Raw genomic sequence first — 337,500 nt, 5'->3', positions numbered from 1 at the left:
GACATTGAGCTGGTAGAGCGCCATGGCGCAGATTACATTCACGTAGACGTGATGGACGGTCATTTCGTTCCTAATATTACCTTAGGCCCAAACATCGTTAAAGCGATTCGCCCAGTTACCAAGCTGCCGTTGGATGTTCATCTAATGATCACCGAGCCAGAAAAGTATATCCATGCCTTCGCGGAAGCTGGAGCAGATATTATTGGTATCCACGCGGAAGCAACGCCTCATATCCATCGTGCGATCCAAATGATTGTGGCAGAAAATGTCAAAGCAGAAATCGTCATCAACCCAGGCACACCAGTTTCAGCCATTGAACATGTTTTATCCATGTGTGATCAAGTGTTAGTTATGACGGTCAATCCAGGGTTTGGTGGGCAATCCTTTATTGAAGAATCACTGGAAAAAATTGCGGCGTTGGCTGCTTTAAAAGAAGAAAAAGGCTACCATTATGATATCGAAGTAGATGGCGGGATCGTTCCTGAGACAGCCAAACGCTGCCTGGAAGCAGGCGCAAATGTCTTTGTAGCAGGAAGCTATATTTACGATGCCGATGAACCTGCGGCGCAAATCAGAGCCTTGAAAGAAGCTTTGCAATAAATGAAGATTTTGTTAGCGGCAGGTGGAAGTCCTGAAAATTGGCCACAGTTGATGGCGTATGATAAATACATTGGAATTGATCGTGGGGCCCTGTTTTTGCTTCAGCACCAACGGCCAGTCGATCTGGCAATCGGTGATTTCGACTCCCTGACCGCAGCAGAACTGCAAGCGGTCAAACAACAAGTTAAGACAGTGATCCAAGCCCCTGCTGAAAAAGATGATACAGATACTCAATTGGCATTGGTTGAGACGTTGCGTCTTTATCCAGAAGCGCAAATCGACGTGATTGGTGCAACGGGGGGACGCCTTGACCATCTTTTAGCCAATCTGTGGTTAGTTTTAGAAGATCGGTTTCGTCCATTTGCCCCAAATTTGCGTTTTTTAGATCGTCAAAATGTCGTTCAGTTCTTTTTACCAGGCACCTATCAATTGGAAAAAGAACCTGGGATGCAGTATTTGGCGTATTGCTGTTTGACGCCGGTAACAGATTTGACGTTAACAGGTAGCAAGTATTTATTAGAAAACGTCCAAGTACCGTACCCAACTTCTTATGCCAGCAATGAATTTCTGACACAAACAGCAGGTTTTTCCTTTAGCAGCGGGATGATAGCAGTCATTCAAAGTTGTGATTAAGAGACGGAACGTCTCTTTTTTTTGTTGAAAATTTCAGAAACTTAATTACAAAAAAAACATTAAGACGGACAACTTAGCTTTTGTTTGCAGGGTATTAATGGTAAAATTGGAACTACAGTTTGGAATTATTTGAGGTGTCTTTGTGAAAAAGTTTAATCCTAATAAAAATATTATCATCACATTGATTATTGTGATTTTAGTTGTCACCGTATTAAGCGTGACGATCGCCCGCCGAGCAGCGGGAAACTCCACCAATGCCGTGCAATCTACGGTCAATGACTCCGTTGGCTTTATCGATAAAATGATTACCGCTCCTTTTCGTTGGATCGAAAATGGTGCCAATTCAGTCAAAAATTTGTTTGTGACCTATGAAGAAAATGAACGTTTAAAAGAGAAATTGGACAGTTTTGAGGAACTGGAACAAGCGAAGGACAATGCGCAAAGAGAAATCGATGCCTTGAAAGAAGAGCTAGAGCTGAATGCAACCTTGACGAATTATGAACGGATCTCCGCCAATGTCATCAATCGGTCACCTGATACTTGGCAAGATATGCTGATCGTGGACCGCGGCTCAAGAGATGGTGTTGAGGTCAACATGGCAGTCATGTCGCAAAAAGGCTTGATTGGTCGTGTCATTGAGGTCAATGCAGCTTCTTCTAAAATTGAACTTTTGACTTCTGAAAACCAGAATTCCAACCATTATCCGGTTCGGATCAGCGGCGAAGATGGGTCAAACTTTGGGATCCTAAGTAGTTACGATCAAAAAGAACGTTCCTTAGTCATTACCCAATTGACGGGGGACAATGAGCTGAAGGAAGGCGATGTCGTGCAGACCTCTGGATTAGGAGGAAACTCGCCCGCCGACTTAGCGATCGGAACAGTGATCCGTACCACCAAAGATGAGTTTGGTCTTGATACCCAAGTATTTGTAAAACCGTATGCCCAAATGTATGATATTCAAGCAGTAACGATTATCAAACGCTTGGCAGGTGAGGAATAGCCATGAAAAAGCATGACTACATCAAATACCTGGCAGCGGGCGTCTTCTTTTTGATGATGTTGGCAGATGGACAACTGACGCGTTTTTTGGAAAAATGGACCCAAGACAATTATATCGCCAGTGCGCATCTTTTATTGATCGCCCTTTTATGTGGCGCAAAGTATTTGCCGAAAAACTTTTTGATCACCACGGCGCTGGTGATCGGCTGTCTCTATGACGTGTATTATGTCGGTGTGATCGGCATCTACACGGTGGCGTTTCCCTTGATCGTATGGATCATGTATATTTTGAAAAATACGCTTTATCAAAATGTATTTACCATGTTTTTCGGAATGATCATCTTTGTTACCAGCTTAGAAGTTGTGACATTGGGGGTTCAATTGCTGTTTAAGATCGCATCAGTTAGCACGTCATTCTTTGTTTCCCGCTTTCTAGCACCAACGCTTTTATTGAACATCCTTTTGTTTATCCTTTTAGTTGTTCCATTCATGAAGCTATTCAAAGACGAATAGCTTCATTTTTTTTGCGTTTGACTGTATAAAAATAACAGCGATTGAAATGTTTTTGTAATATTCCTTTTATCTCTCTGACATACGGCTGTGTTACAATCACACTATCGTGAAGGACTTTAGGTATTCTTAAGCATTTATACATAAAAAAACCATATTAGGGAAGCAACAGCCGGAGGAATGAAGAGTGAAAAAGCGAATTTTATCTTTATTGTTAGTAAGTTCAATTGTTCTTACTTCTGCAGCAGCACCGACACTTGTCTTTGCATCAGATTTTGACAATAAAATTGAAGAAAAAAATCAAGAGATCTCTGACTTGCAAAACCAGCAAGCGAGCATCCAGTCACAAGTAGCAGCACTTGAAAGCGACGTGGCTGCAATCAATGAAAAAGCCCAAACTTTGTTGCAACAGCAAGGGGATTTGCGTGCGGATTCTGAAAAGTTGAAGCAAGAAATTGCCGATTTGAAAGTCAGAATCGAAAAGCGTGAAGAAGCGATCCAAAAACAAGCTCGTGACGTTCAAGTCAATGGACAAAGCACGAACTTTATTGATGCAGTATTAGAAGCTGACTCTTTAACAGATGCTATTGGCCGTGTGCAAGCAATGACGACGATCGTCAATGCTAACAAAGATCTTGTGGATCAACAAAAAGCAGACCAAGAAGCAGTTGAAGCGAAAAAAGCGGAAAACGACGATAAATTGGCAGAGATCGCAGCGAACCAATTTGAATTAGAAACACAATTAGGGGATCTACAAGCCAAACAAGCTGATTTGAATGTTTTGCAAGCGGAATTGGCTGTTCAACAAGCATCTAAAGAAGATGAAAAAGCTGATTTAGAAAAACAAAAAGAAGAATACGAAGCAGAACAAGCTCGCATCGCTGCAGAAGAAGCGGCGGCAGCAGCAGCTCGTGAACAAGCAGCACAAGAAGCAGCGGCTCAAGAAGCGGCAGCAGCTGAAGCAGCTACTCAGGAAGCAGCACCAAGCGAATCTTCAACGTCGAATTCAACGACATCAAGCGCCACAACAAATTCTAGTACGACGACTGATACTACGCAAGGCAGTTCATCACAAGGCAGCGGTTCAGCAAATACGACACCATCGACACCTGCCAATAATAACAATAGCAATAACAACCAAGGATCAAATAATAGCAGCAACGGTTCAAGCAGTACTCCTGCACCCGCACAAACGGTCAATGGTTCAGCAATCGTAGCAGAAGCAATGAAATACATTGGTACCCCTTATGTTTGGGGTGGTACGACACCAGACGGCTTTGACTGTTCTGGCTTTACACAATATGTATTTGCTAAAGTTGGGATCTCATTACCACGGGTAACTTACGCACAAGAATTTTCCGGTACGGTAATTTCGATCAACGAAGCAAAAGCCGGTGACTTGTTATTCTGGGGTAGCCGCGGAAGCACACACCACGTGGCGATCGCTATGGGTAACGGACAATACGTTCATGCACCAACACCTGGTCAAAATGTTTCTGTCAGCAGTTACTCTTATTACTCACCAGATTTCGCGGTGCGCGTAAACTAAATCAATTGAAGCTATTTCAAAAGCTGGCGTTTTACGTCAGCTTTTTTTGATTTCTGTTTTAAAAAACGTATGCTTTTTTTGTTTTCAGTCTTGCCAGAACATCTTATAATAGAGAAGAGAAAGGAAGCGGATAAAATGAACAAGACCTCGTCTTCCAGAGAAAAAATGATAACGGTTAAGTTTTATACGAATTATCTTTCTCGCATGATGATGCCGAATTTAAGTATTTTTATTGCGTGGATGCTGATTTCATTCCTGTTGCCTTTTTTCTCAGTCGATCAACAAGTGATCCAGCAAATGGAACAAGGGGTCTTGACTGTGTTGCTGCCCCTCATGATTGCTTATACAGGTGGGCAAATGTTGGCGCCTGAACGCGGTGGGGTCGTAGGAGCAGTGGCGGTCTTAGGGGCTATTCTCGCAACCGATATTCCCCAGGTCTTTGGGGCGATGCTGCTGGGACCGCTAGCGGGCTGGCTATTGTACTGCAGTGATTCGATCGTGAGCAAAGTCAAAAGTGGCTATGAGATGCTGGTGCGCAATTTTATTGCAGGTGCGTTTGGCGGACTCCTTTTTTTAGGCAGTTACTTCCTATTGGCGCCGCTTTTTAATTGGTTCAGTCTCGGCAGCTATCAGCTCGTTGATTATTTCGTTCGGCAAAACGTCGTGCCCTTTATTCATATCATTGTAGAACCATTGAAGGTTTTGTTTTTTAATAATATTGTCAACCATGGACTATTTACGCCGCTAGGAATCGAAGCCGCGGCAGTTAACGGTCAGTCGGTTTTATTTTTGATCGAGGCCAACCCCGGTCCGGGATTAGGGGTCTTAGCGGCGTATCTTTTCTTTGGTTCAAAGCGAAACCGAACGAATGCCGCAGCATCCATTTTTGTGCAGGCTATTGGTGGGATTCATGAAGTGTATTTCCCGTTTGTTCTGCTCGATCCTTGGGTGTTGCTCGGTCCGATCGTTGGTGGTTTCAGCGGTACACTGATCTTCCAATTTTTAGGAGTAGGCTTGAGAGCACCGGCGTCCCCGGGCTCGATTTTGGCGATTTTACTCAATACACCGGCTTCTATGATCCTTGGTGTCTTAACTGGGATTGTCGTCAGTACGGTCGTATCGTTTGCGATCGCTAGTGTGCTATTAAAACGGAAGACCAATACAGAAAATGAGGAGCGTAAGATGCCGAAAATGAAGAAAGTCACGGAGATCGTCGTGGCCTGTGACGCAGGGATGGGGTCCAGTGCGATTGGTGCCAGCATACTAAAAAAACAGTTGCAAAAAGCCCAGCTAACGTTTCCTGTCCGCTATCAGTCGATTTATCGTGTGACGGATGATCCCAAGCTGTTAGTGATCACCCAACGGGAATTAGTAGCTATTGCCCAAAAGCAGACACCACACGCACAGCATTATGTGTTAGATAATTTTTTGGCGGCAGATGAGTATGCCCCGCTGATCCAAGAATTACAAAGAAGAGAACAGGATCCGCAAAAATCGCTGCAAACCGAGGCAGCAAGTTCGCTAGGGTTTTCAACGATCATCTTTTTGTATACTGGAAAAAAACGCGGTTCACAAACGATGGCAGTGGAGATACTAAGAAAAATGGCCCGCCAACAAGCGCTTCCTTTGACCATCAAAAAAATGGCATATGAAGGACAAGCTCTTGATCCTACGGCAATCTATATCCTCCCGAAAGAACTTGCAGAGAAGTGCCCGATCCCAGATGTTCCTTTACTGGTGGTGGATGATTTATTGACGACAGATGCGTATCGTCAGTTACTGACAGAAGGAGTCGACTATGTTTTTGACCAATCGTGAAACACTTTTATTAACGGAATTGATGAATAGTACCGGTCCGGTTTCTTTAGATCGCATGATGCAAGTCTTAAAAGTCAGTAAACGAACGGTGTACCGTGAACTGGCTAATCTAGAAAAATCCCTGGAAACAGTAGATGCTACCTTAGAAAAGGTCGGTCGTGGTCATTTCCAAATTTTTGCATCAGAAACGAGCATTCGCCAATTACAAGAAGCCATTATGGCAGATACCGATCAAGAATTCGCGGCTAGTGAGCGGCAACACCGTATTTTGTTGCAACTGACTACCGCCACGAAGCCTGTATCCAGTCATTTTTTCTTGGAGCGTTACCAAATCAGCAATACGACGTTTTTTTCAGACATCAAACAGCTTGAAGAGAGTCTCGCACGGCTGCCGTTAAGGATCGTGCGCAATCAAGGGTATGAGATCGAAGGCTCCGAAAAGTATCGGCGGTTGATCACAGCCAATACACTAGTGATGGAGATCAATGAATACCAATTTTTCCATTTACTGGAAACCGATGATGAAGCCCCGTTTATTTTTCAATTTCTGTCCCGCGACCATCTATTGCTAGCCCAGCGGTTGATTCGGGAAACCATCGAACCCCAATTCAAGGAACTTAGTGACCGCAAATTAGCCTTTATCGTCTTGATGCTGGCGCTAGCCATGGATCGGGTAGCTTTGGGCTATACGGTGGAAGAAGAGACGTACCCGAGTCAGATCAACAAAGACTTGCTGAAGGTGGCGAAAAAGATTTTTGCTCAGATCGCCGAAAAGACCAAACTGCTTTATTCCATCAACGAAATCGTCTTTTTTGCCGTGTTACTAGGTGATTTTGCCAATTCCTTTGACCGTGATTTTTTTGATGACAATTTTGATACCGACTTGGCTTATCGTGTAAAACGCTTGATCGAATTGGTCAGTGAGCAAACAGAAGTGGCGTTTTATGAAGACACGAACTTGTATAAAATGCTGCTGACCCATATCTCAGGAGTAATGACGCGGGCGATTTTAGAAGAAGATCATTTGAACAACCCTATCCTAGAAAAAATCATGAACCAGTATGTCGAAATCGCCAGCGGGATTCGTAATCATCTGCCGCAGGTCTTTCCGCAGCAGCAGTTCTCGGAAGAAGAAATCGCCTATATGGTCCTACATTTTGCCAATTCGTTGGAAAAAAATCCGAAAGTGTTAGAAGTCAATATTGCAGGAATCTCTCCTAGCGGATTAGCCTCCATCAGTTTGTTAGAGATGCAGCTGCGGAAACATTTTCCCTTTATCAATCAAATCACCTTCTTTCGAGTGGGGGATGTCAAACGGGAAAATATCGAGGAGACCTATGACTTGGTGATCTCGACTTCATTGCTGCCAGGGTATCAAGGAGAGTACAAACTCGTTTCACCGATCCTGCTAGAAGAAGACATTCAAGAGTTGAAGAAGGCCTTCCAAGCCATTAGTCAGAAAAAACGTTCCGCCAAAAAAGCGCCCTCTGCTTTGGTCAAAGAGGAATCCTATGAAGCGGTCTTGGCTTTTATCGAAGCTATTAACCAGCTATTGGCGCTGTTTCAAGTGCAGGCGATTGATAACCCAGCGGACTTGGAAGAAACGTTGCAGCTGGTGCTGACGTCTTTTGATGCACATGTTGTTTTGGATCGTGAGAAAGTTGTTGATCGTCTCTTACGGCGCTACTTCCAAGCGCCAGTGGGCATTCCTGACACCCACTTTGCCTTGTTTCACGCGGCGAGTTCGGCGATCCTGCAACCTGTTTTTCGTATTTTCGATTTGAAACAGCCGCTGCCACTTCTAGCGATGGATAAAAAAGAGATCGCTGTTACCCGTTTATTAGTCATGCTGGCGCCCTATCCTATCAATGAAACAAGCTCTCAGATGTTAGGGAAGATCAGTGGTTCGATCATTATGAATGATCTAAATACGGAGATTTTTAATTCCGGCAATGATTCGATTATTTATCAGTTACTCTCTTCGCTCTTGATTGAAGAAGTAAAACAATAGGAGGGATCAGCGATGTATATTCCACAGGAGCGGATTTTGTTGGATCAACACTTTACCGATGCCACAGAGGCTCTGACAAAAATTGGCGAGTACTTAGTCAACCAGGAGATCGTCTCTTTACCTTATGTCAAAAGCCTTTTGCGGCGCCATCAAAAAACAGGTGTTTACATCGGTAACTTTGTTGCATTGCCCCATGCGGAAGAAGAAGCCCAGCAATGGATCAAGGAAGAAGGGCTCTTTTTGATCCAAGTGCCGGATGGCGTCGACTTCGGCACGAAGGAGCAACCCAAAATCGCTACGATCCTTTTCGTAGTCGTCCTAAAAGAGCAGCAATTAGCTGTTTTGCAAGAAATCGCCTTTTTTTGTTCTGATATGCAGAATGTTCGGGCGCTTAGTGATGCCGAATCGGTTGAAGAGATCCAACAGATTTTGTGAGCAGAAGAATAAGCAATCAGCAGCAGACTGGCTTGTAACAAGAGAAGCGAACGAAATGAGTGAATGAGCTGCCTCCGTGTGCTCGCTCTTTCTACCTTGTGTAGAAGGAGCGAGTACACGTTTTTTTTTGTGTTTTGGCAAAACCAGATAGAAATGCTTCACGTGAAACATAACAAAAAGCCAGTGAGTGTAGGGGCTACTCGTGTTTTTTTGTTCTGTCTGTTTGGCTACAAGTTTTGGCACAGTTTTTTGTGCCAAAGTACGACTTTCGAGCTTTTTGGGAAGCGCCTACAATAAGGGTGTAAGCAGACGAGAGGAGAGAAAAAAATGGAACAGACACAAAAAGCAGCCAAATCATCAGTCAAAGCAAAAGTTCAAAAATTAGGCAGTACGTTGTCGAGTATGGTGATGCCAAATATCGGCGCATTGATTGCATGGGGTGTATTAACGGCATTATTTATTCCAGATGGGTATTTACCAAATGAAGCCTTTGCAACGATGGTCGGTCCAATGCTAACGTATTTGATCCCAATCTTGATCGGGTATACTGGCGGGAAAGTGATTGCTGGTGACCGCGGAGCCGTGGTTGGGGCGATCGCAACGATGGGGGTCATCGTCGGAACGGATATCCCAATGCTCTTGGGTGCAATGATCATGGGTCCTTTAGGCGGTTGGGTCATCAAGAAATTTGACGAGATCTTCCAAGACAAAGTTCGCGCTGGCTTTGAAATGTTGGTCAACAACTTTTCATCAGGTTTGATCGGTTTTGCTTTAGCATTACTGGGCTTTGTAGCAATCGGGCCAGTTGTTAATACCTTGACAGAAGCAATGGCAGCAGGGGTAGAAGTGATCGTCAATGCCCACTTGATTCCATTAGCTAATATCTTTATTGAACCAGCAAAAATCTTATTCTTAAACAATGCCATCAACCATGGAATTTTGACACCACTAGGTACTGAGCAAGTCAGCGAATTTGGGAAATCAATTCTTTACTTATTAGAAGCCAATCCTGGACCTGGTTTAGGAGTCTTGCTAGCCTTCACTTTCTTCGGAAAAGGAGCAGCGAAATCTTCGGCACCTGGAGCGATCATCATTCACTTTATCGGTGGGATCCATGAGATCTACTTCCCATACGTCATGATGAAACCATTGATGTTCTTAGCAGTGATTGCCGGCGGTGTATCAGGAAGCTTTACCTTCCAATTGTTAGGTGCAGGCTTACGAGCACCTGCTTCCCCAGGTTCGATCATTGCGATCTTAGCAATGACGCCATTCAACTCGGTGATGAGTGTTGTTTCTGTCTTAGCCGGAATTGCCGTAGGAGCAGGCGTATCCTTTATCGTCGCTGCCGCAATCTTGAAAGCGGATGCGAAGGACACGGTGGATAATTTTGAAGAAAAAGTACAACAAACGCAAGCAGCAAAACTCAGCGCCAAAGGTTTGGCGGCTCAACCAATGACTGGCATCAATCGCATCATCTTCGCATGTGATGCAGGCATGGGCTCCAGTGCTATGGGGGCATCGATCTTACGTAAAAAAGTCAAAGAAGCGGGTCTTCCACAAAATGTTTCGAATTCCGCCATCAACAATTTGACGGACGATGCCAATACGCTGATCGTTACTCAAGAAGAATTGCAAGAACGTGCCAAACAAAAAGCGCCAAATGCGACCTTCGTCGCGGTTGAGAATTTCCTGAACTCTCCACGTTACGATGAAATCGTAGCTACATTGTCAGGGACGAAGACAGCGGGGGAGTCAGAAAAAAAGTCTGAAGCAGGCAACCAGGCAGATGTTCCTTCCGCCAATGACCTTAAGCAAGTCAGTGAAATCATTTTGGCCCACGATGACCGCAAAGGTTCGGCAACGATGGCTCAGAAAGTCTTCCAAGATCTTTTAGCCAAAGAATCTCTGACGATGCCAATCAGAAAAAGCCATATCAATGATCTCCATGCCAACGCCTCTTCCCTGGTGATCACAAAAGAAGCCTTAACGCCGCAAGCGCAAACCTCAGCGCCAGAAGCGATCCATCTATCCGTTAATAATCTGATGGGAACGACGAACTATCAACGGATCGTGGCATCGATCAAAGCAGCGAATTAAGAAAGGATGAGCCGAATGCAAGTATTAGAAAAAGACATGATTGAATTGAACAAACAATTTGCGACCAAAGAAGCAGCCATTCGTTACTGCGGCGAAAAACTGCTGGCGGCAGGCTGTGTGGAAAAAGAATACGTCGAAGCCATGCTTGAGCGTGACGAGATGCTCTCAGTCTATATGGGGAACTTTATTGCGATTCCTCACGGTACGGATGAAGCCAAAAAATACGTCAAAAAATCAGGTATCTGTATCGTGCAAGTGCCTGATGGCGTGAATTTCGGTACCGCGGACGAAGAAAAAATCGTCACCGTTCTTTTCGGCATCGCGGGCAAAGGGGAAGATCATCTGCAATTGGTCCAACAAATCGCCCTCTTTTGCAGTGATATCGATAACGTCGTCGAATTGGCGGATGCTTTGGATAAAGAAGAAATCGCCCAAAGTTTGACCGTAGCATAAGGATTTAAGGAGGAGACAAGACATGAAGGCAGTTCACTTTGGTGCAGGTAATATTGGTCGCGGCTTTATCGGCGAGATATTGGCTGCCAACAACTTTGAAATCACATTTATTGATGTCAATGAAACGATCATTGACGCCTTAAAAGCAAGACAAGGGTATACCATCGAATTAGCCGATGAGACCCAAGAACAGATCCACATCGAGCATGTGACAGGATTGAACAATGCCAAAGAACCAGAAGCGGTGATCCAAGCGATCGCCGAGGCAGACATCCTTACGACCGCCATTGGTCCCAACATTTTGCCGCATATCGCTGAGCTGATCGCCAAAGGCTTAGAAGCACGTCAGCAACACCCAGACAAGCCAGCCATTGATGTGATCGCCTGTGAGAATATGATCGGCGGATCGACCTTTTTAAAAAGCGAAGTGCAAAAATACGTTGCGGATTGGTCAGCGTTGGAAGCGACGGTTGGTTTTCCAGATGCAGCGGTGGATCGCATCGTACCGCTGCAGCACCATGAAGATCCCTTATTCGTTCAAGTAGAACCCTTCTGCGAATGGGTGATCCAAGAGTCTGGGATGAAATCCTCGATCCATCTGCAAGGGGTCCATTATGTGGCGGATCTGGAACCGTATATTGAACGGAAATTATTCAGTGTCAATACGGGTCATGCCACGGTAGCGTACACAGGCGCCCTCCAAGGCTATCAGACGATCGATGAAGCGATGCAGGATCATTTAGTGGTGATCCAATTAAAATCCGTTCTCGAAGAAACTGGCCGCCTTTTAATTGAGAAATGGGCCTTTGATCCTGAAGAACATGAACGGTATATCGAAAAAATCATCCAACGCTTTAAAAACAAGCACATTTCCGATGCCATCACTCGGGTGGCACGGACACCTGTCCGCAAATTAGGGACCGAAGAACGCTTTATCCGACCAGTCCTTGAGTTAGAAAAACGCAACATGCAGCCAGATCATCTCTATGAAACGATCGGCATGATCTTCAATTACAAAGACCCTGAAGATGAGCAAAGCCAACAGTTACAAGCACTTTTGGATGAAAAATCACTACCGGAAGTCATTGCAGAAATCACTGGCTTGCGTGATGAAGACATGATTGAAACGATCCGACAAAACATTGAAAAATATGCGTATGTTGCCGCATAAAAACGAGTAAAACACAGAACAAGCAGATAAATTGCCGCATCCGTAAAAGTTAGCCCAACAAGCGAGCTTTTGCGGATAGGTCAATTTCTTTCAACGCTTGTTCTGTGTTTTTTTGCTCACCGATTGACCTTTGCTGCCAACTTGACGATAATAAGAAAAGAAATGAGGGAGAGCAATGGAACGATGGTTTGAAGAAGCCCAGCTTCAAGTAATTGAGTTGCCGATCGAATGGCAGGAAAACCGCCCCGTCTATCGGGACTTTATCCGTGAATTGCCGACGATCCAAGGGGAAGGAACTTCGCGGCAAGCTGTTTATCGGCAGTTGGCAGAAGCCTACGCGGCTTACCTTGCCCAACTTCGAGAGGTCAATGAGGCGCAGGAAGAAATGACGTCTTCCTTATTATCGACGGAAGAATTATTGCGCTACTATGATGGCGAGACCTTCGATGGTTTTGAGCTGCCCTCTGACGAGTAACAGGAAACGAGCCATGAACTGAAAACTGAAAAGCTACGCAAGAAAAAACCGCTCAGCTGCAGCTCGATCGATACGAAGGATCAAACGCTGCAACTGGCGGCTTTTTTTCTATCAAAGAAACCACGTCTTATTCGAGGTTAGTTCAATGCCTCAGTAATGGCTTGATTGAAGGCATCTAAGTCATCTGGGTTCCGACTGGTGATCAACCGATAAGTTTCGTCGATCACGACGGGCTCATCTTTGACAGTGGCACCTGCGTAGGCTAAATCTGGTCGCACAGAATCATAAGCCGTCAAGGTCAAATCTTTCGTCAGTCCTGTTTGGATAAACAGTTGTGGGCCGTGGCAAATGGCAAAGACGGGACGATCAGATGTCAAAAAGTCTTTCGTCAATGACACATAGCGCTCATCGGTCCGTAATTGGTCAGGGGAGAAACCGCCTGGGATCAACAAAGCATCAAAACTGGCGGGATCGATCGTATCGATGGCCGCATCGACGGGAAACGTTCCACCTTGTTTGCCTTTTACGGTCTCGGTGCCTTCATTACTAATAACGACTACTTCATGTCCGGCCGCTTCCAGTGCTTCTTTTGGTGACGTCAATTCAACATCTTCAACTAGATCAGTGACAATAACAGCAACTTTACTCATTCGATCTCCTCCTTATTACTTGATGAACAATTTGTTCACCTGCTATTATTTATGCTAACGAAGATTTTCGCTGTTGACAAATCATCTGTTTGTCCGCAGCTTAAAAAAGAAAGAAGGCAACGCCATGGCAACGATCCAACTATTTATCTCTGATACTCCCCTTTGCTTTGAAAAAGCGGAATTCACTTTTATGGAAGAAACATTTGTCATCGAGAAACAGCAATTATTTGAAAAAGTTGATGCGGTGATGCATCAGGAAGTATCCTCGGCCTTGGTTTCATTGGTAGAAAAAGCCCTTTTGACGCTAGAAGCGATCGGGGAAGAAGAGGATTATTTCGACCTGCTTTATTTGACCTATGAGAATACCCGTCGTTCCCTCAGCGGACAGCAATTACTCGCACAGCCTTTTCCAGCTGTAGAGGCAGCCTTGCAGCCGGTCTTTGATGAGTTGGCAGAACCGATCGTAGAAAAGTTTTATGAAGAGCTGACCAATCAATTAGAAGAAATCACCGATGATGAGCTGTTTAGTTCCTACTATCTGGATGATGAGCAAGCGGTGATTCAAATCGATGCCCCGATCCAACATGAAGAAGTAATCGCATTGCCCGCCCTTTTACGGGATTACCATGGCACGTTGCACCTGACCTTTGAAAAGTTTTATGAATACCTTGTGTAGCGGCGGCAACTGTCGTCGTTATTTTTTGTGAAAACAGTTACATGTTTAGTTTTTTTTAAATCCTGCGACAGAAGCCTCGGGAATCTTGACCCTTTTGTCAGAAACGATTATAAAGGTAAGAAGAGGCTGAAGGAACCGAGACTGCCGATGGGCAGAATCGGGTAAGAAAAGGATGAGAATCATGCGAAAAGTCCCGCCTATTTTAAAACCAATTGCACTTTTAACGATATCAACGATCATTGCCACTGCCACCGGCGTGGTGAATTCAGGCAGTTACCGCCAACCAAGTCGTGCGACGGAAACGACAGAAACGACCGAACAAGCACCAAGTGAAAGCACACCGTCTTCGATAACGGAAGACAGTCAAAATCAAACACCTGCTAGCACGGACTCACAACCGACGAACGATGACCAGCAGACCACACCGTCATCCAGCAGTGAAGTAGTAACACCAGAAACGACCCCGTCTTCTTCGGTGCCGACAGAAACGACACCATCAAGCGATGAGAGTGTTTCACCGGCGACACCGGAAAACAATCAAGAAACGCCTTCTTCAAGTGAAGAAACCACGCCAGATCCACAAGGGATCATGGATGAGAATCAAGGAAATGAGTAGGTGAGAAAATGACGCTTATTTTAGATTTAATCAACGGCATCCACAAATTTTTGGGCTATCTTGACATCAGTCCCAAATACTTGAATCGCGCCTATACCATCCTCAGTATCATTCCAACGGCGTATATTTTGCGGATCGTCTATGGAATGTTTGCGAACCAAAACTATTTTCAAGCGATCCTTTATACGATCGGCTTTTTGGTCTTAGTCTATTTTTGGGTACTGAATATCTTCTATTATTTCTTGAATAAAAATATGAAGTTCGATGTCACTCAGACCTTTGTCAAAGTCTTGCCGGATGAAGTCTTCAATATTGAAGGGGAAACTATCAGCACCACCGACATTGATCGTTTGACGACTGAAAAAGCGGTGATCGATTTTGAAGAAGACTATCAGCTGGTATTGGCGAATCATTTGCAGACCTTGATCGCTCAAGAAGAATTGGCGATCAAACCGTCATCCAACGGCTTTACGATCCCGAAAAATACCTTGTACCCTTACTATTTTGTCAAACAGCAAGGGAAAAACGAGTACGTATTGCAGATCGGGACCAGCTACACGGAGATGACGAAAGTCGGCACGATTCAATGGACCGGCAAGCAACCTTTAGAGCCAGTGGGCTTATTTATCACTGGCGGTGATTTTGTCAAAAATGATGTCAAATACCATGAACCCTACAGTTTGAAATTGTACGTCAAAAAAGAGGTCTCCGAAGAAGAACCACAGACCTCAAGACAGGCATATCGACGACAAGCACGCAAATAAGAAAAGGCAGTTCCCCCAGAGCGTTCTCTGAAGGGACTGCCTTTTTGGTATCTCGGTTATTCGATCGGAATGTTTTTTGCAGGTGCGTCTTTGTAGCTAGCTTTCGGTAAAGTCAGGGTCAAAACGCCGTCTTCAAACACTGCTTTGATGGACTCGTCATCAATGTCTGTGATGGTGAAGGTCCGTTGATAGGCACTGCTGGAGCGTTCTTTGCGCAAATAATGTCCGAAATCATCCTCGGTTTCAGTGGTCTCCGTTTGAGCCGCTGAAATCGTCAAGGTATTGTTGACGTAACTGACGCGGATGTTTTCTTTCTTGATGCCGGGTAAATCTGCTTGAACGAGATACTTGTCTTCGTATTCTTTAATGTCCGTGTTCATTTGTCGTTCTTGCCAAAAACTGTTCATTAATTTGCCTAATAGTTCTTCGCCGCCTGCTAAATCTCTTGGAATCAAATTTGCCATGTGGTTCCCCCCGCTTTCTTTTATCCATTGAGTTGGTACCTCTATTTTACGAGGAACCAAGCCAAAGGGCAACCAAAATGGCAACAATCATAAAAACAAGAGAAATCACTCAACTATCTTATAAGAATCTGCTATGATAGAACTAAATAACTATCAGATGATTGGATGAATGAAGATGGAGATTATTGAAAAAGCGCCAGCTAAGATCAACCTCGGTCTCGATGTGTTAGAGAAAAGAACAGACGGCTACCATGAGTTGGAAATGGTGATGTCTAGTGTTGATCTAGCCGACCGTCTGATAATGGAAGAGATAGCAGAAGATAAGATCATTGTAGAAACCAACAAAGCTTTTTTACCAATTGATAAACGCAATAATGTCTATCAGGCCGCCAGTATTTTAAAAAAACGCTATAGTATCAAAAAAGGCATCCGCATTCGCATCACCAAGAATATCCCGGTGGCAGCTGGGTTAGGGGGTGGCAGTACGGATTGTGCGGCAGCGTTGCGGGGGATGGTTCGCCTTTGGGACTTGGATCTTTCCATGGCAGAGCTGATCGATATTGGTATGGAAGTTGGTACTGATGTTCCCTATTGTCTGTATGGGACCACTGCTCATATTGCAGGAAAAGGGGAGCTGGTGACGCCGCTGCGGCCGATGCCGCAATGTTGGGTCATCTTAGTCAAACCTCGTCTGAGTGTTTCAACGGGGAAAATCTTTCAAGAAGTCGAGCTAGACCAACTGCACCATCCAGATATCGCAGCATTGTCTGCCGCCGTCTTAGCCGAAGACTACTCGGCTATGATCGCTGCCATGGGCAATAGCCTAGAAGCCATCACGATCCCGAAGTATCCGATCGTCCAACAGATCAAAGATCGCATGATGAAATATGGTGCCGATGTTGCCTTGATGACCGGCAGCGGACCGACTGTTTTTGCTCTTTGTCAAAAATATTCACGGGCACAGCGGGTCTACAATGCCTTAAAAGGGTTCTGCGACGAGGTTTATCTTGTACGTACATTGAAATGAATGAGTCAAGGACACAGGCTGGATTCGCCTGTGTTTTTTTGCATTCCTTCTATAAAATCCAGTTCAATAGTAAAGAATAAGGCAGCTGAGGTAGGGAGGAAGCATCTAGAAGCTGCCCTACACAAAAGTCCCCGACGAAAAAAAGACGTCGGGGTCTGATTCTTTACCTAAAGCAAAGGCTATTCTTTTTGGTGCTGCTTCTTTGCGGATTTTTTCTTTTTGTCTTCTTCATACAATGGTTTGTCGATCGTTTTGCGGATTTCTTCGGTTTGCTGCGATGCAGGATCTTCTGGTAAATCGATTCGATTCAGCAGTTCGCTGTTGTTTACAGTTGGCGGCACAGTTACAAATTCGTTCATCTTCGTTTCCTCCAAGTGCTTTTAGCTTATTATCCTACTTACTCTCTAATTTTTCAATTTATCACAAAGGAATCGCATGGCCAACGGTGTAAAATAAGACGATGTTCCCGAGAGAAGAATCCGCTTCAAATGAACGTTTTCTCCTATGTTTTCCGATTTATCTCGAAATAAAAGTTTTAAATCGTAAAACGTACGATTTGTCTTGACGAACCGGAAATCATTTGATAGAGTAACTTTTGCTAACAAAACGGAGTTGTTCCGTTTTAAAATAAAAAGATGAGCCAGCAAATGGAAGGGGAAATCCCGATGAAAAAAATCTTACTTACTACAGCACTCCTTTTAGGGGGCGTGCTTCTTGGCGCTTGTGGGCAGCAAGAAGCGACAAGTCAATCGAGTGACGCAGAAAAGCTGTCGATCGTCACGACCTTTTACCCAATGTACGAATTTACGAAAGAAGTCGCAGGTGAGGCAGCGGATGTCTCCTTGCTGATCCCTGCAGGAACAGAACCTCATGACTATGAGCCAAGTGCCAAAGATATGACCAAAATTATGGATGCAGATGCCTTTGTCTACAATAGTCCTGAGCTAGAAACTTGGGTTGCTAGTTTGACGGATTCCGTCGATCCTGAGCAAACAGCAGTGATTGAAGCGGCCAAAAACATTCAGTTGGTGGAAGGCACAGAGGAAGAGCATGGTCACGAGGACGAAGACAGCCATGAAGGCCATGATCATACGTATGACCCTCATGTTTGGACTGACCCAGTCTTAGCGATCCAAGAAGTAGAAACGATCCGCGATGACCTGATTGCGAAGTTTCCTGAGCAAAAGGCAACCTTTACGGAAAATGCGGCTGCCTATATCGAAAAGCTTTCTGCTTTAGATGAAGCCTACCAAGCGGCATTAAAGGATGCGACCCAACGAACCTTCGTTACGCAGCACGCAGCCTTTGGCTATTTGGCACGGCAGTATGATTTAGTCGAAGAATCGATTTCGGGCATTTCACCCGATCAAGAACCAACGCCAAGTCGGTTGGCTGAGCTGAAAGAATATGTGGAAGAAAAACAAGTCAAAGTTATCTATTTTGAAGAAAATGCCTCATCGAAGGTGGCTGAGACCTTAGCCTCTGAAACGGGCGTGGAGTTAGCGGTCTTGAATCCATTAGAAAGCTTGACGCAAGAGCAGATGGATAACGGCGAAACATACCTGTCTGTAATGGAAGACAATTTGGCAGCATTACAAAAAAGTATTCACTAAGGAGGCGCCTGCGTGCGTTATATCGATGTAAAAGATTTGACCTTTTATTATGATGATGAGCCCGTCTTGGAAGACATTTCTTACTTTGTTGAAGACGGCGAATTCGTGATTTTGACCGGCGAAAATGGGGCGGCAAAATCTACTTTGATCAAAGCAACCCTTGGTTTGTTGAAACCTTCTAAAGGTGCAGTCACCTTGGCGACCAAGAATGCAGCTGGTGAAAAATTAAGCATCGGCTACATTCCTCAGCAGATTGCTTCCTTTAACGTCGGGTTCCCCAGCACCGTTTTGGAATTGGTCCAATCAGGCCGCTACCCAAGAGATCGTTGGTTCAAGCGACTGACGAAACGAGACCATGAACATGTCCGCCGTGCATTAGATGCCGTCGGGATGTGGGACGTGCGTCATAAACGGATCGGTGAGTTGTCCGGTGGCCAAAAACAGCGGATCAGCTTGGCACGGGTCTTTGCCACGGATCCTGATTTATTTATTTTAGATGAACCGACTACGGGGATGGATGAACAATCCCGCAATCTGTTTTATGAACTGCTGCGGCACAATGCTCATGACCACGGCAAGTCGATTTTGATGATCACTCATGATCACGAAGATATCAAAGAATATGCGGACCGTCAGATCCGTTTAGTGCGGAAGGAGGATTCACCATGGCGCTGCTTTCATATGAATTCATGAGAAGAGCTTTTCTTGCGGCGATTTTTATTGCTGGTATCGCACCAATGCTAGGGGTCTTTCTGGTGATTCGACGACAGTCATTGATGGCTGATACGCTGTCCCATGTCTCTTTAGCAGGGGTGGCACTAGGCTTCTTTCTAAATCTAAATCCGAGTTTGACGACGCTATTGATCGTAGTCATTGCCGCAATCATTTTGGAATACTTGCGAACACTGTACCGCAGTTATTCAGAGATTTCGATCGCCATTTTGATGTCCGGCGGTTTAGCGTTAGCCCTCGTCTTGATGAACCTTAGCGGTGGAAACTCCGCAACGAGTATCCAATCGTATTTGTTTGGGTCGATCGTTACGATCACACAAGAGCAAGTTTGGATCTTAGGCTTTTTGTTTTTAGTCGTTTTTGCTTTATTTTTCTTATTCAAACGGCCCATGTACATTTTGACCTTTGATGAAGATACCGCTCATGTCGATGGCTTGCCTGTGCGAGTGATGTCGATGCTCTTTAATGTCTTGACGGGGGTGGCAATCGCCATGATGATCCCGATTGCGGGTGCATTGCTGATCTCTGCGATCATGGTTTTACCAGCTGCCATCAGTATGCGTTTAGGCAAAAGCTTCAACGCGGTGATTTTGATCAGTGTCGTGATCGGCATGATTGGGATGATGTCTGGTTTGACCAGTTCCTTTTATTTGGACACACCACCGGGAGCGACGATCACGCTGGTTTTTATCGCTCTTTTCTTAGTAATCAATTTGATCAAACGCATCGTGATCCTCGTGCAACGAAAACAACGCCTCAAATAAAGGGCTTTATGAAAAAGAAACGAAGAATTTTCGTTTCTTTTTTTTAAACTCTAATCAAAACCGAACGATATAAGCAATATTTCAGATAATGCTCGCATTTATCCCGAAAAAGCCTTATAATAAGGCGAATAAACTAAAGGAGTTGTCCGGTGTGAAAATACGTCGAAGTGAACGACTGATCGATATGACACATTACTTGTTGAATCATCCCCATGAATTGATTTCATTGTCCTTCTTTTCTAAACGATATGCCTCTGCAAAATCATCGATTAGCGAAGATTTATCTATTATCAAAAAGACCTTTAAAGAACGAGGAACAGGCATTCTTGATACCGTGCCAGGCGCTGCTGGCGGTGTTTTTTTTGTGCCTGAAATTTCTGAAGAAGAAGCATATGCGTACGTTGAAGGGCTGGCAAAACGCTTGTCTGAGCAAGACCGTTTGTTGCCTGGCGGCTATGTCTATCTATCTGACTTATTGGGCGAACCGGAATTGCTGCGCCAAGTCGGCCGCATCATCGCTTCCAAATATTTAGGCGAACAAATCGATGCGGTGATGACCGTTGCTACTAAAGGAGTTCCGATCGCTCAAGCAGTCTCTTACTACTTGAATGTTCCCTTCGTGATCGTGCGTCGTGATTCCAAGATCACTGAAGGCTCGACCGTGAGTGTCAATTATGTCTCTGGTTCTTCAGAGCGGATCGAAAAAATGGAATTATCCAAACGTAGCTTAAAGCGCGGCTCTAGAGTATTGGTGGTCGATGACTTTATGAAAGGCGGCGGCACGGTCAATGGAATGAAGAGCTTGATTGAAGAATTTGAGGCCGAATTAGTCGGTATTACGGTTTTTGCCGAAACGAAATTCAAAGGCAAGCGGGCCATCAGCGATTACAGCTCTCTGCTGTATGTTGAAGATGTCGATACCCAGACCAAAACGATCTCGGTAGTACCGGGAAATTATTTTGAGAAAAAAGCCTGATTTTTGTGGCTCTTAGACTGGCGCAAGCAGCTGTTTTTCGAACGGCGGCTGCCAGTCTTTTTTTGATTGGTCTAGGTGGGGATTCCTTAAATCGTTGAAATTTACAAGTACTTGGGCTAAACTGTTTATAGGAAATTCAATGAACAAAAATCGTTCAGATTGATAGGAGTGGAATACGTGGACGCACGTTTTGCAATAATTTTAGCGGCTGGAAAAGGCACGCGCATGAAATCGAAGTTATATAAAGTGTTACATCCGGTTTGCGGTAAGCCAATGGTGGAGCACATCATGAACCGAGTGGTGGAAACAAATCCTGAAGAGATCGTGACGATCGTTGGTCACGGGGCGGAAATGGTCAAGGAGCAACTGGGGGATCGCACCAATTACGCCTTACAAGCCGAACAATTAGGTACCGGTCACGCTGTCGTTCAAGCCGAATCATTTTTAAAGGGCAAAAAAGGCACGACCTTAGTAATTAGTGGGGATACGCCGTTATTGACGACGGAAACCTTGAATAACTTGTTCGATTACCATCAAGGGAAAAATGCATCGGCAACGATCTTGACGGCACAAGCGGCAGACCCAACGGGCTATGGCCGGATCGTACGGGATCATGTCGGCATCGTGGAAAAAATCGTCGAGCAAAAAGATGCGTCGACCGAAGAAGCACTGATCCAAGAAATCAATACAGGCACGTATTGCTTTGACAATGAATTGTTATTTGACGCCTTGGCAAAATTAGATACGGACAATGCTCAAGGGGAGTACTACTTGACTGATATTATCGAGATCTTAAAGGAAGACGGCAAAATCATCGCTGCTTATCAAACCGAAGATTTCCATGAATCTTTAGGAGTCAACGACCGCATCGCCTTAGCCGAAGCCAATCGCTTGATGCGCCAGCGGATCAACCGTCAACACATGCAAAACGGCGTGACCTTGATCGACCCGGCGACGACTTATATCGACGAAGGCGTTGTGATTGGTTCAGATACCTTGATCGAAGCCGGTGTGATCATCAAAGGGCAGACGACGATCGGAGAAGACTGTGTCATTACGGCAGCTTCTGAAATTGAAGACAGCAAGATCGGCAACCAAGTGACGATCAAGGCATCGACGATCGAGGAGAGCATCATTCATGATGGCGCCGATGTCGGTCCCAATGCCCACCTTCGCCCCAATGCGGAAATTTTGGCCCATGCCCATATCGGTAACTTTGTGGAAATCAAAAATGCGACAATTGGTGAAGGCACCAAAGTCGGACACTTGTCCTATGTCGGTGATGCAACCTTAGGCAAAAACATCAATGTCGGCTGCGGTGTAGTCTTTGTTAATTATGACGGCAAGAGCAAATTCAAAACGACTGTCGGGGACAATTGCTTTATCGGCTCCGGGTCTAATCTGGTTGCGCCCTTGACCATCGAAGAGGAAACGATGATCGCTGCTGGCTCAACGATCACCAAAGATGTTCCTAAACACAGTATGGCGATTGCCCGCGCCCGTCAGGAAAATAAAGCGGATTACGCGAAAAAGTTACCTTATCTAAATTAGAAATAGCGAAATGACTTGATTTCTTAAGGAAAAATGACTACTATTTATTAGGAAGAAGATTCTAGTAAAAAGGAGTCATTTTTTTCTAGATGAACGCAAAGAAAGTGGAGGTTCTCATGTCAAATCATTATTTTGATCCAAGATTGAAGATTTTTTCTCTGAACTCAAATCGTCCTTTGGCGGAAAAAATCGCAGCTGCAGTAGGTGTTGAATTAGGTAAGTGTTCAGTCAAACAATTTAGCGATGGTGAAATCCAAGTGAATATTGAAGAAAGTATTCGTGGTGCCCACGTCTACGTGATTCAATCAACCAGCAGCCCTGTAAACGATAACCTAATGGAATTGCTGATCATGATCGATGCTTTGAAGCGCGCCAGTGCGAAGACGATCAATGTAGTAATGCCTTATTATGGTTATGCAAGACAAGACCGCAAAGCGCGATCAAGAGAACCAATCACCGCAAAACTTGTAGCAAACATGATCGAAAAAGCCGGTGCGAACCGTATGGTTACACTGGATTTGCATGCTTCACAGATTCAAGGGTTCTTTGATATCCCAGTTGACCACTTGATGGGTGCACCATTGATCGCCAACTACTTCTTGGAAAGAGGCATTCAAGGCGATGACGTCGTAGTCGTTTCACCAGACCACGGTGGCGTGACTCGTGCCCGCAAATTAGCTGAGTTTCTTAAGTCACCAATCGCGATCATCGACAAACGTCGTCCGAAAGCCAACGTAGCGGAAGTCATGAATATCATTGGTCATGTTGAAGGCAAAACTTGTGTCTTGATCGACGATATGATCGATACTGCTGGTACCATCACATTGGCTGCGAATGCGTTGAAACAAGCAGGTGCCAAAAGTGTTTACGCCTCATGTACTCACCCTGTCTTGTCAGGACCTGCCTTGGAACGAATCGAAGATTCGGCCATTGAGCATCTAGTTGTGACAGATTCGATTTACTTGCCAGAAGACCGTAAGTCGAAAAAAATCGATGAGATCAGTGTTGGTGCCTTGATGGGCGAAGCGATCAAACGAATCCATGAGAACAAACCAGTAAGTCCACTGTTTGAATCAAAATTATCAATTTAATCGTGCCTCATAAGCATGAGAACAACAGCCAATGGTCGGTCTTTAACCGCTCATTGGTTGTTTTTTTCTGAGGAGTTTCAGGATGTTTTTAGAAAAAACGATCGCAGTCATGTTTCTTTTCACCAATTTATGGTATTCTTGAAAGTGACTTGCGAAACGCAAGCACAAAATAAAATAGAATCTAATCACAAAGGGGAGTCTGCAAAGGCTGAGAATGAGAGTACTCTAAACCCTTCGTACCTGTTTCGATCATGCGAACGTAGGAATTGTGACGAGTTGAAGTGTCTAACACTTCTCCTTTGTGAATTGTGATGATTCTAAAGGAGGAGTTTTTTTTGAAACGAAAAATGTCGCTGCAAGTGTGGACGGAAGGAACGATGATTGCTGCGATCGGGGTCGTCTTGTCGTATATCCCGATCCAGACAGCCAATTCCAGTATCGACTTGTCTCTAGGGCTCGTGCCCTTGGTCTTGTATTCGTATCGTCGCGGGGTGCTACCGGGAATGACGGCGGGATTTATGTGGGGCTTGCTGAATATTTTGATTGGTAGCGCCATGCGTAACTTTATCACCGTTCCACAGATCATCTTTGAATACCCCTTTGCCTTTGCTTTTGGCGGGATGGGCGGCTTGTTTGCTAATAAAATCCAGCAAGCGATCCGTCAAAACAGCAAAACCGTTACGTGGTATGTCGTCTTAGGGGGCATCGTGGCGGTGATTAGCCGTTGGTTTTGGCATTATTGGGCAGGGGTGTTTGTCTGGGGAATGTACGCACCAGAAGGACAAAGCCCGTATCTGTATTCCTTGATCTTCAATGGAACATCGGTCATTATCAATATCGTTTATGTGGGCGTTGTATTAGGTCTCTTAGTCAAGGCAGCCCCGAAATTATTTGTGCCGAAAGCTTAGTTTTAGAAATGGAACCATCAAAAAATGTCTTGATGCTCTTTGAAAAAGAGAAGCATCAAGACATTTTTTTGTCGAAAAAGCCAAAAGCCAAATCTTCTTGATCAATTTCCAACGACCAGTTTTTTTTGCTGGCTGAGTAGCGCAAAACTGCAATTTGATCTAACTCTTTTTGATTGACCAATGTGCTTTTCAAGCCAGCATCTTCTGACAGATAGATTGGGATCGTATAAGTTTTATCGATCAGTTGTTCTTGTGTCAGACAGAAGACGATGCCTTCTTGCATGATTCCCCGCAACTCTTTCAGCAAATTAAAATCGAGTTTTTCCACCGGTGTTGCTTTTTTAAAAAAGGAGAGGCGATCATTGATTTTTTCTAAGACGATGCGGGTGATCCGATCCGCCAAGATCCGGTAATATTCATCTAAGTAACGATAATAAACGCGGGAACGAGCATCTTTTAAGTCAAAGAAAACAAAGTTATTTTGCAGTTTGTAAAAGAAAGGGGAGTGGAGGTGTGTCTTCATGTGGCCAAAATATAACAATTCGGAGATCTCTAAAGGCGTCAATTCTTTGACCATCTCGTAATCATTAAAATCGATCCACTTCATTTCTTCGGCAATGCGACCTTTGTTGATTTGCTGAAAAAACAGTTGGACATCTTCCATTCCGCGTATCACTTTTAAGCCCGTATGACCGTCGAATTCACCGAAATCACTGGAAGGATCAAGCAAGAGCAAATTCTTGGGCTGATGGACGATGCTCTTGTTAAAATCTTGGGGGGCAAGCCCGCGGGTCAAGACGGCATTGCTGGTTGTATCAATATGTACGTAAATCGTGTTAGACATGCCGATCGATCCCTCCTATATACTAAGTTCATTCTACAACAAAGCGCTGAAAATTGCTTGTATCTTTTCGTTTAAAGTTATATTACAAAATAACAGAAAAAACAATTTTTAAGTTCCCTTTTTCGACAAAAAAAGGCAAATCTTGTCTTTTCGTAAAAAAACTGGCCAAAATTGGCGTCTTTATGAGGATTTTGGTATGATAAAAGAAGAAACTAATGGAGACGAGAACCTATGAGAAAAAAGAAAAGCAGACTTTCGAATTGGCTGAGCAATCTCTTTTTGCTTGTGCTGTTATTGATTGGTTTAGCCTTGATTTTTAATAATCAAATCAAAAATTATTTTATTAAACAAACAGGTGAAGCATACGCAGTCGGCACCATTGATCGTAGTGAGGTCGAAAAAAATATGGAAGCGGAAGCGACCTTTGATTTTGATGCCGTGGAGCCGGCAAGTTCAGAAGCAGTCTTACGGGCGCAGCTGAGCAACAAAGCTTTGCCAGTGATCGGCGGCGTGGCGGTTCCCAGTGTTGGGATCAATCTGCCGATTTTTAAAGGCTTGGCCAACGAGGCCTTGCTGTATGGTGCTGGTACGTTAAGTCCCACCCAAAAAATGGGGGAAGGCAATTACGCGTTAGCTAGCCATCGCGCTCAATCGCCAGAGCTTTTGTTTACGCCATTGGATGATGTCGCGATCGGGGCGGCTATCTATGTGACCGATCTGGAAAATATTTACACGTATACTGCGACTTCTTCTGTGCGGGTCGACCCGACCGATGTTTATTTGCTTGACGAAGTAGAAGGCCGCAAAATGATCACGCTGATCACCTGTGGGGAAATGGGCGGTGTCACCCGTCGTGTGATCCAAGGTGATCTGGAATCTGTAACGCCTGTCGACGAAGCAACGGATGAGATGTTGGCAGCATTCAACATGGCACAACGAACATTTTAATCAAAAGAATAGCTCGAGTGGTACGGCAGCTGGCGTGTCATTCGTCTATTCTTTTTTGCATAAGGAGGCGTCTTGATGAAAGTGAAAAAACTGACTTCGATCGATTTTCTTGCACAAAGGGCAGGGTTTCAAGAAAGCCGACTGGTCTTTTCCTTTTTTGAGTCGCACTCAAAAGCGCGACGAGCATTTCTTGCCGACATGGCGCAGCAGGGCTGGCAGATCGACAGCCGTTATGGCCGCTTTTACCTTGCCGGGCAGTTTGATTTTGACCAAAAGACACTGACTATCACCAATCTGCTGGTGGAAGCGGCCGCCGAGTTTACTTGGAAACAACTGCTGGCCGTGACAGAAAGCTTCGCCCGCAGTCGCTTTGTAGCAGCCGTCTTGTGGCAGCTTCCTCATCGGCCCCCCTTGGCTGAGTGGTTTATCCAGCAAGGGTATCAGGTGGTCCCTCAAGGGTATCAAAGAGCGCTAGCTTATCAGACGGCGCTGGTTTTAGGCGGTGGCGGTGCTCATGGGGCGTATCAAATCGGGGTTTGGCAAGCGCTGCAAGAACGGGGCATCACCTTTGAATGGATCACGGGAACTTCCGTCGGTGCGTTGAATGGTGCCTTGATTTTAATGAACGATGTGGAAGCGGCCGTCGATTTATGGGCAAATATCTCCAGCGAGCAAGTATTGCACTATCCGCTTGCTTCGGTACGAGCCCAAACACTGCGGGATTTGATGAATCAAGCCAACTCGCTGGTCCGTGAAGCGGTCAAAAGCAACGGCGCCAGTACCGAACCCTTGGCAAAGCTTTTGCAAAAGACCTTTGATCAAGAAAAATTCAGCCAAACTGCTTGTCGTTTGCTGATCTGTACGACTCGTCTGCCAGATTTCAAGGAGACGGTTTATGCCTTTGATCCATCAGCAGTAGAAGAAAACCTGCATTGGTTATTGGCATCCGCCTCATTTTATCCAGCGATGCAGGCGCAAAAAATCAATGATGCCTATTATATCGATGGCGGCTATCGCAATAACCTGCCCATCGATGTCGCTCTACAGCAAGGGGCAACGGAATGTATCACCGTGGATGTCCAAGGACCCGGCATCAATAAAAGGACGGTTTTGACGGAAGAAACTGCGCAACTTTCGTTAGGGTCTCCTTGGTCCTTAGGCAGCTTTTTGGTTTTTGATGCCCAGCGTTCGCTGGATAATATGACCTTGGGCTATTTGGAAACCTTGAAAGTGTTCGGCAAATACCAAGGCCATTGGTATACCTTTGAAAAGACGGTTGATTTTCAGCCGTTATGGCGGGGCTTTTTGAAAGAGCTACGCCAGACAGACCCGTTGCTTTATCAGGAACTAAAGAAAAAAGAATTTTGGAAAAAAATGCGTAAATTCTATCAACAGGATGTGCCATTTGAGCAGTGGGGGCGTATACTGATAGAGTGTACCGCGAAAGTATTGTATCTAGCGCCTACGGTGATTTATGAGCAGGAAACGATTCTAACGGCTTTAGCTGAGAAAATTGCGCTAAAGGCAGTGGAAGAAGCCGATGCCTGGTCGATCACAGAGTGGCTGAGTTATTATCGCGACCGTTTTTTTGTCTTGTCCGAGCAAAACCGCTTTTTCTTTTTTTATCGGACGCAGCAATTGAATCTGCCCGCCATTCAGCAGATTCGCCGGCGTTACCCGCTGACTGCTTTGATGGCAGCGTATAGTCACTATCTTTTGAAAGGAGCAGAAAATGGATAAATTTTCGTATGAAATCGTCGAAGAGATCGCCGTGCTTTCGGAAAATCAAAGAGGCTGGCGCAAAGAATTGAATTTGGTGAGCTGGAATGGGCGTCCGCCAAAATTTGATCTGAGAGATTGGGGTCCAGAGCACGAGAAGATGGGCAAAGGCGTGACCTTATCCAATGAAGAATTTGCAGAACTTAAAAAAGCCCTGCTTTCCATGTAAGAAAGCAAAAGGGTAAGGAGTGATCAAATGAAAAGTATGACTGGTTTTGGCAAAGGCAGTGCAGAAACGCCAGATGTGCAGATCGAAATTGAGATCAAAAGTGTCAATCAGCGCTTTTTGGACCTGCAGCTGCGAATGCCCAAACAATTGAATCCTCTAGAAGGTGCTTTACGGCAGTCGATCAAGCAGACCCTCCAGCGGGGGCGGATCGAACTGTATGTGACGTTAAAAGAAAAAACCGCAAATACGAAACAGATCGAGATCCAATGGGACTTGCTGGAACGTTTCATGCAGGAGATCGATACCGAAGCCAAAGACCGTTTTGACCTAGCAGAGCTGCCAAAAGCAGCATTGCTGGAACAATTCCTGCTCCATGAGGCTTTTCTAACAATCTCTGATCAAGAGCCAGAAGAAAGCACCTTAGCCGATGGCGTGATGGAAGCATTAGACCAAGCGTTGGCAGCGATCGACCAAAGCCGCTGGGTGGAAGGGCAAGGCATTCTGCAGATCTTACAAGAAAATCAGCGACTGCTGCAGGAAAAACTAACAGAACTCAAACAATTCGTGACCCTCTATGAAGCGGACTACCAAGAACGCTTTGAAAAGAAACTGACTGCCTATCTAGGGGAAGAAGTCGAGCGCGATCGTTTACTGACAGAGTTGGCGATTTTATTGGAACGCGGCGATATCCACGAAGAACTGGATCGTTTAAGTATCCATTTAACGACGATGACGGAGCTGCTGGCAGCTGAGACGCCGATAGGTCGAGAGCTGGATTTCTTGATCCAAGAGATGAACCGAGAAGTCAATACGATTGGCTCAAAATCAAGTCCGATCCAAATCAAAAACAGTGTCGTCCAAATGAAGACGATCATTGAGAAAATCAGAGAACAAGTTCAAAACATCGAGTAGGAGGAATGAACCAATGAAATATTACGATATCACCTTTCACGAACTGAGCGGAAAAAATGTCATCAAGCGCAGTATTCCCTCTGATAAAGAGAATTTCTCTGCGTGGGAAGATGCCTGCGTAGCCATCGAGCCGGATTTTCTTCATCTACTAGTTGATGGCGTAGCTGTTTCTTTAAATCGTCGGTACATCGTGCGTATCGATTGCCAAGAAGTGACGGATCCGACCGAAAAAGCGATCACTGCCAAAGACGAATTAGCAGGGGTCATCAATACCTTAAGCAACATGGGCTTTTAAGAAAGCAGCCGAAGTGTAGACTAGCAATTTCATGAAATTCCCATTATAATAAAGTAGTTCTTGAAAGTTGCTGAAAAAAAGTGCAAAATAGACGTTAAGCAAATGTCAGTGAAAGGACGTCATTATGTCAGAGCGAGGATTACTTATAGTTTTATCAGGACCTTCCGGAGTAGGGAAAGGGACCGTGCGCAAAGCAATTTTTGAGAGTGACGACAACGATTTTCAATATTCCGTTTCAATGACCACTCGTCAAAAACGCGAGGGGGAAGTGGAAGGGGTCGATTACTATTTCCGCACGCGGGAAGAATTTGAAGCCTTGATCGAAGCCGGTGAAATGCTGGAATACGCCGAATATGTCGGCAATTATTATGGCACCCCATTATCTTATGTCCAACAAACACTGGATCAAGGAAAAGATGTATTTTTAGAGATCGAAGTGCAAGGGGCAAAACAAGTAAAAGACAAAGTTCCCGATGGTGTGTTTATTTTTCTGACGCCACCTGATCTGGCAGAATTACGCTCTCGTATTACAGGAAGAGGAACCGACTCTGCCGAAGTGATCGATGAACGGATGCGTGTCGCCCGTGAAGAAATCGAAATGATGGCTTTGTATGATTATGCCGTTGTCAATGATGAAGTACCTAAGGCAGTCCAACGAATTCGCGAAATTATTTCGAGTGAACATTTTCGCGTTGACCGAGTGATCGGAACCTATATCAAAATGTTAGAGGAGCTGTAAGAAATATGATGTTAAAACCTTCAATCGATTCTTTGTTGGATCGTGTCAACTCAAAATATTCATTAGTGATCTTAGCAAGCAAACGGGCGCATGAACTTGATGCCGGTGCGCAAGCAACATTAGAAAACTTTGATTCAGTGAAAAGCGTGGGTCAAGCGCTTGAAGAAATCGAAGCGGAATTAGTCGTTAATGATCCGCATCCGGAAATCAAACGGGCCCGTTTGAAAATGGAACAAGAAGAGCGCAAAGCGCAAAAAGACCAAGAACAAAAAGAATTAGAAGCGCGTATCCGCGACGAACAAAAGCTATAGACAAAAGCAAGCTAGAGCACGCCTGTGTTCTGGCTTTTTCTTTTGAATGGCGATGGTTAAATTTTTGTAAGGGGTACAGACAAACCCCAGCCCATTTAGTAAAATAGAACCTAAAAGGAGGAGAAGAGATGGCGTACATAGCAGAAGTGATCGTGGATGTTCCCACGATGCAGACCGATCAGCCTTTTACTTATCTGATCCCATCAGAATTACAAGCCGCCATTGAGACAGGAATGCGGATCGAAGTGCCATTTGGCAAAGGCGACCGCCATATCCAAGGGTTCGTCGTCGGGCTTTCAGAAGTTGCCGAACCGCAACAGACCTTAAAACCAATCGTTCGTTTGTTGGATTTGTCGCCTGTCGTCAATGAAGAACTTCTCCAATTAGCCGACTACATGAAGGAAACGACCTTTGCCTTTAAGATTACTTGCTTGCAGACGATGCTGCCTAGTGTGATGAAAGCCGAGTACCAAAAGCAGATCGTTTTACTCGAAGGAAATCATCCCATCAAAGAATATTTTCCCGAAGACGGCATCCTCAGCTGGCAAGCCGCCGAAAGTGCAGGGCTGCTGCCGCAGTTGAAGCCTTTGCGGGAAGCCGCAGTAGTTGAACTGCAGTACCTCGTGAAAAATAAAAACAAAGCGAAAATGACCCGTTATATTGAACGTAAGATCGAGCCAGCAGAAATCCCCGCCGTTCAGCAACAGCTGCGCAAAGGGGCCAAACGCAAGCTGGAAATCTTACAGATTTTGACAGAGGAAGCCCGCTTGCCGGTTTCCTTTTTTACCGAACAAGGGATTTCCACCGCGGCTTTGAACCAAGCACAAGAAGCTGGCTGGCTGACTTTTACGGAAGTTGAAGCCTACCGTGATCCTTACAAAGACCGTCAATTTCAAAAAACGGTCCCCCTTGAATTAAATGAAGAACAGGCAGCTGCAGTAGCGCAAATCACTGCTTGTGCGGATAACCAAGAGGCGCAGACTTTTTTACTGGAAGGGATCACCGGCAGTGGAAAAACAGAAGTCTATCTGCAAGCGATCGCCCAATTGCTGAAACAAGGCAAAACCGCGATCATGCTCGTACCGGAGATCGCTTTGACCCCGCAAATGGTCGAACGCTTTAAAAGCCGTCTCGGCGACGCAGTGGCTGTTTTACACAGCGGCTTGTCCCAAGGTGAAAAATACGATGAATGGCGTAAGATCGAACGTGGGGAGGCGCAGGTGGTGGTTGGCGCCCGCTCGGCGATTTTTGCTCCGTTGAAAAACATCGGGGTCATCATCGTCGATGAGGAGCACGAAGCTTCCTACAAGCAAGATGAAGCCCCTCGTTATCATGCGAGAGATTTAGCGATTTGGCGCAGCCAGTACCATCACTGTCCAGTGGTGTTAGGCAGTGCGACGCCGTCATTAGAATCTCGTGCTCGGGCCCAAAAAGAAGTCTACCGCTTATTGAAATTGAATCAGCGGGCAAAAACCAGTGCGCAATTACCGCAGATCGAAGTCGTGGATATGCGTACCGAATTTGCCAATAAAAAGTATCAAACTTTTTCTCGTCCGTTACAGGAAAAAATCACAGACCGCTTGGCCCGGAAAGAACAGATCGTCTTGCTGCTGAATCGGCGCGGCTACTCTTCCTTCGTGATGTGCCGCGATTGTGGGTATGTTTTGCCTTGCCCAAATTGCGACATCTCCTTGACGCTCCATATGGATACCAAAACGATGCGCTGTCATTATTGCGGACATGAAGAACACATCCCCCATCGTTGCCCCAACTGTAATGCAGACAAGATTCGTTATTACGGAACGGGCACGCAAAAAGTGGAAGAAGAGTTGAAGGAACTGTTTCCCGAAGCGCGGGTTTTACGGATGGATGTCGATACCACCCGCAAAAAAGGCGCCCACGAAAAAATCTTGACCTTGTTTGGGGAGAAAAAAGCGGATATTTTGTTGGGGACCCAAATGATCGCCAAAGGCTTGGATTTCCCTGATATCACACTGGTAGGGGTCTTGAATGCCGATACCGCCTTGAACTTGCCAGATTTTCGTTCGAGTGAACGGACGTTCCAGCTGCTGACTCAGGTCAGTGGTCGGGCAGGTCGGGCAGAAAAAACCGGCGAAGTGGTGATCCAAACATTCAACCCTGAGCACTACGCCATCCAATTGGCGCAGTCGCAAGACTACGAAGATTTCTATCAAAAAGAGATGTGGATGCGGCACCAAAGCGGTTATCCACCGTACTATTTCACCGTCAAAATCACCTGCAGCCATCCCGAAGAGCAAGTCGCCGCTCAGAAGATGTTTGCGATCGCGCGAGATCTGCAGCAGGAGCTGTCACCGCGAAGTATTTTGTTGGGTCCGGCACCAAGTGCGATTTTGCGGGTAAAAAACCGCTATTACTACCAATTGATCATTAAATACAAAAATGAACCGCAGCTACCTGCTTTGTTGACCCGTCTGTTGGATCAAAGTCAAATCGATCAGCGCAAAGGATTGTACGTATCGATTGACCAAGAGCCGTTGAATTTTATTTAGAGGAGAAAATATGCGTTATCCTATTATTATCACCCCCGATGAACGTCTTCGTCGGCAAGCAAAACCCGTCAAAGTAATTACCGATGAACTCGTTCAGCTACTAGACGACCTTTATGAAACGATGGTCGCCCATGACGGGATCGGTATTGCCGCACCGCAAGTCGGCAAAAACCTGCAAGTGGCGATCGTGGAAGTCGAAGAAGACGATCGCTTTGAAATGATCAACCCTGAGATCATCGCTTCTTCTGGTGAATCCCTTGATGTGGAAGGCTGCTTGAGTATTCCCCACACCTTTGGGACCGTCAAACGAGCAGACGAGATCACTGTCCGCTATTTCGATCGAGAAGGAGAAGAAATGGAAGTGGAAGCATTCGGCTACTTGGCGCGTGCGATGCAGCATGAGATCGATCATTTAAATGGCGTGCTGTTTGTCGACAAGCTCGTCGAACGCATTCCTGAAGAAGACTTAGAAAAGTATATGGAGGAACATGAAAATGACTAAAATCGTCTTTATGGGTACCCCGGCGTTTTCCGTCCCAATTTTAGAAGGCTTGCTTGAAGCCGGCTATGAAGTGGCAGCAGTCGTGACACAGCCGGATCGTCCCGTCGGTCGCAAAAAAACCATCACTCCGACACCCGTCAAAGAAGCGGCGTTGAAGCATGGCTTGTTGGTTTTACAACCAGAAAAAATCAGTGGGTCACCAGAAATGGAGCAAATTCAAGCTTTAGCACCTGATCTGCTGATCACGGCAGCTTTCGGCCAATTTTTACCTAGTGCTTTACTAGAAGTACCGAAGTATGGCGCTATCAACGTTCATGCGTCCCTACTACCGAAATATCGGGGCGGAGCACCTGTGCATTATGCCATCATGGAAGGCGAGCAAGAAACGGGTGTAACCATCATGGAAATGATCAAAAAAATGGATGCTGGCGGTATTTTTGCTCAAGCTCATTTGCCCATCACGGCCCAAGATGATGTGGGGACGATGTTTGATAAGTTGAGCCTATTAGGCAAAGACTTGCTGCTGGAAACTGTGCCGAAAATCTTGTCGGGAGAGCTGCAGCCTGTCCCGCAAGAAGAAGCAAAAGTCACCTTTTCACCAAATATCAGCCGTGAACAAGAAGCCATCGACTGGCAGAAAACGGCGGTGCAAATCGATGCCCAAGTCCGAGGCATGCGACCATGGCCGATCGCCTTTACGACACAAAATGGCAACCGCTGGAAACTTTGGCAAGTAACACCGCTGGAGCAAACGACGACAGCCGAACCAGGAACGATCATTGAACGGACGAAAAAAACGTTGCTGATCGCTTGTGGGGAAGGCACGGTATTGGCTATCGATGAATTGCAGCCAGCTGGAAAAGGCCGACAAGACATTGCTGCATTCTTAAACGGCAGTGGACAACAGATTCAAAAAGGGGATCAGGTAGGTACCTATGAAGCGTAATCTTGGAGACATACAATATACAGTGCGTTTTGTGGCACTAGAAGCGTTGTTGCGAATCGAAAAAGGAGGTGCTTATTCCAATCTACTGCTGCGGGAATTGATGAATCAAGGGCGTTTAAATGACAAGGACGGTCGCTTACTGACTGAATTGGTGTACGGCACCATCAGTCGTCAGCTTTTATTGGATTATTATTTGGACCGGTTTATTAAAAATGCCCGCAAAGTCGACCCGTGGGTCAAAACGCTGCTGCGGCTTTCCTTGTATCAGATGCTGTATCTCGATAAAGTACCCGCCCATGCCATCATTCATGAAGCCGTGGATATTGCGAAAGCCAAAGGCAATCCGGGGACTGGTAAATTCGTCAATGGCGTGCTGCGCACGATCCAACGACAAGGAGTGCCAGACTTGGCATTGATTAAAGACCCAATGGAACGTTTAGCAACGGAAATCAGCCTGCCCTTATGGCTAACGAAGAAACTAGTCAAACAAATTGGGATCGAAGAAACCAGTGAGCTAGGCTATGCCCTATTTGAACCCAATCATGCCAGTGGTCGTATCGATCTGCAGCGCATCTCGCAAGCAGCAGCGATCGAACGGCTGCAAGAAGAAGGCATTGACGCACGACCAAGTGAGCTTTCCCCCTATGGGGTTGTGGCTGACAAAGGCTTTATGGCGGGCTCTTCCCTCTACAAAGAAGGCTTACTGACGATCCAAGATGAAAGTTCGATGCTGGTTGCCCCCGTTTTACAAGTAGCCCGGGACCATCAAGTATTGGATGCGTGCGCCGCACCAGGAGGCAAAACGACCCATATCGCTGCCTTCTTGTCTGCCGCAGAGGGCGGCAAAGTGACAGCACTGGATATCCATGCCCATAAAGTTAAGCTGATTCAGCAAAATGCCCAACGTTTAGGCGTAGAAGCAGTTGTGGAAACCCGCGTGATGGATGCCCGAGAGACGGCTCAAACCTTTGCCCCCGAACAATTTGATCGCATCTTAGTGGATGCCCCTTGTTCTGGATTAGGGTTGATGCGCCGTAAGCCGGACATCAAATACAGCAAGACGGAGGCCGATTTCCAACGCTTGCCGCGGATTCAGCGAGAGATTTTGGAAAGTGCCGCCCCAACCTTGAAAAAATCGGGTATAATGGTCTACAGCACATGTACGATTCTAGAGGAAGAAAATCAACAAGTCGTGGCAGCGTTTCTCGCTGACCATCCTGAATTTGAGCAAATGCCTCTTGCGGTAGGACCGCTGGCAGCCGAAGCTGTTCAAGAGGATATGTTGACGATCTATCCGCAAGATTTTATGACAGATGGCTTTTTTATCAGTTGTCTACGCAAAAAGTAACGAGGTGAAAGAAATTGGAGATTCGTTTTCAAACAGATGTCGGCAAACGTCGCAACACAAACCAAGATTTTGCAGCAACCTATGTAAATAAAGCCAATGTGACATTGGCCTTGCTTGCCGATGGCATGGGGGGCCACCGGGCCGGAGATGTCGCTAGCCGTCAAGCAGTCAGTGAGATCGGCACCGCTTGGGAACAGACAGAGCTGACAGACAGTGAAAAAACTGCCCAATGGCTGATCCAAAAAATCCAAGCAGAAAGCCAAGTGATTTTCCAAAAAGGACAAGAACAAGAAGAACTTAGCGGCATGGGCACCACGATCATTGCTGTGGCCTTATTAGGCGACCAGTTTACGATTGCCAATGTCGGGGACAGCCGTGCCTATCTTTTACGCAATCAAGTGCTGACCCAAATCACAGAGGACCATTCACTGGTCAATGAATTGGTGAAGTCAGGACAAATCACAGCAGAAATGGCCTTGAATCATCCTCGCAAAAACGTTTTGACCCGATCGATCGGCATGCCAAGCGAAGTCGAAGTCGATGTGGCGATCCACTTTATTGCAGACGGGGATTATTTGCTGCTGTGTTCAGACGGATTGACCAACATGGTCTCAGATGAAGAGATCACAGCAACGATCCAAGAAACCCCTGTGCTGGAAGAAGCAGTGCAATCATTGATCGATCAAGCCAACGAACGCGGCGGTGTCGACAATATCACGGTATTATTGATTAAAGTTGGAGGAGAGCGCCCATGATCGAAATTGGGAAGAAGATAAACGGCCGATACAAAATCATCGGCAATATCGGCAGCGGCGGAATGGCAAATGTGTTTTTGGCGCATGACTTGATCTTAGACCGTGAAGTGGCAATCAAAGTGCTTCGTTTTGACTTCCAAAACGACCAAAGTGCGATTCGGCGCTTTCAACGAGAAGCATTGGCGGCGACTGAGCTGGTTCATCCCAACATCGTAACCGTTTATGATGTCGGCGAAGAAGACGGCATGCAGTTTTTGGTGATGGAATATGTCAAAGGGATGGATCTCAAGCGCTATATCCAAACGCACTATCCAGTACCTTATTTGCAGATCGTTGATATCATCCAACAAATCTTATCAGCGGTAGCGCTGGCCCATCAACACCGCATCATTCACCGGGACCTCAAGCCCCAGAATGTGCTGATCAATGAAGACGGCGTGGTGAAAATCACCGATTTTGGGATCGCGATCGCCCTATCAGAAACATCGATCACCCAAACTAACTCGATGCTAGGCTCGGTGCATTATCTTTCACCAGAACAAGCACGAGGCAGTATGGCGACCAATCAATCAGATATTTATGCGATTGGGATCATTCTCTATGAAATTTTAACCGGCAAAGTACCTTTTGATGGCGAATCAGCCGTAACGATCGCCTTGAAACATTTCCAAGATGAGATCCCTTCGATTCGGATCTATGACAAAAATGTTCCGCAATCGCTGGAAAACGTCGTATTGAAGGCGACCGCCAAAGAACCGGCGGATCGGTACAAAACTGCCGATGAAATGCGAGCGGATCTTGATACTGTATTGTCACCTGATCGACTCAATGAACCGAGATGGGAACCTCATGCCCTGATGGATGAAACGAGAGTGCTGACCCCTGTAGAAGCAGCCCAAGTTGAAACGCCGCCAGTGGAAGAACCCGTGGCAGAAACGGCTGCGGATCAAGCCGAAGAATCAGCGAAACCAAAAAAGAAAAAACGCAAACGCTGGCTGCTGCTGCCGGTCATTATGGTGATCGCACTGCTAGGCATAGGCAGTTACTTCCTATTCGGCGGTGGTCGGGGGGATGTAGCGATTCCTGAAGTCAACGGCCAGACAGAAGCGGCCGCCCGGGCCGAACTGGAAGCCGCTGGCTTACAAGTGGCAGACGAGGTAGAAGAAATCGAAGACGATGAAGTCGAAGCAGGCAATGTCGTCAAGACCGATCCGCCAGAAGGCAATGAAGTCAAAAAGAAATCCGTCGTGACCCTCTACATCAGTAGCGGAACCAAGAAAATCACCCTTGATGACTATGAAGGTCGCTCCTTTGATGATGTCAAAAAAGAGTTGATCGATTTGGGCTTTGATGAAGACAGAATCAAAGAAGAGCTAGAGTCGTCAGATGATGTCGATGAAGGGGATATTATCAGTCAATCACCAGCAGCAGGGCGGGAAGTTTCCCCAGCAGAAGACGAAATCACCTTTAAGGTCAGCTCCGGACCAGATAGCTTCGCAATGGACAACTATTATGGCATGACAGAGGCAGATGCACGAGCAGCATTGACTTCTCGTGGTGTCGACCGATCACAGATCGAAGTGAACTATCAATCCAGCAGTCAACCATCAGGCACGATCATCGCCCAAGCACCCGCAACAGGTGAAACGGTGGTGACTTCCCAAACGACCATCACTTTGACGGTCAGCAGTGGGCAGGAAATGGTCAATGTACCAAGAATCGTTGGGAAAAGCCAAGCCGATGCAGAAGCAGACTTGAATGAAGCGGGATTGGACTCGACTTTTGAGGAAGAGGACGGCTATAATGACTCGGTACCAGCTGGACATGTTGTCCGTGTCTCTCCAGGTGCTGGAACCTCCGTCGAAGTTGGCTCTACTGTAACGGTCACGATCTCTAGAGGACCTGAACCAGATGATTCGTCCTCATCGACGCCAAGCAGTAGTTCAGATGATTCCTCTGATTCAAGCGCTACGAGTGAAAGTAGCTCAGAAAGTGATTAGAAACTAGCTAAAACCAAATACTTTAACCAAGCAGCCTTCGGGGACCAAAGAATTCTCTTTTTGTTCCCCGTCCAGCTGCTTGTTTTTGTTTCTAAACCTTATAGTGAGGCACAGGTGTCTTTAAAATTTCCTTTAGTCCTGCCATTTGTGCAAGCGTACATCTTTCCAAGGATTCAAAAATTGGGTATAATGAAGGTCAGAATTAGTCAAGGGAGGGAATGAATTGAGTCATCACAATACTTCCGATTTGATTGAAGCATATTTGAAGAAAATTCTTGAAGATAGTGAAACCATTGAGATTCGTCGCGCGGAAATGGCAAATTTGTTCAACTGCGTGCCCTCACAAATAAACTACGTGATCAATACCCGCTTCACCGTTCAAAGAGGCTATGCGGTTGAAAGCAAACGCGGCGGGGGCGGCTATATTCGGATCGAAAAAGTCAAAATCACGGACAGCCACCACTACTTAAAAGAAATGAATCAACTATTCGATGAAACCATCTCGGAAAAAGATGCATATGCAATAATCCAGAAACTTTATGAGGAAGGAATCCTGTCCAAGCGAGAAGGCAACTTATTATTGACCGTCATCGCGAAAGCAGTTCTAGGACGTTCTCCTTATGAAAATAGAACACGAGCTGATTTGCTCCATGCAATTCTAGAACGATTAAGTTACGAAGACAGGAAGTGAAAGAGATGGATGAATTATTCACCCAACGCGCGAAAGCCGTTTTGGCTATCGCCCAAGAAGAAGCAAAATACTTTAAGCACCAAGCAGTAGGTTCTGAACATATTCTATTGGCATTGGTCATTGAACAAAACGGGATTGCCGGCAAAACCTTGCGGGAAATGAATATCACAGAAAATGATATTCGTGAAGAAATCGAACATTTAACAGGGTATGGCACTGTCCGTCAATACCCAGAAAACGCCTATCTCGCGTATTCACCACGAGCAAAACATACATTTGCTTATGCAGGGGATGAAGCCAAACGCTTAGGGGCACCACAAATCGGTACTGAACATCTATTATTAGGCTTATTAAGAGATGAAGACATTTTGGCTTCTCGAATCATGCTGAATCTCGGCTTGAGTCTCGCGAAAATGCGTCAGCTTTTGAAGAAAAAAATGGGCTTCAATGAAAGCAAAACCAACGGAAGTGCTGGTCGTCGTCGTCCAGCCCAAGCCAAAGCGCAGCAAGGAACACCGACCTTGGATTCCTTAGCCCGTGATTTGACCAAATTAGCCCGTGAAAAACGGTTGGATCCTGTTGTCGGTCGTGCCAAAGAAGTCAAACGCCTGATCCAGATCCTTAGCCGTCGGACCAAAAACAACCCTGTTCTCGTGGGGGAACCTGGTGTTGGGAAAACCGCGATCGCCGAAGGCTTAGCCCAAAAAATCATCAATGGGGAAGTTCCAGAAGACATGCAAAACAAACGCTTGATGATGCTGGACATGGGGGCTTTAGTTGCCGGAACGAAATATCGTGGGGAATTTGAAGACCGAATGAAAAAAATCATTGATGAGATCTATCAAGATGGTCAAATCATCTTATTCATTGATGAATTGCATACACTGATTGGGGCCGGCGGAGCAGAAGGGGCGATTGATGCCTCGAATATTCTGAAACCAGCCTTAGCCCGTGGGGAATTGCAAACCATCGGTGCCACGACACTAGATGAGTACCAAAAATACATTGAAAAAGATTCTGCATTAGAACGCCGTTTTGCCCGGGTGCAAGTTGACGAACCGACACCAGAAGAAGCGGAAGAAATTTTACGGGGCTTGCGTCCTCGTTATGAAGAACATCATGGGGTGGAAATTTCTGATGATGCGTTACACGCCGCTGTGCAACTGTCCGTGCGTTACATCAATTCGCGCCAATTACCAGATAAAGCCATCGATTTGATGGATGAATCAGCTGCCAAAGTGCGTTTAGACAAAACCGATGAAAGTTCAGAATTGGCAGATCTGCAAAACGAGATCGCCAACTTGATCGAAGAAAAAGAAGCCGCTATTCGTCAGCAAGATTTTGAAGCAGCAGCTCGTTTACGGATCAAGGAAAAGAAATTGACCCAACAGCTGACGGAAGTAGCGTTTATGGAAGTCAAAGAAGCATCAGGCTATGCCGATAGTGTTACTGCAGAAGATGTTGCTACGGTCGTTTCCCAATGGACCGGCGTACCTTTGCAGCAGATGGAGAAAAAAGAAAGCGAACGCTTGTTGGATCTTGAAAAGATCTTGCATCAACGGGTAGTTGGCCAAGAAGAAGCAGTCAAGGCAGTCGCTCGTTCGATCCGCCGCGCCCGCAGTGGGTTGAAAGATCCGAACCGTCCAATTGGTTCCTTCATGTTCTTAGGCCCGACCGGTGTCGGGAAAACCGAGCTTGCCAAAGCCTTAGCAGAAGCGATGTTTGGTAGTGAAGATGCCTTGGTTCGTGTCGATATGTCCGAATTTATGGAAAAATACAGCACGAGCCGTTTGATCGGTTCACCGCCAGGCTATGTCGGCTACGATGAAGGTGGGCAATTGACGGAAAAAATCCGTTCAAAACCATACTCCGTCATCTTATTGGACGAGGTGGAAAAAGCCCATCCCGATGTCTTCAATATCCTCTTGCAAGTGCTAGATGATGGTCATTTGACGGATGCCAAAGGTCGGAAGGTCGATTTCCGCAACACGATTTTGATCATGACCTCTAATATCGGTGCTCAACAAATCCGCGAAGAAAAAAGCGTTGGTTTCAATGTCACTGATTTAACGAAAGATCACCAAGCGATGCAAAAACGGATATTAGAAGAGCTAAAAAAAGCCTTCCGTCCAGAGTTCTTGAACCGTGTGGATGAAACAGTAGTCTTCCAATCCTTAGGTGAAGGGGAGATCCACGAGATCGTGAAGATCATGAGCAAAGCGATCATCAAACGATTAGGCAATCAAGACATCCAATTGAAGATCACGCCATCTGCCATTGATGTGATCGGTAAAGCTGGTTTTGATCCAGAATATGGGGCACGGCCGATTCGTCGGGCCTTGCAAAAAGAAGTCGAAGACCGTTTAAGTGAAGCACTCCTATCAGGACAAATTCATTTAGGTGACAAAGTGACGATCGGTGCTTCCAAAGGATCGATCACCCTCAATGTCAAAGAGGGACAAGCACGGGTCTTGCAACAAGTTTAAGTCGAGCCAATAACGGTAGTGGCGTTTCTATGGTCGAGCAATCGGCATCCATAGGAACGCCGCTTTTTTGTCTTGCTATGTCTAGTAGTGATCAAGAAGTCTCCACTGATTATGATTGATGATTCACAAAAAAATATCCTTCTAAATAGCTTTATGACAACGGTTGATTAATGAGCAAAGCGCTATTCGTGAAAAAAAGAGTAACGAGACCTCTTGGAAAGAATCCTGCTGTGTGATACTATGAATGAGTTGAAAAAAGGAGGAGTATTATGGTTGAGATTATCGCCACGGTGGAATCGATCGAGCAAGCACAGCAGCTGATCCCTTATGTTGATGCATTGTTTTTTGGAGAAGAGACATTTGGGCTGCGCCTACCGGCCTCTTTTTCTCGTGAAGAGCAAATCAGACTGATCGACATGGCCCACGAAGCTGGAAAGAAAGTGACGATCGCGGTCAATGGCATCATGCACCCAGAAAAAATGAAGCTGATTCCAGAATACCTAGCATTTCTGAAGACCAATCAAGCCGATCAAATCGCTCTCGGAGATCCTGGGATCATTTACCGCATGAAGCAAAATCCAGAATGTGCCTTGCCATTTATCTATGCAGGGGAAACCTTAGTAACAAGCGCTCGTCAAATCAATTTTTGGGGACAAAAAGGGGCAAGGGCAGCCGTTTTAGCGCGAGAAGTTCCTTTCGAGGAAATGAAAATCATGGCCCCGCAACTAAATATTCCTGTGGAAGTATTGGTTTATGGTGCGACCTGCATTCACCAATCGAAGCGTCCGCTTTTACAAAATTATTATAACTATACCCAACAATCGGAAGAAAAGAACCATGACCGGGGGTTGTTTTTATCCGAACCGAAAAAAGAAGAAACCCACTATTCCATTTATGAAGATAGCCACGGTACGCACATTTTTGCCAATAACGACATTAATTTGCTGCTGCAGCTGGCGGAATTAGCCGAAACAGGCTTTCAAACCTGGAAGTTGGACGGAATCTATACACGAGGGGCAGCCTTTGTGGCAATTGCTAAACTGTTTGCCCAAGCCAAGAGCCTTGTGGAAAGTGGGGAGTGGCAAGCAGAGCAAGCTGCTGTGCTCAGTGAACATGTTGCCCAACTTCATCCGGCAGAACGTGGGTTAGACACTGGATTTTATGCCATCGATCCTGACGATATCAAGTAAGGAGCAAGAACAAATGACCGTTAAACAAGCATTGAAACGACCAGAAGTGTTAGCACCAGCTGGTACGTTAGAAAAATTAAAAACAGCGATCCACTATGGCGCTGACGCTGTCTATATCGGCGGCAATGCCTATGGCCTACGGAGTCGCGCGGGAAACTTTACCTATGAAGAAATGGCGGAAGGGGTAGCTTTTGCCAAAGCCCACAACGCAAAAGTCTATGTAGCAGCCAACATGGTGACTCATGAGGGCAATCAAGAAGGTGCAGGGGAGTTCTTTCGGGAATTGCGAGATGTCGGTATTTCGGCCGTGATTGTTTCTGATCCCGCTTTGATCCAGATCTGCGCAACAGAAGCGCCGGGTCTACCGATCCATTTGTCCACCCAAGCCAGTGCCACGAACTATGAAACGTTGGAATTTTGGCGAGAAGAAGGCCTAGAACGGGTCGTCCTCGCTCGGGAAGTGTCGATGGAGGAAGTCGCTGAGATCCGCAAAAATACCAGCGTGGAGATCGAAGCCTTTATTCATGGCGCCATGTGTATTTCGTATTCTGGCCGTTGTACTTTGTCCAATCATATGTCGATGCGAGACGCTAATCGCGGCGGCTGTTCGCAATCTTGCCGTTGGAAATATGATCTGTTTGACATGCCGTTTGCAACGGAACGAAACAGTTTGACCAAGAATGGGACAGTGGAAGAAGAATTCTCCATGAGTGCCGTGGATATGTCGATGATCGAACATATCCCTGATCTGATTGAAAACGGTGTGGATAGTTTCAAAATCGAAGGCCGCATGAAATCGATCCACTATGTTTCAACCGTGGCGAACGTTTATAAAGCAGCCGTGGACAGTTACATGGCCGATCCAGAGAACTATGTCTGCAAACAAGAATGGATCGATGAACTGTGGAAAGTTGCGCAGCGCGAGCTTGCGTCAGGCTTTTACTATGATACCCCGAGTGAAAATGAGCAGTTGTTTGGTCCACGTCGGAAAATTCCACAATACAAGTTTATTGGGGAAGTCATGGCATATGATCCGGCAACGAAAACAGCTACGATCCGGCAACGGAACCACTTTTCCGTCGGCGATGAAATCGAATTTTACGGTCCCGGATTCCATCACTTTCACCAAACCGTCGAAGTCATGTATAATGAAGACGGTGAATCCATCGATCGTGCACCAAATCCTATGATGCTGCTGACGATGCCGGTCAAAGAACCGGTGGAAGTCGGAGACATGATTCGGAAGAAAAAATAAGGTCGAGAGTTTCTCTCGGCTTTTTTTGTTGAATCAATCCAGCCAAAAAGGATCGATGAGAACATAGACAATCTTAAGGAGGAAACAACAAATATGGAAACATACGACTACATAGTAATTGGCGGCGGCAGCGGCGGGATCGCCTCAGCCAATCGAGCAGGAATGCACGGTGCCAAAGTATTATTGATCGAAGGCAATGAATTAGGCGGCACCTGTGTCAATGTCGGCTGTGTGCCGAAAAAAGTCATGTGGCAAGCCAGTGAGATGTTAGAAATGATCAAGCGGGACGCAACTAGCTACGGTATTTATCCACATGTGGATAAATTTAATTTCACTGAGCTTGTGGATAACCGTGAAAAATACATTGATTTTTTACACACAGCCTATCAAAAAGGCTTAGATAGCAATAATGTAGAAGTTATCCACGGTTATGCACAGTTTGTGGATAACCACACGGTTACCGTCAATGGGGAAAACTACCATGCAGCAAATATTTTGATTGCCACCGGTGGAAAACCCAGCGCTATGAATATTCCCGGTGGTGAGTACGCCATTGACTCGAATGGTTTTTTTGCGTTGCGAGAAGCACCAAAGCGTATGGTCGTCTTAGGGGCAGGCTACATCGCAGCCGAAATCAGCGGTGTCAGCCAACAGCTGGGCAGCCAAGTGGCTTGGGCGTACCGCAAAGAGCGGCCATTACGAACCTTTGACAAAATGCTTGCGGATAATCTTGTGGAGATGTACCAAGAATCAGGGATCGAAACTTATGCAGGCTACGTTGCCTCTCGTATCATTAAAGAAGGTGACGAGTATATCGTTCACTTTGAAAATGGTGAAACCTTGACCGGCGATTGCGTCCTTTTTGCTGGTGGTCGTGTGCCGAATACGGATAAGTTAGGTCTAGAAAACACCGATGTCCAATTGGATGAAAAAGGGTTTATCATTGTGGACAAATATCAAACTACTACGGCTGACACGATTTTTGCAGTGGGCGATGTCATTGGAAAATTGGATTTGACCCCGGTTGCGATCGCCGCCGGTCGTCGCTTGTCTGAGCGCTTGTTCAACGGTCAAAGCGATGCGTACTTGGATTATCACTTAGTACCGACGGTCATCTTTACGCATCCACCGATTGCCACGATTGGTTTATCCGAAGAAGCAGCCTTGGCAAAATACGGCCAAGAGCAGATAAAGGTGTATCGTTCGCGCTTTACACCGATGTACTTTGCTTTAAATGAGTATCGCCAAAAATGTGAGATGAAATTGGTGTGCTTAGGAGAAGAAGAAAAAATCATCGGTCTGCACGGCATCGGGATCGGTGTCGATGAAATGCTGCAAGGCTTCGCTGTAGCCATCAAAATGGGTGCTACAAAAGCAGACTTTGATCAAACCGTTGCCATTCATCCGACGGGGTCAGAAGAATTTGTGACGATGCGTTAAAAGAAAAAAAGCCTCAACGGACAGATGATTTGTCCGTTGAGGCTTTTTTTGCGTATAAAATTCTAGCTATCAACTAAAAAGTCCCCAAAAGTAGATCAGAAATCGAACCTTGGGGGCTTATTTCAGTATGATCCCAGCTGCTGGGTTTATCCTAGATCCTTGATCAGTTCTGACGCCCAAGGATCTGAGCAGTGATCTGATAAAGATATGTTTTGGTTTCATCTTTGGTCTCAGGCAATTTCTGGATCGCTTGCAAAGCTTTTTTCGTGTAGTCGGCAGCGAGTTTCTTGGCTTCGTCAATCCCGGCGCTTTCTTGGACGATCCGATAGACTTCATGGGTATCCGCCTCAGTCATGGCAGCTTGTTTTTCCAGCAGTGGCAACAGTTGTTGGCGGTCATTTTTCAATGCCATCAACAGCGGCAAAGAATAGACGCCTTGCCGAACATCTTCCAATACTGGTTTTCCTAAGGCAGTCGCATCTTGACTGTAATCCAAGACGTCATCCATGATTTGAAAGGCAAGGCCAATGGCTTCGCCGATCTCACGGGCTTGATTGGCAAAGCGCAAAGAAGTACCGCTTTCGTAAGCCCCGATGAAGCAGCTTAAAGCAAACAACTCAGCGGTTTTGCCGCGAATGTTTTCTAAGTAATCCTCGATAGTGACGGACAAATCGTATCGTTTGCTCATTTGTCCTAATTCGCCGGCCAGGATTTTTTCCATACTACGGGAATTCATCTGCAAGCTTTTCATGGAGCTGGCATAATCCGCCATCAATTTAAAGCAGCAGACAAAGAGGTAATCACCAGCATAGACAGCGACATCGTTGCCAAATTCGGAACGAATGGTCGGCAGCTTGCGTCGGGTGTCCGCATGATCGACGATATCGTCGTGAATCAGCGAAGCAGTGTGGAGCATCTCGATCGAAGCCGCCAATGCGACGGCTTTTTCGCGATCTTTGTCACTGCCATAAGCAGAAAAGAGCAGCTGATAAGCAGGACGCAGCAGTTTCCCACCTGAATGGATCATGGACAGGATCGCTTGTTCGACCTCTTTGTTTTTTAGTTTTAATGATTTTTCCATCAATTGCAAGGAGGCAGATAAGTCAGCTTGCAGTGCTGGATACTCTTGCCACATGGAATGAAGTTTCATAATTAACTCCTTTATTCTGAATCCGAGCGCCATTTGACTTTGGTCTGGCGTTCATAATCAATTTGAAAACGGCGCAGTGTTTCAACACGACGCAGCAAGTAGTTGGCGGCGATCCCGATAGCGATCCCGGACAAGATCCCAAAGAAAGACAGGACCGGCAAGTAGAGCATCACGCTCCAGGATTGAGCGATCCATGAGGCGGTGATCAACTGTCCGACGTTGTGCAAGAAACCGCCAGCCGCACTAATGCCGATGATACTGACACGCTTAGGCCCCAACTGTTTCACCAAAGACATCCCAAAGTAGCTCAGTAAGGAACCACTCATACTATATAAGAAGGTCGAAACCGTTCCTCCTAGTAACGTCGTTAAAATCAGTCTTAGCCAAATCAAGAGAAAACTGTCTTTTTTCGGCATGGTGAACAAAGCAATAATGGTAATTAAATTTGCCAAACCTAGTTTCGCACCAGGCGCAAAGGCAAATGGATAAGGGATCATATTTTCAACTAAACCAATCACGACCCCTTGGGCGACCAGCAGTGAGATGAAAATTATTCGTTGTAATCGACTCATAAGCAAACGATCAATAGATTAGATCGTCGGTCTCACTCCCATCTGCGGCTTGGATTTCGATCACCAATTTATGAGGTAGACAGACGATGGTTTCCCCATTTTTACTGGCCCAGCCACGGCGCACACAAATCTGGTCGCCGCAATCAGCTTCCTTGATTCGGATCCGATCGCCTTCGATCTCCAGTAAATTGGTATCCCCGTCTTCATCTTCATAAAGATAGGTGTACGTTTTTTGACCTTCAACTAAGTCAAAACGTTTGATTTCTGTCCCATCGACCCGCAAGACGGCTTCTTTCTCAGCCGTTTGCGTCTGGCCAAAAATAAAAATCGGTAAAAAAGAGCTGAGGATCAAAACAAGTATGATGACGCCATCCCATGGTTTTAAATGCGCATCGCGGATAAATTCTTTTAGTTTCATCAAAAAAGACTCCTGTTCTTTCATGTGATGTGTCTCATTCTAGCATAAGAAGACAAGATTCTACTAGCTGAATCCTCAATAATCCACCGATTTCTGTGCAAGGACGATCAAGAAAAAGTTCTGTACTTGGAAAGAGACCAAGACACTGATTGAAAATCAGAATGTCTTAGTCTCATGAAGTCGTACAGGTATTCTATTTTGCTGGCTTATTTATTGCCATATAAGGAGCGAGGGGTACCGTACCACCATTTTCCAAGGGTACGTTGCAACCATGGGATTACCCAACGATCTAAACCGACTGCGCGTCCTGAACCGTTCATCAAGGCAAACGCAACTGGAATGAACCAGATGTTTACCCAGTAGAACATACCAGACATACAGAAAGTCAACACTAAAACGATGGTCGTTGCGTTCACTAACCAAGTGAAGAGACCAGCCATCAATGCAAGAGCTAAAGCAATTTCAAAGAAGACCATGAATTTTTGGAAGAACATTGCAACGTCGTTGTTTGGCATAATAAATTGCATAACTTTTGTGAACCAGTCAGGTGATTTTTCGATCACGATCATTGGTTGTTCACCGTAAGCATAGCTCAAACCAAAGTGTGCGGCTTGTGTCGCTGCATCGGCTGCTTCACCGGCGCCACTAGCGGCACTTGCTGCATCGGCTGCTTCACTAGCACCACTTGCTGCATCAGCGACTGTTTGATATTCCCAAGTCCAAGGGAATACGCTGTTGCCTTGGAACCAAGAACCTTCACCGAACCAAGTACCAGGTTTGAAGACTTCCCCATTCGTACCTAAAATTTTCTTGAAGGCTTCAACGAACCAGACAAGACCATAGAAAATACGAAGCGGAACACTCCACAAGACGTTACCGTAACGAGACGTGTGACCACGAGCGACTGTCCGGTCATCTTTGATGTGGAAGATTTCATGCATCAAGTATTGGAACATGTAGTAACCAGAACGAATATCAAAGAAGTATTTCAAGTTAACGATGTGTTTCATAATGATCGCTAAGAAACCGCTCAGGTGAATCTTATTGAATAAGTTCGCCACGCCCCATTTGGCACCGATCGAAACCATAAATCCTTGGTAGTTTCCTTTGAATTTATGTTTTTCGCCGCCTTTGATGGCTGCAACGATGTTCGTTGCTGCAGTGTGACCTGTTTGTTCAGCTGCTTGCACGATTTGTGGTGTTGGTGTATTCGGGAATTCTTCGAAGTAAACCAAGTCACCAATAATATAGATGTTTTTGTCTTCGTAGCCTTTTGCTTCCATGTACTCATTGGCAACTAGACGGAAACCACGGGCTGTTTCTAAACCGAAATCAGCAGCATCGCTAGTTCCTTTGACACCGGCAGTCCAGATCAATGTGTGGGTTGGGATCGTTGAACCATCTTTTAGTTTGATGTGGTCAGGTGCCACTTCAACGATTGGTGCATTCAAGACAAGATCAACATTGTTTTTCTTCAAGTAGCGTTCTGCTTTGGCTGCATCGTTACGATCAAGCATGTTCAAGATCGTTGGCATTGCTTCAACGACTTTCAAGCTGATTTCACTTGGGTCCAATTTATAATCGGAAGCTAAACGATCTTTCCAATCGATCAGTTCACCGATCATTTCGATCCCGGTAAATCCAGAACCACAAACGACAAAGGTCAACATTGCTTTGCGTAATGCTGCATCTGGTTCGATCGCTGCTTTTGCGACAGTTTTTTCAATGTGTTCGCGAATACGGACAGCATCGTCAAATGACCATAAAGTAAAGCCGTTTTCTTTAACACCAGGTGTACCAAAGTCATTCGGTTCGCCACCCATCCCTAAAATCAAGTAGTCAAATGAATAGCTACCTAATTTTGTTTGGACGGTTTTATTTTCTTTATCGATCCCAGTTACTGTATCGGTTACTAAACGAACATTTTTCTTGCGTGAGAACAAGCGCTGCAAGTCATATTGAATTGCGGTAGGTTCTACACGTCCTCCAGCGACTTCATGCAGTTCAGTCATCATCGTATGATAAGAGTGACGGTCGATCAATGTTATCTCAACATCATTGTCTTTTTTCAATTTCTTTGCCATGTACTTCGTAGCAGAAACGCCTGCATAACCGGCACCGACAACGACAATGTTTTTCTTTGCCATTGCAAATCTCTCCTTAATAAAAATAATCTATGATAATAATTACACAATCGTTCCTATTATATAGACAAATGGTTCATTTGTCTAACGATTCTGATGAAAAAAACGCATATTTCCTGAAATTCGTGAAAACTTGCGAAAATCAAAAATTAAGTCCTTTTTCCGTAAAAAAGCGGAAAGGAAGCGGTTGACATATCGTAAATTTACTTTACAATGTTAGATGTATCACAAACTTTTTTGTGGGGAAAATAAACAAGTAAAAGGTGGATAATTATGAAAGCAAAGAAATTGATTGTAGGTATGGCGGTATTTTCATTCTCAGCAATGTTGTTAGGGGGTTGCGGAGCAGATGACAATAACACAGCTTCTTCGTCAACTAGTGAAAGTACATCACAAACTTCTGCAAGCGATTCAGCATCAACAGAAAGCACGGAAGCAACCATTGTTGCGGGCGAGCCAATGCAAGATGGGACGTATCGTTTAGAAGAAAAGAACTATAAAAACGACTACCGTGTCACATTTGAGATCACAGTCAAAGACGGCAAAATCGTTGAATCAAAATATGACAACGTGAATGCTGATGGCGAATCAAAAACAGAAAACACTGAATACAATGAAACGATGAAAGAAAAAGCAGGCATCAGTCCAGAAGAATTTATTCCTAAATTCAATGAAGAATTAGTTGCCGCACAAAGCCCTTCTTCAATCGAAGTAGTTTCTGGCGCGACTCATTCCTTTGATTCCTTCCAAAACTATGCACAACAATTGATCCAAGCGGCGCAAGCAGGCAACACGGATACCATTGAAATCGACAACGGTGCAGACTTGCAAGACGGAACCTATACATTAGAAGAAAAGAACTACTCAAACGGTTACCGCGTGGTCTTCTCAATGACTGTGGCTGACGGCAAAATCTCTGAATCAAACTACGACTACCTAAACGAAGCCGGCGAGTCGAAAAAAGATGATACAGAATACAATGAAAACATGGAAGCAAAATCTGGTACTGGTCCAGAAGAATTCATTCCAAACTTCAATGAAGCTTTTGTTTCTGCAGTCAATGCTGAAGATGGTTCTGTGGCAGACATGGACGTCGTTTCTGGTGCAACCCACAGCTTCCACAGCTTTGTTATCTATGCACAACAATTGTTGAATGCAGCTGAAAAAGGTGACCAAACAACCATTGAAGTCGATAACTTCGTTACTGAATAATCACAACTTTTTTGAATGAAGAGGACAGCATTCGCTTTGAGTGCTGTCTTTTTTTCGTGGGCAGCAAGGTCATAAAAGCAAGTTCGTGCAAAAGGAAGCAATCTGGCGGGAAGTTTTTTTTAAAAGAACTGTTTTTTACAAAGAAGAAAAAGTTCGATTAAGGATTCCTAAAATACGTTGCGGAATCACGGAATGCCCCTTTTCATTCTGCCAAAAAAAGGCTATTATATGAAGGTTGAAGACAATAGAAAAGAGGAAAATCATGAAAAAGAAAGTAACGTTTTTTCTGATGTTTGTTTTTTTAGGCACAATGTTGGCAGCTTGTGGCAGTAATCAGGAAGCAACGACGCTGCGGGAAGAACCATATTTTCAAGAAGAATTTTTATTAGGCACTTATACTCGAATCCGCATTTATGATGAAGGCAAAGAGGACGCTATGAAGCCAGCCTTTGACCGCATCAGAGAATTAGGCGATAAAATCACCATCAACCAAGCAGGATCAGAGATCGATGAAATCAATGCGCAAGCTGGCATCAAACCAGTGAAGGTTTCGGATGATATTTATTATTTGCTAAAAGAAGCTTACGATTACAGTGTGAGATCAGAAGGCGGCTTTAATATGGCCATCGGTGCCATCACCCAATTATGGCGAATCGGCTTTGATGATGCCCGCAAGCCAGAGCAATCTGAGATCGATGAAGCATTGAAACATATCAATTATGAACAAGTCGAGTTTAACGATGAAGATCAAACCGTTTATTTAAAAGACAAGGACATGATCCTTGACCTTGGGGCGATCGCTAAAGGCTATATCACGGACGAAGTCGTCAAAGTATTGAAGGACAATGGCGTGACTTCCGCGATCGTCGATTTGGGCGGGAATGTCTATGTGTTAGGTCATAGTAACCGCGGCACAGATGAGCCATGGAATGTCGGAATCCAAGACCCGAACAAATCTCGCGGCTCGATTATCGGTAGTATCAAAGAAACCAATAAAACAGTAGTTACTTCAGGGATCTACGAACGCTACTTAGAAGTAGACGGCAAAACGTATCACCATATTTTTGATTCTGAGACTGGCTATCCTTACGATAGCGATGTAGCAAGTGTAACTGTGATCACCGACAAATCCATCGATGGTGACGGGTTGACTACGGTGGCGTTTGATAAAGGGGTCAAAGAAGGCTTGGCTTATATCGAACAGCATACCGAAAAGGGGACCGATGCGATCTTTATCACAAAAGAAGATAAAGTGTATGTAACCGACGGTATCAAAGATACCTTTGAACTTTCAGAGGAATCAGGCTACACGATGGGTGATCGTGCGGATTTAGAATAGGAGGAGTGAAAGATGTCTCTTTCAGTGTTTTTAGAAGTAGTGGAGATCCGTACCAAAGTGGCCAGTGTCTTCCCCTTCATTATGGGTGTGTTGTTCTCGTTGGTGTATTTTCATGAATTTCATCCTTTGAATACCGCAATCTTTTTTCTGGGGATGTTGCTGTTTGATTTGACGACGACTTCCATCAACAATTATATGGATTTCAAAAAAGCCAAATCAGAAACCTACAAATACCAGCACAATGTGATCGGGCGAGAAAACATCTCAGAAGCTACTGTTCGCAATCTGATTTTTGCGATGCTGGCAGGAACCTTGTTAATTGGTCTTTACTTGTCGTTTGTCACTGGCTGGTTGCTGCTAGTGATGGGGCTGGTGGTTTGTTTTATCGGGGTCTTTTATACCTTTGGCCCGATTCCGTTATCGCGGATGCCTTTAGGCGAGGTGTTCAGCGGCGTAACGATGGGATTAGGGATTTTTGCCATCACGATCTATATCAATACTATTGATCAAAAAGTTTTTTATCTGGCACTGGATTTTGCGAACGGGACCTTTGGCTTAGTGGGGAACCTCTGGGCCGTTTGTGCGATTGTGTTGGCATCCTTGCCATTGATTTTCACGATTGCTGACATCATGTTAGCCAATAACTTACGGGATCTGGAAGCCGATATCGAAAATCACCGCTACACACTGGTGTACTACATCGGTCGTGAAGCAGGTATCCGTCTGTTTCAAGGAATGATGCTAGCTTCCTACGCCGCTATTTTATTGGGCTTCTTGTTTGGTCTCTTCCAATGGCCGATTTTGCTCGTGTTTCTGACACTACCGAAAATCCACCAAAATTTGAAAGAGCATCAAGCCAGCCTGCCCCACCCACGTAGTTTCGGCTATTCGATTAAGAACATGATTTTATTCAACAGCAGCTATGCCTTAGGCTTGCTTTTCTGTCTGTTGTGGCAATTGCTTTAAAAAAAGATCGACCCGCTCTTGAAAGAGCAGGTCGATCTTTTTTATGTGGGGAATGAAATAGCGCATAAAAACTGTAGAAAAGACATGATAAAAGAACAAGCATCCTACTTAGTATGAAAAGATGAGGCTCGCTTTCTCTGCGGAATTGATCGTAGCAGTAAAGTTTGTTTGGGAGCTGCCTAGGTTGCTTTTTATTTAACCCCTCGGAATAAGCAGGTCTGTTTATGGAGTGTTTGTGTTTACGCTTGCTGTGACTGGTTACCTACGAAAGCAGCATCAATACCGCTCCAAACTGATTTCTCCAGAAGAAAGCACCTTGCGCTCCGTCGCTGTGTCCACCACTAATTCACCGGTGTTGGTAATGTCTTGGGCGATTCCTTCATAGGTCACACCTTGTTGTGTAAATTGAACGGTGCGGCCCAAAACGAAGGATTTTTGCCGATAGCGGGCCATATAATCCATGTCAGGCAGTTGCGCTAACAATTGGAAGAACCGACGCCAAATTTCTTGGATCAACGCGACCCGAGAAAAGGTTGGATACTCTTCACCAGGAAAGAGTGAGGTCGCTTTTTCCCGAATCTCTGCTGGAAACTGCTGTTGCGGAATTGAAAAACTGATGCCGATACCGATCACAACCGAAGTAATACGGCCTGTCTCAAAGTCACTGGTTGCTTCAGACAAAATACCGCAGATTTTTTTTCCATCTAAGTACAGATCGTTGACCCACTTAATGGCCGTTTCCTTCATTAGAAGGGCATCGATGGCTTCGGCAACTGCTACCGCCGCCAGAACGGTATATTGCGGCAATTCTTGAAACGCTTGGTTTGGTTTTAAAAGCAAGCTCATATAGATCCCTTGTTTTTTCGGTGAGAAAAACGGTCGTTCGAAGCGGCCATGACCGCCTGTTTGCGTTTCGGTCAAAAAAAGGGCGGGGGTTGCCAGTCCACTATCCAAAGCGGCAATCTTGGCTTCTTTCATGGTGGATTCAACAGCTTCCTTGATTTGAATCGTGGGAATCATCGGCAAGGCTGCCGCAAGTGCTGCTTGATCGTATCGATCATCCGAGACAAAGCGATAGCCGTTGGCCAAGTGTTCGAAATGATAGCCTTCTTTCTCGAGTTCTTTAATGGCTTTCCAGACTGCGGTACGAGAGATCGACAAAGCTTGGGCCAGTTTCTCTCCAGATAGCACAGTATCTTCTTTTTGTAATAAGGTCAGTATTTTTTCTTTTGTCGTCATAAGGATATCCTTCCTAATGTTTCACGTGTAACGTTTTCGTTAGCATAGCAAGAAATCGGCAAAAAGCAAAGTAGTTTCTTACGAAAAACCGTCCACACCAGCCTTGTTTTTTTCTTTAGAAAATCTTAGGAAATGGGTGCGCCAGAAAAGCATTGTAACTTCCAATGAAAGCTTGACAGAGAAGTGCTTCATCTGTATAATAAGGAGTTGCAAAAACTATCTGAACGAAAAAAGCAGAAACGAAATATTGTCCGTTTCGGCTTAGGAATAAGGAAACAAAAGTAGAAAATGCCCAATGCATCCGTTCTATTTTTGGTTTTTTTTTGCCTAAAAGCCGCAAAAAATGCTTTCTGTAACCTATATTTAATATTTGTTACAGTTTTGTAAATAATCGGATAGCCTTTTTGAAAGACTTTATGAAGAGGTGAAGAGCTTGGCTGGACACGTAGTAAAATACGGAAAGCATCGCGAACGTAGAAGTTTCGCACGGATCAGTGAAGTATTAGAATTACCGAATTTGATTGAAATTCAAACCGACTCTTACCAATGGTTCCTAGATGAGGGCCTAAGAGAAATGTTTGAAGATATTTTGCCAATCGAAGGATTCAACGGTAACTTGTCCCTAGAATTTGTGGATTATGAATTGAAAGAACCAAAGTATACAGTAGAAGAAGCCCGTGCCCATGATGCAAACTATTCGGCACCATTACATGTTACTTTGCGTTTGACGAACCGTGAAACTGGGGAAATCAAATCCCAAGAAGTATTCTTTGGTGACTTCCCATTAATGACTGAACAAGGAACCTTTATCATCAACGGGGCAGAACGGGTTATCGTTTCTCAGTTGGTCCGCTCTCCGGGTGTATATTTCCATGGCAAAGTCGATAAAAACGGAAAAGAAGGCTTTGGTTCAACTGTTATCCCTAACCGCGGTGCGTGGTTAGAAATGGAAACTGATGCCAAAGATATCTCTTACGTACGGATTGACCGTACCCGTAAAATTCCTTTGACGGTCTTAGTCCGTGCCCTAGGGTTTGGTTCTGATGACACGATCTTTGAAATTTTCGGCGACAGTGAATCATTGCGCAACACGATCGAAAAAGACTTGCATAAAAACGCAAGCGATTCTCGTACCGAAGAAGGATTGAAAGATGTTTACGAACGTCTTCGTCCAGGCGAGCCAAAAACAGCAGACAGCTCACGCAGCTTGCTGAACGCACGTTTCTTCGATCCAAAACGTTACGACTTAGCAAATGTTGGTCGTTACAAAGTAAACAAAAAATTAGACTTGAAAACACGTCTATTGAACTTGACCTTAGCAGAAACCTTGGTTGACCCTGAAACAGGCGAGATCATTGTTGAAAAAGGCACTGTTTTGACTCACCAAGTCATGGAAACACTAGGCGCATTTATCGATAATGGCCTAAACAGTGTAACGTACTATCCATCAGAAGATGGGGTCGTTACCGAACCAATGACGGTCCAAGTCATCAAAGTCTTTTCACCAAAAGATCCAGAACAAGAAGTCAACGTGATCGGTAATGGCTATCCAGATACTGCCACACGTACCGTTCGTCCAGCAGATATCATTGCTTCAATGAGCTACTTCTTCAACTTGATGGAAGGCATCGGCAATGTCGATGACATCGACCACTTAGGAAACCGTCGGATTCGTTCTGTTGGTGAATTATTGCAAAACCAATTCCGGATCGGGCTTGCTCGGATGGAACGTGTCGTTCGTGAACGGATGTCGATCCAAGACACCGAAACCTTGACACCGCAACAATTGATCAATATTCGTCCAGTTGTCGCAAGTATCAAAGAATTCTTTGGTTCTTCTCAGTTGTCACAGTTCATGGACCAAACAAACCCACTGGGTGAGTTGACCCATAAACGTCGTCTATCTGCCTTAGGACCTGGTGGTTTGACGCGTGATCGGGCCGGCTATGAAGTCCGAGACGTTCACTATTCCCACTATGGCCGTATGTGTCCGATCGAAACGCCTGAGGGACCAAACATCGGGTTGATCAACAGCTTGGCCTCTTATGCCAAAGTCAACAAGTATGGCTTCATTGAAACCCCATACCGTCGAGTTGACCGTGAAACAGGCCGTGTTACAGACAAGATCGATTACTTGACTGCCGATACCGAAGACCACTACGTTGTGGCCCAAGCAAACAGCTTGTTAAATGAAGACGGCTCTTTCGTAAACGACGTTGTTATGGCGCGTGCTACTTCTGAAAACTTGGAAGTATCGATCGATAAAGTCGACTACATGGACGTATCACCAAAACAAGTAGTCGCAGTCGCAACCGCATGTATTCCTTTCTTGGAAAACGATGACTCCAACCGTGCCTTGATGGGTGCCAACATGCAGCGGCAAGCTGTACCATTGATCAATCCGAAAGCACCTTGGGTTGGTACTGGTATGGAATACAAATCAGCACATGACTCAGGAGCTGCTTTGTTATGTAAACATGATGGAATCGTAGAATACGTGGATGCAGCCGAAGTGCGCGTTCGTCGTGACAATGGCGCATTAGACGTTTATTCTGTTACCAAATTCCGTCGTTCAAACTCAGGAACCAGCTACAACCAACGTCCATTAGTGGCACTTGGTGAAAAAGTGGAAAAAGGCGACATCTTAGCAGATGGCCCATCTATGGAACAAGGTGAAATGGCATTAGGACAAAACGTCTTAGTCGCATTCATGACTTGGGAAGGGTACAACTATGAAGATGCCATCATCATGAGCCGTCGTTTGGTGAAAGATGATGTTTACACTTCTGTCCATATTGAAGAATATGAATCAGAAGCCCGCGACACAAAATTAGGACCTGAAGAAATCACTCGCGAAATCCCGAACGTTGGGGAAGACGCGTTGAAAGACCTAGACGAAATGGGCATTATCCGCATTGGTGCGGAAGTCAAAGATGGCGATCTGCTTGTTGGGAAAGTCACTCCAAAAGGGGTAACGGAACTTTCAGCAGAAGAGCGTTTGTTGCACGCAATCTTTGGTGAAAAAGCCCGCGAAGTGCGTGACACTTCTCTACGCGTGCCTCACGGCGGCGGCGGAATCGTCCACGATGTCAAAATCTTTACCCGCGAAGCTGGCGATGAATTGTCACCAGGTGTGAACATGCTGGTTCGCGTTTATATCGTTCAAAAACGGAAAATCCATGAAGGGGATAAAATGGCCGGACGTCACGGAAACAAAGGGGTCGTTTCTCGCATTATGCCAGAAGAAGACATGCCTTTCTTACCAGATGGCACACCAGTCGATATCATGCTGAACCCATTAGGGGTACCTTCTCGGATGAACATTGGACAAGTATTAGAGTTACATTTAGGAATGGCTGCGCGTCAATTAGGCATTCACGTGGCAACACCAGTCTTTGATGGAGCCAGCGATGAAGATGTTTGGGCAACGGTTGCTGAAGCAGGAATGGCCAGCGATGCCAAAACAGTGCTTTACGACGGACGTACCGGCGAACCATTTGATGGCCGCATCTCCGTTGGTGTCATGTACATGATCAAATTGGCCCACATGGTCGATGATAAATTGCATGCCCGTTCCATTGGACCTTACTCATTGGTTACGCAACAACCATTGGGAGGAAAAGCCCAATTTGGTGGACAACGTTTCGGAGAGATGGAAGTTTGGGCACTGGAAGCATACGGTGCTGCTTACACCTTACAAGAAATCTTGACCTACAAATCAGATGACGTGGTTGGTCGTGTGAAAACATACGAAGCGATCGTCAAAGGGGAACCAATTCCAAAACCAGGTGTACCAGAATCATTCCGCGTATTAGTAAAAGAATTGCAATCACTGGGTCTAGACATGCGTGTCCTAGATATCGATGATGCAGAGATCGAACTACGTGATATGGATGATGACGATGATGATTTGATCACCGTTGATGCCTTAACAAAATTTGCGGAGCAACAAACAGCCCGTGAATTAGAACAAAAAGCACAAACAGAAGCTAAAAATGCCGCCGACGCGTTGAACCAACAAATCGAGACAGCAGAAGATCGCTTGCAATAATAGACGGCCCTCGCTATTTCCGCCACTAGCGGAAACAGCCCCCGTTCTATCGGATATGTCCATGAAATGAAATGGAGGGAACCTTTTTTGATCGATGTAAATAAATTCGAAAGTATGCAAATCGGTTTGGCTTCTCCTGAAAAAATCAGAAGCTGGTCTTATGGTGAAGTAAAAAAACCAGAAACCATTAACTACCGTACGTTAAAACCTGAACGCGAAGGGTTGTTTGACGAGCGTATTTTCGGTCCAACCAAAGACTGGGAATGTGCTTGCGGCAAATACAAACGGATCCGCTATAAAGGCATCGTTTGTGACCGTTGCGGCGTGGAAGTAACACGTTCAAAAGTGCGTCGTGAACGCATGGGACACATTGAACTAGCAGCACCAGTATCACACATTTGGTACTTCAAAGGCATTCCTTCACGGATGGGTCTTGTCTTAGACATGAGCCCACGTGCATTGGAAGAAATCATCTACTTTGCTTCATACGTAGTGATTGAACCAGGAAACACCAGCCTTGAGAAAAAACAACTATTGACTGAACGGGAATACCGTGAAAAACGTGACCAATACGGTCAAGAATTTTCAGCAGCAATGGGTGCCGAAGCCATCAAACAATTATTAGATGGCGTTGATCTTGAAGGCGAAGTTGCTGAATTAAAAGAAGAATTGAAAAACGCGACTGGTCAAAAACGGACCCGTGCGATCCGCCGTTTGGATATCTTAGAAGCATTCCGTGCTTCAGGAAACAAACCAAGCTGGATGGTCATGGACGTTATCCCAGTTATCCCGCCTGATTTGCGTCCAATGGTGCAATTAGAAGGTGGACGTTTTGCCACAAGTGACTTGAACGACTTGTATCGTCGTGTAATCAACCGTAACAACCGTTTGAAACGCTTGTTAGATTTGAATGCACCAAACATCATCGTTCAAAATGAAAAACGGATGCTGCAAGAAGCAGTTGATGCCTTGATCGATAACGGTCGTCGCGGCCGTCCAGTTGCAGGACCAGGGAACCGCCCATTGAAATCTCTTTCTCACATGTTGAAAGGGAAACAAGGTCGTTTCCGTCAAAACTTGCTAGGAAAACGGGTCGACTACTCAGGTCGTTCAGTTATCGTCGTTGGTCCATTCCTTAAAATGTACCAATGTGGTCTGCCAAAAGAAATGGCGATCGAATTGTTCAAACCATTCGTGATGCGGGAACTTGTTTCTCGTGAAATCGCGTCAAACATCAAAAATGCCAAACGCAAAATCGAACGTCAAGAAGACGAAGTTTGGGATGTCTTAGAAGATGTCATCAGAGAACATCCAGTGCTATTGAACCGGGCACCTACGCTTCACAGATTAGGTATCCAAGCATTTGAACCCGTCTTAGTTGAAGGCCGTGCCATTCGTTTGCACCCACTTGTTTGTGAAGCCTACAATGCCGATTTCGATGGAGACCAAATGGCCGTTCACGTACCATTGAACGAAGAAGCGCAAGCAGAAGCACGTATGCTGATGTTAGCAGCCCAAAACATTTTGAATCCAAAAGACGGAAAACCAGTTGTAACACCATCTCAGGATATGGTCCTAGGGAACTACTACTTGACGATGGAAGAAGAAGGCCGTGAAGGGGAAGGCATGATCTTCCGTGACATGGACGAAGCAGTTACGGCATGGCGCAATGGCTACGTGCATTTACACACACGGATCGCCATCAATCCAAACACTTTAGGGGACAAACCATTCACGTCTGAACAAAAACAACGCTTGATGGTAACAACGGTGGGTAAAGTGATCTTTAACTCGATCATGCCACCAGAATTCCCATTCTTGAACGAACCGACAGACTACAACTTGACGGTTCAAACACCAGACAAGTACTTTATTGAAGCTGGTACAGATGTGCCTGCCTTCATCAAAGAACAAGAGCTTGTTGGCCCATTCAAGAAGAAAAACTTAGGAAACATCATTTCAGAAGTCTTCAAACGTTTCCGCATCACTGAAACGTCACGCATGCTTGACCGCATGAAAGACTTAGGATACAGCCACTCAACAATGGCGGGTATCACCGTTGGTATCGCTGATATCATGAACTTGCACGAAAAACATGAAATCATCGACAATGCCCACAAGCAAGTAGAAACGATCACGAAACAATTCCGTCGTGGATTGATTACCGATGACGAGCGTTATGAACGAGTTATTGGCGTTTGGAATGCAGCCAAAGATGAAATTCAGTTAAAACTGATGGAATCATTGGAAGCGAAAAACCCAATCTTCATGATGTCTGATTCCGGTGCCCGTGGTAACATCTCCAACTTTACTCAGCTTGCTGGGATGCGTGGATTGATGGCCGCGCCTAACGGACGAATCATGGAATTGCCGATCATCTCAAACTTCCGTGAAGGTCTATCTGTCTTAGAAATGTTTATCTCGACCCATGGTGCCCGTAAAGGGATGACCGATACCGCCTTGAAAACAGCCGATTCCGGTTACTTGACACGTCGTCTCGTTGACGTTGCCCAAGATGTTATCATCCGTGAAGACGATTGTGGTACTGACCGTGGTTTAGACATTCAAGCAATTCGCGAAGGAAACGAGATCATCGAATCCTTAGAAGAACGTTTGATTGGACGTTACACACGTAAATCAGTGATCCATCCTGAAACTGGCGAAGTCCTTCTAGGGGTCAATGAATTGATCACTGAAGATTTAGCTAAAGCCATCGTGGACGCTGGTATCGAAACAGTATCCATTCGCTCTGTCTTTACATGTAACACCAAACATGGTGTATGTAAACATTGTTATGGCCGCAACTTAGCTACTGGTTCTGAAGTTGAAGTTGGGGAAGCAGTCGGTACCATCGCTGCCCAATCAATCGGTGAACCTGGTACTCAGTTGACCATGCGTACCTTCCATACCGGCGGGGTTGCCGGAGACGATATCACGCAAGGTCTCCCTCGTGTCCAAGAAATCTTTGAAGCCCGTAATCCGAAAGGACAAGCGGTCATTACCGAAGTTACCGGAGAAGTCATCGATATCTCAGAAGACCCTTCAACTCGGACCAAAGAAGTGACTATCAAAGGGGAAACCGATACGCGTACGTATACCGTTCCTTATACTGCCCGGATGAAAGTAGCAGAAGGCGACTTTATCCATCGTGGTGCGCCATTGACGGAAGGATCGATCGATCCAAAACAACTGTTACAAGTTCGCGATGTCTTGTCTGTTGAAAACTACCTATTACGAGAAGTTCAACGCGTTTACCGGATGCAAGGGGTAGAAATCGGCGACAAACATATCGAAGTAATGGTTCGTCAAATGCTGCGTAAAGTCCGCGTCATGGATCCAGGTGATTCAGGCATCTTGCCAGGAACATTGTTGGATATCGCCGACTTTAAAGACCGCAACTACGACACATTGGTAGCCGGCGGCGTTCCTGCAACTAGCCGTCCAGTCCTACTAGGGATCACGAAAGCATCCTTGGAAACCAACAGCTTCTTGTCTGCTGCGTCCTTCCAAGAAACCACTCGTGTGTTGACCGATGCAGCGATTCGCGGCAAGAAAGATCCACTTCTTGGATTGAAAGAAAATGTTATCATCGGTAAGATCATCCCAGCTGGTACTGGTATGCCTCGTTACCGTGAAATGGAACCAAAAGAAGTAACAGTTGCCAGCGAAAATGTCTACAGCATCTCAGACATCGAAGCACAAATGGCTGCTGAAGACGCATTGAATAGCCAAAACTAATCAATGCCCAGCACCTGATTGACTCAGTGTGACGGAAAAGCTTGTCATTCTTCGGAATGGCAAGCTTTTTTTGTTTAGCAAAAGGAAATATCACGAAAATGAATGCGCCCTTCTTTCATCCTAGAAAAGGGGCATTTGGGACGATTGATGAAAGCGTTATTTTTAAAATGTCCAAATCAGTGGACATCGATTAAGAATTACTAGAGCCAAAGAAGGCTATAGTAAAGATACGGAGGGAGACAGTATGAAGCTGAGCAAGAGAGAAACACGTTTGATTGAGCAGTTTATGATACAGGGGATGAATTTGACCGCTAATGAACTAGCCACAGCTGCTAAGGTTTCAACAAAAACCATTTATCGGACGATCAAGCGGATCAATGAGGCTGCTGGTTCAGAAATCATTCGGTCTGAAATCGGCAAAGGATTTTGTTTGGATTATGAAGCGTATCTCAAAGGCACGATTGAAAATCAAGAAACGGATCAACATGATGAGCCGCTTGAGCGGCGTCATGCGATTGCACTGCATGTATTGTTTAAATCACCAAAGCGATTAATGATCAAAGAGCTGTTCGCCCCTTACTATTTGAGTGAAGCAGTGATAAGTAGTGATATCAATCGTCTTTCGGAATATTTTCAGTACTTTGAACTCCAGTTGATCCGATCCGATAAGAGAATTGCAGTGATTGGTACCGAAAAAAATATCCGTCGCTGTGTCAGTGATCTCTTTACGAAAAACCATGTGTGGAATGAAGAAATGGTCGCGCAAAAATATCCCATCAATGCCTTTGATATCAACTTTATTACCTCCATTCTTGAATTCATTGAGCGAAAACTCGCGAACAGTATTGCGTATCCTTACAATATGAATATTTTCTCGCATCTGTATATTCTGATTTTACGAATGAGAGAAGGAGAAATTGACCGCGAAGAGATAATTGAGGGTTTAGATGAGGAAGAACAGCATTTGATTGAACAGCACCAAGAGTTTTATCAAATTGCCAAACAAGTGATTGAAAAAATCAATGCCTATCTCGTGACGGAGCTACCAGAAAGTGAGGTATTTTATCTCTACCAGTATCTAGTGTCTTCCAGAGTGGAAAACAAACCCTTGGCAATGACCAATCTGACAAAAGAAGCCAGCGAAATCACGGAGTTTTTTACTAAGCGGATGGAAAAAGCACTGGGTATCAAATTGAACCAGCAAACAGACAAGACCAATCTACTTTGCCATATCCAGCCGATGCTCTATCGGCTAAAAAATAAAATCATCGTGAAAAATGGGCTGCTAAATGACATTCAACTAGAGTACCCAAGGATTTTTGAGCAAGTGGCACAAGTCAGCAAGGAAGTGGAGCAAACCTATGGAACGAATCCCATATCGGAAGACGAGATTGGTTTCTTGGTTCTGTATTTTGTGAAATTTAAAGTCATTCGTCGGCGCAGACAGCGAGTCTTAATCATGTGCAGCAGCGGCGTAGGGACCTCTGAACTGCTGAAAGTCAAAGTCCAACGGGCATTTCCAGAGTTGGATATCGTGGATGTGCTTTCCGCTCGGATGTATCGAAAGCATGCGCAAGACTACCAGGATATCGATCTGATCTTAACCACCATTAATTTGCCAGTAGAAACGAAGGTGCCGACGATTTTAGTCAATTCGGTATTTACCAAACAGGATGAAAAGCGAGTCAAACAACTATTAGGAGAGATGTAAAGATGAAAAACGAAAGCCAAACGATCCAAACGTTCAGCATCGCAGATGTAATCAATCCCAATCTTATCAAGATGGAAATGGAAGCGAATTCAAAAGAAGAAGCGATCACTGAACTGTCTGAACTTTTATATGAAAACCAGATAATTACCGATTTAGCAGGGTTCACCCAAGATGTCTTTGCCCGAGAAACGGAAGGAATGACCGGTATCGGACATGGCTTAGCAATCCCACATGGAAAGTCAGACAGTGTGAAAAAGACTTCTTTAGTGATCGGAAAAACCAAGCGTCCGCTTGAATGGGAGTCCATCGATGAAGCGCCCGTTCAAGTAATTATCTTGTTTGCAGTCAAAAATACCGATGCCAATACGATGCATATCAAGCTGCTGCAAAAGGTAGCGATGCTACTAGCGGATGAATCGTTTATTGATCGTCTCGTTGCGTCAGGGACCAAGGATCAAATGATGGCCTTGCTTGCAAAAGATCCAATGGCAGAAAACTAAGAAAGGGGGAGAAGAGATGAAAATCGTTGGTGTAGCTGCTTGTACTTCAGGAATCGCTCATACGTATATTGCTAAGCAAAAAATCGAAACAGCTGCGAAAGAACTTGGTCATGAAGTCCATATCGAAACCCAAGGAACCATCGGGACAGAAAGTGAATTGACGGAAGCAGCTATTCAGGCAGCTGATGTTGTCATTATTGCGGCAGATATTAAAATCGGCGGCAGAGACCGCTTTGAAGGCAAGCGAATAGTAGAAATTCCAACTAGTATGGTGATCAAAGCGCCTAAGCGTTTGCTTGAAACGATTGAAGAAAAATTAAATCAGGGATGAATCAATAAATGTTCCGACAATTCAAATTTAAAGGGGGATGAAACAAATGATGAAACAGCTGCAGTTGAAAAAACATGCCTTAACCGCCATCTCGTATATGCTGCCGGTCGTTGTAACAGCTGGACTTTTGATCGCTATCGGCAATCTTGCCAACGGCACGGTCATTGAAAATTACGATGCTGCCTATACGATCCCGGATGCACTGGTCTCGCTGGGCGTTTTAGGGATGGGGCTGCTGGCGCCAGTGATCGCTGCCGCAATCGCCTATTCCATTGCCGATCGTCCAGGAATCGCTCCGGGACTCTTTATGGGACTGATTGCCAATGCGATTGGCGCAGGCTTTTTAGGGGGAATGTTAGGAGGCTATCTCGCAGGTTATCTGGTCTTATTCTTAGTAAAAAACCTTAAAGTACCACGTTGGGCACAAGGTCTGATGCCAATGATGATCGTACCGGTCTTGTCGACACTGATCGTCGGTGCTTTGATGTTCTTCGTCATCGGTGTACCGATCGTGTGGGCTACGGAGGCGTTGACTACTTTCTTAACGAATCTGCAAGGCTCGGGGAATTTCTTATTTGGCGCGATTGTCGGTGGCATGGCTGCCTTTGATTTTGGCGGACCCGTCAACAAAGTCGCCTCGCTATTTGCTGATGGTCTATTACTGGAAGGCATTCAAGAACCCGAAGCCGTGAAAATTTTAGCCTCAATGGTGCCTCCCTTTGGTGTTACGATCTCTTGGGGCCTCTCTCGTCTCTTACGCCGGCCCAAATATTCTACGGAAGAAGAAGACAACATCAAGATCGCTTTTCCAATGGGCCTTTGTATGATTACAGAAGGAGTGATCCCGATCGCTGCCGTCGACCCGTTTCGCGTCATTTTTTCTTGTACGGTCGGAGCAGCCGTCGGCGGTGGTCTAAGCATGGTTTGGGGCGTCGGTTCACCAGTGCCATCTGGTGGGGTCTTCATCATTCCTGCCATGACGGATCCACTGAAATTTACCATCGCACTCCTGATTGGTTCTGCCATCACCGGTGTTTTGCTGTTTGCATTGAAAAAGGCACCCGTGGAAATGCCGATCATGGAAGAGGAAGAAGACATTGACTTTTCGTCGATTGAAATTTCCTAAAAAAAGGAGCGAAGAAGATGTATGTATCAATGAAAGAGATGCTGCAAAAAGCCAATCGAGAAAACTATGCGGTTATGGCCATCAATTGTTTCAACCTGGAAACCGCTAAAGCAGTGATCGATGCCGCTGCAGAATCACATGCACCCATCATCGTGGATTTGCTGCAAGACCATTTAAAGACCCATCTAGATCATCGTTACTTAACCCAGCCGATCATTCGAATGGCGGAAAATGCCAATGTGGAGGTTGCCATCAATCTGGATCACGGACAGGATATCGCCTTCGTCAAACAATGTCTCCATGAAGGGTTCTCAAGCGTCATGATGGATGCCTCTATGCATCCTTTAGAAAAAAACATCGCCATCACCAAAGAGATCGTACAGTTTGCGCAAGCCTATAATGCAAGTGTCGAAGCAGAAGTTGGGGACATGGGAGCAGTGGCTGGGGATCAGTTTACTAGCGATGGGATGTATACCGATCCAGAGGAAGCCATCCATTTTATTCGAGCAACCGGGGTCGACTGTCTCGCCCTTTCTTACGGCTCCAGTCATGGGGATTATCCAGCAGGATATCGCCCGGCATTTCGCTTTGACATCGTTCAAACAATCAAAGAAGCCACTGACCTACCGCTGGTTTTGCATGGCGGCTCGGGAGCCGGCAGTGAAAATATCTTGCGTTCCGTGGCATTAGGGATCAATAAGATCAATGTAGGGGCTGATTTTATGAAAGCCCAGAGAAATGCCCTGCACCAACAGCTGAATGCTTGTCCGGAAAGCGATTATCCGACCCTGGTCCACCAAACCATCGAAGCAGGAAAAGCAGTCGTCAAAGAGTATATCGAATTATCTGGATCAAAAAACAAATCACTTTAAAAAGATTGGAGCACACTTATATGTTGATCAATATGAAACAATTACTGACCGTTGCCAAAGAAAATCAATTTGCCGTTGGTGCCTTTAACGTCGCAGACAGTAACTTCTTACGCGTCGTTATCGAAGCAGCGGAAGAAAACGATGCACCAGCCATCATTGCGATCCACCCAACAGAATTGGCCTTTACAAAGGATGAATTTTTCCACTATGCAGTTTCCAGAGCGAAAAACAGTTCTGTGCCGATCGTGATCCATATGGATCATGGCGACAGTCTGGCGAGTATCATGCGGGCGATCCATTGCGGGTTCAGCTCAGTGATGATTGATGGGTCGTTGCTGCCTTTTGAAGAAAATATTGCTCTGACAAAACAGATTACCGAGATTTGCCATCCGATTGGGGTTTCTGTCGAAGGCGAGCTGGGAACGATCGGTAATACCGGAACCTCCGTTGAAGGGGGCGTCTCCGAAGTGATTTATACTCGTCCAGAAGATGCACAAGAATTCATTGAGAAGACAGGCATTGACACTCTGGCAGTTGCGATTGGAACTGCCCATGGTATTTATCCGAAAGATATCAAACCGGAATTAAAAATGGATGTCTTACAAGAAATCAAAGATCGTGTCGATATCCCATTGGTGTTGCATGGCGGATCGGCCAATCCCGATGAAGAAATCGCTCAGGCAGTGGCAATCGGTATCCAAAAAGTAAATATCTCCTCTGATTATAAATACGCCTTTTACAAAAAATGCCGTCAAATTTTAGCTGAAACAGAATTATGGGATCCAAATGCTATTTACCCAGAATGCATTGAGGCAGCCAAAACAGTGGTTACGCAAAAAATGTCCCTCTTCAATGCAATTGGGAAAGCAGCTCTGTATCGCCAGCAAAATATCCAGCCATGGCGTAGTGAACAAAACTAAACAGCAAACAAATAATGGAAACACCCTCGAAAATCGCTAAATTGCGGCTTTTCAAGGGTGTTTTTTTATTGTGCATTCTTTTCTTGCAGCATATGAATCCCCTTTTCCTGAACCTGCCGAGCGATAAACGCCAAGTCATTCGAAGTCAGGTTGATGTCTGCATAATGAAACAAGTTTTTTCTGCAGGAGGGGGTCAGATTGCCGATGATCAAATCATACGTCTCGTCCAGTTTGGTCAGAGAAAACGAGTCCAGAGGATTTAAAATCGTGATGGTTAGCTGATAAGGAATAAACTGTTGGATTTTCGTTTGGATAAATTCCGTATGGTAACTATTCGTATCATAAAACAAAGCTAAGCGAAAGCCAGCATTGGCATCGATGATTTCTTTAGCGAAATTTGGGAAAGATATATGGAAAATATAAATCAGGTAATTGATCGTACTTGGTCGAATGATCGGTAAATTTGAATGGGTCAAAAGGTGAACGATGTCTCGATTGACTGCCTGTTGGACCAAATCACAGTTGTTGACAAAACGAGCAAAGCGATCATCCAAGATGCAGTAAGGAACGTGCAAGTTGATCCCAAGAAAATAAGAAAAGACCACAGCGTCGAGTTTCTCTTCAAAGTTGGCTTCATGATAGTTGTACTTTTTAAATATATGTTTGGTCATTTGATAAAATTCTTGTTTGGTCTTGCGAAAGACGTCGGGGTCTTGACCAATGTGGGTCGTGACATAACCGACCATTTTCTCGACGTAGGCCCGACTGTAGCCGGTAAATTCGCTCAAATCGATTTTCTCTAAGAAATATTCGACGTGGTTTCCATTGGGGTTGGAGGCGTATAGGCGATCACGCTTCGTATTGACATAGATCACAAAAGCGATTTTTTTGATGTCGGAAAAATAAAGTTTTAAGGGCGTCGCAGCCGCCATGATACGGGCGATTTTCAAGAAATCCTGTTCTTGGTTGATGTTGGCATCCACAAATTCATACTGGTACTTCTCTAAGAAAAAAATCAGAAAAAACTGGCGAATGTTGTGTTCATTTCCTTTTAACTGGATAGGTTTGGTTGCGATGAAGAAATCATATGGTGCCAGAACCATGTTGATCCTCTTGATCAAACGAATGATCGACGATTTGCTTAAATTTAATTCTAGAGCCAACATATCATAACTAGTGAAACTTGATGAGAAGAGTAGTTCCAATAATTGAAATGCAGAAGAGCGTGTCAAAAACTGGCTGTATACGTCTAGCCGAGTAGCAAAGGGATGCAAGTGTAGGCGAACAGCTGAATAATCGTCAAATTGTAAGTCCAGAAACGAAAATTCATTGTCGATTTCCGCGATATAGGTTTTCGCTGCAGACATTGAAATGGAAAATTTTACTGCCAAATCGTGAAGACTCGTTCCTTGATCGTCTAATAAATACTCAATCAGCTGTAGTTTCTTTTGTGTCGTAGATGATAACAATTTCCGTAACATGATTCCCCCTGAGCCCCCTTTTAAGTAAATAGTATCACGTTTTTACATGTATTCAAAAAAATTGCGTGCTGTATTTTTTTTGAATACATCCCACCCCCAAATTTTGGGAAAATAGGAGTGTGGAATAGTAGTAACAAGTTTGATAAAAGTAGCATAAACCAAAATGATTGAACCTTAGGAAGGAGGCAAAAAGCAGTTGTTTGTTGGATATTTTGCTCATTGTTGAACAATGTTATTCGTCGAGCGCTTCCGAGATCAATTGAAAAACTTTATAAAAAAGGAATGAACAATTATGAAAAAACAATTTTCTATCTATATATGTTTGCTAGTCTTGCTTGGTTCCATTCTTTGTGAACCAACGATCATACTAGCAGAAGCAATCAACACAAACGAAAGTACCGAAAGAACGACTGAAATGCTGGAAAGTACCGAGCCTGAGACCGGAACGATCGATACGGAAAAAGCACCTACGGATTCATCAACAGCGGGAGCAGTTCAGTCAGAAACGAGTCAAGCAGAAGAAGAACAAGCAACCGTCCCTAGTGAAAGTCAAGCAACCCAAGCATCTTCGACACTGAATCAAAACAGCATTCAACCCCGAGCACCAGATACTGAGGCGGAAACGGAAGCTTCTACTACCGCTGAGAATCTTAGTGCCAACCTAAACGAACGGGGAGTACAACTTTTTGACAATGTCCGAATTACTGACTTAAACGATCAACCCTTCACTGCCGAAAATCCACCGATGTATAACGGCAACATCAAAATTCATTTTGACTGGTCGTTAGCAGATACGGAAGAAATTCGCGCTGGCGATTATTATACGTATCAATTACCGGAATATTTTGCTATTCATAACACCGTTAGCGGCGAATTGACCCGTTCTGGCGGGCAATCGATCGGAACCTTTACCTTAGCACTCGATGGCACGTTGACTGTTACTTTTAACGAAGCGGCACAAACACTTTCCAACCGCTCAGGGACTATCGATCTAATTACGGAATTAAGTGTGAGCACTGTCACCGAAGAAGTGACGATTCATACTGGGATCTACGATGAAGATGGCCATGAGATCATCATTACATTGCCTATTTATGAAGTCGACATCATTAAGACTGGTAACGTGACTTCCGGCGGTTCAGTGGTTTGGGAAATTATTTTTAACCAAACCAGTCGTGAATTGCATGATGTGGTGATCACCGATAAAATGCCTCAAGGTTTGTCTTATAGTACTTCGACAGGCTACTTGTACGATGAAGCCACCGAGGAGTGGGTTCGTACCGATGGCTTATATACCTTTAACAGCGTCAACAACACGTTTACCTTCAATCAAACGGTTAATCAACCGGTTCGAATCGTCATCAATAGTGCAGTCACCGATCCAACGGCTTCTTCTTTCAAAAACACGGCAACAATCAACGGCAGCGATTTTACAGAAAAAACTGCAGAAGCAACGGTTACTTACGATGAGCAATCGGAATACAAACGGTTCAAAGGCTATGATCAAGAAACGAAACGAGCATCATGGGAAATTTCCGTCACATTGGACAAAGACCAAGCCAGAGTTTTGGATCAGACCTATTCAGGAACGGATCCTGAAAAAGCCCTACACTTTTTTGTTCCAGAGACTTTGGTGATCACTGACAAAGATGGTAACTCGATCCCAACAGAAGATTGGTCCTTTGATGGGACGTACCAGCTGGATAAAGAGGGGGAAATCGTCCGCTTTGGCATCACGTTTGCCAAAGCTGGTTACTACAAGATCCAATACGATACCCAGTTGTATGAATCTGTTCTAGCTGATACTCGTATTTACAACTACGCTTCGATCCGCGACAATCAAAATAGCTCGTTGACGGGCAGTGGGACAGTGACGCCAACCAAAACGATCGGTGTCGTGAAAACAGCTGGCACCAAAGACTATGAAACGAAGACTGTCGCATGGAAAATTGATGCCAATACCAATCAGCAAAAAGTTAGCGACCTGATTATAGAAGACCGCTATCAATTGATCTCTGGCGCAAACAGTAGTGCGTTAGCTTTATTGGCGGATACGCTAGTAGTGACAGCCAGCGGCGTGACCGAGCCTTTAGAGCTCAATACCGACTATACGCTAGAGCTAATCACAGAAACGAAAACACTAGCCGATGGCTCAACGAAGGAACTTGAGACTGGTTTTCGGATCAAGCTGCAAGGGACGTACCAAATGACCTCGGCAACGATCACGGTTAATTTCAAAACTAGCTTCGATGTTTCACAGCAGATCGCATTAGGAAGTTCTAGCAGTCGTTTTAGTAATGCAGCGTTTGTCCATTATAAAGATGAAGCCGGCAATACGTTCACGGAAGCCTCTGAATCCAATACTTGGATGGATACCAACTGGTTAAAAAATGCCTTGAAATACGGCCTATTTATTGGTGAAGGGGAAGATGTCGCCAAAGCGATTACTGCCGTATTAGGTCGGAACTTAGGAACTATTTTTGATGAGCAGACCGCCTCTAGCGATCAAGTCTATTGGATGGGGCTATTCAATACGTACAAAGAAAAAATCAACAAAGATGCAATCATCACGGACCAGCTGCAAGAAGGCCAAACCTTGAAAGACTTGGCGCTTTACACGGTCACAGTAACTGGGTATACGACGCAAGTCAGAGCACTGAAAGAGCAATTGGTGCTAAACGAGGATTACAGTTACACTTATGACCCTGACTCGAAGACAGTTACGATCACCTTGCTGAAAGAAACGTCAGAAACACTGGCGGTCTTCTTGGCAACGGAAGCAGCGGAAGATGTATTTACCTACAAAAATACCATCACGTTGACAGACAACGATACAACGTTGACCGCGGATGGCCAAGCCGATAAGTCGGCGAAAACGGACTGGTTGATGAAAAACGGTAGTCAGAATGCCGACAACAATCGGTTGATCGATTGGGAAATCATGATCAACGCTGACAGTCGAAAAATCCACAATGCGGTGGTCACCGATACCATCAACTACAATCAACACACCTTTTTACGAGATGCCGACGATGCCGTGATCGTAGATGTGTATGAAGCGGTCTTAAACAATGGCACGTGGGAAAAAGGAGAAAAAGTCACCTTCACCAACGAGGACAATCCGAAAATCACCTCGGATGTGGTAGCAGGGACGCAATCGTTAGTGATCGCTTTTGAAGAAATGATTGATAAACCATACTTTATTGTTTATCAAACACAGCTTGATCCCGGGATTTTGAACAATGAACGGGTGGTCAACAGTGTCAATTTGACGGGTAGTGAGATCGAGATTCACACAGTGACCAAAGAAATCACTATCAAATCGACAGATGGCAGCGGAACGTCTTCTGGGACGAACGGCTCTTTGACGATCATGAAATACGATGCAGACGGCACCAAAGAACGAGGGATCGATAAAGAAGCGGTTTTCCAATTAAGCCGCAAAAATGCGCAAAATACCTATGAAGTCATCTTGTCGAATCTGGTGGTCAAAAACAATCAGATCATGGAAAACGGCAACGCCATTGATCGGATCGACAATCTGCGTTACGGCGATTATATGATCCAAGAAATCACCGCACCGGAAGGATACGAACGAGATGCGACTCAGTACACCTTCACTATTTCTGATAAGCAAGTCAATTATGTCTTTGAACTAGCCAACAAGCGGGAAATCAAAGAAACGACCCACGCCTTGAATGTTCAGAAGCTGCTTGATGGGCGCGAGCTAAAAGATGGCGAATTTACGTTCCAGCTAGTGGATGAAACTGGCTCTGTGATTTTAACACAAACCAATGACGGCAACGGTCAAGTTGCCTTTGACGCCATCACTTACAACGAGCCTGGCGAATACCATTACACGATTCGGGAAAAAGCCGGCGATGATCCAACCATCACCTATAGCGACAAAGAACTAAAGGTAACCGTGACCGTCACTGAAGAAGATAGCCAGTTGATTGCGAAAGCAGTCTATGAAGGCAATCAAGTCTTCGAAAATGACTATACGCCAAAAGCTGGCGAAGTGGTGCTGAATGCTGAGAAAGTATTGACCGGCCGCACGTTGGAAGCCAACGAGTTTGCCTTTGAACTGGTAGATGAAGAAGGAACTGTTCTTCAAACAAAAGCCAATGATGCCACTGGCAAGATCTACTTTGACGCGCTCCCTTACGAGGAAGCAGGTGAGTACCACTACACCATCCGTGAGAAAGCAGGAACTGACGGTACCATCACTTACGATGCAAAAGAACTAGCGGTAGTCGTGACCGTCACCGATGAAGACGGACAATTGACCGCAGTGGCGGAATATGAAGGCAACCAAGTCTTTGAAAATGACTATACGCCAAAAGCTGGCGGAGTGGTGCTGAATGCTGAGAAAGTATTGACGGGCCGCACGCTGGAAGCCAACGAGTTTGCCTTTGAGCTAGTCGGTGAAGCAGGTAACGTGTTGCAGACGAAAACCAATGACGCAACCGGACAAATCTACTTCGATGAATTAACGTATGACGAAGTCGGCGAATACCGCTACACGATTCGAGAAAAAGCTGACGCAGATAGTACCATTACCTATGACATGAAAGAAATTGGCGTTGTCGTGAAAGTCACCGATGAAGACGGGCAACTGGTGGCAAAAGCAACGTATGATGGCAATGCGATCTTTGAAAACGACTATACGCCACAAGCTGGTAGTGTCGTACTGAGTGCCGAGAAAGTATTGACCGGACGCACCTTACAAGCTGACGAATTTGCCTTTGAACTGGTAGATGAAGAAGGAACTGTTCTTCAAACAAAAGCCAACGATGCAACTGGCAAGATCTACTTTGACGCGCTCCCTTACGAGGAAGCCGGTGAGTATCACTACACTATTCGTGAGAAAGCAGGAACTGACGGTACCATCACTTACGATGCAAAAGAACTAGCGGTAGTCGTTACCGTCACTGATGAAGACGGACAGTTGACCGCAGTGGCAGAATACGAAGGCAACCAAGTCTTTGAAAACAGCTACCAACCAAAAGCTGGCAGTGTCGTACTGAGTGCCGAAAAAGTATTGACCGGCCGCACGTTGGAAGCCAACGAGTTTGCCTTTGAACTGGTAGATGAAGAAGGAACTGTTCTTCAAACAAAAGCCAATGATGCAACCGGACAAATCTACTTCGACGCTCTCGCCTATGAGGAAGCTGGCGAATACCGCTATACCATCCGTGAGCAAGCAGGAAACGATGGCACCATCACTTACGATACGAGAGAACTGGCAGTAGTCGTTACCGTCACCGATGAAGACGGACAGTTGACCGCAGTGGCGGAATATGAAGGCAACCAAGTCTTTGAAAACAGCTACCAACCAAAAGCCGGCAGTGTTGTACTAAGTGCCGAGAAAGTATTGACCGGTCGTACGCTACAAGCAAATGAATTCGACTTTGAACTAGTCGATGAAGAAGGGAACATTCTTCAAACAAAAGCCAATGATGCAACTGGCAAGATCTACTTTGACGCGCTCCCTTACGAAGAAACAGGTGAGTACCACTACACCATTCGTGAGAAAATAGACAGCGATGGCACTATCACGTACGATACAAAAGAACTAGCGGTAGTCGTGACCGTCACCGATGAAGACGGACAGTTGACCGCAGTGGCAGAATACGAAGGCAACCAAGTCTTTGAAAACAGCTATCAACCAAAGGCTGGTAGTGTCGTATTGAATGCCGAGAAAGTCTTAACTGGTCGTACACTACAAGCAAATGAATTCGATTTTGAACTAGTCGATGAAGACGAAACTGTACTTCAAACAAAAGCCAATGATGCAACCGGACAAATCTACTTTGACGCTCTCGCCTATGATGAAACAGGTGAGTACCACTACACCATTCGTGAGAAAGCAGGAACTGACGGTACCATCACCTACGATACGAAAGAACTGGCAGTAGTCGTAACGGTCACCGATGAAGATGGACAGTTGACGGCAGTGGCGGAGTACGAAGGCAGTCAAGTCTTTGAAAACAGCTATCAGCCACAAGCTGGCAGTGTCGTACTAAGTGCTAAGAAAGCCTTGACGGGTAGAGACTTGCAAGCCAACGAATTCGCATTTGAATTAGTGGATGAAGCTGGAAAGGTTCTGCAAACCCAACGCAATGACGCAAACGGAACGATTACTTTTGATGCATTGACATATGAAGATGCTGGGGAACATCGTTACACGATTCGTGAAAAAGCTGGCAATGACGCAACGATCATCTATGATGAAACCACCTATCAAGTAACGGTCACAGTCAAAGAGCAAGCAGGAAAATTAGTGGCTGAAGCGGAACAAACGGCAGACATGGTATTCAACAACCGTGTCAAAGAAGGCAAAACAACGAAGCCGGGCACTGGCAACTTACCGAAAACCAATGACACCACGACCGCTGGTTGGGTCGTCTTGGGACTGTTGTTAGTAGTGATCGCAGTAGGCATCTACCTTGATCGCAAAAAACGGACGCCGTTATCATAGGCAGGGGAAGCAACAGAGCAGAAAGAGAAAGCGGGATGAGGCCAACTTGTCCCGCTTTTTCCTGCCCCGTTTTTCTTCACTTCAAAGAAAAAAAGCGTCAAAAGTATGAAACGCTAGGAAGCGAACAATCAGCAAACCAAGACTCAAGAAGGGAACGAAGGGCAACTGCGCCAATCGTTTCTTCCAGATGCCTTGATAGCTAAAAAAAGCGAGGAGCCCAAGACTACTGGCTACCAGTAAGAGGGCCAAAAGGGTCGTCGGCGTTAGCCAAATACTCCAGCCTGATAGCACTAAGAGATCGCCGCCGCCCATTTTTTCCTGCCAGACAAAAAAGATCAGTGGAACCAGCAAGCCTAAAGACAGCCATTGAAAAGAAGCGCCGCTTCTAAGCTGTGCCAGCGCGAGAAGTAGGTGGCCGGGGTACAGCAGTTGCGGGTAGACGCTATAGTCTATCAAGTCGGTCAAGCTGAGTAAAAAGGCACTGGTCAGCCAGACAAAAGTCAAGAAGCTTTCTGAATCATGAACGGCAACCACGCAAAGTCCGCCATAGCACAAGCAGGTGAAGGCCCAATAAAGTAGGGATGAAAGCCATATTGTAGGAAGGCGAAAAAACCAATGGTTATCCGAAACTTTGTTCACCTTCTGGTAATGAGAACGAGAATCACTTTTTGACGGATTCCAAAACAGGGTTTGTAAGAGCAAAAGCCAAAAGAAGCCGAGTAAAGCGCCTAAAAAAAACACGAAAATCGTCATTTTTCGATCCTCCTTATAAAGAAATACGTAAGAGAGTGAGAAATTTTCTCAAATAGATGATTTTGTTGTACTTTTTATTTGTTTCGTATTATCCTTAAAATAGATAATTTAGAGGAGGAATCGTTATGAAATTTGAACAAACAAAAGAAGTATTAAACCAACTTGTTGCTGATTTAAGCCAAATGGCTATGGTCGTTCACCAAACACACTGGTACATGCGTGGACCTGGCTTTTTGACATTGCATCCAATGATGGACGAATTCATGGATGATCTAAATGAGCAATTGGATGAAGTTTCTGAACGCTTGATTACATTAGACGGTTCACCATATTCAACTTTGCGTGAAATGGCAGAACACACTCAAATCCCTGATGAAGTCGGCAACTGGGACCGCACGATTCCAGAACGCTTAGCTACATTGGTGGAAGGCTACCGTTATTTAGCGGACTTATACCAAAAAGGGATCGAAGTATCTGGTGAAGAAGGCGACGATCCAACTCAAGATATCTTCATCGGCTTCAAAACAGCCATCGAAAAACGTATTTGGATGATCCAAGCGCACTTAGGCGAAGCGCCATTGATCGATCCAGCGAAATCTCGCGTACGTCATTAATCAACAAAAAAACCAGCGAAGAATTTTCTTCGCTGGTTTTTTTACTTGCCCGCCAATAATGTTTTGGCGGCTTCAATTTGCTGTGCCACTTGATCAAAACCGGTGGCGCCATAAGAATGCCGATTTTTGACGGCGGTATAGGAATCAAGTTTTTCAAAAATATCGCTGTCGATGGCAGGATGGATCGCTTGGTATTCTTCCAAGGAAACATCTTGCAGATAGATGCCTTTGCTCAAACACTCGCTGACGAGTTTGCCGACGATCTCATGGGCTTGTCGGAAAGGCACACCTTTGCCAGCTAAGTAATCCGCTAATTCTGTTGCGTTAGAAAAATCCTTTTCAGTGGATTCTTGCATCCGTGCTTGATTGACTTTCATCGTTGCGATCATGCCCGTCATGATCTGCAAGCTTTTCGTGATGGTTTCGGCACTGTCAAACATGCCTTCTTTGTCTTCTTGGAAATCTTTGTTGTACGCCAGCGGCAAACCCTTCATGACCGTCAAAAGACCAAAGAGGTTCCCATAGACACGTCCTGTTTTTCCACGGATCAGCTCCGCCATGTCAGGGTTTTTCTTTTGAGGCATGATGGAGCTGCCGGTGGAGAAGGTATCGGTCAGTTCCACGAATTGGTACTCGTGGCTGCACCAAAGAATCAGCTCTTCACAAAAACGAGACAGATGCATCATCAATAAAGAGGCGTTGCTTAAAAATTCCAAGATAAAATCACGATCGCTGACCGCATCTAGGCTGTTGCTGTAAATATTGCTAAACCCTAACTCTTGAGCGGTGAAATCACGATCGATAGGGAAGGTAGTTCCTGCTAAAGCGGCACTGCCTAAAGGCATCACATCGATGCGACTCAAACTCTCACTGAAACGCTCTTGGTCACGCGTCAGCATACTGTAATAGGCTAAGAGGTGATGGGCAAAAGAAATCGGCTGTGCATGCTGCAGATGGGTATAACCAGGCATGATGGTGTAGATGTTGGCTTCGGCTTGTAAAACCAGCGCTTCTCGCAATTCAGCGATCAAAGTGATCACCTCTTGCACGACTTCTTTTAAATACAAATGCATATCGGTCGCCACTTGGTCATTACGACTACGGGCAGTATGCAATTTGCCTGCCACTGGTCCAATCAATTCATGCAAGAATGTCTCGATGTTTAAATGGATGTCCTCATTTTCAATCGTGAAGGTCAATTCGCCAGCGGCTAATTGCTGTTGAATTGTGGTCAAGCCGCCAATGATCGCTTCGCCATCGGTTTGACTGATGATGCCCGTATGGACCAGCATTTTGACATGTGCCAAACTGCCAAGAATGTCTTGCTTTGCTAACTTTTGATCAAACGTGATGGAAGCCCCAAAAGCATCGATCCATGCTTCGTTTTTCCCATCGAAACGTCCGCCCCATAATTTTGCCATATTCTCACCTCAAAAAAAGATTACGGCTGAAGCGGCAGCTTCAGCCGTGCATACTTAAATCAATGTTTCTGTTAGTTGCTGTTGTGCTTGGATCTCAGCGTGCACTTTGCTTGGCAGTCCCCATAACTTGATGAAGCCGATAGCCGCATGTTGATCAAAGGTATCTGCAGACGTGTACGTTGCTAAGTTTTCATCGTACAGGCTGTTTTCAGATTTCCGTCCTTCACAGATGACGTTGCCTTTGAACAATTTCAAACGCACGATCCCGTTGACGTAGACTTGCGTGCTTTTCAGGAAGGTAATCAAGGCTTCCGTCAATGGATTGAACCAAAGACCATCATAGATGACTTGCGCTAATTGCTGCTCGATGATTGGTTTGAAATGCGCCAATTCCCGAACAAAGACCAAATCTTCCAATTCTTTATGAGCCGTCATCAAAGCGATCGCTCCTGGACATTCATAAACTTCCCGTGATTTGATTCCCACCAGACGATTTTCGATATGGTCGATCCGACCAACGCCATGCTCGCCAGCCACCCGGTTCAGTTTCATGATCAATTCTGCTAGATTCATCGTTTCGCCATCAATGGCGGTCGGTACCCCTTGATCAAAGGTGATCTCAACGATCGTTGGTACGTCAGGAGTATCTTCTAATTCTTGCGTGATGGCGTAGGCCCCTTTTGGCGGCGTTGCCCAAGGATCTTCTAAGACGCCACACTCACAGGCACGTCCCCACAAGTTTTGATCGATAGAATACGGATTGTCCAAATCAGCGGGAATCGGCACTCCTTTTTCAGCCGCATAGGCAATCTCTTCTTCCCGGGACCATTTCCATTCCCGAACTGGTGCGATGACTTTCAAGTGAGGCGCTAAAGCAGCGATCGCCACTTCAAACCGAACTTGGTCGTTGCCTTTACCAGTACAGCCGTGGGCGACGGTCGTTGCGCCAGTTGCTAATGCCAACTCCACCAATTTCTTGGCGATCAATGGACGAGACAAAGCGGAAACAAGAGGATAAGAATTTTCATAAAAAGTATTGCCTTGTAAAGCGATCAAAGCAAAATCTTGGGCGAATTCTTCGCGGGCATCGATGGCATAAGATTCAATCGCGCCAACTGCCAAAGCTTTGTCTTTAATGGATTGGGTGTCGCGACCTTCACCGATGTCTAGGCAGCAAGCCACCACATCATATCCTTGGTCCGTTAACCATTTAATTGAAACGGAGGTATCTAATCCTCCAGAATAGGCCAATATTACTTTTTCTTTCATACTTATTAACTCCTTTTCCGCATGTTTTCAAGTGATTGAAGCTATCTTATCAGAATAAAAATAATAAATCAAGGGTAAAATTAAATATTTATACATAAAAGCGGCGATTATCAGGTTTTTATACTATTATCGATGGTTAAGGAAAAGAAGTGGATGCTCACTTTTTTAATGAAAGTTTATACATAATATTCATTATGGTATTCAGTTTTAGAAACCTGCAACAACAAGTTTCGTTTTTCAGAGAAAATGGCAGAAAACGAATGGAGAAAATTTTCAAAAAGAGGCGGAATTACGTTGACATTAGGCTTTATAGAAGGTATTATGTTATATGGTATTGTTTGCCCCACAAGAGCCCCGGAAACTCAAGTGTATGTCAAACATTCGTGAAATTGAATTGGAGGAAAAAATTGTGCGTACAACATATATGGCCAAACCAGGCGAAGTAGAACGTAAATGGTACGTAGTAGATGCAACAGATGTTCCTATGGGTCGTCTTTCAGCAGTAGTAGCATCTGTCTTACGTGGTAAAAATAAACCAACATTCACACCTCATGTGGATACAGGCGATTTCGTAATCGTCATTAATGCAGAAAAAATCAAATTAACAGGTAACAAAGCAAGCGATAAAATTTATTACCGTCACTCAAACTTCCCAGGAGGATTGAAATCAGTCTCTGCTGGAGAATTACGTGCTAAAAATTCTCGTCGTTTGATCGAAACTTCTGTAAAAGGCATGCTTCCTAAAAACACTTTAGGCCGTAAACAAGGAATGAAACTTCATGTTTATGCTGGCGCTGAACACCCACATGCTGCACAACAACCAGAAGTATTGGACATCACAAACTTAATCTAATAGGAGGGAATTTCATTGGCACAAGCTCAATATATCGGCACTGGCCGTCGTAAAAATGCAGTAGCCCGCGTACGTTTAGTACCAGGTACTGGTAAAATTACTGTTAACAAAAAAGATGTTGAAGAATACATCCCACACGCAGACTTGCGTGAAGTAATCAACCAACCATTCGGCGTTACAGAAACTAAAGGTTCATACGATGTTTTTGTAAACGTAAATGGTGGTGGATACGCTGGACAATCAGGTGCAATCCGTCACGGTATCGCACGCGCATTGTTACAAGTTGATCCTGATTTCCGTTTAGCTCTTAAACGTGCTGGCTTACTTACTCGTGACGCACGTATGGTTGAACGTAAAAAACCAGGTCTTAAGAAAGCTCGTAAAGCTTCACAGTTTTCAAAACGTTAATCTTTTTATATCGATATTTTCAGACGCTTCGCAATTTAGATTGTGGAGCGTTTTTTTTTGAGTTGACCCCATTCCGGTCTGTCTCTTTTTAAGACAATTTACGACAGGCAATTTTACCGATAGACATTTGAATGATGTTTGGTGTATTTACATAAGTTCTTGTGATGTTGGTATCGCTGTGAGTCAATGCTTCAGAAATCTGTTCTAGAGCGACACCAGCTTGTTTGGCTAAAGTTGCCCCAGTATGCCGTAACTTGTGTGGAGTCGCATGGGTAAGGTGTTTATGTCTTCGCTCAATGGATTTCATGCGGTAGTTCAAATCTGTATGAAGTCTTTGATTGATGTTCTCTTTATCATCAAAGATGGTAAAGAGAAGCTGTTCTTCGGTTTGTTTGATTTCAAATTGAGCTAGTTCTTTTTTTGTTAGACTTTCCACTGTTGAAGTAATTGCTTTAGCTCATTTGGAATATGGAAAATTGTCGTCTTATTCCCTTTTGTGCTTTTTTCATTGCCGAATTTATCTAAGACTTTGCCAATCGTAATCTGGGAGGTAGAGAAATTAACGTTCTTCCATTTAATGGCGTAAGTCTCGAGACAAGAAAAAAGTTGTTTGGAAAAGTGTGTAGACGTGTAAGGAAAGCTTTTTAATTTCATAATCTTCTTGATCCGCTTGCAACTATTCCTGCAGTTACTCAAAAGAAAGATATAAATCTTCTTCTTTTTTGTTTCTTTAAATGAACATTTATCCGATGAATATCGCAAACAGTACAATGTAAGACGTTTTGTTGGTTGCTTATTATTTTTAATACGTCGATATATGCAGTCAACGATGGATAACAGTCTATTTAGTGCAGCTAGTATTTTACCCTTAATTTGGACTGTGCTTGCTTTTGTTTTTTTGCATTATGCTTATTGGAGTTATCAAGGTGGAGTGATTGATACATTTTCTAGAAATATTATTTACTATGGTTCGATTTGGAGTTTGATTTGGAAAATCTTTGTTCAAAATATTATCATTCAAATTTGGATAGCATTTATAGCTCCGTTTAGTGGTATTAAGGCATGGAGAAAATCGATTAAAAACAATAAGATTTTATTTATCGATACAGGTAAAAATAATCTGTGGAACTAAGTCTGTGGAAAGTAATTATAAAAATAAACTTTAGGAGTTGAATAATTTGAAAAAGATGTTGGCTATAATTGGAGCTGCTTTGTTTGGGCTATCTTTACCGGTTGGTTGTGGAGCTAAGCAAGCAGACTTATCTGGAACTTATTTTTATATTCAAAATGACAGGTCACATGTTGATTCGTCGGGAAATGATAATATCTTACATCAAGTAATAGTTAAGCGAACAGATAAATCGAATAAAAAATATGACCTAACAGAAATCGGTATGTATGGAAATGGACAAACACAGGGACTCTTTATGTTGATGCGATATTAAGGAACAGTAAACTATCAGAGGAATCAACTACTTTAGACGCTGGTTTAGACGATTATCTTGCGGGTGGACTGAGTATAAGCAATATGAGAGGAATAAATTATACTTACAAAAGTAGTATCTTAACAGTCGGTGAGAAGAATAAAACTGATTTTTTTAGGGAAAATACTAGCAAAGGAAAAAATTATCAAGAAATTTTTCTAGGGCAAAAAACATGGCATCAAGTTTTTGATACACCTGATCCAGTTGAAGCTAGTGAAAGCAGTTCTAATGAAGAAGCAGAAACAACTAACACAAATGAAATTAGAGAGGTTGCTTTTTCTGAGGTGAAATATAATCCCGAAAATGGAAAGATGAGTTAGAAACTAAAGAATAACTCGGAGTATTTCATTGATTCAGTAACAATTTATGGCATAAGGAAGAGACACGAAATAAATGTTTATGGAGAAGATGCACGCTATGCAATTTATCATATTGATAAAGGAGAAGAAAAAGAATTTACTTTTTCTTTGAATGTCGGCGATGATCCTACAATTTATAGTGATCAAGAAATTAATCTGAGTAAGACAGCTATTATATATCGTGGAAAAGAGATTAATACAGGTGACTGGTACCAAACGTTGGATAGTGATTATGAACTCAAAACAAACAGTAATGCTGCTGGCGAGATTGAGAGTGTTACAATAAAGAATACCCTCAGATTATCAATGGAAAAATGTGATCATTCATCATGAGTATGCTCAAAGATACGGGGAGGATTTGAAGTATGCAGATGTTACACAAAAACAAGTAGATTTTGGTGCAACGGTAACGATTGAAAATTTAAGTGGAACAACAGGGAATTACGGACATGCTACTTGTATAATGTATGTTGCGTTTGAACCACGGGGGAAATAATTTTATGTATTTGATTAGATCATTTATTTTTAAAGTTTATTTGACAAGCTCAATAAAACCAATGACGCTCATATTTTTAGTATGATAAAAAAATAGAATTTTCATATTTATCAAAATAGTAGACTAAGCATTATATCAGCAATCTAAGCACTTCCTTTTTTGAAAGTGCTTTTTAGTGTTGGTGCAACAGTTTGTATCATGAGATGAGTTTAATTGTTGTAATTGTGTTGAAAATTTTTCGTCAAGCTTAAGATGAGATTGCGAAATGATTGGTGGTTTGCATGCAAGACAAACGAAAATGGAAAATGTTATATGTTATTTATTAGATTTTTCAGTTAATAAAAGAAGATGTGGGAACCATGAATAGTTCACACATCTTTTTTTATTTTTCATATTGAAAATCACAATGTTTGATTTTTGAAAACTTTTAGCATTTCCTGAGCAATTGCATTAACGACCGGAACGCAAACTGAGTTGCCAAACTGTTTATATGCCTGAGTGTCAGAAACTGGAATAATAAATTTTTCAGGAAAACCCTGTAAACGAGCTGCTTCACGTGGAGTTATTTTACGTGGATTTTTCCCTGATTGTTCGATTAAAATCTCACTACCATCTTTATAGTAGCGTGCTGAGATTGTATTGGTATAAGGACTATTGGAGTTGAATAAGGAAAAACCAAAACCGTTCCCTTTTTCTTTGTGTTCTAGCTTCCTCCGTTTGTGTCCTTCCCAAAGAGTATCTGATATGGTGTATTTTTCATCAACAGAGTCTTCAAGTATATCACCAACACTAGTTTTAGGCTTTGGTGCAGTAGGGAACTCAAACAAGTCAATATTTTTTAGCGATAACTTGTCAAAGCCAACAATATAGATTCGCTCTCTGTTTTGAGGAGCTCCAAAATCTCGTGCTTTGTAAAGGGCGCTGTCGACTTCATAATCCATGTCACGTAAAGTATTTATGATTGTCTCATAAGTTCGACCTTTATCATGTGTTTTTAGATTTTTAACATTCTCAAGTAAAAACATTTTTGGTCTCTTAGCTTTAATAATTCTTGCAACATCAAAAAAAAGTGTACCTCTGGTATCTTCAAATCCTAATTTTTTCCCAGCCTGTGAAAATGCTTGGCAGGGAAATCCAGCTACAAGTATGTCATGATCCGGAACCATACTTTCGTCAATCTTTGTAATGTCGCCATGTGGATATTCGCCATAATTTGCAAAATATGTTTTTTGAGCAAATTTATCCCATTCGCTCGAAAAAACAGATTTCACTTTACCAGTAAGTTGAAAACCTAACCTAGTTCCACCTATACCTGCAAAAAGATCAACCATAGTATAAGGGGCTTTTTCATTGTTCAAAAATGGTTTATTGCCAGCAGATTCCAAAAATTCCATAATGGATAAGAATTCTAAGGGGGAAGGAGATGTTTCTCCTTTTTCCCAACGACGAATGGTTCTGTCACCAAATTTTGGCATTCCAACAGAGTCTGCCAGTTCTTTTTGAGTCATATTTAAATCTAATCGTTTTTCTTTTATAGCTAATCCTGGATCAACTTGGATTGTTTGTATATTCTCTGTTAAAATGGTGTTATCCATAATGCCACTCCTTGTTAGTGTCAATAAGAAGACAAAATGTCCTCTGATTAACACTGTAAAACATAAGTTCGCATTTGTCAAGATAAAAGGAGGATACTGAATGTTTACTGATTTATCTAAATTAATTGAAGAACAAAAACCAAAAGTAAGAGCATTTACAAATCAAAAGGTATTACTAAAAGAAGGATTTAGGAATAAATATTTAGAATCTATGAAGGATAGTAGTAGCCAAATTGAATTTTATGATACTTTTGCAGTTTTAACATCAACTAAGAAACTACATATTTATATTCCAAATCAGTGGTTTTATCTTGCTTTTATTGGAGCCCCTCTGACTAAAAAAGTGATTGATTATAGAGAATATATCAAGAATAAATCTAATTTATCAAATACTGACTTTAAAACATTCATATTAGCTGCTAAAGATGGAAGATTAGATGAAAATGTATTTTCTAAAATAGTTAATGAGTTGTCAAATGAAGAAACTAATTATATAAAAAAATTTCTAACAGATTATAGTTGGTGGGGTGGGGCAAAAGATCTGTCTAGAAGCGACTATTTTGTTTCACCAGTATTGGATTTATTAGATTTAATCAATGTATCGTCATCATATGTCGCAGATATTTCTTTTTTGATAGCAAATAATTTTGATATTGAAGATGCTGCTCTTAATTCGCTTTTTTCTTTGGTTGAAGAAGAAGGTACCTCTAAAGATTATGAGAAATTATTTCGCCAATGGATTATAGACAGGAAAGAGTCGGTTGAATCGAACCTCAAATATGTTAATACATTAAACAGGTTTATTAATGCAGTTAATTCAGAGTTAAGTGAAGAAGGTTTTGTACCAATTAGTATTTGGGAAAATCCCCAAAAATTTGCGACTCAATATTCTGTGGAGTCAATTATGCACTTAGCTGAAAGACTTCAGCCAAATACTGCATTTGTACCGAAAGATAGTGGGTCTGGATCGGAACTAAAAACTATATATAATAAGTATTTAGAGTGGGTTCAAACATTATTTGAAACTGAACTTCAGGAATACAACCAACAGCTTCATGAGGAGCATAGGCAATATATATATTTTGGAGCTCCAGGTACAGGTAAAAGTTATCAGCTTAATCATGATAGTAAATTGTTTGGTAAGAATATCGAAAGGGTTACTTTTCATCCAAATATGTCCTATGGAAATTTTGTGGGCGTTTTCAAACCATTCCCGCTGAAAATTAAATTACGTGATTTGAATGGCAAGATTGTTAAAGACGAGAACAATAATCCTATATATGAAGAAAAAATTACGTATAGCTACATACCAGGCCCGTTAATAAAACAGTTGGTCAAGGCATTCATGCATCCCGATGAACCTTATCTATTAATTATTGAAGAGTTAAATCGAGCTAATGTTGCAGCTGTGTTTGGTGATCTGTTTCAATTGTTGGATAGAAAGGATGACTACTCAAGTGAATATCCTATAGCGATAAGTGAAGATTTAAAACAATATTTCAGCACAATTTATAAAGAAATTAGAAATGAAAATGGTGTAGTCAAGATGAAAGAAATTTTAAAAAATGGATTGGTATTCCCAAGCAATTTCTATATCTGGACAACAATGAACAGTGCTGATCAAGGTGTCATGCCTATGGATACTGCTTTTAAAAGACGTTGGGAGCAGAAATATTTTGGTCTTGATGATGCATGGCTTAAAAATGATGGTAAACAAAGATTTGCCAGTTATAAAAAAATAGAATATCCATCTAACATTGGAGAGGTAGTAGAACAGAAATCTGTGTCTTGGAATGTACTTCGGCGCATCATCAATGATATTCTGTCAACAAATAAGAATATTCCAGAAGATAAATTGTTGGGTCCTTATTTTATTTCAGAAAAAGTGTTAACTGATAGTAATAGCTCAGTTACTGAAACATTTAAGTCGAAAGTCTTGATGTATTTATTTGACGATGTTGCTAAGCAAAATAGAACATTACTTTTTAAAAATGTAGAAAAAATGCGTTATTCTGAGATCGTTAGAACTTTTGAATTAGAAGGTCTCAAAATTTTTGGTATTACTGATGATGATATTGAAAAATATGAGAAAGATGAGTATATAAGCAATAATTCCGGAGAAATATGAGGTGTAATTCGTGCAGATTATTGAATTTAAAGAGCAGGAACATTTCACTTTTTGGCATTTTAAAAATATGTTTCGAAATACTGGTATGTTGAACGATGATAAATTAAGAGATATATTAAAACGGCTAGAGCTAAGCCATTGCTTGAAACACCATATACCTGTTATGGATATACCAGATGATATAGAAGTGGATATGTTATCAGAAACCAATAATGAGTACTATAAGTTCACTTTCGTTGGAATTATAAAGATAAAATCTTTGGCTTTTTTAGTGTATCCAAAATATTGGAGAGAAACTAAAAAAGAAGTGGGAAAAGTTGATAAATTTACCCAAATACTTGCTGTAATTGATAAGTATAATAAATCAACCAAAATATCTGATATAGGTGCGGATACAATATATGGGGAAAGTAGACTTTCAAATTTAATATATCTTCTTCAAGACTATTTATCCAATGGATTATACTCTAATGAGGAATCATTAATTGAAATTAATGGTGAAGGTCAAATTCTTTGGGAAAGGACAATTGATGAAAGTAGCCCGTACATGAATAATGGGGTTCCAGTTTATTTGGATATGTACACACAAATTAATATTTTGGATGAGTCAGATATCATAAGAAGATTACATGCTGCAATTATAACAGAAGTAGATAATGAGATTAATGCTCTTCTAGATTATATAAACCTAGATTTTGATTTTCATCTAACTGATGAAAGTATTAGTGATTTTGGTACTAATGATTATTTACTTTATCTGCTTGATAGAGAGCTGTCCAGACAATTTATTACAAAAAAGCAAACGATGCTTGCTAATATGAAAAATTATATTGAAAAAAGTGACAGAAATTCTGATGACTCAGTTCAACTGTATGGAACGACTAATTTTAATTTGGTCTGGGAAAAAGTTTGTGCAGAAGTGTATCAAAATAGCTTAGACATGGATATGAACTCCCTTGGGTTGCACAAAGTATTTTTTGATGAAAAATTAGAAATGAGTAATCATTTGTGGGGGAAACTAAAACTTTCTAACTATGTTGAGAAACCATTATGGATTCACGCTGGCAAAAAAACTGAAGCAAAAGGAACGCTTGTTCTGGATGTTTTAGAAGTGGATACAGAAGCTAAGGTGTTTAAGATTTTTGATGCTAAATACTACCAAATAAATTTTAAGGAAAATGCAGATGGTTGTTTGGTAGTCTCAGGTCAGCCAGGTGTTAGTGATATTACAAAACAGTATTTATATCAACTGGCATATAAAGAACTTGCTGAGGAAAATGGCTATAAGTTTTCAAATGGGTTTGTTATTCCTAAAGACGATTTAATAGAAGAAGAACTTTTTGACGGATTAGGTAAAGGGCAACTGTTAGGGAAAGCAAAAATGCAGATACTATCAAATTTAGGATTGGTTGATATTACTGTGATTGGAAGAGACTGTTATACAATATTTAAACAGTATCTTCAATATTAAGTACCTTTGAGCAATTATTATTTGGTCGATTTCTATGAAGCTACCTGCTTGAAGAAACTCATCATTTAGTGCTAATGAGGTGAAAATATGGCAGATAAAATATCCAAAGAAGCAAGAAGTAAAAACATGTCACAAATTAAATCAAAAAATACAAAACCGGAGCTATTAGTTAGAAAGTTTTTGTTTAGTCAAGGATTAAGGTATAGGGTTAATGACAAGAGATATCCGGGAAAACCAGATCTGGTTTTCCAAAAATATCAAACAATTATTTTCGTGAATGGTTGCTTTTGGCATCATCATGGGTGTAAAAGTTCAACTATACCAAAGACAAATACAGAATTTTGGATTAATAAGATTAACGGAAATATCTTAAGGGACAAAAAAGTTTATAAAGAATTAATGGAATTAGGATGGAAAGTTATCATAGTTTGGGAATGTGAACTAGTGAAGAGTAAGAGGGATATAACTTTAAATGAGCTATATCATAAAATAATAGATAACTGATGACAAACGTCAATATAGAAAATTGATAAAGAGGGAGGGGGAGGAATAATGACACAAGGAGATTTTACTATACATCCTGTAGGGCAGGGATTATTTTATACTGGAAAAATAGGCCAAGCTTTCAATTTAGTTTATGATTGCGGGAGAGGTAACCATTCTACGGTGGGGGCAGATTCTGACTTTGCCTTATTGATATCTAACTATAAAAGGCATGAGTTAATCAACGATACTATAGATATGTTAGTTATTTCTCATTTTGATTCGGATCATGCTAATGGATTATTTTTATTACTTAGCGGTAAGACTATAGTCAAGCAATTGTTCATTCCCTATTCAGGGATAGGTGATTATTTAATTTTATTTAGTCTCCTGTACATAACTGGAGCAACATCTAGAGTTGAAAAAATATATTTAGTATTAGAAGAGATTGCTGTTGAAGATGAGGAATCGAATTTAGATGATAACTCCATTGGTATTTCTCTTGATCTTGATTCTAAATACACCGAGCCAGATCTTATAAAAAAGATAAGTAGCATACCAAGCTCAACTGTGGTTTTATTTCAACAACAATGGCTTTTCAAGTTTTATAATATGCAAAAATCGAAGACAACAATTTCAAGGATTGAAAATGAATTCGATGCATTACTTAAAACAAACAAATGTAATACTATTCAAGACTTGTTAAAATTGAAAAAGGGTCTACATCCTACGAAAAAAACTAAATATTATATGAAAACTCTGATAAGAGAAATTTATAAAAATTCTCTTAAAAGATTGGGTAAAGATTCGATAAATAAATCCAGTTTATGCTTATATCATAAACCTATAAATAGTGATAAAGCGGGGTGTTTTGATTATCCTCCTTCATTTTGTGATGAAAACTCAGAAAATGTCGGAACAATGTTGACTGGGGATATCAATTTATCAAATGATGTTCAGGCTAATGAGTTCATAAGGTTCTTTAAAAATGAACTTTCAGAAACATTCTTTATGTTTCTACCCCATCATGGTTCGCATTTAAACTGGAATGATTTTTTGTTTAATTATCTTGAAAAAAACATAATCTTTTTAGTTTCAGTAGGTAAAAATAATAATTATGGTCATCCGTCTTCAACTTTGATAAGTAGATTATTTAAAAGAGGAGATTTAATAGGAATTGCTACTGAGCAGCGACTTATACATTGTTTAATCCGCTAGTTGTTTTTGAAGCTATGATGCTGAGGGTCTAAAAGTGTTTATTTCGGCTCGAATATTTTTTCATTTAAAAATTGACACCATAGATTCCGAATTTTTTGAAATCCATTGAAAGTTTGAATTATGAATTTTGCTGTACTTGTTGCTATTAAAGAATTTTGAATTTTATATAAATTCCAACCAATCGAACTAGGTCTTAAGAAAGCTCGTAAAGCTTCACATCAAAACGTTAATCAATTCCTTATTGTATCAACGTTTACAAGAGATTTTTGGTTCAAGTTGGTTCAAATCAACTCGACAAAGAATTTAATAAGTTTAAAGCATCAGCATCTTGCTGGTGCTTTTTTTCTGGCATCAATTCAAGATAGTAGTTTTGTGTTGTTTGGATGTTGATGTGACCTAAGCGTTTTGAGACATAGGCAATATCAATATCTTGTGAGAAAAGAAATGAAGCGTGAGTATCCCGTAGACCATGGAAAGTTGTTTTTGGGATATCTAGCTTCTTTAGCAGTTGCGCTAGTCTAGCGGATTGATTAAAGCCGTTAGGATCGAAATAGTAGCCATTATCTTTAATTGGGATGGTCTTTAAAATCTCATAGACCTCCTTGTTGATAGAGACATCTCGCTTAGAATTTTTTGTCTTTAATGAAGTATCTTCAGAGGTAGGACTTATAGACCGCCGAACCTCAATACCATATTTGAAAACATTCTCAGGTCGGATACCAAAAAGCTCTCCACGACGCATCCCAGTTTCTAGAGCTAGCAGCACAAGTACGTTAAATTCATTATCTGTATGATGAATGACATAAGTCCGCAGCTTTTTTAATTCTGTAATAGACAAAGCTCGGTTGCGTTTTTCTAGAACTTTTCCACGTGTTTTAACTAAACTAGCAAAATCCGTAGCAAGGTAGCCACGAGCGTAAGCATCACGCAAGGCAGTTTTGATTTTCAATAATACTTCGTGAGTAGTTTTACGAGAGTGGGTCTTTGCATATTCATCAATTTTTCTTTGGACAACAATATCATTCAAATCCTTTAGTTGAATATCTCCAAACAGTTTCTTCACAATCTTAGATGTCCGTTGATAGTTTTGGAAAGTCGTCTCTTTTACATCGTTTTTCTTAATAATATACATCCAATTTTCAAAGAAATCGGCAAACGTAGTTGTACGCTCAGCTAATTGCTTCCCATTTCCCTTCTCTAATTCATTTTCTAAAGCCCAACGCTTGGCTTCTTTCTTTGAATCAAACGTTTTAGTCAGCTTTTTATGCTGTCCTTGTTTATAAAGCGAAATTTGCGCTCTAAATTTTTTTCCTCTTTTTACAATACTAGGCATTACCTATCAATTCCTTTCAAGAAAGATGGTTGATAGATGCTAGTTGAATACAGAGTTAATTGTATACAGCAATAAACAATCTAGCAACCATCAACTATTTAAATAGAATGAGTTTTGACGAATTTGGAGAGAGAAGAAACGGTATAACGTTCTTGTCTTCCAATCATAAAACGCTCCAAATCATCACTTGATCGAATATATTTATCAAAGGATTTTGGGTCAATTCCAAGAAATTTTGAAGCTTGTTCTCTAGTAAGTAAATAAGGAAGTTCGTAAGTCATTTCTTGCGTATATGCGTCCTTTCATTAGTTTTGTTTACACCACACAATATGCTATACTCAACTTGTCTAGGGTGGAGTGTTGTGAACATTATTGTTTGCGGCGCTCTGCTTGTTTTTGTTGTATTAGTTTTCTTTCCAATACTTTTCGATAAAATTTAATTTCCCCTTTGAACCACGCTGGGTTTTCATAGACAGTGTTTAGCATCTTTTCACCTTCTTCATTTAATTTCGCAACTTGTAAAATAAGTTCGAGTAAGTTCACATGATAAACATTTCCAAATTCTTTGATCAATTTTAGCGAAGGAGCCACATTGTTAAGTATCCAGTTGAAGCTTTTTTCTAACGTCATTGGATCAGCTTTTAAGCTAAATGAAATTTCCTCATGGTTGTTGACAAAATTTTTCCAGTTTTGATCGATTTTAGCCTGTGGTTTTTCAGGCGGGCGGTCATAGAAGCAGATTGCATGGTTGATCAAACCGAAAATAATTGGTTCAAAATTATCTGTTTTTATCAACTTTCGAGCTAGTTCTTGAGCTTTCTCATGGCGAGTTCTGAGCTCATAGCGGTTAATGATTGATGCCTCATCTAAGGAGATGCCCTTTTTTCTCCTTTGTTCGTAGTTTTTTTGATAAAAACAGAAATGCATTAAACTTTTCCGTGAGCCAAAGTAAATAGTTGTTCCGTGAGAATCGTGATTTGAAAAGTCCTTAGACTGATAAACATCTCCTATACGGAAAGCAGACTGAAATTCGTTTCGTTCAATTTTTTTTGCTAAATTCGGAATGTTTAAGTAACCGTAATAATCATTGATCGCCAAGTCTATTCGAGTAAAATTTCCGCCATATTCAAAGACGCGCTTGAAAAAATCATTCCATGTTTCTTTCTTCCCATTCAGCCAACCAGCTAAATAACGACAACCAGTTCCCTTTAATTCAAAAAGTGTACCTTTCTTCTCGTCCTCTGAAATCCGAATGTCGATTGCCTTCAATAGACAATAGCGCCCATTGTATCCAAGAATCTTCGTCTCATGGAAGACCATGTGATTCATACTGATATTTAGCACTTTATCAATCAGCATTTCATAATTTGTTGAGAAGAAATGAATCGTGAGATAATCGACAATTCCCTCTAAATCTTCATTCCTTTCTTTTGAAAGAAGGCAATTCAATAGTTGTTCAATTTTTTCGTCTGATAATTTCCTGCTACCGTTTTCAAATCTTGCTAATAAAGAACGAGAAATCCCAACCTTATCAGCGAGTTTCTGTTGAGACCATCCTTTCTCTAAACGAGTTTCTCTCACAGCAGCTCTCATTTCTTCCGATGTTAACCCATTCATAAGTACCTCCATTCAGTATTTAGTTTTCAAAGATCAAAAAAAGTACTTATTTAAGTACTTATTAATAATACGCCATCTGGACATCTTTGTCAACTTTAAAAGTACGAAAAAAAGTACCTGACTATTGTTGTTGGCAAGATAATCTGTTAAAATTTTAGTAGTCAAAAGTTTGGAGAGATAAATGGAATGAAACCAGATGCTATTGAAGTAGGTAGAAGGATCAAAGAAATAAGAACGAATTTAGGCTACAGTATGTCGCAATTTGGAGAACTAATTAGTAACTCCCCAAAAACGACTGTAAATAATTGGGAACGTGGCATCAATCTGCCCAAAGAAGATAAACTGAAAAAAATTGCCATCTTAGGAAAGACGACAACTAATGAGCTGCTTTATGGTTCTCCAGAAGAATTCATTACAAAGATTGTGGTAGATCATTTTCGGTTACAGTTAAATCCGCTATTTATTCAGCAGATCATCCTTTTTTTGAATCAGCAGAAAATTAATTTGTACGATGAAATGGCCATCATCGAATTTATCCAAGGAATTTTTGATTCAGGTTCATTTATTGAAGAAGAGAGCAGTTATTTGAGTTACAGCCCAGTTATCGGTTATGACAATCTGTATACTGCATCAGAGAAGAAAAATGAAGAAATTGAAGCACCGATTTTTTATGTATATATTGAGTGGGAAAGGAATAGAGTTCACTACTTACCTTTTACTTTCTTAGAACATCAAAAGGAAAAGCTTCGTAGTTTACCGGTTTTGAAATCTCAATTAGAAATTGATTATTATACCCGTCAATTTCCCTTGCTGAACGTTGAGTTGAAAGAATCGATGATTTTTTACTATGGAATCAAAGAAGACAATACCCCTGTCGTTGCTCGATATGAATATGATGATCAAAAGAAATCCTATAGTATCAATCAAAAAAATGATGAGATAGGTGTCTATGATCCGTTTGAGGTTGAATTAGACAAGATGGTAGCATATTTCGAAAGGGGACATTAATTTCTCTGTTTGTGACACTATCATTGTCAATGAGACAACGAAAACATTGATATCTCAATTCGTAATCGGAAATTTTTAACTTTTATTGTCTATAGCTAGTCCCCTGTTAGAAAGGGGCATGCATAGCGGTACGCCGCTATGCAATAGGCAAAATCCCCAAGAAGGGTGAATCGCTTGAGGCGACACCCTTCTCGGGGATTGCCTGCTATTTTTAATTATGATTTTTTTCCCTTATTATGTAAATTAAATCTTGAAGGAGGTCTCAATATACAAAATGGAGCATATTGACTGGTTAATTCGAGAAAATGATATAGAGATTAGAGATGGAAAAATAGTTCAATGCTATAGAATTGACTATGATTTATCCAATGAGAAAGTTATGAAAAGTTGGGCAAAACATATACGGAGACAGTATGAATCCGATGAATCACTGGACGAATCTCTTAATGAAACACTTATGGAAGCAGAGGAATATTTAAGAGAAAATGTTATTCCTCAGAAAAGCATGGTAAAAGGGTCTACTATGAGATCAGCTGACTTCGGTGAAATTATCTTTTCTGATTTGTTAGAATTTGTATATGGATATACAATTCCAAGATGCAAACTTTATGATAGAGCAACTCCTACTCAGAGCGAACAAGGAACGGATATAATCGGATACAAATTCAATAATACTAATGGAATATCGTCAGTAAAAGATGAACTATGTGCAGTTGAGTCCAAGATGAGTGCAACAAGTTCGAATTTGAAGACGATAAATAGTGCAATCAAGCATTCAATAAAAGATGAGTTAAGGGTTGCTGTTACTTTAAATTATTACAGAAAGAAATTGAAAAGAATGGGGAAGACTATTGAATCAAATCAAATAGCGAGATTTCAAAAAAAATCCGAAAAAGATTTTGTTTTACGTTTAATGGCTGGAGCAGCAATTAGTCGTAAAGATTTAAATCCTGAAATTGAGATAATATTTGAAGATGAAGGAGAAATTAGGCTTGAAAAAGTTGATAGCATCTTCCTTATTCATTGTAATCAGTTGATGGATTTAGTTCACGAAATATATGAGAGGTGTATTGAATGATTTTTAAAGTTAGATCTAAGAGAATGTTAAAGTATGAGAAAACAAAATCTAAACTTCGAGAGTTTTCTGTAGATAAAACAGAGTATCCAAAATTCCAATTGAAATCTTCAGATTTACTTTATACAACTATTTATGCACTGTCTACTTATTGTGAAAAATATCACAATTTTGATTATGAGGAGTTTTTTGATAACTCTAAAGAAGATTTGAAAATTGCTGCTCAATACTTTGATTATGCGGTTCAATCGGAAGAGGATTTATCCTACAGTAATAATTTGTTATTACTTGGGGCAGTTACCTACTTTATTCTTGAAAATTTCGGAAATGCAAAAGTATTAATTGGAAAGATCAACGAGGAATACATTGAAACTAGCGTTGAAAAATTGATTTATCAAATATTATTTATTCTATTATTTAATTCTCCTAACAAAGTTTTTAGTTCAGAGATTACTCAAAACATATATGATCCAATTATTAATTCATTTCGTGGACATTTTTCATCTGGTGATACCTTCGATAATATCATTAATAATTATAATGTTATTCGAGAAAAAATGGCTCATTCAAATGAGATTTTTAGCGTCACTTATTTAGATTTTTTAGGGCCTATAATAATAATTGCTCAGGAATATTCTTCTTGGAATTTTCTTCCAAAATGGACAGAAATGACTGAAGAAGGGTGGGATCGATATTTGAATCTTGATCATAGTATTCATCTGCTTTGGCCTGCACAAAAAATGATTATTCAAGAGGGAGTTTTACAAAATCAAAACTGTGTAGTGCCTCTACCCACTGGAGTTGGAAAAACTAGAAGTTTTGAATTACTGGCTTACTATAAACTAATAATTCAAGATAGAAACAATATTGTAATTATTGCGCCTTTAAGAGCTCTTTGCAACGAAATAACTACTGATTTAAAGTTTATCTTTAAAGATTTTAGTGAGATTGCGATCACTAAATTTACTGATGTTTATCAAGAAGATACTTTTTTCAAGACTCAAAAAAAAAATATTATTATTGCAACGCCTGAAAAATTTGTCTTTGTTTTACGACATGCTCCCAATCTCATAAACTATATTGATTTATTTATCTTTGATGAGGCGCATCTTTTTGATGATTCTTCACGTGGAGTTGATTATGAACTATTAGTAACTGAAATAAATCGACTAGCTAACCAGAATAGTCAGATGGTTCTTTATTCTGCGATCCTTTCAAATTCACATGACATATCGAATTGGTTATTCGGAGAGGAAAAAAACTTATCAAACTCCACTATTATTGCAACCTCAAATAAATCAGTAGGGTATATTGGTAATAATACACAAATTCACTTCTATGAAAGAGGAGAATCTCTGGAAGAATCTTACTTTGTGCCTAATATAGTTGAATCAGTTAATCTAAATATCAACAATAATAACTTCCAAAAATGGTTTTTTCCTAGAACGAGAAGTTTGGCAGATAGAAAGATAGATTTGTGTATCTACTTTACTAATAAACTCGTTAGCAATGGTGCCGCTGCAACTTTTGTTGGAAAACCTGCTTCTATTAAGACAATTATGAGTAGAATGATTGAAATAAGTAGTAGGCAGGATGTTTTGACCAATCAAAAACAGCAGACAAATAAAAATGAAATTAGTAAATTCAAAAAGTTATTTTCACTTCATTATGATGAGGATCATATTTACACTAAGACAGTAAGTTTAGGAACCCTTCCACATTATGCCAATTTAATAGATGGAGTTCGAGAGGCGATTGAATATTCTATAAAAATTGAAGATTTTAAATCAATTATTTGTACTTCCACATTAGCAGAAGGTATAAATATTCCAATTAAATACTTGTTAGTCCACTCTCTTTCACAAGGAAGAGGTAAAATGGAAAATAGAAAGATTGCAAATTTGATTGGACGAACTGCACGATCTGGTATGCATACTGAAGGAACTATACTGTTATTAGATGAAAACTTATATGAGAGAAGAAATTCGGACTACCAAAATAAACAGAAATGGCTAGAAAATAGAGAAGCTTTTTCAAATCTTAACGTGGAAGAATGTAAAAGCAAAATTTTAAGTTTAGTTGAACCGTTCTCTCCGGATTATGGTAGGCACACCGCTACTTTTCAACTGATATCTGATATTCTAAAAATTTATTATCCTAACAATAACGATTGGAAAATAGATTTTAGAGAGGAGTTTAGCTCACTGTCAAATCATTTATCACTAGGAGCTCAAGCTACTATGCAGCAAATTGCGAGCAATGTGTTTAAAGTAGTCAATTCTTTGGAAAATTATCTTTCATTTATATATGCTGAAGTTTATGAGGATGAAGTATTTGAAGAAATCGTTGAAGATATTGCTGAAAATACATTTGCCATGTATCTAGCAACAAAAAGTCAGAGGGAAATTTTGTTAGAGATATTCAATATTATTGGAGATAAAGTTCAGCAAACCTTGGATAATAATAATGAATTTTATTACTCGAAGAGTTTATATGGATTTGATATTTCTACAAAAATTTTCGAATGGACAAAAATAAATGAAGAAAAACTAACTACAGCTGAAACAAACGTCTTAATTGAAAAACTATTTATGTTATTTTTCGAAATATTTGAAAACGAACTGGAATATGATAGTATTCAATATCTATCTTCTATTTACGATTGGATTGCTAATAGGAACATAATTCATATTCAAAAACATTTTGAGATTGATAATTTTCAAAAGATTGAAAAACTTATAAGAAAAATAATATCTTATGATTTCACCTTTTTTATAGGTTCTATTTTAGATGCTGTTTCTGAGTCAAATGAGGTATTACCTGAAAAGTTAAAGAGAGTACAAAAGATGATAAAATACGGTGTACGTAGTTCTTTCTCTATTGAATTTTGTGAGAAAATCATTAATGATCGTATGATTGCAAATGTAATAGCAAAAGAATTGAACATCTCTGACACTGAAAGTCAGATTTTTTCAAGCGTTATAAAGTATTATTCCGATAGCATTATTCTACTTTTGGAAGATTATCCTAAATACTATAAGGAAAAATTTGAATTGTACTTAAAATCAGTTTAACTAAACTGACATGTGACATACAAATAATTTACGAAAATTAAATTTTATGAGTGGTTCAAACAAATTGTATTAAAGACTTATACACTGGCGAGTATTTTTTGACCATACTTTTGACCTTATCGAACAAAATTTACTAACAATTATCAAAGCTTTACTTTTTGTCTGAATACTGATTTAAAGCGGTTCGTGTTAAGTTAGGTACAATCATATTTTCAGGAAACACACAATACGGTCTCGAAGAAATAAAAGAAGGTAAAAAAAGATTTTCAAAAGTAGAAAGATAAACTAGTAAATAAATTGTATTCAACTACCATCTACCATGGTTCAAATTGGTTCAAGTGCTATCAGTAAAAGTCCAATTTCTTCTATTTACATCCACCTCAAAAGCTGTTAGACTTTGCTGTAAGTGGATTTGACAGCATAGATGTTTGCATATAGTACTTATTTTCGTTTTCAAAACGTTAATCTTTTTATCGAAGATTCGAGATACTCTCTTTTTGGAGAGTGTCTTTTTTCATATCAAATGGTAAGTTTTAGTAATTTTTCATTTTCCGATGTCATAAGGGTACCTTCTTTTATATTTATAAAATTCATGTCTATACGAACAACAATCTAAAATTATTGTACTATACCATGTTTATATAGACAACACAAGGAGGAAATATAAATGAACGAAAATGAAGGTGGTAGAAAAGTGGAAGTGCTAATCAACGATTTATTAGCAGAACGTCAGATGTCTTTAAGAGAACTCGCAAGATTGTCGGGAATTGAGCCATCAAATTTAAGCAATTTGGCAAATGGAAAAAGAAAAAAAATTTATTTAGAACACATTGAAAGGATTGCAGATGCGTTGGAGATTGATGATATCTCGAGGATATTAAAGTTGAGTAGGAATGTCTAATTTCACTGACCCATAGCGGGAGTAAGTGGTTTGGCTGATATTCAGTAGTTTAGCAAGTTGTTCTTGATTCAAGTCTTTGTCTTCGCGTAAGTCGCGAATTCTAGGATACACAAAATCACCCCATATGATAATATTAATACGGTCAAAGAGATTACAGCGTAATAACAAATTGTACACACCCGATTACATTATCCATCAAAAAGCATAAGAAAACATCAAAAAACCATAAATCAATTCTGTTATTAAATCATTTCCCTCAGATTTGGTCTTGCTTTCCAAAACGGGTTTCTATACAATAGAGGGGAATAGAAACCGAATAAAAAAAGGCACCCCGTATCAGAGTTGGCGCTCCGATACGAGGCCTTGAAAAGTCAAACACACTGACTAGTCAAGTTGCCATAGTCAATACCCTAAGGTATCGACCTGTTTATTGTACCTAATATTCTGTTCTTTTTCTAGTAGGAAAAGCAGATTTTCTGGGATTTTATGCAGGATGCCTTATGCTTATTTCGCTATGTCAAAAGGATTGGACAGTCGTCCAATCCTTTTTTTGTGTTTCAGATGGGGAAGTTAAAATAACAGGGGATTGACGCATTCCAATTCTAAAACAGAGTGTCGGCAAGCCTCGGTTTCTATTCGTCTATAAGAGGTTCTGTTGTTTTTAAGGTGGATGTACAGAAAAAATATGCTTGGTATTAGATGCACACGGATAGAAATTTCTGATTTGGTTTTATGATAGCGCTTAATTCATTTTGGATTAGATGATATCACTATGCCAAGAAATAAAAATAACGAGAAGTCAGTTGATTGTCAAACGAAGCACGAAAAACACATCAGGAGGAAGCTATGTTCCAAGAAAAAATATTCAATCCAGCAATACTACATGAAAACCGATTGTCACCTCGAACCAGTTTTTTTAGTTATGAAACGGTCGCAGCAGCTATGCAAGGAGATCCCGAAGCATCTTTTGGATACCAGTCATTAAATGGTCTGTGGGATTTTCATTTGGGTGAGGCAGAAAATCAAATTGTGTATGAACAAAAAATCGAGGTACCTGCTCATTGGCAGTTTCAAGGGCATGGAAAACCAATCTATACGAATGTCCAGTATCCTTTTCCAATTGATCCGCCATTTGTTGCGATGGAGAACCCAACCGCCTTTTATCGAAAAGCATTTATTGTGGAGGACATTGATCTTGAGCATGTGCTTCACTTTGAAGGTGTGGAATCGGTGTTTGAAGTGCATATCAATGATCAGTATGTCGGCTACAGCACCGGCAGTCGCTTGGTCTCTGAGTTTGATATCACACCCTATCTTCAAAAGGGCAAAAATGTGCTTAGTGTAAAGGTCAAGCAATGGAGCGCGATGAGCTATGTCGAGGATCAAGATATGTGGTGGCTTGGCGGAATTTTTAGAGAAGTCTACTTGTTTTCCCGTAAGCCGCAGTCGATCCAAAATGTAACGATCCAAGCAGATTTATGCAATCAATACAAAGATGGCATCTTGGAAGTTTCGCTTTTCTTTAACCCTACAATACCAGAGCAGTTAGAACGTACGATAGAAATCGAATTGCTAGATCAAGAAAATGTAACCGTTTTAAAGAAAGCTGAGAGATGCCACCGAGGAGCAAAAGCGGATTGGACAATCTCCGCAACCATTGAAGAGATAATTCCTTGGAACGCAGAAGAACCATATCTATACCATCTTTTGGTGAAACAGTATCAAGGCGAGGAACTGTTGGAGGTCATTCCGTTCCAAGTCGGCTTTAGACAGATCTCCATAACCGACGGTATTTTCCAAATCAATGGAAAGCGGGTGGTGCTGAAGGGCGTCAATCGCCATGAATGGCATTGTGAGTCTGGCAGAAGTCTGACGGTTGAGACGATGGAACAAGATGTGCAGATGATGAAAGCATTCAATATCAATGCCGTTCGGTGTTCTCATTACCCAGCAGACACAAAGTTTTATCACTTGTGTGATCGTTATGGGCTGTACGTCATTGACGAAGCAGACATTGAAACCCACGGGATGGATATCACCCAAAGGATCAATGAACTGAGCAGTAGTGAGGAATGGTTGCCGACGTATTTAGACCGAGCAAAAAGAATGGTCGAAAAAAATAGAAATCATCCTTCGATCATTTTCTGGTCGTTAGGAAATGAGTCTGGCTTTGGGGAAAACCATTTGAAGATGGCGCAGCTGATCAAAGAATTAGATCCCAGTCGTCTGGTTCATTATGAAGGAGAAGCACGGCACTTGAAAGCCTTGGGAGAATGGCAAGCGTGCCAAGCGTCTGATGTCATTTCGACTATGTATACATCTGTTGGCGAAATGGCAGAACAGGGGGAACGTTCACTAACACAACCGCATATTCTATGTGAATATGGCCATGCGATGGGCAATGGTCCTGGTGGATTGAGCGAATATCTGGAATTGTTTTATCGCTATCCTCGGTTACAAGGCGGCTTTATTTGGGAATGGATCGACCATGGCATCAAGAGTATAGATCACGTTTCTGGTGAAACGTACTACAAGTATGGTGGTGATTTTGCAGAGGAAATCCATGATGGCAACTTTGTGATTGATGGGTTGCTATTTCCAGATCGTACGCCATCGCCAGCATTGTTCGAGTATAAGAAGGTGATTCAGCCTGTCAAAATCACCTTCCAGCTCTCAGAACAGACCTGTCGCATCACTAACCGTTTCGACTTTCGAAATTTAGTGTCTTTACAGCCAGTCCTGCAAATCAAAGAAGACGATCAGGTGATTTTCTTACAAGAGTTGCCAAGAATCGACCTTCTGCCTCAGGAAGAAACGACCATTTCCCTGCCAGAAGAAGCTACGCTGAGCTTAGCAGGAAGAGCACAGGCAGTGGTCACGCTGTTTTTCTTTGAAGAAAGTGCGCCAGATTTTTCTCTAGAACACGCAGTTGCTTGGGAACAAGCCATCATTGATCAACCAGTAAAAAGCGTACACATACCTAAAGCGGATGCCTTTCACTGTTCAGAAACGGCCGATGAACTGAGGATTACTTTGGCTGAGCAAACCTATATTTTTCATAAGAAAACAGGGACCTTGAGCCAGTGGCTTATCGAAGGGCAAGCCTTGCTTACTGAACCGCTTGAAATGAACTTTTGGCGGGCACCGACTGACAACGACTTGTTAGGCAGTGAAGAGTTTGGTTCGGCAAGCATCGCCAAGGAATGGGAAGCGTTTCGCATTCGTCACTTAAAGGAGCGTGTGATCGCGTTTACCTATGAACAGCGCCCTGATGAAATAAAAGTTGAGATTCGCCGCAACAGCATGCCTATTTCCCTCGACTGGGGAATTGACTTGTTCTTTACGTATCGTCTTTCATTGGCAGGCGACATCCGTGTAGCAGTCAAAGGAACCCCGTTTGGCAATGGACCGAAAACCCTACCGCGAATCAGTGTGCAGCTGATGATTGATAAACAACATCAGAATGTTCAGTGGCTGGGACTTGGGCCGCATGAAACCTATCCTGATAGTTGCCAGAGTGGGTTTTTCGATTGGTGGGAAAGAACCGTTCCAGAGATGCACACGCCGTATGTGCGGCCGCAAGAAAATGGCAACCGTATGAAGACCAAATTCTTCCGTTTGTCTAAGTCTTCTGGAGGTGGACTGACTATTTCCAGCAAATCGCTGAATTTTAGTGTGCATCACTACACCCAGAACAATTTGGAACAAGCGACCCATACCAATCAATTAGAAACCAGCGACGCAGTTGCCGTCAACATTGACTATGGGGTGCAAGGATTAGGAAGTGCCAGTTGCGGTCCCGGCATTTTACCGAAGTATTTATTAAAAAATCAGGCATTTGCCTTTGATTTTCAGATGAATTATCAAAAAAAAGTGGAAGGAGCAAAACAATGAAAAAAATAGCTTTATGTATGGCAATGATTGGACTAGGAGGCTTAGCTGCTTGTGGGAATGGCAGCGATACGCCAGAGCGTGAGGGGGGCGAACAAAACGGCGCAGAGGAAATCACCATTTGGGCGTGGGACCCAAAATTCAATATCGCAGCCTTTGAGTTGGCGGAATCATATCATCAAGAAGAAAATCCTGATTTCAAAATCAATGTCACCGAGATTTCCCAACAAGACAGCGTACAAAAAATGAATACCATCTTTAGTTCAGGCAGTACCCAAGGATTGCCTAATATCGTCTTGATTGAAGATTTTCGCGCTCGTAATTTTTTAGAAGTGTTTCCAGAGTATTTCGTTCCATTGACTGAGTATATAAATGTTGACGAGTTTATGGATTACAAAATCGAGGTGTCTTCGATCGATGGCGAGCAGTATGGGATGCCGTTTGATTCAGGGGTAGCAGGCGTTTACTTGCGAAAATCGATCATTGAAGAAGCGGGCTTGGAGCTGTCAGATTTCACCAATATCACTTGGCAAACCTTTAATGAATTGGGGATCCGTGTGAAAGAAGCAACTGGCAAACCATTGCTGTCCATCGATATGAACGATCTAGGACATTTGCGAATGATGATGCATTCCAGTGGTTACTGGTATACCGCGGAGGATGGTGAAACGCCGTTTATTGACGGCAATCCTTCTTTGAAACAAGGGATTGAAGATTTGAAAATGCTGCTTGATTCAGGAGTAATGACAACGCACAATGGCTGGGACCAAATGCTGGCAGGTTTTAACAGCGGCGAAGTAGCAGGCGTTTTACAAGGAAACTGGATCACGCCATCGGTGAAAGCAGAAGAAAGCCAAAGTGGCGATTGGGCAGTCGTTCCAGTACCAAAGCAAGAATCGATCGAAGGTTCAGTCAATGCAACCAATCTCGGAGGCTCGTCAATTTATGTGTTAGATATCGATGGGAAAGAAGAAGCCCTGAGCTATATTGCTGACGTATTCGGCAAAAATATCGCCTTTTACGAAGAGCTGATTCAAACCGTTGGAGCAATCGGTTCCTACGTTCCCGCTTCACAAGGAGATGCGTATCATGCACCAGATCCTTTCTTCGACGATCAGGCTATCTATCAAGATTTCATGAACTGGGCAAATGAAATTCCTTCGGTAAACTTTGGAAAAAACACATATGCGTTGGAAGACATCATGAATCAAGGCTTTTTGGACTATGTCAATGGAGCAGATTTGGATGAAGTCTTAAAAAATACGCAAATGATTGCTGACAATCAATTGAATTAACACGGACTGAGGGGCATGTACGATGAAAAATAAATTATTTTATAAAAAAGGAGTGATCACGGGGTGGCTATTTATTGCTATCCCGACACTCTTAATCTTCTTTTTCTCTTTTTATCCAATGATCCAAGCGTTTCTATTATCCTTGCAATCAGGAAGCGGCACCGGGCTGACCTTTAGCGGACTCGCGAATTATCGGCGGCTGTTTTCGGATCAAACCTTTTTGACAGCCACGAAAAATACCTTGATCTTTTTGGGCTTTCAAGTGCCTGTCATGGTCTTGTTGGCCATGTTCTTTTCCGTCCAGCTCAATCAGAAAACCCTAAAGCTGAAAGGCCTGTTTCGGACGATCATTTTTTTGCCAGCAGTGACTTCATTAGTCGCATACTCCATGGTCTTTAAATCACTGTTTGCAACAAATGGCGTGGTGAACGCCCTTTTAGTGAGACTGTCGATTGTCTCTGAGCCAATCGCCTTTTTCTCCAGTCCCTTTTGGGCAAAAGTCATTATCATTTTAGCCATCACTTGGCGCTGGACCGGCTACAATATGATTTTCTTTTTATCGGCTTTGCAAAATATCGACCCAGCAATTTATGAAGCTGCTAGAATCGATGGTGCTTCTCCGACCAAACAATTTTTTAAAATCACCGTCCCGTTGCTGAAGCCAGTCATTTTATTTTCAGCCGTGACCTCAACGATTGGCACACTGCAGTTATTTGATGAACCGATGAACTTGACCCAAGGGGGCCCAGGAAACGCCACATCAACGATTTCCCAATATATTTATAATCTTTCTTTTCGCTATACACCAGATTTTGGTTACGCCTCTGCAGTTTCCTATGCCATTGTCGTCATGGTCATCTTCTTTTCCATGATCCAATTTAAGATCGGAGGAGAGGACAAATGAAAAAAGTAGGCACATATGTATTTTTGGGTGTTTTTACCATTCTGTTTGCCTTTCCCTTTTATTTCATGTTAGTGAGTATCACCAATCCTACCGTAAATATCATGCAAGGCAAACTATTGCCAAGTACCCATTTGCTAGAAAACTGGCGTAACCTAGTCGCAACCTATGACTTGAAACAAGTATTCTTTAATAGTGCAAGGATTGCGTTGTTACAGACGATTTTATCCGTGACGATCGCTTCGTTGGCCGGCTACGGATTTGAGATCTATCAAAGCCGATTAAAAAATATGCTTTTTAATATTTTGCTTTTGTCGATGATGCTGCCTTTTGCCGCCACCATGATTCCGCTGTTTCGAATGTTCGGCAGCTTTTCAACGACGATTCCTTTTATTGGACTCGATACAGTAGCTTCAGTCATTTTGCCAACATTATCGACCGCATTTCTGATTTTCTTTTTCAGACAAAACACAAAAATGTTTTCCAAGTCACTGCTTGAAGCTGGGCGAATGGATGGCCTTTCGGAGCTAGGCTTGTTTTTCCGAATATACATGCCAACCATGAAAACAACTTATGCGGCAGCTGCCATCATTACCTTCATCAATAGTTGGAACAGCTACCTGTGGCCGTTGATCACCCTTCAATCACCAGAAAAGCAAACCTTTCCTTTGATGATTTCTGCCATCGGCGCCGCCAATAATCCAGATTATGGCTTAATGATGTTAGCAATCGTGATCGCAACCCTGCCAACAATGGTGGTCTTCTTCTCGCTGCAAAAGTATTTTGTGGCTGGGATGTTGGGATCGGTGAAGTAGGGAGAAGCTATATGCGAGAAACTACTAGCTCATCGTTAGAAAATTTGATTCCTTGAAATAATTTCTGTGTATCGATTTGGAGTAAATTCACAATTTTTGTGAGTTTACTCTTTTTCTCTAATTTCTTTCAGTTGGCGGATGAAAAGTGAATACTCCTAATTCCTGCATTTTTTTTCAATCCTGATTGGCGATCTTAGTTTTCCAAGATTCCCCTATAAAGCTCATCTAACAGCTCCTAACCTTATATACATTTACATATCTAACTCTTATCTTTTCGCTTTTAGTTAGTTAAAAAGCAAAAAATAAATGTGAATCCGAGCTATTTTTAAATAATTAACTAGATAATCTTCCGATTGGAACGGTTAAACAGTGAATGATTGTTAGAATATAGATTAGGGAATGCAAGTTGTGATAAGTAAACTCATAAAAGAAGAATGCTAGAAAAGTAGAGAAAAAATAGGATTAATGAAATAATCGAGATCCTTATTTTTTAACAATTTTCGAAAACCATAAATGAATTGAAGGAAGCTTAGTGTGGGTGAAAGAATAATTACAAAAAAATATTGACTTAAAAAAATGGCTATGGTAATCTATAAACGAAAATAGTGGGAACGTTTCCAAAATGCATCTTCGTTAAATTTTTATTTTTTTAAACGAAAATGGAAACGTTTCTAAAATGTATTGGGAGGAGATTGAATTGGAAAAGACATTGGGACCAGGTGGTGAGATAAGGGCGGCACAACGGGATAAAAAAAATATCTCGAAGTGGGAAAAATTAAAGAAACAGTTGCGGCGTGATAAGTGGATGTACTTGTTGCTCTTACCAGGTATCATCATGACGTTTATCTTTAAGTATGTGCCAATGTACGGTGCTGTGATTGCATTTAAAGACTATAATCCTATGCTAGGAATTTTGGAAAGTCCTTGGGTAGGACTAGATCACTTTAGGGAATTTATCAGTTCACCAAATTTTACGCTTTTGCTAAGCAACACATTAAAAATTAGCATTTATGGTTTATTGTTAGGTTTTTTTCCACCAATTATTTTAGCACTGAGCTTGAATCAAATTATCAATAAAAAAATAAAACAGAAAATCCAGTTGATTCTATATGCGCCGAATTTTATCTCAGTAGTTATTATCGTGGGGATGCTGTTTTTGTTCCTATCCGCAAATGGACCTATTAATGGGTTAGTAGAAAAGGTTACGGGGCAACCAATTATGTTCATGTCTAATCCAGCTTATTTCAGAACGATTTATATTTTATCGGGAATTTGGCAAGGAATCGGCTGGTCATCCATTCTTTACACCGCAACACTGGCGGGAGTCAGTACCGATTTATATGAGGCAGCAAATATCGATGGGGCAAATATTTTACAAAAGATTTGGCATATCGATTTGCCTGCATTGAGGCCTGTGATGGTGATCAGCTTCATCTTGGCCGCCGGCGGTATTATGAATGTAGGATATGAAAAAGCCTACTTGATGCAAACTTCAATGAACATCCCTGCATCAGAAATCATTTCCACTTATGTATACAAAGTCGGCTTGCAATCAGGTGATTATGCCTACTCTGCTGCTGTTGGTCTGTTCAATATGATTATTAATGTCGTTTTATTACTGATTGTCAACAATATAACCAAGCGGCTAAACGATGGTCAAGGCTTGTAATGAAAGGAGAAAATTATGAATAGTGCTTTATCAAAAATCGACCGTCAAATCTTATGGTTGAATCGAGTGATTGTAACTTTTTTAGTCGTCATCACCATTGTTCCGCTGATTTATGTACTGGTAGCTTCTTTTATGGACCCAGCTACTTTGATCAATAAAGGTATAAGCTTCAATCCGAAAGATTGGACAATACAAGGATATCAGCGGGTACTTGCAGATGACTCCATTTTACGCGGTTTTATAAATTCGTTGTTTTACTCTTTTAGCTTCAGCTTATTGACTGTATTTATTACGATGATCACTGCGTATCCTTTGTCTCGACCTAATTTGGCTGGCAAAAAGATTATTATGACTTTTTTTGTCATTACAATGTTCGTTGGTGGCGGCTTGATACCTACCTATTTATTGGTAAAGAACTTGGGCATGTTAGATAGTGTATGGGCGATTATCGTACCAGGTGCTATAAATGTGTGGAATATTATCTTAGCCCGTACCTATTTTAGTGCTTTGCCAAAAGAACTTTCTGAAGCTGCTACTATCGATGGCGCCAATGACTTGCAAATACTGTTCAAAGTCATGCTTCCATTAGCTAAACCAATTATGTTCGTATTGTTTTTATATGCCTTTGTTGGGCAATGGAACTCATATTTTGATGCCATGATTTACATCAAAGATCCCGACTTACAGCCGTTGCAACTCGTATTAAGAAATATTTTGATCCAAAACCAACCCTCACAAGACATGGTGGGAGCCAATACTGCCATGGCAGAAATGAAACAAATTGCTGAGTTGATCAAATACGCAACGATCGTCATTTCTAGTCTGCCATTAATCATAATGTATCCTTTTTTCCAAAAATATTTTGATAAAGGTGTTTTAGTTGGTTCTGTTAAAGGGTAAGAATTGTTCACTATTTGTATGAATAAAAATTATAAAGGAGATTTTAAGATGAAAGCAAAATGGATGCTGCCAATCGTTTTTACTTCCGTACTAATTTTGGGGGCTTGTGGAGGCTCAAAAGAAAAGAGTAAATCAAGCCCTGATTATGAACTAGAAAATGTCTCTTTTCCATTGAAAGAAAAAGTATCTTTAAAAATGATGTCTCAAAGTGCCCCTTTGGCTCCCAATGATCCTAATGACAAATTGATTTTCCAACGATTAGAAGAAGAGACCAATCTCCATATTGATTGGACAAACTACAGTAGTGATTTTGCCGAAAAAAGAAATTTGGATATCGCTAGTGGTGATTTACCAGATGCCATCTTCAACGCCGCTGCAGGTGACTATGATTTATTAAACTGGGCGGAAAGTGGTGTTATTGTACCGATTGAAGATTTGATCGAAGATTATATGCCAAATCTGAAGAAAATTTTTGATGAAAACCCCGAATACCGACAAATGTCTACTGCACCTGATGGTCACATTTACTCTATGCCTTGGATTGAAGAATTAGGCGAAGGAAAAGAGTCGATTCATACAGTAAATGGGATGGCTTGGATCAACAAGGAGTGGTTGGATAATTTGGGTCTTGAAATGCCGCAAACCACTGATCAGTTGATGACTGTGTTGGAGGCTTTCAAGACGCAAGATCCAAATGGTAATGGTGAAGCAGATGAAATTCCTTTTAGCTTTATTAACAATGGAGGAAACGAAGACTTAAAATTTTTAATGGGGGCATTCGGTCTAGGTGATAATGATGACCACTTAGTCGTTGATAACGATGGCCAGGTACAATTTACTGCTAACAAAGAAGGGTATAAAGAAGCCATCAAATATTTCAATGAAATGAATAATAAAGGTCTTATTGATAAAGAGGCTTTCGAACAAGATTGGAATACGTATGTTGCCAAAGGGAAAGAACATAAGTATGGCGTGTACTTTACTTGGGATAAAGCAAATATCACGGGTGCAGATGATAGTTATGACGTCTTGCCAGTCTTAGCGGGACCAGATGGAACGAAACACGTTACTCGTACGAATGGCATGGGTTTCTCAAGAGATCGTTTCGTAATTACTAGTGCGAATAAGAACTTGGAACTTACAGCTAGGTGGATAGATAAAATGTATGAACCGTTACAGTCTGTCCAAAATAACTGGGGAACCTACGGTGATGAAGCACAGGCGAATATTTTTGAATTAAAGGATGATATGTTAAAACATTTGCCTTTAGAGGGGACAGCACCGGGGGAACTAAGACAAAAAACCGAAGCTGGAGGACCATTAGCAGTTCTTGATTCTTATTACGGCATAGTCACTACTATGCCAGATGATGCGAAGTGGCGTTTAGATTTGATGCATGACACGTATTTGCCATATATTACAGAAGACAATATCTATCCGCGTGTCTTTTTAGAAAAAGAAGAAACAGATCGATTAGCAAAAATTGAAACAGATATGTGGGATTACATCTATCGCAAAAGAGCAGAGTGGATCACCGGCGGTAAAATCGATGAAGAATGGGAAGAATACCTTGCTGAATTGGAACGTGTAGGTTTGGAAGAATGGATTCAAATAAAGCAAACTGGCTATGATAATTTTTTGAAGGGAGCACAATAAGTGTTAGTAGAAGAAACGGCGATTTTGGATAAAGCAAATCGATTTATTGAAATGATGCGAGGAAAAGTTAACCCTCAGTATCGACAAAACTATCATTTTTCCGCACCCATTGGGTGGATAAATGACCCCAATGGGTTTATATATTACAAAGGGCATTACCATCTCTTCTATCAATACTATCCTTACGATAGTCGATGGGGGCCTATGCATTGGGGACATGCGCGTAGTAGTGATTTGGTCCATTGGGAAGATCTACCAGTAGCGTTAGCCCCAGATCAACCTTATGACAGCGGCGGGTGTTTCTCAGGAAGTGCAATTGAAAGAGACGGAAAACTATATTTATTTTATACAGGCTGTCAAGAAATTGATGGTATTAGCCATCAGCATCAATGTTTGGCGGTCTCTGAAGATGGTATTCATTTTAGCAAATACAATGGTAATCCTGTGGTAGCAGAAAAACAGCTAGGTGAAAATGGGCTGATACAAGAATTTCGTGATCCTAAAGTAATTGTTCACAACGATGCTTACTATATGGTAGTAGCTACTAAATCTACACAGTCTACTGGTAGAATAGTGATGTTTCAATCGTCAGATTTGTATACTTGGCACTTTTACTCTGTGTTGCTAGAAGGGACTTTAGAGCAAGGAATAATGTGGGAATGTCCTGATTTATTCCATTTAGACGGACGAGATGTCTTAATCATGTCACCGATACAAATCAAGAAGAACGGACTGGAATATCATAATATCAGTTCTACCATGGCTTGTATTGGTGAGGTAGACTGGGAAACAGGTCAGATGATAGTTGATAATTTCCATGAAATGGATTTTGGAATGGATTTTTATGCACCACAAACAACAACAGATCCTAATGGTGGACGGGTGATGATTGCTTGGATGCAGATGTGGGATCGTACATTGCCTACACATGAGTTAGGCCATCTTTGGGCAGGCTCTATGAGTTTGCCCCGAGAGTTAAGAGTGAAAAAAAATCGATTGGTACAAAAACCCATCTCAACTGTATATAGTCATTTAGTTTATCAACAAGGCAGTGAAAATATCGCAGTGACTGACACATCAGTCGTATTTCGAAACGCACTGTCGGATTCTTCATATTTACATCTAGTCGCAGATTTGGAGAAAGCAGAAGTTTTTACAATTGAATTACTGCGGTCTAAGACGGATTGTCTCAAACTAACTTATGACACTGCTAAACAGGTTTTTGAATTGGATCGTCAGAAACTAGGAAGAGAGCTTACAGGGGCGGAAGAAGACCCTCTGAATGTCCGAAAAGTTGAAGTACCTTTGATTGATAATCAGCTCGTTCTTGAGATTTTTAGAGATACCTCATCAGTTGAAGTCTTTATTAATGGGTTAGAAGTTATGACGGCTACTTTCTATGAGCTGGAAAAAGCTCGAGATATCTTGTTTCATTCGATTGGAGAAAGTCGTATTCAAGCTTTTGAAACAGCGAGTGTGAAATAAATGTTTGATTGCTTAGGCGATGTATCAATTATTTAATAGGTTTTGAAGGATAATGTTTTTAGAAAAGAACAGATAGCTAGATTTCCCATGGCTTTGCTATTAGTATTTTGAAAAAATTAGTAATTTATGACAAAATTCATTATACTAAACTTGTGCAGAAATGTGAGGGATCAACTATGAAAGCAACAATGAAAGATGTCGCAAAATTAGCAGGTGTCGGAGTAGGAACTGTTTCCCGGGTATTGAATAACGGTTCTGTTAAAGCTTCTACTAGAGAAAAAGTTGAAGCAGCAATGACAGAGTTAAACTATCAACCAGATTTTTATGCCCGGGGGTTAAAGATGAAGCATACGAACACGGTTGCTTTGATTCTACCCACTGTATGGCATCCATTTTTTGGCGAATTTGCCTACCATGTAGAAACAGCATTAGAAAGACAAAACTACAAGCTTTATTTGTGTAACTCCAGTGGTAATAGTGAAAAAGAACAAGAATATATCCAGATGGTCAGCCAAAATAAAGTAGACGGCATCATTGGAATTACTTATTCAGATATCGATGAATACATTTCGAGTAATCTGCCTTTTGTTAGTATCGACCGTTATTTCACTGAAGAGGTGATTTATGTGACCGCTGACAATGCGGCCGGTGGACGTTTGGCTGCAAATGAACTTTATCGCCGAGGATGTCAGAATGTAGCATATATCGGTGGGTACCAAGAAACACCGAATGAAACGAAGAGTCGTCGAAAATATTTTGAGATCGAGTGCCGTCAACTGGGGATTTCCTATAAAGCGTTAGATATGTTAGAACCTTTAGACCATCTCTCAGAACGTGTAACAAATTTTTTGTTAGAGAATCCCGATATCGATGGGATTTTTACGATCAACGATCCGATGGCATTAGCTGTCATTGGTATGCTTGAAAAAATAGGGAAAAACGTACCAGAGGATGTACAAGTTATCGGATTTGATGGTCAAAAGATGACAGAAGGAGACCCTTATCTCGTATCAACAATTGCCCAACCTACAAAGCAAATGGCGGAAGTGGCAGTGGCAAAATTAATTGCTGTCATTAATGGAGAGACAGTAGAAAAACGTACCGTATTGCCGATTGAATTTGGCGAAGGTGGCACAACGAAACCTTTAGTGAGAAACGATTTTGCTTAGTGCAAATACGTTTCTTTTTTTGAAAATGAGTGAATGAAAGGTGTAGATAAAATGTTATATGGTGGAATAGAAGCCGGTGGAACAAAGTTTGTCTGTGGGATTGGTAATGAACAATTACAAGTGATAGAACGGAAAAGTTTTCCTACCACAACACCAGAAGAAACGATGAAGCAAGTGTTTGATTTCTTTGATAAGTACAAAGGAAATATCGCATCAATTGGTGTAGGAGCATTTGGGCCTATTGATATTCAAATCGAATCAAGAACTTACGGATATATCACCAACACACCGAAGTTAGCTTGGCAAAATTATCATTTTGTCGGAGCTTTGGAAAACGCCTTGTCGGTTCCCATCTATTGGACTACCGATGTAAATGCTGCTTGTTATGGAGAATATATGGCAGGTTATGGAAAAGGTAAAAATAGTGTTCTGTATTACACCGTTGGTACTGGTGTTGGTGGTGGTGCTGTAGTGGGTGGGAAAATAGTCGCAGGTTTCAGTCATCCTGAAATGGGACATATGCTCTTACAACGTCATAATGAAGATCAATTTGAAGGAATCTGTCCTTTTCATCATGATTGTTTGGAAGGGTTAGCCTCAGGACCCGCGATTGAAAAGCGCTTTGGAAGAAAAGCCCAGACCATTTCATTTGATCATCCTTATTGGACGATTGAGGCAGATTATCTTGCTCAGTGTGTGTATAACACAACGTTACTATATGCACCGGAAGTAATAATTTTAGGTGGGGGTGTAATGAAACAGCCGCAACTACTCGAGTTGATTCGCCAAGCGTTTAAAGAAAAAATGGGTTCCTATGTGGATACCCCTACTCTCGAAGAATACCTACTAACTCCAATGCTTGCTGACGATGCAGGATTGATCGGCTGCTTAGCTTTAGCAATAAAGAAGTTGGAACAATAGCAGCATGTTAAAGAACATGTGAAATAGTTTTTATAACAGTTAGGATAGATAAAAAAGGTTAACTAAAATGAGAGCTAGAAAAAAGGATAGCTAATAATAGATGTTCATATGTATCTTTTACGTAATCGAATATTGCAAATAAGAATTTTTTCTTTCGTTCTCCCCTTCAGTTATATTGTTGTCTAGCTGCCTCAAAATTACTTCTTAGTGCTTGGTTTTTTTCTATTAGCCCGAGCAAAGAAAAAGGAAACAGAATGTCTTATTAAAGCCAATTAGGCCTACGCCTAATTGGTTTTCTATATTCCTGTTCTAATTGTGTTTGGGTGGGATGAATATCCTTTTTATTAATAATAGTGACGGTGTAATGAACTGTTTTGCTAACGGTAAAGATTCAACTTTCTACAAACGCGAACATCCTTTGAATTTGATTTACTAAAAGCTGGGTAGCTTCTCATCAGTCATTCTCTTCATTGGGGTTAATAAAGTGTTGTCAGTCATCCTGCCCTATTCTCAACAAGTACCTGCCTAATGCCTTCTTCAAACGTTGTGATCTTAAAATGAGGAAATGCCTTTTTGAATTTATCAGAGACAAAAAGATTATCCACCGTGTATCTAGGTAATAACTCACTTAGTTCGCGCGCGTTTTTACTGAATAGCTTAGCAAGTTTAAATTGCCACAAAGGAATGACACGGTATTTCAATGGTTTGCCTTCAATTTTTTCGGCGAGATCGATCATGTCTTGGAAACTATGAGGTGTATCACAGGGCAAATGCCAAGTCTGGCCATAGGAACTAGGCGTATTTCCGATAAGGGCCATTGCTCGGCTAGCATCAGGTGTCCATATAAGTGTGCGTAAAGTGTCCTTATTGACAGGTATTTTGACGGGAGCATTGTGGACTATATTGTTTAAGACGAGTGTATTGGTAATGCTCTGGGTCTTGCCTGGGCCGTAAAACTCGGGGGCTCGACAAATCACCGCATCTAAACGGCCACTTTCCATCTCGGATAAAACCAATTGAGCCATTTTAGAGCGTACGAGGGACTTCCTGCCTGCTGGAGAAAATGGCGTGTCTTCCTTTTGGGGGTACGATCCTTTGGATACATATAAGTATTATCAAAAAAAACCAGTTTGCTCTGTGCTTCTTGGCAAGCGCGGATGACATTTTCTGTGATTTTCATAAAATTGGTTTCCCACAGCTCAGCATCCATCGGTAACCCAACAGTGAAGTAAACAATCTCACTATGTTCAATCGCTTTTTTCGTTTGCGAAAAGTCCATCAAATCTGCGGAAACGATCTGATCTGTAGGATTGATTTTTTGAGGCTTCCGGCTAACTAGCCGAAGCTCATTTGTGTAATTTTTGTATAGTTCTTTTGCTAGTTCATAGCCGATTTGTCCATTGCTTCCTAAAATTGTTTGCATGACTGTACCTCCTCAAGATATAGTTTTGCTACAGCACGTACAGAAAAAGGATTTTGGCCAGTGATGATCCGCCCATCTTTTAGGGCAAATGCTTTATAAAAGCGTCTTTTTTTGAATTGAGCGTTTCTTTCTTCTGCGGCGGTTTGATTAAAGAAAGGAACTTTGTTCATTTTCCCAGCGAGAAATTCTTCGGTTTTCGTAAATCCTGTGATTTTTTTTCCAGAAATCAAAAAGCTTCCTTCTCTATCTTTTATATTTAGTAAACCAGCGATTCCGTGGCAAACAGATAAAATATACCCATTGTTTTCATAAATGGCTAAAGCGAGTTCTTGCAGCTCTTTATTATCAGGAAAATCCCACATGACACCATGCCCTCCGGTAAAATAAATCGCATGGTAGTCATTTGGATTTACTTCTGCGGGTTTTTTCGTTTGAATCAAGCCGTTTTGAATGAAATTTTCTTCCAGATAAATGTTCATAATGGCTTGATCTATATATTTCATGCTTCTTGGATCTAGAGGAACAAAGCCTCCTAATGGACTTACGAAATCAACGTCAACCCCTTGTTGATAGACCTCATCTAGAAACTCGGCACTTTCTCCTAACCAAAGTCCGGTAGCCTCGTTCGTGCCAGCATATTTTTGAATGTTTGTTTCAACAACTAATACTTTCTTCATGACTGGTCCCTCTCGTTCATAATGTGAATGACTTTCGTTAAAAAGGATTGGAGTTTTTTTATTTCTGTTTGCTCATGATCGAGATAGTAATAATTTTTTGTTCCTTCTTGTCTGAAATTCACGATTTTGGCTTCTTTTAAGATTTTCAAATGATGTGAAATGGCGGGTCTAGATAAATTGGTGGCCTCTAATAAGGAAGTGACCTGTAAGCCAGCACAATTTTCCGCTTCTAGCAACCGAATGATGATAGCTTGTCTTTTTTTGTCACCTAGCGCGATTAAAAAATCACTTAACTCAGAAAAATCTTGTTGCAGATTGGCATAATCTATCATAATTGTCTCTCCATTATCGTTTAAAAGTTTAAACCATTAAACCATTCAAAGGAGATTTTTGCAATGAAAGAAGCTCGAGAGCATTCCTCTTCTCCACCATCGCTAAGGAGATTAGAATGTTCTGTAAGCAAATAGATAATAATGGAAAAGCATAAGAGCATTTGATCCTTTTTTGTGTATAGAAGCAACTTATTTTTTTATGAAGTGATTAAGAGCCGTGTCTTGCTCATTTTTTGTTGTTGTGTTATGTATGTAACATCTAGACAAAAGACGTAGTGAGATATGAGGCGGAGAATATGAGAGACTTACAGTTAGCATTTATCAGTAATCGCACAACTAAGCGCTTATTTCGAGTTTTGAGTGTGATGGAGCGAGATCGTTTATTTACAATTGGTGAAATGGCAGAAAAGATGCAGGTCACACAACGCACAATTGCAAATGATCTCAAGTATGTGAAAGACTATTTTGGTGATTGTATCACCCTAACTTCGGGGAATAGTGGCTTTCTTTTTGAAGAGAAAAAACCTTCCGTGTACCAAGAAAAGAAACAAGATTTGCTAGAAAATGAGTGTTTATTTGAAATCATCGGTCATATTTTTCAAGGGGAATTGATGGATATTGACGAGTTGGCCCATCATTATCATTTTTCTGAGAGCACGTTTCGACGGTTGTTGGGTCAAACGAACAAAATATTGAGCAGTTATCGGTTAAAATGGGTCTCGAATCCATTGACAATTGAAGGGAGCGAAGCGGATTTACGGAAATTCTTCAAAGACTTTTATTACGAAGGGATTGATACTGCCCATACCCTTGTTCCCGACCCCGCATTGCATGAGTTGGTCTTAACCCAGTTAAACAACAAACTAGGACAATATGATATTGGCTCTGGAACAACACCAGCTGCTTTTTACTATACTTTTTTTATTGCAATCAAACGGGCGAGCCTTGGTTTTCCGATAACAGTCCCGAAATACTTGATTGAATTAGCCTACAAAGGAAATAGCTTCTCCCTCCTGTATTCTTTAAAAGACGGAATCAACAAGCTTTACGGCGTAGAACTAGCGAAGGAAGAATTTGCATGGATTTATTTAGTTACTATTTGTAAACGTACCTTAGATCGAGAAGCATCGGAGGAAAAGTTCTACCAGCAGTTTCATCAAGGATCAGAAATTGCCAAACTTACGGAGGCTTACTTACAAGAGTTTGAGCTCACAAATGAGAGCTATGCCAAGATAAAAATTTTCTTGCAATCCTTCTTTTTGTCTAGAAAAGTGAACTATGCGTTAGCTCCTGCATTGAACAAAGAGGCACAGGACATCAAAGAATCTCTCATGCGTTCTGACAATGAAAACTATCAACGGAATTTACGATTTTTAAAGAAGCATCAAAGAAAAGACTTTTTGGCTGCACCATATCTTGAAGATATTTGTGTGAGTTTAACGATCTACAGTGATTTGATTTTTGATTTTTATTCACCAACAAAAAGAATTTATTTTCTTCTAGAAGGTGATCACTTCATCTGCCAACAGATTCGAACTCGTGCAATGCAACAGTTTGGTACAAAGCACACGTTGACCTTTTTGCCATTGCAACATCTGACACAAGAAATATTAAATGCCGATCATATTGATTTGATTGTCACAAACTATAATCGGTACCTCTTAGACTATATTATTGAAACAGATTACTTGTTATTGAAAGCTGTCCCAGATGAGCATGACTGGCGGAATCTGGAAAGAAAAATTGATCCGTATCGAAAACCATTTCTCTAATCTCCGTACACTCGTTAAAAGTATTAACGAGTGTTTTTTTTATTTATTTCATCCGTATATGAAAATATTGATTCCAATTTGACCAAAAAATCAGGTAACCTTAATCATGTAAGAAAAAGGTATGCATACAAACTTACAAATAAAAGTACCAAAAACCTTCGTTTTTTAGAACGATTGTCTGTTATGTATCCTCTTTTTCAGAAATCCTAATCTAACAACTTTTTCTAAGACAACTGATAAATTCAGGTGTCTTTTTTGTCGTCAACCCAAAAACGAAGAAATTTGAGACATTTTATGGAGGTATGATATGAAACGGGTAATATCTATTGGCTTTCTGGGGAGATTTCTTTTAATCACTGTCTTATTTCTATCCCATGTCCCATTTCAATTAGTAGATGCATCAACGGAAGTTTTTGACAGCTTAAATGATTTTGAAAGCGAATCGTCAAATATCAAAGAGGGGGAAGAAGAACTTGATGAGAGCGAAAGCGAACCTGAAAAAGCCAATGAAGGTAGTCGCTCAACCCAGTATCGTATTGATTTAATTGCCAATCCACCTAGAGGAGGTACTGCTATTAATCTAGCTACGAACTCTACTGTAATTTGGGGTGACGTAGGAATGGGGGTTGGTAATGTTACAGCAATTCCTAATACAGGTTATCACTTTGTTGAATGGGAAGTTGTATCCGGACCAGTCAACTTGCTGTCCCCAACTAATTTATTTCCTGCTTTAATTATGGGGGCAGGTAATTCAGTCGTTCAGGCTATGTTCGCTCCTTTGCAAGGTGGAGACATTATAGTAAAGCATGAAGATGCCGAAGGAAATAAATTAGTAGAAGACGAAATTCTAACAGGCTTATTTGATGAAGAGTATTCAACAGAAGCATTAACAATTGAGGGGTGGAATGTTAGTCGAATCCCTAATAACGCATCCGGTACTTTTACCCAAGAGGAGCAGGTTGTTCTTTATTTATACGAAAGGTACGAACCGCAACAAAATTTATGGGGCACCGTACCTTGGGAATATGACGAAGAAGCAGAATCTATTATTTTATACGGAGGAATTGCAGGTTCTGTAACAGAAGCACCTTGGAGAACGTATACTTCCCTTAAACAAATTACTATTGAAAATATCGTTGCATTGCCAGGAAATTCTAGAGGATTGTTTTCTTCATTAAACAACTTAGAAACCATTGAGCATGCTGAAAACTTAGACGTTTCAAATGTAGAAGATATGCACAATATGTTTGGTGCTGCAAGATCCATCAAACAGTTAGATGTTAGTCGCTGGGATACCTCAAATGTTAGAGATATGAGTTTTATGTTTAACCAAACGCAGTTATTAAAGGAACTGGATGTGAGCAACTGGGATACTTCTCAAGTAACAAACATGCGAGCCATGTTTCAACTTGCAGAGTCTTTAACTACGCTAGATGTAAGTAGTTGGAATACCTCTCAAATTACAGATATGAGTTTTATGTTTAGCCAAACGCGGTCATTAAAGGAGCTGGATGTGAGCAACTGGGATACTTCTCAAGTAACTAATATGCAGTGTATGTTTCAAACTACAGAGTCTTTAACTACACTAGATGTAAGTAGATGGAAAACCTCTCAAGTTACAGATATGGGTTTTATGTTTAACCAAATGCAGTCATTAAAGGAACTGGATGTGAACAACTGGGATACTTCTCAAGTAACAAACATGGGAATGATGTTTAATAACGCAAACTCTTTAACTACGCTAGATGTAAGTAGATGGAATACCTCTCAAATTACAGATATGAGTTTTATGTTTAACCAAATGCGGTCATTAAAGGAGCTGGATATGAGTAACTGGGATACTTCTCAGGTAACTAATATGCAGAGTATGTTTGGTAATACTAACACATTAAATAGAATAACATTAGGAGAACAATCCATTTTTTCTGCTGCTGCAAACTTACCAGCAATCCCAAGTACTGAACAATATACTGGACGCTGGACGCTAGAAGAAAATTTGTCGGGTGATGGTTCGGTTATAACTTTTGAAAACTCAACTGAGTTTATGGCTAACTATGATGGTAGTTCCCCAGGAACCTATATCTGGGAGCGAGTAGCTCCAGAACAGCTTGTCGCAAGCATTGATCGAGTAAGCGATCAGTCCCAAACTATTACTGGATATGCAACAGAGTCCGTAGATGAGTTGACTATTAGTTACCAAACGACGTCTGGAGATAAGGTAGTTCTTGAAAAAGATGATCCTCGAATTGTTTGGGGCGATTATCAAGAGTCAAATCAACAAGTCCGACAGTTCCAAATTGATTTGATAGGGAATGAACGTCTTGAGACCGAGACAAAGGTAACGATTACAGTTTCGAAACCTTCTGTTGAAACGACCGGTGATAGAACGGAAGAACAAACAGTCATAAAAGGAATTAATTATCGAGCGAATAACTTCACTTTAGACCGTTTCAAAATTAATGAATTAAGCACGCAAGAAGAATTAGATGCTTTGATCCTTCAAGAAAGTCGCGCGCAAGCCGTAAATGTGTTGACGGAAGCGGATATGACGGATGACTTTCGCATCGTAGAAACGGATCTTACACGAGAAGTGGACGAAGACGGCAGCTACTTCGCTGTTCTTGAGGTGGGGAATAAAGCCTACCAGATGACCATCGGTATCGATGTGACATCGAAACTGGAGCATATGCGAGTGACGATCCCGACCAAAATGGTCTTTGAATCCTTGTACAATACGGCGGAATCGAATCGTAATTTTGAAAGCCAAGCGTATGAGATCCGCAATCAATCGCCACTTGCTGTGGATACCTATATCAATCAATTGGCGATCGATGATCCTGCCGGAATCGTCTTGTTAGAAGAGGGAGAAGATCCCCTCGATTACGCTGAAAGTGAAAGCGAAGAGGAAGACCCAACCCTTACTTATGACGATATCTCAACCCCGCTGTTGCGATTGAACCTAAAAACGGAAGAAACCCAGATTCAACTCTATGAAGCGATGGAAGAACAACACTTGGTTCGCTTAGAAGAAAGAAGTCGCGTGCCGATTTCCTTAACAGGGGATTTCTATGGGGATTACCCGCAATGGGTCGTTGATTCAGAAGCCGATCAAGGCGGATATTATGAAGACTTGCTCGTACCGAATTATCGCATCGTCTTACGCTTTGTTCCACGAGACTAAGAAAAAAAGATCGTACCAAACGTGAAGGAGGTGAATCCATTGGAGCAAACGAATCAAACCGAAAATAAAAAACGACGGAAATGGCTCTGGTGGTTGTTGCTATTGGCAGTACTTGCCGGTGGACTCGGGTACTATTTCTATCAATCAAAAGAAGCAGTTCCGTTGATCAGTGCAGACCTTTTGCCTGAATCTGGCGATGCCACCGATCAGCGATTATCTGAACGGGCGCAGGAAATTGCAGATGCGAATTATTTCACCCTGCAAATCAATCCAGAAGCCATTTTTGAAGATGGTCAAAGCACGGGATCCATCGAAATCGTTAATCCAGGCACCAATGTGTACCCAATCGCCGTGGACATCTCTTTACTGTCGAGCGGGGAAGTCATCTATTCTTCCGGTGCGATCTATCCAAATCAATTTGTTGAAAATGTCGCCTTAGCGACACCATTGGCAAAAGGCGAGTATCCTGCCAAAGCCACCATCAATATTTACGACCCTGAAAGCAAAGAAAAACAAGGGGTCACTGAAGCTGAATTAACGATTATCGTTAAGAATTAAAAAAGGAAAAGTGAGGAAATAAAAATGAAAAAATTTGTAGCAGCTATTCTAAGTACAGCAACGATCGCAGGAGTAATCGCAAGCGGCACCACCGCTTTTGCGACACAAACTATTGACGGACGTGAAGGCGATACGTCAGGAGATGTCCAAGTAAACGGGATCATCGGTGAATTCGATAATACAACACCTGGACCAAATCCCGATGATTTGAACCAATGGATCAATGTAACGATTCCAACGACTGCTTTGTTCTATACGACAGAAGCGTCAAGTCATACAGAGATCGTTTCGCCTACGTACACAGTGACAAATAACTCAGCAGTTGGTGTGATCGCTTCTGTTGCAGGTGTTGATACACCATTGAATATGTCTGAAGTAGACTTGTTAAACGTAAACGGGATTGAGTTGTTTGAAAACGGCACACCAACTGTAACAGAAACAGAATTGTTTACCCTTGAAGGCAACCAAGGAACGAATGAAGGGACGTTTGCGTTCACTGGTGAAGCAACACCTGCCAATGCATCAGAAGAATCAAACCCAAGTTTCAAATTGGTCTTGAGTTTTGCGCCGGATGTAGAGGAAGACTAAAAACTGAAATCCCAGTAAAGAAGGGATCTATCGTATGAAAAAACGAAAAAGAATCATTTTTTTCATCGCTGCATTACTGGCTCTAACTGTCTGGGAGCTATCAGAAACCATTGTCGCAGAGGCGACAACAGGGCAGGTCACTGTGACTGGTCGAATTGGTGAAACAGCGAAGGAAGAGGAAGAAGCAGACGATGACAATAAGAAAACGATCGTCGCAGATGCTTCTCAAATCGGACAAGGGAAATTACCGCAAACAGGTTCTTCAGACACAAGCAGTTTGATCATCCTGGGGTATGCACTCATAGTATTTTCTATCTTATTACTATTGAGTAAAAGCAGACACATTTATGGAACGACTGATTACTATAATTAGTGAACAAATAAATGAGTAGGCAGAGTATTCTATAATTACTTATGCCCTATCAGAACACCTCGATGGAGCTGATAGGGCAGTTTTATTTAATTGTTATAAAAAGGAAGGCAAGATAATAGCGTTTTGCTGATACAAATAAAATTTTAGGAAAAATACATAGAAAGAGGGGCAAATGAATGGACGGTGGAAACAACCACGAAACCTTTTCTTACTACTTCAATTTTAAGAAAATAAAAAAAGGTATTGAACGTGAAAAATTGGAAGCATATTGCGAAAAACACCTAACTGAATTCGGTCAGCTGATTGAATCGATTTCAAAAGATAATTTCTGGGAAGTGCTCCCAAAAATTCTAGGACTTGATGCAAAGATGAATCTAGTTTCAGAATTATCTCGATTCGACGATTTCTCAGCAGATGAGATTATTAGAATTACTGAGAATGATTACAAGACATATTTCAAAGAAATCTGTGGTTATGATCTAAGTGTAGAAAAGAAGAATTCTATCGTATTCAATGTGTCATAGGTTTTGCATAAATAAAAATTATCTTAAAAAAGGCTTCGAAAAAAAATTTTTTGAAGCCTTTTTTTGTTTTCCGCAAGTATTAAGATTAAGAACTAACGCTATTGTCTAATGACATAGTTAAGGGAAAACGCAAAGATCTGATGTCAAAGCTAAACCTTAAAGGAAAAGATAGGAAAAAACGAATAATTTGGAAGTTACTATTTTTCGCTAATGAATTTAGACAGCAACATTATGGAGATAAAGGAATCACGATTAAGAAAGTTCACGATTGATAAAAACTTGCTAATAAATGAAACTATTTGACCTGTTCTTTCGTCATACCCTATAGAACAACGAAAGAGAGGAAATACTATGAGAAAAAAATTATTGTTAATAGCTATATTCTGTGCACTGATTCTTACGTTAGTAGTGGGTGCCATGTATAAGTACCTAATGAGTCAAGTGTATGGAGAAGAACAAACAAATTTTGAAACGCAAGTCGAAAAAACAATTAAAACTGAATTTTTTGATCGTGATATCACTCAGATTGAAGAATCAAAGAGTGGCGATAATCAATACAACAAATATTACCTGTACTATTCTGCGACTGAAAATAAAAATATTATAAAACAATTGGAAGCTCAAACTCAGGTTGCTTCGAAACAATTGAAGGATTCTCGGTCAATGGTGGTTTCCTATGTCAATGAGGAAAAGGTGAATGATGCCCTTATTAATCGACAATTAGTAACAAAGGAATATATTTGGGATGATAAAACAAAGTCTTTGAAATATTTAGGTGAATTAAAAGAATTATCTGAAATACTCTTATCCAAAAATCGAAATGAGCCTCGATTAAAAGATATTGTCAACGATGAATCAGACTTGCTTGCGATAAACAGAATTGTACAAGAACAGCTACTTAGTACTCGAACTAAATTAAAATCAACAATTGATGAGGAAGAATTAGATCAAGTGTTAACAAATGACTTTTTAAGCAAGGATAGTAAGATAACCATTCTCCCCCACTCAATACAAATCGCTTTTGATAAAGAGGTTTTAGGGGTGACAACGATGAATGTCGACATTGAAAAAATTCTGCCTTTTATTAATCCAGCGATCGTTTCTGATAATAATCTGCCGAAAAAATCCTTAGACCAAAAAAGAAACTATATCGCGCTCACCTTTGATGATGGACCTAACGATACGTCTACGAAAAAATTACTAGGAGAGTTAAAAAAAGAAAAGATCAAAGCGACTTTTTTTGTTTTAGGTCAGATGGTTGATAAGAACCCAGAGGTCGCGAAAAAAATAGTGGGAGAGGGGCATGAAATTGGCAGTCATTCATACACTCACCCAGACTTGACTCAAGTAACCCTGGATAAAGTCAAAGAAGAAGTACTGAAGACTGATAAGGCAATATTTCATGCTACAGGGGTATTGCCAAAACTCTTTCGACCACCTTACGGAGCAGTAAACGGCGCCGTTGCCAAAACCATCGGATTGCCTATTATTCAATGGAATGTAGACTCTGAAGATTGGCAAGTCAAAAATAAAGATTTGATTGTAAATAAGGTAATTGATACTGTAGAAAATGGATCAATCATTTTGATTCATGATATCCATGAACGTTCCGTAGAATCCATTCCAGAAATGGTAAGTCAACTAAGAAAAAGAGGCTATGAGTTTGTGACTATAAGCGAATTGCTCTCTTATGGACAAAAACCACTAAATCAGTATTTTGGTTTAGCTGACCAAAGAGAAATTAAATAGCAGTCTTTTCTAGTCCCTTGGAGAGTTGTTAAAGGAGTGATCTTTATTTTTAAGAATAGAAGTCAAACAAAAAAAGTGCGCTATTATGAGCATCTACTAGAAGAACTGATAGAAGGTAAATATGATCAAATGTATCGAATTGCCTACAGTTATGTTTATGATCATGAAGATGCTTTAGATGTCCTGCAAGATAGCTTTCAAAAGGCGTTAAAAAGCTTTAGAAACACAGTAGAAATTGATAATTTTCAAGCATGGTTCTATAAAATTTTAGTAAGAACCGCGATTGATCAATGGCGAGTGAAGAGACTAAGACCATTTGGGTTAGCCTTTGAAGAAACTATAGAACTAAGTCATTTTCGTTTCGATCAAAGTGAATTTCTTGAACTAAAGGAAATTCTAGAGAGAACGCCTAGTCCGGAAAGAGATATCATCATTTTAAAATATTTTGATGGATTTACCTTGCAAGAAATTGCTCAAATACTTAATTTAAATGAGAATACGGTGAAAACGAAGATGTACCGTTCTCTTGTTCAATTTAAGCATCTTTTAAATTAAAAAAACAAGATATGAAAAGGAGAATGAGCGAAATGAAACAGCACACGTTTGATGGAGAAAACCAAGAACAATTAAAGCGTGAAATAGTTGCGCGTTTTCAAATAGAAAAGGCAAAGGTATACGAAGAAAAGAAACGAAAAGTACTTAGAAGAGGCGTCGAAAGCGTGATCTTGGTGGTTTTTAGTTTTTTGATTATGCTTCAAAATACTACCTTTAGAGGTTTTGCATCAGAAATACCTATTTTGGGGGATTTGGTATCAATTATAACTGGGGAAACGCTTCTGTTCAGTCAAGAGGAAGCAGAAATCACTATTGATGTGCCTAAGATAACAGAAGAAAATCAAGTGTATTCGCAATTAAATGAAAAATATCTCCGTGAAGGACAACGAGCATATCAAAGTTATATAGACGTAATAAATAGGGTGGACGAAAAACAAATGTATGTCAGTGGTACCTATGATATGAAAGTCAATGATAATCGATTTTTAGTAATCGACCGTACGTTTGAAGAGACAGTGGGGAGCACCAATGTTGAACATCGATTTGATACATTCGATAAAAAGAACGAGGTCTTATTATCATTAAAGATGTTATTTAAAACGGAAAACTATCTAGAGGTGCTGGCTCAGGAAATTGAGCACCAAATGAAAGAGCGGATGAGAGTAAATAGCGATATCAAATATTGGGTTTTAGACTATAATGATACAAATTGGTTGGAGAATGATCCGAATTTTTATATTAATGAAAATCATGAACTAGTTATTTCGTTTGATAAATATGAAGTTTCGGCTGGATACATGGGGACACAAGAGTTCATAATACCTACTACAGTATTGAAGCCGATCTTAGTTGACGAAAATTTTTTTAATTAGATCGATAAATCAGTTTAAGCTTATTCAGAAAATGATTTCTGGATAAGCTTTCTTTTTTTCGCTAGCAAGAGTGGAAAATAAAGCCTACTTTTCTAATTGGCTGTGATACCATGAGGGAAAAAATCGATGAACCCAGGGGCTCTTTTATACACGTTTACTAAAAATGCAATAAAAAGTCCCTTGTTGTCTGCTTTTGTCAGTAACTTTTCCACAGTGTGGAACTCCCTGAGCCTTACTACCATTATTGAATTTGAAAATAATTAGAGGTCTAATTATTAGATAGCGAATCTTTTTGTTGACTTTCCTTTTTAACCGGTGTATATTCTTTTCGAATAGTTAGATATCTAACATTTGGCAAAGGGGGAGTCGTTTTGGAGGAACTGATCGTATCGAATTTGATGCGTTCCATTATGAATAAGTCACGGGAATCGATGGAAATGCGTATAAAAGACCTGGATATCAGTCAACAGCAAGGAAGAATGATTGCGTATATCGCACAAAATGAAGACAAAGGCTTGATTCAGAAGGATTTGGCCCAAGTGTTTCAACGTCGTGATGCCAGCATCACAAGTATGCTTCAAGGGTTAGAAAAAAAAGGGTATATCGAACGCCGCATCCCAAAAAATAATGAGCGACAAAAAAATATATACGTTTTACCTAAAGGAAAAGCGTTGATTGATCAAACCAATGAAGCTTTTTATGCGGCAGAAAAAGAACTGGTCCAAGCACTGAATGCAGAAGAAGTCGAAGAACTGACTCGTTTGTTAAGAAAAATCGATCAAAGTCTATGAGCAATAAGCAGTCAATCACTGCTTATTGCCTAAAAGTTAGATTTCTAACAGTTAACTATCTAATAAAAGGAGGAATCATCATGGAAGAAGTCACAATGAATGAATCCAATATTTACTACTTAAGCGAAAGTCCGGTGCGAAAGGCAATTGCCCATTTATCGATCCCGATGATGGTTGGTATTTCAACCACGACGATCTATAATTTGATTAATGCCTATTTTATTGGATTGATCCATGATACCAATATGATGTCGGCGATTACCTTGGCGATGCCCATTACGATTCTGTTGATGGCGGTTGGGAACATGCTGGGTGTTGGTGGAGGAAGCTATATCACACGACTACTAGGCAATGGAGACACTCAAAAGGGCAAGAAAGTTGCCGGCTATGCGTTTTACTCAAGCATCCTGCTCGGTGTGATCATAGGGATTGTCACAGTAATTTTCATGGATCCGTTTATTCATTTACTAGGAGCAAGTGGGCAGACATTTTTGTATACAAAACAATATTCACTGATTTTGTTTGTAGGTGGAGCATCGTTCATTTTAAATTTTGCTTTGGAACAGTTGGTGCGTTCAGAAGGGGCATCAAAAGAATCAATGTACGGCATGTTTGTCAGTGTTGCAGTGAGTATCCTACTGGATGCATTATTGATTCTCGTCTTTAACCTACATGTGATCGGTGCAGGGCTATCACTAGTGATTGCGAATATCGCTTCAACAACGTATTATGTCTGGTTCCTAGAAACGAAAAGCGAGACATTGAAGGGCTTTTTAAAGAACATGAAACTTTCAATCAAAGATCAGCTAGAAGTTTATAAAATAGGGATATCCGAGCTGTTTAAATCAGCTTTCATGATCGTCACCACATTATTATTGAACAATTTTTCTGCTGAATATGGAGACAATGTTGTGGCTAGCTTTGGTATCGCTGTTCGAATCACGCAATTACCGGAATTTTTAACAATGGGTCTATTTTTGGGCGTCATACCGTTATTTGCCTACAGTTTCTCTGCCCATAACACGAAACGAGTGAAAGAAGCACTGAAAGAAGTATCTTTGTGGATAGGTGGGATCTCCATCCTTTTTGCATTGATTGTGTATTGGTTGCGAGTGCCTGTGCTGGGGTTATTTACAAGTGATCCTCGTGTGATCCAAGTTGGCTTAACGATTTTAGGGGCCCAGTTGGTTTCTTCGATCTTTAATGGTTTCTCTGGTTTATTCACGGGCATCTTTCAGGCATCTGGACTAGGTGCTCAGACCGGAGTGATGTCCACGATTCAAGGAACATTCTTTATTCCGATCGTTTTATTGCTGCATCATTTTTATGGATTGGATGGATTGATTTGGTCAATGACGATTACAGAAGGTATCGCGTTTGTTGCGGGTGTCTTAATGATGATTCCTTATCTAAATAAACTAAATAAGAATGATCTGCCCGCCATGCAAAACCAGTAGCATATAAGAATCAGGTGCGTTTGAACCATTGGTTTCTAAATGAAAAGATAACGAAAGGTTTCTTTTCGAACGTCCTATAAGGAAAGCTCAACAAAGCAAATTTCGTTGGGCTTCTTTACTTGCTATATATTTCCTTTTCGTTAAAGTAAGAGGAGATGTTGATTCTGTTATACTTACTATTGAAAAAAACTCCATTTCAAGGATAAACGATCTTTTTCATGTATCAATAGAAGAAAAGCGTCTAAAACAAATGCTATTAGCAAAATTATCAAGCGATTGAGGAATCTACTATGCAAAAAAAAATTTATAAAGTTGTCGCTGTCTCGAATAACAGTCGTCTGTTTGCGATTTTAATGGCTTTTTCAGGTGGGGCATTAGATGTCTATTCTCATAATTACTTTCATGGATTAGTTGCTACTCAAACTGGGAACATTATTTTGATGGCTTCGAATTTATCCCAATATAATTGGCAGCAAATGCTGCCTAAAATCGTATCGATCATTTTGTTTACGGTAGGATTTTTATTAGGTATTCTTCTAAAGCGCAGCAATTTCAGTCATTATTGGCGCAGTTATACCATGTTGCCTGTTATTTTATCGAGTTTGATCATTCCATTATTGTCTCAAAATCTACACCTTTTTAAAATTGGTCTGCTTGCTTTTGGCAGTGGCTTGCTGATGCTGACGTTCACTGGAACGCAAATCGAAGGAAATCCTTATACGATCATGATGACCTCAGGCAATTATCGGAAAATGCTAAATGAATGGTATCTGTATCTGACCTCACGGAATAAAACGTCGCTTCAAAGACGCAATGCCCATAACTATACGATCGTCGTGCTCTCATTTGTCATTGGTGCTTGTTTACTAGCCTTTGTCAGTCTTGTTTTAAAAAAATATTCAATTTGGATCGTAACCTTCACGTTTCTGCTTGCTCTTTTTATTGAAATCCATCAAGCGAAAAAGACGATTCGAACAAAAGGATTGTAGGGCGTATGCAGAAAAATTAGGTAAATATGGCTTATTAGAAGGATTTGCCAAAAGAACTTAGGAAAGGAAAGATGTTAATATTCATCCGATTAAATTTTTTTTTGAATCTAAATGGATATATTAAAAAAGATGTTGACGCTTTCTTTGAAATGTCCTATACTAGGTCTAACAAAATAGTAGGCGTGTTACTACATAATAGTAGGCATAACCGAATTGACTCAGCTCTTAAAAGAGGGATGGGTCAGTTCGGTTTTTTTGTTAAAAAACGGAGGCGAAAAAAATGGAAGAAAAGAAAATCGCGAAAGAAGTGTTGGAAAAAGTTGGTGGTGCAACGAATGTTTCTCATTTGGAACACTGTTCCACACGGTTGAGATTTACATTGATTGATGATAGCAAAGTAGATAGTGAAGGAATAAAAAAAATACCAGGTGTATTAGGGGTTACTCAAGCCGCACAAACACAAGTAATAATTGGGAGTGCCGTTGTTGAGGTATATCGTGAAGTTGAAAAAATGCTTTCAGGAGTCGAACAAGACAAAAACAATAGAGTAAAGAACACTAGAAGTTGGCAATCCGTAATCTTAGATTTTGTTATTAGTATTTTTCAGCCGTTAATTCCTGCAATTGCTGGGGGAGGTATCTTAAAATCATTGCTAATGCTGTTAAATTTGATTGGATTATTAGATAAAGCAACGCCTACCTATCAAATTTTAACCTTTGTTGGTGACGCACCATTATACTTTTTACCGTTGTTAGTCGCTATAACGACAGCGAACAAATTAAAAGTTAATAGCTTGGTAGCAGTTTCTGCAGTAGGAGGATTGCTAATCCCAGGACTAAGCACTTTGATTACAGAAGGGACAGCACTTGCTGGAATTCCTATTCAAAATATCAATTATGCATATCAAGTATTTCCAGCGATTTTATGTGTCATTAGTTACTCATATCTAGAGAAATTCTTTACTAGAATCAGTCCTAAAGTAATCAGAAGTTTTTTTGTTCCTATGATGTCTTTATTGATAGTGGTACCACTCACCTTATTAATACTCGGGCCAATTGGTTTTACCTTCGGGCAAGCATTTGCAAGTGTTATCATGAATATTTTTGCTCGATTTGGCTGGATAGCAGTCTCTCTTTTAGCTGCATTCTTGCCCTTCATGGTAATAACAGGAATGCACAAAGCAATGATTCCCTATGTGATTACTTCGTTAGGTGAAACGGGCAAAGAAATTATCTATAATGCGGCTTCATTGGCCCATAATATATCGGAAGCAGGTGCTTGTTTTGCAGTCACCATTCGGGCAAAAGATAGAGGATTAAAAGCAACAGCTGTTTCAGCAGGAATTTCTGCTTTATTTGGAATCACTGAACCTGCATTATATGGTGTAACTATTTTGCATAAACGCGTCTTATATGGTGTTATGTTCGGCAGTTTGATTGGTGGCGCAACATTGGGGATTTTAGGAGTCGAGGCATATGTTGCTGTAGGACCAGGAATTGCAAGTTTATCAATGTTTATATCGGAGACATTACCAAACAATTTGCTATTTGCAGTCATTGGGCTAGTAGTGTCTTTCATATCCTCATTTGTAGCCGTTTTAGTTTTATGGAAAGAGCCGATTAGTGACAAAAACTCGGAAACAGTTGAATCCACTGAACTAGTGTTCAATGCGCCGGTCGAAGGAGTTGTTTTACCTTTGTCACAAGTCAACGACGATGTCTTTTCAAATAAGATGTTGGGAGAAGGCGTAGCAATTATACCCACTAAAGGGGAACTTTATGCACCAATCGATGGTACTATTAAAATGGTTTATAACACGAAACATGCACTAGGTATGCAAACAAGTGATGGTACAGAGATTCTTTTTCATATAGGATTAGATACCGTGAATTTGGATGGTAAGTATTTCGAAAGCTATGTGAAAGAAGGTCAGACGGTAAGAAAAGGAGATTTAATGATTAGATTTGACCATGAGGCGATAAAAAAAGCTGGATTTGATCTTACAACGATGATCATAATTACAGCGCCCAAAAATGTCACACTCAAAATTTCCAGTAACAAACAAGTCAATATAGAGGAAGAACTATTTATCATAGAAGGAGTAGGAGAGAATGTCATTGCGTAAAAATTTTTTGTGGGGCGGTGCTATTGCGGCAAACCAGGTGGAAGGTGCTTGGAATTTAGATAATAAAGGGATGTCTGTAGCTGATGTAGCAACGTATAAACCGAACGTTGATGTAAAAGATTACAAAGCTCATAATACTGTTACTAGTGAAATGATTCAACAAGCCAAAGAAGATTCGGAAATTCAATGGTACCCTAAACGTAGAGGGATCGATTTTTATCATAGATACAAAGAAGATATTCAATTATTTGCTGAAATGGGCTTCAAAGCTTTGAGAATATCTATAGCTTGGACACGTATCTTTCCAAATGGGGAAGAGCTTGAACCAAATAGTTCGGGTATTGAGTACTATAAAAACATCTTTAAAGAATTAAAAAAACATGATATTGAACCAATAGTTACACTTTCTCACTATGAAATGCCTCTTGCTTTATCTGAAAAGTATAATGGCTGGGTAGATCGCAAATTAATAGATCTTTTTGTCAATTATGCAGAGGTCTGCTTTACGGCATTTGGTAAGCATGTGAAGTATTGGTTGACTTTTAATGAAATTGATAGTGTTGGTCGTCATCCTTTTACTACTGCTGGTATCGTCGAAGACAAGTGTAAAGAGTATTCATTAGAAGAAGCGATATATCAAGCACTCCACCATCAATATGTAGCAGCTGCTATCGCAACTAAGCGGTGTCACCAACTGATTCCAGAAAGCAAGATGGGCTGTATGTTAACCAAATTGACTACTTATCCAAATACGTGTAAACCAGAGGATGTTTTACTTTCCTTACAAAGTAATTTGGACAATTATGCACATGCTGACATCCAGATTTTTGGTGAATATCCCCCCTTATATAAGCAACGGTTACAGAATAAAGGAATAGAAATCAAGAAAGGGAAAGAAGACGATCAACTGTTAAAAGAAAATACAGCAGATTATTTAGCCTTCAGCTATTACATGTCTCGGACAGAATCCTCTGATCCAACCTTGGAGCAGACTTCTGGCAATACGATCATGGGTGTTAAAAATCCATATTTGCCTTCTACCGAGTGGGGGTGGCAGATAGATCCAGTTGGACTGAAAATTTCTTTATTAGAACTTCAGGACCGCTACAACATTCCATTAATCATTGTAGAAAACGGGATGGGTGCCAAGGATGAAGTTACATCAGATGGGAAAATTCACGATAATTACCGGATTAATTATATGAAGCAACATATCAAAGAAATAATGGATGCGGTTGAAGCAGGCGTCGATTTGTTTGGGTATACGAGTTGGGCACCTATTGACCTTATCAGTGTATCGACTTCGCAAATGAGCAAGAGGTACGGATACATCTACGTAGATCAGGATGATTTAGGGAACGGGACGCTAAAGCGGCTTAAGAAAGATTCTTTTTATTGGTACAAGCAAGTGATTGAGAGTAATGGCCAAAAATTAGATTAGGAGAATGAAGGATGATTATAAAAAAAATACTTAATCCTAATACTATCTTAGCTGCTGATAAGGATCAGAAAGAGTATGTTTTTTTCGGTAAAGGTATTGGTTACAGCCGAAAGATTGGTCAAACTGTTGATGATGAAGATATCAATCGCGTCTTTATACCCGTTGATAACCGACAGATACAAGAATATTTGCGTTTGTTTGATTCAATTCCAGCTATTTACTTCGATATTACTCAAAAAATTATTAAACATGCTGAAGAATTACTGAATGCAAATCTGAATACGAGCCTTTTTTTCACACTGAGTGATCATCTTAATTTTTCTATTGAGCGACATAGGAATGGTTTAAATATTCTAAATCGCGTTTTTTGGGAAATTAAAAATTATTATCCAATCGAATTCTCTGTAGGGGAGTATGCCCTCAGGCTTCTAAAAAAAGAATTAGGACAAGTACTTCCCCAAGAAGAAGCAGCGAATATTGCATTTCATATCATAAATGCGCAAAATGTCGCCTCTGCTACAAGTAAAGGTATGGAGTATGCCAAACTAGTTGGAGGGATTTCAGACATTGTAAAATACGAGCTCAAAATGGATTTTGATCGGGAAGATGTCCACTATCAAAGATTTATTACGCATTTGAAATTTTTTGCGGAGCGTTACTATGAAGGGAAAATGATCACCGAGAATGATTCCGGACTTTTCGAGCAAATTGCACAGCTTTACCCTAAGGCGCTAACGGTCTCTTTTACTGTAAAGGACTATATCGAGATATTGAATGAAAGTAAAGTTACGAAAGAGGAAGTTGCCTATTTAACGGTTCATATTAATCGACTCATGAGCAATAAAAAATTAAGTGAAAATTAATCGTTTTTTATAGATGCAAAGCGTTTATCAATAACGGATGCACATATACATTAAGTTCTCATAAATGTTACTTGTGGAACCTCCCATCTTTATTTGATTCGCTTAGTAACTTCTCTAGTATGGTCTATTAAGATATTCTTACTAGGTGTGGGTTGACTCTGGCCGACTCCTCTCACCAGTAGGATATCTTCTTTTTTTGTTCGGCAGGAATATTTAGTTTTTCCATATAGACTAAGTAGTTCAGAACTAAAAGTCCTATATAATTGTTTATTCTTATCAATTTTTCGTTTTTAATATTACGCAAGGCTCGACTAAAGAGCGCTCACAGCTCCGCAATCTTCCGTACGGTATTGATGGTTCGAATCGTAATCTGTTTGCCGACGCTGGTGCTGGCTGTTTTTTTCCACCAATTGGTTTTTTGATAGTCTTTGCGGAGGTAAGACCAGAAGACGACGTCTTTGTAAGGGAAAACCTGTTCAAGCTCGGCATTCGGAGCCCCGAGTTTTTCAGATAACTCCTCGTAGGTCAGCGAAGGCATCAAAAAGATCAGGTTGTCATAGATGGTTTTATCTTCCGTTCCTGACCAGTCGGGCATATGGGTCAAGCGTTCCTGCAGCTCTGATTGGCGAATGATATAAATAGCGATATCAAAGGAAAAGTCGCGTTTGACCATTGCTTTAATCGTTTCGGCAAGGGCTTGTGGATCATCCTCTTCACTGGAAAAAATCACATTGCCGCTATTCAAATAAGTGACCACATTGCTAAACCCCAATTCTTCAAAACCGGCTTTCAATTCTTTCATAGAAATTTTGTTCTTTCCACCGACATTGATGCCTCTTAATAAAGCGATATATCGTTGCATGGATAACCCCTCCTTTAAACCCCTTCTTTTAGCTGATTATAGAATGGATGAAGCGGAAGTACAATCCTGGCTTCTCAGCTACCCAAAATACGTGAGCGAGAAACGACGAATGCAAGCTTATTGGTGGAGTGGCTATGGCGCATGTATTTTTGCGCTGCTAATTAGTAAAAACGAATAAACAGCCTGTAAATGATAACAACCCTCACAAATCTGCTCAAGCAAGCGAATTTGTGAGGGGCACTTTAAGTCGTTTTCTCTGTTTCTGGCTTCGTTGCTAATCCACCGCAATCTTCACAGACACGGTCTGTACGGGAACATCATAAAAGGGATCTTCTCGTCGGCCTAAAAAGTCTTGGGCTTGCTGAGGGAAGAGGGCGTACATCAGCACGTCTTCTTCGCTTTTGGCATACTCAGCGATTTCTTCCCGAAAGACTGGCAGTTGTGGTGCCAGTAGATCAGCTGGTCTGACGGTGATCACTTCAGCATCTCCGATGATTGTTTCTTTGATTTCGTCGGTGATGGGTGCTGGCGATTGACCGTAAAGTCCTTTGACGTAATCTTTGATCTCACTTGGGACAAGTTTGTAACGTTCTCCTGAAATCACATTCATCAAGGCTTGGGTACCGACCATTTGCGACAATGGGGTCACTAGTGGCGGATAGCCCAAGTCTGCTCTGACTTTTGGTACTTCTGCTAGGACTTCTTCATACTTGTCTTGCAATCCTTGTTCCGTCAATTGGCTGAGTAGGTTTGACAACATGCCACCAGGTACTTGATAGATCAAGGTTTTAGGTTCAATATCTTTGACTTTTGGATTCAGCAGTCCTTCTTCACGGAAGCGATCACGAACGGGATTGAAATGTTCAGCAATCTCAGCGACTTTCTGCAAATCAAGTCCCGTAGCAAAGCCGCAATCTTCTAAGGCGATTGCCACAGATTCGGTTGCTGGCTGACTGGTGCCGCCAGCAAAGGAGGAGATGGCGGTATCAATGATGTCTGCACCGGCTTCCGCAACTTTTAAGTAAGTCATCTCAGCGATGCCGCTGGTGGCATGGGTATGGACTTCTAGCGGTAGATCGACGGCATCTTTGATTCGGCTGACCAGCTCGTAGCCAGTTTGCGGTGTCAAAACGCCTGCCATATCTTTGATACAGATGGAATCGGCGCCGAGGTTTGCCATTTTATGGGCAAGGTCGACGAAGTAATCCACCGTATGGATTTGGCTAGTAGTATAAGAGATTGCTGTTTGACAGTGTCCGCCGGCTGCTTTTGTGGCGCGGATGGCGGTTTCTAAATTGCGGACATCATTTAAGGCATCAAACAAACGAAGAATGTCGATGCCGTTTTCAACCGATTTGGTAACAAAGTCAGCAACGACGTCATCGGCATAGTTTTTGTAGCCTAAGAGATTTTGTCCCCGTAAGAGCATTTGTAGTTTGGTCTTTTTCACTTCTTTGCGGATTGCGCGCAATCTTTCCCATGGGTCTTCATTTAAAAAACGCAGACAAGCATCGAAGGTTGCGCCGCCCCACATTTCAAGGGCATGATAGCCTGCTTGATCCATGGTTTTTAAAATCGGTAGCATATCGCTGGTAGGCATTCGTGTAGCGATCAGACTTTGTTGGCCGTCCCGCAAGACGGTTTCGGTAAATTGGATTTTTTTCATTCTTTCACTCTTTCCTGAATGATTTTACGGATCTGCTGCTGCATATCTGCTACGCTATGAGTTCTAGAACGGCCACAAACTTTGGCATCTTGTTCACAGACGTAGCAGCTTCTTGTCGGCAGTCCGATTTCGGTGCGGCTGATAGGTAAAAGCTGGTCTTGGGTTTTGGCTAAGACATCCAGATCCACCAATCGACCATAAGGATGATGGGTCTCAATCTGAACCATCATTCGTTTTAGTTCATAAGGATCTGTGGGTAGTACGAGATAATATTCCGGTCCAGTTTCCAAACTACGGTAGAGGTTTGCCAGTGGAATCAGTTCCTTGACGGCCTCTTCGATTTCCGTAATGAGTTCTTCAAAAACGGCGGTCAATGGGGCAGAATTTTTCACGGGACCGGGAATATTCATGGTGGCAACAAGCAATGCCGCTTTTTCATCCGCAGCGAGAAGCTCCCGTTGAAGCGAGCTTCTATTTTCTCGTGCCTGCAGCATGTCGATTAGCGTCACAGGGGTTCCTGAAAATAGGGCATCAGACATTTTTGACCACATCAATGATCGTGCCATCGCGGTATTCGATCAAAGCGACGGTTTTTTCCCCGTACTTGATTGGTTCGGGTTGACCGACAATGCTGTAGGCTTTTTCTTTTAGCTCTTCAATGGTGTATTGGGGAATATCCAATGCTTCAAAATGGCTGATCAAGTCTTTGCGAGCAGGATTGATGGCGATCCCGATTTCCGTAACGACAACATCAATACTGGCGCCCGGAGTGACGATCGTGTTGACGGTATCGACGATCGTTGGGATCCGTCCCCGCACAAGAGGAGCGATCACTAAGCTCATTTTGCACGCCATACTAGTATCTGAGTGGCCGCCAGAGGCACCGCGGATCACACCGTCAGAACCGGTGATGACATTGATGTTGAAATCCGTGTCGACTTCCAGTGCGGAAAGAATGGCGGTATCCAATTGATTGATAAACGCCCCTTTGCTTAACGGTGAGGCATACATATTGGCATCGATCTCGTAATGATTGGCGTTTTTCCCTAGCGATTGCGCGGAAGGATGATCAAAGTCTTGGACATCGATCAGTTTTTCCACTAATCCTTCTTCTAACAGTTCCACCATGGCATTGGTAATGCCGCCGAGGGCAAAGCTGGCTTTGATCTCATCTTTGATCATCGCTTCGCGTAAAAAACGAGAAACGGCTAATGCGGCACCGCCTGTTCCGGTTTGGAAGGAGAAGCCTTGTTGGTAGTAAGGCGAGCTGGTGATGACCTTGGCTGCATACTCAGCAATCAGTAATTCCTTTGGATTTTTGGTAAAACGGGTCGCACCTTTTGCGATCCCTGCAGGATCACCGATGGCGTCGACTTCCACGACATAATCGACATCCGTTTGGGGAATGCTGATTGGGGTATTTGGAAACGGTACCAGGGTGTCGGTGATGATCACGACTTGGTCGGCGTATTTTGCATCGACCATCGCATAGCCTAGTGAGCCGCAGGTTGCTTTTCCGACGGTGCCATTGGCATTGCCATACGCATCTGAGCTAGGGGCCCCTAAGAAGGCGACATCGATGTGGATATCGCCGGCGGCAATGGCACGAGCCCGACCGCCATGAGAACGGATAATGACTGGAGCATCCATAATGCCTTCGGAGATTGCGGCACCGACTTTGTCCCGCAGACCGCTGGAGGTGATATTGGTCACGACCCCAGATTTGATATGTCCGATCAATGGTTCATGGACATTGGCGATGGAACTAGGGGCAATCGCAAGATTCTTGATGCCCATTTTTGCGATCTCGTCTAAAACGAGATTCATGATAAAATCCCCTTCGCGAAAATGATGGTGGAAGGAGATCGTCATGCCGTCCGTTAACCCTGTTTTTTCAATGGCTTCACGAATACTGCCCAAGACCTTGCTTTTGCCCGGCAGGACTGGCTCGATCTTGCGACTCGCTTCTTTGTAGGCATGGATATTGGCTGTTTCATTTTCAAAGACCCCGTATTGGGTGGCATAGCATTCAGGGATGTCTTTTCCTGCTTTGTTTAACACCATAATTACACTTCCTCCTCGGTAATCAATTTCGCTGCTTTGGCAAGGGCAATCACGCGTTCCGCTCGCTCAACGATTGGTTTATCGACCATTTTGCCATTCAAGGAGATCACACCAGAACCTTTGCTTTCGGCTTCACGAATGGCCCAGATCACTTCTTTGGCCTGTTGGATCTCGGCTTTTGAAGGCGCATAGATCCCATTAACTAGGGGAATCTGCCGGGGATTGATCACTGATTTTCCGTCAAAACCAAGCTGCTTGATGCGGGTCGTTTCAGCGAGAAAGCCATCTGTGTCATTGATATCAGAAAAGACGGTATCGATGGCGGCGATCCCCGCAGCTCTAGCTGCATGCAAAATCATACTGCGGGCAAACAACAACTCTTGCCCATCTGGGTAGCGACGGGTTTTCATATTGGTGACATAATCTTCTGCCCCTAAAGCGATCCCGATCAAACGATCGGAAGCTGTAGCGATGTCTCGGGCATTTAAAACGCCTTCGGCCGACTCGATGGCAGCCATCATTTTGGTGGTTCCTACAGGCAGATCGTTTTCTTCTTCTACTTGTGTGATCACAGCGGCAACGTCAATGATATCTTGGGCGGTTTCGGTTTTCGGTAGTCGAATGACGTTGACCCCCGCTAGGACCATCGCTTCGATATCAAGGGCACCCACCGTGTCGAGGCCGTTGATGCGCACGACGGTTTCGATGGCAGAATAGTCAAAGGTTTTTAAGGCAAAATGCACCAGTGTCCGAGCAGAGTCTTTTTCATTCAAGGAGACCGCATCTTCTAAATCAAACATAACGGAATCGGCGCCATACAATGGCGCATCCCGTAGCATGGCAGCGTTAGCTCCTGGTACAAACATCATCGTTCTTCTTAAACGTTCCATGTGTCGATCTCCTTCCAAGCATACTGTTCTTGTTCGGCTGCCCGATGAACGGCTGTCAGAGTTCGGGCTTTGATGGTACAGTCCAATGCGCCTTTATCGGTGGCGGTGATTTTGGCCTGTGTCACGCCTAGATGGTTCAGCGTCTCAAGGATGACGGCGCGAATTTGTTTGCCGAATTGTTTTTCGACACTGCTATCGAGGGTCAGCTCGATGGTTTGGGTTGTGGTGGGCTCGATCGCGATCAAGATATCACTGGATTCAACGGAGCCGGCAACCGCACTTTTTTTGATTTCCACTTATTATCACCTCTAAATATAGTTATGCTGCATTAAAAATGAGAACGTTGTTTCTGGCAAAAATTGCTGCAAGGAAGGTAAATCTTTTTCTGCAATCGCTTTCCGAACGTTTGTAGCCGAAACGGTTGATTGGTTGATCTTCAGACGGTCAATCACGATCAGTTCAAGCTCGGGAGAAAAAACGGCAGCCATTGCCTCATTGTAGAGTTGGGTCACGGGTGAGTAAGGCTCTGAGCCTACAAAACGCGTGGTGATCGCCAACAGCGGGGCAATTTTTTCTTTGAAGAGGGTTGCATCAAAGGCGGCTTGTTTTTTGGCAATCGCCTCAGGTGCTTGCTCTTTTAAGAAATAACTGGGAAAGACCGCTGAAGAGACGAGATAGTTGTTGGTCGGCAGCACCGTTACATTTGACAGGTGAGCCAAGCCCTCCGTCACCATCTGCAGCCGTTCACTGGCAGAAAACTGTGAACGGTCTTCTGACAAAACGAACACATAAACTTGCTCTTTTTGACTCGCAGCTGTTTCAACTAAGTACAAATGTCCCTTGGTAAAAGGATTGGCGTTCATTACGATCGCGCCGTTGTTTTGTCCGATTCGCTGCCGTTGCAGTTGTTGGGCATAGCTTTCATAAGAAGGAACGCCTTGTTCCATGAACAAGATGTCTTGTGCTGCCAGCACTTCACGAAACCCGAGAGATTCAAAAAACAGACGATTTTTCGGTGCTGTATAGACGAAGGACTTGGTATAGCCCTCGTCTTTGATATGATCGCTAAGGTGCGAAATCAATTGCGTCAACAGCTGTTCGGAGCGTTTTTTTTCACAGACCACCACATACTTGATGATATTGGCATAGCAAGAAGCAGTAGCAATCAAGGTTTGCTGGTCAAAAATGCCGACGGTATAGGCTACTTCTTCACCGACGGCTAAGCCAGCACGGGTGATCAATTTTTGCCATTGCAAAAAGACTTCCGGATCTTTTTGCAGCCAGATTCTTTTTAGGGTATACATACAATGCCTTCTTTATTTTTTTACTGGGAAGAGCTTCGACAAAAGCAAGGATGCGAAGTAGATGATCAGGATCACGACAAAGACGCCGCCCCAACCGAATAACAACAATTCAAATGAAGTCAGTAAATCTTGACTCATAATTTTCCTCTCCTTTCTAGTGACCTAAGCAATCAGTGCCAGCAGTAAGCCACCGGCGATGACCGAAGCAATCTGTCCTGAAACGTTGGCACCGGCTGCATGCATCAAGATAAAGTTTTGCGGATCTTCATCTGTCGCCATTTTTTGGATGACACGACTAGACATTGGAAACGCAGAGATACCAGCTGCACCGATCATTGGGTTGATTTTTTCTTTACGGAACAAGTTCAGCACTTTCGCAAACAACACGCCGCCGACCGAGTCCATAATGAAGGCAACCAGCCCTAAACCAATAACCATCAATGTATCGACTTGTAAAAATTCTTCATATTGCATTTTCACAGAAATTGATAAACCTAGGAGGATACTGATGATATTCACCAGTTCGTTTTGAGCGGTGATGGACAAACGATCCAAGACACCACATTCCCGCAAGAGATTTCCGAACATCAAAAATCCGACCAATGGCAATGAAACAGGAGCAATCAACCCTGCTACGATCGAGATCACGATCGGGAACAAAATTTTTGCCGTTTGCGAAACTTCACCGGCACGATACGTCATGCGGATTTTTCGTTCGTGCTTGGTCGTCACAGCTTTGATGGCTACCGGTTGAATGATCGGTACTAGCGCCATGTAAGAGTAAGCTGCTACCATGATCGCACCCATATATTTCGAGTTCAGCGTATTTGCGACAAAAATCGACGTTGGTCCGTCAGCGGCACCGATGATCCCGATGGAAGCTGCGTCGTTTAAATCAAAACCAAGCAGCACGGCAACGATGATCGTAAAGAAGATCCCGAATTGCGCAGCGGCACCAAACAATAAAAGAAATGGATTTTGCAGCAATGGACCGAAGTCGATCATCGCACCAATCCCGATAAACAAAAGCAAAGGGAACAATTCAGTTGAGATCCCCATATCAAACAATACTTGGAACGGGCCAGCTTCTCCACCAGCACTTAACACACCTGAGTTCGGGAAGTTCACTAACAACGTGCCCAATCCCATAGGAACCAACAAGGTTGGTTCATATTCTTTCTTGATCCCCAAATACATCAATAGACCACCGATGAGCATCATAACGATCCGTCCCGGCTCCGATCCTAACCCGACTACACCTTCAATTAACGTTTCCACTACGTCACTTCCTTTTCAATAAATTAGCCGATCGTAATCAGCAGTTCTCCTGGGTTGACCATGTCGCCCGCATTGACTGCAATCGCAACAACGGTTCCGGCTTTTGGTGCCACGATCTCATTTTCCATCTTCATGGCTTCTAAAATCATCAACGACTGGTTTTCTTGTACAGTATCACCTACATTGACCAAGAGACGTAAAATCGTTCCCGGCATTGGAGAATGAATCGGCTCGCCGTCAGCAGGAAGCGTACCTGGCGCTGGCTGTGGTGCTACTTCTGGTTCTGGTGTGCTGACTGGTTCTGGTTGAGCGGGTGCCGCTGCTGGAGCCGGTGTTGGCACTGCTGGGGCAGGAGCGGTAGGTTGCGGGGCACCGATTTCTTCCATTTCGACAAGGTATTCTTGCCCATCGATCGCTATTTTAAATTTACGTAACATGTTTTTCCCTCACTTGTTTTCATTTTTTTTGGCTATTTTTTTGATTGTGAACTGAGAATCTGATAGCTCTCCGGCGGCGATACTGGCGGCAATCAGGGTGACTCGCTTAAATTCAGGATTGCGTTTCTCAATTCTTCGAATGACAAACTGACTTTCAGGGGAACACTCGGCACCTAGTGCGGCGGCTATCAGACTGACTAACGGATAATCTTCTGCAGGCGCCGGCTGATAGCCCGACACTTCTTGCCAATCAGACGCGGGTGGGTCCGCTATCATTTCCCTTGGCTTCAGAGGAGGACTGACAGGCGCATCTGGTTCATCATGCGTTTTTTTGAACAATCTTTTAATAAGATTCATGGGTTTCTCCTTTCTCAATGATTCGTTCCCTTTCATTATAGAAACTCCCGTTCAATCAGCGAGATTTATTTCGGCTGAAAATTGTTTTTTCAGTGTTCCTTTTTTGAGAAAAGAGTGAAAAACCGATATAAACGTTGATTTATCAAGGTTTTTCTTGCGTTAATATTCTGTTAAGAACTTTTTAAACGAAAAATAAGATTTGAAAAGAGAAATTGTTTTTTTGCTGTTCTTTTTTTAAACGGGTCTTTTTTTCTATTTCTTGATTGTTTATTCTTAGACGTGTAAAGCATTCAATAACATTATTTCCTTTAAGAAAAGAAAAATATTCACAAACTAGTGACGCTTGTCGCTAACAAATTACGGGCCTGTAATTTTTTTAAAATGTTTTTTGATAACGCTTACACATTTCGATGCATGAAAGGAAGAAGAAAATGTTCTTAACAATTTTGTCCTATGCCATGATTATTGTCTTCATGTTTGTCATCATGAAGAAAAAAATGTCACCCTTTACATCCTTAGTAATTATCCCATTACTATTTACCCTCGTTGCGATGGTTGCTGGTGTTTCCGAAAAAGGCAACATCGGTGATTTTGTCCTTGAGGGCATCTCGACAACAGCCAACACAGGAATCATGTTGCTGTTTGCGATTTTGTACTTTTCCATTATGTTGGATGCCGGTTTGTTTGATCCAATCACGAAAAAAATGATTTATTTTGCTAAAGGCGATCCGATGAAAGTCTTGATGGCAACGGCAGTCGTTGCTGCTGCGGTCTCTTTGAACGGTGATGGAACGACCACTACCTTGATCTGTTGTTCTGCGTTTATTCCCATCTATAAGAAGCTGAATATGAAAATGATGAACCTTGGTGTCTTGATCATTTTGCAAAACACCATCATGAACTTATTGCCATGGGGCGGACCGACTGCCCGAGCAATGGCCGTGCTGGAAGTTGATGCGGATATTCTTTCTTATTTGTTGCCAGGAATGATTTTGTCTCTGTTATATGTGATTTTCTTCGTGGCTCGCAGAATGGGGATCCAAGAACGGAAACGTTTAGGGGTTACGGAACTGACGAACGATGAGATATTAGAAATGACGACTGTGACTGATCCTGATACATTAGCGATCCGCCGTCCGAAAAACTTTGTCTTCAACGGTATCTTAACGATCGTCTTGATTGGCTGGTTAGTAGCAAGCTCCTTTATTTCTAGTATCGCTTTACCACCAATCTTGTTATTCCTTGTAGGTACTTGTATCGCATTGATGGTCAACTACCCAATTTTGAAAGATCAATCGTCACGGATCGGTGCCAACGGCGGCGACGCTGTGCAAGTCGTAATTTTAGTTTTTGCAGCGGGCGTCTTCATGGGCTTGTTCCAAGGCTCTGGGATGGCTACTGCCTTAGCGAATAGTTTCACGCAAATCATTCCTAAACAATTGGCTGGTTTCTGGGGGTTAGTTATCGCCCTGATTTCCGCACCTGGGACCTTCTTTATTTCCAATGATGGGTTTTACTTTGGGGTTCTACCGGTCTTAGCAGAAGCGGGTCGTTCGTATGGCTTCACCAATATGCAGATGGCCTTGGCGTCCTTAATGGGCCAAGCGTTCCACTTGTTAAGTCCATTGGTTGCCTTCATCTACTTGCTATTGCGCTTGACTGGCTTAGATATGGGGCAATGGCAAAAAGAAGCGGCGAAATACGCACTGGGGATTTTCGTGATCTTTGTCGTTACGATCGTACTATTAGGTCATATGCCGTTTTATATTCCACAGTAACTTCATAAAGAAACTATCGAGCAGGCTGCCATTTTGCTCGGTAGTTTTCCTTGTTTATCGATATATCTATTTTTTCCCAAAAATCTCATTTGTTTTTAGTATGATAGGAGTAAATCATGAATCCAATTATTGATGCAGTAAATAAAAATCTGGATCTGACCAAAAATAAACCATTAAAAGATTTGATCTATGAAGCGTTCAAAAAAACCATCATTTTAGGAGACATTCCCGCAGGCTCTCGCATCAATGAGAAAGAATTTTCCGATACGTTAAACATCAGCCGGACCCCAATTCGTTACGCCATGACTCAGCTGGTGGCTGAAAAACTGGTGGAACACGTACCAAAAATCGGCATCGTCGTAAAAGGGATCAGTATCAAAGATGCTTATGAGATTTACGATATCCGCAAATCATTGGATACATTGGCGACTATCAAAGCAATGGCCTTGATGAGTGAGGAAGATTTCCGGGAGATGCGCTGCTTGTTAGAACATGGCGAACAGCTGAATCGTGAGGATGATGTGGATGGGGTCTTGAAAAACTTTTCTGACTTCAATGCGTTTATTTACGAAAAAAGCCAGATGCTGCGGTTAAAAAGTATCGTGCTGGATCTGCAAGCGTACCTCGTGTATTTTCGTGACATTGCGATTCGCTCTTCTAGAAGAAGGGATGCGGCATTGGCGGAACATTGGCTGATTTATCGCGGCATGAGAACCAATGACACGGAACAGATCACGTTGTTGACCCATGAACATTTGGATCACTCCCTGCAATTTATTCTTGCTGAAATGGAGCGAAGAAAAATTGACTGATTCCCGTCTTTTTATCGCCAGCAGCTATGCAGTCAATGCGCTGCATTATGAGGTAGCGTTAGCACCCAAGCCTGGTTTAGTAGATCCTTGCTCCTCTGGTGCGCATCAGGACATGAATGTGTTTACCTTTATCAACAGTATCACTTGTTTGGCGCCTTTTTTTCAGCGCTATAGCCAAGCTGGCTTTGCCCATACAGGCGCCCTGATCCAGCTGTTTGACCAGTTACGTGGGATCGGTCAAGAAGCAGAAGAAGCGATGCTTCAGGCAACCAAAGACATCAATACCCACAAAGGGGCGAACTTTTCCTTTGCAGTTTTGTTGGGGGCGACAGGAGTCTATTATCAACAGCATGACAAGGCTGTGCTGACGGCTGAAGATACTAATCAGATCCTGCGGCTTGCCGCCAACATCTGCCAGCATTTGGTCAAGCAAGACCTGCAGCAAATCACCCACAAAGACCAGTTGTCTTACGGAGAAAAAAATTATTTGACCTACGGCACGATGGGGATTCGTGGAGAAGCCGCAGCTGGTTATCCAACGGTTAAAAAATTGCTGGAGTACTTACGGCAGCAACCACAAAAAACCTCCGTTTCCTTGTTGCGAGGGTTGGTCTATCTAATGAGTGAAACCGAAGACAGCAACCTCGTCCACCGAGGCGGCTACGAGGCGATGAAGACCGTGCAGCAGGAAATGCAAAAAATTCACCAAGCCAATCTGTCGGATACAGACTTGCTTCGTGAATTAACGACCTATGATCAAGTATTGATCGCACGCCATTTGAGTCCTGGCGGGTCGGCGGATCTTTTAGCCTTGGCCCTTTATTTCTTGCAGCTAGAAGGCGTCTCCTTCTGGTAAAAAGGTATAGCCGATCCCCCAAACGGTTTTCAAAAAACGGGCTTGCTTCGGCTCATCTTCAATTTTGTTTCGCAGATGATTGATAAAAACCATCACGGTATTGGCATCGAATTGGCCATCTTGCCAAACATTGCTGTAAATCTGTTCTTTCGAGAACACTTGATCCGGATTTTCCATGAAAAAGCGCATCAGCATGATTTCTTTTGAAGACAACTTGATGGGCTGATCATTTTTGAAAAACTGATAGCGTTTTTGGTCAAAACGAAACATGCCGCTGCACAGATCGCCTTCCGGTTTGGCGATCCCTTTTTCTCGCAGCACGTTGCGGCGATCAAGAATCGAAACGATTTGTGCTTTTAAGAGTGCCGGTGAAAAAGGCTTCGTAATGTAGTGATCGGCGCCAATCTCATAGCCGTTGATCATGTCTTTTTCGTCACTTTTTCCGCTCAAAAAAACGATCGGCACCGTGGGGTTTTCTTCCCGAATCAGTTGTGCCAAATGATAGCCGTCATTTTCATGCTCTAAACTGATATCCAGTAAAAAAAGATCAAAGCTGACACGAGAGTTGATCGCAATCGTTTTTTCAACGGAATCGGTCTGGTAGATCAGAATACCCGTCGACTGTAAAGATTTCCAAATCAGCCGCCGAATGGCAGGGTCATCATCAACGATTAAAATTTTTTCATCTCGCAAAATATCCGCCTCCTGTATCAATAGTATTATAGTAAATATGAAAGGGGTTTACAATGAAACCGCCATCAAAGTTTTGGCTGTATTTAAGTGTGGTCGCTACCTTATTCATTACACTGATTGGACTTATTTTTACCTTTACAAGTTATAAAAGCGCACAAAGACAAGCTGAAACCGTCGGGTTGCGGCAGTTGGAAACGGTCAATCAAGCGGCGATCAAGCTGATCAGCCGCAGTATCGAATCGTACCACATGGCTCTTACCAATTATGCCGATGACCACCTCGAAGGCGCCGCCTTGGCTGATTTGCAGCGCCCCTTAACGTTACCAGTGATCAATTCTGCGAACAATGCCATGGTCGGATTGTTTTTGATCGACCAACAAGGTCAGGTCATCGCCCAAAATACCGCAACGTCTATAAATAAACCACAAGATCCAACGATGCAGGAACTGTTATTTAAAGATCCATCCTTAGACAAAGTATTGGCGGGTCGGCAGGTACAAAATGGGCAAGTCTATTTCGATGGTAAAGAGGCCTATTTAAATGTGTATCAGTCCCTAACCCTTGACGACAAAGAAGCGGTTCTTGTGATGCCTTTGAATCTGCAGCGCATGTATCATCATGAATTTACCACCGATCGCAATGTTTCCGGCTATACGATGGTCAAAAACGCCGATATGCGGATCGTTATGCACCCATCGGACGAACAAATTGGTTTTTCCATCGTTGAGAGCCGCAAAAAAGAATTTCCAGAGCTGGATTTCACCGATCTTGAGCGCTTGGAGCAAGAACAAATCGACAATGAAGAAGGCACCTCCGTCTATTATTCTTATTGGTGGAACGAAGAAACACTGCAAAAAGTGCTGAAATTGGCTGCTTATCAATGGATCACCATCGGCGACAGTCGGCTGATCGTCGCCAGCAATGCCGATTTTTTGGAGCAAAGCGGTCTCTTCTTACAAGACAACTTGATTTTGATCGGCCTGCTGGGTTTGTTGTTTGTCATTATGATTTTATTGACCGTACTGATCAAAAACTACATGAAACGCAATCAAGCCTATGTCGAAAACCAAGCATTGAAAGAACGACAACGGCTGTTAAAAGAAAAGCACGAAATCGAAAAAAACATTTTGCAAGAATCAAAACTGGAAACCATTGGCTTGCTAACGACCTCAATCGTCCATGACCTAAACAACTTTTTGACGCCTATGATTGGTCATCTGCAATTGCTGATCGAGGAAAACCAACACGATGAAGTCTTAGTGGAGGACTTGCAAGAAGTCTGCAAAGCGGCGGAAAAAGGCAAAGAGTTATCCAGCAATGTGCTGCGTTTTTCGAAACTCGAAAGTGCCGATAAAACTGTGCAGTCGATTGCTACTACCTTGACAGAAGCCATCGATACTATGCGCGCACTGTTGCCAAAAGCCTTTTCCCTTACGTATGATATCCAAGAAGTAGGATATGCCGTCTACGAGAAGATCGATCTGCAAGTCATCATTTACAATTTGTTGATGAATGTGTACCAAGCAAATGCCGATTGCAGCATTCGATTGAGTCACACTTCGACAGAGAGCGCCACCTTTCCGTTTCGTAAGCAAGCTTTCTCCGCACAACAGGAGTTTGCTTTGATCGAAATCGTCGACAACGGTCCCGGCATACCAGAAGCAATCCAAGAAAAAATCTTTACCCGCTTTTTCACGACCAAGAGTGCCACTGGCGGTACTGGTCTAGGACTCTTTACTGTCTCTTCGATCGTGGAAAAAAACGACTGGTTGATCGATGTTACAAGTACGCCTAAAGGAACCACCTTTTATATTGGTATTCCTCTAACTGATCCCGAAAAAGCCACTGAACCCAACTGATCCAATGGGATGGTTTCAGTGGTCTTTTTCTTGGGCATGCTGGAAGGCATTGATTTTTTGCAGGACTAGCAAGACCAGTACCAAGACAAAAATCGCTAGAGCAAAAAATAGGGCATCGTTCGCCATGCCTTGCGTCAGCAATAGCTCGCGCAAAATCGCAGTAATACTGATCAAAATCAAGTAACGGACGGGAATATGGTGTCCGTCCTTCATATACCGCAGCAACATCAAAATGATTTCTAACAAAATGAATAACGTGGCAATTTCTTCAATCAAAAAGGACAGGTGGGGCGCTTCACTTAAAGGAAAGAGCGTCGTGCTGATCATAAAAATCGCTTTTCCCATAAAAATCAAGACGACAACGACTAAGATCGCTAACATGCTATCAATACAGATACTGATCACTCGCTCGAACATCCGGGTCAATTTTTCCATTTGCCACTCCATTTCTGCTTTTTCTTTTATTATACAAAAGAAGGCGCAGGACAAAGGGAAAAGAACAGTGAAAGAACAATCGCGGCAATATCTTTTTGACCGCGAACTTAACGGTCATTCTATGAGCGGGACCTTTGTGGCAGCTTTGAATAGCAGAAATTAGCGAGGAAAATATAGTATCTTTTTCCGATAAAATTAGAAAAAAATGAGAATGAATAGTTAAAATATACACAAATTATTACGAGACACTTAGTTTCTTTTTTTGTTACAATGGTTAAATAAAATAGAACTCTGTTGAAATGTTGCTTAAACAATGTTTTTATCGCTATCGAATGGAAAAATAGTCCGATCGCAAGATGTTTACCATTGTTAATAAAGTAACAAGTTAAGCGGGGTTCGCAAGAAAAAGGCTTCTTTTCTCATCATATATGACGGGGATCAGTGAGGAGAAAAGGGCAAAAAGAAAAACGGAGGGAAACAAATGAAAAAAAGTGGATGGTCAAAATGGGTGATTGGGGCAGCCTCATTATTGTTGCTTAGTGCATGTGGTGCCGATGGCGGAACAAAAGCCAGCAGCAGTGCGGCAAGCTCTTCTTCAGAAAGTGAAGTCACTTCAGGTGCTTCCCAACAAGAGTATACCGATCCAGCAGAGTTAAAAGATCAATATGATATCGTCATCGTTGGTGCTGGCGGTGCAGGGATGGCAGCAGCCTTGTCGGCTAAAGATGCTGGAATGAATCCAGTCATTTTAGAAAAAATGCCGATCGCAGGCGGAAATACCTTGAAATCTTCTGGCGGAATGAACGCATCAGAAACCAAGTTCCAAGAAGCCCAAGGCATTGAAGATTCCAATGAACTATTTTTTGAAGATACACTAAAAGGTGGTAAAGGAACCAACGATCAAGATCTGCTGCATTATTTAGTAGACAACTCTGCTTCAGCGATTGATTGGTTGGATTCAATGGGGATCACTTTAGACAATATCAGCTATAGCGGTGGTGCCAGTGTAAAACGGATCCATCGTCCTCATGACGGTTCAGCAGTCGGTACGTATTTGGTGGATGGCCTGTTGAGAAACATTCATGAGCAAGAAATTCCTTTATTTGTAAATGCTGATGTGACAAAAATCAATGAAACAGACGGCAAAGTCACTGGCGTCAACGTGAAAATCAATGGCGAAGAAAAAGAAATCGCTGGTGATGCAGTTGTTGTTACTACTGGTGGTTTTGGCTCCAACAAAGAACTGATCGAAAAATACCGTCCAGATCTGAAAGGCTATGTCAGCACGACTTCTGAAGGAAGTACAGGCGATGGTATCAAGATGATCGAAGAATTAGGCGGCGCAACGGTTGATATGGATCAAATCCAAGTCCATCCAACAGTGGTTCAAGATACAGGGATGTTGATCAGTGAAACCGTTCGTGGAGAAGGCGCCATCTTGGTGAACCAACAAGGAGAACGTTTCTACAATGAATTAGAAACCCGCGACAATGTTTCAGCTGCCATCACAGATCTGCCAGAAAGCTATGCCTACTTGATTTTTGACAATGCGTTAGCAGGTAGAGCCAAACAAGTCGATTACTACAAAGAACAAGGTGTAGTGGTAGAAGCTGACACCATCGAAGCGTTAGCTGAAAAAATTGATGTCGATCCAGCAACCTTGAAGAAAACTTTAGATACATGGAACCAAGCAGTGGCAGACAAAGCCGACAAAGATTTCGGTCGTGAAACGGCGATGGACTATGATTTGACGGAAGGACCATTCTATGCGATTCAAATTGCACCTGGGATCCACCATACAATGGGCGGCGTCAAGATCAATACGAAGACCCAAGTGTTGAAAGAAGATGGCACACCAATCACTGGCTTGTATGCAGCAGGTGAAGTGACCGGCGGTATCCACGGACAAAATCGAATCGGCGGCAATGCTGTAGCCGACATTATGGTCTTTGGTCGCCAAGCAGGCGCGCAATCCTCTGACTATGTGAAAGAAAATGGGAAATAGGCGGCTGTTTTTTCCTAAAAAAGATCGTCTATAAAGAAAGAAACTTGGAACGAATCCTCTTAAGTGATTAGGAGGAGAATCGTTTCAAGTTTTTTTGTATTTCTCACTGAAAGGACGGAAAACTAGTCATTATAATCTTATAATGATTAAGTCGTTTATCATACATATATAAATAAACTATTTATAAATGTAGGGTTTGCTTTTCAATGAATCGGAATCAAGGAATAAACGGATAGGATTGGTTTATTCGATGATAAAAAATTTTAGGAGGCAGAGTATGAAAAACGCATTGGTAAAATGGTCGGTCGGGGTGGCAATCTTACTTGGAGGGACCTTGTTCTTCACGGGGAAACAAGTATTTGCTCATGGTTATGTGGAATCACCGGTCAGTCGGGGCTATCAAGGGTCTTTGGATCGCAATACGTTAGGGTGGAGCGCTGCGTTTGAAAAATATGGCAATGTCATTTCAAACCCACAATCATTGGAAACCAAAAAGGGCTTTCCAGAAGCAGGACCAGTAGATGGTCGTATCGCTTCGGCAGATGGTGGACTCGGACAAATCGGGGACTTTGTTCTTGATGAACAAGGAACCAATCGTTGGACCAAACAAGACATCAATCAAGGACCATTGCGGGTCAATTGGCACTATACAGCGCCTCACAAGACCACAAAATGGCATTACTATATCACGAAACCAGGTTGGGATCAAAACGCGCCACTTTCAAGAGATAGCTTGGAATTGATCGCTACTGTGAATCACGATGGTTCGGCTGCCAGCAATAGCCCAAGCCATACCATTACCATTCCAGAAAATCGTCTCGGTTACCATGTCATTTTAGCGGTCTGGGATGTTGCCGATACGCCAAATGCCTTTTATAACGTGATCGACGTCAACGTTTCCGGCTCAACGGTCATTCCCGAAAAACCAGCAGCACCGGCAAATGTCCGCTCAGAACGAGTGACTAGCAGCACGGTGGCTTTAGCATGGAACGGTCAAACCGATGCGAAAGAATACAACGTGTATCGCGATGGTGCCTTAGTGGCAACGACTACTGAGCCAACTTTTACCGACACACAATTAAAAGCCAACACAACCTATAGCTATCAAGTAGAAGCAGTCGGCTTTACTGCGTTAGTTTCAGAAAAAAGTGCTGCAGTGAAAGTGACTACCTCAGCAGACAATCAAGTCGAAACCCCTTCGACACCAGGCAACCTGCACCAAATGAGCGTGACAGACAGCAGCGTGTCCTTAATGTGGCAAGCATCGACTCATACAAATGGGATCGCTGGATATGACGTTTACCGCAATGGCGTCAAAATTGCTACGGCCACAGGAACAACCTATGAAGACACGAATCTAGCAGCGGATACAACCTACAATTACCAAATCAAAGCAATCAGCAAAACGGGCGAACAATCCGCTTTCAGTAACCAGCTGAGCGTGAAAACCAATGCCAAAGAAGAAACGGAAACACCTGGAGGCGGGGAGTCAGAATACCGTGTGTGGAAACTAGGTACATTCTCTGCACCAGAAGTGTATACAAGTGGTGAAATCGTGAGCCATAAAGGCAGCAATTATGTCGTGATTAACACCCACTCAAATTACGGGGACACCACTTGGTCTCCTGATCAAGCACCAACCTTGTTTAAGAAGCTGTAACCCTTGAATGAATCAGGAAAGCAAGAGCAGTGCGGAGGCACTGCTCTTTTTGGCTCTTTTATGAGTGAATGGCTGAATCTTTGTTCGATTCGTGCAACCAATTGGACGAATTCGTTTGAGGAATGCAAAAACAGGTGCTGCTATGCATCATGCGTAGCAGCACCTGTTTTTTGTTTTAGATCAAGAATAGAAGAAACGGATCAAGATTCCACCTAGAATCAGCACGATCGCACCGCATAAACGGTTGGCCATTTGGGCAAAAGCAATCATTTCCATTCTATCAGAGGCAGACAATACAGCGATATTACCTGTTCCCCCCATCGAGTTGTTGATCATACCGGCGCCAATTGCGGTTTCAACGGGATACATCCCCAATACCATCCCGAAGAACCAGCTGGCAGCCCCCATAGATACGACACTGGTTAGGCAAAGCACGACAAATTGCCATGTAAAGGCAGAGGCCAGTGTTGACAGATCGATCAATGCCAAACCAATCCCCGCCAAAACCGCGTGGGTCAAATTCGTCATTACAACATTGTTGAACATCACCACAGAATCTTCGAGTTTCTTAGGGACAATATTCAAGGCTTTCAGAATAAAGACAATCACGATCATAAAGGCATACTCGTGAATTTTAGGGAAAAAGTCGCTTAAAATCGCACCAACGACCAACAGTGAAAAGGAAAACAGCATCCCGACCCCGATTTGTTGGACATCAAGCGTTATTTTTGGTTTTTCTAATTCTTCTTTCGTGGCATTGATCAGGGTGCCATGGCCATTGTATTTGGTTTTAGCAAAGGCCTTTGCGATAAATAAAGCACCAATAATGGCAAGAATATTCCCGAAAGTAACTGCTGGCGCTAATTGAGAAAAGATGGCGGCTTGATTGCCGTTTGCCAAGCCATCAGCATAAATTTGTGAAAGTGGGGTGATTCCCGCCCCCATCCCGCCAGACATCATTGGTAGAGACACATACATCACCGAATCAGCAAAGCCATTGCCTAGCAGCATACCGACAAGGCCGACGGAGAAAAAGCCTACTACCATGGTGATCAAAGCAACAGGAATGAATTTCGTAGAAGCCTTCACCAACAAATTGCGGTTCATACCTAAAATCGAGCCGCAAATCAAAGCGGCAATATAGAAATCAAGAAAACCAAAACCGCCCCCCATGAAGTCACTGACCGCGTCAATGACTTTCGTGGGAACGAGATGGAAGGAGGCCAAAAGGGTGGCACCAAGCAGGGTAAAAACTGACCCACCGCCAAGATAAGAATTCATGATCGGGAGTTTTTCCCCAATGAAATACAGCAGGTGTCCTAAGGCAACCAGTAAAATGGTGATCCCAACCATATTTAATGGCAACTTGTCTAAGGCAATCGCACTGAATATGACAACCATGAAAAAGAGATACAAGGGAAGACTAATTCCCGAAATCGTCATCGTTTTTAATTTATTCATTTTTCAGACCTTCCTAGTATGTTGGATACCATTTAAGATTTTGGACAGCTTTTGCCATATCGGTTTCTTGCGCTTGGGCTAGTCCTTGTTCTTTGGCTTTATTGGCAACTGCTTCAGCCACTTTGATAGAAACGTCCGCAACGTATTCAAATGGTGGGAGAACAGGTGCACCGGGTTGGCTCAAATCAACCAAACCACTTAATGAGTGAGCAGCGGCACCAATCATTTCGTCGGTCAAGAGAGAGGCTTCTGAAGCCAACATACCTAACCCTAGACCAGGATAGATCAAGGCGTTGTTTGCTTGACCAATTTGGTAGTCGACCCCTTTGTATTGGATCGTTCCTGAAGGGACACCGGTTGCCACAAAGGCTTTTCCATCAGACCATTCGATTACTTGTTCAGCCGTTGCTTCTAATTTTTTGGTTGGATTCGAGATAGGGAAAATCACTGGACGAGCAGTGTTTTCACACATCGCTTCCACAACTTCTTTGGTAAAGGCACCCGCATTGGTTGAAGTACCGACCAAAATCGTTGGTTTTGCGACTTTAATGACATTGATCAATTGCGACATATCGCCAGCATTGGCAAAGTCAGCCCGTTTTTTGGCAAATGGTTTTTGTGCAGGAGTCAAATCGGACATATCATCGAACAAAAGCCCTTGTTTGTCAACCATAAAGAAATGATTGTAGGCTTCTTCTTCTGAAAGTCCTTCGCTGACCATTTCGGCATGGACACGGCTGGCAATCCCGGCACCAGCGGAACCACCGCCATAACATAAGTAGACTTGATCCGTTAATTTTTCACCTGTAATATCCAGTGCACCGAAGATACCGCCAAGTACAACGATTCCCGTTCCTTGGATGTCATCGTTAAAAGTTGGAATTGTTTGTTTGTATTTGTCCAGAATCGTTGCAGCATTTGAACGGCCAAAGTCTTCCCAATGCAAGTAAAGTTTAGGGAACAATGATTCTGCCGTTTGAACAAATTGATCGATGAATTGGTAGTAGGCATCACCGTAGACACGTTCTTGACGATTGCCTAGATACAAATGATCCTCTAACAATTCTTTACGGTTGGTACCGGCATCGATCACGATTGGTAAAACAGAAGCAGGGTCGATCCCAGCAGCTGCTGTATAAATCATCAATTTACCGACAGAAATATCGACACCTTGGACACCCCAGTCACCAATCCCAAGAATCCCTTCAGCATCTGTGGCTACGATCAAGCGAATGTCCCGATCGCCAGCGGCATTTTTCAACGTTTCTTCGATGTTCTCTGGATGATTGATATCTAAGTATGCTGCATATTGAGGATCCACAAATAGGCGGCTGTAATTTTCAATGGTATCAGCAATCGTTGGATCATAGACGATCGGATTGAATTCAACGATATGTTGATTGAACAAATAGTAGAACAATGTCCGATTGGTATTAAAGATTTCCATTAAAAAGTGACGTTTTTCAATGTCTGATTCTTTGGTGACATATTGCAAATAAGCTTGTTCTGCTTGTTCTTCGATCGTTTGCACGTGTGGGGGCAATAAACCGATCAGCCCTAGTTCTTTTCGTTCTTCTTGTGTAAACGCGGTTCCTTTGTTCAAAAATGGGTTATTTAAGATGTCATGTGCTTTCATTATGTTCCTCCAATGGATATATTTTGAGTACTCGTTCATTTCCATTAGCTACTTTAATCCTCGGACAGAATTATAGTCAACTATCGGTGGTATAATAAAAATTATTTATAACAAAACCGCTGCTAGTTTAAACCGGTTAAGGGAGGAATCAGACGATGAATATACGAGATTTAGAATACTTTAACGCTTTGGCAGATATGCTTTCTTTTACCCAAGTGGCGCATAAATTTGCGGTCAGTCAACCAACCGTCAGCTACGCTGTCAAACGCTTGGAAGAGCATTATGGCTGTGATTTGATCGTGCGAGAAGCCTCACATCGCTCCATCTCATTGACCACGGAAGGGGAAATTTTGAAGGCTCATGCACAATATATCTTAGATGAATTTGTGACCTTAGACAGAGCCATCGACCATGCCAAAAACAATCGGACCCACATCGGCCTGCCACCGATCATTCGTTCCAAAGTCTTTTCAAAACTCTTAGATGAAAAAGAGATCATCCGCTTTATTTCGAAATTTCACTTGGTATCTGGGGGATCCAATGAATTGCTTTCAAAACTATTATCAGGAAAAATCGATTTTAGCTTGCTGGGCAGTGTCAATCCCCTCGTCCACCCGAATCTGCAGGTGAAATTATTGCATCAGCAAGAATTCTTTATTTTTGTGTCAAAAGAAAACCCATTAGCTAAGAAAAAGGAAATCTCATTTGAAGAAGCTGCCGAATATCCCTTTATCCTATTGGAAAAAGGCTATACCCACATGCGCGCTTTTCAGAATTTAAGTGAGAAATCAAAGAAGAAGCCGGAAGTCCCCTTTTATTTTTCAGACGTCCAGACGATTGGCCAGCTGGTCAGTTCCAATATCGGCATTACCTTGATGACGGAATTTCCTGTGTTTCAAGAAATGGAAGGCTTAGTGAAAATACCGCTAGTCCCTGAAGATAAGGAAATTTTTTATATTCAATATGCCTATTTAAAGAGTGCGATGTTGAATCAAGAGGTTCAAAAGTTGATTAGGATCTTGGATGAGCTGTCCTGGGAGGAGGAAGGGTGAGGAGTGGGGATTTCTTGAGGTAAGGTCAGAGAAAAATGGTGCAGGTGTGTGTTCTTCGGATGTTGAAATAAAAGGGATCTTTCAACGCGGGACAAGACGAATGGATGATTTCTTTAACCGATGAAACTAGAAAAAAATCCCTTTACTTAGACCGTTCTTATCGCATGAAAAAACGCTAAAAACCTTGATAACTATCGGTTTTTAACGTGGATTTTTGGTATAATAGTAGGACAGTAAAGTTTGTGACGGTGGCTATCTTTTGAAAGGTGGTGGTGCTTATGAAAGTAAGTGCTAACTCTTTAGAAAGGAGAAGCCTTTTGTCTGTAGCTGAAGCATTAGGGCTAATGATTAGTTTCGGTTCTTTAATCGCAACGATTATCTTTGGCATCCTAACTGCAGCAAAAAACGACAAAAAAAAGTAACCAGTCACTAAACTTTGGCGAGTTGACTGATTACTAAAATAATATAAAACTTGCCACCGTCTTAAACGGTGCTGTAGGGGAGTTGTTGACGCAACTCCTCTTTACACAGTAATTATAGCAAGATTTCAGTAAGATATCAATCATTGACGCTACAGACGTGCTTTGCACGTCTATTTTTTGTCCTCCTAAGTGGTGGGGAGCAGCTGGAAGGTGGAGGGCAAAAAAGATCGCTTTTCTTTCTTTAAAAAGGTCTAAGTACCACCATTTTTCCGCAATTTAACCATCCATTTTCTCGGTATTCTTAATCCATCAGGTACTTGAAATACCTTTCATGCGCATGAAGAAACTGAGTGAACAATGGAAAATGGTACAACAGAAAATAAAGGCACCTTTTTAGATCTTTTTCAGGAATCGAAGGATTTCGTTTAGGGATGGAACAAGCTGGCTACCGATGTGTTGGGTATTGTGAGATCGATGGCCATGCCAGAAAAAGTTATCAATCAATTCCTGACACAAAACAGGAGGTAGAAATGTATGATATCACAAAATTTTCAGATGAATTTATTCGAGGAATCGGACGTGTGAACATTATCGCGGGAGGATTTCCGTGCCAAGCTTTCAGCCTTGCTGGAAAAAGAAAGGGTTTTTCAGATACTAGAGCAACTCTCTTTTTTGATAATGCACGCTTAGCATCTACCTTGCGACCTAAGCTTTTATACCTTGAAAACGTCAAAGGACTTCTCAACCATGAACGAGGGGCTACGTTTGAGACAATCCTCCGAACCTTGGATGAATTGGGGTATGACGTGGAATGGCAACTGTTTAAAAGCAAAGAGTTTGTCGCCCAAAACAGAGAGCGTTTATTTATTATCGGACATCTTAGAGGAGCAGGTACCAAAAAGATTTTCCTATCACAAGAGAAGAAGGATCAGTTGATCAAAAATCAGGAAGGATCCATTTAGCTGGCGTCACATGCAGCGAATGATTTAAGTCGATTTACACGAGAAAGAACGTAATATACAGATGGTCTGATGGGGACTTTGACCGCAACGGACTACAAAACACCGAAACAAATCGTTGTTGGCAACGTCAATCCAAGCGGTGGAGGAATGAATGGCCAAGTATATGATGCTTCAGGACTTAGTCCTACGATCACCACAAACAAAGGGGAAGGAAATAAAATTGCGATTCCGATCCTAATGCCAGATAAAGCCACTATTCGCCAAAACGGCCGTAGAATGAAGGAAAATGAAACACCGATGTTTATCTTAACCACACAAGATCGTCACGGAATTATCGTGGCAGGGTCGATCGATGGTTCCTATCGATCAGCTGCAGCGATCCATTCCGTATATGGCTATGCCCTACACTTACCACCATGAGTGGTGGCGGCCACAAACCCAAAATACTGGTGAAAGCAGCCACGAAAAAAGGCTATACTGCAGTACTACCAGCCGATAGTATCAATTTCGTTTATCCTAAATCTACAAAACGTTGGGGACGTGTGGGAAATCAGCAAGCAAATATACCCACGTTACAAGTGATCAGCAAGCCGTAGTAACCGATGTTTTTCAGATCCGGAAACTAACACCACTTGAATGTTGGCGACTGCAGTTGTTTCCTGATTGGACCTTTTTGTCAGCGAAATTCGGTAGTAGGCAGATTGCTGAAGAAATAATCAGTAACGGGCTTGATCACTATAACTGCAGATACGATCAAGAAACTTCGAATAGTCAGCTGTACAAACAAGCTGGAAATTCGGTTACTGTATCAGTCATTTATTTCATAGCAAAGCACTTCGAAATAAACGATACGACGGCTTTTGATCGCTTTAGCGAAAGGTAAAAAATTATAGATAGTTCTTGAAAATAACGGTATGCCGTGATATAATAAATATACGGTATACCGTTATTTTATTTAGGTTAAGGAGGGGTTTTATTAAAAATAGACGGAACAAAAAAAGCATTTATTCTGCTGGGAACAGAATAAATGCACAGTAACAAATCCTTTCACGGGACGCTACTACTCAAAATATACCATAATTGCGAGTAGTGGCAAGCTTTAATTGTCACACTCCTTTCAGGAGGAAAAAATATGTATGCAGATAAAGAAAAAATTGAATGGCTGCTATTTAAAAGCGGTCACTCGATCACTGAAATCAAGAATAGATCCGAAGTCAAAGCAATGACTGTCTCTGATTTGATGCACAAGAAATCTTCTATAGAAAGAATGCGATTCGATAACGCTGCAAAGCTTACAAAACTTGCGGATCAATTAAAAGAAGAAATCACTGAATAATCAGGGTTTTGCCTTGTAACTCCTTATCTTTAGGAGGAGAAACTATGAACGCCGTTTTAAATAAGAAAAAATGTATTGTGACATTTGATCACTATGAAGATAATAACAATGTAGCGATTCAACTGGTTAAGAAAAGAAGAGGTCAGTCTGAAGAAGAGCTGCTTGCTACGGCTACGGTGAACACGAGTGTCGGAATCAAACAAGATTTCGTCGCAATCAAAGGGTGGTCTGAAAATACGGGCATTGAAGATGTACTGATAGAAGCTGGTGTCATTTGTGAGGAAGCTGTAGGGGCAATTCCTTGTGGCATGGCTGTTGCAAAAGTCTTTCCCCTTACAGAAGAAGCAAAGGAAGTCATGAAAAACAATCAGTAGAAAAGAGTCCGTTCAAAGCTGCGGCGAGTGTGGTTACACGCTCGCTGCGTCTTTGATTAAATCTTTGATCGTTTCAATGAAGGAGAGCGAGTTATGACCATTGCAAAAGGAAACACACGTCTTCCTGTAACGCTTAATGAAAAGAGGAAGCAGGGACTGAAGCACTTGAACACCAAGTACAAGAAAAGTGAATCGAAATTAATGTGTATCGCTTTAGATATGTTGCTTGAGCAAGAAAAAGCGGGATTTGAGATTCCTGAGCTTAGAAAGTGACTGCACTTTATTTTCTATTTTATTGAAGTGCTATCACTTATCAGTGAAACCGTTATCCAATACGTGGTAAACTAAAATCAGACAAAAGGTGAGATCCAATGGATGAAAAAGCCAAAAAGAAAATCGTAAAATTATTAGCACTTGCAAATGATGGAAAACTTCGCTCGTTGGTTAATTTTGTCCAATGAGAAATCAATAGTAAAATGTGATTTGATGGCAGATTATCCAGAGAGGAGTAGTGAATTATTGCTTAGATCTATATTTTGTTTACTGATTAATACTTCTATGATTTAAAAAAATAAGGTGAGAGATACAATATTTAACCATTAGATATATGGTCTAGTGGTGGTGAAGCATGGTATCAGCTGGACAATAAATCGGTGGGATTAAATTGAAACTTTACTGGAATAATTTTAAGAAAAATCAATAATTTAATATTTCTAATTTTATTTTTAAGCTATAATTTGTTTGTCAAAAGACTGTATAATTTAAAAAATTATTGATATAGGTTTATATAAAAGATAAAGTTAATTATGGCGCTATCAATAAAAGGAGAATATTATTTTGAAAAAAATTAGACTAGTTTTGACAATTGGTATAATCGCATCTTTCTTTGGTTTTGTAATTCCTTCTTTCGCAAGAAGTATTTCAACCTATGATGTAACGATTCCTAGACAAGGCGCAATCGTTACTGGTTCATTGAAGAAAGAGTCTGCAGGGAAAGGTGTTCATAATAACTCTGCAATAGGTGGTAATAAAAGAATCAATACCTCTATTCGTTTAAAAAATGATAGTTCAAATATAACCCCATCTTACAATATGGGGTCTGGGGACCGAATTACACTTAGTTACTCTGGTGGCGGTTCTTCTTATAACGGTAGCAACACTTCACTTGGAATTGCAACTCCTGTAACAACTACCGTTAAAGTTGCTGCTCAAGGAAGTTGGAGTCCAGACGAAAAATAATTTGTAAATTAAAATATATGATAGCGCCAGATTTTTTGCTAAAGGGGATTTAATAATGAAATATATACACTACGAATTGAAGTTAGTGCTAAAATCAAAATTATTTGTTTTTTCAATAGTTTTATCAATTGTGAGTATTGTAATAGGAATAGCTGGTAACATATTGCTTATCGAAATGGAGAAAGGTTTAACTATTTTCTTTTCTGGATTTAGTTTAAGCACTTCCTCAATACTCCCTTTATTGGCTCCGTTGTTAGCGGCTTTACCAATGGCCGATTCTTTTATAAATGATTTTCAGAATAATATGACTACAGCAATATTTGTTAGAGAATCGAAAGAAGATTATTTCTTTAAAAAATTTATTAGTGTGGGTTTATCTGGTTTTCTATCTTTATTCTTCCCATTGACATTGTTACTAATAATAAATTTACTAATATTTCCTGACTATTCTAATGCATATGTAGGGGTAATAGGAGGAGCATTTTCTAGCATTTTTTCAAAAAATCAATTGTTTTATGCTGTTGTCATTATAGTAAATAGCAGTATTTTTGGATTTATATATGCCAACATTGGTTTAGTTTCTTCTTTCTACTTTAAAAATCGATATATATGTGTGTTTTTTCCTTTAATCGTATATTTTTTACCATCTTTTATTTTCCCTTTTATGGGATTTGATAAATATGAACCAGTTACAACATTTGATTTAACTTCAAATACAGCCACAAATGGCTATTTAGTATCTTTGCAGTTAGCATTCCTACTTATATCGACTTTCTTTGTGGGCTATAAAAAAATCGCAAAAGGAAATTTAAACATATGATTCGAAGAATAGAAGCTATAAGATTATCTAAAAATAATCGTCATATTATATTCTTTGTAAGTTTATTATTAATAATAATTTGTTTTTCTTACTATCAATTTTTTTTGGAAACACCAACTAGAAATTTTTTCATGTGGTTACTTTATAACTTTCAAAATCTTTATTCCACAATTTTTGCTTTTCCACTGCTTTATTTAATCATAATAAATTCGCAGTTTTCATTTAACCTTAATAATTATCTTTATCTTAGTAGGATACCTAATAGAAAATTTCTATTTATTTCAGATATCAATTTAGTTTTGAAAGTTACTTTTTATTATATGGCTGGGATTTTCTTCATAAGTTCAGTATTAGGAATCTATGAGTTGAGATTTAATAATAGTTGGAGTCAAGAATTAGTTACTTTTTTTAAAAATACGTTTCAAGCTATACCAAATACTAATTATTCTCCCGTATTTCAAACAGGGCTTGCCTTTCTATTTTTCTTTTTATACTTATTGACTATTGGGAATTTATTTAATTTTTTGTTTGTGTTACTAAAAAAGAAAGGAATTAGCTTTTTAATTATATTTGGAATGATTGGGCTGCAAGCGTACTTTTTTAAATCACCTACAAATAGCTTAATTAAAATTATGATGCCTATTAATCATTATTTGATTTATTTTGAAAGAGCAAATGGCCAGTTTATTTCAATTTCTATAAGTTTTTTGTATTGGCTATCCCTTTTAGTAGCTAACTATTCATCTCTATATATACTATACAAAAATACTAAACTAGGAGATTAAAATGCATAGCAATTTACGGTTTCAAAGAATCTATTTCGCACAATTAAATGGCAAAAAATTTATCGCATCAAGCATTATATTAATTTTAATTATTTATATTTCTACATTAATAGATGTCGGTGATCAACCAGATTTAATTTATAAGTCAATCATTAACGGTATTCCCTACCAAGATTTTTCTTTTTTAACAATTATAAGATTTTTAGTATTACATCTAACCTATGTTTATGGATTTTCGGCAGCGTCTAGTTTTAGTAACAATTCCTATTTGTATCTAGCCATTATCAGACTTAAGAGTCGATGTAATTTGTATTATAACTCTATTTTCTTTTCTTTAATTCTATCCGTACTATATTGGGGAATAGCAGTTACTATTCTTGTGGTTTATTTATCTGCTTTTACGCTTTTCAATAGCAGCCTATCCGAAATTTTTTTCTTATTAATTTCAAAAGAAACAATGCTATTTTGCCTATTAAATATGCTTACTAGTTTTAGTCTTATAAACATTTTTATTCTGGTTAAAGCTCAGTTAAGAAAAGAGACATTAGCGTTTGGAATCATTGTTTTTCTACTGATAATTTATATATATTCATTTTTCATTTTTGGAAAAAATCATTTTTTATTTCTTAACACAGGAATTTTAACTGTTTACAGAACTAATTTATTCTTATTGGAAAAAGAATCATTAGTGCCAAATCTTTTATGGTTTAGTATACAAAATTTAATCATAGGATATCTAAATTTGTTTAATCTGAAGAAATTAGGAGTGGAGTGATATTAGTGAAAACTATAGAAAGTGTAATACAATTAGACAATGTGAGTATGAAATTTAAGAAGCATATCATTTTCGAAGATTTATATTTCCAGTGTCAAGCTAAAGAGATAATTGGTATCGTTGGTGAAAATGGATCTGGAAAAAGTGTATTATTTAAACTTATTTCTGGATTTATTATTCCAGATAAAGGAAATATATCTGTGAATGGTATTAATATAACGAGAAATAATGCACTACCTGATAAATTAGGGGTACTTATAGAGGAACCACCTTTTTTAGAAGATATTACGGGATTTGAAAATCTTAAATTACTTTCTAGTATTAAAAATGAGATATCAGATGCAGATATATTTGAAGTACTAAAAGAAGTAGGACTAATCGATAGAAAAGATGAAAAAGTTAAACATTACTCTTTAGGAATGAAGAAAAAACTTGGGATTGCTCAAGCAATTATGGAAAAACAAGAAGTAATTTTATTGGATGAACCTATGAATGCTTTAGATGAGGAAAGTGTTGAAAAAATGCGTTCTTTATTTAAGAAAATAGCTACTAAAGGAGCTACTATATTAATAGCTAGTCATAATAAAGAAGATATAAATAAACTCTGCGATAAAGTTTATAGAATAAAGGATAATAAATTAGAGAACATAGAATTTAAAACTCAAATAGAAAATTAATCTTATTGTTTTGTATAGTCATTCAAATAGCATATCGTCTTCTTAGTTATTTAAATATTCGTAGAAAACGATATGCTTTTAATACTTAAAATAATATAATTTCTTTTCAACTGTTTCAGAAAATCTATTTGATAGAGTCTACTCATCTCTACCAAATTCAATGTTTTTTAAGCGTTAATTTGATGATAGCTTGCTTCAGCAATCGTATTATACATAAAGTTTTTTTATAATGAAAAAGTGGTAGGCGTGGTTATAAATGTTAGCTCTATATACACTTTTAATCGTTGTAATCTTAACTGTTTGGCTATAGTGATCTTTATCAGCAGCAGTGTCATTAACTTCATATGTATAAGTTGTTTTTTTCTACCCAAGCAACTAATGGCAAGGTACAATGGATTATAATAGATATTATCAAATATGTGTATTGGCTAGTGGTCGTTTTTATATTTTACAAATAGAGAATAATCGAAAAAAAGTTAAGGGGCTATCATGTTAGAATTAAGCAAATCAGAATATCAAATTCTTTACTATTTTTATGAATTCAATCAGGCTTTAACTAAACACGAACTATTAGAAAGACTTCCAGAACTAAACAAAAATACGACTGCTGCTGTGATAAGAAGCTTATTAAATAAAGGGTATTTAAAAGTAGAAGAGATTAAATATTCTCAGAACGTATTAGCACGGGCTTACAGGCCTAGTATTCCTTTTATAAATTTTATAAAAGAAGAGTATGGGGAAGTGGCTGTAGAAAAATTAGTTAATCATGCAGTAAACTCTTTAAAGACCAAAAAGCAAACCGAATACTTTTCCAATCTTATAATTGAAAGAAAAAATGCCATAAATAAGAATAGTTGAAAATTTCATATTTTGTAGACTATTCAGGGAATAAAAAAGGGTCAGAAACTTAAAAGTTTTTGACCTTTTTTCCTAAAGAACTCTTCAAACGTTTAGTCTGGAGACATAATTTATCGTTTCAAGAGCTTTAATTGCTTCAAAAACAGATCCGCTTGTTTGCAGTATAATTTTAGCTATTATTTTCTAACTAGCACTAAACTTTCTTCGAGCATGCTATTATAATCAATTTTCGTAGTAGAAAGTCTTGTATTTACATTGTTAAAAAATGTATTGACAATTTATATGCAATTAAATTATATTTAATTGACCTTCTGGCTTAACACTCAATTTAGAAGGATAATGTTTAGGGAGAGAGAATAGTGCAGGGAAAGAAGAATTATTTTAGAAAAGGGATCGTTGGTAGCGTCATCATTCTATTGACGGCTATTGTGATACCATCTACAATAGCTGTTGCTGAAAGTATCGGGGAAATAGATTCAAAATATATGGACTCTGAATATCCTTATTTAGTTGATTCTGAGGAACAAGTAGCTAGCCCTCAAGAGCCAACAGAAATTATAGAGGAAAGAACGGAAAATGAAGTCGTTTTAGACAATCATGATGGTACTTTCACAAAGAAAATCTATCAAGAACCCATTTATACAGAAGCTGAAAACAGCGGAAAGTTAGAGGAGGTACAGACCAATCTAATAATAGAAGATGGGGTTATTCAACCAGATAATGTGACAATACCAACAACGTTTCTTCCAAAAATGGAAAAAGGATTGTATCAGATTGTAGGAGACGGGAGCGAGAAGATCTCCTTTTCATTTAAAGGCGCTTCAGGAGTAGCCAAAGAAAGTAAAGAACAAACGAGTGAAAAGAATCAATTAATAGCAGATTCTTCAGGAGAGGTAATTGAAGATAGCTCAGCAGCAAACAGCCAGATGCATACGCAAGAAACAATAAATGATCAGGAAGAAAAACAAGAAAAAATATATGGTGAAGAAGTATCAATCGTCACAGAAGATCGGGATGTTGAAATTTCTGAAAACGAAGCTCTTTACAAAAATGTTTTGCCAGAAATTGATTTTCGTCAAATGGTGTTTAATCAGTCAGTAAAAGAAGATTTAATCATCCATAGTGTAAACGATTACCATAGTTATTATTTTGAAATCGAAACATCACTAAATCCAAAGGTAGAGGATACTGGAGAAGTAACATTTCGAACGAAAGACAACAAATTTATTTATGAGATTCCTCGGCCGACAATGACGGATTCAAATTTTGATGAGCAATTGGGGTCAGGCATATCAAATGAAAGTAATTATTTTGAAGTGATTCCGTTAACAAAAAACTTGTATCAGCTTGTACTTCGAGTAGATAGTGATTGGATTCAGTCCACGGAACGAGTATTTCCCATTTATGTTGATCCAAGTATTACTTATAACAAGCTGCAAGATGCCAATGCTAGACAAGCGAATGGAGGTACAAACTATAGCGGAGCAAGTTTATGGCGCCCACAACTAAAAGCACACACTTTGTGGGTAGGAAAATATCAAGATACACAAGCGAATCAAGCTTATTTTAAAACAGATATGAGTAAGATTAATCAAGCAACCATTCAAAAAGCGCAGTTTAAAGTATATAATGTTTGGCATTCATATGATAACTTATCTAATGAGCTGTCTCTAAATGCTGTTAATCAAAATTGGGACCCAAAAAAAATTACCTGGAACAACAAACCTTCGCACACTTATATAACTAAAACAAATGTAAAAAAAGCTCAGTGGGCTACTTTTGATGTCACAACACTTGTTCAAGAATGGTCAACTGGAAAGCGAGTTAATTATGGGATCAGCTTAACTACTAAGAATCAAGATGATCATTGGAAACAAGTAGTTGCAGCAGAAAATAGTACGAATATTCCATATTTTGAGATTACTTATGCATATAATAAACCAGTAAAGCCTACTGTCAAAGGTATAGCACATGATAATCAGAAAACTGGACATTTAGAAATAAGTTGGCCAAAGATAAACGGTGCAACAAGTTATCAGATTATCTTATCAAGTGGAAAAGAAAATTTAGCGTTTCCTGTTGGTAATGTCACTTCTTTTTCAACTAAAGGGAAAGGAATTTTTCCCACTGATAAAGAAATTGCGGAAGGGATTTCTCGCTACCACACAGATGGAAAAGGGACTGATTTAGCTCTTGATCCGAGAGAATTTTATGAAAACGTAGATGCAGAAGGAGCTGCAAATAGTCTAAAAGGAATATCAGGATATGATGTGAGAATTGCTGCAGTCTACCCTGGAGGTATTAGTCCTCAATCTGATTATGTACGTACCTATCTTCCAATAGGAGCACCCAAAGGCCCCATTGCAAAAGCCTATAGTAATTTAACTGAAGAAAATAGTGGTTATGTTCAGTTAAGTTGGGAAGAGGTTCCTTTGGCGGATAGTTATGAAGTATTAGTTTTTAACGGAAAAGATTATCAAACTTTCGATGTAGGAAATACATTAACTTGGACAACACAAGGAAAAGGTATTTGGCCAACCAACGAAGAAATTGCTGTAGGAAAGTACCAACTTCATACCGATGGTAAAGGTTCCGAGTTAGCCAAAGATCCACGACCAGTGTATAAGAATGCCGGAACACAATATGCGGCGAAGACAAATTATTGGTTTCGAGTCAGAGGGTATCGTAAAGACAATAAACATGTAAAAAGTAATGACTCTGCAGCAGCAACGCCAAGCATACCAGATAGTCAGGCGGATAAGCTGGGTATGACTGATTTTTGGACAAGTATTCCAGTTCGTGGTGGTCAGATCAATGCAGTAAATGGAAATTTGCTTGTAACGGAAGAAGATTTTAACTTAGAAGGTCGTGGAATCTCGATTGGCTTAACTCGTACATTTAATAGTTTCAATCAAGAAATGGGTATATTTGGTAAAGGTTGGTCTTCAACTTTTGAAGAAAGACTGATTGATAATGTACAAAAAAATGAAATTTATTGGATGGAAGCGGATAATAAGCAACACGTTTTTAAGAAAAAAGAAGCTGCTTATCAAGCACCACCTGGACTTTTTTCTGAAATTAAAAAAGAAGCTGATGGAACTTATACGAAAACAGAAGAAGATAAATCAAAGACCATTTACTCTAAAACTGGAAAATTGGTCAAAGAAATTGATAAGAATCAAAATACCACGAATTACACCTACGATGCCGCAGACCGTCTGATAAAGATCAAAGATGCAAGTAATCGTGAGGTTATTCTAAACTACTCGAAAGATGGCTCTTTGGTAGAGAGCATCCAATTACCAGAAAGTAAGACTCTCTCATTTCGTTATGATAGCGAAGGGAAATTAATTGAATCAAAGACGGCCCGAGGGAAAACCTATGGTTATGGTTATAATGAGCAAAAGCAACTAATTTCATTGTACGAGCCAAAACATACAGATGAACATCCCCAAGAGACTAAATATGTTTATGAAGACAATAAAATCAAAGAGATAATTGATCCGGTACAAAAGAAAACGCAGATTGCTTATAATACAACTGAACATGTTACTACTGTCACTAATGAGAAAGGAAAAAAAACCGCTTATTATTATTCAAAGGCAGGAAATCCAGAGAAGACGATAGAAGATATCGAAGGATTAAAATTAACCACTTCCTATCAATACGAGTCCAATAACTTAATGAAAGAAATCAATCCAAAAGGACAAGCAGAAACGTATACTTACGATGGAGAAGGAAACATTCTTACCTTCACAGATGCGTATGGTACAGAGACGTACGCATATAATAAGAACAACGATATTGTTACAGAAACAGATACAGAAAATCGTAAAACTACTACTGCATATGATGGAGCAGATGCATTATCAGAAACGATAAATGATGCAAATACTTCCTCGTTCACAATGTATGATCGCTATGGGAACATCTTGAAAGAGAGTGCTTCTTTGGGAACGGGTGAAAACATGGTGAAAAATAGTGGGTTTGAATCCGGCAATACAGAAGAATGGTATCTTTCACAAGACAAAACCCGTGCCAAAGGATCGATGAGTATTGATACCAAAGAACGAGCACCTGGTTCGCTAAGCGGGAAATATGCAATCAAGATCCATTCTGAACCCGCAAATAATGATCGAAAAACACATAGCAGTACGTCTATCGCCCAACGATTTGATGTCGAACCAAATACCACGTATACGCTCAGTGCAGACATCAAAACAGCTAATATGAAAGCTTCTCAAGCCTTTTTAGATGTATGGTTTATTAAATCAGATAACCAAACTGGTGATGGGTGGCGGAATAACCGAGAAACGGCAATCCAAGGCAATAGCGATTGGGTTCGAAGACAAGTTACTTTTACTACCACAAAAGAGACACGACGTATCGGCATTTATTTGAAAAATGAGCAATTGGCTAATGAAGCTGGCAGCGGCGATGCCTGGTTTGATAATGTGCAGCTGGAAAAAGGCAGCACACATACTGGATATAACCCGGTACTAAATAGTGGGTTAGAGGAAGCAACAGGGTTACAAGAAATTCAGCATTTCTCTCTTTCTGGAACGAAAACGAACTTGCAGTTATCAGATGAAGCTTTCTCTGGAGAACAAGGATTTGAAATGACAAGAAAAAGCGGAACAGAAGGGAATGGCTATATTGCCCAATACGTCTCATTAAATCAACAGAAAGCTGAACCAATCACTATTTCTGCTTTATCTAAAGCCAAAAATGTGCAAGCCGGGGATAAAAGTGCTGCCCATCAAGACTACTCACTGTGGGCAGATATTATCTATCAAGATGGATCGAAAGAATTAAGACATGAGAAATTTCCGACAGGTAATCAAGATTGGAACCGTGCGGCTATTGCCGTACAACCAAAACAGCCAATCAAAGAAGTCAAATTATTGTTTATGTTCCGAAATCAGATGACTGGTACTGCGTATTTTGACAATCTTCGTATCATGGAAGGGAGCAGGCTAACTGAAAGTGAGTACGATGTTGCTGGAAATTATGTGGTTGCTCAATATGATGAAGAACTTAGAAAAACAAGTTTTACCTATGATACATTTGGAAATCGTTTAAGTGAAACAGATGAAAAAGGACAGCAAAAGAATTTTCAATACGATAAAGACAATCAATTGGTAGTTACTCGATTGGCGAACGGGACAGAAGTGAAGTATACGTATGATGATAACGGGAATATAACGAAACGAGAGATTGTTGCGAATGGCATAGCTCAAAGCCATGGGTATAGTTACGATGCTGATGATAAAACAACCTTGTATCAGGATCCATTAGGTCGCAAGATTTCTTATGAATATGATGCCAGCGGGAATGAAATTGGTGTGAACATGCCCAACGGTAATCAGATTAAGAATGAATATGATTCGGCAGACCGTCAAACAAAAGTTTTGTGGGGGGCTACTCCTGCTTATAGCTTTCAATATGATCCTAATGGGAATCAAACTAAGGTTACAGATCATCTCAATCAAGTAGTAACTGATAAAATATATGACGATGCAAATCGAATCACTAAGGTTCAAGAGCGCGGGGGAACCATCAGTTATCAGTACAAAGACAAGCCAACAAAAGATAATAAAGGAAAGACAGATAAAGTAGCCGATGTCACCATAAATAAGGGAGCGTATTCGAGCAAAGTTAGCTATGAGTACAATGCGTTGGATCAAAACACTAGTGTTAGTGATGGCGACAACAAGTATAGATTTGATTATGACGAGTTTGGAAATAAAACGCTCTACACCGCAGGAAATGGTTCTATGTCAAACTTTAGTTATGATCAAACGAATAAACTTACAGAAGTAGCAATCGGAACTAAAAACCATATTCAAGTGTTAAAAGAGAGTTACGCATATGATGCGACAAGTAATCGGACGAGTATCGTGCATACAGACGGGAAAAAGACAACATACAGTTACGATTCCACTAATCAATTGACTAAAGAAGTCTTACCTAACGGAGAATTACGGTCTTACACTTACGATGGATTTGGGAACCGAACAAGTGTAACTATCAACAACGCAACTCATCAAGCAACTTTTAATGCCGGAAACCAGTTGATTAGCTTCAATGGTCAAGCACTAACCTATGATGCAAATGGGAATCGTCTAAGTGATGAAAAATATAACTACGCTTGGGATCAAGCGGATCGCTTGGTAGGGGTGACGAAAAATGGAGAAAACCAACCATTTGTCACATACACTTACGACGAGGACAACCGACGATTGTCTAAGAAGGTTAATGGAAAGATAACGAACTACCATTATGATGGTGATAGTATTGATGTGCTGTATGAAACAGATACGAATGGGCAAGTTTTACGTCATTATATCTACTCTGATGATAATATTCGCTTAGCTATGAAGAGTGGGAAAAACACGGTATACTATCATTACAATGGGCATGGTGATGTGGTTGCATTGACGGACGAAAACGGCCAGCAAGTAGCCAGTTACACTTACGATGCGTGGGGAAACGTTCTAACCAGTGAAGCAAAAACGGAACTAGCGAAAAGCAATCCTTATGGTTATGCCGGATATACGTACGATGCTGAAATCCAACAGTATTATTTAATGGCACGGTATTATCATCCGGCTCATGGAGTTTTTACCTCTCTTGATCCTGATCCAGGGGACGAAGATGATCCATTGACCATGAATGGATATACTTACGCGGACAATAATCCGGTGATGAATGTTGACCCTGATGGGCATTGGGTTTGGTTTGCGGTTGGTGCTGGGTTTGCGGCTTATGATGCATATAAGACTTATAAAAAAACAAAATCATGGAAGAAAGCTGGCTGGGCAGCGGCGAAAAGTGCAGCGACTTCTGCGGCCTTTGGTGGTGCTTTCAAAGTTCTCGGGAGAGGTCTAAAGTTTGCTCGATCAGCTTCCAACCTAAGATGGTCTAACGTAACTAAACGAGGTTCTAGTGTTAAAAATATCAGAGTTAACAAATCTGTGAGAAGTTTTGGTAAAGCACTTAAGAAAAGTGGTTACAAACAAACAAAAACATATTCTAATGGGAAACGAGTAGTACATTATACAAAAAGTAATAAAAGATATGTTTATAGAGGGAAGGCAAAGTCAGGAGATCACACTTATGACTATTTTAGCGGAATAAAAAATGCCAAGGGTAAAAATAAAGTTATTAAAATTAGAGTCCGTAGGTGGTAATATGACAGATTATGAGTATATAAGAGAAAACCTTAATAAATTATTTAATCTAAAAAAAGATATGTATTCAAAATTTTTCCAACAAGAAAAATTTTATAATTTTTTTGGTGATTCAAATATTTCAATTGCAGATATAAATAAGATATTAAAATTGATTTTTAAAACTGAAGAAAATATTTATGTTTATTATGATGATTACTTCTTTAAATATAGTAAGAAGTGTTTTTTCGATAAAAAATTGTTAAAAAATTTCTTGGGGAATTATACAAATGATACAATGTATCCTTTTATGATATTCTCTGAAAATTTTGATAGATTCCTATATATGGACACAGTCTTTGAAGATATATTCCTTTTAAGTATAAAGTCTGAAAAGTTAAAAAATAGTATAGAAGATTTTCAGAATAACTATGATTTTATTTGGGTATCAAATATCAATAATCTAGATCTTCAACAGAGATTTGTTTCGGGATTATATATAACAAAAAAGAAATTAAAAAAATTAACAAGTATCTATTCTGATCAAGGTTTTTGAGGTTGTGTTGCAAAGCTTGAAAAATAAACGGACTTGCCTAATTTTCAACCAATGGATTATGCTGTTTTGAATGACCTTTCAATTTCATTCCAAGTAGAAAAGTCGAAGAGGGTAATTTCTCTTCGACTTTCTTTGTATAAAGCGGAAACCACTTCAATGCTTTTGGACTATAGATTTGAAAAAAATCATTACATTCGCTGTTCTTTGTATGATCTCACTTGCTTTGATAGGTGGAATCTTATTTAATGTGTCAAGTGAGCCTGAAGTTGTAAAATCAGCGGAAGTTCAGAATATTTCTGAAGCAGTTTTTAAATGGAAATCGGTTGTGCAAGAAGATGACATCAAATACTTAAGAAATGATAGTAGAGCTAAATTGGATTTTTTAGGAGTTGTACCGCGACTTCAGCTTTCAGCTTTCAGAGCAGTAGCTCATTTTATCGATGATAAAAATGTTTATTTTCAACTATTATCTGCTAAAAGAAAAAAAGGAGAGCAGGAAAATCTTAATGAAAATATACCAGACCAATACTTTTCAATTAGTTTGACTGATTTCAATAAACTACAGAAAGCAGGGGATATTACAATTGAACAAATTGTATTTTTAAATCGAAAAGATGAAGATTAGGAATTAAGTGTATTTTTGATCGTACCGCACTATTTGATTAATTTTTTGAAATTTAGATTGAGATCGAATCAAGCATACCTCTCACTTTAATATACCCCATAAAAATGATGATTTTGAATTATGATATTCTTTTTCATGAAACAGATTGAAGAGAGTTAATTATGCGAAAATCAATTCTTAGGGTTATGACGGATATGCGTGCCATTAAATACTATTGAAATCTAAAAGTAGTATTTAATGGCACTTTATTATATAGCTTGTAATGTTTGACTTTCTTGATCCTGATGGGCATTTTTCGATAGTAGCTGGCATAAGGATTTATATAAATGTAACAAGGTTGTCCGGAACAGGTATAGGTTATTATTTAAGCTTCTAATAAAATTAAAAAATCTACACCAAATCTTTCTTATAGCTCGTGAGGCCTTATAAAGGCATTAAGGGATGTAGAATAAAAAATATAACTATAACAAAAAAAAATCTCTATAAAAAATGATAGAATACACAAAACAATGTTTTTGATAAAGAAAAGAAGCCGCGTGTTGATATCGATTACAGTAATCACAGTAATGCTAAACGTCATCCCCATGTTCCACACAAGCACAGCTGGAACAATAGAAATGTAAATGGCCAAAAGTACCCAAGATATAATAAGAAATTTAATAAAAGGAGATAATGTGAATTGTGGAGTTATATAAATAATTCGGATGAAGTAGGATATTTGAATGAAAAGTATGGAAATTTTCATGATTCATTTGTTGAAAAAATGGAGTTTTACTCGGATATGATACTAAGTTTAGATGGATCGCTATCATATGCTAGTGTTAGTATGTTAACCAGTGAAGAAGGTATGGAAAGTGATATGTATGAAAACGCAAGTCTATTATTGTTATTGAGTTCTCTAGAAACATCTTCAAAGGTCGTCCTCAAATTTCAAGGAGTAATAGATTTTAATTATAATTTTTCATTTAGAAGCGATAATCTGCTAGATGAACCTACTTTAGATTTTAAAGGTTACAGATTTCATTTTAAAACTAATTTATTTAACGTATCTTCAAAAAATTTGGCGTACAAAATTATTTTATGACCTACTTAACTCACGGAATTTTTATCTAACTAAATATCGATTAAGAGAATCTATAATGTGTATGCCCACTTGGATAGTAATCCATTGAATAAATTTAATTCATATGGATAAATTCCGGTAACAATCACTACTTGGGTAGGATTTTTCGTTGCTATAAAAATTACTCGAATTGTTATAATATGGATTGTTGAGTTTCTTTATGTTTTCCGATTAGTTAAAAGAACGCGGGACGGTCACAGATCTTAGAGCTATCATCAACGACGAAAAAAAGTGCAGGTGCATATGATGAGAGAATTACCATTAAAAGATAACCTAACAATCTTAACTACACCCACAGAAAACAATTTATGTATATTTTCAAAAGAAAAATCTACTATTAAAATTTTTGAAGAAGATAAAATAATTCATACTTTTGAGCATGAACTGTTCGAACAAAAGGAAATTAAGATTCATGAGATTATGATGTATAAAAATGAGTGGTATCTATTTTTTTCGATGGTTGATGAAGAGGCTATCTTTATAAATAATTCTATTACTGTATTAGGAAATGGAATACTAAATATAGTGCCATCTCCAAGCGGAGTATTAGTTGCGTATAATGAAGAAGGAATACTATCCGCTGAAAACGATTGGGCTCACTATGGATTAGTAGAATTCAATATAGATTTAAATAGATTTAATGCGGTACTCCCTCATCATTTAACTTCGACATTCATTGATCTAGGGGCTATATCTACAATATCCGCTAATGGTGATATCTTTTTAATCGCATATACTGATGTAGAAACACAAATAATGATTAAATGTAATTTGTATAGCCATTTAACTGAAGTAAAAGAAATTGGGTGTGACGCTACTATATTTGAACTTCGACAATTTAATGATTATATTTGTGTTTTTGCAGAAGATTCCATCTACTTATTTGATAAAACTATGTGCTGTATTAAAAAAATAGATATTAGTGAAAAAGTAGGACACGAGATATATAATGTTTATTCTAGTAAAAACAATATTATTTTTGAAACAGAGGAAATGTATATTGTAGCCACTATGGGTGAACTGCTAAATAGCATAATATAGTCTAAAATGTTATCATCATTCTTTAATCATTGAATTTACCAATGAAACTGCAGCCTAATATGTGAGAGATTAAAGTCAGACCAAGAGTTAGATACAATGGATGATGACTAAATTATATGAAGAATATGGTGGGGTGCGTTGAAAAGTGCAGCAAATTATGTGGTTTATTTGTTAATAATATCCAAATGATTAAATCATCAAGGTGTTGAGGAATCTATTTAAAAGAGTGTTCAGAAAATAACTATTTTTTGAGCACTCTTTTTAGATACCATAATTGCAGTGAAGATTTTTATTTTTATGTCCTTAAACTTTTAAATTAAATGATTGTTCATTTGAAAATCATTTTTATAAGTATTTGGACAAATTCTTAACGGGGTCAGAAACTTAAGAGTTTTTAGTTATCAATCTTATATCAAAATTACAATGCTTGTGATTACATAGGGAAAAGTATCTTAACCCATATCGGTCAAGATACTTTTTTAGTTTAAAATAAGTTTGAGAGCGTTTGAATCATTCTCATTTTAAATATTTTTTCAATATCAATTGAAGCTCTTTCAAATAGCTGTCCTTTAACTCTTCAGGATATTCGACTGTTATACAATTACCAAAGCGTAATAGATAATGAGTCATATAAGGAAGTTCTTTTTGATTATATCCACCAACGATGTAAGAAATGCCATCCTTGATCTCTAAGGACATGTTAGGATAGTTGTGTTTATGAAAGATTTCTTTACCAAATGCCGTTAATCGACAACGAAAAGGTATATCATGAAAATTTTGTTCATATTTTTTTTGAATTTGGTTTAGTTCTTCAATAGAAAACGACTGATCAAATTCTTCTAAGATCTCACTCGCTACAACACAATCACTTCGGTAAGTTCCCCAATGGTGGGTCGTAAAATCGTAGGCACTAAAAAACCAAATCCCGTTTCGATAGAAAAGTTCATTACTTTGCAGTATTGTTTCAATTTCTTCAAACTGGGCATAGGTCACTTTTATCGCTTTTTCATTTAGGATAGAATCAAGTATTTTGGCTAGATTTGTTTGTGTTTTTAATGGCGCTGTATTGTAGTACTTTACAACAGTTAAAAGTGTTTCTATCTCTTTTTGCTGCTTGCTTGTTAAAGTAACCATGAGTTTTGATTGGATATGTGTATAGGATTTATCAAAAGGAGTGCTAGAAAGCAGTTCTAGTGCTTTCAAGGCAAAAAAAATCGCAAAAATTTCATTTTGATCAAAATAAATAGGCGTTAATAGTGACTGATCCATTAATTGATATCCGCCGCTTCTCCCATAATCGGAGTACAAAGCAAGCCCCATTTCTTCTAAAGATTCAATGTCACGTAAAGCAGTACTTTTAGAAATATTAAATTCTTCCATAAGATCTTTTAAGTTGAAAAAATTTTTGTTCTTTAAAAAAATCAATTCTTTATTTAGTCGCTCTGACTTTTTCATAGTCTCTCCTTAAACGGTATCATGTTCTGACACCTTTTCGTAGTATAGTAAGTATATCAAAAGAAAAGAGGTAATTACATGAAAACTTTACTAATTAATTCCCACCCTGAATTCAACAAAAAAACAACTTATTCAAGTAAGCTACAAGACTTATTTTTAGGTAAGTTTCATGAGCAATTTGATCCAAATCAAATCACTACTATCAACCTTTATGATATGGACATTCCAAGAGTTGAGCAAGGTCAATTATTAGCAATTTGGGAGAAAAAACGAGTTGGAGAGAGCTTAACGCAAGATGAAATGAAAATTGATGAGACTTCTACGACTCTGTTACAACAATTTAAAGATCATCATAGAATCGTGATTGTATCCCCCCTTCATAATTTCAATGTGACGTCTCGTTTGAAAGACTATATGGATAATATCTTGATTGCTCGTGAGACATTTAAATATACCGAAACAGGATCTGTTGGTTTAATGGTCGATGATTATAAGATACTTTTCCTGCAAGCAAGCGGTAGTATTTACACAAATGATGACCGATATTCTAAAATGGACTTCTCATACAATTATCTCAAGCAGATGTTTGAGGAAATCATGGGGTTCTCTAGACTTGGGATTGTTAGAGCACAAGGAACAGCATTGTTGTCTGAGTCAGAAATTATGATGGAGGCTAAACAAATGCTGAATTATGAGTGGGATCTTTTTGTATAGACCTAACTGATCTAGTTCACAAATCTACTACTGAGATTGAGGAATAGTAATGATAAAATTGATTATTAGTGATATGGATGGAACTTTTTTGAATAGTGATAGTAAGTTCAATCAAGAATATTTTAAAAAGATTCATGAAGATATGAAGAGAATGTACATCACGTTTGCTGCATGTACAGGAAAACAATGTGAAAGAGTAGAAAAAATTTTTGGTGAAGAATTATCAAGTGATATATGGATATTAGGTGATAGTGCAACACGGATAAAACATAAAGGAAACTATATCTATCAGTCATTGCTTCCTAATAAAATAGGTTTAGATATTATCGCTAAGTTAAACGAAATTGCAGACGACTATGTAATTATAGCTTGCACACCGACCGCCGCATACGTAAAAAATACGACAAGAGACCAAGATATCAAAAAGGCGAGAGGCTCATACGAGATCTTAGAAACCTTAGAAAATCTTGCTGATATAACAGAAAATTTCGTTAAAATTACTGTATACGATCCGCAATTACGCTCTTTTGAAACAGTGAAGGAATTGGCAATATTTCAGGATAGAGCCTATGTTGTTGCTTCAGAAGCAGCATGGATCGATATTTCGAACTTAAATGTTCATAAAGGAACAACAGTTGCCCAACTTCAATCGATTTTGAACATCGATAAATCTGAGACGATTGCATTTGGTGATGGGTTTAATGATATCGAACTATTTTCTCAAGCAGGTATCAGTGTTGCAATGAAAAATGCTTTTGAAGAAGTCAAAATACAAGCAGACTTCATTACTAAATCAAATGACGAAGATGGCGTATTACGTGCGATCGAAAAATTTATCACCCTCTAATAGTTTGTAATTTTTTAAATATCATTGTAAGACAAATTATCATATTTACTTTATAGAAATTAATTGGTTGATTGCGTCAATAGGAAGGAAGAAAGTGAAATGAAACAAAGAATTGATTATTATAAAACAGCACCTGATGGAATGAAACACTTGTTGGAAATGGAAAAATACTTAAGTAAAACAGAGATTGATAAAAATCTACGAGAGCTTATTAAAATTCGTGCTTCTCAAATCAATGGCTGTGCTTTTTGTCTAAACCTCCATAGCAGCGATGCTCGAAAATTAGGGGAAACAGAACAAAGAATCTACTGTATAAGTGCTTGGAGAGAGTGTGATTTTTATACGGATGCAGAAAAGGTCGCTTTGGAGCTTACAGAAGCTATAACATTAATTTCAGATTTAAAAGTTCCTGAAGACTTGTATGCTCGTGTACGCGATTACTATGATGAAAAAGAATATGTTGAACTAGTACTATTAATTACTCAAATTAATAGTTGGAATAGAGTGTCCATTTCAATGGGGAATTTTGCGTCTAGCCAAAATTAAAATTATTGTCAGAAGCCGAAGAGGATCTTTCCTCTCGGTTTTTTTTTATAGAACAAGAAAAGAGGGTCAGAAACTTAACATTTATATCTTTTTTTTTATACCATATAGAAATTGAGAATACGAATGTAATAAGATTAGTTAATTTAAAATAGAAAAGAAAGATTCGAGGTGAGAGAAAATAGCTAATAAAGTGTCAAAGCTTTTTTTAGGCAAAGAAGCAGTTACGTTACTGAAGTACAAAGTTATATTTCTAAAGAGAGTACTATAGCAAAGCAATACATTTATTTCTTTTTAGTTATTGTAGTTTTCTTCATATATATACTAATTAATAAAACGTTTAAACTGAAATCAATAGTCACGACATATATTTTTTTTGAGACGATATTGATGTTAAAACCTGTTACTAAGTTTATTTCTAAACATATTTACTTTAAATTTATCACAAAATTTAAAGTTGAGGATCTGGGTATAATTTACTTCTCATCATATCTAGAAAGAGCAACCTCTGCAGTGTTTAAAATTAGAAATACTCGATTTAAAAATAATTTATTTCGGGGATACGGGCTTTTAATTATTCTTATTCTCATATTTCTAAAAATTAAGTTATATTGCATTACTATGGTGCCTGTTTCTAAAACTGTTATAAAATTTTTCCCCAAAAAGATCCTTTTCATTTTATCAAATTTGCAACCAGATACTTTATTGATAATAGTCCAACTGGTATTAGCGACTTCAATAACCGTATATATAATATCTTATTATTCTAAAATATTCACAATAATTTCGTTGGTTGATTCTGAGTATAATCAACTTAGATGTTTAAATTAAGATTAATGATTTCCCTTTATTTTTAGTTTATATTATTACCTTATCTTTTTTTATAACTTTCAAAAGTGATAAAATAAATATATTTTAAAGATAGAACACATGTTGAAAATAGAAAATGGTCACATTCACGCTGAGATGAATGTGACCATTTTTCTGGTTCTACCAACACTAAATGTCAAAGAACAGGTTATTTAACTAATCAATTCGAGTAACCATCTGGGTATTTTTTTTGCCATCCCCAAGAATCAGAAATAATTTCCTCAATTCCACTATACTTAGGCTCCCATTCAAGAATAGTTTTAATTTTTTTGTTTGAAGCTATTAAAGAAGAAGCATCTCCAACGACACTCGTAACGATTTCAACTGGGATTTTTTTCCCTGTAACTTTTTCAGCTGCATTTATCACTTCTAAATTAGAGTAACCTTTCGAGGATCCTAGATTAAAAATTTCACTCGCACCACCACATTTTAAATATTCCAAGGCTAATATGTGTGCTTCAACTAAATCTAAGACATGAATGTAGTCACGTACACAGGTACCGTCATGAGTAGTATAAGTGTTCCCAAAAATGGTTATCTTTTCTTGCCTTCTCTGAGCCACTTCTAGAATAATAGGAATCAGACGAGGACGCACTTCACCAAGTGTAAAATCCTTTTTAGCCCCAGCGACATTAAAATAGCGCATAGAAACAAATGTCATGTTGGATGATCGGCTAACCCAGTCCATCATTGTCTCCATAATTACTTTAGAGCATCCGTAGGGATTTATTGGTGCAGTAGGTATTAATTCATGAACAGGATTCATTTCTGTATTGCCATAGACTGAAGCAGACGAAGAGAAGACAATATATTTTATGTTAAATTCCTGCATGACTTCAAGAACAATCTGTGTTCCGTAAACATTATTGTTGAAATATTTTAAGGGCTGTTCGACAGATTCACGACCTAGAGATAAGGCAGCAAAATACATCACAGAGTCAATATTTTCAGTTTCAAAAACAGAACGCAGTAACTTTTTGTTTCGTATATCTATCTCGTAAAACTTTGCTCTGTCATGAACAGCTTCTTTAAATCCAGTACAAAGATTATCAACGACTACGACCTCATATCCCTGATTGATAAGCATATCCACTGCATTTGAACCAATGTAACCCGCACCGCCTAAAACTAAAACTGACATAAGGACCTCCAATGTAACACTATTTTTGTCAGCCAATCTGATTAATTGATTAACTGGATATCATTTATTTTAATTGACGAACATAATTTTAGACAATAACAATTAATGAAATGGGTAAAGTTTAAGTTTATAAAGAATTTGTATTTCATTATTTGAATATGTGATACTTATAGTTTAATTTTGACTACTTTTAAACGCTGCACGCTCTTGCTATTAACTCATGTTTGATGCCTTATATGTGGAGATCATTGATAAATGAACTTGAATAGAGATCACTTAAAGATTCGGTTGTAATTTGTGAGTATATGAAACTCGCCGCAAGCTTCAATTCTTAGAATATAGTTTTTTAAATCAAATTTACTCCGGATTGCTTTTCGATAGAAACTTATATTAGATAAATTAGTTGATATCCATTTTAAAACTCCAGTTACCTATATTTTGATTACCATCTTTAATTACCGATGAATCGAATTCAAAGAAACCATTTTTAGAATAGAATCGTCTGTTTCGTTCAGTATTAGTAAATGTGATGAAATACTCTGTTCTTTTTTGGGGCTTATTTTCTTTTATATATGGTAAAAGACAATCATTGATCATTTTACTTCCATAGTTTTTCCCTCGTTGGGAAGAGTCTACAGCCAATGATTCTAGCATCCACGTTTTTCCTGCAAAACTATTTACAGCTTTATGCCCGGTGCTTAACAGTTGTAATAGTGAGAAAATTTTGCTTATAGGAGCCATTGTTAATAGTTTTACTCCACCAGATGTCATATAATCAAAGAAATTTACTTTTTTATCACGAGGACTAACTAAGATAGCAAAAGATCTAATTTTATTGTTTTCAAAACCTAAAAAGACTGTATTTTTCTTACTATGAGCATAGATGTAAACTTTAAGAGCTTCAGTCAAAAAATCAATAAAAGCTTCGTTACTTTCAAATTCGTTGCGAATTTTACCCACAAGAGGGTAATCAGAAAAACTAATAGCATTCATTCTAGCTGCTTGATAAAGGTAGGATTTCTCCATTTTTTTATATTCTATCATTTTTGCCCTTCACTCCTAATCATAATTATGTAGTAAATATGTTTATAGTCATAAGTTTAATCTACTGATTTTTTCAATACAATATTCAATAAGTAGTACAAGTGTCGCTTAATAGACAATCTTTATATGTAGTGTACAATACTGAATAAAAAGCTTGTGAAAAGTATTTTCTTATATACATAATTATATTAGCGTTAATATTTATGCTGAATATTCCCATCGAATATATGTAAACAAATGGAGGTATATATGAAAAGCACTAATGAAGATCCTCGTGTTAGAAAAACTAAGAAAGCTTTACAAGAAGGTTTATCAGAAATCATGATACGCAAAGAGTTGAGGAAAATTACAGTTAAAGAATTGTGTATCAAATCGGATATTCATAGAGCTACATTTTACAGTCACTATAAAGATATATATGACTTATATGAACAAATTGAAGATAGTGTTGTGAAAGATTTGAAAGAGATAATGGATAAACAAAAAAATGGAATGACAGAATTTTTTAGGCATGTTGTTGAGTACATTATAAACAATAAATCAGTATGTAAAATGGTATTTAGAAACGATTACGACACAAAATTCTTCTCAGATTTAACCAATTTTTTGGAAAAATCTGTTTCAGATGAATGGAAAGAAGTATATGGAGACCATGCTGTGGGCTTTAAGATGAATCTGTATAGTGTTTATCATATAAGTGGCTTTCTTTCTATGATAAAATCTTGGATAGAATCCGAATTTAATTGTCCTAAGGAAGAGTTTATCGGTATGCTACTATCTATGGATATAAATTTTGAATACTATTTATCTAAAAATATTGCAACAGAGAAGCTATAATTTATTGTTCACCTATGGATAAACAATTACACTGATACAACGCTTTGACTGAACAAGGAAATTTAAATCTAGTGAAAGTGATACCGAATTCCACATTGACAGTTTTTGAGAACGAAAGATATTTAAGATAAGACTTTGATAAATTAGGGAAATTTGAAGAGTTGAATGATTGGATAGTGTAATTTTTATTAATCACAACCTGATTCTTAAAATCTGTAGTAACGAAAGATGTCCCTGGAAATACTATCGTTGGTGGCAATCCTGCTAGAGTAATTAGAGAAATAGATGGAGTAGATAAAGAGCTTTGGAACAGGAAATTAAAAGAATATCACTTAAATAAATCTAATTTTCAATAGATTTCAATTAAGTGTTTAGTATAAAAGTTGGTATGAAAGTAACTGTGTTTATATTATTTTATCGATTTGCTGAATCAATTCAGATACTAATTATTGAAGTTACAAAGATAAATAAGAGACGACGAATTTAAAGTGGATAATCCTGGTCTTGGTGATGAATAAAAATTTAGTTGTAAAAAATAAGTTAAAAAGTAATAACTTGATAATAATATATAGGTGATTGGTAAGTGTAAAAGAGAGTTCAGAAAATGCTTAATTTCTGAACTCATTTTTTATATAAAATAATTGAGATCAATCATTTTGTTTTGTGACCATAGAATCGTAAATCACTCATTTTTAGATTGAAAAATCATTTTATGGTTGATTGAATAATTATTTGATTGGGTCAGAAACTTAATAGTTTATGACCCTTTTTACGGATAACTCATAAACAGAATTATTTATAAAAGATCTATATTTAAGATATTTTAAATATGGCCAATAAGATGGTCTCAAATATAAGACTTAATGCAAATTTTATTTAAAGGAGACTATAATGAAAACTGCAAGATTAGTTTCAGAAAATTAGGAATGAATTTAAAAATGTTTTCGGTTGTGTTTTTTATCACAATGATGCTCAGCTGAAACATTTATTTAGAAATTTATAGGAGAGTAAATAATGAAAAAGAGAGTTATAACTACTACTTTAGCTGCGGGATTTATTCTAGTGTTTGCAGCGGAAGCTCATGCGGATACAATCAATGGTCATCATGTTACACGTTTAAGTGAAAGCCGAGCAGTTGATGATAAGGGAGATAGATGGTCTAAGGACGGCAATGTCTGGTTCAATGATGAAACAAGAGAATACGGCAAGATCGTCTCCGATTCATTAGAATCAATACAAGGCTCATCATATTACCCTGAACTAAAGGAACCTGACTCAGACAAACCGAACGAATTAGTTCAAATACAAGTGCAAGATGAAGGAACATCGGTACACCAACAAATGTTAACAACAGCAGGTACCACAGAATCTAAATCAAACCAAACAAATGAATCAACAATAGAAAGTCAAACGGGAATGACTGTTGGAGCAACTGTAGAACAACCAACAACAACAGATCCGACCTTAGGAACGACAACGATCACAAAAGAAGCTGTACCAACCAAAACAGAAGCAACACAGTCCGAAGAAGATACAAGAATGGCTGGTACCACAAAGACAAGATCAAACCAAACAAATGAATCAACAGTAGAAAGTCAAACGGGAATGACTGTTGGAGCAACTGTAGAACAACCAACAACAACAGATCCGACCTTAGGAACGACAACGATCACAAAAGAAGCTGTACCAACCAAAACAGAAGCAACACAGCCCGAAGAAGATACAAGAATGGCTGGTACCACAAAGACAAGATCAAACCAAACAAATGAATCAACAATAGAAAGTCAAACGGGAATGACCGTTGAAGCAACTGTAGAACAACCAACAACAACAGATCCGACATTAGGAACGACAACGATCACAAAAGAAGCCGTACCAACCACAACAGAAGCAACAAAGTCCGAAGAAGATACAAGGATAGCCGAAACTAGTGGAAAAGGATCGAACCGAACAAATGGATCAACATCAAAAGAAAAGACAAAAACGGATGTTGTAGCGAAACCTGTTAGGTTTTTAAGTTCAGCTAAAAAAAGCGTTCCCATGAGAGCTATCAAAAAAGACACTGCTTTTTCTAATATTTTATCTAAAAACAACGGTCATACTTTCCCAAAGACTGGTGAAAGTACGCTATTTTCCAATATTTTACAAGCTGTAGGTTTTTTAGTTATAAGTGTCCTAGGTGTAGTTAGCATAAGAGTGAAGAAAACAAAGAACTAATCAATTTAATTAATTGATTTGGATAATAATTTTCTCCAAACGTCATCTGCCGGGTACGCAGAAACTGTATAGAAATCAAAATAGGCAAAGACTGAAGCTATTGTGATCAGTCTTTGTCTAGATTCTCAGTGAAAGCATAATCTTTAGGTGCCATAGAACATCAAAAATAGAAAAGGAGAATAATTTATGAAATGGTTTTTTATGATATGCACTTTAGTATTACTCAGTTTTATTTAGAAATGTATCACGTTTTTAGAGAGGGATAATGCATGTTTGGAGAAACGATTAGAGAAATACGGCTAAAAAAAGGATTTAGTCAAAAAGAAGTCTATAGAAATATTATCTCAAAATCATATGCGATTGAATTTGAGAAAGGGAAACATAATATATCTTCTGATGTCCTTATTAAGATATTAGAAAACTTGTCTATGGATATTAGCGAGTTCTTGTTTATTGCCAATGGCTATAAATTAAATGAACAAAATCATTACACTTATCATTACGCCAACCTATCTAATAAGCAAGACATAAAAGGATTAGCGTTACTTTTAAAAGAACTAGAAAGAAAATCAGGACAAATAAATGCGATCAGAGTGGCTGAGGTACGCTCGAGAATAAGAATTTTACAGCATTTAGAAGTTTATGGAGTATACAATACCGCTGTCGTTTTAGAAGAAGATAAGCAACTGATTTTGTCCTATTTAATGGGGATTGAAAGCTGGACGCTTCAAGAAATACATTTATTTGCCAATACACTAGATTTTTTAGATCACGAATTTATATTTATCTTTTTTAAAAGAGTTTCTAAACTGCTGGAGTATTATATTCAATTTGAGAAAGGCAGAGAAGTATATTGTGGTCTCCTGATTAATATTATTGAATATACATTTGTAAAAAATCAGTATGAGTTTGCAGAAGTTTTACTTACCCAATTGGGGTTGTTATCCACCAGTTTCCAAGACTTTTTTTCGAGAACGCTGTACAAATTTTTTGAAGGATTACTGATTATGAGGACAGTCAATGAGGAGCAGGGAAGAACAATGGCAACAAGAATGCTAGACATCATGGTTGAACTTGATCAAGCACCTTTATCAAAAATGTTCTCGTTATTGTTGGAGTAACATGCTGATTCCAGTGTATTAAATCTATGTTGAAGTTAGAAGCTACTAAATATAATGTTTAAGACAGCGCCATGCAAGGTGACTCATAGATAGGCGCTTTGTGTAAATATAGTTCAAAAAGTATAGGGGATTACAGAAGCAAAGGTTCAAAAAACTAAAACGTTTTTGAACTCTTTTTTTTATTGCTTATTTTCATAGGTTTATAAAAGGAAAGTGGAATTCAGCAAATCTGGAAAGTCCGAAATACCAGACCAAAATGATTCGAACAAACGAGGTTTGATAAACTATACATTGTGCTTAATGTCACAATAGTGTTCCGGCAGAACTGGTTTTCTGATGATTTACTTTGTAATCAAATCTAGGACATTGATATTGGCCATTTTTCATTTATGGATGGGATGGAGTCGATTTGTAACTGAGTTTATTTTAGTTGCTGTTCAACAAAGGGTAATGAGAGAGTGAGTAGCGACTATCATCGTCTAAGTTAGCAAACAATATAAAAAAACTATCGAAAGATAGAAGTATAAATAATTAAAATGAGAGAGGGAAGAAGTGTATGAGAGAAAGAAGGAAACAAACAAGGATCGGAAGGTATATTGAAGAGCATAAGAAAGGGTGTGTCCTAGCTCTTGCTGCACTGGGAATGATCTTTTCATTTAGTGTGGGCGCCTATGCAGCGATTGCAACGACGTTTCATTTTTTGGGGACAAAAGACGATTCCATAAGAATTGCACAAGTTTTAAGCGCTTTGGGGATAGAGATTAAAGGTCAAAAAGCCCAAATAGCACAACTAGTCCAAGAAAAAGCGGAAGCTGAAGCAGCAAAAGCAAAAGCGGAAAGTGATTTACAAGCGGCCAATGAAACAATCGAAAACGTGCAAGCCCAAAATAGTGAAGCTTCTGCTGCTGTAAGTGGTGCGAACGCCAATGTTAATAAGGTAGCGCAATATGCAAAAGATTTAGAATCTGCAAATACGAAGCTAAAGGATTATGCGAACGCAGTTGCTGCGGACGCCGGTTTAAGCGATAGCTCCATAGACGTCGATAATACCAATGATGCGTTGAGTCAAGTGGACAGTGAACTGCAAGCCGCAATTAGTAAAGCTAATGACAGCAATGGAAGTAAGGAAAAAGCGCAACAAGCTGTCGATGAAGCAAACAAAGCAAAATAGCATAGAATCTCTAAGATAGATTCGGTTTTCCCTGCAATAGTCGTGCTGCTTGAATAATTTTTTGAGTGTATAATAGAAAAACGAGTGAACATACGCTTATATTTTAGGAGCAATGTTTCCTTTCGCTGGGAACTATTTATAAAGAAAGGTATCTAGAAAATGAATCCTCTCTAGATACCTTTTTTATGTACTTAAGTAGGAAGATCGTTTTTTATGGTAGATTCAATCAAAATTGTTAAGGAAATTCTCTTGTATCAATAATCATTTTTTTACAAAATTAAAGAATTTACACCTTAGAGATTTTGGCAGTTCAAGGCTACTCGTTTATTTTCTGAACGAGTAGCTTATTTTTGTATCTATAGAATCGGATACAACTCATTGTTCACTTAAAAATCAGATTTGTGAGTATTAGAACAGCTCATCAAAAGTGAACAGAAACTTAAAAGGTTTTGATCCTTTCTAGTTACTTATTTCATAACTCCTTAAGTAATTCAATAACTAGATCAAAAAGGTATTATTTCAGAGAACAGTAGAGTATATTCCATGGATTTTTTGCCGAATGAAATATACAAATCATTATTGGCAGCTAAATATGTTGCGCAAAAATAAATTTCGGATAATGGAATGTGCATTATGAAACTATTAAAAGAGTGTTCAGAAAATGACTAGTTTCTGGACCCTCTTTTTTTATGACAATTGAAGCACGTAGCTTTCGTTTTGTGTCTATTGATATACAAAATATTGTTCATTTAAAAAGAAAGTTTATAGAAATAGAGACACTTTAATTGTTGCGGAAAGAACATATGTAACAATACGTAACTACCGTTGCGTATTTTGTATTGTTTTTTGAACAAAATTCAACAAACGTAATGAAAGATGGGATTATCATTCAACCTATCGGTAAATCAAAAAGCTCCTCTAGAAAAAAAGTGGCGAGCGCTCAGATTATTTTTGACGGATTGCTAGAAGTTGATATTGAAAGCAATCAGAAAGTACATTGTACGTGTTAAGAGAGAAGGATTCTATAGAGCTGAGTTTATTAAATCAATTGTTCAATATATTTCAAGTGGGAAAGGAAATAATAAGACTGTTGATTATTATAAATGCTAATTTATAAAAATTAAGAAAGATCATTTTAATTTATTTTCCGGAAAACGCCTAATAAATCAGCATTTACAAGTCTGTTTTTGAATTTTTTTTTATTTTGTAGTTTTTTTTTGAAAAAAAGGCATTGACCTTAAACCTGGTTTAACCCGTATATTAATTTGTGAATTAAATATTTAATAATGAACTATCTCACTTTTATGAAATGAGGAAATTATATTGAAAACAAAGAAAGAACGAAAGAAACACGCAATCCGATGGATTCTATTTACGGTAATCCTAAGTCTTGGTTTTTTTTATCAAACAGGCTATGCAGATGAGGTGAATAATTTTTCGATTCAAACGTTAGATGAGGATGGAAATGTAAATGCGCAAGGCTATTACCATTTCGACGGTCAGCCGGGAGAAAAACGTGAAGTTTCTATTAGGATTTATAATGCGTCTGATGTAGCAATTACGGTAAAAGCTGCGGTGAATCCCGCTTCCACCAATGAAAATGGTATCCCTGGTTATTTGGCAGAAGACACGTACGATGATTCATTAACGCATCGAATGGATCAATTGGTCAAGATTGACGAAGCAAAACGTACGATTCCAGCGTTAGGTTTTGTCACCATGAAAGTAGTAGTTTTATTCCCAGAAGAAGACTGGGCGGGAGACATTCTCGGAGGGATTCGGTTTATGGAAGAAGTTAAAAATATAAGCGAACAAACAGTAGTTCATGAAGTTGCGTACACCGTTGGTATTTTGTTAAACAAAAAAGACGGGGAAACAGTTGAAAATGACTTGCATTTAAAAGACATTACAACAGGACAAAGAAATTATCGAAACTTTATTGAAGCTAACATTCAAAATAGTGCAGCATCGATTGTTCGCAATATGAGTGTTGAATCTACTGTGACTGAAAAAGGGGGGAAAGCAGCGATTTATACGTACGATGTCTACGATCTTCGCATGGCGCCCAATTCTAATTTTAATTTTGGTATACCAACGGGGGAACGACCCATAAAGGCTGGGGACTATGTTCTTAAAATGAGGGTAAAAGCAGATGGGAAGGAGTATCATTTTGAAGAAAATTTCACGATTGCCGCGTCAGAAGCCCGCCAGTTAAACCAAAGTGCAGTGAATATTGATGAGAGGACGCCTTATCTATCTTATCTGATTTTAGGGGGAATTGGACTTCTTATTCTCCTGATTATTGGCAGATGGATTAGAATTAATGGGAGAAAGAAGGCTGAATCGCTCTAAAAAAATGCTGGTTTATAGTGTTCATCCAGCTGAAACCGGAAGGGGAAAAATACTAAATCAATTGAGAATAAAGGAGAATAAGAAAGCAACACGTACGAACAAAACAAAGAAAAAACAAAAAAATTGGAGGATGAACAATGAAGAAAACAACAATCACAATAGCAGCAGCACTTTTAGCGGGAAGTATGGGACTAGGTACATTAATTAGTCAGGCAGCAGAAGTAGAGTATGAGGATGCGACGAACGCAAGGACAGAGGGAACGGTGATTATTTTAGAAAATGATTCATCTAATCCGGTGATTCCAGATCCAGAAAATCCAGGAGAAGAAGTAGATCCTGAAGTACCAGTTAACCCCCACCCAGGCCGACTAAGAATCAATTATGTTTCAAACTTTGATTTTGGTAAGATTCCGAATATTTCAAGTGAAATCGTTCAAGAGGCACGATTGGACCATATATTTTCTGGTACATCAGAAGAAGGACGGGTACCATTTGTCGCAACAGAAGATCGTCGTGGGAGTGATCGATTAGGCTGGGAGCTGCAAGTTTCACAGCCTAAACAATTGAGTGATGCAAGCGGACATGAGCTGCAAGGAGCAACGATCACCTTGAGTGGTCTGCGTTATGTGAATCCCACATCAGCTACGCCCATTGCGAATCAAAACGAGATTGTATTAGGAGAAGCCGCACAAACTTTGGCAACCGCCAATGCTTCACAGGGTGCCGGTGCATGGACACTAGCTCTGGGGAATGCGAATGCAGAAGGACAGACTGATGGCGTTGTCTTACGTATTCCAGCCAATACCACAAAAAATGATACGGCTTACTCAACTGCACTAGTTTGGGAGTTGGTCGCGGATCCAACAAACGCATCTGGAGAATAAGGGGATGTCCCCTATTCTCCAGTACAGAAACCAAAGAGAAAGGGATAGTCCAATGAAAAAAGTCTTACTTGTTTTTGTGTTGAGCCTAGTTCTATCAACTCATTTTTTATTTCCCGCGATCGTTGTGGCCACTGTGATCGAAGAGTCTACGAGTGAATCTGATTACGAAGAAGAGATCCAAGAAACTAGTAATAATCAGGAGCAGCAGGGAGAAGAATCGGAGACAGAATCAGATGGATCCTCTGATCAAACAAGTGCAAAAAATCTGGAAGAGTCATCAATTGAAGATACTGTCGAGGGAGTTATTGAAGATCAATTGCAAAGAAATCAAAGATTAACTAGCATTGTCACTAGCACAATAAGTGATTGGCACATAGATGAACCAATTCTAATCGCTACTATTAATATGGAACTTACGACTGCGTTTAACGGAGTGAATCCCGGAGCGTACAATGTGGCACGTGTTTATGGAATCAGTAATCAGTTTTCAAGATTTAGTGTTCGAGCGGTTGATGCGCATGGAAATGATATCAGTGCTGCCTTTTTTACGGACATTAGGTCTGATTATGTAGATTTTCGAACGAGAGCAGATAGTTCTCCAGGAAATGGTTGGATTACTCTTGAAATTTTTGGTTTTGTTAATAAACATGCGCCTGTAGATATTATCTTTGACGGTTTAGGAGGATATTTCGATTTTGGGGAACTTACTTTCGGAATATTTGTCGTAAATATGCGTGGCGATACGGTTAGAAGAGAACCGGATGTGACATCCAGTACACGTTTAATGGCCTTGGGGGGAATACTCAATGTAACTCATATTGATGAGTCTGGAAAGGAGATAGGTGATGCTGAGTCAAATCTTGGGATGCCAGGGGCGGAATATACAACAGAGGCTTTAAATTTGGACGAATTTTATCTTCTAGAAATCAGAGGTGAAGCTTCTGGAAACTATATTTTAGGAAGAGTCATCGAAGTGACCTATGTTTATGCGAAGAGTGCATTGACAGCAGAAGTTGTGCCTCAAACAATTGATTTAGGTGGTCGATTGACGGAAAGTCAGCTTACCCAGGCCATAACCAATGTTTCGCTTAATGGAGGCTTGTTATCAAGTGATGAGTATACCCTTAATATAAATAAATCTCCAGATACGAGTATTGTCGGAACAACAACCAGTGCTTCTGTAGTATTAAACCATAACAGAACTAGTCAACAATTAATACTCGAGATACCAATTACAGTTACTTTCGGAAACGCCATAAGATTCAGTGGGTTTAATGACTATAGTGCTGGGATCTACACTTGGCATTCCGACATTGGAATTATCACTGCTCGAAGAGGAACGACAAGCACGACAGGAAATGTACACAACAATTTTTCTGGTATTTATTATAACTTTAGCATACATGATTTAGGTGATAACACGCGGCGTGTCATAGGCACTGATACGTTGACCTATTCGTATGATGTAAGAGGAACTCAAACGATTGCTTCAGCTGTTTCTGACTTTGGGAACGGTTTTGGGGAGACAAATGCTAAAGTTGGCGATATTGTCGAAGTCTATCATCGTGAACCTACACGACTCAGAAAATATGACGCCCCCCATTCTGAATCTGAAAGAGTAAATAGCTTGAATAATCGTGCATATTTTGAATTGACAAGTAATGGATACAGCCTATTGACATTTGATCGAGCACACCCAAATCCTACCACTATTCAGTTAGGAATGTCTGAAAAAGAATTGGAGGCAAACATATCAAAATATTTAGATCTTTCTGACACCAGTCATGTCTCGATTAGCGGTTTTCAAGAATATCCCGATACATCCAAAATCGGACAAGTAGTCGGAATTATTCGTGTTGAAGAACGTTTGAGTACTGGGAAATTTATTCTACGTGATTATGAAGTGCCTTTTACGGTTGAACCAGGTCGGTTGGAGCTGGCTAATGTAACGAATGGAAATTTTAATTTTGGAATCATTGAGCAATCAAGCCGCCATCAAGAGGTAGCGGCCAAGGGTGAACACGCACCAACCATTACGATTGATGATTACAGCAATACTACGCAATGGTCCATTTTTGTTTCTGCTAGTCCATTTGTGAATTCAGAAAAGCAAGTGTTGACTGGGGCAACGATGATACTCAAAGATTTAAGTGTCCAAGAAACGGTCCATACGGGGTTAACGGTTCCGTCAAAAGACATTGTATTGAGCCACACTCCGAAGTTAGTTGGGGCAATGAGCAATCCCAATGAATTATATGAAGGAGAACACGGTACAACAGAGATTCAAATTGGGGAAGTAATGAATGGATCTTTGACAGGCGTTCAATTGAGATTGCCGGCGAATACGCCAGTGGATGATGGGACGTATCGCTCAGTGATCACTTGGGAACTAGTGGGTGATCCTACGTTGGGAGGAAGCGAATGAAGAAAATACTAATCGTACTCTTTTTCAGTATAATTTCTCTTTATATGAATTATTCAAATTCTTTGCCAAGCGTAGAAGCATCTACTTATGAGAATCAAGCGGGGGTACAATTTTATCAGAGAGAAGAGACAGTAAGTTCTGAACAAAATGAATTAGATAGTCAACCATCAGAAATAGATATTCAGAAGAGTCTGCCACAAACAGGAGGAGTAATTTCTTCAATGAGCTTTTTGGGAGGCAGCGTAATCTTAATAGTTTGGTTAATAAAAAAGAAAGAAAAGACAAGTTGATTTTTTTCGGTACTATATGTTTTGGTGTTTAACAATATGAAAAAATATAATAGAAACATATAGTACCTTAATATCTTAATAATAAGCAATTAAAGTAACGTAGTAGTTTTAACATCATTTTATAAAGGAATATCTTGATAATCGAGAAATAATAGATTGCAAAAGTGTAGTGTTTAGGAAATCATTCCTACGATAAATAATACTACATACATGATGAAACTTTGGGAATGATTACTTAGAAAATGTTCATTTTAATCCCTCTGCTTTGATTGTTTTCATAGATAATGATCAGTTACAGAAGCCAAAAAAAGTAGTAGTCAATAGGCCGATTATTTTCTAAACCTCCGACGATGTACTGTGCGACTACACTGGAGTAATCGGCAGAATCTTGTATATCATCCAATAACTGATTCAAGTTATTTTCACTATAGTCGTATCTATCAACAGTTAACGCCCCACCAAAGTATATTTCACTTGATTCCGCAAGGAGATCTTTAGGAATAGTGTTATTGGGAATGTCTATAATGCCAATTTCTTCTGTTATGGTATCAAAATGATCTCCAGTAAATAATAATAAAAAATTTGTTGGATTATTTAATAAAGAAGAAATGTGTTCTTTTTTGTAAAGATCAAGAGGTTCAAATTTCGAAAAAGGAAACTCTAGATTTAGGTTTTTCTCTCCGTTTAAACAATGATTGATATGAGCAATATCCTTTATTCTTGTATTAAGTACTTTTGATACAGCATTTAATTGTTTGATCCAGTTGTCAACGGTAATAAGAGTATTGTTTAATATTTGGTTTCTTTGATCCAAATCACCATTTAAATGAAGGGTTAGATCGGTAATGGGAATTTCTAAGTTTCTAAAAAAAGTAATATCAACTAACTGTAATATAGAATGAGCATCAAAATATCTGTAGTTATTCTCTTCGTCTCTACTCAACGAAATTAGTTGTTTTTTTTCCCAAAACCGTATAGTTGAAGGTTCAATATTGAATAGATTAGCAATTTCCGTTATCGTTCTTTTTTTATTTGAGATAACAATTCCTCCTCTTTTTTGTAACTTATAGAGATATATAAGTAGTAGAACACATCATCTTCGACTTTGAAATTTGATTAAAGTAATCTTAACTTTCTAAAATACTATAAACAAATAGACCATATTCTTCAACTCTATTTAAAAGAATAGTAATGCATTATTTTAATTCTATCAACTAATCAGTCAGGACATTATGAAAGTAAAAACGCAATTCTTCTATTTTGTATAAATCACCAACTGTTGATTTTGAAGGTTTAAAAAATCAACAAATTCGTATTTTGAAATAAAGCGAAGGGTAGTATTAATGAGGTATAGATTCAAGGGGAATTAATAAGCTGTAGTAGGAAATGAATAAAGAAACTCATTTTCTATAAAAAAAGCATTGTCATTGAATTGAGCTTTCTTACCTAAGGATAAATAAAAATTTACAAATACTTAAAGGTTCTTCCAATCCACTTAGATTATAGATCTTATAGTACTTGGCATTTGGATAACGAGTGAAATTTCAGTTATTTATTAAGAGGACGATTGCTTTTTAAAAACTAGACCTCAAACCAACTTTAATGTGTATAGTTCAGCGCAACAAACAACTTGCGTTTTTCTTTTAATTTTCAAATAGGTCATTGTTCACCTGTAAAGGAAGCATCTTCTTTCAGAGGCTTTCATCTAGGGAAAAACAATAAATGAAACCGGCTTATAGTATTGATTTCATTTTGGAAAGGACGAAAATTATGATCGAAATCAGTAATCTATCTGAATATATCAAAGAATTTCAATTTGAAGAAAAGCAGTTAAAAGCACATCCGTTGATAAAAAATTATATTGAAAATCAAGTTCAAAAATTAAAAGAATTGATAGAAGCATTAACGTCCGCGAATTTTTGGATTGATATTCCAATAATTATGGGAATAGATTCTAAGTTAGTATTATTACGAGAACTCATTATCACTATTGAAGATTTTGATTTTTCAGACGAAGAAGTGTTAAAAATAGTAGAACAAGATTATCCATACTACAATAAAGAATTATGTGGATATAAATTGAATGATGTAACTAGCCATTCACTAATTTTTAAAATAAAGTGATCTGGAAAAAGAATCAAGGAAAAGTAGTCTTTTATAATATATTTTGAAGTCAGGTATGGAATCCTATGAAGACGTAATAAAATTTCTAACCGAACGATAGAGGACAGACGTGAAAAATTGCGAGAAGCTAAACGTGCTTATTGAATCCTATGCACTTACCAACTATGACACGGGAAAAGCAGAATTGGTCAAAGGTAATGCAGAAATGATCTATCTTATCATGAATCTGGGCATCTCTTCGACGTTTGGTCCACATCGGGAAGACTTTCACTAACTATCATTTAACAAAGATAGAAACTTTCATTCTTTAAATTTTGTTCTGGGGTTGTTAAAAAACAAAGAGGAACTATTATTACATAATACCAAGTATCTTATAAAAATAATGATTATTTTTGGTTGAAGGAACTCTGTCCTTGCTTGAAAAGTATTTACTATAGAATACATTATTACTACAATAGATGAGATATAAAAATAGGTGGTTAAAAAAATACCACGATGGAGTTGGCAGATGAAAAAGAAAATTTTTTCCTACATATCTTTGGCAAGTTTAATAGTACCTTCTTTTTTTGTTCCCATTGTGAATGTTCGATCAGATGAGCAACAAGAAAGTGTAGCACAAGCAACTAATGAAGAATCTGAAAATATGAGTAATTCGATTACAACGCTGGATTCTTCAACAACGCAAAGTGAATCTTCTGATACTTCGACAGAAGATAATAATGAATCCACGGAAGAAACAACAACGCAAAGCTCTTCTAACAACGCAAAATATTCTGGCGAAGATCAGGGGAATAGCCAAGTTGAAAATGAGACGACAAGTCAAAGTTCTGCAAATCCATCTGAGGTCGCAGTAAATAATGATCAAGAAGATTTTGCAGCTTGGCTTCCGGATCCAGCACTACAATCCGTAGTTGCTAAATCTTTAGGTATAGATGTGTCCGAAATCACGAAGGAACAGATGAGCAAACTTCAGACTCTCTATATCTACGCTGCAGATTCCGCTATTGCTGATTTGACAGGCTTGGAATATGCAACAAATCTATCATCATTTTATATGAGCGGCCAAAATCAGGTTACTGACTTTTCCGTTCTCACTTCGTTAAATAACTTAGTTTATGTATATTTGATGGGTGCTAATGTAACGGATGATAATGTACCAAACTTTGGTGCCAATTTAACTAGATTAAATCTTAGTTCCGCAAATGTAACCGATGCTGTATTTTCAAAAATAGTTAATATGAAAGGACTAGAGTCGCTAAGTTTCGAGTCCAATATGAATATTACGACAATTGCACCTCTGGTTGCATTACCAAATCTAACAGAATTAAGAATACAGTTCTGTGGCGTGACAGATTTTACTGTGATAAATGAGTTTCCCAAATTATCAAACTTAGCTGCTTATGGCCAAAACACAGGAAGAAATGATGCGATTACTTCATTATCTGCAAAAGAGTTAAATTACGATCCCGATAATCAATCATTTTTTGTTCCATTTTCCATTATGCCTAATCGTTTAACAAATTTTGATGGATATCAGCCTCCTTTTACAAAATCGAATAGTACTAGTCAGACGTACTTTGATTTGAATGGTGTACAGGTACCCTCCTCAAGATTAAGTATTACAGAAGATGGGATTACTGTATCTGGGGTTACTCAAAGTGAATTTGAAAGTATCGAAACAATGGAGTATAACGCACGACTGAATAATCCTGCCGGATCCTATGCTCAACCAGATGGATATAGTTTTTACGCCATTTCTTCAGGAACCTATTTGCACCAATTTTCGATCAATCATCAAGAAGCCGCTGCAGATGTTACGGTGAGTTATATTGATACTGAAGGGAATGAATTGAAGCCTTCTCAAAAAATTAGCGGTAATATTGGTGAATCTTTTGATGCAACAACGCCAGAGTATAAGTTAGAAATAGACGGGTATACTATAAAAGAAGTTCAAGGTAATCCGACGGGAACCTTCAGTGATACAGCGCAAGAAGTGGTGTACGTATATGAACGCAGCGATGCAGCACCAGTCACGGTGAAATATCAAGATTCCGAAGGGAATCAGTTGGCAGACCCAACGGTATTAAGCGGAAAAGTAGGGTTACCATATACAATCGAAGCCAAAGAGATCCCAGGGTGGTATGTAGTAGAAACCCCAGATAATGCTTCAGGCACCTTCAGTGACACAGCGCAAGAAGTGGTGTACGTATATGAACGCAGCGATGCAGCACCAGTCACAGTGAAATATCAAGATTCCGAAGGGAATCAGTTGGCAGACCCAACGGTATTAAGCGGAAAAGTAGGGTTACCATATACAAGCGAAGCCAAAGAAATCCCAGGGTGGTATGTAGTAGAAACCCCAGATAATGCTTCCGGCACCTTCAGTGATACAGCGCAAGAAGTGGTGTACGTATATGAACGCAGCGATGCAGCACCAGTCACAGTGAAATATCAAGATTCCGAAGGGAATCAGTTGGCAGACCCAACGGTATTAAGCGGAAAAGTAGGGTTACCATACACAAGTGAAGCCAAAGAGATCCCTAGTTGGTACGTGGTAGAAACCCCAGATAATGCTTCAGGCACCTTCAGTGATACAGGGCAAGAAGTGGTGTACGTATATGAACGCAGCGATGCAGCACCAGTCACGGTGAAATATCAAGATTCCGAAGGGAATCAGTTGGCAGATCCAACGGTATTAAGCGGAAAAGTAGGGTTACCATATACAAGCGAAGCCAAAGAGATCCCAGGGTGGTATGTAGCACAAACACCGACAAATACTTCAGGCACCTTCAGTGACACAGCGCAAGAAGTGGTGTACGTATATGAACGCAGCGATGCAGCACCAGTCACGGTGAAATATCAAGATTCCGAAGGGAATCAGTTGGCAGACCCAACGGTATTAAGCGGAAAAGTAGGGTTACCATATACAAGCGAAGCCAAAGAAATCCCAGGGTGGTATGTAGTAGAAACCCCAGATAATGCTTCAGGCACCTTCAGTGACACAGCGCAAGAAGTGGTGTACGTATATGAACGCAGCGATGCAGCACCAGTCACGGTGAAATATCAAGATTCCGAAGGGAATCAGTTGGCAGACCCAACGGTATTAAGCGGAAAAGTAGGGTTACCATATACAAGCGAAGCCAAAGAAATCCCAGGGTGGTATGTAGTAGAAACCCCAGATAATGCTTCCGGCACCTTCAGTGATACAGGGCAAGAAGTGGTGTACGTGTACGAACGCAGCGATGCAGCACCAGTCACGGTGAAATATCAAGATTCCGAAGGGAATCAGTTGGCAGACCCAACGGTATTAAGCGGAAAAGTAGGGTTACCATATACAAGCGAAGCCAAAGAGATCCCAGGGTGGTATGTAGTAGAAACCCCAGATAATGCTTCAGGCACCTTCAGTGATACAGGACAAGAAGTGGTGTACGTATATAACACTAAAGCGCATAATCCTAAGAACAATGGTAATTCAAATAATCATTTACCAAAAACTGGACAACAGATTAAAGGACAACTGATTTTAAGTAGTGTCGGAGCTTTGTTAGTCACACTCGTATTTGTAGCAATTAAAAAACGTAAAAGAAGTAATCGATAAGAGGAAGAAAGAGTGTTCAGAAAATGATCGTTTCTGGACACTCTTTTTGAATCAAATTTCTAATAATACTATTCGATATTGTGTATAGAAACCTACAATGAAATCTATGTCTAGATAAAATAGGAGTCGCTAAATATAAGAATAATTCATTTAAGGAATTGCAAACTTTAAAGTTCTTGATTCATTAATGTTTCACCTGTTTTTCATTTTTGATTAGGCTCTTTTTATTATGTTCATTTAAGCTAACGGTATAATTTTTTTGGAGGCTGATTTTTCATTGATAATTAAAATTTATTTATTGTGAATGATTATAAAAAGTTCTGAAAATACTAAAATAATAAAGGGAGTTTGTCAAATAATATAGAGAAGATAGCTCATTAATCAATCTGAAAAACACCTCTAGGCTAGAGATATAGCTTAGAGGTATTTTTATGACTAATTATGGTAAGATTATTAAATAAAAGTTGTCTTCATTTCAAATCGCATCGAATCCTCAAGTGGGGGAGATTAGTGAATGAAAAGGTCCATTTGGGGTGAGCTAATCTTTACAAGAAAAGAAGATTGATTTAGATAATGAAAGAACGGGGAGAAGAAATGAAAAAGAAACATAAAGTGATACAAATGTTGGGTGGGGCTACACTCTTATACATCTTAGCGGTCCTGTTTATAGGTGGCGCAACACTATTGCTGTTCAAAAATCTTACCTTTTTGATTGAGCCAGTAGTTAAAGTATTTCAGGTGGTTCTTCCTCCGTTAACTATGACGCTCGTTTTATATTTTGTACTTAAACCAGTTGTAAAGTTTTTGGTAGGGCTAGGACTTTCAAAAGTACTGAGTATTATTATTACATTATGCACACTTACTGCTGCCTTCATCTTGTCAACTGCCCTCGCACTGCCGTTACTTATCCAACAATTTGAACGATTGATCGAAAACTTCCCAAATTATTTGATTGAAGCTGAACGAGTAATAGAAACTTTTATACAAAATACTAGATATGAACAAGCATATCATGAGGGACTCGAGGTTCTGGCGAATTGGATAAATCAAGTTTCTAATAATGTGGGCGTATATCTGGGCAATATTATTTTCGGTGCTTCACAAGTGTTTTCAACGATTACCCATGTCCTATTGTTGTTATTGACAGTGCCGATCATCACGTTCTTTTTATTGAAAAATGACCGTCAATTTGTAGAGTATTCTTTAGGTATCTTCCCCCCTAGATTACGTCATGAAGTCAAAGAAATCATTCGGACAATGGAAAATCAGGTGGGCGCCTATCTAAAGGGCCAACTAGTCGTTTGTGTGATCATAGGAACATTGACTTTTATTGGCTTCTTAATTATCGACATGCCTTTTTCTGGAAGCTTAGCATTTCTTGTTGGCGCAACAGCTATCGTTCCTTATATCGGACCGGTTGTCGCCTTTTTCCCTTGTGCAATCATTGCAATCATGACGTCTCCTACGATGTTCATTCAGTTGTGCATTGTCTGGATCGTTGTTCAATTATTAAATGGGGAGCTGATCGAACCTCAGGTCATGGGAAAACATATGGTGATCCATCCAGTAACAATTATTTTTGTGCTATGGATAATGGGTGAACTTTTCGGCATGTTTGGGTTGATTTTCGGTATACCACTTTATGCAATCGTGAAAGTGTTAGTGGTGTTTGGGTTTCGAAAATTTAAGCAGCGATACAATCGCATATATGCGGAAGATGTTCCTTATGAAGAAACTGAATTTAGTTTAGAATCATACACTAAGAAAAGCAGCCATGGTTAACGAGGGAAACCTGTTGAACAAATGAATTCAAGTACGCATGTCCTGCTCAAATTGATCGTTTGAGTTAAATCATTTGCTTTGATAGTGAAAGAAAGAATTTTAATACATAGAGTGCTTGGAAATATCTATTTTCTGAGTACTCTATTTTTAGTTTGGGCCGATGAATTTCCGATAATTAAGTTTTCCAGTGTCAGAAATTCATTGGATCATGACTCCTTTTTAGCCATTCCAATAACTTGTCGTTTTTCTACGAAAGAGGCTGCTTGACTAAGCAGGAATCAACGCACAACAATGATAAGCGCCAGATGGATAGACTACCTATTTGACATCTGATTTCCCAAATGATATAGTTTCCAAATAGAAATCAATTTGAGGGGAAGTTTTCAATGAATAATTTAGAAGAGGTATTAGTAAACTTACAATGTGAATTGGTGGCGGAAAGAACCAGACTAAATCCTAAAACAATTAGTTGGCTTCAATATGATATTTTAAATATTCTAAATTCTGAAACTGAGATGCGCCCGTCAAAAATGAGTGTTTTGCTAGGAATTAGTAGGACAAAACTTTCAAAGGCGTTAAAAGAGCTAAAATTAATGAATTATATTCAACAGAAACCCAATGATGCAGATGGTCGAGAACTACTCACTTTTTTGACAATAGAGGGAAGTCATTTATTAACAACTATTGATAATGGACATACGCACTTATCTGAAATCGCAAATGCAGTTTTTAATCGGAAGGAAAAAGAGCAGTTCGCTGAACTAGCAAAGAAATATTTAGAAGCGCTTAAAACGGAAAGGCTGAGGTATGATGAATGATCTCATTTCTATCGAAGGAGCTAAAACAAACAATTTAAAAAATCTTTCTTTGAAACTTTCTAAGTATCAAGTAACTGTCGTAACAGGTGTTTCAGGCTCGGGAAAATCTTCTTTGGTATTTGATACCTTAGCAGCTGAATCCCAACGATTACTAAACGAGACCTATTCGAGTTATATCCAACAGCTACTACCTCACTATTCTCAACCAATCGTTGATAAAATAGAAAATCTACCAGTGTCTATTGTGATTAATCAGAAGAAACTAGGAGGAAATGCACGTTCCACAGTTGGAACTGTAACAGATATATATTCAAGTTTAAGGCTGCTATTCTCGAGGGTTGCAACCCCTTTTATTGGATATTCTATGAATTATTCGTTTAATAATCCCAAGGGCATGTGTGAAGTTTGTAAGGGATTAGGTGAGGTCAAAGAGATTGATGTCGATAAGTTAATCGATTTTGACAAATCTTTATCAGAGGGAGCTATTCAATTTCCTACTTTTCAACCGGGAGGATGGCGCCTGTCTAGGTATACAGAATCTGGTAATTTCGATAACAATAAAAAAATTAAAGATTACCTAGCAGAAGAATTGGACCGTTTACTAAATGATCTCGGCAGCACTCCAAGTAATCCTACGAATAAATGGCCAAAAACTGCACGTTATGAAGGGATCATTCCCAGAATTACCAAAAATTTTATCGAAAAAGAAAGCACGCAATATAGTGCACCATTAAATCACATTCTGCAAGTGAAAGAATGTCCCAATTGTCAAGGCACTAGAGTAAGTAAACTCGTTCGCTCTGCAAAGATAAATGGAAAATCGATCGCAGACTGTGTGAGGATGCCTATTCCTGAACTAAACAAATTTATTAAAGAGATTCATTCTTCTGCTGTTCAGGTGATTTTGAAAGATTTAAGTAAGAAACTACAGAGTTTGGAGGAGGTTGGCCTAGGCTATTTGTTTCTTAACCGTCCAACAGCAACATTATCTGGTGGAGAATCTCAAAGAATAAAAATGGTTAAACATCTTAACAGTGCACTTAGTGATATTCTATACATTTTTGATGAGCCTAGTATTGGACTCCATCCAGAAGATATTCAAAAAATAGCAAAGATAATTAGGGGGTTAAAAGATAAAGGAAATACTGTTGTTCTTGTTGACCATGATCCGGATATTATACAAATTGCAGACCATATCATTGAGATCGGTCCAGGATCCGGGGATAGCGGTGGAAAAATCACCTTTGAAGGAACCTATGATGAACTACTGAAGTCGAACACCATCACTGGAAGAGCGTTGGCAGATCAGTTGAACGTTAATACACAAAGACAACAATTTTCTTCCTATTACGAATTAAATGAGGTTAGTTTGCACAATGTTGTAAACGCTTCTGTGGTGTTGCCAAAACAAGCATTAACGGTTGTAACCGGAGTCGCTGGTTCTGGGAAGAGCACACTCATTCGCTATCTTTTTAAAAAAAAATATCCTGAAGCAAGTATATTAGACCAGAGTCAGATAAATGGCAACATTCGCTCAAATGTTCTCACGTATCTAAATGTCTTTGATAAAATTCGGAGCATCTACGCGCAATGTTCTGGTAAAAGTGCCTCTCTTTTCAGCTATAACGGTAAAGGAGCATGTCCTCTGTGCAAAGGCAAAGGAGTGATAAAAATGGATTTGGCTTTTATGGGGGATGCAGAGCAAGTTTGTGAGAAATGCCGAGGAAAAAGATATAACGATGAAGCCTTATCTATTTTATGGCATGGTTTCACTATTTACGATATTTTACAATTATCAGTTCGAAAAGCAGTAGATTTGTTTGATGATCGCTTATTGATCAGAACGATGCAAATTCTCATGGATGTTCATCTAGAGTATATGAAGTTGGGGCAGTCGCTAGATACATTTTCTGGTGGAGAACTTCAGCGTTTAAAGATAGCAAAAATAATTGCTCAAGATACTTCTAACTGTCTAATATTAGATGAACCATCTACCGGCCTTCATGAGGCGGATATTGACAAGTTGTTATTATTGTTAAATAAACTTTTGCAAAAAGGAAATACATTGATTGTTCTAGAGCACAATCTCAAAATAATTAGTCAGGCTCAATGGCTTATCGAAATGGGACCTGGCGGGGGGAACTTTGGAGGTAAAGTATTGTTTCAAGGGTACCCAATAGACTTATTAACGTTAGAAGATTCATACACAGCAAAACATCTGAAAAGATATACAAAAAACAACAATTAAAAAAGGTGTTTATAAGAATTTCAGTTCATGATTTTTTTAACAGCTATGTGATGGGCAGAAATTTAATAGCTTTTGATCTTCTTAATTTTTCGACAAAGAGTGTTAAGAAAGTGACGAATTTCTGGACACTCTTTTTAGATACAATAATTTATATGTGTCACTCTATTTTTGTGTTCATAAACTCGTAACTAAATCATTGTTCAATGAAAATTTAGATTTATGAGTATTTGGACAAACCTTGGATGTGGTCAGATACTTAATAGTATTTGATACCTTGCTCATAGTGATGGTTATTTTTTATTGTAAGTAACTATACAGATATAGTTTGAAAATAGAATTTCTTATTTTCCATACTCACAAAAAATGCTTTTAATTCAGTGATTGAATTAAAAGCATTCTCATTTTACCAATTATATTTTGTTGTTAATGTTACAGTGTTGTAGCCTGATTTTTTAAACTGATGATACCCTAAAGATTTAGGGCTAGTGTGCAGTATACCAAACGTTGCTTGTGCGCTTCCATATTTGCTATTTTTTACTGTATTCTGATCGCTGTTTATGAGTTTTTTTCCAGATGTATAAGACTCACATTTCGACCAGATAGAATCTTGTGTTTGACTAGCAGTTGAAGTAGCCACAAAAACTAGATTAGATTTTGATAGATTTCCTTTTACTGAAATAGAAGAGCGTGTGAGTGCATTCGACATTGTTGCTTCGTTTGAGTCAACAACTTCAAGTAGATTTCCTTGTTCGCTTGCAAGGGCTGTCGTCGAGACATTGAATCCTAAGATGCTTAGCAAGAATGTAAAAAGTATAATTTTTCTTTTCATTATTGATTCTCCTTTACTGATTCGCTCTAACTTCATGAGTGACCGTTGAATAACCTGATTTCTTAAATGTTGAATTTGCATAGGTATAGTTTTTTGACACACTTACTGGGGCATGATTTGTTTTAACAGAATTATACGCTGTTTTTGTTTTAGTAGAAGACTTATCATTTTTCAGTACACCGTTTGAATTGTAGAGCCGTGATCGTACAAAGATACTGTCCATCATTTTAGCCGCTTCTCCAGTTGCAGAGGACGCTGCACTTATTGGAGCGAGTGTGTAATGGATTGTAGCAGTCGTAGTACATTTGATGGAAGACCGTGAAACCCCATCTGTCATGGAGCTAGAATCACTATTCGAGATGACTATTTCTTCTAAAATTGGATCTTCTTGAATATTTCCACCTTCTTCGGAGGCGTATGCAAAACCTGGTAGTGTTGTAAGTGGTAAGAGACCCAGTACCCCCATTTTATATAGTGCTTTTTTCATTGTGATGACCTTCTTTCTTTTTATTTTCAAAGTTACCCTTCAAGATGAAAACAATAAATAATACTGCTTTCACGAAAGAGAAACTGTGATTTACTGTATCCAGAGGAACCTCTTTTGCTAACAATAACTGGAAAATAAACGGAACAACTATTGGCGAGATTATGACGTATATACAATATACGAAATATGCGAAAATTAAGTTATTTACGAGATTTGCTGTTTTTTTCATATTTTTCCACCTACTTACTATTTTTTATGAGTACAGGATTTGAGAAATCAATTTCAGTAATAGAATATATCCCATCGTCCATTTGATATGGCGACAGAACATCAACTAATTGAAAAATACTGTTTTCTTTTTTTGTGACGGGAATTTTAATCGGAATCCTATACAATTTATTATCAGAGATTTCATACACGGTGTTTGGAGGCAGTTCATTTTTTTCTATGAGAGAGCCATTTATAAAGGGAAGAATTGAGTGTCTGCTGTTCTCATTACTAGTTTGTCCCAAAAGAAGCTCCACACTGTCATTAGATCTTTTTTCAAGTTCGAGGATCGCTTCATTTGAAGATTGAACATTTACCATTGAAATTCTGGCGTTGTAATCGTTCGTATCATTATCATTAAGAAATTTAATGGACTGAGGATAGGTACTGTTGTTAGTCAAATTGAATCTTAGTCCCATAACTGAGTATTCTAAACTTCTTTCTAAGGTCATCGAGTCGTTCGATTTCGGATATTTAAAAAGTAAAATCATTAGTTCGTTTCCCTCAGAAATATTGTCTATTGAAAGGTCTATATTTATTTTCTGTTTATTGGTCAATGAAAATATGTTTGCCGAAGTAACTTCTTCTCCATTAACTTCATAGGGAATTTCATGCAAGTCCTTTAATATGTTTAAGTAATAAAGGTATTGTCCCTCCATATCTTGGATAATTTCAAGATCCCCTGAAAATGAAGATGAGCCACTTTGGTTTATTTGTGTACCTACATCAACTATCTGACCATTACTATCACGTAATCCATAACTTATGGTGTTTTCGAAAACAATAGTTTGAGTTTCTTCGGACTTAGGATTAGTTAATAAGAGGCCGGGCAAAACTAAAAAAATAATTATGGATAATGCAACTGTTGAAAGTATGGCAAATAATAATGGTGTTTTTTTATTTTTAAATATTCTCTTTCTCATCATTCACACTCCTTTTCCATTTACATTTTCATAATGACACATATCTATTTACTTTAAAGGACTAATCTGTTTACATTTCAGGTTTACGAAGGGATGTAAACCTGAAGTTTACGTAGTGTAAATAGAACGATACTTATAAATACCATTATTACAATGTATACTAAGAGAAAAATTTAGAATAGGAGAACGAAATGAAAAAAATATTTACGTTATTTATATTAGGAGTAGGTATTCTTTTTTTTCCAGCAACGGGACTTGCGCACGAAAATGAGGAGTTAGTATTTGACCTTGATTCAACAACTATTAGAAGCGAGTCATCGTATATAGATGACTCGGGAGAAACTATTGAACTAATGATTGAAAATATTTCATCCGGTACTAGGGTAGGTAAAGGGACATACAAAGTCTCGAAAAAAAGCACGGGTAATTGGTTAGTATCGTACAATGTGACTGTCAACTCGAACAAACAATTTACAGCTGCAACTAATTTAAATATGACCACTTATCAAGGGAGTATTACTTCAAGTTCTTTGAGTAGCAATTCATCAAGAGCTATCTGTAACTTCAAACACAAGATTGGAACAATGACTTCTAATGCGAGCGTGACGACGACTATTTCAAATGGTAAACTGGTTGTAAAATAATAAGTAGGTGTATTTAATGATGGAACTCGGGGAAAAACTTAAGTCACATCGGGAAAACAAAGGATTCTCACAAGTGTTTGTAGCTGAAAAGCTTAATGTTTCAAGACAATCTATTTCAAAATGGGAAAATGACCGAGGCTACCCTGACTACGACAACTTAATTCTACTGAGCCAACTTTATGAAGTTTCTATTGGAGAGCTACTCGATGAGAATGAAAAGTTGAAGAAAAAAATTGAACATAATAATGAAGATATTGCCAGCAAGAAACAGAAGCTCCAACTTTTACGAAATACGCTGGGAAAAGATGAAAGTCTGGTTTTAATTGGTCTTTCAGCGCTAGCATCGTTCATATTTCCAGTGGGCATTATTGTGTGTATGTATGTATTTGTCAGAAATAAGCGCTGTAATTCATACTGTAAATTAATTTGGCTTATCAGCATTTTAGCACTGGCGTTAAATTTATATGCTGGATACGGACACTTAGCAAATTATATGGGGTGGGGATCAGTTTCGATCGAACAGATTGAATAACGTCAAAATCAGTAGGAGTAAGAATGAAAAAACGAAATTTACTTACTGTTTGTAATGAAAGAAGAAGCGTCAATCAGCAAAAATTAAACTATGCGGAAGAATTTCTGCTATTTAGGGGTAAAATTCAGGAAGAACTGTATTCTGATAAAATATTTCTGACACTGATTGATAAAGAAAAGGGATTAGTTCAAGAAAGAGATAAACTATTAAATGAGTAGTACCATTCTATGGTGAAGACAATTTTAATTCTGAAGGTGTAATAGTAACTACTAAAAGTAAACTTTTCGTTTACCTTTAGTAGTAAACCGATGATGTAAACTTCTCGTTTCTTTCATTTTTTTCATATTTCAAGGATACTTAGTGTATAAAAAATGAAAGAGGGATCAAAATGAAAAAATCTATCGTAACAACTATGTTAACAGCAATAGTTGCAACCACTGTATTTACAGCTTTTGGTGGTGCAGTAACTTATGCTAAAGCAGAAACAATGGAAGAAACTAATGAACTTATTCTTCCTGACGAAAATGCACCAATTTTTTCGGACGAAGGAGCAGAGTACTTAAACGTTCCTGAAATTAATCTTGATAATGATACAAACTTGTACTCGGAAGGCATACAAGTAAATACTAGAGTAGCTCAATATAGAATGTGGAGAATTGAATCGAAAACATCAGCTGGTACATCTTATGGCGCATGGAGAAATGGACCATCTGGAAAGGGAAAAGCAACATTGTCAGCCACTAACTCAAATACTTCTAGTAGATCTGTTTCGTCTTCGATTTCAGGTAGTTATCCAATTGGTGCCGATAAAATCGGAGCATCGTTGGGAATTACAATTGGGCAATCAAAGACTTACGGAGTATCTTATTCTATAAATATCCCCGCAGGTAAAAGACAACAAATAATTTTTAGACCAGTGTACAAATCTACAAAAGTAGTACAGCGTGAGTATATAAGTGGAGTCAAAACAAAGACAACTAGAACCGCTACTGTAAAAACCTTTAGTCATTGGGATTACTCATTTAAAAACCTATAAGGAGAAAAAGATGGAGAAACAATACATTTATAGTTTATTTATCGGATTCATTTTATTATTTCAATTACAATTGATCAGTTACTGTAACTATCTTTTGGTTAAACAAGGTACAATCAATGGTGTTTTAGATCCTTATTTATTACTAAAAACGCCATTAGTCGTTATCCCCGTCTTGTTTATTTTATATTGTGCATACGGCATTTATAAAACGATTAAGAAACGATAAAAAATTAGTGCGCGTGTTAATTCTTCCCCAAATTAACATAATCTCGATATGGATTTCTAAATTAAGAAAAAACTATAAAAATGTGGTCACCATTAAAATCACTCAAAAATGATTGAGTGATTTTTTCAGTTTTCATTATATGGAGTGTTCAGAAAATGACGATTTCCTGAACACTCTTTTTAAATGCCATAATTGAAATTTATTGCTCTATTCTTGTGTACATAAACTCGTAACTAAATCATTGTTCAATTAAAAATTAGATTTATGATTATTAGGACAATTAATATAAAGGGACAGAAACATTAAAAATCAGTAATCAAATGGAATGAGATATGAGTGAAACAAGAGGACACTTTCTACAGTTTTAATAGTCAGACTACTCATTAGTATCAAAAGAAAAAACGTTGATTCTCTCTCATTTTCGCATCAAAATTCTTCAGTAATTGACCTGAAGGAAAAACACTTTATTCTTGTACAATTTGCTTAAAGCAGTTAGACTTATCCGGCCCTAAAATTTAGAAGCTTCGTTCTAACTCTCTGAGCCCGATCATTCGTAATCGGGTATTTTTGTTCTGCAAATATTATTAATAAATATAAAACTGATTTATAGGAAAGCCGAAGACATTTTAAAAGTTTATTATCTTTATAATAACAATTCGGAGCGTAAGGTAATGCCTCGCTAAAAAATAACTTATAATTCTTGAGAAGGAAAAACCAAAGAAATAAGCTAAACGAAAAAAAAAATTTAGACATATATTAATTTTTGTATAAATAAAACACTTAATAACGTGGATTATTAAGTGTTCTCATTTTTTGTTTAAAAAACTATTCTCCTAACAAATGAATAGATTACTTACGTGGAAGGAGGCCTAAAGGGAAAAAATGGCTATTTGTCAATAAGGACTGATGAGTTGTGCAAAATCAAATCTGGGTCAGAATGAACCTCATTCTGGCTCAGATTTTTTGTTATCTCACTTTGATTAATTGACTGATCAAAAAGATTCTAATTCTCATGTTCTCGAATGATTTAAATCTGTAGGATACTCGTTTCATTGTCTTTATGTGGGTATTCTTCGCTTCTATTTTTCCATTGGAATAAGGATAGATCATTGCGTTGGTGATGCCTTCTTCATAGGTCAGAAGGTTTTGAAGCTTCTCCCGAAAGCTGTCATCTAACGTTTCGGGAAGTTCTGTCAATAAGGAGAAAAATAAGTCAGGGTCTTTGTCTCGAAAGGCTTCAACTAATTCATGAAAAAAGGGATACGCCTCCTTCAGGGGCGTAGAAAACTCAAGCAATCGATCAATCATCATTGCTTCAGTAAGAAATGGGTATTTTGGTGCTCGGAAACTTTTCCATGTTTTGTATTCATAATGGTTGATGTTTGCACGATTTTTTAGCAAAAAGCGCCAGTTCTTTTTCAGTTTTTCTGCCTGGCTTTTCTGTCCGGCTTTACGAAGTTCATTCATTTCACGGATACGCAACTCATTGAACGCTTGATTCATGTGTTTGACAATATGAAACCGATCAATCACTACTTTCGCATTTGGCAGAACACGTTTGGTGAGCTGGAAGTAGGCGGCGTTCATGTCTGTCACCAAGAATTCTACTTCTTCTGGATTGGTACAACCTAAGAAATAGCTTGTTAATCGAGGTAATTTACGCGTAGGCAAAACATCTATTAATTTTCCTGTTTCGCCATCTGCGCAAATAAAGCTCATTTTATCTTCTATGGAAGCATGCGAACGAAATTCATCAACCATCAATACTCTGGGGAGAATCTTCTTAGATTGCTTTGGTAAATAGCTTTTAAACTCTTTCAATGTACGAATAACGGTGGTCAAAGATACCTGACAGCTTTTCGCAATAAAAGATAAAGATACTTTTTCAGTCAGTAAAGAAGCAATTTTATATCTAACATGATTTGCGATTGAATGTCTGGGTTGGACAAAATAACTTTGAGCAGTCCAATGGGTTCGGCAGTTTTTACAGGTATAGCGCTGCTTTTTTAGGCGCATAACCAAAGGCATATGATTGTATTGTTCAAAACGGACAATCGTTTCCTTCTTCCCATTTTTCACTATAATTGTTTTCCCGTTTCCATCTACCACAGTAGAACCACAACTTCTACAAGCACGAGGAGTAGGCGAGAGAACAGCATCGACGACCAACGTCTTTTTCTTCTGAAGGGTCTCGTAAGAGATCTCTGTAATCATCAAATCTTTCTCTGTTATTCTCAACATTTTTTTGATAGAATCATTCATATAGCATATCGTCCTCTCAGTTGTTTATTTTGTGGTGATTTAATCATACTAGAGAACGATATGTTTTTTAATACCTAAAATGAAAATGGGGCTGAAGAATCAATTCTGATTCATCAGTCCCATAAATTATAGAGCCAGAATTTTTTCTCTGTATTCTCCTGCTTTTTTTGAGAACAGAAACAACAAGCTTATTCCATGCACCCATTTTCTAAGAGTGAGTAATAAAGTAAATCAAGCCCATTATTGTTGCATGTGCAACAATAATGGGCTATTATAGTGCTAGATAGGGAGGGGATAGTTCGTGGAGGATATACTTCGTGAGATAGGTTCGATCAGTAGAATGTTGGAATCCATTGCTAATATTGAATTTAAAGAGGTTCAACTCAGTAAAGGACAATACATTTACTTAGTTCGTATATTTGAAAATGAAGGAATTATTCCTGAACGATTAGCCGAACGGATCAAAGTTGATCGCACGACTTTGTCCCGGGCGGTAAAAAAGTTAGAGGAAAATGGGTTTATTCTAAAAGAGTCAGACAAAGAAAATAAAAAAATCAAACACTTATACACAACCGCCAAAGGGAAACAAGCGGTTCAATTAATCATAAGAGAAAATAACTATTCAAATAAAGTAGCGATTCAACAGTTATCTGCTTTAGAAAGAAAAAATCTTGCGGAAATGCTGAAAAAAATAAAATCTTCGGTAGAAGTTGATTGGGTCAACGTCAAGAATGGGATCAAAAGAGACTATTAAACGAATAACGCCGCTGGGGAGATTGGATCTGATTGAATGTACATTCATGCTACCTAGGGTAGGAAGCACAGGTAGCTGATATTTGGTTAAAAAGGATATAGCTCGGCTGGCTGCTGAAAAAACAGAGATCCTGAAAAATAAAGGACATGAATTTGTTCAAATAAACTAAACAGGAGTGTAGAGAAAGTGAAGAAAATAATGATCGATCAAGAATTTTGGGCACTATTTCCAGAAGCACAAATCAACTGCCTTGTTGTAAAAAATATAAACAATGTTGCCGATGCTGCACACGAAACGTTTTTTACTGACTTGCTAAAAAGTAGTAAAGAACAAGCAAAGCGCTACTTAACAACCGACACCTTCAGTGAAAACCAAGTGATCCAAGAATGGCGAAGTGCTTTTCAGCAATTTAAAACGAAAAAAGGGGTACGCGCTTCCATCGAAGCACTGTTGAAACGGGTGAATCAAGACAGAGAATTTTCTCCCATCAATCCTTTAGTAGATATTTATAATAGTATTTCCTTGAAATATGGTGTCCCTTTAGGCGGAGAAGACCTCGATACAATCGTTGGCGACCTTCATTTAGGCGTTGCAAAAGGTGGCGAATCTTTCTTTCCCTTAGGTGCAGATACTGATTCCCCAGCCTTGGAAAAGGAAGTCATTTACTATGATGAGAAAGGTGCAATCTGTCGATGCTTAAATTGGCGGGAAGCTCAACGTACGATGCTAACAGAAGAGACCACCAATGCTGTTTTATTCATTGAATCGATCAATGAAACGCAACGGGCTCGGGCGAATGAAGCAATCAAAGAGTTAAGTCAGTTGGTTCAAGAGTATTTTAAAGTAGCAGGTAATGATTATGTGCTAAGTAAAGAAAGTCCTGAAATCATTTTGCAAGGGCGAGCTTCTTGTCTATAGGATAAGGATGTACACGTACTTTTTCTCGATTTTGCATACCATTCTCTCATTTTGATTGATCGGTCATCGTGAAAATCTTGACCCAAATATTCGGATGTGCAATAATTAGGTGGAATTTAAATAATGACATTAGATTTGTTCGCCGGAATAAATCTTATTGAAGTCAGAAAAACTAACCTTAGGCTTTTATGGTTAGTTTGTCTGACTTCTTTTTTGTTTTAGGAGGTATAGGCAGATGTTAAAAGAACAATTGAAAGAAAAAGGAAAGAGCCCTAACCAGTCGGGACTTTCCAGTAAAGAAGCAGAAATGAAGCTAGAAAAATATGGGTTTAATTCCATAGAAAGCAAAGACGAGAAGCATTTTTATGACTATTTGAAAGAGTCGATGAAGGATATTACCATCTTGATTTTAATCGTTGCAACGCTCTTATCTAGTTACGTTGCATTTCAAAACCACCCTGATGATTTTACGGAACCAATAGTCATCTTTTCAATTGTCATTCTTAATCTATATTTGTCGATTCGACAGCAAAAACATGCGGAAAAATCAATAAGTGAATTAAATAAGATAAGTGTTCCCGTAAGTAAAGTATTCAGAGATGGGGCGTTAAAAGAGATTGAAAGTTTGAACATTGTTCCTGGTGATATTGTTCAGTTGGCATTAGGGGACCGTATTCCAGCAGATGCTAAACTTTTAACTAGTAGTAATTTCTTTGTTGATGAATCGTTTCTAACTGGTGAAAGTGAACCAAGTGAAAAAGATCCCACCTATATTTCTTCTAAAGAAGATTCTTTAGGGGACAGAAAAGACTTGGTTTTTTCTGGCTCATTAGTAGTCACAGGAAAAGCAAACGTTCGAGTTGAAAAGACAGGAATGAATACGGAAATTGGTAAAATATCGAGCTTATTAAGCAAGGAAGAAACAACCATAGCACCTCTACAAATAAAAATGCAAAAACTTGGGAAAGTTCTAGGACTAATCGCTATTCTCTCTGGCTTTCTAGCGATTGCTATAGGAATCAGCAAAGGATTGTCTTTAGAGACCAGTATCATGACCGCAATATCCATGGCTGTTGCTGCTATTCCAGAGGTTTTGCCAGTCGTAGTAACAATCTCTCTAGCGGTTGGGATGAGAAATATGGCACTGAAGAAAACCATCGTTAGGACTCCTTCAACAGTAGAAACCGTTGGAGGTGTTTCAATCATCTGCTCAGATAAAACTGGAACGATTACGGAAAATAAGATGATCGTGAAAGAAGTTATTATCATGAAGGATAGACTGACTTCCTGCTTAGAAATAACAGAAGAGAAGGATAAAAATCTCTTATTTCTCTTCTATCTTGCTAGTTCGATGGAAGAAAATACAACAGTAACTAGTAATCCAACAGAGTTGGCGATCAGAAAAAAACTGGCATCGCTCTTCACTAAAGAGGAACTAGGTAAAGTCGCTTCAACCTTTGAACAGATTCATGAAGTTCCTTTTGATTCAAAACGAAAAAGAATGACTGTCTTATATAAAGTAAACAACCAATATGTTTCTGTCACAAAAGGGGCTTTTGATCGCTTGGATCTCATTGATGCGAACAACCCCACCTACGTGAGCAAGCATGATGAGTTGGCCAATCAAGCATACCGTGTTTTGGGCGTTGCTTATAAAAGATACGATGAAAAACCTACACGTCTTACTGAAGAAATTCTTGAAAGTCAGTTAGAGTTTGCAGGATTTGTTGGGATTATCGACCCAGCTCGGCCCGAAAGCTATACGGCTGTTTCTATTGCAAAACAAGCAGGGATTCAAACCGTAATGATCACAGGGGACCACTTACTAACAGCAAAAAAAATCGCAGAAGATGTAGGAATTCTCACCGATGGGAAAAAAGCAATGACCGGCGCGGATTTACATGAAATGAGCGATGAAAAATTAGCCCATGTGATTGATGACTATCGAGTCTTTGCCCGTACTTCCCCAGAAGATAAAATTCGAATCGTAAAAGCATTTCAAAAAAATGATGAGATTGTCGCTATGACTGGCGATGGTGTCAATGATGCACCTGCATTAAAAGCAGCTGATGTAGGGATCGCAATGGGAGGTGGCACAGAAGTAGCAAAGGAAGCTTCTGATATGGTTTTAGTAGACGATAATTTTGCGACGATTGTTCAGGCGGTTGAAGAAGGACGACGGGTATACAGCAATATCAGAAAATCATTATACGCGATGCTTGGTTGCAATATTTCTGCACTGACGATCGTTTTAATTTCCTTGCTCGTTGGGTGGGGAGCACCTGTTACAGCGGTTCAATTGTTAATCATAAAAGTAGTTGCAGATGGAATCCCAGGAATGAGTCTTAGCATTGAACCAGTCGATAAAAAAGCAATGATGGAAGCCCCGATCGCTAAATACACGAGCATTTTTGCGCAAGGATTATTGGTAAAAATTGTAGAAATCTCAATTGTTTTTACAGGCGTCACATTAGGCGCGATTCTAATTGGACGTCTAGAATCGATAGAGGTTTCGCAGACAATGACATTTATTGTATTGGGATTATCAACTATTGTGCATATGTTTAATTGTAGAAGTAAAGAATCTATTCTGAAGCTGCGTTTTTTGAGCAATCCGTTGTTAGTAATGACAACCTTCATAGGTGCATTGATCATTATCTTGTTAGTAACGATTCCATTCATGCAAACTATTTTTGGCTTTGTTTCTCTTCGTGCAGTTGACTGGCTATGGGTAATCGGCTTATCCATTTTTCCTTTAGTGTATATTGAAGTGAAAAAATACTTTGGTTTCTTCTAATAAGAATGATAAATAGAAAATCCTCTGTTAACAAATTTTCTTGAGAAATGAGGGAGGGCAAAAACTGGGAAGTTTTTGCGTCTCCTTTAATTATTTACAGACGCTTATGATTTCTGGTTTGATATTATTTAGAAGATATCAGAATGCATAGCAACTATTGTTGAAAGGAAGGAATCGGTAGTATGTTTCAGGAAAATCACCAGAAGTAGCTAAAAAAATCCCCTCTATTCTACTCTCTTTTTCAAGAATTCCTGTTAAATGGTAGGTTTTATGTCAAAATGAAAGGTAGAAATCGATGAGGAGTTGTTGAAATGAAGGAAACAATATTAGCAATGAAGCTGAAAGAATATAGAGAAAAAAACAAGCTAACACAAAGTATGCTAGCAGAATTATTAGAAGTAAGTGACAAGACAATCTCAAAATGGGAGTTAGGTGCTACGTACCCTAGCAAAAAAAATATGATCAAAATAGCCGAAGAATTGGATATCTCATTAGAAACATTACTTTTGGAAGAAACTAAGAAAGACAATGATGATTTAAAAGTAAGTATCAAGTATGGGGTGATTAGTTTTTGCTTGCTCTTTTTTGTCACGATGATCGTTACTTCGTTCAATCAAGACTTCAGCACGATTATGAATCTTTCTATTCAAGAAAAATTTGGTGTACTTTTAAACACTGCTTTAAAATTATTGAGCATCTCGGTGCCGCCAGCGATCATCATTGGCTCCGTGTTTTATTTTTATATCTTCCCTAAAAATAAAAAAGAGAACGAACCATTTCCTCGGTTTCGACAGAAATGGTAGATTAGAGTATAGGAATCAAGTCATGGACAGAAAAACGCATTTTAGATAAAAAGAATGCTCAGTCTGGCTAGTGTGAAAAGCGCATAAATTTTATAAGAAGGGGAGAACAGGGTGGGATTCTTTGGTAAAAAGAAAGAAGTCAGAAATTTAACGAAGGAAGAAGAAGCAGAGATCAAAGAAGAAATGGCACGACAAATTCTTTCGAAAAACGAAAATGATATTGGCATGGTCAAGAAAATTAAAGTCCTGACAAACATGCGTACAGGACAAGCGAAAGACCTATTCCTGAAATTTAGGGATGAGTTAACCGAGAATTAATCGGATAGGGAATCAGATAGCGATTGCCCTTCAAGAAGGCGATATTTTGCTTATTATGTTTCTTTCAAAATTGAGATGAATAGAAAGGGAGAATAGATATGAAGAAAAAAAACTCTGAAAAATGGTATTTTTGGGTACTTGTTGTCATAATGGTTGTTGTCTTTTTCTATCTTACTAAGTAAAGAGAATGAATTTTCTTGAAAATAAACACTTACTAAGAATGACTATTTTTTAAGTTATGAATGGATGATGATTTTATGAAAAACGAATATGGATTTACCTTGATTTCAGTTTTAACTATGTTATCCATTAGATTATTATATTGATGAATGAAGCATCCAGAGACCCATTGTTTTCTGAATGCTTTTTTCATCTACAAATCATTCTTTGAGAATCCGGCTGTTGCGAAAAATCAGTGATAGTGTATTAGAATATATGATGAATTCTGTTGAAGGGTGCGTTCATTAAATGGCTCGGGCGATTAATTCCCTGTAGGGTTTCCATTAAAAGGACCACTTACAACGACTTTTCCCAACATATGGCCACTTTCGACATCTCTCGTTGCGCGCTTCAAATTTGCCGCGTTGATTCCATCCGAATAGACTTTGCTTAAGGTTGTTTTTAGTGTCCCTTCATTTGCTAAATCAGCAATCACTTTTAGCGCTTGTCCTTGTGTCTCGATTTGATAGTCGTGGTCTGTTTTAGCGAACATATACTCCCAATCAAAGCTAACAGAAAGGTTTTTCCATACACTTAAATCAAGGGGCTCGTGAAGGCCAACGATCGTGCCCACATGACCATAAGGTTTTACCAAATGGCTGATTTGATCAAAGTATTGGGTGATGTCAAACAAGACAGCGATATAGTCAACATTCGGAACGCCTAATTCTCGAAAGCTGTCCCTTAGGTCGTGATGGTAGTCTAAAGGGTGGTCAACCCCGGTTTTTTGAAGCCAGTCAAAATTTTTTGAACTAGCGGTAGCATACACTTCTAGACCTGCCCAATGAGCCAACTGATTCAGTATCGATCCGACGCCACCCGCACCATTGATGACGAGAATACTTTTCCCTTGATTGGCGTTTTCTTTAGGAATCAAGCCGAATTTTTCAAACAGCAATTCATAAGCGGTTAATGCAGTCAATGGGAATGCAGCAGCCTCTTCATCTGTTAAATTTTTAGGGGCTAGGGCAACGATCCGTTCATCGACTGCTTGATATTCTTGATTGCTTCCTGATCGAGTGGTGGTTCCTGCATAAAAGACCCGATCACCAACAGTAAATTTCATGACATCTTTTCCGACAGCGACCACTTCTCCGACCGCATCAAAACCTAAGATACGCAGGGCATTTCGCTTGCGAGTCGTTTGCCGTAATTTGGTGTCGACTGGATTGACCGAAACGGCTTTGATTTTTACTAATAAATCACGAGGGCCTGGAACAGGGATTCCTTCTTTTTGGTCAATAAAACTATGCGTAGATTCAATTGGCAGGCCTTCGAAAAAGCCTATTACATTCATCGTTTTCTGTTCTGACATTTTCATTCCTCCTTTTCTGGATAGAAAATCGCATTAGTTCTTTTACGTATTGCCCTCCCTTTGGATCAAGACCGGTTAGTTTGCTTTCGCAGGATTTTTTCCGATAAAAATGCGGAACAGACTGTAAGGCTTCTCTCTCAGGTCTTCTCCTTTGTGAAAACTAGCCTGCCGTTGCAGCTGGTTGGCGTTAAAATATAAGTATTGATCTGGTCCAATAGATAAAGTATCTGGCCATAAAATACGCGGATCGTGAGCCAAAGTCTCCATAGTACCATCCGTGTGAATCACACGAATGCTGTTGTTTTCATAGTCGCCAGCATAGATCGTTCCATCTTCTGCCGTAATCATGCCATCAGAGGCGCCTTTTTCGCCCCAATCTTTAACATGTGCTTCTAATGCGTGATCATCAATTTCTTTGTTGAAAATTTTATCGGTTTCAATTGAGTATAAATGTCGACTGGATAAAGGACTAAAAAACAAGGTTTTTCCGTCGGGAGAAATCGCTAGGCCGTCAGCTGCCACTTGCCAATGCGAAGTTGTTCCATCAGCCGAGCGATTTAACAAAATCTCGCCTTCAACTTTAGGAATAAAGGCTGGATCAACCGCGGTGGAGGGCGTGCCATCTAAAATACGGAATGCATCGCCAGTACCTAAATCGAGTACGATCAACGCACCAGGACCGGTAATAGAAGAATCGGTTATATAGGCTACCCCTTCAGAACCGCGGCGTAAATCAATTCGAACATCATTCAAATACGTAGAGTCTAGGACGACATCCGGTGAAAAAGTATAGACTTTGCGAATTTGATTAGTACTTAAATCCACAGCAACCAGTTTTGCCCCACCCTTAACAGGAACGGTGAATTTGGGTGCAGCGGTATCCAATACCCACAAAGTACCAGCACCATCAGCAACGATACTTTGTACACTTAGAAATCCGTTTTCCGGTTTTTGAGGATCAAATGTATTCGCTTCTTGGCTAGGATAAGGAATTAATTTGCCGTCTACTCGTTCAACGACTGTCGCGGTTACTTGGTCTCCCCATTCAGGAAAATTAATAAAGATTCTCCCGGTTTCCGATAAGCTAACGCCGGTAGGCATCGCATCATAAAATTCATGAACTTGTTCTAGTTTGCCAAAATAGTTTTCTTTTGCAGCATTCATTACGTATCTTCCTCTCTGAGCTTTCCCTATTTCACTTCGACTTCAAAGTTCACAACACCACGAGCTAGGACATGTCCAAAGGTATTAAAAATGAAAAAAGCTGGGGTAGAATCCTCAGGAATTTCAACTTTCTCAATAGCCAATGCCCAAACCGTTAAGAAGTAGTGATGAACACCATGACCTTTGGGCGGCGCAGCACCAATATATTTTTTCATGCGGGCATCATTTGGTAATTGAACGGCTCCCGGTGGCAGCTTTGCGTTATCGCTACTGCCGGCTCCTTGTGATAATTCCTCTACAGAAGCGGGGATATTCATGACTGCCCAATGCCAAAATCCTGATCCAGTTGGTGCATCAGGGTCGTATAAGGTAACCGCATAGCTTTTCGTATTGCTTGGTGCACCGGTCCAGTGAAGCTCTGGTGAAATATCTTGTCCATCCTCAATCCCAAAATCACCAGACATAAATTTTTTATCCATAAGTTTCCCGTCAACAATGTCCTTACTGGTCACGTGAAACGCTGGCACGTCTTGTAATCCTAAAAATGGATCGTTCATACTATCTCCTCCTTGAAACGTGTTTTTGTAACAAGGATAGCGTAATCCTCGGTCAATGAAATGTAAATTAGGGAATTTTTTTATACCACAATTAGAGGTGAACGAGTGTAAACTGACTTAAGAAGCCTGCTTGCCAGTCTTTATCCGATTTCAAATGGACTTGACCGTAATCAACTAGCCAACCATGAAAGTTTTGAGCTTGTTCATTGGTAAATGTATCTGGTAATTCGATCATATTTTGAAGGGTGAGGTAAGTAAGCGGCTCATTTAGGCCTAAGCGACTAAAAATTCGTTGTGCGTATTTATCAGCGATAAACACGACCTTATTAAACACAAAAACCATTAGTACATCTGCCGTTTCATAGCCAACACCATAGATAGCTAGCAACTCTTTTCGTAACTCAGCCTGTTCTTTTTTCTGTAGAATACCGATATCATAGTTGTAGCGCTGAAACCAAGAAAAGATTTCTTTTATCGCGCGGGATTTATTTTTGTAGAAACCACTGGGCCGAATCAGATCCTGAAGAAGGAACTGATCAATTTCTGCCAATCTTTTCGGAGAAAATCCAATCTCTCTTCTGATGTTTGCTAAGGAATAGGCCACATTTTTCCAATTGGTATTTTGAACCAAAATTGATCCGACAACGATTTCCCATGGATTTTCTGTATCCCACCACGTTGAATGTTCCATTGATGTGCTTAATGCTTCATATAATTCTTCAATATTTTCAATCTTTTTCACGTTAAAAACCTCATTTTTACTAGCAGTCGCGATCAATTGCAAGTTAAACATTCTTCTTCAAGTAATCCCGCGTTTTTGTGATTAAAATCTTCGCCCCAGCGATACAATAATTCAATGATCTCTTTTAAAGAGTAGCCATAATCGGTCATTCCATACACAACCTGTAATGGTTTTTCCTGAACGACCTTACGATAGATCAATCCATCCTTTTCTAAATCTTTCAACTGCAAAGAGACCATTCTTCTAGTGATGCCAGGAATCAGCTTTTGTAGTTCGTTATAGCGAAGTGACCCATCAAACATCAAATGATATAAGATAACGCTTTTCCAACGACCTGAAATCATTTGTAAAGTCGATTCGACCGCGCAGCCATGTTCGCAATTGTATATTTTTCTTGTCATCTTCCGTTGTCTCCTTTTCCGTATGTCTGAGAGTATCATAAGGATTTACTTACTATTTGTAAAACAATTCATCTCCTAATCGTAAGAAGGCAATAAGAAATAGACGTATAAAAAAATTCCCTAATGTACAACTCTTTCTTTTGAATCTATAGTACACGAGTAAGCAAATTTATTACCTTTACAGTTATCTCAAGTAATCCTAATAAACAACTTGCAAAAAACATTTAGGAGAGATTTATTATGAATAAGAACGGTGCAGACTTGATTGTAGATACATTGATTAAAAATGGTGTGGAATATGTCTTTCAATTGCCAGGCGGCAAGTTGGGTCCGTTATTAATGGCTTTGAAAAAACGTGAAGAGATTAAAGTTGTTACGGTAAGACATGAACAAAATGCTGGTTTCATGGCACAAGGAATTGGGCGCATGACTGGTAAACCTGGTGTAGTGATGACTACGTCAGGACCGGGGGCTTTGAATTTGGTCACGCCCTTAGCTACGGCGACTTCTGATGGTGACCCGGTATTGGCTATTGCCGGACAAGTTCCACAAGCGAAGTTAGTAACACCGTATCCTCAAAATCCTAATATTTCTGGCGTAATGAATGATTCAACGATTACTAAATATGCCAAGGAAATTCAGCATACCGATGCCCTTGCGGATGAAGTAGCGAATGCGTATGTCTCAAGTATCAATGGCAATCCCGGGGCCGTTTTTATGGATATTCCAGGTAATATTCTGTTAGCTGAGACCACTAAATCTGGTTTGGCTTTTTCGACCTTAGTGAATCAATTGGACAATACGATTAGTGACGAAGCTGCCATTCTTAGTGCAGTTGAGAAAATCAAAGCGGCAAAACGCCCAGTTATTATCGTTGGTGCTCGGGCAGCCGATGATAATGCGGCGGCTGCCATTCAAGGGTTCGTTAAAAAAACGGGAATTCCGGTCGTGGAGACGTTCGAAGCTACAGGTCTATTGACGCATGAGTTTTCCCAAAACTATGTGGGTCGAGTGGGGCTGTTTAATAACCTGCCTGGGGATGAACTGGTTTTTAACAGTGATTTAGTGATTACATTGGGATTAAATTTGGTTGAATACTGGGCTTCTGTTTGGAATACCGATAACAAGCGCATTATTGATATTGATACTGTAGTGGATCATTTAGATGAAACTTATCTCCCTGACACCATCCTCTTAGGCAATATCGCAAAAAATCTAAAAAATATTACCAATAGCATAACGGAACAAGCCATTACGGATGAGTGGAAAATGGTGGTTCATGACTTGCAAGAAAAATTGACAGCGAAGAAAAAAGTACCCAGCCAAACACCTGAGGATGCACTACATCCATTGGAAATTGTTGACTCTTTGCAAAAAATAATCGAGGCTCATCCAAATACGACCGTTGTTATGGATGGAGGAAGTCATGAAGTGTGGCTGGGTTCGTACCTAAATGTGTATCGGCCAAAACATTTCTTAATGTCTGATGGGGAACAAACCTTAGGCGTCGGTCTTCCTTGGGCGATTTCAGCAGCACTGTTACGTCCAGAGGAAAAGATTTTGTCTTCAGGTGGGGATGGCAGCTTTATGTTTTCCTCACAAGAATTAGCTACAGTAGCCCATTACAATTTGAATATTGTGCAAGTAATCTGGGTGGATAAAGAATACAACATGGTTGAATTCCAACAAGAACTAGACTATAACGGACAAAAAGAAGGGGTCGATATCGATTATATTGGGTATAAAGAAATGGCTGAAAGCTACGGTATTAAAGCAGTTCGTGTACGTTCCAAAGAAGCTTTAGATGCTGCGCTGAAGGAAGCGTACGCTACGAGTGAACCAAGAGTGATTGAAATGATCGAAGACAATCATGAGAATATTCATTTACGAGATAAAGAACCGTTTAAAAAGTACTGAGTCTTTCTACTATGGGCCACAAAACATGTGTTAGAAAAGAATGGCAATGCACCTTTACTACGTTAAAGAAAAGAAAGTTCTTTTTACAATAAAAACAGTGCCTGACTAAAAATATGAAGTGGAATTTTTAGAGAATCCAGGACAGAAGTCTTTAATAAAATGCCGTTGGTAAGGACGATGATTCGTTTGCTGCTAGCGGTATTTTTGTTAGCATCTCCTCTGATTTTTTCGGAGAAAAGGTCTGCCAATTCGGCACTGTCTTAAAAAAGCACATCGATACTCTAAATACGGTGGATAGCGGTGATTTGGATACGTGTTTCTAGTCTTCATAGAGGCAGATTTCAAGTAAGTCGAATGAAGGAAATTAAGCACTTCCTATGTTGTTTGATGGAAGAATTATTAGTGAGGAGACTCCTTTTTCCAGCTAAGGAATGACTTCTATAGGATGGTTTCCTTGTTAATTGTTGTAAGTATAATGTGTAAAAATATTTTAAGTTTCTTTTTTTAATGATTGATATGTATAATAAGATGGTAAAGCAATAAAGTGTATGCTGAAAAGAGGTCTCTTATGAAAAAATTTGCACTCGGCGTTTTTTGTTTCAGTCTTTTTATCACGGTCGTTGGCTTTTTTTTACAAACGATTTTGATTCCTATTCAAGATTTTGACACAATAAGCCAAGAAGAGCTTAAGAATATCCAACTTGATCTTGCTATTAATTATCCATTAGGAACTGGTATGCTCTATGTCGGACTTCCTTTGTTAGTATGCTCGAGTGGTTATTTGGTTTATTGTTATTTTAGAGATAGGAAGAACTGAAAGAAGAGTAAAACTATCTGGAGTATAAAGCTTTCGTTCATTAGGAGGGATAAGTTGAAAAGAGGGTTATTTTTATTGTTTTATGTCCTATGGAAGGGGCTAGCAATACGTGGCATTCCTTCTTTTTATGCAAGATATTTGATGAGTTATAATCATTTCGGAGTAAAACTATTGTTCGTTTTACTTGGTATCCTTCTTTTCCGTAACTATTTAGTAGAGAGTTATAAAAAGATAAATAAAATTGCGCTAATAAAAATCGGTCTCATCGTACCTACTAGTATTATCCTCACTATCGGTTTAATTAATATTCTTTTATTTCGTGATCTCAATGCGTTGATTTTTGTTTATCTCTCCGATCAAAGAACCCTTCCATTTGTATTCGATGTACTTTTGCTAGCACCTGTTTTCGAGGAAATGCTTTATCGCTATACACTGATTTATGTTGGAGAAAAACGATGGTTGAGAATCATCACTGCTGTCGGAAGCCTCTTGCTTTTTACTGAAAGTCATATCGTAAATGTGAACGGGAATCTTTTTGCTCTTTTTCCCTACTTTGTCATAGGGTTTTATTTGACGATCACCTATTTACGTAGGGGAAATATTTGGGAATCCATTTTTGCACATAGCTTCTATAATTTCGTTGTGATGGCAGCAGCTATCTTGATCTAAAGATTTCTTCTTAATGTTTCCTCTTAATAGTAGAAGAATTGGGGGCAATTTATCTATTATGTACGTATAGAATCTCTAAAACATATTTGGTGAAAGTACATTTGAGAGGTCAGAGAAGCGTCTTAGGCATGTTGTTTTGTACAGTTCTTATCTACGAATGTCTGTCCTTCGTCATTTTTTAGATCATCATTTAGGTTCCACTGCTAAATATGAAAAGCAACTCCTTGTTCAAAGATGACTCACTGGCCCTATTTCCAAGAACATTGTCATACTGACAAAGAAAAGTGACGACATACAATTCAGTAAGAACTAATACAAGTCCGCTTCCTTTTGCAATGTGAGCGGACTTGTATTGGTTTTCTTCAATAAAAACCTATTAACTTTCAGTATCTAACATCCGCTCCATAAACCATTCCACTTGTTGGGGGGCATCGTGGTCAAAGAATGCGGACTCTTTTTTATCTAAAGCGGCTATTTTTTCAATGTCTTCTTGGGAAAGCTCAAAGTCAAAAATAGCAATGTTTTCAGCCATCCGTTCTGGACGAACTGTTTTTGCTAAAGCGACAATCCCTCTTTGCATCAACCAGCGAAGAACAACTTGACCAACCGTTTTGCCATATTGCTTGCCAATTTCTGCTAATGTCGGATTGGTAAATAGGTCATGGCGTCCTTCTGCAAAGGGAGCCCAAGCTTCAACTTGGACGTCATATTTTTCATGCCATTCCTGATCTTCCGCTCGTTGATTCCAAGGGTTCACTTCGATTTGATTGATTTGAGGTTTCGCCTCATTCAAGCCGACAAACTCGATCATCTTAGCTGATTTGAAATTTGAAACGCCAATTGCACGTAATTTTCCTGTTTTTTGAGCAGCAACCATTGAGCGCCAAGCACCATAAATATCTCCATATGGTTGGTGAATAAGGTAGAGATCAAGATAAGTTAATCCCATTGTTTCAAGCGAATGTTCAATCGTTTCTTTCGCTTTATCTTCGGAAGCTTGGAGAATAAATAATTTAGAGGTAACAAAAAGTTCTTCTCGAGTGACTAGACCTTCAGTGATGGCGCGCTTGATTCCCTCGCCTGTTTCTGTTTCATTTCCATAAATAGAAGCAGTGTCGATCAGTCGATACCCAGCTTTGATTGCTTGGTAAACAGCTTCTGCTGTTTCTTCCAAAGGTATTTGATAAACGCCAAATCCTAGTTGCGGCATGGTGACACCATTATTGAGTGTGATTGTTTGCATAATGTTTCCTCCTCTAATTTTCATTGCATGTTCTATCCTAAACCTTGGAGTTAAGTCCATAGCAAGTGAAAGATGTTACTTTTTTCGTTCCCATAATTTTTCCACTTTATCAGGGGTCATATTTCCTGCTTTAAATTTTGCGATATGCTCATCATACGTTTCTATCTTATAAATAAGTAGGTCTCTTACTTCCTGCATTGCTGCTAACTTTTTCTCTAATTCTTCGAGTTGATCGGCTAAAATCTGTTTCTGAGCTGTTTCGACGTTTTGACTTTCACGTACTTGTGCCAATTGAGCAAATTCAATTAGCGATTCGATCGACAATCCTGCATTTCGTAAATGTTTTGCTAAATAGATCCAGTTTAGATCATTTGTTGTGTACACCCGATAGCCACTCTCATTGCGTTGGACAGGTGGAATCACACCGACTCGTTCATAATAGCGCAATGTGTCTACGCTCAAATCAAACATTTCCGCTGCTTTTTTTATATTCATCGTTGGTTCTCCTTATCTTTTCTATAAGTAATCATAAACCCTGAAGTGGACTCTAGGGCAAGTGGTTTAAAATCGTTTATTGAAAAGAATATATTTTGTTCGTTATGGCGACTATTCGGGAAGAAAAAGCTACAAGCATTTTTATTTCAACAGAATGATTTGAGAAATCATCAGTATTGAAAGCTCCTTTCTTAGTGTGTTTCAAAGCAAGTCATACTCTCTTAGAATTGATTGTTTCGTTATCTATTTGAGCGAGGCAGTTTTTATCCATAGATTTTAAATAAATCCATCTCATGTTATGATGATGTTGAAAATTCTTAACTTGGATCAATGAAACAGCGATTCTTGTTATGAAAAACGAAAATAAGCTGATGAGAGTGTGACTATCCATGAATATAAAAGAAGTAAGTAGTATGAATCAAAAGTTAGAGCAACAATTAATTGAAGTATGGGAGAGTTCTGTTAAGGCGACGCACACCTTTTTGTCAGAGACCGAAATCCAAGCCATTAAGCAATACATTCCAGAGGCATTGCATCATGTGCCACATTTGATTATCGTAGAAAGTGAAAATGGAGAGCCAGCTGGCTTCATGGGGATCTCGGATCGAAATCTTGAAATGCTTTTTATAGCAAATGAACAAAGAGGCAAGGGACTAGGAAGAAAACTCTTGGCATACGGGATGGAAAACTATTCTGTAAATGAACTGGGAGTAAATGAACAGAATCCTCAGGCGAAAGGATTTTATGAGCATATGGGATTTGAGGTATACAAAAGAAGCGAGTTAGACGAACAAGGAAACCCTTATCCAATTCTTTATATGAAGAAAGTTGATAACAAGTAGCTGTTAAAAATTATTTGCGTTTGCGGGAAATATGTAAGAAGGAGTCGAGACATATATAGCTAGTCACGACCCCTTCTTTGATTGCTATTATCCTTATTAATAAGTAAAGTAAGGATCAAATGATTTTCTCTTAACTAGCTTTCTCTTCTTTTTTTATCTCTTCTTTTTTCTGATTTGAAAATGGTGTATCAGTCTCTTCAGGTAAGATGATTGGTGGATGATGGGAATGCTGATTACTTCCACACATGGTGATGATTTGTTCTTTTGAAGCTTCAGAGATTACTTTCATTGTATACCTCTCCTTTCTTTTATATTTCCAGATGACATAAGGTAGGCCTATATCATCTAAATTCATGATTTATTTAACTGAATTAGCTCATCAAATGAACCTAGAAATTCCTGATTTGTTGAGTGAGTAACGACAATGATTATTTTATCTGTAAGTGAGCAGATTAAGTCACTGATAATCATCTCGTTTATACTGTCTAGACCAGATGTTGGTTCGTCAAAAAGAATAACATCGGAATCTTTAAAGATTGCCCGAGCAATCTCAAGCCGTCTAAGCTCGCCGCCAGAAAGAAAGTTTATCCCTGTATTATCTTGCGTATCGGTTAAATCATTGTTATCAAAGCGATCATCTAATCCACTTCGTTTTAAAACATCAACGATTTTTTCAAGTTCGTATTCACTAAAAATAGAAACGTTGTAAGCAATACTCGTCTGGAAGATAGCAGTTTTTTGTTGGACAAGTGCAACTTTCTCATAAAGGGAGTCTCTAGATAGCTGATTCATCTCTTGCTGGTCAACCAATACTTGATGATCGTCGATAGGGTAAATTCCCGCTAAAATATTCAATAGTGTCGACTTCCCGCTACCGCTTGCGCCAGTGATAGCATATTTTTTTCCACGCTCAAATGTTTGAGTAAAACCATTAAAAATCAAACGATTTCCATGATGGAAATGCAGATTTTCAATCGATAAAGTATTTATTGGTTCTGCAAGTTCAAGTGAGCGATTGGGCTCATCATCATCGGTACCATCAATGAAAGCTATAAGATCGTCCGCGACCTTCTTGCTCGCTAAAATATCTGTAACTGAAGTACTGAAATACTCTAACGGACCGGCAATCGTACTCATTAGTGTAGTCATCGCAATAAGATCGGGAATGGTGATTATTTTGGCAGCAACAAAGAAACCACCAACGATCCATGTCCCTGAATAGGCAAGATCCCCAAGTCCAAAAGAAATTGCATAAGTCAGTCCTTGTAAGGTTTCAAAAGTGATACTTTCCTTTTTTAATCGTTCACTACTGTTAGTAAAAATTTTCGTATATGTTGGAAAACCTTTGCCGACACGTAAGGTCAGGTATCCTGAGAGAAGTTGGTCAAATAAACTAAGTGTACGATCTTGCTCCAGAACAACGGACTTGCGACGATCACTAAGGATTCGCTTAGCGAAATAAGGGGCTAGCAAAGGACTAAAAGCTAAGAGCAGCATAATCAATGAAAAAGAAGTGTTTAATTTTAGTGTGAATAAAAGAGAGAATAGAAAGGTAAAAATGCTTAAAATCAGTCCAAATCCGGGCTTTAAAAATTCTAATTCAACGACTTTCATTTCATTTGCCAACTTTGAGAGATACTCGTTTTTCTCATTTTTAAGAAATAGTACCGGATTCATTCGAACGATTTTCTGCGAGAGACTCTCTCTCAGTTGATTCATTATTGATTGAACTAAGACGGATTTACTTCTTCTTGGAATAAAATCGCTCATCGTGTTCAATAAGATGTAAAAGAAGGCGAATATACCAATAAATAAAAGTCTTTTTACATCTCCTGACATAGCAACCTCGGTGATTTGTCTATACACCAAAGCAACCCCAACTTGAATGAGCGCTGCCATTGCGCATAAAATCACATGCAAAAAGAAAAGTGGTTGGTTTCTTTTTAATATTTTTTTCATTCTCTCCCTCCTATGTAAAAACTATATCACAAATTAAAAAAAAATTGAAATATTATTTTTTGAAATGTATAATTATTGAAAAAGGGGGTTAGGTGATGCGTTTTTCACGGTATGTCGATATCATTGAGAACGGTAACGAGACTATTCTTTGCAATACATTAACGCAAGAAATAGTTACTATTGATTCAAAAAAAATGAAAAGTAAAACGGAGATTTCGAGCGAAATAAGTGAAGGTGAACGAAAATATTTATTTGAAAATGGATTTATACACGGTGATTTGGAAAGTTATAAACAGAAAACAATCAATTTAAAGAGAGACTTAGTTACTATCACTATAAATATCACAGAAGATTGCAACTTTTCGTGTACTTATTGTTACCAGAATGATTTCCTTTCTAAAAATGTTATTACTGATCAGACGATAAATAATATAATGCAATACATTTTAGACATTGCTCAGCTAGGCGTTCGGAGACTATATATCTATTTTTTCGGGGGCGAGCCACTTCTTTATAAAAAAAGAATTCTCGCAATTAAAAGTAAGATTGATCAAATTGCGTCAGAGAAATCACTCTCAATTTCTTATGGTTTAGGAACAAACGCCTATCTACTCACTCCAGATTTTATAAATCATTTTGATTCTTTAATTGTCGATACTACACTAACATCTAGAAAAGATCATGATAGAAATAGATCTCTTAAGAGTGGAAGCGGAACGTATGATAAGATTTTTGAAAATCTAGCGGTAGCATCTAAGAGCGGACGTGTTAAAATCCATATTGGTTATAATACATCTGATAAAAATACAGAAGAGTTTCAGTCTTTTCTCGTTACGATCCGCCAAAGTGATATCAAAGCCCATATCAATTGCTATTACATTAATAACTATGAGTTTAATGAAAATTATTTCAATGCATTATCCTATGAAAAATATCTAAAGTGGGTATCTTCAACTGCAATTGATCACCTAATTGAAAACGGTTTCCTGGTGAATGTCTCTCCATTTTCTTCGTATCGCTTTGAGTGCGATGCGTATAATCCTTGGTCTGTAAAGTTTTTCTCTGATGGATCTATAGGGTTATGTAATGCAACAAATTTTTATGAACGTAGAATAATAAAAAGTTTTACAGAATCATCTTCTTTTGCAGAAGATGTTCAATATAGCCTTTATGACCAAAAGAGTGTTCTTCCGAAAAGCAACAATCAGTGTAATTCATGTGAATTAATTGCAGTGTGTCGAGGAAAGGTACAGTGTGATACTTCATGTAACCCCAACTATTCAATTGATAGAGAAACATTCATACGTTCTTTTGTAAAGCATACAAATCTAGGTAACAGAAAATTTTTTACCCAATTTAATTAGGAGTGATTTTATGAAATTATCGCAATATACGATTGTTGAAGAAGTGGATAATGAAATACTTTTGTACAATTCGGTATACTCTGCTATCGTTTTACTAACTCAAAGCGAGTTCCATGATCTACAGACTTTTATTAATAACGATAACTTTGAGAAAACAGAATTATTCTCTTATTTAGAAAATCAAAATATCATTGTTTCCGATGAGATTGATGAAGAAGCAAGATTAGTGTCTGTGGCAAATGAAAAACGATATAATCCTAGTCAAGTAACTTTCACAATTGCCCCTACGATGAACTGTAATTTTTCCTGTTTTTATTGTTACGAGCAAGGGTTTAGACAACATACTATGACTACTGAAACTGCTAAGAAAACAGCTGAGTTTATTCTTAAAAATGTATTACCCCATCAGTCATTGAAAGTAATTTGGTATGGAGGAGAGCCTTTGATGGGATTGAACTCTATTAAAGTTATAAGTGAAATAATAATGAAAAACGAAAAAAAATATAAAAATTTCAACGCAGAAATTGTATCCAATGGTTATTTGCTAACAGAAAAAGTTGCACAACTTTTAAAAAGTTATCACGTTAATTATGCTCAAATTACTCTGGATGGGGATCAGATAAATCATGATTCTAGAAGATGTTTAACAAATGGGAAAGGGACATTTGCAAGAATATTACAGAATATAGTTAAAACTCTAAAATATATTCCAGTAACTGTAAGAGTAAATATAGATAGGGAGAATAATCATGAAGATGTTATTCGTTTGATGAACTCGCTGGATAATTTTAATTTACTTAAGAAAGTTGGCTTTTATCTTGCGCCGGTAGAGGATTTTGATACCTACAAAACACCCACATGTTATACATCCCAAGAGTTTTCGAAAGAAGAAATAATGGTTTATAAAAGTCTTTTGGAAAGAGGGATAAATATTGTTGCCATACCACGGACAACGATTGGGTTCTGCGAAGCTATCAATCGAGATGACTATGTAATCGACCCTAATGGATTTTTATATAAATGCTGGGTTCATATTGGTAAAACGATTGGACGAGTTGGAGATATCTATACAGGAATACAATTGAACAGTGTGCATAAAACATTTACAGAGTACAAATTTTTTTCGAAAGCGAAATGTTCAAGTTGTAAAGTTCAACCTTTGTGTTTAGGAGGCTGTCCGTTAATTCGAATGAATACAGGTGAGTCGAAGTGCGTTAGCTATAAGTACAATATTGAAGAGCATATAAAAATGGCTTCGGCAAGACTAATATAATCTGGTGGAATATTTTTGCTTCAGAAGATTGATAAGGTCTTCTTAAAAAAATAGCTTAGTTAAATAAGGTTACTATGTTACATTGTGAATAGAATCTATACTTACTTATGAAAATAGAAAGCGTAACTCAATTTTCTCATTCATATTGTAATAAATGATTTCTCATATTAAAATTTTTATAAGAAAACTAAATAGTGAGCAAAGCTCACCCCAAGCAGCCTCCGAAACTGTTTTCGGGGGCTGCTTGAGGTTTGGGGGGCTTAGCTAGCTAAGTAATGATCGATCACTAAAAAATGATCAAAACAGAATAGGCAATTTTTTCTTTTCAATCAAAAAATTTTGATCATTTTATCAAGCAGAGGATGGCACAAGTAAGTGGAAAGTAGGTAGTGGCTATTTTTTTGTTCAGGATGGGGAAGTAGATTTGTCTAGGATACGCCGGAGGATAAACGTTTTGAGGATCATTTGTTTTTGACTTACCTATGTGCCATCACTGCGGAAACCCTGTGGATGAAGGCGTCATGTACGACACCAGATACTCGGATGAGAGCTAAGGACGTTTGATTGCCGTGCCTGACACGCTTTTTCTAACCGCAAAGTCGTAGGGGCTAAAGAGCTACAGCGCTGAGACAGATGACTGCCCCGTGCGATTTTGGGTGTTTTTGGAACCCTACAAGCTGCTATTGCTACGCGTCTATTCGTCGCAAGCTTGGAAGGTCTTCTCATAAAATGCCCGTCAGCTGTCAACAGGCTGCCTTTTGCATCAGGAAGCATCAGCGTTCCAACAAATCTTTTTGATCCAGTAGTCGCCCACTCATTTTGGGCAACTTCTATCCGAGAAAACATTGCGTTAGAAGTATGTCTGTCCGTCTTTTCCAGATAAAAGTCAGCTGAAAGAGGGCTGATACTTAACAAAACGGCAGTTAGGACGACCACAAGCGCTCTCAAAAAAACTCAGTCCTTTCTTTTCAATGGTCATTGTTCTTATCTGCACTTCTTGATAGCACCGAAACGCGAATTATTTTTCGCGTTTTTTTGTTTTTAAAATAAAAAATTAGGTATTCGCTTTTTTGGGTTAAATGGTATACCTGAGATGGAATAAAAATAATAAAAGAAAGGACAGGATTTACAATGAAGAAAACATCATTAGTTGCAGGTTTCGTTTTAGGTGTAGGCGTTTTGTTTACTCTAGGTGCATGCTCAACAGTGGAAGAATCAGGGGAAGTGGTCTCTGGGTCTGGAACGGAAACGTTGATCAGCGATTCGTCAGATGAAGTAGTTGTGGGAAGTGAAAAATTGAGTGATGACGGGTATTTTGAAGAAATCGTAACTAAGGGAATCGATCCGAAAATCAAAGACGTCGTTTGGTATGAAACGAATTATGAAAATGCTGGTTGGGATCACATTCGCTTTTTAGTGAATCATGTAAAAATCGTGAATGTAGAAGAATTCAAAGACAAAGACAAAGAATACAAAACATTGCTCTCACTGAAATATCAATTGTTTAATGAAGATTCGAAAGACAAAAAAATCAAACCTGACAAAGCCTATTTGGTGTTGAATGATGGCAAAAAAGTAGAAGCGGAAGTGTTTGTGGACTACTTAGATGATGAGATTTTGACCCATGACAAACATAAAGATGGCTTTATTCATTTTAAAGTGGCGCAAGAACAAAGTTTGCCAGCGATCAAAGCGGTCGAAATCGAATTTAAAGCAGATGGAGATTTGACACATACGTACCATATTGATCTATCTTCCGCTGCTGAAAAATAGTATCTAACGATAGGAGGTAAAAAAAATGGATACTAGCAAGAAAAAACTATCATTGTTGAGTTTTTTTGCAATAACTGCTTCAATGGTGATGACGGTATATGAGTATCCAACCTTTGCGACATCGAAGATGAATTTAGTTTTTTATTTACTCGTCGGCGGTTTCCTCTGGTTTATCCCTGTAGCCCTTTGCTCTGCGGAGATGGCTACTGTAAAGGGATGGGAAAAAGGGGGACTCTATACCTGGGTCTCAAAAACATTAGGGAGAAAATGGGGCTTTGCTGCCATTTTCTTCCAATGGTTCCAAATCACGGTAGGCTTTATTACGATGATTTACTTTATTGTCGGGGCGCTTTCCTATGCCCTAAATTGGCCGGCTCTTAATACGAATGTTTGGCTGAAGCTGATTGCCACTTTAGTGATCTTTTGGCTGATCACGATCTCGCAATTTGGCGGAACAAAAAATACTGCGAAGATTGCCAAAGTAGGGTTCTTTGTGGGGATCGTCGCAACAGGGATCATTCTTTTTATCTTAGGAATTGTCTACATTGCTCAAGGGAATCCCGTCAAAGTTTCTTTTGGATCAGGCGCTTGGATTCCTGATTTCACGAAAATCAATACGCTGGTCGTTTTTGTTTCCTTTATTTTAGCCTATGCAGGGGTTGAATCTTCTGCCAGTCACGTAAAAGATATGGACAATCCTGGAAAGAATTACCCGAAAGCTATTTTGATTTTAGTTGTAGCAACGATTCTTTTGGATACGTTAGGTGGGGCAACGGTGGCTGCCACGATTCCCCAAAATCAATTGTCTCTTGATACTGGCGTGATTCAAGCCTATTCTTATTTGATCCATCATTTTGGCGGCGGAGAATGGCTGGTTCGTTTGATTGCCGTGGTCATCTGTTTAGGTGTCATTGCAGAAATTGCTGCTTGGGTGGTCGGCCCATCGACTGCGATGCTTGAAGCAGCTGAAAATGGCTTGCTGCCAAAACAAATGGCCAAAGTCAATCAACACAACGTCCCAATCAATATCGTTTTGGTACAAGGCATCATTGTTTCCATTTGGGCGGTTGTCTTGACATTAGGCGGTGGAGGCGCCAATCTATCCTTCTTCGTTGCGATGGCGTTGACGGTCTGCATCTATCTGGTGGCTTATGTCCTCTTGTTTCTTTCCTATATTAAATTAGTCAAAGAAAAAGACGACTTAACAAGAACGTATCATATTCCTGGTGGGAAAAATGTGAAAATTGGTGTTGCGATGGTTGGTTTGCTTGTTTCTATTTTTTCTTTCTTTATTTCCTTCTTTCCACCGAGCGATATCGGCTCCGGAAAGGGCGGAACTTATTTAGCCATCTTGATCATCAGTTGGCTGATTATTGTCGTGATACCGTTTGTCATCTATAAATATGTAGGTGAAAAAGCAAGCGATAAAAAATAAAAAGCACAACCTATGAGGAGGAGAGCTGCATGTTATTTAGTAAAAAAAATCGAAAAGAAGCCCAATATTTGGAGCCTATCTATGGGAATGAGGCAATGGATCAAGCGATCCCTATGTACAAATTACCAAAAGAGTCCTTGGTACCGCGGGATGCCTATGAATTAGTCAAAGATCAATTGATCGATGAAGGGGTCTCAAGACAAAATTTGGCGACGTTCTGTCAAACCTACATGGAACCAGAAGCAGTCAAAATTATGAGTGAAACCCTTGATAAAAACGCCATCGATAAAACCGAGTACCCACGGACAGCAGAAATTGAAAACCGCTGTGTCAATATGATCGCTGATTTATGGCATGCCCCAGAAGCGTCCGATTTTATCGGTACATCAACGGTAGGCTCAAGTGAAGCGTGTATGCTAGGTGGATTGGCCTTAAAATTTGCTTGGCGCAATCGGGCAAAAAAACTTGGCTTAGATATCAATAAACAAAAACCAAACTTAGTGATTTCTTCTGCCTATCAAGTCGTTTGGGAAAAATTCTGTGTCTACTGGGACATTGAAATGCGAACGATCCCTATCGATGAAGAACATGGCAGCATTAATGTTGAAAAGGTCACGGACTATTTAGATGAATATACGATCGGGGTCGTTGGTATTTTAGGAATCACTTACACTGGACGATACGATGATATCAAAGCACTAGACAAGAAATTAGAGGAATACAACAAACACACCGACTACAAAGTCTACATCCACGTGGATGCGGCTAGTGGGGGATTGTACACGCCATTTATGGAACCAGAACTTGAATGGGATTTCCGTTTGAAAAACGTTCGTTCCATCAGTACGTCGGGACATAAATATGGGTTAGTCTACCCTGGTATCGGTTGGGTGCTTTGGAAAGAAAAAGATTTCTTACCAGAAGAGTTGGTCTTTAAAGTAAGTTATCTTGGCGGTGAAATGCCAACGATGGCCATCAACTTTTCAAGAAGCGCTAGCCAAATCATCGGACAATATTACACCTTTATCCGCAATGGGTTTGAAGGCTACAGCTTGATCCACAAAAAGACCAGCGATGTTGCCCAATATTTAGCAAAAGAGATTGAAAACATGGGTTACTTCGATATTTATAATGATGGTTCACGGTTGCCGATCGTCTGCTACAAATTAAAAGAAGATGCCGATATTTCTTGGAATCTGTATGATTTGACGGATGAATTTGCGATGAAAGGTTGGCAAGTCCCTACCTATCCATTACCTGATAATCTATCACATATCAATATCCAACGCTTTGTCTGCCGGGCAGATTTAAGTATGCAAATGGCAATGGATCTGGTGCAAGACATGAAAGAAGGAATCGAGCGCTTGAACAAGCGACCAAGCCGTCATGTTTCATCCGATCAAACCTATGGCTTTTCACATTAAGAAACGGTATCGCTAGAAACCCTTTCATTGCTTGTTTCAATGAATAAAAAGTCCCTTTATGAAACGTTTTTTGCAAGACTGAATGAACATTGGTTTATAGAAAAATCAAAGGCGGTTGCATCGACTGCCTTTGATTTTTTTGTTTATAAGAACGGGTAAGCACTTGATAGTGTCGTTTTTTAAGAGAAAGTAAAAAAACAGTGCTTGATAATTTCATTTATTGACATTTCTGACTTGTGATAGTATTAATTATTATGGTCTAAATATATTTTTTTAGAGAAGAACGTTTTACATAAACGAAAAGGAAATCTTAGAACGTTGTCGTGAGGGAATTCTTAGGGAAATTCGTCTTGCATCGAGGGTTTTTGTTTGTCAGTCATGGTTTGTTGGGGAGTAAGTGAAGGAAAAATATGTGTAGAAAGGGCCTGTTTTTACTGCGCTTGTTTGTTTCATAAGTAACGTACTGCTATCTTTTTCTGTAAATTGGTTGTAACTATTCTGAATGAATATAGATTTACACTGGAGGAAAAACAGTCATGTATAAAGAAGACTTACTGGATAAGGACTTAAAATTAGAGTATATCTTGCTCAAATTTTTGTATTTATCGACCGGTCATATCAAAAAAAGTGATGCGTGTCGGGAATTAGATATTACGATGCCGACCTTGACGAAATTATCAGAGAGCCTTCAACGGCAACTAAAAAATGAGAAGGTCTCATTTATCATCAATCGTTATACGTTGGAACTGCAAGTAACCGATAGTGTCTCACTGGATGATTTGACCGACACGCTATTGAAAAAATCTGCTAAATATCAAATCATCCATTATTTGTTTCAACATGCAGGCTATGATGCCTTCGTCTTGGCTGATGAATTAAACATAAGTGTGGGGACCCTCAATCGATTGATTGCTGAGTGCAATCAGTTGTTGCAGCATTTTGAATTAAAGATCAGAAACAAAAAACTAGTTGGAACGATGACACAACGCATTTATTTTTACTATAATTTTTTCAAAATGGGTGCAACAACGATCGATTCTGTTTTGATCGATGACCTGGTTGCGGAGTTAGCGAAAAAAATAACCTTATCGATTGCCCAACAAAAGCAGCTGAAGATCTGGTTGTTTGTGATTATGAAAAAAGTCACGTCTCACACGACCTTGGGAAGTTTAAGTCCGGAAGAACAAACCAAAATTGAGCGTTGCCAAGAGATGCCCCTCTGTCACTTTATTCGACAGATCTATGCTTCTAAAAAATGTATCTGCTCAGTAGATGAAGCGAAGATCGTGCCATTCTTTATCTGTCTCTTCCTCATTACGGTGGGCGGGATTCCTTACGAGGAACTTCGCTTAGGACTGTACACTAATAAAAATCCCGTCTTTGAGATCACCGATGAAGTCATGGCAGCAATCCAGTCCATTTATCGTCTTGATGCCTCGCATACGACGATCGATATCAAAGCCAATGTCTTTTCCTTAATCGCACAAGTTTATTACTTTCATGGAGTGAATTATTCCATCGATCGAGTCACGCTAAATTATTACCACAAAATGTTTCACAATTCCTTGCGAGATCAAGTGATCTCAGACATTCTGGAACACATTATTGCACCGACCAACTTGTTTACGCCCACGAAACTCAACTATCTCAAGAAACGCCTAGTCTTTTTAATTTATATGTTATCGCCTAAAGAAGAATATCGGGTACGGATCGGGGTCTTAAATATGTGCTCTAGTCTTTTGGCGGATGCTTCGATTTACTTGTTAAAAAATGAACTAAAAGGCAAGCAAAATGTTGTTGTTTTACCCTATACTCCGGACGAGACATTTGACTTGTTGATTTCCAATGCCAATCTCCCCCAATTAGGGAACAATTATGACCAATTTTATCAAGTGACCGCCATTGGTGCCGATTTAGATGTCAATCAGGTTTCTGCGATCGTCGATCAAATTGCTTATTCTAAGTATCATTCTTTTGTGGTGTGAGCCATCACTTGTTAGTTAAAAAAGCAGCGAGTCAACGGATAGGTGATTCGCTGCTTTTTCAATTATCTGCGAAGTAGGGAAAGGAAAAGGCGCTTGAATTGCTCTTATCATTGATGACGGAATGAAAACAGGGATCAGTCAAGCAGCTTTCTGCTAGATAATGTGTCCAGTATCCTTGTATAACGTATCGCAACAGAGCAGAAGACATCAAGCGTGAAAATAACAGAAGGGATTCAAAATGCTGGTTTTGGAAGGATGTAAAAAAAAGACCCACATAATGATGTGAGTCTGCAATCGTTAGTTCTGATTTTCTAATTTTTCTAGAACCTTTTTGGGAATTGCATCTTTTTCAACGCTATTCGGGCCTTTTATTGTGCGCTTTTCACTGATCACCGCTTTTACATAAGAATTTGGGGTTAAGGGTTTTGCGTTATCTTCTGATAATGAAACCTCGAGTGTTTGTGTGCTGCCATCTTCTTTTACAAAGTTTAATGTGTAATCGTAAGAATACCAAGGTGACTGGTCGCCGATGCCGCTTTTACTTTCATGTTCTACCTTAGGGGGAATCTCAGATGGGACATACGCGTAAGCTGTTTGTCCTGAGTAGGTGGATTGATAATATTCATAGCCTTTGTATCCGGCAAACCCTAAAAGTACGACTAAGACGAATCCGATTATTTTTTTCATATAAACCATCCTTATCCTCAAATATGGAGCTATTATAACAGAATGGTTCTATAGATGACCTTTCATCAGACGAACAGTTTTGCAAGGAGAAATGTTACTAGCCAGTCGTGGAAAAGTGGGGAACGCCGCTAATAAAGGGTTCTATCTATAAATCGTCAGGGGATTGTTGCTTAGAGTGACTAGAAATAAGTGCGGAATCAGGCGACAAGACCTTAATAAAAAAACATAGCAAGTAGTATGACCTTTTTTGTACGCACAACAACTGACTACTTGATGAGGTGAGCCGTTTGTTTTTTCACTATAGAAAGGTGAAAAACGGCGCACCAGTTTAATAAAAAACCAGCAAAGACGCTCCGTAAGAGCCCGTCTTTGCTGGTTTTTTTCTACCGAAAATGTTTGAGAGCAGGCCATCACAGCTGCTTACGGCTCGATTTTACTATACAAATCGAGGGCTCTTTTTCTGGCTTCGTTGTGATCAACTATAGGCAACGGATAGTTGGTGCCTAAAACTACCTTTAGGTCGGCTTGTTCTTCGTCAGTCATCAGGTAAGGTTCGTGGATGAATTTTAGCGGCAACTGGGCGAGTTCGGGAACAAATTGTTTGATAAACGTCCCCTCTTTGTCGAATTTTTTCCCCTGAGTGATGGGGTTGAAAATTCGAAAGTAAGGAACGGCATCGGTGCCGGTCGAAGCTGCCCACTGCCAGCCGCCGATATTGCTGGCAGCGTCGTAGTCGATCAATTGTCGAGCAAAATAGGCTTCTCCTTGCCGCCAATCGATCAATAGATCTTTGGTTAGAAAGGAAGCGACGATCATCCGTAGACGGTTATGCATCCAACCGGTTTGATTCAGCTGCCGCATCGCGGCATCAATGATCGGATAGCCGGTTTGTCCTGCTTGCCATTTGTTAAACGCCTCTTCATCCTTTTGCCAATCCATGTTTCGATATTTCTCAATGAGTTCATAGTTTTTTTGCTCCGGATGAGTGAAGTAGATCATATGATAAAAATCTCGCCAAGCCAGTTCTTTTAAAAAGGTCGCTTTGCCAGTGCTGGGTGGCATTCCTTGGCAAGCGGCCCAAACCTTCCGAATAGAGATTTGTCCAAAAGACAAGAAAGGGGACAGGCGGCTGGTTCCTTTGATCGAAGGGAGATCACGGTCTTTTTCATAGGCGGCCAAACGCTTTTGCACAAAGGCCTGCAATTGTTTATGCGCATAGTCTTCCCCAACGATCGTTGAAAAATCGGTCTTTCTATTTTTTAGTAGCTTAGCAAGCAACGCTGTCCCCGCTTTAAAGTGAGATGCATCATCAAAATCAACGGCTTTTTCAAAATCAAGGGCCTGCTTTTGATACACCGGTTTGGGCAGCTGGATCCATTTCTTATAATAGGGCGTAAATTTTTTGTAGTATGTCCCATCCTCTTTGGTGACTTCCGTTGGTTGGTGCAGATGATGTTCTTCAAAGAAATGGACAGTGACGCCTTTTTTCTCGACCAATTCTTTTATATAGAGGTCGCGTTTACGACCAAATCCACGGTTATCAAAGTTGAAGTACAGTTGGCTCCATTCTGGATAGTGAGCGAACAACTGATCAAAGGCTTCTGTCAACGTTCCCGTCAAGAGGTGGATCGTCAGATTTTGCTTTTTGGCAGCCTCGATAAAGTGAGCAACCGCGCTAAAAAAGTAATCATGGCTTGGTGCATCGGGGAGAAACTGCTTTTCATTGAGATGAAACACACACAACAATTGGTCGTTTGCTTGAAGAGACAAAAGTGCCTCAGTAAGCGCCGTATTGTCCTCTAAGCGCAGATCCTTTCTAAACCACATCACATGAATTGCCATAACAACCTCCTTGATAGTATAACCGTGCTAAAAAAACGATCGGATTTCGTTTATAGTAAAGGAAAGATGGGATTTATTCAAATTTGGCGTTTGCGTAAGGAAAATTGCTGTTTCAGCAAGTCGAGGGATGCTTACAGGGTTTGTTTTAATTGGTACACCGATTTGAATAGGCGCTTGTCATTTACCGTTTCGTTTCTGCAAATCGTCTCTTCTTAATAAATAATAGGTAAAAAATGAGTAGTAGGGGATGAAATGAGTTACATTTGCGTAACGAGAACGTATATAATCATAGTATATAGTGAGGCTTTTTACTTTAGCGTTTATTAATAAGCGCATATTTGGATGGAGTGAAGGATGATCAAAAACAAATTACAGCAATACAAAATTTTAACGCTTTTACTGATACTTGTGACGGTTGGATTAATTCTCTTTTTAAATCAGATGATTTATGCTTGGCAGGCCATTGAAATTTTGGCGATTCTTCTTTGTGGCTACTTAGTGGTTTTTGATCAAAGGGATGGAACTTCGAAGATTGCTTGGATCTTAGCTTTATTGTTTTTACCGATTGTAGGAGTCATGTTGTATTATTTAATTGGTCGTGAACCTCGATTAAGGAAGTTGCCCAAACAGCAGATACAAAATGAACGGGAAGTGCAGCGAACGGTTTCGGCTATTTTGCAAGAACATTCAGAGGTCATTCATGGGAAACATGATCTCTCCACTGAGATTTTTCATCTTTCAGGCAAATATCCCACAATCAATAATCATCTGACTGTATTAAATGAAGGCGCTGAGGCGTTCGCTTCTTTGCTAGAAGATATCAAGAAAGCCAAGCATCATGTGCATGTGTTTTTTTATATCGTTAAAGGGGATGAAACAGGGGAGGAGCTGACAAATGTTCTGGTCGAAAAGGCCAAACAAGGGGTGGAAGTTCGGTTTATGTACGATAGCGTGGGGTCGATCGCCTTTCCTAATCAATTATTATTATTGATGAGAAAGAATGGGGTAGAGGTACGCACGTATGATTTGTTGAACTCGCCTTGGCTAAGTAATAAAGCGAACTGGCGCAATCACCGTAAAATGGTCGTTATTGATGGTGAGATTGCACATACAGGAGGCATGAATATTGGAAATGAATATAGTGGGCGAGGCAGTAAGTTTTCTTATTGGCGAGACACAAACATCCGGATAGAAGGACCTGCTGTTCTAGAAGTACAAGAGTGCTTTATTTATGATTGGCTCTTTCTTGATGAAACGGAAGAAACGGTCACTCATTTTTTGACACAGACAGCTACGTATTTTCCGTTGAAGACCGACGTTCAAAGCGGTTCGGAAATCGTTCAGGTAATCTACGGCGGACCCTATGATAGCGAGCGAATCATTAAGGATTCCTTTAATGACCTCATTGGAAAGGCAACGGATTCGATTAAGATCGCAATGCCTTACTTTATTCCTGATGAAGAAAGTTTAGGTGCGCTTAGAAGAGCAGCACGGTGTGGGATCAACGTGCAATTGATTGTGCCGGGAAAAGGGGATCGAGGAATTTCTTTTCATGGCACGAATTCGTTTATTGATGAATTATTATCTGCCGGCGTCGAAGTCTACACCTATGATGAGACTGCTTTTATTCACTGTAAATATATGATCGTCGATGAGTTTGCTGCAACGATCGGGTCAACAAATTTTGATATTCGTAGTTTTTACCTTAACCATGAGTTATCTATGTTCATCTATGGGCCGTCGAAAATAATCACAGAGTTAAATCAGCAATTTATGGAAGACTTAGCTCATGCAAAATTAGTAGAAAAAGAAGAATGGCAAGCCAGAAGCCTTTTGACGAAAACAAAAGAAAAAATCAGTGGCTTGTTTGTTCCGATTCTTTGAAGGAAGATAGTGAACAAAAGAAAAAACTCGATTCCATCAATTGGAATCGAGTTTTTTCGCGTCATTTTCTTCTAGCAGCTCGAAAATAATTGATCCCGGTTCCCACAAATACTACGAAACTAGCCAATAGGAACAAAAATCCTACGGGGATTAGATAGAAATTTTCATGTAAAATGCCGGATTGATCGATGTATTCCACGGAGCTTGCTTTGATGAAGAAGCAGGCAAAGCCGAATAGTAGTAAAAATGTTCCGATCAAGGTCGTGATCAAATTGAGTTTGGCGCGTCGGGTCTCGCTGCCGTCTTTGATTAGTTTTTCAGTGATCTTGTTCACTTGAGTTCCTCCTAAAATCAATTCATCAAGCGAGAGTTGAAAAATCGTGGCGATGGCAATCAACATTTCTAAATCTGGTAGATTGCGATTGTTTTCCCAGTTCGAAACGGCTTGTCTCGTCACGTGTAGTTGAGTGGCAAATTGTTCTTGGGTCAAGTTATTTCTTGTGCGTACTTCTTTGATTTTTTCGCCAAATTCCATCTTTTTTTCCTTTCGCTGATGTGACTTAAGCATAGTCGAAACCCGCGTTGTTTCCAAGAAAGCAGGGCTTGCTTCTTGATAAATCAAGGGAAAGTGGTGCTTGCGTCGTTTTTTATCTGCTGTTTTTTTGAGAGGAGCATCGTTTTCATTCTGAGGTCGTGAAAAACGTCTGTGACAAAGTGACCTTGAAGCATGTTATTTTTACTGCATATCATTTTGTTTATTATAGCACTGAGGCTAAGGGGAAGGAAATATGTGGCTCGTTTTTTCTCTTGCTTGATTGGTACATGTTCGATACATGACAGTTTATCGAGTGGGGAGCAACGCAACAGCGAGTTTCTTTTCTTAAAGAAAATCACTTAGTTGACAAAAAGGGAAACATCTTGTTTAATATACCCAGAGGGGTATAAGAAAGGAGCAAGAAATGTTTTCATTATTTAAACGCATACCAAGTATGTCAACAGCAGATTTACAAAAAGAAGGAGCCAAAGAATGGACGGTTCTGGATGTTCGCACGCCGGCGGAGTACCGTAGCGGGCACATTGCCTACGCCAAAAATGTACCGTTAAACAAGATTGCGGGCTTCACTCAAAAAGGTGACAAGAAACTGGCAGTCATTTGCCAATCAGGGATGCGAAGCAAACAAGCAGCCAAAATCCTAAATAAAAAGGGGTTTGATGTGGTCAATGTTCGCGGTGGCATGAATCAATGGCGGGGAACAACCAAAGGAGGAAAGTAACGATGGAAAAAATAGTTATTGTCGGTGGGGTAGCAGGAGGAATGTCGGCAGCAACGCGCTTACGTCGGCTTAAAGAAGTAGCGGAGATCATTATTTTTGAAAAAGGTCCTTTTGTCTCTTTTGCGAATTGTGGACTGCCGTATGCCATTTCTGGTGAGATCGAAGAGCGAGACGCCTTATTGGTCCAAACACCTGAGGCATTAAAAAAACGGTTTAACCTAGATGTGCGGCCTTTTCATGAGGTACTGGCGATCGATCCGCAGGAGAAAACGGTCACGGTCAAACATGGCGAACAGGTCTTCACGGAATCTTATGATGCGTTGATTTTATCGCCGGGGGCAAAACCGCTAGTACCAGCGATCAAAGGGCTAGAAGAAGCAACCAACGCCTTTTCTTTGCGCAATGTTCCTGACTTAGACCAAATCATGGCACATCTTGAAGACAAAAAGCCTCAAAAAGCGACGATCATTGGCGCTGGGTTTATTGGGTTAGAAGTCGCTGAAAATTTACATAAAAAAGGCCTACAAGTAACGATCGTGGAAAAAGCACCACACGTGTTGCCACCTTTGGATGAAGAAATGGCGGCGTATGTCAAAAATGAATTGATCAAGCAAGGGGTCAATGTTTTGACCTCGCAGTCAGCGACCGCTTTTGAAAAAGCAGGGCAAGAAATCGTTCTGGAGGATGGAACGGTTCTGGCTTCAGATATCACGATTCTTTCGGTGGGTGTCCAACCAGAAACGGATTTGGCAAAACGTGCCGGTATCCAATTAGGACACCGGGGGGGTATCCTGGTAGATGAGCAATACCAAACCAGCAAGAAAGACATTTACGCGGTGGGAGATGCCATCGTTGTGAAACAACAAATCACTAACGAAGACACGCTGATCTCCTTGGCGTCACCAGCCAATCGCCAAGGTCGGCAAGTGGCTGATGTATTGGGAGGACTGACTCGCAAAAACAAAGGCAGTATTGGGACGGCGATCGTGCGCGTATTCGATCTTGCCGCAGCGTCCACTGGGTTGAGTGAGCGCAGCGCCAAACTGGCGGGGCTAAATCCTCAGGTGGTTCATCTTTCAGGCAAAGACCATGCTGGGTATTATCCTGATGCGACGGATATTTATTTGAAATTGATTTTTGATGCTGATACTGGAAACATCTACGGTGCGCAAGGCATCGGTGCCAAAGGGGTCGATAAACGGATCGATATTTTAGCAACAGCGATCAAAGGTGGCTTAACGATCTTTGACTTGCCTGAACTGGAATTCACCTACGCGCCGCCTTTTGGCTCAGCGAAAGATCCAGTGAATATGATTGGCTATGCAGCGATCAATCTGGCAGAAGGAATCAGTGAGAATATCCAATGGCACGAATTGACGGAGGCCTTAGAAAACGGTAAGCAGTTGTTGGATGTTCGTTCAGAGATGGAATTAGCCAATAATGGGCGTTTTCAAGAGGCGCTCCACATTCCGTTAGATGAATTGAGAGATCGGTTGTCTGAATTGGATCCAAGTGTTTCGTATGTTGTTACGTGTCATAGCGGATTGAGAAGCTACATTGCCGAACGCATCTTAAAACAAGCGGGCATCAATTGTCAAAACCTCGATGGTGCCTTTTCGTTGTATAATACTATTAAGCCGGAGATGATTATTCATGATTAAAGCCATATCTATGGAGGAATTTACCCAAAAAGAAAAACGTGAGGCGCTTGAGATCCTTGATGTCAGAGAAGTTGATGAGTTTGCACAAGGACACATCAAAACAGCACAAAACCTACCGTTGAGCGAGCTGACGGAACAAACCAGCGACTTAGAGAAGAATAAAAATTACTATGTCATCTGTCATTCAGGGGCTCGTTCGCAAATGGCGTCTGAGTTTTTGAACCAGCAAGGGTTTCAAGTGACCAATGTCCTCGGCGGCATGTCAGCATGGAGAGGAGAAATCAAACGATGACCGCATGCAACAAAGATATTTTGAATCGGTTAAAACGAACCGAAGGCCAGTTGCGGGGGATTCAAAAAATGATCGAAGACGAGAAAGAATGCGTCGATGTCATCACGCAATTGTCCGCCGTTAGTTCCAGCGTCAACCGTATTATGGGGATCATTGTCGCTGAGAATTTGAAAAATTGTTTGGAAAATCCAGACAGCGACACGGAAACCCAAAAGCAGAAAATCGATCAAGCCGTTCAGCTGATCGTGAAGAAATAGCGGGATTTTTGAAAGGTTTGTCGCGTTTTTTATCATCCCATAGAAAAGGTTCAGAAGAGCAGTATGTTCTTCTGAACCTTTTTATTCTTCATCAGTGATTGCTTGTCGACACCAATAGAGGAAACAAGCGGAGATTGTCGGTATGTTTTGTTTTTTAATTATGAAGGAATATACACCGAGAAGGCTGTATGGTTAAATGGAGGGAGAAACGTCAAAACGCCTGATGGGTCGTTGAGTATTTGCGACTATTAACGATCGCTTATATTGTGATGTGAATCACAATTAGCGGGTGGGCGTTGCGCAGTTATGGCGAAGGAGAGAGGAGAGCTTCTTGAACAAAAAAATACAGTCTTTTACATTGCCTTTGATTGCTTCCAATTTGTTTCAAATCATTATTGCACAAGTTTCATTAGCGATTATTTCAAGAAGATCCACGGAAGCGCTGGCGGCGATCGCACTGATCGACGGGTTTCTCTATGCTTTTGCGGGTATCTTAGGTGCGATTGGGCTGGCTTTTAATATTTATGGCGCAAAGGCAGTCGGGCAAAGAGAAGAGGCGCAGTTAAATGATTATCTGTCGTCGGTTCTTTTTCTAGTAGTCGCGATCGGTGTGAGCTTTTTGCTGATTTTCCTGCTTTTTGGACGAGACATTTTACAGCTTGTTTACGGATTTAGCGGGGAGCTGCTAGGAACTGCGACGTTGTATCTTGCAATCATGTCCCCCTATATTTTACTTACGTTAGTCACGTTTGTTTTTACTAGTCTTTTAAAAATTGAAAAGAAAACGAACTACATCCTCGGTGTTTCGATCATTAGTGCGTTGGTACAGGTGTTGCTTAGCTATTTATTGATCAACGGCAATCTCGGTTTTCCCGCCATGGGGGTCTTAGGCAGTGGCATCGCAAATATGCTTGCGACTTTGTGCTTGCTGGGAATTTATGGGGTTCTTTTAAGAGAAAGTCTAGCAAGAGGGCTAAAACAAAGACCACGAAAACGCGCCTTTTTATTGAAAAAATCGATCCCCTTAATGATTCAGGAATGCTTTGAAGGCTTAGTCTTTATTATTGCTTTTGAAGCTTTCGTCTCACGGTTGGGTGTTAGTACGCTGGCCGCCTATGCGATCGGCAGCCAAGGATTGATGATCGCACGGTTGCCTGCTTTGATGTATGGCAACGCAGTGACCGTCTTTGCGAGTGAGGCGAATGGTCAGAAAAATCGTCAGAAGATTTTAGCAGTGGGAAAAAGTGCCTTCGCTTCTTCTTTCGTGGCTTATGTTGGAATCGCCAGTCTGATCTGGGGCTTTCGTTCTGCTTTTTTCCAGTTGTTTACTACAGATGTCGCTGTTTTAGACTTGTTGCCAGCTATTTTGCCAATCATGCTGGGGATAATGCTCGTCAGTCCGTTATATGAAATCACAAAATACTTATTACAAAGTTTGGAGTGCAGTCGCATGGTTTGTCTGTTGACAGGATGCGTCAACAGTCTGGTTTTAATGGGAATCACGGGCTTTTGGAGCAGTGGGCAGCTGAACTTTTTCTTCCTCTACTGTCTATACGGCTTGAATTTCCTGATTCTCGTCAGTTTCTTTGCAGGGCTGTTTTATTGGACGATCAAGCAGCGTTATCCTCAGGGCAAAGGACGCCTTTGAGGGGGATAGAAAAAAGCGAAGGTGCTGCTGATCCTTCGCTTTTTCGTCGCCTACAATTGGACAGGGGAGATTAATTGTGGGTGACTTCTTCGTAAAAGATAGCGTTGCGTTCTGCAATCAGTTGGGTTTCCCTTCGCTCTAATTCGAGAAAGGTTTCGTCTGCCAGCAATTCGGCAGCGGAGTAGCCGGCCGCCAAGAAGTTTTCTGCATAGGTCAATTTCTGATTCGTGATATTTCTTCGTTGCTCGGCAATGACGAGCAGCTGTTTCACATTCATACACTCACTCCATTCTTTTATAAAAAGCAAGTACTAAAAGAGGACAGCTAATAATACTTGCAAGTCAACGGTGAAGGCGGGATATCAATCATGCTCGGCTATTCATAAATAAGAGAAATACGGTAGGTTCGTTTCTGATTGGTCGTTTTATACGGAAGCTTTGTACTAAGTATAAAAAAATTTCCCCCGTAGCAACAGAACCTAGTCGTTTACATAAAGCAACGATTGGTTTACATTACTCGGACAAGCGGGTGTTACAAGAAAAACAAGTAATTTTTCCTAGGGGAACGGCGGGATTTGACGACAAAAAAACCTGCGATCGCCTCAGGCGGATAGCAGGTTTGACGGGCTAGTAGAAATAGCTTAAACGGTTTGTTTTGCTGGGCGCAGCAAGACTTCGCTGATCGCCACATGTTTGGGCTGTTGAATGGCATAAACCACTGCATTTGCTACATCTTCTGGCGTTAGGCTGTTGCCTTCTACGCGAGAGGTTTCTTTCAAGGCTGCTTCTAGTTGAGCATTGCCGACGGTTTCAAACAATTCCGTGGAGACCATTCCCGGAGAGACGATGGTGGAGCGAATGCCATGTTCACGTTCTTCTTGGCGCAAGCCTTCCATGATTGCACGAACCGCAAACTTTGTCCCGTTGTACACGGCAGATCCCGGGTAAATGACATGTCCAGCAACTGAGTCAGTGGCGATGATCAAGCCATCTTGTTGTTTTTGCATGATGGGCAGCACAGCGCCGATCCCGTTCAATACCCCCATGATATTGATATCCAGCATTTTTTGCCAGCTGTCATAGTTCAACTCTGCTAAGTTTCCTTGAGGCATGATACCAGCATTATTGAAAAGGACATCAATCCGACCAAAGGAGGTCATGGCTAAATCAATGACTTGTTGGACTTGTTCGCGATTCGTGACATCGGCTGTTTGATACAAGACATTTTCTCCTAGTTGTTCAGCCAGTGCTTTGATGCGCTCTTCGCGGCGGGCGGCGATTACTACTTTTGCCCCTTGTTCGGCTAGCTTAACGGCGGTTGCTTCCCCAATTCCTGAAGAGGCTCCCATAATTACGATAACTTTTTCTTTGATTTCTGTCATTTGTCTTTCCTCCAGTGAATGATTTTTTCATCGAATCCTGCTGCTGCCAAACCCAAACCTGCGAGATGACGGGTGATTGACAGTACAGTGCTTGCGGTGTATTTTAATTGTAGAACCTGAAGTTAGGTTTAGGTCAAGCGATAAACAAAACTTTTTTAGGAGCGATGCAAGTGAGTTACTCGATTGGTGAAGTATCAAAAACGACTAACATCCCCATCTCGACACTACGTTACTACGATCGAGAAGGAATGTTTCCGAATATGGCCCGAAGCAATGGCGGCATTCGGGTGTTTTCAGAAAAAGAAGTGGCGACGATCAAAGTGATCGATTGTTTGAAGAATACCGGCATGCCCATCAAAGACATCAAGAATTTCTTGGATTGGGGCGAAGAAGGCGATGCGTCTTTGCAGAAACGGCAGCAGCTGTTTCATGAACGTTTGGAAGAAGTCACCAAGCAAATGGCAGCCTTGCAAGAAACGATGAATACGATCAAATACAAATGCTGGTACTACGATACGGCGATGAAAGCAGGCACCGAAGCGGTAGTAAAAGAGCTACCGCTAGAAGAAATACCAGAAGAAGTCCGAGCATACAAGCTGTAAGCAAAGAGGAAAACCACCTGCTGTTTTTGCAGGTGGTTTTTCAATTCTACTGGTTTTGCTGGGAAAATCAACCTTGCCAGTCGCCGTTTTCTAATGAAAGACTGACAATCCCACGAAAATGGGCTCTGTTATTCAGTAGCGCTACTCAATAACCCCCACTGGAATCAAATAGCGGGGTTCATTTTCCGTCGGCAGTTGTAATAATTCTTTGAGTTCATGATCCGTGAAGGCGCCGATCGGCACAGCGCCTAAGCCTAACGCTTGGGCTTGTAAAAGGACGTTTTGGGCGGAATGACCGACTTCGATATAGGCATAGCGTTCGATTCCTCGGTCCCCATAGCGCTCAATCAGTCGTTCATAAACCACTGTATAAAGCAATGTGGCAGGTGCCTGTTGGATCGCTTGCTGATCCAACGAACCTTCCGCCAATGAGGTCCGAAAATCACCAGCAAGGATTTTTTCTAAGGCATGTTGCTCAGGTTGATACAGATAAAGCCCTGGCTCAAGCCCCGTTACCTGTGTGACCACGACATAGAGGTCTAAGGGATACAAGGCACCAGCCGAAGGCGCTGTCCGGCGACCATCTTCTGTAGTGACACCGGCAGCGGCCCATAAAAGCTGTGCCAGCTGTTCTTGTGTTAGCTCAGTGTCTTGAAAATCTCGTTGCGAGCGCCGCTCGAAGAGAGCTTCCGCCACACTGGTTTCCCCGTCTAAGATCGGTTGCGGCAGTGGAAAGGTTTCATAGGAAACCGCAGGTTCAGAAGAAGTGGCGGTGTTGGTAGTCGGTTGTTCTTCAATCGGTGCTGTATCCGCACTGCAGCCAGTGAGGAGTAAGCCTAGCATCCAAAGAGCGCCTAAATGAGCAAAGCGAAATCGTTGGTAACGGGTCATGAGGGTTCCTCCTTTTCCTAAGGACTTCGTGTTATTTATAAGTATAACAAGGATTGCTTTTTCATGCGCTTTTATTCACAAGTAGATAATTAGGGAGGTAAGCAGTCTCTCAGTCGTATCATAGGCTGATTGTGCTTTTTAATATTTTCTAAAGACCTAGATAATGAGTAGTATCGTATTAACTTGCTAAGAATATTTTTATAAAATCCAAACCGATTGCAATCAAACGCAAGAGGAAAAATGCCATACAAAACCCCTCCAGCAATTCGTTGCTGGAGGGGTTCATTTAATTCGCAGCTGCCAATGCTGCTTGGTTTTGTTTGGCATGATAGGCTTCTACGTCTAAGATTGCTTGTTTGAACATTTCTCGCGTGATCTCATAAGGCACGTGGACGATGTCATTGGTGGTCATTGCTTTGTCTAAGATTGCCTCAAGATCGCTGGTGTCGTTAAGGCCCATATCCGCTAGGCAAACCGGCAGTTTGTTTTCCTTCATAAAGGCGTAGATGCGCTGGAAGAGGGCATCTTGCTGATCGAGCTGCAACAAGGCCAAAACGCCGTAACTAACGGATGCGCCGTGTAAATAGTCTTCCATTTTTTCCAAAACGGTCGTTCCGTAGTAAAAGGAATGGGCAAGGGCGGAGTTGTAATCATTGATGACTAAGACGGAAACTAAGCCGGTGGTCACGATGATATCCAAGACGACTTGCTCAATGGCATAAGACGGCTGATTGGCGGCACTGTCTTTCAAGGCTTGTGTGCCGTATTGCAATAATCGTTCCGTGCACATTTTGCCGATTTGGATGCCTAATCCATCGGTGTAGTCTAACTCATCGCCCCGCGCTGAAAACGTCGATTCGATCTCTTTGGAGAGGGCATCGCCGATTCCTGCCCATAAGTACTTATCGGGGGCCTGGGCGATGATCTCACTGTCGATAAAGGCATGGGTCGGTGGTTGCGAAGGGAAAAACAGCCCTTGCATCTCGCCGTTTTCTTTATAGATGACACAGACCGCGGTGACTGGTGAGCAGTTGGAGCCGATCGTTGGAAAGGTGAAGACTGGTTTGCCTGCTTTTTCTCCAACCACTTTGACGGTATCGCAAACGCGGCCGCCGCCAACGGCGAATAGAACATCGGCGGCTTGGACGCTTGGATTGGCTAACAGCTGATCGACGTTTTCATAGGTCGAGTTGCCGCCGTACCACAAGGTATCCGTCACTTTGACTTCTGACGTTAAACCGGCTTTGATCTTGTCTTCGGCTTTTTCAAGGGCGGTTTTTCCGCCGATGATCACGGCATTGGTGCCGTATGGTTTTACGATGTCATTTACTTTTTCGTAGGCGTCCGCCCCGATTGTGTAGTTTGGCAAAAAGATACTTTGACTCATACTGTTTTCCTTCTTTCTTGGCCACGAGATTGGCTAAAATTGGTCCGGTAATTTGATGGATCACCATGCCGACTGCGGCAGGGGTAACGGCTGCAGCAATGGCGGCAAAGTGGGCATTGGCTAACGAGATCGCTAGGCCGGTATTTTTCATTCCTAATTGAAACATGATGGATTTGGCTTGGGTGGCACTGACGCCCATCACACGGCTCAGACCATAGCCTGCACCGTAGCCGATCAAGTTATGGAGCAAGACTAAGAAAATCACGATCAAGCCAGATTGGACGATGACGGCACCGTTGCGAGCGACAGTGCCGGCAACGATCAATAAGATACTAACGGAAGAAATCAACACAAATGATTGTAGGAATCGCTCGATGTGCTTGGCAATGAGTTTGTGGACGATCACCCCTAAAATGATCGGCAAAAGCACCATCTGCAAGACAGACAAGAGCATTTCCCAGAAGGAGATCTCGGTATACTGACCAGCCAAGACGTAAACCAAAAAGGGTGTAACGACGGTCGCTAACAAGGTCGATACCGTGGTCATAGAAACGGTGAGGGCGACATCGCCTTTGCCGATAAAGGTCATGACATTGCTGGCGGTTCCACCAGAAACGCAACCTAGTAGGACAAACCCGATGATCAAACCGGAAGAAAGACCAAACAGCTGCGCTAAGCCGTAAGCCACCAAAGGACTGATGGTGAACTGGAAAAGCACTCCTAAGATGAATGCTTTAGGCTGTAAGACGACCATTTTAAAAGCAGCAACGTTTAAAGTCATCCCCATACAAAACATGATGATGCTCAGAAGAATCGTTGTACGAGGCGGAATCCATAAGAAGGGTTGCGGGAAAAAATAAGAGACGATCATCAATAAAATCATGATATAGATCAAATACTTGTTTACAAAAGCAGCGATCGTGTTGACGGTTTTCATAAGAAAAAATCATCCTTCCTTTTTCTGCATGACCAATCAAGTGTTCAAACAGAAGGGGTCTTTAGAATAAGTGCAGTGCATAACCGTGGGGAATCGGCAGCAGTTGTTCAACGAGCGTTTTCGGATCTATCTGACATCAATGTGTCAGCTTGCAAAAGGCCGCTTCCTTGAAAATGGGTATAAAAAAACACTCCATCTCAAGAAGCTGATCTTCTTTTTGGATGCAATGTGAATAGGGACTCTTTGAATGTATAAAATCAAACAGTCCCGACTATAATAATAAAATAATTCGTTTGCTAACATTGGTGCGGGTCATATACGCCACCGTCCTTTTCTTTATTTGGAATTTTCTAAATATTTAAATTATTTCTACCTAGTCTACAAAAGAGTCAAGGCTTTGTCAATCGTTTGAGAAAATTTTTTTCATTTTTTTGGGTGTTTTTTTAAAAACATGAGTTTCTATGGGGAAAAATAGCAAGAATTGGTTTGTGCTGTGCCTTTTTCTCCTTCGTTTAGAAACAGAATAGTTGTTGGATCTAAGTTTTTGTCCTACGATGATACTAGCAAGAGTTGGAAAAAGAATCGAGAGGAGTAAAGAAAATGAAAATTTTTGTCGTTGGTGCTACCGGACGGGTGGGCCAAAAATTGATCGCCTTTCTAGAAAAACAAGGACACATCGTTTATGCTGGTGCGCGCAGCAGTGAGAAAATCACAGAAACGGAGAATATCAAGCCCGTGTTCTTTGATTTACACACGGAACCGGAAGAGATGGCGGCCAAATTCGCAGATGCGGAAGCGGTATACTTCGTGGCGGGTTCCCGAGGCAAAGACTTGCTGCAATCTGATCTGTATGGTGCGGTCAAAGTGATGCAAGCCGCTGAATCAAAAGGAATCAAGCGCTACATCCACCTTAGCTCAGCCTATGCCTTAGAACCTGAACAGTGGCAAAGGGAAGGCATGGCGTCATTGATGGATTACACGATCGCCAAATTTTTCTCTGATCGCTGGCTGATCGACAATACCGCACTAGACTATACGATTTTGCAGCCGGGTGCGTTGAAAGAAACACCAGGATCTAGTTTGATCGAGATCAGTGAAACGACCTCTGGTGCGATCCCGATCGAGGATGTCGCCGTCTTGTTAGGTGAAATGCTGGAACGTCCAGCAACTTATCAAAAAGTCATCAAAGTCCAAGCAGGAGAAACACCGATCAGCGAGGCACTGGATCAGCTTTAAGGCGTGCCTTTGGGCTTGAAGAGAATGTACTGAAGGAACTGCACGGCAGCGAATCGTTGTCGTGCGGCTTTTTTTCGTAAAAACTTTGAGATGCCTCTTCATTGCTATGAAAGCGATGACTCTTGACTTTGGAAAAATAGTTTGTTACGCTTATTGCTAACTTTAGAGGGGGTGGTAAACGAATGTCAAGCGACTCGAGTGACGGTGAGCAGAAACACTATTTTGACTTGCCTTACTTTTTAATTGAATAGGAGACCAACAACAGCGCGTTATTTAGGAGCAGTTTCTAAATAAGGGGCTTATTTGTGTTATCCATCAATGAAAAAGAAAAGGAAGAAAAAAAATGAATAAAAAAGAGTTTCAGTTATCAGTGTCAGAAACAATCGAACAGTATCAGGTGCCCTCTATCGATCAAGGATTGACTGAGGCACAAGTAACCGAGCGGTTAGAAACCTACGGATTGAACCAATTAGCGATCAAAAAAACCGCCAAGTGGCGGTTGCTGCTGCGGCAATTCCATAACACGATCATCTACATTTTGATTTTCTCCGCCATCTTAACGCTGCTGATGGGGCATTTCTCTGATGCCGTGATCATTGGCATCGTCGTACTGGTCAATGCGTTGATCGGTTATTACCAAGAAGCCAATGCTTCCGATGCGTTAGAGCGGATCAAAGAGATGCTATCAGCAGAAGCCACGGCCTATCGGAATGGGATTCGGCAAGACATTCCAGCTGCCGAAGTCGTTCCGGGGGATGTTGTATTCTTAGAAGCCGGTGACAATGTGCCTGCGGATCTGCGGATCATCGAAGCCGACAACTTGCGTATCCAAGAATCCGCCTTGACTGGTGAAGCCGATTCGGTGGAAAAAATAACAGATGCCTTAGTGGATGAAGCAACCCCATTAGCAGAACAACGGAATTTGGCGTTTGCTTCGACTTCCGTGACGTCAGGAAGCGGGAAAGGAATCGTGATCGCTACCGGCGCCACGACTGAGATCGGGAAAATCTCCACAGAAGTCAATCAAACGGAAGAACGAAAAACGCCGTTGATGAAAGAAATCGATGGGCTGGGGAAAGGCATCACCTATGTGATCATGGGCGTGGCGGTCTTGCTGTTTATCGTCAGTTTGTTCCAGCAAACCTACGCGATCTCTGTCTTGTCCTTAGCCGTCGTCACCATGATCGTCGGCTCGATCCCAGAAGGATTGCCAGCAACGACATCGGTGGTTTTGGCGATGGGTGTCAGCGACATGGCAAAAAACAAGCACACCATTATCAAAACACTGCCGGCGGTTGAAACGCTAGGCTCAGTGGATGTGATCGCGACGGATAAGACCGGTACCCTGACCAAAAATGAAATGACGGTCAAAGACATCGTATTGGCTGAGCAGGAATATGAAGTGACGGGTGACGGCTATGCGCCGGTGGGCGTGATTCGTCCAAAGCAGGAGGACGTTCGCACGCAAGACATCTTGCAGTTGTTTTTGGAAGCTGGCTACGAAGCCAACGATACGGTATTGGTGCCAGAAGGAAATCACTGGACGATCAATGGGGAACCAACAGACGGCTCCTTTTTGACGCTGTATCATAAGCAATTTGCCTATCCGCAAGCACCCGCTTACCAAGAACTGGATATGCTACCCTTTGATTCGGACAACCGCTACATGGCGAAACTAGTGGCAAACCCTGCGGGGGAACGCTTGTTATTTGTTAAAGGCTCCCCAGATAAATTGTTTGAAATGGTGCAAAAACAAGCGGCACCTTTTAATGAAGCCTATTGGACAGGTCATGTTCGCCGCTTGTCGGCAGAAGGCAAACGAGTGATAGCGGTGGGCTATCAGAAAGTTTCGATTGATCACATTGATGAAACGATTTTTGAGCAAGGGCTGCAATTACTAGGGATCGCCGGGATCATCGATCCGCCGCGAGAAGAAGTGATTGCCTCCCTGAAGGAAATGAACCAAGCCGGTGTTCAAGTGAAAATGATCACTGGGGATCACCCTCTGACCGCCAAAGCGATTGGGGAAAAGCTTGGCTTAGCGGATGAGATTCACGTCGTGACAGGTGCCGAGTTGGATCAGATGAGTGAAGCTGAATTTCAAGATGCTGCCTTGACGAATCAAGTCTTTGCACGAACCACGCCGAAAAATAAATTGGACATTATCAGAGCGCTGCAAGCCAAAGGCAAAGTCACGGCGATGACAGGGGACGGGGTCAACGATGCCCCTGCGTTGAAGCGGGCGGATATCGGTGTAGCGATGGGGATCAGCGGCACGGATGTAGCCAAAGACTCTGCTGATATGATCTTGACCGATGACAATTTCGGTACCATGTCCTTAGCGATTCGCGAAGGACGCAGGATCTATGACAACATCAAAAAGAGCATTCTGTTTCTGTTGCCGACATCTTTTGCCGAAGGGCTGATCATTGCCTTTACGATCATGATGCAAAAAGAATTGCCGTTGCAGGCGACACAACTGCTGTGGATCAACATGGTTTCTGCTATTACGATCCAGTTTGCGTTTATCTTTGAACCAGCAGAGTCTGGGATCATGAACCGCAAACCGCGAAAGACAGGCAATAAATTGTTGAATCGCCACGATATTTGGCAGATGGCGTATGTATCGATTTTGATGGCAGTCATCAGTTTGATCGCCCATGACTGGCTCTTGCTGCAAGGCGTCAGCGAAGCCGTTGCCAGTACCATGATGGTCAATATCGTGGTCTTGAGTAAGATTTTCTATTTGTTCAACATCCGTACCAGTGCACCAGCGTTTTCTAAAGCTTCCTTCACCAATCCAAAAGCGTTCTTGATCATTGGTGTGATGCTGGTTCTGCAACTGTTATTGACCTATGTTCCATTTATGCAAAGCGCCTTTCATACGGAGGACATGTCCTTGATCGGCTGGGTCATCTCAGCAGCTTCTGGGATGGTCGTCTTACTCGTGACGGAGTTCGATAAATGGCTTCGTTCGAGAAAAAATATTTAACCTAGGTTTTCTCGTGTTTTTTTACAGGCAAAATCGCCTTGTTGCAGCTTAGAAAAATGGCGGAACGACAAGGGATTTCTGCTGTCGCTGCTTTGGGTTTGCCAAAAGAAAAAGCCAAGAGGAATTCTTCTCGGCTTGTAATCAGGCCTATTGACAAACAAAAATGGTCGGGCTAAAATGCACATGAATTGAATAGTATTCTTCGGGGCAGGGTGTAATTCCCGACCGACGGTGACAAGTACAATGCTTGAAGTCCGTGACCCGCATAGCTATGCGGTGGAGCCAGTGTGAATCTGGCACCGACAGTGAAAGTCTGGATGGGAGAAGAAAAACCACAAAATTTCAAGGGGCGCAGTGCGTCTAAAACTGATTTTTTGCCGGTCTTGTTTGTCTATGCCTCGTGAGATTCTCACGAGGCATTTTTTTATTGAAAGGAGGAAGGAAGATGCATAACGAATACATGCGTTTGGCGATCGCAGAAGCCAAAAAAGGGCGTTACCAAACCTTTACCAATCCGCTAGTGGGCGCTGTGATCGTCAAAGAGCAACGGGTCATTGCCAAAGGGGCTCACTTAGTCTATGGGCAGCCCCATGCGGAACGAAACGCCATCGAACAATGCCATTCCTCCGAAGACCTAATCAATTCGACTTTATACGTGACGTTAGAACCTTGCAACCATCAAGGAAAACAGCCGCCTTGCACCCAGCTGATCATCGACAGCGGCATCAAAAAAGTAGTTGTCGGCCAGTTAGACCCTAACCCGATCGTGGCTGGACAAGGCAAGCGCTTTTTAGAAAATCAGGGCATCGAAGTGTTGGTGGGTATCGAAGAAACAGAAGTGCGCCATTTGAATCCACACTATAATTTTTACCATCAGCATCAGCGACCTTACGTGGCATTGAAGCAAGCGATCACTTTAGATGGTCGGATCGCTCATGATGCGTTAACCCGCAGTGCGATCACTGGTTCAGGGGTTTGGCAAAACGTTCATCAAGAACGTGGGGACTACCAAGGGATCTTAGTGGGCAGTCAGACGGTGTTGACGGATGATCCCACCTTATTGACCACGATTGAAACCAGCTTTCCGCCGATTCGCATCGTAGTAGACCGTCGGGGACGAACGCTGTCGCAACCCCAACTGGCACTGTTTGCCGACGATTCGGCACCTGTGTGGATTTTTACGCAGCAGGCAGCTGTCAATGATTTGCCAGCGCATGTCTCAGTGATCCAACTGGAAGAATTGACGATCGCTGCATTGTTGAAGGAGCTTGCCACACGACAGGTCCAATCGCTTTACGTGGAGGGAGGCGCTGCGATCCATGATGCCTTTTTAGCCAGCGGACTGTGGCAAGAAAGCATTACCTATGTGGCGCCAAAGTTTCTTGGGGGCAATAGTCTCGCTAGTTTTGCCAGTGAACGTACCCCGAAACAGCTGCAGCAGCTAACAGAGGTGACGGTGACGGCAGTTGGGGAAGATGTTTGCATCCGAGGAAGGAGACAAGAGGAATGTTCACAGGATTGATTCAGGAAAAAGGCCGCATCAAAGAGATCCGCAAGCAAAGCCGCACGATCCAGCTAACCTGCAGTGCGTCGGAAGGCTTGCTGGCGGATTACCAGATCGGAGACAGCATGGCGATCAACGGGACGTGTTTGACGGCGATCGCCAAACAAGCGATGACGTTTACGGTGGATATCATGCCGGAAACCTTTCAACGAACGACCTTTAAACAACTCTCGGTGGGTGCCGAAGTCAATTTGGAGCGAGCGATGGCAGCGACGCAGCGTTTTGAAGGCCACTTTGTCGCAGGCCACATTGATGTAACGACCCGTTTGATCCAGAAAAAGCAGTTGGAAAATGCCTTGATCTTGACGTTTGCTTATCCTGTCAGTGTGCAAGGGGAAATCATTCCGCAAGGGTCGATTGCGATCAATGGCGTCAGTTTGACGGTTACCCAGACGACGGCACAGGCATTTTCCGTTAGCTTGATCCCCCATTCCAAAGACCAGACGACGCTGGGGCAGTTGAAACAAGGGGAGTGGGTCAATATCGAGACGGATATGATTGGGAAATATGTCAAATACCAACGAAAATGAAAGAAGGCAGACGATGCATAAAGTAGAACAAGCAGTGGAATGGTTAAAAAAAGGCGGCTTAGTGATTGTCGCCGATGATGAAAATCGGGAATCAGAAGGAGATTTGATTGGGATTGCTGAATACGCAACGCCAGAAGCCGTCAATTTTATGGCGACTTATGGCCGCGGCTTGATCTGTGCACCCATCTCACAAGCGATCGCTGAAAAGCTGGCATTGCCTGAGATGACCGCCAATAATACGGATGCCTTTGGTACCGCGTTTACCATCAGTGTCGATCACGTGATGACGAGTACGGGAATTTCTGCGAAAGACCGGGCAGTGACGATTGAAAAGTTGGCTGATCCTGCGTCACAGGCTGCGGATTTTTATCGCCCTGGACATATCTTCCCATTGACCGCTCAACCTGGCGGCGTGTTGGAACGCAGAGGACATACAGAAGCGGCTGTGGATTTAGCGAAGCTTGCTGGCAGCGTGGAAGCAGCCTACATTTGTGAGATTTTAAATGAAGATGGCACGATGGCTCGGGTCCCAGAATTGAAAAAATTAGCAGAAAAATGGCAGCTGCCGTTTTTGACCATTGATGAGTTGGCGGAATATCTACGAGGAACTGCACCTATCACGGTGGATCTGCCAACGGCTTATGGGGCGTTCCAATTGACCTTATTTGAAGATGAATTCGGCAATGAACACCTTTTACTAGCCAAAGGCGAGATTCAACATACTACCGAGCCGCTGTTACTACGGATCCATTCAGAGTGTTTAACAGGCGATGTCTTCGGCTCTCATCGCTGTGATTGTGGCGAACAGCTGCAAGAAGCGATGCGGCAGATCGAAGCAAAAGGCCGTGGTGCGATTTTGTATCTACGCCAAGAAGGCCGCGGTATTGGCTTGCGGAACAAGCTCCGTGCCTACCAGTTGCAGGAACAAGGATTGGATACGTATGAAGCAAATATTGCATTGGGTTTTGCAGCAGATGCTCGTCATTACACGTTTGCTGCCGATGTTTTACGTTCCTTAGAAGTGCAGGAGATTCAACTGATGACCAATAACCCTGACAAAGTGAAGGAATTAGAAAGCTTAGGGATCAAGGTAGCAGAACGGGTTCCGCTGGAGATGCCCGCGCATAAAGAAAACAGCAGCTACTTGAAAACGAAGAAAGAAAAGTTTCACCATTACCTATCTATTTAATCAACCAAAGGAGAATGAGCGATGACAGTATTTGAAGGAACGTTTCAGGGAGAGGCAGTCAAAGTAGGGATCGTGGTTTCACGATTCAACGAGTTTATCACTTCCAAGTTAGTGGAAGGCGCCAAAGACAATTTGGTGCGTCATGGAGTCAAAGCAGAAAACATCGATGTGTATTGGGTACCAGGTGCTTATGAGATTCCGTATATTACCAAAAAAATCGTTGTCCACAAACAATACGATGGGATCGTGACATTAGGTGCCTTGATTCGCGGAGCAACGACCCACTATGAATTGATCTCAAACGAAGTGGCGAAAGGCGTAGCCCAAATTGGTCTGAATGCCGACATTCCGATCATGTTTGGTGTATTGACGACTGAAACGATTGAACAAGCCGTTGAACGAGCGGGAACCAAAGCCGGCAATAAAGGCAGTGAAGCCGCTCAAGGTCTTTTGGAGATGATTTCGTTGAATCAGCAAATCCTTGGCAACGCATAGGTTTCACGTGCTAACAAAGGGAAGCTAGCAAGAAAAAGCCTGCCTAAGCATAGGCTTCAGACTGGAGACAGACTTCGTACGAAATGAAGTCCGTCTTTTTTCATCATTAAAAAAACTGGATTATTTTGCCGAAGAATTTGCTTCTTCACGGGTACCGTGTTTTCGATAGGTCAATGGAAAGGAAAATGCCCAATCAATCACGAACATTAGAATAACTCTTATTTAAGGAAATTTTCAGAAAATTATTTACATTTCACAAAAGGTTCCTTATAATGACTCTATTCATTGAGAGTGATTCTCATTTGCAAATAGATGTCAAAGTAGCACATGGCTTTGGCGCTTTTCATGAGAAGAACTGTTATAAGCGAAAAAACGCACAGATGCTTCTTTTATGATGGCGGCGAGGCAACACTCAGGTTGTTTTTGCTGTGAAATCAGAGGAGTTCGTGCTGAATAAAGGAGAATCACATGTCGGTAGGGTTGATTAAATCAAATCGTTGGATGGTGTCGACAATCATTTGCTGTGTTTTAGTTGTCGCCATTCTCTTATCTGCAGGAGTTGCTTTGGCAAACGGCCAAGCCAATATCACCCTTGGCGAAGTTTACCAAATTCTCTTCTATAAAATCAGCCATGGATTGGTTGGTGATCTTTCAGGCATTTCAGACGCAAACATCAATATCGTCTGGTTTGTTCGGGCACCGCGGGTCTTGCTTTCTATTTTTGTGGGGATGGGGTTAGCGATCAGCGGGGCAGTGATGCAGGCAGTGGTCCAAAATCCGCTGGCAGATCCATATATCCTAGGGATCTCTTCCGGCGCATCCTTAGGGGCGACCTTTGCCATCTTAGTCGGTTTTGGCGGCTCGGCGCTAGTCTTGCAGCTGGGCTTATCGTTTGGCGCCTTTGCAGGAGCGGGGATTGCGACTATTTTGGTGCTGCTGCTTGCCAGTATCGGTGGGAAAATGACTTCCACAAAACTTGTGCTGTCGGGGACGATCGTCAGTGCCTTATGTAGCTCTGTTTCAAACTTGATCATCTATCTGGCTAGCAATGCAGAAGGGATGAAGACCGTAGCGTTTTGGTCGATGGGCAGCCTAGCCTCGGCTTCTTGGAACAAATTGGGCTTTATCGTGGTTCTGGTTTCTTTGATCACGCTGTTCTTCCTGACGCAATACCGTGTTTTGAATACGCTTTTGCTGGGGGATGAAGTTGCTTCCACCTTAGGGGTCAAGCTGACCTTCTATCGGCGTTTTTACATGCTGCTAGCAGCACTATTAACTAGTATCATCGTTGCGAATTCTGGGATGATCGGCTTTGTCGGCTTGATCATTCCTCATATCGTACGTGGAGTCAGCGGCTCGGATCATCGCCTGTTAATGCCTTTGACCGCTTTGACAGGCGCGTTGTTTTTGATTTGGGCGGATGTGATCGCCCGCTCGACCCTGCAAGGAGTCGAACTGCCGATCGGGATCATTACAGCGCTGATTGGCGCACCGATCTTTATCTATATCATTGTCAAACGACAATACAACTTTGGGGGGTGACGAGATGAAATTGGCAGTTGAAAAGCTCAATCTGACGATCGGGGATCAGCAGATTCTAAAAGACATCTCCGTCCAAACCGCACAAGGGCAATTTGTCGGTTTGATTGGGTCTAATGGCAGTGGTAAGTCCACGTTGTTAAAAGCCATCTACAAAACGTTGAAACCTGACAGCGGCGAAATTTATTTGGGTGAGATGAATATTTTGAAAAGTTCCGAAAAAAAAGTCGCCCAGCAAGTCAGCGTCGTCAGTCAGTTCAATGAGTTGAGCTTTGATTTAACAGTAGAACAGATGGTGCTTTTAGGCCGCACGCCCCACAAGGGGTTGTTGGAACAAGACACCAAAGCCGATCATGAGCTGGTCACCGAAGCCTTAGCCAAAACAGGGTTAAGTGCCTACAGAAAACGCAGCTACCTCTCATTATCAGGAGGCGAAAAACAGCGGGTCGTCCTTGCTCGTGCCATCACCCAAGAACCGAAATTTATGATTCTCGATGAGCCGACCAATCATTTGGATATCCGTTACCAGCTGGAAATCTTAGAGACCGTCAAGCATCTGAAGATTGGCTTGTTGGCGGCGCTGCATAATTTGGAACAAGCAGCCAACTATTGCGACATCATCTATGCCTTAAAAGATGGTCGGGTCGTAGGGTATGGCGAACCAGAAACGCTGCTGACAGAGGAACTGATCGAAGAAATCTATGGCGTGAAATGCAGTATTTACCATCATCCGATCACAGGCGGATTAGGGTTTCATTATTATTTTGAAAAGGAGCAAACAGATGAATAAATGGGGAAAAATGATTGGGGTAGGATTGGCAGTTTTTACATTAAGCGCTTGCGGCAATACGAAGGATGAAGGAACTTCGGCTTCTTCCTCACAGGCAGAAAGTACGTATCCCTTAACCATCAGCAACTACACCAAAGCAGAAGGCGGCACGCAATGGACCGCCAAGGATCAAACCTTTAATGAGGCACCAAAAAAAGTCGTTGCCAACACACGACCAGCAGCGGAATTGCTGCTGCATCTCGGCCTCAAGGATCAGATTGCGGGTGTCGGTGCAACCTTTGGTGCCGCCGATGAGGAAGTTGCTGCTGATTATGCAGAACTCAACGACCTGGGCAGTGACTATATCAGTAAAGAAACGACGCTAAGTGTGGATCCAGATTTGATTTTTGGTCGCGGGGGACTTTTCGATAACCAAGATTGGGGCGTCGGCACCGTTGATTCCTTGAACGAGATGGGCATTCCGACTTATGTCCAAGAAACCTCTGTCACTGGAGCAACATTTGATTCCGTTTATCAAGACATTGAAAACCTTGGCAAGCTCTTCAATGTCCCCGAGGCAGCCGCTGCTTTTGAAAAAGAATTAAAGGATCGTCAGAGTGCCTTGGAAGAAAAAGTAGCAGACAAAGAAGAGCAAACCTTTGCCCATCTCTTTATGTCTGATCCTAGTGTTGTCAGTGTCTATGCCGCTCAAGATGAGTCTTTTTTCAATAGCAACTTTGATATGATCAAACTGAACAATGTGTTTCAAGACTATTCAGGGGAAGTCAGTGTCGAAACTTTGATCGAAACGGATCCCGATGTCTTGATCGTCGGCGACTGGTCAACGATCGAAGGCAGTGTTTCCGGTCAAGAAATCATTGAAGGCTTATACAAAAACGACAAACTCTCTAGCATGAAAGCCATCAAAAACAAACAAGTCTACAGCATGGACTACAATTATCTCTTTGGCTACGGCTACCAAGCCTTGACTGGTTTGGAAGAACTGGTAGAGCAAATGGCACAATAAACACCTTCTATTATATAAAAAGGAGAACCAACTTTTTATATAATAGAAGAAAATCAACGTTTCACTGGCCGATTGACCACAGAAACGTTGGTTTTTTGTATTTGGGAAAAGCAACCTTTGCCGCTGCCCGTTACGCAACAAGTAGCCCGTTAGCTGTTTTTTTCTGTCTCTTGGTTCATTTGATAGCGAGACAAAAGCTTTTCTTTGTGTTTTTGCATGATTGTTTCCAGAGAAATATCGTATTTATCGGCGAGAATAAATAAGTTATCCAGTACATCGCCCAATTCTTCCGTCAGATTTGCCAGTTTTTCTTCCGGCAAGCCTTCTTGTTCATCGGGACGGTCACGGCCAATCTCCAATGTCCGAATGGCACGGCTCACTTCCCCGACTTCTTCTGCTAAAAAATTCGCCCGAATAAACGGATCATATTGATACCAGTTGCGGGATTTGTAGAAGTCACTGATAAGTCGTTGATATTCCTCAATGTTCATAATTTTTTTTCCATCCTTTCCCAGAACCTTTATCAGAATCATGATATACTATTTCAAAATGATTGAGAAGGATGATGGAGAGTTTTATGAAAATTGCAGTCTATTGTGGTGCCAGTGTCGGTAATGAACCTAGTTTTGCAACAGCCGCCCAAGAATTGGGGCAGTGGATCGCTTCACGGCAAAATACGCTGGTCTATGGCGGCGGAAAAGCGGGCTTGATGGGCGTGCTGGCAGATGCTGTCTTAGAAAATGGCGGTCAGGTGATCGGGGTGATCCCAACCTTTTTAAAAGATCGGGAACTAGCACATCCTGGATTGACCGAACTCCATGTCGTCGAGACGATGTCAGAAAGAAAACGAAAAATGTTCGAATTGTCGCAGGCGTTTGTCGCACTGCCAGGTGGTCCCGGGACGCTGGAAGAAATCACGGAGATGATCTCGTGGTCAAGAATCGGTCAAAACCCGAATCCTTGTGCTTTTTATGATGTGAACAACTTTTACCGCGCAACGAGAGCCTTGTATGACAACATGGTGGAAAATGAGTTCTTGACGCAGGCCGATCGCGAAAAAATCGGCTTTGCGCAAACAACCCAGGAGCTGGAAGTCTTTATTCAAGCTTACGAACCACCAGTTATTCGGCAGTATTAAGCGTCTGTTGCAAAAGAGCAAGGCGAAGCACCGACGGGTGTCGTCTTGCTCTTTTGCTTCTTTGACTCATTCTTAGTATAATGGGGTTTGTTTTGCAAGTAGGGTCATAAAATAAGATCCTTGGACAAAGAAATGGAGCGTAAATCATGACAACAAATTTTTGGGCTGAATTGCCGAAGCCTTTTTTTATTCTAGCACCAATGGAAGATGTCACCGATGTCGTTTTTCGGCATGTCGTTCAAGCTGCCGGCGCACCAGATGTTTTCTTTACGGAATTTACCAACTCCGATAGTTACTGTCATCCAGAAGGACGCGACAGTGTGCGGGGACGTTTAGTCTTCACCGAAGATGAGCAACCGATGGTAGCCCACATTTGGGGAGACAAGCCAGAGTATTTCCGTGAAATGAGTATCGGATTAGCCGAGATGGGCTTTAAAGGGATTGACTTAAATATGGGCTGTCCAGTGCCAAATGTTGCCGGACGAGGCAAAGGCAGCGGCTTGATCTTGCGACCAGAAGTTGCTGCTGAGCTGATCCAAGCAGCCAAAGCTGGCGGCTTGCCGGTCAGCGTCAAGACGCGTTTGGGCTATACCGAACTAGGGGAAATGGAAGCCTGGTTGACCCATGTCCTGCAACAAGATATCGCTAACCTTTCGATCCATCTACGAACCCGCAAAGAAATGAGCAAGGTCGATGCCCATTGGGAATTGATTCCTGAAGTGGTGGCCTTGCGGGACCGAATCGCCCCACAAACGAAGCTGACGATCAACGGCGATATCCCTGATCGTACCAAAGGTTTAGAGCTAGCAGAAAAATATGGCGTAGACGGAATCATGATCGGTCGGGGTATTTTCAAGAATCCCTATGCCTTTGAAAAAGAACCGAAAGAGCATACCTCAGAAGAGCTATTAGGCTTGCTACAGCTGCAATTAGACTTGCAGGATCATTACGCCAAAATGGTGCCACGCTCGATCGCAGGATTGCATCGTTTCTTTAAAATCTATGTCAAAGGCTTCCCAGGAGCCAGTGATTTGCGAGCAAAATTGATGAATACCAAATCAACGGATGAAGTTCGGCAACTGCTGGCAGAGTTTGCGGAGAAAAAGAACCACGAGGAAAGTATTGAAGCGTAAGTTTCAATGCTTTTTTCGTTTTTGGTTGCTGCATCCGCTCTCAATGTCAATCCTTTCTTGACAATAGATAGGTACCTATGTAAAATGGAGAGCGGACTTTTAACTAGGTACCTATCTAAATAGTGAAGAGGCGAAAGGAGCTGAAGGTCGATGGTTTCCGAACAAGAAATCGTGGAACGATTGTTTGAAGTGTATAAATTAAATCGGCGGTATGCGGAACAAAAATATGGGCGTTTTATGCCAGGTCGGGGACAGTTCAATTGCCTACTGGTATTGGACGAAAAAGGGACGTTGACCCAAAAAGATCTCGCCGCGTATTTAGCGATTCGCTCGACATCCACTGGCGAACTACTAAAAAAACTGGCTGAAAAAGGGCTGATCCAAAAAGAAGTCGATCCGAAAGATAAACGCATCCATCTGATTTCGCTGACGGAAGCAGGCAAGGAAGAGGCACAGCGAATGAAAGAAAAACGTAGCAAGGCGCACCAAGAAATGCTGACCTATTTGACGGCAGAAGAAAAACAAGCCTTTGGTCAAGCCTTAGCAAAAATCGAACAGTTTTATCTTGAGAAGGAGGCGGACGTTGATTGAGTGAAACAGTCCAACGAACGGAACGTCAGCGGACGCTGATTTTTATTAATTTAATGATTACATGTATTGCCGTATCCATGTTGGCGACCGCCTTGACGACGGCTTTACCCGCCATCGTCACTGACCTGCAGATTTCCGTCACTACGGGACAATGGCTGACTAGCGGTTATTCCTTGGCGATGGCGATCGTTATGCCCTTGACGGCATATCTTATGAATCGTGTGCCAACCAAAAAGCTGTATCTCGCTGCCTTAGGAATTGCGTTGGTGGGCTTGCTGCTTTGTGCTGCAGCTCCCAATTTTCTAGTCATGATGCTTGCTCGTATTTTGCAGGCCGTAGGCAATGGAATCTTGACAGCAATGGCGCAAGTGATTCTCTTATCGATCTATCCGATCAATCGTATTGGTGTCGTGATGGGCTGGTATGGACTATCGATCACCGCGGCACCCGTGATCGCACCGACTCTTGCTGGGGTGATCGTGGACCGCTTGAACTGGCATGCGATTTTTTATATCGTTGCCGTGATTGTTTTGATTTCACTGATTTGGGCCATAAAGGTTTTTGATGATGTGTTGCCAGTAAGCAACAGCAAATTTGATCAGACCTCTTTTGTTTTGAGTGCCTTCGCCTTTGGTGGGATTACTTTAGGCTTTGGCAATATCGGCAGCTATGGCTTTTTCAGCTTACCCGTTTTAGGAACCTTAGGGCTCGGTTTGGTAGCAGGGATCTTCTTTGTCTTCCGTCAGTTAAGAGCGGAAACTCCATTTTTGGATCTGCGGGTCTTAAAAACAAAAGAGTATGCCATCAGTGTCTTTGGCAGTATCATGCTTTACTTGGTCTTGATGGGTTCGGCGATGCTGATGCCGCTATACGTGCAGTCGATTTTAGGCAAATCAGCGACGATCTCGGGATTAGTCGTTTTGCCAGGCTCTCTGGTCTCGGCTTTCTTAAGTCCCGTGGCTGGGCGAATCTATGACAAAGTCGGCATCCGTCTGTTGACGCTTTTTGGCGGCGGCTCACTGGTCTTGAGCAACATCGGCATGTATTTTATCCATATGCACACGGGTATTTGGGTAGCAGTGGTTTTGAACATGCTGCGCTGTGCCGCCACAGGCTGTTTGTTGATGCCCTTCGTGACGTGGGGAAATAAAAATATTCCGCCGCAACTGACGGCGCATGGAACAGCGTTATTGACTTCTTTGCGGACTGTGGCAGGCGCCATCGGGACAGCATTATTTGTCGGGATCATGAATAGTGTGGCGCAAAAAAGCACGACCTTAACAGGAACGAGTGCGTTGCTTCATGGGATGAATGTTTCTTTCTTATTGATGACGATCGCTTCTGGACTGCTGTTTGCAACGGGGCTATTCTTGATTCGTGATCAGAAACCAGAAGCCGTGTGGCTGGAAGGTGCGGAAGAACCGCTGGAATAAGCTCGTCATTTAGTACGGTTCATAAAGCAGAAGGTTTGTGAAGTTTTGGAATCAAGAAAAACGAAGGAAAACACACCCTCTTTAATGAAGATGAAAATATAGGTTGAGAGAAGGAAATCTGACGGATCCGCAAGAAGCGTTCTTTGCGGTCCGTCAGATTTTTTTAGCCGTCTTCTTTTAGGTAGCGCCATAATGTCGTTCGGCTGATCCCTAGTTGAATAGCGGTTTTGGTTTGATTGCCCTCGTTTTGCTCTAATACATTTAAAATGATTGTTTTTGTATAGTCAAACAATGTTGGATGTTGGAGGCTGCTTTTAGTCGTAAAATTGTCTTGTATATTAGTGAAATTTTGTATCAAACGTTCTTTATTTAGTAATTCTGCAACCTGGTGTTCAGAAATATAATGGGAGTTCGCATTTAAAACCAGTTCTTTGACACAGTATTGTAGCTGATCAAAATTTCCCGGCCAGTCATAGGCCATAAAGGCTGCTAACGCTCTAGGATCGAAGCCCATGATATCTTTGCTGCATTCAATATTCACCTTATTTAAAAGTAGTGTCGTGATAATACTTAATTCATTTTTTCGCTCACGAATCGCAGGAGCATAGAGTTTGGCACTGCCTAACTGGCTTGCCAAGCGAGTAAAGGTTGTTGAATCAGCTGTTTTGTTGTTGTCATAGGTAAAGAGCAGCCGGTTGTTTTTTAAGACATTCGTCGTTTTGATCAAAGAGACAAGCCGCTCAACTGAAGCGGGCTTAAGCTGCTCAGCATGATCGAAGAAAATGGTATTGTGGACATCGACAAAAGGGCCATTGGCTGCATTGACTAGAAACTTCCATAACTTGTCTGTAATCAAAGCACAGTTGATGGTGATTAGATAGTTAGTGTCTTTCGTCTGGGACAAGTAGATCTGATAGGCGATATTTTTCTTCGCTGTGCCGCTTTCTCCGAATACTAGGTAGGAAGAATAACTGGCTTCTTTTTTCTTGAGTTCCAGCTTGATTTCTTGAGGAATAAATTGTGAAAACAGCAGCTGCTTTGAAAAAACGGCTGCAACCTCAGCTTTTTTTTGATAGGTGATACCGTGTTTATTGGAAATCGGTGGTGTATTTTTCTCGTTTATAAAACAACAGTAATACTTCTGCTGATCAATAATATATGTTTTGACTGTAACTGAAACGAAAGAGTTCTTTACTTGAGAATAGTGCTGTAGCTCTTTTTTTTCGGATTTTGTCTGTAAAATTTTGATGATTTCTGACGCAAAAATCGGGTCAAGGGTGGAAAATTCGATGTTATAATCATCGTCGCAAAACAGGATATCTTGTTTCAGACAAAGCAACCCTTTTTCCAGAATCTCTTTTTTATGTTTGACTTGATTGACGTGATCGATGATCGTCAGGGCGTCTTCATAGGCACGTTTGATGCTCTCCAATCCTGACGTGATCAAAAGGGTGTTTAATGATTTTAAAAGAGCAGTACGATTCGTAATTGCATCGCATAAAAACAATTCATATTTTTTTCTGCCAATGAATCGAGCATCTCGTGAGCATTTATATCCTCGTCGATGGTATAGATTTCAATGTTCAAACCTAAGAGATCGCAAAGCAAGTGCGCTTTCTCAGTAATACTAGGGTAGCCGACAATGACGAAGTTGTCTGTGTAATTTTCGGCCAAGCGAATGGCACTGTGAACATCGTAAATCGATAGTGAGACATCAATTACGGGCAAAGAAACCACTCTTCGGATCAGTTTTGCAGTCCCACCGCGAGAAATGATCGCATCGTATCCATCATTGCAAAGTTGCGTTGCCAATTTTTGCCCTTCCACCAAATCGGCCGTATAAATAGTCGTCTCGACTTCAGGGTATTGCTCACCAATAGTAGTCATTGAATAATTTAATTCTTCATAAGGTGCAATTCCTAAAATTTTCCTCTTCATTTTCTTCACCTTCAATAGTGTTTCATTTGTAAACGATAATATCACAGAAAAACAAATAGGTATTCGTTTTCATTTAAACTGTTTCGAAATTAAACGATTTTTCTTTTTTTTAGAATGTAACCGCTTATTTTTTGTCGCTATAATCAAACCAAGAAGTCCGAGGTGGTGAGTAGATGTTAAAGTTGTTAGTTATTGCAGACGACTTTACAGGAGCGCTTGATACTGGGGTTCAATTTTCTAGACAGGGTATTCAAACCTTGGTCTCGACGGAAGCACTTGTTCATTACGAGGATATTCCGCATGAGATGGAGGTGCTGGTTCTTAACACAGAGAGCAGGCACTTAAACTTTGACACGGCTTACGAAAAAACCAAAGCCATTCTAGAAGAGGCACAAGCTGCCGGAATTCCCTATATCTATAAAAAAGTAGATTCGGCATTGAGAGGAAATATCAGTGCTGAGATAAAAGCAATGATTGATACGCATAAGCAAGCGGTCATCCCGTTTTTGCCTGCGTACCCAGAAATGAATCGAGTGTTGATCGATGGTCATTTATATATTGATGATGTCTTGGTTACAGAAAGTGTTTTTGCAGATGACCCATATGAACCAGTAATAGAAAGTAGTGTGATACAACGATTAAAGACGGAAGCTGACATCGAAGCAGTACTGGTACAAAATGATCGATTGCCAAACATGGGTGTAGCAGTCTTTGATGCCCAGACAGACGAGATGCTGGCAAAACATGGCAGACAGCTGAAAGAAAAAAAACTTCTGGGACTGACAGTCGGATGTGCTGGGTTTGCAAAGACTTTGGCACATGAACTGTTTCCAGAAGGGAGTAAAGTCCAGTTGCAGCTTGAAAAACCGATCGTGGTCATCTGCGGCAGTGTGAACCCGATAACGAAGAAGCAGATTGCTTATGCGCAAAAGCGCTCCCCACGCATTTCTTTGTCGGCAAAGCAATTGTTGGATGATACCTATTGGGAGAAAGAAGTGGGACATCAAGAGGTAAGCGCCTATCATGAGCTGTTGAAAAAGGAATCCCTGGTCGTTTTTGATACCTGCAGCGATCAAACGACTGCGGAGCTTCTTACGCTTAGCAAAGAGCTGGGACTGACTGCAAAGGAGTGCCGCTTTCGCATAGGAGAGGCACTGGGGAAATTGACAAAAACACTTTGGTCTCAGCAACACAAAAACACATTTCTATTTACAGGTGGAGACACCTTGTATCAAGCGATGAGGGTTTTAGGTGTGACCGGTATCAGACCTTTGACGGAACTCAAACCTGGCGTGGTTTTGTCTGTGGTGGAGTGGAATAACAAAGAAATGCAAGTGATCACAAAATCCGGTGGTTTTGGATCAGAAACCTTATTTGAAGAAATCAAGCAGTATTAGACAATCAAGGAGGAATGCTTCATGTTAACAGATTACAGTTTAAAAATGCCGAAAACGATTTATGCTGGAGAGCATGCAATTGAGCAACTGAAACCGATCATCAGCAGCGGAGTTCAGAAAATCGTTCTTTTTACAGATAAGAGTCTTCTTGCTTTAGGGTTGGCAGACTTGCCGATTCAATTCATGGAAGAAGCTGGCATCGATTATACGATTCTTGCGGATATTCCAGCAGAACCGAATTATCACGAAGCGCAGGCCGTAGTGGATGCTTTTAAAAAAGAGCAAGCGGATTTCATCATTGCTGTTGGTGGCGGATCGGTCATGGATGTTGCGAAGCTGGCATCGATTTTGGCGACTGACAAGTATACCATCAAAGATTTGTTGGCTGATCCGTTAGCTGCAAAAAAACAAGTAAGAAGCTTGATGATACCGTCAACAGCCGGCACGGGCGCAGAAGCGACACCAAATGCCATAGTGGGAGTACCGGAAAAAAACTTAAAGATCGGGATCGTCAATCCGGAAATGATTGCTGATTTTGTTCTGCTAGATGGTCGGATGATCAAGGATTTACCCAAACCAATTGCCGCAGCTACCGGTGTGGACGCCTTATGTCATGCAATCGAATGTTTTACCTCAGCAAAAGCCAATCCAATCAGCGACACCTTTGCTCTAGAGGCTCTAGACTTGATTATGAATCATATCATTGAAGCCTGCACAAACCCAGAAGCGCTTGAAGCTAAGCGCAGCATGCTGTTAGGCTCCTTTTACGCCGGTGTTGCGATCACTGCGTCTGGTACGACAGCTGTCCATGCGCTGTCTTATCCGTTGGGCGGAAAGTATCATATTGCCCATGGAGTGTCCAATGCGATTCTGTTAACACCAGTGATGAAATTTAATGAACCTGCTATCAAAGAATTGTTGGCTGATGCCTACGATCGCGTGATTCATGATGGGGATCAAACCCTCTCTATCGATGAAAAATCAGCGTTCATGATCAACAGATTAGAAGACATCGTTCGCATCTTAGAAATCCCGACAAGCCTAAAAACTTTCCATGTGCCAGAAGAAGATTTGGAAGGTTTAGTGGCGGCAGGTATGGAAGTAACCCGTCTGCTTGTCAATAACAAACGGGAAGTGACACCTGAAGATGCTCGAGCGATCTATCAGCAAATCTTATGAGTCAGTGTTGGAAAGGAGGATGAGTATTATGAAGAAAATTATCGGCATTACTATGGGGGATCCTGCTGGAATCGGACCTGAGATTTCTCTTAAAGCTTTTGCAAAACCGACCATTTACGATCATTGCCGTCCACTTTTAGTTGGTGATCGGAGCGTCGTGGATCATTATTTAGCAAAACATCCTGAATTAGCACTAAAAGTAAATGTTATCGATCATCCCAAAGAAGGGAATTATACCTTTGGAACAATTGATTTGATTGATCTGGAGATTGTAGATATGGCAAATTTTCCTATCGGAACAGTCTCCAAAACAGGCGGAGATGCCGCCTTTCAATACGTCAAGAAAGTCATTGAGCTAGCATTAGCTGGAGAAATTGCTGCCACTGTGACGAATCCTCTCAACAAAGAAGCGATGAATGCGGCGGGACATCATTGTGCAGGTCATACAGAGATCTACGCCGATCTGACTGGTACAGACAAATATACGATGATGCTGGCAGATGGGAATCTGCGAGTCGTTCACGTATCAACACATGTTTCTTTGCGGGAAGCTTGCGATCGTGCAACGAAACAGCGCGTGCTGGATGTGATCCGTATCGCAGATAAAGCTTGTAAAGATTTGGGGATCGAAGAGCCACGGGTCGCGGTTGCTGGGTTAAATCCTCATTGCGGAGAAAACGGCTTGTTTGGTCGGGAAGAAATCGAGGAAATCAATCCTGCTGTTGAAGCAGCTAAAGCAGAAGGTATCAATGTTTCCGGTTCACTGCCAGCGGATACGCTTTTTTCAAAAGCCAATGGGGGTATGTATGACATTGTTGTAGCGATGTATCACGATCAAGGACATATTCCATTGAAATTATTAGGGTTCGTTTATGATCAAGAGGCACAAACTTGGCAAGCAGTAGAAGGGGTCAATATCACCTTGAATCTTCCGATTATCCGAACGTCGGTAGATCATGGGACTGCCTTCGACCAAGCTGGCAAGTGGACTGCCAGCGAAGCCAGCTTAGAAAATGCCATCGACTATGCGATTCGCTTGGCTGAGCATACTAAATAATAGGACAAACAATTCAAAATAAACAAAAACAAAGGGGAGAAGTATGGTGATTCAACTAGAACAAGTTCGTCAATCTGAGCCGAATGGGATCATGTACCGAGATGCATTTCTAAATATTGATTTTGGGCTGATTCCTACCGGCGGCAACAATACGGCTCATGCGCCGGCTTTGATCGAAACCGCAGATAAGGGGATGCTATGTGCGTGGTTTGCTGGCAGCTTTGAAGGAAGTGGGGATATCTCGATCGTGGTTTCCAAATTAGATCCCGCGACTCAAAAATGGTCTGATCCAATCACTGTTTCGAAAGGTATCGACCGAAGCGAACAAAATCCTTCTTTTTTCCGCGCACCAGATGGAAAGATCTGGCTGATTTATACCTCTCAGCTCAGCCGACAAGAAGGCAAAGACAACATGCAGTTTACTTCGATCATCATGGTCCAAAAGTCAGCTGATGAAGGGCAAACTTGGGAAGACCCCGAGGTTCTATTTGAGAAAGAAGGCACCTTTGGTCGACAAGGGATCCAAATTTTGAGTAATGGCCGCTGGATATACAGCACTTGGCTGTGTGAAGATTCTGCCGAAGGTTTGACGAATGATCCAACAGAATTTCAAGTATCGGATGATCAAGGAAAAACATGGCGGGCTGTCCGAATGCCGGATAGCAGCGGACGCGTCCATGCCAACGTCGTAGAGGTAGAACCGGGACATTTGGCAGCGTTTATGCGGAGTCGATTTGCCGATTTTGTGTACACCAGTGAGTCCTTTGATTTTGGTGACAGTTGGTGCGTGCCTGTGGCCACGGGACTACCGAATAATAATGCAAGTGTTAGTGCAATCAAACTGGCTAGCGGTGAGATTGCATTGGCGTACAATCTTAATTCTGCGCCGAATGCGACTTTTGGTAAAGTTGCTTGGCCGGGACTGCGCAATCCAGTGGCTGTCTCTGTAAGTGAAGACGTTGGCAAAACATGGCCGATTGGCCGGATTTTTGAAGCCGCAGAGGGATATATTGGGACGGAAAACAAAACCAATAATTCACAATATGAATACCCAACGATCTATCAAGACAAAGAAGGGCTTTTGCATCTAGTCTATGCCTATCGAAATCGACTTTGCGTAAAATATATCCGGTTTACTCCTAAAGAGCTATTCGGAGAAAAGCGGGAAATGATGGGGGTGTATAATCCGACCTCCGGTGAAGGGGTTGAGAAGGCAAGTAGTTGACGATAGAGGTGTCTTAGGCTGTTGCCAATCATTAAGAAAAGCATCTATCAGTCAATCCATTCGAATGAAAACGTATTCTAAAGGAAGAAAAGGAGTAATCACAATGAAATCAATTGAACTAAAAGGAATTATCAGCCCTATCCTAACACCTATGTACGAAGATGAGAGTATCAACTTTGAAGAGTTGCGTCATCAAGTAGATCGAATGATCGATAACGGAATTCATGGTATTTTCCCGTTTGGAACAAACGGCGAAGGTTACATCTTATCTGCAGAGGAGAAAAAGCAGATCTTAGAAGTCGTTGTAGACCAAACTGCCGGTCGGGTACCAATCTACGCTGGTTCCGGTGCGATCTCTACGAAAGAAACGATTGAACAGAGCAAGATGGCGCAAGCTGTCGGAGCAGATGTTTTATCGATCATTACACCAAGTTTTGCAGCAGCTAGCCAAGAAGAAATCTATACCCATTACAAGACGGTTGCTGAAGCTGTAGATTTGCCAATCGTCCTATATAACATTCCAGCTCGGACAGGAAATGCCATTGCTCCAGCCACCGTTGCCCGTTTGGCACAAATTGATAACATCATTGGTGCCAAAGATTCTAGTGGGAATTTTGCTAATATTCTAGGTTATATCGAAGCCGGTAAAGTAAAAACAAACGGAACATTTTATACGTTGTCGGGGAATGATCAGCTGATTATCTGGACGTTATTAGCAGGCGGAACCGGCGGTATCGCTGGTTGCGCGAATGTGTATCCGAAGACAATGGCTTCTATCTATGATCTTTTTGTAGAAGGGAAGATCGAAGAGGCGAAAACGGCAAATGAACGCATTCAAAACTTCAGAAACTGCTTCAAATATGGCAACCCGAATACGATTGTCAAAACGGCCGCTGCTTTACTTGGCAGCAACGTTGGAAAATGCCGCGCGCCATTCAATCAGATCCCAGACGAAGGGATCGCTGCATTGAAAAAAGTATTAGCAGAAGACAAAGAAAAAGGTCTGTGCTAACAGGCAAAAACGACAGTGGATGGCTATAAATGTAAGCATGATGGATAGGCGGACGAATCATCCGCTTATCCGACAGCTTGCAGCAAAAATAAAAATTAGGAGGATGTTATGACTATTCAAATGATGACTGCACTAGCTATTACCGTAGTCATGATTATTTTGATCATGATTGAAAAAATTCCCTTCGGGGCGGCGCCCTTATTTGCTTGTTTATTATTAGTTATTTTCGGTATTACAGATATCAAAGGTGCCTTTGCGGGTTTCTCAAATTCAACGATCATCATGTTGGCGGAGTTTATGGCCATCATCGCCGCATTGGAGAAGACTAGTTTCATCGTCGTCTTTAAAAAAGCGATGTTTTCTATGGCCAACAAAGGCGGCTTCAAATCCTATCTTTTGATCATTCTTGTCGTGATGTTAGGTGGTAGTTTGTTTGGGACGGGATCAACTGCGTATTATGTATTGACATTAGGGTTGTTGTCCACGTTGCCCTATTCAAAAAAATTGCCGCCGTCAAAAGTCATTATGACTGCCGGGTTTGCTACTAATCACCCCTTGATTCCTTTTAATACAGCGTTGCAGTATGGGATCGTCATTGCTGTGTTAAATGCTGCAGGAATCATGGCGGAAGTTTCTGTCTTCAAATTTGCAATTGTCAATTTATTTTTGTCGATCGGCTTCTTACTCAACTGTATCATCCAATATAAGTTTCTACCTGACCATCCTACATCAGAAGACTCGCAAACAGTGGTGTCAAATGATGGACAAGCACCTGCTTCGCAACTGCCACGATGGAAAGAATTGACTACCTATGGCGTATTTGTGTTTGCTGTTGTCGGTATGCTGTTGCAAAGTCAAATTGGGGATGCAGGCTATGCGATGGCCGGTCTATCCGTTGCGGTGATCTTACTGATCGGTGTTTTGGATTTCAAAGAAATTCGGGATGCGATCAGTGCACCAATCATCTTAATGTCTGCGGGGGTCATCGGTGTTGCTGATGCTCTGGGAAGTACTGGTTTAACGAATTTAGTCGGAACGACTGTAGCAGATATGCTGGGTACAAATGTGAATCCTTTCGTGATGATTTTTGCCTTTTGTGTTCTGACCAGTCTATTAGCGACGCTGACGGGTTCGACGATCGGTACGGTCTACGTCTTTACGCCGTTGGCAATTGCTACTTGCACGAGTTTAGGATTGGATCCGACTGCTGCTGCTTGTGCTATCGTCATCTCTGGCTGGTGCGGCCATTTCTTACCGATTGACGGTATGCCGGCGATGATATTAGGGACTGGAAAATACACGGCGGTTCAATTTTGGAAGTTTACCGTTCCGCAATATTTTATTCGACTGGTCTTCTTGACTGTCGGATCGATCTTAATGTTCCCAATGTAAGAGGGCAAAAAACTACTTTGAATGAGGTGTAGAAAATGGAAAATAATTTTGAATTAGAACACATCGGTATCAATACTGCGAATGAAACACAAGCACTAGAACTTGCAGAACAACTGAGCATGATTTTTAATCTAATCCCCCGTCATGGACAAAAATCAGAGTTTGCTGGCGATTATTTTGAGTGTATGAAGGCGCCTTTTTTAGGAACAAACGGTCATATCGCCATGTGTACAGCCGATTTGGAGAGTGCTGTTGCGGAACTTGAAGCAAAAGGGCTGGCGTTTAATATGGATACAGCAGCCTATGATGAAGAGAACAAATTGAAAAATATTTATTTGGCAGATGAGTTTGGCGGATTTGCTATCCACATTTTAAGAAAGTAAGACGTTCTTTTTCGATTTTTTCTGGTCAAGTGAAAGTCATAGCAGGCTGAATCTCCATTCTGCTATGACGTTTTTTAATAAATTCAAAGAAGGGCGGCCGAAAAAAGAAAGAAAACACCGGTAATCAAAGAGGAGTTGAAAACAATGGACTTATGGTTTACTCAAAGGAAAGAAGAAGTTTTGCGTGCATTGGATACCAATGAAAAAGCTGGCTTATCCACTCAAGAAGCGCAACAGCGGCTGCAGTCTTTTGGCAGAAATGAATTAGAAGCCAAAAAGGGCGAAAGCCTATTAAAAAAAGTGATCGATCAATTAAAAGATCCGATGATCATCGTTTTGTTGATTGCAGCATTTTTATCCTATGCTGCTAGCGGATTTGAAGATTGGATCGAGTCAGTGATCATATTGCTGATTGTTGTGATCAATGCCATCATTTCGATTTCGCAAGAAAATAATGCCAATAAATCTTTAGAGGCTTTGCAAAAGATGTCAGCACCATTAGCAAAAGTGATTCGTGACGGAAAGCGAGAACAAGTAGATACCGCGTCGCTAGTGCCGGGAGATATTATTGAGTTGGAAGCCGGCGACTTGGTACCGGCAGATGTCAGAATCCTTTCAGCGGCGAACTTAAAGGCAGATGAATCAGCTATGACAGGTGAATCTGTTCCTGTCAATAAAAAAGCGCTGGAAGGACTGCCGCAAGAGACGGTGCTAGCTGATCGCAAAAATATGCTGATTTCCTCAACGGTTATTACAAATGGCCGTGCTGTGTGCGTAGTGACGAATACGGGGATGAAAACAGAAGTCGGAAGAATCGCGAACTTACTGATTTCAGAAGACGAGAACATCACTCCGTTACAGCGTAAAATGGCTGAAATCTCAAAATTGCTATCGATGATCTGTTTAGGAATCTGCATTTTAATGTTTATCGTCGGGATTTTGTACGGTCGCCCGATTTTGGATATTTTTATGATGGCAGTCTCGCTGGGGGTAGCTGCGATTCCAGAAGGATTGGCTGCAATCGTAACGATTGTATTGGCGCTGGGTGTACAGCGGTTAGTCAAGCGGCACGCAATCGTTAAAAAACTGCCAGCAGTTGAGACACTTGGTGCAGCTTCAGTGATCTGCAGCGATAAGACCGGGACATTGACCCAAAACAAAATGACGATCGTGGAAACTTTCCTTTATGATGACCATCCAGTTGACAAGTTGTTGACGATTGGGGCACTGTGCAATGACTCTAAACTGGTCAGCAACGGTTCTAGTGATTTCCAAGTATCCGGTGACCCTACCGAAACAGCTTTTGTAACGAAAGCCTATGAAGAAAAGCTGGACAAAAATGAACTGGAAGCAAAATTTCCGCGAAGGGCAGAAATCCCTTTCGATTCAGAGCGTAAATTGATGAGCACCATCCATCAAACAGAAAACGGCTTTCGGGTGATGGTGAAAGGTGCCCCCGATGTTTTGCTGAATCGATGTCTGCTTTCCAAGACAGACGCGGAACAAATATCTGCGAAGAATGCTGAGATGGCATCAAAAGCTTTACGGGTTTTAGGGGCTGCTTACAAAGATATCGCTGAAATTCCACAAGATTTAAAGACAGAGGACATCGAAAGTGCGTTGACTTTTGTTGGGTTAGCAGGAATGATTGATCCACCGCGTCAAGAAGTCAAAGAAGCAGTCGCACAGTGTTATGAGGCGGGAATCCGACCAGTCATGATCACAGGGGATCACAAGTTAACGGCGGTTGCGATTGCCAAAGAGTTAGCTATTTATCGACCAGGTGATCGAGCGATGACGGGTACAGAGCTAGATCTGGTCCCACAAGAGATTTTGGAGGAAGAAGTAGGCAATTATTCTGTTTATGCGCGGGTTTCGCCTGAACACAAGATGCGGATCGTCAAGGCTTGGCAAGCAAAAGGAATGGTCGTTGCGATGACAGGCGACGGGGTGAATGATGCCCCAGCACTGAAAGCTGCGGATATCGGCTGTGCGATGGGAATCACAGGAACCGATGTAGCTAAAGGGGCAGCCGATATGATCTTGACGGATGACAATTTTGCCACGATCGTTCATGCAGTAGAACAAGGGCGAGGGATTTATGCCAATATTAAAAAGTCTATCCAATATCTGCTGAGTTGCAACATTGGGGAAATCATCACGATCTTCGTTGCTACCGCACTCAATTTCCATCAAATGCCGCTAGTTGCGATCCAACTACTTTGGCTGAACCTTGTCACAGATTCACTGCCTGCATTAGCATTAGGGATGGAGCCCGTTGAGCCAGGTGTCATGCAACAAAAACCACGGGATTCCCGAAAAAGTATTTTTGCAGACGGTTTTGCCGCCAATATGATTTTTTACGGTGTATTGGTAGGGGCAATCACATTAGCTGCTTACTGGCTGGGAGAATATGTCTTGTCTGATCCGAATATCGCAGATGGTACGGCAAATACAATGGCTTTTGCTACTTTAGTTTTTGGTGAACTGACACGAGCTTTTGCTGTTCGCAGTGAGACCCGCTCTATCTTCCGAATTGGGATTTTCTCAAATAGTGCAATGAATAAAGCATTTCTGGTCAGCTTGGTCTTGCAATTAGCTGTATTATTTATTCCATTCCTGCAAGATATTTTCAAGGTGCAAAGCCTGACAGGCATTGAATGGACGATTGTCATTTTGTTGTCACTGATACCGTTGATCGTTAGTGAGATTTCTAAAGCTTTTCGTTTTAAGGAAGTGCAGACCGCCGTTGCTAAGTAAATTTCTCTACTAGATAATAAGTTGGTCCCTTCTCTAAGAAGCTAATCAGAGAGGGGACATTGTTTCGTTCCTAAGAAAAACGCAACTGGCGGTCTGCTTGCGAATGAAGCTCAGTTTATATGGACAGCAATAGGCGTTAAAAAAACTCCTGTATATGAAAAAAGCGCTGCACGCGTTGGAAGCGCCCGATGGCAGATGTTCTTGATTTATTTCATGAAACTCTATGAAAAACCAAAAAATTCGATATAATAAGATAACTTATGGTTTAGGAGGAGTATTTTTTTTCAGGAAAGACTTGCTTTCATGGAAAAAAATCAGGGAGAAAATGAAGAATAAAGGCGTTTATTTTGGGTTGTCTGCCTATGTATTATGGGGCTTGGTCACACTATATTGGAAAATAATCGTTGGGGTTTCCCCGTTAGCCACGATGTGCTACCGAATCGTGTGGTCCTTTGTTTTTATGGTGTTGTTTATCGTGCTTTCCGGGAAGAAAACGCAATTTTTACAAGAAGCGCGTCTGCTGTGGAAGAACAAAGCATTTGCTGGACTGATCGTTTTAGCGTCTGTGCTGATTTCCATCAACTGGTTCACTTTTATCTTCGCGGTGAGTGCGGGCCACGTGATGCAAGCCAGCTTAGGCTATTACATCAATCCGCTAGTCAATGTCTTGTTAGCAACCGTTTTTTTGAAGGAACGACTTAGTCGTACTGGCATGCTGGCGTGTCTGCTGGCAAGTATCGGGGTGATCTTATTATCGATCCAAACAGGAACGATTCCTTATGCCTCACTGATCATGGCCTTTTCCTTTAGTACGTATGGCTTGATCAAAAAAAGGATCCCCATTAGTTCGGTTACTGGGTTAACGATCGAAACGATGGTGATTTTCCCCTTTGCGCTCGTGTATATTTTAGGATTTTCAACCGTCGGCTTTATGAATTATCCCTTGCAAACCAATCTCTTATTGATGGGTGCCGGGATCGTGACGGCTATTCCGCTGTTGCTGTTTGCGGAAGCCGCGAAAAATGTTTCTTACATTACGCTTGGGTTTATTCAATACGTCAACCCGACGATCATGCTTTTGTTGGCCATCTTTTTGTTTCACGAAACCTATTCACTGGCCCAATTTTCCGCCTTTGCGTTTATTTGGCTAGGGATCGCGGTCTTCACCTATGGTACGTTAGGCACGGCTATGAAAGAGCGGCGCATGGGACAGCAAAGAAAGCAACTCTGATACATCAGGAATGGCTGCAGCTGAGCCGTTCCTTTTTTTATTAAAAAACAACTCAATTTAGATAGTGAAGGATGTTGCAAGGAGAATTGTTCAATGGTATAACAAAGGAAAAGCACGTTGCAGAAATTCTGATTGAAAAGGGTTGCATCTGCCACAGGGGTGTGTTATTATTCTTTCAGTTACAAGGATTGTTACTGTTCGGCAGGCAAAACCAGAATTGACCGTAGCGCGCTAATGGGGAGATTCTAGGTTTTTTTATTTTGGAGTGAGGGAAAACGATGGTTATTGGGAAAATATTAAATAATAATGTCGTCATCTCGACCAATGATGCCGGTCAGGAAGTGATCTATATGGGTCGTGGCATTGCGTTTAAGAAAAAGGTCGGCGATCCAGTGGATGAAGCCTTTGTCGAAAAAGAATTTGTGTTAAAGGATACGTTTACCGCAAATCAGTTTCAGCAATTGTTTTCAGACATTCCTGTGGAAGAAGTCGAAGCCGTCAAGCAAGTGGTGGATGATGCAGAAGCGTCATTGGGGATCGAGCTGTCGCCAAATATTTATTTGACACTGACCGATCATATCCATTATGCGCTAGTTCGGGCACGTGAAGGCATTGAGCTGCCGAATCCATTGTTGTTTGAGACCCGCAAATTTTATCCGAAAGAGTATGCGGTTGCAGCAGATGCCGTTGCTTATTTTGAAAAAGTCTTCGGGATTTCATTGCCGGAATCGGAAATTGGCTTTATCGCCTTTCATATCGTCAATAGCGAACAAGCAAATGGTACGATGGAAACCACGATGCAAGCGGTAGAGATCGTTCGTGACGTATTGGCGATCATCAGTCGTTTTTATGGACGAGTCTTTAACCCAGATTCCTTGAACTATCAACGGATCACCACGCATTTACAGTATTTTGCGCAGCGCTATTTAAGCGATGAACTTTCGGGGGAAAAAGATGAATTTTTATTTGCCCTTGTGCAATCGAAGTACCCTAAAGCGTTTCAAACGGTTCAACGGATCAACGAATATTTGATCAAAACCTACGACAAATCGATCGGTGAATCAGAAATGATCTACTTAACGATCCATATCGAACGTGTCGTCAATGATCAAACCAATTAACATTCAATCATTAACGGATTGTTACTGTCAGGCAGGCAATACCCAGATTGAAAAGACAACAGTCAGCGAGGAAAAGACTCGTTGGACGGTCGTTTTTTCAATCTGGTTTTTTTTATTAAAAAAGGAGTGTTGAAAAAATGAGTTCAAATAAAGAAATTGCCGTTCGCGTCCTCGATGCGGTGGGCGGCAAAGAAAATGTCAATAGCGTGGTGCATTGTGCGACCCGCTTGCGTTTCAAATTAAAAGATGAGAACAAAGCGGATACGGCACGCTTGAATCAAGACGACGACGTGATCCAAGTCGTTCAAAGCGGCGGACAATACCAAGTGGTGATCGGCAGTCATGTCAGCGACGTTTACCGTGAATTGAATGGAGTAGCGAACTTCGATGGTGAAGCAGACAGCAAAGGCGACAAAGGCAACCTGTTGAATCAACTGGTGGATATTATTTCGTCGATCTTCACGCCGTTTTTAGGCGCAATGGCAGGTGCCGGGGTCTTAAAAGGATTCTTGACGCTGGCAGTCACCTTGAATTGGTTAGCAGCTGATTCTGGGGTCTACACCGTATTGTATGCGATTGCCGATGGGTTGTTTACCTATTTACCAGTGATGTTGGCTTTTACTGCAGCGAAAAAGTTTCGCACCAATGAATTTCTAGCGGTTTCCTTAGCGATGGCGTTGGTTCATCCAGACATTACCGCTTTGGCTGGACAAACCTTGAGTTTCTTAGGCCTACCGGTCATTATTGGTGCTAGTGCTTATACGTCTTCAGTCATTCCGATTATTTTAGCGGTCTTTTTACAAAGCTATGTGGAGCGTTTCTTTAAAAAAGTCATTCCTAGCTTCTTACAGATCATCTGTGTACCTTTAGCGGTCTTCTTGATCATGGCGCCATTGACCTTTATTGTCGTCGGTCCACTAGGAACGATTTTAGGAAACTTGTTAGGTAGTGCTTACGACAGCATTTACCACTTCAGCCCACTGATCGCTGGTGCTGTTATGGGTGGTTTATGGCAAGTCTTTGTGATGTTTGGCATGCACTGGGGCTTTGTGCCGATCATCATGTTGAATCTCAGTCAAACCGGTGTCGATACCATGGTACCAATGCTGTTGCCAGCTGTCCTTTCTCAAGGTGGTGCAGCGCTAGCAGTGTTCTTTATGACAAAAAATGTGAAATTGAAAGGCTTGGCCCTTTCTTCAACGATCACCTCAATTTTTGGGATCACAGAACCGACGGTGTATGGGGTAACCTTGCCATTGAAAAAACCATTTATCGCCGCGTGTATCAGTGGTGCCATCGGGGGAGCCTTCATCGGCTTCAGCCAAGTCGAAAACTATACCTTTGGGTTAGTCAGCTTACTAAGTCTTCCTTCCTTTATCCCACAAGATACGAAAGATCTAAGTGGTCTGATCGCAGCTTCCATCGGAACGGCTATCGCTTTTGGCGCCGCGTTTGTCTTGACCTTCTTCTTACGTTTTGAAGATCAGCCAGCAACCGATGCCAGTGCAGCACCAGCAAAAGAGCCAGCAGCACCCACAGATAGTTCGTCTAAAGAACGAGTGATCCTCAGCAGTCCGTTAGAAGGCAAAGTGGTTCCCTTAGCAGAAGTCAAAGACCAAGTCTTTTCTTCTGGTGCATTAGGAAAAGGCATCGCCATCGAACCGACCGTCGGGGCTTTGTATGCGCCGGCAGATGGCACCATCACGACGCTCTTTCCTACCGGCCATGCTGTTGGTTTGACCACTACGGATGGAGCAGAAGTCTTGATGCATATTGGTATGGATACCGTGGAACTAGATGGCAAAGGCTTTGAGGTCTTTGTTAAACAAGACGATCAAGTCAAACGCGGTGATTTGTTGGTGAAGTTTGATCTAGATACGATCAAAGCTGCCGGCTTATCCACGATTACACCAATCGTTGTGACGAATACGCCGCAATATTTAGATGTGATGGATATGAATCAAACCGATGTCTTGCAAGGAGAAGACTTCTTAGCCATCGTAAAATAAGCAAAAGAAACCCGATCCTCGACTGAATATCAGCAAGGATCGGGTTTTTTGTAAGAAAATAAGGCGCAGTTGCCGGTCTCGCTTGCCTTCTTCGGTGGAGAATGCTTGTCACAGCGCTAGTTAAGGGCAAGACCAACATCAGGAACGCGTACTCAGGGAAAATCCGAACATTCTTATGGGCTGCTCCTTATACATGGCTTAAATTTTCGGCAAGCGACTCTAAAGCGGGGAAATCGAGAATTGCATAGCCCTGTTTTTGTTTTTCGATCAGCTTGTCTTCACGAAAGCTGGTAAAGGTTCGCAGCAGGTGGCGATAGCTGACATTCAAGATTGCGGCACAGGTGGTTAACTGAAAGGAAAAGTGTTGGTTTTCTTGATGCGCAAGAATAAATTTGGCCAACCGTGTCTCTACAGGTTCCGTCAATGAATTCGCTAAGTTGATCCCCGAATTCAAGCGGGAACTGAGCAACTGACAGATGGTTTGCAAAAAGCGGACGTCTTGTTGCAAGGTGCTGCGGTAGCGATTCAAAGGGATGCAGACGCAGACGCAAGCAGAAGCGGCTTTGACACTGCTTTTCGGCAAGAGTTCCCATAAAGAGGAAGCTTCCCCTAAAGGTGCAGCCGGCTTGGCGTAATCAATACAAATCGTTTGGGTATCCGAAGAGAAGGAATAGACCATCACGGTTCCTTCCACGAGAAAATACAAGTATTCAGAAGGCGTGCCCGTTCGAATCAGGTGCTCTTCTTTTTCAAAGGAATGCAAAGTGGCCATCGCTAACAAATCATTGTCCATATAAGATTGCAGATCGTATGTGTCAATGTAATTACTGAGGCGTGCGGTATCATCGATTTTTTTCATGGGAATCAGCCACTCCTGAATGGTTTTCTTTAAGTATAGCTTAGTTCCCCTTTTGACTCAACACGAACGATAAATAAAAACTAATGTAAATTGTATGTAAAAATAAGGTAAAATAGGACATGTGTCACTTCATTTTGAAGGGATACTTGGTATGATTTGAATGTAAGAAAGCTTCAAACCATTAGGAGGAGAAAAAATGCCATTGAAACGAATTGTTAAAGGAATGTTAGGAATTGCGTTAGTTGCAGCATTGACCGGCTGTGGGAATGGGAGCAGCAGCAGCGACAGCAGTGCCGCAGCCGAAAAAGAAAAGCTGGTGGTACAATTCGTACCGACCAATAATGACGGCTCGATGCAAGCCAAAGCAAAACCGTTTGCTGAGTATTTATCAAAAAAATTAGACCGTGAAGTAGAAGTAACGTTAGCAACGGATTATTCGACGATCGTAGAAGCGATGGCTTCTGGACAAGTTGATTTAGGGATCATGCCGCCAGCCGCTTATGTTCAAGCCAAAGACATGGATGCAGCCGAAGCGATTTTGACTTCTCAATTAGGTGCTTATGATCCAGAGACCGGCTTGCCATTAGAAGGGGAAAAAACCAATACCTTCAAAGGGGAGATCTTGGTACGTGCGGATAGCGATATGACAGAATTGACGGACTTAAAAGGGAAAAAAATCGCTACATTGAGTCCGAACTCTGCCAGCGGCTATATTTACCCAGTTGCCGAGTTGAAAGATGCAGGAGTTGATCCAACGACGGATGCTACATTAACGACGGTGAACGATATTCCAAGTGAGATCACTGCAGTCTTGAATGGTCAGATGGATGCCGCCTTTGTGTTTCAAGGGGCACGGAATGTCTTTGCTTCAAGCTTCCCAGATAACGATTTATTCGAAGATCTAAAAGTTCTTTACTTAACCGAAGGGGACATCCCGAATGACGCCATTGCCGTTCAACCGACGATGGATGCTGAACTAAAAGAGCAGATCAAAGAAGTGTTCTTGAATATGGCAGACGATGAAGAAGGCGCCGAAGCAATGAGCTTGTGGGGACACCAAGGGTATGAAGAAGCAGCTGATTCTGCTTACGATACCATTCGCGACTATACTAAACGAGCAGCAGAGTAAAAAATCAGGGATTGCGGTAGAAGGATAACGGGACACGGAGATGTGCAGCGATTTACTAGGGGAATAGGTGGAATACGCAGTATCAGTGCATTTTTTAGTGAGATAGACCGTGACCGATTGGGGAAACTTTGCCGCGGTCCCTACATAATGGAGAAGACAGATGATAACTTTTGAGAATGTATCCAAAGTCTACCCGAATGGGGTCAAAGGATTACAGAACATAGATGTAACGATTGAACAAGGAGAATTTGTGGCAATCATTGGTTTGAGCGGTGCTGGTAAGAGTACCTTTTTGCGCTCGATCAATCGCTTAGTGCCAATCACTGAAGGAGATATCCGGGTAGATGGCAAATCAGTCACGAAAGCCAATAAAAAAGAATTGCGCTTGATTCGCCGACAAATCGGATTGATCTCCCAAAGCTTCAATTTGGTCAAACGTAGTACTGTCCAAAAGAATGTGCTATCTGGTCGTTTGGGGTATTACGGGACATGGAAAAGTATTTTAGGGTTGTTTACGAAAGAAGACTACGAAAGAACGAAAGAAGCACTAGCGACTGTCGGCTTGTCAGACAAACTGCAAACGAGAAGCGACCAGTTGAGTGGTGGGCAACAGCAGCGGGTATCCATCGCTCGTGCCTTGGTCCAACAAGCACCAGTGATTTTAGCAGATGAACCCGTGGCATCGCTAGATCCCATCACGACAGAGAAAGTGATGGAGGATCTGAAGAAGATCAATCAAGAAATGGGCAAAACGATTGTCATCAATCTGCATTCGATTCCCTTGGCTCGTCAGTATGCGACAAGGATCATTGCCTTAAAAGCAGGTGCAATCGTTTTTGACGGCAACGCAGCCGCTTTGACGGATCAGCGTTTAGAACAAATCTATGGGAAAGCAATTTTTGAAGAAAAGGCAGGAGAAATCGATGAAACTGAAAGAAACAGTTCATTTTAATTGGTACAAACACCTGCTGCTGATTCTTTTATTGCTGCTCTTTTTTCAAAGCAGTGCCTGGATCACGGGGGCTGATTTTGCCCAAGTGTGGTCGAATCGAAGCCAGATGACGGCTTTCATGGCTCGCTTTTTGCATCCGGATTTTAGTTATTTACCACAACTGATGATGCCCTTGATCAAGACATTGCAGATGTCCTTTTTAGGCACTGTTTTAGGAGTAGTCGCAGCGATACCGGTGAGTCTGTTGGCGACGACAGTCGTGACAGAAAGCCGGTGGGTCTCTGTGCCGATGCGTTTTCTCTTAGGTCTGGTGCGGACGATCCCCAATTTATTGTTGGCGGCATTGTTCGTAGCGATTTTTGGGATCGGTGAAGCCACTGGTGTTTTGACCATCGCGGTCTTTACCTTTGGGATGGTTTCACAGCTGATGTTCCAAGCAATCGAAACCATTGATTTTGCGCCAATCGAAGCAGCGGCGGCGGTAGGGGCAAATAAATTTCAAGTGACTGTTTGGGCGATCATACCTCAAGTCATCAGCCAGTTTGCCAGCTATACTTTTTATGCCTTTGAAGTCAATGTTCGAGCTTCGACGGTGTTAGGATATGTTGGTGCCGGCGGGATCGGGGTCATCTTGAACGCCTCATTGGCATTGTTGAATTATGAACGGGTCTCGATCATTATCTTGACGATTTTGCTAACGGTAGCGATCGTTGATTTTCTAAGTGAGCGGGTAAGGAGGTCATTCCTATGATGATCAGAGAAGTGAAGAAAACGACTTGGCTGTTATGGGGACTCTTTGCTATCTTACTGGCATTATCTGCAGCGACGCTGGATTATTCCGGATTGAGTACTTTTTCCTTAGCGATGGGAAGAGATGTCCTGCAAGGGTTGAGTCAGCCAGACTGGTCTTTCTTTTACGACGGTAGCGGGGAGGATCTGTGGAGCTTATTGTTACTGACGATCGGGATCGCCTGTCTAGGAACGATGATCGCAACAGTCTGCGCGATACCGGTGACCTTGCTGAGTGCCGCCAACCTATGGGCTTCTGCGCCGTGGGTCGCGAAGATCGGCAAAATGATCTGCAATATCTTGCGGGCATTTCCAGAGCTAGTTTATGCGATTATTTTTGTCCGTGTGGTAGGTCCGGGACCTTTCGCTGGGGTTATGGCGATCGGTGTCCACCAGATCGGTATGCTGGGCAAGCTGTTCACGGAAGAAATGGAAGCCATGGATGAGCGCTTGACGGAAGAGATGCAAGCAGTTGGTGCCAACTTTTGGCAAACGATGTTTTTCGTGCGGGTTCCTTATTTAGCACCCATCTATAGTTCCTTTGCGTTGAATCATTTTGAAATTGCGGTCCGCAGTGCGGCAACGTTAGGGTTAGTCGGTGCCGGCGGGATCGGTGCACCATTGATTTTTGCTATTCAAACCAGAACCTGGAGCAAGGTAAGTATTATTTTGTTGGGCGTCGTTGTGACCGTCTTCTTATTAGACCAGTTGACTGGAATCATCAGAAAGAAATTGAGATAAACCTATGAATGTATTGCATATATCAGATATCCATTTTCGAGAAAGTTACCTGCCTTGTGAAGAAGGGTATCAAGGAATGCTGGCAGCTATGCAAAATCCCTTGATTCCTCTTGAAGAGTGTATCCAAGATGCCAAGGCGCGAGGGGCGATTGATTTGGTGGTGATCAGCGGCGATTTGACCGAAGATGGCGCGCCTGCCGATTATGCCTCTTTGAAGCATTATCTAGAAAAAGCCTTTGGCTCAGTGCCGATCGTAGTAACGCTAGGCAATCATGATATTAAACGGCATTTTCGCCAAGGCTGGCAAGGCAAGTCAGTAGAAACGGCCAGTGATACACCTTTTAATCAAGTCTATGAAACGGAGACATTGGCGGTCGTGGCTTTCGATAATTCCTGTTACGGCTATGCCGACGGTATCGTAGATGAGCGACAGTTTGAATGGCTGCAAGCCACGCTGGCGCAGCTCAAAGAGAAAAAGATCATCTTTGTGACGCACCATCATTTGTTGCCTTATCAAGCAAGCACGCCGGCATGGGCCGGTGCCAATCGTTTGGTGGCATTATTGCAGCAGTATCAGATCTCTTGTATTCTCAGCGGACATACCCATCATGCATTTACGGGAACGATCGCAGGGATTCCTTACTATACTGTGGCAAGTATGTCGTTTGTCGGGGAAGATGAAGGCGAGGGGATGGTCCGTTTTGAAGAACGCTATGGATACAATTTGTATCGCTTCGAGGAAGGCGCACTGGTTCATCAATCCTCAGAAAACTATCGACCGAACCGCGTATTGATGCGGGTCAACATGCAAGGATAAAAAACAGACGTTCCGTCAACGCTGTATTTAGCAGCAGGAAAGGAACGTCTGTTTTTGTGCAAAAAAGGCTTAACCTTGATTGCCAAAGGTTTTGACAACTTCAATCGTGCCGTCGATATGGAAAAACAAGGTATAGTTTTCTTCGGTTTTGATACCGTCAAAGCGACGAGCATAATACGTGACCGCGTCTTTGAAGGTTTGTGGGGGAACCCCTAAATAATCAGCGCATGCCGCCAATGTTTTGCAGCCTTCTTCAAAACAAGCGATGATATCATAGGGCGTGACCACAATCGCAGAACCAATGTCGCGGGCTTTGCGTTCTTGTTTGCGTTTTTCGTTGGTGTCTTGGGCGGTAATGTCGCCAGCACTGGTCAAATAATGACCGATTTCTTCACCGATGGTGCTCAAGAGGTCTTCTTGTGATTGGTCAGGGTTCAAGTAAATATGGTGATCGATGTACAATCCTTGCTGACCATCAGGCATATTTTTATCGAAAATAAAGTGCAAGTCTGGGTAGGCGGCCATCAGTTCTTCTACTTTATCCATTTCCATCATTCCTTTTGGGCGTGCCGCTGTTTTATAAATTCAATATAGCTGAGGATATCTTCCATCTGCTCATCGGTGACGTCATCATCAATATGGGCCGCAACGGTTTGAACTTTTGCAGAGGGCGGCGTGAAGCCTGCCGGGACTTGTCTGCCTAATAAAAAATCGGTGGATACTTGAAAAATCTCCGCGAGTTTGACGATGGTCTCGCCATCGGGTTCGTTACGATCATTTTCGAAATGCGAATACGCTGCGCGGGTGATCCCTAGCTGATCTGCGATCTGCTGTTGGGTTTGGTTGGTTCGTAGTCTGAGTGTTCTTAGCCGTTCGCCAAGCATGAGTGATCGCCTCCTTTTTTGTAGTATAGCACGTTGGATATAATTTGTATCTATTTTTGTATTATTTGATATAAAAAATATCACATCAGTTGACGATACGAATCGTATCTTTTATACTGGAAACAGATGATATGAATCGTATCAAAAAGAATGGGGGAGGATCATGGATACATCGATCGTAACAGTTGTCTTGCCGTCACTCATTACTGGTGTACTTACTTATTTGGCTACCCGAGTATCCAGCAAAGCGAATTTGGAACAAACGAATATCGAAAATGCCCAAAAGCTTTACCTAAAATATGAACAGATCAATCAAGAATTGACCCATAAAATCGATCAGTTAGAAGAAGAAGTCCAAAAGACCGCCAAAACCTACCAAGAAGAAGTCTTGGTCTATCAAGGAAAGCTTGCTACTGCCCAAAGCGAAAGGGATTTATTGCGGGCAGAAAACCAGGTGCTGAAAGAATTACAGCGAGGGAATCAAGTGCCTGTGGCGCGTGAAGAGAAGCAACATTCAGCCGTTGGCTAATAGAAAAAAACTGCTTATCCATCAATAAGCAGTTTTTTTTCTAGTTTTTATTCTTTAATTGATCATTTGTTCATTCACGTAGGCAGCATAAAGCGGGTGATTGTTGATCAATTCTGCATGGGTACCTTGACCGGTAATGGTACCTTTTTCTATAAAGTAGATTTGATCGGCATCCACGATGGTCGACAAGCGATGGGCGATCACTAATGTCGTGCGCCCTTCCATTAGATGATCCAACGCCCGCTGGACCTTTTCTTCCGACTGAGAATCTAGGCTGGCGGTCGCTTCATCGAGCATCAGCAGCTTGGGGTCTCGCAAGAATGCTCGTGCGATGGCGATCCGTTGTTTTTGCCCGCCAGATAGTTTGACGCCGCGTTCGCCGATTTGTGTTTCTAGTTTTTCGGGGAACTCTTGGACGAACTGATCGGCATAAGCCAATGCCAGTCCTTGCCACAATTCCTCCTCTGACAGTGTTCGGCTTAATCCGTATTGCAAGTTTTCCCGAATCGTACCGGCAAAGACCGCACTGTCTTGGGAAACATAGCCGATCTGTGCCCGCCAGTCCTGCAGATCAATGTCAGCTATCGGCTGTTCACCAATCAGCAAGCGCCCGCTGGTGGGTTCATAAAAGCGTTCCAGTAAAGCGAAGATCGTGGATTTTCCGCCGCCGCTTGGTCCCGCAAAAGCAATCACGGTGTTGGGTTTGGCTTCAAAAGAAATGTTTTGCAAAATCGGCCGTTTGGGATCGTAACTGAAATCGATCTGTTCTGCCCGTAGGACTGCGCCGTCGATAGCGGCTTTGGGTGCTGCCTGAATCGGCTCCAGCGGCGTATCCAAAATTTCTTGGATCCTTTCCGTAGCACCCATCGCTTTTTGAACTTGCGAAAAGAACATCGCAAACGTCGTCACAGGCGCAATAATATTAAAGAGATACAGTAGAAAAGCGATCAATGCGCCGCTCGTCAAGGTGCCGGCTTGGACACGGATCGCGCCATAACCAAGGATTCCTACGAGTAAGCCCAGCATGGCCGTCGTCATAATTGGCTGCAAAATCGCACTAACTTTCGCATCCTTGACACCGAGGGTAAAGATTGCCCCAATGTTGCGCCGACCGTTTTCTTGTTCACTAGCTTCTCCGTTGCTGGCTTTGATCAAACGGATCTCTGAGAGTTTTTCGCTGGCATCCGCATTGAAATCGGCAGTCGCTGCTTGTAGTTGGCGTCCTAGTTTCGACATGATCTTGCCGATCGGCCACATGATCAAGGTGATCAAAGGCACCGCACTGAACATGATCGCAGCCATCTTCCAATCCATCAAAAACAAGATGATCATCGAACCAACCAATTGGATCAAGCCAGTGACAAAGCTGGGAAATTGCGAGGTGACTAGTTCTTTGATCACGGAAGTATCATTAACGAGTCGCGAACTGCTTTCCCCCGACTTATGGTCATCAAAATAGCTGACTGGCAAATGCAGCAGATGTTTCCAAAGACGTTCTCGTAATGTTTTCACGGCACTTTCTCCCACATAGCGCAAGAGAAAGCCGCCTAAAGTGCCTACGCCTAATTGCAGCACAAAGGCTAGGATCAAAACGACTAGCATGGAGGTGTTGAACGTGGGGGTGCCGCTGGCATCGACTAGCGTTTTCGTCAGCTGCGGCACGACCAAACTGGCGGCACTCGTGATCAGGCTAAAGAGCATCCCTAAAAGAAACAAGCCTTTCTTGGGATTGACACTGACGATCAGGTGGATAAAGTCTTTCATTTTAAATTTATTTTTGTTCACTGTTGGTGTCGTTGTTTCCATTCGTTTTCCTCCGCTACAAGCAAGATGGCCTGCAGCTTTTTCTTTTTCATTAGGTGCTATTAGAAATCCTGCCAATCATCTTCGGCTGCTTCGTCTTTAGAAGCGGAATCAGGTCTTGCTTTGCGGTCTTGTCCAAACCCGTAGGCATCAAAAAAGTTGCCTTTTCCCGATGTGTCCCGTGGATCATTCGCCTCGCTACTATCAAATGGCCCAAATGGCCCAAATGGCCGATTGCCAAACATGCCGCGGTGTCCAGGAAATGGCATTTGCCGCATGGCTTCTTTGATCTGCTTTTTCATTTGACGCCGCTCGTCAGCGCCCATATCTTGCCAAGTATCTTTCATTTGTTGCTTCATTTTTCGGCGATCGTCATTCGTCATTTCCTGCCAATTTCCACCCCATTGCTTCATCATCTGTTCCCGGATCTCCTGCATAGCTTGTAGACGATCCATCGGGTCAATAAAGCGTTGCGTCTGTTGCTGAAAGTCAGCTTCCCACCCAGCGGCGATGTTTTCAAGCAGACGGGCAAATTCGGTTTGTTCTTCCTCTGTTAACCCAGCAAAAAACGTTTGACTGCTGGCGGCTTCTTTTTGTGCCAGTAATTTTTCTGCTTTTTTTCGTCCAGTCTCTGTCAGAAAGATTCGTTTGATCCTTTTGTCGGCTGCATCTTCTTTGCGTTGGATATCCCCACTGCTTTCCATTTTCTTCAATAGTTCTGCCAAGGAACTTGGCCGTAAATCTAAAACTTCTGCGAGGTAATTTTGCACCAAGCCATCTTCTAAATTTAAAACGGTTAGGACGCGTTGCTGTCCAGAAAGGCGTTGGTTATTTTGACTCATAAAAGCATTGCTGGCTTCGCTGATAAAACGAAGCTGTTTCATTAAGTGATCGGTCATTGTACTCATTGAGAACACTCCTTTTGAATTATTGTTCGGTACCTAATGATATCGATGAGTTGATTATAGTTCGGTGCCGAACGAATGTCAAGAGGAAGTAGCTGGGATTTTTTTCTAACAAAAAGTAAGCAAAATGATTGACTTACTAAAAGTAAGTTTGATATGCTGAGTCCATCGTTAAAGAAAACACAATAAAAGGAGTACAAAAGAATGGTCTTTGGATTTGGGAAAAAAGAACAAATAATTGAAAAAGAAGTAATTAAAGAGGTGTATCGCACTCCGGAAAAGAAAAAAGCGCAAAAAATCGGAATCATCGTTGGCAGCACGAGAGAAGGCCGCGTGAGTCCGCAAGTAGCCAATTACGTTTTACAAACAGCACGAGCACATAGCGACCGCTCATTTGAAATCATTGATATCAAAGACTACGACTTGCCCTTTATGGGTACAGGCGAAGCGAACCAAGCGTGGAATGAAAAAATCGCTGAATTAGACGGCTATATCTTCATCGTACAAGAATACAATCATGGGCTATCGGCTTCCTTGAAAAATGCGTTGGACAGCGCCCGCGAGGAATGGTTCAACAAAGCAGCAGCAATCGTCAGCTATGGTTCAGCAGGGGGGATTCGGGCCGCTGAGCAAGTTCGCTTGATTTTGGCGGAACAAAAAGTAGCCACGGTGCGCACCAATCCGGCCTTCAACTTGTTCACTGATTTTGAAAACTTTGCCACCTTTACTCCTGGCGAGCATATGACTGTGGGAATGAACGACATGTTGACGGAATTACTGGACTGGGCCGACACATTTGCCAATCGTTAAAAAAACAAACGAAAACAAACTTAGGGGGAACCAATCATGAAATTTGGTATTATTTTAGGCAGTACAAGAGAAGGACGCGTAAGTCCGCAAGTCGGAGCATATATTCAAGAAATTGCTACTCAACGGTCAGAGCATCAGTTTGAGATCGTTGATGTAAAGGCATTTGATTTACCGTTTATGGGAACGGCTGAGCCAAACATGGCATGGAACAAAAAAATCGCTGAGTTAGATGGCTATATCTTCATCGTACAAGAATACAACCACGGTTTTGCGGCTTCCTTGAAAAATGCCGTAGACTCTGCACGGGAAGAATGGTTTGATAAAGCAGCTGGGATCGTCAGTTATGGTTCTGGCGGTGGGATTCGTGCCGCTGAACAATTGCGTAACGTTTTAGCTGAACAAAAAGTTGCCACCGTGCGGACTAACCCAGCCTTCAATCTCTTCACAGATTTTGAAAATTTCAGTACCTTCAAACCCGGTGCGCACATGGCTGCAGGTGTCAATGACATGCTGGATGAATTGTTGTTGTGGTCAAAAGCTTTTGCCACGATTCGCTGATCTGTTTTAGGAGGTCACCATTTATCATCGATCATTTGCTGTTTCATTCATTGAATGGAGCAGCATTTTTTTGCGTTTCCAAGGAATGGTTTTCACTGGAAAGGCTATTTCACTGAAAGAATGACTAAAAATCGGGTATACTAGAAGAACAGAAGATGCGGGCAACTGCGTTCGATTTTTTGCCCAACGAGTGCATCCAGTAACAGAGGAGTGAACAAGAGCATGAATCTACTTTTTGCGATTGATGATCGATTCAGTGAACAATTAAAAACAACGTTATATTCAATCAAACGCCATACGACAGCAGCATCTTTCGATGTCTATGTCTTACAAGAAAAAGAATTGAGGCAAGGTGCAGAGCTAGAGGTCTTTTGTCAAAAATTGGCGATGACCTATCATCCCGTCATCATCGGTTCTGGTTCGATCTTTAAAACGGCACCAGTTAGTGACCGCTACCCAGAATCAATCTACTATCGATTGTTGGCACAAAATTACTTGCCGCAGCAGGTGGAAAAAATCCTGTATCTGGATGCGGATATTTTGTGCATCAATGATTTGCGCCCCTTGTATGAGCTGACGTTAGGGGATTTTCTGTATGCCGCTGCCAGTCATTCCAAGCTGACAGAAGTGACGACGGTCATCAATAAAGTCCGTTTGCGCAATTATGAGTCAGAAGGCTACTATAATTCAGGTGTCTTGCTGATGAATGTGCACCAGCTACGGCAAGAGGTCAAAGAAACAGAAATCGCAGCCTTCATTGAGAAAAATCATTTGAACCTCTTTTTGCCGGATCAAGATATTTTGAATGGGTTATATGGTGATCGGGTGCTGGCGATTCCTGATCAGCTCTATAACTATGATGTACGGAAAAACCGTACGTATGAGACGATCAGCCTAGGGGAATGGAGTTTGGATTGGGTCATCGAACATACCGTTTTGCTGCATTTTTGCGGCAAAGAGAAACCATGGAAGAAAGGCTATCGCAGCCGCTACGGTTCGTTATACAAATATGTAGAAAATGAACGGCGGAAGTTTGAAGAGGAACAATCAAAGAGCGTATGATTAAAAAAGCTTTACTTGGACAAAAGACAGGTAAAGCTTTTTTTTCGATCATTTTTTGAAGGGAATTCTTGTAAAATCAAGTAGACGCATCTAATTTGCTTCCGCATCGATAAGGAAACACCTTGTGTTCAAAAAGAAAGCGCTATCTATTATGATGACATTATCAACCCATTGCCATGCTAAATCAGGTGAGCAACTGATTTATTCAACGTAAGGAAAATCAGTACTACACCACTATTTAGCAGCTACTGAACATAGATAGTGAAAATGAGTGTATTTGTTAAGGAGGAAAACTATATGAAAAAAGCATTAATCATCTGTGCAGGCGGTATGTCTTCATCGGTCATTGCAAAAAAAACGACGGAATATTTTAAAGAGCGAGGAAAAGAAATTGAACTAGATGCAACGTCTGCCTCTCAAGGAGCAGCCACGATCGCCAAAGATGAATACGACCTATACTTAGTCAGCCCTCAAACTAAGATGTACTTTGCGAATCTTGAAAAAGCTGCCATCAAGTACCAACGACCCATCGTAAATATTCCGCCCCAAGCCTATGTTCCGATACCGATGGGCATTGAAAAATTAGCTGCTGTGGTAGAACAAAATATCAAATAGCAGTTCAAAGCAGTTCAAATAAGTAGCTAGATGAAAATAGGTTGATGAAAAAGGTTGATGAATAATGTTGAGTAAAAAAGAAATCATCATGCTAAAGATGCTCTACCAAAACCGCAACACATACACTAGCAGCAAACAGATCGCAAATCAACTGGGGGTCTCGGATCGGACTACTCGCAAGTACGTTCAAGGTCTGGGACTTATCCTGAAGAACCATAAGATTGGTCAAATTTGTGCCAAGCAAGGACAGGGGTATCGCTTGAACATCACGGACCAGCGTTCCTTTGATCTGTTTTATTCAGAGAAGACCAATCTCAGGCCAACAGCTGACGATCTAACCACGATCAATGAAGCCAATGACCGGCAATATTTTTTGTTAAATCAATTGTTATTTGGGCATAAGCCCGTTTTTGTTGATGATTTGGCAGCGGATCTATGTGTTTCACGCTCGACGATTTCGAATGATATCGTTGAAATCAAGCAATTATTAAAGCCTTACACGATCGAGTTGAAACATCGAACCAGCCAAGGCATTTATGTCGAAGGATCTGAAAACAGTCTACGGCATTTCATCATGAATTACTTTTTCATGAATCGCCTGCAAGACAATCTTTATGCATTCTCAATGTACAAACATCTATTAGAGGGGATAGCGATCGAGGAGATCGTGATCATCGTCTTGGACACCTGTCGTAAATACTTTTTGAAACTCTCTGATTTTATGATCTATACGATCGTTCTGCATATAGGCTTAGCGATAAAACGGCTGCAGTCGGGCTTTGAGATCCAGCTGCATCCGCAGGATCCTGAATTGGAACAAGAAGCAGAATACCAGTCGGCTATAGAGATCGTTGAGAAGATTCGCCAACAGATGGGCATTGCTTTGCCGCCAGAAGAGGCTTTTTATATCGCCATTCACTTAAAAAACAAACTAGTTTCCGAAACTATCCGTGAACAGATCGATTTAGATGATAACGAGGTCAAACAACAGCTGTTAGCTGTTTTGCATAAAATCGATCAAGAAACCGGCTTTTGCTTAGTCGAAGATCCACTGTTGATAGAAGGGCTGATGATGCATATCACCCCCTTATTGCAACGATTGAATAACGGTACGAGTATGGAGAATCCTTTGCTAGAGACCATCAAAAAAGATTACAGTGACTTTTTTCAGTTAACGATTCGGCATTTTTCTGATGTTCCCTTCTTTGCCCCCTATAGAGTGACCGAAGGAGAGCTTGCCTATTTGACGATCCATTTAACTGCTGCGATGGAACGCTTAGCGAATCAACAAAAAGCCAAGGTCATAGTGATCTGTGCAACAGGAATTGGTAGTTCGCAAATGTTAAAAAATCGTTTGGAACACGAACTTGGTTCAAAAATCGTGATTGAAGATATGATCAGCTATTACGAAATCAGTGAACAAAAACTAGCAGGGATCGATTTGATCATTTCATCCATCAAAGTACCAGATGTGGTTCTAAATATCCCCATCGTCACCGTCAGTGTTTTTTTAGATAAAAAAGATATCCAAAAAATCAATCGCCAGTTGAAGCAGTATAAAATCAAAAAACAGTATGGTAGCATACTGAAACAACAGCCGAAATCTTTATCTGACAAGGAGCGGGAATTGATTGAGACCAGCTTTCGCTCAGAACTTTTTCTGCTGATAGAGGAAGAGACTGACAAAGCAACTGTTATGGATCAGTTGCTGACGAAAATTGAAGGCTTGGAAAAACGTTCAGTGAAAGAAGCGCTAGGCAAGCAGCTTGCTTTACGAGAAGCCTATAGCTCAGTAGCCTTTTCGGATCATTTGGCGGTGGCGCACCCCATTGAACCGATCACCAATGATGCTTATGCGGCCGTTGCTATACTAAAACAAGGCATAAAATGGGATGACGAGCATGACCAGATCCAGCTGATTTTCTTACTTTCCCCTGATCGATTGGGGCAAGTAGAATTGAACAAAATCAGCCAACTGTTAGTACCGATCATTGAAGATGAATCATTTAAAGATGCACTCATAGCAAGTGGTGATTTTGAACATTTTATGAAATGTTTTATTGGGTATCACCTAGAAGCACATATATAGCACATGTAAGGGAGAAAGAACAATGGAATCAGAAAAATTACAAGAGACCGCTTTTCAAATCATTCTTAGCAGCGGGGATGCTCGGACAATCGTTCATGAAGCATTCCAAGAGATGCGCCAAGGAACTTTTGAAGCAGCACAAGCAAAACTGGATCAAGCAAATGAAGCACTAGTAGAGGCCCATAAAGCACAGACGGGCTTATTACAAGAATACGCCAGCGGCGAAAAAATCGACATGGAGATTATCATGGTCCATGCACAAGATCATCTAATGACAACGATGACTTTGCGAGAAGTGGCGATTGAAATGCTGGCGTTATACCAGCGAGAGCGGTAGAAAGGAAGGGAACAAATGACCAATCAAGAACAACAGAAAAAAATGGCAGAAAAAAATTTTCGGTTTAATCGCTTTTTATTTCTAAGGTATGTATTAGCAGTGTTTTTCTTTGCAAATCTTTATTGGTTATTGGCTGCGATGGCCAGCAATGCCCTACTCCTGATTCTTCCGCTGGCGCTGTTGGTTTTGGCTATTTCGGCAATTGGAGAATACGTGCGCCTTTATGGCAGCCACTCAGAGCAAATAGCAGAAAAACTGCGGTGGACGCGCTTGTTTTATCTTTGTCAACTGACGATGAATCTCCTTTTATGCGCCGTTTGTTTCTTCTCTCCTCTGTTTTCATTCGTTTTTCCTTTTCTTGATAATACACTGCACAATCGAGGCATTCTTACACTCTGGCTTAGTGTGGGGCTAACGTTAGCTGCGCTATGTTTGCAGCGTGTGAATAAGATCCGTCACAAAAAAGATACGTATTATGGATATATTAAAGAATACCAAAAACTCATTGAAGGGAAGTAGTTACATTATGGAACAATCAAATAGCAAGTTGTTCAGTCTCTTAGAAACGGCCGTCATGGGACCGTTAGGAAAAGTGGCACAGTTCAAAATCGTACGTGCCATCATGGCTGCTGGGATGGCTTCGATTCCTTTTACGATCGTTGGCTCGATGTTTTTAGTTATCAATGTATTGCCGCAGACCTTTACCTTTTTAGAAGATTTCTTCAATAATACTTTTTTCAGAGTCAGTGAATTGTATATGCTGGCAAACAGCACGACAATGGGACTTTTGGCATTATATTTTTGTATCGTTCTCGGCTATGAATACACCAAGATCTATGCGGAAGAAGAAGAGTTGGATCTTGCGCCTATGAGTGGGGCGTTACTATCGATGTTTGCCTTTTTCATGTCGATCCCACAATTGATGATTGTGGATGGCAACATGTCACGGATCACCGATCAAGAAAATGCTATCATCAATGGCTGGGCGATCGGTGGCGACGGGGTGGAGCGTTTAGGAACGACCGGGATATTTACCGGTATCATTATGGCGGTGTTGGCCGTTCAGTTGTACCGTTTATGTGTGACGAAAAAATGGGTCATTAAAATGCCTGAAGAAGTCCCATTAGGGGTTGCCCGTGCCTTTACAGCATTGATTCCCGCCTTTGTTGTGGCCTTCACGGTTCTTATCATCAATGGCGCATTAGTTGCAGCAGGAACGGATATTTTCCAAATCATTGCGGTACCTTTTGGGTTTGTTACCAATTTGACCAACAGTTGGTTAGGTTTGATGGTGATTTACTTTTTAGTCAGTGCATTATGGTTAGTAGGGATTCATGGCGCAAATATCATTTTCTCTGTATTGACGCCAATCACCTTAGGCAATTTGACAGCCAATGCTGAGGGCGCCAATTTTGCATTAGCTGGTGAGTTTAACAATGCGTATGTGACCGTCGGTGGTTCAGGGGCAACGCTAGGTCTCGCTTTATTCTTGGTTTATCTGGCGAAATCAAAACAATTAAGAGTGTTAGGAAAAGCTTCGATCATTCCAGCATTATTCAATATTAACGAGCCGTTGATTTTCGGGATTCCTTTGATTTATAATCCTTTCTTAGCGATTCCCTTTTTCTTAGCACCGATGGCATCCGCATCGATTGCCTATTTTGCGATCGAATTGGAAATCATTCGACCGATGATCGCCCAAATGCCATGGCCTTCTCCAATCGGCATCGGCGCATTTATTGGAAGTGGAGGCGATTGGAAAGCCGCAGTTTGTGCTTTCTTATGTGCAGGCGTTGCCTTTTTGATCTACTTCCCATTCGCTCGTTCTTATGACGCAGGCCTAGTCAAGCAAGAAGCCCAAGAAGGGGAACAAGCAGCATAAATCGAAAGGAATAAGAAAGAAACGTCCACACGGCCGTTTCTTTTTTTAAGCGTTCTATTCTGCTTTTTTTCGATTCGATGGTACGATGAAACTAGTGAGTTATGAAAAAAAGAAGGAGTGGAGAACATGAAATTTTTAATTTGGCTGGTCTGTGTGATCGGCATTGAAGCAACAGGAATCATCTCGAGTTTGTTTGCAGGGGACATTGCCGGAACGTATGCGCAAATGGAAAAACCCTTTTTAGCCCCTCCTGGCGGGATCATTGGGATCGTTTGGACGATTTTGTATGCCTTTATGGGAGCGGCGTTGTATCTGTTGATCGTCGCCAAAGTCAATCCAGCGCTTAAAAAGAATGCCTACATCTTCTTTGCGATCCAGCAAGTATTAAACTTCTTTTGGAGTATCGTTTTCTTTGGCTGGAATGCTTACTGGGCAGGAACGGTCATTATTGTCTTGTTAGTGTTATCAGTGATTATTTGTATGATCCTTTTTGCTCGCATCGACAAAAAAGCGATGTACTTGTTTATTCCTTATTTGATTTGGTGTTTATACGCCGGCTACTTAACGATTGGCTTAACTTTATTGAATGCCTGATAGAAAAACCCTCTTCCAAGCGTCTTGTTGGAAGAGGGTTTTTTCTTTTAGATATAGTCTTCAGTCAATTCCATAAAGCTGGCAACATCTTTTAGGACCATGTCGATCCCTGCTTGCCAGAAGTCTGGTTTCGTTAAATCGACACCAAGGTGTTTTTGCGCCAGTTCTTCCGTCGTCATTGAAGCAGTATCTTGCAATAAAGCAATGTATTCTTCTTCAAAGCTAGACCCTTTTTCATTGGCATACGCGTAGATCCCCATACTAAAGAGGTAACCAAAGGTATAAGGGAAGTTGTAGAACGGCACATCGTCAATAAAGAAGTGCAATTTGGCTGCCCAGAAATGTGGGTGATAAGTCGCTAACCCATCCGCATAGCTTTCTTTTTGCGCCGCAGTCATCATTTCCGTGATTTGTTCCGCTGAAACCAAGCCCTTTTGACGAGCTTGATAGAAGCTGTTCTCAAAAATAAAACGTGCGTGGATGTTCATGAACATCGCGATCGCATTTTGCATTTTAGCATCCAATAGATTGATTTTTTCTTCTTTTGTCGTTGCTTCTTTGAGGGTTGCATCAGCAACGATCAATTCAGCAAAGGTACTTGCTGTTTCGGCAACGTTCATGGCATAGTTGCGGTTTAATTCTGGCAGCTCCCAAAGAACGCTGCTGTGAAAAGCGTGACCGAGCTCATGGGCAAGCGTCGCTACTTCGTTGACAGAATTGCTGTAGGTCATGAAAATACGTGATTCTTTGGTTTCTGGCAAGCTGGTGCAATAGCCGCCAGGACGTTTGCCGGGACGATCTTCTGCTTCGATCCAGCTTTTTTCAAAAGCGACTTGGGCAAAGTCAGCCATTTTTGGGCTGAACTTACGGAAGTTGGTCAAAATGAAGTCAGCTGCTTCATCAAAGGTGTAGGTTCTTTCTTCCATATCGCCAAGGATGATTGGCGCATCTTGGTCTTGCCATTCCATTTTTTCTTTGCCGAAAAGCTGCGCTTTGCGGGTCAAGAAATCAACGATCGGCTGTTTGTTCTTTTGGATCGTGCCCCACATAGCATCCAATGTCGCTTTTTGCAGACGATTGTATTCTAATGGTTCCTTCAAGTAATCAGTGACACCGTGAAGTTTGAAGGTAGAAAGGCGGAAACCGTCTAAGTGGTTCAAGGTATCCGCAAAGAGGTCTTCTTTTTCTGCCCACGTCTTTTCCCAAGTGTCGAATAAACGCGCACGAACTTCCGGATCAGGATCACCCATCATTTTATTGAAGGCTTGACCAGCTGAAAACTTGATCGTCGTGCCGTCTTCTTGCAGGAAAGGAATTTCGATCGAGGCAACGATCGTATCGTAATGTTGGCTCCAAGCATTCAAGCCATCTAAATTTAAAGTATTGATGATGGTCTCTTCTGCTTCGGATAACAATTCTTTGCCGTCGCGGCGAATCTCGCTTAAACGAAAAGCGACAGGTGCTAAGTTTTCCGCTTTAACTAGTGCTGTCCAATCATCCTCAGAAATTTCTGTCAATTTTTTCGAGAAAACGGTTTGTGCTGCTTGCAGTGCTGGCAATTTTGCGTAGAGGTCACCCGTCAGGATTTTGGCTTTGCTGTCATTGACATTCGCTGAAAGCAAGGCATTGATAAAGCTGCCGCATTGTGAAAATCCTTGACTAATAGTTGCGGATAAATCAAGTAACTCTTCTAATTTTGCTGCATCGTCTTCGCTGTTGGGCGACCATGCATCGACTGTTGTTCGGTAATTTGCAATTTGTTCTTCCAGTTGGCTCATGCGTTCTTTTAATTGAACAGAATCGCTGCCTCCCGGAAAGATTGTTTCCAGATTCCAATTGATTGAATAGGTCATTCCTATCAAACCCCTTTCTTTTCCTTCGATCTTATTAAGTATAGCATAACGAAATTTGGTCGCAACCATCAGAATCCTTATGAAATAAGGGTTCTTGATGAAACTGTACCAAAAACAAAAAATGGAATGTATAACTCCTTGATCTATTGATAGGGCGGAAAAACGTCAAAAATAAAAAAACTATCACATCCTCATCAAATTCTTAGAAAAAAATCGATGGATAAATATTACATATGAAAAAAAACAGCGAGTAAAAAAACGCCTGATGAGCGATATTCGCTTTTTCATGCATAATGCCAAATCCTTTGCGAAAAGAACACGAAATATACCACTGCGAAAGCGTATACAATTAGGTAGCATAGAGGTGTAAACAGAAGAAGGAGGAAGAAAAATGCCAAATGCTATTCATGTTTTTTCAGAGATTGGACGATTGAAGCAAGTCATGCTTCACCGCCCTGGTCGGGAATTGGAGAACCTTGTTCCTGATCATTTGAACCGCCTGCTATTTGATGATATTCCTTTTTTGGAACAAGCCAGAGCAGAACATGATCGGTTTGCGGAAGTCCTACGTCAAAATGATGTGGAGGTGTTGTATCTAGAAGATTTAGCTGCTGAATCGCTCACGTCACCAGAAATCAAACAGCAATTTCTCAAGGATTATTTAGCGGAAACTACAATCCAAAGTTCTGAGATCATTAAAGAAGTCACGGATTATTTTATGTCTTGTGACAATGATCGGGAACTGATCGACAAAACTATGGCTGGTTTAGCCAAAAATGAACTGGAGCTGCCAAATACCCAGAGCCTCGCTGGGACCGTGGATGATCAATACCCATTTCTGATCGATCCAATGCCGAATTTGTATTTTACACGAGATCCCTTTGCGACGATTGGTAACGGAGTATCCTTGAATCGCATGTATTCAGAAACAAGACGGCGCGAAACGTTATACGGCAAATATATTTTTGCTCATCATCCAATGTTCCAGCAAAATCCGCCTCATATGCTTTATGATCGCGCCCAACCAACCCGCATCGAAGGTGGCGACGAATTAGTTCTGTCAAAACATGTGTTGGCGATTGGTATCTCGCAACGAACGGATGCCGCTTCGATTGAGCAGCTGGCCCGCAAAGTGTTCGAAAATGAGCCAAGCTTTGAGTATGTTCTAGCGTTTGACATTGGTCAAGAGCGCAAATTCATGCATTTAGATACGGTATTTACAATGGTCGATCATGACAAGTTTACGATCCATCCAGAAATCGAAGGAGAGCTGACGGTTTATTCAATCTCACGAGCAGGTGATGGGGTGACGATCAAAGAAGAAAAGGACACGTTGGAAAATATTTTATGTCGCTATCTAGAACTAAATACGGTTGAATTGATTCGTTGCGGCGGCAGTGATTTGATTGCAGCAGCTCGGGAACAATGGAATGACGGTTCCAATACCTTGACGATCGCACCTGGCGAAGTCGTCGTATATGACCGCAATACCATCACCAATCAGAAGTTGGCAGAAGCCGGTATCAAATTGCACAAAATCTCCGGCAGTGAATTGGTTCGTGGTCGTGGCGGTCCTCGTTGCATGAGCATGCCATTTGTTAGAGAAGATATTTAAATCAGAGGAGGAATCATCGATGGAACAAGTATTTAAAGGAAGAAGTTTTTTAGCAGAAAAAGATTTTACGAAAGCCGAGTTAGAATACCTCATTGATTTTTCAATCTATTTAAAACAATTGAAAAAACAAAATATTTCTCATCGTTATTTAGAAGGCAAGAACATTGCCCTTTTGTTTGAAAAAACATCGACTCGGACACGGGCGGCCTTTACGACAGCTGCCATCGATCTTGGTGCCCATCCAGAATTTTTAGGCGCGAATGATATTCAGCTAGGCAAAAAAGAATCTGTCGAAGATACAGCAAAAGTTTTAGGCAGCATGTTTGACGGTATTGAGTTTCGTGGATTCAGTCAACAAGTCGTTGAAGATTTAGCCAAATTCTCCGGTGTTCCTGTTTGGAATGGCTTAACCGATGAATGGCACCCAACCCAAATGATCGCTGACTTTATGACCATCAAAGAAAACTTCGGCACCTTGGAAAACATTACGCTAGTTTATGTGGGCGACGGCCGGAACAATATGGCGAATAGTTTGTTAGTGACGGGGGCAATTTTAGGGGTCAACGTTCGTATCTGTGCACCAAAAGAACTTTTCCCAGCGCAAGAAGTGACAGACTATGCCAACAAATTTGCTAAAGAATCTGGCAGTCAGTTGATGGTAACAGATGATATCCAAAAAGGCGTCAAAGATGCAGACGTCTTGTATACCGATGTTTGGGTGTCAATGGGGGAAGAAGACCAGTTCGAAGAGCGGGTGAAGCTGTTGAAAGATTACCAGATCAACCGCGAAATGGTGATGGCCACCGGAAAACAAGACGATGGCTTGATCGTGCTGCACTGCTTGCCAGCGTTCCATGATACGAATACGACGTATGGAAAAATGATCGAAGAAAAATTTGGCATTTCTGAAATGGAGATCACAGACGATATTTTCCGTAGTCACTGGGGTCGTCAATTTGAAGAGGCTGAAAACCGGATGCACTCGATCAAAGCGATCATGGCAGTAACATTAGGCGATCTATTTATTCCTAGAGTGTGAGAAGGAGCAGTGAGCAGATGAGTGAAAAGAAACCAACGATCGTTGTCGCCCTTGGCGGCAACGCCATCTTAGCAGAAGATGCCAGTGCCAAAGGGCAAAAAGAGCGACTCAAACAGACCGTGGACTACCTGATTCCCTTGATCCGAAAAGACGTCAATTTGATCATTACTCATGGGAATGGTCCCCAAGTGGGAAACCTGGTTTTGCAGCAGCAAGCGAGCGATTCTAGCAAAAACCCAGCAATGCCTTTAGATACCTGTGTCGCCATGACCCAAGGCAGTATTGGCTATTGGTTGCAAAATGAGCTGAGAATCCAGTTGAAAGCAGCACAAATAGCGAAGCCGGTGGTGACTGTGGTCACGGAAATTACAGTCGATGCCCAAGATCCAGCATTTGCCCATCCGACAAAACCAATCGGGCCGTTCTTAACGGAAACGGCTGCCAAAGAAGCCATGGCGGCTTCAGATGCCATCTACCGGGAAGATGCTGGTCGTGGCTGGCGGAAAGTCGTGGCTAGTCCTGCACCACAAGCGATCCAAGAAGTTGCCAGCATCAAAGCGCTGATTGAACAAAACACGATCGTCATTTGTGCAGGAGGCGGCGGCATTCCCGTGCTAGACAATGGCCTGGGTGTTGAAGCCGTGATCGATAAAGATTTTGCTTCTGAAAAATTGGCTCGATTAGTCGATGCGGATCAGCTGATCATTTTAACGGGCGTAGAAAAAATCGCTTTGAACTTTGGCAAGGAAAGTGAGCAGTGGTTGGATCATGTGACCGCCGCGGAATTGGAAACCTATGTCGATGAAGGCCATTTTTCACCAGGTAGTATGTTGCCGAAAGTACAAGCCGCTTTGAACTTTGTCAAAATGGGGGCGGAAAAACGGGCAGTGATTACTTCTTTAGACAAGCTGGCAGCTATCGATGATGCTGGCACGCAGATCACCTGGAAGTAAGCGAAGCAGCAAAGCAAGACCCAAAACATTGGAGTGAGAAAAATGATCGACCACCAAATAAAAGATCCATCAACAAGAGCGAACAGCTTTCAATGGCTGGAAGAAGAAAATCAGCAGCGTTTGAAAGAGCATATTTACTGCCGTACGTACAAAAAAGGTCAAGTGCTTTTTTATGAAGGCGACGTAAGAGATCGGATATTCCTTGTGATAGAAGGACTTGTGCGGATCGAAAAGACCGACGGAACTGATTCCTATTGTTATGTAGATTTTGTTGGGCCAGATCAGTTATTTCCTTTGATTGGCTTGTTTGAAAGAGACAACTATGATGTATCGGCATTCGCTGCAACAGACATTGTCGTGCAGTTTGCAGCGATGTCACTGTTTGAACCGCTAGTCGTTTCGTCTACAAGTCAGTTGCTGTGGCTCAATCAGCAAATGAGCCGGCAGTTGGAAAAGCAAAGACGCCGTGTCGAGTATTGTGTCACCTCCAGCGCGCAAACAAGAGTCGTTAATACGATTGGTCTTTTGATGATCGAGCATGGGCAGACACAAGGTGAGCAGATTCGCATCCCTTTTCCAGTTTTTATCAATGATATAGCCAAGTACAGTGGAACGACGCGAGAGACAGTCAGTCAAACGCTCAAGGCGCTCGTGCATAAAAGAAAGATTTATTATCGCTACAAAGAACTCATTATTTATGACCAAGATTATTTTTCTCATGTTGCCAAGTAATGGCTGGCAGCAAATAGGATCGATTCAAAAAAGGGGGAACACAGATGAAAAAAAAGCAAAAAGAAAAAAAGTCGCTGACATCATTCAGTATCTTATTTCTGATCATTATCGCCTTGACGGTCGCTTCCTGGCTCTTAGCAGGGCAGCCTTTTGCGCCTTCTTTACCAGCAGGCCAAGAAGAGATGGTCAGCCAAGTGGTGGGTGCCAAGTTTTCTGATTTCTTTATGGCGCCTTTTAACGGATTTCGTGATGCGATCGAGATCTGTGTGTTTATTCTCTGTTTGGGTGGTTTTTTGAATATCGTCACGCGAACAGGCGCTTTGGAAGCCGGGATTCAGCATTTGGTCAAAAAACTCAAAGGCAATGAGTTGATTTTGATTCCGATTTTAATGATCTTGTTTTCGATCGGCGGCTCCACTTATGGAATGGCGGAAGAAACGATTCCTTTTTATTCCTTATTAGCAATAACGATGGTGGCATCAGGTTTTGATACGATCGTCGCAGCAGGAACCGTTATGCTGGGTGCTGGTGCCGGCGTGATTGGCTCCACCGTCAATCCCTTTGCGACCGGCGTTGCGATGGATGCCTTGCGAAGCATCGATATTGCCCCAAACAATGGCACGATCTTAGTAGTCGGGGCATTGCTTTGGTTAGTCACGACCGCATACTGTATCTTTGTGGTGATGTCTTATGCCAAAAAAGTCAAAGCCGACAAAGGCTCCACGATCTTATCGCTGCAAGAGCAAAAAGAAATGGAAGAACATTTTGTCAAAGACACGAACGAAGCCTTGGTGTTTACGCAAAAACATCGCCTGATTTTGACGATTTTTGGTTTATCCTTTGTGATCATGGTGGTTTCCTTGATTCCTTGGGGCGACTTTGATATCCATGTGTTTGACGGTTGGACCGCCTTTTTGACCGGCAATAGCTTCGGTGAATGGTATTTTGGTGATTTGGCCATGTGGTTCTTCTACATCAGTATCATCATTGCGTTGATTCAAGGATTCTCAGAAAAAGAAATCGTGACCAACTTTATCGATGGGGTCAAAGACATTTTATCCGTTGTCTTGATCATCGTTGTGGCACGGGGTGCTTCCTACATTATGCAAACGACGTACTTGGATCTGTTTATTTTGGATCGGGCTTCCCATCTTTTAGAAGGTCTATCACCTGTCCTGTTTGTGATTGGCGCCTACATTTTGTATCTGCTCTTATCGTTCTTGATTCCATCGACTTCCGGACTAGCGTATGTATCGATCCCGATCATGGGGGCCTTGGCGCAAAGCATCGGACTCAATCCGAACGTCATGGTGATGATCTTTACTGCTGGTTGCGGATTAGTGAATTTGATCACACCAACTTCTGGCGTCGTGATGGGGGGATTGGAGCTGGCTCGGGTCAACTATTCCACTTGGACCCGCTTTATGCGCAAACCGTTACTGGTTATCGGAATTTCCAATCTTGCCATTTTAATCTTCTCAATGTTGTTCTTGTAAGCTACGTTTCAAGATGTGAACGAGACGGATCAACTATTTCAGTAAGCGAGGCGACTTGAGAGGAGCGGATCAAGTAAATGAAAAAAAAAGAGCGACAAGCAATTATCAAAAAACTCTTTGTCCTACATCGGATTGAGTCTCAAGAAGAATTGATGAATTTATTAAAAAAAGAAAATGTTTCAGCTACCCAAGCCACGATTTCTAGAGACATGCGGGAAATGAACATCGCTAAAACGTATGCTAAAAACGGTCGGCCGTATTATTCGATCTTTGAATCCAAAGAGCAGGATCTAGAAGACAGAATTGCGTTTTCGATGTATGAGTACCTAAAAAAGATTACGCAGATTGACTTTTTAGTTGTCGTTCATACTGCTGAAAACGGCGCCGATGTGATCGCCAATTATCTTGATGAAATGGAGCTACCAGAAATTGTCGGCACGATTGCAGGGTTTGATATTTTATTGATCATCACGCCGTCACAAGAAGCGGCAGCAGAGGTCGTCGATCGGTTGAACCATTATGTAGAAGGCTACGAGATGGGTTCGTCATTGTTTACTGGAGAAAAAAACGCAAAACAGCCCTGAGAATCGTTGAAGGAGCTGAACGTCACAAGCCCCAAAATCTCACAACCAAACGGGTGACGGCTTTTCATACCGATGGCTATTTTTAAAAAGAAAGAGTGCTTCTAATCTTCACGGAAGCACTCTTTTTGTGTGTGCAATGTCACCACGGTTTGCTGGAAAAACAGTTGCATCACCAAATGAAAATGGTAAGATAGGAAAATGAGGAGTGAAAACTATGAAAAAATTACTGAAAGAACCGAATTTTTACTTTTGTATCGCACTTGCGGTTATGGTCATCCTCTTTATCAGTTCTTCACAAACCTATGAGCAGCAATCACAAATCGGGTTGCTTTCACGAATCTTAAAAAATGAACCATTGAAAGAGTGGCTAGAGAAGATTTCTTTTTCCTATGCTGGTTCGGAGATCAGTATTGCGGAAAAAGGCTATTTTTCATTTGTGGAATTTTTCATTCGTAAAGGCGCGCATTTCTTTACCTATTTTGTCTTAGGGGGCAGTCTGTTCTTCGTTCTCGTATATCGCCGTACGCCGTATTGGCTAGCCGCTTTTTTTGCTTGGTTAGCAGCTACCGGCTATGCTGGGATCGATGAATACCATCAAATGCTGACGGGAGGACGGACGCCGCTTTTTCAAGATGTCATGCTGGATTCAGCTGGAGCACTGACCGCCGTTCTTTTGGGGTGGTTGATTTGTCAGTTATCGAAAAAGTCACCTAAACGCCGCAAAACATAACGAGTTGTCGGCTTTTTAAGTGGTAAGCTGTCAGAAAGTATAAAAAATAAGAGGCGAAACCAATGGAAAAAAGTTTGAGCAGTGTCAAAAGCAAATCGGAGTTTGTCGTGCATGAAAGCTTGCCGGTGGGGATTCTTCTCGCGATGGCTGGCGGTTTTTTAGATGCGTATACCTACTTGTTTCACGGGGAAGTGTTTGCAAGTATGCAGTCGGGGAATGTTATTTTGTTAGGGATCAATCTTTCAACGGGGCAGTTTGAACAAGCCTTTCGGTATCTGCCACCAATCTGTATGTTTTTAGTGGGGATCGTGGTGACGAATTATCTGCAGCATCATTTTCCGACTGGTGGTTGGATCGTTTGGCAAAATGCTGCGTTGATCTTTGAAGCGATCGGTATTTTGGTTCTGGGCTTTTTTGCGCGTTCTTTACCCAATGTCCTGGTTGATTCCGGATTATCTTTTTTTGCAGCGATTCAATATGCCGCTTATCGGCGCTTGGCAGGGATGACCTATGCCACCACGATGACCACTGGCAATTTACGTTCGCTGGCTGATTACTTGTATTTGCGCGGGTTTAAGCAGGACCGATCAGTGACACCCAAGATCATTTCTATTTCCTTGATCATCGGCGGTTTCTTTTTTGGGGCGGTTTTAAGCAGCTTGCTAGGAATTTTCTTATTCCACCGGACCATCTGGGTGGTTTCAGGAATTTTAGCCCTGGTGTTGGGAATCACGATCCACAGTCAAAATAAAGAATAGAAAAAAGACATTCGCCGGAATGTCTTTTTTGTCTTACTTTTTGGTGCTCGCGCGTGAATCTTTGAGATACAGCGCTATTTCTACCAGCAGTGCTGCCAGAAGATAGCTGCCAAGGACGGCTATCTGGTAAAATTTCTCTTCAATCAGCTCGTTGCGCTGCAGCAAAATGACCGCACCTAAAAAGAGCATCGCCAACAGGGAGAACCACTGCTGGGAAAAACGCCAATTGCTGACACTGGCTGTACTGCGCTTGGTGCGAAAGCCGAATATATAATTGGGTTCTTCTCGGTAAAAGAACCGGAAGACGATGAAAAAAATACCCGTAAAAATCAACAACAAAAGACCAATATCGATCGAGATCACTTCCTTTCAAGCGAGGTTTGTTGGGAAAATCAGCGAATAAAAAGGATTATCTATTTATTGTACTCGCTGTAAAGGATTCTATGAAGGGGAACTATTGAAAAAATAGATAGTTTTGCGTAAATAAAAAGGGAGGGCGCTATAAGTCGCCATCCCTTTTTCAATTATCCGCGTTGAAATGGTCCTTTTGGTGCAATCAGTTCAAGATTGGTGCCATCTGGATCTGTAAAGTAGGCAACACCTGTCCCGAAGCCGCTTTTTAAACCATCTTGTTCTTCAAAAACGATTGGGGTACCGTCAGGTTCAACCCCGATGGCTTTTAGACGAGCAACGGCTTCATCAATATTTTCGACTTCAAAACAAAGATGCATGGCACTGATTTGCTCATTGGAATAGCTAGCTTTGTTGGATTTTGGTTCGACGTATTCTAAAAGGTCGATGTTGAGATTGTCTAAATGAAGATTGGCGTATTTGATCAATGTATCCTCTAAACCTTGCGTTTGCGCCATTCGTTTGCCACCGATCGTATCTTGATTAGCGATTTTCTTTCCAGTTAATGCTTCATAAAATTGAATGGAACGTTCGAGATTGCTGACGGTGATTCCCACGTGGTTAACCATTGAAAATCCTGTGTTTGTGTTTGTCATTATACTTCCTCCTAAGGTTTTGTTTAGTATATCGTTTGGTTAATGAAAATCGAATGTGTCTGGATCTGGACCCACTCGCAGGTCCTCATTTAATGCGTTCAAGCGGGCCATTTCATCTTCTGATAAATGGAAATCAAAAATCGCTGCATTGGCGCGCATTCGCTCAGGGTGTGTCGATTTGACATTGACTAAGATTCCTTGTTGGATAGCCCAGCGTAAAAGCACTTGTGCCGCTGATTTTTGCTGTGCATCGGCGATCGCCAAGACGGTTTCCTCTTTCAGCAGTTTGCCTTGCATCAAAGGTGACCAAGCTTGGATCGCAATCCCCTTTTCAGCACAAAAGTCCCGCAGGTCTTGCTGCGTAAGTTTGGGATGCAGTTCGATCTGATTGACGACAGGAACGACCTTAGCAGCGGCCAATAGTTGCTCCAAGTGATGAATCTGGAAGTTGCTGACCCCGATTGCTTTGATTTTTCCAGCGGCATACAAGTCTTCCAATGCGCGCCATGACTCTTGAAATGCCTGGTTTCCCGGCCAATGGATCAAGTACAAGTCGAGATACTCGAGGTTTAAGCGGGCCAAACTCTCATTGAAAGCATGGATCGTTTCATCATAAGTTAAGTGATCGTTCCAAAGTTTGGAAGTGACAAAGAGTTCTTCACGAGCCAACCCCGTTTCTTGTAAGCCTTGTTTGATTCCTTCCCCTGTTCCTGTTTCGTTGCCGTAAATAGCCGCCGTATCAATCAGGCGATACCCATTGATAATGGCCTGTTTCACGACCTCTGCTGTTTCAGTTTCAGGGATTTGAAAGACACCTAGCCCCAAACCGGGGATTTTGCTGCCGTTGTTCAGTGTAACGGTATCCGATAATTTTTCGATCATAAAAACATCTCCTTTATTTTTTTCTGTAATCATCATATAATGAGGAGGTAAGGTTGCATAGTACGTACTTTTTTGTTTGATACACACCTTTTGGTAACATTTGTGTGTTTTCAGACTTGATGAGGTGAAAAAAATGGAAGAAAAAATTTATAATATCGGTGTAGAAGCAACGATGGATGTCATCGGCGGGAAATGGAAACCAATCATTCTTTGTAATTTACGCCATGGGGCATTGCGTCCTAGTGATTTACGACGAAAAATTCCTGGCATCAGTCAAAAAATGTTGACGCAGCAATTGCGGGAACTAGAAGAGTCTGATATCGTTACCCGCAAATCCTATAATCAAGTACCACCCAAAGTTGAGTATTCCTTGAGTGAATATGGAGAAACGTTAGGCGGCTTATTGGATACCCTTTGCCAGTGGGGCACGATGCACGTCGCTGCGCTACAAGACAAAGGAGAACAAGTTACTTTGTTAGAACAAGAAGAGGCGATTGTCTAGCAGAGGGCAAGTGGCATGAGAAAAGGCCGGCAGAAACCATTGGTTTCCGTCGGCCTTTTTTAGGTTATGCTTGTTGGATCAATTCTAGAATGGCTTCAGCATTCATGCCGCTGTAATGATTGATGGGAAATGACAGGCGCTTGATTCGCGGCGGGATGGCCTGCTTGATCATCGGATCTGTTAAAGAAAGCAAAGGATCGACCAAAACGATTTTTTCTTGCGAAAAACGATAATTCATCAGACGTTCTGGTGTCACAACAGTCACGCTGATTTGATCCTCGGACAGCATTTGGATGTTGCGGGCGAAAATTTTAATCAGACTTCCAGCTAAAGTAGAACGATCAATAAAGACAACTTTTTCCAAAGTGATTCTCCTTTTTAATTAATATGCTTAATTAAGTATATTAATTAAATGACGCTTTGTAAACAGGAACATTTGGGAAACAACAAAAAAGCCGCAAAAGAATTTTCTTTTGCAGCTTTTGGTTCATCTATAAAAAGGTTTGACTCTTTTTTCCATTAAATCACGATCACGGGTGTCCCGACTTCGGCTTTGCTGTACAATTCTTTCATCACGCCTGGCGGAGTATTGATACAGCCGTGAGAGCCGCGGGTTTTCCAAAGATCACCACCGTATTCCGTTTGCCAATCAGAATCATGGATTCCGACACCGGTCCAATCGATCGGCATCCAGTAATCAACAGGGGACGCATAATCTTCACCGGTCAAGGTTGCATCTTCTTCTTTGTTCCAGACATAGAAGACACCAGTTGGCGTTGGTGTGGCTGGTTTTCCAGAAATAATTTTCGTATCTAGCACCAGCTCGCCATCTTTGTAATACCACATGTGTTGGTTTTTCAAATCAACTTCGATATACGTGTTGCCAAATAACGGGCTGCCAGCATCGGTGCTTCCTTGAGCGATCGGTGTGCGCGTGAAGTCTTCGCCGGCTTTTAACGCCTCAATCAATGCTTCTGTTTCCGCATCGGTTTGGATCGTCCAGCTGAGGGTGCCGGCTGGAACCGTTACTTCACCTTGTTTGGTACTCTTGAAGGTCGAAGAATTGGTGCTGGTGTTGTATTGCTCTCCGATCGAAGCGACATAACTTCTTACTTTGTCTTCGTCGATCGTGGTGTTGCCATCTTTGTAAGAGAGCCAATCCATGATCGATTCTCTTGGAATTTGAAACGTGTTTCCGTTGATCGTATAATTGCCGGTTACTTTGGCGATTTTATTCAACGAATCCATTTCTTTGGTTAGATCAGGATCATCAGCGGTCACACTTGGTTTTGTGACGTAATCGACGAGATTTAATTCCTTTTCGCCACTGACGATGGCTTCTTGTAAGTCCGCTACTGCTTTGTCCACATCAATGGCATCGCCGTCAACTTCTGGTTTGATAGAAAAGCCGTCTTCGCCTTTTTCCAATGTTGCATCGGCTGACTTGGTACGATCCTCATTTAAAGTTTCTAGTTCCTTTTGAATCGTATCCGTTTCGCTGTTTAGCGTATCTTGATCCACCGAGAGATTGTCCAGTGTTTTTTCTTCTGCAGCGGAAACATAAGCCATTCCCCAACTCCACTGGTTCTGTTCATCTTTTAACGATTGCAGCTCATCGGTGAAATCCGTTTGTAACCCAAATTGAGCAAGGTTGATTGTCTTCCATTCGCTATCGCCTTCTTTGATGGTGAAATCTTCTTGCGAATAGCGGTCATGCAGCAGGGCATTGGCCTCGGCAACAGTTTTGTTGCTGATGTCGATCCCATCGATTTCAGTCTTTGGTAAAAAACGGTTTGCATAATATGTACTTCGGTAGGTATAGCCGCCAGCGATCACTACTAATATAGCAGCCACAACGATCAGAACAATTTTCTTGGTATTGTTCTTGGCGTCAGTATGTTTGTTTGAACGAGTCATTCAACTACTCCTTTTTTTCTAATGGCATAATAGATAATAACGCTTAAATCATACCATATTCCCCCAAGAAAGCGAATATGGCAAATGAAACTTCCATGAAAAATAGAAAATTCTTAAACTATCTTTAGCTAAGCTGTAGAAAAGCATTTCTTTGCATAAAAAAACTGAACGAACCGCAGCAAATCATCTTGATCAAATTGTTCTGAAAAAGAGTGAGCTGTAAGGTTCGTTCAGTGGCATAGTTGACTAGCTAAACGAAGTGAAAGAAATTATTGATTGTCTTCTGCATCTAGTTTCGCAAAAGCTTCATCAAGAATATCTTTTAATTGTTTTGCAGAAGCGGCCATCCGGTCTTTTTCACCATCCGTCAATGGGATCTCAATCACTTTTTGGATCCCTTGGGCGTTGATAACTGCAGGCGCACCGATGTACAAGTCGTTTAAGCCGTATTCGCCGTTCATGTACACAGACAATGGTAAAACAGCATTTTCATCGTCTAAGATCGCACGAGTGATCCGTGCTAAGGCTACCGCGATCCCGTAGAAGGTCGCACCTTTTTTCTCGATGATGGTGTAGGCTGCATCACGAACACTGAAGAAAATGTTGACCATTGCTTCTTCATCGATGTCTGGGTTATTTTTGACCCATTCATAGATTTGCAAGCCGGCTACGTTGGCATGAGACCAAACAGGGAATTCTGAATCCCCGTGTTCGCCTAAGATATAGGCATGGACGTTACGGGCATCAACATCGACTAATTCAGCCAAAGCTTGACGGAAACGTGCAGAGTCTAAAGAAGTACCTGAACCGATGACGCGTTCTTTCGGGAAGCCTGAGAATTTCCAAGTCGAGTAAGTCAAAATATCGACTGGGTTCGCTGCTACTAAGAAGATTCCGTTGAACCCTGAATCAACGATTTGGGTAACTACTTCCCGGTTGATTTTCAAGTTTTTATGAACCAAATCTAAGCGGGTTTCACCTGGTTTTTGAGGCGCACCAGCTGTAATAACGACTAAATCAGCATCATGTGCATCTTCATAAGAAGCGGCATAGATTTTTTTAGGGGAAGTAAAGGCCAAGGCATGGGACAAATCAATTGCGTCGCCTTCTGTTTTTGCTGTATTTATATCAATGATTCCGACTTCTTGCGCAATGTTTTGGGTCACCAGCGCAAACGCGTAACTAGAACCAACCGCACCGTCTCCAACAAGAATTACCTTTTGGTGATCTTTTTTGTTCGTTTTTGCAGTCATCTGTGTATCATTCCTTCCGCATAATTGTTTTACTCGCTATCATCCTACCATTTTCAAGTATATTTGTCATGTGATTTGCACAACAATATTACACAAAATATCGCTGTTTCAGTTGTAAATGCTTTCTTTGTTATTACGTCAAAAAGAGGATATATCAACGTTTTATTAAGATTCGTTAAGAAAGATAAAAACTGAGCAAGAGGACGCCACCATAACAGTCCATTTCGTGTTATAATTATTTCAGCAAAAGAACTGGGCGCATTTGTGTGCCCAGTATTTTGTGTTTGGATAAGAAAACCGATAAAATAGATGAAGAATCAGCTTGAAACTAGAAATAATGGAGCGTAATCGAAAAATGAAAATGATTGTAGGCTTGGGAAATCCCGGCAAAAAATATGAGAAAACCAAACACAATGTTGGCTTTATGGTAGTGGATGCCTTGGCACAAAAGTACCAAGCAACCTTTAAAAAGTCGGCTTTTGAAGCAGAAGTGGCAGAGTTTTTCTTGAAGGGTGAAAAAATCCTTTTGGTCAAACCGCAAACCTTCATGAATGAATCCGGTCGTTCGGTAGGTCCGTTGATGACCTATTTTGGCATCTATCAAGAAGAATTAGTAGTGGTCTATGATGACCTTGATTTAGCATTAGGGAAAATCCGCTTGCGCCAAAAAGGCAGTGCGGGGGGACACAATGGAATCAAGAGTTTGATCGCGCATTTGGACTCGACAGTCTTTGACCGCATCAAAATCGGGATCGATCGGCCACGTCCAGGACAAACCGTGGTCAATCATGTACTGAGTCCTTTTGCAAAAGACGATCTGCCCATCGTTTTACAAAGTATTGATAAGGCAGTCGAGGCAAGTAGTGATTACTTGACCAACGGCGACTTTCTTGCCACAATGAATCGATTTAACTAAGGAGGGCCGAGATGGATTTAATTGAATTAATAAATAAAGTGCCGACAGTGGCGGCTTGGCATGCAGGTTTACGTGAACAGGCCCCCCGGCAATTATTGACCGGTCTAGCTGGATCGGCAAAAACATTGGCGATCACCGGTGTGTATCAGGCATTTCAAAAACAAGTGATCGTGGTGACACCAAATCTGTATTATACGAATCAACTAGCCGAAGATCTGCGCAACGTGACGGATGATGTCTATGTTTTCCCAGTGGACGAAGTGTTGTCAGCCGAAATGGCTTTTTCTTCACCAGAAGCACGAGAAGAACGAGTGGCAGCGCTGAATGCTGTTTCTCAAGGGAAAACCGGGATCTATGTGTTGCCGGTAGCGGCTTTGCGAAAGTATTTACCTGAGAAGAAAACCTGGTTAGCCAACCAATTCCAATGGCAAATCGGCGATGAGATCGATTTAGAGCGTTTGCCGCAACAATTGATCTTGATGGGTTACGAACGGCAGTCAATGATTGGCAAACCCGGCGAATTCAGTATTCGTGGGAGCATCCTCGATATTTATCCATTAAATGCCGAATACCCCGTACGGATCGAGTTATTCGATGTAGAAATCGACTCGATGCGTTCTTTCAACGTGGAAACGCAACGCTCAGTGGAAACGCTGCAGCAAGTGGCTATTTTACCGACTACCGAATTGGTTTTCTCAGCGGAAGATTTAGCGGCGGGGCAAAAGCAGCTACAAGAATTATTGAACAAACGGTTGGCGGTCGCCAAAGAAGTAACTGATCGCGCGTTTTTAGAAGACTATTTCGGCCAATTGGCCTCCCAATGGCAAGCGGGGATTCCCGGTGAAAGTGCCCGTTATTACACGGATTTGCTTTATCGTCAGCAAACGAGTGTCTTAGATTATTTTTCTGAAGACGCCTTTTTGATGATCGATGATTATGCTCGGATCATGGAGACCAATCGTGAGATCGAACGGGAAGAAGCGGAGTGGCATACCCAAAAATTAGCGGAGCTGCGGGTCTTTTCTGAACAGCAATTCGGGATCGATGTCCATCAACTGCTGCAAAAAGAAACCTTTGTGACCAGCTTCTTTTCTTTATTCCAAAAAGGAATGGGGAACATTCGCTTCCAAGCGATCCATCAATTCCAATACCGGCCGATGCAGCAGTTTTTCAGCCAAATGGGTCTCTTGAAAGTTGAGATCGATCGCTGGGAGAAGCAACAGCAAACGGTGATTTTTCTGGTCAGTGACCAAGAACGGGCCAAGAAGTTAGAGCAAGATCTGCGAGATCATGATATCTATGCCGTGCAGACGCAACAAGACCGCCTGTTTACGGGACGCACCCAAATCGTGGTGGAACGTTTGCAAAGCGGCTTTGAAATGCCGCAAGACAAGCTAGTGGTGGTTACAGAAAAAGAAATTTTCCAAAAGATGAACAAAAAAAGAGCCCGCCGGCAAAATGTCACCAATGCGGAACGGCTCAAAAGCTACAATGAGTTAAAAGCCGGCGATTATGTCGTCCATGCGAATCATGGGATCGGGAAGTACATCGGCATGGAAACCTTAGAAGTCGATGGCGTCCATCAAGATTACATGACGATCTTGTACCAAAACGAAGACAAGCTCTTTATTCCAGTCACCCAATTGAATTTGATTCAAAAATATGTGGCTTCCGAATCGAAAACACCAAAAATCAATAAATTAGGCGGCAGTGAGTGGGCGAAGACCAAGCGCAAAGTGACGGCTAAAATTGAAGACATCGCAGATGATTTGATTTTATTGTATGCCAAACGCGAATCAGAAAAAGGCTATGCCTTTCAACCAGACGATGCCTATCAAAAAGAATTTGAAGATGCCTTTCCTTATTCGGAAACCGATGATCAGCTGCGCAGTACGGCAGAGATTAAGCGGGATATGGAAAAAGAAAAGCCGATGGACCGTTTGTTAGTTGGAGATGTCGGTTTTGGGAAAACAGAAGTGGCGCTGCGGGCTGCTTTTAAAGCGATCAAAGAAAGCAAACAAGTGGCTTTCTTAGTGCCGACAACGATCTTGGCGCAGCAGCACTATGAAACGATGGTCGATCGTTTTGAAGGATTCCCCGTCAATGTTGGGGTGCTGAGTCGTTTTCGGACGAAAAAACAGCAGAATGAAACAATCGAGCAAGTGCGCAAAGGGCAAGTCGATATTTTGGTGGGGACCCACCGATTATTGTCAAAAGATGTCGAGTTTGCTGATTTGGGCTTGTTGGTGATCGATGAAGAACAACGTTTTGGGGTCAAACACAAAGAGCGCTTGAAACAACTGCGTTCGCAAGTCGATGTGTTGACGTTGACGGCAACGCCGATCCCAAGAACATTGCATATGTCGATGCTGGGCGTGCGGGACCTATCTGTGATCGAAACACCACCGGAAAATCGTTACCCGATCCAAACCTATGTGATGGAGATGAATCCAGGAGCGGTGCGAGAAGCGATCCAACGGGAGATGGCACGCGGGGGCCAAGTGTTTTATCTTTATAATCGTGTCGATACGATCGAGCGAAAAGTCGAAGAACTGCAGGCGTTAGTGCCAGATGCACGAATCGCTTATGCCCACGGGCAAATGACCGAGATCCAATTGGAAAATACCCTGTTTGACTTTATTGAAGGGCAATACGATGTGTTGGTGACGACGACGATCATTGAAACCGGTGTGGATATTCCCAATGCCAATACGTTGTTTGTGGAAAATGCCGATTACATGGGGCTTTCGACGTTGTATCAGTTGCGTGGCCGTGTCGGTCGGAGCAATCGAGTCGCTTATGCGTATTTCATGTATGAACAGCAAAAAGTGTTGAACGAAGTCAGTGAAAAACGTCTGCAAGCCATTAAGGACTTTACGGAGTTAGGTTCAGGATTCAAAATCGCGATGCGAGATCTTTCGATTCGTGGGGCAGGAAATCTATTGGGGGCGCAACAGCACGGCTTTATCGATGCAGTCGGGTTTGACATGTACTCACAAATGCTGTCGGAAGCAGTCACTCGTAAACAAGGGAAAAATACCCAAACAGAAAAAACGACCGTTGAGATCGATCTGGGGATCGATGCCTACTTACCGACTTCGTATATTGAAGACGAACGGCAAAAAATCGAGATCTATAAACGAATTCGTGAGCTGGAATCACAAGAAGCAGTTGATGAACTTCAAGATGATTTATTAGACCGTTTCGGAGAATACCCTGTAGAAGTGGCGCACCTCTTAACGGTGGGCGAGATCAAAATGAACGGCGATCGTGCCTTGTTAGAAACTATCCGCAAGCAGCAACAAACCGTGTCGTTTACTTTGAGTAAAGTCGGCACGAAAAATTATTCGGTGGAGCAGCTGTTTGAAGCATTGAAAGCCACTAAATTAAAAGCCACGATGGGTGTCGATCATGAGCAAATGACCATCAAATTACAGATTCCGCCAGTGATGAAAGAAAGCACCTGGCTATTAGAAATCCAAGATTTTGTCAAAGCGTTACGGGAACAAAAATACGCCAGCCAAGGCTAGAAAGGAACCAGAGGGATGCCGAAATCACAATTGAAGCGTACGATGGAAGGGGCGTTTATTTTAACGATCGCTTCCTTTATCGCAAAAATCTTAAGTGCCGTTTATCGGGTCCCTTTTCAGAACCTGGTAGGCGACGAAGGGTTTTATGTGTATCAACAGGTCTATCCGATTTATGGATTGGCAATGACTTTGGCGTTGTCAGGTTTGCCGCAGTTTATCTCCCGCATTGTTGCTGAAGAACCTGATCCTTTGAAAAGCAAGGAGCGGCTGCAAGCGTTGACGTCTTATGTGCTTTGGTCGGCGATTGGCTTATGGGCTGTGACCTTTTTATTTGCCGGTCCAATCGCGCAAGTGATGGGGGACCATCAACTGGCAGGCTTGATTCGAGTCGTTTCCTTTACCTTTTTGTTTGTCCCACCCTTGACCTTTTATCGAGGAATGTTTCAAGGAAATCTACAAATGGTGCCAACCGCAGTGTCTCAAGTTGTAGAGCAGCTGCTTAGAGTTGGTGTGATTTTAGGTGCTGCGGCAGCTTTCCAGCAATTGGGCTGGACGATTTATCAAACGGGGACTGTCGCCATGATGGGTGCCTTAGTCGGGGGCCTTGCGGCGTGGTGGATTTTAAGTTATTATAGCCGACAAATCAACGGCAAACGCCTATCGCTATGGCATAAACCAGTCACCCGTACAGGAGAAAATACCGCTGGTTTATCCGCCTCGTTGAAAAAACGGTTCTTCTTAGAAGGCGGTCTGTTGACGATTTATAGCGGCTATTTGATCTTGTTCCAGTTAGCGGATTCGTTTTTATTGACCAATGCGCTAGAAGCGGGGGGATTGACGGCACAAGCAGCCCGGATTTCGAAAGGGATCTATGATCGCGGACAACCCCTCGTCCAACTAGGTCTTGTGGTGGCGATGGCGTTAAGCTCGACGTTTTTGCCAACGTTGACCAAGTATTTGACGGTAAAAAATCAGCAGCTGTTTGAAAAGTCGGCAAAAATGTATTTGCGCCTAACGATCGGGATTGCTTCGGCTTCTGCGGTAGGGTTAGCGATTTTGCTGCCTTATATCAACTTTGCTTTATTTAAAGACGGATCTGGCAATGCGGCGCTGGTATTGTTTGTCTTTTCCATCGCTCTGATGGCGACGATCCAAGCCTATCAAAGCATTCAACAAAGTCGCAATACCTATACCTTCGGCTTGCTCGCTGCGGGAATTGGTCTTTTAGTCAAATGTCTATCGATGTGGCCGCTGACCGCTTCTTATGGGACTGCAGGAGCAAGTATCAGTACGCTGTTGGGGTTAGGCGCGACCTTATGCTGTTTTGTGGTTTCCGAACAGCGTCGAGCACAAAGTAGCATCAATCGCTTTTGGTATGAAGGAAATTATGGAAAAAAATTATTTCTTTGTTTAGGGATCATGGCAAGCGTGCTATTCTTATATTATAGCTTCGTTGCGATCTTATTGAACGGTCCTTTGACCCATCGACTACAGGCGCTGATTTTTTGCCTAGGCGGTGTCGGTTTGGGAGGCGCAGCCTTTATCGGGGCAGCGATCAAAATCAAATTGTTAACGATTCGCGAATGGCTGTTAGTTCCATTTGGAAAGAAACTATTAAGAAGAGGTGAAAAACATGAGATTAGATAAATTTCTTAAAATCTCCCGCATCATCAAGCGTCGCTCTGTGGCCAAAGAAGTGGCAGACAAGGGACGCATTCAGATCAACGGCAAATTAGCCAAGTCAAGCAGTGACGTCAAAGTAGGCGATACTATGCGTATTCAGTTCGGGAATAAGGTCTTGGAAGTAAAAGTCAATGAATTGCATGAATCGACGAAAAAAGAAGACGCTGCAAAAATGTATGAGATTGTTTCAGAGGAAAGAATCTCAGAAAATGCTTGATTTTTACGGCATTTTCAGTTAGACAAGCTTTGCGGATGTTGGTATAATGTAAAAAACAAAGACAGCGACGGGAGCGAGTTCAGGTGGCAAAAGAATCAAATAAAAAAATAGAACTATTGCAGACCGATTATGCGAAAGAGCAATTTGCCAAGTTTGAAAAAGAGCGGCGGCAAGTCGTGTTTCGCCGACGTCGGCTGGTGGCGTTTTTCGTGGCGGCATTAGCGATATTTGCAGTCGTGGGGATTCAGATGTTTAACGACCAAATGCGCCTGCAAAAACTAAAGGAATACAAGGCGGAAACAGTCGCCGAACAAAAAGAAGCTGAACAAAAAGTGGCTTCATTGGAGCGAGATGTTGCCTTATTGCAAGACGATGAGTATGTGGCAAAATTGGCCCGCAGCCGATTCTTCTACTCAAAAGATGGCGAAAAAATTTATCCTGTCTTGCCAGATGGAACGGATTCTCAAAACACTAATGAGCGTTCTGCGCAAAGCGAACAAGAATCATCAGCCACAGAGTCACAAGATTAAGCAATGTCATACCTACTCAGCGCAGTAGTTTGAATTATTTTAAATGGGTAAAAATTAGGAGGAACATTTTTTATATGTCAATCGAAGTTGGAGCGAAACTAAAGGGCAAAGTGTCTGGTATTACAAATTTTGGTGCGTTCATTGATCTTGGTGAAGGGAAAACTGGTTTGGTGCATATCAGTGAAGTATCAAACGGATTCGTCAAAGACATTCACGACGTGTTGTCTGTTGGGGATGAAGTGACAGTACTTGTTACGGCAATCGGCAACGATGGAAAAATTGGACTATCGATCCGCAAAGCAGAAGATAAGCCGGAAGAAAAACGTGAATACCCGAAAAAAGAATTCAATCGACCAAATCCGAAAAAATCTTTTTCACGCAATCAAACTACGAATGTAAATAAACAAGACTTCGATTCATTGATGAGTTCTTTTCTAAAAGATAGTGATGATCGTCTTTCATCATTACGTCGAAATACAGAAGGAAAACGCGGTGGCCGCGGCGGACGCCGTAACTAAACATGAATAGCAAGTTGGAAAAAGCTGAAACAAAACTGTTGGTTCGTTTTGTTTCAGCTTTCTTTCTTGTGGGTCTACCAAATGAGAAGGAGGGCAAATGATGGTCATTCAAACCGTTCGAGGGCAACTCACTGCCATCGATCCTGAAAAAAAACGCCGCTTTTTGCTGGCGGTATCGACGGGAGTCGACTCCATGGTCTTGCTGCAGGTCTTTTGTCAGCTGTTTCCCGAAATGCAAAAAGAGCAGGTCTTTGGTGTGGCACATGTAAACCATCAATTGCGTCCTGCATCTGCTGAGGAAGCTGCTTTTTTACGGCAGTACTGCCAAGAACGCGGCATTCCTTTTTATGAGCGGTGCTGGGAAAATCCGCCAGAAACTGGCATAGAAGCTAGCGCTCGGGACTTTCGCTATACGTTTTTTGCCGATGTCATGTCCCGAGAAGGCTATGATGTTTTGCTGACTGCTCACCACAGTGATGACCAAGTAGAAACGATGCTGATGAAGATGATGCGAGAAGGCCGCTTGCAATCGGCTGGCGGGATGCAGCAGCAGCAGCCTTTTCACGCTGGAATCCTGTTGCGGCCGTTGCTTAGTGTCAGTAAGACAGCGATTTACGACTATGCGCAAGTACAGCAGATTCCCTACTTTGAAGACGAAAGCAATCACGAACCGCTGTATTTGCGAAACCGACTACGCCAGCAAGTAGTGCCGGCATTAAAAGCGGAAAATCCGCAACTGTTGCCGCATTTTCAACAGCTTTCTGTAGAAATGCAGTTCGCCAATCAGTTGATCCAGCAAGAGCAGCAGCAATGGTTGTCTGCGTTCGTTCAACAGCAAGCTACTCGCTTAGTGATCGATCTGCAACAGCTGCCGACGTTTTCGCCGGCGCAGCGCTATTTTTTCTATGCGGGGTTTTTGCAACAAGCAGAAGCTTTTACAAAGCATCCACTCAATCAAAAACAGCTGCCACAGCTATTGCGTTTGCTAGACGAAAAGAAAGGGCAATGGCAATTGGCGTTGCACAAACAGTGGCAGCTGCGGCGCAGCTATGACCAATTACTGTTGGAACCCATTGCTGTTCCCCAAAAGCCTGCAGCGCCGTTGACAGAAGTCAGTCAGCGTCTGGTTTTAGGAGAAGGGATCTATCTTTCTGAAAAGGAATGGATTGGGTATTTTCCGATAAATGAACAGCATATTCCCAAAAAAATCACAAATTGGTCAGAGTTTTCCCAAGATTTACCGCTAAACTATTCCTCTGAGCTGATCGTACGTAAGCGTCAGCCAGGAGACCGAATCCGCTTGGCACGTGGCCTGACCAAAAAGATCAGTCGTTTTTTTATCGATTCAAAAATTCCTAATGAAGAGCGAGAAAAAAGTTGGGTCGTCACAAACCTTGATAAACAGGTGATTGCCTTACTACCTCATGCATTTTCCTATTTGAGTATTACGCCAGAAACTGATAAAATACACTACATACTTCTTTATAAATATCAGAAGTAAGAGTTGGAAGGAGAACTTTATGCTAGATAAAGATATTGAGAAAATTTTGATTTCCCGTGACGAAATCAAAAATCGTTGTGTGGAACTTGGTCAAGAATTAACGGCGGCTTATGCGGATAAAAATCCTCTAGTCGTAGGTGTACTGAAAGGTGCCGTTCCTTTCATGGCAGACATCGTTCGTGAGATGGATTGTTACTTGGAGTTAGACTTCATGGATGTCTCAAGTTATGGCAATGCCATGATTTCATCTGGAGAAGTAAAAATCATTAAAGATTTAGATACAAATGTTGAGGGCCGCGATCTTTTGATCGTTGAAGACATCATTGACAGCGGTCGCACGTTGGCTTATCTGGTAGATCTATTCAAATACCGTAAAGCGAAATCAGTGAAAATCGTGACGTTATTAGATAAGCCGGAAGGCCGTGTTGTTGAGATCGATGCTGATTACGTCGGCTTCGATGTGCCAAATGAGTTTGTTGTTGGATATGGACTGGACTATGCAGAGCAATATCGAAACTTACCTTACGTTGGCGTCTTAAAACCTAGTGTTTATCAGTCAAATTAGTGACTGTTCTAAATCAATTGTGATACAATTAAATGGTCAGGATTGATAAAACAAAATAGCCAGGGAGGTACGCATGAATAAGAAAAATAACGGTATGGTAAAAAATACCTTATATTATGTACTTGTCTTGTTGGCGATGGTCATGGTCGTTTATTTCATTTTTGGAAATGGCAATCAGCAGACCCCAACGATCGAGTACTCCACGTTTACAGAACAACTGAAAGACGGGAAGGTCAAACAATTTACTGTCCAACCCGCTAACGGTGTTTATCGAATCGTGGGTGAATACAATGAAGAACAAACTGTCAGCAATGACAACAGCTTGTCTGTTTTAGGCAATACACAGGCGAGTTCGACCCGCTTTTCAACGATCATTTTACCAAATGATTCTACGCTGAGCGAAGTCACCAGTCTGGCCTCAGCACAAGGGGTCAAAACTACCATCGAAGAAGAATCCAACAGTGGTATTTGGTTATCGCTTTTGGTTAGCTTCTTACCACTTGTGATCATCATTTTCTTCTTCTATATGATGATGAGCCAACAAGGCGGCGGCGGTGGCGGTGGCGGCCGTGTGATGAACTTTGGCAAATCAAAAGCCAAAGAAGCGGACAAAAAAGCCAACCGCGTACGTTTTTCAGACGTAGCCGGTGCAGAAGAAGAAAAACAAGAACTTGTCGAAGTCGTGGAATTCTTGAAAGATCCTCGACGCTTCGTTGAATTAGGTGCCCGTATCCCAGCAGGTGTCTTACTTGAGGGACCTCCGGGAACCGGGAAAACGTTGCTAGCCAAAGCCGTTGCCGGTGAAGCTGGCGTACCGTTTTACTCGATCTCTGGTTCAGATTTCGTTGAAATGTTTGTCGGTGTCGGTGCAAGCCGGGTACGTGACTTATTTGAAACAGCGAAGAAAAATGCACCAGCCATCATCTTTATCGATGAAATCGATGCCGTCGGTCGCCAACGTGGTGCCGGTATGGGTGGCGGACATGATGAGCGGGAACAAACATTGAACCAATTATTGGTTGAGATGGATGGTTTTGATGGGAATGAAGGCGTGATCGTCATTGCCGCAACGAACCGTTCGGATGTTCTAGATCCAGCGTTGCTGCGTCCAGGTCGTTTTGACCGTCAGATTTTAGTTGGTCGTCCAGACGTGAAAGGCCGTGAAGCAATCCTCCGTGTTCATGCTCGGAACAAACCTTTATCAGATGATGTTGATTTGAAAGTCGTTGCCCAACAAACACCGGGCTTTGCCGGTGCGGATCTGGAAAACGTCTTGAACGAAGCCGCCTTAGTTGCTGCTCGTCGTAACAAGAAAAAAATCGATGCTTCAGATATCGATGAAGCAGAAGACCGCGTGATCGCTGGTCCTGCGAAGAAAGACCGGGTCATCAACAAACGCGAACGTGAAATGGTTGCTTACCATGAAGCAGGACATACCATTGTTGGTTTAGTCTTGAGTCGTGCCCGTGTGGTACACAAAGTAACCATCATTCCTCGGGGGCGTGCTGGTGGGTACATGATCGCCTTGCCGAAAGAAGATCAATTCTTGATGACTAAAGAAGATATGTTTGAACAAATCGTTGGCTTGCTAGGTGGACGTACGGCTGAAGAAATCATCTTCGGTGTGCAATCAACGGGGGCTTCCAATGACTTTGAACAAGCAACTGCTCTTGCAAGAAGCATGGTGACAGAATATGGAATGAGCGATAAATTAGGTCCAGTTCAATATGAAGGAAACCATCAAGTCTTTGTCGGTCGCGATTACGGTCAAACAAAAGCATACTCTGAACAAGTTGCCTTTGAAATTGATCAAGAAGTTCGCAAGATTTTAATGGATGCCCATCAAAAAGCCCATGAAATCATTGAAGAACATCGTGCCCAACACAAATTGATCGCTGAAAAACTACTTGAACATGAAACATTGGATGCTAAAGCAATCAAATCCTTGTTTGAAGAAGGCAAAATGCCTGCAGGGACTGAAAGCTCTGAGTATCCTAGTGAAAAAGCCCAAACGTTTGAAGAAGCGAAACGTGCGCTGGAAGAAAAAGATGCAGAGAAGCAAGCTGCAGAAAAACACAGCGAAGATGCATCATCAAACGATTTTGATCAACAATTGGAAGACGTTCGCCGCAATAGCGAAAGCCAACCGACTGATCAAGAAAACAAAGATGATAACGCCTAAAACAAGACGTATCAAGGCGCCGAGGAAACTCGGCGCCTTTTTGTTTCTATTTAAGAAGACTTTTCTTAAATTCAAACACATTCAGTTGAAAAAAGCGGCGCTTCCTAGTATGATTCATTAATGAATAAAAAGGAGAATCAAGATGAAGGATTATTTAGTAAAAGCACTCGCATATGACGGCTTCGTCCGAGCATACGCCGTATCGGCAACAGAGACGATCGCCGAAGCACAACGACGCCATGAAACATGGAATACTGCATCTGCTGCTTTAGGGCGAGCGATGGTGGGAAGTTTGTTATTAGGCAGTACCTTAAAAGGGGAAGACAAATTGACCGTCAAAATTCAAGGAAATGGTCCTGCTGGGGCAATCGTCGTAGACAGCAATGGCCGTGGGGACGTAAAAGGATACATAAAAAATCCACAGATCAGTCTGCCATTGAATCCTCAAGGAAAATTGGATGTTCGGGGCGCAGTGGGAGACCAAGGGATTTTTACCGTAATCAAAGACTTAGGGCTAAAAGAACCTTTCTCTGGACAAACACCGATCGTCTCTGGGGAACTTGGGGAAGACTTTACTTATTATTTAGCAGTGTCAGAACAGATTCCTTCTGCTGTTGGTCTGAGTGTATTAGTAGAAACTGATGATTCGATTCGGGCAGCCGGTGGATTTATGCTACAGATCATGCCTGGTGCCAGTGAAGAGATCATTGATGCCATCGAAAAACGTTTGGGAGAATTGCCTCGAGTGTCAACCTTGATCGATGAAGGCCAATCACCAGAAGAGGTCTTAGCGACATTGTTACCAGACACGACGATCGAAGTACTAGAAAAAATGCCCATCCAGTTCCACTGTGATTGTACGAAAGAAAAATTTGCGACAGCGATCATCACCTTAGGGGCTGAGGAGATCCAAGCAATGATCGATGAAGATCATGGGGCAGAGGCAGTCTGCTCTTTTTGTGGCAACAAGTATCATTTTGATGAAACGGAATTGGCGGCGTTGAAGAAAGAGGCGGAAGCGTAAGTGAAAGATAGACAGACATGGCAGATCGGCTCGGTTGAGATTCCTAACCGCGTCGTCGTTGCGCCGATGGCAGGGATCACCAATTCTGCGTTTCGTGTGACAGTCAAAGAATTTGGCGCGGGTTTAGTCGTCTGTGAGATGATCAGTGATCGAGGGATTCAACTGCGTAACAAGAAGACCCTTGAGATGCTGTTTATTGACGAGACCGAGCATCCTCTTAGTATTCAGATTTTTGGTGGGAATAAAGCATCCTTAGTAGAAGCAGCGCAATTTGTCGCAGAGAACACAACTGCCGATATCATTGATATCAATATGGGGTGTCCTGTAAACAAAATCATCAAAGCAGAAGCTGGTGCGAAGTGGCTTTTAGATCCCGACAAGGTTTATGAAATGGTCCATGCTGTTTCCAGTGCGATCGACAAGCCCGTTACCGTCAAAATGCGGATCGGTTGGGATGAGCAACACGTCTTTGCGGTTGAGAATGCCCAAGCCGCGGAAGCAGCGGGTGCCGCAGCAATCGGTATGCATGGCAGAACCCGTGTACAGATGTATGAAGGATCGGCTGATTGGGACGTTTTGAAACAAGTGAAGCAAAGTATCACCATTCCCTTTATGGGCAACGGCGATGTCAGAACCCCTGAAGATGCGAAACGAATGTTGGAAGAAGTCGGCGCTGATGCAGTGATGATCGGACGGGCAGCCTTAGGCAATCCGTGGATGATCCACCGCACCAAGCAATACTTGGAGACAGGCGAGTTATTGCCGGAACCAACACCACGAGAAAAAATTTCGACAGCGAAACTTCATTTAGAACGGTTGGCTGATCTAAAAGGGGAAAAAATCGCTTCGCGAGAATTCCGCCAACATGCTGCGTACTACTTAAAAGGTATTTCACGGGCAGCCAAAGTGAAGGCAGCTATCAATCAAGCAGAAGATAAGCAAACGATTTTTGATTTATTGGATGCATTTGTAGAGAAGACCGAAAAACAGCCGGTAGCAACTTTTAAGGAATAAGAAACAAATCAAGTCGATTCGAAAGTTCGGCTTGATTTTTTGCGTCATCATTGGCATTATAAGAAGGAAACCCAAGTTAAGAATGGAGGAAAACTCGTGACAGAGGAACGACAAACACAAGAAGAATTGAATGATCAAATGTTGGTTCGCCGTGAAAAGATGGAAAAACTACGGGAAGAAGGCATTGATCCTTTTGGCAAGCGATTCGAACGCACCCATAATTCTGCCGAGTTACATGAGTTATTTGATCAAAGAACCAAAGAAGAATTAGCCGAAATGAATCTTTCAGCAAGCATTGCAGGAAGAATCGTTACAAAACGTGGAAAAGGGAAGGCTGGTTTTGCGCATTTACAAGACCGCGAAGGCCGTATTCAAATATATGTACGTAAAGACCAAGTGGGGGACGAACCTTACGAAGTATTCAAGCATGCAGATCTAGGTGATTTCTTTGGTGTATCTGGTGAAATCATGAAGACCGATACTGGCGAAGTGACCATCAAAGCCAAAGAAATCGTGATCTTATCCAAAGCATTGCGTCCATTGCCAGACAAATACCATGGCTTGACGAACGTAGAACAACGCTACCGTCAACGTTACTTGGATTTGATCAGTAATAAAGAGAGCTTTGATCGTTTCATGAAACGAAGCCAAATCATTAGCGAAATTCGTCGTTACCTTGACGGACATGGATATATCGAAGTCGAAACGCCAGTATTGCATAATCAAGCAGGTGGTGCAGCGGCTCGTCCCTTCATTACACACCACAATGCCTTAGACATGGATCTGTATTTACGAATCGCACTTGAGCTTCACTTGAAACGATTGATCGTGGGTGGCATGGAAAAAGTCTATGAGATCGGCCGCGTTTTCCGAAATGAAGGAATCGATACGACCCATAATCCCGAGTTTACGATGCTAGAAGCGTATACAGCTTATACAGATTTCAAAGATGTGATGGATTTGACAGAAGGCATTATCCGTAATGCTGCTGAAAAAGTCTTGCATACAGCAACGATCCAATACGATGGACAAGAAGTCGATTTAGCTAGCGACTTTGCACGAATCCATATGGTCGATGCAATCAAAAATCAAACAGGTGTTGATTTCTGGCAACCAATGTCCGTTGAAGAAGCGCGTAGTTTAGCGAAAGAACATCATGTTGAAATCACTGATGCCATGACTGTTGGCCATATCATCAATGAATTCTTTGAGACATTTGTTGAAGAAACGTTACAGCAGCCAACCTTTGTCTTTGGTCATCCAGTGGAAGTTTCGCCATTAGCGAAAAAGAATCCAGAAGATGAACGCTTTACGGATCGCTTTGAATTATTTATCGTTGGTCGTGAATTTGCGAATGCCTTCACGGAATTGAATGACCCAATCGATCAAAGAGAACGTTTTGAAGGACAAGAAAAAGAGCGCGAAGCAGGAAATGATGAAGCCCATGGGGTGGATGAAGATTTCTTAGAAGCACTTGAATACGGTATGCCGCCAACTGGTGGATTAGGGATCGGGATCGACCGCTTAGTGATGCTGTTGACCGATGCACAATCGATTCGTGACGTTTTATTATTCCCGACAATGAGATAAAAAAGCTCCGTCCACTCGCAAGAGATGGGCGGCTTTTTTTCTTGTCTGCTGGATCAGGGAGAAAAACAGTGAGGAATTAGAGGGGGAAAAGCCAGGGTAATTGCTAGAAAACGGATTAAATGCGAACGATAAAAGCTGGATTCAATGTGATTAGACGGGTTTGTAAAAATTAAAAAAAGCCATAGAAAATGATTGACCGCAAGGGATTTAGTTGGTATATTATTACATGTGCCAAATGACTGAAATGAATTCGTAAAAAGAATTGAAAAAAGTGGTTGACGCACAGCTCGACAGATGATATTATAACGAAGTCGCAATTTTAAAATAGTTAATCGATGTTGATACATCAACAAAATTAATTAAAAAAAGTTGTTGACAAATAACAAATCATTTGTTATTCTAATGAAGTCGCTGAGACAGCCGCTGCGAAGTTGAAAAACAACGAGCGAAAAAAACTTTTAAAAAAGAGTTGACAATCAATTGTCGCTCTGATATGATATAAAAGTTGCTAACACAGCACGGTAGACCTTTGAAAACTGAACAAAGCAAGCAAACGAACCAATGTGTAGGACGTTTCAATTTATTGAAACAAATACATGCAAGCAATAGCTAGCAAAGTTAATTTTTATGAGCTTAATGACCGTATGGTCATTCAAACAAATCATTATGAGAGTTTGATCCTGGCTCAGGACGAACGCTGGCGGCGTGCCTAATACATGCAAGTCGAACGCTTTTTCTTTCACCGGAGCTTGCTCCACCGAAAGAAAAAGAGTGGCGAACGGGTGAGTAACACGTGGGTAACCTGCCCATCAGAAGGGGATAACACTTGGAAACAGGTGCTAATACCGTATAACACTATTTTCCGCATGGAAGAAAGTTGAAAGGCGCTTTTGCGTCACTGATGGATGGACCCGCGGTGCATTAGCTAGTTGGTGAGGTAACGGCTCACCAAGGCAACGATGCATAGCCGACCTGAGAGGGTGATCGGCCACACTGGGACTGAGACACGGCCCAGACTCCTACGGGAGGCAGCAGTAGGGAATCTTCGGCAATGGACGAAAGTCTGACCGAGCAACGCCGCGTGAGTGAAGAAGGTTTTCGGATCGTAAAACTCTGTTGTTAGAGAAGAACAAGGATGAGAGTAGAACGTTCATCCCTTGACGGTATCTAACCAGAAAGCCACGGCTAACTACGTGCCAGCAGCCGCGGTAATACGTAGGTGGCAAGCGTTGTCCGGATTTATTGGGCGTAAAGCGAGCGCAGGCGGTTTCTTAAGTCTGATGTGAAAGCCCCCGGCTCAACCGGGGAGGGTCATTGGAAACTGGGAGACTTGAGTGCAGAAGAGGAGAGTGGAATTCCATGTGTAGCGGTGAAATGCGTAGATATATGGAGGAACACCAGTGGCGAAGGCGGCTCTCTGGTCTGTAACTGACGCTGAGGCTCGAAAGCGTGGGGAGCGAACAGGATTAGATACCCTGGTAGTCCACGCCGTAAACGATGAGTGCTAAGTGTTGGAGGGTTTCCGCCCTTCAGTGCTGCAGCAAACGCATTAAGCACTCCGCCTGGGGAGTACGACCGCAAGGTTGAAACTCAAAGGAATTGACGGGGGCCCGCACAAGCGGTGGAGCATGTGGTTTAATTCGAAGCAACGCGAAGAACCTTACCAGGTCTTGACATCCTTTGACCACTCTAGAGATAGAGCTTCCCCTTCGGGGGCAAAGTGACAGGTGGTGCATGGTTGTCGTCAGCTCGTGTCGTGAGATGTTGGGTTAAGTCCCGCAACGAGCGCAACCCTTATTGTTAGTTGCCATCATTTAGTTGGGCACTCTAGCGAGACTGCCGGTGACAAACCGGAGGAAGGTGGGGATGACGTCAAATCATCATGCCCCTTATGACCTGGGCTACACACGTGCTACAATGGGAAGTACAACGAGTTGCGAAGTCGCGAGGCTAAGCTAATCTCTTAAAGCTTCTCTCAGTTCGGATTGTAGGCTGCAACTCGCCTACATGAAGCCGGAATCGCTAGTAATCGCGGATCAGCACGCCGCGGTGAATACGTTCCCGGGCCTTGTACACACCGCCCGTCACACCACGAGAGTTTGTAACACCCGAAGTCGGTGAGGTAACCTTTTTGGAGCCAGCCGCCTAAGGTGGGATAGATGATTGGGGTGAAGTCGTAACAAGGTAGCCGTATCGGAAGGTGCGGCTGGATCACCTCCTTTCTAAGGAATATTTCGGAAGACTACACATCGTTTGTCTTTGTTCAGTTTTGAGAGGTCTACTCTCAAGTAAATACCCGGGGCCTTAGCTCAGCTGGGAGAGCGCCTGCTTTGCACGCAGGAGGTCAGCGGTTCGATCCCGCTAGGCTCCATTAACGACAATGGTCGTTAAGCTTTGTTCATTGAAAACTGGATATCGAAGAAAAAATCAAAACAAGTAACACACACCGAGTTGAAATGTTAAAAGAGTTTTTTAATAAGTTCAACGCTTATTTTCTTGAGCAACCTTCTATCGCTAGAAGAAGTACTCAAAACCGACCGTAAGGTCAAAGGTTAAGTGAATAAGGGCGCACGGTGGATGCCTTGGCACTAGGAGCCGATGAAGGACGGGACTAACACCGATATGCTTTGGGGAGCTGTAAGTAAGCTATGATCCAGAGATTTCCGAATGGGGAAACCCAGCATCTTTTATAGGATGTTACGTCTGCGTGAATACATAGCGCAGTCGAGGTAGACGCAGAGAACTGAAACATCTAAGTACCTGCAGGAAGAGAAAGAAAATTCGATTCCCTGAGTAGCGGCGAGCGAAACGGGAAAAGCCCAAACCAACAAGCTTGCTTGTTGGGGTTGTAGGACTCCGATATGGTAGTCTATTCAGATAGTCGAAATACTTGGAAAAGTATGTCAAAGAGGGTAAAAACCCCGTAGGCGAAATTTGGATAACACCTAGGAGGATCCTGAGTACGGCGGAACACGAGGAATTCCGTCGGAATCCGGGAGGACCATCTCCCAAGGCTAAATACTCCCTAGTGACCGATAGTGAACCAGTACCGTGAGGGAAAGGTGAAAAGCACCCCGGAAGGGGAGTGAAATAGATCCTGAAACCGTGTGCCTACAACAAGTTAGAGCCCGTTAATGGGTGATAGCGTGCCTTTTGTAGAATGAACCGGCGAGTTACGATAGCATGCGAGGTTAAGTTGAAGAGACGGAGCCGCAGC

Annotated in this window: 291 protein-coding genes, 1 tRNA gene, 2 rRNA genes, 6 pseudogenes and 2 riboswitches (2 of these 302 cut by a window edge); of the genes and pseudogenes, 222 read left to right on the top strand and 78 right to left on the bottom strand. The window is 41.2% G+C overall.

Annotation, left to right across the window (positions count from 1 at the left end; genetic code table 11):
• The 12 genes from rpe to IGJ12_RS16780 form a co-directional block, all read left to right on the top strand.
• A protein-coding gene (rpe, locus tag IGJ12_RS16835) for a ribulose-phosphate 3-epimerase (protein ID WP_005232947.1) crosses the window boundary here: on the top strand, nucleotides 1-600 show its 3' portion. 54 nt of this gene lie to the left of the window's left edge; the window shows 600 of its 654 coding nt (coding positions 55-654); the start codon falls outside the window, past its left edge; the stop codon is at nucleotides 598-600.
• Nucleotides 601-1,233: a thiamine diphosphokinase gene (locus tag IGJ12_RS16830; RefSeq protein WP_016612034.1), complete on the top strand. Its 633-nt coding sequence runs from the start codon at nucleotides 601-603 to the stop codon at nucleotides 1,231-1,233.
• A gap of 142 nt (nucleotides 1,234-1,375) precedes the next feature.
• Nucleotides 1,376-2,233, top strand: coding sequence for a rod shape-determining protein MreC (gene mreC / locus IGJ12_RS16825; protein WP_005232949.1), 858 nt, complete (start codon nucleotides 1,376-1,378; stop codon nucleotides 2,231-2,233).
• A 2-nt stretch (nucleotides 2,234-2,235) separates the two neighbouring features.
• On the top strand, nucleotides 2,236-2,745 hold the full coding sequence (gene mreD, locus IGJ12_RS16820) for a rod shape-determining protein MreD (protein ID WP_008381673.1): 510 nt from the start codon (nucleotides 2,236-2,238) through the stop codon (nucleotides 2,743-2,745).
• Between the two features lie 184 nt (nucleotides 2,746-2,929).
• The gene (locus IGJ12_RS16815) at nucleotides 2,930-4,291 is read left to right on the top strand and encodes an NlpC/P60 family protein (protein ID WP_301388489.1); all 1,362 of its coding nucleotides are present in this window, start codon (nucleotides 2,930-2,932) and stop codon (nucleotides 4,289-4,291) included.
• 69 nt (nucleotides 4,292-4,360) lie between these two features.
• A complete protein-coding gene (locus tag IGJ12_RS16810) occupies nucleotides 4,361-6,109 on the top strand; it encodes a PTS sugar transporter (RefSeq protein WP_430619223.1) in 1,749 nt (582 codons plus the stop codon).
• A complete protein-coding gene (locus tag IGJ12_RS16805; protein WP_244732780.1) occupies nucleotides 6,090-8,120 on the top strand; it encodes a BglG family transcription antiterminator in 2,031 nt (676 codons plus the stop codon). The genes IGJ12_RS16810 and IGJ12_RS16805 overlap by 20 nt, the downstream gene beginning before the upstream one ends.
• Nucleotides 8,121-8,132: 12 nt before the next feature.
• On the top strand, nucleotides 8,133-8,555 hold the full coding sequence (locus tag IGJ12_RS16800) for a PTS sugar transporter subunit IIA (protein WP_430619222.1): 423 nt from the start codon (nucleotides 8,133-8,135) through the stop codon (nucleotides 8,553-8,555).
• A 327-nt stretch (nucleotides 8,556-8,882) separates the two neighbouring features.
• A complete protein-coding gene (locus tag IGJ12_RS16795; protein ID WP_086332817.1) occupies nucleotides 8,883-10,655 on the top strand; it encodes a PTS mannitol transporter subunit IICBA in 1,773 nt (590 codons plus the stop codon).
• Nucleotides 10,656-10,670: 15 nt separating this feature from the next.
• Nucleotides 10,671-11,108, top strand: a complete 438-nt coding sequence (locus IGJ12_RS16790) for a PTS sugar transporter subunit IIA (protein WP_016608326.1) — start codon at nucleotides 10,671-10,673, stop codon at nucleotides 11,106-11,108.
• Between the two features lie 22 nt (nucleotides 11,109-11,130).
• The gene (locus IGJ12_RS16785) at nucleotides 11,131-12,279 is read left to right on the top strand and encodes a mannitol-1-phosphate 5-dehydrogenase (protein WP_142437285.1); all 1,149 of its coding nucleotides are present in this window, start codon (nucleotides 11,131-11,133) and stop codon (nucleotides 12,277-12,279) included.
• A gap of 175 nt (nucleotides 12,280-12,454) precedes the next feature.
• Entirely contained in the window at nucleotides 12,455-12,754 is a 300-nt protein-coding gene (locus IGJ12_RS16780; RefSeq protein ID WP_430619221.1) for a hypothetical protein, read from the top strand.
• 137 nt (nucleotides 12,755-12,891) lie between these two features.
• On the opposite strand, the gene IGJ12_RS16775 is transcribed toward IGJ12_RS16780, so the two are convergent.
• Nucleotides 12,892-13,404, bottom strand: a complete 513-nt coding sequence (locus IGJ12_RS16775; protein WP_005232958.1) for a type 1 glutamine amidotransferase domain-containing protein — start codon at nucleotides 13,402-13,404, stop codon at nucleotides 12,892-12,894.
• Nucleotides 13,405-13,528: 124 nt separating this feature from the next.
• On the opposite strand from IGJ12_RS16775, the gene IGJ12_RS16770 reads away from it, so the two are divergent.
• The 3 genes from IGJ12_RS16770 to IGJ12_RS16760 all read left to right on the top strand — a co-directional run bounded on the left by IGJ12_RS16770 (nucleotide 13,529) and on the right by IGJ12_RS16760 (nucleotide 15,460).
• Nucleotides 13,529-14,080 carry a hypothetical protein gene (locus IGJ12_RS16770; RefSeq protein WP_005232959.1) on the top strand — a complete coding sequence of 184 codons (552 nt, stop codon included), beginning with the start codon at nucleotides 13,529-13,531 and terminating at the stop codon, nucleotides 14,078-14,080.
• Between the two features lie 181 nt (nucleotides 14,081-14,261).
• Complete coding sequence (locus IGJ12_RS16765) at nucleotides 14,262-14,696, top strand: hypothetical protein (RefSeq protein ID WP_005232960.1); 435 nt, start codon at nucleotides 14,262-14,264, stop codon at nucleotides 14,694-14,696.
• 8 nt (nucleotides 14,697-14,704) lie between these two features.
• Nucleotides 14,705-15,460: a DUF6681 family protein gene (locus tag IGJ12_RS16760; protein ID WP_086298910.1), complete on the top strand. Its 756-nt coding sequence runs from the start codon at nucleotides 14,705-14,707 to the stop codon at nucleotides 15,458-15,460.
• Between the two features lie 56 nt (nucleotides 15,461-15,516).
• On the opposite strand, the gene IGJ12_RS16755 is transcribed toward IGJ12_RS16760, so the two are convergent.
• Nucleotides 15,517-15,924, bottom strand: a complete 408-nt coding sequence (locus IGJ12_RS16755; RefSeq protein WP_034871953.1) for an Hsp20/alpha crystallin family protein — start codon at nucleotides 15,922-15,924, stop codon at nucleotides 15,517-15,519.
• 175 nt (nucleotides 15,925-16,099) lie between these two features.
• Here IGJ12_RS16755 and ispE point away from each other — a divergent pair, with 175 nt between their 5' ends.
• On the top strand, nucleotides 16,100-16,951 hold the full coding sequence (gene ispE / locus IGJ12_RS16750; protein WP_086298909.1) for a 4-(cytidine 5'-diphospho)-2-C-methyl-D-erythritol kinase: 852 nt from the start codon (nucleotides 16,100-16,102) through the stop codon (nucleotides 16,949-16,951).
• Nucleotides 16,952-17,130: 179 nt separating this feature from the next.
• On the opposite strand, the gene IGJ12_RS16745 is transcribed toward ispE, so the two are convergent.
• Nucleotides 17,131-17,310, bottom strand: a complete 180-nt coding sequence (locus tag IGJ12_RS16745) for a hypothetical protein (RefSeq protein ID WP_005232965.1) — start codon at nucleotides 17,308-17,310, stop codon at nucleotides 17,131-17,133.
• 306 nt (nucleotides 17,311-17,616) lie between these two features.
• Between IGJ12_RS16745 and IGJ12_RS16740 the strand changes: the two genes are divergently transcribed.
• From IGJ12_RS16740 to thiT, 7 genes are all read left to right on the top strand, one after another.
• Nucleotides 17,617-18,564 carry a metal ABC transporter substrate-binding protein gene (locus IGJ12_RS16740; protein WP_034878800.1) on the top strand — a complete coding sequence of 316 codons (948 nt, stop codon included), beginning with the start codon at nucleotides 17,617-17,619 and terminating at the stop codon, nucleotides 18,562-18,564.
• A 12-nt stretch (nucleotides 18,565-18,576) separates the two neighbouring features.
• On the top strand, nucleotides 18,577-19,257 hold the full coding sequence (locus IGJ12_RS16735; protein WP_005232967.1) for a metal ABC transporter ATP-binding protein: 681 nt from the start codon (nucleotides 18,577-18,579) through the stop codon (nucleotides 19,255-19,257).
• Nucleotides 19,230-20,060, top strand: a complete 831-nt coding sequence (locus IGJ12_RS16730) for a metal ABC transporter permease (protein WP_005230272.1) — start codon at nucleotides 19,230-19,232, stop codon at nucleotides 20,058-20,060. Before IGJ12_RS16735 ends, IGJ12_RS16730 begins: the two co-directional genes overlap by 28 nt.
• 151 nt (nucleotides 20,061-20,211) lie before the next feature.
• Complete coding sequence (gene purR / locus IGJ12_RS16725) at nucleotides 20,212-21,036, top strand: pur operon repressor (protein WP_008381701.1); 825 nt, start codon at nucleotides 20,212-20,214, stop codon at nucleotides 21,034-21,036.
• Nucleotides 21,037-21,213: 177 nt separating this feature from the next.
• On the top strand, nucleotides 21,214-22,587 hold the full coding sequence (gene glmU / locus IGJ12_RS16720) for a bifunctional UDP-N-acetylglucosamine diphosphorylase/glucosamine-1-phosphate N-acetyltransferase GlmU (RefSeq protein WP_034871957.1): 1,374 nt from the start codon (nucleotides 21,214-21,216) through the stop codon (nucleotides 22,585-22,587).
• Nucleotides 22,588-22,703: 116 nt separating this feature from the next.
• Nucleotides 22,704-23,678, top strand: coding sequence for a ribose-phosphate diphosphokinase (locus tag IGJ12_RS16715; RefSeq protein WP_008381705.1), 975 nt, complete (start codon nucleotides 22,704-22,706; stop codon nucleotides 23,676-23,678).
• Between the two features lie 181 nt (nucleotides 23,679-23,859).
• Nucleotides 23,860-23,961, top strand: a riboswitch (TPP riboswitch).
• 52 nt (nucleotides 23,962-24,013) lie between these two features.
• Nucleotides 24,014-24,586, top strand: a complete 573-nt coding sequence (gene thiT / locus IGJ12_RS16710) for an energy-coupled thiamine transporter ThiT (RefSeq protein ID WP_008381706.1) — start codon at nucleotides 24,014-24,016, stop codon at nucleotides 24,584-24,586.
• A gap of 55 nt (nucleotides 24,587-24,641) precedes the next feature.
• Here thiT and IGJ12_RS16705 read toward each other — a convergent pair whose 3' ends face one another.
• Nucleotides 24,642-25,430 (bottom strand): hypothetical protein, encoded by a 789-nt coding sequence (locus IGJ12_RS16705; protein ID WP_005232973.1) that lies wholly within the window; start codon nucleotides 25,428-25,430, stop codon nucleotides 24,642-24,644.
• Between the two features lie 231 nt (nucleotides 25,431-25,661).
• Here IGJ12_RS16705 and IGJ12_RS16700 point away from each other — a divergent pair, with 231 nt between their 5' ends.
• The 18 genes from IGJ12_RS16700 to gor all read left to right on the top strand — a co-directional run bounded on the left by IGJ12_RS16700 (nucleotide 25,662) and on the right by gor (nucleotide 45,727).
• Nucleotides 25,662-26,378 carry a class A sortase gene (locus IGJ12_RS16700; protein WP_005232974.1) on the top strand — a complete coding sequence of 239 codons (717 nt, stop codon included), beginning with the start codon at nucleotides 25,662-25,664 and terminating at the stop codon, nucleotides 26,376-26,378.
• Between the two features lie 75 nt (nucleotides 26,379-26,453).
• Nucleotides 26,454-28,118 (top strand): patatin-like phospholipase family protein, encoded by a 1,665-nt coding sequence (locus IGJ12_RS16695; RefSeq protein WP_087664446.1) that lies wholly within the window; start codon nucleotides 26,454-26,456, stop codon nucleotides 28,116-28,118.
• Nucleotides 28,111-28,326 (top strand): YdbC family protein, encoded by a 216-nt coding sequence (locus IGJ12_RS16690; protein ID WP_005230288.1) that lies wholly within the window; start codon nucleotides 28,111-28,113, stop codon nucleotides 28,324-28,326. The genes IGJ12_RS16695 and IGJ12_RS16690 overlap by 8 nt, the downstream gene beginning before the upstream one ends.
• Before the next feature lie 27 nt (nucleotides 28,327-28,353).
• On the top strand, nucleotides 28,354-29,238 hold the full coding sequence (locus IGJ12_RS16685) for a YicC/YloC family endoribonuclease (protein WP_194188616.1): 885 nt from the start codon (nucleotides 28,354-28,356) through the stop codon (nucleotides 29,236-29,238).
• A 13-nt stretch (nucleotides 29,239-29,251) separates the two neighbouring features.
• Nucleotides 29,252-29,533 carry a hypothetical protein gene (locus IGJ12_RS16680; protein ID WP_005230307.1) on the top strand — a complete coding sequence of 94 codons (282 nt, stop codon included), beginning with the start codon at nucleotides 29,252-29,254 and terminating at the stop codon, nucleotides 29,531-29,533.
• Nucleotides 29,534-29,657: 124 nt separating this feature from the next.
• Nucleotides 29,658-30,272, top strand: coding sequence for a guanylate kinase (gmk, locus tag IGJ12_RS16675; protein ID WP_005230308.1), 615 nt, complete (start codon nucleotides 29,658-29,660; stop codon nucleotides 30,270-30,272).
• 5 nt (nucleotides 30,273-30,277) lie between these two features.
• Complete coding sequence (rpoZ, locus tag IGJ12_RS16670) at nucleotides 30,278-30,583, top strand: DNA-directed RNA polymerase subunit omega (RefSeq protein WP_005232977.1); 306 nt, start codon at nucleotides 30,278-30,280, stop codon at nucleotides 30,581-30,583.
• Nucleotides 30,584-30,711: 128 nt separating this feature from the next.
• Nucleotides 30,712-33,114: a primosomal protein N' gene (priA, locus tag IGJ12_RS16665; protein ID WP_315044193.1), complete on the top strand. Its 2,403-nt coding sequence runs from the start codon at nucleotides 30,712-30,714 to the stop codon at nucleotides 33,112-33,114.
• A 10-nt stretch (nucleotides 33,115-33,124) separates the two neighbouring features.
• Nucleotides 33,125-33,616, top strand: a complete 492-nt coding sequence (gene def / locus IGJ12_RS16660) for a peptide deformylase (RefSeq protein WP_005230314.1) — start codon at nucleotides 33,125-33,127, stop codon at nucleotides 33,614-33,616.
• Nucleotides 33,609-34,562, top strand: coding sequence for a methionyl-tRNA formyltransferase (fmt, locus tag IGJ12_RS16655; RefSeq protein ID WP_042890360.1), 954 nt, complete (start codon nucleotides 33,609-33,611; stop codon nucleotides 34,560-34,562). Before def ends, fmt begins: the two co-directional genes overlap by 8 nt.
• Nucleotides 34,552-35,910: a 16S rRNA (cytosine(967)-C(5))-methyltransferase RsmB gene (gene rsmB, locus IGJ12_RS16650; protein ID WP_086332808.1), complete on the top strand. Its 1,359-nt coding sequence runs from the start codon at nucleotides 34,552-34,554 to the stop codon at nucleotides 35,908-35,910. Before fmt ends, rsmB begins: the two co-directional genes overlap by 11 nt.
• Before the next feature lie 14 nt (nucleotides 35,911-35,924).
• Nucleotides 35,925-36,665 (top strand): Stp1/IreP family PP2C-type Ser/Thr phosphatase, encoded by a 741-nt coding sequence (locus IGJ12_RS16645; RefSeq protein WP_005230317.1) that lies wholly within the window; start codon nucleotides 35,925-35,927, stop codon nucleotides 36,663-36,665.
• Nucleotides 36,662-38,665 carry a Stk1 family PASTA domain-containing Ser/Thr kinase gene (gene pknB / locus IGJ12_RS16640; protein ID WP_430619220.1) on the top strand — a complete coding sequence of 668 codons (2,004 nt, stop codon included), beginning with the start codon at nucleotides 36,662-36,664 and terminating at the stop codon, nucleotides 38,663-38,665. Before IGJ12_RS16645 ends, pknB begins: the two co-directional genes overlap by 4 nt.
• 223 nt (nucleotides 38,666-38,888) lie before the next feature.
• Nucleotides 38,889-39,356: a CtsR family transcriptional regulator gene (locus IGJ12_RS16635; RefSeq protein WP_005230319.1), complete on the top strand. Its 468-nt coding sequence runs from the start codon at nucleotides 38,889-38,891 to the stop codon at nucleotides 39,354-39,356.
• 5 nt (nucleotides 39,357-39,361) lie between these two features.
• Nucleotides 39,362-41,842, top strand: a complete 2,481-nt coding sequence (locus tag IGJ12_RS16630) for an ATP-dependent Clp protease ATP-binding subunit (protein WP_008381720.1) — start codon at nucleotides 39,362-39,364, stop codon at nucleotides 41,840-41,842.
• 269 nt (nucleotides 41,843-42,111) lie between these two features.
• On the top strand, nucleotides 42,112-43,032 hold the full coding sequence (locus tag IGJ12_RS16625; protein ID WP_430619219.1) for a peptidase U32 family protein: 921 nt from the start codon (nucleotides 42,112-42,114) through the stop codon (nucleotides 43,030-43,032).
• A gap of 13 nt (nucleotides 43,033-43,045) precedes the next feature.
• Complete coding sequence (locus tag IGJ12_RS16620) at nucleotides 43,046-44,287, top strand: peptidase U32 family protein (protein WP_008381725.1); 1,242 nt, start codon at nucleotides 43,046-43,048, stop codon at nucleotides 44,285-44,287.
• Nucleotides 44,288-44,380: 93 nt separating this feature from the next.
• A complete protein-coding gene (gene gor / locus IGJ12_RS16615; RefSeq protein WP_061053495.1) occupies nucleotides 44,381-45,727 on the top strand; it encodes a glutathione-disulfide reductase in 1,347 nt (448 codons plus the stop codon).
• A 163-nt stretch (nucleotides 45,728-45,890) separates the two neighbouring features.
• Here the strand turns inward: gor and IGJ12_RS16610 are convergent, their stop codons facing one another.
• The 4 genes from IGJ12_RS16610 to IGJ12_RS16595 all read right to left on the bottom strand — a co-directional run bounded on the left by IGJ12_RS16610 (nucleotide 45,891) and on the right by IGJ12_RS16595 (nucleotide 50,014).
• Nucleotides 45,891-46,877 carry a polyprenyl synthetase family protein gene (locus IGJ12_RS16610; RefSeq protein ID WP_176257019.1) on the bottom strand — a complete coding sequence of 329 codons (987 nt, stop codon included), beginning with the start codon at nucleotides 46,875-46,877 and terminating at the stop codon, nucleotides 45,891-45,893.
• Nucleotides 46,878-46,888: 11 nt separating this feature from the next.
• Nucleotides 46,889-47,449, bottom strand: a complete 561-nt coding sequence (locus IGJ12_RS16605) for a Gx transporter family protein (RefSeq protein ID WP_005232987.1) — start codon at nucleotides 47,447-47,449, stop codon at nucleotides 46,889-46,891.
• Between the two features lie 10 nt (nucleotides 47,450-47,459).
• The gene (locus IGJ12_RS16600) at nucleotides 47,460-47,867 is read right to left on the bottom strand and encodes a NusG domain II-containing protein (RefSeq protein ID WP_034878211.1); all 408 of its coding nucleotides are present in this window, start codon (nucleotides 47,865-47,867) and stop codon (nucleotides 47,460-47,462) included.
• 206 nt (nucleotides 47,868-48,073) lie between these two features.
• Nucleotides 48,074-50,014, bottom strand: a complete 1,941-nt coding sequence (locus IGJ12_RS16595; protein WP_005232989.1) for an NAD(P)/FAD-dependent oxidoreductase — start codon at nucleotides 50,012-50,014, stop codon at nucleotides 48,074-48,076.
• A gap of 270 nt (nucleotides 50,015-50,284) precedes the next feature.
• Here IGJ12_RS16595 and pplA point away from each other — a divergent pair, with 270 nt between their 5' ends.
• From pplA to menA, 3 genes are all read left to right on the top strand, one after another.
• The gene (gene pplA, locus IGJ12_RS16590) at nucleotides 50,285-51,223 is read left to right on the top strand and encodes an extracellular electron transfer flavoprotein PplA (protein WP_061053492.1); all 939 of its coding nucleotides are present in this window, start codon (nucleotides 50,285-50,287) and stop codon (nucleotides 51,221-51,223) included.
• A 262-nt stretch (nucleotides 51,224-51,485) separates the two neighbouring features.
• Nucleotides 51,486-52,562: an FAD:protein FMN transferase gene (locus tag IGJ12_RS16585; RefSeq protein WP_005232994.1), complete on the top strand. Its 1,077-nt coding sequence runs from the start codon at nucleotides 51,486-51,488 to the stop codon at nucleotides 52,560-52,562.
• A 12-nt stretch (nucleotides 52,563-52,574) separates the two neighbouring features.
• On the top strand, nucleotides 52,575-53,528 hold the full coding sequence (gene menA / locus IGJ12_RS16580; RefSeq protein ID WP_429946921.1) for a 1,4-dihydroxy-2-naphthoate polyprenyltransferase: 954 nt from the start codon (nucleotides 52,575-52,577) through the stop codon (nucleotides 53,526-53,528).
• A 276-nt stretch (nucleotides 53,529-53,804) separates the two neighbouring features.
• On the opposite strand, the gene IGJ12_RS16575 is transcribed toward menA, so the two are convergent.
• Entirely contained in the window at nucleotides 53,805-54,767 is a 963-nt protein-coding gene (locus tag IGJ12_RS16575) for a biotin--[acetyl-CoA-carboxylase] ligase (RefSeq protein ID WP_430619218.1), read from the bottom strand.
• Between the two features lie 433 nt (nucleotides 54,768-55,200).
• On the opposite strand from IGJ12_RS16575, the gene rpoB reads away from it, so the two are divergent.
• From rpoB to IGJ12_RS16535, 8 genes are all read left to right on the top strand, one after another.
• Complete coding sequence (gene rpoB / locus IGJ12_RS16570; RefSeq protein WP_008381746.1) at nucleotides 55,201-58,818, top strand: DNA-directed RNA polymerase subunit beta; 3,618 nt, start codon at nucleotides 55,201-55,203, stop codon at nucleotides 58,816-58,818.
• Between the two features lie 87 nt (nucleotides 58,819-58,905).
• On the top strand, nucleotides 58,906-62,556 hold the full coding sequence (rpoC, locus tag IGJ12_RS16565) for a DNA-directed RNA polymerase subunit beta' (protein WP_034871965.1): 3,651 nt from the start codon (nucleotides 58,906-58,908) through the stop codon (nucleotides 62,554-62,556).
• Between the two features lie 244 nt (nucleotides 62,557-62,800).
• On the top strand, nucleotides 62,801-64,267 hold the full coding sequence (locus IGJ12_RS16560; protein ID WP_016612077.1) for a BglG family transcription antiterminator: 1,467 nt from the start codon (nucleotides 62,801-62,803) through the stop codon (nucleotides 64,265-64,267).
• A gap of 2 nt (nucleotides 64,268-64,269) precedes the next feature.
• Nucleotides 64,270-64,767 carry a PTS sugar transporter subunit IIA gene (locus IGJ12_RS16555; protein WP_005230355.1) on the top strand — a complete coding sequence of 166 codons (498 nt, stop codon included), beginning with the start codon at nucleotides 64,270-64,272 and terminating at the stop codon, nucleotides 64,765-64,767.
• A gap of 16 nt (nucleotides 64,768-64,783) precedes the next feature.
• Nucleotides 64,784-65,098, top strand: coding sequence for a PTS fructose transporter subunit IIB (locus IGJ12_RS16550; RefSeq protein WP_005230357.1), 315 nt, complete (start codon nucleotides 64,784-64,786; stop codon nucleotides 65,096-65,098).
• 46 nt (nucleotides 65,099-65,144) lie between these two features.
• Nucleotides 65,145-66,224 (top strand): PTS fructose transporter subunit IIC, encoded by a 1,080-nt coding sequence (locus IGJ12_RS16545; RefSeq protein WP_430619217.1) that lies wholly within the window; start codon nucleotides 65,145-65,147, stop codon nucleotides 66,222-66,224.
• A gap of 17 nt (nucleotides 66,225-66,241) precedes the next feature.
• Nucleotides 66,242-67,096 (top strand): class II fructose-bisphosphate aldolase, encoded by an 855-nt coding sequence (locus IGJ12_RS16540; protein ID WP_008381753.1) that lies wholly within the window; start codon nucleotides 66,242-66,244, stop codon nucleotides 67,094-67,096.
• 20 nt (nucleotides 67,097-67,116) lie between these two features.
• On the top strand, nucleotides 67,117-68,016 hold the full coding sequence (locus IGJ12_RS16535) for a ketose-bisphosphate aldolase (protein WP_008381754.1): 900 nt from the start codon (nucleotides 67,117-67,119) through the stop codon (nucleotides 68,014-68,016).
• 65 nt (nucleotides 68,017-68,081) lie between these two features.
• Here the strand turns inward: IGJ12_RS16535 and IGJ12_RS16530 are convergent, their stop codons facing one another.
• The gene (locus tag IGJ12_RS16530) at nucleotides 68,082-69,497 is read right to left on the bottom strand and encodes a helix-turn-helix domain-containing protein (protein WP_244732749.1); all 1,416 of its coding nucleotides are present in this window, start codon (nucleotides 69,495-69,497) and stop codon (nucleotides 68,082-68,084) included.
• Nucleotides 69,498-69,789: 292 nt separating this feature from the next.
• Here IGJ12_RS16530 and IGJ12_RS16525 point away from each other — a divergent pair, with 292 nt between their 5' ends.
• Nucleotides 69,790-75,981: a Spy0128 family protein gene (locus IGJ12_RS16525; protein WP_430619216.1), complete on the top strand. Its 6,192-nt coding sequence runs from the start codon at nucleotides 69,790-69,792 to the stop codon at nucleotides 75,979-75,981.
• An 81-nt stretch (nucleotides 75,982-76,062) separates the two neighbouring features.
• Here IGJ12_RS16525 and IGJ12_RS16520 read toward each other — a convergent pair whose 3' ends face one another.
• Complete coding sequence (locus IGJ12_RS16520) at nucleotides 76,063-76,734, bottom strand: prepilin peptidase (protein WP_430615822.1); 672 nt, start codon at nucleotides 76,732-76,734, stop codon at nucleotides 76,063-76,065.
• A 125-nt stretch (nucleotides 76,735-76,859) separates the two neighbouring features.
• Here IGJ12_RS16520 and IGJ12_RS16515 point away from each other — a divergent pair, with 125 nt between their 5' ends.
• Nucleotides 76,860-77,348, top strand: a complete 489-nt coding sequence (locus tag IGJ12_RS16515) for a Dps family protein (protein ID WP_005230382.1) — start codon at nucleotides 76,860-76,862, stop codon at nucleotides 77,346-77,348.
• A gap of 41 nt (nucleotides 77,349-77,389) precedes the next feature.
• Here IGJ12_RS16515 and argH read toward each other — a convergent pair whose 3' ends face one another.
• Both argH and IGJ12_RS16505 read right to left on the bottom strand, forming a co-directional pair.
• Nucleotides 77,390-78,769: an argininosuccinate lyase gene (argH, locus tag IGJ12_RS16510; RefSeq protein WP_430619215.1), complete on the bottom strand. Its 1,380-nt coding sequence runs from the start codon at nucleotides 78,767-78,769 to the stop codon at nucleotides 77,390-77,392.
• 54 nt (nucleotides 78,770-78,823) lie between these two features.
• Nucleotides 78,824-80,038, bottom strand: coding sequence for an argininosuccinate synthase (locus IGJ12_RS16505; RefSeq protein WP_005230386.1), 1,215 nt, complete (start codon nucleotides 80,036-80,038; stop codon nucleotides 78,824-78,826).
• Nucleotides 80,039-80,444: 406 nt separating this feature from the next.
• Between IGJ12_RS16505 and rplM the strand changes: the two genes are divergently transcribed.
• Both rplM and rpsI read left to right on the top strand, forming a co-directional pair.
• Nucleotides 80,445-80,891, top strand: a complete 447-nt coding sequence (rplM, locus tag IGJ12_RS16500; protein ID WP_301280258.1) for a 50S ribosomal protein L13 — start codon at nucleotides 80,445-80,447, stop codon at nucleotides 80,889-80,891.
• 15 nt (nucleotides 80,892-80,906) lie between these two features.
• The gene (gene rpsI / locus IGJ12_RS16495) at nucleotides 80,907-81,299 is read left to right on the top strand and encodes a 30S ribosomal protein S9 (RefSeq protein ID WP_003128901.1); all 393 of its coding nucleotides are present in this window, start codon (nucleotides 80,907-80,909) and stop codon (nucleotides 81,297-81,299) included.
• 19 nt (nucleotides 81,300-81,318) lie between these two features.
• Here rpsI and IGJ12_RS16490 read toward each other — a convergent pair.
• Nucleotides 81,319-81,969 (bottom strand): annotated as a pseudogene (locus IGJ12_RS16490) (site-specific integrase); the annotation flags it as partial.
• A gap of 159 nt (nucleotides 81,970-82,128) precedes the next feature.
• Here IGJ12_RS16490 and IGJ12_RS16485 point away from each other — a divergent pair.
• From IGJ12_RS16485 to IGJ12_RS16475, 3 genes are all read left to right on the top strand, one after another.
• Nucleotides 82,129-82,431 carry a hypothetical protein gene (locus IGJ12_RS16485; RefSeq protein WP_430619214.1) on the top strand — a complete coding sequence of 101 codons (303 nt, stop codon included), beginning with the start codon at nucleotides 82,129-82,131 and terminating at the stop codon, nucleotides 82,429-82,431.
• A 46-nt stretch (nucleotides 82,432-82,477) separates the two neighbouring features.
• The gene (locus tag IGJ12_RS16480) at nucleotides 82,478-82,744 is read left to right on the top strand and encodes a hypothetical protein (RefSeq protein ID WP_430619213.1); all 267 of its coding nucleotides are present in this window, start codon (nucleotides 82,478-82,480) and stop codon (nucleotides 82,742-82,744) included.
• An 83-nt stretch (nucleotides 82,745-82,827) separates the two neighbouring features.
• On the top strand, nucleotides 82,828-83,103 hold the full coding sequence (locus IGJ12_RS16475; protein ID WP_430619212.1) for a hypothetical protein: 276 nt from the start codon (nucleotides 82,828-82,830) through the stop codon (nucleotides 83,101-83,103).
• 936 nt (nucleotides 83,104-84,039) lie between these two features.
• On the opposite strand, the gene dcm is transcribed toward IGJ12_RS16475, so the two are convergent.
• Nucleotides 84,040-85,233, bottom strand: a complete 1,194-nt coding sequence (dcm, locus tag IGJ12_RS16470) for a DNA (cytosine-5-)-methyltransferase (RefSeq protein WP_430619211.1) — start codon at nucleotides 85,231-85,233, stop codon at nucleotides 84,040-84,042.
• A 100-nt stretch (nucleotides 85,234-85,333) separates the two neighbouring features.
• On the opposite strand from dcm, the gene IGJ12_RS16465 reads away from it, so the two are divergent.
• From IGJ12_RS16465 to IGJ12_RS16450, 4 genes are all read left to right on the top strand, one after another.
• The gene (locus IGJ12_RS16465; protein WP_430619210.1) at nucleotides 85,334-87,361 is read left to right on the top strand and encodes an AAA family ATPase; all 2,028 of its coding nucleotides are present in this window, start codon (nucleotides 85,334-85,336) and stop codon (nucleotides 87,359-87,361) included.
• 10 nt (nucleotides 87,362-87,371) lie between these two features.
• Nucleotides 87,372-88,832: an LlaJI family restriction endonuclease gene (locus IGJ12_RS16460; RefSeq protein WP_430619209.1), complete on the top strand. Its 1,461-nt coding sequence runs from the start codon at nucleotides 87,372-87,374 to the stop codon at nucleotides 88,830-88,832.
• An 87-nt stretch (nucleotides 88,833-88,919) separates the two neighbouring features.
• Nucleotides 88,920-89,336, top strand: a complete 417-nt coding sequence (locus IGJ12_RS16455; RefSeq protein WP_430619208.1) for a very short patch repair endonuclease — start codon at nucleotides 88,920-88,922, stop codon at nucleotides 89,334-89,336.
• Nucleotides 89,337-89,384: 48 nt separating this feature from the next.
• The gene (locus IGJ12_RS16450; protein WP_430619207.1) at nucleotides 89,385-90,533 is read left to right on the top strand and encodes a hypothetical protein; all 1,149 of its coding nucleotides are present in this window, start codon (nucleotides 89,385-89,387) and stop codon (nucleotides 90,531-90,533) included.
• Between the two features lie 286 nt (nucleotides 90,534-90,819).
• On the opposite strand, the gene IGJ12_RS16445 is transcribed toward IGJ12_RS16450, so the two are convergent.
• The 3 genes from IGJ12_RS16445 to IGJ12_RS16435 all read right to left on the bottom strand — a co-directional run bounded on the left by IGJ12_RS16445 (nucleotide 90,820) and on the right by IGJ12_RS16435 (nucleotide 93,483).
• Complete coding sequence (locus IGJ12_RS16445) at nucleotides 90,820-91,866, bottom strand: tyrosine-type recombinase/integrase (RefSeq protein ID WP_430619206.1); 1,047 nt, start codon at nucleotides 91,864-91,866, stop codon at nucleotides 90,820-90,822.
• A 98-nt stretch (nucleotides 91,867-91,964) separates the two neighbouring features.
• The gene (locus IGJ12_RS16440; RefSeq protein WP_430619205.1) at nucleotides 91,965-92,147 is read right to left on the bottom strand and encodes a DNA-binding protein; all 183 of its coding nucleotides are present in this window, start codon (nucleotides 92,145-92,147) and stop codon (nucleotides 91,965-91,967) included.
• 88 nt (nucleotides 92,148-92,235) lie between these two features.
• The gene (locus IGJ12_RS16435) at nucleotides 92,236-93,483 is read right to left on the bottom strand and encodes a replication initiation factor domain-containing protein (protein ID WP_430619204.1); all 1,248 of its coding nucleotides are present in this window, start codon (nucleotides 93,481-93,483) and stop codon (nucleotides 92,236-92,238) included.
• Nucleotides 93,484-93,669: 186 nt separating this feature from the next.
• Here IGJ12_RS16435 and IGJ12_RS16430 point away from each other — a divergent pair, with 186 nt between their 5' ends.
• From IGJ12_RS16430 to IGJ12_RS16415, 4 genes are all read left to right on the top strand, one after another.
• Complete coding sequence (locus tag IGJ12_RS16430) at nucleotides 93,670-94,491, top strand: helix-turn-helix domain-containing protein (protein WP_430619203.1); 822 nt, start codon at nucleotides 93,670-93,672, stop codon at nucleotides 94,489-94,491.
• Nucleotides 94,492-94,765: 274 nt separating this feature from the next.
• Nucleotides 94,766-95,569: a Hachiman antiphage defense system protein HamA gene (locus tag IGJ12_RS16425; protein WP_430619202.1), complete on the top strand. Its 804-nt coding sequence runs from the start codon at nucleotides 94,766-94,768 to the stop codon at nucleotides 95,567-95,569.
• The gene (locus IGJ12_RS16420; protein ID WP_430619201.1) at nucleotides 95,566-98,640 is read left to right on the top strand and encodes a DEAD/DEAH box helicase; all 3,075 of its coding nucleotides are present in this window, start codon (nucleotides 95,566-95,568) and stop codon (nucleotides 98,638-98,640) included. The genes IGJ12_RS16425 and IGJ12_RS16420 overlap by 4 nt, the downstream gene beginning before the upstream one ends.
• A 667-nt stretch (nucleotides 98,641-99,307) precedes the next feature.
• The gene (locus IGJ12_RS16415) at nucleotides 99,308-99,541 is read left to right on the top strand and encodes a helix-turn-helix domain-containing protein (protein ID WP_422708970.1); all 234 of its coding nucleotides are present in this window, start codon (nucleotides 99,308-99,310) and stop codon (nucleotides 99,539-99,541) included.
• On the opposite strand, the pseudogene IGJ12_RS16410 reads toward IGJ12_RS16415, so the two are convergent.
• A pseudogene (locus IGJ12_RS16410) lies at nucleotides 99,524-99,652 on the bottom strand (helix-turn-helix transcriptional regulator); the annotation flags it as partial. The gene IGJ12_RS16415 and the pseudogene IGJ12_RS16410 sit on opposite strands and share 18 nt — an antisense overlap.
• 735 nt (nucleotides 99,653-100,387) lie before the next feature.
• On the opposite strand from IGJ12_RS16410, the gene IGJ12_RS16405 reads away from it, so the two are divergent.
• The 10 genes from IGJ12_RS16405 (at nucleotide 100,388) to IGJ12_RS16360 (ending at nucleotide 114,243) form a co-directional block, all read left to right on the top strand.
• Entirely contained in the window at nucleotides 100,388-103,435 is a 3,048-nt protein-coding gene (locus tag IGJ12_RS16405) for a glycoside hydrolase family 2 TIM barrel-domain containing protein (protein ID WP_430619200.1), read from the top strand.
• A complete protein-coding gene (locus IGJ12_RS16400; protein ID WP_430619199.1) occupies nucleotides 103,432-104,727 on the top strand; it encodes an ABC transporter substrate-binding protein in 1,296 nt (431 codons plus the stop codon). Before IGJ12_RS16405 ends, IGJ12_RS16400 begins: the two co-directional genes overlap by 4 nt.
• 22 nt (nucleotides 104,728-104,749) lie before the next feature.
• Nucleotides 104,750-105,631 (top strand): carbohydrate ABC transporter permease, encoded by an 882-nt coding sequence (locus IGJ12_RS16395; protein WP_015510593.1) that lies wholly within the window; start codon nucleotides 104,750-104,752, stop codon nucleotides 105,629-105,631.
• The gene (locus IGJ12_RS16390) at nucleotides 105,628-106,443 is read left to right on the top strand and encodes a carbohydrate ABC transporter permease (RefSeq protein ID WP_008381786.1); all 816 of its coding nucleotides are present in this window, start codon (nucleotides 105,628-105,630) and stop codon (nucleotides 106,441-106,443) included. The genes IGJ12_RS16395 and IGJ12_RS16390 overlap by 4 nt, the downstream gene beginning before the upstream one ends.
• A gap of 676 nt (nucleotides 106,444-107,119) precedes the next feature.
• Entirely contained in the window at nucleotides 107,120-108,112 is a 993-nt protein-coding gene (locus tag IGJ12_RS16385; protein ID WP_269924479.1) for an ABC transporter permease, read from the top strand.
• 15 nt (nucleotides 108,113-108,127) lie between these two features.
• Nucleotides 108,128-109,012, top strand: a complete 885-nt coding sequence (locus tag IGJ12_RS16380; protein WP_008381795.1) for a carbohydrate ABC transporter permease — start codon at nucleotides 108,128-108,130, stop codon at nucleotides 109,010-109,012.
• A gap of 48 nt (nucleotides 109,013-109,060) precedes the next feature.
• Nucleotides 109,061-110,668 carry an ABC transporter substrate-binding protein gene (locus IGJ12_RS16375; RefSeq protein WP_275626481.1) on the top strand — a complete coding sequence of 536 codons (1,608 nt, stop codon included), beginning with the start codon at nucleotides 109,061-109,063 and terminating at the stop codon, nucleotides 110,666-110,668.
• Nucleotides 110,669-112,153 (top strand): glycoside hydrolase family 32 protein, encoded by a 1,485-nt coding sequence (locus IGJ12_RS16370; RefSeq protein WP_081119359.1) that lies wholly within the window; start codon nucleotides 110,669-110,671, stop codon nucleotides 112,151-112,153.
• A gap of 176 nt (nucleotides 112,154-112,329) precedes the next feature.
• Nucleotides 112,330-113,322 (top strand): LacI family DNA-binding transcriptional regulator, encoded by a 993-nt coding sequence (locus IGJ12_RS16365; RefSeq protein WP_002323463.1) that lies wholly within the window; start codon nucleotides 112,330-112,332, stop codon nucleotides 113,320-113,322.
• Nucleotides 113,323-113,373: 51 nt separating this feature from the next.
• Nucleotides 113,374-114,243, top strand: a complete 870-nt coding sequence (locus IGJ12_RS16360; RefSeq protein ID WP_042890387.1) for an ROK family protein — start codon at nucleotides 113,374-113,376, stop codon at nucleotides 114,241-114,243.
• Between the two features lie 494 nt (nucleotides 114,244-114,737).
• Here IGJ12_RS16360 and IGJ12_RS16355 read toward each other — a convergent pair.
• The 3 genes and pseudogenes from IGJ12_RS16355 to IGJ12_RS16345 all read right to left on the bottom strand — a co-directional run bounded on the left by IGJ12_RS16355 (nucleotide 114,738) and on the right by IGJ12_RS16345 (nucleotide 116,675).
• A pseudogene (locus IGJ12_RS16355) lies at nucleotides 114,738-115,666 on the bottom strand (NAD-dependent epimerase/dehydratase family protein).
• On the bottom strand, nucleotides 115,651-116,343 hold the full coding sequence (locus IGJ12_RS16350) for a type 1 glutamine amidotransferase domain-containing protein (RefSeq protein ID WP_008381806.1): 693 nt from the start codon (nucleotides 116,341-116,343) through the stop codon (nucleotides 115,651-115,653). The pseudogene IGJ12_RS16355 and the gene IGJ12_RS16350 overlap by 16 nt, the downstream one beginning before the upstream one ends.
• Nucleotides 116,340-116,675 carry an ArsR/SmtB family transcription factor gene (locus IGJ12_RS16345; protein ID WP_077454166.1) on the bottom strand — a complete coding sequence of 112 codons (336 nt, stop codon included), beginning with the start codon at nucleotides 116,673-116,675 and terminating at the stop codon, nucleotides 116,340-116,342. The genes IGJ12_RS16350 and IGJ12_RS16345 overlap by 4 nt, the downstream gene beginning before the upstream one ends.
• Before the next feature lie 296 nt (nucleotides 116,676-116,971).
• Between IGJ12_RS16345 and IGJ12_RS16340 the strand changes: the two genes are divergently transcribed.
• From IGJ12_RS16340 to IGJ12_RS16270, 15 genes are all read left to right on the top strand, one after another.
• Entirely contained in the window at nucleotides 116,972-118,447 is a 1,476-nt protein-coding gene (locus IGJ12_RS16340) for a helix-turn-helix domain-containing protein (RefSeq protein WP_430619198.1), read from the top strand.
• A gap of 307 nt (nucleotides 118,448-118,754) precedes the next feature.
• Nucleotides 118,755-121,628, top strand: a complete 2,874-nt coding sequence (locus tag IGJ12_RS16335) for a BspA family leucine-rich repeat surface protein (protein WP_422705533.1) — start codon at nucleotides 118,755-118,757, stop codon at nucleotides 121,626-121,628.
• Between the two features lie 39 nt (nucleotides 121,629-121,667).
• A complete protein-coding gene (locus IGJ12_RS16330) occupies nucleotides 121,668-122,186 on the top strand; it encodes a hypothetical protein (RefSeq protein WP_034871937.1) in 519 nt (172 codons plus the stop codon).
• Nucleotides 122,187-122,210: 24 nt separating this feature from the next.
• Entirely contained in the window at nucleotides 122,211-122,774 is a 564-nt protein-coding gene (locus tag IGJ12_RS16325) for a hypothetical protein (protein WP_086316682.1), read from the top strand.
• Nucleotides 122,775-122,808: 34 nt separating this feature from the next.
• Nucleotides 122,809-123,147: an LPXTG cell wall anchor domain-containing protein gene (locus IGJ12_RS16320; protein WP_252708813.1), complete on the top strand. Its 339-nt coding sequence runs from the start codon at nucleotides 122,809-122,811 to the stop codon at nucleotides 123,145-123,147.
• Nucleotides 123,148-123,323: 176 nt separating this feature from the next.
• Nucleotides 123,324-123,671, top strand: coding sequence for a DUF7006 family protein (locus IGJ12_RS16315; protein ID WP_194199841.1), 348 nt, complete (start codon nucleotides 123,324-123,326; stop codon nucleotides 123,669-123,671).
• Nucleotides 123,672-124,022: 351 nt separating this feature from the next.
• Nucleotides 124,023-125,420, top strand: coding sequence for a polysaccharide deacetylase family protein (locus IGJ12_RS16310; protein WP_194199840.1), 1,398 nt, complete (start codon nucleotides 124,023-124,025; stop codon nucleotides 125,418-125,420).
• A gap of 36 nt (nucleotides 125,421-125,456) precedes the next feature.
• The gene (locus IGJ12_RS16305; RefSeq protein WP_005233050.1) at nucleotides 125,457-125,975 is read left to right on the top strand and encodes an RNA polymerase sigma factor; all 519 of its coding nucleotides are present in this window, start codon (nucleotides 125,457-125,459) and stop codon (nucleotides 125,973-125,975) included.
• Between the two features lie 32 nt (nucleotides 125,976-126,007).
• On the top strand, nucleotides 126,008-126,847 hold the full coding sequence (locus tag IGJ12_RS16300; RefSeq protein WP_228085353.1) for an RsiV family protein: 840 nt from the start codon (nucleotides 126,008-126,010) through the stop codon (nucleotides 126,845-126,847).
• Between the two features lie 410 nt (nucleotides 126,848-127,257).
• Entirely contained in the window at nucleotides 127,258-127,638 is a 381-nt protein-coding gene (locus tag IGJ12_RS16295; RefSeq protein WP_050790977.1) for a MarR family winged helix-turn-helix transcriptional regulator, read from the top strand.
• An 80-nt stretch (nucleotides 127,639-127,718) separates the two neighbouring features.
• Nucleotides 127,719-129,095, top strand: a complete 1,377-nt coding sequence (locus IGJ12_RS16290; protein WP_034878231.1) for an MATE family efflux transporter — start codon at nucleotides 127,719-127,721, stop codon at nucleotides 129,093-129,095.
• Nucleotides 129,096-129,385: 290 nt separating this feature from the next.
• Nucleotides 129,386-130,084, top strand: a complete 699-nt coding sequence (locus IGJ12_RS16285) for a YoaK family protein (protein WP_422705534.1) — start codon at nucleotides 129,386-129,388, stop codon at nucleotides 130,082-130,084.
• Between the two features lie 280 nt (nucleotides 130,085-130,364).
• Nucleotides 130,365-132,209, top strand: coding sequence for a beta-glucoside-specific PTS transporter subunit IIABC (locus IGJ12_RS16280; protein ID WP_086332779.1), 1,845 nt, complete (start codon nucleotides 130,365-130,367; stop codon nucleotides 132,207-132,209).
• Nucleotides 132,196-133,650 carry a glycoside hydrolase family 1 protein gene (locus tag IGJ12_RS16275; protein ID WP_086332778.1) on the top strand — a complete coding sequence of 485 codons (1,455 nt, stop codon included), beginning with the start codon at nucleotides 132,196-132,198 and terminating at the stop codon, nucleotides 133,648-133,650. The genes IGJ12_RS16280 and IGJ12_RS16275 overlap by 14 nt, the downstream gene beginning before the upstream one ends.
• An 11-nt stretch (nucleotides 133,651-133,661) precedes the next feature.
• The gene (locus IGJ12_RS16270) at nucleotides 133,662-134,513 is read left to right on the top strand and encodes a PRD domain-containing protein (protein WP_077454172.1); all 852 of its coding nucleotides are present in this window, start codon (nucleotides 133,662-133,664) and stop codon (nucleotides 134,511-134,513) included.
• A gap of 322 nt (nucleotides 134,514-134,835) precedes the next feature.
• Here the strand turns inward: IGJ12_RS16270 and IGJ12_RS16265 are convergent, their stop codons facing one another.
• The 11 genes from IGJ12_RS16265 to IGJ12_RS16215 all read right to left on the bottom strand — a co-directional run bounded on the left by IGJ12_RS16265 (nucleotide 134,836) and on the right by IGJ12_RS16215 (nucleotide 143,371).
• The gene (locus IGJ12_RS16265; protein ID WP_086316677.1) at nucleotides 134,836-135,375 is read right to left on the bottom strand and encodes a DUF1697 domain-containing protein; all 540 of its coding nucleotides are present in this window, start codon (nucleotides 135,373-135,375) and stop codon (nucleotides 134,836-134,838) included.
• A 274-nt stretch (nucleotides 135,376-135,649) separates the two neighbouring features.
• Nucleotides 135,650-137,041: an oxaloacetate decarboxylase subunit alpha gene (locus IGJ12_RS16260; RefSeq protein ID WP_086298863.1), complete on the bottom strand. Its 1,392-nt coding sequence runs from the start codon at nucleotides 137,039-137,041 to the stop codon at nucleotides 135,650-135,652.
• The gene (gene citX / locus IGJ12_RS16255; RefSeq protein WP_223347143.1) at nucleotides 137,038-137,580 is read right to left on the bottom strand and encodes a citrate lyase holo-[acyl-carrier protein] synthase; all 543 of its coding nucleotides are present in this window, start codon (nucleotides 137,578-137,580) and stop codon (nucleotides 137,038-137,040) included. The genes IGJ12_RS16260 and citX overlap by 4 nt, the downstream gene beginning before the upstream one ends.
• Entirely contained in the window at nucleotides 137,573-139,105 is a 1,533-nt protein-coding gene (citF, locus tag IGJ12_RS16250; RefSeq protein ID WP_016613723.1) for a citrate lyase subunit alpha, read from the bottom strand. The genes citX and citF overlap by 8 nt, the downstream gene beginning before the upstream one ends.
• A gap of 2 nt (nucleotides 139,106-139,107) precedes the next feature.
• On the bottom strand, nucleotides 139,108-139,995 hold the full coding sequence (gene citE, locus IGJ12_RS16245; RefSeq protein WP_005233062.1) for a citrate (pro-3S)-lyase subunit beta: 888 nt from the start codon (nucleotides 139,993-139,995) through the stop codon (nucleotides 139,108-139,110).
• A complete protein-coding gene (citD, locus tag IGJ12_RS16240) occupies nucleotides 139,983-140,291 on the bottom strand; it encodes a citrate lyase acyl carrier protein (protein WP_005230465.1) in 309 nt (102 codons plus the stop codon). Before citD ends, citE begins: the two co-directional genes overlap by 13 nt.
• Nucleotides 140,292-140,303: 12 nt before the next feature.
• Nucleotides 140,304-141,299 carry a [citrate (pro-3S)-lyase] ligase gene (citC, locus tag IGJ12_RS16235; RefSeq protein WP_016613724.1) on the bottom strand — a complete coding sequence of 332 codons (996 nt, stop codon included), beginning with the start codon at nucleotides 141,297-141,299 and terminating at the stop codon, nucleotides 140,304-140,306.
• A 12-nt stretch (nucleotides 141,300-141,311) separates the two neighbouring features.
• Complete coding sequence (locus IGJ12_RS16230) at nucleotides 141,312-141,437, bottom strand: OadG-related small transporter subunit (protein ID WP_008381833.1); 126 nt, start codon at nucleotides 141,435-141,437, stop codon at nucleotides 141,312-141,314.
• A gap of 24 nt (nucleotides 141,438-141,461) precedes the next feature.
• Nucleotides 141,462-142,577 (bottom strand): sodium ion-translocating decarboxylase subunit beta, encoded by a 1,116-nt coding sequence (locus tag IGJ12_RS16225; RefSeq protein ID WP_005233072.1) that lies wholly within the window; start codon nucleotides 142,575-142,577, stop codon nucleotides 141,462-141,464.
• Nucleotides 142,578-142,600: 23 nt separating this feature from the next.
• On the bottom strand, nucleotides 142,601-143,014 hold the full coding sequence (locus IGJ12_RS16220) for an acetyl-CoA carboxylase biotin carboxyl carrier protein subunit (protein ID WP_005233074.1): 414 nt from the start codon (nucleotides 143,012-143,014) through the stop codon (nucleotides 142,601-142,603).
• Nucleotides 143,015-143,023: 9 nt separating this feature from the next.
• Nucleotides 143,024-143,371, bottom strand: coding sequence for a hypothetical protein (locus tag IGJ12_RS16215; RefSeq protein ID WP_223347142.1), 348 nt, complete (start codon nucleotides 143,369-143,371; stop codon nucleotides 143,024-143,026).
• A gap of 431 nt (nucleotides 143,372-143,802) precedes the next feature.
• On the opposite strand from IGJ12_RS16215, the gene IGJ12_RS16210 reads away from it, so the two are divergent.
• The 3 genes from IGJ12_RS16210 (at nucleotide 143,803) to citG (ending at nucleotide 146,817) form a co-directional block, all read left to right on the top strand.
• Nucleotides 143,803-145,149, top strand: coding sequence for a CitMHS family transporter (locus IGJ12_RS16210; RefSeq protein ID WP_034872423.1), 1,347 nt, complete (start codon nucleotides 143,803-143,805; stop codon nucleotides 145,147-145,149).
• Between the two features lie 116 nt (nucleotides 145,150-145,265).
• Nucleotides 145,266-145,961 carry a GntR family transcriptional regulator gene (locus IGJ12_RS16205; protein ID WP_005233081.1) on the top strand — a complete coding sequence of 232 codons (696 nt, stop codon included), beginning with the start codon at nucleotides 145,266-145,268 and terminating at the stop codon, nucleotides 145,959-145,961.
• Nucleotides 145,954-146,817 (top strand): triphosphoribosyl-dephospho-CoA synthase CitG, encoded by an 864-nt coding sequence (gene citG, locus IGJ12_RS16200; protein ID WP_430619197.1) that lies wholly within the window; start codon nucleotides 145,954-145,956, stop codon nucleotides 146,815-146,817. The genes IGJ12_RS16205 and citG overlap by 8 nt, the downstream gene beginning before the upstream one ends.
• Here the strand turns inward: citG and IGJ12_RS16195 are convergent.
• Nucleotides 146,794-147,510, bottom strand: a complete 717-nt coding sequence (locus tag IGJ12_RS16195; protein ID WP_008381846.1) for a response regulator transcription factor — start codon at nucleotides 147,508-147,510, stop codon at nucleotides 146,794-146,796. The genes citG and IGJ12_RS16195 overlap by 24 nt on opposite strands.
• A 53-nt stretch (nucleotides 147,511-147,563) precedes the next feature.
• On the opposite strand from IGJ12_RS16195, the gene IGJ12_RS16190 reads away from it, so the two are divergent.
• Nucleotides 147,564-149,369, top strand: coding sequence for a sensor histidine kinase (locus IGJ12_RS16190; protein ID WP_086332775.1), 1,806 nt, complete (start codon nucleotides 147,564-147,566; stop codon nucleotides 149,367-149,369).
• Nucleotides 149,370-149,384: 15 nt separating this feature from the next.
• On the opposite strand, the gene IGJ12_RS16185 is transcribed toward IGJ12_RS16190, so the two are convergent.
• Nucleotides 149,385-149,804, bottom strand: a complete 420-nt coding sequence (locus tag IGJ12_RS16185; protein ID WP_008381850.1) for a phosphate-starvation-inducible PsiE family protein — start codon at nucleotides 149,802-149,804, stop codon at nucleotides 149,385-149,387.
• A 481-nt stretch (nucleotides 149,805-150,285) separates the two neighbouring features.
• Between IGJ12_RS16185 and IGJ12_RS16180 the strand changes: the two genes are divergently transcribed.
• Entirely contained in the window at nucleotides 150,286-151,809 is a 1,524-nt protein-coding gene (locus IGJ12_RS16180; protein ID WP_015510577.1) for a flavocytochrome c, read from the top strand.
• Between the two features lie 277 nt (nucleotides 151,810-152,086).
• Nucleotides 152,087-153,469: a lytic polysaccharide monooxygenase gene (locus tag IGJ12_RS16175; protein ID WP_176257016.1), complete on the top strand. Its 1,383-nt coding sequence runs from the start codon at nucleotides 152,087-152,089 to the stop codon at nucleotides 153,467-153,469.
• 180 nt (nucleotides 153,470-153,649) lie between these two features.
• On the opposite strand, the gene IGJ12_RS16170 is transcribed toward IGJ12_RS16175, so the two are convergent.
• Together IGJ12_RS16170 and IGJ12_RS16165 are read right to left on the bottom strand one after the other, a co-directional pair.
• The gene (locus IGJ12_RS16170; RefSeq protein ID WP_086298859.1) at nucleotides 153,650-154,930 is read right to left on the bottom strand and encodes a 2-hydroxycarboxylate transporter family protein; all 1,281 of its coding nucleotides are present in this window, start codon (nucleotides 154,928-154,930) and stop codon (nucleotides 153,650-153,652) included.
• A gap of 13 nt (nucleotides 154,931-154,943) precedes the next feature.
• Nucleotides 154,944-156,605, bottom strand: a complete 1,662-nt coding sequence (locus tag IGJ12_RS16165) for a malolactic enzyme (protein WP_278251807.1) — start codon at nucleotides 156,603-156,605, stop codon at nucleotides 154,944-154,946.
• A 116-nt stretch (nucleotides 156,606-156,721) separates the two neighbouring features.
• On the opposite strand from IGJ12_RS16165, the gene IGJ12_RS16160 reads away from it, so the two are divergent.
• The 15 genes and pseudogenes from IGJ12_RS16160 (at nucleotide 156,722) to IGJ12_RS16090 (ending at nucleotide 173,594) form a co-directional block, all read left to right on the top strand.
• A complete protein-coding gene (locus tag IGJ12_RS16160) occupies nucleotides 156,722-157,618 on the top strand; it encodes a LysR family transcriptional regulator (RefSeq protein WP_008381857.1) in 897 nt (298 codons plus the stop codon).
• A gap of 278 nt (nucleotides 157,619-157,896) precedes the next feature.
• Entirely contained in the window at nucleotides 157,897-158,040 is a 144-nt protein-coding gene (locus tag IGJ12_RS16155) for a putative holin-like toxin (RefSeq protein WP_086298857.1), read from the top strand.
• A 431-nt stretch (nucleotides 158,041-158,471) separates the two neighbouring features.
• Nucleotides 158,472-158,984 (top strand): annotated as a pseudogene (locus tag IGJ12_RS16150) (DNA cytosine methyltransferase); the annotation flags it as partial.
• Nucleotides 158,985-159,104: 120 nt separating this feature from the next.
• A pseudogene (locus IGJ12_RS16145) lies at nucleotides 159,105-159,885 on the top strand (DNA cytosine methyltransferase); the annotation flags it as partial.
• A gap of 249 nt (nucleotides 159,886-160,134) precedes the next feature.
• Nucleotides 160,135-160,338, top strand: coding sequence for a hypothetical protein (locus IGJ12_RS16140; protein ID WP_005233104.1), 204 nt, complete (start codon nucleotides 160,135-160,137; stop codon nucleotides 160,336-160,338).
• Between the two features lie 44 nt (nucleotides 160,339-160,382).
• A complete protein-coding gene (locus IGJ12_RS16135) occupies nucleotides 160,383-160,712 on the top strand; it encodes a hypothetical protein (RefSeq protein ID WP_005233105.1) in 330 nt (109 codons plus the stop codon).
• A gap of 93 nt (nucleotides 160,713-160,805) precedes the next feature.
• Entirely contained in the window at nucleotides 160,806-160,985 is a 180-nt protein-coding gene (locus IGJ12_RS16130) for a hypothetical protein (protein WP_005233106.1), read from the top strand.
• A 564-nt stretch (nucleotides 160,986-161,549) separates the two neighbouring features.
• Nucleotides 161,550-161,951, top strand: coding sequence for a hypothetical protein (locus IGJ12_RS16125; RefSeq protein WP_430619196.1), 402 nt, complete (start codon nucleotides 161,550-161,552; stop codon nucleotides 161,949-161,951).
• 55 nt (nucleotides 161,952-162,006) lie between these two features.
• Nucleotides 162,007-162,771, top strand: coding sequence for a hypothetical protein (locus IGJ12_RS16120; RefSeq protein WP_005233108.1), 765 nt, complete (start codon nucleotides 162,007-162,009; stop codon nucleotides 162,769-162,771).
• Nucleotides 162,768-163,556 (top strand): hypothetical protein, encoded by a 789-nt coding sequence (locus IGJ12_RS16115; protein WP_005233110.1) that lies wholly within the window; start codon nucleotides 162,768-162,770, stop codon nucleotides 163,554-163,556. The genes IGJ12_RS16120 and IGJ12_RS16115 overlap by 4 nt, the downstream gene beginning before the upstream one ends.
• A 1-nt stretch (nucleotide 163,557) precedes the next feature.
• Nucleotides 163,558-164,331, top strand: a complete 774-nt coding sequence (locus IGJ12_RS16110) for a hypothetical protein (protein WP_005233111.1) — start codon at nucleotides 163,558-163,560, stop codon at nucleotides 164,329-164,331.
• A 14-nt stretch (nucleotides 164,332-164,345) separates the two neighbouring features.
• On the top strand, nucleotides 164,346-165,008 hold the full coding sequence (locus IGJ12_RS16105; RefSeq protein WP_172634725.1) for an ABC transporter ATP-binding protein: 663 nt from the start codon (nucleotides 164,346-164,348) through the stop codon (nucleotides 165,006-165,008).
• A gap of 489 nt (nucleotides 165,009-165,497) precedes the next feature.
• Nucleotides 165,498-165,866, top strand: a complete 369-nt coding sequence (locus IGJ12_RS16100) for a BlaI/MecI/CopY family transcriptional regulator (RefSeq protein ID WP_005233113.1) — start codon at nucleotides 165,498-165,500, stop codon at nucleotides 165,864-165,866.
• Between the two features lie 359 nt (nucleotides 165,867-166,225).
• Nucleotides 166,226-173,059 (top strand): DNRLRE domain-containing protein, encoded by a 6,834-nt coding sequence (locus IGJ12_RS16095; RefSeq protein ID WP_430619195.1) that lies wholly within the window; start codon nucleotides 166,226-166,228, stop codon nucleotides 173,057-173,059.
• A 1-nt stretch (nucleotide 173,060) separates the two neighbouring features.
• Nucleotides 173,061-173,594 (top strand): hypothetical protein, encoded by a 534-nt coding sequence (locus IGJ12_RS16090; protein WP_086332771.1) that lies wholly within the window; start codon nucleotides 173,061-173,063, stop codon nucleotides 173,592-173,594.
• Nucleotides 173,595-173,650: 56 nt separating this feature from the next.
• Here the strand turns inward: IGJ12_RS16090 and IGJ12_RS16085 are convergent.
• Nucleotides 173,651-173,758: pseudogene (locus IGJ12_RS16085) on the bottom strand (IS6 family transposase); the annotation flags it as partial.
• An 11-nt stretch (nucleotides 173,759-173,769) separates the two neighbouring features.
• Here IGJ12_RS16085 and IGJ12_RS16080 point away from each other — a divergent pair.
• From IGJ12_RS16080 to IGJ12_RS16070, 3 genes are all read left to right on the top strand, one after another.
• Nucleotides 173,770-174,219 carry a hypothetical protein gene (locus tag IGJ12_RS16080; protein ID WP_139843215.1) on the top strand — a complete coding sequence of 150 codons (450 nt, stop codon included), beginning with the start codon at nucleotides 173,770-173,772 and terminating at the stop codon, nucleotides 174,217-174,219.
• 679 nt (nucleotides 174,220-174,898) lie between these two features.
• Complete coding sequence (locus IGJ12_RS16075) at nucleotides 174,899-175,303, top strand: hypothetical protein (RefSeq protein ID WP_086332769.1); 405 nt, start codon at nucleotides 174,899-174,901, stop codon at nucleotides 175,301-175,303.
• Between the two features lie 285 nt (nucleotides 175,304-175,588).
• A complete protein-coding gene (locus IGJ12_RS16070; protein WP_223347138.1) occupies nucleotides 175,589-176,383 on the top strand; it encodes a SufE protein in 795 nt (264 codons plus the stop codon).
• A gap of 516 nt (nucleotides 176,384-176,899) precedes the next feature.
• On the opposite strand, the gene IGJ12_RS16065 is transcribed toward IGJ12_RS16070, so the two are convergent.
• A complete protein-coding gene (locus IGJ12_RS16065) occupies nucleotides 176,900-177,838 on the bottom strand; it encodes a helix-turn-helix transcriptional regulator (RefSeq protein WP_086332768.1) in 939 nt (312 codons plus the stop codon).
• A 78-nt stretch (nucleotides 177,839-177,916) separates the two neighbouring features.
• On the opposite strand from IGJ12_RS16065, the gene IGJ12_RS16060 reads away from it, so the two are divergent.
• The 3 genes from IGJ12_RS16060 to IGJ12_RS16050 all read left to right on the top strand — a co-directional run bounded on the left by IGJ12_RS16060 (nucleotide 177,917) and on the right by IGJ12_RS16050 (nucleotide 179,945).
• On the top strand, nucleotides 177,917-178,552 hold the full coding sequence (locus tag IGJ12_RS16060) for an FMN-dependent NADH-azoreductase (RefSeq protein ID WP_016612632.1): 636 nt from the start codon (nucleotides 177,917-177,919) through the stop codon (nucleotides 178,550-178,552).
• A gap of 49 nt (nucleotides 178,553-178,601) precedes the next feature.
• Nucleotides 178,602-179,399, top strand: a complete 798-nt coding sequence (locus tag IGJ12_RS16055) for an HAD-IIB family hydrolase (RefSeq protein WP_086298856.1) — start codon at nucleotides 178,602-178,604, stop codon at nucleotides 179,397-179,399.
• Nucleotides 179,400-179,498: 99 nt separating this feature from the next.
• On the top strand, nucleotides 179,499-179,945 hold the full coding sequence (locus IGJ12_RS16050) for a carboxymuconolactone decarboxylase family protein (RefSeq protein ID WP_086316665.1): 447 nt from the start codon (nucleotides 179,499-179,501) through the stop codon (nucleotides 179,943-179,945).
• Between the two features lie 1,027 nt (nucleotides 179,946-180,972).
• On the opposite strand, the gene galE is transcribed toward IGJ12_RS16050, so the two are convergent.
• Both galE and IGJ12_RS16040 read right to left on the bottom strand, forming a co-directional pair.
• Nucleotides 180,973-181,953 (bottom strand): UDP-glucose 4-epimerase GalE, encoded by a 981-nt coding sequence (galE, locus tag IGJ12_RS16045; protein WP_086332767.1) that lies wholly within the window; start codon nucleotides 181,951-181,953, stop codon nucleotides 180,973-180,975.
• 399 nt (nucleotides 181,954-182,352) lie between these two features.
• Nucleotides 182,353-182,997 carry a GNAT family N-acetyltransferase gene (locus IGJ12_RS16040; RefSeq protein ID WP_016612626.1) on the bottom strand — a complete coding sequence of 215 codons (645 nt, stop codon included), beginning with the start codon at nucleotides 182,995-182,997 and terminating at the stop codon, nucleotides 182,353-182,355.
• A 249-nt stretch (nucleotides 182,998-183,246) separates the two neighbouring features.
• Between IGJ12_RS16040 and IGJ12_RS16035 the strand changes: the two genes are divergently transcribed.
• From IGJ12_RS16035 to IGJ12_RS16000, 8 genes are all read left to right on the top strand, one after another.
• Nucleotides 183,247-183,834, top strand: coding sequence for a TetR/AcrR family transcriptional regulator (locus tag IGJ12_RS16035; RefSeq protein WP_051154589.1), 588 nt, complete (start codon nucleotides 183,247-183,249; stop codon nucleotides 183,832-183,834).
• Nucleotides 183,835-184,848: 1,014 nt separating this feature from the next.
• A complete protein-coding gene (locus IGJ12_RS16030; protein ID WP_430619194.1) occupies nucleotides 184,849-186,051 on the top strand; it encodes a hypothetical protein in 1,203 nt (400 codons plus the stop codon).
• Nucleotides 186,052-186,320: 269 nt separating this feature from the next.
• Complete coding sequence (locus tag IGJ12_RS16025) at nucleotides 186,321-187,172, top strand: helix-turn-helix domain-containing protein (protein WP_016612623.1); 852 nt, start codon at nucleotides 186,321-186,323, stop codon at nucleotides 187,170-187,172.
• A gap of 556 nt (nucleotides 187,173-187,728) precedes the next feature.
• A complete protein-coding gene (locus IGJ12_RS16020) occupies nucleotides 187,729-188,343 on the top strand; it encodes a hypothetical protein (RefSeq protein ID WP_008381639.1) in 615 nt (204 codons plus the stop codon).
• Between the two features lie 1,323 nt (nucleotides 188,344-189,666).
• A complete protein-coding gene (locus IGJ12_RS16015) occupies nucleotides 189,667-190,695 on the top strand; it encodes a DUF916 and DUF3324 domain-containing protein (RefSeq protein ID WP_086298853.1) in 1,029 nt (342 codons plus the stop codon).
• Between the two features lie 137 nt (nucleotides 190,696-190,832).
• On the top strand, nucleotides 190,833-191,579 hold the full coding sequence (locus IGJ12_RS16010) for a WxL domain-containing protein (RefSeq protein ID WP_016612620.1): 747 nt from the start codon (nucleotides 190,833-190,835) through the stop codon (nucleotides 191,577-191,579).
• A 52-nt stretch (nucleotides 191,580-191,631) separates the two neighbouring features.
• Nucleotides 191,632-194,004, top strand: coding sequence for a WxL domain-containing protein (locus IGJ12_RS16005; protein ID WP_223347137.1), 2,373 nt, complete (start codon nucleotides 191,632-191,634; stop codon nucleotides 194,002-194,004).
• On the top strand, nucleotides 194,001-194,294 hold the full coding sequence (locus tag IGJ12_RS16000; protein WP_016612618.1) for an LPXTG cell wall anchor domain-containing protein: 294 nt from the start codon (nucleotides 194,001-194,003) through the stop codon (nucleotides 194,292-194,294). Before IGJ12_RS16005 ends, IGJ12_RS16000 begins: the two co-directional genes overlap by 4 nt.
• 292 nt (nucleotides 194,295-194,586) lie before the next feature.
• Here the strand turns inward: IGJ12_RS16000 and IGJ12_RS15995 are convergent, their stop codons facing one another.
• Nucleotides 194,587-195,303 (bottom strand): MerR family transcriptional regulator, encoded by a 717-nt coding sequence (locus tag IGJ12_RS15995; RefSeq protein WP_086372438.1) that lies wholly within the window; start codon nucleotides 195,301-195,303, stop codon nucleotides 194,587-194,589.
• A gap of 761 nt (nucleotides 195,304-196,064) precedes the next feature.
• Between IGJ12_RS15995 and IGJ12_RS15990 the strand changes: the two genes are divergently transcribed.
• The 6 genes from IGJ12_RS15990 (at nucleotide 196,065) to IGJ12_RS15965 (ending at nucleotide 204,864) form a co-directional block, all read left to right on the top strand.
• Nucleotides 196,065-196,418: a DUF7006 family protein gene (locus IGJ12_RS15990; RefSeq protein WP_008381652.1), complete on the top strand. Its 354-nt coding sequence runs from the start codon at nucleotides 196,065-196,067 to the stop codon at nucleotides 196,416-196,418.
• Between the two features lie 109 nt (nucleotides 196,419-196,527).
• A complete protein-coding gene (locus IGJ12_RS15985; protein WP_223347136.1) occupies nucleotides 196,528-196,692 on the top strand; it encodes an N-acetylmuramoyl-L-alanine amidase in 165 nt (54 codons plus the stop codon).
• A 234-nt stretch (nucleotides 196,693-196,926) separates the two neighbouring features.
• A complete protein-coding gene (locus IGJ12_RS15980; RefSeq protein WP_430619193.1) occupies nucleotides 196,927-200,016 on the top strand; it encodes a MucBP domain-containing protein in 3,090 nt (1,029 codons plus the stop codon).
• A 594-nt stretch (nucleotides 200,017-200,610) separates the two neighbouring features.
• Entirely contained in the window at nucleotides 200,611-201,798 is a 1,188-nt protein-coding gene (locus IGJ12_RS15975) for an AI-2E family transporter (protein ID WP_034872249.1), read from the top strand.
• Nucleotides 201,799-202,184: 386 nt separating this feature from the next.
• Entirely contained in the window at nucleotides 202,185-202,616 is a 432-nt protein-coding gene (locus IGJ12_RS15970; protein WP_016612169.1) for a MarR family winged helix-turn-helix transcriptional regulator, read from the top strand.
• Nucleotides 202,609-204,864 (top strand): ATP-binding cassette domain-containing protein, encoded by a 2,256-nt coding sequence (locus IGJ12_RS15965; protein ID WP_086372947.1) that lies wholly within the window; start codon nucleotides 202,609-202,611, stop codon nucleotides 204,862-204,864. Before IGJ12_RS15970 ends, IGJ12_RS15965 begins: the two co-directional genes overlap by 8 nt.
• A 403-nt stretch (nucleotides 204,865-205,267) precedes the next feature.
• Here IGJ12_RS15965 and IGJ12_RS15960 read toward each other — a convergent pair whose 3' ends face one another.
• The 3 genes from IGJ12_RS15960 to IGJ12_RS15950 all read right to left on the bottom strand — a co-directional run bounded on the left by IGJ12_RS15960 (nucleotide 205,268) and on the right by IGJ12_RS15950 (nucleotide 207,370).
• Nucleotides 205,268-205,693 carry a hypothetical protein gene (locus IGJ12_RS15960; protein ID WP_086372436.1) on the bottom strand — a complete coding sequence of 142 codons (426 nt, stop codon included), beginning with the start codon at nucleotides 205,691-205,693 and terminating at the stop codon, nucleotides 205,268-205,270.
• Nucleotides 205,694-205,706: 13 nt separating this feature from the next.
• Complete coding sequence (locus tag IGJ12_RS15955) at nucleotides 205,707-206,180, bottom strand: hypothetical protein (protein WP_086298851.1); 474 nt, start codon at nucleotides 206,178-206,180, stop codon at nucleotides 205,707-205,709.
• A 239-nt stretch (nucleotides 206,181-206,419) separates the two neighbouring features.
• Complete coding sequence (locus tag IGJ12_RS15950; RefSeq protein WP_086332761.1) at nucleotides 206,420-207,370, bottom strand: hypothetical protein; 951 nt, start codon at nucleotides 207,368-207,370, stop codon at nucleotides 206,420-206,422.
• Between the two features lie 191 nt (nucleotides 207,371-207,561).
• Between IGJ12_RS15950 and IGJ12_RS15945 the strand changes: the two genes are divergently transcribed.
• From IGJ12_RS15945 to IGJ12_RS15930, 4 genes are all read left to right on the top strand, one after another.
• Entirely contained in the window at nucleotides 207,562-208,014 is a 453-nt protein-coding gene (locus tag IGJ12_RS15945; RefSeq protein ID WP_086372435.1) for a DUF5626 family protein, read from the top strand.
• A gap of 19 nt (nucleotides 208,015-208,033) precedes the next feature.
• Complete coding sequence (locus IGJ12_RS15940) at nucleotides 208,034-208,546, top strand: helix-turn-helix domain-containing protein (RefSeq protein ID WP_430619192.1); 513 nt, start codon at nucleotides 208,034-208,036, stop codon at nucleotides 208,544-208,546.
• 23 nt (nucleotides 208,547-208,569) lie between these two features.
• Nucleotides 208,570-208,764 (top strand): hypothetical protein, encoded by a 195-nt coding sequence (locus IGJ12_RS15935; protein ID WP_086332758.1) that lies wholly within the window; start codon nucleotides 208,570-208,572, stop codon nucleotides 208,762-208,764.
• 170 nt (nucleotides 208,765-208,934) lie between these two features.
• Nucleotides 208,935-209,582: a hypothetical protein gene (locus IGJ12_RS15930; RefSeq protein WP_430619191.1), complete on the top strand. Its 648-nt coding sequence runs from the start codon at nucleotides 208,935-208,937 to the stop codon at nucleotides 209,580-209,582.
• 1,192 nt (nucleotides 209,583-210,774) lie between these two features.
• Here the strand turns inward: IGJ12_RS15930 and IGJ12_RS15925 are convergent.
• Entirely contained in the window at nucleotides 210,775-212,070 is a 1,296-nt protein-coding gene (locus tag IGJ12_RS15925; RefSeq protein WP_086332755.1) for an ISL3-like element ISEfa11 family transposase, read from the bottom strand.
• Nucleotides 212,071-212,371: 301 nt separating this feature from the next.
• On the opposite strand from IGJ12_RS15925, the gene IGJ12_RS15920 reads away from it, so the two are divergent.
• The 5 genes from IGJ12_RS15920 (at nucleotide 212,372) to IGJ12_RS15900 (ending at nucleotide 217,660) form a co-directional block, all read left to right on the top strand.
• A complete protein-coding gene (locus IGJ12_RS15920; protein WP_086332754.1) occupies nucleotides 212,372-212,824 on the top strand; it encodes a MarR family winged helix-turn-helix transcriptional regulator in 453 nt (150 codons plus the stop codon).
• Nucleotides 212,825-213,022: 198 nt separating this feature from the next.
• Nucleotides 213,023-213,742 (top strand): B3/B4 domain-containing protein, encoded by a 720-nt coding sequence (locus tag IGJ12_RS15915; RefSeq protein ID WP_086298847.1) that lies wholly within the window; start codon nucleotides 213,023-213,025, stop codon nucleotides 213,740-213,742.
• A gap of 235 nt (nucleotides 213,743-213,977) precedes the next feature.
• A complete protein-coding gene (locus IGJ12_RS15910) occupies nucleotides 213,978-216,539 on the top strand; it encodes a cation-translocating P-type ATPase (protein WP_016620264.1) in 2,562 nt (853 codons plus the stop codon).
• A 311-nt stretch (nucleotides 216,540-216,850) separates the two neighbouring features.
• Complete coding sequence (locus IGJ12_RS15905) at nucleotides 216,851-217,342, top strand: helix-turn-helix domain-containing protein (RefSeq protein ID WP_005233169.1); 492 nt, start codon at nucleotides 216,851-216,853, stop codon at nucleotides 217,340-217,342.
• A gap of 111 nt (nucleotides 217,343-217,453) precedes the next feature.
• Nucleotides 217,454-217,660 (top strand): hypothetical protein, encoded by a 207-nt coding sequence (locus IGJ12_RS15900; protein ID WP_005233172.1) that lies wholly within the window; start codon nucleotides 217,454-217,456, stop codon nucleotides 217,658-217,660.
• 481 nt (nucleotides 217,661-218,141) lie between these two features.
• Here IGJ12_RS15900 and IGJ12_RS15895 read toward each other — a convergent pair whose 3' ends face one another.
• From IGJ12_RS15895 to IGJ12_RS15875, 5 genes are all read right to left on the bottom strand, one after another.
• Nucleotides 218,142-219,194, bottom strand: coding sequence for a zinc-binding alcohol dehydrogenase family protein (locus IGJ12_RS15895; protein WP_008380297.1), 1,053 nt, complete (start codon nucleotides 219,192-219,194; stop codon nucleotides 218,142-218,144).
• 75 nt (nucleotides 219,195-219,269) lie between these two features.
• The gene (locus tag IGJ12_RS15890) at nucleotides 219,270-220,358 is read right to left on the bottom strand and encodes an L-dopachrome tautomerase-related protein (RefSeq protein ID WP_005233176.1); all 1,089 of its coding nucleotides are present in this window, start codon (nucleotides 220,356-220,358) and stop codon (nucleotides 219,270-219,272) included.
• Between the two features lie 26 nt (nucleotides 220,359-220,384).
• Nucleotides 220,385-220,915: a YbhB/YbcL family Raf kinase inhibitor-like protein gene (locus tag IGJ12_RS15885; RefSeq protein WP_005233187.1), complete on the bottom strand. Its 531-nt coding sequence runs from the start codon at nucleotides 220,913-220,915 to the stop codon at nucleotides 220,385-220,387.
• 91 nt (nucleotides 220,916-221,006) lie between these two features.
• Nucleotides 221,007-221,708, bottom strand: a complete 702-nt coding sequence (locus tag IGJ12_RS15880) for an endonuclease III domain-containing protein (protein ID WP_005233189.1) — start codon at nucleotides 221,706-221,708, stop codon at nucleotides 221,007-221,009.
• Complete coding sequence (locus tag IGJ12_RS15875; RefSeq protein ID WP_008380292.1) at nucleotides 221,690-222,058, bottom strand: winged helix-turn-helix transcriptional regulator; 369 nt, start codon at nucleotides 222,056-222,058, stop codon at nucleotides 221,690-221,692. Before IGJ12_RS15875 ends, IGJ12_RS15880 begins: the two co-directional genes overlap by 19 nt.
• A gap of 240 nt (nucleotides 222,059-222,298) precedes the next feature.
• Between IGJ12_RS15875 and alsS the strand changes: the two genes are divergently transcribed.
• From alsS to IGJ12_RS15860, 3 genes are all read left to right on the top strand, one after another.
• Entirely contained in the window at nucleotides 222,299-223,975 is a 1,677-nt protein-coding gene (alsS, locus tag IGJ12_RS15870) for an acetolactate synthase AlsS (RefSeq protein ID WP_008380291.1), read from the top strand.
• 568 nt (nucleotides 223,976-224,543) lie between these two features.
• Nucleotides 224,544-224,792: a hypothetical protein gene (locus IGJ12_RS15865; RefSeq protein WP_008380289.1), complete on the top strand. Its 249-nt coding sequence runs from the start codon at nucleotides 224,544-224,546 to the stop codon at nucleotides 224,790-224,792.
• Nucleotides 224,793-224,846: 54 nt separating this feature from the next.
• Nucleotides 224,847-225,461, top strand: a complete 615-nt coding sequence (locus IGJ12_RS15860) for a CPBP family intramembrane glutamic endopeptidase (RefSeq protein ID WP_008380288.1) — start codon at nucleotides 224,847-224,849, stop codon at nucleotides 225,459-225,461.
• Between the two features lie 376 nt (nucleotides 225,462-225,837).
• Here IGJ12_RS15860 and IGJ12_RS15855 read toward each other — a convergent pair whose 3' ends face one another.
• A complete protein-coding gene (locus IGJ12_RS15855) occupies nucleotides 225,838-226,704 on the bottom strand; it encodes an aldo/keto reductase (protein ID WP_008380285.1) in 867 nt (288 codons plus the stop codon).
• 75 nt (nucleotides 226,705-226,779) lie between these two features.
• Nucleotides 226,780-227,199, bottom strand: a complete 420-nt coding sequence (locus tag IGJ12_RS15850) for a MerR family transcriptional regulator (protein ID WP_005233209.1) — start codon at nucleotides 227,197-227,199, stop codon at nucleotides 226,780-226,782.
• A gap of 389 nt (nucleotides 227,200-227,588) precedes the next feature.
• Here IGJ12_RS15850 and IGJ12_RS15845 point away from each other — a divergent pair, with 389 nt between their 5' ends.
• On the top strand, nucleotides 227,589-228,041 hold the full coding sequence (locus IGJ12_RS15845) for a GNAT family N-acetyltransferase (protein WP_005230546.1): 453 nt from the start codon (nucleotides 227,589-227,591) through the stop codon (nucleotides 228,039-228,041).
• Between the two features lie 130 nt (nucleotides 228,042-228,171).
• Here IGJ12_RS15845 and IGJ12_RS15840 read toward each other — a convergent pair whose 3' ends face one another.
• Both IGJ12_RS15840 and IGJ12_RS15835 read right to left on the bottom strand, forming a co-directional pair.
• On the bottom strand, nucleotides 228,172-228,330 hold the full coding sequence (locus tag IGJ12_RS15840) for a hypothetical protein (protein ID WP_008380281.1): 159 nt from the start codon (nucleotides 228,328-228,330) through the stop codon (nucleotides 228,172-228,174).
• A gap of 62 nt (nucleotides 228,331-228,392) precedes the next feature.
• Nucleotides 228,393-230,000 carry an ATP-binding cassette domain-containing protein gene (locus tag IGJ12_RS15835; RefSeq protein WP_430619190.1) on the bottom strand — a complete coding sequence of 536 codons (1,608 nt, stop codon included), beginning with the start codon at nucleotides 229,998-230,000 and terminating at the stop codon, nucleotides 228,393-228,395.
• A 95-nt stretch (nucleotides 230,001-230,095) separates the two neighbouring features.
• Here IGJ12_RS15835 and IGJ12_RS15830 point away from each other — a divergent pair, with 95 nt between their 5' ends.
• From IGJ12_RS15830 to IGJ12_RS15805, 6 genes are all read left to right on the top strand, one after another.
• On the top strand, nucleotides 230,096-231,364 hold the full coding sequence (locus IGJ12_RS15830; RefSeq protein WP_005230552.1) for a radical SAM protein: 1,269 nt from the start codon (nucleotides 230,096-230,098) through the stop codon (nucleotides 231,362-231,364).
• Nucleotides 231,365-231,374: 10 nt separating this feature from the next.
• The gene (locus IGJ12_RS15825; RefSeq protein WP_005233213.1) at nucleotides 231,375-232,637 is read left to right on the top strand and encodes a radical SAM/SPASM domain-containing protein; all 1,263 of its coding nucleotides are present in this window, start codon (nucleotides 231,375-231,377) and stop codon (nucleotides 232,635-232,637) included.
• Nucleotides 232,638-233,768: 1,131 nt separating this feature from the next.
• The gene (locus IGJ12_RS15820; RefSeq protein ID WP_005230557.1) at nucleotides 233,769-234,410 is read left to right on the top strand and encodes a hypothetical protein; all 642 of its coding nucleotides are present in this window, start codon (nucleotides 233,769-233,771) and stop codon (nucleotides 234,408-234,410) included.
• 25 nt (nucleotides 234,411-234,435) lie between these two features.
• Nucleotides 234,436-235,845 (top strand): amino acid permease, encoded by a 1,410-nt coding sequence (locus IGJ12_RS15815; protein ID WP_016612532.1) that lies wholly within the window; start codon nucleotides 234,436-234,438, stop codon nucleotides 235,843-235,845.
• A 29-nt stretch (nucleotides 235,846-235,874) separates the two neighbouring features.
• Nucleotides 235,875-237,269: a glutamate decarboxylase gene (locus tag IGJ12_RS15810; RefSeq protein WP_430619189.1), complete on the top strand. Its 1,395-nt coding sequence runs from the start codon at nucleotides 235,875-235,877 to the stop codon at nucleotides 237,267-237,269.
• Between the two features lie 536 nt (nucleotides 237,270-237,805).
• Entirely contained in the window at nucleotides 237,806-239,254 is a 1,449-nt protein-coding gene (locus IGJ12_RS15805) for a helix-turn-helix domain-containing protein (RefSeq protein ID WP_101699455.1), read from the top strand.
• 297 nt (nucleotides 239,255-239,551) lie between these two features.
• On the opposite strand, the gene IGJ12_RS15800 is transcribed toward IGJ12_RS15805, so the two are convergent.
• Complete coding sequence (locus IGJ12_RS15800) at nucleotides 239,552-239,941, bottom strand: YxeA family protein (protein ID WP_034871925.1); 390 nt, start codon at nucleotides 239,939-239,941, stop codon at nucleotides 239,552-239,554.
• Nucleotides 239,942-240,361: 420 nt separating this feature from the next.
• Nucleotides 240,362-241,783, bottom strand: coding sequence for a cryptochrome/photolyase family protein (locus IGJ12_RS15795; protein ID WP_430619188.1), 1,422 nt, complete (start codon nucleotides 241,781-241,783; stop codon nucleotides 240,362-240,364).
• A gap of 354 nt (nucleotides 241,784-242,137) precedes the next feature.
• Here IGJ12_RS15795 and cls point away from each other — a divergent pair, with 354 nt between their 5' ends.
• Nucleotides 242,138-243,667, top strand: coding sequence for a cardiolipin synthase (cls, locus tag IGJ12_RS15790; RefSeq protein ID WP_005233225.1), 1,530 nt, complete (start codon nucleotides 242,138-242,140; stop codon nucleotides 243,665-243,667).
• Between the two features lie 61 nt (nucleotides 243,668-243,728).
• Here cls and IGJ12_RS15785 read toward each other — a convergent pair whose 3' ends face one another.
• Entirely contained in the window at nucleotides 243,729-244,202 is a 474-nt protein-coding gene (locus IGJ12_RS15785) for a DUF3955 domain-containing protein (protein ID WP_050790978.1), read from the bottom strand.
• Nucleotides 244,203-244,626: 424 nt separating this feature from the next.
• Here IGJ12_RS15785 and IGJ12_RS15780 point away from each other — a divergent pair, with 424 nt between their 5' ends.
• The 5 genes from IGJ12_RS15780 to IGJ12_RS15760 all read left to right on the top strand — a co-directional run bounded on the left by IGJ12_RS15780 (nucleotide 244,627) and on the right by IGJ12_RS15760 (nucleotide 248,799).
• The gene (locus tag IGJ12_RS15780; RefSeq protein ID WP_008380263.1) at nucleotides 244,627-244,941 is read left to right on the top strand and encodes a rhodanese-like domain-containing protein; all 315 of its coding nucleotides are present in this window, start codon (nucleotides 244,627-244,629) and stop codon (nucleotides 244,939-244,941) included.
• A gap of 2 nt (nucleotides 244,942-244,943) precedes the next feature.
• A complete protein-coding gene (locus IGJ12_RS15775) occupies nucleotides 244,944-246,602 on the top strand; it encodes an FAD-dependent oxidoreductase (protein ID WP_430619187.1) in 1,659 nt (552 codons plus the stop codon).
• Nucleotides 246,595-246,894: a rhodanese-like domain-containing protein gene (locus tag IGJ12_RS15770; RefSeq protein ID WP_086316652.1), complete on the top strand. Its 300-nt coding sequence runs from the start codon at nucleotides 246,595-246,597 to the stop codon at nucleotides 246,892-246,894. Before IGJ12_RS15775 ends, IGJ12_RS15770 begins: the two co-directional genes overlap by 8 nt.
• Nucleotides 246,891-247,151, top strand: a complete 261-nt coding sequence (locus tag IGJ12_RS15765; RefSeq protein WP_005230585.1) for a metal-sensitive transcriptional regulator — start codon at nucleotides 246,891-246,893, stop codon at nucleotides 247,149-247,151. Before IGJ12_RS15770 ends, IGJ12_RS15765 begins: the two co-directional genes overlap by 4 nt.
• A gap of 331 nt (nucleotides 247,152-247,482) precedes the next feature.
• On the top strand, nucleotides 247,483-248,799 hold the full coding sequence (locus IGJ12_RS15760; RefSeq protein ID WP_430619186.1) for an MATE family efflux transporter: 1,317 nt from the start codon (nucleotides 247,483-247,485) through the stop codon (nucleotides 248,797-248,799).
• Between the two features lie 70 nt (nucleotides 248,800-248,869).
• Here the strand turns inward: IGJ12_RS15760 and IGJ12_RS15755 are convergent, their stop codons facing one another.
• A complete protein-coding gene (locus IGJ12_RS15755; RefSeq protein WP_081119228.1) occupies nucleotides 248,870-249,076 on the bottom strand; it encodes a hypothetical protein in 207 nt (68 codons plus the stop codon).
• Between the two features lie 363 nt (nucleotides 249,077-249,439).
• Nucleotides 249,440-250,180 (bottom strand): SDR family oxidoreductase, encoded by a 741-nt coding sequence (locus tag IGJ12_RS15750; RefSeq protein WP_087664529.1) that lies wholly within the window; start codon nucleotides 250,178-250,180, stop codon nucleotides 249,440-249,442.
• Nucleotides 250,181-250,344: 164 nt separating this feature from the next.
• Here IGJ12_RS15750 and IGJ12_RS15745 point away from each other — a divergent pair, with 164 nt between their 5' ends.
• Complete coding sequence (locus IGJ12_RS15745) at nucleotides 250,345-250,782, top strand: MerR family transcriptional regulator (protein WP_087664530.1); 438 nt, start codon at nucleotides 250,345-250,347, stop codon at nucleotides 250,780-250,782.
• Nucleotides 250,783-250,923: 141 nt separating this feature from the next.
• Here IGJ12_RS15745 and IGJ12_RS15740 read toward each other — a convergent pair whose 3' ends face one another.
• The 3 genes from IGJ12_RS15740 to IGJ12_RS15730 all read right to left on the bottom strand — a co-directional run bounded on the left by IGJ12_RS15740 (nucleotide 250,924) and on the right by IGJ12_RS15730 (nucleotide 253,997).
• Nucleotides 250,924-251,673 carry a SagB/ThcOx family dehydrogenase gene (locus IGJ12_RS15740; protein ID WP_430619185.1) on the bottom strand — a complete coding sequence of 250 codons (750 nt, stop codon included), beginning with the start codon at nucleotides 251,671-251,673 and terminating at the stop codon, nucleotides 250,924-250,926.
• 286 nt (nucleotides 251,674-251,959) lie between these two features.
• Nucleotides 251,960-253,060 (bottom strand): iron-containing alcohol dehydrogenase family protein, encoded by a 1,101-nt coding sequence (locus IGJ12_RS15735; RefSeq protein WP_430619184.1) that lies wholly within the window; start codon nucleotides 253,058-253,060, stop codon nucleotides 251,960-251,962.
• The gene (locus IGJ12_RS15730) at nucleotides 252,996-253,997 is read right to left on the bottom strand and encodes a bile acid:sodium symporter family protein (RefSeq protein WP_008380241.1); all 1,002 of its coding nucleotides are present in this window, start codon (nucleotides 253,995-253,997) and stop codon (nucleotides 252,996-252,998) included. The genes IGJ12_RS15735 and IGJ12_RS15730 overlap by 65 nt, the downstream gene beginning before the upstream one ends.
• Before the next feature lie 600 nt (nucleotides 253,998-254,597).
• Here IGJ12_RS15730 and IGJ12_RS15725 point away from each other — a divergent pair.
• The 9 genes from IGJ12_RS15725 (at nucleotide 254,598) to IGJ12_RS15685 (ending at nucleotide 265,338) form a co-directional block, all read left to right on the top strand.
• The gene (locus IGJ12_RS15725; protein ID WP_008380239.1) at nucleotides 254,598-255,233 is read left to right on the top strand and encodes an NAD(P)H-binding protein; all 636 of its coding nucleotides are present in this window, start codon (nucleotides 254,598-254,600) and stop codon (nucleotides 255,231-255,233) included.
• A gap of 343 nt (nucleotides 255,234-255,576) precedes the next feature.
• Entirely contained in the window at nucleotides 255,577-258,225 is a 2,649-nt protein-coding gene (locus tag IGJ12_RS15720) for an HAD-IC family P-type ATPase (RefSeq protein WP_430619183.1), read from the top strand.
• Between the two features lie 194 nt (nucleotides 258,226-258,419).
• A riboswitch (FMN riboswitch) is annotated at nucleotides 258,420-258,558 on the top strand.
• A 112-nt stretch (nucleotides 258,559-258,670) separates the two neighbouring features.
• Complete coding sequence (gene ribD, locus IGJ12_RS15715; protein WP_430619182.1) at nucleotides 258,671-259,747, top strand: bifunctional diaminohydroxyphosphoribosylaminopyrimidine deaminase/5-amino-6-(5-phosphoribosylamino)uracil reductase RibD; 1,077 nt, start codon at nucleotides 258,671-258,673, stop codon at nucleotides 259,745-259,747.
• Complete coding sequence (locus tag IGJ12_RS15710) at nucleotides 259,732-260,319, top strand: riboflavin synthase (protein WP_005233260.1); 588 nt, start codon at nucleotides 259,732-259,734, stop codon at nucleotides 260,317-260,319. The genes ribD and IGJ12_RS15710 overlap by 16 nt, the downstream gene beginning before the upstream one ends.
• Nucleotides 260,297-261,508 carry a 3,4-dihydroxy-2-butanone-4-phosphate synthase gene (ribB, locus tag IGJ12_RS15705; protein ID WP_086332740.1) on the top strand — a complete coding sequence of 404 codons (1,212 nt, stop codon included), beginning with the start codon at nucleotides 260,297-260,299 and terminating at the stop codon, nucleotides 261,506-261,508. The genes IGJ12_RS15710 and ribB overlap by 23 nt, the downstream gene beginning before the upstream one ends.
• A gap of 21 nt (nucleotides 261,509-261,529) precedes the next feature.
• Nucleotides 261,530-262,003 (top strand): 6,7-dimethyl-8-ribityllumazine synthase, encoded by a 474-nt coding sequence (gene ribH / locus IGJ12_RS15700; RefSeq protein ID WP_430619181.1) that lies wholly within the window; start codon nucleotides 261,530-261,532, stop codon nucleotides 262,001-262,003.
• Between the two features lie 468 nt (nucleotides 262,004-262,471).
• A complete protein-coding gene (locus IGJ12_RS15695; protein WP_005233272.1) occupies nucleotides 262,472-263,545 on the top strand; it encodes a FecCD family ABC transporter permease in 1,074 nt (357 codons plus the stop codon).
• A 4-nt stretch (nucleotides 263,546-263,549) separates the two neighbouring features.
• Nucleotides 263,550-264,332 (top strand): ABC transporter ATP-binding protein, encoded by a 783-nt coding sequence (locus IGJ12_RS15690; protein ID WP_086298790.1) that lies wholly within the window; start codon nucleotides 263,550-263,552, stop codon nucleotides 264,330-264,332.
• Nucleotides 264,325-265,338 carry an ABC transporter substrate-binding protein gene (locus tag IGJ12_RS15685; protein WP_430619180.1) on the top strand — a complete coding sequence of 338 codons (1,014 nt, stop codon included), beginning with the start codon at nucleotides 264,325-264,327 and terminating at the stop codon, nucleotides 265,336-265,338. The genes IGJ12_RS15690 and IGJ12_RS15685 overlap by 8 nt, the downstream gene beginning before the upstream one ends.
• Nucleotides 265,339-265,487: 149 nt before the next feature.
• Here the strand turns inward: IGJ12_RS15685 and IGJ12_RS15680 are convergent, their stop codons facing one another.
• Nucleotides 265,488-265,829, bottom strand: coding sequence for a MazG nucleotide pyrophosphohydrolase domain-containing protein (locus tag IGJ12_RS15680; protein WP_429975066.1), 342 nt, complete (start codon nucleotides 265,827-265,829; stop codon nucleotides 265,488-265,490).
• An 86-nt stretch (nucleotides 265,830-265,915) separates the two neighbouring features.
• On the opposite strand from IGJ12_RS15680, the gene IGJ12_RS15675 reads away from it, so the two are divergent.
• The 4 genes from IGJ12_RS15675 (at nucleotide 265,916) to IGJ12_RS15660 (ending at nucleotide 269,633) form a co-directional block, all read left to right on the top strand.
• Nucleotides 265,916-266,476, top strand: coding sequence for a TIGR00730 family Rossman fold protein (locus IGJ12_RS15675; RefSeq protein WP_008380221.1), 561 nt, complete (start codon nucleotides 265,916-265,918; stop codon nucleotides 266,474-266,476).
• A gap of 146 nt (nucleotides 266,477-266,622) precedes the next feature.
• The gene (locus IGJ12_RS15670; RefSeq protein ID WP_005230648.1) at nucleotides 266,623-267,609 is read left to right on the top strand and encodes a tRNA dihydrouridine synthase; all 987 of its coding nucleotides are present in this window, start codon (nucleotides 266,623-266,625) and stop codon (nucleotides 267,607-267,609) included.
• Between the two features lie 150 nt (nucleotides 267,610-267,759).
• Nucleotides 267,760-268,200 carry a MarR family winged helix-turn-helix transcriptional regulator gene (locus tag IGJ12_RS15665; protein WP_086316644.1) on the top strand — a complete coding sequence of 147 codons (441 nt, stop codon included), beginning with the start codon at nucleotides 267,760-267,762 and terminating at the stop codon, nucleotides 268,198-268,200.
• Nucleotides 268,197-269,633, top strand: a complete 1,437-nt coding sequence (locus IGJ12_RS15660; protein ID WP_236550388.1) for an MDR family MFS transporter — start codon at nucleotides 268,197-268,199, stop codon at nucleotides 269,631-269,633. The genes IGJ12_RS15665 and IGJ12_RS15660 overlap by 4 nt, the downstream gene beginning before the upstream one ends.
• 163 nt (nucleotides 269,634-269,796) lie before the next feature.
• Here the strand turns inward: IGJ12_RS15660 and IGJ12_RS15655 are convergent, their stop codons facing one another.
• On the bottom strand, nucleotides 269,797-271,065 hold the full coding sequence (locus IGJ12_RS15655; RefSeq protein ID WP_430619179.1) for a helix-turn-helix domain-containing protein: 1,269 nt from the start codon (nucleotides 271,063-271,065) through the stop codon (nucleotides 269,797-269,799).
• A 32-nt stretch (nucleotides 271,066-271,097) separates the two neighbouring features.
• Nucleotides 271,098-271,571, bottom strand: a complete 474-nt coding sequence (locus tag IGJ12_RS15650) for a PrpR N-terminal domain-containing protein (protein WP_430619178.1) — start codon at nucleotides 271,569-271,571, stop codon at nucleotides 271,098-271,100.
• A 173-nt stretch (nucleotides 271,572-271,744) separates the two neighbouring features.
• Between IGJ12_RS15650 and IGJ12_RS15645 the strand changes: the two genes are divergently transcribed.
• The 11 genes from IGJ12_RS15645 (at nucleotide 271,745) to IGJ12_RS15595 (ending at nucleotide 286,337) form a co-directional block, all read left to right on the top strand.
• On the top strand, nucleotides 271,745-272,968 hold the full coding sequence (locus tag IGJ12_RS15645; protein ID WP_430619177.1) for a four-carbon acid sugar kinase family protein: 1,224 nt from the start codon (nucleotides 271,745-271,747) through the stop codon (nucleotides 272,966-272,968).
• Between the two features lie 21 nt (nucleotides 272,969-272,989).
• On the top strand, nucleotides 272,990-274,147 hold the full coding sequence (locus IGJ12_RS15640; RefSeq protein WP_430619176.1) for an iron-containing alcohol dehydrogenase: 1,158 nt from the start codon (nucleotides 272,990-272,992) through the stop codon (nucleotides 274,145-274,147).
• Nucleotides 274,148-274,172: 25 nt separating this feature from the next.
• Complete coding sequence (gene pdxA, locus IGJ12_RS15635; RefSeq protein ID WP_430619594.1) at nucleotides 274,173-275,204, top strand: 4-hydroxythreonine-4-phosphate dehydrogenase PdxA; 1,032 nt, start codon at nucleotides 274,173-274,175, stop codon at nucleotides 275,202-275,204.
• A 43-nt stretch (nucleotides 275,205-275,247) separates the two neighbouring features.
• Nucleotides 275,248-276,429, top strand: a complete 1,182-nt coding sequence (locus IGJ12_RS15630) for a sialidase family protein (protein WP_430619175.1) — start codon at nucleotides 275,248-275,250, stop codon at nucleotides 276,427-276,429.
• Between the two features lie 103 nt (nucleotides 276,430-276,532).
• Nucleotides 276,533-277,441, top strand: coding sequence for a 4-hydroxy-tetrahydrodipicolinate synthase (dapA, locus tag IGJ12_RS15625; RefSeq protein ID WP_430619174.1), 909 nt, complete (start codon nucleotides 276,533-276,535; stop codon nucleotides 277,439-277,441).
• A 108-nt stretch (nucleotides 277,442-277,549) separates the two neighbouring features.
• Complete coding sequence (locus IGJ12_RS15620) at nucleotides 277,550-278,833, top strand: SLC13 family permease (RefSeq protein ID WP_413132644.1); 1,284 nt, start codon at nucleotides 277,550-277,552, stop codon at nucleotides 278,831-278,833.
• Between the two features lie 35 nt (nucleotides 278,834-278,868).
• Nucleotides 278,869-279,216 (top strand): 2-dehydro-3-deoxyphosphogluconate aldolase, encoded by a 348-nt coding sequence (locus IGJ12_RS15615; protein WP_413132645.1) that lies wholly within the window; start codon nucleotides 278,869-278,871, stop codon nucleotides 279,214-279,216.
• 144 nt (nucleotides 279,217-279,360) lie between these two features.
• On the top strand, nucleotides 279,361-281,976 hold the full coding sequence (locus IGJ12_RS15610) for a calcium-translocating P-type ATPase, PMCA-type (protein WP_430619173.1): 2,616 nt from the start codon (nucleotides 279,361-279,363) through the stop codon (nucleotides 281,974-281,976).
• Nucleotides 281,977-282,301: 325 nt separating this feature from the next.
• Nucleotides 282,302-283,207: an EamA family transporter RarD gene (gene rarD, locus IGJ12_RS15605; protein ID WP_005230654.1), complete on the top strand. Its 906-nt coding sequence runs from the start codon at nucleotides 282,302-282,304 to the stop codon at nucleotides 283,205-283,207.
• A 278-nt stretch (nucleotides 283,208-283,485) separates the two neighbouring features.
• Nucleotides 283,486-284,328 carry a BglG family transcription antiterminator LicT gene (gene licT / locus IGJ12_RS15600; protein WP_005233287.1) on the top strand — a complete coding sequence of 281 codons (843 nt, stop codon included), beginning with the start codon at nucleotides 283,486-283,488 and terminating at the stop codon, nucleotides 284,326-284,328.
• A gap of 137 nt (nucleotides 284,329-284,465) precedes the next feature.
• The gene (locus tag IGJ12_RS15595; protein WP_008380211.1) at nucleotides 284,466-286,337 is read left to right on the top strand and encodes a beta-glucoside-specific PTS transporter subunit IIABC; all 1,872 of its coding nucleotides are present in this window, start codon (nucleotides 284,466-284,468) and stop codon (nucleotides 286,335-286,337) included.
• 187 nt (nucleotides 286,338-286,524) lie between these two features.
• On the opposite strand, the gene IGJ12_RS15590 is transcribed toward IGJ12_RS15595, so the two are convergent.
• Complete coding sequence (locus IGJ12_RS15590) at nucleotides 286,525-287,196, bottom strand: cyclic nucleotide-binding domain-containing protein (RefSeq protein WP_005233292.1); 672 nt, start codon at nucleotides 287,194-287,196, stop codon at nucleotides 286,525-286,527.
• Between the two features lie 196 nt (nucleotides 287,197-287,392).
• Here IGJ12_RS15590 and IGJ12_RS15585 point away from each other — a divergent pair, with 196 nt between their 5' ends.
• The 5 genes from IGJ12_RS15585 (at nucleotide 287,393) to IGJ12_RS15565 (ending at nucleotide 291,624) form a co-directional block, all read left to right on the top strand.
• Nucleotides 287,393-288,325 carry a phosphate/phosphite/phosphonate ABC transporter substrate-binding protein gene (locus IGJ12_RS15585; RefSeq protein WP_008380209.1) on the top strand — a complete coding sequence of 311 codons (933 nt, stop codon included), beginning with the start codon at nucleotides 287,393-287,395 and terminating at the stop codon, nucleotides 288,323-288,325.
• 160 nt (nucleotides 288,326-288,485) lie between these two features.
• A complete protein-coding gene (phnC, locus tag IGJ12_RS15580) occupies nucleotides 288,486-289,277 on the top strand; it encodes a phosphonate ABC transporter ATP-binding protein (protein WP_005230661.1) in 792 nt (263 codons plus the stop codon).
• Entirely contained in the window at nucleotides 289,249-290,028 is a 780-nt protein-coding gene (gene phnE, locus IGJ12_RS15575; protein WP_008380208.1) for a phosphonate ABC transporter, permease protein PhnE, read from the top strand. The genes phnC and phnE (IGJ12_RS15575) overlap by 29 nt, the downstream gene beginning before the upstream one ends.
• On the top strand, nucleotides 290,025-290,807 hold the full coding sequence (gene phnE, locus IGJ12_RS15570) for a phosphonate ABC transporter, permease protein PhnE (RefSeq protein WP_429967437.1): 783 nt from the start codon (nucleotides 290,025-290,027) through the stop codon (nucleotides 290,805-290,807). The genes phnE (IGJ12_RS15575) and phnE (IGJ12_RS15570) overlap by 4 nt, the downstream gene beginning before the upstream one ends.
• Nucleotides 290,808-290,811: 4 nt before the next feature.
• The gene (locus tag IGJ12_RS15565) at nucleotides 290,812-291,624 is read left to right on the top strand and encodes a metallophosphoesterase family protein (RefSeq protein WP_430619172.1); all 813 of its coding nucleotides are present in this window, start codon (nucleotides 290,812-290,814) and stop codon (nucleotides 291,622-291,624) included.
• A gap of 69 nt (nucleotides 291,625-291,693) precedes the next feature.
• On the opposite strand, the gene IGJ12_RS15560 is transcribed toward IGJ12_RS15565, so the two are convergent.
• Entirely contained in the window at nucleotides 291,694-292,170 is a 477-nt protein-coding gene (locus IGJ12_RS15560; RefSeq protein ID WP_128487698.1) for an ImmA/IrrE family metallo-endopeptidase, read from the bottom strand.
• Nucleotides 292,171-292,175: 5 nt separating this feature from the next.
• On the bottom strand, nucleotides 292,176-292,508 hold the full coding sequence (locus IGJ12_RS15555; RefSeq protein ID WP_005230670.1) for a helix-turn-helix domain-containing protein: 333 nt from the start codon (nucleotides 292,506-292,508) through the stop codon (nucleotides 292,176-292,178).
• Nucleotides 292,509-292,671: 163 nt separating this feature from the next.
• On the opposite strand from IGJ12_RS15555, the gene IGJ12_RS15550 reads away from it, so the two are divergent.
• Nucleotides 292,672-293,037, top strand: a complete 366-nt coding sequence (locus IGJ12_RS15550; protein WP_005233306.1) for a hypothetical protein — start codon at nucleotides 292,672-292,674, stop codon at nucleotides 293,035-293,037.
• Between the two features lie 54 nt (nucleotides 293,038-293,091).
• Here IGJ12_RS15550 and IGJ12_RS15545 read toward each other — a convergent pair whose 3' ends face one another.
• Nucleotides 293,092-294,843 carry an ABC transporter ATP-binding protein gene (locus tag IGJ12_RS15545; protein WP_207490813.1) on the bottom strand — a complete coding sequence of 584 codons (1,752 nt, stop codon included), beginning with the start codon at nucleotides 294,841-294,843 and terminating at the stop codon, nucleotides 293,092-293,094.
• 59 nt (nucleotides 294,844-294,902) lie between these two features.
• Nucleotides 294,903-295,748, bottom strand: a complete 846-nt coding sequence (locus tag IGJ12_RS15540) for a MarR family transcriptional regulator (protein WP_430619171.1) — start codon at nucleotides 295,746-295,748, stop codon at nucleotides 294,903-294,905.
• 201 nt (nucleotides 295,749-295,949) lie between these two features.
• On the opposite strand from IGJ12_RS15540, the gene IGJ12_RS15535 reads away from it, so the two are divergent.
• From IGJ12_RS15535 to IGJ12_RS15495, 9 genes are all read left to right on the top strand, one after another.
• Nucleotides 295,950-296,555 (top strand): NADPH-dependent FMN reductase, encoded by a 606-nt coding sequence (locus tag IGJ12_RS15535; protein WP_082741533.1) that lies wholly within the window; start codon nucleotides 295,950-295,952, stop codon nucleotides 296,553-296,555.
• Nucleotides 296,556-296,591: 36 nt separating this feature from the next.
• Nucleotides 296,592-297,113 (top strand): NADPH-dependent FMN reductase, encoded by a 522-nt coding sequence (locus IGJ12_RS15530; RefSeq protein WP_005233313.1) that lies wholly within the window; start codon nucleotides 296,592-296,594, stop codon nucleotides 297,111-297,113.
• Between the two features lie 222 nt (nucleotides 297,114-297,335).
• Nucleotides 297,336-298,175, top strand: a complete 840-nt coding sequence (locus IGJ12_RS15525; RefSeq protein ID WP_008380189.1) for a glycosyltransferase family 8 protein — start codon at nucleotides 297,336-297,338, stop codon at nucleotides 298,173-298,175.
• 297 nt (nucleotides 298,176-298,472) lie between these two features.
• Nucleotides 298,473-298,790 (top strand): PTS cellobiose transporter subunit IIB, encoded by a 318-nt coding sequence (locus tag IGJ12_RS15520; RefSeq protein WP_008380187.1) that lies wholly within the window; start codon nucleotides 298,473-298,475, stop codon nucleotides 298,788-298,790.
• Nucleotides 298,791-298,854: 64 nt separating this feature from the next.
• Nucleotides 298,855-300,879: a BglG family transcription antiterminator gene (locus IGJ12_RS15515; RefSeq protein ID WP_087664540.1), complete on the top strand. Its 2,025-nt coding sequence runs from the start codon at nucleotides 298,855-298,857 to the stop codon at nucleotides 300,877-300,879.
• A 22-nt stretch (nucleotides 300,880-300,901) separates the two neighbouring features.
• Nucleotides 300,902-301,216 carry a PTS cellobiose transporter subunit IIA gene (locus IGJ12_RS15510; RefSeq protein ID WP_016620318.1) on the top strand — a complete coding sequence of 105 codons (315 nt, stop codon included), beginning with the start codon at nucleotides 300,902-300,904 and terminating at the stop codon, nucleotides 301,214-301,216.
• A 15-nt stretch (nucleotides 301,217-301,231) separates the two neighbouring features.
• Nucleotides 301,232-301,735 (top strand): hypothetical protein, encoded by a 504-nt coding sequence (locus IGJ12_RS15505; RefSeq protein ID WP_086332733.1) that lies wholly within the window; start codon nucleotides 301,232-301,234, stop codon nucleotides 301,733-301,735.
• A 7-nt stretch (nucleotides 301,736-301,742) separates the two neighbouring features.
• Nucleotides 301,743-303,098 carry a PTS cellobiose transporter subunit IIC gene (gene celB / locus IGJ12_RS15500; RefSeq protein WP_008380179.1) on the top strand — a complete coding sequence of 452 codons (1,356 nt, stop codon included), beginning with the start codon at nucleotides 301,743-301,745 and terminating at the stop codon, nucleotides 303,096-303,098.
• 126 nt (nucleotides 303,099-303,224) lie between these two features.
• Entirely contained in the window at nucleotides 303,225-303,692 is a 468-nt protein-coding gene (locus tag IGJ12_RS15495; RefSeq protein ID WP_430619170.1) for a TspO/MBR family protein, read from the top strand.
• 47 nt (nucleotides 303,693-303,739) lie between these two features.
• On the opposite strand, the gene IGJ12_RS15490 is transcribed toward IGJ12_RS15495, so the two are convergent.
• On the bottom strand, nucleotides 303,740-305,545 hold the full coding sequence (locus IGJ12_RS15490) for a M3 family oligoendopeptidase (RefSeq protein ID WP_034872886.1): 1,806 nt from the start codon (nucleotides 305,543-305,545) through the stop codon (nucleotides 303,740-303,742).
• A gap of 391 nt (nucleotides 305,546-305,936) precedes the next feature.
• Here IGJ12_RS15490 and arcA point away from each other — a divergent pair, with 391 nt between their 5' ends.
• The 8 genes from arcA (at nucleotide 305,937) to IGJ12_RS15450 (ending at nucleotide 313,452) form a co-directional block, all read left to right on the top strand.
• Nucleotides 305,937-307,160 (top strand): arginine deiminase, encoded by a 1,224-nt coding sequence (arcA, locus tag IGJ12_RS15485; RefSeq protein ID WP_008380174.1) that lies wholly within the window; start codon nucleotides 305,937-305,939, stop codon nucleotides 307,158-307,160.
• Between the two features lie 19 nt (nucleotides 307,161-307,179).
• Nucleotides 307,180-308,199, top strand: a complete 1,020-nt coding sequence (argF, locus tag IGJ12_RS15480; protein ID WP_008380172.1) for an ornithine carbamoyltransferase — start codon at nucleotides 307,180-307,182, stop codon at nucleotides 308,197-308,199.
• A 17-nt stretch (nucleotides 308,200-308,216) separates the two neighbouring features.
• Nucleotides 308,217-309,152: a carbamate kinase gene (gene arcC, locus IGJ12_RS15475; protein WP_005233327.1), complete on the top strand. Its 936-nt coding sequence runs from the start codon at nucleotides 308,217-308,219 to the stop codon at nucleotides 309,150-309,152.
• A 42-nt stretch (nucleotides 309,153-309,194) separates the two neighbouring features.
• The gene (locus tag IGJ12_RS15470) at nucleotides 309,195-309,884 is read left to right on the top strand and encodes a Crp/Fnr family transcriptional regulator (protein ID WP_005233329.1); all 690 of its coding nucleotides are present in this window, start codon (nucleotides 309,195-309,197) and stop codon (nucleotides 309,882-309,884) included.
• A 44-nt stretch (nucleotides 309,885-309,928) separates the two neighbouring features.
• Nucleotides 309,929-311,380, top strand: a complete 1,452-nt coding sequence (locus IGJ12_RS15465; RefSeq protein WP_008380167.1) for a YfcC family protein — start codon at nucleotides 309,929-309,931, stop codon at nucleotides 311,378-311,380.
• A gap of 77 nt (nucleotides 311,381-311,457) precedes the next feature.
• The gene (locus tag IGJ12_RS15460; RefSeq protein ID WP_005233333.1) at nucleotides 311,458-311,964 is read left to right on the top strand and encodes an arginine repressor; all 507 of its coding nucleotides are present in this window, start codon (nucleotides 311,458-311,460) and stop codon (nucleotides 311,962-311,964) included.
• Nucleotides 311,965-312,178: 214 nt separating this feature from the next.
• Nucleotides 312,179-312,694: a VanZ family protein gene (locus IGJ12_RS15455; RefSeq protein WP_008380164.1), complete on the top strand. Its 516-nt coding sequence runs from the start codon at nucleotides 312,179-312,181 to the stop codon at nucleotides 312,692-312,694.
• 62 nt (nucleotides 312,695-312,756) lie between these two features.
• The gene (locus tag IGJ12_RS15450) at nucleotides 312,757-313,452 is read left to right on the top strand and encodes a YoaK family protein (RefSeq protein ID WP_430619169.1); all 696 of its coding nucleotides are present in this window, start codon (nucleotides 312,757-312,759) and stop codon (nucleotides 313,450-313,452) included.
• 33 nt (nucleotides 313,453-313,485) lie between these two features.
• Here the strand turns inward: IGJ12_RS15450 and IGJ12_RS15445 are convergent, their stop codons facing one another.
• From IGJ12_RS15445 to IGJ12_RS15435, 3 genes are all read right to left on the bottom strand, one after another.
• Nucleotides 313,486-313,815 carry an SdpI family protein gene (locus IGJ12_RS15445; protein ID WP_086372407.1) on the bottom strand — a complete coding sequence of 110 codons (330 nt, stop codon included), beginning with the start codon at nucleotides 313,813-313,815 and terminating at the stop codon, nucleotides 313,486-313,488.
• 161 nt (nucleotides 313,816-313,976) lie between these two features.
• Complete coding sequence (locus IGJ12_RS15440) at nucleotides 313,977-314,459, bottom strand: VOC family protein (RefSeq protein WP_005233337.1); 483 nt, start codon at nucleotides 314,457-314,459, stop codon at nucleotides 313,977-313,979.
• 39 nt (nucleotides 314,460-314,498) lie between these two features.
• Nucleotides 314,499-315,377, bottom strand: coding sequence for an aldo/keto reductase (locus IGJ12_RS15435; RefSeq protein ID WP_101495169.1), 879 nt, complete (start codon nucleotides 315,375-315,377; stop codon nucleotides 314,499-314,501).
• A gap of 97 nt (nucleotides 315,378-315,474) precedes the next feature.
• On the opposite strand from IGJ12_RS15435, the gene IGJ12_RS15430 reads away from it, so the two are divergent.
• Nucleotides 315,475-315,843: a winged helix-turn-helix transcriptional regulator gene (locus IGJ12_RS15430; RefSeq protein WP_005233339.1), complete on the top strand. Its 369-nt coding sequence runs from the start codon at nucleotides 315,475-315,477 to the stop codon at nucleotides 315,841-315,843.
• 64 nt (nucleotides 315,844-315,907) lie between these two features.
• On the opposite strand, the gene IGJ12_RS15425 is transcribed toward IGJ12_RS15430, so the two are convergent.
• From IGJ12_RS15425 to IGJ12_RS15415, 3 genes are all read right to left on the bottom strand, one after another.
• On the bottom strand, nucleotides 315,908-316,207 hold the full coding sequence (locus IGJ12_RS15425; RefSeq protein ID WP_005233340.1) for a hypothetical protein: 300 nt from the start codon (nucleotides 316,205-316,207) through the stop codon (nucleotides 315,908-315,910).
• A gap of 155 nt (nucleotides 316,208-316,362) precedes the next feature.
• A complete protein-coding gene (locus tag IGJ12_RS15420; RefSeq protein WP_101699440.1) occupies nucleotides 316,363-317,760 on the bottom strand; it encodes a L,D-transpeptidase family protein in 1,398 nt (465 codons plus the stop codon).
• 269 nt (nucleotides 317,761-318,029) lie between these two features.
• On the bottom strand, nucleotides 318,030-319,013 hold the full coding sequence (locus IGJ12_RS15415; protein ID WP_005230720.1) for an L-lactate dehydrogenase: 984 nt from the start codon (nucleotides 319,011-319,013) through the stop codon (nucleotides 318,030-318,032).
• A 355-nt stretch (nucleotides 319,014-319,368) separates the two neighbouring features.
• Between IGJ12_RS15415 and pth the strand changes: the two genes are divergently transcribed.
• From pth to IGJ12_RS15340, 15 genes are all read left to right on the top strand, one after another.
• Nucleotides 319,369-319,929 carry an aminoacyl-tRNA hydrolase gene (pth, locus tag IGJ12_RS15410; RefSeq protein ID WP_008380153.1) on the top strand — a complete coding sequence of 187 codons (561 nt, stop codon included), beginning with the start codon at nucleotides 319,369-319,371 and terminating at the stop codon, nucleotides 319,927-319,929.
• 11 nt (nucleotides 319,930-319,940) lie between these two features.
• On the top strand, nucleotides 319,941-323,459 hold the full coding sequence (gene mfd, locus IGJ12_RS15405) for a transcription-repair coupling factor (RefSeq protein WP_218193086.1): 3,519 nt from the start codon (nucleotides 319,941-319,943) through the stop codon (nucleotides 323,457-323,459).
• A 15-nt stretch (nucleotides 323,460-323,474) separates the two neighbouring features.
• Nucleotides 323,475-325,106: a putative polysaccharide biosynthesis protein gene (locus IGJ12_RS15400; protein WP_008380151.1), complete on the top strand. Its 1,632-nt coding sequence runs from the start codon at nucleotides 323,475-323,477 to the stop codon at nucleotides 325,104-325,106.
• The gene (locus IGJ12_RS15395) at nucleotides 325,093-325,359 is read left to right on the top strand and encodes an RNA-binding S4 domain-containing protein (protein WP_005230745.1); all 267 of its coding nucleotides are present in this window, start codon (nucleotides 325,093-325,095) and stop codon (nucleotides 325,357-325,359) included. Before IGJ12_RS15400 ends, IGJ12_RS15395 begins: the two co-directional genes overlap by 14 nt.
• A gap of 83 nt (nucleotides 325,360-325,442) precedes the next feature.
• Nucleotides 325,443-325,889: an FtsB family cell division protein gene (locus IGJ12_RS15390; RefSeq protein ID WP_430619168.1), complete on the top strand. Its 447-nt coding sequence runs from the start codon at nucleotides 325,443-325,445 to the stop codon at nucleotides 325,887-325,889.
• A 74-nt stretch (nucleotides 325,890-325,963) separates the two neighbouring features.
• Nucleotides 325,964-326,407, top strand: a complete 444-nt coding sequence (locus tag IGJ12_RS15385; protein ID WP_005233352.1) for a S1 domain-containing RNA-binding protein — start codon at nucleotides 325,964-325,966, stop codon at nucleotides 326,405-326,407.
• 100 nt (nucleotides 326,408-326,507) lie between these two features.
• Nucleotides 326,508-327,908, top strand: a complete 1,401-nt coding sequence (gene tilS / locus IGJ12_RS15380; protein WP_008380147.1) for a tRNA lysidine(34) synthetase TilS — start codon at nucleotides 326,508-326,510, stop codon at nucleotides 327,906-327,908.
• Between the two features lie 19 nt (nucleotides 327,909-327,927).
• Nucleotides 327,928-328,473 carry a hypoxanthine phosphoribosyltransferase gene (hpt, locus tag IGJ12_RS15375; RefSeq protein WP_005230750.1) on the top strand — a complete coding sequence of 182 codons (546 nt, stop codon included), beginning with the start codon at nucleotides 327,928-327,930 and terminating at the stop codon, nucleotides 328,471-328,473.
• 73 nt (nucleotides 328,474-328,546) lie between these two features.
• A complete protein-coding gene (gene ftsH / locus IGJ12_RS15370) occupies nucleotides 328,547-330,655 on the top strand; it encodes an ATP-dependent zinc metalloprotease FtsH (RefSeq protein ID WP_005233354.1) in 2,109 nt (702 codons plus the stop codon).
• Nucleotides 330,656-330,797: 142 nt separating this feature from the next.
• Nucleotides 330,798-331,679, top strand: a complete 882-nt coding sequence (hslO, locus tag IGJ12_RS15365) for an Hsp33 family molecular chaperone HslO (RefSeq protein WP_315044477.1) — start codon at nucleotides 330,798-330,800, stop codon at nucleotides 331,677-331,679.
• On the top strand, nucleotides 331,680-332,693 hold the full coding sequence (gene dusB, locus IGJ12_RS15360; protein WP_005233357.1) for a tRNA dihydrouridine synthase DusB: 1,014 nt from the start codon (nucleotides 331,680-331,682) through the stop codon (nucleotides 332,691-332,693).
• Nucleotides 332,694-332,789: 96 nt separating this feature from the next.
• A complete protein-coding gene (gene lysS, locus IGJ12_RS15355) occupies nucleotides 332,790-334,283 on the top strand; it encodes a lysine--tRNA ligase (protein WP_005230758.1) in 1,494 nt (497 codons plus the stop codon).
• A 662-nt stretch (nucleotides 334,284-334,945) separates the two neighbouring features.
• A 16S ribosomal RNA gene (locus tag IGJ12_RS15350) occupies nucleotides 334,946-336,505 on the top strand.
• Nucleotides 336,506-336,581: 76 nt separating this feature from the next.
• Nucleotides 336,582-336,654 (top strand) — tRNA-Ala (locus IGJ12_RS15345).
• A 179-nt stretch (nucleotides 336,655-336,833) separates the two neighbouring features.
• A 23S ribosomal RNA gene (locus tag IGJ12_RS15340) occupies nucleotides 336,834-337,500 on the top strand (it continues 2,248 nt past the right edge of the window).
• Together the 16S and 23S rRNA genes with 1 tRNA gene alongside form the textbook arrangement of a ribosomal RNA operon.

Source organism: Enterococcus sp. DIV0802b, assembly GCF_050543535.1.
Classification (GTDB): Bacteria; Bacillota; Bacilli; order Lactobacillales; family Enterococcaceae; genus Enterococcus_D; species Enterococcus_D entomosocium.
The sequence above is the reverse complement of the archived record's forward strand: the minus strand, read 5'-3'. Positions and strand labels throughout refer to the sequence as shown.

Bases quoted from the DNA above. Each gene is read 5' to 3' on its own strand.
- IGJ12_RS16340 (WP_430619198.1), top strand. From the start codon at position 116,972: ATGAGAGACTTACAGTTAGCATTTATCAGTAATCGCACAACTAAGCGC.
- IGJ12_RS15525 (WP_008380189.1), top strand. From the start codon at position 297,336: ATGAATCTACTTTTTGCGATTGATGATCGATTCAGTGAACAATTAAAA.
- IGJ12_RS16300 (WP_228085353.1), top strand. From the start codon at position 126,008: ATGAAACAGCACACGTTTGATGGAGAAAACCAAGAACAATTAAAGCGT.
- IGJ12_RS15685 (WP_430619180.1), top strand. From the start codon at position 264,325: ATGAATAAATGGGGAAAAATGATTGGGGTAGGATTGGCAGTTTTTACA.
- IGJ12_RS16680 (WP_005230307.1), top strand. From the start codon at position 29,252: ATGAAATATTACGATATCACCTTTCACGAACTGAGCGGAAAAAATGTC.
- IGJ12_RS16005 (WP_223347137.1), top strand. From the start codon at position 191,632: ATGAAAAAAGTCTTACTTGTTTTTGTGTTGAGCCTAGTTCTATCAACT.
- IGJ12_RS15770 (WP_086316652.1), top strand. From the start codon at position 246,595: ATGATTAAAGCCATATCTATGGAGGAATTTACCCAAAAAGAAAAACGT.
- IGJ12_RS16505 (WP_005230386.1), bottom strand. From the start codon at position 80,038: ATGAAAGAAAAAGTAATATTGGCCTATTCTGGAGGATTAGATACCTCC.
- licT (WP_005233287.1), top strand. From the start codon at position 283,486: ATGGTTATTGGGAAAATATTAAATAATAATGTCGTCATCTCGACCAAT.
- IGJ12_RS16190 (WP_086332775.1), top strand. From the start codon at position 147,564: ATGAAACCGCCATCAAAGTTTTGGCTGTATTTAAGTGTGGTCGCTACC.
- IGJ12_RS16560 (WP_016612077.1), top strand. From the start codon at position 62,801: ATGAAGCTGAGCAAGAGAGAAACACGTTTGATTGAGCAGTTTATGATA.
- citE (WP_005233062.1), bottom strand. From the start codon at position 139,995: ATGGAACGTTTAAGAAGAACGATGATGTTTGTACCAGGAGCTAACGCT.
- IGJ12_RS16755 (WP_034871953.1), bottom strand. From the start codon at position 15,924: ATGGCAAATTTGATTCCAAGAGATTTAGCAGGCGGCGAAGAACTATTA.
- pplA (WP_061053492.1), top strand. From the start codon at position 50,285: ATGAAAGCAAAGAAATTGATTGTAGGTATGGCGGTATTTTCATTCTCA.
- IGJ12_RS15880 (WP_005233189.1), bottom strand. From the start codon at position 221,708: ATGTTTAACTTGCAATTGATCGCGACTGCTAGTAAAAATGAGGTTTTT.
- IGJ12_RS16765 (WP_005232960.1), top strand. From the start codon at position 14,262: ATGCGAAAAGTCCCGCCTATTTTAAAACCAATTGCACTTTTAACGATA.
- IGJ12_RS16400 (WP_430619199.1), top strand. From the start codon at position 103,432: ATGAAAAAAATAGCTTTATGTATGGCAATGATTGGACTAGGAGGCTTA.
- IGJ12_RS15585 (WP_008380209.1), top strand. From the start codon at position 287,393: ATGCCATTGAAACGAATTGTTAAAGGAATGTTAGGAATTGCGTTAGTT.
- IGJ12_RS16455 (WP_430619208.1), top strand. From the start codon at position 88,920: ATGGCAGATAAAATATCCAAAGAAGCAAGAAGTAAAAACATGTCACAA.
- IGJ12_RS16135 (WP_005233105.1), top strand. From the start codon at position 160,383: ATGAACGCCGTTTTAAATAAGAAAAAATGTATTGTGACATTTGATCAC.
- IGJ12_RS16215 (WP_223347142.1), bottom strand. From the start codon at position 143,371: ATGAATCTTATTAAAAGATTGTTCAAAAAAACGCATGATGAACCAGAT.
- arcC (WP_005233327.1), top strand. From the start codon at position 308,217: ATGAGTGAAAAGAAACCAACGATCGTTGTCGCCCTTGGCGGCAACGCC.
- IGJ12_RS16745 (WP_005232965.1), bottom strand. From the start codon at position 17,310: ATGAACGAATTTGTAACTGTGCCGCCAACTGTAAACAACAGCGAACTG.
- IGJ12_RS16230 (WP_008381833.1), bottom strand. From the start codon at position 141,437: ATGAGTCAAGATTTACTGACTTCATTTGAATTGTTGTTATTCGGTTGG.
- IGJ12_RS15590 (WP_005233292.1), bottom strand. From the start codon at position 287,196: ATGAAAAAAATCGATGATACCGCACGCCTCAGTAATTACATTGACACA.
- IGJ12_RS15435 (WP_101495169.1), bottom strand. From the start codon at position 315,377: ATGATGATTACAGAAAAAAATAAAGGAGATGTTTTTATGATCGAAAAA.
- IGJ12_RS16270 (WP_077454172.1), top strand. From the start codon at position 133,662: ATGATTATAAAAAAAATACTTAATCCTAATACTATCTTAGCTGCTGAT.
- pknB (WP_430619220.1), top strand. From the start codon at position 36,662: ATGATCGAAATTGGGAAGAAGATAAACGGCCGATACAAAATCATCGGC.
- citC (WP_016613724.1), bottom strand. From the start codon at position 141,299: ATGTATACCCTAAAAAGAATCTGGCTGCAAAAAGATCCGGAAGTCTTT.
- IGJ12_RS16530 (WP_244732749.1), bottom strand. From the start codon at position 69,497: ATGTTACGGAAATTGTTATCATCTACGACACAAAAGAAACTACAGCTG.
- IGJ12_RS16220 (WP_005233074.1), bottom strand. From the start codon at position 143,014: ATGTTACGTAAATTTAAAATAGCGATCGATGGGCAAGAATACCTTGTC.
- IGJ12_RS16690 (WP_005230288.1), top strand. From the start codon at position 28,111: ATGGATAAATTTTCGTATGAAATCGTCGAAGAGATCGCCGTGCTTTCG.
- IGJ12_RS15845 (WP_005230546.1), top strand. From the start codon at position 227,589: ATGAATATAAAAGAAGTAAGTAGTATGAATCAAAAGTTAGAGCAACAA.
- IGJ12_RS16310 (WP_194199840.1), top strand. From the start codon at position 124,023: ATGAGAAAAAAATTATTGTTAATAGCTATATTCTGTGCACTGATTCTT.
- IGJ12_RS15945 (WP_086372435.1), top strand. From the start codon at position 207,562: ATGAAAAAAATATTTACGTTATTTATATTAGGAGTAGGTATTCTTTTT.
- IGJ12_RS16630 (WP_008381720.1), top strand. From the start codon at position 39,362: ATGGATGAATTATTCACCCAACGCGCGAAAGCCGTTTTGGCTATCGCC.
- IGJ12_RS16475 (WP_430619212.1), top strand. From the start codon at position 82,828: ATGAGAGGAATAAATTATACTTACAAAAGTAGTATCTTAACAGTCGGT.
- IGJ12_RS15840 (WP_008380281.1), bottom strand. From the start codon at position 228,330: ATGAAAGTAATCTCTGAAGCTTCAAAAGAACAAATCATCACCATGTGT.
- IGJ12_RS16175 (WP_176257016.1), top strand. From the start codon at position 152,087: ATGAAAAACGCATTGGTAAAATGGTCGGTCGGGGTGGCAATCTTACTT.
- IGJ12_RS16705 (WP_005232973.1), bottom strand. From the start codon at position 25,430: ATGTCTAACACGATTTACGTACATATTGATACAACCAGCAATGCCGTC.
- menA (WP_429946921.1), top strand. From the start codon at position 52,575: ATGTCTCTTTCAGTGTTTTTAGAAGTAGTGGAGATCCGTACCAAAGTG.
- IGJ12_RS16315 (WP_194199841.1), top strand. From the start codon at position 123,324: ATGGACGGTGGAAACAACCACGAAACCTTTTCTTACTACTTCAATTTT.
- IGJ12_RS16715 (WP_008381705.1), top strand. From the start codon at position 22,704: ATGTCAAATCATTATTTTGATCCAAGATTGAAGATTTTTTCTCTGAAC.
- IGJ12_RS16770 (WP_005232959.1), top strand. From the start codon at position 13,529: ATGGCAACGATCCAACTATTTATCTCTGATACTCCCCTTTGCTTTGAA.
- IGJ12_RS16030 (WP_430619194.1), top strand. From the start codon at position 184,849: ATGAAAAAGAGAGTTATAACTACTACTTTAGCTGCGGGATTTATTCTA.
- ribB (WP_086332740.1), top strand. From the start codon at position 260,297: ATGTCAAATACCAACGAAAATGAAAGAAGGCAGACGATGCATAAAGTA.
- IGJ12_RS16740 (WP_034878800.1), top strand. From the start codon at position 17,617: ATGAAAAAAATCTTACTTACTACAGCACTCCTTTTAGGGGGCGTGCTT.
- IGJ12_RS16120 (WP_005233108.1), top strand. From the start codon at position 162,007: ATGAAATATATACACTACGAATTGAAGTTAGTGCTAAAATCAAAATTA.
- IGJ12_RS16525 (WP_430619216.1), top strand. From the start codon at position 69,790: ATGAAAAAACAATTTTCTATCTATATATGTTTGCTAGTCTTGCTTGGT.
- IGJ12_RS15820 (WP_005230557.1), top strand. From the start codon at position 233,769: ATGAAGAAAACATCATTAGTTGCAGGTTTCGTTTTAGGTGTAGGCGTT.
- IGJ12_RS16115 (WP_005233110.1), top strand. From the start codon at position 162,768: ATGATTCGAAGAATAGAAGCTATAAGATTATCTAAAAATAATCGTCAT.
- IGJ12_RS16390 (WP_008381786.1), top strand. From the start codon at position 105,628: ATGAAAAAAGTAGGCACATATGTATTTTTGGGTGTTTTTACCATTCTG.
- IGJ12_RS15630 (WP_430619175.1), top strand. From the start codon at position 275,248: ATGGTGATTCAACTAGAACAAGTTCGTCAATCTGAGCCGAATGGGATC.
- cls (WP_005233225.1), top strand. From the start codon at position 242,138: ATGATCAAAAACAAATTACAGCAATACAAAATTTTAACGCTTTTACTG.
- hpt (WP_005230750.1), top strand. From the start codon at position 327,928: ATGCTAGATAAAGATATTGAGAAAATTTTGATTTCCCGTGACGAAATC.
- IGJ12_RS15850 (WP_005233209.1), bottom strand. From the start codon at position 227,199: ATGAATATAAAAAAAGCAGCGGAAATGTTTGATTTGAGCGTAGACACA.
- IGJ12_RS16600 (WP_034878211.1), bottom strand. From the start codon at position 47,867: ATGAAACTAAAAGAATTTATCCGCGATGCGCATTTAAAACCATGGGAT.
- IGJ12_RS15555 (WP_005230670.1), bottom strand. From the start codon at position 292,508: ATGCTTGGCGAACGGCTAAGAACACTCAGACTACGAACCAACCAAACC.
- IGJ12_RS16610 (WP_176257019.1), bottom strand. From the start codon at position 46,877: ATGAAACTTCATTCCATGTGGCAAGAGTATCCAGCACTGCAAGCTGAC.
- IGJ12_RS16450 (WP_430619207.1), top strand. From the start codon at position 89,385: ATGACACAAGGAGATTTTACTATACATCCTGTAGGGCAGGGATTATTT.
- IGJ12_RS15915 (WP_086298847.1), top strand. From the start codon at position 213,023: ATGATCGATCAAGAATTTTGGGCACTATTTCCAGAAGCACAAATCAAC.
- rsmB (WP_086332808.1), top strand. From the start codon at position 34,552: ATGAAGCGTAATCTTGGAGACATACAATATACAGTGCGTTTTGTGGCA.
- IGJ12_RS15430 (WP_005233339.1), top strand. From the start codon at position 315,475: ATGGAAGAAAAAATTTATAATATCGGTGTAGAAGCAACGATGGATGTC.
- IGJ12_RS15385 (WP_005233352.1), top strand. From the start codon at position 325,964: ATGTCAATCGAAGTTGGAGCGAAACTAAAGGGCAAAGTGTCTGGTATT.
- def (WP_005230314.1), top strand. From the start codon at position 33,125: ATGCGTTATCCTATTATTATCACCCCCGATGAACGTCTTCGTCGGCAA.
- IGJ12_RS15620 (WP_413132644.1), top strand. From the start codon at position 277,550: ATGACTATTCAAATGATGACTGCACTAGCTATTACCGTAGTCATGATT.
- IGJ12_RS15400 (WP_008380151.1), top strand. From the start codon at position 323,475: ATGCCGAAATCACAATTGAAGCGTACGATGGAAGGGGCGTTTATTTTA.
- IGJ12_RS16100 (WP_005233113.1), top strand. From the start codon at position 165,498: ATGTTAGAATTAAGCAAATCAGAATATCAAATTCTTTACTATTTTTAT.
- IGJ12_RS16810 (WP_430619223.1), top strand. From the start codon at position 4,361: ATGCTTTTTTTGTTTTCAGTCTTGCCAGAACATCTTATAATAGAGAAG.
- IGJ12_RS15765 (WP_005230585.1), top strand. From the start codon at position 246,891: ATGACCGCATGCAACAAAGATATTTTGAATCGGTTAAAACGAACCGAA.
- IGJ12_RS16695 (WP_087664446.1), top strand. From the start codon at position 26,454: ATGAAAGTGAAAAAACTGACTTCGATCGATTTTCTTGCACAAAGGGCA.
- mfd (WP_218193086.1), top strand. From the start codon at position 319,941: ATGGATTTAATTGAATTAATAAATAAAGTGCCGACAGTGGCGGCTTGG.
- IGJ12_RS16140 (WP_005233104.1), top strand. From the start codon at position 160,135: ATGTATGCAGATAAAGAAAAAATTGAATGGCTGCTATTTAAAAGCGGT.
- IGJ12_RS16760 (WP_086298910.1), top strand. From the start codon at position 14,705: ATGACGCTTATTTTAGATTTAATCAACGGCATCCACAAATTTTTGGGC.
- priA (WP_315044193.1), top strand. From the start codon at position 30,712: ATGGCGTACATAGCAGAAGTGATCGTGGATGTTCCCACGATGCAGACC.
- IGJ12_RS16520 (WP_430615822.1), bottom strand. From the start codon at position 76,734: ATGACGATTTTCGTGTTTTTTTTAGGCGCTTTACTCGGCTTCTTTTGG.
- IGJ12_RS16780 (WP_430619221.1), top strand. From the start codon at position 12,455: ATGGAACGATGGTTTGAAGAAGCCCAGCTTCAAGTAATTGAGTTGCCG.
- tilS (WP_008380147.1), top strand. From the start codon at position 326,508: ATGGTCATTCAAACCGTTCGAGGGCAACTCACTGCCATCGATCCTGAA.
- IGJ12_RS15855 (WP_008380285.1), bottom strand. From the start codon at position 226,704: ATGCAAACAATCACACTCAATAATGGTGTCACCATGCCGCAACTAGGA.
- mreD (WP_008381673.1), top strand. From the start codon at position 2,236: ATGAAAAAGCATGACTACATCAAATACCTGGCAGCGGGCGTCTTCTTT.
- IGJ12_RS16620 (WP_008381725.1), top strand. From the start codon at position 43,046: ATGACCGTTAAACAAGCATTGAAACGACCAGAAGTGTTAGCACCAGCT.
- IGJ12_RS16420 (WP_430619201.1), top strand. From the start codon at position 95,566: ATGATTTTTAAAGTTAGATCTAAGAGAATGTTAAAGTATGAGAAAACA.
- phnC (WP_005230661.1), top strand. From the start codon at position 288,486: ATGATAACTTTTGAGAATGTATCCAAAGTCTACCCGAATGGGGTCAAA.
- IGJ12_RS16555 (WP_005230355.1), top strand. From the start codon at position 64,270: ATGAAAAACGAAAGCCAAACGATCCAAACGTTCAGCATCGCAGATGTA.
- IGJ12_RS15965 (WP_086372947.1), top strand. From the start codon at position 202,609: ATGAATGATCTCATTTCTATCGAAGGAGCTAAAACAAACAATTTAAAA.
- IGJ12_RS15815 (WP_016612532.1), top strand. From the start codon at position 234,436: ATGGATACTAGCAAGAAAAAACTATCATTGTTGAGTTTTTTTGCAATA.
- IGJ12_RS15465 (WP_008380167.1), top strand. From the start codon at position 309,929: ATGAAAAAAAAGCAAAAAGAAAAAAAGTCGCTGACATCATTCAGTATC.
- IGJ12_RS15710 (WP_005233260.1), top strand. From the start codon at position 259,732: ATGTTCACAGGATTGATTCAGGAAAAAGGCCGCATCAAAGAGATCCGC.
- IGJ12_RS16730 (WP_005230272.1), top strand. From the start codon at position 19,230: ATGGCGCTGCTTTCATATGAATTCATGAGAAGAGCTTTTCTTGCGGCG.
- IGJ12_RS15830 (WP_005230552.1), top strand. From the start codon at position 230,096: ATGCGTTTTTCACGGTATGTCGATATCATTGAGAACGGTAACGAGACT.
- IGJ12_RS16065 (WP_086332768.1), bottom strand. From the start codon at position 177,838: ATGAAAAAGTCAGAGCGACTAAATAAAGAATTGATTTTTTTAAAGAAC.
- IGJ12_RS16205 (WP_005233081.1), top strand. From the start codon at position 145,266: ATGAATCCAATTATTGATGCAGTAAATAAAAATCTGGATCTGACCAAA.
- IGJ12_RS15930 (WP_430619191.1), top strand. From the start codon at position 208,935: ATGAAAAAATCTATCGTAACAACTATGTTAACAGCAATAGTTGCAACC.
- IGJ12_RS16430 (WP_430619203.1), top strand. From the start codon at position 93,670: ATGAAACCAGATGCTATTGAAGTAGGTAGAAGGATCAAAGAAATAAGA.
- IGJ12_RS15960 (WP_086372436.1), bottom strand. From the start codon at position 205,693: ATGAAAAGAAAAATTATACTTTTTACATTCTTGCTAAGCATCTTAGGA.
- IGJ12_RS16160 (WP_008381857.1), top strand. From the start codon at position 156,722: ATGAATATACGAGATTTAGAATACTTTAACGCTTTGGCAGATATGCTT.
- IGJ12_RS15890 (WP_005233176.1), bottom strand. From the start codon at position 220,358: ATGAATGCTGCAAAAGAAAACTATTTTGGCAAACTAGAACAAGTTCAT.
- IGJ12_RS15455 (WP_008380164.1), top strand. From the start codon at position 312,179: ATGAAAAAATTACTGAAAGAACCGAATTTTTACTTTTGTATCGCACTT.
- IGJ12_RS15810 (WP_430619189.1), top strand. From the start codon at position 235,875: ATGTTATTTAGTAAAAAAAATCGAAAAGAAGCCCAATATTTGGAGCCT.
- IGJ12_RS16545 (WP_430619217.1), top strand. From the start codon at position 65,145: ATGATGAAACAGCTGCAGTTGAAAAAACATGCCTTAACCGCCATCTCG.
- IGJ12_RS15560 (WP_128487698.1), bottom strand. From the start codon at position 292,170: ATGGATAAAGTAGAAGAACTGATGGCCGCCTACCCAGACTTGCACTTT.
- IGJ12_RS15730 (WP_008380241.1), bottom strand. From the start codon at position 253,997: ATGAAAACCGTCAACACGATCGCTGCTTTTGTAAACAAGTATTTGATC.
- IGJ12_RS16025 (WP_016612623.1), top strand. From the start codon at position 186,321: ATGTTTGGAGAAACGATTAGAGAAATACGGCTAAAAAAAGGATTTAGT.
- IGJ12_RS15775 (WP_430619187.1), top strand. From the start codon at position 244,944: ATGGAAAAAATAGTTATTGTCGGTGGGGTAGCAGGAGGAATGTCGGCA.
- IGJ12_RS15690 (WP_086298790.1), top strand. From the start codon at position 263,550: ATGAAATTGGCAGTTGAAAAGCTCAATCTGACGATCGGGGATCAGCAG.
- IGJ12_RS15980 (WP_430619193.1), top strand. From the start codon at position 196,927: ATGAAAAAGAAAATTTTTTCCTACATATCTTTGGCAAGTTTAATAGTA.
- IGJ12_RS15935 (WP_086332758.1), top strand. From the start codon at position 208,570: ATGAAAAAACGAAATTTACTTACTGTTTGTAATGAAAGAAGAAGCGTC.
- IGJ12_RS16090 (WP_086332771.1), top strand. From the start codon at position 173,061: ATGACAGATTATGAGTATATAAGAGAAAACCTTAATAAATTATTTAAT.
- IGJ12_RS16130 (WP_005233106.1), top strand. From the start codon at position 160,806: ATGACCATTGCAAAAGGAAACACACGTCTTCCTGTAACGCTTAATGAA.
- IGJ12_RS16050 (WP_086316665.1), top strand. From the start codon at position 179,499: ATGAAACAAAGAATTGATTATTATAAAACAGCACCTGATGGAATGAAA.
- fmt (WP_042890360.1), top strand. From the start codon at position 33,609: ATGACTAAAATCGTCTTTATGGGTACCCCGGCGTTTTCCGTCCCAATT.
- IGJ12_RS16465 (WP_430619210.1), top strand. From the start codon at position 85,334: ATGTTTACTGATTTATCTAAATTAATTGAAGAACAAAAACCAAAAGTA.
- rarD (WP_005230654.1), top strand. From the start codon at position 282,302: ATGAAGAATAAAGGCGTTTATTTTGGGTTGTCTGCCTATGTATTATGG.
- IGJ12_RS16260 (WP_086298863.1), bottom strand. From the start codon at position 137,041: ATGAAAAAAATCCAATTTACCGAAACCGTCTTGCGGGACGGCCAACAA.
- IGJ12_RS15450 (WP_430619169.1), top strand. From the start codon at position 312,757: ATGGAAAAAAGTTTGAGCAGTGTCAAAAGCAAATCGGAGTTTGTCGTG.
- IGJ12_RS15675 (WP_008380221.1), top strand. From the start codon at position 265,916: ATGAAAATTGCAGTCTATTGTGGTGCCAGTGTCGGTAATGAACCTAGT.
- IGJ12_RS16550 (WP_005230357.1), top strand. From the start codon at position 64,784: ATGAAAATCGTTGGTGTAGCTGCTTGTACTTCAGGAATCGCTCATACG.
- IGJ12_RS15795 (WP_430619188.1), bottom strand. From the start codon at position 241,783: ATGGCAATTCATGTGATGTGGTTTAGAAAGGATCTGCGCTTAGAGGAC.
- IGJ12_RS15540 (WP_430619171.1), bottom strand. From the start codon at position 295,748: ATGAGTACAATGACCGATCACTTAATGAAACAGCTTCGTTTTATCAGC.
- IGJ12_RS16350 (WP_008381806.1), bottom strand. From the start codon at position 116,343: ATGAAGAAAGTATTAGTTGTTGAAACAAACATTCAAAAATATGCTGGC.
- galE (WP_086332767.1), bottom strand. From the start codon at position 181,953: ATGTCAGTTTTAGTTTTAGGCGGTGCGGGTTACATTGGTTCAAATGCA.
- IGJ12_RS15650 (WP_430619178.1), bottom strand. From the start codon at position 271,571: ATGAAGAGGAAAATTTTAGGAATTGCACCTTATGAAGAATTAAATTAT.
- IGJ12_RS16700 (WP_005232974.1), top strand. From the start codon at position 25,662: ATGAGAAAAAAGAAAAGCAGACTTTCGAATTGGCTGAGCAATCTCTTT.
- IGJ12_RS15780 (WP_008380263.1), top strand. From the start codon at position 244,627: ATGTTTTCATTATTTAAACGCATACCAAGTATGTCAACAGCAGATTTA.
- IGJ12_RS16575 (WP_430619218.1), bottom strand. From the start codon at position 54,767: ATGACGACAAAAGAAAAAATACTGACCTTATTACAAAAAGAAGATACT.
- IGJ12_RS16440 (WP_430619205.1), bottom strand. From the start codon at position 92,147: ATGACTTACGAACTTCCTTATTTACTTACTAGAGAACAAGCTTCAAAA.
- IGJ12_RS15875 (WP_008380292.1), bottom strand. From the start codon at position 222,058: ATGACAAGAAAAATATACAATTGCGAACATGGCTGCGCGGTCGAATCG.
- IGJ12_RS16000 (WP_016612618.1), top strand. From the start codon at position 194,001: ATGAAGAAAATACTAATCGTACTCTTTTTCAGTATAATTTCTCTTTAT.
- IGJ12_RS16110 (WP_005233111.1), top strand. From the start codon at position 163,558: ATGCATAGCAATTTACGGTTTCAAAGAATCTATTTCGCACAATTAAAT.
- IGJ12_RS15990 (WP_008381652.1), top strand. From the start codon at position 196,065: ATGATCGAAATCAGTAATCTATCTGAATATATCAAAGAATTTCAATTT.
- IGJ12_RS15805 (WP_101699455.1), top strand. From the start codon at position 237,806: ATGTATAAAGAAGACTTACTGGATAAGGACTTAAAATTAGAGTATATC.
- IGJ12_RS16800 (WP_430619222.1), top strand. From the start codon at position 8,133: ATGTATATTCCACAGGAGCGGATTTTGTTGGATCAACACTTTACCGAT.
- IGJ12_RS16035 (WP_051154589.1), top strand. From the start codon at position 183,247: ATGAAAAGCACTAATGAAGATCCTCGTGTTAGAAAAACTAAGAAAGCT.
- IGJ12_RS15645 (WP_430619177.1), top strand. From the start codon at position 271,745: ATGTTAAAGTTGTTAGTTATTGCAGACGACTTTACAGGAGCGCTTGAT.
- IGJ12_RS15550 (WP_005233306.1), top strand. From the start codon at position 292,672: ATGGATACATCGATCGTAACAGTTGTCTTGCCGTCACTCATTACTGGT.
- IGJ12_RS15800 (WP_034871925.1), bottom strand. From the start codon at position 239,941: ATGAAAAAAATAATCGGATTCGTCTTAGTCGTACTTTTAGGGTTTGCC.
- dapA (WP_430619174.1), top strand. From the start codon at position 276,533: ATGAAATCAATTGAACTAAAAGGAATTATCAGCCCTATCCTAACACCT.
- IGJ12_RS16790 (WP_016608326.1), top strand. From the start codon at position 10,671: ATGCAAGTATTAGAAAAAGACATGATTGAATTGAACAAACAATTTGCG.
- IGJ12_RS16785 (WP_142437285.1), top strand. From the start codon at position 11,131: ATGAAGGCAGTTCACTTTGGTGCAGGTAATATTGGTCGCGGCTTTATC.
- IGJ12_RS15970 (WP_016612169.1), top strand. From the start codon at position 202,185: ATGAATAATTTAGAAGAGGTATTAGTAAACTTACAATGTGAATTGGTG.
- IGJ12_RS15535 (WP_082741533.1), top strand. From the start codon at position 295,950: ATGGTCTTTGGATTTGGGAAAAAAGAACAAATAATTGAAAAAGAAGTA.
- IGJ12_RS15910 (WP_016620264.1), top strand. From the start codon at position 213,978: ATGTTAAAAGAACAATTGAAAGAAAAAGGAAAGAGCCCTAACCAGTCG.
- IGJ12_RS15670 (WP_005230648.1), top strand. From the start codon at position 266,623: ATGACAACAAATTTTTGGGCTGAATTGCCGAAGCCTTTTTTTATTCTA.
- citF (WP_016613723.1), bottom strand. From the start codon at position 139,105: ATGGTGTTAAACAAAGCAGGAAAAGACATCCCTGAATGCTATGCCACC.
- hslO (WP_315044477.1), top strand. From the start codon at position 330,798: ATGAAGGATTATTTAGTAAAAGCACTCGCATATGACGGCTTCGTCCGA.
- IGJ12_RS15490 (WP_034872886.1), bottom strand. From the start codon at position 305,545: ATGACCTATTCAATCAATTGGAATCTGGAAACAATCTTTCCGGGAGGC.
- IGJ12_RS16290 (WP_034878231.1), top strand. From the start codon at position 127,719: ATGGAAGAAGTCACAATGAATGAATCCAATATTTACTACTTAAGCGAA.
- IGJ12_RS15565 (WP_430619172.1), top strand. From the start codon at position 290,812: ATGAATGTATTGCATATATCAGATATCCATTTTCGAGAAAGTTACCTG.
- IGJ12_RS16185 (WP_008381850.1), bottom strand. From the start codon at position 149,804: ATGGAAAAATTGACCCGGATGTTCGAGCGAGTGATCAGTATCTGTATT.
- IGJ12_RS15720 (WP_430619183.1), top strand. From the start codon at position 255,577: ATGAATAAAAAAGAGTTTCAGTTATCAGTGTCAGAAACAATCGAACAG.
- IGJ12_RS15420 (WP_101699440.1), bottom strand. From the start codon at position 317,760: ATGACTCGTTCAAACAAACATACTGACGCCAAGAACAATACCAAGAAA.
- phnE (WP_429967437.1), top strand. From the start codon at position 290,025: ATGATGATCAGAGAAGTGAAGAAAACGACTTGGCTGTTATGGGGACTC.
- IGJ12_RS15725 (WP_008380239.1), top strand. From the start codon at position 254,598: ATGAAAATTTTTGTCGTTGGTGCTACCGGACGGGTGGGCCAAAAATTG.
- ribD (WP_430619182.1), top strand. From the start codon at position 258,671: ATGCATAACGAATACATGCGTTTGGCGATCGCAGAAGCCAAAAAAGGG.
- IGJ12_RS16060 (WP_016612632.1), top strand. From the start codon at position 177,917: ATGAAAACTTTACTAATTAATTCCCACCCTGAATTCAACAAAAAAACA.
- IGJ12_RS16170 (WP_086298859.1), bottom strand. From the start codon at position 154,930: ATGAATAAATTAAAAACGATGACGATTTCGGGAATTAGTCTTCCCTTG.
- IGJ12_RS16415 (WP_422708970.1), top strand. From the start codon at position 99,308: ATGAACGAAAATGAAGGTGGTAGAAAAGTGGAAGTGCTAATCAACGAT.
- IGJ12_RS15825 (WP_005233213.1), top strand. From the start codon at position 231,375: ATGAAATTATCGCAATATACGATTGTTGAAGAAGTGGATAATGAAATA.
- IGJ12_RS15955 (WP_086298851.1), bottom strand. From the start codon at position 206,180: ATGAAAAAAGCACTATATAAAATGGGGGTACTGGGTCTCTTACCACTT.
- argH (WP_430619215.1), bottom strand. From the start codon at position 78,769: ATGGCAAAATTATGGGGCGGACGTTTCGATGGGAAAAACGAAGCATGG.
- IGJ12_RS15460 (WP_005233333.1), top strand. From the start codon at position 311,458: ATGAAAAAAAAAGAGCGACAAGCAATTATCAAAAAACTCTTTGTCCTA.
- IGJ12_RS16380 (WP_008381795.1), top strand. From the start codon at position 108,128: ATGAATAGTGCTTTATCAAAAATCGACCGTCAAATCTTATGGTTGAAT.
- IGJ12_RS16595 (WP_005232989.1), bottom strand. From the start codon at position 50,014: ATGGCAAAGAAAAACATTGTCGTTGTCGGTGCCGGTTATGCAGGCGTT.
- IGJ12_RS16540 (WP_008381753.1), top strand. From the start codon at position 66,242: ATGTATGTATCAATGAAAGAGATGCTGCAAAAAGCCAATCGAGAAAAC.
- IGJ12_RS16445 (WP_430619206.1), bottom strand. From the start codon at position 91,866: ATGCCTAGTATTGTAAAAAGAGGAAAAAAATTTAGAGCGCAAATTTCG.
- ispE (WP_086298909.1), top strand. From the start codon at position 16,100: ATGGAGATTATTGAAAAAGCGCCAGCTAAGATCAACCTCGGTCTCGAT.
- IGJ12_RS16265 (WP_086316677.1), bottom strand. From the start codon at position 135,375: ATGCAACGATATATCGCTTTATTAAGAGGCATCAATGTCGGTGGAAAG.
- IGJ12_RS16605 (WP_005232987.1), bottom strand. From the start codon at position 47,449: ATGAGTCGATTACAACGAATAATTTTCATCTCACTGCTGGTCGCCCAA.
- IGJ12_RS15615 (WP_413132645.1), top strand. From the start codon at position 278,869: ATGGAAAATAATTTTGAATTAGAACACATCGGTATCAATACTGCGAAT.
- IGJ12_RS15745 (WP_087664530.1), top strand. From the start codon at position 250,345: ATGCAAGTGAGTTACTCGATTGGTGAAGTATCAAAAACGACTAACATC.
- argF (WP_008380172.1), top strand. From the start codon at position 307,180: ATGGAACAAGTATTTAAAGGAAGAAGTTTTTTAGCAGAAAAAGATTTT.
- IGJ12_RS15885 (WP_005233187.1), bottom strand. From the start codon at position 220,915: ATGAACGATCCATTTTTAGGATTACAAGACGTGCCAGCGTTTCACGTG.
- arcA (WP_008380174.1), top strand. From the start codon at position 305,937: ATGCCAAATGCTATTCATGTTTTTTCAGAGATTGGACGATTGAAGCAA.
- IGJ12_RS16425 (WP_430619202.1), top strand. From the start codon at position 94,766: ATGGAGCATATTGACTGGTTAATTCGAGAAAATGATATAGAGATTAGA.
- IGJ12_RS15755 (WP_081119228.1), bottom strand. From the start codon at position 249,076: ATGAATGTGAAACAGCTGCTCGTCATTGCCGAGCAACGAAGAAATATC.
- IGJ12_RS16625 (WP_430619219.1), top strand. From the start codon at position 42,112: ATGGTTGAGATTATCGCCACGGTGGAATCGATCGAGCAAGCACAGCAG.
- IGJ12_RS16360 (WP_042890387.1), top strand. From the start codon at position 113,374: ATGTTATATGGTGGAATAGAAGCCGGTGGAACAAAGTTTGTCTGTGGG.
- IGJ12_RS15545 (WP_207490813.1), bottom strand. From the start codon at position 294,843: ATGGAAACAACGACACCAACAGTGAACAAAAATAAATTTAAAATGAAA.
- IGJ12_RS16280 (WP_086332779.1), top strand. From the start codon at position 130,365: ATGGAAGAAAAGAAAATCGCGAAAGAAGTGTTGGAAAAAGTTGGTGGT.
- IGJ12_RS15530 (WP_005233313.1), top strand. From the start codon at position 296,592: ATGAAATTTGGTATTATTTTAGGCAGTACAAGAGAAGGACGCGTAAGT.
- gmk (WP_005230308.1), top strand. From the start codon at position 29,658: ATGTCAGAGCGAGGATTACTTATAGTTTTATCAGGACCTTCCGGAGTA.
- IGJ12_RS16180 (WP_015510577.1), top strand. From the start codon at position 150,286: ATGAAAAAAAGTGGATGGTCAAAATGGGTGATTGGGGCAGCCTCATTA.
- IGJ12_RS16155 (WP_086298857.1), top strand. From the start codon at position 157,897: ATGAAAGTAAGTGCTAACTCTTTAGAAAGGAGAAGCCTTTTGTCTGTA.
- IGJ12_RS16345 (WP_077454166.1), bottom strand. From the start codon at position 116,675: ATGATAGATTATGCCAATCTGCAACAAGATTTTTCTGAGTTAAGTGAT.
- gor (WP_061053495.1), top strand. From the start codon at position 44,381: ATGGAAACATACGACTACATAGTAATTGGCGGCGGCAGCGGCGGGATC.
- IGJ12_RS15975 (WP_034872249.1), top strand. From the start codon at position 200,611: ATGAAAAAGAAACATAAAGTGATACAAATGTTGGGTGGGGCTACACTC.
- IGJ12_RS16010 (WP_016612620.1), top strand. From the start codon at position 190,833: ATGAAGAAAACAACAATCACAATAGCAGCAGCACTTTTAGCGGGAAGT.
- IGJ12_RS16020 (WP_008381639.1), top strand. From the start codon at position 187,729: ATGAGAGAAAGAAGGAAACAAACAAGGATCGGAAGGTATATTGAAGAG.
- IGJ12_RS15520 (WP_008380187.1), top strand. From the start codon at position 298,473: ATGAAAAAAGCATTAATCATCTGTGCAGGCGGTATGTCTTCATCGGTC.
- IGJ12_RS16070 (WP_223347138.1), top strand. From the start codon at position 175,589: ATGAGAGAATTACCATTAAAAGATAACCTAACAATCTTAACTACACCC.
- IGJ12_RS15515 (WP_087664540.1), top strand. From the start codon at position 298,855: ATGTTGAGTAAAAAAGAAATCATCATGCTAAAGATGCTCTACCAAAAC.
- IGJ12_RS16395 (WP_015510593.1), top strand. From the start codon at position 104,750: ATGAAAAATAAATTATTTTATAAAAAAGGAGTGATCACGGGGTGGCTA.
- alsS (WP_008380291.1), top strand. From the start codon at position 222,299: ATGAATAAGAACGGTGCAGACTTGATTGTAGATACATTGATTAAAAAT.
- IGJ12_RS15695 (WP_005233272.1), top strand. From the start codon at position 262,472: ATGTCGGTAGGGTTGATTAAATCAAATCGTTGGATGGTGTCGACAATC.
- IGJ12_RS16320 (WP_252708813.1), top strand. From the start codon at position 122,809: ATGAAAAAACGAAAAAGAATCATTTTTTTCATCGCTGCATTACTGGCT.
- IGJ12_RS15610 (WP_430619173.1), top strand. From the start codon at position 279,361: ATGGACTTATGGTTTACTCAAAGGAAAGAAGAAGTTTTGCGTGCATTG.
- IGJ12_RS16275 (WP_086332778.1), top strand. From the start codon at position 132,196: ATGTCATTGCGTAAAAATTTTTTGTGGGGCGGTGCTATTGCGGCAAAC.
- IGJ12_RS16485 (WP_430619214.1), top strand. From the start codon at position 82,129: ATGGATAACAGTCTATTTAGTGCAGCTAGTATTTTACCCTTAATTTGG.
- IGJ12_RS16585 (WP_005232994.1), top strand. From the start codon at position 51,486: ATGAAAAAGAAAGTAACGTTTTTTCTGATGTTTGTTTTTTTAGGCACA.
- phnE (WP_008380208.1), top strand. From the start codon at position 289,249: ATGAAACTGAAAGAAACAGTTCATTTTAATTGGTACAAACACCTGCTG.
- IGJ12_RS15395 (WP_005230745.1), top strand. From the start codon at position 325,093: ATGAGATTAGATAAATTTCTTAAAATCTCCCGCATCATCAAGCGTCGC.
- IGJ12_RS15680 (WP_429975066.1), bottom strand. From the start codon at position 265,829: ATGAACATTGAGGAATATCAACGACTTATCAGTGACTTCTACAAATCC.
- IGJ12_RS16055 (WP_086298856.1), top strand. From the start codon at position 178,602: ATGATAAAATTGATTATTAGTGATATGGATGGAACTTTTTTGAATAGT.
- ribH (WP_430619181.1), top strand. From the start codon at position 261,530: ATGACAGTATTTGAAGGAACGTTTCAGGGAGAGGCAGTCAAAGTAGGG.
- ftsH (WP_005233354.1), top strand. From the start codon at position 328,547: ATGAATAAGAAAAATAACGGTATGGTAAAAAATACCTTATATTATGTA.
- IGJ12_RS15865 (WP_008380289.1), top strand. From the start codon at position 224,544: ATGAAAAAATTTGCACTCGGCGTTTTTTGTTTCAGTCTTTTTATCACG.
- IGJ12_RS15750 (WP_087664529.1), bottom strand. From the start codon at position 250,180: ATGACAGAAATCAAAGAAAAAGTTATCGTAATTATGGGAGCCTCTTCA.
- IGJ12_RS15415 (WP_005230720.1), bottom strand. From the start codon at position 319,013: ATGACTGCAAAAACGAACAAAAAAGATCACCAAAAGGTAATTCTTGTT.
- celB (WP_008380179.1), top strand. From the start codon at position 301,743: ATGGAACAATCAAATAGCAAGTTGTTCAGTCTCTTAGAAACGGCCGTC.
- IGJ12_RS16535 (WP_008381754.1), top strand. From the start codon at position 67,117: ATGTTGATCAATATGAAACAATTACTGACCGTTGCCAAAGAAAATCAA.
- IGJ12_RS16325 (WP_086316682.1), top strand. From the start codon at position 122,211: ATGAAAAAATTTGTAGCAGCTATTCTAAGTACAGCAACGATCGCAGGA.
- IGJ12_RS16830 (WP_016612034.1), top strand. From the start codon at position 601: ATGAAGATTTTGTTAGCGGCAGGTGGAAGTCCTGAAAATTGGCCACAG.
- IGJ12_RS15925 (WP_086332755.1), bottom strand. From the start codon at position 212,070: ATGAATGATTCTATCAAAAAAATGTTGAGAATAACAGAGAAAGATTTG.
- IGJ12_RS16685 (WP_194188616.1), top strand. From the start codon at position 28,354: ATGAAAAGTATGACTGGTTTTGGCAAAGGCAGTGCAGAAACGCCAGAT.
- IGJ12_RS15735 (WP_430619184.1), bottom strand. From the start codon at position 253,060: ATGAGTCAAAGTATCTTTTTGCCAAACTACACAATCGGGGCGGACGCC.
- IGJ12_RS15905 (WP_005233169.1), top strand. From the start codon at position 216,851: ATGAAGGAAACAATATTAGCAATGAAGCTGAAAGAATATAGAGAAAAA.
- IGJ12_RS16515 (WP_005230382.1), top strand. From the start codon at position 76,860: ATGAAATTTGAACAAACAAAAGAAGTATTAAACCAACTTGTTGCTGAT.
- IGJ12_RS15495 (WP_430619170.1), top strand. From the start codon at position 303,225: ATGAAATTTTTAATTTGGCTGGTCTGTGTGATCGGCATTGAAGCAACA.
- IGJ12_RS16795 (WP_086332817.1), top strand. From the start codon at position 8,883: ATGGAACAGACACAAAAAGCAGCCAAATCATCAGTCAAAGCAAAAGTT.
- IGJ12_RS16295 (WP_050790977.1), top strand. From the start codon at position 127,258: ATGAATAAGTCACGGGAATCGATGGAAATGCGTATAAAAGACCTGGAT.
- IGJ12_RS15505 (WP_086332733.1), top strand. From the start codon at position 301,232: ATGACCAATCAAGAACAACAGAAAAAAATGGCAGAAAAAAATTTTCGG.
- IGJ12_RS15665 (WP_086316644.1), top strand. From the start codon at position 267,760: ATGGTTTCCGAACAAGAAATCGTGGAACGATTGTTTGAAGTGTATAAA.
- IGJ12_RS16375 (WP_275626481.1), top strand. From the start codon at position 109,061: ATGAAAGCAAAATGGATGCTGCCAATCGTTTTTACTTCCGTACTAATT.
- IGJ12_RS15740 (WP_430619185.1), bottom strand. From the start codon at position 251,673: ATGACCCGTTACCAACGATTTCGCTTTGCTCATTTAGGCGCTCTTTGG.
- IGJ12_RS15835 (WP_430619190.1), bottom strand. From the start codon at position 230,000: ATGAAAAAAATATTAAAAAGAAACCAACCACTTTTCTTTTTGCATGTG.
- IGJ12_RS15895 (WP_008380297.1), bottom strand. From the start codon at position 219,194: ATGTCAGAACAGAAAACGATGAATGTAATAGGCTTTTTCGAAGGCCTG.
- IGJ12_RS16210 (WP_034872423.1), top strand. From the start codon at position 143,803: ATGTTCTTAACAATTTTGTCCTATGCCATGATTATTGTCTTCATGTTT.
- pth (WP_008380153.1), top strand. From the start codon at position 319,369: ATGAAAATGATTGTAGGCTTGGGAAATCCCGGCAAAAAATATGAGAAA.
- IGJ12_RS16040 (WP_016612626.1), bottom strand. From the start codon at position 182,997: ATGATAGAATATAAAAAAATGGAGAAATCCTACCTTTATCAAGCAGCT.
- IGJ12_RS15940 (WP_430619192.1), top strand. From the start codon at position 208,034: ATGGAACTCGGGGAAAAACTTAAGTCACATCGGGAAAACAAAGGATTC.
- IGJ12_RS16405 (WP_430619200.1), top strand. From the start codon at position 100,388: ATGTTCCAAGAAAAAATATTCAATCCAGCAATACTACATGAAAACCGA.
- IGJ12_RS15510 (WP_016620318.1), top strand. From the start codon at position 300,902: ATGGAATCAGAAAAATTACAAGAGACCGCTTTTCAAATCATTCTTAGC.
- IGJ12_RS15440 (WP_005233337.1), bottom strand. From the start codon at position 314,459: ATGACAAACACAAACACAGGATTTTCAATGGTTAACCACGTGGGAATC.
- IGJ12_RS16385 (WP_269924479.1), top strand. From the start codon at position 107,120: ATGTATTGGGAGGAGATTGAATTGGAAAAGACATTGGGACCAGGTGGT.
- IGJ12_RS16165 (WP_278251807.1), bottom strand. From the start codon at position 156,605: ATGAACGAGTACTCAAAATATATCCATTGGAGGAACATAATGAAAGCA.
- IGJ12_RS15785 (WP_050790978.1), bottom strand. From the start codon at position 244,202: ATGGAATTTGGCGAAAAAATCAAAGAAGTACGCACAAGAAATAACTTG.
- IGJ12_RS15470 (WP_005233329.1), top strand. From the start codon at position 309,195: ATGATCGACCACCAAATAAAAGATCCATCAACAAGAGCGAACAGCTTT.
- IGJ12_RS15950 (WP_086332761.1), bottom strand. From the start codon at position 207,370: ATGAGAAAGAGAATATTTAAAAATAAAAAAACACCATTATTATTTGCC.
- dcm (WP_430619211.1), bottom strand. From the start codon at position 85,233: ATGGATAACACCATTTTAACAGAGAATATACAAACAATCCAAGTTGAT.
- IGJ12_RS16285 (WP_422705534.1), top strand. From the start codon at position 129,386: ATGCAAAAAAAAATTTATAAAGTTGTCGCTGTCTCGAATAACAGTCGT.
- IGJ12_RS16805 (WP_244732780.1), top strand. From the start codon at position 6,090: ATGTTTTTGACCAATCGTGAAACACTTTTATTAACGGAATTGATGAAT.
- rpoZ (WP_005232977.1), top strand. From the start codon at position 30,278: ATGATGTTAAAACCTTCAATCGATTCTTTGTTGGATCGTGTCAACTCA.
- IGJ12_RS16775 (WP_005232958.1), bottom strand. From the start codon at position 13,404: ATGAGTAAAGTTGCTGTTATTGTCACTGATCTAGTTGAAGATGTTGAA.
- citX (WP_223347143.1), bottom strand. From the start codon at position 137,580: ATGTCTGATGCCCTATTTTCAGGAACCCCTGTGACGCTAATCGACATG.
- IGJ12_RS15640 (WP_430619176.1), top strand. From the start codon at position 272,990: ATGTTAACAGATTACAGTTTAAAAATGCCGAAAACGATTTATGCTGGA.
- IGJ12_RS16335 (WP_422705533.1), top strand. From the start codon at position 118,755: ATGAAACGGGTAATATCTATTGGCTTTCTGGGGAGATTTCTTTTAATC.
- IGJ12_RS15595 (WP_008380211.1), top strand. From the start codon at position 284,466: ATGAGTTCAAATAAAGAAATTGCCGTTCGCGTCCTCGATGCGGTGGGC.
- IGJ12_RS16435 (WP_430619204.1), bottom strand. From the start codon at position 93,483: ATGAATGGGTTAACATCGGAAGAAATGAGAGCTGCTGTGAGAGAAACT.
- IGJ12_RS16365 (WP_002323463.1), top strand. From the start codon at position 112,330: ATGAAAGCAACAATGAAAGATGTCGCAAAATTAGCAGGTGTCGGAGTA.